Origin of the sequence: Enterobacter cloacae complex sp. R_G8, from assembly GCF_024599795.1 — a bacterium.
Taxonomy (GTDB): domain Bacteria; phylum Pseudomonadota; class Gammaproteobacteria; order Enterobacterales; family Enterobacteriaceae; genus Enterobacter; species Enterobacter dissolvens.
Genome location: NZ_CP102246.1, coordinates 3668905 through 4130277, shown reverse-complemented (window position 1 = coordinate 4130277; position 461373 = coordinate 3668905). Strand labels below are relative to the sequence as shown.

The 461373-nt window shown below is 55.0% G+C and carries 426 protein-coding genes, 14 tRNA genes, 1 other RNA gene, 9 pseudogenes and 1 other annotated feature (2 of these 451 cut by a window edge); of the genes and pseudogenes, 244 read left to right on the top strand and 206 right to left on the bottom strand.

All coding sequences use genetic code 11. The features are described from left to right. The 6 genes in view from NQ842_RS19640 to NQ842_RS19615 are tightly spaced (at most 18 nt apart) and all read left to right on the top strand, a layout consistent with a single transcriptional unit that may run on beyond the window. Positions 1–435, top strand: partial view of an ABC transporter ATP-binding protein gene (locus NQ842_RS19640; RefSeq protein WP_257256228.1) — the 3' end only. It extends 579 nt beyond the left edge of the window; the window shows 435 of its 1014 coding nt (coding positions 580–1014); its start codon lies beyond the left edge, outside the window; it ends in the stop codon at positions 433–435. Continuing rightward, the gene (locus NQ842_RS19635) at positions 432–1514 is read left to right on the top strand and encodes an ABC transporter ATP-binding protein (RefSeq protein WP_063427266.1); all 1083 of its coding nucleotides are present in this window, start codon (positions 432–434) and stop codon (positions 1512–1514) included. Before NQ842_RS19640 ends, NQ842_RS19635 begins: the two co-directional genes overlap by 4 nt. 2 nt (positions 1515–1516) lie before the next feature. Further along, a complete protein-coding gene (locus tag NQ842_RS19630; protein WP_014830773.1) occupies positions 1517–3031 on the top strand; it encodes an ABC transporter substrate-binding protein in 1515 nt (504 codons plus the stop codon). An 18-nt stretch (positions 3032–3049) separates the two neighbouring features. Next, entirely contained in the window at positions 3050–3991 is a 942-nt protein-coding gene (locus NQ842_RS19625; protein WP_020686308.1) for an ABC transporter permease, read from the top strand. A gap of 2 nt (positions 3992–3993) precedes the next feature. Continuing rightward, positions 3994–4869 (top strand): ABC transporter permease, encoded by an 876-nt coding sequence (locus NQ842_RS19620; RefSeq protein ID WP_046888777.1) that lies wholly within the window; start codon positions 3994–3996, stop codon positions 4867–4869. A 9-nt stretch (positions 4870–4878) separates the two neighbouring features. Further along, on the top strand, positions 4879–6480 hold the full coding sequence (locus NQ842_RS19615) for a gamma-glutamyltransferase family protein (protein ID WP_257256944.1): 1602 nt from the start codon (positions 4879–4881) through the stop codon (positions 6478–6480). A 52-nt stretch (positions 6481–6532) separates the two neighbouring features. Here NQ842_RS19615 and NQ842_RS19610 read toward each other — a convergent pair whose 3' ends face one another. Continuing rightward, positions 6533–7303 carry an amidohydrolase gene (locus tag NQ842_RS19610; protein ID WP_032646957.1) on the bottom strand — a complete coding sequence of 257 codons (771 nt, stop codon included), beginning with the start codon at positions 7301–7303 and terminating at the stop codon, positions 6533–6535. A gap of 108 nt (positions 7304–7411) precedes the next feature. Then, a complete protein-coding gene (gene fadE, locus NQ842_RS19605) occupies positions 7412–9856 on the bottom strand; it encodes an acyl-CoA dehydrogenase FadE (protein WP_046888774.1) in 2445 nt (814 codons plus the stop codon). Positions 9857–10095: 239 nt separating this feature from the next. Here fadE and lpcA point away from each other — a divergent pair, with 239 nt between their 5' ends. Both lpcA and NQ842_RS19595 read left to right on the top strand, forming a co-directional pair. Then, complete coding sequence (gene lpcA / locus NQ842_RS19600) at positions 10096–10674, top strand: D-sedoheptulose 7-phosphate isomerase (RefSeq protein ID WP_013095727.1); 579 nt, start codon at positions 10096–10098, stop codon at positions 10672–10674. 53 nt (positions 10675–10727) lie between these two features. Next, a complete protein-coding gene (locus NQ842_RS19595; protein WP_014830779.1) occupies positions 10728–11495 on the top strand; it encodes a class II glutamine amidotransferase in 768 nt (255 codons plus the stop codon). Here NQ842_RS19595 and dpaA read toward each other — a convergent pair. After that, positions 11466–12206 carry a peptidoglycan meso-diaminopimelic acid protein amidase gene (gene dpaA, locus NQ842_RS19590; protein WP_013095729.1) on the bottom strand — a complete coding sequence of 247 codons (741 nt, stop codon included), beginning with the start codon at positions 12204–12206 and terminating at the stop codon, positions 11466–11468. The two genes, NQ842_RS19595 and dpaA, sit on opposite strands and share 30 nt — an antisense overlap. A 298-nt stretch (positions 12207–12504) precedes the next feature. On the opposite strand from dpaA, the gene NQ842_RS19585 reads away from it, so the two are divergent. From NQ842_RS19585 to dinB, 8 genes are all read left to right on the top strand, one after another. Continuing rightward, a complete protein-coding gene (locus NQ842_RS19585) occupies positions 12505–13848 on the top strand; it encodes a Na(+)-translocating NADH-quinone reductase subunit A (protein WP_257256227.1) in 1344 nt (447 codons plus the stop codon). Between the two features lie 3 nt (positions 13849–13851). Beyond that, a complete protein-coding gene (locus tag NQ842_RS19580; protein WP_023620470.1) occupies positions 13852–15087 on the top strand; it encodes an NADH:ubiquinone reductase (Na(+)-transporting) subunit B in 1236 nt (411 codons plus the stop codon). Then, positions 15080–15874, top strand: coding sequence for a Na(+)-translocating NADH-quinone reductase subunit C (locus NQ842_RS19575; RefSeq protein WP_014830782.1), 795 nt, complete (start codon positions 15080–15082; stop codon positions 15872–15874). The genes NQ842_RS19580 and NQ842_RS19575 overlap by 8 nt, the downstream gene beginning before the upstream one ends. Continuing rightward, positions 15867–16505 carry an NADH:ubiquinone reductase (Na(+)-transporting) subunit D gene (locus NQ842_RS19570; protein ID WP_014882676.1) on the top strand — a complete coding sequence of 213 codons (639 nt, stop codon included), beginning with the start codon at positions 15867–15869 and terminating at the stop codon, positions 16503–16505. Before NQ842_RS19575 ends, NQ842_RS19570 begins: the two co-directional genes overlap by 8 nt. 6 nt (positions 16506–16511) lie before the next feature. Continuing rightward, the gene (nqrE, locus tag NQ842_RS19565; protein ID WP_257256226.1) at positions 16512–17108 is read left to right on the top strand and encodes an NADH:ubiquinone reductase (Na(+)-transporting) subunit E; all 597 of its coding nucleotides are present in this window, start codon (positions 16512–16514) and stop codon (positions 17106–17108) included. 10 nt (positions 17109–17118) lie between these two features. Further along, positions 17119–18342, top strand: a complete 1224-nt coding sequence (nqrF, locus tag NQ842_RS19560) for an NADH:ubiquinone reductase (Na(+)-transporting) subunit F (protein ID WP_014830784.1) — start codon at positions 17119–17121, stop codon at positions 18340–18342. Positions 18343–18344: 2 nt separating this feature from the next. After that, on the top strand, positions 18345–18545 hold the full coding sequence (gene nqrM / locus NQ842_RS19555; RefSeq protein ID WP_072095035.1) for a (Na+)-NQR maturation NqrM: 201 nt from the start codon (positions 18345–18347) through the stop codon (positions 18543–18545). 107 nt (positions 18546–18652) lie between these two features. Beyond that, positions 18653–19711, top strand: coding sequence for a DNA polymerase IV (gene dinB, locus NQ842_RS19550; protein WP_046888769.1), 1059 nt, complete (start codon positions 18653–18655; stop codon positions 19709–19711). Positions 19712–19772: 61 nt separating this feature from the next. Here the strand turns inward: dinB and pepD are convergent, their stop codons facing one another. Then, the gene (pepD, locus tag NQ842_RS19545; protein ID WP_050860507.1) at positions 19773–21230 is read right to left on the bottom strand and encodes a cytosol nonspecific dipeptidase; all 1458 of its coding nucleotides are present in this window, start codon (positions 21228–21230) and stop codon (positions 19773–19775) included. Between the two features lie 260 nt (positions 21231–21490). On the opposite strand from pepD, the gene gpt reads away from it, so the two are divergent. From gpt to crl, 3 genes are all read left to right on the top strand, one after another. Beyond that, complete coding sequence (gene gpt / locus NQ842_RS19540) at positions 21491–21949, top strand: xanthine phosphoribosyltransferase (RefSeq protein ID WP_003863205.1); 459 nt, start codon at positions 21491–21493, stop codon at positions 21947–21949. A gap of 104 nt (positions 21950–22053) precedes the next feature. Then, on the top strand, positions 22054–23298 hold the full coding sequence (gene frsA / locus NQ842_RS19535; protein ID WP_046888767.1) for an esterase FrsA: 1245 nt from the start codon (positions 22054–22056) through the stop codon (positions 23296–23298). A 57-nt stretch (positions 23299–23355) separates the two neighbouring features. After that, positions 23356–23757: a sigma factor-binding protein Crl gene (crl, locus tag NQ842_RS19530; RefSeq protein WP_043951572.1), complete on the top strand. Its 402-nt coding sequence runs from the start codon at positions 23356–23358 to the stop codon at positions 23755–23757. A 101-nt stretch (positions 23758–23858) separates the two neighbouring features. On the opposite strand, the gene phoE is transcribed toward crl, so the two are convergent. After that, positions 23859–24911 carry a phosphoporin PhoE gene (gene phoE, locus NQ842_RS19525; RefSeq protein WP_013095744.1) on the bottom strand — a complete coding sequence of 351 codons (1053 nt, stop codon included), beginning with the start codon at positions 24909–24911 and terminating at the stop codon, positions 23859–23861. A 304-nt stretch (positions 24912–25215) separates the two neighbouring features. Here phoE and proB point away from each other — a divergent pair, with 304 nt between their 5' ends. The 8 genes from proB to NQ842_RS19485 all read left to right on the top strand — a co-directional run bounded on the left by proB (position 25216) and on the right by NQ842_RS19485 (position 34074). Next, positions 25216–26319, top strand: a complete 1104-nt coding sequence (gene proB / locus NQ842_RS19520) for a glutamate 5-kinase (RefSeq protein ID WP_014830789.1) — start codon at positions 25216–25218, stop codon at positions 26317–26319. Between the two features lie 11 nt (positions 26320–26330). Beyond that, entirely contained in the window at positions 26331–27584 is a 1254-nt protein-coding gene (gene proA / locus NQ842_RS19515) for a glutamate-5-semialdehyde dehydrogenase (protein ID WP_248041929.1), read from the top strand. Positions 27585–27695: 111 nt separating this feature from the next. After that, positions 27696–27771: transfer RNA gene (locus tag NQ842_RS19510), tRNA-Thr, on the top strand. Between the two features lie 76 nt (positions 27772–27847). After that, positions 27848–28327, top strand: a complete 480-nt coding sequence (locus NQ842_RS19505; protein WP_257256225.1) for a DNA-binding protein — start codon at positions 27848–27850, stop codon at positions 28325–28327. A 798-nt stretch (positions 28328–29125) separates the two neighbouring features. After that, positions 29126–31606, top strand: coding sequence for an SIR2 family protein (locus NQ842_RS19500; RefSeq protein WP_047747516.1), 2481 nt, complete (start codon positions 29126–29128; stop codon positions 31604–31606). Between the two features lie 809 nt (positions 31607–32415). Next, positions 32416–32730 (top strand): hypothetical protein, encoded by a 315-nt coding sequence (locus NQ842_RS19495; RefSeq protein WP_014830805.1) that lies wholly within the window; start codon positions 32416–32418, stop codon positions 32728–32730. Positions 32731–32957: 227 nt separating this feature from the next. Further along, on the top strand, positions 32958–33278 hold the full coding sequence (locus NQ842_RS19490; protein WP_181870580.1) for a hypothetical protein: 321 nt from the start codon (positions 32958–32960) through the stop codon (positions 33276–33278). Positions 33279–33759: 481 nt separating this feature from the next. Beyond that, positions 33760–34074, top strand: coding sequence for a hypothetical protein (locus NQ842_RS19485; protein WP_020686330.1), 315 nt, complete (start codon positions 33760–33762; stop codon positions 34072–34074). Here the strand turns inward: NQ842_RS19485 and NQ842_RS19480 are convergent. From NQ842_RS19480 to NQ842_RS19470, 3 genes are all read right to left on the bottom strand, one after another. Continuing rightward, a complete protein-coding gene (locus tag NQ842_RS19480; protein WP_257256943.1) occupies positions 34071–34877 on the bottom strand; it encodes a DUF4225 domain-containing protein in 807 nt (268 codons plus the stop codon). The two genes, NQ842_RS19485 and NQ842_RS19480, sit on opposite strands and share 4 nt — an antisense overlap. Before the next feature lie 234 nt (positions 34878–35111). Then, a complete protein-coding gene (locus NQ842_RS19475) occupies positions 35112–35858 on the bottom strand; it encodes a cyclopropane-fatty-acyl-phospholipid synthase family protein (protein WP_257256224.1) in 747 nt (248 codons plus the stop codon). A gap of 10 nt (positions 35859–35868) precedes the next feature. Further along, positions 35869–36126, bottom strand: coding sequence for a YjhX family toxin (locus tag NQ842_RS19470; RefSeq protein WP_014830811.1), 258 nt, complete (start codon positions 36124–36126; stop codon positions 35869–35871). A gap of 371 nt (positions 36127–36497) precedes the next feature. On the opposite strand from NQ842_RS19470, the gene NQ842_RS19465 reads away from it, so the two are divergent. Beyond that, complete coding sequence (locus NQ842_RS19465; protein WP_257256223.1) at positions 36498–36821, top strand: hypothetical protein; 324 nt, start codon at positions 36498–36500, stop codon at positions 36819–36821. A gap of 5 nt (positions 36822–36826) precedes the next feature. Here NQ842_RS19465 and NQ842_RS19460 read toward each other — a convergent pair whose 3' ends face one another. The 5 genes from NQ842_RS19460 to NQ842_RS19440 all read right to left on the bottom strand — a co-directional run bounded on the left by NQ842_RS19460 (position 36827) and on the right by NQ842_RS19440 (position 42098). Continuing rightward, positions 36827–37645, bottom strand: coding sequence for a DUF4225 domain-containing protein (locus tag NQ842_RS19460; RefSeq protein ID WP_373371731.1), 819 nt, complete (start codon positions 37643–37645; stop codon positions 36827–36829). 400 nt (positions 37646–38045) lie between these two features. Then, on the bottom strand, positions 38046–38717 hold the full coding sequence (locus NQ842_RS19455) for a hypothetical protein (protein ID WP_014830813.1): 672 nt from the start codon (positions 38715–38717) through the stop codon (positions 38046–38048). 196 nt (positions 38718–38913) lie between these two features. Continuing rightward, on the bottom strand, positions 38914–39486 hold the full coding sequence (locus NQ842_RS19450) for a cytochrome b (RefSeq protein ID WP_050860438.1): 573 nt from the start codon (positions 39484–39486) through the stop codon (positions 38914–38916). Beyond that, positions 39483–40556: a catalase family peroxidase gene (locus NQ842_RS19445; RefSeq protein WP_050860437.1), complete on the bottom strand. Its 1074-nt coding sequence runs from the start codon at positions 40554–40556 to the stop codon at positions 39483–39485. The genes NQ842_RS19450 and NQ842_RS19445 overlap by 4 nt, the downstream gene beginning before the upstream one ends. A 324-nt stretch (positions 40557–40880) precedes the next feature. Then, positions 40881–42098 (bottom strand): major royal jelly family protein, encoded by a 1218-nt coding sequence (locus NQ842_RS19440; protein ID WP_257256941.1) that lies wholly within the window; start codon positions 42096–42098, stop codon positions 40881–40883. A gap of 108 nt (positions 42099–42206) precedes the next feature. On the opposite strand from NQ842_RS19440, the gene NQ842_RS19435 reads away from it, so the two are divergent. Together NQ842_RS19435 and NQ842_RS19430 are read left to right on the top strand one after the other, a co-directional pair. Continuing rightward, positions 42207–43106 carry a LysR family transcriptional regulator gene (locus NQ842_RS19435; protein ID WP_014830817.1) on the top strand — a complete coding sequence of 300 codons (900 nt, stop codon included), beginning with the start codon at positions 42207–42209 and terminating at the stop codon, positions 43104–43106. Between the two features lie 16 nt (positions 43107–43122). Then, positions 43123–43632, top strand: coding sequence for a hypothetical protein (locus tag NQ842_RS19430; RefSeq protein WP_194516463.1), 510 nt, complete (start codon positions 43123–43125; stop codon positions 43630–43632). Positions 43633–43663: 31 nt separating this feature from the next. Here NQ842_RS19430 and NQ842_RS19425 read toward each other — a convergent pair whose 3' ends face one another. From NQ842_RS19425 to NQ842_RS19410, 4 genes are all read right to left on the bottom strand, one after another. After that, on the bottom strand, positions 43664–45448 hold the full coding sequence (locus NQ842_RS19425) for a diguanylate cyclase (protein ID WP_257256222.1): 1785 nt from the start codon (positions 45446–45448) through the stop codon (positions 43664–43666). A 120-nt stretch (positions 45449–45568) separates the two neighbouring features. Next, a complete protein-coding gene (locus NQ842_RS19420) occupies positions 45569–46678 on the bottom strand; it encodes an AI-2E family transporter (RefSeq protein WP_257256221.1) in 1110 nt (369 codons plus the stop codon). Between the two features lie 118 nt (positions 46679–46796). Next, complete coding sequence (locus NQ842_RS19415) at positions 46797–47978, bottom strand: amidohydrolase (RefSeq protein WP_047360782.1); 1182 nt, start codon at positions 47976–47978, stop codon at positions 46797–46799. A gap of 11 nt (positions 47979–47989) precedes the next feature. Next, a complete protein-coding gene (locus NQ842_RS19410; protein ID WP_257256220.1) occupies positions 47990–49177 on the bottom strand; it encodes an MFS transporter in 1188 nt (395 codons plus the stop codon). A gap of 127 nt (positions 49178–49304) precedes the next feature. Here NQ842_RS19410 and NQ842_RS19405 point away from each other — a divergent pair, with 127 nt between their 5' ends. The 7 genes from NQ842_RS19405 to tauD all read left to right on the top strand — a co-directional run bounded on the left by NQ842_RS19405 (position 49305) and on the right by tauD (position 56788). Next, positions 49305–50213, top strand: coding sequence for a LysR substrate-binding domain-containing protein (locus tag NQ842_RS19405; RefSeq protein ID WP_014830823.1), 909 nt, complete (start codon positions 49305–49307; stop codon positions 50211–50213). Positions 50214–50450: 237 nt separating this feature from the next. Next, positions 50451–51851, top strand: a complete 1401-nt coding sequence (gene mmuP / locus NQ842_RS19400) for an S-methylmethionine permease (RefSeq protein WP_125366364.1) — start codon at positions 50451–50453, stop codon at positions 51849–51851. Beyond that, entirely contained in the window at positions 51838–52770 is a 933-nt protein-coding gene (gene mmuM, locus NQ842_RS19395) for a homocysteine S-methyltransferase (protein ID WP_257256219.1), read from the top strand. The genes mmuP and mmuM overlap by 14 nt, the downstream gene beginning before the upstream one ends. A gap of 608 nt (positions 52771–53378) precedes the next feature. Then, positions 53379–54341 carry a taurine ABC transporter substrate-binding protein gene (gene tauA / locus NQ842_RS19390; RefSeq protein WP_014830825.1) on the top strand — a complete coding sequence of 321 codons (963 nt, stop codon included), beginning with the start codon at positions 53379–53381 and terminating at the stop codon, positions 54339–54341. Between the two features lie 10 nt (positions 54342–54351). Beyond that, positions 54352–55119 carry a taurine ABC transporter ATP-binding subunit gene (gene tauB / locus NQ842_RS19385; protein WP_014830826.1) on the top strand — a complete coding sequence of 256 codons (768 nt, stop codon included), beginning with the start codon at positions 54352–54354 and terminating at the stop codon, positions 55117–55119. After that, positions 55116–55943: a taurine ABC transporter permease TauC gene (gene tauC / locus NQ842_RS19380; protein ID WP_046888861.1), complete on the top strand. Its 828-nt coding sequence runs from the start codon at positions 55116–55118 to the stop codon at positions 55941–55943. Before tauB ends, tauC begins: the two co-directional genes overlap by 4 nt. After that, a complete protein-coding gene (gene tauD, locus NQ842_RS19375) occupies positions 55940–56788 on the top strand; it encodes a taurine dioxygenase (RefSeq protein ID WP_013095796.1) in 849 nt (282 codons plus the stop codon). Before tauC ends, tauD begins: the two co-directional genes overlap by 4 nt. A gap of 61 nt (positions 56789–56849) precedes the next feature. On the opposite strand, the gene NQ842_RS19370 is transcribed toward tauD, so the two are convergent. Continuing rightward, a complete protein-coding gene (locus tag NQ842_RS19370; protein WP_118283276.1) occupies positions 56850–58550 on the bottom strand; it encodes a lysophospholipid acyltransferase family protein in 1701 nt (566 codons plus the stop codon). A gap of 127 nt (positions 58551–58677) precedes the next feature. After that, positions 58678–59652: a porphobilinogen synthase gene (hemB, locus tag NQ842_RS19365; protein WP_014830830.1), complete on the bottom strand. Its 975-nt coding sequence runs from the start codon at positions 59650–59652 to the stop codon at positions 58678–58680. Between the two features lie 451 nt (positions 59653–60103). Between hemB and NQ842_RS19360 the strand changes: the two genes are divergently transcribed. Beyond that, complete coding sequence (locus NQ842_RS19360) at positions 60104–62878, top strand: autotransporter outer membrane beta-barrel domain-containing protein (protein ID WP_257256218.1); 2775 nt, start codon at positions 60104–60106, stop codon at positions 62876–62878. A gap of 86 nt (positions 62879–62964) precedes the next feature. After that, entirely contained in the window at positions 62965–63576 is a 612-nt protein-coding gene (locus tag NQ842_RS19355) for a helix-turn-helix domain-containing protein (protein ID WP_014830832.1), read from the top strand. On the opposite strand, the gene ampH is transcribed toward NQ842_RS19355, so the two are convergent. After that, positions 63573–64739, bottom strand: a complete 1167-nt coding sequence (gene ampH / locus NQ842_RS19350; protein ID WP_046888864.1) for a D-alanyl-D-alanine-carboxypeptidase/endopeptidase AmpH — start codon at positions 64737–64739, stop codon at positions 63573–63575. The genes NQ842_RS19355 and ampH overlap by 4 nt on opposite strands. A 205-nt stretch (positions 64740–64944) precedes the next feature. Here ampH and NQ842_RS19345 point away from each other — a divergent pair, with 205 nt between their 5' ends. The 3 genes from NQ842_RS19345 (at position 64945) to NQ842_RS19335 (ending at position 67926) form a co-directional block, all read left to right on the top strand. Beyond that, a complete protein-coding gene (locus tag NQ842_RS19345) occupies positions 64945–65478 on the top strand; it encodes an isochorismatase family protein (RefSeq protein WP_014830834.1) in 534 nt (177 codons plus the stop codon). A 115-nt stretch (positions 65479–65593) separates the two neighbouring features. Then, positions 65594–66814, top strand: a complete 1221-nt coding sequence (gene sbmA, locus NQ842_RS19340) for a peptide antibiotic transporter SbmA (RefSeq protein WP_014830835.1) — start codon at positions 65594–65596, stop codon at positions 66812–66814. A gap of 14 nt (positions 66815–66828) precedes the next feature. Then, entirely contained in the window at positions 66829–67926 is a 1098-nt protein-coding gene (locus NQ842_RS19335; protein ID WP_257256217.1) for a DUF1615 domain-containing protein, read from the top strand. Here NQ842_RS19335 and NQ842_RS19330 read toward each other — a convergent pair. Then, positions 67923–68225, bottom strand: a complete 303-nt coding sequence (locus tag NQ842_RS19330) for a DUF2755 family protein (RefSeq protein ID WP_014830837.1) — start codon at positions 68223–68225, stop codon at positions 67923–67925. The genes NQ842_RS19335 and NQ842_RS19330 overlap by 4 nt on opposite strands. Positions 68226–68471: 246 nt before the next feature. Between NQ842_RS19330 and NQ842_RS19325 the strand changes: the two genes are divergently transcribed. Then, a complete protein-coding gene (locus NQ842_RS19325; RefSeq protein ID WP_013095806.1) occupies positions 68472–68708 on the top strand; it encodes a DUF2754 domain-containing protein in 237 nt (78 codons plus the stop codon). Here the strand turns inward: NQ842_RS19325 and ddlA are convergent. After that, positions 68705–69805, bottom strand: a complete 1101-nt coding sequence (ddlA, locus tag NQ842_RS19320; protein ID WP_257256216.1) for a D-alanine--D-alanine ligase — start codon at positions 69803–69805, stop codon at positions 68705–68707. The two genes, NQ842_RS19325 and ddlA, sit on opposite strands and share 4 nt — an antisense overlap. 103 nt (positions 69806–69908) lie before the next feature. Here ddlA and NQ842_RS19315 point away from each other — a divergent pair, with 103 nt between their 5' ends. The 6 genes from NQ842_RS19315 to adrA all read left to right on the top strand — a co-directional run bounded on the left by NQ842_RS19315 (position 69909) and on the right by adrA (position 75562). Continuing rightward, on the top strand, positions 69909–70592 hold the full coding sequence (locus NQ842_RS19315; protein WP_194516471.1) for an extensin family protein: 684 nt from the start codon (positions 69909–69911) through the stop codon (positions 70590–70592). A gap of 169 nt (positions 70593–70761) precedes the next feature. Then, complete coding sequence (locus NQ842_RS19310; RefSeq protein WP_063412479.1) at positions 70762–71976, top strand: multidrug efflux MFS transporter; 1215 nt, start codon at positions 70762–70764, stop codon at positions 71974–71976. 211 nt (positions 71977–72187) lie between these two features. Next, positions 72188–72448 (top strand): anti-adapter protein IraP, encoded by a 261-nt coding sequence (gene iraP, locus NQ842_RS19305; RefSeq protein ID WP_014830841.1) that lies wholly within the window; start codon positions 72188–72190, stop codon positions 72446–72448. Between the two features lie 99 nt (positions 72449–72547). Continuing rightward, positions 72548–73963, top strand: coding sequence for an alkaline phosphatase (gene phoA / locus NQ842_RS19300; RefSeq protein ID WP_047360791.1), 1416 nt, complete (start codon positions 72548–72550; stop codon positions 73961–73963). A 71-nt stretch (positions 73964–74034) separates the two neighbouring features. After that, entirely contained in the window at positions 74035–74355 is a 321-nt protein-coding gene (psiF, locus tag NQ842_RS19295; RefSeq protein ID WP_014830844.1) for a phosphate starvation-inducible protein PsiF, read from the top strand. 103 nt (positions 74356–74458) lie between these two features. Then, positions 74459–75562 (top strand): diguanylate cyclase AdrA, encoded by a 1104-nt coding sequence (gene adrA / locus NQ842_RS19290; protein ID WP_257256215.1) that lies wholly within the window; start codon positions 74459–74461, stop codon positions 75560–75562. Positions 75563–75578: 16 nt separating this feature from the next. Here adrA and proC read toward each other — a convergent pair whose 3' ends face one another. Then, positions 75579–76388: a pyrroline-5-carboxylate reductase gene (gene proC, locus NQ842_RS19285; RefSeq protein WP_014830846.1), complete on the bottom strand. Its 810-nt coding sequence runs from the start codon at positions 76386–76388 to the stop codon at positions 75579–75581. 97 nt (positions 76389–76485) lie between these two features. Between proC and NQ842_RS19280 the strand changes: the two genes are divergently transcribed. The 5 genes from NQ842_RS19280 to ppnP all read left to right on the top strand — a co-directional run bounded on the left by NQ842_RS19280 (position 76486) and on the right by ppnP (position 79124). Continuing rightward, entirely contained in the window at positions 76486–76944 is a 459-nt protein-coding gene (locus NQ842_RS19280; protein ID WP_014830847.1) for a YaiI/YqxD family protein, read from the top strand. A gap of 144 nt (positions 76945–77088) precedes the next feature. Then, positions 77089–77613: a shikimate kinase AroL gene (gene aroL / locus NQ842_RS19275; RefSeq protein WP_014830848.1), complete on the top strand. Its 525-nt coding sequence runs from the start codon at positions 77089–77091 to the stop codon at positions 77611–77613. Between the two features lie 44 nt (positions 77614–77657). Further along, positions 77658–77849, top strand: a complete 192-nt coding sequence (gene yaiA / locus NQ842_RS19270) for a protein YaiA (protein ID WP_046888870.1) — start codon at positions 77658–77660, stop codon at positions 77847–77849. Between the two features lie 237 nt (positions 77850–78086). Then, positions 78087–78764 (top strand): AroM family protein, encoded by a 678-nt coding sequence (locus NQ842_RS19265; RefSeq protein WP_014830850.1) that lies wholly within the window; start codon positions 78087–78089, stop codon positions 78762–78764. 72 nt (positions 78765–78836) lie between these two features. Further along, entirely contained in the window at positions 78837–79124 is a 288-nt protein-coding gene (ppnP, locus tag NQ842_RS19260) for a pyrimidine/purine nucleoside phosphorylase (protein WP_013095819.1), read from the top strand. Positions 79125–79170: 46 nt separating this feature from the next. On the opposite strand, the gene rdgC is transcribed toward ppnP, so the two are convergent. Then, on the bottom strand, positions 79171–80085 hold the full coding sequence (gene rdgC, locus NQ842_RS19255) for a recombination-associated protein RdgC (protein ID WP_013095820.1): 915 nt from the start codon (positions 80083–80085) through the stop codon (positions 79171–79173). A gap of 123 nt (positions 80086–80208) precedes the next feature. Here rdgC and mak point away from each other — a divergent pair, with 123 nt between their 5' ends. Further along, positions 80209–81114, top strand: a complete 906-nt coding sequence (gene mak / locus NQ842_RS19250) for a fructokinase (RefSeq protein ID WP_014830852.1) — start codon at positions 80209–80211, stop codon at positions 81112–81114. 98 nt (positions 81115–81212) lie between these two features. On the opposite strand, the gene sbcC is transcribed toward mak, so the two are convergent. Both sbcC and sbcD read right to left on the bottom strand, forming a co-directional pair. After that, positions 81213–84344: an exonuclease subunit SbcC gene (gene sbcC / locus NQ842_RS19245; RefSeq protein WP_257256214.1), complete on the bottom strand. Its 3132-nt coding sequence runs from the start codon at positions 84342–84344 to the stop codon at positions 81213–81215. Then, positions 84341–85546 (bottom strand): exonuclease subunit SbcD, encoded by a 1206-nt coding sequence (gene sbcD / locus NQ842_RS19240; RefSeq protein WP_257256213.1) that lies wholly within the window; start codon positions 85544–85546, stop codon positions 84341–84343. The genes sbcC and sbcD overlap by 4 nt, the downstream gene beginning before the upstream one ends. A 187-nt stretch (positions 85547–85733) precedes the next feature. Here sbcD and phoB point away from each other — a divergent pair, with 187 nt between their 5' ends. The 6 genes from phoB (at position 85734) to NQ842_RS19210 (ending at position 93690) form a co-directional block, all read left to right on the top strand. Continuing rightward, positions 85734–86423, top strand: coding sequence for a phosphate response regulator transcription factor PhoB (gene phoB, locus NQ842_RS19235; RefSeq protein ID WP_003859122.1), 690 nt, complete (start codon positions 85734–85736; stop codon positions 86421–86423). Positions 86424–86444: 21 nt separating this feature from the next. Beyond that, positions 86445–87740: a phosphate regulon sensor histidine kinase PhoR gene (gene phoR, locus NQ842_RS19230; RefSeq protein ID WP_046888874.1), complete on the top strand. Its 1296-nt coding sequence runs from the start codon at positions 86445–86447 to the stop codon at positions 87738–87740. 409 nt (positions 87741–88149) lie between these two features. Then, positions 88150–89469 carry a branched-chain amino acid transporter carrier protein BrnQ gene (brnQ, locus tag NQ842_RS19225; RefSeq protein ID WP_014830855.1) on the top strand — a complete coding sequence of 440 codons (1320 nt, stop codon included), beginning with the start codon at positions 88150–88152 and terminating at the stop codon, positions 89467–89469. An 81-nt stretch (positions 89470–89550) separates the two neighbouring features. Next, the gene (gene proY / locus NQ842_RS19220) at positions 89551–90924 is read left to right on the top strand and encodes a proline-specific permease ProY (RefSeq protein WP_063412471.1); all 1374 of its coding nucleotides are present in this window, start codon (positions 89551–89553) and stop codon (positions 90922–90924) included. 155 nt (positions 90925–91079) lie between these two features. Beyond that, the gene (gene malZ, locus NQ842_RS19215; RefSeq protein WP_257256212.1) at positions 91080–92897 is read left to right on the top strand and encodes a maltodextrin glucosidase; all 1818 of its coding nucleotides are present in this window, start codon (positions 91080–91082) and stop codon (positions 92895–92897) included. Between the two features lie 247 nt (positions 92898–93144). Beyond that, positions 93145–93690 (top strand): antibiotic biosynthesis monooxygenase, encoded by a 546-nt coding sequence (locus NQ842_RS19210; protein WP_046888877.1) that lies wholly within the window; start codon positions 93145–93147, stop codon positions 93688–93690. Positions 93691–93804: 114 nt separating this feature from the next. On the opposite strand, the gene NQ842_RS19205 is transcribed toward NQ842_RS19210, so the two are convergent. After that, positions 93805–94407, bottom strand: coding sequence for a peroxiredoxin (locus tag NQ842_RS19205; RefSeq protein WP_008503347.1), 603 nt, complete (start codon positions 94405–94407; stop codon positions 93805–93807). A gap of 127 nt (positions 94408–94534) precedes the next feature. Further along, positions 94535–95116, bottom strand: coding sequence for an ACP phosphodiesterase (gene acpH, locus NQ842_RS19200; RefSeq protein ID WP_047360798.1), 582 nt, complete (start codon positions 95114–95116; stop codon positions 94535–94537). 92 nt (positions 95117–95208) lie between these two features. Here acpH and queA point away from each other — a divergent pair, with 92 nt between their 5' ends. From queA to NQ842_RS19165, 7 genes are all read left to right on the top strand, one after another. Then, positions 95209–96279 carry a tRNA preQ1(34) S-adenosylmethionine ribosyltransferase-isomerase QueA gene (gene queA / locus NQ842_RS19195; protein WP_046888879.1) on the top strand — a complete coding sequence of 357 codons (1071 nt, stop codon included), beginning with the start codon at positions 95209–95211 and terminating at the stop codon, positions 96277–96279. 55 nt (positions 96280–96334) lie between these two features. Then, on the top strand, positions 96335–97462 hold the full coding sequence (gene tgt, locus NQ842_RS19190; protein ID WP_013095832.1) for a tRNA guanosine(34) transglycosylase Tgt: 1128 nt from the start codon (positions 96335–96337) through the stop codon (positions 97460–97462). A gap of 22 nt (positions 97463–97484) precedes the next feature. Then, a complete protein-coding gene (yajC, locus tag NQ842_RS19185) occupies positions 97485–97817 on the top strand; it encodes a preprotein translocase subunit YajC (RefSeq protein ID WP_000007630.1) in 333 nt (110 codons plus the stop codon). A 27-nt stretch (positions 97818–97844) separates the two neighbouring features. After that, the gene (gene secD / locus NQ842_RS19180; RefSeq protein WP_014830860.1) at positions 97845–99692 is read left to right on the top strand and encodes a protein translocase subunit SecD; all 1848 of its coding nucleotides are present in this window, start codon (positions 97845–97847) and stop codon (positions 99690–99692) included. Between the two features lie 10 nt (positions 99693–99702). Further along, positions 99703–100674 carry a protein translocase subunit SecF gene (gene secF, locus NQ842_RS19175; protein ID WP_013095834.1) on the top strand — a complete coding sequence of 324 codons (972 nt, stop codon included), beginning with the start codon at positions 99703–99705 and terminating at the stop codon, positions 100672–100674. Positions 100675–100828: 154 nt separating this feature from the next. Continuing rightward, positions 100829–101194: a VOC family protein gene (locus NQ842_RS19170; RefSeq protein ID WP_014830861.1), complete on the top strand. Its 366-nt coding sequence runs from the start codon at positions 100829–100831 to the stop codon at positions 101192–101194. Between the two features lie 14 nt (positions 101195–101208). Continuing rightward, positions 101209–101889, top strand: a complete 681-nt coding sequence (locus NQ842_RS19165) for a YafY family protein (RefSeq protein WP_046888880.1) — start codon at positions 101209–101211, stop codon at positions 101887–101889. Positions 101890–102047: 158 nt separating this feature from the next. Here the strand turns inward: NQ842_RS19165 and NQ842_RS19160 are convergent, their stop codons facing one another. Next, positions 102048–102926 carry a nucleoside-specific channel-forming protein Tsx gene (locus tag NQ842_RS19160; RefSeq protein WP_014830863.1) on the bottom strand — a complete coding sequence of 293 codons (879 nt, stop codon included), beginning with the start codon at positions 102924–102926 and terminating at the stop codon, positions 102048–102050. A 270-nt stretch (positions 102927–103196) separates the two neighbouring features. Further along, positions 103197–103736, bottom strand: a complete 540-nt coding sequence (locus NQ842_RS19155; RefSeq protein WP_257256211.1) for a DUF3251 domain-containing protein — start codon at positions 103734–103736, stop codon at positions 103197–103199. A 152-nt stretch (positions 103737–103888) separates the two neighbouring features. Between NQ842_RS19155 and nrdR the strand changes: the two genes are divergently transcribed. From nrdR to thiL, 5 genes are all read left to right on the top strand, one after another. Further along, entirely contained in the window at positions 103889–104338 is a 450-nt protein-coding gene (gene nrdR / locus NQ842_RS19150; protein WP_008503337.1) for a transcriptional regulator NrdR, read from the top strand. 4 nt (positions 104339–104342) lie between these two features. Continuing rightward, complete coding sequence (gene ribD / locus NQ842_RS19145) at positions 104343–105446, top strand: bifunctional diaminohydroxyphosphoribosylaminopyrimidine deaminase/5-amino-6-(5-phosphoribosylamino)uracil reductase RibD (RefSeq protein ID WP_257256209.1); 1104 nt, start codon at positions 104343–104345, stop codon at positions 105444–105446. 87 nt (positions 105447–105533) lie between these two features. After that, positions 105534–106004, top strand: coding sequence for a 6,7-dimethyl-8-ribityllumazine synthase (gene ribE, locus NQ842_RS19140; RefSeq protein WP_006176874.1), 471 nt, complete (start codon positions 105534–105536; stop codon positions 106002–106004). Between the two features lie 21 nt (positions 106005–106025). Next, entirely contained in the window at positions 106026–106445 is a 420-nt protein-coding gene (gene nusB, locus NQ842_RS19135; protein WP_014069107.1) for a transcription antitermination factor NusB, read from the top strand. 77 nt (positions 106446–106522) lie between these two features. Next, entirely contained in the window at positions 106523–107494 is a 972-nt protein-coding gene (gene thiL, locus NQ842_RS19130) for a thiamine-phosphate kinase (RefSeq protein ID WP_020686378.1), read from the top strand. 72 nt (positions 107495–107566) lie between these two features. Here thiL and NQ842_RS19125 read toward each other — a convergent pair whose 3' ends face one another. From NQ842_RS19125 to xseB, 4 genes are all read right to left on the bottom strand, one after another. Then, a complete protein-coding gene (locus NQ842_RS19125) occupies positions 107567–108541 on the bottom strand; it encodes an aldo/keto reductase (protein WP_257256208.1) in 975 nt (324 codons plus the stop codon). A 62-nt stretch (positions 108542–108603) separates the two neighbouring features. Beyond that, positions 108604–110466 carry a 1-deoxy-D-xylulose-5-phosphate synthase gene (dxs, locus tag NQ842_RS19120; protein WP_014830868.1) on the bottom strand — a complete coding sequence of 621 codons (1863 nt, stop codon included), beginning with the start codon at positions 110464–110466 and terminating at the stop codon, positions 108604–108606. 24 nt (positions 110467–110490) lie between these two features. Continuing rightward, positions 110491–111390 carry a (2E,6E)-farnesyl diphosphate synthase gene (ispA, locus tag NQ842_RS19115; protein ID WP_096928146.1) on the bottom strand — a complete coding sequence of 300 codons (900 nt, stop codon included), beginning with the start codon at positions 111388–111390 and terminating at the stop codon, positions 110491–110493. Further along, a complete protein-coding gene (gene xseB / locus NQ842_RS19110; RefSeq protein WP_008503331.1) occupies positions 111391–111633 on the bottom strand; it encodes an exodeoxyribonuclease VII small subunit in 243 nt (80 codons plus the stop codon). 191 nt (positions 111634–111824) lie between these two features. On the opposite strand from xseB, the gene thiI reads away from it, so the two are divergent. Further along, positions 111825–113273, top strand: a complete 1449-nt coding sequence (gene thiI / locus NQ842_RS19105; protein WP_013095844.1) for a tRNA uracil 4-sulfurtransferase ThiI — start codon at positions 111825–111827, stop codon at positions 113271–113273. Between the two features lie 102 nt (positions 113274–113375). Here thiI and yajL read toward each other — a convergent pair whose 3' ends face one another. Both yajL and panE read right to left on the bottom strand, forming a co-directional pair. Then, a complete protein-coding gene (gene yajL, locus NQ842_RS19100; RefSeq protein WP_014830870.1) occupies positions 113376–113966 on the bottom strand; it encodes a protein deglycase YajL in 591 nt (196 codons plus the stop codon). Further along, positions 113929–114840, bottom strand: a complete 912-nt coding sequence (gene panE, locus NQ842_RS19095) for a 2-dehydropantoate 2-reductase (RefSeq protein WP_014830871.1) — start codon at positions 114838–114840, stop codon at positions 113929–113931. The genes yajL and panE overlap by 38 nt, the downstream gene beginning before the upstream one ends. 128 nt (positions 114841–114968) lie before the next feature. Between panE and NQ842_RS19090 the strand changes: the two genes are divergently transcribed. Continuing rightward, complete coding sequence (locus tag NQ842_RS19090; protein WP_008503327.1) at positions 114969–115460, top strand: YajQ family cyclic di-GMP-binding protein; 492 nt, start codon at positions 114969–114971, stop codon at positions 115458–115460. A 32-nt stretch (positions 115461–115492) separates the two neighbouring features. On the opposite strand, the gene NQ842_RS19085 is transcribed toward NQ842_RS19090, so the two are convergent. From NQ842_RS19085 to NQ842_RS19050, 8 genes are all read right to left on the bottom strand, one after another. Then, entirely contained in the window at positions 115493–116854 is a 1362-nt protein-coding gene (locus NQ842_RS19085) for an MFS transporter (RefSeq protein ID WP_046888885.1), read from the bottom strand. A gap of 150 nt (positions 116855–117004) precedes the next feature. Then, entirely contained in the window at positions 117005–117892 is an 888-nt protein-coding gene (gene cyoE, locus NQ842_RS19080) for a heme o synthase (RefSeq protein ID WP_010428092.1), read from the bottom strand. A gap of 11 nt (positions 117893–117903) precedes the next feature. Next, positions 117904–118230, bottom strand: coding sequence for a cytochrome o ubiquinol oxidase subunit IV (locus NQ842_RS19075; protein ID WP_006176899.1), 327 nt, complete (start codon positions 118228–118230; stop codon positions 117904–117906). Next, positions 118230–118844 (bottom strand): cytochrome o ubiquinol oxidase subunit III, encoded by a 615-nt coding sequence (locus tag NQ842_RS19070; RefSeq protein WP_008503324.1) that lies wholly within the window; start codon positions 118842–118844, stop codon positions 118230–118232. Before NQ842_RS19070 ends, NQ842_RS19075 begins: the two co-directional genes overlap by 1 nt. Further along, positions 118834–120825 (bottom strand): cytochrome o ubiquinol oxidase subunit I, encoded by a 1992-nt coding sequence (gene cyoB / locus NQ842_RS19065; RefSeq protein ID WP_014830873.1) that lies wholly within the window; start codon positions 120823–120825, stop codon positions 118834–118836. Before cyoB ends, NQ842_RS19070 begins: the two co-directional genes overlap by 11 nt. Positions 120826–120841: 16 nt before the next feature. Beyond that, entirely contained in the window at positions 120842–121789 is a 948-nt protein-coding gene (gene cyoA / locus NQ842_RS19060; RefSeq protein ID WP_257256207.1) for a cytochrome o ubiquinol oxidase subunit II, read from the bottom strand. Positions 121790–122268: 479 nt separating this feature from the next. Then, positions 122269–123744 carry a muropeptide MFS transporter AmpG gene (gene ampG, locus NQ842_RS19055; protein ID WP_248041893.1) on the bottom strand — a complete coding sequence of 492 codons (1476 nt, stop codon included), beginning with the start codon at positions 123742–123744 and terminating at the stop codon, positions 122269–122271. Positions 123745–123789: 45 nt separating this feature from the next. Next, complete coding sequence (locus NQ842_RS19050; protein WP_014830875.1) at positions 123790–124368, bottom strand: lipoprotein; 579 nt, start codon at positions 124366–124368, stop codon at positions 123790–123792. Positions 124369–124673: 305 nt separating this feature from the next. On the opposite strand from NQ842_RS19050, the gene bolA reads away from it, so the two are divergent. The 9 genes from bolA (at position 124674) to NQ842_RS19005 (ending at position 135034) form a co-directional block, all read left to right on the top strand. Further along, a complete protein-coding gene (gene bolA, locus NQ842_RS19045; RefSeq protein ID WP_014830876.1) occupies positions 124674–124991 on the top strand; it encodes a transcriptional regulator BolA in 318 nt (105 codons plus the stop codon). A gap of 330 nt (positions 124992–125321) precedes the next feature. Further along, entirely contained in the window at positions 125322–126620 is a 1299-nt protein-coding gene (gene tig / locus NQ842_RS19040) for a trigger factor (RefSeq protein ID WP_257256206.1), read from the top strand. Between the two features lie 258 nt (positions 126621–126878). Further along, a complete protein-coding gene (clpP, locus tag NQ842_RS19035; protein WP_014069126.1) occupies positions 126879–127502 on the top strand; it encodes an ATP-dependent Clp endopeptidase proteolytic subunit ClpP in 624 nt (207 codons plus the stop codon). Positions 127503–127629: 127 nt separating this feature from the next. Further along, a complete protein-coding gene (gene clpX, locus NQ842_RS19030; protein ID WP_014830877.1) occupies positions 127630–128904 on the top strand; it encodes an ATP-dependent protease ATP-binding subunit ClpX in 1275 nt (424 codons plus the stop codon). A gap of 184 nt (positions 128905–129088) precedes the next feature. Beyond that, complete coding sequence (gene lon / locus NQ842_RS19025) at positions 129089–131443, top strand: endopeptidase La (protein ID WP_257256205.1); 2355 nt, start codon at positions 129089–129091, stop codon at positions 131441–131443. A gap of 210 nt (positions 131444–131653) precedes the next feature. Further along, positions 131654–131926: a nucleoid-associated protein HU-beta gene (gene hupB / locus NQ842_RS19020; RefSeq protein ID WP_002444653.1), complete on the top strand. Its 273-nt coding sequence runs from the start codon at positions 131654–131656 to the stop codon at positions 131924–131926. Between the two features lie 212 nt (positions 131927–132138). Continuing rightward, on the top strand, positions 132139–134010 hold the full coding sequence (ppiD, locus tag NQ842_RS19015) for a peptidylprolyl isomerase (protein WP_050860809.1): 1872 nt from the start codon (positions 132139–132141) through the stop codon (positions 134008–134010). Between the two features lie 148 nt (positions 134011–134158). After that, positions 134159–134536 (top strand): helix-hairpin-helix domain-containing protein, encoded by a 378-nt coding sequence (locus NQ842_RS19010; RefSeq protein ID WP_014830879.1) that lies wholly within the window; start codon positions 134159–134161, stop codon positions 134534–134536. Positions 134537–134635: 99 nt separating this feature from the next. Next, on the top strand, positions 134636–135034 hold the full coding sequence (locus NQ842_RS19005) for a YbgC/FadM family acyl-CoA thioesterase (protein ID WP_014830880.1): 399 nt from the start codon (positions 134636–134638) through the stop codon (positions 135032–135034). 63 nt (positions 135035–135097) lie between these two features. Here NQ842_RS19005 and queC read toward each other — a convergent pair whose 3' ends face one another. Next, on the bottom strand, positions 135098–135793 hold the full coding sequence (gene queC, locus NQ842_RS19000; protein ID WP_013095864.1) for a 7-cyano-7-deazaguanine synthase QueC: 696 nt from the start codon (positions 135791–135793) through the stop codon (positions 135098–135100). Between the two features lie 66 nt (positions 135794–135859). Beyond that, positions 135860–137560, bottom strand: coding sequence for an SgrR family transcriptional regulator (locus NQ842_RS18995; protein ID WP_257256204.1), 1701 nt, complete (start codon positions 137558–137560; stop codon positions 135860–135862). Positions 137561–137661: 101 nt separating this feature from the next. Between NQ842_RS18995 and cof the strand changes: the two genes are divergently transcribed. Next, positions 137662–138480, top strand: coding sequence for an HMP-PP phosphatase (gene cof, locus NQ842_RS18990; protein WP_063412462.1), 819 nt, complete (start codon positions 137662–137664; stop codon positions 138478–138480). Between the two features lie 40 nt (positions 138481–138520). Here the strand turns inward: cof and NQ842_RS18985 are convergent, their stop codons facing one another. Then, the gene (locus NQ842_RS18985; RefSeq protein ID WP_014830883.1) at positions 138521–139567 is read right to left on the bottom strand and encodes a PLP-dependent cysteine synthase family protein; all 1047 of its coding nucleotides are present in this window, start codon (positions 139565–139567) and stop codon (positions 138521–138523) included. A 115-nt stretch (positions 139568–139682) separates the two neighbouring features. Here NQ842_RS18985 and NQ842_RS18980 point away from each other — a divergent pair, with 115 nt between their 5' ends. From NQ842_RS18980 to amtB, 5 genes are all read left to right on the top strand, one after another. Next, positions 139683–140141, top strand: a complete 459-nt coding sequence (locus NQ842_RS18980; protein ID WP_008503307.1) for an Lrp/AsnC family transcriptional regulator — start codon at positions 139683–139685, stop codon at positions 140139–140141. A 30-nt stretch (positions 140142–140171) separates the two neighbouring features. Further along, on the top strand, positions 140172–141944 hold the full coding sequence (locus NQ842_RS18975) for a SmdA family multidrug ABC transporter permease/ATP-binding protein (RefSeq protein WP_182381417.1): 1773 nt from the start codon (positions 140172–140174) through the stop codon (positions 141942–141944). After that, positions 141937–143718 (top strand): SmdB family multidrug efflux ABC transporter permease/ATP-binding protein, encoded by a 1782-nt coding sequence (locus NQ842_RS18970; RefSeq protein ID WP_047360810.1) that lies wholly within the window; start codon positions 141937–141939, stop codon positions 143716–143718. Before NQ842_RS18975 ends, NQ842_RS18970 begins: the two co-directional genes overlap by 8 nt. Before the next feature lie 222 nt (positions 143719–143940). Beyond that, on the top strand, positions 143941–144279 hold the full coding sequence (glnK, locus tag NQ842_RS18965; RefSeq protein ID WP_008503304.1) for a P-II family nitrogen regulator: 339 nt from the start codon (positions 143941–143943) through the stop codon (positions 144277–144279). A 35-nt stretch (positions 144280–144314) separates the two neighbouring features. Further along, positions 144315–145601, top strand: a complete 1287-nt coding sequence (gene amtB / locus NQ842_RS18960) for an ammonium transporter AmtB (RefSeq protein WP_014830886.1) — start codon at positions 144315–144317, stop codon at positions 145599–145601. Positions 145602–145696: 95 nt separating this feature from the next. On the opposite strand, the gene tesB is transcribed toward amtB, so the two are convergent. Next, positions 145697–146557 (bottom strand): acyl-CoA thioesterase II, encoded by an 861-nt coding sequence (gene tesB, locus NQ842_RS18955; protein ID WP_014830887.1) that lies wholly within the window; start codon positions 146555–146557, stop codon positions 145697–145699. Between the two features lie 203 nt (positions 146558–146760). On the opposite strand from tesB, the gene NQ842_RS18950 reads away from it, so the two are divergent. Then, positions 146761–147288, top strand: a complete 528-nt coding sequence (locus tag NQ842_RS18950) for a YbaY family lipoprotein (RefSeq protein ID WP_014830888.1) — start codon at positions 146761–146763, stop codon at positions 147286–147288. 29 nt (positions 147289–147317) lie between these two features. Here the strand turns inward: NQ842_RS18950 and NQ842_RS18945 are convergent. Beyond that, positions 147318–147632 (bottom strand): annotated as a pseudogene (locus NQ842_RS18945) (MGMT family protein); the annotation flags it as partial. A gap of 166 nt (positions 147633–147798) precedes the next feature. Here NQ842_RS18945 and ffs point away from each other — a divergent pair. The 3 genes from ffs to NQ842_RS18930 all read left to right on the top strand — a co-directional run bounded on the left by ffs (position 147799) and on the right by NQ842_RS18930 (position 148624). Next, positions 147799–147895: signal recognition particle sRNA small type (ffs, locus tag NQ842_RS18940), an RNA gene on the top strand. A gap of 265 nt (positions 147896–148160) precedes the next feature. Continuing rightward, positions 148161–148412, top strand: a complete 252-nt coding sequence (locus tag NQ842_RS18935) for a hypothetical protein (protein WP_014830890.1) — start codon at positions 148161–148163, stop codon at positions 148410–148412. Beyond that, a complete protein-coding gene (locus NQ842_RS18930) occupies positions 148409–148624 on the top strand; it encodes a hypothetical protein (RefSeq protein WP_013095877.1) in 216 nt (71 codons plus the stop codon). Before NQ842_RS18935 ends, NQ842_RS18930 begins: the two co-directional genes overlap by 4 nt. An 81-nt stretch (positions 148625–148705) precedes the next feature. Here the strand turns inward: NQ842_RS18930 and NQ842_RS18925 are convergent, their stop codons facing one another. After that, positions 148706–150127, bottom strand: a complete 1422-nt coding sequence (locus tag NQ842_RS18925; protein ID WP_083021288.1) for a PLP-dependent aminotransferase family protein — start codon at positions 150125–150127, stop codon at positions 148706–148708. Positions 150128–150213: 86 nt separating this feature from the next. Here NQ842_RS18925 and NQ842_RS18920 point away from each other — a divergent pair, with 86 nt between their 5' ends. The 3 genes from NQ842_RS18920 (at position 150214) to NQ842_RS18910 (ending at position 155169) form a co-directional block, all read left to right on the top strand. Beyond that, on the top strand, positions 150214–150825 hold the full coding sequence (locus tag NQ842_RS18920; RefSeq protein ID WP_046888895.1) for a YitT family protein: 612 nt from the start codon (positions 150214–150216) through the stop codon (positions 150823–150825). 77 nt (positions 150826–150902) lie between these two features. Then, positions 150903–151973, top strand: coding sequence for a LacI family DNA-binding transcriptional regulator (locus tag NQ842_RS18915; RefSeq protein ID WP_257256203.1), 1071 nt, complete (start codon positions 150903–150905; stop codon positions 151971–151973). A 103-nt stretch (positions 151974–152076) separates the two neighbouring features. Continuing rightward, positions 152077–155169: a beta-galactosidase gene (locus NQ842_RS18910; RefSeq protein WP_257256202.1), complete on the top strand. Its 3093-nt coding sequence runs from the start codon at positions 152077–152079 to the stop codon at positions 155167–155169. A 36-nt stretch (positions 155170–155205) separates the two neighbouring features. Here the strand turns inward: NQ842_RS18910 and NQ842_RS18905 are convergent, their stop codons facing one another. Beyond that, on the bottom strand, positions 155206–156030 hold the full coding sequence (locus NQ842_RS18905; RefSeq protein ID WP_153907848.1) for a nickel/cobalt efflux protein RcnA: 825 nt from the start codon (positions 156028–156030) through the stop codon (positions 155206–155208). A 134-nt stretch (positions 156031–156164) separates the two neighbouring features. Here NQ842_RS18905 and NQ842_RS18900 point away from each other — a divergent pair, with 134 nt between their 5' ends. Continuing rightward, the gene (locus NQ842_RS18900; protein WP_014830896.1) at positions 156165–156440 is read left to right on the top strand and encodes a metal/formaldehyde-sensitive transcriptional repressor; all 276 of its coding nucleotides are present in this window, start codon (positions 156165–156167) and stop codon (positions 156438–156440) included. Here the strand turns inward: NQ842_RS18900 and NQ842_RS18895 are convergent. After that, positions 156421–157998 (bottom strand): EAL domain-containing protein, encoded by a 1578-nt coding sequence (locus tag NQ842_RS18895; protein ID WP_257256201.1) that lies wholly within the window; start codon positions 157996–157998, stop codon positions 156421–156423. The genes NQ842_RS18900 and NQ842_RS18895 overlap by 20 nt on opposite strands. 232 nt (positions 157999–158230) lie before the next feature. On the opposite strand from NQ842_RS18895, the gene NQ842_RS18890 reads away from it, so the two are divergent. Next, positions 158231–158491, top strand: a complete 261-nt coding sequence (locus tag NQ842_RS18890; protein WP_010428154.1) for a type B 50S ribosomal protein L31 — start codon at positions 158231–158233, stop codon at positions 158489–158491. A 2-nt stretch (positions 158492–158493) separates the two neighbouring features. Beyond that, positions 158494–158634 (top strand): type B 50S ribosomal protein L36, encoded by a 141-nt coding sequence (ykgO, locus tag NQ842_RS18885; protein WP_003859006.1) that lies wholly within the window; start codon positions 158494–158496, stop codon positions 158632–158634. On the opposite strand, the gene NQ842_RS18880 is transcribed toward ykgO, so the two are convergent. Then, entirely contained in the window at positions 158631–159341 is a 711-nt protein-coding gene (locus NQ842_RS18880) for a GNAT family N-acetyltransferase (protein WP_014830898.1), read from the bottom strand. The genes ykgO and NQ842_RS18880 overlap by 4 nt on opposite strands. A gap of 101 nt (positions 159342–159442) precedes the next feature. On the opposite strand from NQ842_RS18880, the gene NQ842_RS18875 reads away from it, so the two are divergent. Then, complete coding sequence (locus NQ842_RS18875; protein ID WP_257256199.1) at positions 159443–160903, top strand: PLP-dependent aminotransferase family protein; 1461 nt, start codon at positions 159443–159445, stop codon at positions 160901–160903. On the opposite strand, the gene NQ842_RS18870 is transcribed toward NQ842_RS18875, so the two are convergent. The 6 genes from NQ842_RS18870 to acrA all read right to left on the bottom strand — a co-directional run bounded on the left by NQ842_RS18870 (position 160875) and on the right by acrA (position 167714). Next, positions 160875–161342, bottom strand: coding sequence for a YlaC family protein (locus NQ842_RS18870; RefSeq protein WP_013095887.1), 468 nt, complete (start codon positions 161340–161342; stop codon positions 160875–160877). The genes NQ842_RS18875 and NQ842_RS18870 overlap by 29 nt on opposite strands. A 115-nt stretch (positions 161343–161457) precedes the next feature. Then, on the bottom strand, positions 161458–162009 hold the full coding sequence (gene maa, locus NQ842_RS18865; protein WP_014830901.1) for a maltose O-acetyltransferase: 552 nt from the start codon (positions 162007–162009) through the stop codon (positions 161458–161460). A gap of 209 nt (positions 162010–162218) precedes the next feature. After that, complete coding sequence (locus tag NQ842_RS18860; RefSeq protein WP_013095889.1) at positions 162219–162437, bottom strand: HHA domain-containing protein; 219 nt, start codon at positions 162435–162437, stop codon at positions 162219–162221. 27 nt (positions 162438–162464) lie between these two features. Then, positions 162465–162839, bottom strand: a complete 375-nt coding sequence (gene tomB, locus NQ842_RS18855) for an Hha toxicity modulator TomB (protein WP_008499288.1) — start codon at positions 162837–162839, stop codon at positions 162465–162467. 512 nt (positions 162840–163351) lie between these two features. After that, positions 163352–166498, bottom strand: coding sequence for a multidrug efflux RND transporter permease subunit AcrB (acrB, locus tag NQ842_RS18850; protein ID WP_014830902.1), 3147 nt, complete (start codon positions 166496–166498; stop codon positions 163352–163354). A gap of 22 nt (positions 166499–166520) precedes the next feature. Continuing rightward, a complete protein-coding gene (gene acrA / locus NQ842_RS18845) occupies positions 166521–167714 on the bottom strand; it encodes a multidrug efflux RND transporter periplasmic adaptor subunit AcrA (protein ID WP_014830903.1) in 1194 nt (397 codons plus the stop codon). Between the two features lie 141 nt (positions 167715–167855). Between acrA and acrR the strand changes: the two genes are divergently transcribed. Beyond that, a complete protein-coding gene (gene acrR / locus NQ842_RS18840) occupies positions 167856–168509 on the top strand; it encodes a multidrug efflux transporter transcriptional repressor AcrR (RefSeq protein WP_014830904.1) in 654 nt (217 codons plus the stop codon). A 112-nt stretch (positions 168510–168621) separates the two neighbouring features. Beyond that, complete coding sequence (gene mscK / locus NQ842_RS18835) at positions 168622–171969, top strand: mechanosensitive channel MscK (RefSeq protein WP_046888903.1); 3348 nt, start codon at positions 168622–168624, stop codon at positions 171967–171969. Between the two features lie 11 nt (positions 171970–171980). On the opposite strand, the pseudogene rsmS reads toward mscK, so the two are convergent. Then, a pseudogene (gene rsmS / locus NQ842_RS18830) lies at positions 171981–172179 on the bottom strand (pleiotropic regulatory protein RsmS). Positions 172180–172191: 12 nt separating this feature from the next. Then, positions 172192–172719, bottom strand: a complete 528-nt coding sequence (priC, locus tag NQ842_RS18825) for a primosomal replication protein N'' (protein WP_257256198.1) — start codon at positions 172717–172719, stop codon at positions 172192–172194. Positions 172720–172769: 50 nt separating this feature from the next. Between priC and NQ842_RS18820 the strand changes: the two genes are divergently transcribed. From NQ842_RS18820 to NQ842_RS18780, 9 genes are all read left to right on the top strand, one after another. Then, positions 172770–173147 (top strand): DUF454 family protein, encoded by a 378-nt coding sequence (locus NQ842_RS18820; protein WP_059362733.1) that lies wholly within the window; start codon positions 172770–172772, stop codon positions 173145–173147. A gap of 151 nt (positions 173148–173298) precedes the next feature. Further along, positions 173299–173850 (top strand): adenine phosphoribosyltransferase, encoded by a 552-nt coding sequence (gene apt / locus NQ842_RS18815; protein WP_000127359.1) that lies wholly within the window; start codon positions 173299–173301, stop codon positions 173848–173850. An 88-nt stretch (positions 173851–173938) separates the two neighbouring features. Then, on the top strand, positions 173939–175867 hold the full coding sequence (dnaX, locus tag NQ842_RS18810) for a DNA polymerase III subunit gamma/tau (protein WP_014830909.1): 1929 nt from the start codon (positions 173939–173941) through the stop codon (positions 175865–175867). Then, positions 175197–175261 (top strand) — a sequence feature (DnaX frameshifting element). It overlaps the preceding gene by 65 nt. A gap of 53 nt (positions 175868–175920) precedes the next feature. After that, positions 175921–176253, top strand: coding sequence for a YbaB/EbfC family nucleoid-associated protein (locus NQ842_RS18805; RefSeq protein WP_003858972.1), 333 nt, complete (start codon positions 175921–175923; stop codon positions 176251–176253). Further along, positions 176253–176858, top strand: a complete 606-nt coding sequence (gene recR, locus NQ842_RS18800) for a recombination mediator RecR (RefSeq protein ID WP_097534076.1) — start codon at positions 176253–176255, stop codon at positions 176856–176858. Before NQ842_RS18805 ends, recR begins: the two co-directional genes overlap by 1 nt. A 110-nt stretch (positions 176859–176968) precedes the next feature. Next, complete coding sequence (htpG, locus tag NQ842_RS18795; protein ID WP_023620089.1) at positions 176969–178843, top strand: molecular chaperone HtpG; 1875 nt, start codon at positions 176969–176971, stop codon at positions 178841–178843. A 195-nt stretch (positions 178844–179038) separates the two neighbouring features. Next, positions 179039–179683: an adenylate kinase gene (adk, locus tag NQ842_RS18790; RefSeq protein ID WP_006809841.1), complete on the top strand. Its 645-nt coding sequence runs from the start codon at positions 179039–179041 to the stop codon at positions 179681–179683. A gap of 124 nt (positions 179684–179807) precedes the next feature. Further along, positions 179808–180770, top strand: coding sequence for a ferrochelatase (gene hemH / locus NQ842_RS18785; RefSeq protein WP_014830912.1), 963 nt, complete (start codon positions 179808–179810; stop codon positions 180768–180770). A gap of 62 nt (positions 180771–180832) precedes the next feature. Next, positions 180833–182137: an inosine/guanosine kinase gene (locus tag NQ842_RS18780; RefSeq protein ID WP_014830913.1), complete on the top strand. Its 1305-nt coding sequence runs from the start codon at positions 180833–180835 to the stop codon at positions 182135–182137. 93 nt (positions 182138–182230) lie between these two features. On the opposite strand, the gene ybaL is transcribed toward NQ842_RS18780, so the two are convergent. Beyond that, positions 182231–183907, bottom strand: coding sequence for a YbaL family putative K(+) efflux transporter (ybaL, locus tag NQ842_RS18775; RefSeq protein ID WP_047360820.1), 1677 nt, complete (start codon positions 183905–183907; stop codon positions 182231–182233). A gap of 228 nt (positions 183908–184135) precedes the next feature. Beyond that, positions 184136–185356, bottom strand: coding sequence for an MFS transporter (locus NQ842_RS18770; RefSeq protein ID WP_196373221.1), 1221 nt, complete (start codon positions 185354–185356; stop codon positions 184136–184138). Positions 185357–185519: 163 nt separating this feature from the next. Between NQ842_RS18770 and ushA the strand changes: the two genes are divergently transcribed. Further along, entirely contained in the window at positions 185520–187172 is a 1653-nt protein-coding gene (gene ushA, locus NQ842_RS18765) for a bifunctional UDP-sugar hydrolase/5'-nucleotidase UshA (RefSeq protein ID WP_257256197.1), read from the top strand. Positions 187173–187282: 110 nt separating this feature from the next. On the opposite strand, the gene ybaK is transcribed toward ushA, so the two are convergent. From ybaK to copA, 3 genes are all read right to left on the bottom strand, one after another. Then, entirely contained in the window at positions 187283–187762 is a 480-nt protein-coding gene (gene ybaK, locus NQ842_RS18760) for a Cys-tRNA(Pro)/Cys-tRNA(Cys) deacylase YbaK (protein ID WP_257256196.1), read from the bottom strand. Positions 187763–187961: 199 nt separating this feature from the next. Next, a complete protein-coding gene (locus NQ842_RS18755) occupies positions 187962–188756 on the bottom strand; it encodes a TraB/GumN family protein (protein ID WP_046888909.1) in 795 nt (264 codons plus the stop codon). A gap of 148 nt (positions 188757–188904) precedes the next feature. Next, positions 188905–191403: a copper-exporting P-type ATPase CopA gene (gene copA, locus NQ842_RS18750; RefSeq protein ID WP_192543992.1), complete on the bottom strand. Its 2499-nt coding sequence runs from the start codon at positions 191401–191403 to the stop codon at positions 188905–188907. Between the two features lie 108 nt (positions 191404–191511). Here copA and cueR point away from each other — a divergent pair, with 108 nt between their 5' ends. Beyond that, entirely contained in the window at positions 191512–191922 is a 411-nt protein-coding gene (gene cueR / locus NQ842_RS18745) for a Cu(I)-responsive transcriptional regulator (RefSeq protein ID WP_014830920.1), read from the top strand. Here the strand turns inward: cueR and NQ842_RS18740 are convergent. Then, positions 191919–192371 (bottom strand): NfeD family protein, encoded by a 453-nt coding sequence (locus NQ842_RS18740; protein ID WP_014830921.1) that lies wholly within the window; start codon positions 192369–192371, stop codon positions 191919–191921. The genes cueR and NQ842_RS18740 overlap by 4 nt on opposite strands. Further along, positions 192368–193282, bottom strand: coding sequence for an SPFH domain-containing protein (locus tag NQ842_RS18735; RefSeq protein WP_008499312.1), 915 nt, complete (start codon positions 193280–193282; stop codon positions 192368–192370). The genes NQ842_RS18740 and NQ842_RS18735 overlap by 4 nt, the downstream gene beginning before the upstream one ends. Before the next feature lie 155 nt (positions 193283–193437). Between NQ842_RS18735 and fetA the strand changes: the two genes are divergently transcribed. After that, positions 193438–194109, top strand: a complete 672-nt coding sequence (gene fetA / locus NQ842_RS18730) for an iron ABC transporter ATP-binding protein FetA (RefSeq protein ID WP_046888524.1) — start codon at positions 193438–193440, stop codon at positions 194107–194109. Continuing rightward, positions 194102–194884, top strand: coding sequence for an iron export ABC transporter permease subunit FetB (gene fetB, locus NQ842_RS18725; protein ID WP_014830924.1), 783 nt, complete (start codon positions 194102–194104; stop codon positions 194882–194884). Before fetA ends, fetB begins: the two co-directional genes overlap by 8 nt. A gap of 70 nt (positions 194885–194954) precedes the next feature. On the opposite strand, the gene NQ842_RS18720 is transcribed toward fetB, so the two are convergent. From NQ842_RS18720 to tesA, 3 genes are read right to left on the bottom strand one after another with little or no spacing between them, the layout of a single operon-like run. Further along, entirely contained in the window at positions 194955–195809 is an 855-nt protein-coding gene (locus NQ842_RS18720; protein ID WP_257256195.1) for a co-chaperone YbbN, read from the bottom strand. A 58-nt stretch (positions 195810–195867) separates the two neighbouring features. Then, positions 195868–196638: an SDR family oxidoreductase gene (locus NQ842_RS18715; RefSeq protein WP_257256194.1), complete on the bottom strand. Its 771-nt coding sequence runs from the start codon at positions 196636–196638 to the stop codon at positions 195868–195870. A gap of 28 nt (positions 196639–196666) precedes the next feature. After that, a complete protein-coding gene (gene tesA / locus NQ842_RS18710) occupies positions 196667–197290 on the bottom strand; it encodes a multifunctional acyl-CoA thioesterase I/protease I/lysophospholipase L1 (RefSeq protein ID WP_014830926.1) in 624 nt (207 codons plus the stop codon). On the opposite strand from tesA, the gene ybbA reads away from it, so the two are divergent. The 3 genes from ybbA (at position 197261) to NQ842_RS18695 (ending at position 201686) form a co-directional block, all read left to right on the top strand. Further along, positions 197261–197947 carry a putative ABC transporter ATP-binding protein YbbA gene (ybbA, locus tag NQ842_RS18705; RefSeq protein WP_013095914.1) on the top strand — a complete coding sequence of 229 codons (687 nt, stop codon included), beginning with the start codon at positions 197261–197263 and terminating at the stop codon, positions 197945–197947. The genes tesA and ybbA overlap by 30 nt on opposite strands. Beyond that, entirely contained in the window at positions 197944–200358 is a 2415-nt protein-coding gene (gene ybbP / locus NQ842_RS18700; RefSeq protein ID WP_257256192.1) for a putative ABC transporter permease subunit YbbP, read from the top strand. Before ybbA ends, ybbP begins: the two co-directional genes overlap by 4 nt. A 182-nt stretch (positions 200359–200540) precedes the next feature. Next, positions 200541–201686: a porin gene (locus NQ842_RS18695; RefSeq protein WP_014830928.1), complete on the top strand. Its 1146-nt coding sequence runs from the start codon at positions 200541–200543 to the stop codon at positions 201684–201686. A gap of 123 nt (positions 201687–201809) precedes the next feature. On the opposite strand, the gene mnmH is transcribed toward NQ842_RS18695, so the two are convergent. From mnmH to ppiB, 7 genes are all read right to left on the bottom strand, one after another. After that, on the bottom strand, positions 201810–202880 hold the full coding sequence (mnmH, locus tag NQ842_RS18690; RefSeq protein ID WP_046888527.1) for a tRNA 2-selenouridine(34) synthase MnmH: 1071 nt from the start codon (positions 202878–202880) through the stop codon (positions 201810–201812). 95 nt (positions 202881–202975) lie between these two features. Continuing rightward, positions 202976–204043 carry a 5-(carboxyamino)imidazole ribonucleotide synthase gene (gene purK, locus NQ842_RS18685; protein ID WP_257256191.1) on the bottom strand — a complete coding sequence of 356 codons (1068 nt, stop codon included), beginning with the start codon at positions 204041–204043 and terminating at the stop codon, positions 202976–202978. After that, positions 204040–204549 carry a 5-(carboxyamino)imidazole ribonucleotide mutase gene (gene purE / locus NQ842_RS18680; RefSeq protein ID WP_013095919.1) on the bottom strand — a complete coding sequence of 170 codons (510 nt, stop codon included), beginning with the start codon at positions 204547–204549 and terminating at the stop codon, positions 204040–204042. The genes purK and purE overlap by 4 nt, the downstream gene beginning before the upstream one ends. Before the next feature lie 161 nt (positions 204550–204710). After that, positions 204711–204896 carry a hypothetical protein gene (locus tag NQ842_RS18675; RefSeq protein ID WP_046888529.1) on the bottom strand — a complete coding sequence of 62 codons (186 nt, stop codon included), beginning with the start codon at positions 204894–204896 and terminating at the stop codon, positions 204711–204713. Positions 204897–204961: 65 nt separating this feature from the next. Next, the gene (locus tag NQ842_RS18670) at positions 204962–205171 is read right to left on the bottom strand and encodes a YdgH/BhsA/McbA-like domain containing protein (protein ID WP_013095921.1); all 210 of its coding nucleotides are present in this window, start codon (positions 205169–205171) and stop codon (positions 204962–204964) included. Between the two features lie 140 nt (positions 205172–205311). Further along, entirely contained in the window at positions 205312–206034 is a 723-nt protein-coding gene (gene lpxH, locus NQ842_RS18665; protein WP_014830932.1) for a UDP-2,3-diacylglucosamine diphosphatase, read from the bottom strand. A 3-nt stretch (positions 206035–206037) separates the two neighbouring features. Beyond that, positions 206038–206532: a peptidylprolyl isomerase B gene (ppiB, locus tag NQ842_RS18660; RefSeq protein ID WP_000256009.1), complete on the bottom strand. Its 495-nt coding sequence runs from the start codon at positions 206530–206532 to the stop codon at positions 206038–206040. Between the two features lie 174 nt (positions 206533–206706). Between ppiB and cysS the strand changes: the two genes are divergently transcribed. After that, the gene (gene cysS / locus NQ842_RS18655; RefSeq protein ID WP_014830933.1) at positions 206707–208092 is read left to right on the top strand and encodes a cysteine--tRNA ligase; all 1386 of its coding nucleotides are present in this window, start codon (positions 206707–206709) and stop codon (positions 208090–208092) included. A 52-nt stretch (positions 208093–208144) separates the two neighbouring features. Here the strand turns inward: cysS and NQ842_RS18650 are convergent, their stop codons facing one another. From NQ842_RS18650 to folD, 5 genes are all read right to left on the bottom strand, one after another. Beyond that, positions 208145–208672, bottom strand: coding sequence for a metal-dependent hydrolase (locus NQ842_RS18650; protein ID WP_014830934.1), 528 nt, complete (start codon positions 208670–208672; stop codon positions 208145–208147). Positions 208673–208746: 74 nt separating this feature from the next. Next, a complete protein-coding gene (malI, locus tag NQ842_RS18645) occupies positions 208747–209763 on the bottom strand; it encodes a Mal regulon transcriptional regulator MalI (protein WP_020685029.1) in 1017 nt (338 codons plus the stop codon). Between the two features lie 83 nt (positions 209764–209846). Continuing rightward, positions 209847–211346, bottom strand: coding sequence for a PTS transporter subunit EIIC (locus NQ842_RS18640; RefSeq protein WP_014830936.1), 1500 nt, complete (start codon positions 211344–211346; stop codon positions 209847–209849). A 234-nt stretch (positions 211347–211580) separates the two neighbouring features. Then, positions 211581–211793, bottom strand: a complete 213-nt coding sequence (gene ybcJ / locus NQ842_RS18635; RefSeq protein WP_014830937.1) for a ribosome-associated protein YbcJ — start codon at positions 211791–211793, stop codon at positions 211581–211583. 1 nt (position 211794) lies between these two features. Further along, on the bottom strand, positions 211795–212661 hold the full coding sequence (folD, locus tag NQ842_RS18630) for a bifunctional methylenetetrahydrofolate dehydrogenase/methenyltetrahydrofolate cyclohydrolase FolD (protein WP_013095929.1): 867 nt from the start codon (positions 212659–212661) through the stop codon (positions 211795–211797). Between the two features lie 310 nt (positions 212662–212971). On the opposite strand from folD, the gene fimA reads away from it, so the two are divergent. The 6 genes from fimA (at position 212972) to sfmF (ending at position 219007) form a co-directional block, all read left to right on the top strand. Further along, on the top strand, positions 212972–213535 hold the full coding sequence (gene fimA, locus NQ842_RS18625; RefSeq protein WP_014830938.1) for a type 1 fimbrial major subunit FimA: 564 nt from the start codon (positions 212972–212974) through the stop codon (positions 213533–213535). Between the two features lie 68 nt (positions 213536–213603). After that, positions 213604–214149, top strand: coding sequence for a type 1 fimbrial protein subunit FimI (gene fimI / locus NQ842_RS18620; protein ID WP_063411904.1), 546 nt, complete (start codon positions 213604–213606; stop codon positions 214147–214149). Between the two features lie 34 nt (positions 214150–214183). Continuing rightward, positions 214184–214876, top strand: a complete 693-nt coding sequence (gene fimC, locus NQ842_RS18615) for a type 1 fimbria chaperone FimC (protein WP_046888533.1) — start codon at positions 214184–214186, stop codon at positions 214874–214876. A gap of 14 nt (positions 214877–214890) precedes the next feature. Next, positions 214891–217455, top strand: coding sequence for a fimbrial biogenesis usher protein (locus NQ842_RS18610; RefSeq protein WP_046888534.1), 2565 nt, complete (start codon positions 214891–214893; stop codon positions 217453–217455). Positions 217456–217468: 13 nt separating this feature from the next. Continuing rightward, positions 217469–218473: a type 1 fimbria D-mannose specific adhesin FimH gene (gene fimH / locus NQ842_RS18605; protein ID WP_014830942.1), complete on the top strand. Its 1005-nt coding sequence runs from the start codon at positions 217469–217471 to the stop codon at positions 218471–218473. Between the two features lie 9 nt (positions 218474–218482). After that, complete coding sequence (gene sfmF, locus NQ842_RS18600; protein WP_047360833.1) at positions 218483–219007, top strand: fimbria assembly protein; 525 nt, start codon at positions 218483–218485, stop codon at positions 219005–219007. 51 nt (positions 219008–219058) lie between these two features. On the opposite strand, the gene fimZ is transcribed toward sfmF, so the two are convergent. The 3 genes from fimZ to NQ842_RS18585 form a co-directional block, all read right to left on the bottom strand. Continuing rightward, positions 219059–219691, bottom strand: a complete 633-nt coding sequence (fimZ, locus tag NQ842_RS18595; RefSeq protein WP_014830944.1) for a fimbria biosynthesis transcriptional regulator FimZ — start codon at positions 219689–219691, stop codon at positions 219059–219061. Between the two features lie 805 nt (positions 219692–220496). After that, positions 220497–221219 (bottom strand): response regulator transcription factor, encoded by a 723-nt coding sequence (locus tag NQ842_RS18590; protein WP_043951577.1) that lies wholly within the window; start codon positions 221217–221219, stop codon positions 220497–220499. A 24-nt stretch (positions 221220–221243) separates the two neighbouring features. Then, positions 221244–221942, bottom strand: coding sequence for an EAL domain-containing protein (locus tag NQ842_RS18585; RefSeq protein ID WP_219280644.1), 699 nt, complete (start codon positions 221940–221942; stop codon positions 221244–221246). A gap of 278 nt (positions 221943–222220) precedes the next feature. On the opposite strand from NQ842_RS18585, the gene NQ842_RS18580 reads away from it, so the two are divergent. Beyond that, positions 222221–222297, top strand: a tRNA-Arg gene (locus tag NQ842_RS18580). 15 nt (positions 222298–222312) lie between these two features. Here the strand turns inward: NQ842_RS18580 and NQ842_RS18575 are convergent. Continuing rightward, positions 222313–222552 (bottom strand): annotated as a pseudogene (locus NQ842_RS18575) (tyrosine-type recombinase/integrase); the annotation flags it as partial. Positions 222553–222718: 166 nt separating this feature from the next. Here NQ842_RS18575 and NQ842_RS18570 point away from each other — a divergent pair. The 3 genes from NQ842_RS18570 to NQ842_RS18565 all read left to right on the top strand — a co-directional run bounded on the left by NQ842_RS18570 (position 222719) and on the right by NQ842_RS18565 (position 224108). After that, positions 222719–223123: a recombinase family protein gene (locus NQ842_RS18570; RefSeq protein WP_371335782.1), complete on the top strand. Its 405-nt coding sequence runs from the start codon at positions 222719–222721 to the stop codon at positions 223121–223123. Beyond that, a complete protein-coding gene (locus tag NQ842_RS23440; protein WP_306789730.1) occupies positions 223120–223287 on the top strand; it encodes a helix-turn-helix domain-containing protein in 168 nt (55 codons plus the stop codon). The genes NQ842_RS18570 and NQ842_RS23440 overlap by 4 nt, the downstream gene beginning before the upstream one ends. A gap of 197 nt (positions 223288–223484) precedes the next feature. Continuing rightward, positions 223485–224108: a DUF4225 domain-containing protein gene (locus NQ842_RS18565; RefSeq protein ID WP_257256190.1), complete on the top strand. Its 624-nt coding sequence runs from the start codon at positions 223485–223487 to the stop codon at positions 224106–224108. Between the two features lie 405 nt (positions 224109–224513). Here the strand turns inward: NQ842_RS18565 and NQ842_RS23435 are convergent, their stop codons facing one another. The 3 genes and pseudogenes from NQ842_RS23435 to NQ842_RS18550 form a co-directional block, all read right to left on the bottom strand. Next, positions 224514–224915, bottom strand: a complete 402-nt coding sequence (locus NQ842_RS23435; RefSeq protein WP_373371730.1) for a hypothetical protein — start codon at positions 224913–224915, stop codon at positions 224514–224516. A gap of 16 nt (positions 224916–224931) precedes the next feature. After that, positions 224932–225273 (bottom strand): DUF3024 domain-containing protein, encoded by a 342-nt coding sequence (locus NQ842_RS18555; protein WP_257256189.1) that lies wholly within the window; start codon positions 225271–225273, stop codon positions 224932–224934. 71 nt (positions 225274–225344) lie between these two features. After that, positions 225345–225479 (bottom strand): annotated as a pseudogene (locus NQ842_RS18550) (helix-turn-helix transcriptional regulator); the annotation flags it as partial. 788 nt (positions 225480–226267) lie between these two features. Here NQ842_RS18550 and NQ842_RS18545 point away from each other — a divergent pair. The 8 genes from NQ842_RS18545 (at position 226268) to pheP (ending at position 237530) form a co-directional block, all read left to right on the top strand. Continuing rightward, positions 226268–227098: a CPBP family intramembrane glutamic endopeptidase gene (locus NQ842_RS18545; RefSeq protein ID WP_046888539.1), complete on the top strand. Its 831-nt coding sequence runs from the start codon at positions 226268–226270 to the stop codon at positions 227096–227098. A gap of 358 nt (positions 227099–227456) precedes the next feature. Further along, the gene (locus tag NQ842_RS18540) at positions 227457–228473 is read left to right on the top strand and encodes an iron ABC transporter substrate-binding protein (protein ID WP_257256188.1); all 1017 of its coding nucleotides are present in this window, start codon (positions 227457–227459) and stop codon (positions 228471–228473) included. Positions 228474–228497: 24 nt separating this feature from the next. After that, positions 228498–230072 (top strand): iron ABC transporter permease, encoded by a 1575-nt coding sequence (locus NQ842_RS18535; protein ID WP_257256187.1) that lies wholly within the window; start codon positions 228498–228500, stop codon positions 230070–230072. Between the two features lies 1 nt (position 230073). Next, positions 230074–231105 carry an ABC transporter ATP-binding protein gene (locus NQ842_RS18530; RefSeq protein ID WP_047360840.1) on the top strand — a complete coding sequence of 344 codons (1032 nt, stop codon included), beginning with the start codon at positions 230074–230076 and terminating at the stop codon, positions 231103–231105. A gap of 150 nt (positions 231106–231255) precedes the next feature. Then, complete coding sequence (gene yahO, locus NQ842_RS18525; RefSeq protein WP_014830954.1) at positions 231256–231531, top strand: DUF1471 family periplasmic protein YahO; 276 nt, start codon at positions 231256–231258, stop codon at positions 231529–231531. A 224-nt stretch (positions 231532–231755) separates the two neighbouring features. Beyond that, positions 231756–233939, top strand: a complete 2184-nt coding sequence (locus NQ842_RS18520; RefSeq protein ID WP_257256186.1) for a TonB-dependent siderophore receptor — start codon at positions 231756–231758, stop codon at positions 233937–233939. Positions 233940–234065: 126 nt separating this feature from the next. Next, positions 234066–236039 carry a PhoX family phosphatase gene (locus NQ842_RS18515; protein ID WP_257256185.1) on the top strand — a complete coding sequence of 658 codons (1974 nt, stop codon included), beginning with the start codon at positions 234066–234068 and terminating at the stop codon, positions 236037–236039. A gap of 102 nt (positions 236040–236141) precedes the next feature. Then, the gene (gene pheP, locus NQ842_RS18510) at positions 236142–237530 is read left to right on the top strand and encodes a phenylalanine transporter (protein WP_257256184.1); all 1389 of its coding nucleotides are present in this window, start codon (positions 236142–236144) and stop codon (positions 237528–237530) included. Positions 237531–237638: 108 nt separating this feature from the next. Here the strand turns inward: pheP and NQ842_RS18505 are convergent, their stop codons facing one another. After that, entirely contained in the window at positions 237639–237938 is a 300-nt protein-coding gene (locus NQ842_RS18505) for a helix-turn-helix domain-containing protein (protein ID WP_063411910.1), read from the bottom strand. A 262-nt stretch (positions 237939–238200) separates the two neighbouring features. Here NQ842_RS18505 and NQ842_RS18500 point away from each other — a divergent pair, with 262 nt between their 5' ends. The 4 genes from NQ842_RS18500 (at position 238201) to NQ842_RS18485 (ending at position 242662) form a co-directional block, all read left to right on the top strand. Further along, entirely contained in the window at positions 238201–239439 is a 1239-nt protein-coding gene (locus NQ842_RS18500) for an MFS transporter (protein WP_257256183.1), read from the top strand. 15 nt (positions 239440–239454) lie between these two features. After that, positions 239455–240480, top strand: a complete 1026-nt coding sequence (locus tag NQ842_RS18495) for a sugar phosphate isomerase/epimerase (RefSeq protein ID WP_014830959.1) — start codon at positions 239455–239457, stop codon at positions 240478–240480. Next, entirely contained in the window at positions 240473–241615 is a 1143-nt protein-coding gene (locus NQ842_RS18490; RefSeq protein ID WP_192544004.1) for a Gfo/Idh/MocA family protein, read from the top strand. Before NQ842_RS18495 ends, NQ842_RS18490 begins: the two co-directional genes overlap by 8 nt. 75 nt (positions 241616–241690) lie before the next feature. Further along, complete coding sequence (locus tag NQ842_RS18485; protein ID WP_014830961.1) at positions 241691–242662, top strand: LacI family DNA-binding transcriptional regulator; 972 nt, start codon at positions 241691–241693, stop codon at positions 242660–242662. Here NQ842_RS18485 and NQ842_RS18480 read toward each other — a convergent pair whose 3' ends face one another. Both NQ842_RS18480 and NQ842_RS18475 read right to left on the bottom strand, forming a co-directional pair. Beyond that, positions 242663–243907, bottom strand: a complete 1245-nt coding sequence (locus NQ842_RS18480; RefSeq protein ID WP_257256182.1) for a mechanosensitive ion channel family protein — start codon at positions 243905–243907, stop codon at positions 242663–242665. A gap of 64 nt (positions 243908–243971) precedes the next feature. Beyond that, positions 243972–245408: an MFS transporter gene (locus NQ842_RS18475; protein ID WP_257256181.1), complete on the bottom strand. Its 1437-nt coding sequence runs from the start codon at positions 245406–245408 to the stop codon at positions 243972–243974. Positions 245409–245515: 107 nt separating this feature from the next. Here NQ842_RS18475 and NQ842_RS18470 point away from each other — a divergent pair, with 107 nt between their 5' ends. The 4 genes from NQ842_RS18470 (at position 245516) to NQ842_RS18455 (ending at position 248153) form a co-directional block, all read left to right on the top strand. Then, positions 245516–246385 (top strand): helix-turn-helix transcriptional regulator, encoded by an 870-nt coding sequence (locus tag NQ842_RS18470; RefSeq protein WP_047024297.1) that lies wholly within the window; start codon positions 245516–245518, stop codon positions 246383–246385. Then, positions 246382–247416, top strand: coding sequence for a DUF2157 domain-containing protein (locus NQ842_RS18465; RefSeq protein ID WP_118283236.1), 1035 nt, complete (start codon positions 246382–246384; stop codon positions 247414–247416). The genes NQ842_RS18470 and NQ842_RS18465 overlap by 4 nt, the downstream gene beginning before the upstream one ends. 139 nt (positions 247417–247555) lie before the next feature. Continuing rightward, a complete protein-coding gene (locus NQ842_RS18460; RefSeq protein WP_014830966.1) occupies positions 247556–247885 on the top strand; it encodes a type II toxin-antitoxin system RelE/ParE family toxin in 330 nt (109 codons plus the stop codon). After that, positions 247866–248153, top strand: coding sequence for a helix-turn-helix transcriptional regulator (locus tag NQ842_RS18455; RefSeq protein WP_013097683.1), 288 nt, complete (start codon positions 247866–247868; stop codon positions 248151–248153). Before NQ842_RS18460 ends, NQ842_RS18455 begins: the two co-directional genes overlap by 20 nt. 36 nt (positions 248154–248189) lie before the next feature. On the opposite strand, the gene nfsB is transcribed toward NQ842_RS18455, so the two are convergent. The 3 genes from nfsB to NQ842_RS18440 form a co-directional block, all read right to left on the bottom strand. Continuing rightward, positions 248190–248843, bottom strand: coding sequence for an oxygen-insensitive NAD(P)H nitroreductase (gene nfsB / locus NQ842_RS18450; protein ID WP_046889722.1), 654 nt, complete (start codon positions 248841–248843; stop codon positions 248190–248192). Positions 248844–248963: 120 nt separating this feature from the next. Further along, positions 248964–249332, bottom strand: a complete 369-nt coding sequence (locus NQ842_RS18445; RefSeq protein WP_014830969.1) for an MmcQ/YjbR family DNA-binding protein — start codon at positions 249330–249332, stop codon at positions 248964–248966. Next, the gene (locus NQ842_RS18440) at positions 249322–249912 is read right to left on the bottom strand and encodes a TetR/AcrR family transcriptional regulator (protein ID WP_014830970.1); all 591 of its coding nucleotides are present in this window, start codon (positions 249910–249912) and stop codon (positions 249322–249324) included. The genes NQ842_RS18445 and NQ842_RS18440 overlap by 11 nt, the downstream gene beginning before the upstream one ends. A 190-nt stretch (positions 249913–250102) precedes the next feature. Here NQ842_RS18440 and NQ842_RS18435 point away from each other — a divergent pair, with 190 nt between their 5' ends. Beyond that, positions 250103–251206 carry an MBL fold metallo-hydrolase gene (locus tag NQ842_RS18435; RefSeq protein WP_047362519.1) on the top strand — a complete coding sequence of 368 codons (1104 nt, stop codon included), beginning with the start codon at positions 250103–250105 and terminating at the stop codon, positions 251204–251206. Between the two features lie 32 nt (positions 251207–251238). Continuing rightward, positions 251239–251580 (top strand): RamA family antibiotic efflux transcriptional regulator, encoded by a 342-nt coding sequence (locus tag NQ842_RS18430; RefSeq protein ID WP_014830972.1) that lies wholly within the window; start codon positions 251239–251241, stop codon positions 251578–251580. Between the two features lie 45 nt (positions 251581–251625). Here the strand turns inward: NQ842_RS18430 and NQ842_RS18425 are convergent, their stop codons facing one another. Next, a complete protein-coding gene (locus NQ842_RS18425; protein ID WP_013097677.1) occupies positions 251626–251874 on the bottom strand; it encodes a DUF1158 domain-containing protein in 249 nt (82 codons plus the stop codon). Positions 251875–252363: 489 nt separating this feature from the next. Between NQ842_RS18425 and NQ842_RS18420 the strand changes: the two genes are divergently transcribed. From NQ842_RS18420 to NQ842_RS18405, 4 genes and pseudogenes are all read left to right on the top strand, one after another. Next, positions 252364–255072, top strand: a complete 2709-nt coding sequence (locus NQ842_RS18420; protein ID WP_257256180.1) for a cation-transporting P-type ATPase — start codon at positions 252364–252366, stop codon at positions 255070–255072. A 143-nt stretch (positions 255073–255215) separates the two neighbouring features. Beyond that, positions 255216–256370 (top strand): annotated as a pseudogene (locus NQ842_RS18415) (IS481 family transposase). A gap of 97 nt (positions 256371–256467) precedes the next feature. After that, entirely contained in the window at positions 256468–257532 is a 1065-nt protein-coding gene (locus tag NQ842_RS18410; RefSeq protein WP_046889719.1) for an efflux RND transporter periplasmic adaptor subunit, read from the top strand. Between the two features lie 9 nt (positions 257533–257541). Next, positions 257542–260676: an efflux RND transporter permease subunit gene (locus NQ842_RS18405; protein WP_257256179.1), complete on the top strand. Its 3135-nt coding sequence runs from the start codon at positions 257542–257544 to the stop codon at positions 260674–260676. Here the strand turns inward: NQ842_RS18405 and NQ842_RS18400 are convergent. Then, on the bottom strand, positions 260627–261748 hold the full coding sequence (locus NQ842_RS18400) for a YbdK family carboxylate-amine ligase (protein ID WP_014830979.1): 1122 nt from the start codon (positions 261746–261748) through the stop codon (positions 260627–260629). The two genes, NQ842_RS18405 and NQ842_RS18400, sit on opposite strands and share 50 nt — an antisense overlap. 105 nt (positions 261749–261853) lie before the next feature. Between NQ842_RS18400 and NQ842_RS18395 the strand changes: the two genes are divergently transcribed. Continuing rightward, on the top strand, positions 261854–262744 hold the full coding sequence (locus tag NQ842_RS18395) for an oxidoreductase (protein ID WP_257256177.1): 891 nt from the start codon (positions 261854–261856) through the stop codon (positions 262742–262744). Here the strand turns inward: NQ842_RS18395 and NQ842_RS18390 are convergent. The 5 genes and pseudogenes from NQ842_RS18390 to NQ842_RS18370 form a co-directional block, all read right to left on the bottom strand. After that, a pseudogene (locus tag NQ842_RS18390) lies at positions 262741–262965 on the bottom strand (helix-turn-helix domain-containing protein); the annotation flags it as partial. The gene NQ842_RS18395 and the pseudogene NQ842_RS18390 overlap by 4 nt on opposite strands. A gap of 314 nt (positions 262966–263279) precedes the next feature. Continuing rightward, the gene (locus tag NQ842_RS18385; protein WP_083021319.1) at positions 263280–263672 is read right to left on the bottom strand and encodes a hypothetical protein; all 393 of its coding nucleotides are present in this window, start codon (positions 263670–263672) and stop codon (positions 263280–263282) included. Then, positions 263669–264067 (bottom strand): hypothetical protein, encoded by a 399-nt coding sequence (locus NQ842_RS18380; protein WP_139795463.1) that lies wholly within the window; start codon positions 264065–264067, stop codon positions 263669–263671. Before NQ842_RS18380 ends, NQ842_RS18385 begins: the two co-directional genes overlap by 4 nt. After that, positions 264064–265458 carry a PAAR domain-containing protein gene (locus NQ842_RS18375; RefSeq protein WP_257256176.1) on the bottom strand — a complete coding sequence of 465 codons (1395 nt, stop codon included), beginning with the start codon at positions 265456–265458 and terminating at the stop codon, positions 264064–264066. The genes NQ842_RS18380 and NQ842_RS18375 overlap by 4 nt, the downstream gene beginning before the upstream one ends. Continuing rightward, positions 265458–265928 (bottom strand): PAAR domain-containing protein, encoded by a 471-nt coding sequence (locus NQ842_RS18370; RefSeq protein ID WP_083021321.1) that lies wholly within the window; start codon positions 265926–265928, stop codon positions 265458–265460. Before NQ842_RS18370 ends, NQ842_RS18375 begins: the two co-directional genes overlap by 1 nt. Before the next feature lie 140 nt (positions 265929–266068). Here NQ842_RS18370 and NQ842_RS18365 point away from each other — a divergent pair. The 6 genes and pseudogenes from NQ842_RS18365 to NQ842_RS18340 all read left to right on the top strand — a co-directional run. Next, positions 266069–266263: pseudogene (locus tag NQ842_RS18365) on the top strand (efflux transporter periplasmic adaptor subunit); the annotation flags it as partial. A gap of 72 nt (positions 266264–266335) precedes the next feature. Further along, positions 266336–266773, top strand: a complete 438-nt coding sequence (locus NQ842_RS18360) for a DcrB-related protein (RefSeq protein WP_047362500.1) — start codon at positions 266336–266338, stop codon at positions 266771–266773. A 17-nt stretch (positions 266774–266790) separates the two neighbouring features. Then, positions 266791–270993, top strand: a complete 4203-nt coding sequence (locus NQ842_RS18355; RefSeq protein WP_257256175.1) for an RHS repeat-associated core domain-containing protein — start codon at positions 266791–266793, stop codon at positions 270991–270993. A 12-nt stretch (positions 270994–271005) separates the two neighbouring features. Beyond that, entirely contained in the window at positions 271006–271527 is a 522-nt protein-coding gene (locus NQ842_RS18350) for an SMI1/KNR4 family protein (RefSeq protein WP_257256173.1), read from the top strand. 298 nt (positions 271528–271825) lie between these two features. Beyond that, on the top strand, positions 271826–272371 hold the full coding sequence (locus NQ842_RS18345) for an SMI1/KNR4 family protein (protein WP_257256172.1): 546 nt from the start codon (positions 271826–271828) through the stop codon (positions 272369–272371). Positions 272372–272626: 255 nt separating this feature from the next. Further along, the gene (locus NQ842_RS18340) at positions 272627–273004 is read left to right on the top strand and encodes an Imm10 family immunity protein (RefSeq protein WP_125366171.1); all 378 of its coding nucleotides are present in this window, start codon (positions 272627–272629) and stop codon (positions 273002–273004) included. 67 nt (positions 273005–273071) lie between these two features. On the opposite strand, the pseudogene NQ842_RS18335 reads toward NQ842_RS18340, so the two are convergent. The 3 genes and pseudogenes from NQ842_RS18335 to NQ842_RS18325 all read right to left on the bottom strand — a co-directional run. Then, positions 273072–273221: pseudogene (locus NQ842_RS18335) on the bottom strand (type II toxin-antitoxin system HigA family antitoxin); the annotation flags it as partial. 13 nt (positions 273222–273234) lie between these two features. Continuing rightward, positions 273235–273545: pseudogene (locus NQ842_RS18330) on the bottom strand (type II toxin-antitoxin system HigB family toxin). A 253-nt stretch (positions 273546–273798) separates the two neighbouring features. Further along, positions 273799–274575 (bottom strand): hypothetical protein, encoded by a 777-nt coding sequence (locus NQ842_RS18325; RefSeq protein ID WP_141236899.1) that lies wholly within the window; start codon positions 274573–274575, stop codon positions 273799–273801. Between the two features lie 481 nt (positions 274576–275056). On the opposite strand from NQ842_RS18325, the gene NQ842_RS18320 reads away from it, so the two are divergent. After that, entirely contained in the window at positions 275057–275392 is a 336-nt protein-coding gene (locus tag NQ842_RS18320) for a hypothetical protein (protein ID WP_257256171.1), read from the top strand. 162 nt (positions 275393–275554) lie between these two features. Here NQ842_RS18320 and NQ842_RS18315 read toward each other — a convergent pair whose 3' ends face one another. Continuing rightward, complete coding sequence (locus NQ842_RS18315; protein ID WP_257256170.1) at positions 275555–276250, bottom strand: HNH endonuclease; 696 nt, start codon at positions 276248–276250, stop codon at positions 275555–275557. After that, on the bottom strand, positions 276247–277698 hold the full coding sequence (locus NQ842_RS18310) for an ATP-binding protein (protein WP_257256169.1): 1452 nt from the start codon (positions 277696–277698) through the stop codon (positions 276247–276249). The genes NQ842_RS18315 and NQ842_RS18310 overlap by 4 nt, the downstream gene beginning before the upstream one ends. Before the next feature lie 832 nt (positions 277699–278530). On the opposite strand from NQ842_RS18310, the gene NQ842_RS18305 reads away from it, so the two are divergent. Continuing rightward, positions 278531–279961 (top strand): caspase family protein, encoded by a 1431-nt coding sequence (locus tag NQ842_RS18305; protein ID WP_001598021.1) that lies wholly within the window; start codon positions 278531–278533, stop codon positions 279959–279961. Positions 279962–280252: 291 nt separating this feature from the next. On the opposite strand, the gene NQ842_RS18300 is transcribed toward NQ842_RS18305, so the two are convergent. Both NQ842_RS18300 and NQ842_RS18295 read right to left on the bottom strand, forming a co-directional pair. Beyond that, positions 280253–280708, bottom strand: coding sequence for a hypothetical protein (locus NQ842_RS18300; protein WP_125364793.1), 456 nt, complete (start codon positions 280706–280708; stop codon positions 280253–280255). Positions 280709–281149: 441 nt separating this feature from the next. Beyond that, positions 281150–282034: a LysR family transcriptional regulator gene (locus tag NQ842_RS18295; protein WP_257256168.1), complete on the bottom strand. Its 885-nt coding sequence runs from the start codon at positions 282032–282034 to the stop codon at positions 281150–281152. Positions 282035–282154: 120 nt separating this feature from the next. Here NQ842_RS18295 and gstA point away from each other — a divergent pair, with 120 nt between their 5' ends. Continuing rightward, positions 282155–282760, top strand: coding sequence for a glutathione transferase GstA (gene gstA / locus NQ842_RS18290; protein ID WP_153907816.1), 606 nt, complete (start codon positions 282155–282157; stop codon positions 282758–282760). Here the strand turns inward: gstA and NQ842_RS18285 are convergent. From NQ842_RS18285 to NQ842_RS18245, 9 genes are all read right to left on the bottom strand, one after another. Then, positions 282754–283767: a C45 family peptidase gene (locus tag NQ842_RS18285; protein WP_257256167.1), complete on the bottom strand. Its 1014-nt coding sequence runs from the start codon at positions 283765–283767 to the stop codon at positions 282754–282756. The two genes, gstA and NQ842_RS18285, sit on opposite strands and share 7 nt — an antisense overlap. Positions 283768–283788: 21 nt before the next feature. Next, entirely contained in the window at positions 283789–284511 is a 723-nt protein-coding gene (gene glnQ, locus NQ842_RS18280; protein WP_203462318.1) for a glutamine ABC transporter ATP-binding protein GlnQ, read from the bottom strand. Positions 284512–284513: 2 nt separating this feature from the next. Next, positions 284514–285170: a glutamine ABC transporter permease GlnP gene (gene glnP, locus NQ842_RS18275; protein ID WP_024906945.1), complete on the bottom strand. Its 657-nt coding sequence runs from the start codon at positions 285168–285170 to the stop codon at positions 284514–284516. 51 nt (positions 285171–285221) lie between these two features. After that, positions 285222–285974 carry a glutamine ABC transporter substrate-binding protein GlnH gene (gene glnH / locus NQ842_RS18270; RefSeq protein WP_125364837.1) on the bottom strand — a complete coding sequence of 251 codons (753 nt, stop codon included), beginning with the start codon at positions 285972–285974 and terminating at the stop codon, positions 285222–285224. A 125-nt stretch (positions 285975–286099) separates the two neighbouring features. Continuing rightward, entirely contained in the window at positions 286100–286654 is a 555-nt protein-coding gene (locus tag NQ842_RS18265) for a carboxymuconolactone decarboxylase family protein (protein ID WP_153907814.1), read from the bottom strand. After that, on the bottom strand, positions 286651–287979 hold the full coding sequence (locus NQ842_RS18260) for an aspartate aminotransferase family protein (protein WP_163281062.1): 1329 nt from the start codon (positions 287977–287979) through the stop codon (positions 286651–286653). Before NQ842_RS18260 ends, NQ842_RS18265 begins: the two co-directional genes overlap by 4 nt. A 127-nt stretch (positions 287980–288106) precedes the next feature. Next, on the bottom strand, positions 288107–288964 hold the full coding sequence (locus NQ842_RS18255; RefSeq protein WP_118283216.1) for a MurR/RpiR family transcriptional regulator: 858 nt from the start codon (positions 288962–288964) through the stop codon (positions 288107–288109). 153 nt (positions 288965–289117) lie between these two features. Next, positions 289118–289576, bottom strand: coding sequence for a GNAT family N-acetyltransferase (locus NQ842_RS18250; RefSeq protein ID WP_118283215.1), 459 nt, complete (start codon positions 289574–289576; stop codon positions 289118–289120). A gap of 108 nt (positions 289577–289684) precedes the next feature. After that, positions 289685–290140 carry a hypothetical protein gene (locus tag NQ842_RS18245; RefSeq protein ID WP_020684587.1) on the bottom strand — a complete coding sequence of 152 codons (456 nt, stop codon included), beginning with the start codon at positions 290138–290140 and terminating at the stop codon, positions 289685–289687. Between the two features lie 247 nt (positions 290141–290387). Between NQ842_RS18245 and NQ842_RS18240 the strand changes: the two genes are divergently transcribed. Both NQ842_RS18240 and NQ842_RS18235 read left to right on the top strand, forming a co-directional pair. Beyond that, the gene (locus NQ842_RS18240; protein ID WP_125364799.1) at positions 290388–291206 is read left to right on the top strand and encodes an AraC family transcriptional regulator; all 819 of its coding nucleotides are present in this window, start codon (positions 290388–290390) and stop codon (positions 291204–291206) included. A 75-nt stretch (positions 291207–291281) separates the two neighbouring features. Next, positions 291282–291644: a cupin domain-containing protein gene (locus NQ842_RS18235; protein WP_095454654.1), complete on the top strand. Its 363-nt coding sequence runs from the start codon at positions 291282–291284 to the stop codon at positions 291642–291644. A 72-nt stretch (positions 291645–291716) separates the two neighbouring features. Here the strand turns inward: NQ842_RS18235 and NQ842_RS18230 are convergent, their stop codons facing one another. Beyond that, positions 291717–292598 (bottom strand): LysR family transcriptional regulator, encoded by an 882-nt coding sequence (locus NQ842_RS18230; protein ID WP_014831008.1) that lies wholly within the window; start codon positions 292596–292598, stop codon positions 291717–291719. Positions 292599–292703: 105 nt separating this feature from the next. Here NQ842_RS18230 and budA point away from each other — a divergent pair, with 105 nt between their 5' ends. From budA to NQ842_RS18210, 4 genes are all read left to right on the top strand, one after another. Beyond that, positions 292704–293483: an acetolactate decarboxylase gene (gene budA, locus NQ842_RS18225; protein ID WP_014831009.1), complete on the top strand. Its 780-nt coding sequence runs from the start codon at positions 292704–292706 to the stop codon at positions 293481–293483. A 58-nt stretch (positions 293484–293541) separates the two neighbouring features. Then, entirely contained in the window at positions 293542–295176 is a 1635-nt protein-coding gene (gene alsS / locus NQ842_RS18220) for an acetolactate synthase AlsS (protein WP_249418694.1), read from the top strand. A 20-nt stretch (positions 295177–295196) separates the two neighbouring features. Beyond that, positions 295197–295967, top strand: coding sequence for a (S)-acetoin forming diacetyl reductase (locus tag NQ842_RS18215; protein ID WP_257256166.1), 771 nt, complete (start codon positions 295197–295199; stop codon positions 295965–295967). Between the two features lie 131 nt (positions 295968–296098). Then, on the top strand, positions 296099–296572 hold the full coding sequence (locus NQ842_RS18210) for a cold-shock protein (protein ID WP_023620402.1): 474 nt from the start codon (positions 296099–296101) through the stop codon (positions 296570–296572). Positions 296573–296641: 69 nt separating this feature from the next. Here NQ842_RS18210 and NQ842_RS18205 read toward each other — a convergent pair whose 3' ends face one another. The 10 genes from NQ842_RS18205 to betI all read right to left on the bottom strand — a co-directional run bounded on the left by NQ842_RS18205 (position 296642) and on the right by betI (position 308277). Further along, complete coding sequence (locus NQ842_RS18205) at positions 296642–297346, bottom strand: ABC transporter ATP-binding protein (protein WP_257256165.1); 705 nt, start codon at positions 297344–297346, stop codon at positions 296642–296644. Next, complete coding sequence (locus NQ842_RS18200; RefSeq protein ID WP_257256164.1) at positions 297333–298169, bottom strand: ABC transporter ATP-binding protein; 837 nt, start codon at positions 298167–298169, stop codon at positions 297333–297335. The genes NQ842_RS18205 and NQ842_RS18200 overlap by 14 nt, the downstream gene beginning before the upstream one ends. Beyond that, on the bottom strand, positions 298162–298995 hold the full coding sequence (locus NQ842_RS18195; protein ID WP_096928192.1) for an ABC transporter permease: 834 nt from the start codon (positions 298993–298995) through the stop codon (positions 298162–298164). The genes NQ842_RS18200 and NQ842_RS18195 overlap by 8 nt, the downstream gene beginning before the upstream one ends. Further along, entirely contained in the window at positions 298995–300008 is a 1014-nt protein-coding gene (locus NQ842_RS18190; RefSeq protein WP_257256163.1) for an ABC transporter permease, read from the bottom strand. Before NQ842_RS18190 ends, NQ842_RS18195 begins: the two co-directional genes overlap by 1 nt. Positions 300009–300073: 65 nt before the next feature. After that, positions 300074–301642 (bottom strand): ABC transporter substrate-binding protein, encoded by a 1569-nt coding sequence (locus tag NQ842_RS18185; protein ID WP_257256162.1) that lies wholly within the window; start codon positions 301640–301642, stop codon positions 300074–300076. A 122-nt stretch (positions 301643–301764) separates the two neighbouring features. Further along, positions 301765–303459, bottom strand: a complete 1695-nt coding sequence (locus NQ842_RS18180; protein WP_257256161.1) for a thiamine pyrophosphate-binding protein — start codon at positions 303457–303459, stop codon at positions 301765–301767. A gap of 33 nt (positions 303460–303492) precedes the next feature. Beyond that, positions 303493–304233, bottom strand: coding sequence for an SDR family oxidoreductase (locus NQ842_RS18175; protein WP_014831019.1), 741 nt, complete (start codon positions 304231–304233; stop codon positions 303493–303495). A gap of 277 nt (positions 304234–304510) precedes the next feature. After that, positions 304511–306190: a choline dehydrogenase gene (gene betA, locus NQ842_RS18170; RefSeq protein ID WP_047362463.1), complete on the bottom strand. Its 1680-nt coding sequence runs from the start codon at positions 306188–306190 to the stop codon at positions 304511–304513. A 13-nt stretch (positions 306191–306203) separates the two neighbouring features. After that, on the bottom strand, positions 306204–307676 hold the full coding sequence (betB, locus tag NQ842_RS18165) for a betaine-aldehyde dehydrogenase (RefSeq protein ID WP_257256160.1): 1473 nt from the start codon (positions 307674–307676) through the stop codon (positions 306204–306206). 13 nt (positions 307677–307689) lie between these two features. Then, positions 307690–308277: a transcriptional regulator BetI gene (gene betI, locus NQ842_RS18160; RefSeq protein WP_014831022.1), complete on the bottom strand. Its 588-nt coding sequence runs from the start codon at positions 308275–308277 to the stop codon at positions 307690–307692. A gap of 128 nt (positions 308278–308405) precedes the next feature. Here betI and betT point away from each other — a divergent pair, with 128 nt between their 5' ends. The 3 genes from betT to NQ842_RS18145 all read left to right on the top strand — a co-directional run bounded on the left by betT (position 308406) and on the right by NQ842_RS18145 (position 311951). After that, entirely contained in the window at positions 308406–310439 is a 2034-nt protein-coding gene (betT, locus tag NQ842_RS18155; protein WP_014831023.1) for a choline BCCT transporter BetT, read from the top strand. A gap of 155 nt (positions 310440–310594) precedes the next feature. Continuing rightward, on the top strand, positions 310595–311194 hold the full coding sequence (locus tag NQ842_RS18150) for a hypothetical protein (protein ID WP_257256159.1): 600 nt from the start codon (positions 310595–310597) through the stop codon (positions 311192–311194). 307 nt (positions 311195–311501) lie between these two features. Continuing rightward, a complete protein-coding gene (locus NQ842_RS18145; protein ID WP_080344330.1) occupies positions 311502–311951 on the top strand; it encodes a SymE family type I addiction module toxin in 450 nt (149 codons plus the stop codon). Positions 311952–312038: 87 nt separating this feature from the next. Here the strand turns inward: NQ842_RS18145 and NQ842_RS18140 are convergent, their stop codons facing one another. The 3 genes from NQ842_RS18140 to NQ842_RS18135 are packed head-to-tail and all read right to left on the bottom strand — an operon-like array spanning position 312039 to position 313452. Further along, positions 312039–312539, bottom strand: a complete 501-nt coding sequence (locus NQ842_RS18140; protein ID WP_048972622.1) for a type VI secretion system tube protein Hcp — start codon at positions 312537–312539, stop codon at positions 312039–312041. Further along, positions 312539–312895: a putative T6SS immunity periplasmic lipoprotein gene (locus NQ842_RS23430; protein WP_048972623.1), complete on the bottom strand. Its 357-nt coding sequence runs from the start codon at positions 312893–312895 to the stop codon at positions 312539–312541. The genes NQ842_RS18140 and NQ842_RS23430 overlap by 1 nt, the downstream gene beginning before the upstream one ends. Further along, entirely contained in the window at positions 312892–313452 is a 561-nt protein-coding gene (locus tag NQ842_RS18135; RefSeq protein WP_048972624.1) for a hypothetical protein, read from the bottom strand. Before NQ842_RS18135 ends, NQ842_RS23430 begins: the two co-directional genes overlap by 4 nt. A 212-nt stretch (positions 313453–313664) precedes the next feature. Between NQ842_RS18135 and NQ842_RS18130 the strand changes: the two genes are divergently transcribed. The 4 genes from NQ842_RS18130 to sitD are packed head-to-tail and all read left to right on the top strand — an operon-like array spanning position 313665 to position 317075. Then, positions 313665–314576: a metal ABC transporter substrate-binding protein gene (locus NQ842_RS18130; RefSeq protein WP_306672635.1), complete on the top strand. Its 912-nt coding sequence runs from the start codon at positions 313665–313667 to the stop codon at positions 314574–314576. A 2-nt stretch (positions 314577–314578) separates the two neighbouring features. Further along, positions 314579–315385, top strand: coding sequence for a manganese/iron ABC transporter ATP-binding protein (locus NQ842_RS18125; protein ID WP_014831028.1), 807 nt, complete (start codon positions 314579–314581; stop codon positions 315383–315385). Further along, positions 315382–316239, top strand: coding sequence for an iron/manganese ABC transporter permease subunit SitC (gene sitC / locus NQ842_RS18120; protein ID WP_257256158.1), 858 nt, complete (start codon positions 315382–315384; stop codon positions 316237–316239). The genes NQ842_RS18125 and sitC overlap by 4 nt, the downstream gene beginning before the upstream one ends. Continuing rightward, a complete protein-coding gene (sitD, locus tag NQ842_RS18115; RefSeq protein ID WP_257256157.1) occupies positions 316236–317075 on the top strand; it encodes an iron/manganese ABC transporter permease subunit SitD in 840 nt (279 codons plus the stop codon). Before sitC ends, sitD begins: the two co-directional genes overlap by 4 nt. Here the strand turns inward: sitD and entD are convergent. Next, entirely contained in the window at positions 317017–317703 is a 687-nt protein-coding gene (entD, locus tag NQ842_RS18110; protein WP_257256155.1) for an enterobactin synthase subunit EntD, read from the bottom strand. The genes sitD and entD overlap by 59 nt on opposite strands. A gap of 82 nt (positions 317704–317785) precedes the next feature. After that, entirely contained in the window at positions 317786–320026 is a 2241-nt protein-coding gene (locus NQ842_RS18105) for a TonB-dependent siderophore receptor (RefSeq protein ID WP_014831032.1), read from the bottom strand. A gap of 145 nt (positions 320027–320171) precedes the next feature. Between NQ842_RS18105 and fes the strand changes: the two genes are divergently transcribed. Genes fes through entF form a run of 3 tightly spaced genes read left to right on the top strand, consistent with a single transcriptional unit; the run spans position 320172 to position 325448 of the window. Beyond that, positions 320172–321371 carry an enterochelin esterase gene (fes, locus tag NQ842_RS18100; RefSeq protein ID WP_257256154.1) on the top strand — a complete coding sequence of 400 codons (1200 nt, stop codon included), beginning with the start codon at positions 320172–320174 and terminating at the stop codon, positions 321369–321371. 10 nt (positions 321372–321381) lie between these two features. Next, entirely contained in the window at positions 321382–321594 is a 213-nt protein-coding gene (locus tag NQ842_RS18095) for an MbtH family NRPS accessory protein (RefSeq protein WP_014831034.1), read from the top strand. Next, the gene (gene entF / locus NQ842_RS18090; protein ID WP_257256153.1) at positions 321591–325448 is read left to right on the top strand and encodes an enterobactin non-ribosomal peptide synthetase EntF; all 3858 of its coding nucleotides are present in this window, start codon (positions 321591–321593) and stop codon (positions 325446–325448) included. The genes NQ842_RS18095 and entF overlap by 4 nt, the downstream gene beginning before the upstream one ends. Before the next feature lie 54 nt (positions 325449–325502). Here entF and fepC read toward each other — a convergent pair whose 3' ends face one another. The 3 genes from fepC to fepD are packed head-to-tail and all read right to left on the bottom strand — an operon-like array spanning position 325503 to position 328296. Continuing rightward, complete coding sequence (gene fepC, locus NQ842_RS18085) at positions 325503–326303, bottom strand: iron-enterobactin ABC transporter ATP-binding protein (RefSeq protein ID WP_050859906.1); 801 nt, start codon at positions 326301–326303, stop codon at positions 325503–325505. Beyond that, the gene (gene fepG, locus NQ842_RS18080) at positions 326300–327292 is read right to left on the bottom strand and encodes an iron-enterobactin ABC transporter permease (RefSeq protein WP_257256152.1); all 993 of its coding nucleotides are present in this window, start codon (positions 327290–327292) and stop codon (positions 326300–326302) included. Before fepG ends, fepC begins: the two co-directional genes overlap by 4 nt. Next, complete coding sequence (fepD, locus tag NQ842_RS18075; protein WP_257256151.1) at positions 327289–328296, bottom strand: Fe(3+)-siderophore ABC transporter permease; 1008 nt, start codon at positions 328294–328296, stop codon at positions 327289–327291. Before fepD ends, fepG begins: the two co-directional genes overlap by 4 nt. A 108-nt stretch (positions 328297–328404) precedes the next feature. Here fepD and entS point away from each other — a divergent pair, with 108 nt between their 5' ends. Then, positions 328405–329652 carry an enterobactin transporter EntS gene (gene entS, locus NQ842_RS18070; RefSeq protein ID WP_014831039.1) on the top strand — a complete coding sequence of 416 codons (1248 nt, stop codon included), beginning with the start codon at positions 328405–328407 and terminating at the stop codon, positions 329650–329652. A 46-nt stretch (positions 329653–329698) separates the two neighbouring features. Here entS and fepB read toward each other — a convergent pair whose 3' ends face one another. Then, positions 329699–330658, bottom strand: coding sequence for a Fe2+-enterobactin ABC transporter substrate-binding protein (gene fepB / locus NQ842_RS18065; RefSeq protein ID WP_047362446.1), 960 nt, complete (start codon positions 330656–330658; stop codon positions 329699–329701). A 188-nt stretch (positions 330659–330846) separates the two neighbouring features. Between fepB and entC the strand changes: the two genes are divergently transcribed. The 7 genes from entC (at position 330847) to NQ842_RS18030 (ending at position 338240) form a co-directional block, all read left to right on the top strand. Further along, the gene (gene entC / locus NQ842_RS18060) at positions 330847–332022 is read left to right on the top strand and encodes an isochorismate synthase EntC (RefSeq protein ID WP_118283192.1); all 1176 of its coding nucleotides are present in this window, start codon (positions 330847–330849) and stop codon (positions 332020–332022) included. A gap of 9 nt (positions 332023–332031) precedes the next feature. Then, positions 332032–333642 carry a (2,3-dihydroxybenzoyl)adenylate synthase EntE gene (gene entE / locus NQ842_RS18055; RefSeq protein ID WP_046889851.1) on the top strand — a complete coding sequence of 537 codons (1611 nt, stop codon included), beginning with the start codon at positions 332032–332034 and terminating at the stop codon, positions 333640–333642. 10 nt (positions 333643–333652) lie between these two features. Beyond that, positions 333653–334507 (top strand): isochorismatase, encoded by an 855-nt coding sequence (locus NQ842_RS18050; protein WP_046889850.1) that lies wholly within the window; start codon positions 333653–333655, stop codon positions 334505–334507. Next, positions 334507–335259: a 2,3-dihydro-2,3-dihydroxybenzoate dehydrogenase EntA gene (gene entA, locus NQ842_RS18045; protein ID WP_083021355.1), complete on the top strand. Its 753-nt coding sequence runs from the start codon at positions 334507–334509 to the stop codon at positions 335257–335259. The genes NQ842_RS18050 and entA overlap by 1 nt, the downstream gene beginning before the upstream one ends. Then, positions 335259–335672 carry a proofreading thioesterase EntH gene (entH, locus tag NQ842_RS18040; RefSeq protein WP_014831045.1) on the top strand — a complete coding sequence of 138 codons (414 nt, stop codon included), beginning with the start codon at positions 335259–335261 and terminating at the stop codon, positions 335670–335672. Before entA ends, entH begins: the two co-directional genes overlap by 1 nt. 149 nt (positions 335673–335821) lie before the next feature. After that, positions 335822–337927, top strand: a complete 2106-nt coding sequence (gene cstA, locus NQ842_RS18035) for a pyruvate/proton symporter CstA (RefSeq protein WP_014831046.1) — start codon at positions 335822–335824, stop codon at positions 337925–337927. A gap of 115 nt (positions 337928–338042) precedes the next feature. After that, on the top strand, positions 338043–338240 hold the full coding sequence (locus tag NQ842_RS18030) for a YbdD/YjiX family protein (protein WP_006809671.1): 198 nt from the start codon (positions 338043–338045) through the stop codon (positions 338238–338240). 118 nt (positions 338241–338358) lie between these two features. Here NQ842_RS18030 and NQ842_RS18025 read toward each other — a convergent pair whose 3' ends face one another. Together NQ842_RS18025 and NQ842_RS18020 are read right to left on the bottom strand one after the other, a co-directional pair. Continuing rightward, entirely contained in the window at positions 338359–339102 is a 744-nt protein-coding gene (locus NQ842_RS18025; RefSeq protein WP_014831047.1) for an SDR family NAD(P)-dependent oxidoreductase, read from the bottom strand. A 57-nt stretch (positions 339103–339159) separates the two neighbouring features. Next, a complete protein-coding gene (locus NQ842_RS18020) occupies positions 339160–340248 on the bottom strand; it encodes an oxidoreductase (RefSeq protein WP_257256150.1) in 1089 nt (362 codons plus the stop codon). A 160-nt stretch (positions 340249–340408) separates the two neighbouring features. Here NQ842_RS18020 and NQ842_RS18015 point away from each other — a divergent pair, with 160 nt between their 5' ends. From NQ842_RS18015 to NQ842_RS17995, 5 genes are all read left to right on the top strand, one after another. After that, a complete protein-coding gene (locus NQ842_RS18015; RefSeq protein WP_257256149.1) occupies positions 340409–341911 on the top strand; it encodes a sugar ABC transporter ATP-binding protein in 1503 nt (500 codons plus the stop codon). Continuing rightward, positions 341908–342903, top strand: coding sequence for an ABC transporter permease (locus NQ842_RS18010; protein WP_046889846.1), 996 nt, complete (start codon positions 341908–341910; stop codon positions 342901–342903). Before NQ842_RS18015 ends, NQ842_RS18010 begins: the two co-directional genes overlap by 4 nt. Before the next feature lie 19 nt (positions 342904–342922). Then, positions 342923–343987 (top strand): sugar ABC transporter substrate-binding protein, encoded by a 1065-nt coding sequence (locus tag NQ842_RS18005; RefSeq protein ID WP_257256148.1) that lies wholly within the window; start codon positions 342923–342925, stop codon positions 343985–343987. Positions 343988–344076: 89 nt separating this feature from the next. Next, a complete protein-coding gene (locus NQ842_RS18000; RefSeq protein WP_176216300.1) occupies positions 344077–345318 on the top strand; it encodes an LVIVD repeat-containing protein in 1242 nt (413 codons plus the stop codon). A 132-nt stretch (positions 345319–345450) separates the two neighbouring features. Next, complete coding sequence (locus tag NQ842_RS17995; protein WP_257256147.1) at positions 345451–349608, top strand: Ig-like domain-containing protein; 4158 nt, start codon at positions 345451–345453, stop codon at positions 349606–349608. A gap of 30 nt (positions 349609–349638) precedes the next feature. On the opposite strand, the gene mtnK is transcribed toward NQ842_RS17995, so the two are convergent. Beyond that, the gene (gene mtnK / locus NQ842_RS17990; RefSeq protein WP_257256146.1) at positions 349639–350838 is read right to left on the bottom strand and encodes an S-methyl-5-thioribose kinase; all 1200 of its coding nucleotides are present in this window, start codon (positions 350836–350838) and stop codon (positions 349639–349641) included. 104 nt (positions 350839–350942) lie between these two features. Here mtnK and mtnA point away from each other — a divergent pair, with 104 nt between their 5' ends. Beyond that, positions 350943–351959 carry an S-methyl-5-thioribose-1-phosphate isomerase gene (gene mtnA / locus NQ842_RS17985; RefSeq protein WP_203462011.1) on the top strand — a complete coding sequence of 339 codons (1017 nt, stop codon included), beginning with the start codon at positions 350943–350945 and terminating at the stop codon, positions 351957–351959. Between the two features lie 43 nt (positions 351960–352002). Then, a complete protein-coding gene (locus tag NQ842_RS17980; protein WP_047362422.1) occupies positions 352003–352473 on the top strand; it encodes an SRPBCC family protein in 471 nt (156 codons plus the stop codon). A gap of 96 nt (positions 352474–352569) precedes the next feature. Here the strand turns inward: NQ842_RS17980 and NQ842_RS17975 are convergent, their stop codons facing one another. Genes NQ842_RS17975 through NQ842_RS17965 form a run of 3 tightly spaced genes read right to left on the bottom strand, consistent with a single transcriptional unit; the run spans position 352570 to position 354409 of the window. After that, positions 352570–353112 (bottom strand): acireductone dioxygenase, encoded by a 543-nt coding sequence (locus NQ842_RS17975; protein WP_014831057.1) that lies wholly within the window; start codon positions 353110–353112, stop codon positions 352570–352572. Continuing rightward, a complete protein-coding gene (mtnC, locus tag NQ842_RS17970) occupies positions 353109–353798 on the bottom strand; it encodes an acireductone synthase (RefSeq protein ID WP_046888680.1) in 690 nt (229 codons plus the stop codon). Before mtnC ends, NQ842_RS17975 begins: the two co-directional genes overlap by 4 nt. Beyond that, positions 353795–354409 (bottom strand): methylthioribulose 1-phosphate dehydratase, encoded by a 615-nt coding sequence (locus tag NQ842_RS17965; protein ID WP_014831059.1) that lies wholly within the window; start codon positions 354407–354409, stop codon positions 353795–353797. The genes mtnC and NQ842_RS17965 overlap by 4 nt, the downstream gene beginning before the upstream one ends. 122 nt (positions 354410–354531) lie before the next feature. Here NQ842_RS17965 and NQ842_RS17960 point away from each other — a divergent pair, with 122 nt between their 5' ends. Continuing rightward, the gene (locus NQ842_RS17960; RefSeq protein ID WP_046888681.1) at positions 354532–355692 is read left to right on the top strand and encodes a pyridoxal phosphate-dependent aminotransferase; all 1161 of its coding nucleotides are present in this window, start codon (positions 354532–354534) and stop codon (positions 355690–355692) included. Here the strand turns inward: NQ842_RS17960 and NQ842_RS17955 are convergent, their stop codons facing one another. The 3 genes from NQ842_RS17955 to NQ842_RS17945 all read right to left on the bottom strand — a co-directional run bounded on the left by NQ842_RS17955 (position 355693) and on the right by NQ842_RS17945 (position 358601). Next, a complete protein-coding gene (locus NQ842_RS17955; protein ID WP_373371729.1) occupies positions 355693–356331 on the bottom strand; it encodes an IbrB-like domain-containing protein in 639 nt (212 codons plus the stop codon). Beyond that, entirely contained in the window at positions 356304–357527 is a 1224-nt protein-coding gene (locus NQ842_RS17950) for a phosphoadenosine phosphosulfate reductase (RefSeq protein ID WP_257256145.1), read from the bottom strand. The genes NQ842_RS17955 and NQ842_RS17950 overlap by 28 nt, the downstream gene beginning before the upstream one ends. A 174-nt stretch (positions 357528–357701) precedes the next feature. Further along, positions 357702–358601 (bottom strand): LysR family transcriptional regulator, encoded by a 900-nt coding sequence (locus NQ842_RS17945; protein WP_014831063.1) that lies wholly within the window; start codon positions 358599–358601, stop codon positions 357702–357704. A gap of 639 nt (positions 358602–359240) precedes the next feature. Here NQ842_RS17945 and ahpC point away from each other — a divergent pair. Together ahpC and ahpF are read left to right on the top strand one after the other, a co-directional pair. After that, entirely contained in the window at positions 359241–359804 is a 564-nt protein-coding gene (ahpC, locus tag NQ842_RS17940; RefSeq protein ID WP_008501015.1) for an alkyl hydroperoxide reductase subunit C, read from the top strand. A gap of 242 nt (positions 359805–360046) precedes the next feature. Then, a complete protein-coding gene (gene ahpF / locus NQ842_RS17935; protein ID WP_063412536.1) occupies positions 360047–361612 on the top strand; it encodes an alkyl hydroperoxide reductase subunit F in 1566 nt (521 codons plus the stop codon). 59 nt (positions 361613–361671) lie between these two features. Here ahpF and uspG read toward each other — a convergent pair whose 3' ends face one another. Further along, positions 361672–362100, bottom strand: coding sequence for a universal stress protein UspG (gene uspG / locus NQ842_RS17930; RefSeq protein ID WP_014831065.1), 429 nt, complete (start codon positions 362098–362100; stop codon positions 361672–361674). A 181-nt stretch (positions 362101–362281) separates the two neighbouring features. On the opposite strand from uspG, the gene NQ842_RS17925 reads away from it, so the two are divergent. Further along, positions 362282–363520: a zinc-dependent alcohol dehydrogenase gene (locus tag NQ842_RS17925; RefSeq protein ID WP_046888685.1), complete on the top strand. Its 1239-nt coding sequence runs from the start codon at positions 362282–362284 to the stop codon at positions 363518–363520. A gap of 10 nt (positions 363521–363530) precedes the next feature. Here the strand turns inward: NQ842_RS17925 and yldA are convergent, their stop codons facing one another. Continuing rightward, on the bottom strand, positions 363531–363620 hold the full coding sequence (gene yldA, locus NQ842_RS23360) for a small membrane protein YldA (RefSeq protein WP_274517437.1): 90 nt from the start codon (positions 363618–363620) through the stop codon (positions 363531–363533). A 138-nt stretch (positions 363621–363758) separates the two neighbouring features. Continuing rightward, positions 363759–364169 carry a nucleoside diphosphate kinase regulator gene (gene rnk, locus NQ842_RS17920; RefSeq protein ID WP_014831067.1) on the bottom strand — a complete coding sequence of 137 codons (411 nt, stop codon included), beginning with the start codon at positions 364167–364169 and terminating at the stop codon, positions 363759–363761. A 269-nt stretch (positions 364170–364438) separates the two neighbouring features. On the opposite strand from rnk, the gene NQ842_RS17915 reads away from it, so the two are divergent. Beyond that, positions 364439–365056, top strand: coding sequence for a flavin reductase family protein (locus tag NQ842_RS17915; protein ID WP_153908434.1), 618 nt, complete (start codon positions 364439–364441; stop codon positions 365054–365056). Here NQ842_RS17915 and rna read toward each other — a convergent pair. Together rna and dcuC are read right to left on the bottom strand one after the other, a co-directional pair. Beyond that, entirely contained in the window at positions 365050–365859 is an 810-nt protein-coding gene (gene rna, locus NQ842_RS17910; protein ID WP_257256144.1) for a ribonuclease I, read from the bottom strand. The two genes, NQ842_RS17915 and rna, sit on opposite strands and share 7 nt — an antisense overlap. Positions 365860–365952: 93 nt before the next feature. Next, complete coding sequence (dcuC, locus tag NQ842_RS17905; RefSeq protein ID WP_014831070.1) at positions 365953–367320, bottom strand: anaerobic C4-dicarboxylate transporter DcuC; 1368 nt, start codon at positions 367318–367320, stop codon at positions 365953–365955. 589 nt (positions 367321–367909) lie between these two features. Between dcuC and pagP the strand changes: the two genes are divergently transcribed. Together pagP and cspE are read left to right on the top strand one after the other, a co-directional pair. Then, positions 367910–368527, top strand: a complete 618-nt coding sequence (gene pagP / locus NQ842_RS17900) for a lipid IV(A) palmitoyltransferase PagP (protein WP_046888688.1) — start codon at positions 367910–367912, stop codon at positions 368525–368527. Between the two features lie 191 nt (positions 368528–368718). Beyond that, entirely contained in the window at positions 368719–368928 is a 210-nt protein-coding gene (gene cspE, locus NQ842_RS17895) for a transcription antiterminator/RNA stability regulator CspE (protein ID WP_002439184.1), read from the top strand. Positions 368929–369147: 219 nt separating this feature from the next. Here the strand turns inward: cspE and crcB are convergent, their stop codons facing one another. Next, a complete protein-coding gene (crcB, locus tag NQ842_RS17890) occupies positions 369148–369531 on the bottom strand; it encodes a fluoride efflux transporter CrcB (protein WP_014831072.1) in 384 nt (127 codons plus the stop codon). A gap of 67 nt (positions 369532–369598) precedes the next feature. Between crcB and NQ842_RS17885 the strand changes: the two genes are divergently transcribed. Together NQ842_RS17885 and tatE are read left to right on the top strand one after the other, a co-directional pair. Further along, the gene (locus NQ842_RS17885) at positions 369599–370387 is read left to right on the top strand and encodes a deaminated glutathione amidase (RefSeq protein ID WP_046888689.1); all 789 of its coding nucleotides are present in this window, start codon (positions 369599–369601) and stop codon (positions 370385–370387) included. Positions 370388–370512: 125 nt separating this feature from the next. Next, entirely contained in the window at positions 370513–370716 is a 204-nt protein-coding gene (gene tatE / locus NQ842_RS17880) for a twin-arginine translocase subunit TatE (RefSeq protein ID WP_013097596.1), read from the top strand. A gap of 82 nt (positions 370717–370798) precedes the next feature. On the opposite strand, the gene lipA is transcribed toward tatE, so the two are convergent. From lipA to leuS, 14 genes are all read right to left on the bottom strand, one after another. After that, a complete protein-coding gene (lipA, locus tag NQ842_RS17875) occupies positions 370799–371764 on the bottom strand; it encodes a lipoyl synthase (RefSeq protein ID WP_013097595.1) in 966 nt (321 codons plus the stop codon). 207 nt (positions 371765–371971) lie between these two features. Then, positions 371972–372925, bottom strand: a complete 954-nt coding sequence (locus NQ842_RS17870) for a YbeF family transcriptional regulator (RefSeq protein ID WP_014831074.1) — start codon at positions 372923–372925, stop codon at positions 371972–371974. Positions 372926–373216: 291 nt separating this feature from the next. After that, positions 373217–373858, bottom strand: a complete 642-nt coding sequence (gene lipB, locus NQ842_RS17865) for a lipoyl(octanoyl) transferase LipB (RefSeq protein ID WP_014831075.1) — start codon at positions 373856–373858, stop codon at positions 373217–373219. Positions 373859–373952: 94 nt separating this feature from the next. Beyond that, the gene (gene ybeD / locus NQ842_RS17860; RefSeq protein ID WP_003858718.1) at positions 373953–374216 is read right to left on the bottom strand and encodes a DUF493 family protein YbeD; all 264 of its coding nucleotides are present in this window, start codon (positions 374214–374216) and stop codon (positions 373953–373955) included. Between the two features lie 106 nt (positions 374217–374322). Then, on the bottom strand, positions 374323–375534 hold the full coding sequence (gene dacA, locus NQ842_RS17855; RefSeq protein ID WP_013097592.1) for a D-alanyl-D-alanine carboxypeptidase DacA: 1212 nt from the start codon (positions 375532–375534) through the stop codon (positions 374323–374325). A 139-nt stretch (positions 375535–375673) separates the two neighbouring features. Continuing rightward, positions 375674–376789: an endolytic peptidoglycan transglycosylase RlpA gene (gene rlpA, locus NQ842_RS17850; RefSeq protein ID WP_126521775.1), complete on the bottom strand. Its 1116-nt coding sequence runs from the start codon at positions 376787–376789 to the stop codon at positions 375674–375676. Positions 376790–376805: 16 nt separating this feature from the next. Next, positions 376806–377918 carry a peptidoglycan glycosyltransferase MrdB gene (mrdB, locus tag NQ842_RS17845; RefSeq protein WP_013097590.1) on the bottom strand — a complete coding sequence of 371 codons (1113 nt, stop codon included), beginning with the start codon at positions 377916–377918 and terminating at the stop codon, positions 376806–376808. 2 nt (positions 377919–377920) lie between these two features. Beyond that, complete coding sequence (gene mrdA / locus NQ842_RS17840) at positions 377921–379822, bottom strand: peptidoglycan DD-transpeptidase MrdA (RefSeq protein WP_046888691.1); 1902 nt, start codon at positions 379820–379822, stop codon at positions 377921–377923. Positions 379823–379850: 28 nt separating this feature from the next. Then, on the bottom strand, positions 379851–380318 hold the full coding sequence (rlmH, locus tag NQ842_RS17835) for a 23S rRNA (pseudouridine(1915)-N(3))-methyltransferase RlmH (protein WP_003858701.1): 468 nt from the start codon (positions 380316–380318) through the stop codon (positions 379851–379853). Positions 380319–380321: 3 nt separating this feature from the next. Further along, positions 380322–380639 carry a ribosome silencing factor gene (rsfS, locus tag NQ842_RS17830; protein ID WP_003858696.1) on the bottom strand — a complete coding sequence of 106 codons (318 nt, stop codon included), beginning with the start codon at positions 380637–380639 and terminating at the stop codon, positions 380322–380324. Between the two features lie 268 nt (positions 380640–380907). Beyond that, positions 380908–381573: a nicotinate-nucleotide adenylyltransferase gene (nadD, locus tag NQ842_RS17825; protein WP_257256142.1), complete on the bottom strand. Its 666-nt coding sequence runs from the start codon at positions 381571–381573 to the stop codon at positions 380908–380910. Beyond that, positions 381566–382597, bottom strand: a complete 1032-nt coding sequence (gene holA / locus NQ842_RS17820; protein WP_050859885.1) for a DNA polymerase III subunit delta — start codon at positions 382595–382597, stop codon at positions 381566–381568. The genes nadD and holA overlap by 8 nt, the downstream gene beginning before the upstream one ends. Beyond that, the gene (lptE, locus tag NQ842_RS17815) at positions 382597–383166 is read right to left on the bottom strand and encodes an LPS assembly lipoprotein LptE (protein WP_014831080.1); all 570 of its coding nucleotides are present in this window, start codon (positions 383164–383166) and stop codon (positions 382597–382599) included. Before lptE ends, holA begins: the two co-directional genes overlap by 1 nt. 14 nt (positions 383167–383180) lie before the next feature. After that, entirely contained in the window at positions 383181–385763 is a 2583-nt protein-coding gene (gene leuS / locus NQ842_RS17810; protein ID WP_257256141.1) for a leucine--tRNA ligase, read from the bottom strand. Positions 385764–385977: 214 nt separating this feature from the next. Here leuS and NQ842_RS17805 point away from each other — a divergent pair, with 214 nt between their 5' ends. Then, positions 385978–386460 (top strand): zinc ribbon-containing protein, encoded by a 483-nt coding sequence (locus NQ842_RS17805; RefSeq protein WP_014831082.1) that lies wholly within the window; start codon positions 385978–385980, stop codon positions 386458–386460. 56 nt (positions 386461–386516) lie between these two features. Here NQ842_RS17805 and rihA read toward each other — a convergent pair whose 3' ends face one another. The 10 genes from rihA to miaB all read right to left on the bottom strand — a co-directional run bounded on the left by rihA (position 386517) and on the right by miaB (position 396791). Next, positions 386517–387458 (bottom strand): pyrimidine-specific ribonucleoside hydrolase RihA, encoded by a 942-nt coding sequence (gene rihA / locus NQ842_RS17800; protein ID WP_014831083.1) that lies wholly within the window; start codon positions 387456–387458, stop codon positions 386517–386519. A gap of 120 nt (positions 387459–387578) precedes the next feature. Beyond that, entirely contained in the window at positions 387579–388304 is a 726-nt protein-coding gene (locus tag NQ842_RS17795) for an amino acid ABC transporter ATP-binding protein (RefSeq protein WP_014831084.1), read from the bottom strand. Continuing rightward, positions 388304–388978, bottom strand: a complete 675-nt coding sequence (gltK, locus tag NQ842_RS17790) for a glutamate/aspartate ABC transporter permease GltK (protein ID WP_032638859.1) — start codon at positions 388976–388978, stop codon at positions 388304–388306. The genes NQ842_RS17795 and gltK overlap by 1 nt, the downstream gene beginning before the upstream one ends. After that, the gene (locus NQ842_RS17785; protein WP_013097579.1) at positions 388978–389718 is read right to left on the bottom strand and encodes an amino acid ABC transporter permease; all 741 of its coding nucleotides are present in this window, start codon (positions 389716–389718) and stop codon (positions 388978–388980) included. Before NQ842_RS17785 ends, gltK begins: the two co-directional genes overlap by 1 nt. A 155-nt stretch (positions 389719–389873) precedes the next feature. Next, the gene (locus NQ842_RS17780) at positions 389874–390779 is read right to left on the bottom strand and encodes an amino acid ABC transporter substrate-binding protein (RefSeq protein WP_014831086.1); all 906 of its coding nucleotides are present in this window, start codon (positions 390777–390779) and stop codon (positions 389874–389876) included. Positions 390780–391180: 401 nt separating this feature from the next. Beyond that, entirely contained in the window at positions 391181–392719 is a 1539-nt protein-coding gene (lnt, locus tag NQ842_RS17775) for an apolipoprotein N-acyltransferase (RefSeq protein WP_257256140.1), read from the bottom strand. A gap of 5 nt (positions 392720–392724) precedes the next feature. Beyond that, a complete protein-coding gene (gene corC, locus NQ842_RS17770) occupies positions 392725–393603 on the bottom strand; it encodes a CNNM family magnesium/cobalt transport protein CorC (RefSeq protein ID WP_013097576.1) in 879 nt (292 codons plus the stop codon). Between the two features lie 89 nt (positions 393604–393692). Then, positions 393693–394160, bottom strand: a complete 468-nt coding sequence (ybeY, locus tag NQ842_RS17765) for an rRNA maturation RNase YbeY (protein ID WP_003858677.1) — start codon at positions 394158–394160, stop codon at positions 393693–393695. Further along, the gene (locus tag NQ842_RS17760; RefSeq protein WP_014831088.1) at positions 394157–395203 is read right to left on the bottom strand and encodes a PhoH family protein; all 1047 of its coding nucleotides are present in this window, start codon (positions 395201–395203) and stop codon (positions 394157–394159) included. The genes ybeY and NQ842_RS17760 overlap by 4 nt, the downstream gene beginning before the upstream one ends. A gap of 163 nt (positions 395204–395366) precedes the next feature. Then, a complete protein-coding gene (gene miaB / locus NQ842_RS17755) occupies positions 395367–396791 on the bottom strand; it encodes a tRNA (N6-isopentenyl adenosine(37)-C2)-methylthiotransferase MiaB (RefSeq protein ID WP_013097574.1) in 1425 nt (474 codons plus the stop codon). A 135-nt stretch (positions 396792–396926) separates the two neighbouring features. Between miaB and ubiF the strand changes: the two genes are divergently transcribed. Continuing rightward, positions 396927–398102 carry a 3-demethoxyubiquinol 3-hydroxylase gene (gene ubiF / locus NQ842_RS17750; protein ID WP_257256137.1) on the top strand — a complete coding sequence of 392 codons (1176 nt, stop codon included), beginning with the start codon at positions 396927–396929 and terminating at the stop codon, positions 398100–398102. Between the two features lie 95 nt (positions 398103–398197). Here ubiF and NQ842_RS17745 read toward each other — a convergent pair. The 12 genes from NQ842_RS17745 to nagB form a co-directional block, all read right to left on the bottom strand. Continuing rightward, a tRNA-Gln gene (locus NQ842_RS17745) sits at positions 398198–398272 on the bottom strand. A gap of 36 nt (positions 398273–398308) precedes the next feature. Next, a tRNA-Gln gene (locus NQ842_RS17740) sits at positions 398309–398383 on the bottom strand. Between the two features lie 39 nt (positions 398384–398422). Further along, positions 398423–398499 (bottom strand) — tRNA-Met (locus NQ842_RS17735). Positions 398500–398516: 17 nt separating this feature from the next. After that, positions 398517–398591, bottom strand: a tRNA-Gln gene (locus NQ842_RS17730). 32 nt (positions 398592–398623) lie between these two features. Next, positions 398624–398698: transfer RNA gene (locus tag NQ842_RS17725), tRNA-Gln, on the bottom strand. Positions 398699–398721: 23 nt separating this feature from the next. Further along, a tRNA-Leu gene (locus NQ842_RS17720) sits at positions 398722–398806 on the bottom strand. 8 nt (positions 398807–398814) lie between these two features. After that, positions 398815–398891: transfer RNA gene (locus tag NQ842_RS17715), tRNA-Met, on the bottom strand. Positions 398892–399117: 226 nt separating this feature from the next. After that, on the bottom strand, positions 399118–400782 hold the full coding sequence (gene asnB / locus NQ842_RS17710) for an asparagine synthase B (protein WP_014831090.1): 1665 nt from the start codon (positions 400780–400782) through the stop codon (positions 399118–399120). Between the two features lie 249 nt (positions 400783–401031). After that, positions 401032–401784, bottom strand: a complete 753-nt coding sequence (nagD, locus tag NQ842_RS17705; RefSeq protein ID WP_058682116.1) for a ribonucleotide monophosphatase NagD — start codon at positions 401782–401784, stop codon at positions 401032–401034. Between the two features lie 45 nt (positions 401785–401829). Next, positions 401830–403050 (bottom strand): N-acetylglucosamine repressor, encoded by a 1221-nt coding sequence (locus NQ842_RS17700; protein WP_013097570.1) that lies wholly within the window; start codon positions 403048–403050, stop codon positions 401830–401832. A gap of 8 nt (positions 403051–403058) precedes the next feature. After that, positions 403059–404207 carry an N-acetylglucosamine-6-phosphate deacetylase gene (gene nagA / locus NQ842_RS17695; RefSeq protein WP_014831091.1) on the bottom strand — a complete coding sequence of 383 codons (1149 nt, stop codon included), beginning with the start codon at positions 404205–404207 and terminating at the stop codon, positions 403059–403061. A gap of 55 nt (positions 404208–404262) precedes the next feature. Continuing rightward, entirely contained in the window at positions 404263–405063 is an 801-nt protein-coding gene (nagB, locus tag NQ842_RS17690; protein WP_008501061.1) for a glucosamine-6-phosphate deaminase, read from the bottom strand. Positions 405064–405391: 328 nt separating this feature from the next. Between nagB and nagE the strand changes: the two genes are divergently transcribed. The 4 genes from nagE to chiQ all read left to right on the top strand — a co-directional run bounded on the left by nagE (position 405392) and on the right by chiQ (position 411478). Then, positions 405392–407413 (top strand): N-acetylglucosamine-specific PTS transporter subunit IIBC, encoded by a 2022-nt coding sequence (gene nagE / locus NQ842_RS17685; protein ID WP_014831092.1) that lies wholly within the window; start codon positions 405392–405394, stop codon positions 407411–407413. A gap of 179 nt (positions 407414–407592) precedes the next feature. Beyond that, entirely contained in the window at positions 407593–409260 is a 1668-nt protein-coding gene (gene glnS / locus NQ842_RS17680; protein WP_014831093.1) for a glutamine--tRNA ligase, read from the top strand. Between the two features lie 446 nt (positions 409261–409706). Further along, the gene (gene chiP / locus NQ842_RS17675; RefSeq protein ID WP_014831094.1) at positions 409707–411104 is read left to right on the top strand and encodes a chitoporin; all 1398 of its coding nucleotides are present in this window, start codon (positions 409707–409709) and stop codon (positions 411102–411104) included. 44 nt (positions 411105–411148) lie between these two features. Further along, entirely contained in the window at positions 411149–411478 is a 330-nt protein-coding gene (gene chiQ / locus NQ842_RS17670) for a ChiQ/YbfN family lipoprotein (RefSeq protein WP_014831095.1), read from the top strand. A gap of 107 nt (positions 411479–411585) precedes the next feature. Here the strand turns inward: chiQ and fur are convergent, their stop codons facing one another. From fur to ybfF, 4 genes are all read right to left on the bottom strand, one after another. Further along, a complete protein-coding gene (gene fur / locus NQ842_RS17665) occupies positions 411586–412032 on the bottom strand; it encodes a ferric iron uptake transcriptional regulator (RefSeq protein ID WP_010428651.1) in 447 nt (148 codons plus the stop codon). Positions 412033–412322: 290 nt separating this feature from the next. Next, positions 412323–412853 (bottom strand): flavodoxin FldA, encoded by a 531-nt coding sequence (fldA, locus tag NQ842_RS17660; RefSeq protein ID WP_008501067.1) that lies wholly within the window; start codon positions 412851–412853, stop codon positions 412323–412325. A 155-nt stretch (positions 412854–413008) separates the two neighbouring features. Next, complete coding sequence (gene ybfE / locus NQ842_RS17655) at positions 413009–413296, bottom strand: LexA regulated protein (RefSeq protein ID WP_014831096.1); 288 nt, start codon at positions 413294–413296, stop codon at positions 413009–413011. A 128-nt stretch (positions 413297–413424) separates the two neighbouring features. After that, positions 413425–414198, bottom strand: a complete 774-nt coding sequence (gene ybfF, locus NQ842_RS17650) for an esterase (RefSeq protein WP_047362404.1) — start codon at positions 414196–414198, stop codon at positions 413425–413427. Positions 414199–414381: 183 nt separating this feature from the next. Here ybfF and seqA point away from each other — a divergent pair, with 183 nt between their 5' ends. Beyond that, on the top strand, positions 414382–414930 hold the full coding sequence (gene seqA, locus NQ842_RS17645) for a replication initiation negative regulator SeqA (protein ID WP_014831098.1): 549 nt from the start codon (positions 414382–414384) through the stop codon (positions 414928–414930). Between the two features lie 24 nt (positions 414931–414954). Then, complete coding sequence (gene pgm, locus NQ842_RS17640; protein WP_257256135.1) at positions 414955–416595, top strand: phosphoglucomutase (alpha-D-glucose-1,6-bisphosphate-dependent); 1641 nt, start codon at positions 414955–414957, stop codon at positions 416593–416595. A 103-nt stretch (positions 416596–416698) separates the two neighbouring features. Here the strand turns inward: pgm and potE are convergent, their stop codons facing one another. From potE to kdpF, 9 genes are all read right to left on the bottom strand, one after another. Continuing rightward, complete coding sequence (potE, locus tag NQ842_RS17635; RefSeq protein ID WP_014831099.1) at positions 416699–418012, bottom strand: putrescine-ornithine antiporter; 1314 nt, start codon at positions 418010–418012, stop codon at positions 416699–416701. Continuing rightward, positions 418009–420207, bottom strand: a complete 2199-nt coding sequence (gene speF / locus NQ842_RS17630; RefSeq protein WP_196373274.1) for an ornithine decarboxylase SpeF — start codon at positions 420205–420207, stop codon at positions 418009–418011. Before speF ends, potE begins: the two co-directional genes overlap by 4 nt. A 256-nt stretch (positions 420208–420463) precedes the next feature. Further along, a complete protein-coding gene (gene speFL / locus NQ842_RS17625) occupies positions 420464–420568 on the bottom strand; it encodes a leader peptide SpeFL (RefSeq protein WP_003858645.1) in 105 nt (34 codons plus the stop codon). A gap of 279 nt (positions 420569–420847) precedes the next feature. Then, positions 420848–421525 carry a two-component system response regulator KdpE gene (gene kdpE / locus NQ842_RS17620; protein WP_046888703.1) on the bottom strand — a complete coding sequence of 226 codons (678 nt, stop codon included), beginning with the start codon at positions 421523–421525 and terminating at the stop codon, positions 420848–420850. Next, positions 421522–424209: a two-component system sensor histidine kinase KdpD gene (gene kdpD / locus NQ842_RS17615; protein ID WP_014831102.1), complete on the bottom strand. Its 2688-nt coding sequence runs from the start codon at positions 424207–424209 to the stop codon at positions 421522–421524. Before kdpD ends, kdpE begins: the two co-directional genes overlap by 4 nt. Next, positions 424210–424785, bottom strand: coding sequence for a potassium-transporting ATPase subunit KdpC (gene kdpC / locus NQ842_RS17610; RefSeq protein ID WP_257256134.1), 576 nt, complete (start codon positions 424783–424785; stop codon positions 424210–424212). Positions 424786–424797: 12 nt separating this feature from the next. Further along, positions 424798–426846, bottom strand: a complete 2049-nt coding sequence (kdpB, locus tag NQ842_RS17605; RefSeq protein ID WP_046888704.1) for a potassium-transporting ATPase subunit KdpB — start codon at positions 426844–426846, stop codon at positions 424798–424800. An 18-nt stretch (positions 426847–426864) separates the two neighbouring features. Continuing rightward, a complete protein-coding gene (kdpA, locus tag NQ842_RS17600; protein ID WP_096928231.1) occupies positions 426865–428544 on the bottom strand; it encodes a potassium-transporting ATPase subunit KdpA in 1680 nt (559 codons plus the stop codon). Beyond that, positions 428544–428633 (bottom strand): K(+)-transporting ATPase subunit F, encoded by a 90-nt coding sequence (gene kdpF / locus NQ842_RS17595; protein WP_014069365.1) that lies wholly within the window; start codon positions 428631–428633, stop codon positions 428544–428546. The genes kdpA and kdpF overlap by 1 nt, the downstream gene beginning before the upstream one ends. A gap of 309 nt (positions 428634–428942) precedes the next feature. Here kdpF and NQ842_RS17590 point away from each other — a divergent pair, with 309 nt between their 5' ends. The 7 genes from NQ842_RS17590 to nei all read left to right on the top strand — a co-directional run bounded on the left by NQ842_RS17590 (position 428943) and on the right by nei (position 434684). Continuing rightward, the gene (locus NQ842_RS17590; protein WP_013097552.1) at positions 428943–429149 is read left to right on the top strand and encodes a YbfA family protein; all 207 of its coding nucleotides are present in this window, start codon (positions 428943–428945) and stop codon (positions 429147–429149) included. A 236-nt stretch (positions 429150–429385) separates the two neighbouring features. Then, positions 429386–430798: a deoxyribodipyrimidine photo-lyase gene (gene phrB, locus NQ842_RS17585; protein ID WP_257256133.1), complete on the top strand. Its 1413-nt coding sequence runs from the start codon at positions 429386–429388 to the stop codon at positions 430796–430798. A 10-nt stretch (positions 430799–430808) separates the two neighbouring features. After that, on the top strand, positions 430809–431552 hold the full coding sequence (locus NQ842_RS17580; protein WP_014831107.1) for a type 2 GTP cyclohydrolase I: 744 nt from the start codon (positions 430809–430811) through the stop codon (positions 431550–431552). Between the two features lie 14 nt (positions 431553–431566). Next, positions 431567–432223, top strand: a complete 657-nt coding sequence (pxpB, locus tag NQ842_RS17575) for a 5-oxoprolinase subunit PxpB (protein ID WP_163281704.1) — start codon at positions 431567–431569, stop codon at positions 432221–432223. After that, positions 432217–433149, top strand: coding sequence for a 5-oxoprolinase subunit PxpC (pxpC, locus tag NQ842_RS17570; protein WP_014831109.1), 933 nt, complete (start codon positions 432217–432219; stop codon positions 433147–433149). The genes pxpB and pxpC overlap by 7 nt, the downstream gene beginning before the upstream one ends. Then, positions 433136–433873, top strand: a complete 738-nt coding sequence (gene pxpA / locus NQ842_RS17565) for a 5-oxoprolinase subunit PxpA (RefSeq protein ID WP_257256132.1) — start codon at positions 433136–433138, stop codon at positions 433871–433873. The genes pxpC and pxpA overlap by 14 nt, the downstream gene beginning before the upstream one ends. A 19-nt stretch (positions 433874–433892) precedes the next feature. Further along, positions 433893–434684, top strand: coding sequence for an endonuclease VIII (gene nei / locus NQ842_RS17560; protein WP_050859873.1), 792 nt, complete (start codon positions 433893–433895; stop codon positions 434682–434684). Between the two features lie 99 nt (positions 434685–434783). On the opposite strand, the gene NQ842_RS17555 is transcribed toward nei, so the two are convergent. Further along, the gene (locus NQ842_RS17555; RefSeq protein ID WP_014831112.1) at positions 434784–436067 is read right to left on the bottom strand and encodes a citrate synthase; all 1284 of its coding nucleotides are present in this window, start codon (positions 436065–436067) and stop codon (positions 434784–434786) included. A 639-nt stretch (positions 436068–436706) separates the two neighbouring features. On the opposite strand from NQ842_RS17555, the gene sdhC reads away from it, so the two are divergent. The 26 genes from sdhC to pnuC all read left to right on the top strand — a co-directional run bounded on the left by sdhC (position 436707) and on the right by pnuC (position 458714). After that, positions 436707–437111, top strand: coding sequence for a succinate dehydrogenase cytochrome b556 subunit (gene sdhC / locus NQ842_RS17550; RefSeq protein ID WP_020684965.1), 405 nt, complete (start codon positions 436707–436709; stop codon positions 437109–437111). Beyond that, positions 437105–437452: a succinate dehydrogenase membrane anchor subunit gene (gene sdhD / locus NQ842_RS17545; RefSeq protein WP_008501088.1), complete on the top strand. Its 348-nt coding sequence runs from the start codon at positions 437105–437107 to the stop codon at positions 437450–437452. The genes sdhC and sdhD overlap by 7 nt, the downstream gene beginning before the upstream one ends. Next, entirely contained in the window at positions 437452–439218 is a 1767-nt protein-coding gene (gene sdhA, locus NQ842_RS17540) for a succinate dehydrogenase flavoprotein subunit (protein ID WP_014831113.1), read from the top strand. The genes sdhD and sdhA overlap by 1 nt, the downstream gene beginning before the upstream one ends. A gap of 15 nt (positions 439219–439233) precedes the next feature. Beyond that, positions 439234–439950 carry a succinate dehydrogenase iron-sulfur subunit SdhB gene (sdhB, locus tag NQ842_RS17535; RefSeq protein WP_008501090.1) on the top strand — a complete coding sequence of 239 codons (717 nt, stop codon included), beginning with the start codon at positions 439234–439236 and terminating at the stop codon, positions 439948–439950. Between the two features lie 268 nt (positions 439951–440218). Next, positions 440219–443026 (top strand): 2-oxoglutarate dehydrogenase E1 component, encoded by a 2808-nt coding sequence (gene sucA / locus NQ842_RS17530; RefSeq protein WP_221346083.1) that lies wholly within the window; start codon positions 440219–440221, stop codon positions 443024–443026. A gap of 14 nt (positions 443027–443040) precedes the next feature. Next, positions 443041–444261, top strand: a complete 1221-nt coding sequence (odhB, locus tag NQ842_RS17525; protein WP_013097540.1) for a 2-oxoglutarate dehydrogenase complex dihydrolipoyllysine-residue succinyltransferase — start codon at positions 443041–443043, stop codon at positions 444259–444261. Positions 444262–444356: 95 nt separating this feature from the next. After that, positions 444357–445523, top strand: a complete 1167-nt coding sequence (gene sucC, locus NQ842_RS17520; protein ID WP_006809579.1) for an ADP-forming succinate--CoA ligase subunit beta — start codon at positions 444357–444359, stop codon at positions 445521–445523. Next, positions 445523–446392: a succinate--CoA ligase subunit alpha gene (sucD, locus tag NQ842_RS17515; protein WP_008501094.1), complete on the top strand. Its 870-nt coding sequence runs from the start codon at positions 445523–445525 to the stop codon at positions 446390–446392. Before sucC ends, sucD begins: the two co-directional genes overlap by 1 nt. A gap of 735 nt (positions 446393–447127) precedes the next feature. Then, positions 447128–448696 carry a cytochrome ubiquinol oxidase subunit I gene (gene cydA, locus NQ842_RS17510; RefSeq protein ID WP_013097536.1) on the top strand — a complete coding sequence of 523 codons (1569 nt, stop codon included), beginning with the start codon at positions 447128–447130 and terminating at the stop codon, positions 448694–448696. Positions 448697–448711: 15 nt separating this feature from the next. Next, positions 448712–449851: a cytochrome d ubiquinol oxidase subunit II gene (gene cydB / locus NQ842_RS17505; protein ID WP_014831115.1), complete on the top strand. Its 1140-nt coding sequence runs from the start codon at positions 448712–448714 to the stop codon at positions 449849–449851. A gap of 14 nt (positions 449852–449865) precedes the next feature. Continuing rightward, positions 449866–449979 (top strand): cytochrome bd-I oxidase subunit CydX, encoded by a 114-nt coding sequence (gene cydX, locus NQ842_RS17500; RefSeq protein ID WP_003858598.1) that lies wholly within the window; start codon positions 449866–449868, stop codon positions 449977–449979. Further along, positions 449979–450269, top strand: a complete 291-nt coding sequence (ybgE, locus tag NQ842_RS17495) for a cyd operon protein YbgE (RefSeq protein ID WP_014831116.1) — start codon at positions 449979–449981, stop codon at positions 450267–450269. Before cydX ends, ybgE begins: the two co-directional genes overlap by 1 nt. 148 nt (positions 450270–450417) lie before the next feature. Next, positions 450418–450822, top strand: a complete 405-nt coding sequence (ybgC, locus tag NQ842_RS17490) for a tol-pal system-associated acyl-CoA thioesterase (RefSeq protein WP_003858593.1) — start codon at positions 450418–450420, stop codon at positions 450820–450822. Next, a complete protein-coding gene (gene tolQ / locus NQ842_RS17485; protein ID WP_013097532.1) occupies positions 450819–451511 on the top strand; it encodes a Tol-Pal system protein TolQ in 693 nt (230 codons plus the stop codon). The genes ybgC and tolQ overlap by 4 nt, the downstream gene beginning before the upstream one ends. A 3-nt stretch (positions 451512–451514) precedes the next feature. Next, positions 451515–451943 carry a colicin uptake protein TolR gene (tolR, locus tag NQ842_RS17480; RefSeq protein WP_003858589.1) on the top strand — a complete coding sequence of 143 codons (429 nt, stop codon included), beginning with the start codon at positions 451515–451517 and terminating at the stop codon, positions 451941–451943. 28 nt (positions 451944–451971) lie between these two features. Continuing rightward, positions 451972–453207 (top strand): cell envelope integrity protein TolA, encoded by a 1236-nt coding sequence (gene tolA / locus NQ842_RS17475; RefSeq protein ID WP_257256131.1) that lies wholly within the window; start codon positions 451972–451974, stop codon positions 453205–453207. 133 nt (positions 453208–453340) lie between these two features. Next, positions 453341–454633 carry a Tol-Pal system beta propeller repeat protein TolB gene (tolB, locus tag NQ842_RS17470; RefSeq protein WP_013097529.1) on the top strand — a complete coding sequence of 431 codons (1293 nt, stop codon included), beginning with the start codon at positions 453341–453343 and terminating at the stop codon, positions 454631–454633. 35 nt (positions 454634–454668) lie between these two features. After that, entirely contained in the window at positions 454669–455190 is a 522-nt protein-coding gene (pal, locus tag NQ842_RS17465; RefSeq protein WP_006177214.1) for a peptidoglycan-associated lipoprotein Pal, read from the top strand. A gap of 9 nt (positions 455191–455199) precedes the next feature. Further along, complete coding sequence (cpoB, locus tag NQ842_RS17460; RefSeq protein WP_050859872.1) at positions 455200–455994, top strand: cell division protein CpoB; 795 nt, start codon at positions 455200–455202, stop codon at positions 455992–455994. Between the two features lie 161 nt (positions 455995–456155). Further along, positions 456156–456231 (top strand) — tRNA-Lys (locus tag NQ842_RS17455). Positions 456232–456258: 27 nt separating this feature from the next. Further along, positions 456259–456334: transfer RNA gene (locus tag NQ842_RS17450), tRNA-Val, on the top strand. Positions 456335–456337: 3 nt separating this feature from the next. Further along, positions 456338–456413: transfer RNA gene (locus NQ842_RS17445), tRNA-Lys, on the top strand. A gap of 41 nt (positions 456414–456454) precedes the next feature. Continuing rightward, positions 456455–456530 (top strand) — tRNA-Lys (locus NQ842_RS17440). Positions 456531–456561: 31 nt separating this feature from the next. Further along, positions 456562–456637: transfer RNA gene (locus NQ842_RS17435), tRNA-Lys, on the top strand. A gap of 291 nt (positions 456638–456928) precedes the next feature. After that, a complete protein-coding gene (gene nadA / locus NQ842_RS17430) occupies positions 456929–457972 on the top strand; it encodes a quinolinate synthase NadA (RefSeq protein ID WP_014831119.1) in 1044 nt (347 codons plus the stop codon). 22 nt (positions 457973–457994) lie between these two features. Next, positions 457995–458714, top strand: a complete 720-nt coding sequence (pnuC, locus tag NQ842_RS17425; RefSeq protein ID WP_014831120.1) for a nicotinamide riboside transporter PnuC — start codon at positions 457995–457997, stop codon at positions 458712–458714. Here pnuC and zitB read toward each other — a convergent pair. Both zitB and NQ842_RS17415 read right to left on the bottom strand, forming a co-directional pair. Then, positions 458711–459643 (bottom strand): CDF family zinc transporter ZitB, encoded by a 933-nt coding sequence (gene zitB / locus NQ842_RS17420; RefSeq protein WP_257256130.1) that lies wholly within the window; start codon positions 459641–459643, stop codon positions 458711–458713. The genes pnuC and zitB overlap by 4 nt on opposite strands. Positions 459644–459749: 106 nt before the next feature. Next, positions 459750–460127 (bottom strand): protein YbgS, encoded by a 378-nt coding sequence (locus tag NQ842_RS17415; protein ID WP_046888714.1) that lies wholly within the window; start codon positions 460125–460127, stop codon positions 459750–459752. Between the two features lie 304 nt (positions 460128–460431). Between NQ842_RS17415 and aroG the strand changes: the two genes are divergently transcribed. Continuing rightward, a protein-coding gene (gene aroG, locus NQ842_RS17410) for a 3-deoxy-7-phosphoheptulonate synthase AroG (RefSeq protein WP_014831123.1) crosses the window boundary here: on the top strand, positions 460432–461373 show its 5' portion. Its footprint extends 111 nt past the window's final position; the window shows 942 of its 1053 coding nt (coding positions 1–942); its start codon is at positions 460432–460434; its stop codon lies off the right edge, out of view.

Here is a 461373-nt window from a genome sequence, read left to right as displayed (position 1 = left end):
ACCATTCAGGCGCAGATCCTCGCACTGCTTAACACCTTAAAAGAGGAGACCGGCACGGCGGTGCTGATGATCACCCATGATTTAGGCGTGGTGGCGGAAGTGGCGCAGCAGGTGGCGGTGATGTATGCCGGGCAGGTGGTGGAGCAGGGGAGCGTCGAGGCCATCTTTGCCGATCCACAGCACCCGTACACCATTGGTCTGATGGGCTCTATTCCGTCCGCGGGTGCCCGTAAAGGACCGCTTGCCACCATTCCCGGCGCGGTTCCCCTGCCGGAATCCATGCCGAAAGGCTGCCGCTTTGCGACCCGCTGCCCCTTCGCGCAAACGCGTTGCCATAACGAAAAACCGTCTCTCGCGGCGCAGGGGGCTGACCATCGGGTCGCCTGCTTCCGTGTGCCGCTGGAACAACACATTGCGCTGGGAGAGATCGCATGACCACGCCCATTCTTGAAGCCCGTGACCTGAGCAAGCGCTTCCCTGGCCCGAAGAAACTGTTCACTCCAGCCCGCTTTGTGACGGCGGTGGATCGCGTTTCCCTCTCCGTGATGCCCGGTGAAACGCTGGCGATTGTCGGGGAATCCGGGTCCGGCAAATCCACGCTCGGCCGTCTGCTGCTGCGTTTGCTGGCCGCCAGCGAAGGACGTGTGTTTTATCAGGGGGAGGAGATCACACTCGCCTCGGGAGCCCGTCTCAACCAGCTGCGCCGTGAATTACAGATTATTTTTCAGGATCCTTTTGCGTCGCTAAACCCGCGCATGACGGTTGAGCAGATTGTGGGTGAGCCGCTGTGGCTGCATCAGGAGATGAAAAAAGCCGATCGTCACTATCGCGTCGCGGAACTGCTTAAAACCGTGGGCCTGCCTGCCGCCTGGGCGGCGCGTTTTCCGCACGAGTTTTCAGGTGGGCAACGCCAGCGTATTGGTATTGCGCGTGCGCTGGCTTCCGGGCCAAAACTGCTGCTGGGTGACGAGCCCGTCTCGGCGCTGGATGTTTCCGTGCAGGCGCAGGTGATCAATCTGCTGGAAAGCCTGAAGCATCAGCTGGGGCTAACAATGGTGATTGTGGCCCACGGCCTGGCGGTCATCCGCCATATGAGCGACCGCGTGGCAGTGATGTATCTCGGGCAGATCGTTGAGCTTGCCAGCGTCGACGAGATCTTTGACGCGCCTCTCCATCCTTACACCCAGGCGCTCATCGCCTCTGCGCCGCAGATGCAGCCGGGCGCCCGACGCGCTGCCCCGTTGCTGCAAGGGGATTTACCGAACCCGGCCGATCCCCCGACCGGGTGCCGATTCCATACCCGTTGCCCGTATGCCACGGATGAATGTCGCCTTGCCGAGCCCATTAATCAGGTGCTGGAAGGCGGACGCCAGATTGCCTGCCACCGCTGGCAGGAGATTAACCGCGATCGCAGTGTTATCCAGATAGCACCGCCGTCTGCCGCCTTTCTGCGCCGCCGCGCGCTGTTTGAACACGCGGTCTCTCACTCCTCCCTTCCTTCAAGGAACTCATGATAATGACAATGCGTAATTCTCTTTTGACCGTACTGGGAAGTGTTATGTTGCTCGGCGCGGCGCTGCCCGCCCAGGCTGAAAGCGTGCTGCGAGTAGGGCTGGGTGCAGACCCGGACATGCTCGATCCGCATCTGGCGCGCACCTATTATGGCCGCTTCGTTTTTGCCTCCCTGTGCGACAGGCTGGTGGATGTGGACGAAAACCTGAAAGTGGTGCCGGGTCTGGCGAAAGAGTGGACCTGGAGCGAGGATGGCAAAACCCTGACCTTCAATTTGCGTGAAGGCGTCACCTTCCATGACGGCGAAAAATTCGATGCGGCAGCGGCAAAATACAACCTCGACCGGGCGCTGACCTTAAAAGGCTCTCTGCGTAAAAGTGAAATATCGTCCGTGGAGTCCGTTGAGGTCACCGGCCCGATGCAGATTGCGCTGCACCTGAAAACGCCTGACGCTGCGCTGCTGATGCAGCTCACCGACCGCGCCGGGGCGATGATGGCCCCCGAAGCGGCGAAAAAGCCTGACTTTGCCGCCCATCCGGTCTGTTCCGGCCCGTACAAATTCGACAGCCGCGTGTCGCAGGACCGCATTGTTCTGACCCGCTTCGACAACTACTGGAATAAAGACGCCTACCACTTCGACAAAATTATCTATCTGCCGATCCCGGATGCCTCCGTGCGTCTGGCGAACCTGCGCGCAGGCGATCTCGATCTGACCGAAGGTATCGCTGCCAGCGACGTTAAAACCGTCGAAGCCGACAGCAAGCTGGCGCTGGCGAAGGTGACCGGGCTCGGGTATCAGGGCATCACCTTTAACATCAACAACGGCAAGGTGCCGGCTAACGATCCATTTAAGGATGCCCGCGTGCGCGAGGCGTTTTCTCAGGCCATTGACCGCGATGCGCTCAATCAGGTGGTCTTTGAAGGGCTGTATACCCCTGCTAACCAGGCGTTTTCGACGGTAAGTCCGTATCACGTCAACCTGCCGGTGCCACCGCGCGACGTCGAGAAGGCCAAAGCGCTGTTGAAAGCCGCAGGCGTCACTACGCCGCTGAACGTGAATCTGCTGGTGCCGAACAACCCAACCTCGCAGCAGGTGGGTCAGGTACTGCAGGCGATGGTGGCCGAGGCGGGCTTTACCCTGAATCTACAGATGACCGAGTTCGCCACGTTGCTCGATCGCCAGCAGAGCGGCGACTATCAGCTGAGTTTCTCCGGATGGTCAGGCCGCCCGGACCCGGACGGCAGCATCTACGGTTTTATCCACAGCAAAGGGACGCTTAACGACGGACGTTACAGCAATGCGCAGGTTGATGAGTGGCTGACGCAGGCGCGCCTCAGTACTGACAAAGCCGTTCGCCAGCCGCTGTACGACAAGGTGGTGAAGCAGCTGCAAACCGACATGCCGATTGCCTACCTCTACTTCGAGCCGCGCATTTTCGGGCTGAACAAAAGCGTGCAGGGCTTTAAACCTTATCCGGACGGCATCGTGCGTCTGGCCGGTGTGACGCTGGCGAAATAACCGTCCTGAGGAGAACCCATGCTGGAACTGATTTGCAAACGGCTGCTGCTGGCCATTCCGACCCTGCTGCTGGTGAGCATGATGGTGTTCGGGCTGCAGAAGCTGCTGCCCGGCGACCCGCTGATCGCCATGGCGGGTGAGGAACGCGATCCGGCGGTGATCGCCCAGCTGCGCGCTGAGCTCAATCTGGATGCGCCTATCCCGGTGCAGTATTTCCACTGGCTGACGCGTGCGCTGCAGGGCGATCTTGGGGTCTCCTTACGCACGCACGAACCGGTGACCGAGCTGATCGCCAGTAAACTGCCGGTCACGCTGGAGCTGTCGCTGCTGGCGATGATCATCGCCCTGGTATTCGGCATCAGCATGGGGATCCTCGCGGCCGTGAACAAAAACAGCTGGGTCGATCACGGGGCGAACTTTGTGGCGATCTCCGGGATCTCGATACCGCACTTCTGGCTCGGGATCCTGCTGATTCTGGTCTTCTCGGTCAATCTGCAATGGCTGCCCGCGTCCGGCTACGTGCCGTTTAGTGAAGATCCGGTGCAGAACCTGCGGACGTTGCTGCTGCCTGCCGCCGTGCTCGGCACCGGGCTGGCGGCCACGCTGATGCGCCATACCCGCGCCTCCATGATCGCCGTGCTCAAGGCTGACTACATCCGCACCGCGCGGGCCAAGGGGTTGCTGCCAAAAGCCGTCATCATCAAGCATGCGTTTCGCAACGCGCTGGTGCCGGTGATCACCCTCACCACGCTACTGTTCGGCGAGCTGCTGGGGGGCGCGGTGCTGACCGAGCAAGTCTTCACCATTCCGGGGTTTGGCAAAATGATCGTCGACTCGGTGTTTAACCGCGACTATGCGGTGGTGCAGGGCGTGGTGTTGATCGTGGCGATTGGCTTCCTGCTGCTGAATCTTTTGGCCGACGTGCTGTACGTCCTTATCAACCCGAAAATGCGAGGTTAATCATGGCGGAACTGACAACTCAAACCGTTGCCCCGGTTCTGCCCCGCGCGCAGAACCGGGTGCTCAAGAAATTTCTCGCCAATAAAAGCGCGGTGATTGGCGCGGCGGTGGTGGGCTTCTTTGTGCTGGTGGCGCTGCTGGCACCGTGGATCGCGCCGTTCGATCCGGTGAAAGCGAATTTTCTCGCGGTGCGCAAAGCACCCTCGGCGATGTACTGGTTCGGCACTGACGAACTGGGGCGCGATATCTTATCCCGCATTATCTGGGGGGCCAGAACCTCGCTGATGGCGGGGTGTATGTCGGTGGTGATCGCGGTGGTCATCGGCGTGCCGCTGGGGCTGGTGGCAGGCTACTTTCAGAAAATGTGGGACGGGGTGATCTCTCGCGTTATCGAGGCGCTGCTGGCCTGTCCGTTCCTGATCATGGCGATCGCCCTCGGGGCGTTTTTAGGGCCAAGCCTGACCAACGCCATGATCGCCATTGGCCTTTCCGCGATGCCGATCTTCGCCCGCCTCACGCGCGGCCAGGTGATCGCCATTCGCAACGAAGAGTACATCGACGGCGCGCGGGCGATCGGCCTGCCGGATCGCTGGATCATCATCAAATATGTCCTGCCGAACGTGATGTCACCCATTCTGGTGCAGGCTACCCTGGCGATTGCCTCAGCGATTATCGCCGAAGCCAGCCTCTCGTTTCTGGGTCTGGGGCAGCAGCCGCCGAACCCTTCCTGGGGCTCAATGCTTAACACCGCCAAAGGCTTCCTTGAGCAGGCGCCCTGGATGTCCATTTTCCCCGGCGTGGCGATTTTCCTTGCCGTGCAGGGCTTTAATTTACTCGGCGACGGGCTACGCGATGCGCTCGATCCGCGCCACGACTAAGGAGTCATGATGACCAAAGCGCTTGATTTTACGTCCGGTTACGCTTCGCGACGCCCGCCGATGATGGGCCATAACGCGGTTGCCACCTCGCAGCCGCTGGCGGCGCAGGCGGGGATGAAGATGCTGCAGCTGGGCGGCAACGCCGTTGATGCGGCTGTCGCCACCGCGATGGCGCTGACGGTGGTTGAACCCACCGGCAACGGGATTGGCAGCGATGCTTTCGCCATCGTCTGGGATGGCGAAAAGCTCCATGGCCTGAACGCCTCCGGCCGTTCGCCTGCGAGCTGGCACGCGGATCTGTTCGCTGGCAAAACGGCGATGCCGGAAATCGGCTGGGATGCGGTAACCGTGCCCGGCGCGGTATCGGGCTGGGTGGCACTGGCGGAGCGTTTTGGCACGCTGCCGCTGACCACGCTGGCGCAGCCTGCCATTGAGTATGCGCGTAACGGTTTTCCCGTCTCACCGCTGATTGGTCATCTCTGGCAGCGCGGTTATAACAAGCTCAAAGACCAGCCGGGCTTTAGCGCCTGCTTCGCGCCGGAAGGCCGTGCCCCGCGCGTGGGGGAGATCTTCCGTAACCCGGCGCAGGCGAACTCGCTGGAGCTGATTGCAAAAACCAACGGCGAGGCGTTTTACCGGGGCGAGCTGGCGCAGAAAATTGCCGCCTTCGCCAAAGCGCACGGTGCCCATTTGACGGCTGAGGATCTGGCGAATCATCGTGTGGACTGGGTGGATCTGTTGTCGCGCGACTTTGCCGGCGGTTCGGTGCAGGAGCTGCCGCCGAACGGGCAGGGGATCGCCACGCTGATTGCACTTGGCATTCTGGAGCAGTGCGGCATTGAGCACCATCACCCGGATTCCGTGCAGTCCCTGCATTTGTCTATTGAGGCGATGAAGCTGGCGCTGGCGGATCTCGACCGCTACGTGGCGGATGAAGCGCACATGGAGTTTGCGGCCAAAGAGCTGCTGAGCGACCATTATCTGAAGTCGCGCGCTGCGCTTATCGACCCTGATAAAGCCTCGGATTTTGAGTACGGTTCGCCGACGCAGAGCGGCACGGTCTACATCAGCACCGCGGATGCCAGCGGGATGATGGTTTCGTTTATCCAGTCCAACTTTATGGGCTTTGGTTCAGGGATTGTGGTGCCGGATACCGGGATCAGCCTGCAAAACCGCGGCTGCGGATTTGTGCTGGATCCGAAGCACCCGAACGCGCTGGCGGGCAGCAAGCGTCCGTTCCACACCATCATTCCGGGCTTTGCGATGGACGGCAACGGCAAGCCGCTGATGTCGTTTGGCGTGATGGGCGGCCCAATGCAGGCGCAAGGGCATATGCAGATGGCGCTGCGCATCATGCTGCACGGGCAAAACCCGCAGGCGGCCATCGATGCCCCGCGCTGGCGCGTGGTGCAGGGCAGGGAGGTGATCGTCGAATCAACGTTCGATCGCAATACCATTGCCGCCCTGCGTGAACGTGGCCACCACATCGTCGTGGAAGATCCGCTCCAGGAGTATAACTTTGGCGGTGCGCAGGTGATTTACCGGATGCCGGAAGGGCACTACGTGGCCGCGACGGAGAGCCGCAAAGACGGGCAGGCGCTGGTGAGTTAATCTTTTATCCTCCCTCTCCCTTGAGGGAGAGGGTTCGGGTGAGGGGAAAATGTCACCCAATACTAAACGGATCCGCATCCTGCCAGGCGGGGAACTTCTCGCGATACTCCTTCAACGCCGTCAACGACAGCTCGGCATCAATCCGCGTCGCCTGATGCGGCTCGGCGGTGGCGATGATCTCACCCTGTGGATTCACTACCCGGCTGTCGCCGCGATAGTGATGCCCATTGCCGTCGGTTCCCACGCGGTTACAGCCCACCACGTACGCCTGGTTTTCAATTGCGCGTGCCACCAGCAGCGACTGCCAGTGCAGGGAGCGCGGCGCAGGCCAGTTGGCGACATACAGCGCAAGGTCGTAATCGTTGCGGTTGCGTGACCAGACCGGGAAGCGCAGGTCGTAGCAGACCAGCGGCAGAATACGCCAGCCGCGCCACTCGAACACCACGCGTTCGTTGCCGGCTTCATAATGATGATGTTCATCGGCCATGCGGAACAGGTGGCGCTTATCGTAGAAGTGCACCTTTCCTTCCGGCTCAACCAGCAGGAAGCGGTTCACCGGGCCGCGTTCCGTTTGCAGGGCGGCGCTCCCGGCGATCAGCGCGTTGGTCTGCTGCGCTTTGACGTGCATCCAGGCGACCACCTCATCCTGCGGCATAGACTGTTGTGCGGCTTCCATCGCAAAGCCCGTGGTGAACATCTCCGGCAGGACAATCACATCGCGCCCGGTAATGCCTTCCAGTTGACGATCAAAGTGGCGCAGGTTGGCAGGACCATCCATCCACACTAAAGGTTGCTGCAAAATCGAAATCTTCAGACCAGGCACAATTCAGACTCCTCAAACGACCACTTTTTGACACTGTAGCACGACATAACGAGAAAATGTGGCAATAAAAAACCCCGCGCGGGGCGGGGTTTGTCAGGACGAAACGCGTTATGCGGCTTCCGGTTTACGGTGTTTCTCCGGCAGCTTTACCGGCTGTGTCGCCAGCTCGTCCGGCTCGAAGTCATCCACGTTAATGCTGCGCAGACGGCTCTCTTCGGCTTTCACCAGAATAGCGGCTTCATTGTTGTCGATAATCCCCCCCGCCAGAGCCTGTTTCGCCAGTTCATCCAGGCGGGTAAACGGCAGGTTTTTGCCCAGCTGTTTGCAGATCTTCTGGTGAATCGGGTCGGCAGCCATCACATCCAGCAGCGCCTCTTCCAGCAGACCCACCGGGTTATGCGGCGTTGGGGTCAGATACTGACCGCGGCCGATACGGGAGCGGGTTGCGCTCGGTACCTGCAGGATCTTCGCCACTTTATGATCCAGCCTGTCGGACGGTGCCAGGTGATGACGTCCGGTCGGGAAGATCACCACGCGCAGGGCGCCTGCGACAAAGCGGTTCGGGAAGTTCGCCAGCAGGTCGTCAATCGCCTGTTCTGCCTGATACATCGCATCCTGCACGCCCCAGTGCACCAGCGGCAGATCCGCTTCCTGACGGCCTTCATCGTCGTAGCGTTTCAGTACCGCAGAGGCCAGGAAAATCTGGCTCAGCACATCCCCCAGACGGGCAGAGATACGTTCACGACGCTTCAGGCTACCGCCCAGTACCGCCATGGAGACGTCGGACAGCAGCGCCAGGTTGGCGCTCAGCCGGTTCAGATGCTGGTAATAACGTTTTGTCGCATCATGGGTTGGCGTGGCGCTGGTCAGCCCGCGGGTCAGGCCCAGCCAGAAGCTACGCACTTTGTTGCTTCCCACATGACCGATATGTTTGAACAGCAGTTTATCGAAGGCATCCACGTCGTTATTCTGCGCGGCAGCCATCTCTTCCAGCACGTACGGATGGCAACGAATCGCCCCCTGGCCGAAGATCATCATGCTGCGGGTGAGGATATTGGCCCCTTCAACGGTGATGGCGATCGGTGCGCCCTGATAGCCACGCGCCAGGAAGTTGCCTTCGCCGAGCATAATGCCTTTCCCGCCCGCGATATCCATTGCATCAATGATTGACTGCTGTGCGCGGTGGGTGCAGTGGTACTTCACAATCGCGGACAGTACGGCCGGTTTTTCACCCAGCATAATGCCGTAGGTAATTAACGACGCGGCAGCATCCATCACGTAGGCGTTGCCTGCGATACGCGCCAGCGGCTCTTCAATGCCTTCCATCTTGCCGATGGAGATTTTGAACTGACGACGGATGTGCGCGTAGGCACCAATCCCCATCGCCACCGATTTCAGCCCGCCGGTTGAGTTCGACGGCAGGGTAATGCCGCGACCAACGGACAGACATTCCACCAGCATACGCCAGCCCTGACCGGCCATTTTCGGCCCACCGATGATGTAATCAATCGGCACAAAGATATCCTGACCGCGGGTCGGACCGTTCTGGAACGGTACGTTCAGCGGGAAGTGACGACGACCGATTTCAACGCCCGGGGTAGAGGTGGGGATCAGCGCACAGGTGATGCCCAGATCTTCTTCGCCGCCCAGCAGTTTTTCCGGGTCGGAGAGTTTAAACGCCAGCCCCAGTACGGTGGCGACGGGGGCGAGGGTGATATAACGTTTGTTCCAGGTCAGGCGCATACCCAGCACCTGCTCGCCCTGCCATTCGCCCATGCAGACCACGCCGGTATCCGGGATGGCACCTGCATCGGAACCTGCTTCCGGGCTGGTCAGCGCGAAGCATGGAATCTCCTGACCACGTGCCAGACGCGGCAGATAGTGATCTTTCTGCTCTTTGGTACCGTAATGCTGCAGCAATTCGCCCGGGCCTAAAGAGTTAGGTACGCCTACGGTGATCGCCAGGATCCCGGAGACGCCGGCCAGTTTTTGCAGCACGCGAGCCTGAGCATAAGCGGAGAATTCCAGACCGCCGTACTCTTTTTTGATGATCATCGCGAAGAAGCGATGCTCTTTCAGGTATGCCCACAGCTCCGGCGGCAGGTCGGCCATTTCATGAGTGATGGCAAAGTCATTGGCCATGCGGCAGGCTTCTTCCACCGGACCATCGATAAAGGCTTGTTCTTCCGCCGTCAGACGCGGTTGCGGATAGTTATGCAGTTTTTTCCAGTCCGGGTTGCCCTGGAACAGGTCGCCTTCCCACCAGGTGGTACCGGCATCAATCGCTTCTTTCTCGGTGCGCGACATCGGCGGCATCACTTTGCGGAACCCTTTGAACACCGGCGCGGAGATCATCGACTTACGCATCGGCGCCAGGTTAAACGGCAGAAGAATGATGGCCAGCGGCACTAAAAGCCAGATATTCCAGAGACCTGCGACGCCAAGCGCAGCCGTCCAGGCCAGAAGAATCAGGCTGCTCAGGAATAAACTTACACGGTGATAGAACAACACACCGAGCAGGACAACGGTTGCGAGAATGCTCAAAATCATCATAAAGAAAAGCTCCCTTGCTTGTAGGAGGTCTGACCACTTGTGATGATATGGTTGTAGTTGATGTCATTTCCTTTAGCAATGTGTTTACAAAATAATTACAACCTGGTTCACATTGTTCGCGTTTTACCCGGCACGAAAAAGCAAAACGCCGGACGTTTCTCATGGCTTTAGCTTCTCGCTTTTCCTGCTATCCGGTACACTCCACTGTGTTATTTCATCAATACTGAAGGATTATCCTCATGTACCAGGATCTTATTCGTAACGAACTGAACGAAGCGGCGGAAACGCTGGCTAACTTTCTGAAAGATGATGCCAATATTCACGCTATTCAGCGCGCGGCGGTCCTGCTGGCCGACAGCTTCAAAGCCGGTGGCAAAGTGCTCTCCTGCGGTAACGGCGGCTCCCACTGTGACGCGATGCACTTCGCAGAAGAGCTGACCGGACGTTATCGTGAAAACCGCCCGGGCTACCCGGCGATTGCGATTTCCGACGTGAGCCACATCTCCTGCGTGGGCAATGATTTCGGTTACGACTACATTTTCTCCCGCTACGTTGAAGCGGTGGGTCGTGAAGGTGACGTGCTGCTGGGTATCTCCACCTCTGGCAACTCCGGCAACGTGATCAAAGCGATTGCTGCGGCGCGTGAAAAAGGGATGAAAGTCATCACCCTGACGGGCAAAGATGGCGGTAAGATGGACGGTACCGCGGACGTTGAAATCCGTGTTCCGCACTTCGGTTATGCTGACCGCATTCAGGAAATTCACATCAAAGTGATCCATATCCTGATCCAGCTGATCGAAAAAGAGATGGTTAAGTAAGACTTCGCTGGGGGGCAGCAATGCCCCCCGCAGTTGTGGAGTGGAGGTGATCTATGTGCGAACTGCTCGGGATGAGCGCCAATGTGCCAACCGATATCTGCTTTAGCTTCACCGGGCTGGTACAGCGCGGTGGGGGAACCGGGCCGCATAAAGACGGCTGGGGTATCACCTTCTACGAAGGCAAAGGGTGTCGCACGTTCAAAGATCCGCAACCCAGCTTCAATTCACCGATAGCTAAACTGGTGCAGGACTACCCCATTAAGTCCCGCTCGGTGATCGCCCATATTCGCCAGGCAAACCGCGGCGAAGTGGCGCTCGAAAACACCCATCCGTTCACCCGTGAGTTGTGGGGCCGTAACTGGACCTACGCGCATAACGGGCAACTTACGGGCTATAAGTCGCTGGAGACCGGGAATTTCCGCCCGGTTGGCGAAACCGACAGCGAAAAAGCCTTTTGCTGGCTGCTGCATAAGCTGACAGAGCGTTATCCGCGCACCCCGGGCAACATGGCGGCAGTTTTTAAGTATATTGCGTCGCTGGCGTCTGAACTGCGCGAAAAGGGCGTGTTTAACATGCTGCTGTCTGACGGGCGCTATGTGATGGCGTTCTGCTCGACGAACCTGTTCTGGATCACCCGCCGTGCGCCGTTTGGCGTGGCAAAGCTGCTCGATCAGGATGTGGAAATTGATTTTCAGAAAGAGACCACACCAAATGATGTGGTCACGGTGATCGCTACGCAGCCGCTGACGGGCAACGAGACCTGGCAAAAGATTATGCCAGGCGAGTGGGTACTATTTTGTCTCGGGGACCGTGTAATTTGATGCCAGCTGTGGGTGGACAACTTCGTGGCTCAGCGGTTTGCTGACCACATAACGGCCATCCACAACCGAGACGACAGGCGGCTTGTGCGTTTGCTCGAAATAGTCATACCCCGGTTTTAGCTGTTTCCAGAAATCCGCGTAGTAAGAGTACTTGTGACGCGCCATGTTGGCATCGGTCATGCGGAACGGGTAGATGCTGACCTGAACGTTTGGCTGACCAAAGACCAGTGCGCCCGTGACAAACTGGAAAATCTCATCAATGCCGGAATCGGTCATCGCGTAACAGCCGATCGAGACACAGGCACCGTGGATCATCAGGTATTTCCCTTCGTAACCGTGTGCACGGTCAAAGGCATTCGGGAAGCCGATATTGATCGCTTTATAGAAACGGCTATCCGGTTTTAGCTGGTTACGCTGAACGTTGTAAAACCCTTCCGGGCTTTTGAAATCGCCCTGACGCTGTTTTGGCCCCAGGCCACCGGAGTAGTTACAAATCTTGTAGCTGTCGAGCAGCTGATATGTCTCACCCATTTTCACAAACAGGTCGAGTGTGCGTTCTTCCTTGAAGATTTGAATATAAACGGGGGATCCCATTAGCTGCTGTTTATATTCTTTGCTCACAGGCGTGGTTGAACTGTTGCTGCTGAGCAGCCCGGCAAACGACACGCACGGAATCAGGAGCATCGCAATGAACAATGCGATTTTACGCATACTACAAGTTCCTTGATAAAACTAAGACCAACTTGCCAGAACGGCAAAAGAGACCCGAAATCAGATTAATCTGTTAGGAGCGCTCACATTAGCACCGCTATAGATTTTCGCAAGAGCGGAGCAGTTAGTTTACAAATTAGTTTTACTTTATAACCCATCACAATCGCGTTGACTCCAGGAACTTTGCGTATCAGTTCGCAATTTGGAACCTGTGGCGGCGTTTTCTCTGCCCGGAAAACACCGGAAATGGTAAACTTCACGCCCTCTGAAGAGTTGTTCACGGAAACTTGCTAACCACATGTTTAAAATAAGAAAAGGACTTGACCTGCCCATCGCAGGCGTGCCCGAACAGCACGTTTCGGCAGGCGCAAGCGTTCGCCATGTTGCCATTCTGGGTGACGATTACGTGGGGATGCGCCCCTCAATGCTGGTCCAGCAGGACGATCGCGTCATTAAAGGGCAGGCGCTGTTCGAAGATAAAAAAAATCCCGGCGTGATGTTCACCGCCCCTGCCAGCGGCACCGTTGTGGCGATTAATCGTGGGGAGCGCCGCGTGTTGCAGTCGGTGGTTATCCGCATTGAAGGGGATGAACAGCGTGAGTTTGCCCATTATGAAGCCGCAGACCTCGCGGCGTTGAGCCGTGAAACCGTTCAGGCGCAACTGCTGGACGCCGGTTTGTGGACCGCATTTCGCACTCGCCCCTTCAGCAAAACACCTGTGCCCGATACGGTTCCGGCCGCTATTTTCGTGACGGCAATCGACACCAACCCGCTCAGTGCAGACCCGCAGCCGGTTATTCTGGCACAACGCCAGGCCTTTGATGCCGGGCTGACCGTTCTCACGCGGTTGACGTCCGGGAAAGTGCATGTCTGTCAGGCCAGTGGTGGTAAACTCGGCGGTCATCCGCAGGGACAGGTCACGTTTAACGAATTTGCAGGCCCGCATCCGGCGGGGCTGGTGGGGACGCATATTCACTTTCTTGAGCCGGTCAGCCTGACAAAACAGGTCTGGCACCTTAACTATCAGGACGTGATTGCCATCGGCAAACTCTTTACCACCGGTAAGCTCTGCACAGAGCGAGTGATCGCGATTGGCGGGCCGCAGGCGGCACACCCGCGCCTGGTGACGACGCTGTTGGGGGCGGATATCAATGAACTGCTGGACGACGAAACCAAAGCGGGTGAAAACCGTCTGATTTCCGGTTCGGTACTCAGCGGCCGTCATGCCGTTGGGTCGCAGGCCTATCTGGGGCGCTTCCATCTGCAGGTGAGCGTGGTTCTGGAAGGGCGCGAGAAAGAGCTCTTCGGCTGGGTGCTGCCAGGTGCAGAAAAGTATTCCGTCACCCGCACCACGCTCGGCCACTTCCTGCGTCATAAGCTGTTCAACTTCTCCACCAGCACAAACGGCGGCGAGCGCGCCATGGTGCCGATTGGCAACTACGAGCGTGTTATGCCGCTCGATATTCTGCCGACCATGCTGCTGCGCGATCTGCTTGCCGGAGACACCGACAGCGCCCAGGCGCTCGGTTGTCTTGAACTGGACGAAGAAGATCTGGCGCTCTGCACCTATGTCTGTCCGGGCAAATACGAATATGGACCGGTATTGCGCGAGGTGTTAACCCGCATTGAGCAGGAAGGATAACCGATGGGCTTAAAACACCTCTTTGAAAAAATTGAGCCGCACTTTACCGAGGGTAAACTGAAAAAGTATTACCCGCTGTATGAAGCGACGACCACCATTTTCTACACGCCGGGGCTGGTGACGAAAGGGGCGGCGCACGTTCGTGACGCCATCGACCTGAAGCGAATGATGATTCTGGTCTGGTTTGCCGTCTTCCCGGCAATGTTCTGGGGCATGTACAACGTGGGGCTGCAGACCATTCCGGCGCTGCATCATCTGTACGATGCTCAGCAACTGGCGCAGGTGATCCAGTCTGACTGGCACTACCGTCTGGCGCAGTCGCTGGGCGTGAGTTTTGCCCCAGATGCGGGCTGGGTCAGCATGATGACGCTGGGGGCGGTGTTCTTCCTGCCGATCTACATCACGGTATTTATCGTGGGCGGCTTCTGGGAAGTGCTGTTTGCCATTATTCGCAAACATGAGATCAACGAAGGCTTCTTTGTTACTTCCATTCTGTTTGCCCTGATTGTCCCGCCAACGTTGCCGCTCTGGCAGGCCGCGCTGGGGATCAGCTTTGGTGTGGTCATCGCGAAAGAGATCTTCGGGGGAACCGGGCGTAACTTCCTCAACCCTGCGCTGGCAGGGCGTGCGTTCCTGTTCTTTGCCTATCCGGCACAAATCTCCGGCGATCTGGTGTGGACGGCCGCAGACGGTTTCTCCGGCGCGACGCCCCTTTCACAATGGGCGGCGCACGGCGGTGAAACGCTGGTCAATAACGCGACAGGCCAGCCCGTGACCTGGTTTGATGCGTTTATGGGCAACATTCCTGGCTCCATTGGGGAGGTCTCCACGCTGATGATTTTAATTGGCGGGGCGATCATCCTGTTTGGTCGCGTGGCCTCCTGGCGGATTGTCGCCGGTGTCATGATCGGCATGGTGCTGACTGCCACACTGTTCAACCTTATTGGTTCCGCCACCAACCCGATGTTCTCCATGCCGTGGTACTGGCATCTGGTGCTGGGCGGTTTTGCCTTCGGCATGATGTTCATGGCTACCGATCCGGTCTCTGCTTCCTTTACTGACAGAGGGAAATGGAGCTATGGCGTGCTCATTGGGGTGATGTGTGTCCTGATTCGTGTGGTCAACCCGGCCTATCCGGAAGGGATGATGTTGGCCATTCTGTTTGCCAACCTGTTTGCGCCACTGTTCGATTATCTGGTCGTGCGCGCCAACATTAAGCGGAGGAAGGCACGTGGCTGAAATCAAAAATAACGACAGCATCGGCAAAACGCTGCTGGTGGTGCTGGTCCTGTGCCTGGTCTGTTCCATTGTGGTGGCTGGTTCTGCCGTGGGGTTAAAGCCGCGACAGCAGGAGCAGCGCGCGCTGGATAAACAGCGCAACATTCTGGCCGTCGCCGGGCTGATGCAGGAAGGGATGAGTGCAGACGATGTGTCGGCCGTCTTTGCTGAGCGCATTACCGCGCGTCTGGTGGATTTAAAAACGGGTCAACTGCTGGATAAAGATCCGGCGAAATATAACCAGGCGCTGGCATTAAAAGACCCGCAGATGAGCCTGACGCTGGACGCATCCCAGGATCCGGCGGGCATCAAGCGTCGCAGCAATCTGGCTGAAGTCTATCTCGTGCGCGATGAACAAAAACGGGTGCAGGAAGTGGTGCTGCCTATTTACGGCAACGGCCTGTGGTCAATGATGTACGCCTTTGTGGCGCTTGATACGGATGGCCGCACCGTGAAAGGTATCACCTACTATGACCAGGGCGAAACGCCGGGGCTCGGCGGTGAAGTGGAGAACCCTAACTGGCGCGCGCAGTTTGTTGGCAAAAAAGTGCTCGACGATAACGGTCTGCCTGCCCTGAAGGTGATGAAAGGGGCCGCTCGTCCTGGTGACGACTACGCCGTTGACGGGCTTTCCGGCGCCACGCTCACCTCCAAAGGGGTGCAGCACAGTTTTGATTTCTGGATGGGCGAGCTCGGTTTTGGTCCTTTCCTGAAAAATGTACGTGAAGGAGCGCTGAACCATGGCTGATACGGGTGAACTGAAAGAAGTTAAAAAGGTGCTCATCGGCCCGCTGCTGGCCAACAACCCCATTACCTTACAGGTGCTGGGCGTCTGTTCGGCGCTGGCGGTGACCACCAAGCTGGAAACAGCGGTAGTGATGACGCTGGCAGTAACGCTGGTTACTGCGTTTTCCAGCATGTTTATCTCCATGATCCGCCATCACATTCCGAATAGCGTGAGGATCATCGTCCAGATGGCGATCATCGCCTCGCTGGTGATTGTGGTCGATCAGCTGCTGCGTGCCTTTGCCTATGAAACCTCAAAACAGCTCTCGGTGTTTGTGGGGCTGATCATCACCAACTGTATCGTGATGGGGCGTGCAGAAGCCTACGCCATGAAAATGCCTCCGCTGGCGAGCTTTATGGACGGCATTGGTAACGGCCTCGGCTACGGCGTGATCCTGCTGACCGTGGGGTTCCTGCGCGAGTTGATTGGCAGCGGTAAGCTGTTTGGCATCACGGTGCTGGACACGGTGCAGAACGGCGGCTGGTATCTGCCAAACGGCCTGTTCCTGCTGGCTCCAAGCGCATTTTTCATTATCGGTTTGCTGATCTGGCTGATTCGTACTCTGAAGCCAGAACAGCAGGAAAAGGAGTAACCGACAATGGCTCATTACCTGAGTTTGTTTGTGCGCGCGGTGTTTGTTGAAAACATGGCGCTCGCGTTTTTCCTCGGCATGTGTACGTTCCTTGCCGTGTCCAAAAAGGTGTCGACGGCGTTTGGCCTGGGCGTCGCGGTTACCGTGGTGCTTGGCCTGTCGGTGCCAATCAATAACCTGGTGTACAACTTTGTGCTGCGTGACAGCGCGCTGGTGGAGGGGGTGGATCTCAGCTTCCTGAACTTCATCACCTTTATCGGTGTGATTGCGGCGCTGGTGCAAATCCTTGAGATGATCCTCGATAAGTATTTCCCGTCACTCTACAACGCGCTGGGGATCTTCCTGCCGTTGATCGCGGTGAACTGCGCCATCTTCGGTGGCGTCTCGTTTATGATTCAGCGTGATTACAACTTCAGCGAATCAATTGTGTATGGTTTCGGCTCCGGGATCGGCTGGATGCTGGCTATCGTCACCATGGCGGGGATCCGCGAAAAAATGAAATATGCCAACGTGCCTGCAGGCCTGCGTGGCTTAGGGATCACCTTTATCACCACCGGTCTCATGGCGCTGGGCTTTATGTCCTTCTCCGGTGTGCAGCTATAAGGGCTAACTGATGGAAATTATGCTTGGCGTGGCGATGTTCACGCTGATTGTACTGGTGCTGTCGGGGTTGATTCTGGTAGCGCGCGCGAAGCTGGTGAATTCCGGCGATGTCATTATCGATATCAACGATGAACCGCAAAACCAGATCCGCACGCCAGCCGGCGATAAACTGCTGAATACGCTTGCCGGCAACGGCATCTTCGTCTCTTCGGCCTGCGGTGGCGGTGGCTCCTGCGGGCAGTGCCGCGTAAAGGTGAAAGAGGGCGGTGGCGATATTCTGCCCACTGAACTGTCGCACATCACCAAGCGTGAGGCGAAAGAGGGCTGCCGTCTGGCCTGTCAGGTCGCCGTGCGCCAGAACATGAAAATTGAACTGCCGGAGGAGATTTTCGGCGTCAAAAAATGGGAATGCGAAGTTATCTCCAACGATAACAAAGCCACCTTTATCAAAGAGCTTAAACTGCGGGTGCCTGAAGGAGAGAGCGTTCCGTTCCGGGCGGGGGGCTATATCCAGATTGAATGTCCGGAGCACACCGTAGCCTACGCTGACTTCGATGTGCCTGACGAATACCGTGCCGACTGGGATAAATTCAATCTCTTCCGCTTTGTCTCTGAGGTTAAAGAGCCCGCGCTTCGTGCTTACTCCATGGCGAACTACCCGGAAGAGAAGGGTATCATCATGCTTAACGTGCGTATCGCCACGCCGCCGCCAGCGGTACCGCATGCGCCGCCGGGCGTCATGTCATCGTATATCTGGTCATTAAAACCAGGCGACAAGGTGACCATCTCCGGCCCGTTTGGCGAGTTCTTTGCGAAAGAGACGGACGCCGAAATGGTATTTATCGGCGGTGGTGCAGGTATGGCGCCGATGCGTTCGCACATTTTCGACCAGCTCAAGCGGCTTGGCAGTCAGCGTAAAATCAGCTTCTGGTACGGGGCGCGTTCACTGCGTGAGATGTTCTATGACGATGAGTTCGAACAGCTGGCGCGTGAAAACCCTAACTTCACCTTCCATGTGGCGCTCTCCGATCCGCAGCCGGAAGATAACTGGACCGGCCATACGGGCTTCATCCACAACGTGCTGTATGAAAACTACCTCAAACAGCATCCTGCGCCGGAAGACTGCGAGTTTTATATGTGTGGTCCGCCAGTGATGAACGCTGCAGTGATCAAGATGCTTAAAGATCTGGGCGTGGAAGATGAGAACATCCTGTTGGACGATTTTGGAGGCTGATGATGCTGACGTTTCTGGCCACCTTCGTGGTCTTTGTGCTGGTGATACTCGGCATGTCGTTAGGCTGGATCATTAAGCGCAAAAGCATTCAGGGCAGTTGCGGTGGGATCTCGTCCATTGGCATGGAAAAGGTCTGCGACTGCCCGGAACCGTGCGACGCCCGCAAAAAACGGATGGCCCGCGAACAGCAGCGCATCATTTAATCTGGTAGGTCGGGTGAGGCGAAGCCACCACCCGACAATTCTCACGCACACTTCTCAACCCTCATTTGTTTACTGTATACTTATCCAGTGATGAGTGAGGGCTTACTATGCGCAAAATAATCCATGTCGATATGGACTGCTTTTTTGCCGCAGTGGAGATGCGTGACAACCCGGCGCTGCGGGATATCCCCATTGCGATTGGCGGTAGCCGCGTGCAGCGCGGGGTGATCAGCACCGCCAACTATCCTGCGCGTAAGTTTGGCGTGCGTAGCGCCATGCCGACGGCGATGGCCTTAAAGCTTTGCCCTCATCTCACGCTCCTGCCTGGCCGGTTTGAGGCGTATAAAGAAGCCTCCCTGCATATCCGCGAAATTTTCTCCCGCTACACCTCCCTGATTGAACCTCTGTCGCTGGACGAAGCGTATCTTGATGTCACCGACAGCGTGCACTGTCACGGCTCCGCGACGCTGATGGCGCAGGAGATCCGCCGGACTATCTTCAACGAACTGAATCTGACCGCGTCGGCGGGTGTCGCACCGGTGAAATTCCTCGCCAAAATAGCGTCCGATCTCAACAAGCCCGACGGCCAGTACGTCATTACCCCGGAAGAGGTCCCGGCGTTTTTAAAAACGTTGCCGCTCGGCAAAATCCCGGGCGTCGGCAAAGTCTCTGCGGCAAAGCTGGAAAGCATGGGGCTGCGAACCTGCGAAGATGTGCAGCGCAGCGATTTAGCCATGCTGCTTAAACGCTTTGGAAAATTTGGCCGCGTGCTGTGGGAGCGCAGTCAGGGGATAGATGAGCGCAGTGTCAGTAGCGAGCGGCTGCGAAAGTCGGTCGGGGTTGAACGCACACTGATTGAAGATATTCATGACTGGTCTGAATGTGAAACCATCATCACGGAGCAGCTCTATCCTGAGCTGGAGCGACGCCTGATAAAGGTAAAACCGGACCTGCTGATTGCCCGTCAGGGCGTGAAACTGAAGTTCAACGATTTCCAGCAGACGACCCAGGAGCACGTCTGGCCGCGTCTGAATAAAGAGGATCTCATCGCGACGGCGAAAAAGGCCTGGGATGAACGTCGGGGCGGGCGAGGGGTCAGGCTGGTGGGATTACACGTTACCTTGCTGGATCCGCAGCTGGAACGTCAGCTGGTATTGGGATTGTAAAAAGGCCGGTGGCGCGACGTTGTTGACCCTCTCCCTTTGGGAGAGGGCTGGGGTGAGGGTATTACTTAGCAGGAATCGCTTTCAGCAGTTCAGTCAGCAGGGTCCAGTAATGGCCCACGCTTTCAATGTGAACCTGCTCATCCGGCGAGTGTGGTCCGGTAATGGTTGGCCCAATGGAGACCATGTCCATGTTCGGGTACGGCTTCTTGAACAGACCACATTCCAGACCCGCGTGGATCACCTGAATGTTCGGGGTGCTGTTGAACAGACGCTGGTATGTTTCACGCACCAGTGCCATCACCGGAGAGCTTGCGTCCGGCTGCCAGCCTGGGTAGCTGCCTTTGGCAGAGGTTTTCGCACCGGCCAGCGTGCCCAGAGATTCCAGCATGCTCACCACGTACTCTTTACCGGTGTCGATAAGCGATCGGATCAGGCAGATGATCTCTGCGCTGTCGTCGCCCATGGTGACCACACCCACGTTCAGCGAGGTTTCAACCACGCCTTTCGCGACGTCTGAGTTGCGGATCACGCCGTTCGGTGTCGCGTTTAACAGCTGAATAAAGGTGTCACGAGACGGGGTGGTCAGTGCGGCTTTATCCGTGGACACGGATTCCAGCACTACGGTCAGGTTCTTCTCTTTCGCGGACAGTTCGTTTTTCAGGATATCCAGATAGACGCTGGAGAGTTTTTTCAGCTCGTCTGCTTTGGCGGCTGGAACGGCTACTGTCGCGAACGCTTCACGTGGAATTGCGTTGCGCAGCGTACCGCCGTTGAAATCGACCAGACGCAGGTCCAGCTCAGCCGCGTGGCCCGCCAGGAAGCGTGCCAGCAGTTTGTTGGCGTTGCCCAGGCCTAAGTGAATATCACCGCCGGAGTGGCCGCCTTTCAGCCCTTTCAGCGTCAGCTTGAAGGTCTGGAAGCCAGCAGGCACCGCTTCACGTGAGAGCGGCAGGGTAGAGATGAAATCAATCCCGCCCGCGCAGCCCATGTAGATCTCGCCTTCTTCTTCGGAGTCGGTGTTGATCAGAATATCCGCCTGCAGCCAGTTCGCCTGCAGACCGAACGCACCGTCCATTCCCGCTTCTTCGGTCATGGTCAGCAGCACTTCCAGTGGACCGTGCTCAACACTGTCGTCCGCCAGTACCGCCAGCGCAGAGGCCATACCGATACCGTTATCTGCACCCAGCGTGGTGCCGCGCGCTTTCACCCAGTCGCCGTCGATGTACGGCTGGATCGGGTCTTTCGTGAAGTCGTGAACAGTGTCGTTGTTTTTCTGTGGCACCATGTCCAGGTGTGCCTGCAGGACCACCGGTTTACGGTTTTCCATGCCAGCGGTCGCCGGTTTGCGGATCAGAATGTTGCCAACCTGGTCACGTTCAGCGTGCAGACCTTTTTCCTTCGCCCAACCCATAATATGTTCGGCAAGCTGTTCTTCATGGTAAGACGGGTGTGGAATGGAGCAGATTTTGGCAAAAATATCCCACAGCGGTTGCGGAGATAATTGAGACAGTTCAGACACGATAAGTCTCCTTGTCGATGCCCTGCAAAGCGAGTTGCAGGTCACAGGGTTAGCAGGTTAATAGTTACCACAAGTCAGGCTTGCGAGATGCAACTGAGAATACCACTTTCTCCGATGGCTGGTAGCATAAAGCATGTAAAAACTCAGGCAGAGGGCGCTAAACACTGGTTTTTAGTGCGTCAGATCTCTATAATCTCGCGCAACCTATTTCCCCCTCGAACACTTTTTAAGCCGTATAAAAACAGGCTGGGACACTTCACATGAGCGAAAAATACGTCGTCACCTGGGACATGTTGCAGATCCACGCACGCAAACTGGCCGCGCGTCTGATGCCTTCTGAACAGTGGAAAGGCATTATTGCCGTTAGCCGTGGCGGTCTGGTACCGGGGGCGCTGCTGGCGCGTGAGCTGGGTATTCGTCATGTCGATACCGTCTGCATCTCCAGCTATGACCACGACAACCAGCGTGAGCTGAAAGTGCTGAAACGCGCGGAAGGCGACGGTGAAGGTTTCATCGTTATCGATGACCTGGTGGATACCGGCGGTACCGCGGTGGCTATCCGCGAAATGTACCCTAAAGCGCATTTTGTCACCATCTTCGCGAAACCGGCGGGCCGCCCACTGGTTGACGATTACGTGATTGATATCCCACAGGATACCTGGATTGAACAGCCATGGGACATGGGCGTGGTCTTTGTACCGCCTATTTCCGGCCGTTAATTCCCGCACGTAACTTTACACGCCCGGCTATGCCGGGCGTTGTTCTTTTTATCCTGCCACGCGTTACAATGGACACTATATGACGTATCCATGGAGGCAACGCAATGACGCAGGCGAATCTCACCGAGACACTCTTCAAACCCCGTTTCAAGCACCCTGAAACTTCGACGCTGGTGCGTCGCTTCAATCCGGGAAACCAGCCTGCCGTCCAGTCTGCGTTAGACGGTAAAAACGTGCCTCACTGGTATCGCATGATTAACCGCCTGATGTGGATCTGGCGCGGTATCGATCCGCGGGAAATCCTCGACGTGCAGGCGCGTATCGTCATGAGTGAAGCCGAGCGTACCGACAGCGAACTTTACGATACGGTGGTGGGTTACCGCGGCGGCAACTGGATCTACGAATGGTCGAAGCAGGCGATGCTCTGGCAGCAAAAAGCCAGCCAGGAAGAGGACGCCACCCTCAGCGGCAAGCACTGGCTTCATGCGGCTAACCTTTACGCCATTGCCGCATACCCGCACTTAAAAGGGGATGAACTGGCAGAGCAGGCGCAGGCGCTGGCAAACCGTGCCTATGAAGAGGCTGCCCAACGCTTGCCGGGCCGGATGCGTGAGCTGGAGTTCACCATTCCCGGCGGCGCGCCCGTGACCGGATTCCTGCATATGCCTGAAGGCGACGGCCCGTTCCCCACCGTGCTGATGTGCGGTGGGCTGGATTCGCTGCAAATCGACTATTACAGCCTGTATGAGCGTTACTTCGCCCCAAAAGGTATCGCCATGCTGACGCTTGATATGCCGTCTATTGGGTTTTCATCCAAATGGAAACTGACGCAGGATTCCAGTCTTCTGCACCAGCATGCGCTAAAAGCCCTGGAAAACATTCCGTGGGTCGACCACACCCGCGTCGCGGCGTTTGGCTTCCGCTTTGGGGCGAACGTGGCCGTGCGTCTGGCCTATCTTGAGGCGTCGCGCCTGAAGGCCGTGGCCTGTCTTGGGCCGGTGGTTCACGCCCTGCTCAGCGATCCGTCCCGCCAGGGAAATGTGCCAGAAATGTACCTCGACGTGCTGGCCAGCCGCCTTGGCATGCATGATGCATCAGACGAAGCGCTACGCGTGGAACTCAATCGTTACTCGTTAAAAACGCAGGGCCTGCTGGGGCGCCGTTGTCCAACGCCGATGCTGTCCGGTTTCTGGAAAAACGATCCGTTCAGCCCGGAAGAAGAGTCACGCTTAATCACATCGTCATCTGCGGATGGCAAATTGCTCGAAGTCCCCTTCAGCCCGGTGTATCAGAATTTTGACAAAGCGTTAAAAGAGATTACGCGTTGGATCGCCCAGAGATTGTGTTAAGAGATTGCTAAATTTTGATGATTTGGTAAAACAGTGGCTTCACAAAAGGAGATCGTAATGACGTTACCGAGTGGACACCCGAAAAGTAGATTGATTAAGAAGTTCATGGCTCTTGGCCCGTATATTCGAGAAGAGCAGTGTGAAGAGAATCGCTTTTTTTTCGACTGCCTGGCTGTATGCGTCAACGTGAAGCCTGCACCCGAAAAACGTGAATTCTGGGGCTGGTGGATGGAAATGGAAGCAGAAGAGAAACGTTTTACCTATAGCTACCAGTTTGGCCTGTTTAATAAAGACGGCAACTGGCAGGCTACCAGCATTAAAGATCAGGAAGTGATTGATCGCCTGGAATATACCCTCAAAGAGTTCCACGACAAGGCGCGTGATTTACTGGCCACGCTGGATCTGAAGCTTGAGCCTGCGGATGATTTTTCCAGCGAAGCGGCGAAATTGACGGCGTAAAGATGAAATAATGCCGGGTGATGATCCCGTAGGCCCGGTAAGCGCAGCGCCACCGGGCACAAAAAAACCGGCTTAATGCCGGTTTTTTTATTACTGCCGACTCAGAACTGGTAGGTCATACCCAGGGCAACGATATCATCGCTGCTCACGCCCAGTTTGTTATCGTCATCAATCTGGTTGATTTTATAATCAACAAACGCAGACATATTTTTGTTGAAATAATAGGTCGCGCCGACGTCGATATATTTCACCAGATCTTCATCGCCAATACCTTCGATATCCTTGCCTTTAGACTGGACATAACCCAGGGATGGACGCAGACCGAAATCGAACTGATATTGTGCGACCACTTCAAAGTTCTGCGCTTTATTGGCAAAGCCGCCAGAAATTGGGGTCATATTGCGGGTTTCGGAGTACATCGCCGCTAGGTAGATATCGTTCGCATCATATTTCAGACCGGTTGCCCAGGCTTCGGCTTTTTTGCCTTCGCCGCGGGTCAGCAGGTTCTGCGCGTTGGTACGGTCAGAGTTAGTGTACGCGCCGCTTACCGCGAAATCGCTGCCACCGAAGTCATACGTCAGAGACGTACCAAAACCGTCACCGTTCTGTTTCTTAACGTCACGGTTTTCGTTTTTACCCTGGTATTGCAGGGTCATATCCAGACCATCAACCGCGCCGAAGAAGTCGGTGTTGCGGTAAGTGGCAAGGCCGCTTGCACGCTTGGTCATGAAGTTATCGGTCTGCGCGGAAGAGTCGCCGCCAAACTCAGGGAACATATCGGTCCAGGCTTCCACGTCATACAGCGCGCCCAGGTTACGACCGTAATCCAGAGAACCAAAGTCTTTCAGCTTCAGACCGGCGAACGCCAGACGCGTTTTCTGAGTGGAGTCACTTTCTGCTTTGTTGCCGGCAAATTCCGCTTCCCAACGGCCATAGCCGGTCAGCTGATCGTTAATCTGGGTTTCACCTTTAAAACCGAAACGCACGTATGTCTGGTCACCATCTTTTGAATCGTCATCACTGATGTAGTGCATTGCTTTAACTTTGCCGTACACGTCCAGTTTGTTGCCGTTTTTATTATAAACTTCGGCAGCGTGAACAGATGCGGAAGCCACAACGCCCATAACCATTAATGCCAGAGTGCTCTTTTTCATTTTCGATCCTGTCTTATAAACGCGCTTAAAAATTCGCTGGACGATAAGCTCATGCTTAAGTCCCGTGAAAAAACAGAAAGGGTTTTAACGTTACGGAATGAAACTTTTATGACAAATTAAGATTAATTTTAAAAAACTGTGATTTATTATTTCGGTAATAAAATTGTCAAAATCTGCCGCTACGCTTCCTGATCCCGCGCAACAAAGTGTTTCGCGATGTGCTGTGGCAGTTGGCAACGGGCCTGACACCTGTTAAAACGTTCGTTCGACATCACTTTCCCTTATCGTTGAACGGCAGAGAATCATGAGTGACAGCCAGACGCTGGTGGTAAAACTCGGCACCAGTGTTTTAACAGGCGGATCGCGCCGCCTAAATCGCGCCCACATTGTTGAGCTTGTACGTCAGTGCGCTCAGCTGCATGCCGCAGGGCATCGTATTGTTATCGTGACCTCCGGGGCGATTGCCGCCGGGCGTGAACATCTGGGTTACCCCGAACTCCCCGCGACGATCGCCTCTAAACAGCTGCTGGCCGCCGTTGGACAAAGCCGACTCATTCAACTCTGGGAACAGTTGTTCTCAATCTATGGCATTCACGTCGGGCAGATGCTGCTGACGCGTGCGGATATGGAAGACAGAGAACGCTTCCTGAACGCCCGCGATACGCTGCGCGCGCTGCTGGACAACAATATCGTCCCGGTGATTAACGAAAACGACGCCGTGGCTACCGCTGAAATTAAAGTGGGTGATAACGATAACCTCTCTGCACTGGCGGCGATCCTGGCCGGTGCCGACAAGCTCTTGCTCCTGACGGACCAGCAGGGGCTGTTTACCGCAGACCCGCGCTCCAACCCGGAAGCTGAACTGATTACCGATGTCCACGGCATTGACGATGCGCTGCGCGCCATCGCTGGCGACAGCGTCTCTGGCCTTGGAACGGGCGGCATGGGCACTAAACTGCAGGCGGCGGATGTGGCCTGCCGTGCCGGTATCGACACCATCATTGCGGCGGGCAGCCGTCCTGGCGTCATTGGCGACGTAATGGAAGGCATTTCCGTCGGCACGCGCTTCCACGCCCAGGCATCCCCGCTGGAAAACCGCAAACGCTGGATTTTTGGCGCGCCGCCGGCAGGTGAACTGACCGTGGATGAAGGGGCGACCGCGGCGATTCTGGAAAGAGGGAGTTCATTGCTTCCTAAAGGAATTAAAAACGTGACAGGCAACTTCTCCCGTGGTGAAGTGATCCGTATCCGTAACCTTGAAGGTCGCGACATCGCCCACGGCGTCAGCCGCTACAACAGCGATGCCCTGCGCCGTATTGCGGGTCACCACTCGCAGCAGATCGACGCGATTCTGGGCTACGAGTATGGCCCGGTTGCCGTGCATCGTGATGACATGATTATTCGTTAAGGAGCCAGAACATGCTGGAACAAATGGGTGCAGCCGCCAAGGCCGCCTCTTACAAACTGGCGCTCCTTTCCAGCCGCGAGAAAAACCGTGTGCTGGAAAAAATCGCTGATTATCTGGAATCGCAGTCGCAGGAAATCCTCCTCGCCAACGAACAGGATCTGCTGGAAGCGCGCCGCAATGGTCTGAGCGAAGCCATGCTTGACCGTCTGGCGCTGACCCCGGCACGCCTGAAAGGCATCGCCGACGATGTCCGTCAGGTTTGTAACCTGGCCGACCCGGTCGGGCAGGTGATTGACGGGGGACTGCTCGACAGCGGTTTACGTCTGGAGCGCCGCCGCGTGCCGCTCGGCGTTATCGGCGTGATTTATGAAGCCCGCCCGAATGTGACGGTGGATGTCGCTTCCCTGTGCCTGAAGACCGGTAACGCCGCCATTCTGCGCGGCGGGAAAGAGACCTGGCGCACCAACGCCGCGACGGTGAAAGTCATCCAGCAGGCGCTGCAGGAGTGCGGTTTACCGGCAGGTGCCGTGCAGGCCATTGAAAGCCCGGACCGTGCGCTGGTGAACGAGATGCTGCGCATGGACAAATACATCGACATGCTGATCCCACGCGGTGGCGCGGGCCTTCACAAGCTGTGCCGCGAGCAGTCGACGATCCCGGTGATCACCGGCGGTATCGGCGTGTGCCATATCGTGGTGGACGAGAGCGCCGAAATTGCACCGGCGCTGAAGATTATCGTGAATGCCAAAACCCAGCGTCCAAGCACCTGTAATACCGTTGAAACGCTGCTGGTGCATCAGGGTATCGCAAACACCTTCCTGCCAGCCCTGAGCAAGCAGATGGCCGAGAGTGGCGTCACGCTGCACGCGGACGAGAAGGCGCTGGCGCTGCTGCAAGACGGCCCGGCGACGGTGGTGCCGGTAAACGCGGAGCAGTATGACGACGAGTTCCTGTCTTTGGATCTGAACGTGAAGATCGTGGCCGATCTCGACGACGCTATCGCGCACATCCGGGAGCATGGTACTCAGCACTCTGACGCCATCCTGACGCGCACCCTGCGCAATGCCGACCGCTTTGTGAACGAGGTGGATTCTTCTGCCGTGTACGTGAATGCATCAACCCGCTTCACCGACGGTGGACAGTTTGGTCTGGGCGCGGAAGTGGCCGTCAGCACGCAGAAACTGCACGCGCGTGGTCCGATGGGCCTGGAAGCGTTGACCACCTACAAGTGGATTGGCATCGGCGACGATACGATTCGTGCGTAAATAATCACGGGTGATGCAAAAATAGCCGTTTGATTCAAAAGGGCATTGACGCATCACCCGGATAGATCTAACCTTTTGCCCCGTGGTTACGCTCGTAACCGGCCTCTCAGGGCCGATATAGCTCAGTTGGTAGAGCAGCGCATTCGTAATGCGAAGGTCGTAGGTTCGACTCCTATTATCGGCACCATCACTTCAAAAGTTACGCATCCTTCATATTTTCATTATTTTGACTGAAGAACATTTTCGGGTCTGAAGTCCTTTAAATGGAAAAGACGTCACACAAATTATACAGGTATAACAATCTCGTTTACGGGAAGAATGACGATCCATCAGACGTACAGCCACGCATGACCGGCCTTGACCAGTTAAGCGAACATGTCAGCGCGATGCTCAAAGGCAGCCAGCGCCAGACAAGTTCAGAAGAGAAGCAGGCCGCCGTATGGGTATGGGGGCATGACGGCGGGAAAGAGCTGCCGGCTGATATTGATGCTGGCCAGTGGATAGAGTCCGCAGCCGCTGAGCTGGGTTTTGATGTTCAGCACGAGGCCGATGAACAATTGCTGATTCTCTTCCGGCCGGATGAAGAAACCCACAGCTTCTATGGCAAAGACCGTGCAGCAGGCGCTTTACGGTTTCTTCGTTCTGAGCTGGCTTACGTTGCCACAATGCACCCCGATACGCTGGATGACTGGAATAAAACTGGTTTAATGTCACTCTGCCTGCTGGACGGCGAAAAACTGTAAACCCCCCAGCCCCTCAAACTTGACACTTTTTCGCGAAAAACTGGGAAAAGTGTCAACCCAACCTAACGGATACTGACGCCTACGAACAGCAGCTACAGCAGAAGTGTATAGTGCTGGCGTTGAGAATTGTTGAGCCTTGGCTGTTAGCTTTTGTTAATCCTGATGCGAAGCAGGGCAGGTGTCAGCCTGTTATGGTTTGTTATGCCTTACTAGGGAAAACTAGGGGGAAAGTGTCAACCGCTACCGCTTCAGAAAACTTCAGGTACACGATCTCGTGAAGGGGAGGTGTTAAGCACTCCCCATTTGCAACCATCCTCGAGCCTCTTTCAGATCGCTGTTCTGGTTTGCCCAGACGCTGGCGTTCAGATTGAGTTGTCAAAAGCTGTCACCCACTGGCAGCGCCAAAGGGGATTTTTCGCTAAACGCGATCTAAGTAACAGTTGGAACAAAAAGAAAATATCAATGATTTAAGGCGCCCAAGCATTCTTTCTTTTGTTATGTATAATACTGATTTAATTGGTTATTTTTATTGTTGCTGGTCTGGTTTAATGCTAGCTGTATTTGAGTGTTAATGTGACCTGTAGAACCCATTGCATTTGAATGCTGATGACCCTGAAGAGATCATTTTTTAGATGAGTATTTTTGAAAAATATGATGTGATTAAAAATAATTTTCTACACCTAGTTTATGATTTGACGTATGAAAATGAGTATGTTAACAAGATATATAAAATATCATCAATCCACCTAAGCTTCGGGTGATTTTAAAAACCTATTTTGCAATATTAAGAGGTGATAAATGTTCAATAAAATGGATGTAACAAAGCTAAGTCTCCCAAAAGTGAATATCGATGAAATGTTTAGGCGAATAAACTCAGGGAAAGCTATTATATTTACAGGAGCTGGTTTTTCGCGTAATGCTAAGAATATTGCAAATGTTGAACCGCCTCTTGCAAAAGCTTTGTCTAAAAAAATTGGCGCTCTTGCTGGGTTAGGTGATGATAATGAAGATTTAATGTTTACTTCTCATTTTTATCTAAAGCATGGAAGTAAAAATGAATTGCTTAAGTTGTTAAAAGACAACTTTGTTCTTCGCGAGGTAAGCGAGAGTCATCAGAAAATATGTTCATTACCTTGGAGAAGATTTTATACAACTAATTATGATAATTCTATTGAACTAGCTAGTCTCTTAGTAGGCAAGCGAATCGAGTCACTTGATATTGATGATTTGCCTAAAGATTACCTTTCTCAAGGTGATTTGTGTGTGCATCTTAATGGTGTCATAGATAAAGCAACAATCGCAGATCTTGATTCTAAAATAAAACTAACAAACTCATCTTATCTTTCTCCTCAATCATTTTTAAGCTCTCAATGGAATTATGTATTTAAAAGAGATCTTGAGACAGCTAGTGCAGTGATCTTTGTTGGTTATTCAATGTATGATATGGATGTGCAAAGATTGCTTTATCAGACCGATAGCCTTGTTGAAAAAACTTATTTTATTGTGCATGAAAATGCTAGTTTCCAAGAAACGTTCTTTTTAACTGACTTTGGTCATGTTTTAACAGTGGGTGTCGATGGATTTGCTAAGCTAATAACTGATATGCCTGTTCCTGAAAATCAGGATGCAAAAGATTTATCTTTAGATTGTTTTGAGCTTAAGGGGATTGATTATAATCACGATACTATTACAGATACAGAAATAAAAGATTTTTTACTTTTTGGTAAACATGATGATAATCAGATTAATACATCTGTGAGTAATGATTTTGTTGATAACTTTTTAATTAACAGAGAGCTTCTCAACGATACTATAAAATTAATTCATTCACGAAATAATGTACTTATCCATAGTGAGTTAGGAAATGGTAAAACAATATTTCTAAAAATGATCACGTATTTACTTTCTCGTGAGGGTTATAATGTATATACTTTCTGTGAAAGAAGTGAGTTCGATGACGAATTATCAGAGATTGATTGGATTGTAAAAAATAAAGATAATGTAATTATAGTCATTGAGGGTTATAACAAGGCTGAAAGACTGTTAAATCATATTAATATTAACTATCCTGATGATGTATGTGTCATAATCACAGATAGGAGTGCGGTAGCATTAAGAACTGCACATTTTATTAATTCATTAAATATTGAATTTTCTGAAATAAGTTTGGATCAATTGACTGAACAAGAAATTTCAGACTTTGTTGATTTAATTGAGAATCAAGGCCTTTGGTCTGAACTAACGTCTCTATCTAAAACTAATAAAGTAAAGAAAATTAGAGAGGATTATAATGGTCAGATTTCAGGAATATTATTGGGTTTGCTTAAAAGTCCGTCAATCCAAGAACGAATAAAGTCCTTAACGGATGAGTTGTTTAAATCTCAGGAATTTAAGGATACAGTCTTTGCAATCGCGCTATGTGATATAATTGATGTCCGTAAAACATCTTCAATCATTTCTGAAATCGCAGGTAATAATAGTATATATAAAATGAATCTTAGGTCCAGTGACCAGTTTAAGTCGCTATATAGATTTACTGAAAATGGCACTGCAATTGAAACAAAATCCAGTTTGATGTCATTGGCAATTATTAATAATAGTTTTAATGAGAGTTATGTAAGACATAAGCTTTTATCAATTGTAGGTACTTTTAACGAACTCAGAAATGTAACTTATGATGCAAACAAAATATTCAAGTCTTTGCTTAGATTTCATGTTTTAGAAATTTTGCTACCACAAAAGCAAAGAGCATTAGATAGTTATTATATGGAACTGAAAAGAGTATGTCCTTGGTTAACTGACTCTCCACACTATTGGGTTCAATATGCTATGTGTAGGTTGTCAATAGGGGATTTAGATTCAGCGCAGACCTACTTGAATGATGCTTATTCTTTAGCAAATTCCAAAGAAGATTATCATACTGAGAATATTGATACTCAGCAGGCTAGGCTTTTAATTATGAAATGCTTAAAAGAACATGATCCAGCTAAGTGCTTTGATACTTTCTTTGCGGCTCATAACATTTTAATAGGTTTACCTGATGATGGGTATAAATATAGGCAGATTATTCCCTATAAAGAAGTCTATGAATTAAAATATAAGGGTTTTAATAAAGGAAATAAGGTTCAGTTTGAGCATGCCTGTAAAGCTCTACTGTCCCAAGTAAGTGCTGTAGATTATCATCAAGATGATCTTACATTGATTAAAAGAGTATCTTTCATTAATCGTAGTAAGGTGATTTTAGAAGAAATTGTTCAAGATATTATTTCTAAAAGATAAATGTTAAAAAGCAGTGTTTTATAGCACTGCTTTAAATTTTATATATGGCAATAAAGCTAAAATAGATTAAATGCATCTAGTTCATGATGATTTATTTCGTTATCTTATTTTGAGCTCAACTTCTTAAGTCTTTATATTTACAAATTTGTAACAGTCTTGCCAGTCTCCATCTTTGCTCGATTCTTGTGCAATGCAATTACAAGATAGTTGAAATGGGGGTACTTTTGGGGGTATCACAATTTTTTTAATAATAAAAAATGAAATACAATCAAATTGTTGTCACCTTAGGATTTGTTCCTATTATCACAAAATAAAGGCGATTTTGATCTCAATGTACTGTCTTTTTTAAGAGATTCTATTACCAACAATTGCCGCTATGCTTAAGCGGCCTGTAGTTGAAAAGCTCTAACAGGTACAAAGTGTGAACACTCCCCACGAACCGCTATCAACTCGAAGCTGATGACGCTGCCAACGTCTCTAAACCATCCCGAAACAGATTGATCACACGTATTAAAGTCCGATGTGTGGCCTGTGAGCTAAACGTACCTGCACACGATACGCAGGCAGCGCTTCGCTCACGCTCCTAAAGGTACACGAGCACCCTGATAAGGTGTGCTCCTTCTGAACACTGATGCAGTCGCTACGCTCCGCTTGTTGCTTGTACCACTAATGGGGCTTTATGGCTTCTATTGTCTGAAATCTGATACATTGCACAAACATCATGTGGATTGCTGTAAAGTTCATCAGTATGATTATTTTCACAATCAGCGGTTGAGAAAACACTTCTGGGAGCTAAGGGACGAGACGATATGAAAGTGACTGATGAGGCTTTGTTACGTTCAGGGTTTACGCAGCCCGAATTGCAGAAGATAAAAAGCAATATTGAAAAATATGGAGGAACGCTTGGAGAGGCCATAAATGATCTCGCCAGACGATTTGTTACCTTGGCGGGAGTGGTGGCTGTTTGTACCTTTATCCTGTTACTACTTATCGTCTTCAGCTCACCTGATAGAGTAATTGCATGGGGGCTGGCGATGATCTTTGGGGTTGCCATTATGTCCTTCGCACAGCCGCCGGTAATTTCCTATAAATCCTGGCGTTACCGAAAAACTATAAAGAATTAACTGGTTCTTGTACAATTAATAAAGCTTTATGGTTGTTATTATCCGAAATCAGTTACTTAGACAAACCACATATGCTCGATAAACATTGAATAGTCGCAACGCCTTGAGCCCGCCAGAGAATAACTACAAGGTATAGGCTCCGCCGCAAAGTTTCGGCTGGATTGCGATAAAGTACATCAGTATACTCATCCCTCGAAACGGACATTGCATGAACCGAGGAGAGAAGGATGAAGATCACAGAAGACTCTTTGTTGCATTCTGGATTTACTCGCAAAGAAATACAAAAGTTGAATAATAATATCGCGAATTATGGCGGGGATCTTGATGAGGTAGTCCACGATTTAGCAAGAAGATTTAAAACTCTACTATGGATTTTCTCTTGTGGCATACTTTTTTTCATCTGTCTCGTTTTTTCAAAACAGGATGATTATTGGTATGTTTTCTCAGGAGGGATTTCAATACTGATTGTTTTCTTGATCTGTGGTTTTGCTCAGCCACCAATCATTTCCTACAAATCATGGCGGTATGTCAGGTCTGAAAAAAGTTAATCAATACTCATCAGATCAAAGATGACCTTGGCCTTCAAACCATACCCCACTATTTTTTTATAGACTTTGGAGTATTCATGGTTGCCAATATCCGATAGTAGTCGCGTGATATATAACGATAAAGCCTCCAGACTTGAGCTTTCCTCGACAAGCCAAAAATGGTTTAAATGCTTGCGCTTAAAGAAAAAGCTATACAGACTGCGAGTCCAGTCTCAACCATAAATCACATGAATTTAGCTATCTCTATTGATTGTTCGGCAGCTATTACTTCTGATTTTGCATTACTGTATTTTTGCTCTTTAGATAGCCCATTCTGAAAGTGATCCTGCAGCTTCGTAACAGCATGACTCAACCCGGATAGCAATAAGGAGATTGAGTTTGCCAAAATTTTCGACTGGATTGCTGTAAAGTTCATCAGTATGATTGCTTGCACAATCAGTGAATAAGAAACAACTTTCTGGAAAATAAGGGACGATACGATATGAAAGTGACTGATGAGGCTTTGTTGAATTCTGGGTTTACGCCTTCGGACCTGCAGAAGATTAAGAACAACATTCAAAGCTACGGTGGAACGTTGGGGAATGCCATCAGGGATCTGTCCAGGCGTTTTGTTCTCACTGTGTGGGTTGTATCTGGCTGTTTTGCTGTATTCATTTTTTTGATGGTATTCGCATCCGAGGAAAGTGTCTTCTCTGGTGGTATTGGCCTTTCTTGTGGTATCGCGGTTGCAATTTTTATCCAACCGCCTTTGCTTGCCTATAAATCCTGGCGATTCTGTAGGGCGAATAAAAATTAATCAGTACCATTCTCCGTCGTCAGAAGATCAAAAATCACTTTCGCTTTGACACCATACCCAGCGATTTTCATCGTTAGCCTAGGCTTGCTCATTGTGTCAACTTTTCGGTAGTAATCGCGCGGCAACCAACGAAATAATCGCCAGGCCCCCGGCTTTCTTGCTAGCCCGAAGATACTGTAGACACCCGCTCCGAGAGTGACTGTATTATAAAAAGCCAACCCATTCTTTGGGCTAAATCCCAGAAATTGTGCGGTTTGCATTGCACCATCAGCAAAAATACCTTCTGATTGAGATTGTTCACCATAGCGAAGATGGTGTGCTTCTTTTGTTATACCGTTAATACCATCAACAAATAAAACTGCTCCAGCAAGTACTCCTACGGGGTTCATAGTGGACATCATCACCATCCCACCAAACAATGCTGCTCCAGATATCACGATGTGAACAGCCGAAATCACATACCCAACAATTTTATTGTTTTCCCTGACAAACTCGACCTTCGCATAAAGCTGAGCAGACCTCGTCCTTAACAAGCGCTCTTGCTCAAGAAGATTCTCTTTTTCGGCACGCAGATTTTTGAGGCATTCAATGCATTCTTCATCGGTTTTCGCCCGACGTGCTGTCGCGAACTCTTTTTCTACGACCTGTTTTATTTCCTCAACAAACTTGATACGAGTTAGACCATCTTGTAAATAGTAAGCTGACAGTCGATTTGCAGTTTCGATGACCTTTCGGGCTTCAAGATTCACCATCATATCTGACCAGGTTCTGTTCCATCCCCTGTTAAGCAGCGCAATATCCATCATGCTTCCTTTATTAATGTGCCTGGCTGTTTTACGGGCAATATATTCGCCTCATCGTTTTTTCTCAATAGACGATCCCCTGGTATTCATCTCATGCCAGTAAAAGAATAACCACCTGTAATTACGATGACGAATAAAGGGAACGATTAACGATAATTAAGTACGACAGGCATAATATTGTGCGCACCCTGCAAAAAGGCGATATAACCTTTGGGTTATATCGCCTGCTCCTTTTTATCGTGCGATTAAGGCAAACACGCCCCAGCCAAAGTATACCCGCGTATACGTCACATGGCGTTTAGGCGCATTTGTCAGCTCTGCCCGAACCTCATGCGCAAAGTCATCGTCAGGGTTCTCCTCCAGCCAGCGGCGCATGGTCAGCCATTTAGCCGCTTCATACCGGTCCCAGCCTTCCTGGTCTGCCAGCACCATTTCGACCAGGTCATAGCCCTGTTCATGGAAAGAGGCGACAAGGTCGGGCAGGGTGAGGAAATCGGCCACCGACGAGACGCCACAGGCCTGGGCAATCTCTTCCGTTGCAGGCACCTGACGCCAGTATGGTTCGCCGATAAGCACCATTCCGCCTGGCTTAAGGCTCTTTGCCAGCAGTTCGATCGTCCCGGCGACGCCGCCCGCAATCCAGGTTGCACCTACGCAGGCCGCCACGTCGCATTTTTCATCCGCCACGTAGCCCGCCGCGTCGTTATGGATAAAATGAACGCGTTCACTGACGCCAAGCTCTTCTGCGCGCAGCTTTGCCTGAGCGGTGAAGAGCGGGCTCATGTCGATGCCGGTCCCGGTAATGCCGTAGTCACGTGCCCAGGCACACAGCATCTCTCCCGAGCCGCTGCCGAGATCGAGAATGCGCGCGCCTGGCTTCATGCGTAACACGCGGCCCAGCGTGGCGTACTTCTCTGGCGTGAAGGGGTTGTGAATGCGGTGTTCACTTTCGCTGATAGTAAAAATACGTGGGATATCCATAATCCTCTCCTTATCGATTATCAGGCTGGGCGCGAACGTTATTCAGCCCGGTGGTATTGATGCGGTAGGGCTGACCGTTGACGGATTTGATCAGCTTTTTGGTTTTGAGTTTTTTAAAGACGGCGAGTGTGCAGTCGGTGAGCAGAAGCCCTTCCCGGCTGTAGCATTCAACGGAAGTGACGCGGCCAGATGCATCGCGGACGTGCGCAATACGTCCACCTTTAGCGAGAACGTGTAAGGTACGTTGTTCCTGACGGGATAAATTCATACTGGAAAACCTGTTTAATCATCATGTGCAAAACGTGCAAACACACAGCGGTGTCCGCATTCGATTTCGGCGCATTGATAATCAGTCCGGCCTGGAAGGTCGGGGAGCTGATTATCAGATGATTACATTCTCCAGCATCAAAGCCTCGGTAGAGTTGAAAGGTATTTACGAGGTGAATGATAACACCGCTTTTTAGTAAGTGAATAGCCAGGGGTGAAAAATGTGATCACGAAGGGGAGGCGCGGCGCCTGCATGTTGTATTTGCGGCAGGTATGGCGAGACTGGAAATGCAGAGCCAAGTTACTGTTTAAAAAAGCTAAGCTTAAGGGTATTCTTGTATACGTATAGCAATCATGAAGAAAGGCGAGCATGTGGCCAGTGAACTGACAGAAAAAGACCTGCTGAACAATGGTTTCTCACATAAGCAGGTATCTCGTCTGAAAGAAGTTTTGAGCAGGGATGAAAATGCCAGCGAAACGCTTTCGACATTAGTGGATGATCTGAGCAAGCGATTTTATGGCGGGGTTATTTGTTTGATTCTAATCCTGGCACCTCTGATTTTCCTGCCTGCCTTCTATACGCCCTCTCTATTGTTATATTACTTACCTGTTGCAGTTTTTGGCGTTATTGCTGTTTGGTATCTGATACCTCTTGGCCTTTCATGGAAAGCGCATAAAATTATGAAAGGCCGATAAGTGGCTCACTGAATTTTTTCGTCACGCTGCAACTGATAAAGCGTATGTCCTATTTTTGCTCCCTTCAACGTTGCCCCGATACCTTTAATCGCCAGGGCAGTTCGGCTCATAGTGTTTACCTGTCTCATGAAGTCTGGGGCTAAATACCGATACAGACGCCAGGCATCTGGCTTCAGGGTGAGTTTGAACATTCCATAATAGGACGTACTGAGATCTACCATCTGATAAGCAAGTAAACCTACTTTGCGATCAAATCCCAGGAATTCGGCCGAACCTTCAAACCCATCACGCATAAAATTGACTGGAGAGGCTTTTCCCGCCAACTTCTGGACACTTTCTGCTGCCGAAGATACACCATTCAGTACCAGCGTTGCACCGGCTATAATCCCAATCATATTTCCGACTGGAACGGATGAAGCAATAACGCCAATACCTCCGGCAATCTGCAAACCGGAAATGACCACACCGACAAAATCGATGACATATCCGAAGTACTTACCATTCTCTTCATAGATCCGGACAGATGCTGTGAGAACAGACTCCCCTGTCCTGAGCATTCTGTCCTGAATCTTCAGATTATTATTCTCCGCGCGAATGTTCTGGATACACAGCTGACACTCCTGCTCGGTCGCGCTATTCCTGATGGTTGCCAGTTGATATTTCCCAAATGCCCGCACGTTATCCTGAAACCGTATGCGTGTCAGAGCATCTTTTATGTGAAAACCTGATACAGCAAGAGCTGTATTCATTAGTTGATTCACTTCTATTGAGGCCATTGTTAAAAAATAGCCAGAAAAGCGATTGCTACCTGTATATATATCCAATTCCTTCCCTCGAATCGTCGTTCAGCTGAGAATGTACGGTAGCACATACCTTTCGGGTTCGACAGATACCTGTAAAGGATCACCTTTAGTATATTTTGGTGTTATGCACACCACTAATATGGAGGGAAGCATAGAATATGGCAGTCATTGCAAGTGATAACAGAATCGTACTGTTATTAACGAGAGCGGTAATACAACCCAAGGCACTTTTAAATTGTTCATAAAGGTGATCCATGCCTGAGTAATATAAGCTTCGGCCAAAGAGGTTATGAGTTTGTTTGATAGCTAAAAAAACAGGCTGGACGATGAGTTCAAAAGTAGATTAGTGGGCGAGTTTATCACTGAGTTACCTACTTTGAACCCACAAGCCCGCACGAAGCGGGCCGTACAGCACATCACATTACAGCTTCAGCAAACGCGGCAGCTGGTTATCCAGTTCCAGCAGGCAGCTCTTCATATAGCTTTCGGTTTGAGTGGTCACTTTTTGGTAATTATTTGCACTCCACTCGCTCAGTGGCGCTTCAACTGGCGTAGGAGCGCATTCCGCTACCGTAAATGCAGAGAACATATTTCCACTTTCCGGGCGCTTATAGAACAGGACTTTATATTTCAGCTGATAGAGAGGCGTGGTCGCGGTGGCATCTTTATAGATCAACGCCCAGGTTGCTTTACCAATATAGAGTGGCTGCTTGTAAACGTGGCCATTGCCTTTTTCGTTCAGCCACTTGCTGATATTTTGTTTCGCTTTAGGCACAAACCAGCTGTTCGTCGGGTTTTGCAGGGTTTCGATCGCTGTCCCTTTATAGTTCTCTTTATCAAAGTCACCGGAGTTAATGTTACCGGTTAACGCGCCGAGAACGGCAAGCCCCATACCTGTTGCGGCATGCGTCGGGGTCACTTCACGTAGTGTGTTATCGGCAATACGGTTGTCATTCAGTTCCGGTAGTGCAGAAACGCTGTAAATATCAATTGCGCTGCCATTAGCCGCTTTCACGGTGTCGGGTTTCACCGAGCCAGCACAGCCCGCAAGAATTAAGGATGCAGATACAATTGCCATAAGACGAACTTTCATTTTCTCTCCATGAGATAATTTTACTCAGGTGGCCGCGTGGATGACTCTGAGCAGAAAAGGGCCGTTAATATCGCCCGGAGTTGTTGTCAGCCTGCGAAACAGGCTGACAAGTATCCTGATAAATATCGACCACATAGCCCTGTTCTTTAGTCAGCCAGCCATCTTCCTTTGACCCGCATCAATAATGTTGTCCTCTTCAGGGTTCCTGAGACGGCTTACCGCCTTTCGCCATGCTGGCAAAAACCGCGTCCCGGTAGATCCATGCATGAACGAGTGCAGCAGAAAGGTGGACCAGCACCACCGCAAAAAGTACCCTGGCCAGAAGACGATGGGCGTCATGGCACCACGCATAAACGGCCGGACTGGCTGGAACGACAGGCGGCAGGTTGAATCCATCAAACATCACGATGGGTACTCCCGCTGCCGACAGCTGTGCCCAGCCCAGTAGCGGCATGGTCAGCATTAACGCGTACAGCACCCAGTGCGAGGCTTTGGCTGCAAAGACCTGCCATACGGGCAAATCGGCCGGGAGAGGGGGCGTCCGGCTAAACACACGGTTGGCCAGACGAATCACCGCCAGCAGTAAAATGGCGATACCCAGGGGCCGGTGCAGGTCAATTAACCAAATCCGATGATGTAATGACGTCATCATGGCGGCGCCGATGAACAGCATGGCCAGGATCATCGCCGCCATCAGCCAGTGCAGGCTTCGTGCCAGGGTGTTGAAATGCTGTGGCGCGTGCTCTCGCATACCTTTATTCGTGTTCATTTAACCTCCTGCTTTTGCACGGCTTCGGTTGCTTTGCCGTAGCCGATTTCCCGCTCACGGCGACTGAACGAGTGCGAATAGGCAGCGGAACGCGCGTTTAAGATGGGATCGTTCGATACCGCCACACCCGCAGGAACGATCGAGGGGTCAAAGTTAACGTCGCGGCACGCACCCTGGGATTGCGCTTCGACGCGAGTCACTTCCAGCGTGCCGGCCACGAGCTGCTTGCGATCGTTCGGCCAGGGCTGCGAAGGGTCATCCACCGGATCGCCCGGTTGTGCGAGCTGTAGAACGTAATCCCAGTAAAGGGGTTTCTGAGCCAGCCTCTGTTGCAGGTTTTCAAACAGGAAGTTGTCATCGGCTTTCTGCCGTTGTTCATCGCTCAGCGACATGAAAGGATCGTGCGGGCGCATCATCCAGCGAACCGGTTGTCGATCCCCCTGCGCGTTCACCAGGTAGAAGGCGTTAATGCTGTAAAACGTCGCACCGGCGAAGCTGCCGGGAGCGGGTTTTTGTGCCGCCCATTTAAGGTATTTTTCCGCTTCCGGGTACGCTTGCAAAAAGTCTGCGATACGTTGCGGATCCGGCTTGCCGGTGGCCGCGTCAACAGCGGTTGCTTTGCGCAAGGCCAGGAATCCTTCCGGATTGTGGGTGGCGAAGTAAGGCTCGTTGTTCATCGCCATCCGCCATTGCTGTTTGTCGTCCGTCTTCAGCAGCAGTGCCATGCTCAGCGTTTTCGTCGTGCTATCCGGAGCATGGGGATCGCCAGTACCAATGGAGAATCGTCCCACCACGGGAACTTTCTGCTGCGAGAAGAGGCGAGAGGATGACAGCGAAACTGCGGAACCATTCGGAACGAACGTTCCGGCAAAACAGATCCCTTTACCATGTGCGCGGCGAAAGCCTGGTGGAAATGGCGTTGGTGTTTCACCGACCAGTGCCTGACTGACAGTACGTGATCCAAACCATCCTGCTGTCCACGCAAATGCGCCTGCCAGTGTGCCCGCGACAACGGCGATAGACGCCAGCGCTCCCCAGGTTTTTTTGGATCTCAAATCCAGTTTCGACATAGACGTTTTTCCATTGCAAAACAGTAATGCACGCCACGCGCATATTACGAGTGTGCGCAACAGTAATTAAATTAAGGATGAAAGATGAGACGATTATTTTTATCTCATCGCGGCAGGACTAACCCAGTATTAATACCCGTCATGGAGGGTAATAGATTTAACGCATGCGTCAGACCAGGTTAATTTGATTATATAAGGCGTGTGCGTTAACAAAAGAATATCACGAAAAGTTTATCTTTTTTGCCAGGCTGACCGTAAACGCAAAACGAACGCCACCCGATGGGTGGCGTCGCAGTCACTCAGTATTTGCCCTGCACGGGCATTTTATTGTTCGTTTTTATTCTGCGAAGCACCGAGAGGCAAACGCCATAAATCATAGCGTTCCTCTCCTGATTTAACGGCTCCCGCGAAATGGTCGTTAAGGCGACTCGAGGTAAAGATCAGATCCCCGTCCGGGCGGATTGCCGGGGTATCCGGCCAATGGACGTCCTCGCTGGCGGCGATGAGTGACATGGAACGGTTCTTCGGATCAAAGCGGACAATGCCGTTGCGGGTGACATCGGTGATATAGAGGTTGCCCTTTGCATCGGTCACGATACCGTCGGTGTTACCACCCACCACGCCAAGATCCTGGATACCGGTGGCAATCTGCGCATCGGTTGACTCCGGCTGCCTCAGCAATGTCGTAGGCACTGCCCAGGCATGGGTTCCGGTTGTAACTGTCCAGTACAGCGTGCCCGCATCCGGAGAGAGTGCGATGCCGTTGATGCCAATCAGTAAGGGTTTGCCCGGCCAGACCTCCGCACCGTGTGAAACCACCTTCACGCCCGGCTCAATCTGTAGCGCAGGGTGACGGTCGAGCAACCGTCGTGCCGTGCCGGTGGCGAAATCAACGACGATAAGGCCCACGCGGTTTTCCGGTGCGCTCCGCGATCCGCTGTCGGAGATATAGGCGACACGGCGTTTCTCATCGACAACCACATCGTTCAGGAAGCTGGCTTTGCGGTCCGCCACGCCATCCAGGGCGATACGTTTAAGGGTGCGGCCCGTGTTGAGATCCAGTACGACCAGTTTCTGCGAGCCCGCGGGCGACTCCGCTTCGCCCGCGACAAACCCCATGTCCAGCGCCCATAGCCAGCCGTTTTGACGATCAATATAAAAGCCAAGCACGTTGCGCAGGTTCTGCGCGGGATCGGTGTTTACCGCGTTCCCCTCGCGGGACGGAAACGCCGTCAGGCGGGCAGGGCCGGACGGAACCGTCGTATCCAGAATGCTCAGCGTGGCGGGTGCGGCGGCAGAAACCAGCCGGGGCGTACTGATAAAGGCCCGGCCCTTTGCATCAAAATGGATACCGGCAATGGGCGCGTTAACCGAGCCGGAAAACCGCGTCGGGGTTTGCCCATTCTGGGGGGTATCCCAGCTCACGCCAGCATAGCTGCGCCAGCGCTCAAGGGGCAGGGAATTCGCCGCGCTGGCGAAGACCGGGAAAGCGAACAACGCCGCCATCGCAATGGCGGAAAAACTGCGGGTACGGTTGGACATGACAGTCTCCAGTGACAGGTTCTGGTGATGAATGCCGGTCACTTTACTCATCACTCCGGAGGGGATAAATTAGCCAGATTGAAAAACATTTGTTCCTGAAAGAGCAAAATGAGCCGCAAATTCGATTATCTCGGAGACGTTGAAGTCTTCATTACTGTTGTTGAACACGGCTCTTTTACTGCCGCAGCGGTTGTCCTTTCCACCACACCCTCTGTCCTGAGTCGCGCGGTTTCCCGCCTGGAAGCGCGTCTTGGACGGCAGTTATTACAGCGAACGACCCGCCGCGTGGGGCTGACGGAGGCCGGACGCGTTTATCTGGAGCAGGCGAGGTCTGCGTTTGCACTGCTTGATGACGCCGAACGCGAGGGGCGGGGCCTGGAAGACGAGCTGACCGGTCGCGTGCGAATGAGCGTTCCAACCACCTATGGGCACTACCGTCTGCCGCCGCTGCTGGCGCGCTTTGCCCAACACTATCCACGCGTAAAGGTGGAGCTGAACATCACCAATCGCAACGTGGATCTGATTGCGGAGGGATTCGATCTGGCGATTCGCCTGGGCCAGTTGCCCGACAGTGGGTTAGTCGCGCGCAAGCTGGAGGACGCGGCGCTGCTGCTGGTCGCATCGCCTGATTACCTGCACCGCATGGGGAGCCCGCAGACGCTGGAGGAGTTGCATCGCCACACCTGTCTGCCCTTTATCATGCCGCGTACCGGACGCATCGCCCCCTGGGTGTTTCGTGATGAGGAACGTGATATTGACTGGCTGCCGGGTTCAACTATCGAAATCTCCGATGATGTACTCGGCGTGGTTTCGCTGGCGGAGCAGGGGATGGGGATCTGCCAGAGCTATGAATTTATCGTCCGCGACAGGATACAGCGCGGTCAGTTAGTCGAGGTGCTGCCACACCTGCGTGGACGGTCGCGGCCGTTCTCCGTGCTCTTCGCACCACACCGACGCCAGTCGGCGGCCACCCGGGCGATGATTGATCTTCTGACCACCCAAAAATGACAGGGACATGCCCACAATGAAAAAAGAGACTTATACCTTTTGGCTCCCACTCATCGCGGGCGGTGTAGCCCTGCTATCTGGTTTTGTGGTCTGGTCAGTTAACGTTTATCGCGTAACATACCTTACGATCCGCGGGGAGCAGTATCTGGCCTGTGGGGCGTTGCTGCTGGCACTGGTGCCGATGGTTATTTTCATCAGAAAGGGACGACTGAAAGGTAAGCGCCTTGCTGGCGCGGTAAAACTATACCTCGGCTTCTTCATTTGCAGCCTGCCGGTTGCCATGTTCGTGATTTTTACAACGGCCTGGCTACTGGAGGGGGACTATTCCTCATGGAGCAAACCTTACCGGTATGAATCCAGTACCCGTCACAGCTGCTCGGGGGCGGAAGTCTACGAGCCGGAATTAAAAAAAGAGATCCGCATCTGTAACCCGAAGGGTAACGTTTATTCCAACTCCACCCTGTACGTGGAAAAGCGGAGCAATGCGCTGGGGATTGTGGTGCTTTGGGCGATCACGCGCGCCTGAGCCGGGGAAGGTCAGGGCGCGTGAATCAGCGTCAGCCCGCCTCCAGCATCCCAAAGCTCACAATACGCGAACGGCCCAGCTCTTTCGCCCGGTATAAGGCCACGTCGGCAGCGCGCAGCAGGTTATCGCTCTGAGCGTGCTGCGGATAGCTGGCGACGCCAATCGACACATCCACCGGGCCAATCTCTGAAAGCCCATAGCGCAGCGACAGCTCATGCACGCCGTTATAAATCTCTTTGGCGCACGCCTGCGCCGCCTCTTCATCGACGCCGGAAAGCAGCACCAGAAACTCTTCGCCGCCATAGCGGAACGCCAGCCCGCTGTCGTGTACGGCGCGTTGTACGATGGAGGCCACGCTTTTGATGACCTGATCGCCCGCTTCATGACCAAAGCGGTCATTGATGCTTTTGAAGTGGTCGATGTCGATCATCAGGCAGCTTACCGGCTCTTCATTGCGCACCGCCTGCGCCATTTGGGTGCGCAGGGTGTCTTCCAGATGATGGCGGTTACGCAAGCCGGTGAGCGGATCGAAGAGGGCTTTTTCCAGCAGGGCATCGCGCAGACGTTGGTTGGCCAGCGCCAGGCCGAGCGCTTCAGCCATCAGCTCCAGATAGGCGCGGGAAGGGGCATTTTCCGCGGTGATATTCTGTAAGGAGAGCAAGCCAATGGCTTCGCCCTGAGCAATCATAGGGACGCACAGCGACGTATGCGTGTGCGACGCCGGTAGATGGTAGCAGGCGATATCCGGCTCGCCGTTCACGGGCGGATGGCTCTGCCCGCGTCTGACCGCCCAGCATTCATCGGGATGGAAAGGTGTATCGTCACCCGGTGGCGAAAGCCACTGTGCGACGCAGCGCATCTGCCACGGATCGCGGTCGAGAATATAGAGCCGCCCGGCAATCCCCGGCGCGATATTGGGGGCGAACAGCTCCGCTACGTTAATCACGTCCGCAAAATTCTCACACCCCTGCAGCCGCTGGGTCATGCGGGCCAGCAGCTCGCGAATGGCCCAGTCGGCGTCGCGCTCTTTTTCCAGTCGCTGTCGTGCGAGGCCATTTTCACGAAAGATCCGGATGGCCTGCGCCATATCGCCAATCTCATCAATCTGGTTGAAATTGGGTGTTTCAACCGCGTAATCCTGCGACGCGAGACGGTGCACCACATCGCTCAGGCGTACCACCGGGCGCAGCACGCGGCGTTTTAAGATAAAACCAAGCACAAACAGGAAAAGAAGGGCAGTAAGACCGACCATCATCTCAGAAGCCGTACGCAGCGCTTTCGATTTTTTCGTCGCCTCCTGAACGGAAGCGATCACCCGCTTGTCGAGTATCTGGCGGAAGTGCTCAATCTGATTCTGGGCGCGTTCCAGCTCCTGTTCATAGGGCATACCGTAGAGCAGGGCAATGGCCTGCGCGTCTTCGCCTCGCGCCATGCTGGTGAGTGCGGCCTGCTGCTCGTCCTGTAACGCATCGACGATTTTTATCCCTTCATGCAGTAAGGAGAGTTCATCATCTGACGCGCCAACATCCTGCAGTTTATCCAGCCGGAGTTCGGTGTTCTTCAGGGTTTTCTCTGACTGATTGTATTCCCTGAGAATTTGCGGATCTTTTTTAATCACGTACAGGCGGGCTAAATCGGACTGTGCCCAGACCTCGATTTCGATTTCTTCCGTAAGCTGATCAAATATCTGCCGCTGTTCAACGGCCTTACGCTCAAGGGTATCGGCATTGGACGCCATCAGCATGATGATGCCGGAAGCGAGGGTCAGGCAGACCGTGGCACCGTAGGCCCAGTTTGTTATCGTCGCGATTCGCACCTGGTGATCCTTTTACGACCAAAGAAGGATGGCGTTCTTTCAAATTATAGAAAACGTTTGATTTAAGGCGAAAAAAAAGGCGGCACAGCGCCGCCTGTCTGGAAGGTTATCGTCAGTGATTTATAAATCTGGAGGGTTTCTTCCCTCTTCAATAAACGCGGCATCCAGCTCTTCGGCGTTACCCGCGTGATCGCGACCGGAGAAGAGATTCCAGCAGGCGATAAACAGCGCGGCAATCAGCGGGCCAATGACAAAGCCGTTAATGCCGTACAGCTCCATCCCGCCAAGCGTTGAGATCAGGATCAGGTAGTCCGGCATTTTGGTGTCTTTCCCCACCAGCAGCGGGCGCAGGATATTGTCCACCAGCCCGACGATAATCACGAAGAAGCCGACAATGAACAGCCCCTGCCAGATCTGGTGCGTCGCGAAGAGGAAAATGGCGGCCGGAACCCAGACAATCGCCGACCCCACCGCAGGCACCAGGGAGAGGAAGGCCATCAGCGCACCCCAGAGGATGCTGCCGTCGATACCGGCAATGGCAAACGCAATCCCGCCGAGCGTACCCTGAACCACCGCGACAACCGCCGTGCCTTTTACCGTCGCCCGCGAGACGCCGACAAACTTGGCGAACAGGTGTTGTTTGGCGAAATCGGACAGCGGCAAGGAGTCGAGGATCTGGCGCACCAGGAACGGCCCGTCTTTCAGCAGGAAGAACAGCAGATACAGCATGATGCCGAAGCTAATGGCAAAGCCAAAGGTCCCTTTGCCGATCAGAAACGCGCTGCCCGCCAGATACTGCCCGCCCTGCAGGGCGACATCGGAGAGTTTTTTCTGGATCTGCGCGGCGTTGGTCAGGTTGTGATCGGCCAGGAAACCGCTGGCCCAGTCTGGCAGATGGTTAAAGATGCTCGCCACCACCTCCGGGAATTGCGTGTTGTTCTCCTGCAGTTTGGTGTACACCACGTTCAGCTCTATGGCGAGCGAGGAGAGGATCACCATCAACGGGATAAAGACGATCAGGCAGATGATCCCGATAGTCAGCAGCGAAGCCAGCCCGTTACGATCCCCCAGCGCGGCGCGCAGCTTGTTTTTAACCGGGTTAAAGATGACGGTCAGAATGGCGGCCCACAGAATGACGGAGAAGTAGGGCGATAGCACGTCGAAAAACGCCCACGTCACGAGGGCGAGAATAAAGATAAAGAAACCTTTGGTCAGTCCGTTAAAGCGCATCAGTCAGTCCTGGTTACTAAGAAACAGTGTCGACTATAGAACTGATTGACGAATTTACCAACCATTGCACCGGCCTGCGCAAGCCGCGCACCGCCGGGCAATGTCAGGAGTGGAGGGATCAAATCTCCTCAAATAACGAACTGACCAGCGCAACGTGCGTTTTCACGCCCACCGCCAGCGCGGCCTCGTCGATGCGAAAGTGTGGATTATGGACGTTCCAGACGGCGCCTTTTTCCTCATTGCCGCAGCCGATGAACAGGAATGTTCCCGGAACCTTCTCCTGATACGAGGAGAAATCCTCGCTGCCGAACAGGGCCCGATCGGCAAGCTGCAGCGTTCCTTCTCCAAAATGCGCCGCCATCGCCGCTTTGGCGATGGCATTGGTCTCGGCATGGTTGTTGCCAACGGCGTAACCCTGCTGCCAGCGGATCTCACAGCGCGCGCCGTGGGCACTGACGACGCCCTCGACAATACGCTGCATCAGCTGCGGAACCTGCTCGCGCACCTGCTGATTGTGCGTACGCACCGTTCCGGCCAGGCGGGCGCTGTCCGGGATCACGTTATAGCTGTCACCAGCCTGGAAGGTCGCGATGGTCAGTACCGGGGCGTTAATCGGGTCGAGATTACGCGCCACCACGTTTTGCAGCGCGGTGACGACTTCAGCGCCGATCACCACCGGGTCGATGCAGAACTGCGGCATTGAGCCGTGTCCGCCCTGGCCGAAGAGCGTGATATCAAAGTTATCGCTGGAGGCGACATAGACGCCCTCTTTCAGGGTAATTTTACCGGTAGGACTGGTCGGAAAAACGTGCAGACCGAAGATCTTCTCGACGTCGTCAACCACGCCTTTCTCCACCAGTTCGCGCGCACCGCCCGGTGGCACTTCTTCGGCAGGCTGGAAGATAAACTTGATGCTGCCGCAGAGCTGGCTGCGCAGATGACAGAGCACTTTCGCTGCCCCCATCAGCATGGCGGTGTGGGCATCGTGACCGCAGGCATGCATCACGCCGGGTTTGGTTGAGCTGAATGCTTCACCGCTCTCTTCCTGCAGCGGCAGGGCGTCGATATCTGCACGCAGTGCCCACATCGGGCCGGGTTTTTCACCCTGTAATACCGCCACCACGCTGTTCTCCAGCGGGCGGCTAATCGTCAGCTCCGGCAGATTCGCCAGTTCACGGGCGATAAAATCTGCGGTCGGCTTTTCCTGAAATGAGAGATCCGGGTTGGCATGAATATGCCTGCGCCAGCGGATCACCTCGTCGTGAACGTCGCGGATAAGGTTTTCAGTGCTACTTTTCATGACAGTCTCCTTCAGTCAGTCACCGGCAGTGAGGGTGCAGGTTTTTTTATCAGTGGCACTATCGCCACACCCGCGCACACCATTGCCAGTGACAGGAAAATAAATGCGCTTTCATAACTGTGGCTTTTTCCAACGAGATAGCCAATCACAACCGGTGAAACGAAGCCCCCCAGCGTCCCTCCGGTGTTTATCAGACCGATGGCCGAGCCCATGATGTTCTCCGGCAGGCGTTTCATTGGCAGGGTAAACGCGGTCACAAAGGTGGCCATCAGGAAGATCTCCCCCACAAACAGCAGGATGCTGGCACTCACCGCCGTGGCGGTGTGGAAGATGCCGAGAATGGCGGCCGCGCTCACCAGTGCGCAGATCAAAATCACCTGTGGCTCGCGGTGGTGGAAGTATTTTCCGACCAGCCAGCCGGTGCACAACGATGAAAGCCAGATCCCCGCGCCGCCAGCCGCCACGATATAACCGGACACCTCAATCGGCATGCCCATGCTCTGGACAAAGAATTTAGGCAGCCAGGCCAACAGGCCATAGCTTGGGATATTGATGCAAAACACCGAGAAAAACAGCAGCAGCACCGTAGGGTTACGCCACAGCGCCTCGCGTTGCCCGTGCGCGGCCTGGCGTGGCGCGGGTTTCTGATACGGCACGCGCAAGGCGATCAGCAGGGCAATGGCGCAGGCCACGATCCCCAGTGCCACAAACGAGGCGTGCCAGCCCAGGTGTGCCAGCGCCGAGACGGCCACAATCGGCCCGACGGTCATCGCCAGCCCGGCGGAGGAGAGCAGAACCGACTGGGCGAAGGTGCGTTTTTCCAGCGTAAAATTGCTGACCACCGCTTTCGCGCAGGAGCAGGGATAGCCGGAATGCCCCACGCCGGAGAGAAAGCGAAACACCAGCAGCAGGCCAAAGGTCATACCCAGCGCGCCAAAGCAGAGGGCGAAGATCCCCAGCGCACACAGAGAAAGGATCAGCATGGTTTTGTAGCCGACTCTGTCGTTTAGCCAGCCCGCAGGCACCTGAAAGAGGGAGTAGGCGAGAAAGAAGATCCCGGTGATATAGCCCAGCTGCGCGGTGGTGAGCCCGAACTCCTTTTCGATTGGCAGCAGGGCAAAACCCATTACGGTTTTATCGATGTAGACCACGACATAGCCGATAAAAAGCAAAAAAATCATCTGTGACTGGCTTTTCATTCTGTTTTCCGCCTGACGTCAGTGTGCGATGAGAAATGTTGTGTGCACCCTGAATCTAGGGGTTTACCCGACAGGCGGGAAGATATAATTTTTCTATAGGTGATGCTTTTTTGTTATAGGGCGAGCGATGAAATATCTGCCAAAACTCGGCCATCTTCAGGCCTTTCGTCAGGTGGCGCGCAGCGGCAGTATCCGTTCGGCCGCCCGGGAACTGGGCGTTTCGCAGCCCGGATTGAGCCGGACATTGCGTGAGCTTGAGCAAACTTTAGGCACCCAACTTTTATTGCGCAGCAAAGAGGGGATTGCGCTTACCGAGGCGGGAAGGGCGTTTTCCCAACGGGCGGAGTGGGTGCTTGAAGAGTTGCGGCGTGCGGCGGATGAAGTGGAGCAGATTAACCATTTTACTCACGGGCGTCTGACGGTGGGGTTCTCTTCGCTTATTGCGCTGACCGTCTTTCCTGATGTGGCCGGGGCGTTCAAGAAAACGCTGCCCCAGGTCTTGCTGACGGTGAAGGAGGGGCAGCTCTCTTCGCTTCTGCCTGGTGTACGAAACGGTGAAATAGATATGGCTATTGGCTCAGTGGATCCGATGGCGCCGCCGGAAGGGGTGATGATCGAACCGCTGTTTACCTCGCCGTTTTGCATCATCGCGCGCAAGGGGCACCCACTGGCAGAAGCCCGCGATCTGATGGCGCTGCGTCAGGCCAAATGGCTACTGCCGGAGTCATCCATGGGCTACTACCAGCAGCTACAAAATGAGCTCAGCCATTTTTATCGACAGGTGGATATCACCCCGCTGCGCACCGATTCCGTCATCACGGGGCTAAATATGGTGCTTAACGCGGACTATCTGACGGTGGTCGCGCGGGCGATGTGTCAGCCGCTGCAGCTTGATGACAAGCTGGTGGCGTTGCCCATCACCCAACTGCCGTCGGCGCAGTATTGCGCGGTGTGGTCGCAAAAGTCGGCGATGACCACCAACGCCCGTCAGTTTTTGATTCGCCTGCGCGAAGCATGCAGAGGGTTTAGCTGGTAGCGGACAGATACGACTTTTGTCTGAGCCAGAATCGCAGCCGTCCGCGCCATGCTGTAAGTATCTGCTTGCGGAGGTGCTTATGGCCTGGCGTCCGATTCTGTATGTGATCCTCACAACCCATCCCCGACTCAGTGCGCGACGCGCCCGGTTGCGTCTGGTCGTCTAGCTTTTTTATGTTATTCGCGGTATAACACACCTTCTTTGGATGTTTAGATGTCCATACGTATAGAAGGTAATATGCAAACACAACAAGAAAATGGGCAGCTAAAGCGCACCATGAAAACACGCCACCTGATTATGCTCTCGCTGGGTGGCGTGATTGGCACAGGGTTATTCTTTAATACCGGTTATATCATTTCGACAACCGGGGCAGCAGGCACGCTGCTGGCCTATCTCATTGGCGCACTGGTGGTCTGGCTGGTGATGCAGTGTCTGGGCGAACTGTCGGTGGCAATGCCGGAAACCGGCGCATTTCACGTCTATGCCGCTCGTTACCTCGGCCCGGCGACGGGCTATACCGTGGCGTGGCTGTACTGGCTCACCTGGACGGTGGCGCTTGGATCGAGCTTTACCGCCGCCGGGTTCTGTATGCAGTACTGGTTCCCACAGGTGCCCGTCTGGGTGTGGTGCGTGGTCTTCTGCGTGGTGATTTTTGGCCTTAACGTCATCTCCACGCGTTTCTTTGCCGAGGGCGAATTCTGGTTCTCGCTGGTGAAAGTTATCACCATCATCGCCTTTATTATTCTTGGCGGTGCGGCGATCTTTGGCTTTATCCCGATGCAGGACGGTTCGTCTGCGCCGGGCCTGAGCAACATTACCGCTGAAGGCTGGTTCCCGCACGGCGGCCTGCCGATCCTGATGACCATGGTGGCGGTGAACTTTGCCTTCTCCGGCACTGAACTTATCGGCATTGCGGCGGGCGAAACGGAAAACCCGCATAAGGTTATTCCGGTGGCGATCCGCGCGACCATTGCCCGACTGATCATCTTCTTTATCGGCACCGTGTTTGTGCTGGCGGCGCTGATCCCGATGCAGCAGGCCGGGGTGGAGAAGAGCCCGTTTGTGCTGGTGTTTGAAAAAGTCGGGATCCCGTATGCGGCAGATATCTTTAACTTTGTGATTTTGACCGCGATCCTCTCGGCGGCAAACTCCGGTCTGTACGCCTCAGGGCGCATGCTGTGGTCGCTTTCTAACGAGAAAACGCTGCCGCGCTGCTTTGCACGCGTCAATAAAAACGGCGTGCCGCTGACGGCGCTCTCCGTTTCCATGCTCGGTGGGGTGCTGGCGCTCTTCTCAAGCGTGGTTGCGCCGGACACGGTGTTTGTGGCGCTGTCGGCCATTTCCGGTTTTGCGGTGGTGGCGGTGTGGATCAGCATCTGCGCGTCGCACTTTGTCTTCCGTCGTCGTCACCTGCAGTCCGGACAGCCGCTGTCTGCTCTGCACTATCGCGCGCCGTGGTATCCGCTGGTGCCGGTGCTCGGGTTTATCCTCTGTGTGGTGGCATGTATCGGCCTGTGGTTTGATCCGAGCCAGCGCATTGCCCTTTATTGTGGCCTGCCGTTCGTTGCCCTGTGTTATGGTGCCTACTACCTGACCCGAAACCTGACATCGCAGGAGCCTGAACATGTCGCAGAATAATCCGCTTACCGCCCTCCTTGAAAAGCAGCCGTTTATGGTGCTGGATGGCGCAATGGCAACTGAACTGGAAGCGCGCGGGTGCAACCTTGCAGACAACCTCTGGTCTGCCAAAGTATTGATGGAAAACCCGGAGCTTATCCGTGAAGTCCACCTCGACTACTACCGCGCGGGTGCGCAGGTGGCGATCACCGCCAGCTATCAGGCCACACCTTCGGGCTTTGCGGCGCGCGGTCTGGACGAGGCGCAGTCCCGCGCGTTAATCGGTAAAAGCGTGGAGCTGGCGCGTAAGGCACGTGAAGCATATCTGGCGGAAAATCCGCAGGCGGGCACGCTGCTGGTGGCGGGGTCCGTTGGGCCGTATGGCGCCTATCTGGCGGATGGCTCTGAGTATCGCGGTGATTATGTGCGTCGTGCTGAAGAGTTCACCGCATTTCATCGTCCGCGCATTGAGGCGTTGCTGGATGCGGGGGCGGATCTGCTGGCTTGCGAAACGCTCCCCTCCTTTGAGGAGATCAAGGCGCTGGCAGCACTTGTGGCTGAGTATCCCCGCGCCCGGGCGTGGTTCTCGTTTACCCTGCGCGACAGCGAGCACCTGAGCGACGGGACGCCGCTGCGGGAGGTTGTTGCGGCCCTGAAAGATAATACACAGGTCGTGGCGCTCGGCATCAACTGTATCGCGCTTGAAAACACCACCGCGGCCCTGAAACACCTGCACAGCCTGACGGCATTGCCGCTGGTGGTCTACCCGAATTCGGGCGAGCATTATGATGCGGTGACCAAAACCTGGCACCATCACGGTGAAGCGTGCGAGACCCTGGCGGGATATTTGCCCCAGTGGCTGGAGGCCGGTGCCAGATTAATCGGTGGATGCTGTCGCACCACGCCGAAGGATATTGCTGAGCTGACGTCTCAGCGCTAATACCTTCACCCTAACCCTCTCCCATGGAGGAGAGGGTTCTCCAGTAATTTTTTAACCATAAGCGATAACGCTGCTCTCAGAATGACTGAGAGCATTCAGCGATGCCCTGGTCCGGCTGTAAATCGCTGAGGCGTTTCCTGCTGGCCGGGGCGAGGCGCATGGATGCGCCGAGAGGGCGGCTTTACAGGGACGTTACATCCGCCCGTCCCCGATAAGCCGGAAGGAATAAGCCGAAGGCACCGCGAAGCGGCGATTTACCGCCGGGAGCCCGGGTCGCCAGGGTGGTGGCGACTGAGCCACCCTGGCACGTTCACCGGTCATGTGGTTACAGAGTAGCAAGGCACATAAAGTGAACGGAATAACCACCAGAGCTGTATGTTCCCCCTCACCCCAGCCCTCTCCCCCAGGAGGAGAGGGGGCCGTCCGTGCGTGCTTTTTCTGCGGGGAGCCCTCAGCCCACGGGAGAGGGAAAAACACTGCACAAAATTCACTATCCTTTCCCGCTTTTTTTCTAAAAACGAATCGTAATTAACGATTCTTTTTTATTCCTTTATCAAAATTCCCGCGCCGGAAATACTGCCCTCATAACAACAAGGGGAGCAGACATTATGGCCATTTCATCGCGAATCACTTTACTCGGCGCGCTGGCGCTGTGGGCATTTCAGGCGCAGGCGGTGGACGTCACCGTCGCGTATCAAACCTCCGCAGAGCCTGCGAAAGTCGCGCAGGCGGATAACACCTTTGCCAAAGAGAGCGGCGCAAACGTCGACTGGCGTAAGTTCGACAGCGGGGCGGCCGTGGTGCGTGCGCTTGCGTCCGGCGACGTGCAGATTGGTAATATCGGCTCCAGCCCGCTGGCGGTAGCGGCCAGCCAGCAGGTGCCGATTGAAGTCTTCCTGCTCGCTTCACAGCTGGGTAACTCTGAAGCGCTGGTGGTGAAGAAAAACATCACCAAACCAGAAGACCTGATCGGCAAGCGCATCGCCGTGCCGTTCATTTCGACCACTCACTACAGCCTGCTGGCGGCGCTGAAACACTGGGGTATCAAGCCAGGCCAGGTGCAAATCATTAATCTGCAGCCGCCGGCGATTATTGCGGCCTGGCAGCGCGGCGATATTGATGGCGCATACGTCTGGGCACCGGCTGTCAATGAGCTGGAAAAAGACGGCACCGTGCTGACCGACTCCGAAAAAGTGGGCCAGTGGGGCGCGCCAACGCTCGACGTGTGGGTGGTGCGCAAAGATTTTGCCGAGAAACATCCTGAGGTCGTGAAGGCCTTTGCCAAAAGCGCCATCGACGCTCAGCAGCCCTATATCAGCAACCCGGATGCATGGCTGAAGCAGCCTGCCAATCTCGAAAAACTGTCCCGTCTGAGCGGCGTGCCGCAAGCGGACGTGCCGGGGCTGGTGAAAGGTAATACCTATCTCACGCCTGCCCAGCAGGTACAACAGCTGACCGGGCCGGTAAACAAAGCGATTGTCGATACCGCCACGTTCCTGAAAGAGCAGGGCAAAGTGCCTGCGGTGGCGGCGGACTATAGCCAGTACGTGACCGATCGCTTTGTGAAATAAGGGGGCTGCGATGCTGACTATTACAAATCTGTCTGCTGATTACGGTGGCAAACCGGCCCTGGAGAACATCAACCTGACGCTGGAGAGCGGTGAACTGCTGGTTGTGCTTGGCCCGTCCGGGTGTGGGAAAACCACGCTGCTGAATCTGATTGCCGGGTTTGTACCGTATCAGCATGGCTCTATTCAACTGGAAGGGAAAAAAGTGGCAGGCCCGGGCGCTGAGCGCGGCGTGGTCTTCCAGAATGAAGGCCTGCTTCCCTGGCGCAACGTGCAGGAAAACGTGGCTTTCGGTTTGCAACTGGCGGGCGTAAGCCGCGAGCAACGGCTGGCAACAGCACGGGACATGCTCAAAAAGGTCGGTCTTGAAGGGGCTGAAAAACGGTTTATCTGGCAGCTTTCCGGCGGTCAGCGCCAGCGGGTCGGCATTGCCCGCGCGCTGGCGGCCAACCCGCAGCTGCTATTGCTGGATGAGCCGTTCGGGGCGCTGGATGCCTTTACCCGCGAGCAGATGCAAACCCTGCTTTTACGCCTGTGGCATGAAACGGGTAAACAGGTGCTGCTGATCACCCACGATATCGAAGAGGCGGTGTTTATGGCGACCGAGCTGGTGCTGCTGTCCCCTGGCCCGGGGCGCGTGCTGGAGCGGCTGCCGCTTGAGTTTGCCCGTCGCTATGTCGCGGGGGAGCCGGTGCGCAGCATCAAATCCGATCCACGGTTTATCGAACAGCGTGAATACGTCTTAAGCCGTGTGTTTGAACAACGGGAGGCCTTCTCATGAGCATCGTCTTCAGCGAGAAAACGCGACGCGCGCGCCCGGCCTTTCGCTGGCCTTTCTCGCGCCAGATCACACTCAGTGTCGGCACGCTGCTGGTGCTGCTGGCGGTCTGGTGGCTGGTTGCCGCGCAGGCATGGGTCAGTCCGCTGTTTCTGCCGCCGCCGGGGCAGGTGCTGGCAAAACTGATCACCATTGCCGGGCCGCAGGGCTTTATGGACGCTACGCTCTGGCAGCACTTAGGTGCAAGCCTGGCGCGCATTCTGGTGGCGCTGCTGGCGGCGGTCATTATCGGCATTCCGGTCGGCATCGCGATGGGCTTAAGCCCGACGGTGCGCGGGATCCTCGACCCGCTGATTGAGCTTTACCGTCCGGTGCCGCCGCTGGCCTATCTGCCGCTGATGGTGATCTGGTTTGGCATCGGTGAAACGTCAAAAATCCTGCTGATTTATCTGGCGATTTTCGCCCCGGTTGCTATGTCGGCCCTGGCGGGTGTCAAAAGCGCTCAGCAGGTGCGGATCCGCGCGGCGCAGTCGCTGGGAGCCAGCCGGACACAGGTGCTGCTGTTCGTGATTTTACCGGGCGCACTGCCGGAGATTTTAACCGGATTACGCATCGGCCTTGGCGTGGGCTGGTCAACCCTGGTGGCGGCAGAGCTGATCGCCGCCACCCGAGGGTTAGGGTTTATGGTGCAGTCGGCGGGGGAGTTTCTGGCGACTGACGTGGTACTGGCCGGGATTGCGGTTATCGCCGTGATCGCCTTTGGATTAGAACTGGGGCTGCGCGCGCTGCAGCGTCGTCTGACGCCCTGGCATGGAGAAATACAATGAGTGAACGTCTGACCATTACCCCGCTGGGGCCATATATTGGTGCGCAGGTGTCGGGCCTGGATGTGACCCGTCCGCTGAGCGATAACCAGTTTGAGCAGCTTTATCACGCGGTGCTGCGCCATCAGGTGGTATTCCTGCGTGAACAGGCTATCACCCCGCAGCAGCAGCGCGCCCTGGCACTGCGCTTTGGCGATCTGCATATCCATCCGGTTTATCCGCATGCGGAAGGGGTGGAGGAGATTATTGTGCTCGACACGCATAACGATAACCCGCCGGACAACGACAACTGGCACACGGATGTGACGTTTATCGAGACGCCACCTGCAGGGGCGATTCTTTCGGCGAAGCTGCTGCCGGAGACGGGCGGCGATACGCTGTGGGCCAGCGGCATTGCGGCCTTTGAGGCGCTGTCCGCACCGTTCCGGACGTTGCTAAGCGGCCTGCGGGCGGAGCATGACTTCAAAAAATCGTTCCAGGAGTACAAGTACCGCAAAACAGAAGCGGAGCATCAGCGCTGGCAGGAGGCGGTTGCGAAACATCCGCCGCTGCTCCATCCGGTCGTGCGCACCCATCCGGTAACCGGCAAGCAGGCGCTGTTTGTGAATGAGGGATTCACGACGCGGATTGTGGACGTGACGGAAAAAGAGAGCGAGGCGCTGTTACGTTTCCTGTTTGCGCATATCACCAAACCGGAGTTTCAGGTGCGCTGGCGCTGGCAGGAGAACGATCTGGCGATCTGGGATAACCGCGTGACACAGCACTATGCAAATGCGGATTATCTGCCACAGCGCCGGATTATGCAGCGGGCGACAATTTTAGGTGATAAGCCGTTCTACCGTCCTTGACCCCGTCGCTCCGTAGGCCGGGTGGCGGCTACGCCTTGCCCGGCCTACAAAAACCGCCCATTTAAAGGTGCGCCTCAATATACCGCTGATAGCGATTTGCCTTGAGGTAGCACAAGTCCACCAGCACCAGCCCGTCGATGCAGTTGTTGAACGCCGGGTCGCTGCCAAAATCGATAAACTGCACGCCGCCGGGTTCACACAGCTCGGAATACTGTTTGTAGAGCGGCGGAATACCGCAACCCAGATTACCGAGCAGGGATTTCAGCTTCGTCAGGTCATCCACGTAATCCACCCCGCCAAACTGCGCCAGCACGTCCGGCAGGGAGGCAGGATAAGGCTGACGTGACGCGGCTAAGGGATGTGTCGCCGGGAACCAGAGACGGTAAAACGCCACCAGCAGATCCCGTGCGGCAGGTGGTAAGCCACCGGAAATCGAGACCGGGCCAAACAGATAGCGGTAGTGCGGATAACGCGCCAGATAGGCACCAATACCGGACCACAAATAATCCAGGCCGCGACGGCCCCAGTAGCGCGGTTGTATAAAGCTGCGTCCCAGTTCAATGCCGTGTTCCAGCACGTCCTGCATTTTGTCGTCGTAGTGGAACAGACTGTAGCTATAAAGTCCTTCCAGACCGCGTTGTTCGACCTGTCTGGCTGTCGGCATAAAACGATAGGCGCCGACGATCTCCAGATCCTCTTCATCCCACAGGATCAGGTGCAGATAGTCATCGTCGTAACTGTCGGTGTCCCGACGTTTACCGCTCCCTTCCTCCACGGCGCGAAACGCGATTTCGCGCAGTCGTCCCAGTTCGCGCAGCAGGGGAGCCTCTTCCTGTCCGTTGCGTTGCCACAGATAAATGGTTTTGCCATCGCTGGTTTTGCCCAGACATTCGGCCTGGGCCAGCTCGCGCTTCAGCGTGGCCCGGTCTTCCGGGCGGGCAATGGCGCATTGAGTTTTAAAGACACCAGGCACTCCCTTGCCAAGACGTATCACGTGCTGACGGCACTGCTCGGCCATCTCACGCGATGAAAGGTTTGCGCTATACCAGTGGTGCCAGGCTATCTGCTGGCCGATCTTTACTGGTAGCTGGCTGTGGCGGCGGCGGAACATCTGCTGCATCAGCAGGAGCATCGATACGGTGGGGGACACCAGCGTGCTGGCATAAAAGAGCAGGCTATTATGGGCCTGAATATGCACCGGCAGCAGCGGTACGCGCAGCTTACTGGCGAGTTTAATAAAGCCGGGGTGCCATTTTTTATCGCGGATCCCTTTGCGCGTAGGACGGGACACTTCTCCCGCCGGGAAGAAGATCAGCACCCCTGCGTTTTGCAGATGCTGTTCCATCTGCGTCAGGGAGGTTTTTGCCGTTCTGCCGCCCATGTTGTCCACCGGAATAAACAGCGAGCTAAGCGGTTCAAGGTGGGTCAGCATCCGGTTAGTGACGACTTTCACATCGCGCCGTACACGGGAAACGGCATACAGCAGTGCCAGCCCGTCCAGCGTGCCTGTCGGGTGGTTGGCAATAATGACCAGCGGGCCATGTTCAGGGATTTGTTCGAGATCGCGGGCGGAAACGGTGCAGAGAATATCGAGGTGCTCCAGAACTTGCTCCACCATATCCAGGCCTTTCAGATGGCGGTGTGTCGCGGCAAATTGCTGGAATTCTTCTTCGTAGAACAGTCTTTTTAACAGACTTTTTTGCCAGGGTGCAGGCCTCGCCTGAGGCCAAAGGTCGTCGAGAACGCTATCGAGACTAAACATGGTTACTCCTCCTGCCGTCTTGCTCAGACAGTAGAAGGGAGAGATGTCGGTTGTATTGCAGTTTGGTGAAGATTAGCGCAGAGAGGAGGCCGGGTAAGGCAAAGCCGCCACCCGGCGCTAAAGCGGATTAACGCAGAATTTTCTTCTCGGCCAGATCCAGTGCAAAGTAGCTGAAGATCAGATCCGCGCCGGCACGTTTGATCGCGCCCAGGCTTTCCAGGATCACTTTCTCTTCGTCGATCGCACCCGCCTGCGCGGCGAATTTGATCATCGCGTACTCGCCGCTCACCTGGTATGCACCCAGCGGCAGCTCGGTGCGCTCGCGAATGTCACGCAGGATATCCAGATACGCGCCAGCCGGTTTCACCATCAGGCAATCTGCGCCCTGGGCTTCATCCAGCAGCGATTCACGGATGGCTTCACGGCGGTTCAGCGGGTTCATCTGATAGGTTTTGCGATCGCCCTTCAGCGCTGTACCGGCCGCTTCACGGAACGGACCGTAGAACGAAGAGGCAAACTTAGTGGAGTAGGACATGATGGCGGTATCGGTGAATCCGGCCGCATCAAGCGCCTGGCGGATCGCCTGAACCTGCCCGTCCATGGCAGCGGAAGGTGCGATGAAATCCGCACCGGCTGCTGCTGCTACCACCGCCTGCTTGCCGAGATTCAGCAAAGTGGCGTCGTTATCGACACCGTGATCGCACAGCACACCGCAATGGCCATGTGAGGTGTATTCACAGAAACAGGTGTCTGACATGACGATCATTTCCGGCACGGTCTCTTTGCAGATCCGTGACATACGGGCGACTAAACCGTCTTCTTTCCAGGCATCGCTGCCGGTAGCGTCAGTGTGGTGGGAGATGCCAAAGGTCATCACCGAGCGGATCCCCGCGTTGGCGATACGTTCTATCTCACGTGCCAGATATTTTTCCGGAATGCGCATCACGCCTGGCATGGCCTCGATGGCTTTGTAGTCATCGATCTCTTCTTCAACAAAAATCGGCAACACCAGATCGTTTAGGGTCAGTGTTGTCTCTTCAAACATAGCGCGCAGTGCCGGTGACTTGCGCAGACGACGGGGACGAGCAATTAAATCGGTCATGATATGCCTGACGTTTGTGTGACAAAGAAGGCTAGTGTACATGAAAGTGGGGGAGAGGGTTTTACGAAAGTAGGCTTTTTGTTAATGCGAAATGCGGTTTGCAATGTTTCATATGGTCAATAGAGATAACCAGCACCAGCATGTTTTTTAAATGCGTAAGATATTGGTGTCATTTCTATATTGAAGTAAATGTATCATTAATAATGATCTATTATTCTTTATTATATTATCCATGTTTATATCTGGTGATTTTAATTCGCTGTTTTTATAGTGTTTATTTCTGGTTTTTAATGCCGCTGCATTTTTTTCATGTTATTAGTCTGTATACGGACTTAATGGAATCATTCATTGAACCTTTTCGAAATGAAAATGCATAATTCCCTCCGCAATACAATGTTGCCAAATGATTTGATGGACAAACTTGCTTACGTCCCTGAGGAGGGATGACCCAATGCAAACATGGAAAAAGAAACTGGTTGTATCACAACTTGCATTAGCCTGCACGCTGGCTATCGCTTCTCAGGCCAATGCGAAAGATATTTCTGGTACCACATATAATACCTTCGGATATGATAATACAGCATCAACCCCCTGGTATTATGGCTACACTGACTGGGATTACTCGGATGCCACCCATGACGGTGATATTTATCCGGTGATTAATAAGTCAACGGTGAACGGCGTTATTTCCACGTACTACCTTGACGATGGCGTCAATGGAAGAGCGAATGCGCTGAGCATTTCTAATAGCACCATTAATGGCATGATCACCTCAAAGTGCATGACCACCACATGTGCTGACGGGGTTGATACGGACGGCTCGACCCATACGCCGTACGATCGTTTTAGCCTGACCGTCGATCACTCCACCATTAACGATACCTATGAGCATTATGCGTATGATGTTCTGAATGGTGACAACACCGAAACCCACTATCTGGATACCTATGGACTGGGTAACGCGATCACGCTGGATGTGGAATCGGATATTGTTATCCAGAACAACTCCCACGTTGCTGGCATCACGCTGACACAGGGTTACCATGAACTGGACAATACCCCGTATGACGGTGTTGAAGGCGTTGCGGATAGCAGTAATGTCTTTACCAACACCCTGGTGGTCAAAGACTCTGTTCTGACGTCTGGTGCCTACAGCGATCTGGGTACCAGCGGGTTCTATGGTCAAACCGCGAAGCCGAGCGACTACGGTGAAACCAACGCGACCGGGGCAGATGACGCGGCGCTGATAGTTGCTGCGGGCGCGTCCGATAACGCGATGCAAACCACCGCCACGTTTGATCACTCTACCGTTACCGGCGATATTCTGTTCTCCAGCACCTTCGACAACAATTTCTACGAAAATGGCGACCCGGCAACCGATACCACCGAAGACGGGGTGTATAACCCAACCACCAACGGCTGGGATGGTACCGATAAGCTGGATGTCACGCTGACTAACGGCAGCAAATGGGTTGGCGCTGCGCAATCCAGCGTTGAAGCGATCGGCACCGCGCAAATGTATGGTGAGGGTTACAGCAGCGTTGACTGGAGAACCCTGTCTCCAAACAGCATCTGGCCTGATTCCACTTATGACACCAACGGTCACGTTGCAGGTGAAGAGGTGTATCAGAGCGGTCTGTTCAACATCACCCTGGACAACGGTTCTGAGTGGGACACCCGCAAACTGTCTAACATCGATACGCTGGCTGTGAATAACCAGTCGCAGGTGAATGTTGAAAACTCTGGCCTGCTGGCGGATTCCATCACCCTGACCAACGTCTCTACCCTGAACATTGGCGACAGTGGCGCAGTGGCGACAGACAGCCTGTATCTGGACAGCTACAGCCGTGCCGCTCTGACGGAAGAAACAGCTGAACTGTATGCCAACACCATCACCGTCGACAACGGTGCGGAACTGGCGTTAGGGCTGGGTCAGGTGGACACGCACAATATGGTACTGACCGATGGCGGGGTGCTGAACGTTGCCAGCCGTGATTACGTGCTGAACAGCGATCTGACCAACGCCCGCTTTATCACCAATGACAAGAGCAAAGCCGATTACGACTATGGCGTCGTGGCGCTTAACTCAGACGGTCATCTGGCGGTGAATGGTGATGTGGCAGGTAACTACACCGTGCGTATCGACGATGCGACCGGCGCCGGTTCTGTTGCTGATTATAAAAACAAAGAGATCATCCGCGTTTATGACAACAATGCGGATACTGCGGCGAGCTTTACTGCCGCAAACAAAGCTGATTTAGGCGCCTATACCTACCAGGCGCAGCAGAAGGGTGACACGGTTGTTCTGCAGCAGAAAGCGTTGACCGACTATGCCAATATGGCGCTGAGCATTCCGTCAGCGAATACCAATATCTGGGATCTGCAACAGGACACCGTCGGAACGCGTCTCACCAACAGCCGTCACGGTCTGGCCGATAACGGCGGGGCGTGGGTAAGCTACTTCGGCGGCAACTTCGACGCCGATAATGGCGTTGTCAGCTACGATCAGGACGTCAGCGGGATTATGGTTGGTCTGGATACCCAGATTGACGGTAACAATGCGAAGTGGATCGTCGGCGGTGCGGCAGGTTTCGCGAAAGGGGATATCAGCGATCGTACCGGTCAGGTTGATCAGGATAGCCAGACGGCAATGCTCTATGCCTCTGCGAAGTTTGCCAATGATCTCTTCCTCGACAGCTCCCTGAGCTATACCCGTTTCAATAACGATCTCTCCGCGACCATGAGCAACGGTCAGTACGTGGACGGTAATACCACGACAGATGCGGTAGGCTTCGGTATGAAACTGGGTTATGACTGGAAACCAAACCTGTCCGGCTATGTCACGCCGTATGCGGCCGTGTCTGGACTGTTCCAGTCGGGTGATGACTACCGGTTAAGCAACGACATGCGTATTGATGGCCAGTCTTACGACAGCCTGCGCTATGAACTTGGTCTGGATGCGGGCTACACCTTCAACTACGGAGGAGAGCAAGCCCTGACACCATACTTCAAGCTGGCGTATGTGTATGACGATGCTGACAACAATGCGGACGTAAATGGCGACAGCATCGACAACGGTGTTGAAGGCTCTGCTGTCCGTGTAGGGCTGGGCACACAGTTCAGTTTCACCAAAAACTTCAGTGCATACACCGATGCCACTTACCTGGGCGGCGGCGACGTTGACCAGAACTGGGGCGCTAATGTGGGTGTGAAATATACCTGGTAATGTATAAAAGCGGGGGAATATATCCCCCGCTTTTTCATCTAAAAAAATAATATTGAACCGACAAATACGGATGTCCTGAGGTCTGCATGAAAGTTAATGCGAAACCACTTTCTGAATTAAGCCGGCTCGAACAGTGTTTGAAAGTAGCCAGTACCCCTTTTAGATCTGCTCCTCAGCAGATTATTTTAAATGATGATAACGATGAACCTAGCACCCTTGTATTACAGACTGGCATTATTGAAATCTATCGTCGTGCTGACGAACTGCTGATTGGCATTGCCACTGCGCCCTTTATTCTGGGCCTGGCCGCTGGCATGCAGGAATACCGGGTCGTGGCCAAAAATCCATGCACAGGCTTTTATTTACCTGCTTCGACCTCTCTGCAACTTATTCAGCAAAGTTCTCTCTGGAAAGAAGCTTTCTGCTGGCTATCCTGGATTAAATCCATTCTTGAAAAGCGGGACAGGCAACTGGTAGGAAATAACTCCTATCACCAAATCCGCGCCATGCTGCTGAATATGGCCGAATGGGATGAAACCCTGCGCTCAAAAATTGGCGTGATGAATCATATTCAACAAAGCACGCGCATTTCGCGTTCCGTCGTCGCAGAGGTCCTCGCTGCGCTTCGACAGGGTAACTACATCAATATGAGCCGGGGCAAACTGGTTAGCATCAACCGTTTGCCCACGGAATATTAAGGCTGGACGGAGGCGGTCAGCACCTGGGCTTTATTGGCACTCAGCTCGGCGACTAAGTTATTGATGCCATCGCTCATATTAACGAAACGCGTATTTGGCGAGCGGGTGACCACCACAAAAGCGCCCACGTTGGACTGGGGGATCATTGCCATATAGGTAATGAATCCACCACCGCCACCCGTTTTCTGGATAATGCCCGGACGGCCATTTTTCGGTGCCATATATACCCAGCCCAGACCGAGGGCGTCAGCTTTGCCTGGTACGTCCATGCCGATCACGCGGTGCAACTGACTGCGCTGGTAAATCAGGGTCTGCATACGGTCAGCCTGGTGGCTACGTGAGTAGAAGTCTGATGAGAGGAACTGCTGCATCCAGCGCATCATGTCGCCTGGCGTGGAGTAAACACCGCCGCTGCCGATGGCTGCCAGCGTGTTATTACACGGGCTGGCGCCTTTCTCTGCGACCATCAGACGGCGGCACTGATCCGGCGAAGGGGTGAATGTGGTGTCCTTCATGCCCAATGGGCGCGTGATCTGCTCTTCGAACAGCTGCGTATACGGTTTGCCCGCTGCCGTCGAGAGCGCATCGGCCAGCAGATCAAAGGCCAGGTTGGAGTAAGATGCCTGCGAACCTGGCGCGGTCTTCAGCGTGGCGGTGCTCAGGTAGTTCCAGCGTTGTTCCCGGGTCGGCCAGACAAAAACGTCACGGTGTGCCGCACCGCCTGGCTGCTCGCGTGGCAGGGCGCTGGTATGCGTCGCCAGATTGACCAGCGTGATGGGGGTTCCCTGATATGTCGGAACGCGTGCGCCCGGTGGGGCATACTTGCTGAGCGGATCGTCGAGTTTCACCACACCCTGGTCCAGCAATTTCACCAGCATTTCGCTGGTCATCAGCTTGGTCAGGGACGCGATGCGGATGACGGAATCCAGCTGTGGATGAACGTTATTACCTGGACGCGTTTCGCCAAAACTGCGAAACACGCGCTGGTTGCCGTCGATGACGACCATCGCCATGCCCGTCGCGCCACTGCCGTAGTAAATGAGGTTGGCGTAGCGATCGGCAATATCTGATGCCAAAACGGGGGCCGTCAGCGGTTGGGCTGCCTGGGCGGTGGAGAAGCTCACCGCACACAGCGCGGCGAAAGAGAGCAGACAACGTTTCAACGAAAAGCATCCATAGAAGTGAATGAGGAAAGTAATGGGTATTTATACTACTAAACCGTACGGTGCAATGCCCCGAATTACATAACGATAACCAGAAAAACGTAACTGCGAGTAAATCAGAAGAATTTACTTGCCGTCAGTCTCCCATTTTGTGACATCGGCCTTATGATAGATGGCTGTGTTACTCAATCTTGCGGAGAAGGGTATGTCCGGAAAGCGTGTGGTTATGGTTGTCGATATGCAGCAAGGGGTGTTCGAAACGCCTCGTCATCAGCGTGAAAAATGTGTCTCACTGATCAATCAGCTTACCCAGGCAGCCGATCGGGTGATTTTTATTCAGCATACCGAGCCTGGCGGTCTGGAAGAGGGCAGTGACGGGTTTGCCTTGCTGCCTGAACTGCATCAGCCTGCTGATGCCCTCTACGTGACCAAGACGGCCTGCGATGCGTTCTATAACACCTCGCTTGAGGCGCTGCTCCGCGAGCAGGGGATTCACGAGTTTGTCATCTGCGGCTGTGCCACCGATTATTGTGTTGATGCCACGTTCAAAAACGGTGTCAGTCGCGGCTATCACATCACCGTGGCGGAGGATGCGCATACCACCGCGAATCGCCCGGCGGCCGAAGCACGCATTCTGATTAACCACTACAACGACGTCTGGCGCGACTTCATCGCGCCCGCAAACCCGCCAGCAGTGAAACGCACCGAAACAATTCTTGAACACTGGAAAGCGAACTAATAATAAACCCTCGGGTCTGACCTTTTTGCCTGCGCCAGGAGGTTGGCGCAGGCAAGATTTTCGTGTGGTGATGTGTTGAACACAGCAACAGCCATAACAACAAGAAGGAAGCATCATGTTTAAGTCTTTTTTCCCAAAGCCGGGGCCATTTTTCCTGTCGGCATTTATTTGGGCACTGATCGCTGTCATTTTCTGGCAGGCGGGCGGCGGAGCGTGGTTAACGCGCATCACGGGCGCGACGGGCGAAGTTCCCATTAGCGCGGCGCGTTTCTGGTCGTTGAGCTATCTGCTGTTTTATGCGTACTACATGGTTTGTGTTGGGCTGTTTGCGCTGTTCTGGTTTGTCTATGCGCCACATCGCTGGCAATACTGGTCCATTCTTGGTACGTCGCTAATTATCTTTGTCACCTGGTTTCTGGTGGAAGTGGGGGTGGCGGTTAACGCCTGGTATGCCCCGTTCTATGATTTGATCCAGAGCGCACTGAGTTCACCGCATAAGGTGACCATCAATCAGTTCTACCACGAAGTGGGCATCTTCCTTGGTATCGCCCTGATTGCGGTAGTGATTGGCGTCATGAACAATTTCTTTGTCAGCCACTACGTTTTCCGCTGGCGTACCGCGATGAACGAACATTATATGGCGCACTGGCAACACCTGCGACATATCGAAGGCGCCGCGCAGCGTGTGCAGGAAGACACCATGCGTTTTGCCTCCACCCTTGAAGACATGGGCGTAAGCTTTATCAATGCCATTATGACGCTGATTGCCTTCCTGCCGGTGCTGGTGACCCTCTCGGCACACGTGCCGGATCTGCCGATCGTTGGCCATCTGCCGTATGGTCTGGTGATTGCCGCGATTGTCTGGTCATTGATGGGAACGGGCCTGCTGGCGGTCGTGGGGATCAAACTGCCTGGGCTGGAGTTTAAAAATCAGCGCGTCGAGGCAGCGTATCGTAAAGAGCTGGTTTATGGCGAAGATGATGCCAACCGCGCCTCGCCGCCAACCGTACGTGAACTGTTTGGCGCCGTGCGTCGCAACTATTTCCGTCTTTACTTCCACTATATGTACTTCAACATTGCGCGCATTTTGTATCTGCAGGTGGATAACGTTTTCGGTTTGTTCCTGCTGTTCCCGTCCATTGTTGCGGGTACGATAACATTGGGTCTGATGACACAGATCACCAACGTGTTTGGTCAGGTTCGCGGGTCGTTCCAGTATCTGATCAGTTCCTGGACCACGCTGGTGGAACTGATGTCCATCTACAAACGTCTTCGCAGCTTTGAACGCGAACTGGACGATCGGGATCTGCAGGAAGTCACCAATACATTTAGCTAAAACAGGGAGTTGCTATGTCCTTTGCCGTACCGCGCACGTTATCGCTGTCCTTACTCGCCGCACTTGTACTGGCGGGTTGTGCCGAAAAAGGGGCCGCCCCGCTTAAAAAAGGTGAGAAACCTGTGGATGTGGCGAGCGTTGTGCGGCAAAAAATGCCCTCAACGGTCAAAGACCGCAATGCGTGGGCTGAGGCCTTAGCAAAGACCTTTGAAAGCCAGAAAATTGCCCCCACCGAGGAGAATATCTGCTCGGTGCTGGCCGTGGCGCAGCAGGAGTCGATGTACCAGTCAGACCCGGTGGTGCCTGGGCTGAACAAAATTGCCTGGAAAGAGATCGACCGTCGCGCGGAATCGATGCATATCCCGGTTTTCCTGGTGCATACCGCCCTTAAAATCACCTCGCCAAACGGCAAAAGCTATAGCGATCGGCTGGATACGGTGAAAACCGAGAAACAGCTGAGCGCCATTTTTGATGATTTCATTAATATGGTGCCGATGGGGCAGAAGCTGTTTGGCTCGCTCAATCCGGTGCATACCGGTGGCCCGATGCAGGTCAGCATTGCCTTTGCTGAGCAACATACGGACGGTTATCCGTGGAAAATCGACGGGACGGCGCGTCAGGAGGTCTTCTCCCTGCGCGGCGGACTGTGGTTTGGTACGTATCATCTGCTGAACTATCCGGCGAGTTATAACGAGCCGTTGTACCGCTTTGCCGACTTTAACGCGGGCTGGTATGCCAGCCGAAACGCAGCGTTCCAGAGTGCGGTCAGCCGTGCAAGCGGGGTAAAACTGGCGCTGGACGGCGATCTCATCGCTTACGGCAGCAGCAAGGCGGGCACCACGGAACTGGCGGTACGGAAATTATCGTCAACGCTTGGCATGAGTGACAGCGACATTCGCCGTCAGCTGGAGAAGGGCGATAGCCTGGCGTTTGAGAAAACGGATCTCTACAGGCAGGTCTTCGCGCTGGCAGAGAAGAAGAGTGGAAAAGCGTTACCGCGGGCAATCCTGCCGGGTATTAAACTGGAAAGCCCGAAAATCACCCGTAACCTGACTACGGCATGGTTCGCAAAACGCGTGGACGATCGCCGGGCTCGCTGTATGGGGCTTTAGTGACGACGACGCAAGCGCAGGACTAGCGCGACCACACCCAAAATCAGACAACCCGCGAGGAAGGGGACGAGGCCGAACAGGGTGCTCACGCCAAAACCGATCTCAACCCGCGGGCGTCCATTATCCTGCACCTGCATCAGATGTTCATAGACGCCAGGCGCATGAACCAGCATGTTGAGAAGCTGTGAGCCAGCCCAGAAGCAGAACAGGACAAACAGGGCATAAGCGATATTACCCGCTGTGGAGGTTTTTGGTGGGGTGCCGCCAAAAATCGGTTTCGACAAGGTAAAGTCAGCCATAAAGACCTCCGGATATATCACTCTGTTAATACGCTTCGTACAGGGTGAGTTTGACAGGTCATAGCATTTGTCAATATCAGAATCGTGGTAATTTGCCCTGCGGAATTCTCCTGGATTGTCGATTTCTGCAGCACATCACAATTTCATCACTTAAGTGAAATTGCGTCGCGTTTCAGAATTTCCGCATCTGCCACAGACCTGATGGTAAAACTGTGAGAGGATGTCTTTTTTTCTGCCGGAGTTGTTATGAAACTCACGTCCAAACTACGCCGTGACTGGCATTACTACGCCTTTGCTATCGGGCTGATCTTTATTCTTAACGGTGTCGTGGGGCTGCTGGGGTTTGAAGCCAAAGGGTGGCAAACCTATGCCGTTGGGCTGGTGACCTGGGTGATCAGTTTCTGGCTGGCCGGGTTGATTATCCGCCGCCGTCCTGAAGAGACGACAGCGGATGAGGCGGAGACGGTGAAGAGAACCGATTAACCGTTTACGGAACTTTTCAGGGCGCTGTCAGCAGTATGACGCTCCAGCGCCAGTTCGATCAGACGGGTGATCAGCTCAGGGTAACTCAACCCGCTGGCCTGCCACAGTTTCGGATACATACTGATGTTGGTAAAGCCCGGCAGGGTGTTGATTTCATTAATCACGACCTCATTTTCTGGCGTCAGGAACACATCCACACGCGCCATGCCGCAGCAGCCAAGGGCCTGATAGGCGTTGATGGCGATCGCCCGGATCTTATCGTTGACGGCCGGATCGATATTCGCCGGCACGACGACCTGAGCGCCTTTATCATCAATATATTTGGTGTCGTAAGAGTAGAAATCGCTGTTTAACACCACTTCACCGCAGGTGCTTGCCTGTGGGAAATCATTGCCCAGCACCGCGCACTCAATTTCACGCCCTTTGATACCCTGCTCAACCACGACTTTGTGGTCAAACTCAAAAGCCAGACGAACGGCTTCGGTGAACTGCGCTTCGCTTGTCACTTTGCTGACGCCAACGGAGGAGCCCTGGTTCGCAGGCTTCACGAACAGCGGCAGACCCAGCTGGGCGGAAATCTGGCTGAAGCTGTACTTGTCGCGGTTAGCACGGGTGAGCGTCACGAACGGGGCAATGTTGAGCCCGGCATCACGCAGCAGGCGTTTGGTGACATCTTTATCCATGCAGGCAGCAGAGCCCAGTACATCGGAACCGACAAATGGCAGGTTAGCCATGCGCAGCATACCCTGCAGCGAACCATCTTCGCCCAGCGTGCCGTGGACGATTGGGAACACGACGTCAATCTGAGCAAGCGCCTGCGCATTACCGGCGTCGATAAGTTGCCCCTTCACTACGCCAGGGACGGTGGCGACGCTGATTTCAGAAGGATTAAGGGCGATATGTGCCGGATCGTTGGCGTTTAACAGATACTGGCTCGCATCGTTCACATGCCACTGGCCCTGTTTATCAATGCCCAGCAGCACTACGTCGAAACGGTTTTTATCAATCGCATCGACAATATTTTTTGCCGACTGCAACGAAACCTCGTGCTCCGCTGATTTTCCCCCAAAGACAATACCTACGCGCTGCTTTGCCATCTCACTCTCTTCCAGTCTGACGAAAAGCCAATAACATACCACGATGCCCGGCGGGTTTCGCGGCCTTCTGCCATAATGTTTTGGGGAGTAAAAAGGGGGGAGTGTGAAAGGTAAAACGCTGCTGATCGTGATCATCCTGGTGGCTGTCGCAACGGTGGGTTACCGCTGGTTGCCGTCTTACTACAACCCTTTTACGCCGCTCACGCTTGATGACCCGCCAGGTAAAATCACCCAGTATAAACTCCGGCGTTTAACCCCCGAGGCCTGCGCCAGCCTGTTATCGCAGGCCAATCAGAAAGCGCTTATCCGCACACAGCCGGTAGCTGACACCGGCGGAGCATGTCCTCTTCACAACGTGGTACGTGTGCGTGACTTCGGGCCGGTCAGTCTGAACAGCAGTTTTCTGGCCAGCTGTCCGCTCGCACTGAGTTCAGCACTGTTTGTCAGCCAGCAGGCCCGGCCACTCACCAAAACCTGGACCGGAAGCGAGCTGACGCGTATTGAGCATCTGGGCAGCTATGCCTGTCGCAATATTTACCACCGCCCTGACGCAAGACGCAGTGAACATGCCTCGGCAGAGGCGCTGGATATCAGCGCGTTTCAGCTGGCGAACGGTGAACGGGTCACCATCCTGCGCGGCTGGAGATCGACAAAAACGCAGCCGTGGCTACAGGCATTGCTGACGGCGAGCTGTGGCTATTACGGTAACGGCCTGGGGCCGGACTATAACGCGGCGCATGCCAACCATTTTCACCTGGGGATGCGTGGGTTTGGACTCTGCCATTGAAGCATAATCTTCCGCCAGAAATTGGATAATTTGTGACATCTTTCACAAATATGATGACTGGGAAGATAAAACACCAAAGTCAGCAAGGCCGCATCTCTGGCACGGCGCGGAAGCAGGTAACTTGCTAATCTGTCAGCGAATTCGCCTAAAAATGAAGACTATTTCTTTTATGGAATCCTGGAAAGTTAATCTCATCTCGGTCTGGTTCGGGTGTTTCTTCACCGGACTGGCCATTAGCCAGATTTTGCCCTTTCTGCCGCTGTACGTCTCGCAGCTGGGCGTGACCTCTCATGAAGCCCTCTCCATGTGGTCGGGTCTGACGTTCAGCGTGACGTTTCTGGTTTCCGCCATTGTGTCACCGATGTGGGGTAGCCTGGCGGATCGAAAAGGGCGCAAACTGATGCTGCTGCGCGCTTCGTTAGGGATGGCGATAGCCATTCTGCTGCAGGCCTTTGCCACCAACGTCTGGCAGCTGTTTATCCTGCGGGCGATCATGGGGCTGACATCCGGCTATATTCCTAACGCCATGGCGCTGGTCGCCTCACAGGTGCCGCGTGAGCGTAGCGGCTGGGCGCTGAGTACGCTCTCCACCGCACAGATAAGTGGCGTGATCGGCGGCCCGCTGTTAGGGGGCTTTCTGGCCGACCATGTGGGTCTGCGCGCCGTGTTTTTCATTACCGCCATCCTGCTGGTGGTCAGTTTTCTGGTAACGCTGTTTCTGATCAAAGAGGGCGGACGTCCGGTCGTCAGCAAATCTGAACGGCTGAGCGGCAAAGCGGTCTTTGCCTCACTGCCTTATCCCGGGCTGATGATAAGCCTGTTCGTGACCACCATGGTGATCCAGCTCTGTAACGGTTCAGTGGGTCCCATTCTGGCGCTGTTTATTAAATCGATGGAGCCAGACAGCAATAATATTGCGTTTCTCAGCGGGATGATCGCTGCCGTACCGGGTGTGTCTGCGTTAATTTCTGCGCCGCGGCTGGGAAAACTGGGTGACAGGATCGGCACGGCACGCATCCTGATGGCTACGCTGATTTTTGCCGTGGTGCTCTTCTTTGCGATGTCGTTCGTCACCTCTCCGCTTCAGCTCGGCGTGCTGCGATTTCTGCTTGGCTTTGCCGATGGTGCCATGTTACCTGCGGTGCAGACCTTGCTGGTGAAATATTCAAGCGACCAGGTGACAGGCCGTATTTTTGGCTATAACCAGTCATTTATGTATTTGGGCAATGTTGCCGGTCCGCTTATTGGTGCATCGGTTTCGGCGATGGCGGGTTTTCGTTGGGTATTTGCAGCCACGGCGATGGTGGTGTTGATCAATATTATCCAGCTGGCGATTGCCCTGCGACGCCGTCGGCAAATAGCGGAGACGAAATCGGCGCGATAATTGTCTTCGGTAATGCATTATATATTCTTATGGTCGCCGCATTTTTTTATAACCAAATGCGGCTTTTTCTTTTGAGAAAAACGTTTCGCTGACGGCCAGCAATCTCTATTCTGGCAGCGACGTCACTTTTGCATAAGATAATACTTTTCTCCTCTTTGCATTATTCATTCAGAATGCTAAGTTCTGGAAAAACTCATAAGGAAATAGCACGATGAAAAATCTCATTGCTGAGTTGTTGGTCAAGCTTGCACAAAAGGAAGAAGAGTCAAAAGAACTGGTCGCCCAGGTCGAAGCACTGGAAATAGTGGTTACAGCACTGCTCCGGCAGATGGCCAAAACCGATCAACAGGCACTGATTGAAAGCGTTGAAGGTGCGCTGGACAGCGCCAGGCCTGATTCCCAGGTACCGGTTCAGGATGCTGAAATGCTCCACCAGTACGTAAAGAAGCTGTTAAGGCATCCGCGCAGCTAAACCGTCACAGTTCCTGACGGCCCGTCATAGAATTGTCATGCTGGATGCCTATAGTCGCTCTGTTTTATTTTTTATGTATTTGTACATGGAGAAAATAAATTGAAGCAGAGCGCACTTTTCATTGCATTACTTCCTTTGTTTATTACCCCTGCCATTTATGCCGAAACGACCAATACTCACGTGCTGGATAATCGTGCGGCAACCGGAGATATCACCCAGCCAGGCGGCGCACGTCGACTGTCAGACGATCAAACCGCAGCCATTCGCGCTTCGCTGAATGATAAACCGGCTAAAAATATTATTCTACTGATTGGCGATGGAATGGGGGATTCCGAAATAACGGCGGCGCGAAATTATGCCGAGGGTGCTGGCGGCTTTTTTAAAGGCATCGACGCATTGCCCCTGACCGGACAATATACGCATTACTCGCTGGATAAAAAAACCGGTAAACCAGACTACGTAACGGATTCCGCCGCCTCTGCCACCGCCTGGACAACAGGGGTAAAAACCTATAATGGTGCGCTGGGCGTGGATATTCACGAAAAAGATCATCAAACCATTCTGGAGATGGCGAAAGCGGCGGGGCTGGCAACCGGCAACGTCTCCACCGCTGAGATCCAGGATGCGACGCCTGCGGCGCTGGTCGCGCATGTGACCTCGCGTAAATGTTACGGCCCGTCTGTGACCAGTGAAAAATGTCCCGGCAACGCGCTGGAAAAAGGCGGGAAAGGATCGATCACCGAACAGATGCTGAACGCGCGTCCTGACGTAACGCTGGGCGGCGGGGCGAAAACCTTCGCAGAAACCGCCACGGCGGGTGAGTGGCAGGGGAAAACGCTGCGCGAACAGGCACAGGCTCGCGGTTATCAACTGGTGAGTGATGCCGCTTCTCTGGCCGGGATTACCGAAGCGAATCAGGACAAGCCGCTGCTGGGACTGTTTGCTGACGGCAACATGCCCGTGCGCTGGGAGGGACCGAAAGCGTCTTACCACGGCAACATCGATAAACCGGCGGTGACCTGTACAGCGAATCCGAAACGTACTGACAGCGTACCGACACTGGCGGCGATGACGGAGAAAGCCATTTCACTGCTCAGCAAGAGCGATAAAGGGTTCTTCCTGCAGGTTGAAGGGGCGTCAATCGATAAGCAGGATCATGCGGCTAACCCGTGCGGCCAGATAGGCGAAACGGTTGATCTGGATGAAGCGGTACAGAAGGCGCTGGCGTTCGCGAAGCAAGATGGTAATACCCTGGTCGTGGTGACTGCTGACCATGCGCACGCCAGCCAGATCATCCCGGCAGATTCCAAAGCGCCCGGTCTGACTCAGGCGTTGAATACCAAAGATGGTGCGGTGATGGTGATGAGCTATGGCAACTCGGAAGAGGAGTCGATGGAACATACCGGTACGCAGTTGCGCATTGCGGCATACGGCCCGCATGCCGCAAACGTGGTGGGACTGACCGATCAAACGGATCTGTTCTACACTATGCGTGCGGCACTGGGTCTGAAATAAGTGAATGCCTGGCGGCCATTTCCGCCGCCAGGTACCAGACTTACAGTGGAACTTCACAAAAGGATGGTGCAATGAAAACAACAATACTGGTGGGTCTGCTCTCAGGCGTGTTCATGATGGCTTCAGCGAACGCGGCAGAAAAGACCTTAACACCGCAACAACAGCGTATGACGACCTGTAATCAGCAGGCGACAGCGAAAGCGCTGAAAGGGGATGCCCGTAAGACCTACATGAGCGATTGCCTCAAAAATGGTGCATCCAAACCGGATGAGAAAAGCCTGACACCGCAGCAGCAAAAAATGCGCGAATGTAATGCGAAAGCGACCGAACAGATGCTTAAAGGCGACGATCGCAGCAAGTTCATGAGCGCTTGCCTCAAGAAACAGGCATAGTCCTATCGGGTGAGTCCTGACGCCGGCTCACCCGAAATTTCATACTTTCCCCGCATCCCCCCTCTCTATAATTTGGGAAAATGTTTCAGAATATTCCCAAAATATGATGAACGACGAAAACTTTTACAATAAAGAGCGTATTGGGGAAGACTGGCTTCAAAACCTTTCTCAGGATGACTCACACCGTACCGGCATACGCTTTGCCCGGCGAGTCCGTCTGGCGCGAATCGTTGGCCTGGCGGCGATGTTTTTTCCCATTGCCGGTGTGCTGGTGACCCATTTTTTGCCCGGCGGTTGGTGGTTATTACTGGTTAGCTGGGCTTTTATCTGGCCACATCTTGCCTGGCAGTTCGCCTGCCGCTCATCCGAGCCTTTTCACCGTGAAATCATCAACCTGAAGATCGATGCCCTTATTGCCGGAATATGGATTGCCCTGATGGGCGTCAATGCCCTGCCATCGGCAGCGCTGGTCATGATGATCGGCATGAACATGATGGGATCCGGCGGTTGTCGTTTATTTCTCGCGGGCATGGCCATGATCGCTTTATCCGCCGTCATGACCCTCCAGCTCACCGGAAACGTTGTGGTGCTCTCTCCCGGACCGCTGGAGTGGTGGCTGACGTTGCCGGTCTTTATGCTCTACCCCATGCTCTTTGCCTGGGTGAGCCACCAGACGGCAATCCGTCTGGCGGAAAATAAACGAAGACTGGAAGTGATGAGCACCCGGGATGGTATGACTGGCGTCTACAACCGGCGCTACTGGGAAACGCTGCTGCGAAATGAATATGAGAAGTGCCGCCGGGGTCACTGCCAGACAACGATCCTGCTTATCGATATCGATCACTTCAAGAGCATTAACGATACCTGGGGGCATGATGTGGGTGATGAAGCGATTATTGCCATTACCCGGCAGCTACAGATGACGCTGCGGACAGGGGATTATATTGGCCGTTTCGGAGGCGATGAGTTCGCGATAATTATGTCCGGCACCCCGGCAGAAAGTGCCATCGCGGCGATGTCGCGCGTACACGAGCGGCTGCAAAAACTGTCGTTGCCCTGTGCTCCGAACGAACGACTTCGCATCAGCGTCGGCATCGCCCCGTGGGGGACTCAGTTTGGTCACTATCGGGAGTGGCTAAAAGCGGCAGATATCGCGCTGTATAAAGCCAAAAATGCCGGACGCGGACGGACCGAGGTAGCCGCCTGACATCCGGCTCAGACGGTCAGGACTTACTCAGTTTCTCTGACTTTTCCATGCATTTTGCCATCGCTTCAATGACCGCCGCACGGAATCCGCGCTCTTCCAGCACCCGCACCGCTTCGATGGTGGTGCCGCCAGGCGAGCAGACCATATCTTTCAGTTCCCCTGGATGCTTGCCGGTTTCCAGCACCATTTTGGCTGAACCCATCACCGCCTGTGCGGCAAACTTGTAGGCCTGCGCGCGTGGCATACCGCCAAGCACCGCAGCATCCGCCATCGCTTCCAGGAACATGAAGACATACGCAGGTGCAGAACCACTCACGCCCACCACCGGATGGATCATCGACTCGGCAATCACTTCCGCTTCACCGAAGCAGCGGAAAATGTTCAGCACATCGGCCACATCTTCCGGCGTCACCAGCGCGTTAGGGGTGATGGACGTCATCCCGGCGTTAACCAGCGAGGGGGTATTGGGCATTGCGCGTACAATTTTGCGGTCATGGCCCAGGGCACGAGCCAGCTGATCGAGCGTCACGCCTGCGGCAATCGATACCACCAGCGTGTCTTTGTTCAGGCTGGAGGTGATCTCGCTCAGCACTTTGATCATGATGTTCGGTTTAACCGCCCCAAAGACGATATCGGCGACCTGAGCCACTTCCTGCGCGCTTTCGGCTGCGTTGATACCATACTCATCACGCAACGCCGCGACTTTATCCGGTGATGGTGTATAGACCCAAATCTGACCCGGCAGGACCTGCCCGCTGGCGATCAGGCCACCCAGGATGGCTTTGCCCATGTTACCGCAGCCAATAAACCCGATTTTCTTCTCCATCACGTTTCTCCGTCGTTATGCGTTGTTTTCTCTGATTGATAGCTTAACAACGAAATGCAGGCGACAATAGTCGCCAGTATCAATATGGGGAGACATTATGGCGATTTGGGTTGATGCGGACGCGTGTCCGAATGTGATTAAAGAGATTTTGTTCCGTGCTGCCGAGCGCGTTCAGATGCCGCTTACGCTGGTGGCAAACCAGAATATCCGCGTACCCCCTTCCCGATTCATTCGTGCGTTGCGGGTGCCTGCCGGGTTTGACGTGGCGGATAACGAGATTGTACGGCTGTGCAGCGCTGAGGATCTGGTGATCACGGCGGACATTCCTTTGGCCGCAGAGGTACTGGAGAAGGGGGCCGCAGCCCTGAACCCGCGGGGTGAGCGCTACTCGCCAGCAACCATTCGGGAAAAACTGACCATGCGCGATTTTATGGATACGCTTCGCGCCAGCGGCGTGCAGACCGGTGGGCCAGACAGTCTATCTCAGCGTGACCGCCAGCAGTTTGCCGCAGAGCTGGATAAGTGGTTGCTGGAAGTGAAGCGCCGCACAGCGTAATGATAATCATTGTCAAATATGGTACAGTATGGCGGTGACAGGGTTGTCATCCCGTACCGCTTTGCAGTAAAGTAAACGCAACATCTTCTGCAATTATTTCTTTACACTCTTCGGCCATCCGGCATCAAGGGGAAACACCTGGTTATGACCCAACCCATCTTTTTAGTTGGCCCCCGCGGCTGTGGGAAAACCACCGTTGGCCTGGAACTGGCGCGCGCCTGTCAACGCCATTTTATTGATACTGACCACTGGCTGCAGAAACAGGCCGGACAAACCATCGCGGAAATCGTTGAAAAAGAGGGCTGGGAAAGCTTTCGCAGCCGTGAAACGGCCGCGCTGGAAGCGGTGACGGCACCCGATGCCGTGATTGCCACGGGCGGTGGGATTATTCTGGCGGAATATAACCGCCACTTTATGCGCGAAAAAGGGATTGTGATTTACCTCTGTGCGCCGGTGGCTGCCCTGGTGGGGCGTCTGGAAGCGTTTCCGGAAGAGGGGCAACGCCCTGCGCTGACCTCCAGACCGCTCAGCGAAGAAGTGAGCGAAGTGCTGGCGGAGCGCGATGCATTATACCGCGAAGCGGCACATCACGTGGTGGATGCGTCAGCGCCACCCGAAGAGGTTGTTATTCAGATTATTACCGCCCTGCGTTTGGCTTGTGCCAGCTAACCGCCGTCTATACTTATAGCTCTGACATAATAAAAGGATGAGCTATGCCAACCAGACCTCCCTATCCGCGTGAAGCACGTATCGTTACCATAGAAAAAGGCCAGGGCGATCGCACCGTGACCTGGTATCAACTGCGTGCCGATCACCCCAAACCCGACTCGCTGATCAGCGAACACGAAACCGAGCAGGAAGCGCTGGATGCCAAACGGCGCTACGAAGATCCCGATAAGTCGTGAGTCAATTCCTGAATGGCCTAATACCGTGCGCACATCACACTTTTTACTCATCGTTAATGTTAAGCAAGAGTTAATATTTAGTTATTACAGGTAGCTTCGAAATGGGCAGGCGATCTTTACATTTCGGTGTGCGGATCACCTGCTACGCTTGGTGCTGTTTTGTTGAAAAAATGAACGGCACAGCGTAGTGAGCCTGTGCCTGTGTGAAAGTTTTGGTAGTAACGGAAGGCGATGAAGATGAAGGCGACGTTGGCGATCCTCACCATTGGTGTGGTGCCTGTAAGCGAAGTATTACCGCTCTTAACCGAGCATGTATCTGAACAACAGATCACGCATCTTAGCCTGCTGGGTAAGATAAGCCGGGAAGAGGTCATGGAAGACTACGCTGTCGAGGCGGGGGAGGATCCCCTGGCGACGTTATTAAGTGACGGTAAACTGGCACATGTATCCCGTCAGAAAGTCGAGCGCGCGCTTCAGGGAGTGATAGAAGTGCTCGATAATCAAGGGTATGACGTTATTTTGCTCATGAGTACCGCACCCATCAAAGGACTCGTCGCTCGTAATGCGATTTTGCTGGAGCCGATGCGGATCATTCCGCCACTGGTGGCCTCGATTGTTGACGGGCACCAGGTCGGGGTGATTGTGCCCATTGAAGAACTGATGGATAACCAGGAGGCAAAATGGCAGGTGCTTGAAAAAACGCCTCTGTATGCCCTGGCAAATCCGTTCTGGGACAGTGAGGCCAAACTCATTGCGGCCGGGAAGGAGCTACTGGAACGCGGGGCAGATGTGTTAATTCTCGACTGCCTGGGGTTTCATCAGCATCATCGCGATTTACTGCAAAAAGCGCTTGATGTACCGGTACTGTTGTCGAATGTTCTGATGGCGCGTCTGGCCTCAGAATTGCTGGCCTGATGATTTTGCGTGACAGGTCATGAGCATGGCCCCTATAGTGGATTTTTATCTAAAAAATATAAGGGCCAGTTCATGCTTCAAAGTAACGAATACTTTTCCGGTAAAGTGAAATCCATTGGTTTTACCAGCAGCAGCACTGGCCGCGCCAGTGTCGGCGTGATGGCTGAAGGGGAATACACCTTTGGTACAGCCGAAGCTGAAGAGATGACAGTGGTGAGCGGTGCGCTTAACGTCTTACTGCCGGGTGAAACGGAATGGAAAGTTTACTCTGCTGGCGAAGTTTTCAACGTCCCTGGCCACAGTGAATTCCATCTGCAGGTTGCTGAACCGACCTCTTATCTGTGCCGCTATCTGAAATAATCCTCTTCCCTCTCCCCTTTGGGGAGAGGGTCAGGGGGAGGGAAAATTATCTCTGCGCTTCTCCGCCGAGGCCTTCCACCAGATTCTGAATTAACGCGGCCAACTCGCCGGTCATCAGGATAAAGTCCGCATCAAAGCGCTGGGCGTAATCTTCACGATCGATATCTTCGTTCTGATCGCGCAGTTCATCGCAGAACTTCAGACGCTTAACAGAGCCATCATCACACATCACGAACTGAATACGCTGCTGCCAGTCGAGAGCGAGTTTGGTGACCACTTTGCCTGCTTCAATGTGCACGGCGATCTCGTCGCTCACCAGATCCTGCTTTTTCGCGCGGATGACGCCGCCATCTTCAAGCAGGGCCTTCAGCTCGGCCTCATCAAGGATCTGGAAGCCTTGTGCCGCCGTGCCGCTGCGCACCCATTCGGTCAGGGTTAACTCAATTGGCGTTTCCAGCGCCAGGGGCACCACCGGTAAAGAGCCGATGCTCTTACGCAGCAGGGCCAGCGTATCTTCCGCTTTTTTGGCGCTGGCGCAGTCCACCATGATCAGCCCGTTGACGGTATCGATCCACATCATGGTCTGGCTGAAGCGGCTAAACGCGCGCGGCAGCAGGGAGTGCAACACTTCGTCTTTCAGAGAATCTTTTTCAGTCTTTTTCAGCTTACGGCCCTGTTCGGCTTCAAGCTTGAAAATTTTCGCTTCAAGCGCCTGCTTCACCACCGGCGTGGGCAGGATTTTCTCTTCTTTACGGGCGCAAACAATGATTTGACCCGTGCTGCTGGCGTGGGTCAGGGCATCGCTTTGTGAACCCATTGGCGGAACCCAACCGGTTTTTGCCATATCCTGGCTTCCGCAAGGGGAAAAGGTATAAGCGGCTAACTGTTTTTCCATCTCTTCTGCACGCAGCGAAACGTCGCGGCTGAGACGGTAAACCATCAAATTTTTGAACCACAGCATGATAATTTCCACGGCCTTGTCGTTAAATCAGCGGGCATGATAACGAATTGTCGCATCGCTTGCATTGCTAATCGGGAAGCGTGCTTCTACTCTGTTGATAATCAAAATAATGAGGAGAGTCTTGTGCGTATTGGGATTGATTTGGGCGGCACCAAAACAGAAGTCATCGCACTGAGCGAGCAGGGGGAACAACTTTTCCGTCACCGTCTGCCCACGCCGCGCGACGATTATCACCAGACTATCGAGACGATTGCCCGGCTGGTTGAGATGGCAGAGCAGGCGACAGGACAGGCCGGCAGCGTCGGGATGGGCATTCCCGGGTCCATTTCGCCTTATACCGGGGTGGTGAAAAACGCCAACTCTACCTGGCTCAACGGCCAGCCCTTTGATAAAGATTTGAGCGCGCGTCTGCAGCGCGAGGTGCGTCTGGCGAATGACGCGAATTGTCTGGCGGTATCAGAGGCCATCGACGGTGCGGCGGCAGGGGCTCAGACCGTATTTGCTGTCATCATCGGTACCGGCTGCGGGGCCGGTGTGGCGTTCGGCGGGCGTGCGCATATCGGCGGTAACGGTACGGCGGGGGAGTGGGGACATAACCCTTTGCCGTGGATGGATGAAGATGAACTCAAATACCGTGTCGAAGTGCCGTGCTACTGTGGAAAACAGGGCTGCATAGAGACGTTTATTTCCGGCACCGGTTTTGCCACGGATTACCACCGCCTGAGCGGTCAGCCGCTTAAGGGGAACGAGATTATGCGCCTGGTTGAGGAGCAGGATCCCGTGGCGGAACTGGCGTTGAGCCGCTACGAAATGCGGCTGGCGAAATCGCTGGCGCATGTGGTGAACATTCTCGATCCTGATGTGATTGTGCTGGGCGGTGGGATGAGCAATGTCGACCGGCTGTACGCAACGGTGCCTGCTCTCGTCAAACAGTGGGTCTTCGGTGGCGAATGCGAAACCCCAATCCGCAAAGCCGTCCACGGAGACTCCAGCGGCGTGCGCGGCGCAGCGTGGTTATGGCCGGAATAAAAGCAAAACAGCAACGCACGTTGCGGTTTTTAATGTTTGTACCCTCTCCCTGTGGGAGAGGGCCAGGGTGAGGGCACCAGACCGCACCGATCCGCCTTTCACTGCACCGCATACTCCTTATCCAGCCTGCTATACCCCAGTCCATTAATCTTCTTCACTTTGATCTGCACCGGAATACGCTCCTTCATGGCCTCGACGTGGCTTATCACGCCGATGGTTTTCCCGGTGGCGTTTAGCGCGTCGAGCGCATCCAGCGCGGTGTCCAGCGTTTCGCTGTCGAGCGTGCCAAAACCTTCATCCAGGAACAGCGAATCGATTCGCGTTTTGTGACTCACCAGGTCAGAAAGCGCCAGCGCCAGCGCAAGACTGACGAGGAAGCTTTCGCCGCCAGAGAGCGTGCGGGTATCGCGCACGGCATCGGCCTGCCAGGTATCAACCACCTCCAGCTCCAGTGCGTCGCTGACTTTACGCTGGAGCAGATAGCGCCCGTGCAGGCGATTAAGCTGTTGGTTGGCGAGCCAGACCAGATTATCCAGTGTCAGACCCTGGGCGAATTTGCGGAACTTATCCCCGGTGCTGGAGCCTATCAGCGCATTCAGATAACCCCAGTCTTCGGCCTGACGTGAGGCCTCGTTAATTTGCTGCATCAGCGCCAGCTGATGCTGACGGTTATCGCTGTCCTGCTTAAGCTGCTGGCGGATCTCCCCCTGATGGGTGGTGTTGTCACGAAGCAGCTGCGCCAGCTGCTGTAGCTGTGCCTGCAGGGTTTGCGCGTTCGCGTCCAGCCCTTCCGGTCGCTGGCTCTGGTGGGCCTGCAACTGCTGTTCAGCCTGCCCGCAGAGCGCGATTACCTGCTGAAGCTGGCTCTCCAGTACCTGCTTGCGTTGCTCAAGACGGCGGATGGTCTCTTCATCCAGCAGCGCGGCGAGAAAGGCCTCCCGATTGGCGAAGCAGCTGGCTGCCAGGGCGGTGGCAAACTGCGTTGTGGCGTGCTGTAGCCGCTCGCTTTCCAGACCCTCCTGCTGCTGCAGGGTGGCAAGCTGGCTTTGCAGGGACAGGCATTCGTCGTGGATCTCGCGCCAGTTCTCAGGAATGGCCGGTTCCGCCTCGGTGTCATCGCCTGCCGGAAGCGTGTCGAGTAGAGGTTTCAGGATATTAATGCGTTCCTGAATCGCCGCATGCTGCGTCTGTTTTTCCTGCCACAGGTTGAATTCCGCTTCCCGGGCCTGCAGCCAGGCGGCTTCTGATCCCTCTTCAGGAACGTTCAGTGACAGTGCGAGCAGGGCGTTTTCCAGCGCCTGCCGCGTAGCCGACAGCTGCTGCTGATACTGGCGCTCCTGCGCTTGCTGTTCGTTAAGCTGATGTTGCAGGGTCAGGCGCTGGCTGAGCTGATAGAGCTGACGTTCGTACTGTTCCTGCTCGTTCATCCACGGGGCAATATCTTCCTGAATATTCAATGAGATATTCAGGGTGGCGCAGACCTCCTGCCACTCTTTAGTGAGCGCTTGCTCTTCCTGAGAGAGCGTCTGTGCTTCGTCTGTTTCTCGCTGGATCTGCTGCGTCAGGGCATTGACCTGTCCCAGCACCAACAGGCCTTCGTCTTTCAGCGCGGCGACCTCTTTTTCCAGCGCATCCCGGCGTCGCTGGTTATCGGTGAGTTCAAGCGCCTGATACGTCTCAACGGCAGGATGTTCACTGGAACCGCACAGTGGGCAGGGTTTACCCGCCTCAAGCTGCGAACGGTAGTTTTCCAGCTTTTTGATCGTCGCTTCGCTTTCGCACAATGCTTTCAGATCGACATAGTGCTGGTTTTTTTCTTTGTACTGCTGGCGGCGAAGCGTGAGCGTTTCATTGAGTTTTACCTGCTCGGCCTGCGCCTTTTGCCGGGTATCCGCGTTCTGCTGCAGCCGTTTTTGCAGTGGCTGATAGCGGGCATGAAGTGACGTCAGACGCTGACGGAAAGGGCGTGACCGGGACTGTTGCTCCATTGCCGCCGCGACGTCATCCGCCGTCAGCGTCAGGGCGTTTTCCGGCATGTCGGCGAGCTTCTGACGTAATTCCGCAACACGTGCTGCAAGTGTGGCAATCTGATGTTTATCGCGGTTCAACTGCGCGAAATGGGCGCGCCAGCCGGCAATCTCCTGGCCCCACACGCGGTAACGCTCATGCGCCGCAAGCCATGTTGCCTGGGTTGTCAGATCGATCTGCAGTTGTTGATGGGTACGCAGTGCCGTAAGTCGGATGCGCGAGCGCTGCGCGGTTTTGGCCTGTAAGCGAGTATTTACTTCGACAATGCGCTGTTTTGTCTGCCCGAGGCGCGTGGTCTGCTCTTGCTGGCTATCCCACAGGGGGCGAAGCTGGGCGGCGGGCTGCGCAAGCTGGAGCTTTGCCAGCTCAGGCGCGGCCTCCGTCAGGGCCTGCTGCGCCTGCTGTTGCATGAGCATGACGCGCTGTTGCTCGCGAATAAGCTCGTCGTTGCGCGTCAGCCACTGAAAATCTCGCTGTTGGTTCTGCTGCTGAGTCAGCAGGGTTTTCTCTTCCTCAGTAAGTGCCTGCAAACTCTGCTGTAACTGCTGTTGTTGCGCTTCGCTCAGTAGCACCACGCCTGCGGCCTGCGCCTCGCACTTCTCAAGCGCGGTACGGGCGGCTTTATGTTTCTCGAACACCATTGCTGAAATCTGGCCGTAGATCTCCGTACCGGTCAGCTCCTCCAGCAGTTCGGCGCGATCGCCCGGTTTCGCATTGAGGAAGGCGGCAAATTGCCCCTGAGAGAGCAACATTGAACGGGTAAAACGGCCATAATCCAGCCCGGTGAGCGCGGCGGTTTGCTCCAGTTTATCCGTCACTTTGTCGGCCAGAATTTTACCGTCTTCACAGCGCGCCAGTTCGACGCGCGGTGCCTGCAGGTTCCCGTCTGGCTGATTTCGCGCGCGGTTCTGGCTCCAGAACGCGCGGTATGCGGTGCCTTTTACCTCAAACTCCACCTCGGCCAGGCACTCGGCAGTATCGCGGGTCATCAGGTCGTTTTGTGCCTGGGAGACTTTTTGCAGACGGGGCGTTTCGTGGTAAAGGGCCAGACAGATGGCGTCGAGCAGGGTGGTTTTTCCGGCACCGGTCGCGCCGGTAATGGCGAACAGTCCGTTGCTGGCAAACGGCTCAGCGGTAAAATCAATTTTCCACTCGCCCTTCAGGGAGTTGAGGTTTTTCAGACGCAGGCTCAGAATTTTCATGCGTTGTCTTCCTCATCAGTAAGCGCGTGCAGAGTATGGCGGAACAGCTCGTTAAGCCTTGCGCGCGTTGTGTCGTCAATCTCTTCCTGCGACAGTCGGCGTTCAAATACCTCTTCCACCTTCAGTTCGCTGAGCGTTTCACGTTGCGCACCCAGTAGAACTTTCTCGCGCTGTTCGCGGCTGCGGCGTACCAGTAAGACCTCGACGGGCAGATCTTCCGTCAGTGCCTGGATTTTACGCTGCATATCATGCAGATAGTCGTCGGTTGTGATTTCGATATCCAGCCAGATGGGGGGATTTAGCTCGACACCGCGCCATTGCTCCAGCTGGGCGGTAATGGCCGCCAGATCGCCCTTCAGCACCGCCAGCGGTTGGGTGACGGGCACCTCCAGCGACGCCACGGCGCTGAGTTTGCCCTCGTTAAAGCTCACCAGATGAACACATTTGGCTTTGCCGGTCTCATCAAAACTGAGCGCAATGGGTGAGCCGCAGTAGCGAATGTGCTCGCAACCGCCAATGACCTGTGCCCGGTGAATATGTCCGAGCGCGATATAATCCGCTGGCGGGAAATGTTGTGCCGGGAAGGCGTCCAGCGTGCCAATATAGATGTCACGTACCGCGTCACTTTTACTGGCACCGACGGTGGTGAGGTGCCCGGTGGCAATCACCGGAATGGCCTGCTCACCGCGCAGGGCGCAGGCATCGGTATATTGTTGGTGATAATAGTCAGTGATGCTCTGCAGCAGATGCTGCTGTTTTTCCCCGCCTGACATCCCCGCCTGACTCTGCACGATATCGCGTGGGCGCAGGAAGGGAACCGGGCACAGCACCGCCCCCGGTGTACCGTCACGTTTTTTCAGGATCTGCGGCGCATGTCCGGCACTGGCCACCACGGTAGTGTTAAGGAAGGCCAGGATGTCGCGGGATTCATTCAGCGTTGCGACGGAGTCATGGTTACCGGCGACAATCACCAGATGACAGCCGGTTTGTTGCAGATTTACCACGAAGCGGTTGTAGAGCTCACGCGCATAGCTTGGCGGCGAACCGGTGTCGAAAATGTCACCCGCAACAATAATCGCATCCACCTCGTGCGATCGGGCCGTGTCCAGCAGCCAGTTCAGGAACGCTTCATGCTCCGCTGCCCGGCTCTTGCTGTAAAAGTTTTGACCCAGATGCCAGTCCGAGGTGTGTAATATGCGCATAGCGAATCCGTGGCAAAAAAAGGGAATGGGGATTATAAACTTTCAGAAGCTGGAAAATAACCGCTGTAATAAAACAACGGTTTGCCATTTTACGTGGTACTGTTTTTCATAAATCTGTCATAAATCTGACGCATAATGACGCCGCATTACAAACTTGTAACTTAAATAAGATAAGACAGGGCAAAGTATGGCGAGACGTATTCTGGTCGTAGAAGATGAAGCTCCAATTCGTGAAATGGTGTGCTTCGTGCTCGAACAAAATGGCTTCCAGCCAGTTGAAGCGGAAGATTATGACAGCGCGGTGAACCAGCTGAATGAACCCTGGCCCGATCTGATCCTGCTTGACTGGATGTTGCCTGGCGGCTCCGGACTGCAGTTTATCAAACACATCAAGCGTGAAGCGATGACCCGCGATATCCCCGTTGTCATGCTTACCGCGCGCGGTGAAGAGGAAGATCGCGTGCGCGGCCTGGAGACTGGCGCAGACGATTACATTACCAAACCCTTCTCACCGAAAGAGCTGGTTGCCCGCATTAAAGCTGTGATGCGCCGTATTTCACCGATGGCGGTGGAAGAGGTCATTGAGATGCAGGGCCTGAGCCTTGATCCGACCTCGCACCGCGTTATGACGGGCGAAAATCCCCTCGACATGGGGCCTACCGAATTCAAACTCCTGCATTTCTTTATGACTCACCCGGAGCGTGTTTACAGCCGCGAGCAGTTGCTGAATAACGTCTGGGGAACTAACGTGTATGTCGAAGACCGGACGGTTGACGTACATATCCGCCGCCTGCGTAAAGCGCTGGAACTGAGCGGCCACGATCGCATGGTACAGACGGTCCGCGGCACGGGTTATCGTTTTTCTACCCGTTTCTGAACAATGACAGGAGTGTGACGCGTGCTGGAACGTCTGTCATGGAAAAGGCTCGTCTTTGAACTGATCTTATGTTGTATTCCGGCCTTCATTTTGGGGGCCTTTCTTGGATACCTGCCGTGGTTTCTGCTGGCGTCCGTGACTGGGCTGCTGATCTGGCATTTCTGGAACCTGCTGCGCCTTTCCTGGTGGCTATGGGTTGACAGAAGTATGACGCCTCCGCCGGGAAGCGGGAGCTGGGAGCCGCTGCTTTACGGTCTGCACCAGATGCAGATGCGTAATAAAAAGCGCCGTCGCGAGCTGGGAAGCCTGATCAAACGCTTTCGCAGCGGTGCGGAATCGCTGCCGGATGCGGTCATTCTGACCACGGAAGAGGGGACGATCTTCTGGTGTAACGGTCTCGCCCAACAGCTGCTGGGCCTGCGCTGGCCGGACGATAATGGCCAGAACATCCTCAACCTTCTGCGTTACCCGGAGTTCACGCAGTATCTGAAAAAACGTGATTTCTCGCGTCCGCACAATCTGAAGCTCAACAATGGTCGCCATCTTGAAATTCGGGTGATGCCCTACAGCGATCAGCAGTGGCTGATGGTGGCGCGTGACGTCACCCAGATGCACCAGCTGGAAGGGGCAAGACGCAACTTCTTTGCGAACGTGAGCCACGAGCTGCGCACGCCGCTGACGGTACTGCAGGGCTATCTGGAAATGATGCAGGAGCAGACGCTTGAAGGTGCGCCGCGTGAGAAAGCGCTGCATACCATGCGCGAGCAGACGCACCGTATGGAAGGGCTGGTGAAGCAGCTGCTTACGCTGTCGAAGATTGAGGCGGCCCCGACGCTTGCCTTAAATGACACCATCGACGTACCGATGATGCTGCGGGTGGTGGAACGCGAAGCGCAAACCTTAAGCCATAAAAAGCATCATCTGACCTTTGACGTCGATAACAGTCTGAAGGTGCTCGGAAGCGAGGATGAACTGCGGAGCGCTATCTCTAACCTGGTCTATAACGCGGTTAATCATACTCCTGAAGGAACGGATATTGTGGTGCGCTGGCAGCAGACGCCAGTGGGTGCTGAGTTTAGCGTCGAGGACAACGGGCCGGGCATTGCGCCTGAGCATCTTCCACGTCTGACCGAGCGGTTTTACCGGGTGGATAAAGCACGCTCCCGGCAAACCGGGGGAAGCGGGCTGGGGCTGGCGATTGTGAAGCACGCGGTGAATCACCATGAAAGCCGTCTCGATATTCAAAGCACGCTGGGCAAAGGAACCCGTTTTAGTTTCGTCATTCCGGAACGATTAATTGCCAAAAAAATCGCCTGACAGCAGGTGTGTCATTTTACCTTTCCACGGGTCAGCCTTTGCTGGCCCGTTTGCTTTGCAGTAAAGCGAAACGTGAATGAATTTTATACGGCTGATGCTTTTTTGTTCGCATGATTAGCCATGGGTTTTTCATGATATTAGCGAATTATTCTGGTTGGTATTTTCATGCTGGTATATTGTTCTGGTTTTACGATCCCACCTTGCCTTTAAACGTTATAAGCGTTTAAATTGCCCCCCAGATACTGTCAGACCGACTGTATTTGCGTGGTAAATCGAAAAACTATTCTTCTCCACGCCAGGACGGGAGCATATCCCGCTGAAATTGAGCAAAATTTCCGCTGTATCGTCCCGTCACGGATGGCGAAAATCTCAATATATTCAACACGACATCCACAGGCAGTAAGGTTTTATGACCCATCACTTAAAATCGCGTGACATCATCGCGCTGGGCTTTATGACATTTGCGCTGTTCGTTGGCGCAGGTAACATCATTTTTCCTCCAATGGTTGGCTTACAGGCGGGTGAACACGTCTGGACAGCAGCGTTTGGTTTCCTGATTACTGCCGTGGGCCTGCCGGTATTGACCGTGGTTGCGCTGGCGAAAGTTGGCGGTGGCGTGGATAGCCTCAGCACCCCGATTGGTAAAGTGGCTGGCGTTCTGCTGGCGACGGTGTGCTATCTGGCCGTTGGCCCGCTGTTTGCGACCCCGCGTACCGCTACCGTCTCCTTCGAAGTGGGGATTGCGCCGCTGACCGGTGACGGCGCGATGCCGCTGTTCATCTACAGCCTGGTCTACTTCGCGATTGTCATTCTGGTCTCCCTCTATCCAGGCAAACTGCTGGATACCGTGGGTAACTTCCTGGCCCCCCTCAAAATTATCGCGCTGATCGTGCTGGCGGTGGCGGCCATTATCTGGCCTGCGGGTCCGATCAGCAGTGCAATGGATGCGTACCAAAACGCGGCCTTCTCTAACGGATTTGTGAACGGCTATCTGACAATGGATACGCTGGGCGCGATGGTGTTTGGTATCGTTATCGTGAACGCCGCGCGTTCCCGTGGTGTGACCGAAGCGCGTCTGCTGACCCGCTATACCATCTGGGCTGGTCTGATGGCCGGTGTGGGCCTGACGCTGCTCTATCTGGCGCTGTTCCGCCTGGGTTCCGATAGCGCGACGCTGGTGGATCAGAACGCGAATGGTGCGGCAATCCTCCACGCTTACGTCCAGCACACCTTTGGTGGCGCAGGCAGTATGCTGCTGGCTGCCCTGATCTTCCTGGCCTGCCTGGTGACGGCGGTTGGCCTGACCTGCGCCTGTGCGGAGTTCTTTGCCCAGTACCTGCCGCTCTCTTACCGCACGCTGGTGTTTATCCTTGGCCTCTTCTCCATGGCGGTGTCTAACCTTGGTCTGAGCCACCTGATCCAGGTTTCCATTCCGGTGCTGACGGCCATCTATCCGCCGTGTATCGTGCTGGTGGTGTTGAGCTTTACGCGCCCGTGGTGGAATAACTCCTCGCGAATTATTGCGCCAGCCATGTTTATCAGCCTGATTTTTGGTATCCTTGACGGGATTAAAGCATCAGCGTTTGCTCAAATACTGCCAGCCTGGACACAGCGTCTGCCGCTGTCTGAGCAAGGTCTGGCCTGGCTGATGCCTACCGTTGTTGCACTGGTTCTGGCCATTATCTGGGATCGTGCTGCAGGGCGTCAGGTCGCATCGAACGCCCATTAATCAACGGCAACAAACTGTTTAACCACGGGGCTTAAGGCCCCGTGGTTTTTTGTTTTTTTCGTGTTGAATGGCAAGATTTAAATGGAAAGCACTAACAAACTCAAACGTGGGCTGAGCACGCGCCACATTCGCTTTATGGCGCTCGGCTCCGCTATCGGTACCGGTCTTTTTTATGGCTCGGCAGATGCCATCAAAATGGCCGGTCCAAGCGTTCTGCTGGCCTACATCATCGGTGGCGTGGCGGCGTATATCATCATGCGTGCGCTGGGAGAGATGTCGGTTCATAACCCGTCAGCCAGTTCATTCTCGCGCTATGCGCAGGAGAATTTAGGCCCGCTGGCCGGGTTTATCACCGGCTGGACCTACTGCTTCGAAATTCTGATTGTGGCCATTGCCGACGTCACCGCCTTTGGCATCTACATGGGCGTCTGGTTCCCGGCGGTTCCGCACTGGATTTGGGTGTTGAGCGTGGTGCTGATTATCTGCGCCGTCAACCTGATGAGCGTGAAGGTCTTCGGTGAACTGGAGTTCTGGTTCTCCTTCTTCAAGGTTGCCACCATCATCATCATGATTATTGCCGGTTTCGGCATCATCATCTGGGGGATCGGTAACGGCGGCCAGCCAACCGGTATTCATAACCTCTGGAGCAACGGTGGCTTCTTCAGCAACGGCTGGCTCGGCATGGTGATGTCGCTCCAGATGGTGATGTTCGCCTACGGCGGGATTGAGATTATCGGGATTACCGCCGGGGAAGCCAAAGACCCGGAGAAGTCCATTCCGCGCGCCATCAACTCGGTGCCGATGCGTATTCTGGTGTTCTATGTGGGTACTCTGTTCGTCATTATGTCTATCTATCCCTGGAACCAGGTGGGGACGAACGGCAGTCCGTTTGTGCTGACTTTCCAGCATATGGGCATCGCCTTTGCGGCCAGCATCCTGAACTTCGTGGTCCTGACTGCGTCGCTTTCGGCGATCAACAGTGACGTCTTTGGCGTGGGCCGCATGTTGCACGGCATGGCCGAGCAGGGCAGTGCGCCAAAGGTCTTTGCCAAAACCTCCCGCCGCGGCACGCCGTGGGTGACGGTTATGGTCATGACCGTCGCACTGCTGCTGTCGGTCTACCTGAACTACATCATGCCGGAAAACGTCTTCCTGGTGATTGCGTCCCTGGCGACCTTCGCCACCGTGTGGGTGTGGATCATGATCCTGCTGTCGCAGATTGCGTTCCGCCGTCGTCTGTCGCCGGAGGAGGCAAAAGCGCTGAAGTTTAAAGTTCCAGGCGGTGTTGCAACGACCGTCGTCGGGCTGATCTTCCTGGTGTTTATCATTGGCCTGATTGGCTACCATCCCGATACCCGTATTTCTCTCTACGTGGGCTGTGCGTGGATCGTGCTGCTGCTGGTGGGTTGGGTGTTTAAATGCCGCCGCGACCGTCAGCTGGCGCAAGCGCAGTAATATTTTATGCCCTCTCCCAACGGGAGAGGGTGAGGGCATCAGGTTGTACTGATGCCTCCTCCCCCGTCCTCCTCCCCCAATAAATCACGTCATGGTGAGCTAACCTTAACTACCCTGTGGCAAGGTGACGTCAATTTCATCAAAGGGGATTCGTGATGTTAAACGCCTGGCACCTTCCGGTTGCCCCATTTGTTAAGCAAAACAAAGACAACCTTGTGATTACGCTCTGGCTGGCGGGGGAAAACCAGCCTGAACGCGTGACGCTCCGCGCCGAAATAGATAACGAAGAGACGGCGCTGAAAATGCACAAGCAGCGCAGCCAGCTGCAGCCGGGGATCACGGCGTGGCGAGCGAATATCGACCTGAGTAGCGGACAGCCTCGCCGCCGCTACAGCTTCAAACTGCTGTGGAATAACCGCCAGCTGTGGTTTACCCCGCACGGATTTAGCCGTTTTCCTCCGGCGCGGCTGGAGCAGTTTGCCGTCGATTGCCCGGACGCTGGCCCGCAGTGGGTTAACGATCAGGTCTTTTACCAGATTTTCCCGGACCGCTTTGCGCGTAGCGAAACGCGCACCGCAGAGCAGGATAAGGTCTATTACCACCACGCCGCAGGACACGACATTATTCTGAAAGAATGGGATGAACCGCTGACCGCGCAGGCGGGGGGTTCCACGTTCTACGGCGGAGATCTGGACGGCATCAGCGAAAAGCTGCCGTATCTGAAGAAACTGGGCGTGACGGCGCTGTACCTTAATCCGGTGTTTAAAGCGCCAAGCGTGCATAAGTACGATACCGCAGACTATCGCCACGTTGACGTTCAGTTTGGCGGCGATGAGGCGCTGTTGCGCCTGCGTAAAAACACGCAAAAAGAGGGCATGCGTCTGATTCTGGATGGCGTGTTTAACCACAGCGGTGACTCGCACGCGTGGTTTGATCGACATAATCAGTCGATGGGCGGGGCGTGCCATAACCCGGATTCACCCCAGCGCGACTGGTACAGCTTCAACGAGGAGGGCCGCGCGCTGGACTGGCTGGGCTATCCGAGCCTGCCGAAGCTGGATTTCCAGTCGCCAACGCTGGTAAACGAGATTTATGGCGGTGAAAACAGCATCGTGCGCCACTGGTTGAGTGAGCCATGGAATATGGATGGCTGGCGTCTTGACGTGGTGCATATGCTCGGTGAAGCGGGCGGGGCGCGTAATAACCTTCAGCACGTCGCCGGGATCACCCGTGCAGCAAAAGCCGCGCAGCCGGAGGCGTTCGTGTTTGGCGAACATTTTGGTGACGCGCGCCAGTGGTTGCAGACGGACGCGGAAGATGCGGCGATGAACTATCGCGGCTTTACCTTCCCGCTTTGGGGATTCCTTGCTAACACCGATATTTCCTACGATCCGCAGCATATTGATGCGGAAACCTGCATGGCGTGGATGGATAACTACCGCGCCAGCCTGTCGCATCAGCAGCAGTTACGGATGTTTAACCAACTGGACAGCCACGATACTGCGCGTTTTAAATCCTTGCTCGGTAAGGATGTCGCGCGTCTGCCGCTGGCGGTGACCTGGCTCTTTACCTGGCCGGGCGTGCCGTGCATCTACTATGGCGATGAGGTGGGGCTGGACGGGAACAACGATCCGTTCTGTCGCAAAACCTTCCCATGGGATCCGGCGAAGCAGGACAAGGCGCTGTTCAGCCTGTACCAGCGTCTGGCGAAGCTGCGTAAACAGAGCCAGGCGCTGCGCTATGGCGGTTGTCAGGTGGTTTATGCCCACGACAACGTGGTGGTGTTTGTCCGCGTCTATAATCAGCAGCGCGTGCTGATCGCCATCAACCGGGGGAAGGCCTGTGAAGTGGTGCTGGATGACTCGCCGCTGCTGCACGTAAAGGCGTGGCACGTGAAAGAGGGGAAAGGGGCTATCCAGGAAGGGATACTCTCGCTACCCGCTATTTCTGCATCCATCTGGTTCGGTCATTAATCCCTCACTGCAACCGGTTCTTATGCCGGTTGCAGACTTTATCCCTCAGTTGTTCTGATTATTTCAACAGAGGGGACAAATATCTTTGCTATTCCCCAGATTAAATCTCGCTATACTCAAATTGCTTTATTCGTCAGGGCCCTTTCTTCTGTAGCACTCCAAAACGTCGGCTTTAAATATATTAGTGGATATCTCTGGCCAGAATCACTGGCGGGATCTCTCGTCCATTACCGATCAGGCAACTTTTATGGCGCAAAAAACACATGTGACGCTGGTGATCACCCATACCTTGCTACCGGGACAGGCTGAGCGCTATGAACAATGGCTTGGCAAGATCATGCCCATCGCGGCGGAATTTCCCGGCCATCTGGGCGCGAACGTGATCCGCCCGTCCGAAGGGCAAAACCTGTGGACGGTCATTATCCGCTTCGACACCCTTGAACATCTCTATGCCTGGACCCAGTCTGATACCCGCAATGTGCTGGTGAAAGAGATTGAACCTTTGCTGGCAGAAGGCGATAAAACCGAAGTGCGCACTGAGGCCGCTTTCTGGTTTACCCCGCCGGAACCGCATGTGCGTAAGCCAAAACAGTGGAAACAGTTTCTTATTACCCTGCTGGTGATCTTCCCCAGCACCAATCTGGTGCCGCAGGTGACCGGTGCGCTGCTGCCTGGCCTTAAAGGCTCATTGCTGCTGCATTTGATTAACGATGCCTGTGTGGTCGCGCTGGTCGTCTGGCTGTGGATGCCCATCGTGACCCGTCTGTTTGCCGGATGGCTGAAAAAAGTCTGATGTGGCGAAAGGGTCAGATGAAAGCGGTAATACCGATCTTATCCAAAGGTAAGATCCTGGCGTTTTAAAACAAAAAGGCCCGCATAAGCGGGCCTTTTTCGTAAACCGTGCCGATTACAGGCTGGATACGTTCTCGGACAGGTATTTCGCAACGCCGTCTGGGGACGCAGCCATACCTTCTTTGCCTTTTTCCCACTGAGCCGGGCACACTTCACCGTGCTCTTCGTGGAACTGCAGCGCGTCAACCATGCGCAGCATTTCGTCGATGTTACGACCCAGTGGCAGATCGTTCACAACCTGGTGACGCACGATACCGTTCGCGTCGATCAGGAAGGAACCACGCAGTGCAACGCCAGCGTCCGGATGTTCGATACCGTAAGCCTGCTGGATTTCGCGTTTGATGTCCGCAACCATTGCGTATTTCACCGCACCGATGCCGCCTTTGTCGACAGGGGTGTTACGCCATGCGTTGTGTACAAATTCAGAGTCGAAGGAGACGCCAACCACTTCTACGCCACGCTTCTGGAATTCTTCATAACGTTTGTCGAACGCGATCAGCTCAGACGGGCAAACGAAAGTGAAGTCCATTGGCCAGAAGAACAGAACGGTCGCTTTACCGTTGGTGTGCTGTTTGAAGTTGAAGTTTTCAACGATTTCGCCGTTGCCCAGAACTGCTGCAGCTGTAAAATCCGGAGCCGGACGAGTTACCAGAACCATATGATTCTCCTGTAGATACTAAGGTTATTTGGAACGCAACGCGAGCCAGTATAGAGAGTGTTCATGGATAAGACAAAGAGGTGGTGACAATCGTTCCGCCAGCTTTTACCTATCAATGCGAATTCTGTCAGAGCTGTTTGTTTTTCGCCTGCGCCATCATGCGCGGGTAAAACTGCCAGAATCGCGTTTCCAGCGCAGCGTAATGTTCATCCAGGTCGTACCAGGAGTCGCGCAGGGCATCCAGCCGCGGGCGACGACTCGCCATCCCATTCAACACATTCTGGATGAAGTCCATCTCGCGATACCGCTCAAGCCAGCGCTCTGACCACAGGTAGTTATTCAGATTGACAAAGCGCGGCGGCGAGTCGGGCAGAATGATCGACACCTGCTGATGGGCATAGCGCACAAATTCGGGCAGGGGCATCTCCGGAGAGAGTTGTGCCCAGTGGCGCGACAGGAAATGGTCCCACATCACATCAAGCGAGATCGGCGCGACGCGGCGCGTTTCGGGGCGAAACCACGCTTTGGCCTCGGTCACTTCCGGCAGGTTATCCGTCATGACATCAATACGACGATGCATAAAGATCCCGTCGACAACGTCAGCGGACCAGGTCTCGGCGGGGTTGCCGCGGACGAAATCGGCCAGCAAATTGCCGGAAAGGGAGCTGTCAGCGAGGTGAGCGAGATGCAGGTGAGCGAGAAAATTCATGCGTTTTATTTGTCCGGGGGCGGCTAGTTGTTGCAGCAAAAGGGTGTGAGCACTAGACTATGCCGCCTGTTTTTAAGTCACGAGTATACGTCATGCGCGTCGCCGATTTCTCCTTTGAACTACCTGAATCCTTGATTGCTCACTATCCCATGCCTGAGCGCAGTAGCTGTCGCTTACTGTCACTGGACGGGCCAACGGGCGAGCTGACGCACGGTACTTTCACCGATCTGCTCGACAAGCTCAACCCTGGCGATCTGCTGGTCTTTAACAATACCCGCGTGATCCCGGCGCGCTTGTTTGGCCGTAAAGCCAGCGGCGGCAAGATTGAAGTGCTGGTCGAACGTATGCTCGATGATAAACGTATTCTGGCACATATTCGCGCTTCTAAGGCGCCGAAGCCGGGCGCTGAGCTGCTGCTGGGTGACGACGAGAGCATCAAAGCGACCATGACGGCGCGCCACGATGCGCTGTTTGAAGTGGAATTTAATGATGAGCGCACGGTGCTCGACATTCTCAACGCTATCGGCCATATGCCGCTGCCGCCATACATTGAGCGTCCGGACGAAGAGGCCGACCGCGAGCTGTACCAGACCGTCTACAGTCAGAAGCCTGGCGCGGTCGCGGCGCCAACGGCGGGACTGCACTTTGACGAACCGCTGCTGGAAAAATTGCGCGCAAAAGGCGTGGAGATGGCATTTGTGACCCTGCACGTCGGCGCGGGCACCTTCCAGCCGGTGCGGGTAGACAGCATCGAAGATCACATCATGCATTCTGAGTATGCTGAAGTGCCGCAGGAGGTTGTTGATGCGGTTCTGGCGGCAAAAGCGCGCGGCAACCGCGTGGTTGCGGTGGGCACCACCTCCGTACGTTCACTGGAGAGCGCTGCCCAGGCGGCTCAACAAGATCTGATCGAACCGTTCTTTGGCGATACGCAGATCTTTATCTACCCGGGCTATCAGTACAAAGTCATCGATGCACTGGTGACCAATTTCCATCTGCCTGAATCGACGCTGATTATGCTGGTCTCCGCCTTTGCGGGGTATCAGCACACCATGGCGGCATACAAGTCTGCGGTAGAACAAAAATATCGCTTTTTTAGCTACGGGGACGCGATGTTTATCACGTACAATCCGCTGGCTTTGAATGAGCGTGTCGGGGAATAAGTCCGCGGCACCGGAATAATGTGTTGGACTGTTTTTCTGACACAGAGGAATAAAAATGAAATTTGAACTCGATACCACCGATGGCCGCGCGCGTCGCGGTCGCCTGGTGTTTGATCGCGGCGTGGTGGAAACCCCCGCGTTTATGCCTGTGGGGACTTACGGCACCGTAAAAGGGATGACGCCGGAAGAAGTAGAAGCCACTGGCGCCCAGATTATCCTCGGTAATACCTTCCACCTGTGGCTGCGTCCTGGTCAGGAGATCATGAAGCTTCACGGCGATCTGCATGACTTCATGCAGTGGAAAGGCCCGATCCTGACCGATTCTGGCGGTTTCCAGGTCTTCAGCCTGGGCGACATTCGCAAGATCACCGAAGAGGGCGTCCACTTCCGTAACCCGATCAACGGCGATCCGATTTTCCTCGATCCTGAAAAGTCGATGGAGATTCAGTACGATCTCGGCTCCGACATCGTGATGATCTTCGACGAATGTACGCCATACCCGGCGGACTGGGATTACGCTAAACGTTCCATGGAGATGTCGCTGCGCTGGGCGAAGCGTAGCCGCGACCGTTTTGACTCCCTTCAGAACAAAAATGCGCTGTTCGGCATTATCCAGGGCAGTGTTTACGAAGATTTACGCGATATCTCTGTTAAAGGTCTGGTAGAGATAGGTTTTGATGGCTACGCTGTCGGCGGTTTAGCTGTGGGTGAACCGAAGGAAGACATGCACCGTATTCTGGAACATGTTTGTCCGCAAATCCCGGCAGATAAACCCCGTTACCTGATGGGTGTGGGTAAGCCAGAAGATTTGGTTGAAGGTGTGCGCCGCGGTATCGATATGTTCGACTGCGTCATGCCAACCCGTAACGCGCGTAACGGTCATCTGTTTGTTACCGATGGCGTGGTGAAAATCCGTAACGCGAAGCATAAGAGTGACACCAGTCCGCTCGATGCCGAGTGCGATTGCTACACCTGTCGCAATTATTCTCGTGCGTACCTGCATCATCTCGATCGTTGCAATGAGATTTTGGGCGCGCGTCTCAATACCATTCATAACCTTCGCTATTATCAGCGCTTAATGGCTGGTTTACGCAAGGCTATCGAAGAGGGTAAATTAGAGAGCTTCGTGACCGATTTTTACCAACGTCAGGGTCGAACCGTTCCACCTTTGAACGTTGATTAATATTAATAATGAGGGAATTTGAATGAGCTTTTTTATTTCTGATGCGGTAGCGGCAACAGGTGCTCCAGCGCAGGGCAGCCCGATGTCTCTGATTCTGATGCTGGTTGTGTTCGGTCTGATCTTCTACTTCATGATCCTGCGCCCACAGCAGAAGCGTACCAAAGAGCACAAAAAGCTGATGGACTCCATCGCGAAAGGTGATGAAGTCCTGACTAACGGTGGTCTGGTCGGTCGCGTAACCAAAGTGGCTGAAAGTGGCTACATTGCTATCGCCCTGAACGACACCACTGAAGTGGTTATCAAACGTGACTTCGTAGCTGCCGTTCTGCCGAAAGGCACCATGAAGGCGCTGTAATCCCAACTTTTCCCAAAGGGAACTGCCGTGTTAAACCGTTATCCTTTGTGGAAGTACATCATGCTGGTCGTCGTGATTCTCGTCGGCCTGCTGTACGCGCTTCCCAACCTGTATGGTGAGGATCCGGCTGTTCAAATCACTGGCGCGCGCGGTGTCGCCGCCAGTGAGCAAACGCTGATCCAGGTCCAGAAAACGTTACAAGAAGAAAAAATTACCGCTAAGTCTGTGGCTCTGGAAGAGGGCGCAATTCTTGCTCGCTTCGACACCACCGACACGCAGCTCCGCGCTCGCGAAGCGCTGATGGGCGTGCTGGGTGATAAATACGTCGTGGCGCTTAACCTTGCTCCTGCAACCCCGCGTTGGCTGGCTGCGCTGAACGCAGAGCCAATGAAACTCGGTCTTGACCTCCGTGGCGGCGTTCACTTCCTGATGGAAGTGGATATGGATACCGCGCTGGGCAAACTGCAGGAACAGAATATCGATAGCCTGCGCAGCGATTTGCGTGAAAAAGGCATCGCGTATACTACTGTTCGTAAAGAAGATAACTACGGTATGAGCATCACGTTCCGTGACAGTGCGGCGCGCGATCAGGCTGTAGATTACCTGACCCAACGTCACCGTGACCTGGTGATCACCGCTCAGGGCAGCAACCAGCTGCGTGCGGTGATGACCGATGCCCGTCTCAAAGAAGCGCGTGAATATGCCGTTCAGCAGAACATCAACATTCTGCGCAACCGTGTAAACCAACTGGGCGTGGCTGAGCCGCTGGTGCAGCGTCAGGGTGCTGACCGTATCGTTGTGGAACTGCCGGGTATTCAGGACACCGCACGTGCGAAAGAGATTCTGGGTGCCACTGCAACGCTGGAATTCCGTCTGGTGAATACCAACGTTGACCAGTCTGCTGCCGCGTCTGGCCGTATTCCGGGTGACTCGGAAGTGAAAGAGACCCGCGAAGGTCAGCCTGTTGTGCTGTACAAACGCGTGATCCTGACCGGTGACCATATCACCGACTCCACCTCCAGCCAGGACGAGTACAACCAGCCGCAGGTTAACATCTCGCTGGACAGCGCGGGTGGTAACATCATGTCTAACTTCACTAAGGACAACATCGGCAAACCGATGGCGACCCTGTTCGTGGAGTACAAAGACAGCGGTAAGAAAGACGCTAACGGCCGTGCGGTGCTGGTGAAAGAGGAAGAGGTGATTAACATCGCCAATATCCAGTCTCGTCTGGGTAACAGCTTCCGTATTACCGGTATCAACAACCCGAACGAAGCGCGTCAGCTCTCTCTGCTGCTGCGTGCCGGTGCGCTGATTGCGCCAATTCAGATTGTTGAAGAACGTACCATTGGTCCAACTCTGGGTATGCAGAACATCAAACAGGGTCTGGAAGCGTGTCTGGCCGGTCTGGTGGTCTCTATCATCTTCATGATCTTCTTCTATAAGAAGTTTGGTCTGATTGCGACCAGTGCGTTGATTGCGAACCTGGTGCTGATTATCGGCATCATGTCCCTGCTGCCGGGGGCGACGCTGACCATGCCGGGGATTGCCGGTATCGTTCTGACCCTTGCGGTGGCGGTCGACGCCAACGTACTGATAAACGAGCGTATCAAAGAAGAGTTGAGCAACGGTCGCTCTGTTCAGCAGGCGATTGACGAAGGCTATAAAGGCGCGTTCAGCTCCATCTTCGATGCGAACGTAACAACACTGATCAAGGTTCTTATCCTGTATGCAGTGGGGACTGGCGCAATCAAAGGCTTTGCGATTACCACCGGTATCGGTGTTGCAACGTCGATGTTTACTGCTATTGTCGGCACCCGTGCCATCGTGAACCTGCTGTACGGCGGCAAGCGCGTCAAAAAGCTGTCTATCTGAGGAGTGCGTTGTGGCACAGGAATATACTGTTGAACAATTGAACCACGGCCGTAAAGTCTGGGACTTTATGCGCTGGGACTACTGGGCCTTCGGCATTTCAGGTTTACTGCTGATTCTGTCCATCGTCGTTATGGGCGTAAAAGGCTTTAACTGGGGTCTGGATTTCACCGGTGGTACGGTGATTGAAATCACCCTGGAAAAACCGGTCGATATGGACCAGATGCGTCAATCACTGCAGAAAGCGGGCTTTGAAGAGCCGCTGCTGCAGAACTTCGGCAGCAGCCGCGACATCATGGTGCGTATGCCGCCGGTACACGATGCCAACGGCAGCCAGGAGCTGGGCAGCAAGGTTGTTAGCGTAATTAACGAAACAACCAGCCAGAACGCCACGGTTAAGCGTATTGAGTTCGTCGGCCCGAGCGTGGGTGCGGACCTGGCGCAAACCGGTGCGATGGCGCTGCTGGTGGCGCTGATCTCCATCCTGGTGTACGTCGGTTTCCGCTTTGAGTGGCGACTGGCGGCGGGTGTGGTTATCGCACTGGCCCACGACGTGGTGATCACCATGGGCGTACTGTCTCTGTTCCACATTGAGATTGACCTGACGATTGTGGCATCCCTGATGTCCGTTATCGGTTACTCACTGAACGACAGTATCGTGGTATCTGACCGTATTCGTGAAAACTTCCGTAAGATCCGTCGCGGTACGCCGTACGAAATCTTTAACGTGTCGTTGACCCAGACGCTGCACCGTACCTTGATCACATCCGGTACCACCTTGATGGTGATCCTGATGCTGTATCTCTTCGGTGGTCCGGTGCTGGAAGGCTTCTCGCTGACCATGCTGATCGGTGTCTCTATCGGTACCGCGTCGTCAATCTACGTTGCGTCCGCTCTGGCACTGAAACTCGGCATGAAGCGCGAGCACTTGCTCCAGCAGAAAGTCGAGAAAGAAGGGGCGGATCAGCCGTCCATTCTGCCGTAAGACGTTTTGCGCGTTATCGAAATCCCGGTCTGTTGACCGGGATTTTTTTTATCTGCTCCTGACAAAACACTCCTGACAAAACACTCCTGACAGTATGCTGTCAGGAGCCCTGTCGTAGACTCCTGTTGAACCCAAACAAGAGTCAGGAGGATGTATGAAAAGTGTGATTAACTGGTTTGAAATTCCGGTCGCGGATATGGATCGCGCCATCAAATTTTATGAGCCGGTGATGCAGGTTTCACTGAAGCGCGAGAAAATGGACTGCGCCGAGCTGGCGGTATTCCCGCATGAAGATCCAGCCACCGGCGGCGCGCTGGCAAAATTTGAGGGGATTATTCCCTCAGTGCAGGGGGCCATCATCTACCTGCATACTGACAATCTGACCGCCACGCTCGATCGCATTGCTTCTGCGGGCGGTGAGTGCGTGTTTGGCCCGCTGGAGTTACCACGCGGTATTGGTACTATTGCTTTGTTTACCGACAGCGAAGGTAATCGCGTCGGCCTTCATCAACCCGCCTGAGAGCATAAGTAAAAATGACCCGACGCGCTGACCGTTTGTTTCAGATAGTACAGATCCTGCGGGGCAGACGTCTGACAACGGCAGCGCATCTGGCGGACCGGCTGGGCGTTTCTGAGCGTACGGTATACCGCGATATCCGCGACCTGTCGCTTTCCGGCGTGCCGGTAGAGGGCGAGGCGGGAAGTGGGTACCGGCTGATGTCGGGATTTGACCTGCCACCGCTGATGCTGACAAACAAGGAGTCTGAGGCGCTGATCGTGGCGATTCGCCTGCTTACCACCTGGGGCGGGGAATCCCTGTCGCGCGAACTGGAGTCGGCACAGGAGAAAGTACTCGCGATCCTGCCCGAAGAGAGTCGCCGAAAGGCAGAGCAGACGCGGATCTACGCCCCGGATTTTGGCATGAAAAGCCACTCCCGCAGTGATTTTGATGTCATTCACCAGGCGATATCGACCCAGCGCGTGCTGGTGCTGCATTATCGTGACGAAGCCGGGCAATTTTCAACGCGCGAAGTTCAGCCGCTGGGGCTGTTTTTCTGGGGAGAACGCTGGCTACTGGCGGCGTGGTGTGAACTGCGCGATGATTATCGCTGCTTCCGTCTCGACAGATGTCTCAAAATTGTGCTCACGGAACGGCGCTTTAGTGAGAGTGCGGACCGATCGCTGGCGGATTTTTTGCGCAAGGTGAAGCAGTAAAAAGCCAGGTGGCGAGGTAAAAGCAAAACGGCAACGTCTGTTGCCGTTTTTTGTGTTTGTTCCCTCTCCCCGTGGGAGAGGGACAGGGTGAGGGCATCAGCCCGCACAGGTTTTGTAGGCCGGGTAAGCGTCAGCGCCACCCGGCAACAACCACACGATTAGAAGTTGTAACCCACAACCAGGTAACCACCCCAACCGGTAGAACGGACGTGTTCGTTCATCCATACCAGTTTAGCGTCGTCGTTCCACTGGCCGCCGTTGTGCCAGTAACGCGCAACAACAGAGTAATGCCAGTGATCGTAGTTCAGCGCCAGAATGTGGCTGGAGGCAATGGAGTCGTTGGTACGCTGCTTAATACCGTTCTCAGCGTAACCGCTCTTATCGCCCAGATCTGAACCCCAGTCAAAGTTGGTGAAGCCGATATAGCTCAGGTTACCGCCCCACAGCTGGGTGATTGGCACAAAGTATTTCACTTTGAAACGGTAGCCATCCCATTCGTTCTCGTTTTCAGCGCCGTAGTTCTGCCATTGATACTTAGCGTACACGTTCAGAGACAGGCTCATTGGCAGGCCCGTGTCGATGTCGGTACCCAGACCCATATACCAGGTGCTCTGGCGACCGGACTTGTTGCGGCCCATGTCGTAGATATAGTTGTTCGCGAAATACCACTCTTTGAACGGACCAAACGCCAGGCTGGTACCAGTCAGTTTATCAATAGAGAAGCGCGGTTCGATCTCCATGAACAGTGGGGAACCGTGGTTCCAGATACCTTTCGCCTGGGTGTTACCGCCGAAGAAGACCGGTGCATCCATATAACCGTAGAAATCAAACCAGTCTTTCTTGGCGAACGCTTCGTACTCCAGGTAGGTATCGTTGCGGATCTGTGGTCCGAAACGGGTGTGGTAGCTGCCGACCACGTTAACGCTCTGGTGCCACCAGTCGGAGAGGTATTGTGGTTTATCGTTTTCCGCTGCGTTAACAGTGAAAGAGGAGGAAAGTGCCAGCACGGCGCCGGCTGCGAGTAATGTTTTTTTCATAATCATGCCACTGATTGAAATTCCCTTCCGGGAGTGAAAAATGCGCGAATTGCGTTTCTAAATATTTCGTGTTTCTGCGGAGCCTATTATAGGAATCCTTGCTCACAAAAATATGTGTTGTTTCACATATCTCTCACACGCGTAATCGATTGCGTTCACGTTTGCGTACTTTAAACGGCCGGGATTGTAGCGGCAATCATTTATGTTGCCAATCCATACGAAATGTAAATGTTAGCGGAGTGACATTTCACTCCGCTCAAAAGGAGGGGATTACTGCGCGGCGGGTTGAATGTCGTGAATGCGGATAAAGCCTAACTGTTCAGGAGTAAGTCCGGTTAACTGAAGCGGAATATCCACATCACTGGGTGCTAAAACACTGGCCGGGGCGGTGAAGAGCTGATTCTTCACGTTAACCTCCTGGTAATTCTCGGTGGTGCCCTGGATCTGGCCCCACTCGACGGTGCCGCTAAAGGCTGGCAGCGGATCGTTGGACTCACCCTGAATGCGTAATGTTGCGCGAGTACCATCCGCATTTGCCGCCACATTCACCAGCGACATTTTTAACGTGCCAACCTGGCTGTTGAGACGGGCAGGGGTGTTGGCCCCCGGCAGCAAATACACCCCGCTGGTGGATTTTGCATTCAGCGCGTTTTGCTGGGTGATCTTCACGGTCTCTTTGTTCAGTTTGTCCATCGCCGTATTGAGCGTATTCACGCTCTGTTTCATCTGGCGGACTTCGGTTTGCTGTGCACAGGCGCTAAGGGTGAAGAGGCTCCCCACCAGCAGAATTTTCAGGTAACGTCTTGTCATTGCGTTTAATTCCTTGAAATAACGGATCACCGTAATGGTAGCCAGCAACGTCCCGACAGACATAGATCCTTTGTCTCAAAAAGCTCTTCCTTTGTTGTCAGGCCAGATCAGGGTAAAATGAAAGTCAGTTAACCAGATAACAGGGATACCGTATGCATTGCCCATTCTGCTCCGCTGTGGATACCAAAGTCATCGATTCTCGTCTTGTGGGCGAAGGGTCTTCCGTACGCCGCCGTCGGCAGTGTCTGGTATGCAACGAGCGTTTTACGACCTTTGAGGTGGCAGAGCTGGTCATGCCGCGCGTGGTAAAAAGTAACGACGTGCGCGAGCCGTTTAACGAAGAGAAACTGCGCAGCGGAATGCTCAAGGCGCTGGAAAAACGCCCCGTCAGCGCGGATGACGTCGAAATGGCGTTAAACCACATTAAATCTTACCTTCGTGGTCTGGGCGAACGTGAAGTGCCCAGCAAGATGATCGGCAATCTGGTGATGGAGCAGTTGAAAAAGCTCGATAAGGTCGCCTATATCCGCTTCGCCTCTGTTTACCGCAGTTTCGAAGATATCAAAGAGTTTGGCGAAGAGATCGCCCGCTTACAGGATTGAGTCCATGCAGGATGAGATGTACATGGCGCGCGCCATGAAGCTGGCGCAGCGCGGTCGATTTACCACCCATCCCAACCCCAATGTCGGGTGCGTCATTGTGAAAGATGGCGAGATCGTGGGCGAAGGTTTCCACTACCGCGCAGGCGAGCCTCATGCCGAGGTGCATGCCCTGCGTATGGCGGGCGAAAAGGCACGCGGGGCTACGGCCTACGTGACGCTTGAGCCGTGCAGCCATCATGGACGTACGCCGCCATGCTGTGAAGCGCTGATTGCGGCGGGAGTGTCGCGCGTTGTCGCTGCGATGCAGGATCCCAATCCGCAGGTGGCCGGACGTGGCCTGTACCGTCTGCAGCAGGAAGGGATCGATGTCAGCCACGGCCTGATGATGCAGGATGCGGAAGCCATCAACAAAGGCTTTCTAAAACGTATGCGTACCGGGTTCCCCTATATTCAGCTTAAGCTGGGGGCCTCACTGGATGGCCGTACGGCGATGGCGAACGGCGAAAGTCAGTGGATCACTTCGCCACAGGCAAGGCGCGATGTGCAACGTCTGCGTGCCCAAAGCCATGCTATCCTCACCAGCAGTGAAACGGTTCTCGCGGACGATCCGGCGATGACCGTGCGCTGGACTGAACTGAATGCCGATACCCAGGCGCTGTATCCGCAGGAAAACCTGCGCCAGCCGCTGCGTATTATCGTTGATAGCCATAACCGCGTGACGCCTGAACACCGCATTGTGCAGCAGCCCGGTGAAACCTGGATTGCCCGTACTAAAGACGATTCACGTGACTGGCCGGAAGGTGTGCGCAGCATTATGGTGCCTGAGCACAATGGACATCTGGATTTAGTGGTGCTGATGATGCTGCTGGGTAAGCAGCAGGTGAACAGCATCTGGGTGGAAGCGGGACCGACGCTGGCAGGCGCACTGCTCCAGGCGGGTCTGGTCGATGAACTGATTGTCTACGTTGCGCCTAAACTGTTGGGTAGCGACGCGCGTGGCCTGTTTGTGCTGCCCGGCCTTGAAAAACTGGCCGATGCACCACAACTCAAATTCAGCGAGATTCGTCCGGTGGGTCCGGATGTTTGCCTCCATTTAACGACAGCGTAATTGCTCCTGAAATAGGGAAGCAGTGCGCAAAGTATTATGATAAAATCCGCCCCCCTGCGGGGCCAAATGAACCCGTAAAGGAAGAGTATGAACATTATTGAAGCTGCTGTAGCTACCCCGGACGCTCGCGTCGCCATCACCATTGCGCGTTTCAACAACTTCATCAACGACAGCCTGCTGGAAGGTGCTATTGACGCCCTGAAACGTATCGGCCAGGTTAAAGATGACAACATTACCGTTGTGTGGGTTCCAGGTGCTTACGAACTGCCACTGGCAGCGGGCGCGCTGGCGAAAACCGGTAAATACGACGCGGTGATTGCGCTGGGTACCGTTATTCGTGGCGGCACTGCGCACTTCGAATACGTTGCGGGCGGTGCAAGCAATGGTCTGGCGCACGTTGCACAGGATGCTGAAATTCCTGTCGCGTTTGGCGTACTGACCACTGAAAGTATTGAACAAGCCATCGAACGCGCTGGTACCAAAGCCGGTAACAAAGGTGCAGAAGCTGCACTGACCGCGCTTGAAATGATCAATGTATTGAAAGCCATCAAGGCCTGATTTTTTTGTAAGGGGAATTCCGTGAAACCTGCTGCTCGTCGCCGCGCCCGTGAATGTGCCGTTCAGGCACTTTACTCCTGGCAGTTGTCCCAGAACGACATCGCTGATGTTGAATACCAGTTCCTGTCAGAACAGGACGTGAAAGACGTTGACGTTCTGTACTTCCGTGAACTGCTGTCGGGAGTGGCGACTAATAGCGCGTATCTCGATGGTCTGATGAAACCCTACCTGTCCCGTCTGCTCGACGAGCTGGGTCAGGTTGAAAAAGCAGTGTTGCGCATTGCGCTGTTTGAGCTGTCTAAACGTGATGATGTGCCGTATAAAGTGGCCATCAACGAAGCGATCGAACTGGCGAAAACCTTCGGCGCTGAAGACAGCCACAAGTTTGTAAACGGCGTTCTTGATAAAGCAGCACCTGCGATCCGTCCCCACAAAAAGTGATCCGCAAACCGGAGTTCTGCATTGCCTGACGGGCAGTGCGGCTCCGGTTTTTTCTTTTATTTGCTGAGGCATAACGTATGGCATGCGGCGAATTCTCCCTGATTGCCCGTTATTTCGACCGTGTCAGAACCTCTCGTCTTGATGTTGAAACCGGCATTGGCGATGACTGTGCACTTCTCAATATTCCCGAAAAACAGACGCTGGCAATCAGCACCGACACCTTAGTGTGCGGGCGCCATTTTTTACCGGATATCGATCCTGCCGATCTGGCATATAAAGCGCTGGCGGTCAACGTGAGCGATCTGGCCGCGATGGGCGCCGATCCGGCGTGGTTAACGCTGGCCCTGACGCTGCCAGAGGTTGATGAACCCTGGCTTGAAGCCTTTAGTGACGCCCTGTTTGAGCAGCTTAACTACTACGACATGCAGTTGATTGGCGGCGATACCACGGCGGGGCCGCTATCGATGACGCTCGCGATCCACGGCTATGTGCCGGCTGGACGCGCGCTGAAACGCTCGGGGGCGAAACCTGGCGACTGGATCTACGTCACCGGCACGCCGGGTGACAGCGCCGCGGGGCTGGCGATCCTCCAGGATCGCTTGACCGTGAACGATACTGACGACGCGGCGTATCTGGTCAAACGCCATCTGCGGCCCACGCCGCGTATTCTTCACGGCCAGGCGCTGCGCGAACGGGCAAGCTCGGCTATCGATCTCTCGGACGGGTTAATCTCAGACCTCGGTCATATACTGAAGGCCAGCGGTGTCGGCGCGCGCGTTGACCTGGATCTGTTCCCGCTATCAGAACAGCTGCTTCGACATGTCGAGCCTGAGCAGGCTCTGCGCTGGGGGCTCTCCGGTGGCGAAGATTATGAGCTGTGCTTTACCGTGCCTGAGCTCAACCGTGGGACGCTGGACGTGGCGTTAGCCCATCTTGGCGCGAAGTTTACCTGCATCGGGCAGATCATGCCGGAGAGCGAAGGGCTGAAGTTTGTGAAAGACGGTGCGCCTGTGACGCTGGACTGGAAAGGGTACGATCACTTCGGGTGATGTTGTGCGATCTGTACTGCCGGGTGGCGGCTTCGCCTTACCCGGCCTGTATTGGAGGGTTAGGGAGAGGGATTACTTAAACCCCACCACCGGATGCTGCTGATACGGTGTCTCCAGTTCGGCAACCTGCTCCGGCGTCAGCGTGATATCCACCGCCTTCAGCAGTTCATCAAGCTGTTCTTCCCGCGAAGTGCCAATAATCGGTGCCGCGACGCCGCGTTTACCCAGCAGCCATGCCAGCGCGACCTGGGCGCGGGTTGCTCCGGTATCGTCGGCGATCCCGGCTAAACGCTCGGCAATTAACGCATCGCTGGCTTCTGTACTGGAATAAAGGTTTTTTCCCACTTCATCCGATACCAGGCGGGCTGTGGTTTCCCCCCACGGACGGGTCAGGCGACCGCGTGCCAGTGGGCTCCACGGGATCACCGCCACGCCTTCCTGATCGCACAGCGGTAGCATCTCGCGTTCTTCTTCGCGATAGATCAGGTTGTAGTGATCCTGCATGGTGACGAAGCGCGCCCAGCCATGTTGCGCCTGCAGAGCCAGCGCTTGGGCGAACTGCGACGCGTGCATAGACGATGCGCCGATGTAACGCGCCTTACCGGCTTTCACCACATCGTTGAGCGCTTCAAGCGTCTCTTCAATGGGAGTGTTGTAATCCCAGCGGTGAATTTGCAGCAGGTCGACATAGTCCATGTTCAGGCGTCGAAGGCTGTCATCAATGGAACGCAGGATCTGGGCGCGAGAAAGGCCCTCAGCCAGATCGCCCACCGGGTAATAGACCTTGGTGGCGACGACGATTTCATCACGTCGCGCAAAATCGCGCAGGGCACGGCCAACGATCTCTTCACTGCTGCCGTCGGAGTAGCTGTTGGCGGTGTCAAAGAAGTTAATGCCACCTTCGATGGCGCGTTTGATGATAGGGCGGCTGCTCTCTTCGGGCAGCGTCCAGGCGTGATTACCCCGGTCAGGCTCGCCAAAGGTCATACATCCCAGGCAAAGTCGGGAAACGTTAAGATCCGTTTTTCCTAATGTCGTGTATTGCATGGTTCCACTCCTACTTTTTAAACAATACGTTTAAGCATAGCAGGAGCGGAAAAGGGGAGGGATCAGGCAAGCCAGCTACGAATTTTGGCTTCAATACCAGCGGCGTCCAGGCCAATTGCCGCGCGGGCTTCGTCCTGAGTACCTTGCGGAATGAAGTGATCCGGCAGACCGAGGTTCAGTACCGGAACGGCTTTACGGTTCGCCATCAGCACCTCGTTCACGCCGCTGCCCGCGCCGCCCATGATGGCGTTTTCTTCCAGCGTCACCAGCACGTCATGGGTTTCTGCCATGTTCAGGATCAGGGATTCATCGAGCGGTTTCACAAAGCGCATATCCACCAGAGTGGCATTCAGCGACTCAGCGACCTTAGCGGCTTCTGGCATCAGGGTACCGAAGTTCAGAATTGCCACTTTCTCACCGCGACGCTTCACCAGACCTTTACCTATCGCCAGCTTCTCCAGCGGCTGCAGCTCAACGCCTACCGCGTTACCGCGTGGATAGCGAACCGCGCTTGGGCCATCCTGATAGTGGTAACCGGTAAACAGCATCTGACGACACTCGTTTTCGTCGCTTGGCGTCATGATGACCATGTCCGGGATGCAGCGCAGGAACGAGAGATCAAATGCGCCCTGGTGCGTCTGGCCGTCAGCACCCACGATGCCTGCGCGGTCGATAGCAAACAGCACCGGCAGCTTCTGGATGGCAACGTCATGGATCACCTGATCGTAGGCGCGTTGCAGGAAGGTGGAGTAGATCGCCACCACCGGTTTGTATCCACCAATCGCCAGACCCGCCGCGAAGGTGACTGCGTGCTGCTCGGCAATAGCCACGTCAAAATACTGGTCAGGGTATTTTTTGGAGAACTCGACCATGCCGGAACCTTCACGCATGGCCGGGGTGATCGCCATTAGCTTGTTGTCTTTCGCCGCGGTTTCACATAACCAGTCGCCGAAGATTTTGGAATAGCTCGGCATGCCGCCGCTGCTTTTTGGCAGACAACCGCTGGTCGGATCGAATTTAGGTACCGCGTGGAAAGTGATTGGATCTTTTTCCGCCGGTTCGTAACCACGGCCTTTTTTCGTCATGATGTGCAGGAACTGCGGGCCTTTCAGGTCGCGCATGTTCTTGAGCGTGGTGACCAGCCCCAGCACGTCGTGACCATCAACCGGGCCAATGTAGTTAAAGCCCAGCTCTTCAAACAGTGTACCCGGCACGACCATGCCTTTGATGTGTTCTTCGGTGCGCTTGAGTAGCTCTTTGATTGGCGGTACGCCGGAGAACACTTTCTTGCCGCCTTCGCGCAGCGAGGAGTAGAGCTTGCCGGAGAGCAGCTGTGCCAGATGGTTATTCAGCGCGCCGACGTTCTCGGAAATCGACATTTCGTTATCGTTCAGGATAACCAGCATGTCAGGCTTGATATCGCCCGCGTGGTTCATGGCCTCAAAGGCCATCCCGGCGGTGATAGCGCCGTCGCCAATCACGCAGACGGTGCGGCGCTGCTTATTCTCTTTTTCGGCGGCCACGGCAATACCGATACCCGCGGAAATGGAAGTGGACGAGTGGCCGACGCTTAAGACGTCATACTCGCTCTCACCGCGCCACGGGAACGGATGCAGGCCGCCTTTCTGGCGGATGGTGCCAATTTGATCGCGACGACCCGTCAGAATTTTGTGTGGATAGGCCTGATGGCCCACGTCCCAGATGAGCTGATCGAACGGGGTGTTGTAGACGTAGTGCAGCGCAACGGTCAGCTCGACCGTGCCAAGCCCGGAGGCGAAATGTCCGCTGGAACGGCTTACGCTGTCGAGCAGATAGCGACGCAGTTCGTCGCACAGCTTCGGCAGGTTCTCTTTCGGCAACAGACGCAACTCCTGGGTGGAGTCAACTAACGCCAGTGTCGGGTATTTGGCAATATCAAAACTCATCAAAGGCTCATCGAGATAGTGTGTTTATTTATCACGCTGGATTATATAGTCCGCTAGCGCTTCCAGTGCCGAGGTATCGAGAGACTGCGCGGCCAGTTCATTCAGTGACTGGCGGGCTTCCTCTATCAGATCCCGGGCTTTACGCTGGGCTTGCTCAAGACCCAGCAGGGCGGGGTAGGTACTTTTGCCAAGCTGCTGATCCGCACCCTGACGTTTACCCAATGTTGCAGTATCGCCCACCACATCCAGAATGTCATCCTGAACCTGGAACGCCAGACCGATACTTTCTGCGTATCTGTCCAGAATCGGCAGGGCTTTGCGCCCCTGTTCACCTGCGCTCAGTGCGCCCAGGCGAACGGCGGCACGAATGAGTGCGCCCGTTTTATGCCGGTGAATACGCTCCAGCTGTTCCAGATTAACCTGACGTCCTTCTGCCTCCAGATCCAGCGCTTGCCCGCCGCACATTCCGGCAACGCCGCTAGCCATCGCCAGTTCGGAAACCATGGCCAGACGGTCGCGATCGGTCACTTCGGCCATCGGCGCATCGCTGAGAATGGAGAATGCCAGCGTCTGCAGGGCATCCCCCGCCAGGATGGCATTCGCTTCGCCAAACTTAATATGGCAGGTTGGCTGACCGCGACGCAGATCGTCATCATCCATCGCCGGTAAATCATCGTGGATCAGCGAGTAGGCATGGATGCACTCAACGGCGGCAGCCGGGGCGTCCAGCGTGGTATCGCTGATACCAAACATATTGCCTGTGGCGTAGACGAGGAACGGGCGCAGGCGCTTTCCACCCAAGAGTGCGCCATAGTGCATGGCCTCAACCAGTGGAGTGTTCTGAAAAGGTTGTGGCGCAATAAAACGGCGCAGGGCGTCGTTGGCGCGGATGACTCGCGCCTGAAGCTCGTTAGCAAAATCCATTTACTCGGCGTCCGGTGTGAAAGGCGTTGTCTTAGCGTCTTCGCTATCGGAAAGCAGGATCTGCACACGCTGCTCGGCCTGCTGCAGTTTAACCTGCCCCTGGCGCGCCAGCTGCACGCCACGCTCGAATTCGTTGAGCGCCTCTTCCAGCGGTAAATCACCGCTTTCAAGGCGGGTGACGATCTGCTCCAGTTCACTCAGCGCAGTTTCAAAACTGGCCGGTGCGTCGTTCTTCTTCGGCATAGTGAATTGACTCTTATATTCTCAGCCCCGACATGGTAACGGACTCGGGGCAATTATCAAATAACGCGCAATGTGCACAGGAACGGCGCGATGGTGGTATACTTGCGCGCCTGGATGCAGCCACGGGTGTGGGCTGTAATATTATTTTCCATTACAAGCCTTAATACGCTTGCCTAAGAAACATTGCCGCCATGAAGTTTATCATTAAATTGTTCCCTGAAATCACCATCAAAAGCCAATCTGTGCGTTTGCGCTTTATTAAAATTCTCACCGGGAACATTCGTAACGTTTTAAAGCACTACGACGAAACGCTCGCCGTGGTGCGCCACTGGGATCACGTTGAAGTTCGCGCGAAAGATGAAAACAAACGTCAGGACATTCGCGACGCGCTGACCCGTATTCCGGGTATTCACCATATTCTGGAAGTGGAAGATGTTCCGTTCACTTCCCTGCATGACATCTTCGAAAAAGCGCTGGTGCAGTATCGCGACCAGATCGAAGGCAAAACCTTCTGCGTGCGCGTGAAGCGTCGCGGCAAGCACGAATTCAGCTCTATCGAGGTGGAACGTTACGTTGGCGGCGGTCTGAACCAGCATGTTGAAACGGCGCGCGTGCGTCTGACCAACCCGGATGTCACCGTGAACCTGGAGATCGAAAACGATCGCCTGCTGCTGGTGAAAGGGCGTTACGAAGGTATCGGCGGCTTCCCAATCGGTACCCAGGAAGATGTGCTGTCGCTGATTTCCGGTGGTTTCGACTCTGGCGTCTCCAGCTACATGCTGATGCGTCGCGGCTGCCGTGTGCATTACTGCTTCTTTAATCTGGGCGGCGCGGCGCATGAAATCGGCGTGCGTCAGGTGGCACACTATCTGTGGAATCGCTTTGGCAGCTCGCACCGCGTGCGCTTTGTGGCGATCAACTTCGAGCCAGTGGTTGGCGAAATCCTGGAGAAAGTGGACGACGGTCAGATGGGCGTGGTCCTCAAGCGTATGATGGTGCGTGCGGCCTCTAAAGTAGCGGAACGCTACGGCGTGCAGGCGCTGGTCACCGGTGAAGCGCTGGGGCAGGTTTCCAGCCAGACGCTGACCAACCTGCGTCTCATCGACAATGTTTCTGATACCCTGATCCTGCGTCCGCTGATCTCCCATGATAAAGAGCACATCATCGATCTGGCGCGCGAAATCGGTACAGAAGATTTTGCCCGTACCATGCCAGAGTACTGCGGCGTGATCTCGAAGAGCCCGACGGTCAAAGCGGTGAAGGCGAAGATCGAAGCGGAAGAAGAGCACTTCGATTTCAGCATTCTGGATAAAGTGGTGGAAGAAGCGTCCAACATCGACATCCGTGAGATTGCCCAGCAGACCGAGCAGGAAGTGGTTGAAGTTGAAACCGTGAGCGGTTTCGGTGCCAACGACGCGATTCTGGATATCCGCTCCGTTGATGAGCAGGACGACAAGCCGCTGCAGGTGGAAGGGGTGGAAGTGGTTTCTCTGCCGTTCTATAAGCTGAGCACCAAATTTGGCGACCTCGACCAGAGCAAAACATACCTGCTGTGGTGTGAACGTGGAGTGATGAGTCGCCTGCAGGCGCTGTACCTGCGTGAGCAGGGCTTTGCGAATGTGAAGGTGTATCGTCCGTAGTTCATTTTAAGGGAGTGCGGCCTGATGCCCTCACCCCGACCCTCTCCCACGGGTAGAGGGTGCAAACATTAAAAACGGCAACCTCAGGTTGCCGTTTTGCTTTTACTCGTAGTAGTTATAAATCCCCGCCGCCATCACCAGCGTTGAGGCGACGTCGTAGGCTTTCTCACGCCCGACCAGCAGGTCAACAATCTTTAAGCCAAAGTCTATCGCGGTTCCTGGCCCCTGGCTGGTGAGCAGGTTGACGCGCGGATCCCAGACGACGCGTTTATCCACCCACTGCTCTTCCGGTATAGTCTCTTTCAGCCCCGGGAAACCGGTCATGTTACCAATGGGGAAGATATTATGTGGAACCAGTACCGTCCCGGCGGCGGCACAAATGGCGGCAACGATACGTCCCGACAGATGAAACTGTCTGACGGTTTCGACTAACAAAGGGCTGTCGCGAAAACACTCCGCACCTTTCAGGCCTCCGGGCAGCACGATGATGTCGTAATCCCCGTCGGCCACCTGTACCAGTGGGGCATCTGCAAGGAGTTTCACTCCACGGGAACAGGTAATAGCCAGGTTGCCATCGCTGGCGACGCTGGCGGTGGTGACCTTAATGCCGCCACGCACCATGATATCGATGGTGGTGACCGCTTCAGTCTCTTCGCTACCAGGGGCGAGGCAAACCAGTGCCGACGCGCTCATATTCACTCTCCTTACGTTTTACCAGGTCATACAGGCGGGCGTTTTCCGGCACAGCAATGCCGTGTGCCCGGGCGCGTTTTAGCAGATAGCCAGTGATGTAGTCGATTTCGGTGTGGCGTAGCGCCCGAACATCCTGCAGCATGGATGAGATATTTTCTGCCGTACTATCAATAACCTGCTCGACATAATAGCGTAAATCATCCGCCGATGTGTGTAAGCCTTCACGCTCGATTACCGAGGCGACTTCGGCACAGAGGGTGGCAACGTCCTGGGGATGGTTCTTCAGTTCCCCGTTCGGGCAGTTCCACAGTGCGGTCAGTGGATTGATCACACAGTTAACGGCCAGCTTGCGCCACAGCTGTGGGCGGATGTTGTTATGCCAGGCCACATCTGGCAGTACGTTCTGCAGCGTGTCTGCCAGATAACTGTAGTCGCCATCCTGGTCGCGGGCAGGCCCAATATGCGTGACGCCGTTGGCGACATGCACAATGATATTGCCATCGCGGCGCGCAGCGTGCGTGGTGGTGGCCATCAGCAGCGGCTGGGCAATGCTTTTCAACTCATCAATCGTCCCCATACCGTTATGCAGCAGTAAAATGGGCGATGTTGGGGGGAGTTGGGCTGCCAGCGCTTTTACCGCATCTGAAACTTGCCACGCTTTGAGCGTGACCAACAGCAGGTCGCTTTGCGCCAGGAAATCAGGATCGTTCGCGGTGAGGGATTCGTTAAAGATACTTCCGTCTTCACCAATCAGGTTTACACTGCAATAGGGCTGAGGTACACGCAGCCAACCCTGAACCTCGTGTCCGTGCTTGCATAGCGCGGCCAGCCATAGCTGACCAAGGGCTCCGCATCCGAGCACTGTGATTTTCATTGTTCCTCCTCACCTGCAACTGCGCCAGGTGTTACGGCCTAAGTATAGCGCCGTCAGCTAAGCTTCTGTTGAGTTATGCCTCGTAGCGGGTATTATGCAACGCAACAAAAATGAAGGGAGAAGAAAAGATGCCATCTTTCGATATTGTTTCCGAAGTTGATATCCAGGAAGTTCGCAACGGCGTAGAAAACGCAACCCGCGAAGTTGAGTCACGTTTCGATTTTCGTGGCGTTGAAGCCTCGTTTGAGCTGAACGATGCCAATAAGACCATTAAGGTGCTGAGCGAATCTGATTTTCAGGTTAATCAGCTGCTCGATATTCTGCGCGCCAAGCTGTTAAAACGCGGCATTGAAGGGACCTCGCTGGACGTACCGGAAGAGTTCGTGCACAGCGGTAAAACCTGGTTTGTTGAAGCCAAACTGAAGCAGGGCATTGAGAGCGCGGTTCAGAAGAAAATCGTTAAGCTCATCAAAGACAGCAAGCTGAAGGTTCAGGCGCAGATCCAGGGCGAAGAAATTCGTGTAACCGGTAAATCCCGTGATGACCTGCAGTCCGTCATGGCGCTGGTGCGCGGCGGCGATCTGGGGCAACCGTTCCAGTTCAAAAACTTCCGCGATTAAAACGAAAAAGCCCGGTCAGACCGGGCTTTTTTTCAGGCTTTCAGGGCCTGTTCGACTTCAAAGCGGTTTGTCACTTTACTGTCTATTTTGACATACGCGCTGCGCTCTTCTGCCGCGATAAGCACTTCACTCACGCCCTCTGTCGATACAAGACGCTGTTTCAGCGCATCATCGATCTCAACGTCGTCCGGAATTTCTACCCGCAGACTACTGACGTAGCGCGGCTCTTTCATGGTACCGGCGACCAGCAGCCAGACCGTCGCCAGCAGTGCGCCCGCGAGGAAGACGGTTTGTGAATCAAACAGGCCGTCTACCCAGCCACCGAGTGCGCCGCCAATCGCCACGCCGATAAACTGGCTGGTGGAGTAGATACCCATCGCCGTGCCTTTATAACCGGCAGGGGATTCCTTACTGATCAGCGACGGCAGCAGGGCTTCCATCAGGTTAAACGCCAGGAAGAAGATCTGCACACCGGCAACCAGCTCCCAGAAGTGCGGACCGGCGCCCCAGAGTACGATCTCGGCAATCAGCAATACCGCCACGCAGCCGATAAAGACGCGCTTCATCTTGCGCTTCACTTCGGCATAGATAATAAACGGTACCACCGAGACGAACGAAATCACCATCGTCACCAGATAGATTTTCCAGTGCTCTGCCGCCGGGAAACCTGCTGCAGCCAGCTGGCCGGGCAGGGCGACAAAGGTCGACATCAGCAAAATGTGCAGACACATAATGCCGAAGTTCAGCTTCAGCAGGCGCGGCTCAACCAGCACTTTGCTAAAGCAGCCTTTTACCATCCCGGATTCACGGTTCAGGACGTGGTTTTTGCTGTCCGGTACCACCCACAGCGTTAAGGCAATACCGAGGGTCGCCAGCACGGCAATCATCCAGAACAGGGCGTGCAGGCCAAGCGTATGGGTAATAATCGGGCCGAGCACCATCGCAATCGCAAACGTGACGCCAAAGCTCACGCCGATAAATGCCATCGCTTTGGTACGGTTTTGTTCGCGGGTTAAATCCGACAGCAGCGCCATCACGGCGGCGGCAATCGCGCCGGAACCCTGCAGGGCGCGGCCAAGAATAATGCCCCAGATGGAGTGGGAGAGGGCAGCGATGACGCTACCCAGCACGAACACCAGCAGACCACCAACAATCAGGGGTTTGCGGCCTACACGGTCAGAGAGCAGACCAAACGGGATCTGGAATACCGCCTGAGCCAGACCATAAATACCAATCGCCAGGCCAATCAATGCTTCGCTGGCGCCCTGTAATGCCATGCCGTACGTGGTCAGAACAGGCAGGACCATAAACATGCCGAGCATCCGTAGCGAGAAAACAGTCCCTAAACCCCAGGTCGCGCGTAGCTCGCCCGGTGTCATTTTATAATCGTTCATTGCCACCTCAATTCAAAAGCAGGCATTAGTTTAGGCGGGGTGTTAATTGCGGTAAACAGGTGTTTGTTTAAGAGATATTACCATCGTGCAAAACAGCGTCGGGCAAAAAAAAAGCCAGGTGATTAACCTGGCTTTTTCATTTCTGCACACTTACCAGACGTAAGTCAGCAGGTTGTGCGAATCCGGCACCATGAAGTCCACGGACATCATCACCGACAACGAGGTGATGGCGACAATCGAGAACACAAACAGTTTGCGCGCCCAGACTTTGTCATCTTCCACTTTGTAACCGCGCAGGGCCATACCAAGCCACCAGACGCTCACCGCGGCGGCCACGACCAGATATTTATACCCGGCGTACCCCCCCAGCGAGAGCATCAGCGTTGCCACGGCAAAGGCGATGATGTACAGCGTGATGTGGTTCTTGGCAACGGAAATGCCTTTCACGACCGGCAGAACCGGAATGTTCGCTGCCTGATAATCCTTAAAGCGGAAAATCGCGATGGCATAGGAGTGCGGCATCTGCCACAGGCTAAAGATAGCCAGCAGGATCAGCGCACCGCTGTCAAACTCGTTCGTGACGGCGCAGTAGCCAATCACCGGCGGCGCAGCGCCGGAGAGAGAACCAATCAGCGTGCCGTAGACGGAGTGACGTTTCATATACAGGCTGTAAACGCCCACATAGACCACGAACCCCATCACCCCCAGCCAGCAGGCCAGTGGGTTAGCACCAAACCACAGCAGCATAAAGCCAGCAATACCCAGCAAGGTGGCGTACACCAGCGAGACGGAAGGGGCGATCAGGCCTTTCACCAGCACCCGATTTTTGGTCCTTTCCATCTTCTTGTCGATATCCATGTCGATGTAGTTGTTAAATACACAACCGGACGCAACAACCAGCGACACACCGACCAGCGTGTAGATAAAGAGGGTGTAATCAATGCTGCCTTTAGAGGCCAGCAGGAACCCTCCGATCACGGAGATCAGGTTGCCAAAGATGATGCCTGGTTTCGTTACTTGCAGGTATTGCTTAAACATACTCGCCGCTCTTAGTGAACCATCATGTTGTAGTTAAGGTTCCACATAATCCAGATGGAACCGACTACCAGGATAGCGATGATAATCACGGTAAAGATGAATGCCGTCATGTTCCAGCCTTCATCGGACTTGGTGTTCATGTGCAGGAAGCAAACCAGATGCACCAGAATCTGAATCACCGCGGTCACCAGGATTGCACCCAGAATAACCGGCTTAGACGCAGAACCGCTCATCACCATCCAGAACGGGATCACTGTCAGGATGATCGACAGGATAAAACCTGTCATGTAGGTTTTTACGCTACCGTGGGAAGCGCCATGATCGTTTGAATGACTCATTACATCGCCCCCATCAGATACACTACAGAGAACACACAGATCCATACCACGTCCAGGAAGTGCCAGAACAGGCTCAGGCACAGGATACGGGTACGGTTAGTACTGGTCAGGCCGCGACGGGAAATCTGGAACATCAGTACCGCCATCCAGATCAGACCCGAGGTCACGTGCAGACCGTGGGTACCGACCAGCGCGAAGAACGCGGACAGGAAGCCACTGCGATCTGGCCCGAAGCCTTCCATAATCAGGTGATGGAATTCATAGATTTCCATCCCGATAAATCCAGCACCAAACAACCAGGTCAACGCCAGCCAGGAGACAACCTGGCTCTTGTTGTTTTTGTACATGGCGATAGCCGCCATGCCGTAGGTAATGGAGCTGAATAACAGCAGTGCGGTTTCAACCAGAACGAACGGCAGTTCAAAAATGTCCTTGCCGGTCGGGCCGCCCGCTGTGCCGTTCACCAGAACGGCATAGGTCGCGAACAGACAGCAGAACAGAATGCAGTCGCTCATCAGGTAGATCCAGAAACCGAAGACTTTGGTCGGTCCTGTATCGTGGTGCGCATGTTCATGCGCGTGGGCAGTCGAGTGCGCCAGAGTATCAGTTGCCATTTTTCAGCCCCGCTTTAGAAATCTCGTCGAAATGCTGATTTTCCAGCTTTTCAACTTCACGGACTGGTACGTAGTAGTCCACGTCCTCGTCAAAGCTCTTCACAATCCAGCTGATTACGATGCCAGCAAAGCCAACAATCGCCATCCACCAGATGTGCCAGATCATTGCGAAACCAAATACCGTTGCGAAAGCGGCAATCACAATGCCCGCGCCGCTGTTTTTCGGCATGTGGATCTCTTCGTAATGAGCAGGTTGCTTGTACGCTTCACCTTTTTCTTTCATTTCCCAGAATGCATCGCGTTCATGGACCTGCGGCACAACGGCAAAGTTATAGAACGGAGGTGGAGAAGAGGTCGCCCACTCCAGCGTACGGCCACCCCATGGGTCACCGGTCAGGTCACGGTTCTGGTCGCGGTCGCGAATAGACACGTAGAACTGAATCAGCTGAGACGCGATACCACAAGCAATCAGCACCGCACCGCCCGCTGCAACCATCAGCATTGGGTGGAACTGTGGATCAATCTGCTGGCTCAGACGACGGGTCATACCCATGAAGCCCAGCACGTACAGCGGCATAAACGCCACGAAGAAACCGATGATCCAGAACCAGAACGCGCGTTTACCCCATTTTTCGTTCAGCGTGAAGCCGAACGCTTTTGGCCACCAGTAGGTTACGCCAGCGAAGCAGCCGAAGACCACACCACCGATGATAACGTTATGGAAGTGCGCAATCAGGAACAGACTGTTGTGCAGAACGAAGTCAGCACCCGGTACCGCCAGCAGTACGCCGGTCATCCCACCTACGGAGAAGGTCACGATGAAGCCGATGGTCCACAGCATTGCTGAGTGGAACACGATACGGCCCTGGTACATGGTGAACAGCCAGTTGAAGATCTTAACCCCGGTAGGGATGGCGATAATCATGGTGGTAATACCGAAGAAGGCGTTTACGTTCGCGCCCGCACCCATGGTGAAGAAGTGGTGCAGCCAAACGATGAACGACAGAACGGTAATACACACGGTTGCCCACACCAGAGAGGTGTAACCAAACAGACGTTTACGCGAGAAGGTTGCTGCGATTTCGGAGAACACACCGAACACCGGCAGAACCAGGATGTACACTTCCGGGTGACCCCACGCCCAAATCAGGTTGATGTACATCATCATGTTGCCACCCATATCGTTGGTAAAGAAATGGGTGCCCAGGTAGCGGTCCAGGGTCAGCAGCGCGATGGTGACAGTCAGAATTGGGAAGGACGCAATAATCAGGATGTTGGCGCACAGAGATGCCCAGGTAAATACCGGCATCTTGAACATGGTCATGCCAGGGGCACGCATCTTGATAATGGTCACGAAGAAGTTAATACCGGTCAGGGTTGTACCAACACCGGAGAGCTGAAGCGCCCAAATCCAGTAGTCGACACCTACGCCCGGACTGTATTCAATTCCTGACAACGGCGGGTAAGCCAGCCAGCCGGTCTGTGCGAATTCGCCCACACCCAGTGACAGGTTAACCAGGATAACGCCGACAACCGTGAACCAGAAGCTCAGGTTGTTCAGGAACGGGAACGCAACGTCGCGCGCGCCGATTTGCAGCGGAACGACCACGTTCATCAGACCGATAACCAGCGGCATCGCCACGAAGAAGATCATGATAACGCCGTGGGCGGTAAAGATCTGGTCGTAGTGGTGCGGCGGCAGGAAGCCGGCTTCACCCGCAGACGCGAGTGCCTGCTGGCTACGCATCATGATCGCATCCGCAAAGCCACGAATTAACATGACGATACCGACGATGCAGTACATGATACCGAGTTTTTTGTGGTCAACCGAAGTCAGCCACTCGTTCCACAGGTAGCTCCACTTACCGAAGTAAGTGATCAAGGCCAGTAAGGCCGCACCACCGATGATAATTGCAGCCACCGTAACCACGATAATCGGTTCATGGTAGGGCACTGCATCCAGTGTCAATTTTCCGAACATTTTCTTCCTCGGCCCCTTAGTGAGCGGTTTCCGCGTGGCTCATGTCCATGCCTTCCATACCTTCGTGCACGCTGTGCTCGCCTTCAGGCTGGGTCATGTCCATGCTCTTGCCGTGATCCATAAATTTGCCAATAACGTCTTTGAACAAATCAGGTTTCACGTTAGAGAAGTACTCCACCTTGTTGTATTCGCTAGGTGCAGCCACTTTTTCGAACGCCGCCATGTCAGACATGGTGTTTGGAGACTGCTTCGCTTTTGCAACCCACTGGTCGAAAGCGGCACGGTCCGGCGTCGCAATAGCTTTGAACTTCATACCTGAGAAGCCCGGGCCGCTATAGCTGGCGGAGATACCATCATAGGTGCCTGCTTCATTCGCGATCAGGTGCAGGTTGGTCTGCATACCGGCCATCGCGTAAATCTGGCTACCCAGACGTGGGATGAAGAAGGAGTTCATTACGGAGTTGGAGGTCACTTTGAACTGAACCGGAGTGTTCGCCGGGAAGGCGATTTCATTCACGGTAGCAATGCCCTGCTCTGGATAGATGAAGAACCATTTCCAGTCCATGGAGACCACTTCGATGGTAATGGGTTTTTCATCGTGAACCAGCGGTTTGCTTGGCTCAAGTGCGTGAGTGGTTTTCCAGGTCAGTACAGCGAGGAACAGGATGATCAGAATAGGAACCGTCCAGACCACAGCTTCCACTTTATTGGAGTGTGACCAGTTAGGGCTATACTTCGCATCTTTATTGCTCGCACGATACTTCCAGGCGAAACCAACAGCCATCAAAATGGCTGGAATAACCACAATCAACATCAGGCCAAATGCCGTCAGTATCAGTGAACGTTGTTCCAGTCCAATCTGTCCTTTGGGGTCTAGTAGTGCAGAATCACAGCCACTGAGTAATACAGTGCCTGCAAATAATGACAACCATCCCAAACTTTTATTGTATTTCCTGAGTCTCATTTAACGACCTCAATTCCACGGGAGTCTGGTGGCGTTTAAAGTGTGGGGGCATTTTACGGGAAGGTTACATTACTGTAAACATCATTAGGCCTGTGTCAGGAAGGTGTTACCGGGTTCTGCCGCACGTGTCACAAGTGTTGCAAATTATGTCGGTTTTTATGACCGAAGCCGCATGGTATGGGCTTTATAACGAAAGGACCCCCAAGCATACCCTAAAAGGGGCAATTGGTATAACCATTGTTAAAAATAAACAAAAAATTAACAATTAATTATCAATAAAAAGACAACTAAAAAACGAAAATTCAATCTTTCTCATGCTGAATCGTTTAATGAAAAATAGCCAGATGGAAACGGCTCCAATAATTTCCAAATCCTATCCCGCACAAAACAACAAATATTTTTTTTAGCGTCTGTCGGTTATTTCACCGTTATAATTTCGGTTAGTGATTACAACGGGAAATAACCTTTCGTTTTTATCTTCAGGACATCTGCGTTTTACGCAACGCCAGAAAATCGAGCAGCCCGCCGAGGAGGATCCCGGCGACCGCCAGCAGGGCGCCAACATCCAGGAGAAGGGCTTCGAGAGGAAGAGTCAGGCCGGTACTGGCATTGATAATGAGCACTACGAGCCATAACCCCAGCGCCAGACATCCCACCATTAACAGGCGTAGCGCAAAACGGTAGGCGCGCTGATATTCCGTTCGCGGCATAAAGTGTTCTGTCCTCTGGGTATATTCCAGCGTCTGGCGGCAGACCAGCAACAATAAAATGCCGGGTACGGCCGCCACCACGGAGAAGAGATAAAACGTCGGCCAACCGTGCGCCTCAACAAACCAGCCCGCAATCGGCCCAACATACACCCGACCCACGGCAGAAAGCGCCGACAGCAGAGCGAACTGCGTTGCCGAAAACGATTTGTTGCAGAGCGTCATCAGCAGGGCGACAAACGCCGCAGTACCCATTCCGCCACAGAGGTTTTCAAAGAACACCGCCGCCGCCATGCTGACCATGTGTTTATCGGTGATCGACAACAGCCAGTAACCTGCGTTAGACGCGCCCTGAAGAATGCCGAAGATTAGCAATGCGCGGAACAGCGTCAGGCGCTGCATCAACACGCCGCCGTACAGTGCGCCGACGATGGTGGCAAACAGTCCGAGGGTTTTATTCACCACTCCCACTTCACCGGCATCAAACCCGACACCGCGGATCAGAAACGTGGTGGTCAGACTCATCGCGAAGGCATCACCCAGCTTATAAAGGACGATAAGCAGCAGGATCAGCCAGGCATTGTTACGGCCAAAGAAATCACGCAACGGTTCGGCAACGGCCTGCTCCAGCGAACGGGGAACCGGGATTACGTCGCTCGGCTCGGGGGCGAGCAGGGTGGCAATAATGCACGGGATCAGCAGGGCGGCCATCAGCCAGTACATGCCCTGCCAGCCCAGATAGCGGTCCGCCAGCCATAACGCCAGACCGCCGGATACCAGCATGCCCAGACGATAACCCAGCACGCTGATGGCCGCACCGGCTCCACGCTCTTCCGCGGGCAACACGTCCGTTTTCCAGGCATCAAACACGATATCCTGTGAAGCGGAACAGAAGGCAATCACCACCGCAAGGGCGGCCATCCAGCGAAGCTGTGTTGACGGCTCCAGAAAGCCCATTCCTGCAATGGCCAGCAGCAGCAGGACCTGCGTCATCACCAGCCAGCCGCGACGACGGCCCAGGAAAGGTGGGGTATAGCGATCCATCACCGGCGACCAGAGGAACTTAAAGACATACGCCTGGCCGACGAGCGAGAAGAAGCCAATGGTTTTGAGATCGATATTCTCAACCGTCATCCAGGCCTGCAGTGTGCCGGACGTGAGCGCGAGGGGTAAACCGGAGGCAAAGCCAAGGATCAGCAAAATGGCTGATTTGGGTTGCTGGAAAATGCGTAAGTAATGTCTGGACATGTTCTTAAAAACTGACCCGGCACACAACCGGGTCAGTCAGCAGGATTAACGCGCGTTTTGCTTGATAAAGTCGTGAATGCTCGTGTCCTGCGCCATATCGGCGATGGTATCGGTCAGCACGCTGTTTACGGCGTTAGCGATGTTCTGGTTAGATGCCTGGAAAGCCCCTTCTACGGAGTAGCTGGCGCGATAGTTTTTGGTCATCTTATTGCCGTTCTTCGCGGTTGCGATGATGGCAATGTCCGCTTTGGTAGCGATGTTGTAGCGAACGTTACCCTGGGAAACGTCAGCGTACAGGTTGTTAACGATGATCTGCAGATCAACCGCGCCGCTTGGGCCAATCATGTAACCACGGGAGGTCATCTGTTTCTCGAGCACTTCCTGCAGCAGGAAGCGCAGGTCACGGGAAGCGGTCAACGTCACCAGTTGGTTGTCGCGGGTCACTTTCGCCAGGGCCTGATCCTGACGCTGATCGGCACCGTTAATGCTCACGGTCACGCCCATCAGGCTTGGATCCTGCTGAGGCAGTGTGATTTTTGGTGAGACATCAATGGTGGTTGGTGGGGTAGCGCAGCCGGCCAGCATAAAAAGGGCTACCAACGGAAAGAAGAGTTTTTTTAACATTTTCGGGTTCTCAACGAATCGTAAGCATATAGAGAGAAAAATTGCCGCCATCATAACATCGCTAACGGCCAGGGGAAGTGGTCAACGCATGTAAATTCATCGCCTTGTCTGAAAACTGACCAGCTCACCCGTTTTCTCAACCTTAGAATGACAAAACGTATGAGTCTCACAGTGAACTTCATTCGTTTGAATGAGAAAATAAGACGAAAGCTAAATATTTGTTGTCTTGTTGTAATGGAACCGGTAAAAGCGGCTAACATTTAAAGGGATGGGTGACATCCTGGCGTTGTCGGAGGAGTAATTTCATGATGATACGTGAGCAGATAGAAGATAAATTAAGGGCAGCGTTCAACCCTGTGTTCCTCGAAGTCGTCGACGAAAGCTATCGTCATAACGTGCCGGCAGGTTCTGAAAGCCACTTCAAAGTGGTTCTGGTTAGCGATCGCTTCACGGGAGAACGTTTCCTGAACCGACATCGCATGATCTACAGCACCTTGACGGATGAACTCTCCACAACCGTACATGCCCTGGCGTTGCATACCTACACCATTAAGGAGTGGGAAGGCTTGCAGGATACGGTATTTGCATCCCCGCCTTGTCGCGGTGCAGGCACCATCGCCTGATAAATCGGATTTGCAACCGCTGGAGTTTTTCCAGTATGTTGCTTACAGATTTCCTCAAAACGGCCTTCGGGCCGTTTTGTTTTGTCTGAGTTTTGAGCGGATGGTGCGATTTTAAGGCTAAAAATAGCCTTAAAGTGTGAAAAAAGCCGCAGCAACATGCCCCAACCGTTCTCGACTCACCTAAGTGATGCCGCTATAATGCCGCGTCTTATTGAATGTCTTCGGGATGATTCTGGCGACAGGGAATGTGAATCTGCACTAAGAGAGCATCCCGGTAAAACAGACAGATTCAGAGTTGACCGAGCACTGTGATTTTTTTGAGGTAACAAGATGCAAGTTTCAGTTGAAACCACTCAAGGCCTTGGCCGCCGTGTAACGATTACTATCGCTGCTGACAGCATCGAAACTGCTGTGAAAAGCGAGCTGGTCAACGTAGCAAAAAAAGTACGTATTGACGGCTTCCGTAAGGGCAAAGTACCAATGAATGTTGTTGCTCAGCGTTATGGCGCTTCCGTGCGTCAGGATGTGCTGGGTGAACTGATGAGCCGCAACTTTATCGATGCGATCATCAAAGAAAAAATCAATCCGGCCGGTGCGCCGAACTACGTGCCAGGCGAATACAAACTGGGCGAAGACTTCACCTACTCTGTAGAGTTCGAAGTGTATCCGGAAGTTGAACTGAAAGGTCTGGAATCTATCGAAGTTGAAAAACCGATTGTTTCCGTGACTGACGAAGATGTCGACGGCATGCTGGATACCCTGCGTAAGCAGCAGGCTAACTGGAAAGAAAAAGAAGGCGCTGTTGACGCTGAAGACCGTGTCACCATCGACTTCACCGGTTCTGTAGACGGCGAAGAGTTCGAAGGCGGCAAAGCGACTGACTTCGTACTGGCTATGGGCCAAGGTCGTATGATCCCAGGCTTCGAAGACGGTATTAAAGGCCACAAAGCGGGCGAAGACTTCACCATCGACGTGACCTTCCCGGAAGAGTACCACGCTGAAAACCTGAAAGGTAAAGCGGCGAAGTTCGTCATCAACCTGAAGAAAGTTGAAGAGCGCGAGCTGCCAGAACTGACTGAAGAGTTCATCAAGCGTTTCGGCGTGGAAGATGGATCTGTTGCAGGTCTGCGTACTGAAGTACGTAAAAACATGGAACGCGAGCTGAACGGCGCTGTGCGTAACCGTGTGAAATCTCAGGCGATCGAAGGTCTGGTGAAAGCGAACGAAATCGACGTTCCAGCAGCCCTGATCGACAGCGAAATCGACGTACTGCGCCGTCAGGCTGCTCAGCGTTTCGGTGGCAACCAGCAGCAAGCGATGGAACTGCCACGCGAGCTGTTCGAAGAGCAAGCAAAACGCCGCGTTGTAGTTGGCCTGCTGCTGGGCGAAGTGATTCGTACCCACGAGCTGAAAGCTGACGAAGAGCGTGTGAAAGGCCTGATCGAAGAGATGGCTTCCGCATACGAAGATCCATCAGAAGTTATCGAGTTCTACGGTAAGAACAAAGAGCTGATGGACAACATGCGTAACGTTGCCCTGGAAGAGCAGGCGGTTGAAGCGGTACTGGCGAAAGCGAAAGTGACCGAAAAAGCGACCTCTTTCAACGAACTGATGAACCAGCAGGCGTAATTTCGCCCCGAAGGTTTAAAGTTTGAACAAAAACCCGTTGCCTTCCGGCAACGGGTTTTTTTTATCGCACCAATAGCCCTGGAAGGGTGCTAAAACGCCCTTTCGGTGTTAGCGTAACAACAAAAGGTTGTTATGCTTGAAATAGGGCAATGTAAACCCCATAAGTGTGTAATCAGATGAATGAGACTGGCTGATAATCCGTCCGTAAGGTTACAATCAGTACAGCAGGTGTTTTCAATTTTGATCCAGGAGACGGAAATGTCATACAGTGGCGAACGAGATAACTTTGCACCCCATATGGCTCTTGTGCCAATGGTTATTGAACAGACCTCACGTGGTGAGCGTTCTTTTGATATCTATTCCCGTCTGCTCAAGGAACGCGTTATCTTTCTGACCGGCCAGGTGGAAGACCACATGGCGAACCTGATCGTGGCGCAGATGCTGTTTCTGGAAGCGGAAAACCCGGAAAAAGACATTTACCTGTATATTAACTCCCCAGGCGGCGTAATTACGGCGGGTATGTCCATTTATGACACCATGCAATTCATCAAGCCTGATGTGAGCACTATCTGTATGGGTCAGGCAGCATCTATGGGCGCTTTCCTGTTAACCGCAGGGGCAAAAGGCAAACGTTTCTGCCTGCCGAATTCCCGCGTGATGATTCACCAGCCGCTGGGTGGTTACCAGGGGCAGGCGACGGATATCGAAATCCACGCCCGCGAAATCCTGAAAGTAAAAGCGCGCATGAATGAACTTATGGCGCAGCATACGGGTCAATCTCTTGAGCAGATCGAGCGCGATACCGAGCGCGATCGCTTCCTCTCAGCTCCAGAGGCAGTAGAGTACGGCTTAGTCGACTCCGTTTTGACCCATCGTAATTGATGCCCGCGACGCGAGTGTGCCGCTATACTAAGGTAAAGCGGCACTCTGCTTGAGAGCAGCTTGCGTCTGAGAATGGCATTTGCGTCGTCATGTGCGGCACAAAGAACTTAAAAAGAGGTTTGGACTCATGACAGATAAACGCAAAGATGGTTCGGGCAAACTGCTGTACTGCTCTTTTTGCGGCAAAAGCCAGCATGAAGTGCGTAAACTGATTGCCGGGCCGTCCGTGTATATCTGCGACGAATGTGTTGATTTATGTAATGACATCATTCGCGAAGAGATTAAAGAAGTAGCCCCTCACCGTGAGCGTAGCGCGCTGCCGACACCGCATGAAATTCGTCATCACCTTGACGACTATGTCATCGGTCAGGAGCAGGCGAAGAAAGTGCTGGCGGTGGCGGTGTATAACCACTACAAACGCCTGCGTAACGGTGATACCAGCAATGGCGTGGAACTGGGTAAAAGTAACATTCTGCTGATCGGCCCAACCGGTTCCGGTAAAACGCTGCTGGCTGAAACGCTCGCACGCCTGCTGGATGTGCCGTTCACCATGGCGGATGCCACCACCCTGACCGAAGCCGGTTATGTGGGTGAAGATGTGGAAAACATCATCCAGAAACTGCTGCAGAAGTGCGATTACGACGTACAGAAAGCCCAGCGCGGGATCGTCTATATCGATGAGATCGACAAGATCTCCCGTAAATCAGACAACCCGTCTATCACCCGTGACGTATCAGGTGAAGGTGTACAGCAGGCATTACTGAAGCTGATCGAAGGGACCGTTGCCGCAGTACCGCCGCAGGGTGGCCGTAAACATCCGCAGCAGGAGTTCCTGCAGGTTGATACCTCCAAGATCCTGTTCATCTGTGGTGGTGCTTTCGCCGGTCTGGATAAAGTTATTTCCCACCGTGTTGAAACCGGCTCCGGCATTGGTTTTGGCGCAACGGTGAAAGCGAAATCAGAGAAAGCGAACGAAGGCGAACTGCTGTCCCAGGTTGAACCAGAAGATCTGATTAAATTTGGTCTGATCCCTGAATTCATTGGTCGTCTGCCGGTTGTCGCCACGCTGAATGAGCTGAGTGAAGAAGCGCTGATCCAGATCCTGAAAGAGCCGAAAAACGCGCTGACCAAGCAGTATCAGGCACTGTTCAATCTGGAAGGCGTAGAGCTGGAATTCCGCGATGAAGCGCTGGATGCGATTGCGAAGAAAGCGATGATCCGTAAAACCGGTGCACGTGGTCTGCGTTCCATTGTTGAAGCGGCGCTGCTTGATACCATGTACGACCTGCCTTCTATGGAAGATGTCGAAAAAGTGGTTATCGACGAATCCGTTATCGGCGGTCAGACCAAGCCACTGCTGATTTACGGTAAACCGGAAGCACAGCAGGCATCTGGCGAATAATTCACCAAATCATACAAGCAGTTAATCAAAAAGGGGGGATTTTATCTCCCCTTTACTTTTTCCGTATTCATGGCGTTGAATGTGTGGGAAACATCCCCATATACTGGATTACATGTTAATGGTTGTGTGAAGCACAGTTACATGACCAGTTTACCTGGCGGACACTAAACTAAGAGAGAGCTCTATGAATCCTGAGCGTTCTGAACGCATTGAAATCCCCGTATTGCCGTTGCGCGATGTGGTGGTTTATCCGCACATGGTCATACCCTTATTTGTAGGGCGGGAAAAATCTATCCGTTGCCTCGAAGCCGCCATGGATCATGATAAAAAAATCATGTTGGTTGCGCAGAAGGAAGCTTCGACGGATGAGCCGGGTGTAAACGATCTTTTCACCGTCGGGACCGTGGCCTCTATTTTGCAGATGCTGAAGCTGCCTGACGGCACCGTTAAGGTGCTGGTAGAAGGCTTGCAGCGTGCGCGTATTACCACCCTGTCAGACAATGGCGAACATTTCTCTGCCAAGGCAGAGTACCTTGACTCGCCTCAGCTTGATGAGCGCGAGCAGGAAGTGCTGGTGCGCACCGCGATTAGCCAGTTTGAAGGCTATATCAAGCTGAACAAGAAAATCCCACCAGAAGTGCTGACGTCGCTGAACAGCATCGACGATCCCGCACGTCTGGCGGACACCATCGCAGCGCATATGCCGCTGAAGCTGGCGGACAAACAGTCCGTGCTGGAGATGTCCGACGTTAACGAACGTCTGGAATACCTGATGGCGATGATGGAGTCTGAAATCGATCTGCTGCAGGTTGAGAAGCGTATTCGCAACCGCGTGAAAAAGCAGATGGAAAAATCACAGCGTGAGTACTATCTGAATGAGCAAATGAAAGCCATTCAGAAAGAGCTCGGCGAGATGGACGACGCGCCGGACGAAAACGAAGCGCTGAAGCGTAAGATCGACGCGGCAAAAATGCCGAAAGAGGCCAAAGAGAAAGCGGAAGCTGAACTGCAGAAGCTGAAAATGATGTCTCCGATGTCGGCTGAAGCGACGGTGGTGCGTGGCTACATCGAGTGGATGGTTCAGGTGCCGTGGAACGCCCGCAGCAAGGTCAAAAAAGACCTGCGTCAGGCGCAGGAGATCCTGGATACCGACCACTACGGCCTGGAGCGTGTTAAAGACCGCATCCTTGAGTACCTCGCGGTACAAAGCCGTGTAAACAAACTGAAAGGCCCAATCCTCTGTCTGGTTGGACCGCCAGGGGTAGGTAAAACCTCTCTGGGTCAGTCAATTGCGAAAGCGACCGGACGCAAATATATCCGTATGGCGCTGGGTGGCGTACGCGACGAAGCGGAAATCCGCGGTCACCGTCGTACCTACATCGGTTCTATGCCGGGTAAATTGATCCAGAAGATGGCGAAAGTAGGGGTTAAAAACCCACTGTTCCTGCTCGATGAGATCGACAAAATGTCGTCGGACATGCGTGGCGATCCGGCCTCGGCTCTGCTGGAAGTGCTTGATCCAGAACAGAACGTGGCGTTCAGCGATCACTATCTGGAAGTGGACTACGATCTGAGCGATGTGATGTTCGTGGCGACCTCCAACTCCATGAACATTCCGGCTCCACTGCTGGATCGTATGGAGGTGATCCGTCTGTCTGGTTATACCGAAGACGAGAAGCTGAACATTGCGAAACAGCATTTGCTGCCGAAACAGGTTGAGCGTAATGCACTGAAAGCCAACGAGCTGACCGTAGAGGACAGCGCGATCATCGGCATCATTCGCTACTACACGCGTGAAGCGGGCGTGCGTAGTCTTGAGCGTGAAATCTCGAAACTGTGCCGTAAAGCGGTGAAACAGCTGCTGCTGGATAAGAGCCTGAAACACATCACGATTAACGGCGATAACCTGCATGCCTATCTGGGCGTTCAGCGTTTCGACTATGGTCGTGCGGACAACGAAAACCGCGTGGGTCAGGTCACTGGTCTGGCATGGACGGAAGTGGGCGGCGATCTGCTGACCATCGAAACCGCCTGTGTGCCAGGGAAAGGTAAACTGACTTATACCGGTTCTCTGGGCGAAGTCATGCAGGAGTCCATCCAGGCGGCCTTGACCGTGGTACGCGCGCGTGCGGAGAAACTGGGCATTAACCCGGATTTCTACGAAAAACGCGACATCCACGTTCACGTCCCGGAAGGGGCAACGCCGAAAGATGGCCCAAGCGCAGGTATCGCGATGTGTACCGCGCTGGTCTCCTGTCTGACGGGCAACCCGGTCCGCGCTGATGTCGCAATGACCGGTGAAATCACCCTGCGCGGTCAGGTTCTGCCAATCGGTGGTTTAAAAGAAAAACTGCTGGCGGCACATCGTGGTGGGATCAAAACCGTATTGATTCCTTACGAGAACAAACGCGATCTGGAAGAGATTCCGGACAACGTGATTGCCGATCTGCAGATCCATCCTGTTAAGCGAATTGAGGAAGTTCTTACTCTCGCATTGCAGAATGAACCGTCCGGAATGCAGGTTGTAACCGCAAAATAGTGACCTCGCGCAAAGAGCGTCAATAAAAACAAGGCTGGTAAGTCATTTCGCACTTGCCAGCCTTTTTTTGTATAGCTAATTTAGATTGCTGATTAGGTCAGCCATCAACAACGGGTGTTGTAAGGTCATGGCAGGCCTGATATAACTGCTGCGCGGTCGCGTTGTGAAGGATTCAGGCGCGATATAAATTATAAAGAGAGGAAGAGAACAGTGAATAAATCTCAACTGATTGACAAAATTGCTGCTGGTGCTGATATTTCTAAAGCTGCAGCTGGACGTGCGTTAGATGCATTAATTGCTTCTGTTACTGAATCTCTGCAGGCTGGGGACGACGTTGCACTGGTAGGCTTCGGTACTTTTGCTGTTAAAGAGCGTGCTGCCCGTACTGGCCGCAACCCTCAGACCGGTAAAGAGATCACCATTGCTGCCGCTAAAGTGCCGGGTTTCCGTGCAGGTAAAGCGCTGAAAGACGCAGTAAACTGATTGCTTTCCCGTTTCAGGGAAGCCGAAAAGTACAAGGGCGCATCATTTGATGTGCCTTTTTTGTTTGTCCAGACCTGATTTGTGCGAGTTTATGCGAGTTGTGGGCTGACAATCGCCCCGTTTTCTTGTCACAATACGTCTTTACGCGCGACGGTCAGGATTTTCCGTTAGCGTCAGGTAACCAGTCACCTACAGCGGAGTGTTGTTACACCATGATGGACAGCTTACGCACGGCTGCTAACAGTCTCGTGCTCAAGATTATTTTCGGTATCATTATCGTGTCGTTCATATTGACCGGCGTGAGCAGTTACCTTATCGGCGGTGGCGCGAACTATGCCGCAAAAGTGAATGGCCAGGAAATCAGCCGTGGGCAGTTCGAGAATGCGTTTGCCGGTGAACGTAACCGTATGCAGCAACAGCTGGGCGACCAGTTCTCTGAACTGGCAGCGAACGAAGGATACATGAAAACCCTGCGCCAACAGACACTGAACCGCCTTATTGACGAAGCGCTCCTGGATCAATATGCCAAAAAACTGGGTCTGGGTATCAGCGATGAGCAGGTTAAAAAAGCTATCTTCTCAACTCAGGCATTCCAGTCTAACGGCAAATTCGACAACGCCCGCTATAACAGCATTGTGAATCAGATGGGCATGACGGCCGATCAATACGCTCAGGCGCTGCGTAACCAGCTGACGACGCAACAGCTGATCAATGCGGTGGTTGGCACTGATTTTATGCTCAAAGGTGAAACTGACGAACTGGCAGCCCTGGTGGCGCAGCAGCGTGTTGTGCGCCAGGCGACCATCGATGTGAATGCGCTCGCGGCGAAGCAGCAGGTGAGTGATGCAGAGATTAACGCGTACTACGAGCAGAACAAAAATAGCTTTGTTGCACCTGAACAGTTCCGCGTGAGCTACATCAAGCTGGATGCTGCTGCGTTGCAGGAAACCGCCACTGATGCGGAAATCCAGTCTTACTACGATCAGCATCAGGATCAGTTCACTCAGCCTCAGCGTAACCGCTACAGCGTGATTCAGACCAAAACAGAAGCCGATGCCAAAGCCGTTCTGGATGAGCTGAACAAAGGCGCAGATTTCGCGACCGTCGCGAAAGCAAAATCCACCGACATCATCTCTGCGAAAAATGGCGGTGATATGGGCTGGCTGGAAGCGGCGACTACACCGGATGAGCTGAAAAATGCTGGTCTGAAAGACAAAGGCCAGCTGTCGGGTGTGATTAAATCATCCGTTGGCTTCCTGGTTGCGCGTCTGGATGATATCGAACCCGCCAAAACCAAGCCTCTGGCTGAAGTGCGTGATGATATCGCCGCCAAAGTGAAACAGGAAAAAGCGCTGGATGCTTACTATGCTCTGCAGCAGAAAGTGAGCGATGCAGCGAGCAACGACAATGAATCTCTGGCGGGTGCAGAGCAGGCCGCAGGCGTGAAAGCGGTTGAGACCGGCTGGTTTGGACGTGACAACCTGCCGGAAGAGCTGAACTTCAAACCGGTTTCGGATGCCATCTTCAACGGTGGTCTGGTGGGCGAGAACGGTACGCCGGGCAGCAACTCCGATATCATTACCGTTGACGGTGACCGTGCGTTTGTTCTGCGCGTGAGCGAGCACAAGCCTGAAGCGGTAAAACCGCTGGCGGAAGTGAAAGATCAGGTTGTTGCGCAGGTTAAACATAACAAAGCGGAACAGCAGGCAAAACTGGATGCTGAGAAGATCCTGGCTGACCTGAAAGCCGGTAAAGAAGACGCCCTGAAAGCAGCGGGTCTGAGCTTCGGTGACGCGAAAACGCTGAGCCGCACCGGTCAGGACCCAATCAGCCAGGCTGTGTTTGGTCTGAGCCTGCCTGCGAAGGACAAGCCAAGCTTCGGCACGACAACCGACATGCAGGGTAACGTTGTTCTGCTGGCGCTGGACGAAGTGAAAGCCGGCACCATGCCAGAAGAGCAGAAGAAAGCGATGGTTCAGGGTATCACCCAGAACAATGCCCAGATTGCTTTCGAAGCGATGATGAGCAACCTGCGTAAAGAAGCCAAAATCAAGCTGGGCGATGTGATGACTCAGCAGCAGTAATTACGTATCTGCTCGCAGATTTTCGTAACGCTCTGCAAAACCTGAAGGCCGCTTTCGCGGCCTTTTCCATTTCTGCGATCTCATGTTTGAGCCTGTTTTTGCTGACGGCTATCGTGATGTGGCTGTCAACAAACAAGGAGATAACAGCATGAAATGTGGAATCAAAGCACTGTTAATTACACTGGCTATTGCCACCGCCGGGATGAGCGCAGGCGCACTGGCGGCCCCCGCAGCAAAAACGCAGTCTGTACAGAGCAAAACTGACCCCACTGCACAGGCTCCCGCCCAAACTAAAGCCGCTGAACCTGGCAAAAGCACAGAGGACGACGGTACACGCGTCAGCATCAATACGGCCTCGGCTGAAGATCTCGCCCGCGTGATGAACGGCGTAGGGCTTAAAAAAGCGCAGGCTATCGTCAGCTACCGTGAAGAGTACGGCCCGTTTAAAACGGTTGACGACCTCAGGCAGGTTCCGGGGATGGGCAGTTCACTGGTTGAGCGCAACCTCTCACACCTGACGTTGTAATCTCAGTTTTACTTGCACAGCAGCAAAAGTTTGCCAGGATAAAGAGGTCATACCAGTCTTGACCTCTTATCCTATAACAACAGTAAAGGCTATTGCGCTATGCAGACAAAAATCAAAGTACGCGGTTTCCATCTTGATGTTTACCAGCACGTGAATAACGCCCGCTATCTCGAATTTCTTGAAGAGGCGCGCTGGGATGGGCTGGAGAACAGCGAAAGCTTTCAATGGCTGACTGCGCACAACATCGCGTTCGTGGTCGTCAATATTAATATCAACTACCGTCGCCCGGCCGTGCTGGGAGATGTGCTTACCGTTACCAGCCAGGTTCAACAGCTAAACGGGAAGAGTGGTGTACTCAGTCAGGTCGTGACGCTGGATCCTGAAGGGCAGGTGGTGGCCGATGCGCTGATCACCTTCGTTTGTATCGATCTGAAAACGCAGAAGGCACTGCCGCTGGAAGGGGAGTTGCGGGAAAAGCTGGAGTTGATGATCGTGTAGGGAGCATTTATCTGAATGCCTGTGCTGTCGACTTTATCAGTGCGACAGCACAGTGAAGTAACCTTATTTCAGCCCGGTTTTTTTCTGCATCGCGGCCATCACACCGGCTTTATCTGCCAGGTAGTGATTCAAGCCATTGGCACGCAGGTTACAGGCGGCGCACTGGCCACATCCGTCGCCTTTAATGCCGTTGTAGCAGGTCAGGGTTTCGCTGCGAACCAGATCCAGTTTGCCCCAGTAGTCCGCCAGCGCCCAGGTTTCCGCTTTATCAAGCCACATTAGCGGCGTTTCAAAGCGCGTCTCCTTGGCCATCCCCAGATTTACCGCGTGATTGAGCGCTTTCACAAACTCGTCGCGGCAGTCCGGATAACCGGAGAAATCGGTTTCGCAAACGCCGGTGATCACCGCTTCGGCTTGCACCTGATAGGCGTAGATGGCCGTCAGGGTCAGAAAAAGAATATTACGGCCCGGCACAAAGGTATTGGGAATACCGCTGGCGTCAGGTTTGTAGTCAGGAACAGGAATGCTGTCGCGGGTGAGGCTACTGACGGCCAGTTCGTTTAACAGCGTGACGTCCAGCACCTTATGCGCGCGCGCGCCCAGTTTCAGCGCCAGTTCGCGGGCTACGTCGATTTCTGCGCGATGACGCTGACCATAATCGAAAGTCACACAATGAACTTCATCGTACTGATGAAGGGCCTGAACCAGGCAGGTAGTGGAATCTTGTCCTCCGCTGAACACGACGACGGCACGTTTCATAAATCATCTCGACAGTTACGGTAAAAACATTATGTTACCGTCTGACTTCGGCGGCGACCAGCTTCTTCACGACCTGGGTGCCGGAAGCCAGGCTTCAGTGAAATCAAACCAGCCACGGGTATTCAGTCGTATTCCGTTTACCCCCGGCGGCGCGCTGATTTGATACTGGTAGTTAAACAGTGGTGTCAGTACCGCCTCTTCCATCAGCCGGGTGAAGATGGCCCTCAGGCCAGCGTGTCTTGCCTGTTCATCGGCCTGAGTCTGTACGGCATCCAGCGTGGCCTGCAGATGAGCAAAGTGCGGCGCGCTCAGCAGATGCGGCCAGAGGGGATCGCACCTAAGCCACTGTTCAAGCGTGTACTCCGGCGCTTCGCCAATCAGTCTGTCTCCCATCATCATGTCCGCATCGGCAAGCTGCTGACACCCATCCCACGTTTTGGCATCGTAAAAGATAACGGTGAGTTCACACCCTTGCTGCGCAAGGTACTGTTTTAACTGGTTTGCCATGGTGTGTAACTCAACGGGCAAATGGTAAACGAGGGTCAACGTTTCCGGTAAAGGAACATGGGTTAAATCTGGCCACTGGGGAATACGCAGGCCTGGAAGCAGCTCTTCTGTCGGTGTAATCAACCCCTCGTTCAGCGGGAGCGTATGCAGCAGCGTTGAGAGATGGATGATATTGATCAGCCGTCGTGCCTGCATTTCACTCATCCGCTCGCTCTGTTTCAGCGTGAGGTAACAGAACCCCAGGCTGGTGCTGTTACTCACCAGCCTCAGGCTCTCCAGTTCATCAGGCTCGCCAATGGCGATCTGCACTGGATGACGACAGCTGGTCCCCAGCCCGTAATCAAAGAGCGTCGGGGTGATCCAGTATTCAATCGCCTTGATCAGCGGGTGGCTAAGATGGTACTGCTCATGGCTTTCCAGACGCACCAGATCGGGATCAAACACGCTCAGCCTGAAGGGGCCACTGCCCGTCACAGGCAGGTCAGGATGGGCCAGACGGCTGCAGTAGGTCGCCAGACGATGCGGCAGCCAGTAGTCCGGCTGATGCAGGGTAAACGTCAGGCACTGTGGGTGAGTGACCTCAATGTCTGACACGCTCTGGAACAGTTTGCGCAGAGCAGGCAGCGTCAGCAGGGCTTTCAGGCTCCGCTGCAGCTGTGCCGTCTCAATTTTGTCGCCGTTATGCCAGTGCAGGGTGGAGCGGATGTAAAAATGCCAGCGCAGGCCGCCATCCGACACCTCCCAGTGGTGGGCAAGATCGCCCGTTGGTTCGCTGCTGTTGCCGTTAAAGCGCGTCAGCCCGGAGAAAACCTGGCCTGCCAGGTGCTGCTCCGCCCGGCCGGGTAAAAAGCCAGGCTGCAGCGCATCCAGCGAGCGATAATAGGGAATGCGCAGCGTCGGCGTATCGTTTTGCCACTGTCCGCCCAAAAAGGGATGTAGCAACTCCCGCAACTCTTCCGGCGCAAGCTGGGCAAGCTCCAGCGCGTTATGCTGCTGCCCCTGCTTCAGCGCCTCTTCCATCATCGCATTACGCAGCGATTCCGGGGTGACATGAAACATGAGCTCGCCGCGCTTGCCGCGACCGGACTGCGCATGCCAGCGTAACCAGCCAGCCTCCTGCGCCTGACGCAGCAGGGTGCGCACATGCCGCTCGCTGCAAAAACAGCGGCTGGCGAGCTCCGCAATGGTGACCTGCTGCGGTGCACCTTCGGAGGGCTGCCACAGGCGTTGATACTGTTTGAGGCGGTTGAGCTGTCGCATAAAAAACCCGGAACAATAATTGTCATCTATTCACTATTACTTCCGTATATCTCACGCAATACTGATGCACAAGTTAACCGCATCACATTTCGGGAGTAATCATGGCTCGGCTCGCAGCATTTGATATGGACGGTACGTTGTTAATGCCGGATCACCGTTTAGGGGAGAAAACCCTGAACACCCTGAAGCGTCTGCACGAGCGCGATGTGACCCTGACGTTTGCCACTGGCCGCCATGTGCTGGAGATGCGTCATTTGCTGGGGGCATTCTCCCTGGATGCATTTCTGATCACCGGTAACGGGACACGTATTCATTCGGTCGAAGGGGAGGTTCTGCACCGTCAGGATCTCAACCCGGAAGTGGCGGATATTGTGTTGCACAGCACCTGGGATACCCAGGCCAGCGTTCATGTCTTTAACGATAACGGCTGGTTTACCGGGCGTGAGATCCCTCAGCTTCTCCATGCGCATGTCTACAGCGGTTTTCGCTATCAGCTGATCGATTTGCGCCGTATCCCTGCCCATGCGGTGACCAAGATCTGTTTCTGCGGCGATCATGACGATCTCTGTCGCCTGCGTATTCAGTTGAATGAGGCGTTAGGCGACCGGGCACATCTGACCTTTTCGGCGGTGGATTGTCTGGAAGTGCTGCCGGTGGGGTGTAACAAAGGTTCTGCCCTGGCGGTCCTGAGCGACCACCTGGGCTTAACGCTGCAGGAGTGCATGGCGTTTGGTGACGCCATGAACGACCGCGAGATGCTGGGCAGCGTCGGGCGCGGTTTGATCATGGGGAATGCAATGCCCCAGCTGATTTCAGCGCTTCCTCATCTGCCGGTTATCGGGCACTGCCGAAATGAAGCGGTGTCCCATTTTTTAACACATTGGCTGGACAACAACACCCTCCCATATTCCCCCGAATAGTGAGACCCTTCCAGCAAGCCAGACTTCGGTCTGGCTTTTTTTATTTCACCAGCTGTGCAATTTGCGCTTTCCACGGCGCAATATCCCCGATGTTTGCCTGCACCCATTCCGCGTTGTAATAGGTCTCCAGGTAGCGCTCCCCGCTGTCGCACAGCAGCGTAACGATAGAGCCCGTGCGGCCCTCTTCACGCATGCGTGCCGCCAGCTGCAGCGCGCCCCACATATTGGTCCCGGTCGAGGCACCCACTTTGCGGCCCAACTGCGTCTCCAGCCAGTGCGCCGTTGCGACGCTTGCGGCATCCGGCACGCGAAGCATTTCATCCACCACATCAGGAATGAACGACGGCTCAACGCGCGGGCGGCCAATTCCTTCAATTTTACTGCCCACCGGACTGCGCAGATTGGCATCGCGGCGTTGCCAGTAGTCGAGGAAAACCGAGTTTTGCGGATCAACCACCATCAGTTGCGTATCGTAGCCCTGACAGCGGATATAGCGGCCAATGGTGGCCGAAGTACCGCCCGTACCGGCGCTCATGACGATGTATGACGGAACCGGATGAGGCTCATGAGTCATCTGGCGGAAAATACTGTCGGCAATGTTGTTGTTGCCACGCCAGTCGGTTGCACGCTCGGCGAAGGTGAACTGGTCCATATAGTGGCCGTTCAGCTCACGGGCCAGCATTTCCGAGGCGGCGTAAATTTCGCAGGCACTTTCCACAAAGTGGCAGCGTCCGCCATAAAATTCGATCTGTTCGATTTTGCGTTTCGCGGTGCAGGAGGGCATGACGGCGATAAACGGCAGACCGAGCAGGCGGGCGAAATAGGCTTCGGATACGGCGGTTGAACCGGATGAGGATTCAATGATGGTCGTGCCTTCCTTAATCCAGCCGTTGCATAACCCGTACAGGAACAGAGAACGCGCCAGCCGATGCTTCAGGCTGCCTGTAGGATGGGTGCTTTCATCTTTCAGATACAGTTGAATACCCGCAAATCCTGGCAGGGTGAGGCGGATTAAATGGGTGTCGGCCGAGCGCTGGTAGTCGGCATTTATTTCGCTGATGGCATGTTTAACCCAGTTGCTATTCATCGTAATTATCCGTTTGTCATTTTGTGCCCAGCATAGCGAAAAGCACAGAAAAAATTGTTGCTATCTGGCCTTTAAAATAGAATGAAGGGAGAAAAATTTTCTCTGTGAGGTGGGTATGCTAGATAAAATTGACCGCAAGCTGCTTTCATTGCTGCAAAGTGACTGCACCCTCTCTTTGCAGGCACTGGCAGATGCCGTTAATCTGACCACCACACCGTGCTGGAAGCGCCTCAAGAAGCTGGAAGATGACGGTATTCTGCTGGGGCGTGTCGCGTTATTAGATCCCGAAAAACTGGGGCTGGGCCTGACGGCTTTTGTCCTGATAAAAACGCAGCACCACAGCAGCGAATGGTATTGCCGCTTCGTAACCCAGGTGTCAGAGATGCCGGAGGTCCTCGGCTTCTGGCGTATGGCCGGGGAGTACGATTATCTGATGCGTGTCCAGGTGGCAGACATGAAGCGCTATGATGATTTCTACAAGCGGCTGGTGAACAGCGTACCGGGGTTGTCGGACGTCACCTCAAGCTTTGCCATGGAACAGATTAAATACACCACAGCATTACCCATTGAATAACTTCGTAAAATACCTTCAGGAACAAACCGCGTGCGATTATTTGCCCAACTAAGCTGGTACTTTCGTCGGGAGTGGCAGCGCTACCTCGGCGCAGTTCTCCTGCTTATCATCATTGCCATCTTGCAGCTGATCCCGCCGAAAGTGGTGGGATACGTCGTGGATGGCGTCACGGAACAGCATTACACCACCGCACGGGTGTTGATGTGGGTCGGCACGCTGGTGTTGACGGCCATCATTGTCTATCTGCTGCGCTATGTCTGGCGCGTGCTGCTGTTTGGCGCGTCCTATCAGCTGGCCGTTGAATTACGCGAGGATTTTTACCGTCAGCTGAGCCGCCAGCATCCAGAATTTTACCTGCGCCATCGCACCGGGGATCTTATCGCCCGCGCCACCAACGACGTCGATCGCGTGGTGTTCGCCGCCGGGGAAGGGGTATTAACGCTGGTGGATTCGCTGGTGATGGGCTGTGCGGTCCTGATTGTGATGTCGACTCAGATCAGCTGGCAGCTCACCCTGCTGGCATTACTGCCGATGCCGCTGATGGCGCTGGCGATCAACCGCTATGGCGAACAGCTGCACGAGCGCTTCAAGCTGGCGCAGGCGGCGTTTTCGTCGCTGAACGATCGCACGCAGGAGAGTATGACCAGTATCCGCATGATTAAAGCCTTTGGTCTGGAGGATCGGCAATCAGCTCTGTTTGCGGCCGATGCTGCAGACACTGGCGCAAAAAACATGCGCGTTGCGCGTATCGATGCGCGCTTTGACCCGACGATCTATATCGCCATTGGCATGGCTAATCTGCTGGCGATTGGCGGCGGGAGCTGGATGGTTGTACAGGGCACCTTGACCCTGGGGCAGTTGACCAGTTTTGCGATGTACCTGGGGCTGATGATTTGGCCGATGCTGGCGCTGGCCTGGATGTTTAACATCGTGGAGCGCGGCAGTGCCGCCTACAGCCGTATTCGCGCCATGCTATCGGAAGCGCCGGTGGTCAACGACGGTACCGAGCCGGTACCGGAAGGACGGGGTGTGATGAACGTCGATATCCGTACGTTTGTTTATCCGCAGACAGAACACCCGGTGCTTGAAAACGTCAGCTTTACGCTGCAACCGGGTCAAATGCTGGGGATCTGTGGCCCAACCGGATCCGGTAAAAGTACCGTCCTTTCGCTGCTCCAGCGTCACTTTGATGTTACGCAGGGGGACATTCGTTTCCACGATCTTCCCCTGACGACCCTGCAACTGGATGACTGGCGTCGGCGTCTGGCGGTGGTCAGCCAGACGCCGTTCCTCTTTTCCGACACCGTGGCGAATAACATTGCCCTTGGCTGTCCGTCGGCCACGCAGGAAGAGATTGAGCACGTGGCGCGCTTAGCCAGCGTCCATGATGATATTTTGCGTCTGCCGCAGGGTTATGAAACCGAGGTGGGTGAACGTGGCGTGATGCTGTCCGGCGGGCAAAAACAGCGAATTTCCATTGCCCGTGCGCTACTGCTGAATGCCGAAATCCTGATTCTGGATGATGCGCTTTCTGCCGTGGATGGCCGTACCGAACACCAGATCCTGCATAACCTGCGCCAGTGGGGCGAGGGGCGGACCGTGATCATCAGTGCCCACCGTTTGTCGGCGCTGACGGAAGCCAGTGAAATTCTGGTGTTGCAGCACGGGCACATTGCCCAGCGTGGGCAGCATGACCAGCTTGCGGAGCAACCGGGCTGGTATCGCGATATGTATCGCTATCAGCAGCTTGAAGCGGCACTCGACGATGCTCCGGAACAGGAAGAGGAGGACGCTAATGCGTAAATCAAAAACGCAGTGGCCGACGCTAAAACGCCTGCTGGCCTACGGTTCGCCATGGCGAAAACCCCTTGCCCTTGCCGTCGTGTTGCTGTGGATTGCGGCGATTGCGGAAGTGAGCGGTCCGCTGCTGATCAGTTATTTCATCGACAATATGGTCGCGAAAAGCGATTTGCCGCTGGGGCTGGTTGCGGGGTTAGGCGTGGCCTATGTGGGGCTACAGCTGGCGGCGGCCGGGCTGCACTATGCGCAGTCGCTGCTCTTTAACCGGGCGGCGGTGGGCGTGGTGCAGAAGTTGCGTACCGATGTTATGGATGCCGCACTGCGCCAGCCGCTGAGCGAATTTGATATCCAGCCGGTCGGGCAGGTGATTTCGCGGGTGACCAACGATACCGAGGTGATCCGCGATCTGTACGTGACCGTCGTGGCGACCGTATTGCGCAGTGCCGCGCTGATTGGCGCCATGCTGGTGGCAATGTTCAGTCTCGACTGGCGCATGGCGCTGGTGGCGATCACGATTTTCCCGGCGGTGCTGATTGTGATGGTTATCTATCAGCGCTACAGCACGCCCATTGTGCGTCGGGTGCGGACCTACCTGGCCGATATAAACGATGGCTTCAACGAAGTGATCAACGGCATGAGCGTCATCCAGCAGTTCCGTCAGCAGGCTCGCTTTGGCGAACGCATGGGCGAAGCCAGCCGTTCGCACTATATGGCGCGTATGCAGACGCTGCGCCTTGACGGTTTCCTGCTGCGTCCGCTGCTGAGTCTTTTCTCGGCGCTGGTGCTTTGCGGCCTGCTGATGCTCTTTGGACTCAGTGCAGGCGGTACGATTGAGGTGGGGGTTCTGTATGCTTTCATTAGCTATCTGGGACGCCTGAACGAGCCGTTGATTGAGCTCACGACCCAGCAATCCATGTTGCAGCAGGCAGTCGTAGCCGGAGAACGCGTCTTTGAGCTGATGGACAGACCGCGTCAGACCTATGGCGAGGATACAACGCCTCTGCAAAGCGGGGCGATCACGTTTGACCATGTCTCGTTTGCCTACCGGGAAGACAGGCTGGTGTTGCAGGACATCACTCTTGATGTGCCGTCGCGCGGTTTTGTGGCGCTGGTGGGTCATACCGGCAGCGGCAAGAGCACGCTCGCAAGCCTGTTGATGGGGTACTACCCGTTAACGAAAGGTGAGATTCGCCTGGACGGACGTCCGCTGGCGTCGCTCAGCCACAGCGTATTGCGTAAAGGCGTGGCGATGGTGCAGCAAGATCCGGTTGTGCTGGCCGATACGTTTTACGCCAACGTGACGCTGGGGCGGGACTATACCCAGGAGCAGGTGTGGGCGGTGCTGGAAAAAGTGCAGCTGGCGGAACTGGCCCGCGGTTTTAGCGACGGAATCAACACCCGGCTGGGTGAGCAGGGGAATAACCTCTCTGTTGGACAAAAACAGCTCCTGGCGCTGGCGCGTGTGCTGATTGAAACGCCACAGGTGCTGATTCTGGATGAAGCGACGGCCAGCATCGACTCCGGTACCGAACAGGCGATCCAGCAGGCGCTGGCTGCCGTGCGTGACCACACGACGCTGGTGGTTATCGCGCACCGTCTTTCAACGATTGTCGACGCAGATACCATTCTGGTGCTGCACCGCGGGCAGGCCGTTGAACGCGGTACGCACCGGGCGCTACTGGAAGCGAAGGGGCGCTACTGGCAGATGTATCAGCTGCAGTTGGCGGGGGAAGAGCTGGCGGCCAGCGTCCGTGAGGAAGAGTCGCTTAGCGCCTGATGCACCAAAAACAGGCAACGCGCTAACAGTCACCACTGTTGGTGCAAAACCGAAACGCGCCATGCACTGCCATGGTGCGTTTTTTTTCACCTGTCGATTATTCATGGTCTTTTAACGCGCATTGCGCCGCTTTTCTCTTCCGTTTTCATTTCTGGCACATCCCTTGCAATGTCTCCTGCGTGTTAGCTGCGGCCATTACCGAATTCTGACTGGAGGGGATCTATGAAGCTGGTTACGGTGGTAATCAAACCATTCAAACTCGAAGACGTGCGTGAAGCGTTGTCTTCAATGGGTATTCAGGGACTGACTGTCACCGAAGTGAAAGGCTTCGGTCGTCAGAAGGGTCATGCCGAGCTTTATCGCGGGGCGGAATACAGCGTTAACTTCCTGCCAAAAGTAAAAATTGATGTCGCGATTGCAGACGACCAGCTCGATGAAGTCATCGATGTGATCAGCAAAGCGGCCTACACCGGCAAAATTGGCGACGGCAAAATTTTCGTTGCCGAACTGCAGCGCGTCATTCGCATCCGTACCGGCGAATCTGACGAAGCGGCACTGTAAGTAACTCCTGGCACACAGTGATAGGGATCGAGAAAATGAAGATAGCAACAATCAAAACGGGTCTGGGTTCGCTGGCACTGCTGCCGGGCCTGGCAATGGCTGCCCCTGCGGTGGCAGACAAAGCCGACAACGCCTTTATGATGATCAGCACCGCGCTGGTGCTGTTCATGTCTATTCCGGGCATTGCGCTGTTTTACGGCGGTCTGATCCGTGGCAAAAACGTTCTCTCCATGCTGACGCAAGTTGCCGTGACGTTCGCGCTGGTTTGCGTGCTGTGGGTGGTCTACGGCTACTCTCTGGCCTTCGGTGAAGGTAACGCCTTCTTCGGCAACTTCAACTGGGCGATGTTGAAAAACATTGAACTGACCGCGGTAATGGGCAGTTTCTATCAGTACATCCACGTCGCGTTCCAGGGGTCGTTCGCCTGTATCACCGTGGGGCTGATTGTCGGGGCGCTGGCTGAGCGTATTCGCTTCTCCGCGGTCCTGATCTTCGTGGTGGTCTGGCTGACGCTCTCCTATGTGCCGATTGCTCACATGGTCTGGGGTGGCGGTCTGCTGGCGTCGCATGGCGCGCTGGATTTCGCGGGCGGTACTGTTGTCCACATCAACGCCGCGGTGGCGGGTCTGGTAGGGGCATACCTGATTGGTAAACGCGTGGGCTTCGGTAAAGAAGCGTTCAAACCACACAACCTGCCGATGGTCTTTACCGGTACGGCGATCCTCTATTTTGGCTGGTTCGGCTTCAACGCCGGTTCTGCAAGCGCCGCTAACGAAATCGCTGCACTGGCCTTCGTGAACACGGTTGTGGCCACGGCGGGTGCGATCCTCTCCTGGGTGTTTGGTGAGTGGGCAGTTCGCGGTAAACCTTCCCTGCTGGGCGCATGCTCTGGTGCGATTGCAGGTCTGGTCGGTATCACGCCTGCATGTGGTTACGTCGGTGTCGGTGGTGCGCTGCTTGTTGGCCTGGTGTCAGGTCTGGCCGGTCTGTGGGGTGTGACGGCGCTGAAACGTCTTCTGCGTGTGGATGACCCGTGTGATGTGTTTGGTGTGCACGGCGTGTGCGGTATTGTCGGTTGTATCATGACCGGTATCTTCGCCGCCAAATCGCTGGGTGGCGTGGGTTACGCAGAAGGTGTCACCATGGTTCACCAGGTGCTGGTGCAGCTGGAAAGTATCGCCATCACCGTCGTCTGGTCTGCTGTGGTGGCCTTCGTTGGCTATAAACTGGCGGATATGACTGTGGGTCTGCGTGTACCGGAAGAACAGGAACGCGAAGGTCTCGACGTCAACAGCCACGGCGAGAATGCGTATAACGCATAATAAACAGCAAAACGGCAATCTCTGATTGCCGTTTTTAGTGTTTATTCCCTCTCCCCGTGGGAGAGGGCCAGGGTGAGGGCATCAGGCCGCAAACATCACCCGCGATTACGCATCACCCCTTCCTGCACCGTAGAGGCGACCAGCACGCCATCCTGGGTATAAAACTCCCCGCGTACAAATCCGCGTGCGCTTGACGCCGAAGTACTCTCCACGCTGTAGAGCAGCCAGTCGTTCATATTGAATGGACGATGGAACCACATCGAGTGATCGATCGTTGCAACCTGCATCCCTTTTTCAAGGAATCCGACGCCGTGCGGCTGCAGTGCAACTGGCAGGAAGTTGAAATCTGATGCGTAGCCCAGCAGATACTGATGAACGCGGAAATCTTCTGGTACGGTGCCATTAGCACGGATCCAGACCTGACGTTTTGGCTCGGCAGTATGGCCTTTCATCGGGTTATGGAATTCAACCGGGCGGATCTCAAGCGGTTTATCACAGAGGAACTTTTCTTTGACCTGCGGTGGCAGCAAGTGGGCCAGCGCGCGGGCGATATCGGTCTCCGATTTGAGTTCATCCGGCGACGGGGCCGCAGGCATCGCTTTCTGGTGCTCATAACCCGGTTCCGGTGCCTGGAAAGAGGCGGTCATGTAAAAGATGGGCTTGCCATTCTGAATGGCCGCCACGCGGCGCGCGCTAAAACTGTTGCCGTCACGCAGTACTTCCACATCGTACACAATGGGTTTTGCGCTATCGCCAGGACGCAGAAAATAGCTGTGAAAGGAGTGCACCAGACGGTCTGCCGGGACGGTCTCCTTGGCAGCGTACAGTGCCTGTCCTACAACCTGCCCGCCGAAGACCTGACGCAAGCCCAAATCTTCGCTCTGTCCGCGAAAGAGTCCTTCCTCAATTTTTTCCAGATTCAGTAATGTCAGCAGATTGTTCAGTGCCTGACTCATAGTTGTCCTCAATAAACGCCGTGGCGAAAGATAGGCAAAGTATAACGCAGAAATGAAAGTGGTCCGACGGGTAGAATTATCTGAATATCAGGGAGAATTTAGGCATTAATCAGTGATCTGTGCCACACTTGAATACGATATGTGTTTGAAACGACATCGGATGGGATCGATCCCGCTGGTGCATTGATGATAAGGAGACTTCAATGAAACTCGTGCCCATGCTAAGTGGTGTAGCTATTGCGGTGGCGTTGTCCGCCTGTGCAGGTAAGAGCGCCCAGGTGCCGGTGCCAGCAGCAGATCCAAACGGGATCAATACACTTTCACAGCAATCCATTCAGCAACCTAACGTTTCCGGTACTATCTGGATCAAACAGCGAGTCGCTTTACCACCGGATGCGGTATTAACGGTCACGCTGTCTGATGCTTCTCTGGCAGACGCGCCGTCGAAAGTGGTGGCCCAGCGTGCTGTGCGTACCGAAGGTAAGCAGGCACCGTTTAGCTTCGTGCTGCCGTATAACCCGGCAGACGTACAGCCTAACGCCCGTATCCTTCTGAGCGCCGCGGTAACCATCAACGGTAAGCTGGTGTTTATTACCGATACGGTCCAGGAAGCCATCAACAACGGTGGGACGAAAATCGACCTGAACCTGGTGCCGGTGCAGCAAACCGAAGTACCTGTTGCACCACAGACGAACCAACCGTCTGTACCAACACCGCCGACGCAGCTGTAATGATTTCCCCTCTCCTTCGGGGGAGGGGGTCAGTACACCCAGCGATACTTCTGCAAATCGATCTGTCCTGACCCGGACACCTGAATCCCTTCCGAAAGTAATGCCTGACGCTGGCGCTGCAAATCCGGCCCGGTCAGCGAGATGGCGCCATGACGATTCACAACCCTATGCCAGGGCAATGTACTTCCTTCAGGAAGGCGTTTTAGCACGCCACCCACCTGACGCGCCGCACGGGGGGAGCCGGCAAGACGCGCGACGTCACCATAGGTTGTCACGTAGCCTTCCGGAATGGAGGCCACAATTTGCCACACTCGTTGTGGAAAGGCGTCGTGTTCGTCCATCAATACACCTGTGGGGATGAGTGAAATGCCATGTTAAACGAAGATCGCGCCGATTGCTGCGCCTGTTTGCGCAAGAAACCACCATCCAGTTGCTGGCGGCTTGCAATTGACCGTTAGCACAGGGATAATGCGCCAGCGCGTTGGGTAACAACGCTCTCAATGGGGGCTCTGTTGGTTCTCCCGCAACGCTACTCTGTTCACCAGGTCAGGTCCGGAAGGAAGCAGCCAGGGCAGACGACGTGTGTGCCGGGATGTAGCTGGCAGGGCCCCCACCCATTTGTGCCTCCGGCAACATGCCTCCCGTTTTTACGCCTCCCTGCATGACTATCCCACAGAATTAAAAGGGTTTTAATTTGTGATGTAATATATATTTCATTTCGATGAAATATTAATGTCATAAACCTGTAATAATAGACTGTCATTTTATTTCTGGGCGTCTTTTTTCTGTCATAAGTCAAAAATATATATCTGGATTACATTGTTAACATCGTGTATTAAATAAAGCACTTATTCCGAAGGGAAGTGACAATCATGGCTACTGCGGTATTAAATGTTAAGATTGATGAAGCGCTAAAAGAAAGACTTCGCCACTATGCGGAAGTGAATAACGAGAACTTAAGCGTGACCACAGAGAAATTGCTGCTGCTGGCGTTTGAAGCAGCAGAAGAGGCGGGAGTATCGGAAGAGGATATTGATAATCAGCATACGGAAGAAGAGAGTGTTTCTCCTTTTACTCCTAAAGAAATCAAAGCTCTACGTAAACTTCTGAAGAAGAGAAAATGAAACAACAACTGTCAACCGCCAGTGACTACAAAGAGGCCTGCGATCTGTTGCGTTCGGGCTACGTGAAGCATGTACGTCTTGGCTGGAATGTAGGAAGTGATGAGTTCTTTCGTATTGCGTCTGACTGGTGTGATACCGGCGCGAAAATAAAGAAAGACGGTGAAAGCTTCGTTATTTCATTGAAAGGTTTCCCCATTCCTCCTCAGCACTGATTCGTGACTGGTGAAAACTGCTGACTGCCTGTATGACAGTCAGCAGTTTTTATTTTATGATCCACTTCAAATTTTTTAATATCAAACCAGGCTGCGTTTTATCGATGGCGCTGTTTTATTTAATGCAAGCCACAACGGTTTGATTCTCAGTAGCGCCTGCTCAAGCTCTGCCGGCTCAAGCGAGAAGGGCATACGTAGATAGCGGTCAAACGCCCCCGATAAACCAAACCGCGTGCCGGTTCCCAGATTAATCCCCAACATCTCTGCACGTGCGGCAAGCTGCGTCGCCTGCATGCCCGGCAGTTCGATCCAGTAGGAAAGCCCACCTTCGGCCTCCTGAAACCGCCACTGCGGGAAATGTTCGCGCAGCAACTCACCGCAGCGGTCGCGTCGCTCTGTCAGCATCTTCCGGCGCGCAGGCAGAAATGTCTCGCTGTTGTTGATAAGCCACAGTGTCGCCAGCTGTTCCAGCAGCGGCGAGCCTAAATCCAGCGTGTCACGCGTCTGGGCAAGCGTAGCAATGGTGCGTGAAGAGGCGCGGATCCAGCCGAGACGCAGCCCGCCCCAGAAGCTTTTTCCGGCCGAACCCAGCGTGATCACCGTTGCCTGCGGGTTAAACGACGCCAGAGGCGGTGGCGGCGGTGCCTCAAACCAGAGATCGACCATCGTTTCGTCGACCACCAGCGTGGTGCGGGTGTTTGCCGCAATGTCGGTTATCGCCTGGCGGGTGGCGATATCCATACATCGTCCTGTCGGGTTATGAAAATCCGGCATCAGGTACGCCAGGTGCGGTGCAGTCTGAGCCAGCGTGGCCGCAAAGCCATCCGTGTCCCAGCCGGTTTCCGGTAATGACACGCCCACCGGCCGACACAGCGCCCCCTCAATAGCCGCAATCGCCAGCGGATAGGTAGGGTGATCGACCACCACGCGATCGCCCGGACCAGTCATCATCCGCAATACCAGCGCAAAACCACTGACGGCGCCATTGACCACCATCACTTCGTCAGCCCGGGTCGGCAGCCCGCGCGCGGTATAGCGGGCGGCAATGGCTTCACGCAGAGCCGCCAGACCGAGCTGGTCGTAACCGGTCAGCGCAAGGTGCTGGGTGATTGCGGTGAGCGCCCAGGTGTAAGCCTGGTGGATCTCTGGCCCGGCATTCAGGGCGGCAGTGGAGAGATCCAGCGCCGCACTTGCCGCTGAAAGCGTCGGTACGGCACGGGTATCGGGCAGGATCACCCGTGAACCGCTGCCGTGTCGGCTCTCCAGATACCCTTCCTCTCGCAGATGGGCCAGCGCGCTACTGATGGTCGTCCGGCTTACATCTAACGCCGTGGCCAGTTCGCGTTCACCGGGCAGGCGCGTACTCAACGCCAGCCTGCCGTCGAGGATCAGCAGACGCAAGGCGTCGGCCAGCTGTCGCCAGAGTGGGGTTCGGGACGGGGTTTGTTGCCAGTGGCCCAAAAGGCGAACCAGCGACTGACTTCCGAAACGGCGTGATGACATATGCAGTCCACTATTTGAAAACTGGACATTAATCATAGTGCCATTTTCGAACAAGATGAAAGCCTGGTTCACTGGAGAAGCTAAAAATGGTACGTCGTCTGCTGCAACTGTACGTTGGTTTAGGCCTGTATGGGCTTTCAACCGCGATGTTTATTCGTTCGGATCTGGGGGTTGACCCGTGGGATGTGTTTCACCTTGGGGTGGGATTACAGCTGGGGATGACCATCGGTACGGTGATTATTTTGACCGGCGCTGCGGTGCTGCTGCTGTGGATCCCGCTGCGTCAGATGCCAGGGCTGGGAACGCTCAGTAATGTTGTCTGTATTGGCCTGGCGGCAGATGCCTCGATGGCCCTTATCCCCGAGCTGGATCTTCTCCCCATTCGGATTGCTCTGCTGCTTGGGGGCATTGTGTTGAACGCGATAGCAACCGGTATGTATATCGGTGCCGGGTTCGGGGCGGGCCCACGCGATGGACTGATGACCGGCATTCACGCCCGGCTGGGGTGGTCAATCCGCAGCGTTCGGACCTCAATTGAAGTGAGCGTCCTGCTGATTGGCTGCGTTCTTGGCGGAACGTTTGGCGTCGGGACGGTACTGTATGCCCTGACCATCGGCCCGCTTATCCAGCTCTGTTTGCCGTGGTTCCGTCAGAAGCCGCGTACGGATAATGTTCCTCAGCCAGAGCGGGTTGTTTAATTTTGCGAAGCGCTCACAGGTATTAATGGCCGCGCTGTGCCACAATAGACGGCTCTGTTAACACGAAGCCGGAACGCATGAAAGCCATTACCCTCTATGATGTTGCCCTCCTTGCGGGGGTGTCTTATCAGACCGTTTCTCGTGTGATTAACGACGCGGAGCATGTTTCTGCCCGCACACGGGAAAAGGTGCAGCAGGCCATGGCGGAGCTGCACTACGTCCCTAACCGTGGCGCGCAGCAGCTGGCGGGTAAGCGCACTCGTACGCTGGGGCTTATCACTACCGATCTGGCGCTGCACGCCCCTTCGCAAATTGTCTCTGCGGTAAAATCCCGGGCGGTAGAAAAGGGGGCGAGCGTGCTGATCTCGATGGTGGAACATCCACAACAGTGCCAGGGCGCGCTTCAGGAGTTGCTGGCACAGCGCGTGGAAGCCCTGCTGGTGAACGTGCCGCTTGACGATCCTGACGCTGAACAACTCAAGGTACTGGCATCTCCCGTGCCGGTGCTGTTTCTGGATGTCTCTTCGTCGGCAGCGGTCAACAGTCTGGTGTTCAATGCCGAACAGGGCGCCCGACTGGGGGTTGAACATGTGCTCTCTCTGGGGCACCAGCGTATTGCGTTGTTAAGCGGGCCAGAAAGTTCTGTTTCCGCCCGCGCCCGTCTGGCGGGATGGAAAGCGACGCTGGCGCAGGCCGGGCTTGAGGCTGCGGCGGTGGCATACGGCGACTGGAGTGCGGCGAGCGGATATGAGAAGGGCCATGCCCTGTTGTCTGCTGCAGCGTTACCGGATGCCATTCTGGTGGCTAACGATCAAATGGCGCTGGGCGTGATGCGGGCCTGCGCGGAAAAAGGCGTGGCGATCCCGGGCCAGATAGCGATCGTGGGCTTTGACGATACTGCCGACAGCGCCTGGTTTTCGCCTCCGCTCACCACCATCCGTCAGGCGTTTCGCGAGGTGGGCGAACAAAGTGTGGAGTGGCTGCTGGCGCCCACCCGCAGTGAAGCATGCTGGCAGGTTCAGTTGCCCGTTACGTTGATCAGCCGACAATCCAGTGCCCGTCGCGCGCCGCAGCAGGCCGATCGTGAGGATCTGGCGCAGCAGCTCCGAACCCTGGCCCTGCTGGCCGAGAAGCTTGCCCGCGAATAACGCTTTTGTGATCTGCCTCGCTATGCGGCGATCCCACGCTTTACCGCAGCAGTTTGTCAGGGCATGTTCACTTAAATTGTGAGCGCTTCGCAAAGAGGAAAACATGTCCAATACCGTATCGCTGTCGCTCAGCGCACTTCTGGCCCGTCGGGACTGGGAAAATCCCGGCGTCACGCAATGGAACAGGCTGGCGGCGCATGCGCCATTTCACAGCTGGCGTAAAGAAGACGCAGCCAGAGAGGATGCCGCATCCGTCAGCCGACGTTCCCTGAACGGGGAGTGGCGATTTAGCTTCTTTTCTGCGCCTGAACAGGTTCCGCAGGCATGGACAGGTGAAGATTGCCCGGATGCGGTTGCGATGCCGGTGCCGTCAAACTGGCAGATGCAGGGATTTGATACCCCCATCTATACCAACGTCACCTATCCCATTCCCGTCAATCCGCCCTTTGTCCCGGCAGAGAATCCGGTTGGTTGTTACTCGCTCACATTTGAGATGGAGGACGCCTGGCTTGAGTGCGGCCAAACCCGCATTATCTTTGATGGGGTGAACTCGGCCTTTCATCTCTGGTGCAACGGCCAGTGGGTGGGGTATTCCCAGGACAGTCGACTGCCTGCTGAATTTGATCTCTCGTCCGTGTTGCGTGCCGGACAGAACCGGCTGGCGGTGATGGTTCTGCGCTGGTGCGATGGAAGCTATCTGGAAGATCAGGACATGTGGCGCATGAGCGGTATTTTTCGCGATGTGTCGCTGCTGCATAAGCCGGAGACGCACATCGCGGATTATCACGTTGTCACCGATCTGAATGCGGAGCTGGATCGCGCCGTGCTGAAGGTGGATGTCGCCCTGGCAGGGGCTCGCTATACGGAGTGCGATGTGGCAATAACGCTGTGGCGCAACGGTGAACGCTGTGCCAGCGCCACCCGGCGGCCAGGGTCTGCCATTGTGGATGAACGCGGTAACTGGGCCGAGCGGTTAACGGTGGCGATCCCGGTTACGTCCCCCGCGTTATGGAGCGCTGAGACACCCGAGCTTTATCGTCTGACGATCGCGCTGGTGGACCCGCAGGGCGACGTGCTGGAGATTGAAGCCTGTGACGTGGGCTTCCGCCGCGTTGAAATCAGCAATGGCCTGCTGAAGCTCAACGGCAAGCCACTGCTGATCCGCGGGGTCAACCGGCATGAACATCACCCGGAAAATGGCCAGGTGATGGACGAAGCGACGATGCGTCGCGATATCGAAATCATGAAGCAGCATAACTTCAACGCCGTGCGCTGCTCGCACTATCCAAACCATCCTCTGTGGTACCGGCTTTGCGATCGCTACGGCCTGTATGTGGTTGACGAGGCCAATATCGAAACCCACGGCATGGTGCCGATGAGTCGTCTCGCTGACGATCCCCGCTGGCTGCCCGCCATGAGCGAGCGCGTAACCCGCATGGTGCAACGCGATCGTAATCATCCTTCAATTATTATCTGGTCGCTGGGCAATGAGTCTGGTCACGGTGCAAATCACGACGCACTGTATCGCTGGCTAAAAACCGCCGATCCGACGCGGCCGGTTCAATATGAAGGCGGTGGGGCGAACACGGCGGCGACCGATATCGTCTGCCCGATGTATGCCCGCGTCGATCAGGATCAGCCGTTCCCGGCGGTCCCGAAATGGTCCATCAAAAAATGGATCGGTATGCCAGATGAAACCCGACCGCTGATCCTCTGCGAATACGCCCACGCGATGGGTAACAGCTTTGGTGGTTTCGCCAGATACTGGCAGGCATTTCGCAGCCACCCGCGTCTGCAGGGGGGATTTGTCTGGGACTGGGTTGACCAGGCGCTGACGAAGAAAGATGAACATGGCACCCCGTTCTGGGTCTATGGCGGCGATTTTGGGGATAAACCCAATGACCGGCAGTTCTGCCTTAACGGGCTGGTGTTCCCCGATCGTACGCCGCATCCGGCACTGTATGAGGCTCAGCGTGCGCAGCAGTTCTTCACCTTTACGCGGGTAAGCACGTCTCCGCTGGTGGTGGACGTGCAAAGCGACTATCTGTTCCGTCGTACGGATAACGAGTTGCTCAGATGGTCGGTGACCCGTGACGGCACGGTGCTGGCGAACGGGGAGGTTACGCTCTCCATCGCGCCTCAGGAGACTCAGCGTCTGGAGATCACCCTGCCGGCGCTGACGGCAGAGTCCGGCGAGCTCTGGCTGAATGTTGAGGTTTACCAGTTGAAGGCGACACCGTGGTCACCGGCGAACCATCGCTGTGCGTGGGATCAATGGCCACTCCCGGCACCGTTGTTTATCGCCCCGCCCGCACCGGTGGGTGTGCCGCCGGTACTGTCACAGACCGATGACGTGCTGACGCTGACGCACCAGCAGCAGCGATGGATATTTGACCGTACCTCAGGAAACCTGACGCAATGGCTGAACAATGGCGTTGAAACGCTGCTCTCGCCGCTGACGGATAACTTTACCCGCGCGCCGCTGGATAATGATATCGGCGTGAGCGAAGCCACCCGAATTGATCCGAATGCCTGGGTTGAGCGCTGGAAGGCGGCAGGGATGTACGCGTTGATCCCGCGGGTGCTGCGTTGTGACGGGGAGCAGCATACCGGTGAAGCGATAGTCACGACGCTGCATGCCTGGGAACATCGTGGCAAAGCGCTGTTCCTGAGCCGTAAAGTCTGGCGGGTAGACGATCAGGGTGTGTTGAACGGAGACGTTGAGGTTGAGATTGCGTCTGATATCCCCGAGCCTGCGCGTATTGGTCTGAGCATGCATCTTGCCCGGCCGCCGGAAGCCGTGCACTGGCTGGGGCTGGGGCCGCATGAAAACTACCCGGACAGAAAGCTGGCGGCACAGCAAGGGCGCTGGACGTTGCCGCTGCAGGCAATGCATACGCCGTACATCTTCCCGACGGAAAACGGTTTGCGCTGCGATACCCGCGAGCTGGTGCTGGGTGAGCATCAGTTCAACGGCCAGTTCCATTTTTCTGTGAGCCGCTACAGCCAGCAGCAACTGCACGAGACAACCCATCATCATCTGCTACGTGATGAGCCGGGGTGTTGGCTCAATCTTGATACGTTCCATATGGGCGTGGGCGGAGATGACTCCTGGAGCCCCAGCGTTTCACCGGAGTTCATCCTGCAACATCGCCAGCTTCGCTATCGCTTTAGCTGGCGTCAGAACCTCAACTGACCTCTGCGTGGCGGCCACGCGCTGTGGCCGCCTGGTTCAGGTCAGGATACCGCCTAACCCGTGCAGGATCATGTACCCCCCCACAAGGATAATCAGTGCTGCAGAGAACCACGGTGCTTTGCGGGAAAACTCGCTGAACCCCGGCCAGCGTTTTGTCGCATGTTTAAGGCTTAACGCGGCAATCGCGCCCGACGCCACCAGCGTTAACGCCAGACCAATACTGAAGCTAAACACCAGCGTGGCGCCCAGGGCAAAGTGCTTCAGTTGCAGGCAGATCAGCAGGACGGTGATTGACGCCGGGCAGGGGATCAACCCGCCGGTGAGGCCAAACATCGCAATTTGTCCGGTGGTGACGTTTTGTCCGTTAAAACGACGATTGATATCCTGCGCATGGGCGCGCTGGTGGGCGTCTTGCCACTCCCCTGCAACCAGTTGATGTTCATGGTGGTGATGATCATGATGGTGGTCATGGTCATGGTCATGGTCATGGTCATGGTGGTGATGATGATGATCGTGCGGCTGATTCTCCTTCCAGGTTCGCCACGCCATCCACAGCGCGATCAAAACGATCAATACCCCAGAGATAAGCTGGAACCAGGGTTCAGAGGTTTGCGCATCCCAGCCGCGACCAAACCATAATCCCGCCATGGCAATGATCCAGACCACCGCGGTATGAGAAAGCGTGGCCGCCAGCCCCAATAATACCGCCTGTTTCAGCGTACCGCGGATCGCCACAATAAAAGCAGCCATCATCGTTTTAGAGTGGCCCGGCTCAAGACCATGCAGGGCACCGAGCAGGATCGCGCTGGGAATGAATAGCCATGCGTTGCCCTGTTGCAGGAGAGAAGCAAAATCGTTCATTACAAAATCCGCACTGGAAAAGGTGCCGAGATAGTACTCCCCCCCAGTAGGTCAATACTACCCCCCAGTAGAAAAATACTCAGGGGGAGTAGGGCGTGTTATGCTTTACCCGCCAGAAGAAGAAGGATGCAGAGATGTCACATACCGTTCGTCACAAGAAGATGTTATTGACTCGCCTGAAGAAAATTCAGGGACAGAGCACCGCGCTGGAAAAAATGCTCAGCAACGACGAGCACGAGTGTGCCGAGGTATTACAGCAGCTGGCCGCGATCCGTGGTGCGGTGAATGGCATGATGCTGCAGGTGATCGAAGGCCATTTAACCGATCACGTCGTCAAAGAGCCTGAAGAAGATCAGCGCGAAGCCGATCTTGGCGTGGTTTTACAGGTGATCAAATCCTATCTGAAGTAGGAGAGGCGTTGAGATTATTTTCTGCCCATGCCATAAATTCCGCTTTTGGCAGCGCCTTACTGTAGTACCAGCCTTGCCCATATTGCACGCCGTGACAGTGCAGCCAGGCGAGCTGCCCTGCAGTCTCTACGCCCTCTGCAACCATCGCCAGCTTCAGTGATTTCGCCATTTCAATGATGTGTGGCGTCACGTTTTTGTACTCCAGCGCATCCACGAACGACTTGTCAATTTTTAGCGTGTCGACGTCCAGATCCTGCAGATAGCTCAGGCTGGAATAGCCCGTACCAAAATCATCGATATAAATCGCATGGCCCGAGCGGCGGAAGGCGGCAATGGCCGGTGCGCTGATTTTGGGATCGGCAAAGCCGCGTTCGGTTAATTCAAGCGCGATCTGTTCGGGGCGGACTTGCCATTTATTTAACAGCTGGCTCAGCAGCGGCGGCAGCTTGCCGGAGGTTAAATCCGCAGGCGCGAGGTTGATGGAGATGTGCTGATCGGCATGAAGGTGCAGCCAGTTGCCCATATCCTCGAACACTTTTTCGATCACCAGATGCGTGAGGCGCGAGATAAGCCCCGTTTGTTCCGCCAGCGGGACGAAAATATCAGGCGACAGGCTGCTCCCGTCAGGCTGAGGCCAGCGCGTTAGCGCCTCCGCGCCCACCATTTTCCCGCTGCAGAGCGCAACAATAGGCTGGTAGTGAACCTCAAACTCGCGGTTGTTAATCGCATCCAGCAGCCGGTTACGTGGCGACTGAATGCGACGCAGTATCCGCAGAACAAAGAGCGCGGCAAGCAGGCTTATCAGCATGCCAAACGGCAGCCAGAAAAGAAGCTGTTTGTGCCAGGTTTCCGCCAGCGGTTTAAGCGCGGCCCAGGCGACAACATTCATTCCCAGCTCCGGAACGGGTTTAATGACATACATGGAGCCGTTGTACTGGATGCTGACCTTCTCCCGATCTTTGATCATGTCGCGGATATGCGGATCCAGTTTATTGCTGCTGGCGAAAACGAGATGTGTTGTACTCCCCACCAGCGCGGCATCGATAGCGATATCGCCAAACGGGATCACATCTACCAGCGAGGCGGGATCGACCAATACCAGGTAATGCTCTTGCCCCAGTACCGCCATGTAGCGGTTAAAACCAAGATCGTTTTGCGTTGTAAGCCACGCGCTATATCCATCTTCCGTAATCCGCATAGGGGGTGGGAATGAGGCCACTTTACTGACTTGTTCCAGCGACGAGCACAGCGGTCTCAGGTTATCGACATAGATCACTTCCTGGACATAGCGCCAGGAGAATGCGACCCGGCGCATTTCCCGTAAATGCAGATGACTACACGGGGGGCCTTTGAACGTCTGTAGCTGCGTGAGCGCTTCTTTTGCCTGTTCAACGACCCTGTCCGTACGCAACAGCACGCGTGACGCATAGCTGTCCAGCGCATCGACAAATTTTTCTTCCGCCTGGCGATGCGCCAGCCAGATACTGAGGCAAATCGGTATCAGCACAGAAAATATCAGAATGCCAGTCACCAGGCTGACCAGATGTCGGGTTTTCATGCTGCCGTGTCCTTCCTCAAATGCCCGCTCCAGGGCACTGAGACGCTTGCCTGAAGAGAAAGTTTTTACCGCGAAATGATATAGTTATAGCACGTGAGCGTCATGGTTTTCGTTTCGCAGCGGCGAAATCAGAAAATATCATCGGAAAAGGCAGGGCACGATCGGGGCTTGTTTTTACCGCAGAGCCTGGATATTATTTTGTTATGTTATAACAAAACATGAGTGATTCACGATGAAACCAGATATCCATCCAGCCTATCGCACCGTGGTGTTTCACGACACCAGTGCCAATGAATATTTTAAAGTTGGCTCAACCATCAAGACTGACCGCGAAATTGAACTCGACGGTGAAACCTATCCTTACATCACCATCGAGGTCTCTTCAAAATCCCATCCGTTTTACACCGGTAAGCAGAAAACCTTCTCGACGGATGGCAGCGCCGCGCGCTTCCGTAAACGTTTTGGCGGCTTTCTTAATGCGAAGCGGGGGTGATCATGCAGGTACTTAACTCGTTGCGGAGTGCGAAACAGCGTCACCCGGATTGCCAGATAGTCAAACGTAAGGGACGCCTGTATGTGATTTGCAAATCAAACCCGCGCTTTAAAGCGGTTCAGGGACGTAAAAAAAGACGCTAGACGCCCGCTTCACGCCAGCTTTCCAGGGATCTTTTCTGTTTGCCATCGGCAGTAAAATTGTCGGTGGCAAGCCAGTTCTCAAAGGCGATCGCCAGCGCTGGCCACTCTTTGTCGATGATCGAAAACCAGTCCGTATCCCGGTTATGGCCTTTTGTGACCAGCGCCTGACGAAAACGCCCCTCAAACAAAAAGCCCAGACGCAGCGCAGCTTTGCGGGAAGGCTCATTCAGGCTGTTGCACTTCCATTCATAACGCCGGTAGCCCAGGGTATCAAACACGTATTGCATCAGCAGGTACTGCGCTTCCGTGGACATCGGTGTGCGGCTTAACAGCGGCGAGAAATGAACGTGTCCCACCTCCACAACGCCATTTTTTGGGTCGATACGCATCAGGGCCAGAGTGCCCACCGGTGACTGGGTCTGATTATCGAAGACGGTAAAGTGTATCGGATCAGATAATTCACTCACGCTTTCCACCCATGCGGCAAACTCACCGGCCGTGGCATCAGGTTCACGCAGTAGCCATGTCCAGCTTCGGGTATCTTCGGCCTGAGAATAAGCGGCAAACAACGCATCAGCATGCTCCACCCGCAGCGGTTCAAGACGACAGTAGCGGCCCTGAAGGACCACCCGGGAAGGATGCTGACGGGGTTGCCAGTCAACAAGCGCTTCGCCCACAGGCTGCCCAAACTGATTGAAAGTATTCATCTTCATCTCCGTGACGTTGTAAAGAGTTCCAGACTAGTGAAGAAGTGGTTCCTTAAAAAGAACCAACAGGCTATGTTTTGGTGGTACCACGAGGAGGGGCGATGAATATTCCCGGTGATGAATTGTATACCTTGCTGAATGCGGCGCTGAAAAAACGCGGACAAGAGACGCTACAGCGCGCGCTTTATCTTTCTCTGCGGGAGTATATATTGTCCGGCAGATTACAGTCCGGTAGTCGCCTGTCGGGTTCCCGGACGCTGGCCCGGCAACTCTCCCTTTCCCGAAACACCGTTAACGCGGCGCTGGAACAGCTCACGCTCGAAGGGTATCTGTTGCGTAGCCGCCAGGGAACGCGGGTGGCTTCGCTGGCGGCCCGTCAGCTCGCGCAGGATTTACCGGCGCCCGCGGTTGCGCTTGCCGGGCGGGTCAGCGCACTGCCTGCCCCTGTTCCGCGTACCACGCCGGTTCTGGCCTTTACGCCGGGGACACCGGCCATCAACTATTTTCCCTTGCCGCTCTGGCGGCGCTTGTACGATCGCGTGTTACGGGAGGAGGGAAGCGCCCTGTTGGGTTACGGCGATCCCGCCGGGGAACCTGCTTTGCGGGCGGCCATTGCCCGTCACCTTGCGCTTTCCCGCGGGATTGACTGCGACGCCAGCCAGATAGTGATCACCGAAGGGGCGCTGGAAGGCGTGAATCTCTGCACCCTGCTGTTGAGTGAGCCCGGCGATGTAGCCTGGGTGGAAGATCCCGGCTATGCCGGGGCAAAAAGCGCCTTTGTGAAAGCGGGTTTAGCCATGACGGGAATACCGGTTGATGGAGAGGGCATGTGCTGGGAAGGCGCAGAGGCGCCTTCTCCTTCGCTTATTTTTACGTCTCCTTCGCATCAGTTCCCGTATGGAAGCGTCCTCAGTGCACGGCGGCGTCTGGCCTTACTGGACGTGGCGCGACAACATAACGCCTGGATTATCGAGGATGATTATGACAGCGAGTTTCGCTATAGCGGTGAGCCGATCCCGGCGATGCTGGGAATGACAAACCATGCGCCCGTTGTTTATCTGGGAACATTCAGCAAAACGTTATTCCCGTCGCTCAGAATGGGGTTTATGGTTTTCCCCCCGGCGCTGGCGAAAGCGGCACGCCTGGCCATCGGTTCGTTATTGCGCGGTGGACATCGTGCTGAGCAGCGTACCCTGGCCCTGTTCATTGAAGAGGGTCACTACGCCCGCCACCTTGCGGCGATGCGTCGTCTCTATCGTAAACGCTACCGGCAACTGCGTGAGGCCCTGAATGCGGAACTTCATGTGCCACACCGGGTTCTGGCGGGGGAAGGGGGAATGCACCTGACGGTGGCGATTGACGGAATTGACGACAGGCAACTGGTGGAACAGGCCAGGGGGTTTCAGCTGGCTCCCGCGGCATTGAGCGGGTATTACCTTGATACGAAACAGGGGCAGAGCGGTCTGGTATTAGGCTACGGGAATACGTCGGCTTCACTGTATGCGTCGGCTATCCGACGCATACAGACACTCATCACGCAACAGCAGGGCGGGAAAGGGTAAACACATCGTAGAAGGAGAGCTGGCCTTTGGTTGAGACCATTTTCTGCAGTTTCTCTTTTTGTTCGGTTTCTACCGCAGGAGAGTGCAGAATGCTGTCGATAAGCTCCGGGGGGACAAAACGGGTGTTGTACCATTCGCCGTTGTAGCAGACCCGGAAATCGAGCACGTCGATATCTTCATAACGATAACGCGGATGCACGTCAAAAAAGAAAAACGCGTTAAACACTACAAACAGCACTACAAGCAGCCAGACGGAGTCCACCAGCGTTTCGGACTTCAGCATGACAATCAGCGTTGCCAGCCAGGCCGCATACATTGCCACAAAGAGGCCTGGGTGTTTGCGGATAAAACTAATGCTAAAGCGCGGGCGGTTGTCGCGCTTTTCGCGGATGTTGAGATCGTCGATGGTGGCGGTAAGCAGGCGCTGTATTTCGGTCATTTTTTGCCTTCATGATTGTTGAATACAGGGGATCTGCCTATTTTAGGGGAGCCATTTGACTGAAAAAAGTAACAGTTACGCGCTGAAAGACCATAACAGTTGCCCCCCCACACCTTCACAGCATTTTGATAATTTTCGCCGGGTTACCCCCGACGACGGCATTGGCCGGGACATCTTTGGTGACCACAGCACCGGAGGCGATCACCACATTATCGCCCACAGTGACGCCCGGGTTAATGACCGCCCGTCCGCCGATCCAGACATTATTGCCAATGCGTACGGGTTTGCCATACTCAATCCCGCTGTTGCGTTCGTCCGCATCCAGTGGATGGGTGGCCGTATAGATATGCACGCCGGGCGCGAGCATACAGTTATCGCCAATATGGATAGGGCAGACATCCAGCATCACGCAGTCAAAGTTAGCGTAAAATTCTTTGCCCAGGTAAATGTTATAGCCATAGTCACAGCGAAAGCTTGGCTCAATGTACGCGCCTGCGCTTTGACCCAGCAGTTCCGCCAGAATGTTCTGGCGTTCTGTTTTCTCATCGGGGGCGGTATGGTTATAGCGGTGAACCAGATGGCGGGCACGCAGTCGATCGGCCCGTAATGTTTCATCGCCAGGACGGTAATGTTCACCCGCAATCATTTTCTGTTTTTCTGCGCTCATAGGTTACCTCTCTGTAATCGATTACAGCAGGGTAATCGGGATAAGCCAGGAAGGGAACGTTCCCGAAGGGCGCATGTGACTAACGTCACAACATAGTTGCTAATGATCGCGTTTTACACGGAGACCTGGCTTTTATACCGGGATCGTAATTCGAAAGGTGTAGACAACTCAGAATGTGGCGTAGAACCTCTACAGACACACTTCAAAGGTTAACGGACAAATTTCCACACGGAAGGGGGGATTTTGTCATACAGTTTATTCATGGTCAGCTCAGCAAGACGGTGGTCCGCCGCAGAATAAAATACAGTCAGTTCATTATCAGAAAGCTCGTATTTATTTTTTTCAATAACACGTTCGAGCGTGTCAATTGATTGACAGCGTCGTAAGCGCATCAAATAATCGGTTTTTGTGAGTGGTTTATCAGACATAAAATCACCTTAGTCATTGTAATAATTTTAACAGGAAAGGCTAACCGGGTTAGCTCTGCTCACGTTGACGAAACAACGGAATAGCCGGTTTCCAGATTTACGCCATTTCTGCAAATCCTGTGCGTTAATGCCGTAGCTGCTGAACAACATAAAGGTGTCATCCAGGTATTCGTCAATTTGCTCAATCAGCTTATTATCTTCATTGTACTTAATTTTATAATTAAGTGCGAAGGTCGCGATATGCTCTATCAACTCATTCAATTGTAAATTGATGGCAGACGTTGGATCGTTCACCCAGCCATGATTACTTTCATCAAGATTGGCAAGGCAGTCATGGTACAAGGATTCGCAGAGAAATTTCAACTGCGCGATATCATGCCTTTTTGGCGAGTACTCGTCCATAGCGCATCCCCTTCTGAGTGATTTCTTACTCACCGAACATCATTGTCGGGATGGATACTACTTACTAAGCCCTACGGGTGCTGTGCTCCTGTTTACTCTAACTATAAGCCACTCTGATCAGGATTTCACCGCGCTATTACGAAAAATTACAATTAAAACCAGATCCTGCGAGCGTTCACGCAATAGCGCATCCTCAAATGAACACATTTATCCAAATTAACGCTGGCTTTTTTTCGCTTCCTTACGTTTCATTGATTTAGCTTAAACAGCTGGATGAAGTCCGGATTCAGAGTTCTCTGGGTATGGACTTGTTATTAGGAATATTCCTAATAACTTAAGCGATGAAATGGAATTAAAACAATCCTGAGTTCACCCATTAAGTTATCAGCTAATTATGATATGTCTTATTACGATGGCAGAAAATAAATAGAACGACAATAAGCGTATTTTATGATTTTTTTCTGAAATGAAAAAGGCCGCTAATGCGGCCTTTTTATCCTATGAAACCGGTATCAGTGAGGTTCTACCGAATGACTGTGCTCAATATCTTCATTCTTCCGGCTGAAGCGGCGGCGAACCACCACGAAGAATACCGGTACGAAGAAGATAGCCAGTACGGTCGCGGTGATCATACCGCCCATTACACCTGTACCTACCGCGTTCTGTGCACCGGAACCCGCACCAGAGCTGATAACCAGCGGCAGTACCCCAAGGATAAATGCCAATGACGTCATCAGAATAGGGCGCAGACGCATGCGAACGGCTTCAAGCGTGGCCTCGATCAGGCCTTTGCCTTCTTTCTCCATCAGATCTTTGGCGAATTCAACGATAAGTATCGCGTTCTTCGCCGACAAGCCAATGGTTGTCAGCAGGCCTACCTGGAAGTACACGTCGTTGGTCAGCCCACGGAACGTTGCGGCCAGCAGCGCACCGATAACCCCCAATGGCACCACCAGCATAACGGAGAACGGAATTGACCAGCTCTCATACAGTGCCGCCAGACACAGGAACACCACAATCAGTGAAATGGCGTACAGGGCAGGGGCCTGGTTACCGGACAGACGTTCCTGATAGGACATACCGGTCCAGTCATAGCCAATACCCGCAGGCAGTTTGCTGGCTAATTCTTCCATCAGGTTCATGGCTTCACCGGTGCTTCGACCCGGTGCGGCCTGACCCAGAATTTCCATGGATGGAAGCCCGTTATAACGTTCCAGACGCGGTGAACCGTATTCCCAGCGCGAGGTAGAGAAGGCCGAGAATGGCACCATCTGACCATTGCTGCCGCGAACGTACCAGTTGTTGATATCGTTCGGCAACATACGGTATTGCGCCTCTGACATCACGTACACTTTCTTCACACGACCGCGGTCGATGAAGTCGTTAACGTAGCTACCGCCCCAGGCTGCGCCCAGTGTGGTATTGATGTCGCTGATGGACACACCCAGCGCCTGCGCTTTCTCCTGATCGATGTCGATCTTGTACTGCGGCGTATCTTCCAGACCGTTAGGACGCACGCCGACCAGCAGGTCAGGGTGTTTAGCCACTTCACCAAACAGCTGGTTACGCGCCTGAGTCAGTTTTTCGTGGCCCAGACCGCCCTGGTCAATCAGCTGGAAGTCGAAACCGGTCGCGGTACCCAGTTCAACAATCGCTGGCAGGTTAAAGGCGAAGACCATCGCATCTTTTATCTGCGAGAAGGTGCCCATTGCACGGCCGGTGATAGCCTCCACCTTATTCTCTTCGCCCGGACGTTCAGACCAGTCTTTCAGAGAGACGAAGGCAATACCGGTGTTCTGACCGCGACCCGCAAAGCCAAAGCCGTTAACCGCAAACACCGATTCAACGTTCGCTTTTTCTTTGGTGAGGTAGTAGTCCGTCACTTCATCCAGCACTTTCTGGGTACGCTCTTGCGATGCACCCGCCGGAAGCTGCGCCATCGTCAGGAACACGCCCTGGTCTTCATCAGGCAGGAACGAACTTGGCAGACGCACGAACAGATAGGCCATGCCGACCACGATGATGATATAGAGCAGCAGATAACGACCGGTGCTGCGCAGAATGTTGCCTACGCTGTCGGTGTAGTGGTGCGTGCTCTTATCAAACATGCGGTTAAACCAGCCGAAGAACCCTTTATGCTCGCCGTGACCGCCTTTCTGAACCGGTTTCAGCATGGTGGCACACAGCGCTGGCGTCAGGATCAACGCCACCAGTACCGACAGCGCCATTGCAGAAACAATGGTGATGGAGAACTGACGGTAAATCGCACCGGTAGAGCCCCCGAAGAAGGCCATCGGAATAAATACCGCGGACAGCACCATCGCGATACCGACCAGCGCGCCCTGGATCTGACCCATGGATTTACGGGTTGCTTCCTTCGGCGGCAGACCTTCTTCCGCCATAACACGCTCGACGTTTTCTACGACCACGATGGCGTCATCCACGAGCAAGCCGATGGCGAGCACCATCCCGAACATCGTCAGGGTATTTATCGAGTAGCCAAATATCGCCAGTATGGCGAAGGTTCCGAGCAGGACGACCGGTACGGCGATGGTTGGGATCAACGTCGCGCGGAAGTTCTGCAGGAACAGATACATCACCAGGAAGACGAGGATGATCGCTTCTACCAGGGTTTTAACCACTTCGTGAATCGAAATTTTAACGAACGGCGTGGTGTCATAGGGATAAACGATCTTCAGACCTGACGGGAAGAACGGTTCCATCTTCTTCAGCTCTGCACGGATAGCCGTTGCGGTGTCCAGGGCGTTAGCACCGGTCGCCAGTTTGATACCCAGACCGGAAGCCGGTTTGCCGTTAAACTTCGCAATGATGTCGTAGTTTTCGCCACCCAGTTCCACTTTTGCCACGTCACGCAGGCGAACCTGCGAACCGTCCTGATTCACTTTCAACAGAATTTTGCTGAACTCATCGGCGGAGGTCAGACGGGTCTGCGCGATGATAGACGCGTTAAGCTGCTGGCCTTTCACCGGCGGTGTACCGCCTAACTGACCGGCTGCCACCTGGGCGTTCTGCGCTTTAATGGCGTTGATGACGTCAACCGGCGTCAGCTGGAAGTTGTTCAGTTTGTTCGGATCCATCCAGATACGCATCGCGTACTGGGAACCGAACAGCTGAACGTCACCCACACCGGAAGTACGGCTGATGGCGTCCTTCATGTTGGCGCCCACGTAGTCGGAAATATCCTCCTGCGTCATGGTGCCGTTGGTATTGATAACGCCAACAACCATCAGGAAGCTACTGGACGATTTCTCGACGCTCACACCCTGCTGTTGTACTTCCTGCGGCAGCAGTGGCATCGCCAGCTGCAGTTTGTTCTGCACCTGCACCTGCGCGATGTCCGCATCGGTACCTGACTCGAAGGTCAGGGTGATCTGGACCGTACCGGTGGAGTCACTGTTTGAGGACATGTACATCAGGTTATCGATACCGTTCATGTTCTGTTCGATAACCTGCGTAACGGTATCCTGCACCGTTTTCGCATCAGCCCCCGGGTAGGTTGCGGAGATCGTCACCGCCGGTGGCGCAATGGTCGGATATTGCGCAACAGGCAGCTTCAGGATCGCAAGTCCCCCGGCCAGCATGATAATAATGGCGATCACCCATGCGAATATGGGGCGATCGATAAAGAAATTAGGCATGTCTTAACGGCTCCTGTTTAAGTTAAGACTTGGTTTGTTCTGACTGGCCAGCGGCCGAAGCTTGTTGTTTATCGTCAGACTTCACTTCCTGTGCTTTTACCTGAGCGCCAGGACGAACTTTTTGCAAACCAGTAACAATCACGCGATCGCCATCTTTCAGACCTTCCGTCACCAGCCATTTATCGCCAATCGCCTGCGTTGCAGTGATATTGCGCGTTTCGACTTTGTCACCGGCACCCACAACCAGTGCGCTCGCATCGCCGCGTGGCGTACGGGTCACACCCTGCTGTGGAACCAGAAGTGCGGTTGGATTCGTTCCTTCTTCCAGACGGGCGCGAACGAACATACCTGGCAACAGGGTGTGGTCAGGGTTCGGGAAAATCGCACGTAAGGTAATGGAACCGGTGGTCTGGTCGACCGTCACATCAGAGAATTCCAGCGTACCTGCCTGCGGGTATTTGATGCCGTCGTTGGTCACCAGCTCCACTTTGGCTTTGCCGTTTTCCTGCTTCAGGGTGCCGTTTGCCAGCTCCTGTTTCAGGCGCAGGAAATCGTTGCTGGACTGCGTCACGTCTACGTAGATCGGATCAAGCTGCTGCACGGTAGCCAGTGCCGTGGCCTGACCGTTCTGCACCAGAGCCCCTTCCGTGACGGAAGATTTACCAATACGACCGCTGATAGGGGAGGTCACTTTGGTATAGGCCAGGTTGATGCGCGCGGTTTCGACAGCCGCTTTCGCTGCCACGACGGCCGCGTTAGCCTGCTGTGCATCCGCCAGAGCAGTGTCGTAATCCTGTTGGCTGATGTACTGCGTACCGAGCAGTTTTTTGTAACGATTCAACGTCAACTGAGAGATTTTGGCCGCCGCTTCCGCTTTCGCCAGGTCGCCTTTCGCACTTTCATAAGACGCCTGATAGGTTGCAGGATCAATCTGATACAGAGACTCACCGGCTTGCACATCGCCGCCTTCGGTGAAGTTACGTTTCAGGATAATGCCGCTCACCTGAGGACGAACTTCCGCAATACGATACGCATTTGTACGGCCAGGTAATTCGGTGGTGATCTGGAGAGGTTCGGATTTGAGCGTCACAACGCCAACTTCCGGCATCTGCTGCGCTCCTTGTTGAGCCTGTTTGTCGTCACATCCTGTAAGCGCTAAGCTGCCTGAGAGCATCAGAACGACCGCCAGAGGCGTTAACCCTCTGTTTTTGTTCATATGTAAACCTCGAGTGTCCGATTTCAAATTGATCAATGGTCCTGAGTCCAAAAACCCATTGCTGCGTTTATATTATCGTCATGCTATGGTACATACATTCACAAATGTATGTAAATCTGACGCCTGTAAATTCACCCACTTATGGCACGAAAAACCAAACAACAAGCACTTGAAACCCGACAACACATTCTGGATGTGGCAATCCGTTTGTTTTCTCAGCAGGGTGTTTCGTCAACCTCGCTGGCTCAGATTGCTCAGGCCGCAGGTGTTACGCGGGGAGCGATTTACTGGCATTTTAAAGACAAGTCAGATCTGTTCAGTGAAATCTGGGAGCTTTCAGAGTCCAGCATTAGCGATCTCGAGAGTGAGTATCGGGCAAAATTCCCTGACGATCCACTCTCAGTATTAAGAGAAATATTAGTATATATCCTTGAAGCGACGGTAGTTGAAGAGCGTCGTCGGTTAATGATGGAAATTATTTTCCACAAATGTGAGTTCGTGGGAGAGATGGCTGTCGTGCAGCAGGCGCAACGCAGCCTTAGTCTGGAAAGCTATGACCGTATTGAACAGAACCTGAACCAGTGCATGCAGGCTAAACTGTTACCGGCCAATCTCCTGACCCGCCGGGCGGCTATTCTGATGCGCAGCTACATTTCGGGCCTGATGGAAAACTGGCTTTTTGCCCCGCAATCCTTTGACCTTAAAGCGGAAGCCCGCAGCTACGTGGCGATTTTACTGGAAATGTTGCAGCTTTGCCCGACGCTGCGCAGTGGCGAATCTTCACTGCCCGCCTGACGCTTTCCAGGATTTATCTCAGAGGCTCACGTTCGCGCTATTCTGCTTCAGGCGAGCGTGATATCCTGCACGCCGGACTATTTTCGGTCATCTTCTGACATCACTCACAACTATGCTGCACACCAATCGCTCGCAACATCCTGTATTTGCATTGCTCTTTGCGACGCTGTTTTTCTTCGCTACGGCCCCGCTTTCCTGGGCCCGCGCCGATAACGGCAATGACATCCCATCACGTGCTGATGTTCAGTCGCAACTCGACACCCTGAATAAACAAAAAGATCTCACGCCTCAGGAAAAACTCATCCAGCAGGACCTGACGGAAACGCTGGAATCGCTGGATAAAATTGAGCGCGTCAAGGCGGAAACCACCCAGCTTCGCCAGAAGGTGGCGCAGGCGCCTGAAAACATGCGCAAGGCAACGGATTCGCTGAGTGCCCTGAGCGATGTGGATAATGACGATGAAACGCGCAAAACGCTGGCAACGCTGTCGCTGCGTCAGCTGGAGTCGCGTGTCGCGCAACTGCTCGACGATCTGCAAACTGCACAGTCGGATCTCGCGACCTACAACAGCCAGCTTGTCTCACTGCAGACTCAGCCCGAACGCGTGCAAAACGCGATGTACGCCGCGTCTCAGCAGCTGCAGCAAATCCGCAACCGGCTGAACGGCACCACGGTGGGTGAAGGCACGCTGCGCCCGACGCAGCAAACGCTGCTGCTGGTTCAGCAGGCGTTACTCAATGCGCAAATCGAACAGCAGCGTAAAAGCCTGGAAGGGAATACGGTGCTGCAGGACACGCTGCAAAAACAGCGTGACTACGTGACTGCCAACATTAACCGCCTGGAACACCAGCTTCAGCTGCTGCAGGAGGCGGTGAACAGCAAGCGTCTGACGCTGACGGAAAAAACCGCCCAGGAGGCGGTATCGCCGGACGAAACCGCCCGTATTCAGGCCAATCCGCTGGTGAAGCAGGAGCTCGACGCGAACCATCAGTTGAGTGAGCGTCTGATTCAGGCGACCGAAAGCGGCAACTCGCTGGTTCAACAGAATATCAAAGTCAAAAACTGGCTGGACCGTGCGCTGCAGTCTGAACGCAACATCAAAGAGCAGATTGCGGTCCTGAAAGGCAGTCTTCTGCTGTCACGCATTCTCTACCAGCAACAGCAGACGCTGCCGTCCGCCGACGAGCTGGAGGACATGACCAACCGCATTGCCGATTTGCGTCTGGAACAGTTTGATGTCAACCAGCAACGCGACGCCCTTTTCCAGAGCGATACCTTTGTCGCCAAAATAGAAGAGGGCCACTCCAGCGAAGTGAACCCGGAAGTGCACGACGCGCTGTTGCAGGTAATCGATATGCGCCGAGAGCTCCTCGACCAGCTCAATAAACAGCTGGGTAACCAGCTGATGATGGCGATTAACCTGCAGATCAACCAGCAGCAATTGGTGAGCGTGTCTAAAAGTCTGCAGGAGATTTTGACCCAGCAGATTTTCTGGGTTAACAGCAACAAACCGATGGACTGGGACTGGGTTAAATCCTTCCCGGAGACGCTGAAAACGCAGATTAAGGGCATGAAAATCACCGTCAACTGGGAGAAAGCCTGGCCCGCGGTGATGATTGCCTTTCTGGCGGGATTACCGCTGTTACTGATTGCCGGCCTGATCCGCTGGCGTCTGGGTTGGCTGAAGAACTATCAGGCGAAGCTGGCGTCAGAAGTGGGGCAACTGCGCAACGATAGCCAACTCCATACGCCAAAAGCGATTCTGATCGATCTTATTCGTGCGCTGCCGGTGTGTCTGATCATTCTGGCGGTTGGCCTGATCCTGCTCACGATGCAGCTTAACGTCAGCGATTTGCTGTGGGCCTTCAGTAAAAAACTGGCGCTGTTCTGGCTGGTGTTTGGCGTGTGCTGGAAAGTGCTGGAAAAAGACGGCGTGGCGGTACGTCACTTCAACATGCCGGAACAACTGACCAGCCACTGGCGTCGTCAGATTGTCCGCATCAGCCTGGCGCTCCTGCCGCTGCACTTCTGGTCGGTGGTCTCGGAGCTTTCTCCGCTGCATCTGATGGATGACGTCCTGGGTCAGCTGGTCATTCTGCTGAACCTGCTGCTGATAGCCATTCTGATGTGGCCGATGTGTCGCGATAGCTGGCGTGATAAAGAGTCCCATAATCTTCGTCTGGCCACCGTCACGGTGCTGGCAATCATTCCGCTGGCGCTGATGGTGCTCACGGCGACGGGCTACTTCTATACCACGCTGCGCCTGTCCGGACGCTGGATCGAAACGGTCTATCTGGTGATCGTCTGGAATCTGCTCTATCAGACCGTGCTGCGTGGCCTGAGTGTGGCGGCTCGCCGTATCGCTTATCGTCGCGCCATCGCGCGTCGTCAGCATCAGGTGAAAGAGGGCGCTGAAGGGGCGGAGCCGCAGGAAGAGCCGACCATCGCGCTGGAGCAGGTTAACCAGCAGACGCTGCGTATCACCATGCTGGTGATGATCGCCCTGTTCGCGGTGATGTTCTGGGCTATCTGGTCTGATTTGATTACCGTCTTCGCTTATCTCGACAGTATCACCCTCTGGCAGTACAGCGGGACCGAAGCTGGCGCTGCGGTGATGAAGAGCGTCACCATGGGTAGCCTGCTGTTTGCGGTGGTGTCGTCGATGGTGGCCTGGGCGCTAATTCGAAACCTGCCGGGCCTGCTGGAAGTGCTGGTGCTGTCGCGCCTGAACCTGCGTCAGGGGGCCTCCTATGCCATTACCACCATCCTCAACTACGTCATTATTATTGTCGGGGCGATGACGGTCTTTGGCTCGCTCGGCGTGTCGTGGGATAAACTGCAGTGGCTGGCGGCAGCCCTCTCTGTGGGTCTCGGTTTTGGCCTGCAGGAGATTTTCGGTAACTTCGTTTCCGGCCTGATCATCCTGTTCGAACGTCCGGTGCGAATCGGCGATACGGTGACCATCGGGACCTTCTCCGGTACCGTCAGCAAGATCCGCATTCGTGCGACCACCATTACCGACTTCGATCGCAAAGAGGTGATCATCCCGAACAAAGCGTTCGTGACCGAGCGTCTGATCAACTGGTCGCTCTCTGATACGACAACGCGTGTGGTGATCCGCCTCGGCGTAGCCTACGGTTCGGATCTGGATAAGGTGAAAGAGGTATTGCTGAAGGCCGCAAAAGAGCATCCAAAGGTTATGCACGAGCCTGCGCCAGATGTCTTCTTCACCACCTTCGGGCCGAGTACGCTGGATCACGAGCTGCGTTTATACGTGCGTGAGCTTCGCGATCGCAGCTACACCGTGGATGAACTGAACCGCTCCATCGACCGTCTGTGCCGTGAAAACAATATCAATATTGCTTTCAACCAGCTTGAGGTTCACCTGCATAATGAGAAAGGTGACGAGCATACGGAAGTGAAGCGTGAGATTAAGGGTGACGATCCGACACCAGCCTAATCTCTATTCCCTCAGCCCTCAGGGCTGAGGGAACGATTTTCTCCCTCTCCCTTAGGGAGAGGGCTGGGGTGAGGGTAATTTTCCCTCAAAATCCCGCCGTACAATCTCCAGCGCCTTCAGCACCGTTTCTGCCGGGATCTCATGATTCTCCAGCAGCATAATCAAATCGACGGCCAGTTTGACCTCATCCGGGGCATTTTCCAGCGACATGTGTGGCTCCTTTTAACGGGTCAGGCGTTCAATCACGCGTTCTATCTCTTCCAGCGCCTGACGGCAACGGACAAGACGTCCTTCCAGCGCGTCAATCTCGCGCATTAGTATCTGCTGTTCTTCCAGCGTTTCACTGTTGTTCAGACGCGCTTCCCGCTCGCGCTTCATCTCAAACAGACGGCGTTCAAACTCCTGGTGCTCCAGCCGTTTGCGCTGCCATTTTCCGAGGCCCGGTGACGCGCTGTCCCAGCTGCGCAGGGGCCAGGCTGCGATCTCCCGGTGCAGGGCGGTGATCTGGCTGGTGAGGTGCTCCGCAAGCCAGGCCACCTGCTCATGTTTACCGTCATTCACGGCCTGATGCAGTTCATCGAGGTTGGTCTGCGCTTCGTCAAGATAGTCTTTCATCAGTGTACTTCGGGTATGAAATAACTGCCGGTCAAAGCGTGGTTTGAGCGTCGCATGCTGCATCAGCGGTGACGCCTGCGTGCGCAGGGCAATGAGCTGATTTTGCAGCGTCTCTAAAAGCAGGGCTATTTTCAAGGCGCGCTCCAGTGGTAAAGTAGCCGTTCAGTTTGATAACGATTCGCATTATGCAGCGTACTATTTTAATCATCATTGGCTGGCTCGCGGTAGTGTTGGGCACGCTGGGCGTGGTTTTACCGCTTTTGCCCACGACGCCGTTTATTCTGCTGGCAGCCTGGTGTTTTGCCCGCTCATCTCCGCGTTTTCACCACTGGCTGCTGTATCGCTCGTGGTTTGGCGGGTACTTGCGCTACTGGCAAAAACACCGGGCCATGCCGCCTGGCGCAAAGCCGCGTGCGATTGCAGTCATCCTCATCACCTTCGCCATTTCATTATGGCTGGTGAAAATGATGTGGGTGCGGATCCTGCTGCTGATCATTCTCTCCTGCCTGCTTATCTTCATGTGGCGGATCCCCGTGGTTGATGAAAAGCAACAAAAGCACTGAAGCCTTATAATGGCTGTTGCAATTATTGCGCGCAGCCAGTAAATTCGACCGTTTTCGAGCACAGGTGCGCCTGGTTAAAGGTTAAGCAATTGTTACCTTTACCGACTCTTTGCGCGCTGTGAGTAACACTGTTTCATTTAGGCACAAACCGATGACCGCAACTGCACAGCAGCTTGAATATCTGAAAAACAGCATCAAAAGCATCCAGGACTATCCAAAACCTGGCATTCTTTTCCGTGATGTCACCAGCTTGCTGGAAGACCCGAAAGCGTACGCCCTCAGCATTGAACTGCTGGTAGAGCGTTATAAAAACGCCGGGATCACCAAAGTAGTAGGTACCGAAGCCCGTGGCTTCCTGTTCGGCGCACCAGTGGCGCTGGCTATGGGCGTGGGTTTTGTGCCGGTGCGTAAACCGCGCAAACTGCCACGTGAAACCATCGCGGAGAGCTATGAGCTGGAATACGGCACCGATCAGCTGGAAATCCATGTTGATGCCATCAAGCCTGGCGACAAAGTGCTGGTGGTTGACGATCTGCTGGCAACCGGTGGCACCATCGAAGCGACCGTGAAGCTGATCCGTCGTCTGGGTGGTGAAGTGACCGATGCGGCATTCATCATCAACCTGTTCGATCTGGGCGGTGAACAGCGCCTGGAAAAACAGGGTATTACCAGCTACAGCCTGGTGCCATTCCCGGGTCACTGATCCCGGTTTTCACAACCTCGCTCAATGGGTGAGGTTGTGATAGCATTCCCCTCCATAAATTCACCTTCCAGCGTTGCAGAGCCTGCCCATGAGTTATCAGGTGTTAGCCCGTAAATGGCGACCACAAACCTTTGCCGACGTTGTCGGTCAGGAACATGTGCTGACGGCCCTGGCGAACGGCTTGTCGCTAGGTCGTATCCATCACGCCTATCTCTTCTCCGGTACCCGCGGCGTCGGTAAAACCTCTATTGCCCGTTTACTGGCAAAAGGTCTGAACTGCGAGACCGGGATCACCGCCACGCCGTGTGGCGTGTGTGACAACTGCCGTGAGATCGAGCAGGGGCGCTTTGTCGATCTGATCGAGATCGACGCCGCCTCGCGCACCAAAGTTGAAGATACCCGCGATCTGCTGGATAACGTGCAGTACGCCCCGGCGCGTGGCCGCTTCAAGGTCTATCTGATCGATGAAGTTCACATGCTGTCGCGTCACAGCTTCAACGCCCTGCTGAAAACGCTGGAAGAGCCGCCGGCCCATGTGAAATTCCTGCTGGCGACGACCGATCCGCAAAAGCTGCCGGTCACCATTCTGTCGCGCTGCCTGCAGTTCCATCTGAAGGCGCTGGACGTTGAGCAGATCCGTGCGCAGCTGGAACACATTCTTGATGAAGAGCACATTGTCCACGAACCGCGCGCCCTGCAACTGCTGGCCCGCGCGGCGGACGGCAGCCTGCGTGATGCGCTAAGCCTGACCGATCAGGCGATTGCCAGCGGTGACGGTAAACTGTCGACGGACGCGGTCAGCGCCATGCTCGGCACGCTGGATGACGACCAGGCGCTGTCTCTCATTGAAGCCATGATTGCCGCTAACGGTGAGCGCGTCATGTCGCTGGTGAACGCGGCCGCGGCCCGTGGCGTCGAGTGGGAAGCCCTGCTGGTCGAGATGCTTAGCCTGCTGCACCGCGTGGCGATGCTACAGCTCTCTCCGTCGGCGATTGGCGCGGATATGGCGACCATTGAACAGCGGATGCGTGAACTTGCCCGCACCGTACCGCCTGCTGATGTGCAGCTTTACTACCAGACCTTACTGATTGGCCGTAAAGAGCTGCCGTTTGCGCCGGATCCTAGAATGGGCGTTGAAATGACGCTGCTGCGTGCGCTGGCGTTCCATCCGCGTATGCCGCTGCCAGAGCCAGAAGTGCCGCGGCAGTCTTTCGCCCCGGCTGCCCCTACGGCGGTGATGTCGCCGCAGCAGGTACCAGCACAGCCGGCAGCGCCGCCGCCACAAAATGTGCCGCTGTCGGATGCCACCAGTTCGGTGCTTGCCGCCCGCAGCCAGTTGCAGCGGGCGCAGGGAGCAACCAAACCAAAAAAGAGTGAACCGGCAGCGCCAGGAAGAGCGCGGCCGGTTAACAACGCCGCGCTTGAACGACTGGCCTCGGTAACGGAGCGCGTACAGTCGCGCCCGGCACCGTCCGCGCTCGAGCAAAAAGCCCCGGTGAAAGAAGAGGCTTACCGCTGGAAGTCGACGACCATCGTCGAAGAGGTGAAGAAAGAGGTCGCCACGCCAAAAGCGCTGAAAAAAGCGCTGGAGCATGAAAAAACACCGGAGCTTTCCGCGAAGCTCGCGGAAGAGTCTATCGCGCGTGACGCCTGGGCTGCAGAGGTCAGTAAACTGCAGCTGCCGAAGCTGGTCGAGCAGGTCGCGCTGAATGCCTGGAAAGAGCAGGACGGTAATCAGGTGCGTTTGCATCTGCGTCCGGGTCAACGGCACCTGAATTCCCCTGGCGCGCAAAAGGCGCTGGCTGAGGCGCTCGCCACATTACAGGGTGCACCGGTTGAATTGACTATCATTGAAGATGATAATCCGGCGGTGCGAACGCCACTGGAGTGGCGACAGGCCATTTATGAAGAGAAACTCGCGCAGGCGCGTGAGTCGATTATTGCGGATAACAATATCCAGACCCTGCGCCGGTTCTTCGACGCCGATCTGGATGAAGAGAGTATTCGCCCCATTTGATCGTGAGTCTGACTTACGGTTGTCATCGTTAAACGTGAAAGAGAGAGAAGCCTATGTTTGGTGGAAAAGGCGGTCTGGGTGGCCTGATGAAGCAGGCTCAGCAGATGCAGGAAAAAATGCAGAAGATGCAGGAAGAGATCGCTCAGCTGGAAGTCACGGGTGAATCCGGTGCCGGTCTGGTCAAGGTGACCATCAACGGTGCGCATAACTGCCGCCGCGTTGAAATCGATCCAAGCCTGCTCGAAGACGACAAAGAGATGCTGGAAGATCTGGTTGCAGCCGCGTTTAACGATGCCGCGCGCCGTATCGACGAAACCCAGAAAGAGAAAATGGCCTCTGTTTCCAGCGGTATGCAACTGCCGCCGGGCTTCAAGATGCCGTTCTGATGCAAACCAGTCCGCTGCTCACGCAGTTAATGGAAGCGTTGCGCTGCCTGCCGGGCGTTGGCCCGAAGTCGGCGCAGCGTATGGCGTTTACGCTATTGCAGCGCGACCGCAGCGGCGGGATGCGCCTGGCGCAGGCTCTGACCCGCGCCATGTCAGAAATTGGTCACTGCGCGGATTGCCGTACCTTTACCGAGCAGGACGTCTGTAATATTTGCTCGAATCCGCGTCGTCAGGAGAACGGTCAGATTTGCGTGGTGGAGAGTCCGGCGGACATCTACGCCATCGAACAAACCGGGCAGTTCTCTGGCCGCTATTTCGTGCTGATGGGGCATCTCTCCCCGCTGGACGGTATCGGTCCGGATGATATCGGTCTTGATCGCCTTGAACAGCGTCTGGGATCCGAGACCATCAAAGAGGTGATCCTCGCCACCAACCCCACGGTGGAAGGGGAGGCAACCGCTAACTACATCGCCGAGCTGTGCGCGCAGTATGGCGTTGACGCCAGCCGTATCGCTCACGGTGTGCCGGTTGGCGGTGAGCTGGAGATGGTTGATGGCACCACGCTGTCGCACTCTCTGGCCGGTCGTCACAAGATTATTTTCTGACCAAACGGAGGCGGCGTTCGCGGCCTCCGCTTGAAAATTTCCCTGCTTATCCCCATCTCTCCCTCAACGTTTTACAACCCCATTAAATGGCATTGTTGAGGTCGACTTAGATGAAAGGACAAGAAACCCGTGGTTTCCAGTCAGAAGTAAAACAGCTTCTGCACCTGATGATCCATTCCCTGTATTCCAACAAAGAAATCTTCCTGCGTGAGCTGATTTCCAACGCCTCCGATGCGGCGGACAAGCTGCGCTTCCGCGCGCTGTCTAACCCGGATCTGTATGAAGGCGACGGCGAGCTGCGCGTGCGCGTCTCTTTCAATAAAGAGAACCGTACCCTGACCATCGCCGATAACGGCATCGGCATGAACCGCGACGAGGTGATCGACCACCTCGGGACTATCGCCAAATCCGGGACTAAAGCGTTCCTGGAATCTATGGGCTCTGACCAGGCGAAAGACAGCCAGCTGATCGGCCAGTTCGGCGTGGGCTTCTATTCGGCGTTTATCGTGGCGGACAAAGTCACCGTGCGTACACGTGCGGCGGGCGACAGCGCGGAAAACGGCGTGTTCTGGGAATCCAAAGGTGAAGGTGAATACACCGTTGATGACATCACCAAAGCGGATCGCGGCACCGAAATCACCCTGCACCTGCGTGAAGGCGAAGACGATTTCCTGAACGACTGGCGCGTGCGCTCCATCATCAGCAAATATTCCGACCACATTGCCCTGCCGGTTGAAATTGAAAAACAGGAAGAGAAAGACGGTGAAACCGTGGTCTCCTGGGAGAAAATCAACAAGGCGCAGGCCCTGTGGACGCGCAATAAGGCTGAAATCAAGGACGATGAATACAACGAGTTCTACAAACACATCGCCCACGACTTTACCGATCCGCTGACCTGGAGCCATAACCGTGTGGAAGGTAAGCAGGAGTACACCAGCCTGCTGTATATCCCGTCGCAGGCGCCGTGGGATATGTGGAACCGCGATCACAAGCACGGCCTGAAGCTTTACGTTCAGCGCGTCTTCATCATGGACGACGCCGAGCAGTTCATGCCGAACTACCTGCGCTTTGTCCGTGGTCTGATTGATTCCAACGATCTGCCGCTGAACGTCTCCCGTGAAATTCTGCAGGACAGCACCGTGACCCGCAACCTGCGTAACGCGCTGACCAAACGTACGCTGCAGATGCTGGAAAAACTGGCCAAAGACGACGCGGAAAAATACCAGACCTTCTGGAAACAGTTCGGCCTGGTGCTGAAAGAAGGCCCGGCGGAAGACACCGCGAACGTGGAAGCGATCGCTAAACTGCTGCGCTTTGCCTCTACGCACACCGATTCCTCCGCGCAGACCGTGTCGCTGGAAGAGTACGTCTCCCGCATGAAAGAAGGGCAGGAGAAGATCTACTACATCACCGCCGACAGCTACGCCGCGGCGAAGAGCAGCCCACACCTGGAACTGCTGCGTAAGAAAGGCATCGAAGTGCTGCTGCTTTCTGACCGCATCGACGAGTGGATGATGAACTACCTGACCGAGTTCGACGGTAAGCCATTCCAGTCTGTTGCCAAAGCCGACGAGTCCATCGATAAGCTGGCGGATGAAGTGGATGAAAGCGCGAAAGAAGCCGAGAAGGCGCTGGAGCCGTTCGTTGAGCGCGTGAAAACCCTGCTGGGCGACCGTGTGAAAGAGGTGCGCTTCACCCACCGTCTGACCGATACCCCGGCGATTGTGACCACCGATGCGGACGAAATGGGTACCCAGATGGCGAAACTGTTCGCCGCGGCGGGTCAGGCGATGCCAGAAGTGAAATATATCTTCGAGCTGAACCCGGATCACCCGCTGGTGAAACGCGCGGCGGATACCCAGGACGAAACCCGTTTTGCCGAGTGGGTTGAACTGCTGCTGGATCAGTCTCTGCTGGCCGAGCGCGGCACGCTGGAAGATCCTAACCTCTTCATTAAACGTGTGAATGCGCTGCTGCTGGCGTAATTGACCACGCCTCCCCTGGTCTTCTCCCTCTCCCCGTGGGAGAGGGCCGGGGTGAGGGCACCAGACCGCACTCCCCCAAATAATCTCCCCTCATTAACCGTTTCAGCCCTCCTGCCTTCCTTGAGCCACATCCGTTCTGGTGGTATTGTTTAGCGCTTTTGAAAAATTGAATCGACTTTTGAGGGGATTTTCGCAATGCGTATTATTCTGCTTGGCGCTCCGGGCGCGGGTAAAGGAACTCAGGCTCAGTTCATCATGGAGAAATACGGTATTCCGCAAATCTCCACCGGTGATATGCTGCGCGCCGCTGTTAAATCTGGCTCTGAGCTGGGTAAACAAGCGAAAGACATCATGGACGCAGGCAAGCTGGTGACTGACGAGCTGGTTATCGCTCTGGTCAAAGAGCGCATTGCTCAGGAAGACTGCCGTAACGGTTTCCTGCTGGACGGCTTCCCGCGTACCATTCCTCAGGCTGACGCCATGAAAGAAGCGGGCATCAACGTGGATTACGTACTGGAGTTCGATGTACCGGACGAGCTGATCGTTGACCGTATCGTGGGCCGTCGCGTACACGCTGCTTCTGGCCGCGTTTACCACATCAAATTCAACCCACCTAAGGTTGAAGGTAAAGACGACGTGACCGGCGAAGAGCTGACCACCCGTAAAGACGATCAGGAAGAGACCGTGCGTAAGCGCCTGGTGGAATACCATCAGATGACTGCGCCGCTGATCGGCTACTACACCAAAGAAGCGCAGGCGGGTAACACCAAATACGCGAAAGTTGACGGCACCAAAGCCGTGGCTGATGTGCGTGCAGAGCTGGAAAAAATCCTCGGCTAATCGTACCCCTCTCACCCGGGCTCCCGGGTGAGAATATTTCTCATCTCACCTATTACAGCAATGGGTTCCGTTTAAACGCATTTCCGCTACAATTGACAACCATTCAAATGGTTAAGAGGCGTGAATGAGTCAGGCGAAAACCGGCATCCTGCTTGCCAATCTGGGCACTCCAGAAGCACCTACATCAGACGCGGTAAAACGCTACCTGCGACAATTTTTAAGCGACACGCGCGTCGTGGATTTTCCGCGACTGCTGTGGTGGCCGCTGCTGCGTGGCGTCATTCTGCCGATCCGTTCTCCGCGCGTCGCCAAACTCTATCAGTCCGTGTGGATGGAAGAGGGTTCTCCACTGATGGTCTACAGCCGTCGCCAGGAGAAGGCGCTGGCCGCCCGCCTGCCGGATATGCCCGTCGCGCTCGGTATGAGCTACGGAAAACCGTCCCTCGAAAGCGCGGTGGAAACACTGCTGGCGCAGGGCGTGGACCACATCGTCGTGCTGGCACTCTACCCGCAGTATTCCTGCTCGACGGTCGCTGCCGTCTGGGACGAGCTGGCCCGCATTCTGGCGACCCGCCGCCGCATTCCGGGCGTGACGTTTATTCGCGACTACGCCGATAACGAACTGTACATCAAAGCGCTTGCCAACAGCGCGCGCGCGTCGTTTGAAAAACACGGCGAGCCGGATCTGCTGCTGCTCTCCTATCACGGCATTCCGCAGCGTTTCGCCAACGAAGGGGATGATTATCCGCAGCGCTGTCGCGATACCACCCGTGAGCTGGTCTCCGCGCTCGGCCTGCCGCCGGAGAAGGTGATGATGACTTTCCAGTCGCGCTTTGGTCGCGAGCCGTGGTTGACGCCGTATACGGATGAAACCCTCAAAATGCTCGGCGAGAAAGGCGTGAAGCATATTCAGGTAATGTCCCCGGGCTTCTCGGCCGATTGCCTGGAAACGCTGGAGGAGATCGCGGTGCAAAACCGGGAGTTCTTCCTTGAGGCTGGCGGTGAGAAGTACGAGTACATTCCGGCACTTAACGACTCCCCTGAGCATATCGACATGATGGTCTCGCTGGTGAAAAACAGCCGCTGATCGCACTTCGGGCCGGGTTTGTGCTACCATTCCCGGCCCATATTCTTTGCACAGTTCAGACCATGAAATTTCCCGGTAAACGCAAATCCAAACACTACTTCCCCGTTGATGCCCGCGATCCGCTCCTGCAGCAAATTCAGCCAGAAAATGAAACCAGTGCGGCATGGGTCGTCGGTATCGATCAGACGCTGGTGGACATTGAAGCGAAAGTGGATGATGCGTTTGTCGCCCGTTATGGTCTGAGCGCTGGGCACTCGCTGGTGATCGAAGATGACGTTGCCGAAGCCCTGTATCAGGAGCTGGTGCGTGACAATCTGATCACCCATCAGTTTGCCGGCGGCACCATCGGCAATACCATGCACAACTACTCCGTTCTGGCAGACGACCGCTCGGTGCTGCTCGGCGTGATGTGCAGTAACATCGAAATTGGTGGCTACGCCTATCGTTACCTGTGCAACACCTCCAGTCGTACCGACCTGAACTATCTCCAGGGCGTCGACGGCCCGATTGGCCGCTGCTTTACGCTGATCGGGGAATCCGGTGAGCGAACCTTCGCCATCAGCCCAGGCCACATGAACAAGCTGCGTGCAGAGAGTATTCCGGAAGAGGTGATTGCGGGCGCGTCGGCGCTGGTGCTCACCTCCTACCTGGTGCGCTGCAAGCCGGGCGAGCCGATGCCGGAAGCCACCATGAAGGCGATTGAGTACGCGAAGAAGTACGATGTGCCGGTGGTCCTGACGCTGGGAACGAAATTTGTGATTGCCGACAACCCGGAGTGGTGGCAGGCCTTCCTGAAAGAGCATGTCTCCATTCTGGCGATGAACGAAGAAGAGGCTGAGGCCCTCACCGGCGAGAGCGATCCGCTGCTGGCGTCCGACAAAGCGCTGGACTGGGTGGATCTGGTGCTCTGCACCGCCGGACCGGTCGGTCTGTATATGGCTGGCTTCACGGAAGAAGAGAGCAAGCGTAAAACCCAGCATCCGCTGCTGCCTGGCGCCATCGCCGAGTTCAACCAGTATGAGTTCAGCCGCGGTATGCGTTTTAAAGACTGTGTTAATCCGCTGCGTATCTACTCCCACATCGCTCCGTATATGGGCGGGCCGGAGAAGATCATGAACACCAACGGCGCGGGCGACGGTGCGCTGGCGGCGTTGCTGCACGATATCACCGCCAATGCTTACCACAAAACCAACGTGCCGAATTCAAGTAAGCATAAGTTCAGCTGGCTGACCTATTCGTCGCTGGCGCAGGTATGTAAGTATGCGAACCGCGTAAGTTATCAGGTGCTGAACCAGCACTCCCCGCGCTTAACGCGTGGTCTGCCGGAAAGGGAAGACAGCCTCGAAGAGGCGTACTGGGACAGGTAAAAGCAAAACGGCAACGCATGTTGCCGTTTTTTAGTGTTTATTCCCTCTCCCGGTGGGAGAGGGCCAGGGTGAGGGCATCAGGCCGCACGAAACTTACCTCGTCACAGCCTCTTCAACCGGCGGCTTCGCCAGCAGCGTCAGCATCGTGTTCGCAATTTCACGCTCACCCATCACCACTCGATCCGCACCGCGCTCGGTGATGTACTCCACCTCGTCGTCATAATGCGCGCGGGCTATGATCTCAATCGTTGGGCATTTCTCGCGTGCGGTTGCCACAATTTCACCCGCTTCATAGCCGTTTGGAATGGTCAGCAGCAGCCAGCGGGCGCAGTCCAGATGCGCCAGGTTCATTATTTCTTCATTCGCTGCATTGCCCAGCACTGCGCGAATACCGCGCTCACGCAGCTCATCAACGCGGGTGCGTGAGGTTTCAATCACCACCAGCGGAATACCCTGCTCCATCAGCTTCTCGCCAAGCAGGCTACCCACGCGGCCAAAGCCGACCAGCAGGGCATGATTGCAAATATCCACCGGGATCTGCTTCTCTTCTTCGATGGCCTCTTCGAGCGTCTGCTCTTCAAGGGTTTCCGTTTTATCGAGATATTTTTCCAGCAGCGCGAACAGCACCGGGTTGAGCATAATGGAGAGGATCGCCCCCGCCAGCACCAGATTCTGTCCGGCCTGCGGCAGCAGGTTCAGTGCCATGCCCAGACCCGCCAGAATAAAGGCGAATTCACCAATCTGTGCCAGGCTGGCGGCGATGGTCAGTGCCGTACGCGGCGAGTGGCCGAACATTCGCACCAGGAAGAAGGCAGCGACTGACTTACCAAAGATGATAATCGCCAGTGTCCCCAGTACGGCCAGCGGCTGCTGAACCAGAATCATCGGATCAAACAGCATCCCGACGGAGACAAAGAACAGCACCGCAAACGCATCACGCAGCGGCAGCGTATCGTGCGCGGCGCGGTGGCTCAGCTCGGATTCATTCAGCACCATCCCGGCGAAGAACGCCCCCAGAGCAAAGGAGACATCAAACAGCTCCACCGCACCAAAGGCAATCCCCAGTGCCAGCGCAAGGACGGAGAGGGTAAACAGCTCTCGCGAGCCGGTGGCCGCGCTGCGCGACATGATCCACGGCACCAGTCGGCGGCCCACCAGCATCATGATGGCGATAAACGCCACGACTTTACCGATGGTGATACTCATATCCAGCGCCAGCGAGGCAAAGCCGACGTTGTCCTTTTCCATCATCCCGGCGACGGCAGGCAGCAGCACCAGGGTCAGCACCATCACCAGGTCTTCAACAATCAGCCAGCCTATCGCGATTTGTCCACGCTGGCTGTCAATCAGCTGTCTCTCTTCAAGCGCGCGCAGCAGGACCACGGTACTGGCGGTTGACAGACACAGCCCAAACACGATACCGGTCATTAACGACCAGCCCAGCACAGCTGAAAGCGCCATCCCCAGCAGCGTCGCTACCCCTATCTGGGCGATCGCTCCCGGTATGGCGATAGACTTTACCGCCATCAGATCCTTCAGTGAGAAATGCAGACCCACACCAAACATCAGCAGAATCACGCCTAATTCCGCCAGTTCAGGCGCCAGTTTGGTATCCGCCACGAAACCTGGCGTAAACGGCCCTGCCAGTACACCGGCTAATAAATAGCCCACGAGAGGGGAAATACGCAGTTTATTGGCAATCATGCCGAGAATAAAAGCGAGCACAAGTCCACCAACAATGGTGGTGATAAGCGGTGTGGCGTGGTGCATTCCGTCTCCTTTCGTTGTGGGTGTTCCATTTTGGTGAAAACCAAAAACCAGGTAATAGTTTATGACAATTTTTACCCTTATGTTTATGAATAATTGTTGAAGTTTGAATAAAACAGCAATATGCGTGTAAAAAAGCAAGTTTTGGCAAATTCACAGGAGGGAAGGAGAAGAAAGCCTTATGCCATCGGGAAGGTGGGCTGCCAATGTTAAACTTTGGCAGCCGTGAAATTACGCTTTGTGACGATTATCAGGCAGGAATATGGTCAACATCCCCAGAAGTGGCAGGAAAGCGCAGATTTTATAAACCAGGAAGATACTGGTGTGGTCGGCAACCATGCCTAACACGGCTGCACCAAGGCCGCCCATGCCGAAGGCGAAACCAAAGAAGAGCCCGGAAACCATACCAATACGCCCCGGTAACAACTCCTGCGCATACACCAGAATAGCCGAGAACGCCGAGGCGAGAATAAAACCAATGATCACCGTTAAAATGCCCGTCCATTCAAGGCTGGCGTAAGGCAAAATAAGGGTAAAGGGGGCAACGCCAAGGATAGAGCCCCAAATAACATATTTACGGCCAATTTTATCCCCGACTGGCCCGCCAATCACCGTCCCTGCCGCGACGGCAAACAGGAAGGCAAACAGGTGGAACTGCGCGTTTTGTACCGATAATCCAAATTTTTGCATCAGGTAAAAGGTGTAATAGCTGCTGATGCTCGCCATATAGAAATATTTCGAGAAAATCAGCACCAGCAGCACGGACACCGCGAGAATAACCTTATTGCGGGGAAGGGGATTGATAACTTTTGCTTTAGGTTTGCCTTTGTTTACGCGGTGCTGCGCGGCATACCAGCGACTGATCTGCGCGAGCACAACGATCGCCAGCAGGGCGGCCAGCACAAACCAGGCGACGTTACCCTTTCCGTATGGCGCAATGATCACTGCCGCCAGCAGCGGGCCGAGGGAACTGCCAAAATTACCGCCCACCTGGAAGAGTGACTGCGCCAGCCCGTGACGCCCGCCAGAGGCCATGCGTGCCACGCGGGAGGATTCCGGATGGAAGACCGACGAGCCGGTGCCGACCAGCGCCGCGGCAAGCAGCACCGCTTCAAAACTGCCTGCCACGGCCAACAGCACCAGCCCGCTCAGGGTGAAGCACATGCCAATCGGCAGTGACCAGGGCATCGGATATTTGTCCGTCCAGTACCCGACAATGGGTTGCAGTAGCGAAGAGGCCAGCTGGAAGGTCAGGGTGATCATCCCAATCTGCACAAAGGTTAACGAAAACTCGGATTGCAGCAGCGGGTAAATCGCCAGGATCAGCGACTGGATCATGTCGTTGAGCAGATGGGAGAGGCTAATAGCGCCTAAGACTTTAAATGAAGTGCGCGAGGGTGGCGGTGACGCCGGCGCGCCCGAAACGGACTGGGTTGATTCACTGATTGCCATAAATACCACGTCGTGAGTGATGGAAAATGCAGGGTGTAATTATTATCCAACTAACATACCTGCCAGCGACATTTGAAGAAAGTCGCAATTATGAAAACTTATTTGTCTATTCTTGTTACTCACTGTAATTTTTGCGTTTGTCTATTGGTCAGGGAGAGAGAAGATGAAGTTAATGAAGCATGGCGTTGCGCTGGCGCTGCTCGCCGCATGGGGTCTGGTAAGCCTGCCCGCACAGGCGTATGAAAAAGACAAAACGTATAAAATTACTATCCTGCATACCAACGACCATCATGGCCATTTCTGGCGCAGTGAGTACGGCGAATATGGTCTCTCCGCGCAAAAAACGCTGGTGGATGGCATTCGTAAAGAAGTTGCCGCCGAAGGGGGCAGCGTGCTGCTGCTGTCGGGCGGTGATATCAATACCGGTGTGCCGGAGTCCGATTTACAGGATGCCGAGCCTGATTTTCGCGGCATGAATTTAATCGGTTACGATGCGATGGCCGTCGGAAACCATGAGTTTGATAACCCACTGAGCGTCCTGCGTCAGCAGGAGAAGTGGTCAAAATTCCCGTTCCTCTCCGCCAATATCTATCAGAAAAGCACCGGCGAGCGCCTGTTTAAACCGTGGGCGCTGTTTAAGCGTCAGGATCTGAAAATCGCGGTGATTGGCCTCACCACGGACGATACGGCAAAAATTGGCAACCCGGAGTTCTTTACCGATATCGAATTCCGTAAACCGGCAGACGAAGCGAAGCTGGTGATTCAGGAGTTGCAGCAAAACGAAAAGCCGGACGTGATCATCGCCACCACCCATATGGGCCATTACGACAACGGTGAGCATGGTTCTAACGCGCCGGGCGACGTTGAAATGGCGCGCAGCCTGCCTGCTGGCTCACTGGCGATGATTGTGGGTGGTCACTCACAAGATCCGGTGTGCATGGCGTCAGAGAATAAAAAACAGGTGGATTATGTTCCGGGCACGCCGTGTGCACCAGACCGTCAGAACGGGATCTGGATTGTGCAGGCGCACGAGTGGGGTAAATACGTTGGCCGTGCCGACTTTGAGTTCCGTAACGGCGAGATGAAACTGGTGCATTACCAGCTCATCCCGGTCAACCTGAAGAAAAAAGTGACCTACCCGGACGGGAAAAGTGAGCGCGTACTCTACACCCCGGAGATCCCTGAGAACCCACAGATGCTCTCCCTGTTAACCCCGTTCCAGAATAAAGGCAAAGCGCAGCTGGACGTGAAAATCGGTACGCTGAACGGGCGTCTGGAAGGGGACCGCAGCAAAGTCCGTTTCGTACAGACCAATATGGGTCACCTGGTGCTGGCGGCACAAATCGCGCGCACCGGCGCTGATTTTGGTGTGATGAGCGGCGGCGGGATCCGTGATTCCATCGAAGGCGGGAATATCACCTATAAAGATGTGCTGAAGGTGCAGCCGTTTGGCAACGTGGTGGTTTATGCCGACATGAGCGGGAAAGAGGTGATTGAGTACCTTACCGCCGTGGCGCAGATGAAGCCGGACTCTGGCGCCTATCCGCAGTTCGCTAACGTCAGCTTTGTGGCCAAAGACGGCAAGCTCAACGATCTCAAAATCAAGGGTGAGCCGGTTGATCCCGCGAAAACCTACCGTCTGGCAACCTTAAGCTTTAATGCCACCGGCGGTGATGGTTATCCGCACATCGATAACAAACCGGGCTATGTGAATACCGGCTTTATTGATGCCGAGGTTCTGAAGCAGTTTATCGAGCAGAATTCACCGATCGACGTGAATGCGTATGAGCCGAAAGGCGAGTTGAGCTGGCAGTAGCGTTGTGCGGCCTGATGCCCTCTCCCACCGGGAGAGGGCGCGAACACAAAAAACGGTAACGCCTGTTACCGTTTTGCTTTTACCTCGCAGCCGCCACCCGGCTTTTTCTTTTAATCCCGGCGCGCAATATCCGCAAACTTCGCATCCAGCATTTTTGCCAGATCGCCTGCGGCCAGTTCGATATCCAGCCCGCGCTTGCCGCCGGAAATATAGATAGTTTCAAATTCCTGCGAAGGGGCGTCAATCAGCGTTGGCAGGCGTTTTTTCTGCCCGAGCGGGCTGATCCCGCCCACCAGATAACCCGTGGTGCGTTGCGCAACCATTGGGTCTGCCATATCTACCTTTTTCGCTCCCAGCGCTTTGGCCACTTTCTTCAGATCCAGTTGCCCCGCCACAGGCGTGACTGCGACGGCGAGATGCTTCATATCGCCATTCACGGCCACCAGCAGCGTTTTATAGACCTGGTCGGCGTTCAGCCCCAGTTTGCGCACCACTTCATCACCAAAATTGGTTTCGTTCGAATCGTGATCGTAAGTGTGGATCCGGAAAGAAATTTTGTTTTTTTCGAGTAATTTAACGGCGGGAGTCATAGCTATCCTTCTTACGACAGACAATTCATGCTGACAGCATACGCCTGACGTTTGTCTAAAAAATAGCACCATCTTGCGCAATAGTATTGGCAGTGATGGTCACTTTGAGCGACAATCGGCTCAACCGAAGGTCTCCTTCGGCATAATAAAAACGATGAAATTCCTCTTTGACGGGCCAATAGAAATATTGGCCATTTTTTTATTTCAGCAGCGACGGCAAATTCCCTTCTCCGTACAAATGTAATGCCCCCACCGCAACCACGTAATGCCCGGCAGGTAACGCATGCAGCGTCTGCCGCCATGCCGCATTGCGTGCGTTCATCAGCACATCGTACAGCGATTCACTGAACGTTGACGGCAACGTTAATTTCCCCTCCGCAGGCGGGGCATCGAGCCACCAGCCAATCATGGTTTGCAGCAAACGGGCGTTGGTATGCCAGTGCGTCAGCGTATCATCAAGCAGGATGAGACCGTCGTCAGGCAGCTGGCGAAGGAGGGCAATCTGACTGTCGGTACCTTCCAGCTCAATGATCGGCAGACGGCGTGCCCGGGCCGCATTCAGCAGCTGGTAATCAATACCGTAATCACCGCGCAGCCCCAGACGCTGCGCCTGCGTCGCCTGCAATATCATGGCAATCTGCCAGAGCGGCAGGGTGTCCAGCATCGAGAGCGATACGCCGGTTTCATCCGCCACACGCGTCAGTTCGGCGAGCTGAGCCTCGTCCAGACGGTCGGCCAGGGTGAGATCGCTCTCCAGCCCGGCAAAGGGAGACTCGTGGCCTGAAATATCCGCCTCAACCACCAGCGCATCGGCCTGCTTCAGGAGGGATAACAGACCAGAGGGCAGCGGGGACATATCCTGCGTGCCCATATGTATGCTGCCCACCAGGTGCAGATGCTGACCGCCGGGGAGCGAGATATCCATTCCGGGCCAGGAATAACGGCGGGGGAAGAGGGCGCGAAACGATGTTTTTATACGGCGAAACAGACTCATACGCGCTCCATAAACGGAAAGGTTCATGCTAACGCGTGGGGAAGGGCGGCGCAACAGGTGAACGTCGGCACGTTTCGTAGGCCTGATAAGCGCAGCGCCATCAGGCAAAAAAGCCGGGTGGCGCTGCGCTTACCCGGCCTGCAACGTATTACGCTTTCGGTTTAAAGCGCAGCAACCTGTTGGCGTTGCTCACCACGGTAATGGAGGAGAGCGCCATCGCCGCACCTGCGACCACCGGGTTAAGCAGCGTACCGGTCAGGGGCCACAGAATGCCGGCAGCAATCGGGATACCGAGCGAGTTATAGATAAACGCCCCCAGCAGGTTCTGCTTCATGTTGCGCAACGTGGCTTTCGAAATCGCCAGCGCATCGGCAACACCCATCAGGCTGTGTCGCATCAGTGTGATGGCTGCCGTCTCAATGGCCACGTCGCTCCCGCTTCCCATGGCAATCCCCACCTCTGCCTGTGCCAGCGCCGGAGCATCGTTAATACCGTCGCCAACCATCGCGACCTGGCGCCCCTGCTGTTGCAGCGCCTTAATGGCGTCCGCTTTGCCGTCCGGCAGGACACCGGCAATGACTTCGTCGATCCCCGCTTCTCTGGCGATAGCGTTGGCCGTGGTTGGGTTATCCCCGGTTAACATCACCAGACGGTAGCCCGCGCGGTGCAGTCGTTGTAAGGCATCCACACTGTCCTGACGTAACGGATCGCGCACGGCCAGCAGGGCCGCAATGTGACCGTCTACCGCGAGCAGGACAGGGGTTGCGCCCTGTGATGCCTGGGCATTCAGTTCACTTTCCAGCGCTGAAGTTGCTATGCCGTTTTCATTCATCAGGGCCTGGTTACCCAGCAGCAGTGTGTGTCCTTCGGCCTCACCGCTGACGCCTAATCCGCGCAGGGTGCGGAAGTTGTTCACCTGCGGCAGGCTGGCCTCACCGGCTTTCTCAATGATGGCACGCGCCAGCGGGTGGCTGGAGCCTTGTTCTAAGGCCGCGGCGAGACGCAGCGCGTCAGCCTCCGCGAAGCCTGAGGTATGCACGGATACAACCTGCGGTTTACCTTCGGTCAGGGTACCGGTTTTATCAAAGACCAGCGTGTCGAGAGTGCTGGCGCGTTGCAGGGCGTCGGCATCACGCACCAGCACGCCAAATTCGGCGGCACGACCCACGCCGGAGATAATCGACATCGGCGTCGCAAGGCCGAGCGCGCAAGGACAGGCGATAATCAGTACCGTGGTGGCGATCACCAGGGTATAGACAATTTGCGGCGCCGGGCCGAAGAAATACCAGATAGCCGCGCTCAGTAGCGCGATGCCCACTACTACCGGCACAAAAATGGCGGAGATTTTATCGGCCAGCTGACCTATTTCAGGCTTACTGCTCTGTGCCTGGCGCACCATGCGGATAATACGGGACAGCGTGGTGTGGCTTCCCACCGCACTGGCAGTGAACAGCACGCTACCGTCCTGCACCACCGTACCGGCATGCACGCCATCACCCTGTGATTTCTGCTGCGGAATGGGTTCCCCGGTGAGCATCGCTTCGTCAAACCAGGCTTCGCCCTGCGTAATGTCTCCGTCCACAGGAACGCGGTCACCGGTGGTCAGACGCAGCGTCATACCGGGCTGAACCTCGGCCAGCGGAACGCTTTTTTCTCCGTCGTCAGTAACCACGCGGGCGGTCGGTGGGGTTAAATCCAGCAGCCGCTCCAGCGCTTTTGAGGAGCGCTGACGGGCGCGGGCTTCCAGCATATGGCCCAGGTTAATCAGGCCGATGATCATCGCGCTCGCTTCATAGTAGAGATGGCGTGCTTCCATCGGGAACCACTGCGGCCAGACGTTCACGCTCATGGAGTAGAGCCATGCTGCACCGGTGCCAAGGGCCACCAGCGTATCCATGGTTGCGGTGCGGTTTTTCAGGCTCTTCCAGGCGCTGGAGTAGAAATGCCCGCCTGCAAATACCATTACACCAAGCGTAATGATACCAATGACCAGCCACAGCGTGCGGTTGTCGTCGGTGACCATCATGTTGTCACCAATCATGCCCCACACCATCACCGGGATCCCGATCAGCAGCGCAACAATGGCCTGCCAGCGGAAGCGTTTCATGGTGGCGATAGCCGTTTCCTGCTGGCGTTCGCGACGTTTGGCATCATCTTCGATGGCCTCTGCGCCATAGCCCGCTTTTTCAACGGCCTGCACTAATTCTGCGGCGGAGGCACTGCCCATCACCAGCGCAGTACGCTCCGCAAGATTGACCCGTGCCTGTGCAACTCCGGGTACCGCCTGCAAGGCATTTTGCACCCGGGAGACGCAGCTGGCGCAGCTCATGCCGTTGATCAGCAGCTGTTGGCTGTCATCGATATCATCAGCTGCCGGAAGCTCAGAAGTGGCCGCTGTCAGTGCTTCCGACGGGGATGATGACTCTGCCAGCGGTTTAGCCTTTGGGTGGCTCAGCTCCGCCCCATAACCTGCCTGTTTGATGGTATCAATCAGCGCTTGCGCACTGGCGCTGCCGGTGACGGCGGCGTGATCAATCGTAACGTCAGCGCTTTCAACATCAGGACGCTGTTCCAGACTTTCTTTAACGCGTTTGACACAGTGGCCGCAGGAGAGGCCGTCCAGTGTCAGGTCAATTGTGTGAGACATAACAAAACTCCCGTATAATGAACTGGTCAGTTGTTGACCGGAGTAACGCTTTTCGCTAACTGTTATGAAGGTTAAACCTTCCATCAAGGGGAAGGTCAAGGGGGAAATGTGAATATCAGTGATGTTGCGAAAAAAACCGGATTGACCAGCAAAGCGATCCGTTTTTATGAAGAGAAGGGGCTGGTGACGCCGCCGCTGCGCAGCGAAAACGGCTACCGCAGTTATACGCAACTGCATCTGGATGAGCTGACGTTACTGCGTCAGGCACGGCAGGTGGGTTTTAACCTTGAAGAGTGCGGTGAGCTGGTTAATCTGTTCAACGATCCAAAACGCCACAGCGCAGACGTGAAAAAGCGCACGCTGGAAAAAGTGGCGGAGATTGAACGCCACATTACGGAGCTGGAAGCGATGCGCAAGCAGCTGCTGGCGCTGGCGGAGTCCTGTCCGGGGGATGACAGCGCCGACTGCCCGATTATCGATAATCTGGCCGGCTGCTGTCATCGTAAGGCGCATGCCTAGCAGGCTTTAACCCGAAGCGTAATTCCTTCCACCGCAATGACCTCAACCCGCGTCCCGGCGCTGAGGTCATCGTCGGCCACCACCGGCCATGAGCTATCGCCCACGCGCATGTGTCCGCGGCCGTTCACCAGCGCGGTCTCAAGCGTAAAACGTCTGCCGACAATCTGCTGTCCACGCTGATTGAGGTGGGCATCGACCGGCTTTTGCTCTTTAACCTGACGGTTGAGCCAGCGCCACCACAGCCAGGCGGCCACCAGCGTCAGCACGGCAAACAGCGCGCCCTGCCACGCCCAGTCCAGGGGCAGCAGCCAGACCAGCAGCCCGGTAATGACCGCGGCCACACCGCTCCAGAGCAGATAACCGTTGCCACCAAGCATCTCTGCGGCCAGCAGTAAGCCGCCCAGGCTTAGCCAGAAAGCATGAGGATGTGCGACGATCAGCTCAATCATTTTTTGCGCTCGTTTCCACTGTCTTTAATCAGTTCAGCAATCCCGGCGATAGAGCCCATCAGACTGCTGGCATCCAGCGGCATCATGACCACTTTGCTGTTATTTGCCGAGCCGATCTCTTTCAGCGCATCGGTATATTTTTGCGCGACAAAGTAGTTCACGGCCTGGATGTCACCGGCGGCAATAGCCTCGGATACCATCTGGGTTGCGCGGGCTTCCGCTTCGGCAGAACGCTCACGCGCCTCCGCCTGCAAGAAGGCGGACTGGCGATCCCCTTCCGCCTTCAGGATCTGCGACTGTTTTTCCCCTTCGGCTTTCAGGATCTCCGCCTGACGCACCCCTTCGGCTTCCAGAATATAGGCACGCTTGGTTCGCTCAGCCTTCATCTGGGCGTTCATCGAGGCGATGAGCTCGGCAGGAGGACGAACGTCCCGGATCTCAATACGGGTCACTTTAATGCCCCACGGGTTTGTCGCTTCATCAACAATATGCAGCAGACGGGTGTTGATGCTGTCACGCTGAGAGAGCATTTCGTCCAGCTCCATAGAGCCGAGTACCGTACGGATGTTGGTCATCGTCAGGTTGACAATCGCCAGCTCCAGGTTGCTCACCTCATAGGCGGCTTTTGGCGCATCGATAACCTGAATAAAGCAGACGGCATCGATGGTGACGTTGGCGTTATCCTTGGAAATAACCTCCTGCGAGGGGATATCCAGTACCTGTTCCATCATGTTGATCTTACGACCAATTCTGTCCATGAAGGGAACAATCAGGCTTAAACCTGGCTGGAGTGTATTGGTGTAGCGGCCGAAGCGTTCAACGGTCCACTGATATCCCTGCGGGACAATTTTGACCCCAGCCCCCACGATAACCAGGGCAACGAAAATAAGGACAGGAACAACGATAAGCATAAAAACCTCCTGTTTTGCATGCTGTTGATGAGTGAAAATGCATGTTTATTGTTCATTAGTATATCGGCTATCGGGTTGAAATTCGCCTCTGAAAACAGGCTGGAAAAAGATTATGCTACAGACGATTCTTACAAGACGCGGTTAATGGAAGCGGAATGAGCGATAAAACAAACGTATTACACCTCAGGGATGTTGGATTTCGTGTCGGGAATAACACGATCCTTCAGCACGTCGGGTTTTGCCTTGCACCGGGCGAGTTTAAATTAATCACCGGGCCGTCAGGTTGCGGCAAAAGCACATTACTGAAGATTGTGGCTTCACTGTTAAGCCCCACGGAAGGAACCATTCTGTTTGAGGGTAACGATATTGCGACCCTCTCCCCGGAACGCTATCGCCAGCAGGTCTCGTACTGCGTCCAGACCCCTTCGCTGTTCGGCGAAACGGTTTATGACAACCTGATCTTCCCGTGGCAGATTCGCCAGCAAACGCCGGATCCTGAAAAATTTATCGCTGACCTGGCCCGTTTTGGCCTGGCGCAGGAGACGTTGACTAAATCCATCAATGAGCTGTCCGGGGGCGAAAAGCAGCGCGTCTCGCTGATTCGTAACCTGCAGTTTTTACCGAAGGTGCTGCTACTCGACGAAATCACCAGCGCGCTGGATGAGGCCAATAAGCGCAACGTGAACGACATCATCCATCGCTACGCCAGCGAACAGAATATCGCCGTGCTGTGGGTGACACACGACTCAAACGAAATTGCCCATGCGGATGATGTCATCACGCTGCAGCCGCAGGGTGGAAAATGGCAGGAGGCAAACCATGGGTGAGCATAATATCACCAACGAATCGCTGGCGTTTTCGATGGTACTGGTACTGGTGGCGATTGTCGTGAGCTACCGGGAAAAGCTGGGGCTGGAGAAAGATATCCTCTGGAGCATCTGCCGTGCGGTGATCCAGCTCATCATCGTTGGCTATGTGCTGAAGTACATTTTCAATGTTAATCATGCGGTGCTGACGCTGCTGATGGTGCTCTTCATCTGCTTCAACGCGGCGTGGAATGCGCAGAAGCGCAGCAAATATATCGATAAGGCGTTTGTCTCGTCGTTTATTGCCATTACGACCGGGACCGCACTGACGCTGGCGGTGCTGGTGCTATCTGGCTCTATTGAGTTTACGCCGATGCAAGTGATCCCTATCTCCGGGATGATCGCCGGGAACGCCATGGTGGCGGTAGGGCTGTGCTACAACAACCTTGGCCAGCGTTTTAGCAGTGAGCAACAGAAGCTGCAGGAGAAGTTAAGCCTGGGGGCAACCCCGAAAGTGGCGTCGGCGCGGCTGATTCGCGAGAGTATTCGCTCCTCGCTGATCCCCACGGTAGATTCGGCGAAAACCGTCGGACTGGTGAGCCTGCCGGGGATGATGTCAGGGCTGATCTTCGCCGGCATTGATCCGGTGAAAGCGATCAAATATCAGATCATGGTGACCTTTATGCTGCTCTCTACGGCGAGCCTGTCGACCATCATTGCCTGTTACCTGACCTACCGGAAGTTCTATAACGCCCGGCATCAGCTGGTGGTGACGCAGCTGAAAAAGGTGCGGTGATTATGCCGGGCCTGCAGGTCTGAAAATGTTTTGTAGGCCCGGTAAGCGATAGCGCCACCGGGCTTTTTTATCAATACAGCAGCGCGTACAGCTGACGACGGTACTTCGACGCCAGCGCATCGCCGGTACCCAGCGCGGCCAGGATCTCCTGGAACATTTTCCGTGCCTGACCGTCTGCGGCCGCCAGATCGTTTTGCAGATGGCTGAACAGCAGTTCCAGCGCCTCTTCGTTTCGGCCCACCTGGTGCAGCTGGAGTGCCAGCTGGCTTGCCAGCGCGGCGTCGGCCGGGTTATCGGCAACCTGCTGCTGCAGTTGCTGGATTTCCGGGGTATCCGCCGCCTGTTTTAGCAGCTCAATTTGCGCCACGAGGCCCTGGTAGCGGGTGTCCTGATCCTGCAACGGGATCGTCTTCAGCACGGCTTCAGCGTCTTCTGAGCGGTGCAGGGCAATCTGCGTTTCAGCCAGCAGCAGGCCAATCTGGCTGTTCTGCTTAGAGAGCTGCCAGGCGTCTTTCAACAGCGGCAGCGCGTCGTCGTATTGACCTTCCTGCATCAGCGCCATGGCTTTCTGCGCTTTTAGCTCCTCCTCACGCGGCAGCACTTTATCCAGCAGGGCGCGGATCGCCTCTTCAGGTTGCGGCCCCTGGAAGCCATCGACAGGCTGTCCGTTCTGGAAAAGGTAAACCGTTGGGATGGCGCGCAGGCCAAACTGAGAGGCCACCATGGGTTCTGCATCACAGTCCAGTCTGGCGAGAATGAACTGGCCGTTGTATTGCGCGGCAAGGCTTTCGAGGACCGGCGTCAGCTGCAGACAGTGTTGGCTGCGTTCAGACCAGAAGTAGAACAGTACCGGTTTAACCATCGACTGTTCGAGGACCTGTTGCAGGTTTGCTTCAGTGATATTGACGATATTCTGTACGGACATGCGGCATTCTCTTTTATCGGTGTGTTATTTACATGGGGATGAGCGTCGTCGCTTCAACTCAACCGTGTAAAATTTTGTCCATCATCCGGCCCGGCAGCAGGCGTTTTAACCAGCCTACGGCATGGGTGACCAGCGTTACCGGGTAGCGCATTTTGGGGTTATCGCTCTCAAAAGCATGGCGCACTTTCGCGACAACCGCTTCCGGCCCAAGGGTAAAACGTGCGGCAATGCCGGGGTTTTCGACCGGGTTGTCCGCCTGCGTCTGGTTAACGTTATCCGTAAACCGGGTGCGGATGGGACCGGGTTCAATCAGGCTCACCTTAATCCCGCTGTGACGCAACTCCATGCGCAGGGCGTCCGACCATGCTTCAAGCGCATATTTGCTGGCGGCATACGCGCCGCGGCCGGGGGTAGAAATCAGCCCCATCACCGAGGAGGTCATCACGATACGCCCTTCACCGTGTGGCAGCATCGCCGGAAGCAGGCGCATGGTGAGCTGATGCACACCGAAAAAGTTGCTGGAAAACTGTTGTTCAAGCTGTTCGCGGGAGATCGTATTCAGCGGGCCATAGAGACCGTAACCGGCATTATTGAACAGACCGTACAGACGGTTGCCGGTAAGGGCGATCACCTCATCGGCGGCGCGTTCAACGCTTTCTGGTGAGTCCAGATCCAGCAACACGCTGGTGAACCCCATCCCGTTGAGGCGTTCCACATCGTCAGGTTTACGGCAGGCCGCCAGCACCTGAAATCCCTGACGCTTTAATTCGAGCGCACTTTCAAGACCAATTCCGCTGGAACATCCTGTAATTAAGACCGATTTTTGCATAACTTTACCTGTCAGGATCTCCGCTTAATCAGGAGTCATGGTTAACTAAAGGAGCCAGCCGCGTTGCCATCCAGTCGGCAATAAACGGCTGCGCATCGCGATTGGGGTGGATCCCGTCATCCTGCATCCAGTTGGGTTTGAGATAGACCTCTTCCATGAAAAATGGCAGCAGCGGAATATCAAACTCGTTGGCAAGCTTAGGGTAGATCGCACTAAAGGCTTCATTATACCGACGACCGTAGTTGGCGGGCAGGCGAATTTGCATCAGCAGCGGCTGGGCGTTCGCGGCTTTAATGTCCTTCAGGATGGTGCGCAGGGTTTGTTCCGTTTGCTGAGGCTGGAAGCCACGCAATCCGTCGTTACCGCCCAGCTCCACCAGTACCCATCGCGGTTGATGCTGTTTGAGCAAGGCTGGCAGACGCGACAGGCCCTGCTGCGAGGTATCACCGCTGATGCTGGCGTTGATAACAGCTGTTTTGCTCTGCCATTTTTCGTTGAGCAGAGCCGGCCAGGCCGCACTGGCGGCCATACGATAGCCTGCGCTGAGGCTGTCGCCGAGAACCAGTAACGTGTCCGCTGCCGCCGCGCGGAAAGTCATCAGAATCAAAAACAGGAAGGGCAAATGCCAGCGGAAAACATTGTTGAAGTTCATCGTCTTAAGAAGTCCGTCGGTCAGGGGGAACACGAGCTTTCCATCCTCACCGGAGTTGAACTCGTTGTCAAACCTGCCGAAACCATTGCGCTGATTGGCGAATCCGGTTCCGGAAAGTCCACGCTGCTGGCTATTCTGGCCGGACTGGACGACGGCAGCAGCGGCGAGGTTAACCTGGTCGGACAGCCGCTGCATCAGCTTGATGAAGAGGCGCGTGCCGCGCTGCGTGCCCGTCACATCGGCTTTGTGTTTCAATCCTTCATGCTGATCCCCACCCTGAACGCGCTGGAAAATGTTGAGTTGCCCGCGTTGCTGCGCGGTGAAAGCAGCCGTGAAAGCCGCGATCATGCGAAGGCATTGCTGGAACAGCTGGGGTTGGGGAAACGCCTTGACCATCTTCCGGCGCAGCTTTCCGGTGGAGAGCAGCAGCGCGTGGCGCTGGCCCGCGCATTTAATGGTCGCCCGGAGGTGCTGTTTGCCGATGAACCCACCGGGAACCTGGACCGTAAAACCGGCGATAAGATTGCCGATCTGCTGTTCTCGCTCAACCGGGAACATGGCACCACGCTGATTCTGGTCACGCACGATCCGCAGTTGGCCGCCCGCTGCGATCGTCGCCTGCGGCTGGTCAATGGTGAATTGCAGGAGGAAGCATGATTGCCCGCTGGTTCTGGCGCGAGTGGCGCTCGCCTTCGCTGCTGATTGTCTGGCTGGCGTTGAGCCTGGCGGTGGCCTGCGTGCTGGCGCTGGGCAGCGTCAGCGATCGCATGGAGAAAGGGCTTAGCCAGCAAAGCCGCGAATTTATGGCGGGCGACAGGGCGCTGCAAAGCTCCCGCGCCGTTCCGCCGGGCTGGATAGACGAAGCGCGCAAGCGGGGGCTGAAGGTCGGGGAGCAGATAAGCTTCCAGACCATGACCTTCGCCGGTGACACGCCGCAGCTGGCCAGCGTCAAAGCCGTGGATGATATCTACCCGATGTACGGTGAACTGCAGACCAGCCCGCCAGGCGTCAAGCCGAAACCCGGTACGGTGCTGCTGGCACCGCGACTGATGGCGCTGCTGAACCTGAAAACCGGTGACAGCATCGACGTGGGGGACGCGACGCTGACCATTGCCGGGGAGGTGGTTCAGGAACCCGATTCCGGCTTTAACCCGTTCCAGCTCGCCCCACGCTTGCTGATGAACACCGCAGACGTGGCGAAAACCAACGCCGTGCAGCCGGGGAGCCGCGTCACCTGGCGCTATAAGTTTGGCGGCACGCCTGTGCAGCTGGAGGCGTATGAAAAATGGCTTCTGCCGCAGTTAAAACCGGAGCACCGCTGGTACGGGCTTGAGCAGGATGAAGGCGCGCTCGGCAAGTCTCTTGAACGCTCTCAGCAGTTTCTGCTGCTCTCGGCGCTGTTAACCCTGCTGCTGGCCGTGGCGGCGGTAGCCGTGGCGATGGGGCACTATTGCCGCAGCCGTTACGATCTGGTGGCGATCCTCAAAACCCTTGGCGCGGGCAGGGCGCAATTGCGGAGGCTGATTGTCGGCCAGTGGCTGATGGTGCTGGCGCTGTCGGCCGTCACCGGTGGGGCGACAGGTCTGTTGTTTGAAAAGCTGCTGATGATGCTCCTGAAACCGGTACTGCCTGCCGCGCTGCCGCCAGCAAGCTTCTGGCCGTGGCTGTGGGCGATTGGCGCGATGACCGTGATTTCATTGCTGGTGGGGTTGCGCCCGTACCGGCTCCTGCTCGCCACCCAGCCGCTACGCGTGCTGCGCCGCGATGTGGTGGCCAGCGTCTGGCCGCTCAAATACTACCTGCCGGTGATGATTGCCGTGGTGGTCGGGCTCCTTGCCTGGCTGATGGGCGGGAGTACCCTGCTGTGGGCCGTGCTGGTCGGGGCGGTGGTTCTGGCGCTGCTGTGTGGCGTGCTGGGCTGGATGTTGCTCACTGTTCTGAAAAGGGTAACGATAAAATCCCTTCCCGTGCGGCTGGCGGTGAACCGTCTGCTGCATCAGCCGTGGTCAACGCTGAGCCAGCTTTCGGCGTTTTCGCTGTCGTTTATGCTGCTGGCGCTTCTGCTGGTGCTGCGCGGGGATCTGCTGGATCGCTGGCAACAGCAGCTTCCGCCGGAAAGCCCGAACTATTTTCTGATCAATATTGCCCCCGAACAGGTGACGCCACTGAAGGGTTTCCTGTCCGGGCATCACATTATTCCTGAGTCGTTCTATCCGATCGTGCGTGCACGCCTGACGCAGATCAACGGTCAGTCGACGGAGGGGAATAAAGATGAGTCGCTCAATCGTGAGCTAAACCTGACCTGGCAGGAGAAGCGCCCGGATCACAACCCGATCACCGCCGGAAGCTGGCCGCCGAAGGCCGGGGAAGTGTCGATGGAAGAGGGGCTGGCGGAGCGTCTGAAGGTGAAGCTGGGAGACAGCGTGACCTTTACCGGCGACACGCAGGACTTCAGCGCCAGGGTTACCAGCCTGCGCAAGGTTGACTGGGAAAGCCTGCGGCCTAACTTCTTCTTCATCTTCCCGCCGGGCGCGCTGGACGGGCAGCCGCAGAGCTGGCTGACCAGCTTCCGCTGGGAAAACGGCAACGGCATGCTGACGCAGCTTAACCGGGAGTTTCCGACGGTGAGCCTGCTGGACATCGGTGCGATCCTCAGACAGGTCGGGCAGGTGCTTGAGCAGGTCAGCCGCGCGCTGGAGGTGATGGTGGTGCTGGTGACGATCTGCGGCGTGCTGTTGCTACTGGCGCAGGTACAGGTAGGCATGCGTCAGCGTCACCAGGAGCTGGTGGTCTACCGCACGCTGGGCGCAGGCAAGCGACTGCTGCGCGCCACGCTCTGGAGCGAGTTCGCCCTGCTGGGGCTGGTGGCAGGCCTGGTGGCAGCCATTGGCGCAGAGGCGGCGCTGGCAGTACTGCAGGCGAAAGTCTTCGACTTCCCGTGGGAGCCAGACTGGCGTCTGTGGCTGACGCTGCCGGTGTGCGGTGCGCTTCTGCTTTCACTTTGCGGTGGCTGGCTCGGAACGCGGCTGTTAAAAGGCAAAGCACTGTTCCGCCAGTTTGTCAGTTAGTTCACAGACGTGATGGTTGCGTACCGGTTTAAATGCTGGTATGCAGCCTGTTAACAGCACAAATCGATAATACCCACTCATTTAGTAGCACAAAACATTAAAAACCCACCCACACAGTCCGTTTATTTCCAGTTAATATTCACACGCTAAATATTTAGCAGCGTGTCTATTAAGGAAAAATAATGACTATAAAAACAACCGCGCTGGCGACAGCTATTGGCGCAGCAGTGGCATTAACCTCCTTCGCATCTCAGGCGGAAATCACGGTTCTTAAGCAAGATCCGCAGGCGGGTAACCCGCTGAGCCGTCTGAACTTTACCGTTGGCGGCAGTATTCGTCCTCAGTTCCAGAACATGACGGGCGACGACGGTAAAAACAGCTACAAACGCAACGGCTTCGACGGCGGCACCCGTTTCCGTTTTGCGGCAGATTACTATCTGTTCGACGACATCAGCTGGATCAGCTACTACGAACTGGGTGTGAATATCCCTGCCCAGTTCAACTGGGATCATCACTATGCTGACGGTGCCCACGACACCACGCGCCGTATGCTCTACACCGGCCTGAAGAGCGACACCTGGGGTACGCTGACCTTCGGTCAACAGAACAGCGTGTACTATGATGTGGTGGGTGTGAAAACCGATATCTGGGACTACGACATGATCGCCCAGGCACCAGGTAACGGCATCAATGGCGACTACGATGGCTCTTATCGTTCACGCAATATGCTGAAATATAAGAAAACCGTTGGCGACGCTGATATCTACGCCTCTTACCTGTTTGAAGACAGCGAATACCTGCCGGGTAACGGTCTGCGCTACAAGCGTAAAGGCGGCGGTTCCCTGGGTATTGATTACCACCTGACCACCGACCTGACCTGGGGCGCGGCATGGAACTACACCCGTGCGGACATGCGCAACCCGGACAACGGCGACAGCAAAACCTATGACCAGAACATCCTCGGTACCGCGCTCAGCTGGACGCCGGATAACTGGACCTTCTCTGCTGGCGGCGGCTGGTATCAGAACTTCCTGACCACCAAAAAAGTGTCTGTGAACGACTACTTTGCCGGTGACGCATGGGGTATCGAATACTTCGCAGGGTACAAATTCCCAATCAATCAGTATGCGGTTAAATCCATCCAGCCTTACTTCATGGGTGACCGTATCGAGTACGTGAACGGCCGTAACTACCAGCGCATCGACAACGGTGTGGGTATCAGCTTCCAGCTGGATTACGGTTTCCGTGTGGATTACGAACACGTGTTCACCTCCAGCACCGACAACCTGGGCGATATGAACCTGGTGCGTCTGCGTTACGACTTCTAAAGTCGAAGCACAGGGTGCGGTCTGATGCCCTCACCCTGGCCCTCTCCCACAGGGAGAGGGTACAAACAGTAAAAACGGCAACCAGGTTGCCGTTTTGCTTTTACCTTGCCACCCGGCTTTCTTTTAGCGATCAAGCCACTCAGCAATTTCTTCGTACGTCCCGCGATACACAATCTTCTCCGCTTTCTTCTCCAGCTGATAGCCGTACATCGGGTCGTAATAATCTCTGAGCAGCGGCGCAAGCCAGCTAAAGTGTGCGTCAGTGCTGCCAGAGCGTTGTTGTTCCAGCAGCGCGGAATCTAACAGCGCGGTGAATTCCGCATAACGCTGCAGCCCCAGACGGCGGCGAATGGCGAACAGGCCGTGGTGCAGATACTCGCTATACTCCTTCCAGCCAGCCTCTTCGCCGTAGGCGGCAGAAAAATCGGCCCACATATGGTCGAAATACTCTTCGCGCAGGCGCTCAAGACGAATGTCAAACGGATCCTCTACCACCACGATAGGGGCTTCGGTCATCCGGTCGCGCAGGCATTCCGGCAGATGGTTAGAGCCAATCATCCTGCCCTCATCCTCCAGCACCCAACGTGCAGCATCCTTTTTCAGCAGTTCGACGGCAAGGTGATTTTCAAAGCTTGCCTGGGAAAGCTGTGGTGTGAGCGTGCGGCCAAACGACGAGCCGCGATGGTGAGCCAGCCCTTCCAGATCGATCCCCTGCGCGTGCTGCTTCACCAGCAACGTTTTACCGTTTCCGGTACAGCCGCCAATAAGCACCATCGGTTTTTGTGACTGCTCGAGGGTGACCTGAATCGCCGCCTGACGCAGGGCTTTATAGCCGCCGCGGATCAGCGGGTAATCCACACCCGCCTCTTTCAGCCAGGCCTGTGAGATATGCGAGCGCTGTCCACCGCGCGCGCAGCAGAGATAGCCTTCAGGACGGGCAAGACAGGCTTCGCGCCAGGCGTTGATTCGGGCCTCACGCGTGTCGCCGCTCACCAGGCTGTGGCCGAGCGCCAGCGCAGCGTCGGGCCCCTGGCGTTTGTAGCAGGTCCCCACGGCGGCGCGTTCGTCGTCATTCATTAAAGGCAGATTGATTGCCGCAGGCATCGCACCCTGCGCAAATTCTATCGGCGCGCGAACGTCGATTAAGGGGGTATCGGACGCGAGGATCGCGCGATAATCCGTTCCATCGTTCATGGTTATTCCAGAAATCAAAACAGCAATGGAGGGGGATTTTACGCGCGTGGGGAGAGGCCGGGGAAGGGGAAGATCAACTCCCCGGCATTTATCGCTTATTTGAGCTTTGACTGCGCCCAGACAATCCCGCTTGCGTATTCCGGCGGCAGGAGAGGGATCATTGCTTCCAGGGTAGCGCTCAGGCGGCCTGCGTCGCTGTCGTTCAGGTTAAGGTGACCCACTTTACGACCCGGACGAACCTCTTTGTCGTACCAGTGCAGATGCACCAGCGGCAGCTTCAGCCAGTCGTAGTTCAGATCGGTACCGATCAGGTTGATCATCACCGACGGGCTGTTGACCACCGGCTGCGGCAGCGGCAGGTCAGTTATGGCGCGCAGGTGCAGCTCAAACTGGCTGATTGATGCGCCGTTTTGGGTCCAGTGACCGCTGTTGTGAACGCGCGGTGCCAGTTCGTTGATCAGCAGACCGGACGGCGTTACAAAACACTCCATCGCCATCACGCCCACATAACCCAGTTCATGCATAATGGCTGAGAGCATCTCTTCCGCCTGGGCCTGCTGTTCAGCATTGGCCTGGGGGAAGGCGACGCTGGTGCGTAAGATCCCGTCCTGATGCAGGTTATGGGTCAGAGGATAAAATACGGTACGCCCGTCGTGGCCGCGAGCGCCAACCAGCGACACTTCACCGCTGAAGTTAATGCCCTGCTCAACGATGCACTCTCCGTAGCACTCTTCCGGCAGTTCGGCTGTTTCGTGCGCGCGCAAACGCCACTGTCCGCGGCCGTCATACCCGCCGACGCGACGCTTTACAATCGCCAGTTCGCCCAGCATTGCGTAGACATCGTTCCACTCGCTTTTATCAGACAGCAACTGCCACGGCGCGGTCGCCAGGCCGAGCTTGTCGAACAGCTGTTTTTGCGTCAGACGGTCAGCAATGATGGGGAACACGTCGCGGTTCACAAAAGCGTTATGGCGCGCCAGTTCACGGGTCAGCGCGGTTTCCGGCCAGCGTTCGATCTCGGCGGTTATCACGCTCTGGTGGAACGGCACGGCTTCGGGTTCGGCATCCAGACCGACCGGCCAGACGGCAATGCCCAGCGGTTCGCCGGCCTGGCGCAGCATGCGGCCTAACTGACCGTTACCGAGAACGCAAACCTGCTTCATGCCGCACCCCGCGGGTCCGGGTTGTCCAGCACCTCGTCGGTCTGGGCTTTACGCCAGTCAGCCAGACGCTGGTGTAAGGCTTTATCGTGCGTCGCCAGAATCTGCGCCGCCAGCAAAGCCGCGTTTGCCGCGCCCGCTTTGCCGATGGCCAGCGTACCCACAGGAATACCACGCGGCATCTGCACGATGGAGTAAAGGCTGTCGACACCGCTCAGTGCGGCGCTCTGCACCGGAACACCCAGTACCGGCACCAGCGTTTTGGCGGCAATCATGCCTGGCAGATGTGCTGCGCCGCCCGCACCGGCAATGATCACCTCGTAACCGTTCTCTTGCGCGCTTTCGGCAAAGCTGAACAGTTTATCCGGCGTGCGGTGTGCGGAAACCACTTCAACGTGGTGAGGAACATTCAGGATTTCAAAGATTTCGGCGGCGAACTGCATGGTAGCCCAGTCGCTTTTGGACCCCATCACGATGGCGACACGCGCCGGATTATTGCGGGAAGACATGCGTCTTAAAACTCCTGTGGTGCGAAACACACTGCTTTCGAGGGCACAGAGAATAGCATGTAATACGGGCAAGGAAAACGGTTGCGCGGTTAAAAACTGAGCCGTTGTGGCACCCTGAGGATAACAAAACAGACCGCGTTCAGGCGGTCTGTTTTGAGAGGTTACTGAAGATCCCCTGCGGTCAGGTTCTCTTTGTCGAACGCGTGGCTGACATCAATATGATTCACCAGGCTGGTGTCGATATTCGAGCCTGCTTCCGGTGTGGAGAAGCCTTTCTCCGCCGCCATCGCGCCAGTGGACAGTCCGGCCGCCAGCAGCAGGGCACTTACGATGCTGATTTTTTTCATTCTCTTTCCTTCCTCATCGTCTTGTCGCTGTCGCAGATGGACTGGCGGCACGGCAATCAGTGGTCTTATTTAGTCAGTTCTGCGGTCATGTGCACGCGGTTGTTGAACTGTGCGCTGGTGATTTTGTAAGACGCGCCCTGTTCAGCAGCCTGAGCGGCAATTTTCGCTTCTGCACGGTCAAGGGTAGAGGCTGTCGCGCTGACGCTTTGTGCGAAAGAACCGAAAGAGATCAGAGACAGAGCGGCAACTGCAACGAAAGTTTTGATAGATTTCATGGTCGTATTCCTTAAGTGTTTTGTTTGGGATAGGGCGTGTTGCCCTGATGTGATAAATGATAGGCCGACCACGGGCTGATTAAAATCGAAACAATTTGCCGATATCGTTCAAAAAAATAGAATGAATTTTGCGGGAGAGATTAAAACGGAAAAGCGATCAGTTCCACGCCTTCAGGCGTGACTTTAACCATCGATCCTTCGCTGTGCCAGGCACCCAGTACCACACGGTGAGCCGGTTCGCCGTTGGCGACCAACGTATGCACGTCGGGACGGTGGGTATGACCGTGGATCAACCACTGGACGTGGTGTTTCTCCATCACGTTCACCACCGCCTGCGTGTTGACGTCCATGATGGTCATCGACTTGCTGCTGTTGGCGGCTTTACTGCCCGCGCGCATTCTGGCGGCGATACGGTTACGGATAAACAGCGGCAGGGCAAGGAATACCTTTTGGATCCATGGGGTGTGGACCTTCGCGCGAAACGCCTGATAGCCGGTATCGTCAGTACAGAGCGTGTCACCGTGCATGATCAGGACTTTTCGACCATAGAGGTCAAGCACCTGTTCTTCTGGCAGCAGCGTCATGCCGCTTTCGCGGGCGTAGCGAGGACCGACCAGAAAATCGCGGTTGCCGTGAATGAAGTAGCAGGGAACGCCGGAGGTGACCAGCGCGTGAATGGCGGCAGCCATTTCACGATGCAGAGGGTTCGGGTCGTCGTCGCCGATCCAGGCTTCAAACAGGTCGCCAAGGATGTAAAGCGCGTCGGCGCTTCTGGCTTCACCCGCTAAAAAACGCAGAAAACCGGCGGTGATCGCCGGTTCTTCTGTTTGCAGGTGCAAATCTGCAATAAAGAGTGTCGCCACGAATTACTCGCTGACGGTCACGCTGGTAATCACAACGTCTTCTTTTGGAACGTCCTGATGCATGCCGCTGCGGCCGGTGGAAACGGCTTTGATCTTGTCGACCACGTCCATACCTTCAACCACTTCTGCGAATACGCAGTAGCCCCAACCCTGCAGGCTTTCGCCGGAGAAGTTCAGGAAGTCGTTGTCAGCCACGTTGATGAAGAACTGCGCGGTGGCAGAGTGAGGTGCCTGAGTACGCGCCATCGCCAGCGTGCCACGGGTGTTTTTCAGACCGTTGTTGGCTTCGTTTTTGATCGCTTCTTTGGTTTCTTTCTGGCGCATGCCAGGTTCAAAACCGCCGCCCTGGATCATAAAACCGTTGATCACACGGTGGAAGATGGTGTTGTTGTAGAAACCTTCGCGGCAGTAGTCCAGGAAGTTTTTAACTGTTTCAGGCGCTTTGTCATCAAAGGTTTTGATTACGATATCGCCATGATTAGTGTGGAAAGTAACCATTTTTGCATCCTGTTCCGTTATTGTGGTACGTCGACCCGCGTTCGGGTCATATATAGGGGCCTGTTATAGCATAACCACAGGATGCGATCACCTTGCATTGTGTGCTGCTTCGGGTTTGAATTACGGGTAGAATACCCGGTTTTCGTCCACACACGTGTTTACATGGAATCTTCGATGTTAAAAATCTTTAATACAATGACGCGCCAGAAAGAGGAATTTAAACCTATCCATGCCGGGGAAGTCGGCATGTACGTGTGTGGTATTACGGTTTACGATCTCTGTCATATCGGCCATGGCCGTACCTTTGTCGCGTTCGACGTGGTGTCTCGTTACCTGCGTTTCCTCGGGTATAACCTGAAGTACGTGCGCAACATCACCGATATTGACGACAAAATCATCAAGCGCGCTAATGAAAATGGCGAAAGCTTTGTCGCGCTGGTGGATCGTATGATCGTTGAGATGCACAAAGATTTCGACGCGTTAAACATTTTGCGCCCGGACAGCGAGCCGCGTGCAACCCACCATATTCATGAAATTATCGACATCACTGAAAAGCTGATCGCACGCGGTCATGCGTACGTTGCGGACAATGGCGACGTGATGTTCTCGGTGCCAACCGATCCCACCTACGGCTCGTTGTCCCGTCAGGATCTTGACCAGCTTCAGGCCGGCGCGCGCGTTGACGTGGTCGACGTGAAGCGTAACCCAATGGACTTCGTGCTGTGGAAGATGTCCAAAGAGGGCGAACCAAGCTGGCCATCTCCATGGGGTGAAGGGCGTCCAGGCTGGCACATTGAGTGCTCGGCGATGAACTGCAAACAGCTGGGCAAACACTTCGATATTCACGGCGGCGGTTCAGACCTCATGTTCCCGCACCACGAAAACGAAATCGCGCAGTCCACCTGTGCGCACGGCGGCGAGTATGTGAACTACTGGATGCACTCCGGGATGGTGATGGTTGATCGCGAGAAGATGTCTAAATCGCTGGGCAACTTCTTCACCGTACGTGACGTGCTGAAGTATTACGATGCGGAAACCGTACGTTACTTCCTGATGTCCGGTCACTACCGCAGCCAGCTGAATTACAGCGAAGAGAACCTGAAACAGGCGCGCTCGGCGCTGGAGCGTCTGTACACTGCGCTGCGCGGTACCGACAAGTCCGTGGAGGCTGCGGGCGGCGAGGCGTTCGAGGCCCGCTTTGTTGAGGTGATGAACGATGATTTCAACACGCCGGAAGCCTACTCCGTGCTGTTCGACATGGCGCGTGAAGTCAACCGTCTGAAGTCAGAAGATATGGCGGCAGCGAATGCGCTGGCTTCTCACCTGCGCAAACTCTCTTCCGTGCTCGGCCTGCTGGAGCAGGAGCCGGATGCCTTCCTGCAGAGCGGCGCACAGGCGGATGACGGTGAAGTGGCGGAGATTGAAGCGCTGATTAACGCACGTCTCGAAGCCCGTCAGGCTAAAGACTGGGCGGCAGCAGATGCGGCGCGTAACCGTCTGACCGAGATGGGGATCATCCTGGAAGATGGCCCTCAGGGGACCACCTGGCGCCGTAAGTAATTTTCCTCTCACCCTAACCCTCTCCCTGTGGGAGAGGGCCGGGGTGAGGGCATCAGCGCGCACGCTTTCGCCACCACAACAATCCCATCAGCACCACCCCCGGCAGCCATACCCACAGCAGTTCAGAGATAATCACCTGATGCCCGTACGGCGTGGTGTAGCGAGACAGCGCAAACGGCGCGACCTTGATCACCTGCCACGGCGCAAAGAACCGTTCATCTGACCACGGCCACAGCCAGCCGACGCCTTTCCCGCCGGTGGTGATGGAATCGAGCAGGCTGTGCGACAGCAGCGACACGGTTAAAAACAGCCAGCAGCGCGTCAAACTTGCCCTGAACCATCGTCGCCCGAACAGTACGCAGAGTATCGGCACCACGAAGGCAAACAGCAGTGAATGGGTAAAGCCGCGATGGCCGAAAACGTTGCCGTAAGCAACGCCGAACTTAAACGCCAGCACGTCGGCATCGGGCAGCATTGCGAGCACGACACCGGCGAAAAGCAGGCGGGGAGGGATAACCCGGGTTCCCAGACCTAAGCCCAGGCAAAGCGGAACAGCAGCGTGAGTAATAACGGTAGGCATCGTAATTTTCCATGACAAATCATGGCAATATAGCAGCGATTTCGCTGGAACTGACCTGTGCTAAATTCCGATTTTTACGCCGATTCCCGCGCGATAAGCTGGCCGGAGAGGGTAATGCGCTGCGTCTGCAGCTCTGGCTCTTTCAGCTTACGGATGATAAGACCCGCCGCCTGGCGGCCTGTCTCGTCACTGGCGGAGGAGACATAGGTAAACGACGGCGAGGTCAGGTTGACGTGCAGCATATCTTCAAAGCCCACCAGTGCGACCTGCTGCGTCAGAAACACGTCTTTTCCCACGGTGCGGCCCACCTGATGAATGCCGCTAATGCAGCCGATCATCGCATCCGGTGAATGGCAGAGCAGGGCGGTGATGGTGTTGTTTTTCTCAAGCAGCTGGCGGGTCGCCATCGCCGCGGCTTGCGTGTCATCGCTGCAGGCCGGGGAGCTTTCATCGCGCCACACCAGCCCGTTCTGGGTCATTGCGCTGCGAAATCCGAGCAGGCGTTGCTCGCGAATAAGACAGCCTTCCCGCCCGCCAATGTAGGCGATGTTGCGGTGCCCACGTTCAATAAGATAGCGCGCGGCCAGGTTCGCCGCCTGGCGGTTATCGCGCATCACCAGGTTGCATTTTTCGTCCAACAGAGACTGCGAGACCACCACCAGCGGCAGCGGACACTGGCGGATCTGCTCCGGCAGGGTTGAGGAGCGCGTATCAGAGGCGAGATAGATCACGCCCGCCACGCCCTGTTGCTTAAAGGAGAGCAGAGTACGCTCTAAATGCTCCCGATCGTTCAGCGGCTGGCCGAGAAAAACCATATACCCCTGCTTCTCCAGCTCCTGGACGATACTCGCCATGACTTTGATGGAAAAGCTGTCGCTAAAATCACGCAGGATCAGGCCGATCAGGTTGGAGGTGTTGGCGCGAAGGTTGGCAGCGGCAACGTTATGAACATAGCCCAGCGTCGTGATGGCGGCATTGACCTTCTCGATCGTTGCTTCGGAGATTTTCCCTTTCTGACGTAGCACCAGCGATACGGTAGAGACCGACACCCCCGCGTGCTTTGCGACATCAATGATGCTGACTTTCTTCAAAACCGCTCCCTGAAATTTACCGATTATCAGCCAGATACGACACGTCTCCCAGACTACAGGAGACGTGTCGTTCCGGCATCTTATTATTTGCCAATCATGGTGGACATGGTCTGGGCGATAAACTGTGCTCTGGCACCGAAAATCACCTGAATACCGTTATCACCCACGAAGACCACGCCGCGCGCGCCGAGCCCGTTCAGGCCATCTTTATCCACCGCATCGCTTTTTGCCACTTCCAGGCGCAGACGGGTGATACAGGAGCCAACGGAGTCGATGTTGTGCGCACCGCCCAGCAGGGTAATGATTTCGGTGGCGAGTTCAGAATCGGATTTATCATCCGCGCTGGCGGTTACTTCGGTACGGCCCGGCGTTTTCACGTCAAAGCGACGGATCACGAAACGGAAGGTGAAGTAATAAATCAGGCCCATCGGAATACCAATGATAATGGCATTGAGGAAGTTGGTCTGATAGCCGTTAAATGACGGCAGGATCCCGAACGACAGATAATCGATAAAGCCTGCTGAGAACGACTTGGCGATATGGGCGTGCAGCAGATACATGGTCATGTACGCCAGACCCGCCATAATGGCGTTGAAGACGTAGAGGATCGGCGCAACGAAGATGAACGTGAATTCCACCGGTTCGGTGATCCCCGTCAGGAAGCAGGTGAGTGCTGCAGAGAACAGAATACCGGCCGCGATTTTCTTATTTTTGGTGTGTGCTTCATGATACATCGCCAGACACGCCGCAGGCAGTGCGAACAGCATCAGCGGGAATTCCCCTTGCATGAACTTACCGGCGTTCTGGTAAGTGTCGCTGCTGAAGGATTTCACCCCTTCTTCCAGCATCTTGAACCAGATGGTCTGGTCGCCGTGGATCACCTGGCCTGCCTGGGTGGTGTAATCACCAAATGAGTACCAGAAAGAGGGATACCAGATGTGGTGCAGACCGAGCGGGATCAGCGCACGTTCGACCAGGCCGAAGATAAAGGTCGAGGCGGCCTGATTATCGCCGTTCACCACCACGGAGAGCGCGTCGATACCGGCCTGGATGTGTTGCCAGACGTAGGGCAGCAGCAGGCCGAGCAGGAACGAGAGAAACGCCGTGGCAATCGCCACAAAGCGTTTGCCGGAGAAGAAGCCGAGGAACTCCGGCAGTTGCATAGTGTGGAAACGGTTATAGCACCACGCCGCCAGAATACCGCAGATCAGCCCGCCGAAGACGCCCATCTGCAGCGTCGGGATGCCGACCACCATGGCGTATTTTCCGCCCTGAGAGGCCATTTCCGGCGTGATGCTCAGCACGGTACTGATGGTGATATTGGTGACAAACACCGAGACGGCGGCAGAGAGCGCGGCAATGCCGGATTCCGATGCCAGACCTACGGCGGAGCCAATGGCAAACAGCATCGGCAGGTTATCAAAGATAACCCCGCCCGCGTTCATCATCAGCGGCAGGTGAAACTTATCGCCAAAGGCCAACAGCAGGCCCGCAGCGGGAAGCAGTGAAATTGGCAGCATTAAGGCGCGACCAATCATCGATAACTTAGACAGCGATTTAACAAACCCTGATATCAGACTCATGCTGATTTCCCCCGAGAAGCGCTTTTTTTGGCGCTGTTATTGTAAGTAGAACGTTTTAGTAGAACGTTCTACTTATCGTGGGCAAAGCGTGAAAAACGCGCAACTCAATTTTCACTTTTCAGCAGATGAAATAGTGATTATTTGAAGTTGATCGATAATTAACCGTGATAGGTGTGCGGGGATTGTCATCCCCTCTCCCTGTGGGAGAGGGTTAGGGTGAGGGCATCAAACGACTCAGGCCGTAACCGTCACGCTCTGGCCGTCAAAGCTGACAGTCTGACCGGCAACAATCTTGCAGCGCTTACGGGTTTCTACCACGCCGTCGACGAAAACCTGCCCGTCGGCAATCACGATCTTGGCCTGCGCGCCGCTTTCGCTCCAGCCTTCCAGCTTCAGCAGATCGCACAGTTCAACGTGTGGGTGTTTACCTAATGAAAATGTCGCCATGTTACGCGTCCTCTACGTCGTGATACTCCTCGCATGCCTGCAAGGTATTCTGAATCAGGGTGGCAACGGTCATCGGGCCTACGCCGCCCGGCACCGGGGTGATGTAAGAGGCACGCGCCGCGGCGTCTTCGTAAACCACGTCGCCGACCACTTTGCCGTTTTCCAGACGGTTAATCCCGACGTCCACGACAATTGCCCCTTCCTTAATCCATTCCCCTGGAATGAAGCCTGGCTTACCGACCGCGACGATCAGCAGATCGGCGTTCTCAACGTGATGACGCAGGTTCTTGGTGAAGCGGTGGGTCACGGTGGTGGTGCAGCCGGCCAGCAGCAGCTCCATGCTCATCGGACGGCCCACGATGTTGGAGGCGCCAATCACTACGGCATTCAGACCGTAGGTGTCGATGTTATAACGCTCCAGCAGCGTCACGATACCGCGCGGGGTGCAGGGACGCAGGCGCGGCGCGCGCTGGCACAGACGGCCAACGTTGTACGGGTGGAAACCGTCCACGTCTTTATCCGGCGCGATACGCTCCAGCACCTTCACGTTGTCGATGCCTGCCGGCAGCGGCAGCTGGACCAGAATACCGTCGATCTCTTTATCGGCATTCAGGGTGTCAATAAGTTCCAGCAGTTCTGCTTCGGTGGTGGTTTCTGGCAAATCGTAAGAGCGGGAGACGAACCCCACCTCTTCACACGCTTTGCGCTTGCTGCCGACATAAATCTGCGATGCCGGGTTGCTACCAACCAGCACAACGGCGAGCCCTGGTGCGCGAAATCCAGCCGCTTTACGCGCCTTCACTTTTTCCGCGACCTCAGAGCGCACCTGCTGCGCAATCGTTTTACCGTCAATAATCTTTGCTGCCATCAGAGAGAAGATTCCGTCTGTAACGTTTGAAAGGGGGGATGGCCTGTATTTTGTCAGAAGCGAGCGCCGCTGTCAGTCACCCTTTGCGAGTTTTCCTCCGGCGGGCGTAAAGACCCTTCCCGGATGATGGTCAATTTCTTAGGCGGGATTAGGATGTGACCTGGTAAAATGGCAGCGTTTTGACATATTTAAAAATAGTTTCCTGAGCTACTTTGTCTCCTCCGAAATAAGCTTTCAATTTTTCAATTGAACGTATTTCTTATTCCCGATAATTCGCGGGAAGGGTTATTTACATTTTAAAGGAATAGACATGAAACTCAGCAACATTGCTTCTACTGTTATTGCTTCACTGGCCCTGGTCGCGGGTGCCGCTCACGCTGCGGATCCGGTTACGCCAGTTTCTGTAAATGGCGGTACCGTGCATTTTAAAGGTGAACTGGTTAATGCTGCATGTTCAGTAAATACCGATTCTTCCGAGCAGACTGTTAATCTCGGTCAATACCGTACCGCGAAATTCACCAAAGTGGGTGACACGACGTCTAATATTCCATTCACCATCGAACTGAACGATTGCGATCCGCTGGTGGCGAAAACGGCTGCTGTAGCGTTTACCGGTCAGATCGACGCGACCGACAAAACCCTGCTGGCAGTCACCTCCGGTAGCAACGACAACACCGCGAAAGGTGTTGGTATCGAGATCCTCGACAGCAAATCCAGCGTTCTGACCCCAGACGGTGCCACCTTCTCTGCAGCGCAGAACCTGATCCAGGGTACCAACACCCTGAACTTCAGCGCGCGTTATAAAGCAACGGCGGCGACCACTGAACCAGGCCAGGCGAACGCTGACGCCACTTTCGTTATGAAATACGAATAATTCCTCCGTACAGGGATGTTTTGGCCTCACGGATGAGGCCCGTTATACGCTCAGGCCAGGAACGAAGGATGACAAGGACAGGAACACTACTGCTGTTAACCCTTGCGATGGCTTCTCAGGCACTCGCCCATACGGTGGTGATTGACGGCGGCAAAGTACACCTCAGAGGTGAACTGGTGAACGGCGGCTGCGCCGTGGCGCCGGACAGCCAGAATATGCGCATCGACATGGGGCAGTACCGAACCAACTCATTTTCCGGGGTGGGCAGTTTTTCCACGGTTAATGTGCCTTTCACCGTGCGGCTGCTGGATTGCAGCGTGGATGTCTCGCGCACCGTCGGGATCCAGTTTCAGGGCATCACGCCCGCAGAAGATCCACAGGTTTTTCTGGCGACATCGCGGCCAGGTGAAACACCCATCAGCAGCGGGGTGGGGCTGGCGCTCTTTGACGAACAACAGCGTCAGATTATCCCCAACGCCACGGCGGTCAGCTGGCTGCCGATTGAGACACGCGAGCTTGCGTTTCATTTTAGCGCCCGTTATCGCGCTATTTCCGAACACCTTGTACCAGGCAATATTCAGTCGGATGTCTGGTTTACGTTGATTTATCCATAACACCTGCGAACACATTATTAAAGGTACGGTTTTGATGAATACGCTAATTAAACCAGGACTGATTTTATCGTTTATTTTAATGATGGTTTCTGCATGCGCGAATGCGTCCGGTGGTATTGCACTCGGAGCCACGCGCGTTATTTATCCGGCAGATGCTAAACAAACTTCACTGGCGATCACCAACAGCAACAAACAAGAACGCTATTTAATAAACGCATGGATCGAAAATGCGAACGGGCAAAAGGAAAAGACCTTTGCCGTTACGCCTCCGCTGTTTGTCAGTGAACCGGACAGCGAAAACACCCTGCGCATTATTTATGCCGGCCCCGCGCTGCCCGCCGATCGTGAATCGCTCTTTTACATGAACGTGAAAGCGATCCCGTCAGTGAACAAAGCCAAAACCGAAAACAACAACGTGCTGCAACTGGCCATCCTGTCGCGTATCAAGCTGTTTGTGCGCCCGAACAATCTGGCGATGCAGCCGGAAGAGGCGCTCTCTCAGTTGCGCTTTGAGCGTGTTGGCACCCATCTGAAGATCAGCAACGCGTCACCGTATTACATCACGCTGGTCAATCTGAAGCTGGGCGGTCAGACGCTGGACAATATTATGATCGCGCCAAAGAACTCGGCGCAGCAGACGCTGCCGGCCGGTGCGGGCGGTACGCTCTCCTGGCAGAGCGTCAATGACTACGGTGCCATTACTCCGGCGCGTAGCGTCAACCTGTGAGCAGAGTCAGGGCGATGAATAATCATCAATGGCGTTACTGCCCGGTTGCACTGGCGCTGATGGCAACGCTCTGGCCGCAGGCGGGCTGGAGCGAAAGCTACTTTAATCCGGCCTTTTTGTCCGACGATACCGCCAGCGTGGCGGATTTATCGCGTTTTGAACAAGGTCATCAGCAGGCACCCGGCGTGTATCGCGTGGATATCTGGCGTAACGATGAGTTTATCGCGACCCAGGACGTGCGCTTTGAGCAGGCCGACGATACGCCCCCGGTCGCGGGTGGGCTGGCGCCGTGCATCACACGTAAAATGCTGGAGCGGTTTGGCGTTAACATCGCCGCGTTTCCCGATCTCGTTAACGTGCAGGGCGATACCTGTGTCCCGCTGGCAAAAGCGATCCCCGGGAGCCTGGTCGCGTTTAACTTCGCCTCACAGCGTCTGAATATCAGCCTGCCGCAGGTGGCGATGCAGAACAGCGCCCGTGGCTATATCCCGCCTGAACAGTGGGATGAAGGGATCCCCGCCGCGCTGTTGAACTACAGCTTTACCGGCAACCGGGGAAGCGAGGACGACAGCTACTATCTGAACCTGCAGAGCGGGCTGAACTATGGCGCCTGGCGTTTACGCAATAACGGTGCCTGGCGTTATACGCAAAGTAATGGTCAGCGGCACAGTAACTGGCAGAACATCGGCACCTGGGCGCAGCGTACCGTCATTCCCCTCAAAAGCGAGCTGGTGCTGGGCGACAGCAATACCGGCAATGATGTCTTCGACAGCGTCGGTTTCCGCGGCGGACGGCTGTTCTCGTCCGACAGCATGTACCCGGACAGCCTGCAGGGCTACGCGCCAACCGTGCGCGGTATCGCCCGGACGCCAGCCAAAGTGGTCGTTCGCCAGAACGGCTACGTTATCTATCAGAGCTACGTCCAGCCTGGTGCGTTTGCCATCACCGATCTGAACCCCACCTCCTCAAGCGGCGATCTGGAGGTGACGGTGGAAGAGAAAGACGGTAGCCAGCAACGCTATACCGTGCCGTACTCCACCGTGCCGCTGCTGCAGCGTGAAGGACGCTGGAAATATGACCTCGTGGCAGGGGATTACCGCAGCGGTAACAGCGATCAGGACACGCCGTTCTTTACCCAGGGCACGCTGATTACCGGTCTTGCCAATGGCTTCACCCTGTACGGCGGTACGCAGCTGGCGTCGCGCTATACCGCAGTGGCCATTGGTGCCGGGAAAAACCTCGGTGACTGGGGCGCGGTGTCCGTCGATGTCACCCATGCCCGCAGCCAGCTGGCGGACGACAGCCGCCATGAAGGCCAGTCCCTGCGTTTCCTGTATGCAAAATCACTTAACGGATTCGGCACCAACTTCCAGTTGCTGGGCTATCGCTACTCCACGAAAGGGTTTTACACCCTGGATGATGTGGCCTGGCGTTCGATGGAAGGCTATCAGTATGCCGACAGCCAGGATGATGACGGCGTGCCGGACGTGCAGAGCTATCACAACCTGACATGGAATAAAAAAGGGCGCTTCCAGCTCAATATCTCTCAGTCGCTGGGTGATTACGGCTCAGTCTATGTTTCCGGCAGCGAGCAGACCTACTGGGGTACCAGCCAGTCGAACCTCTGGTATCAGCTCGGCTATGCCGGGGGCGTAAAAGGGATCAACTACTCCCTGTCATGGTCGTGGAACAAGTCCGTCGGGATCGAGGGCACGGACCGGATCGCGTCGTTTAACGTCTCGGTGCCGTTCAGCCTCTTTACCCGTCAGGGGTATCGTCGGGACAGTGCCATCGACCGCGCCTACGCCACGGCGTCAGCCAGCCGCAACAGCGACGGTGATACCAGCTGGCAAACCGGGGTCAGCGGCACCCTGCTGGAAGATCGCAACCTGAACTACAGCGTTACGCAGGGGCACACCAGTACCAACGGCTCAAGCGGTAGCGCCAGCGCGAACTGGCAGGCGACCTACGGCACGCTGGGTGTGGGCTACAACTACGCGCGCGATCAGCACGATCTCAACTGGCAGCTCGCCGGTGGGGTGGTAGGCCATGCCGACGGTGTCACCTTCAGCCAGCCGCTGGGGGATACCAACGTCCTGATTAAAGCGCCGGGAGCATCGGGCGTCAGCGTGGAAAACCAGACCGGGGTGAAAACCGACTGGCGAGGCTACGCGGTGATGCCCTATGCCACCGTCTACCGCTATAACCGCGTGGCGCTGGATACCAACTCCATGAGTAACAACACCGACATCGAAAATAACGTCAGCAGCGTGGTGCCGACCAAAGGCGCGCTGGTGCGCGCCAGCTTCGATACCCGTATTGGCGTGCGTGCCCTGCTGACCGTGACGCGCGGCAACCAGCCAGTGCCGTTTGGTGCCGTGGTCCGTGAAACCCAGAGCGGGGTCACCAGCATGGTGGGCGATGACGGGCAGATTTACCTGAGCGGCCTGCCGCTGGAAGGGGAGTTGCTTATTCAGTGGGGCAATGGGATGCAGTCCCAGTGTCGTGCGCACTATCGTTTATCGCCTGAAAGCCAAAACCAGGCCATTACCATGGCGGGGGCAAGCTGTGACCGTTAACAGGAACCCAAAGATGCGCAGTTTACGCAATGTGTTTAGCTTAGCGCTGCTCTGCAGCACGATGCCCGCGTGGGCGACGGTCTGCCAGAACTCTACGGGCGTGGCAAAGGATATCTCGTACGATCTTTCAAACGTCTTTAACAGTTCCAATAACAAACCGGGGCAGATTGTGACCCTTGCGCAAAAATCCGGGCTGGTGGGCGTTAATGCTATTTGCCCCAGAGGTACAACCGGGAAGTCCACGATGCGTAGTTACGTCACCAGCCTGCCGATAACGACGGTGATTGATAGCTATAAGTATGTGAAGCTGAATGACTACCTTGATGGTGCAATGCAGATCCACGATGACTACGCGGGCACCTTCTACCCGCCGGCAAACTACATCCAGATGGGGCAGCACCCTAACGTTCCGAACAACAAGGCGTTTCCTGTCACCGATTCGAAGCTGGTCTTTCGTCTGAGAGTCACGCGGCGGTTTATCAACATGGTGGTGATCCCTCAGCAAACCATGTTCACCGTCTATGTGACCACCACGTCATCCGACCCGTTGAATACCCCGGTGTATACCATTAGCTACAGCGGCACCATTCAGGTACCTCAAAGCTGTGCGATTAATGCCGGGCAGGTGGTGGAATTTGATTTTGGTGATATTGGCGCGTCGTTGTTCAGCCAGGCGGGGGCCGGCAATCGTCCTCAGAATGTCTCACCCCAAAGCAAAACCATTGCCATTAAGTGCACCAATGTGGAGGCCAATGCGTATCTGACGATGCGCATCGAGGCGGAAAAAATTTCGGGTAATGCGCTGGTTTCCGATAACCCGGATTTAGGGTTTGTCGTGGCGAACGATAGCGGTACGCCTCTGACGCCTAACAACCTGAACAGTAAAATTCCGTTCCGACTGGATGACAGTGCTCAGGCGCAGGTCGGGATCCGGGTCTGGCCGGTAAGCATTACGGGGAATAAACCAGCAGAAGGCCGGTTCACCTCTCGCGGCTATCTGCGCGTGGATTACGATTAAGGGGGAGAGATGCGGAACTGGAAATGGCCTTTCGCTGCGCTGGCCCTGACGATGTGTCAGGCAAATGCGTGGTCAGCCACAGCGCTGGGCGAGATCAATATTCAGATGTACGGCAATATCGTTGATTTTACCTGCGTGGCAGAGGGTAACGACAGCGATAAGACTGTTACGCTGGGCACCTGGCCGACAAAACAGCTCCGCACCACGGGGAGTCGTACGCAGCCCATGCCTTTTACGCTAAAGCTAACCGGCTGTCCGCCAGGCGCGGCATCGATTACGTTTTCCGGGAAAACGGACGGGAGTGACAGCGGATTGCTGGCGCTGAACGATGCCAGCACGGCGAATAACGTCGCGGTGGAGATCAGGGATGCGGATAAAACGCGTCTGGCGTTGCAGCAGGCCAGCCAGCCGGTGACGGTGGATGCGCAGGGAAATGCCGTGCTGTCATTCTATGCTAATTATATTGCCACTGCGGATAACCCCCAGCCCGGACGCGCCGATGCGGATGCTACCTTTATGATTAATTATAATTAGCGCTGACCGCACTCCCTGCAGCTCAGATAAACTGCAGGGAGTGAATTCAGGTTATAGCAGCTCGTGTGCCTTGGCGTAATCGATTAATTCCACAATGCTTTGCACGCCGAGCTTGGAATAAATATTGGATTTGTGCGCGCTAATGGTTTTGTTACTTAATAGTAGTTGTTCAGCAATTTCCTTATTCGATAATCCATTCGCCAGATAGCGCAATACCGTGACCTCGCGATTCGATAATGGCATATCTGCCGCCATCCCTTTCCCTGAACCCAGATGATTAATAAAGTTCAGCGTTTCTGACGGGAAAAAAGAATAGCCCATCAGGATCATTTCCACAGCGTTGTAGATCTCACCCAAATCTTTTCGTTTACTGACAAACCCATTTGCACCGGCACGAATGGCGCGCCCCGCGTAAAAGGATTCCGATTTGGAAGAGAGGAACAAGACCTTGATGTCTTTGTTTAAGTTTCTGATTCGTTTCAGTAAAGCGAAGCCATCGGTGCCCGTGAGTTCAATGTCCAGGATCACCAGATCGATGGCGTGATTGCGGATACAGTCAAGGACTTCGTGGCTGTCGCCAGACTTCAGTTTGACTGTGATATTTTTATTTTTCTGTAGCAGGACTTCTATCGACATTCTGACGATAGGGTGTTCGTCCATAATGATAACGGATGCCGGTTTCATTTTTTATGCCTCAGATTGTTAAAAGCGTTATGCTGAGTTTGGTTCAAACTCTCGAAATGCCGGAAGGATAAATTTGCAGATCCTTATAGGGTGGTATTTCCCTGGAAAGAGCGAAAGCATCCTTGTTAACGTAGCGGTAATGTCATTGCCTCAGCGCGGTCTTCTCATTTGGCTGGTATCGGCAAAAAGGTTTTTCTTATTCATATTTGGTACGCGTCTTATTATACCGTGTAAGTTTTTTCCGAAAAGCCTGCAGATTAATTCACAATTATTGGTTTGTATTATCTTCTGGATCTGAATGGCTATTTTTTTAATTTTAGCGGAAATATCCTGTTATTCCATTTACCGCATCTTTTCATCTTTATGTAATAACAAAAAATAACAGATACCACTATATGTTGCAAAATTGTTAATGAAATGGCGGGGCAGTAAAACGTCTCACCTGCTGCTGAAGTGGCGTGAATTTGCACAGATAGCGCGTCTCATCCTCATCCCGATGCCTCTCCCCGATATCAGAAAAATACTATGCCGGAAGAGCAAAATCTTCTGCGACCTTCACTTTGTGCGCCTGGCACATGCAGCCAAATTGCTTGTTTTTACATCATTATCATCCTGTTAACGGAACCATCAATCCCTTAACGCATGGATGAAAGTGCTGCACTTTACGTATTCTTTGATATTTCACGTGGTTCAGAGTCAAAAATTAGGAATAGTTGTAATTTCGACTTTATTGTTAACGGTTAACATAAAATTAACATTTTTGGTAAGTAATTTCCTAAAGGCCTTTAGGAAAGAAGGGGTTAGGTTAAGAGTAAAACGAGCAGTCGGAGAGATTATTGAGAAGATGCAGCAGTTCCTGGCGATGGCTCAGCCCGAGCTTTACCAGAATGCAGCTCAGGCGATAGATAATGCGGCTATAGGGGCGGTTCTGCAGCAGGGCGATCTGGCGTAGCGTCTTCCCCCGCGACAGCTCCTGTAAAATGGGCCACTCGCCACGCGAGAACCACTCTTTACTGGATCCCTGCGGGGGGCTGATATCCATCAGGCTGTGCTGGAGCGCCGCCGCCGTTGACTGGCGTTCGAGGACATGAAACGGACCTGCCGCTTTGCAGAACAGACGGGTGTCATAATTATCCGCCCTGACCAACAGATACGGCGTCAGATACGGCGGATACAGGCTGTGTCTTCGCAGCTGATCCAGCTTTTCCATAAGCGCCGTGGTACGGCTTTCAATATCCACCACCAGACGGGCAGCAGGCCACTGGTTCAGCGCCTGAAAGGCATCATCCAGCGTCGGATAATCGCTACAGCTGCTCAGGGGAAACTGACCGTTCAGAAAACCGGTGCGCAGGAAATGATCTTCCGTGACCAGAATAATAAAGGGCGCGTCTGTTTTGCGGTGCTGGTGGATGGACTGGCTCAAAAATTCGAGTCGGTCGAAAAAGGGGGGAGCAAAAGGCGAGTGCGTAAATCCCAGTGCATCACTTCCTGTACGCCGCCGCCGGTAACGGCGCACTGTCATTCGCATGGCTTCCCTCCTGGAAATGGCTTTTTATTCCTCCGGCCATTTCCAGGACGGCCAGTAGTACCCCTGGCCGAGTCCTGCTCCTGCCTGTTGTGCCCGGATACGATCCTTTTCAGTCTCAATACCTTCAATAAGCACCTTGTCGGCAAGCTGAAAGCAACGTGTTACCAGTTGCCCGAGCGCAGGGGGGGCGCGTAAACGCCAGAATGCTTCCTTATCGATTTTTATGCCGGTTAACGGCAACCGGCAGGACAGAAATGGTTGGACGCTTACTTCATCAATATCGTCCAGCCAGATACCGTGACCTTGCCTTCTGAGCTGTTGCAGTCGCTGGAGAACGTCCTGCCGCTTTGCGTCAGACAGCGCCAGAAAGCGTGCCGGGTCGACAATTTCAATATTCAGCGGTGCGGCATGCAACCGGATAAGCCGTTGAAAAGCGTCCGGCTGCGTGAATACGGTTATCGGCAAATTGACGTAAAGATTATGACAGTGCGGGGCCTTTTTTAGCGCGGCAAGTTGCGCTTCAAGCAGCGCAATTGACCACTCCGCAGACCGATCGGTGAAAAATGCCTCGCTTTGCTCTGTTGCTGACAGGACGCTCAACACTTCCACCCCAACCTGGCGCTGCGAGGAGAGGGCGACGATAGGCTCAAGTTTGATGCCCGCAATGTCCTGAGAGAGGTGCTGTAAGCCGGGGGACGTATCGATCAGGTTTTGCGCTGTCACTCCATTGTCCTGTTGTCTGTCAGCCTCCAGGCGGCCGGGATACCTCACACTAGTGTGACGAGCTGGCGCTCAGGAAAACAGCAGGCGTTACTTAAATGCAGCTAAGCCTTTTCGCAGTGCTAAAGTGTACGGAAGAAAAGCGGGGAATGTTGAAAAAACAGTCATATTTACAATCAACTAGCCCTATTCAGGGTCGAATACGGAAAAGGCATTGACTCACCTGCCATTGACCGTATAATTCTTCGCGTTTCACCACCGCGAAGTTCACTCTTCTCAGTGCGCCCTTAGCTCAGTTGGATAGAGCAACGGCCTTCTAAGCCGTAGGTCGTAGGTTCGAATCCTACAGGGCGTGCCATTTAAAAACAGGCGCTTACGCCAGTTTCAAACCAGTCTGATTTTCTCCTTGTGTCGTATTTGTGTCATGGTTGCCAAAAATGACATCTATTTTCCGTGCGTGCTCGCTTAAATGGTTCGGTGCCAGGTGAGCATATCGACGGACCATTTCGATAGACTCCCATCCACCAATTTCCTGCAGAACGGACAGCGGTACGCCGGACTGAATTAACCAGCTCGGCCAGGTATGCCGGGGGTCGTGAAAACGGAAGACCTCTACCGAACCCACCGACAACCAGCAATCGTCCTGCAGTAGCATCGGTAACTGATGTCTGGAACGTCGCCGTTGCTCTACTTCCTAAACCGACGTTTTATAGATTGCTCTTGAGTGGCCAGCCGATAACTTCACCTGATTTTTTCGTACAAAATGATGGCTAAAAAATATGCAATATGGGTATGCAAGGGTATCAACTTTTGACCAAAATCTTGAATTACAGTTAGAGGCGCTAAATTGGATAGAATTTGACCACATTTTTGACGATAAAATATTCGGTGCAAAGTCGAAACGGCCGGGGCTGGATAAGAAAATGAAGTTATTGCGGCCAGGTGACACTGTCATTGTCTGGAAGCAGGATCGGCTTGGACGCTCAACGCATACACCTCATCGATTTACTGCGCTATTTCGGGCTAATAATATTGAATTTGTCTCAATCATTGAAGGAATAAGGATCAGTACTTCAATCGGCCGATTCGCATACACAATGCTGAGTACTGCGGCTGAGATGGAAAGAGAAAATACAATTGAAAGAACGAGAGCAGTTTTAGCCATGGCAGGTCAAAGGGGATAATAGATGGGAGGCGTCCGAAGCTGACTCAGGAGCAATGGGCGCATGTAGGGCGATTAATAGCGAATGGCGTGGACAGGAAGCAAGTAGCGATAATTTATGATGTGGCTGTGTGTACTTTGCATAAAAAATTTCCCGCTCTGACTGTCGCAACTGCTGATACGTAAAGAGCTATTGATTGTCGTCTGAACGAATGTATTCTTATTGAAGAGTATTTGTGACATGGAGGTCGAATGTATAACCATAACCGTGACAAAAATCGGTTTGAGCATAAAGTGCGAGAGATTGAGCTTCTTACAGAGCAAATTTCCGCAAAACATTTATTTTATGGTACTTCTGGTCTTTTTTTTAGATTCAACAGCTCGTGGGTCATTTGAAAAGAGAGATCGAATCCCACTGCCTTACCTTTCTCGGAGGGACTCAAATCCTTGACGAACAGATACGACATCTCCGTGAACAGGATGATCTGCTTACCTTTAACCGAGCAAAAATGTTTATAGTTGTCGAGAAAAATCAGGCAACAACAACGACTATAGCTCTCAAGCAGATTGGCTTTGTTGCAGGCGGAGCACAAGTTTATGGTGGGGCTAGTTTATGCGTTGGATCGCTTGGGTTAGCTTGTGCTGCATACGGGGCTCCGATGATTGCTCATGGGTTAAATAATGTATACGAAAACGGGTACTATCTTCTTTTCCGTGAAGAACAATCAGGAACCGTGAGAGAAGCGTACAGATTTGCTGCAAAAAAGCTGGGTTATGGTAATAATCAAGCAGATTTAATTTACGGTGTAATTGATCTCTCTTTATCAGCATACGGTGCAGGTAGAAAAGTTCTGGCTCCCAGAGAAAAGTCATGGAGTTTGTTTCACAATATCCAATCTGATTATATCAGAGGCTGGCAAGAGGCATCTAAAACCGCAATTACACTTGATGCGACCAGTAGTAGCATTACAGGTTGGCAGATGTACCAGATAGCTAAAGAGAACTGATTATGTCACAAGATTTAGAATTTTCGCTTTATCCACCGATCTGGCCTGCAGTGGTCTATTTCATTGTGTCTATTGTAGTTTTTTTCTTGCTTTATTTGGGGAAGTTAAAAGTTAACAGGCTTCATAAATATCCATTGTTTATTGCTTATATGGTATTTGTAATCGCTATTGCATCCATTCAGATAAACATCTTTGCAAATGGATACGATTTTGTAAGAGGATTTTTGCATATTGATTTTGATCCCTATCGATATGACTCGGTATATTGGGGATCCTTGTTTTTCTCCATGCTTTACTTGCTGGCGACGCCCAGGAACAATTTTTAGCATTCCACGCGGTAGTTCAACGTGCCGGCTTTGGTGGCCGAGAAACCACTTATAAGCAGTAGTGGGCTGCCCAGTGTGGTTACGCTTGATACGCCATCTTGTACCCCTCGAAGGCATCCTTATGGCGAACGGTACCAGCCTGGCTCTCTGGTAAGTCAGCCAGAATTGAATCGTCGTTGCACATAGGGATTCCCTTGGCCTTAAGTTCCATTGCGCGCTCAAAAGCGCATCCTGTGCATTTGTGGCGTCCAGTATTGCCTTGGTTTTCTGGGAGAGAAGTAAAACGATGGTCTTTCTTACAGATATGGGTGATCCTAATACCTTCTAAAAAAGATGGCATCGAATGCTTTACAGTGGAAAACGCTTGAAGTAACAGGCTAAAAAGAAACTTCAATAAAATGATCAAATTACAGCTGATTTTTTTCACACCTGTAATTCCATCCAATAAGAAAGGCCACATCTCTGTGACTTCTTTCATCACGCAGATGCCTCTTTCGTCATCCGAAGAAGCAATAATCCGGGTCTGCACGCACAAGCCCAAGTGCATCCGTCAGCGAAAGCTCAGTACTGTATAGATGCCATTTCAAATCCTTGCGCATCCAGTAGAGTTTCCATCTGTCCTGTGAGCGGACGTATCTGATTCTGACGTTTGGAAGAATGTGCGTTTCACCTGGTTCACCTCGCCATACAGGTCGTAACTGACCAATATCTACAGTCTGGTCGCTGATGCTGTAGACGATATCCAGCTCAGAGCGGATGTGGACTGGTGGTCGAATGCTTTCAACAAATTGCTTCACTTCCTTTTTGATGGCGTTGAACTCAATGTCATTGAATGCCATGCATCCTCCTGTTCAATATTTACTGTTTGGTTGGCAGCCTGACGCTCATCAAGCCAGCGCTCAACCTCTTAAGCGTTCCAGGCACAGCGCCCATCCGTAATGTACCAACGCTTCGGAAATCCTCCATTCTTTTCCAGCCTGTAGATAGTGCTCAGTGACAAAGGCACTATAGTTAGAAGCTCTTTCTTCCCAACCGCTCGTTTCATTTTTTCCTCCTCCGTTGTACTTGATTCATTATTTGGAACAACTTTTTACCCCTATATGTTCCACTTTATGAAGGGGATCTTTTTTAAAAGCATACTATTTCGTCGCCTGGAACAACCAGAACAACTGGAACAACGTTTTCTGGGTATATATGCGTGTTTTTTCTTAACGAGCTGCATTGGCATAACTATGCCATCTCACAAAATGCTGTTAGCGTAATGTTGGAATTGATTACGGATTCCCGTGATGATTCTTGGCGCAGTATCCATGCAGACGAATAGGGGGCTTTATGGGGGATGTATGATTATTGAATGTGATAATACAATTCATTTTCAATGAGTTGATTTTTAATATTCAATCCTACAGGGTAATCCAGCCCACTCTTCCCCAGACCGACCAACCGCTACCGATCCTTCACTCTGTACCCGTTTTTAACCGTCTGATTTGCGTGGTTAATTCCAGATGTGTATCATTCTGAACCCGGCCCTGTAGCCTGTCGGTCAGAACGTTTGTTCCGCCATCGACCGGTCATTGGCGTAGTTACAGTCAGGGCCACCATACCGCCACTAGCTCATCGGGAAGAGCGACAACCAGGATGTTGTAGTACGGGGTTCGAGGCTCCGGTGGCGGACCAACGCTGACTTCGCTCAGAAGGTAGAGCAACTGACGTGTAATCCGTAGGTCACTCGTTCGATTCCGGTAGTCGGAACCCTATTTATGGCTTCCCTGCGGGATGCCTCCGGCACGACATTCGTTTCACTGTTGTACATGCCAATCATGAAGGACATTTATGTGGTATCTACTCGCAACTTCGCTTGCCGCACTTTCCCTGAATAAAAGCCTGGCTTACCTGATGCTGGGGTTAACGGCATTTCTCGGCTGGAAACAGAGCATTCTTGGCGCCCCGGCGCTGCTGGTGATTGCATTAATCGTTATTGGCTGGTCTGTTGTTGAATGGCTACGTAATAAAAATAATAAATATACTTATCTGGTCGAAGGCCTGTGCGTGGTCATCGCCGTTGCCCTGGTTTTGCATGCGATCCCAGGCTTCCATAACCCCAAAGTGCTGGACGCTGTCGTTGTTGGTCCGCAAAGCATACCGTTCAGTATGTACTTTAATATGGACAAGGCAGTGGTGCCGTTCTTTTTAATTACGTGCATGCCAACGTTATTTGTAGCAAAACCCATCTATAAAGCTGGCAAGGTCGGCTGGGGAATATTGGTATTGGCGATACCCGCGCTGTTACTTCTGGCAGTTGCGTTGGGCGGGCTGAGAATTGAGCCGCATGCGCCAGAATGGTTTGCTCAATTTGCCCTTGCGAATATTTTCTTCGTCTCTTTGGCCGAGGAAGCCTTGTTCAGAGGCTATCTGCAGCAGCGCTTGTCCCGGATTGTGCATCCTGTTGTCGCACTGTTGATTGCCTCACTCATTTTTGGGCTAATGCATTATAGCGGCGGTTTACTGCTGATTATTTTTGCCAGCCTCTCCGGTATTATTTACGGCCTGGCGTGGATGTGGAGCGGCAGGCTCTGGGTTGCAACGTTCTTCCATTTTGGGCTGAACTGCGTGCATTTATTGTTCTTCACCTATCCGATGTACGCCCCTCACGCGTCTGTGTGATGCTTTTTAAAATAGTAGCCTTATAAATTTGGCTGCCTCCGGATAAGCATAAAAAGCCCCGAAGCATCGGGGCTTTTTTTATATATGCCGGGGGCATGAATAACACATTTACCTTCGCGTCAGAATAAATAGAAGGCTAATGAATTTCATTGTTGGCAGGCTTAAGGTTTTCTTAATCTAAAAATTATCTCGCATTAAAATTTGGGTTTTTATCATTCTAAAATCTGCTAAAAACGAATTTTACACTTTTACGACTAAACTCGATTGATAGTAATTATCATTAGCGTTGTTGTATGCTTTAATCCTTTCCCACACAGCCCTTTGTTGTTTATCACGTTGGCCTATTAAGGATATGTTCATGAATTCTCGCCTGCTGTCATGCTTCTCGCTTGCCCTGTTGTCTTCATCGATTTTCCTTTCAAATCAATCGGTTGCCGCTGATAACAACGAAGGTATCGTTGTTTATAACGCGCAGCATGAAAATCTGGTGAAGTCGTGGGTAGACGGTTTTACCAAAGAAACGGGTATTAAGGTCACGTTGCGTAATGGCGATGACAGCGAGCTGGGCAACCAGCTGGTGCAGGAAGGCAGCGCATCGCCTGCGGATGTATTTTTAACTGAAAACTCGCCGTCAATGGTGCTGGTTGATAACGCCAAACTGTTTGCGCCATTAGATGCAGAGACATTAAAGCAGGTACCAGCGGAATATCGCCCGGCACACGGCCGCTGGATCGGGATTGCCGCTCGCAGCACGGTGTTTGTCTATAACCCGGAAAAACTGAGCGAGCAGCAACTGCCAAAATCGCTGATGGATCTTGCTAAACCCGAGTGGAAAGGCCGCTGGGCTGCTTCTCCGTCAGGTGCCGATTTCCAGGCGATCGTCAGCGCAATGCTGGCCCTGAAAGGCGAGCAGGCCACCCTTGAGTGGCTCAAAGCGATGAAAGCCAATTTCGTTGCCTATAAAGGCAACAGCACGGTGATGAAAGCCGTTAACGCCGGTCAGATTGATGGCGGGGTGATTTATCACTACTACCGTTTTGTCGATCAGTCCAAAACGGGTGAAAACAGCAAAAACACTAAGCTCTACTACTTTAAACACCAGGATCCGGGCGCCTTTGTTAGCCTCTCTGGCGGCGGCGTGCTGGCGTCCAGCAAACACAAAGCGCAGGCTCAGGCCTTCATCAAATACATCACCGGCAAAGAAGGTCAGGAGAGCCTGCGCACCAACAACGCCTTCGAATATGCGGTGGGCGTGAACGCGGCCTCTAACCCGAAACTGGTGCCGCTGAACGAGCTGGATGCACCGAAAGTAGAACCTTCCACGCTTAACAGTAAAAAAGTTATCGAGCTGATGACGCAAGCTGGCCTGCTGTGATCCTGAGAGTAAAGTGAACGTCCTATGTCTGGTCTGAGTCTCGACATCGGCAAAAACAGAGTGCGGGAGCCTGCCCGCAGGCGTCCTGCGCTGCCGATGGTTGCGTTAGCTGTCCTGTTTTCATTAATGGCGCTTCTGCCTTTGGGCTTTATCATTGCCATAGGCATTGAGACGGGCTGGGAAACCATTAAGGCGCTGGTGTTCCGCCCGCGTGTTGCTGAACTGCTCAGCAACACGCTGTGGCTGACGGCCTTAGCGGTGCCACTCTGTATCGTCACCGGCGTGGCGATAGCCTGGCTGACGGAACGTACTCAGCTCGCCGGGCGGGGGATGTGGTCTGCGCTGGCGGTGGCCCCGCTGGCTATTCCTGCGTTCGTACAAAGCTACGCCTGGGTGAGCGTGGTGTCTTCCATGCATGGGCTTTCTGCGGGCGTGTTTCTCTCCGTGTTAGCCTACTACCCGTTTATCTATATGCCCGTGGCGGCGGTGTTGCGCCGTCTTGATCCAACGCTTGAAGATGTTGCCGCTTCGCTCGGCACGCCGCCGTGGCGGGTCTTTTTTCGCGTGGTGTTACCGCAGCTTAAGCTCGCGATTTGCGGCGGTGCGCTGCTTGTGGCGCTGCATCTGCTGGCGGAATATGGCCTGTACGTGATGATCCGCTTTGATACCTTCACCACCGCCATTTACGACCAGTTCCAGTCGACATTCAGTGGCCCGGCGGCAAATATGCTGGCGGGTGTGCTGGCGCTATGCTGTCTGGCCATCTTGCTGCTGGAAGGGGTCACCCGCGGGAAAGCCCGCTATGCGCGCATCGGCGCAGGGGCGGCACGTGAACAGACGCGCTGGCCGCTGAAGCCTGTTGCAGCGGCGTTGGGCCAGCTGTTTTTCCTCGTGCTGATTGTGCTGGCGCTGGGCGTACCGCTCATTGTGCTGTGTCGCTGGATATGGCTTGGCGGCGTACAGAACTGGATGAGCGCCGATCTCTGGCACTCGCTGCGCCAGACGCTGATGCTCGGCGTGGGCGGCGCGCTGCTGACCACCGCCTGTGTCATTCCCATCGCCTGGCTCGGTATTCGTTACCCGCACCGCATTTTCCGGATGCTGGAAGGGTGTATTTACATCACCAGTTCGTTGCCGGGGATCGTCACCGCCCTCGCGCTGGTCACGGTCACCATTCACTATGCACGCCCGATTTATCAGACCGAAATTACGCTGTTCCTGGCTTATCTGCTGATGTTTATGCCCCGTGCGCTCATTAACCTGCGGGCCGGGATTGCGCAGGCGCCGGTGGAGCTCGAAAACGTGGCGCGCAGTCTGGGCAGCACGCCCGCGAAGGCATTGTGGAGCGTCACCATGCGGCTGGCCGCGCCCGGTGCGGCGGCAGGGGCGGCGCTGGTCTTTCTTGGCGTCAGTAACGAATTGACGGCGACGCTGCTGCTCTCCCCGCTGGGAACGCGCACGCTGTCCACCGGTTTCTGGGCGCTGACCAGCGAGATCGATTATGTTGCCGCTGCACCTTACGCCATGTTGATGATTTTGATTTCACTTCCGCTGACCGCCATTCTTTATATGCAGTCTAAAAAAATTGCAGGGCTATGAGATGCTTGAATTAACGTCCATTTCTAAATCGTTTTCCGATGCGCAGGTGCTCGACAGCTTAAACCTGAGCGTTGCGCCGGGAAGCCGGACGGCGATTGTCGGGCCGTCAGGGTCGGGTAAAACCACGCTGCTGCGTATCCTTGCCGGGTTCGAAACGCCGGATAGCGGACGGATCGTGATGCAGGGCCGAACCCTGTTCGATCAGAACAACTTTATTCCCGCGCATCTGCGTAAAATTGGCTTTGTTCCTCAGGAGGGGGCGCTCTTCCCGCATCTTAATGTGGCAGACAACATTGCCTGGGGATTAGACGGTACCCGCCACGAGAAGCGCCAGCGCGTGGAAGCACTGATGGAGATGGTCTCGCTTGACAGACAACTCGCCACGCACTGGCCGCATGAGATTTCCGGCGGCCAGCAGCAGCGCGTGGCGCTCGCCCGTGCGCTGGCGCAGCGTCCCTCTCTGATGCTGCTGGATGAACCCTTCTCGGCACTGGATACCGGCCTGCGCGCCATGACGCGTAAAGCGACGGCCGATCTGCTGGCGGAAGCGGGGGTGGCCTCGATCCTGGTCACCCACGATCAAAACGAAGCGTTGTCCTTTGCCACGCAGGTGGCGGTCATGCGATCCGGGCGTTTCACTCAGGTCGGTACCCCTTATCAGGTCTACTCTCAGCCTGTGGACGAAGAGACAGCGCTGTTTCTGGGAGATGCGGTGATCCTGCCGGCACAACTCGCCAGCGGTTATGCGCAGTGTGCGCTGGGCGAGGTGCCCACGGACAACGCCCAGGCGACGGGGCAGGGCAGAGTGATGTTGCGTCCCGAGCAACTGCGCGTGACGGCATGCGCGGCGCACGAAAGCCCGGTGTCGATTGTGGATGTGGATTTCACCGGCCAGTTGTCCACGCTCACGCTGGCGTTAGCCGGGCAAACGGAGCCGATTACCCTGAAAACCGTCAGCCAGCCTGGATGGAACCCGGGCGCGGCGGTGCGTATTGATATTGCTGGTACGGCGCGCGTTTTTGAATATTCTTAATGTTCGTTAGTAATTTAATACAACGGGTTGTTATAAAAGAATTTTCCTTATCGTGTGGCATTTCCTGAGATTCTCTACCATGCTCATAAAACCTCACCATTATGTGTGAGGTTTTTCGTAGTTGCTGATTAATCTCAAGGAAAAAAGGTTATGAAAAAGACGACTGCTATTTTGCTGGGAACAGCGTTTCTGTTTACCACCAATGCCTTTGCCGCTGAACTGCTGACGAAAAATGATTTCGAGAAAGTCGAATCGCAGTATGAAAAAATCGGTACAGTCAGCACTTCAAATGAAGTCTCCATTGATGATGCGAAGAAAGAATTAATTGAAAAAGCAGACAAAGAAGGTGCCGATGTCCTGGTGCTCACGTCTGGTAATACCAACAACAAAATTCACGGCACCGCCGATATTTACAAGAAAAAATAATGCCCTGCAACCACCCCGGATCCGGGGTGGTTGTGCGTTACGTTTTCCCGCTGTAACCCTTCTCCGTTCCCCCGGCTTCGTTTAACCCATTTTCTCAGGCAGATACGCGCGGTTACACTTGCTAACGTATATATAATGCGTATAGTTCTCATTTGCATTGCTTATAACATCCTTCTAAGGCCCGACGACGGGCCATTTTTGCGCGCACGTTTAATGAGTTAATTATGAACAACACCAAAATGCATAAAACATTGCTGGCGCTTGCCGTTAGCACAGTGACGCACGCTGCTTTGGCAGCAGACGCGAAACCAGAAGACACCATGGTGGTCCAGTCTGCAGCCGGAAGCGATTTCAAACCCGGCGGCGACCAGCTGGTGCCCGCTTTCCTGGACGGTCAGGTGGCAAACGGCGGCCGTATGGGGATGCTCGGTCAGCAGAACGCCATGGATGTGCCGTTTAATATCATCAGCTACACCTCGAAGCTGGTGGAAGATCAGCAGGCGAAAACCATTGCTGATGTGGTCGCCAACGATGCGGGCGTGCAGTACGTTCAGGGCTACGGTAATAGCGCCGAAACCTTCCGTATTCGCGGCCTGAAGTTTGACGGCGACGACATGACCTTTGGCGGGCTGTCCGGCGTATTGCCGCGTCAGGTGGTGGATGCCCAGATGGTCGACCGCATTGAGATTTTCAAAGGGGCAAACTCGCTGATGAACGGCGCGGCAAGCTCTGGCGTGGGCGGGATGATCAACCTCGAGCCAAAACATGCGGGCGATACGCCGCAGGCGAAAGTGGGCGTGGACTACACCTCCGATTCACAGATTGGTACCACCCTCGATGCGGGCCGTCGCTTTGGCGACAACGACCAGTTCGGCGCGCGCGTGAACCTGGTTCACCGGGAAGGGGAAACCGGTGTGCCGAACGACCGCCGTCGCACCACGCTGCTCTCCACCGGTCTGGATTATAAAGGCGACAACTTCCGTACTTCCCTGGATATGGGCTATCAGAAGAAGACCTTCCACGGCAGTCCGACCAGCGTCAATATTTCCGGCGTGGATTTTGTGCCGGAGCCACCGAAAAACGATCGTAACTTCTCGCAGAAATGGGCTTACAGCAACATTGAAAACGAGTTCGGGATGTGGCGCAGCGAGTACGACATCACTGACAACTGGACGGCCTATACCGGCCTTGGCGCGCAGCATGCGCACGAAGAAGGGATCTACAGCGCACCGAAGCTGGTGGACAAGAGCGGTAAGGCCGTGGTCAGCCGTCTCGATACCAACCGTATCAGCGATTCCGTCAGCGGCATGGCGGGGATCCGCGGTCACTTCAATACTGGCTTTGTCTCGCACAAGGTCAACGTGGGGTACTCCGCGATGACCAAAAACGAAAAAATCGCCTGGAAAATGTCGGCGACGGCGGATAACCCGACCACTAATATCTACCACAACACCGGCGTCCCGATGCCGGACAGCTCCAACTTCAACGGCTCTGGCGGCAAATACAGCGATCCGCTGACCAGCGGGCGCACCCGCACTCAGGGCTGGCTGCTGAGCGATACCCTGGGCATGCTGGATGACAAGCTGCTGTTTACCGCCGGCGCACGTCATCAGAAAGTGGTCATTCGCGGGTACAACAAAATTACCGGTGCGGAAAACGACGCGGACGGTTTTGACGGCAGCCGCTGGATGCCAACCTACGGTGTGGTCTATAAACCGTGGGAGGAAATTTCCCTTTACGCCAACCACACCGAGGCGCTACAGCCGGGTAAAACCGCACCTAACACGGCGACGAACTATGGCCAGAGCACCGGTATCGTTCACTCTAAGCAGAATGAAGTGGGTGTGAAGGCGGACTTTGGCCGCGTGGGCGGCTCCCTGGCGCTGTTTGAGATCAAAATGCCGTCGGCGATCCTCGACGACAGCGGTCACTACGGCCTGGACGCTGAACAGCGTAACCGTGGCGTGGAGCTGAACGTCTTCGGCGAGCCAATGCTTGGGATGCGTCTGAACGCCAGCGCCACCTGGCTGCAGGCCGAGTTGACCAAAACCAAAAACGGCGTGAATCAGGGCAACGATGCCATTGGTGTCCCGAACTTCTACGCCGTGCTGGGCGCAGAGTACGACATCAAACCGATTGAGGGCCTGACGGCTACCGCCCGCGTCAACCACTCCGGCACGCAGTACGCCGATCTCGCGAACAGCAAAAAGCTCGACAGCTATACCACGCTGGATCTGGGCATGCGCTATCGCTTCGCGGTGAACCACAATGAAAACCAGATGACGGTGCGCGCGGGCATCGACAACGTGACCAACGAAAACTACTGGTCCAGCGTTGACGATTCCGGCACCTACATCACGCAGGGCGAACCGCGTACCTTTAAGGTCTCGGTTGGCTACGAGTTCTAAGCGTTCCACCTCGTTATCCGGGGCAGGGATGCCCCCATCCTTCCGTATCGTGTTATAAAATTGTAATAAAAGCTTCTTACACTGGCCTCCAGACCTTTACCTCTTGGCCAATGACAGGAAGCCGCTATGGGCAGACCCCTCAAATCCGTATTTAAAAAAGAACATCGCGACGATATCACTAACCGCAGCGCTAACCCGGTATTCTCCGAGGTTGCGGAGGTATTCCTCTCTCGTCGCCGCTTTTTACAGATGGGCGCCGTAGCGGGCGCTGCCGTTTCATTCCCTTTTCTGATCAAACCCGAAAATGCCATTGCCGCGGTATCGAAGCCTTCCGCGCTGGCAAAAGCGGTTTCCCTGGGCTTTACCAGCATCGACGTCTCCAAGGAAGATACGGTCAGGGTGCCGGAAGGCTATATTGCCCGCCCGTTTTATCGCTGGGGCGACCCGACGGGGATTAAAGATAAGATGCCGGCTTTCAAACCGGATGCCAGCAACACCACCGACGAACAGGCCGTGCAGGCGGGCATGCACCACGACGGTATGGCGTGGTTTAGCCTGCCGCAGGGGGAACAAAACCCTGAGCATGGCCTGCTGGCGCTGAATCACGAATACATTGATAACGGGATGCTGTTTACCGACGGCACGGCGAACTGGAGTCTCGACAAGGCCCGTAAGGGGCAGAACGCGATGGGCGTGTCGGTGGTAGAAGTGAAAAAAACGGGCAGCGACTGGCAGGTGGTTCGCCCGTCTTCGTATGCCCGCCGTATTACCGTCAGTACGCCGATGCAGCTTACCGGCCCGGCGCGGCATCAGGATTTAATGAAAACCGCCGCCGACCCGCAGGGGGAACGCGTACTGGGCACCATGCAAAACTGCGCCAACGGCCATACGCCGTGGGGCACCTATCTCACCTGCGAGGAGAACTGGTCGGATATTTTTGTCAAAAAAGCCGACCTTAACCCGCTGGAAAAACGCTACGGCATCAGCGACAGCGATGAATCCTACCGCTGGAACGAGGTGGATGACCGGTTCAGCGTCGATAAAACCCCTAACGAACCCAACCGTTTCGGCTGGGTCGTGGAGATTGATCCCTACGATCCGACCTCCACGCCGCGCAAGCACACCGCCCTGGGCCGCTTCAAGCATGAAGGCGCCGCCGTCACGCTCGCCGCCGATAACCGCGTGGTGGTCTATATGGGGGACGATCAGAAGTTTGAGTACATCTATAAATTTGTCTCGGACAAAAAATACGATCCTGCAAACCGTGAAGCCAACATGCAGCTGCTCACCTCCGGCACGCTGTACGTCGCCCGGTTCAACGAGGAGGGAAGCGGCGACTGGCTGCCGCTGATCTTCGGGCAGAATGGTCTGGATAAAAGCAACGGTTTTGAGAACCAGGGCGATCTGCTGATCAAAACCCGCCTGGCGGCCGACGTGGTGGGGGCGACGAAAATGGATCGCCCTGAGTGGATAGCGGTCGATCCGTACGCCAGCGGCAGCGTCTACTGTACGCTCACCAACAACAGCGATCGCGGGAAAGAGGGCAAGGCGCCTGTTGATGCCGCTAACCCGCGCGCCAACAACGTGTTTGGTCATATTATGCACTGGCACGAAGAGGGAGCCGATCCTGCTTCTGCACGCTTTAAATGGGATATTCTGGTGATGGCCGGGCGTACCGACAGCGACGATCCGAAGGCCAAAGGCTCCATGCAGGGCGCGGCATTCGGCAGCCCCGATGGCCTGTCGTTCGATCACCAAGGCGTGCTGTGGATCCAGACCGATGTCTCTTCCAGCACCATTAATAAGAAAGCGTACGAAGGGATGGGCAATAACCAGATGGTGGCCACCATTCCGGGCACCAATGAGTATCGCCGTTTCCTGACCGGCCCACGCGGGTGTGAAATCACCGGGATTGCGTTTACGCCGGACAACCGCACGCTGTTTATTAACATTCAGCATCCGGGAGAGGGCGGGGATGATATTACCGACCCGGCCAATCCGCGTGCGGTTTCCAACTGGCCAGACGCGAACCCGAACGGACGTCCGCGTTCGTCAACGGTGGTGATCACCAAAGCGGACGGTGGGATCATCGGTTCGTGACGTTTATCCGCCGGGTGCACGCACTGGCCCGGCGTTAAACTTGCTACCACCAGCATGAAGTGTTAAAACGTGCCCCTTCTAAAAAAGAGACAGGGGTAGGACGTGAAAGACGCGTCATCCGCTTCAGGCAACGGTAGCACTGAAGCTTCGTCGGAACAGAACCCGACGCTGCAACGTGGTTTGCAAAATCGACATATTCAGTTAATTGCCCTTGGCGGCGCGATCGGTACCGGGCTGTTTCTCGGTATCGGCCCCGCCATTCAGATGGCTGGCCCGGCGGTGCTGCTGGGGTACGGTATCGCCGGGGTTATCGCCTTCCTGATCATGCGCCAGCTCGGCGAGATGGTCGTCGAAGAGCCGGTGTCAGGCTCGTTCGCTCACTTTGCCTATAAATACTGGGGCCCGTTCGCTGGCTTCCTCTCCGGCTGGAACTACTGGGTGATGTTTGTGCTGGTGGGAATGGCTGAGCTGACCGCCGCAGGCATCTATATGCAGTACTGGCTGCCCGAGGTGCCAACGTGGGTCTGGGCTGCGGCCTTCTTTATTATCATCAACGCCGTTAACCTCGTGAACGTGCGCCTGTATGGTGAAACCGAGTTCTGGTTCGCGCTGATCAAGGTGCTGGCGATTATCGGCATGATCGGCTTTGGCCTGTGGCTCCTGTTCTCCGGTCACGGCGGCGAGCGTGCCACTATCGACAACCTCTGGCAGCACGGCGGCTTCCTGGCGACGGGCTGGAAGGGGTTGATCCTGTCCCTGGCGGTGATTATGTTCTCGTTCGGCGGGCTGGAGCTGATTGGGATCACCGCGGCCGAAGCGCGCGATCCACATAAAAGCATTCCGAAAGCGGTTAACCAGGTGGTGTACCGTATTCTGCTGTTCTACATCGGCTCGCTGGTGGTGTTGCTGGCGCTCTATCCGTGGGTGGAAGTGAAGTCCGACAGCAGTCCTTTTGTGATGATTTTCCACGATCTGAACAGCAACGTGGTAGCCTCGGCGCTGAACTTCGTCATTCTGGTGGCGTCGCTGTCGGTCTATAACAGCGGGGTGTACTCCAACAGCCGCATGCTGTTTGGCCTTTCCGTACAAGGTAACGCCCCGAAATTCCTCACCCGCGTCAGCCGCCGCGGCGTACCGGTCAACTCTCTGCTGCTATCCGGGGCCATTACGTCGCTGGTGGTATTGATTAACTACCTGCTGCCGAAATCCGCCTTTGGTCTGCTGATGGCACTGGTTGTCGCCACGCTGCTGCTGAACTGGATCATGATCTGCCTGGCGCACCTGCGTTTTCGCGCCGCGATGCGCCGCAAAGGGCGTGAGACACAGTTTAAGGCGCTGTTCTATCCGGCAGGCAACTACATCTGTATCGCGTTCCTGGCGATGATCCTGGTGCTGATGTGCACCATCGACGACATGCGCCTGTCCGCGATGCTGCTGCCGGTGTGGGTGGTGTTCCTGTTTATCGCGTTTAAACTCTCACGCAAAAAGTAGCCCGTTTTTCTCCCTCTCCCTGTGGGAGAGGGCCGGGGTGAGGGCAACAGACCGCACCTGCCTTCACGCCCGGTGGCGCTGCGCTTACCGGGCCTACATGTTGCAATATTAAATCTCAAACGCTATCCGTTTCCCGTTTGGTAACGTCACATCGATGCTTAGCTCCCCTCCAAGCGCACTCACATAGCGTTTGAGCGTTGAAAGTCGGGGGTCGTTTCCCGGCTGTTCGATTTTCGCCACCGTGGGTTGTTTTACCCCCATTGCCGCAGCCAGTTCTGTCTGCGAAACATTGAGCTCTTCCCGCAGTTGGTTCAGCGCAACAATTCTGCGCATCACTTCAACTTTCGCCGCAATACGCTCCTGACTTTCCGCGCTCTGTTGTGCCATAAGTTCTTTTAGCGTTGCCATATGGCCTCCTTATTCGCCAGATGTCTGTGATACTCAACGTCAGCCAGCGCTATCATCTCTTTATCCTGTCGCTTCCTCGCCTTATTATCTTATAGCCTATTGGCTATAATTCCAATCAGAACACATCTGTTTATCAGGCAAGCCTCTTTATCGTGACACCCCTCCCAAATCTTCTACGATCCACAGGATCTTTATTTTGTAATCGATTACTTTTTTGTTTGAGTTGTTTTGTAATCGATTACTTTTGAGGGTGGGGCTTATCATGGTGTCAACAACTGAAAGTAGTGGAAAGGCGATAGCACCGCACCGGCTGCTGGTGCCGCGTCTGTCGCTGATGATGTTTCTGCAGTTTTTTATCTGGGGAAGCTGGTCGGTCACGCTGGGTCTGGTGATGACCCAGCACAACATGTCGTTGCTGATTGGCGATGCGTTCTCTGCCGGGCCCATCGCCTCTATTCTGTCGCCGTTTGTGCTCGGGATGCTGGTGGATCGCTTCTTCGCTTCGCAAAAGGTGATGGCGGTGATGCATCTCGCCGGGGCGGCGATCCTGTGGTTTGTGCCGGGCGCGCTGATTGCTGAAAACGGTGCGTTGCTGATTGGCCTGCTGTTCGGCTATACGCTCTGCTACATGCCGACGCTGGCGCTGACCAACAATATCGCCTTTCACAGCCTGGCGAACGTGGATAAAACCTTCCCGGTGGTGCGCGTGTTCGGCACCATCGGCTGGATTGTGGCGGGCATTTTCATCGGCGTTACCGGCGTGGCGGCAAGTGTCACCATCTTCCAGGTGGCGGCAGTCAGCTCCGTGCTGCTGGCTCTCTACAGCCTGACGCTGCCGCACACGCCTGCTCCCGCAAAAGGGCTGCCGGTGCAGGTGCGCGATCTCTTCTGCGCGGATGCCTTTGCGCTGCTGAAAACCCGCCATTTCTTCGTCTTTTCCGTTTGCGCGATGCTGATCTCCGTCCCGCTTGGCACCTACTACGCCTACACCGCCTCGTATCTGGCGGATGCGGGTATTGCGGATGTCAGCACCGCCATGTCGTTCGGGCAGATGTCTGAGATCTTCTTCATGTTGGTCATTCCGCTGCTGTTCCGCCGCCTGGGCGTGAAAATCATGCTGCTGATCGGCATGCTGGCGTGGTTTGTGCGTTATGCCCTGTTCGCGCTGGGCGTCAGCGAGGAGGGGCGCATCCTGCTCTATCTCGGCATTCTGCTGCACGGTGTCTGCTACGATTTCTTCTTTGTCGTCGGCTTTATCTATACCGACCGGGTAGCAGGCGAAAAGGTCAAAGGTCAGGCGCAGAGCATGATTGTGATGTTTACCTACGGTATCGGCATGCTGCTTGGCTCGCAGATTTCCGGCGCGCTCTATAACCGCCTGGTGGCCGGGCAGGCCGTTCCGCAGGCGTGGGTCACGTTCTGGTGGATCCCGGCGGTGGCTGCCGCGGCGATCGCGCTGATTTTCCTTCTCACGTTTAAGTATGAAGATGACAAGGCGTAATGTTCTGGAGGTGGTATGAGAACGATTAAGGGACCGGGTATTTTTCTGTCGCAGTTTATTGGTGTGAATGCACCGTTCAACACGCTTAAAGGGCTGGCGGGCTGGGCGGCAGCGATGGGCTATAAGGCGGTGCAGATCCCCTGTAACCATCCGGCTATTTTTGATGTGCAGAAAGCGTCTGAAAGCCAGACCTATTGTGATGACATCACCGGCACGCTGGCGGAGCACGGGCTGGTGATCAGCGAGCTGTCGACCCATCTGGAAGGGCAGCTTGTGGCGGTGAACCCGGTGTACAGTGACGCGTTTGACCACTTCGCCCCTGTAGCCGTACGCGGCAATGAGGCCGCCCGGCAGGCGTGGGCTACAGAAAAACTGAAACAGGCCGCCGTGGCCTCGGCGAGATTAGGCCTGAAGGCGCATGCCACCTTCTCCGGCTCGCTGGCATGGCCGTTTTTCTACCCGTGGCCGCCGCACAATGAGCCGCGTTTTCAGGCGGCGTTCCAGGAACTGGCCACCCGCTGGCGCCCGATTCTGGACGCCTTTGACGAGCAGGGCGTGAACGTCTGTTTTGAGCTGCATCCGGGGGAAGATCTGCACGATGGAGTGACCTTTGAGCGTTTTCTGGCGCTTGTTGATAACCACCCGCGCTGCAACATTCTCTACGACCCAAGCCATATGCTGCTCCAGCAGATGGACTACCTGACCTTTATCGACATCTACCATGCACGTATTAAAGCGTTTCACGTGAAGGATGCCGAGTTTCGTCCCAACGGGCGTAGCGGCGTGTACGGTGGCTACCAGCCGTGGCTCAACCGTGCCGGGCGGTTCCGTTCACTGGGTGACGGACAGATCGACTTCAAAGGCATCTTCAGCAAGCTGACCCAGTATGATTTTGACGGCTGGGCGGTACTGGAGTGGGAGTGCTGCCTTAAGGACGGCGATACCGGTGCCCGCGAAGGCAGCGAGTTTATTCGCCGTCACATCATTCCGGTCTCCGGGCGCGCATTTGATGATTTTGCCGCAGGAGGCAACGATGATTAACGTCGGCATTATCGGCAGCGGGTTTATTGGCCCGGCGCATATCGAGGCGCTTCGGCGTCTCGGGTTTGTGCAGGTGGTGGCGCTCTGCGACGGTACGTTTGCCAGGGCGCAGGAAAAAGCGCGTCAGCTTAACGTGCCGCACGCCTTCGACAGCGTGGAGGCGTTGCTTGCACATCCGGATTTACACGTGGTGCACAACTGCACGCCAAACCATCTGCACGCGGAGATTAACCGCCAGATCCTGCGCGCGGGTAAGCACGTATTCTCCGAAAAACCGCTGTGCATGACGCCGGACGAGGCGCGTGAGCTGGTGGCGCTGGCGGAGCAGGCGGGTGTGGTACACGGCGTCAGCTTTGTCTATCGCCAGTTTGCCATGGTGCGCCAGGCGGCAAGCATGATGAACGCGGGCAGCATCGGGCGGCTGTTCGCCTCGCACGGCAGCTATCTGCAGGACTGGATGCTGCTGGAAACGGACTACAACTGGCGGGTGGATGCGGCGCTCGGTGGCGCATCGCGCGCGGTGGCAGATATCGGCTCGCACTGGTGCGACACGGTGCAGTTTGTCACCGGGCGGCGCATCACCGAGGTGATGGCCGATTTATCCATCGTCTGGCCGACGCGCAAGGCAAATGTGGCAGGCAATCACACTTTCACTCACGATGAACACGCGCAGTATGAAGAAAAACCGGTCACCACCGAAGATTTTGGCTCAGTGCTGTTCCGCTTTGACGACGGCAGCAAAGGCTGTTTTAGCGTTTCGCAGGTGAGCGCCGGGCGCAAAAATCGCCTGACCTTTGAAATCAACGGCAGCGAGCGGTCGGTGGCATGGGATCAGGAGGTGCCGCAACAGCTGTGGATCGGCCATCGCGCGCAGGCCAGTCAGACGCTGAGCGATGACCCGACGCTGATGAACCGCGATGTGGCCGACAGCGCCCACTTCCCCGGCGGGCATATCGAAGGCTGGCCCGATGCGTTTAAAAACATGATGGCGCAGTTTTACCGTGCCGTGCAGGCTGGCGTGATGCCTGAGCGGCCCGAGTTTGCGACGTTCCACGACGGGGCGAATGTGATGTATATCATTGATGCCATTGTGAAAAGCCATCAGCAGCAGCGCTGGGTTCGTGTGCAAGCGTAACGCGTTGTCCGGTTCGCCGGGCAACGAATTTATGGTAGCCTGCATAAAACGTTAACCGCAGGAAGTGCCGTCGCTATGTCAATCCAGAAAATCGCTCAGCTTGCCGGGGTGTCCGTGGCAACGGTCTCGCGCGTGCTTAACAACAGCGATACCGTGAAGGCGAAAAACCGCGAGCGCGTCCTGCAGGCCATTAAAGAGAGCAACTACCAGCCCAATTTGCTGGCGCGTCAACTGCGTACCGCGCGCAGCTATATGATCCTGGTAATGGTCTCGAATATCGCCAACCCGTTCTGCGCGGAAGTGGTGAAGGGCATTGAAGAGGAAGCCGAGAAGAACGGCTACCGCATTCTGCTGTGTAACTCCGGATCGGATATCGAACGCTCCCGCTCGGGGTTAAGCCTGCTGTCGGGCAAAATCGTCGACGGCATTATCACCATGGATGCCTTCTCAAAACTGCCTGAACTCGCCGGGCTGATCGGCTCCGCGCCGTGGGTGCAGTGCGCTGAATACGCCGACGCCGGAACGGTTTCCTGCGTGGGCATCAATGATGTGGACGCGTCACAGCATGCCATCAGCCAGCTTGCCAACGGCGGACGCAAACGTATCGCGATGATCAATCACGATCTCAGCTACAAATATGCCCGCCTGCGCGAACGCGGTTATAAGAGCGTGATTCACCTGCGGGATCTGGATTATCAGGCGGTGGAGTACGCCCGCGATCTCAGCTCCAGCGCGGGCATGGCGGCGATGCAAAATCTGCTGAAGGACAACCCGCCGGACGCGGTATTTGCGGTGTCCGATACCCTTGCGGCAGGGGCGCTGCGGGCCATACAGCAGGCGGGGCTGCGCGTGCCGGAGGATATCGCGGTGGTGGGGTTTGACGGTACGGAGCTGGCAGAGATGATCTCGCTGACCACCATTGAACAGCCTTCGCGGGATATCGGGCGCAAGGCGGTCGATCTGCTGTTGAATAAGATCGACAACCCGGATGCGCCCACGGAAAGAATCATGCTGGACTGGCGCTTTATTTCCCGCGCCAGTACCTGATTATTGTGTAATAACGCCCGCCAGGGAGCGAATATCGTTCCCGGTGGGGGACTGATGAATACGCAGACCAAATTCATCCACCACGGCAAAAATATGGTCGAAGATGTCAGCCTGAATCTCTTCATATTCTGCCCAGACCACCGTGTTGGTGAAGGCATATATTTCAATCGGCAGACCATTTGCGTCAGGCGCCAGCTGGCGCACCATCAGCGTCATATCTTTGCGAATCCGCGGGTGGTTACGCAGATATTCATTCAGGTAGGCGCGAAAGGTGCCGATATTGGTCATCTTGCGCAGGTTTAATACCGATTCCCCTTCACCGTTTTGCTGATTCCACAGGTTAATCTCCTCATGACGTGCGGCCAGATAAGGCTTCAGCAGCTTCGCCTGAATCAGCTTCTGCTGCTCATGCTCGTCCAGGAAGTGAATGCTGGTGGTATCAATATTCAGGCTGCGCTTAATGCGTCGCCCGCCGGAGGCAGACATGCCGCTCCAGTTGATAAAGGCGTCGGAGACCAGCGCCCACGTCGGAATGGTGGTGATGGTGTTATCGAAGTTGCGAACTTTAACCGTGGTGAGACCAATGTCCGTCACCGTGCCGTTGGCGCCGTATTTCGGCATCTCCAGCCAGTCGCCGAGCTTCAGCATGTCGTTGGCGGAGAGCTGAATGCCCGCCACCAGTCCGAGTATCGGGTCTTTAAACACCAGTATTAATACCGCTGCCATGGCCCCCAGGCCGCTGATCAGAATGGCGGGTGACTGGCCGATCAGCAGGGAGATAATTAAGATCCCCACCAGAATAGCGCTCACCAGCTTGATACCCTGGAAGATCCCCTTCAGCGGCAACTGCGAGGCGGTCGCCATTTTCTGTGACAGATTAAAAATCACGTCCAGCAGCGAGAAGAAAGAGAGCAGGGCATACACCATCACCCACAGCTTCGCGCAGGTGGTGAGCATTTCCGCTGCTTCGCTACCTTTTTGCAGCCACAGTACCGCCTGAACGTTGACGATTATCCCCTGAAGGGTAAACGCCAGGCGGTGAAATAACTTGTTCTGCGTAATGATCTGCAACCATAAATGGCTGCTGGCCTGCGCGCGTTTCTCAAAAGCGCGGAGCACCACTTTGTGCAAAATAAAATGAACAATGATGGCGGTAAGAAAAATAATACCAAAGATAATCACTAACGAAGTGGTGTGATTAATTTCAATCCCTAACTCTTCAACCTGAGCAATTAATTCCTGCATAACGTCTCCTGTATTGATGCAGCCCCATAATGGCGGCTGCGGATCTATTATGCAAATTCGCGGCTTATTTGGTGGCGTGGCAGGTTTTCACCACCGGCAGGCACAGACGATGGCGCATACGTAACGTTGCCAGCCCTAGCACGATCATCATGCCGGTTTCCACGGCGAGGAAGACGTTAATCGCCTGGGTGTAATCGCCGTGGTGGTTTTGCAGCGCGTGCAGCAGGATCGCACCAAAAATCGCCGGGCCAAGCCCCAGGGCGGCCTGCTGCAGCGTACTTAAAATCGCGCTGGCCGCCCCGGCATCGTCAGGCTGAATGTCGCGCATCCCGATGCGGTAGAAGCTGTTGACGATCAGCGCCTGCCCATAGCCGACCAGCCCGGTTGCCGGTGCCAGGGTCAGCGCCGTGTTGTGCATGCCCCAGAGGCGGAACGTGGCAATCAGCGCCAGCAGGCCGATAATCTGGATGACCAGCCCGGTCAGCAGGATCGTACTGCTGCTGTAGCGGGCAATCAGACGCGGGGCAAACCATGCCGAAATAAAATAGGTCACCCCCAGGGCGATAAAACTGTTTCCTGACTGCCACGGCGCCATTCCGAGACCGGTTTGCATGGTCAGCGCCATACAGAACATAAACCCGGACCAGACGCTGAAAAAGAGCAGCGCAATCAGTACGCCAAAGCGGATGCTGCGAAGCTGCATCAGACGCGGCGGGATCAGCGGATGGGCATCCTCACGCTCCTTTTTACGGGCATTTAAGACCATCAGATACCCCAGCGGGATAATCGCCATCAGTGCGGCTTTCAGCGGCCAGGACCAGTGCCACTGGGGGCCGAGGGCCATCGGGAACAGCAGGCAGCAGAGAATGGCTGCCAGCAGAACGGTGCCCGCCCAGTCAATGCGCGACGGCGTTTCGCGACGGGTTTCCGGCACATAGCGACGGCTCAACGCCAGGACCACCAGACAGACAGGCACGTTGATAAAGAAGGCGTTACGCCAGCCCAGCCCGGCGATATCCGCCGACACCAGCCAGCCGCCGCCCATCTGCCCGACGATAAACGCAATGCCGCCGATACCGCCAAACAGGCTGATCGCTTTGGCGTGAGCCGTACCTTTGAGCGTCACGTGCAGGGTGGCGAGAATTTGCGGCACGATCAGCGCCGCGCCTGCGCCCTGAATGATGCGCGCGGCAAGCAGCTGCTCAATGGTTCCCGCCATTCCGCACAGTAGCGACGCCAGGCCAAAACTTGCCACGCCCCACATAAACAGACGACGGCGCCCGAGGTTATCCCCGAGCTTGCTGCCAAGGGCAAGGCAGACGGCGAAGGCCACGCCGTAGAGCGCGACAATCAGCTCCAGTTCGGTGGCGGTGGCATGCAAGGAGTGGGTGATAGCGTCCAGCGCCACGTTGGTGATCGAGGTATCAATCAGCGGCAGCATCTGGCCGGTTAACAGCAATATCAGGCCTGCGCGACCCGGTGAAACAACTGACGTATTCATGGTAACTCCATTGCGTCATTCAACAGATGGTCGTAGCATCAACGATCTGATAAACGGGTACCAGTTCTTGCTTATACTGGTACTGGCACTACCATGCAGGGGGAGTTATGGCGCTGATGTCTGAACCTGTTGTCTCACTCAAGGACGACACGCGAAAACAGCTGGGGGCATTTTTACGCGCCCGGCGTGAGAGCCTTGATCCACAGCGTCTTGGATTGCCGCGCAGCGGCCGCCGCCGCACGCCGGGGCTGCGCCGTGAAGAGGTGGCTTTGCTGGCTGACGTGGGCGTGACCTGGTACACGTGGCTGGAGCAGGGCAGAGATGTTAATCCCTCCAGCACCGTGATGGCGGCAGTGGCAAAAGCGCTGCAATGTACCCCGACCGAGACGCGCCATCTTTTTGTGCTGGCCGGATTGCCACCGGGCGAAGCGCCACAGGCGACGGGCTGCGAGGGGATCAGCGAGGGCACGCGTCGCCTGCTTGATACCCTCATGCCGAAACCCGCCAGCATCCAGAAACCCAACTTCGATATCGTGGCGTGGAACGACAGTTTCGGGCACTTAATGGGCGTCGATTTCAATGCGATCCCGCCGGAAGATCGCAACTGTATTTATCTTTTCCTCACCCATCCCGCATGGCGTGCGCGGCTTGGCAAGCGTGACGACGTCCTGCCGATCTTTGTCTCCTATTTCCGCGCGGCGATGGCCGAACACCGGGGCGATCCGCTGTGGGAAGCGAAACTGGCGCGTTTCTTTGCCGTGTCTGAGGAATTTAAAACCCTGTGGCATCAGCGCAACGAGGTACGCGGCGTGGAGAACCAGCTCAAGCTGTTTACCCATCCTGAGCTGGGCGAGTTTACCCTGCAGCAGATGTACTGGTACTCTGCGCCGCGTAATGGATCGCGGCTGCTGGTCTATCTGCCGGTGGATGACGCGGGGGAGAGGGCGATGGAATGGCTGGCGGAGCAGGCAAAATGAAGGTAACCCGAAAACAGGAGCGGCTTTTGCGCCGCGCGCTCAACGAGTGGCAGCAGGAAGGCACATTAAGCGCTGACGAGCATCAGCGTCTGGCGGGCACCTTGACACGCGTCACCATGGACTGGCAGCGGCTCAGCCGCTATGCCTTCTGGACGGCGCTGGCCTGCGTGATCATCGCTATCGGCAGCCTGTTCTCCGACAGTGAACTGATGGTGCGCATTATTGAATTCTTCTCTTTCTCCTCCTTCGCCCGCATCGGGCTGCCTGCGCTGGTTGCCGTGCTGTTTTATCTGTGGGGCTTCAGCCGACAGCGGCGGGAAACCCAGTGGCACTACAGCACTGAAGCCATGCTTTTCCTCGGCGTGTTGTTTACGGCTATCGCGCTCTGGCAACTCGGGGAGCGGCTGGATAACGGCAGCGGCCATATCGCACCGCTGTTCCTGGCGGGATGTGCGGTTTACGGGCTGGTGGGCTTCTTTGGTCGCTCCGGCCTGGTGTGGCTGTTTTTCCTGCTCTCACTCGGTAACTGGTTTGGCGCGGAGACGGGCTATATGTCGGGCTGGGGCGCCTACTGGCTGGGAATGAACTACCCGGTACGCTTTATCTTCTTCGGCGGTGCGCTGCTGGCACTGTGCTGGCTGCTGCGCAGAAGGCTGCAGGCGCGCCATCTCTACACGACCAGCAAAGCGATGGGGCTCACGTATCTGTTTGTCGCCCTGTGGATCATGTCGATTTTCGGCAACTACGATATCGATAACTGGTACGGCGTTACGCAGGCTTCGCTGCTGCCGTGGGCGCTGCTGTTCGCCGTGGCGGCGGTGCTCTGCATTTACATCGGCCTTAAAACCGACGACGGCATGCTGCGCGGTTTTGGCCTGACCTTCCTCGCCATTAACCTCTACACCCGCTATTTCGAATACTTCTGGGACGGCATGAACAAAGTGGTGTTCTTCCTGCTCCTCGCGGCGTCGCTGGCGGTGATTGGGCGCTATGCAGAACGAATCTGGCACGCCGGGAACCCGGCCAGGTAAGTTTTTTGCGAGAAGAATTCAGGGAATCGACGTGGACTCGGTTGATCCTGGCACAAACGTGTAAGGTAAATCACGAAAGGCGAAATTAGCCTTTAATGCAAATTGCTTTATATGTTAATATTGTCAGGGATGAATAACCATGTTCAGACTTATCGTTCATCATGCGGTTCGGGAGGAGATCCTCGCATTGCCTGCGGTGGTACAGGCGAAGTTGATTCGCCAGCTAGATAAATTGCGTACTCATCCAACGGCATTGAGGGAGCCTGATAGCAAGCCGTTGCCACATGGCTTGTTTGAAATAAGAACAGTTGGGCTGCTCCATAGTCGGGGAATTTATGTCTACCAACGGGAGAAGACCATTTTTCTGTTGCGGGTCTTTATTAAGAAGACGCAAAAAACCCCCTCCGCTGAAATCCGTCTGGCACTGAAGAGACAACAGGAGATGTTAGATGAGCAAGAAGATTATTAACTGGGATGAGTTAAGAGCAGAGTTATTAAGTGATTCAGAGGTACAAGCCTCTTTTGATGCGGAAGAGCGTAAAGCGCGTCTGCGTGACATGCTGGCGCAATGGCGAAACCAGGCCGGACTGACGCGTGCGCAGGTGGCAGAGAGGATGGGGGTTAGCGCGCCAACGGTTTCCCGAATGGAAGCAAATATCACACGTGCCAGTCTGGATACCTTAACGCGTTATGCGCTGGTGTGTGGGGTAAAGCATCCGCAGATCACGCTTTATTGATAGCTGGCACGCCGGGATCCAGCGTGCCAGTACTGATTAGCACTCAGTCACAATCGTGCTCAGCGGCAGGCGAGATTTTGGCAGCGTGGCGTTGAAATCTTCCACACTGTGATGCCCAACCGGCACCACCACCAGGCTGGTGAAACCTTTCTCTTTCAGGCCGAACTCGTCGTCGAGGATTGCGGCGTCGAAGCCTTCAATCGGTACCGCATCCAGGCCCAGCGCAGCCACGCCCAGCAGGAAGTTACCCACGTTCAGATAAACTTGTTTCGCCATCCACTGGTCGTCATCTTTCAGATCCACACGGTGCATGTCAGCAAAGTAGGTACGACCTTTATGGTTGGCCGCTTTGGCTTCAGGCGTGTTGAAACGGCCATCGGCCTCTTCCTGATCCACGACGCGTTCCAGCCAGGCATCGTCCATCGCGGTTTTTGCGCAGAACACCACCACGTGAGAAGCGTCCAGCATTTTGCGCTCGTTGAAGACGTAAGTGCCTGCGGCAGATTTCGCCACGCGAGCTTTACCTTCCTCTGTGCTGGCGACAATAAAGTGCCATGGCTGGGAGTTGGTGCTGGATGGGCTGTATTGCAGCAGGGTTTTGATTTTTTCCGCTTCTTCAGCGGTCAGTTTTTTAGCGGGGTCGAACGCCTTGGTGGAGTGGCGTTTCAGGGCGACAGAAATAATATCCATAACAACTCCTGGTAATGAAATTCGCCCGCATGCGGGCGCGAAAGGAAAGCAGATTACAGCGAGACGCGGAAAAAGATAAGTGCGATTCGAGCGCTTATTCTGTTCGTCTCAGACGAACAATCAAACCGGCCTGATCCACTTCTGGTCTTTTTTCGGCAGCTTATCCACCACCAGATTCCAGGAATCGTTGATGAGATCGGTCACCAGCTCTGGCGTGACGTCGTCGGTACCGTAGAGGGAAATCCAGTGTTTTTTGTTCAGATGATAGCCCGGTTCAACCCCGCGATAAATTTGCTGGTTTAACAGCGATTTTTCCGGGTCTGATTTCAGGCTGACGTGGGGCCGTCCATGTACGGTGGCCATCAGCATAAAAATTTTTCCGCCCACCTTAAACACATCGTATTCGGGCCCAAACGGCCAGCAATGTTCGGTGAAAGGCAGCTCCAGCGCCACGCGTTTGGCGTGCTCCTGCAGGGATTTACTGTCCATCGCTCTCTTCCTGGGCAAGCCCGCGCCACATAACCTCAAACCCGAGCGCTTTGAAATCAACGGCGCGGGAAGGATCGCGGGTGGCAAATTCCATTGTGGATTCGGCAAGCGATAAGAAAAGCGCATCGCCAAAGGTTTTAAATTCATCAGACATAAACACCTGGCGTATCGAACGGCGGCAGAGCTCATGGAGTTCCGGAAACATCTCCTTCACCGCCTGTTCCGTTTCGACGCTCAGCTTTTCACTCACGCCGATCTGACGGATAGCCGCATGCGCAACAGGGTTACGAATACCCCAGTCCACATAGCTGTTCCAGATATTGCGGGTATGTTCTTTTGGCAGCGTAATGGTGCGATCGAGGTTCGCCAGCATGGTCTGGCAGAGATCCTGCTTCAGATGCAGATAGAGGGCATTCAGCAGATCGTCTTTGGTAGCAAAGTAGCGGAACAGGGTGCCTTCGGCGACGCCCGCCTTACGGGCAATTAAGGCCGTTGAGGCGGCAATACCTGACTGCGCAAATGCCGCGGTTGCGGCGTCCAGTAAGGCCTGTTTTTTATCTTCACTCTTCGGACGTGCCACTAAATTTATCCTCCTGTCACTTGTAAAAACCCTGATTGAAACACGTGCTTTGACCCGCTGCAACGCGGAATGTCAAAGATCGAAAACGTCTTGACGACTTTATCATCATATCTATAATGAGTGCTTACTCACTCATAATCAAGTTTACCCCGCGCAAACCATCGGATGAGGCGCGTTTTCGGGTCAGGATATGAAAAAACCTCTCTTCATCTGCGTGGTGTTAATCATGATTATTGCTTCAGCTGCGAGTTTTCCGTCTGTTCTGAACGCCGGTTTTGGCCAGCCACCGCAGGGTGCGCAGCTTACGGAAGTAGAGGCCTCGCCACAGTATCGCGACGGGAAGTTCCACAATACGTTGCCTACGCCGGGCTATAACGGCGACAAAAATATGCTGGTGGCGATGTGGGAGTTTCTGACCCAGAAGACCGAAAACGCCCGTCCTGCACAGCCGCTGCCGCTGGTGAAAACCGATCTCGCGAGCCTGCCGCTGGAGCAGGAGACGCTGGTGTGGCTCGGTCACTCCTCCTGGTATATGCAGCTGGCGGGTAAACGTATTCTGATCGACCCCGTTCTCGGGAATTACGCGGCGCCGTTTTCATTCCTCAATAAAGCCTTCGCCGGGGAGTATCCCTGGCAGGCGAGCAGCATGCCGGAGATCGACCTGCTGATCATCTCGCACGATCACTACGATCACCTGGATCACGCCACCATCACGGCGCTGCTACCGAAGGTGAAACGCGTGGTTACCCCACTTGGCGTGGGATCGCACCTGCGTTACTGGGGAATGAAGCCGGAGATTATTGAAGAGCGCGACTGGAACCAGTCGGTACGTATCAGCGAGGCGCTGACGGTACATGTCCTGCCGGCGCGTCATTTTTCCGGACGCGGCATAAAGCGCAATCAAACGCTGTGGGGCAGTTTTATGTTCGTTACGCCCGGGCAGAAGATTTACTACAGCGGCGATTCGGGTTACGGGCCGCATTTTAAGGCTATCGGTGAGCAGTTTGGCGTGGTGGACCTGGCCATTATGGAAAACGGTCAGTATGACCAGGACTGGAAGTATATCCACATGCTGCCGGAAGAGACGGCGCAGGCCTCAGTGGATCTGAACGCGAAAGCCGTGGTGCCTGGGCATAACGGACGTTTCGTGCTGGCGAAACACACCTGGAACGATCCGCTGATCCAACTGGCAAAAGCCAGCAAGGACAAAAATTATCGGCTGCTGACACCCGCGCTGGGCGAGCCTGTCCGGGTGAGTGACACCACACAAACATTTCGTGAGTGGTGGGAATAATGATCAATCAAGAAGCTGAAGGGGAGAGCAGTATGACCATTTCCGCTCAAGTTATCGACACCATCGTCGAGTGGATCGACGATAACCTGCACCAGCCATTACGTATTGAAGAGATTGCCCGTCACGCGGGTTACTCGAAATGGCATCTGCAGCGGTTGTTTATGCAATACAAAGGGGAGAGTCTGGGGCGCTACATACGTGAACGCAAGCTGCTGCTGGCAGCACGGGACCTGCGCGAATCAGACGCGCGGGTGTATGACATTTGCCTGCGTTACGGGTTTGACTCGCAGCAGACGTTTACCCGCATCTTCACCCGCACGTTCAACCAGCCACCTGGGGCGTATCGCAAAGAGAACCACAGTCGGGCGCATTAAGCCGTTTTGCCCGGTGGCTTCGCCTGCCGGGCCTCCATCACCTGCTTACGACGCCAGTGAAAACCAGCGGCGCCAGACGAAACGCAGCACGAAGAATTCGATCGCCCCAAGCAGTAAAAACCACACGCAGAACAGAATAGTGTAGAGCTGGTTCAGATCCACCATGTGGAAGGTTTGGACCAGCTTCTGCGCCAGTACCAGCCCCAGCGAGGGTGCCGGTAACAGCAGGCACGAAAGCAGGGCCAGCAATAAAATGCCGCCCGCCGTGAGCAGCGATTCTAACGGGTGTTTCATCGTAATGTTAATCGTCAGTTAAAAATGTCATTGTCGGGCATCGCGAAACGTAAAGCAATATAAACCCGACAATACACATTCACCAAAATAATCGCCGCTGATCATCTTCTTATTCTCAGAATAAAAACAATCCCCCACGCGCGATTAAATGAATATCGCGTTATGTCAATTAATGTCTGCGTTATGAAAATAATTTTACAAACGTATAGGTGCTATATCCAATTAACGTTGCAATAACAATGGCAGCGATAATATATAACGCCAGGCGGCGTCCGCGATAAATACCAAACATGGATCCTCCTCGTTTAGAGTTGGTTTAGAAATATTTTGTAAAAATTGGTTCATCGAAATAGTTTCAAGCAGTTTTGAATAACCGAGACGTCATTATATTGCGGTAGATCAATTTTACCCGCAAGACTTTAAAATGAATTTATTTACGCCCGAAAGGAATTCAGGCTTCTGTTCACCGGATATTAAAGGAAAAATACGATGACCGAAAAAAAATTGTCCCCAAATGTGCCGCCTTCCGGCGGGCTGGCATACCAGCAGACCGTAGAGCAGGTGCTTGCGCACGCGCAGAGCCAGGCCAGTGGTCTGGACCGTGCAGAGGCACAGGCGCGTTTGCAAAAACAGGGCCCGAATGCGCTGCCGGAGAAAAAAGGTAAACCCGCTTGGCTGCGTTTTTTAGCCCATTTTAACGATGTCCTGATTTATGTCCTGCTGGCCGCGGCCGTATTAACGGCAATAATGGGCCACTGGGTCGATACGCTGGTTATTTTGGGCGTGGCGGTGATCAATGCGTTAATTGGTCATATTCAGGAAAGCAACGCGGAAAAATCGTTGAAGAGTATTCGTAATATGCTCTCCAGCGAGGCGCGCGTTATTCGCAATGGCAACCATGAAACAATACCCACAACTGAAATAGTTCCGGGCGATATTATTGTTTTACGTGCGGGGGATCGTATTCCCGCAGATATGCGCTTAATCGAAGCTCATAATTTACGCGTGGAAGAGGCGATTCTCACCGGCGAATCCACGGTGGTAGATAAACACACCAACCCGCTGAGCGGTGAACTGCCGCTGGGCGATCGCACTAACCTGGTCTTCTCAGGCACCACCGTGAGTGCGGGTGGGGGGATTGGCGTGGTGATTGCCACCGGGCAGGAGACCGAGCTTGGCCACATCAACCAGATGATGGACGGGATTGAAAAACACCGCACGCCGCTGCTGGTACAGATGGACATGCTGGGCAAGGCTATCTTCGCCATTATTCTGGCGATGATGGCGGCGCTGTTTATCTTCAGCCTGGTGTTCCGCGAGATCCCAATGGGCGAGCTGCTGCTCTCGCTGATTAGCCTGGCGGTGGCGTCCGTACCGGAAGGTCTGCCGGCGATTATCTCCATTATCCTCTCTCTGGGTGTGCAGGCGATGGCGCGCAAGCGGGCGATTATCCGCAAGTTGCCAACGGTTGAAACTCTGGGGGCGATGACCGTGGTCTGCTCGGATAAAACCGGTACCCTGACCATGAACGAAATGACGGTGAAGGCCATCATCACCGCTGACGCCTGCTACCGCGTGGACGGCAACAGCTACGAGCCGGTGGGTAACATCTACCTGGAAGGCAGCGACGAGCCGATGCAGATCCAGCCGGACACCGTGCTGGAGCAGTACCTGCGCACCATCGACCTGTGCAACGACAGCCAGCTGATTCAGGACGAGCGCGGCTTGTGGGGCATCACCGGTGGGCCGACCGAAGGCGCGCTGAAGGTGCTGGCGGCGAAAGCCCACCTCGCGCCGGTGATGACCACGCTGATTAACAAAATCCCGTTCGACTCGCAGTACAAGTACATGAGCACCCACTACCAGATTGGCAGTGAGGAGCAGATCCTGATCACCGGCGCGCCGGATGTGATTTTCGCCCTCTGCGCACAGCAGCAGACCCGCAACGGTGCGCAGGCGTTTGACCGCGCGTACTGGGAAAGCGAGATGGAGCGCTATGCGCGCCAGGGGCTGCGTATGGTGGCCGCGGCGTTCAAACCGGCAAACGGTGAGCAGGCGCTGACGCATGACGATCTCAGCCACGGTCTGATCTTCCTCGGTATCGCCGGGATGATGGATCCACCGCGCCCGGAAGCCATTGACGCCATTAACGCCTGCCAGCAGGCAGGGATCCGCGTGAAGATGATCACTGGCGATCACCCGCAGACGGCGATGAGCATTGGTCAGATGCTGGGGATCACCAACAGCGAGCAGGCGGTGACCGGCTACCAGCTGGAGAAGATGGACGACGCCGAGCTGGCGGACGCGGCGGTGAAGTATGACATCTTCGCCCGTACCAGCCCGGAGCATAAGCTTCGTCTGGTGAAAGCCCTGCAGGATAAAGGTGAAATTGTCGGCATGACCGGTGACGGCGTGAACGATGCCCCGGCGCTGCGTCAGGCGGACGTGGGTATTGCGATGGGCATCAAAGGCACGGAAGTGACCAAAGAGGCGGCGGACATGGTCCTGACGGACGATAACTTCGCCACCATTGCCAGCGCGGTAAAAGAGGGGCGTCGCGTTTACGACAACCTGAAGAAAACCATTCTGTTCATCATGCCAACTAACCTGGCGCAGGGGCTGCTGATTGTGATTGCGCTGCTGGCGGGGAATATCATTCCGCTGACGCCGGTACTGATTCTGTGGATGAACATGGCGACCTCCGCCACGCTCTCCTTCGGCCTGGCGTTTGAAGCCGCCGAGCGCAACATCATGCGCCGTCCGCCGCGTCAGACCGGGCAGCATGTGATGGACGCGTATGCCGTGTGGCGCGTGGCCTTTGTGGGCACCATGATTGCCATCGCCGCTTTTGCGCTGGAAGCCTTGCTGGCCCCGCGCGGTCACAGCGCGGAGTTCATTCGCACCGTGCTGCTGCAGATGCTGGTCTGCGCCCAGTGGGTGTACATGATTAACTGCCGCAACACCGAAGGGTTCTCCCTGAACCGCGGCCTGCTGGCAAACAAAGGGATCTGGCTGGTGACCGGTGTGCTGTTCCTGCTCCAGGTGGCGATTATCTATCTGCCGTTTATGCAGATGCTGTTCGGCACCGAAGCACTGCCGCTGCGCTACTGGTTCGTGACGCTGGCGGTGGCAATCGGGATGTTCTTTATCGTCGAAATCGAGAAGCGACTCACCCGCAGGTTCCGTAAGGCCGCATAACCTTTTGCCCTCACCCTAACCCTCTCCCACAGGGAGAGGGGACCCTGACCTCCCTCTCCCTGTGGGTGTACGGTCCGGGGACATAGTGAACACTTGTTCGGGGACATGGTAGACACTTACAACTAAGGCATAAGAACCCGTTTATGGAGTCGCTTATGCCCTGGGATGCGAGAGATACCATGTCATTACGTACCGAGTTTGTTTTGTTCGCCTCGCAGGACGGGGCGAACATCCGTTCCCTCTGCCGTCGCTTCGGCATTTCACCTGCCACCGGCTACAAGTGGCTTCGTCGCTGGATGGAGGAAGGTTCCTCCGGCCTTCAGGACCGCCCGCGCATACCGCACCATTCCCCGAACCGCTCATCTGACGACATCACTGCCCTGCTGCGTATGGCCCATGACCGCCATGAACGCTGGGGCGCACGCAAGATAAAGCGCTGGCTGGAAGACCAGGGGCACCGTATGCCCGCCTTCAGCACCGTTCATAACCTGATGGCCCGTCACGGCCTGCTGCCGGGCACTTCACCGGGCATTCCCGCCACGGGACGGTTCGAACATGACGCGCCGAACCGGCTCTGGCAGATGGATTTTAAGGGCCACTTTCCCTTTGGCGGTGGCCGCTGCCATCCGCTCACCCTGCTGGATGACCACTCCCGTTTTTCCCTGTGCCTGGCGCACTGTAGCGATGAACGGCGTGAGACCGTGCAGCAACAACTGGTCAGCGTGTTTGAACGCTAGGGCCTGCCGGACAGGATGACGATGGACAACGGCGCCCCGTGGGGAGACACCACCGGCACCTGGACGGCGCTCGAGCTGTGGCTGATGCGCCATGGTATCCGGGTGGGACACTCCCGGCCGTATCATCCGCAGACGCAGGGCAAGCTGGAGCGTTTTCACCGCAGCCTGAAGACGGAGGTGCTGCAGGGTAAATGGTTCGCGAGTGAGGGCGAACTGCAGCGCGCCTTCGACCACTGGCGGACGGTCTATAACCTTGAACGCCCGCATGAGGCGCTGGATATGGCGGTACCGGGCTCGCGGTATCAGCCGTCATCGCGACGGTACAGCGGCAACACAACGCCCCCGGAATACGACGAGGGCGTGATGGTCAGGAAAGTGGATATCAGCGGAAAGCTGAGCGTGAAAGGGGTAAGTCTGAGCGCAGGCAAGGCGTTCAGGGGAGAACGGGTCGGGCTGAAGGAGATGCAGGAAGACGGCCGCTACGAGGTGTGGTGGTACAGCACAAAAGTGGGGGTGATCGACCTGAAGAAAAAGTCGATCACCATGGGTAAAGGATGTTAAAAAGTGTTCACCATGTCCCCGAACACCTGTCTACCATGTCCCCGGACCGTACAGTGGGAGAGGGCCGGGGTGAGGGCAGCAACCCTGAGGTACTCCCATGAAATTCCCACTCCTGTTCGCGCTCCTCGCCTGCACCCTGCAACCCGCATTCGCTGCCGCCATTCCCGTTCGCGTCGCCGCCGTGGAGCAAACTGCCCACGCCGCTGAGCGCCAGATCCCGGGCCGCATCGAAGCGATTCACACCGTTGAGCTGCGCGCCCGCACGGAAGGCGTGATTACCAAAATCCACTTCCGCGACGGGCAGTACGTGAAAAAGGGAGACGTGCTGTTTGAGCTCGACGACGCCGAGCCGCGCGCCGCCCTGCGCCTGGCACAGGCCGAGGTGAGAAGCGCCGAAGCCACGCTGCGTCAGGCGCAGCAGCAGCTCTCGCGCTTTGAAAGCCTGGGTAGCAGTAACGCCATCAGCCGTCACGAGGTGGATAACGCCCGCATGCAGCGGGACGTCGCCAGCGCCGCGCTGGAGCAGGCGAAAGCCCGTCTCGACACCCGCAGCGTCACCCTGAACTATACCCGCATCGCCTCGCCGATTGACGGTCGCGTGGGGCACAGCCAGTTCCACGTCGGCAGTCTGGTCAACCCTGCCAGCGGCGTGCTGGTGGAAGTCGTGCAGCTCGATCCCATCCGCATCGCCTTTGCGCTGGAAGAGGGGGCGTTTGCCACCAAAGCCGGACAGCATGCGGATATCAGCGCCATGAAGCAGGCCTGGCAGGCGTTAATTGACAGCAACGGCCAGCGCATCCCAGGTGAACTGACGTCCGTGGATAACCGCATCGACCCGCGTACCGCCAGCGTGATGCTGCGCGCCGAGTTTGCCAACCCGCGCCATCAGCTCCTGCCCGGCGGCAACGTGAACGTGACCCTGCGCCCGGCAACCGAGCAGCCCGTGCTGACCCTTCCCGCCGCGGCGGTCCAGCAGAACGGCGACGGCTTTTTTGCCTGGGTGGTTAACGCCGACGGCAAAGCCGAAATGCGCCCGCTGACGATCGCCGGACAGATCGGCCAGCAGTTCCAGATTACCTCCGGCGTGAAGCCCGGTGAGCGAGCGATCACTGACGGCGCGCAGCGCGTGCAGCCAGGCGCTGCCGTTCAGATACTGAATTAAGGAGCCATCATGCTGACGTTTTTCATCAAACGCCCGCGCTTTGCGATGGTGATTGCGCTGGTCATTACCCTGTTGGGGGCTATCGCGCTGAAGCTGATCCCGGTGGAGCAGTACCCGCAGATTACGCCACCGGTAGTTAATGTCAGTGCGTCATGGCCGGGGGCCAGCGCGGCTGACGTGGCGGAGGCCATCGCCACGCCGCTGGAGACCCAGCTGAACGGCGTGGACCACATGCTCTACATGGAGTCCAACAGTTCGGACGAAGGCACCTACAGCCTGAACATTACCTTTGCGGCGGGCACCGACCCGGACCTCGCGGCCATCGACGTGCAGAACCGCGTGGCGCAGGCCGTGGCGCAGCTTCCCGCCGAGGCGCAGCAAAACGGCGTGCAGGTGCGCAAGCGGGCCACCAACCTGATGATGGGGGTAAGTCTTTACTCACCGAATAACACCCACACGCCGCTGTTCGTCAGCAACTACGCCAGCACCCAGGTGCGCGAGGCGCTGTCCCGCCTGCCGGGCGTCGGGCAGGTGCAGATGTTTGGCGCGCGTGACTACAGCATGCGTATCTGGCTGCGTCCCGACCGCATGAACGCGCTCAACGTCACCACCGACGACGTGGCGCAGGCGCTGCGCGAGCAGAACGTGCAGGGCGCGGCAGGCCAGGTCGGCACGCCGCCGGTGTTTAACGGCCAGCAGCAGACCCTGACCATCAACGGGCTGGGGCGCTTAAACCAGGCCGAAGACTTTGCCAACATCATCATCCGCGCGGGCGAGATGGGGCAACTGGTGCGCCTGCAGGACGTTGCCACCATCGAGCTTGGCTCGCGCAGTTACAGTTCCGGCGCGCAGCTGAACGGGCAGGACTCCGCCTACCTCGGTATCTATCCGACCCCGTCCGCCAACGCCCTGCGCGTGGCCGACGCGGTGCGCGCAGAGCTTGAACGTCTCTCGACGCGCTTCCCGGACGACCTGGTGTATGAGGTGAAATTCGACACCACTACCTTTGTCGCCGCGACGATCAAAGAGATCGGCGTCTCGCTGGCGCTGACCCTGCTGGCGGTAGTGGTGGTCGTTTCCCTGTTCCTGCAGAGCTGGCGCGCCACGCTGATTGTCGCCCTTGCCATTCCGGTATCGCTGGTGGGCACCTTTGCGGTGCTCTACACGCTTGGCTACTCCGCCAACACGCTCAGCCTGTTCGCCATTATTCTGGCGCTGACCATGGTGGTGGATGATGCCATCGTCGTCGTGGAAAGCGTCGAAACGCTGATGGCGGAAGGGCAGAGCCGGACGGCGGCGACCGCGCTGGCGCTGCGCCAGATTGCCGGGCCGGTGATCGCGACGACGCTGGTGCTGCTGGCGGTATTCGTGCCGGTGGCCTTGCTGTCGGGGATTGTCGGCGAGCTGTACCGCCAGTTTGCGGTCACGCTCTCCACCGCCGTAACGCTTTCAAGCCTGGTGGCGTTAACCCTGACCCCCGCGCTCTGCGCGCTGCTGCTGCGCCCGCGTCCGGCGCGTCCGGCGGCTGTGTATCGCGTTTTCAATCGTGGGCTGGATACTGCGCGCAATGGTTATACCCGCATCGTCAATTTCTTCAACCTTCGCCCGTGGCTGGCGCTGCTGGCCACCGCAGGCGCGGCAGCGGTGGTGGTGTTCAGCTTTACGTCGATGCCAAAAGGCTTCCTGCCGCAGGAAGATCAGGGCTACTTCTTCGCCAGCGTTCAGTTGCCGGAAGCGGCTTCGCTTGAGCGTACCGAAGCCGTCATGACCACTGCACGTGAACTGATCGCCAAAAACCCGGCGGTAGAGGATGTGATTCAGGTTTCCGGGTTTAATATTCTCAACGGCACCAGCGCCTCCAATGGCGGGTTTATCTCCATCATGCTGAAGGACTGGAGCGAGCGTCCGCCGCTGGATGAGGTGATGGGCACCCTGCAGCGCCAGCTGCTGGCCCTGCCGGAAGCGACCATTATGACCTTCGCGCCGCCGACGCTGCCGGGGCTGGGCAACGCCTCCGGCTTCGACCTGCGTATTCAGGCGCAGGCGGGGCAGAGCCCGGCGGAGCTGGAGCGCATCACCCGCGAGGTGCTGGTGAAAGCCAACCAGCATCCGCCGCTGAGCCGCGTATTCACCACCTGGAGCAGCAACGTACCGCAGCTGACGCTGACCGTTGACCGCGAGCGCGCGGCACGTCTCGACGTACCGGTGTCGCGCATCTTCAGCAGCCTGCAGACCGCTTTTGGCGGCACGCGCGCCGGCGATTTCAGCGTCAACAACCGCGTCTACCACGTGGTGATGCAAAACGAGATGCAGTGGCGCGAGCGCGCCGGGCAAATCAGCGAGCTGTTCGTGCGCAGCAACAACGGCGAGCGGGTGCGCCTGAGTAATCTCGTGACCATCACGCCCACCGTCGGCGCACCGTTCCTGCAGCAGTACAATCAGTTCCCGTCGGTGTCGGTGAGCGGTTCAGCGGCGGAAGGGGTCAGCAGCAGCTCCGCGATGGCGGCGATGAGCCAGCTTCTGGCGGAAAACCTGCCAGCGGGTTATGACTATGCCTGGAGCGGCATGTCGTACCAGGAGCAGCAGACCGGCAATCAGGCAATCTGGATCGTACTGGCGGCGGTGGTGATGGCGTGGCTGTTCCTCGTTGCCCAGTACGAGAGCTGGACGTTACCGGCGAGCGTGATGCTCTCGGTGCTGTTCGCCATCGGCGGGGCACTGGTCTGGCTGTGGACAGCCGGCTATGCCAACGACGTGTATGTACAGATTGGTCTGGTGTTGCTGATAGCCCTTGCTGCCAAGAACGCCATTCTTATCGTCGAGTTTGCCCGCGCGCGGCGCATGGAGGGGATAGCAATAGCCGATGCGGCTCGCGAGGGGGCATCACGCCGCTTCCGTGCGGTGATGATGACGGCGGTATCGTTCATCATTGGCGTCCTGCCGATGATGCTGGCGACCGGGGCGGGTGCCCAAAGCCGTCGCATCATCGGGACTACGGTATTCAGCGGTATGCTGGTGGCGACCGTGGTAGGGATCCTGTTCATCCCCGCGCTGTTCGTGCTGTTCCAGCGCCTGCGCGAGTGGGGGCACGGCCTTACGGACTCGTTGCCCACAGCTCGCAGTGCTTCTGAACCAGAGAAATAAGCGAGCCGCCGTCGGCGATAAAGTCCCGCATCCGCTGCGCCTCGCTCTTGCCCTGCTTTAACAGCAGGGCAAGTTCCTTGATCGCGCTGGTCGCGCCGAGCTTCTCGGCCGATGGCGCAACCTGCTCCAGCAGCCAGGCAATATCCTCTGCGACCGTCTTGTGCTCGCCGGTATGCACGTCCGTCAGTATGCCCTCCAGCCCGTAGCGACACGCCTGAAAACGGTTAAAGCGATACAGCAGAAAATCCCTCTCCTGATGCTTATACGGCCGGGTGGTCAGCAACCAGTGGGATGTGGCCTGGATCAGCCCGGCGATATTGATCGCATGGCCGAGCGTCAGCGGCGTATCCATCACCCGCACCTCCACGGTGCCAAAATGTGGGCTGGGGCGAATGTCCCAGTGCAGATCTTTAATGCTGTCGATCATGCTGGTAGCGCTCAGGCGGCGAAACAGCCCCTCGAACTCCTGCCAGTTGTTGACCCACGGCATCTGACCGTTATCCGGGAACCCGGAAAAAATGTTGAGTCGCGATGAGGCAAACTTCGTGTCCGTGCCCTGCATGTAGGGGGAGGCGGCGGCCAGGGCGATAAAATGCGGAACAAAGCGCGACAGGCCATGCAGCAGATAAATCGCGTCATCGCCGGTCCGGCACCCGACATGCACGTGCTGGCCAAAGACCGTTGCCTGTAGAATCAGATAGCCAAAGCGCTCCAGGGTAATGTTGTAGCGCTCGTCATCGCACACCTCCTGCCGCTGCCACTTCTGGAACGGATGCGTCCCACCGCCGCAGATCTGAATATGCTGCTCCGCCGCCGCCCGCAAAATGCTCTGCTGCATCATGGAGAATTGTGCCGCCGCCTGATCGATGTTCTGGCACACGCCGGTGGCAATCTCAAGCATGCTTTCGGTGATATCGTGTTTGACCTCACCGCCTTTGATGTCGTCTTTAACGGCGGCGATAAGCGCGGAGGAGTCCTGGCTCAGATCGTATCCCGGTGGGTTAACCACCTGCAGCTCGAGTTCGATGCCAAGGGTATAGGGTTCAGAGGATTTGAAATCGGGTAAAGGCATGGCGCACTCCGTTGTCTGTCGAGTGTTGAGTATAGACAACGACGTGGCGCTCACTTTTTACAGTGGTATAACTGTTAGCAGGCTTAGCGAAAAGGGGAGTTAACCATGTCTGACAATCCAGAGATTGCGCTGATTGGTCCTGGTGCAATTGGTACCACCATCGCCGCGGCGCTGCAGGATGCTGGCCGCACGCCGCAGCTATGCGGACGCACCGCACATCCAGAACTGCGTTTGCGCGACGACGAAGGTGAAACGGTCGTTCCCGGCCCGGTATTGACCGATCCGACGGCCATCACACGCCCTGTGGATCTGGTTTTTGTGGCGGTGAAGACCACACAGAACGCTGACAGCGCCGGGTGGCTGCGCGCGCTGTGTGACGTAAACACAGTGGTCTGCGCTCTGCAAAACGGCGTGGAGCAGAAAGCCCAACTGGAGCCGTGGGTCAACGGCGCGACGGTGCTACCGTCGGTGGTCTGGTTCCCGGCGCAGCGCGAGCCGGATGCCTCCGTCTGGCTGCGTGCCAAACCGCGCCTGACCCTGCCGGACGTCCCGCAGGCAAAACGGGTGGTGGATGCGCTGCAGGGTACACGCTGTGCGGTAGAACTGTCGGCTGATTTCACCACTGTCGCCTGGCGCAAGCTGCTGCAAAATGCGGTTGCCGGGCTGATGGTGCTGGCCAACCGTCGCGCCGGAATGTTCAGGCGCGAGGATATCAGCGAACTTGCGCTGGCCTATCTTCGCGAAGGCCTTGCCGTCGCCCGTGCCGAGGGGGCGGCGCTCAATGATGACGTGGCGCAGGAGATCCTGGCGAACTTCCAGCGCGCCCCGGCCGATTTAGGCACCTCGATCCTTGCCGACCGTCAGGCCAACCGCCCACTGGAATGGGATATCCGCAACGGCGTGATCCAGCGCTATGGCCGCGCGCACGGTATTCCGGTGCCCATGAGCGACGTGATAGTGCCGCTGCTGGCGGCGGGGAGCGAGGGGCCGGGCTAACGGCCGCTGTTTTTCCGTTCGGCAAAGTAGTGCGCGGGCGTGGTGCCCATCGCTTTGCGAAACATGGTGATAAACGCATTCACGGATTCATAACCGAGTTTTGTCGCCACATTTTGCACCGGGGCACCGCTCGCCAGCTCCTGCAGGGCGATAATCAGGTGCAGCTGCTGCCGCCATCGCCCAAAGCTCAGCCCGGTCTCGCGTTGCATCAGGCGCGCAAGTAAAATAAAAATATATTTAAAATCAATTTCTTACTTTGTTTTTTGCTTATGACTGTCATCACGTTGTGTAACAGTTTTAGCAGCGTTTTGTATCACTGCATTTATGCACACCATTTTCGAGCTTGTGACAGGCTTCGTTATCAGACATAAGCCTGACGAATTCGTCCAACGGCTTTGCGCGTTATTTTGCTCCAAATGGGCAAGAGATCTTCTGTTGTACAACATCTTGTAAGGGGGCGACAGGCAGAACTGACGGGGATTTTTGAGACATTTCAAGGATAGGCCAGCATAACTGCTGGCCTATTTAAGGGATGCTATCGAAAATACAACACTGCTCCGGCGATAACGATTGATACCAATCCTAAAGCGGAGAAAGCATACTCGACGATAAACCAGTTTTTTAGGTGAGGTGGCAAGTCTTTGATGAATGCAACATCATCATTTTTACTGTCAACTGAGCTTTTACCAAAGATCAAAGGGTTCACGATAAAGTTGATCTTCGCTGCATAACCTGAGCTAAACCCTATAGAATCGGCATTATCGAAGATAATCGATCCGGCAGGGAGAGAGCCAAACTTTTCTTTATACAGCGTGCAGATCGCGGAGAAGCGCTTTTTGTTGAGAAATGAGAGGAACGCGACCGCGATACTGCAGACAAGGCTTAATCCTCCAAATCCGCAGATGATCAGATCTGCTGAATTAATCATTTATTGGCCCAAATGCAGATCCCGCCAACAAGCAGGGCAATGAAACCAACTAACGAACACAGGAACTCGGCAATAAACCAGTATCTGATGTTTGCAGGTAGGCTTCTGATGAAAGCTGCATCATCATTTTTGCTATGAGCCGATTTTTTTCCATAGATTAACGGATGAATGATGAAGTTTATTTTTGTCGAGTACCCAGCAGTGAATCCTATTAAATCGGCATCTTTTAGAACCGCGGCAGCAAGTGGAATAGAGCCAAACTCCTTTTCGTACAAACAGCATACTTCAAGGAATCGCTTTTTGTTTAAAACGGAAAGCACGACCATAATAACTGTAGATAGAATAATAATTCCTGAAGTGCCAATTATGAGAATGTCGGAAACTGAAATTGTCACTTTGTTACCTCATAAATTACTTCGCCAGCTTTCTCGCCAAGCTTACCGCCTGCTTCTCCTCCTGCATATCCAACCGCCCCGGTAAAGATCACACCGCAAGCTAACATTCCAGCTCCAGCGGCCTCAATAGTTAATGCACCTAAGACAACTGAGCAAACCGTAGTAGACACCGAACCAGAAACAAGCGCACCTGCGCCAATTCCGGTGCCTAACCCTACACCAAAACTTCCAACCTCAGTATACGCCGTTTTCTCGCAATCAGACCCGACTGTGCAGGCTTCGTAAATCTTATCCAGCCTGTTCACACCATCAAGAGCGATTCCGACATAGCCCGCTGTTTTCATCATTTTCACATACTTTGCAGCTTTCTCGATGAAGGTGGCGTAACCCTCAATGTCAGCAACACCGGTCTGATTCCAGCGATGTGTGATCGAACTGGTTGAAAGTCCTAATGCTCGCTTAATATCTGGGTAGTCCTGTAATGCCAGTTTGTGTCGTGTGAAATCAGTGAGAATGCTATCAAGTTCACCGAATAGCTGCCGCCTCTGCACGTAGAACTGTTCGCTGATCAGTGATCCACTGGTAATATACTGATTTTTGTACGCTTGCTGAATCCTGGTCAAAACATTTTCGATCTTCTCAAAGTATTTACCAGCAGCATCTGAAGCAACCCCGGCTGTCGTACTGGCACGTGAAGTAAACAGATCAATGGTGTCTTTGTTCTTATGAAGAAAGTTAGCTTCCTGGATAGTCAGTGGTTCTAACGCTGCATCAACCCTCGCTTTCGCGGCTTTCATGTGGGCAATCTGTTCGTCGTCCTGCTTTTCAGGATCAACCAGAAGCATAATCGAACCAGCTTTGTATTTTTCATCGGGGCCGTTCAGCGTAGCGAATAGTTCCTTTGCTCCCGCTGGCGGGTTTTCGGTGAATAGCAGACGTTGCCAGGCTTCTGTAGTGCCGCCATAGGGGAGAACGGCAAAACCAGCGTCTATGCCTGTTTTCTTCTTTGCTGTCTGGGCGTGTTGTTCCGGTTCTGACTCAATCGGTTCTGGGAGTACAGGAATCCCTATGGGGTGAGACAGATCAGTGTTTGTTACTGTTTCTTCTCCACCAAGTTCGTAACCATCGTCAAAGTTTGAAGGAACGAATTTCGATTTGCAGGGGCAGGAGCTATAGCTGTGCAGCGTTCCGGCAATCCTTTTACCATGTATATAGTCGGTATCAAGACCGCCACAAATACGGTAACGACCCGGATGATTACCACAGGTTACCTGATGGCCTTCACAGGCCATGTCTTTACCGAAAAACTGGTGGTCACACCATCCTTCAATAATCCGACCGCCGCATACCGTCTTATCACCCCTGAACAGAAAGTAACCTTTGGCTGCCATTAGTGCTTACTCCCTGGCATGGTTAAGAGTCCTTTCGGAAATGTGTCACCTTCACGGAAAACCAGTCTGCTGCCGGATTGTGGTGTTGAGATTATTTCGTCGCCATTACCAAGCATACTTCCAACCAATGCAGCAGATGTGTCCTGTATAATACGAGCCCCACCTGCACCGGAAACAATAGTGACTTCACTGCCATCAGTGTAAACAACTTTATCTCCAACCCGCGCCATCTTATACCCACCAGTTGGACTGCCTGCCGAAGCATTGCGGATCACTCCCCCGTTGCGGGTGATGCTTCCCACTACAGCGAATCGGAAAATGGAGGCTAATGGGCGACTAACGTGTTTATTAAAATCCTCAAGCTTTTCACGTGTCTTGCTGTCACAGCTTGCTAAAAAATCTTCGTCGTAGTGTTCCTGTGAAGAGGATTCTCGGATTTCAGGCGTGATCTCGTTGGTGTATTGCTGCATAAGTCCATCTGCTTTGTGTGGAAATAATCACTGCGGTCATTTTACAAACAATCACCACATGCACAACAAGTATTAGATCTAAGTGAAACTACGTTTCGTAAGAGAAGGTTATTTTCATGAAATTACTGCTCTCTTTACTGGCTCGCTATGCGTTGATGGGCTTCGGGCCTGAGATTTCCGGTCACGTGGAGAGCATTGGGCATGGGATTGGGGACAGCAATGATGAGACGGGCGGGCTGGCGCAGCGCGTGCCGGTGCGCATTCATATCGACACCTTACCGAAGGGAGTTGAGCTGGTGGCGGGCCTGTCGGCGAGCGTGGCGGTGGGACAATAATCTGGGGATAGTCAGCCTTAAACACATATGCGAAACTTACCGCTTCTGAAAAAATGTGGTGGGACCCGCTCAATGTCAGAACCATCTTCGCAGTGCCTGTTTAATGAAGGAATGATCGCTTTTCCTGAGGGCTATCAGGATCGTACCGTCAATGTTTTCGCGCCGCCTGCAGCGGATGCGCCAGCATTCAACATCTCCCGCGATACCCTCAACCCCGGCGAAGCGCTTGCCGCGTATATCGATCGCCAGCTCGCCCTGATGGCAAAACATCTCAAGGGCTGGAAGCAGGGTGAACGCAGTGCCGCAACGCTCGGCGACGGCCTTTTGCAGGGTGAAATGGTCCACGCCAGCTATCTGCGCGACGGGAAACGCATCTGGCAGCAGCAGGCCGTGTTTAATGCCGGGCGCGATAACATTCTGGTGTTCACCATGACCTGCACCCGTACGCTGGGCGATACGGACTGCGCGCTGTTCGGCGATCTTCTCAGGAGCTTTCGCTTCCACCATTAACACCAGGGATAGTCGTTATGTTTGAAGCTGCACGCGTTGGTGATGATATCGGCCACTCCGGTGCGCTGGCCGGGATGATTGCCGGAACGATTGTCGGTGGCCTGATTGCCGCCGCCGGGGGCATTCTGGCGGGGGCGATGTTTATTGCCGGTCTCGGCGCATCCTGCCTTGGCGTGGGTGTGCTGCTCGTCGGCGCAAGCCTGGCCGTGGGGTATTACACCGGGGAGCTGGCGACCGCCGCCCGGGACAGTATCGCCGACGCCGGGGCATCCAGTATGACGAAGAAAGGCGTCATCACCTCCGGCTCGCCCAATGTGTTTATCAACAGCAAACCCGCCGCCATCGCGACGGACAGCGCCGTGAAGTGCTCGGACGATGGCTCGCAGCAGATGGCCGAAGGCTCTAAGCGCGTCTCCATTAACAGCCAGCCTGCGTCCCGCATCGGGGATCGCACCACCTGCGACGCGAAGGTGATGACCGGCTCGGACAACGTCTTCATCGGCGGCGATCCGCAGCAAACCCTGCCCATTCAGTCTGAAGTGCCCGAGTGGCTCTATAAAGTCTCCGATCTTACCCTGCTGTTCGCCGGGCTTCTCGGCGGCTGGGGCGGCGCCGCTGGCAAAGTCGGGGCGCTCTCTAAGCTGCTGGGCAAAATCCCCGGTATCAACAAGCTGGCCCGTATCGCCTGCCGCGCCGGCACGCTGATGACCGGCGTAGCGGCCGCGGGGATCATCGCCCGTCCGGTGGATATCGTCAGCGGACAGAAGTTTCTCAGCGGGGATGATGAGCTCGATTTCGTTCTGCCGTCACGCTTGCCGGTGCGCTGGCAGCGCTACTGGCGCAGCGGCAACCCCGGCGACAGCGTGCTGGGCCGCGGCTGGAGCCTGTTCTGGGAAAGCCGCCTGGAGCCGTATCAGGACGGCCTGGTGTGGCGCGCGCCGTCCGGCGATTACGTCGCCTTCCCGAAGGTCCCGAAAGGGCTGCGCAGCTACTGCGAAAGCGAAAAAAACTGGCTTGAACATCACCAGGACGACAGCTGGTCGGTGTATGACGTCAGCGGCGAGCGCTGGCACTATGCGCCGCTGCGGGAGGATGCCCCGTCGCTGCTCCAGCGCATCTCAGAACCCTGCGGCAACGATATCCTCTTCGAGTGGAACGCGGATAATACCCTGCATGCCCTGACCGACAGCGCGGGCCAGCGCGTGGTCTGCCGCTACGACCGTGACAGGCTTGCCAGCGCCTGGCTGGATGACGAGATCTGCCTGGTCAGTTACGCTTATGATGAACAGCGCCAGCTGGTCTCCGTGACCGGCCGGGGCGGTAGCGTGCGCCGACGCTTCAGCTGGCAGGACGGGCTGATGAGCGCCCACGAGGACGCCAACGGCCTGCTGAGCGAATACCGCTGGCGGGAGATTGACGGCCTGCCGCGTGTGGTCGGTTTTCGCCACAGCGGCGGCGAACAGCTGACGTTCGAATACGATTTTGATAACGGCACCCGCCGCGCGACCCGCGAAGACGGCGCGCAGGCGCACTGGCTGGTGGATGACGACGACAACGTCGCGCGCTTCACGGATTACGACGGCCGCCAGACGACGTTTGTTTACCGCGACGGCGAGCTCTGCGACGTCATTCTGCCCGGCGGCGCAATGCGCCGCAGCACGTGGGACAAATACGGCCGTATGACCAGCGAGACGGACCCGGCGGGCCGCCGCACGGAGTATCACTGGCATCGCCTGACCGACCGCATCACCCGCACGGTGTACCCGGACGGCACCTCATCGCAGGCCATGTACGACCTTCGCGGTCGCCTGCTGTCGGAAACGGATCCGGCCGGTAACGCCACCGCGTATCACTATCCCGATGAGGAAGAGAACCTGCCGGAGAGCATCACCGATGCCCTCGGCGGCGTGGTACGTCTGGTCTGGAACATCCAGGGGCTGCTGACACAGCGCACCGACTGCTCCGGCAGCGTCACCCGCTTCACCTACGACCGCTTCGGGCAGCTGATTGCCAGCGAGGATGCGGAAGGGAATATCACGCGTCGGGAGTGGAACAACGCCGGGCTGCTGAGCGCCGTGATCCATCCGGACGGCAGCCGCGAGTCGCTGGTGTGGAACGAACGCGGCCAGCTCACGGGCTGGCGCGACCCGCTGGAAAGCGAGGTGCGCTGGGCCTATAACGCGCTCGGCCTCCCGGTCAGCCTTACCGACCGTATTGGCCGCGTGCGCCAGTGGCGCTACGACCCACGCGGTAACCTGCTGCGCCTTGATAACGGCAACGGGGCGGAATATCGCTTTACCTACGACGCCGTGGGGCGACCGCTCAGCGAAACGCGCCCTGACGAGACCGTACGCCATATGGAATGGGATGCGCGAGGGTTCCTCTGCGCGCTCGAAGAAAACGGCCGACCTGCCGCCGACGGCGGTATTGCCCGCCGCGTCCAGCAGTTCAGCTATGACGACAGCGGGCTGCTGATCGGGCGCACTCAGCGCCACGCGGAGTACCGTTACGTCCGCGATCTGAGCGGCCAGATCACCCGCATCCGCCGCACGCCAACCGCCGAAGGCGTTGCCCTGGGTATCGAAAGCGATGAGATCGCTTACCGCCACGACGTCGCCGGACGCGTGCTGAGCGAGTCCGGCATTAACGGCGCGGTGGGCTACGAGTGGGATGCCCTGAACAACCTGACCGGTCTGACGCTGCACGGCGAGCAAAAGCTGGCCTGGCTGCACTACGGCTCCGGCCACGTCAGCGCCATCCGCTTCGGGCAGCAGATGGTGACCGAGTTCACCCGCGACCGCCTGCATCGCGAGGTGCGCCGCACCCAGGGCGCGCGCGAGCAGCTCCGTCAGTATGACAGCCTTGGCAGACGTACCCTGCAGCGCAGTGAGCTAAGTACGGACGTGACCCTGCCGGAGCAGGCGCTACTGGAACGCCTGTATCGCTACACCGCGCGCGGTGAGCTTTCCGGCGTCAGCGACACCCTGCGTGGAGAGGTGGACTACGGCTACGACGCCGAAGGGCGTCTGCTGAAGCACTACGAGGCCCGACAGGGGCACAGCCGCGCGCAGTTCAGCTATGACGCCGCGGACAACCTCGCCGCCAATGACGATCCGGCACCGGTCACGGATAACCGCCTGCAGCACTGGCAGGCGCTGTTTATGAAATACGACCACTGGGGCAACCTGGTCAGCCGCCGCAACGGGCTGTATGAACAGCATTATGCGTATGATGCCGAGAACCGCCTGGTGTCCGCCCGCGGAACCGGGCCGGAAGGGCGCTTTGAGGCGCGCTATCACTACGACGCGCTGGGCCGCCGCACGCGCAAAATCGTCACCACGACGCACGGCACCGCCAACACCCGCTTCCTGTGGCAGGGCTACCGCCTGTTGCAGGAGCAGCAGGAGAGCGGGCTGTGCAGTACGTATATTTACGACCCGAATGAAGCCTGGAGCCCGCTGGCGCGGGTGGATCACCTTCGTGACCAGAGCAGCGGTGAGATTTACTGGTTCAACACCGACCTGAACGGCGCGCCGCTGGAAGTGACCGACGAGCGCGGCGCGGTGCGCTGGAGCGGCCAGTACGGCAGCTTTGGTGAGGTGCGTCACCAGAGCGAAGGATTCTCACGGGTTGTGAATCGCACAGCGATGGCACATCAACCGCTTCGCTATGCCGGGCAGTACGCTGACGGTGAAACAGGGCTGCACTATAACCTGTTCCGCTACTACGACCCGCAGGTCGGGCGGTTTATTGTGCAGGATCCGATTGGGTTGAATGGTGGGTGGAACCTTTATCAGTATGCGCCGAATCCGCTATCTTGGATCGATCCGTGGGGGCTAAGTGGTAAGCCGCTGAACTCTCCATTACTTGATAGATGGCTTGAAAAGGGCGGTACTGCATGGCAGGAGATAGACACTCGCACATGGGTCTACCAAGACAATATGGGGAATATCGTTAGGTATCCTAATGGGTATCCTGATTTTAAACCGTATGAAATCCAGAGCGTTGATGTTCCGGATCTTAAAGGTAATCACAGGCTTGGCCCTTCTGGAGATTTCGGCAAAGCGAATGCAATGGCGCCTAATGGCCCTGCAAATTTAGAGCTTAATACCTGGCATCACCACGAAAATGGAATAACAATGCAAGAGGTACCTAAAGAAATACATAATAACTTTACCCATAGAGGTGGAGTATCTAAGATCAAGAAATCATGTCCTTAGTAAGGAGAGCTTATGCCTATTTCATGCGGTAAACCTACAACTCAAGATGAAATTAAAATTTTGGAGGCAAAATTCAAAATCAGTTTGCCTGAAGATTATAAAGAATTCCTCAGGTTGAAAAATGGCTTTGTTGTAAAATCTCCGGATTTTTGTGAGTTGGAGTATGAAGGTGTTGATGAAGGGGTTATCGCCTTTTATGCCCTTTTTGGAATAAATATGGAAAATCCAAACTACGACATTTTTCGTCAAAATGAAAATTTTTTAAGTGAACTTGATTTCATTGATGATAAGTTAATTATTGGTGATGATCCTGGAGGTAACTTTTACCTTATATTAAATGGCAGTGAAAGCCAAGGTGTGTATTATTGGGACAGAACACATCTACATGCAGAGGATGATATCCAAGAGTTTGAGATCGCTGAGCAAAATGAGTGCGGCAATATCTATAAAATTACTAATGGCTTTACTGAATTTTACAAGAAAATATGTGAGACATCTCTTGATGCAGGAATGAATGTAACTGTTGATTTATGATATTTCAAAATAAAGCCATAATCAGAATATGATCATGGCTTATTTTTTTTACATTTAGATGTTAGTAAATAGATAAACAGTAATAAACAGAATGTCAGATATGCTTGTATTTTACCATTGGTAATAATGCCATTGCATAGAAAAAAGGCATTACACAGAAAGCGGCTCAAAATTTGTTAAGGGAAAAAATGCACACTCCACATTATCTGATTGCGAATACCATAATTCTTCTGCCGAGAGAGCTTCACGCCAATGTGCCCCATATTGGCTACGAATCAGATATATGGAGGAAAGAACATTGTTGAAAAAATTAGAGCGCTTTGGAGCGAAATCGACAATATTACCATTAGATGAACTGAAAAATATTTTAAATACATTAGAAGCATCAACAGGGCCAATTCCTGAAAGTTATCGTGCCTATTTACTTCATTTTGGCGTTTCTGTTCTTTTTGAGGTAAATGTTGTTTTCAAAGCGTTACAACCATCTCCATGGTCTGATGAGCAAGGAACTGATACGCTTGAGTCTTTATACGGTCTTGCAGAATCGGGTAAAGAATATACTGTCTTTGAAATGGCTGATACATACCGGCATGATTTTCGCGATCAATGGTTACCGATAGGAGCCTCGTCTGGTGATAATCAAATTTGTCTTTGTCTCAAGGGAGGTATGTCGGGAGAGATTTGGTTTTGGGATCACGAGTCTGATCCAATATTCAATGATTCAGTAGTGACCTCCGGGCTGACGAAAATAGCAAACTCCTTCGATGAGTTTGTTGATATGCTTACTGCTCAGGATGATAAAATAGATGCATCAGGAGTAGTTAAAGTCGATCTTGATTTTTAATAAAAGTGTACTTGCGTTGATCCTGGCGAAGCCCATCTATTGCTGTAAGGTGGGTGTAGCTGGTGCAGCATATCACAGCATCAACAGCCGCTTCGCTATGCCGGAAATATATACTTTACCTTTTAAAAATAGCAATCTATAAAAATTGGTGCGGGTACTATCTTAGGTTACTCTTAGGATACAAGCCATCTTAATGAACGCCAGACTTACGATAAAATCTGTCAGGAGCAAAATGATGCAAGATAAGGAGAACTGATGAGTAATGTTAAAAATTTTATTGCAGCGTGTATTAACTGCTATGAAGAAAATGATGTCTTCACCATCGGAATAGGGGATGACAGTCATGATCCAAAAAATTTTATCATAATCGGACGATTCGACGAAGATGAATTACCCGTTAACGAATGCATTGGATTTCAGAGTGAGTCAACGGAATATGAGTTAACAGACTCTATTCGTTCTGTTCAGCTCACTGAAGACAAACTTGTGATCGTGCTTAATGAAGATGTCGCAAAAAAAATTGGAATCAGAGAATATCACGTGGTCATTCCTGCAGCAAAAGATTCTAAAACGCTTGGAAAGTATTTGAGGGAAGTGTTTGATGACAGTGATGTGCCTCTACAATTACCGTAAGGTTTTAGCCGCGATATCGCTAGCTTGGCTGCGTCACTTTTTTCTCAATATAAAAAAATCATCCTCATCATTTCCCCACAAATACACTCACCGGCACGCCAAAACGCTTCGCCAGCGCGCGCATATGATCCAGCGTTAACGTGCGCTGTCCGTTGAGGATTCGACTCACCAAAGATTTCTTGCCTATCTCATTCTCAAAATCGCTCTGTGTGAGTTGGCTCCTGCATAGTTCATTCTTTCGTTCTCCGATAGAAGTCCGTGAGTTTGTCATACTCTGCGTGAGTGCTGATGTGTTTGATAAAGATCTTTCCCCGATCAAAATCAGCAAAAAACATCACTTTTAAATGCCCGCACCTATATCAATGACCCACCATTTTTCCCGGTATTTCATCCTGTCTAGGCGGGGGAAGCGCTTTCGCATGTCGTCTGGTGTTGGGTAGTGCTCCTTTTTTAGTACCCGGTAAAGATCGTCCAGGGCGAGTGCTTGATTTGGAAATTGTCTGGTGGCCGCGTCGAAAGGCGCTCTTGAGACTACGTGCATCCTTGCCCCCTTGTTTCCAGACAGGAAACATTATAGGTGATGGTTGGTGGGTTGATAATGTAGAAACATTGATGGAGTGCAGTGTTCATATGCTCGTGATGAAGGCGCTCATTTAATGTGTGCGAACACTTTATGAGGTGACTGTGAAAGAAACGTCCGCTTTGTGCCAGAAGCAGACGTTGCTCCGTAAGGGGCAGGGCCGGATATCTCCAGACCTTCAAATCAAAACAGTAGTTTCTTTCATATAGATTAATTAAATACCTAAGCGATATCGCTGTTCATCCGATAGAGGATTTTTTATAGCCTCTTGATACGCTGCCTCACATTTGAGCCAAAATTCATGATGGGATGTACGTAACTCAGCTCCAACAAGTGCATTAAATCTAACCCAAAAACGATATCTCACAGCACCCAAACTTAACAAGCTTTGGAAACATGTTGGATTGTGTGTTTTTGAATCATAAGGGACAATAAGTCCTCCATGTCTTGCATAACTATGTCTTCCGTATGTCTCTCGATAAGCTAAGTAGATTGGATCAACATCAATGTGTAGAAAGATTATGTTCCTACTCGTTTTTCCTATAGCAAATTCGCAAGCTTCTATTGGGCGAGGGCCACCTGCTTCTGCAATTTGGCAGCATAAAATTTTTGAAAAGTATCTAAACACATTGAGGTAAGCTTCTGATTCCAAATTATACTGTGGCATATTAAACACCTCGGAAGGGTCCCTACCTTCTGATATAAGCGATGATACTAAAGTATGAAATTGATCAAACTCCTGATCTGCAGGCTGTGTGCGAGAGCCATTGCATGAAGAGCACATTCGTGCCGAAAAATGGAAAGCCTTAGACTTAGGCCCTTGTGCTGTACGAAGATTGCCGCCATCATCAAAATCTCCAATGACCATTGCATTACTTCCAAAAATTTTTCTCAACGCCGAAGCTTTTATTTTGTGCTCTCCGGTGAGAGAACCACTAGATCCGCATAAGCAACAGCCTTCTGTCTGATACGATTTGAAGAATATTTCCATTAAGATCACCAAATGTGTATGACATTTCTTAGATGTTGAGGCTTTGTCAGCAACACGATAAGTATCCCAGAAAGTCTCGCTGTTGACATTAAATCACCTTTTAAACTATGACTTAACGTCCGCTCCTCGCTCATAGCGGGCCTTCGTGTAAGCATCCCAGCTTTACCGCTTTCTGATGAGTACCCATGAGGAGGCGAAATCCTGGATTTTCGATTCAAACAGAGTTGTGCCTGCTGACCTAGAAAGTGCAGAGTACACTGGAGAAATTGTCGTTATTGATCCTGATGAGCCATGGGCATTTTTATCCAGAGCGTCCCGGGAATGTATGTGGATAACCGGCCTCAGGAATAGCGATGAAGCATTAGCTGAAGCTGGCTGGGATACCGGCGACATTTATGACGCCTGATCATTACAGCGATATTTCACTCCTGGTGCCGGACAACATCTGTGTACACTTCCAAACCTCACAGGAGAGAGTAATTTGCCGGACATTATTCACGCCATCTATGAATGGCGGCGCTCAGGTAATATTTATTTAAGGTTATCGGACGGTACATGGTATTGCCGCTTTGTTCGCGAAGGCGTCGATGATTATCCTTGTCGCTCCAGCTATTGGGTTGTGCGTATTGCAGGGACGGAAGTAACCAGGGAGTGCGAACCCCATTACCAGCAGCGCTTGAAGCTTTTACCCAGCCTGCGAGTACACTGGCAACCAATCGCCACTGCACTTGGCCGAGATTTTACCGATGCTGAGCTACTGAGACTGGATGAAGTACCAGACTTTCAGGGATCTTACCAGTATGGATTTTTAACCTGAAGATGTACGCCAAACGACTAAAATAAAATACAGAGAATGGCTACTCACTCTTCATCAAACCAGAAGGCAGCGGCTACAGCCAGTCGCTGCTATTTAGACCCTAATCTACAAGAAATTTTACGCTAAACATTTCAGTATCAATTACTTATCAATTTTGAACACTTATACCATAACTCCAGTAATTTGAGATAATTTTCCTTTGAGTAATTGAGCTAATTGTGAATCTGACAAATAGTCAAATTCAGAGATTTGTCTATCGAATGCTTCTCTAAGTTCCTCGGTTATACCATCAGTAAGGTCTAAGCTTTCACCTGTCTCTTCAATGACTTCCGAAGTACCGGCTATCATTTCACTGAACCTTATCAGTCCACATAAATTGAATGTTTTTATACCTTTAGGTGTAAAGGGCTCATGAATGATCTTACCATCAGCTGTTGTTCTACAACGAATATTGTCTAAATATTCATCGAAGTGAGGATGAATGATTGCATAACTTTCACCTGATATAGGAAAGCATTGAGTAGCATCAACATGGTCTACAAGAACATTTTCTTTCCCTTTTTTACCATTACAGTCTTTACACGTGACTGTGAGATTTTTAGGGGTGTAAAGATACTGAGGATGACTTTGCTTGGGAATTATATGATCAATGTCCCACTGGGCACCATTAAAGTCTTGTCGTAATCTGTTACAATATGCACAGTGAAAACGTTGCTCCGTACGATAGAACTCTCTAATTTCCTTTCTGATTGCCTTATTTTCATCACATGTTACATTCCAGTAAGTATGATCTTTCCCATCATATTTATCAATGTGAATTCTAACTTGCTGAGAATAAGAAATAGGGTTTACGATCACTTTTTAGAGTCCTTTTTATTGGCAAATACAACACCTTTGATTTGATTATAAATGATATTCACTGGGTCAGACTCATCAATATCATTGAATTTTACAAACTTCTTGACCATTTCGATAAATGGTTCATCATTCCGGTTCAAGCCTGTACCTTTAACTAACCTTGATAGAATCATTAATAACCGATGAATAACATAATCATTTCGAAAACCAGGTGTTTCGAATATTTCAGCCAATTGTCTGTCAGCTGACTGTCCTCTGTAATTTTTTACATTATGAAAGCTTTGGGATTTGTTACTAAATGAATTTTCCAATCTGTTAACTGAATCAAATTTGTTCTTAATTGAAATCCTGTGATCATTATTTTTTAAGGTGACTATACATCCATTTTCACTTTTTAACCCAGATATAATTTGAGGGGAATGAGTTGCGATTAAAAAATGACATCCTTTATTCCATTTGCACAACTGATCTACAAATTTCATAAAATCCAATTGCCAGGCTGGATGAAGGCTATTCTCAGGTTCATCAATACAAATCAAACTATTATTTATAGTGAAAATATCTAAGAGAAGAGCCGTCGTTAAGAGTGTTTGTTGACCAGAGCTAAGATGATGATTACTTACCCATCTGCTTTCCTTTGTCCTTTGGACCTGTATTTCGCTTGGGACGATTAGACCTAATAGAAGAGCCTGCTTTATATTATATTCATTTTCACTAGTTGCTCCATCGAATGTTATTTTACGTTTTTCAATATCAAGATACAGTTGTGGTAATCTTACAATATTTTCGTATTCTTGAAGAATATTTATGACATCAGGTTTTAGTATTAGATTTTCATTTTCCGATAGAAATTTTTTGTAATAATCGTTTAATTCACTTGAAATTCGCGTCCCTTTCTTACTCCGTTGTATATCAAGCAAAGTCTCATACGCTTTTTTTGCTTCGTCATTAAATTTTAGATTAATTAATAGAAACGGATTTATGCCAATCATTTTATAAGCACTACGAACATCATCTAGCCTTACAACTTGATTATTGAGTGGTTTCTTTATTAATTCTCTCAGGCACTGGCTTACTATCGAAAGAACACTTGCACCAATTTCCTGATTATGATTTACCTGAATATAATAATCTGAATTTTTTTGGGCGCCTTTCCTTAAAAAAGTTTCCCTTAATGGAAATCTGTTATACCGGGAATTACATATGGCTATAACTCGCGAAGGCGTATCAATTGAATTATTGTCAACTAGCACATCATCTTTGCGACCATGAAATATGAAGGAATTAACTGCTTTTGTTAGAAGTGATGACTTACCACATCCATTCACTCCCGTTATCAAAGTGAAAAAATTATCATCACAATATCGATTCGTTTTGTCGCTAACGAAAATATCATCTTTATCTTCATTCTTTATTGTGTAGAGCTTAAATTTTCTGCCAGGATTCATATTGCCTCTTTCTCGCGTAAACGAAGTGCATAAAATAACGCCATTATATTTTACTTCTGCGATTTTTTATATAGTTTTCAGCTTCTTCCGATGTAACATTTGAGCTTAGGCGAGTTTAGAGCTGTTTATATCGTCAAGGGCAGTTTCTGCCTCGCTGTACCGCAGCGCTCAAATAGACATTAGCATTGAGCCACAACACAGTGCACACATAAAATAAAATTCCATTATAAAACAATAGATTGTCAAAGATAAGTTCAGATGTCCTGGGTAGGGCAAAGTTCAAATGTCCGCTCTGTGCCAAGAGTGGACGTTGCAACAGCACTACACATTAAGGATTTTTAGACGGATAAACCAGAATGTTTGCACCGAGCCGGGATATGGGGACATGGCAGAACTGTAGTCTGAACGCCTGAGGTGGTTGCAGGATGTTGAACTGGCGGCGGAAGTTGGTTTCCGGAGAGGAGAGCCTTGCTAGGAAGATCACATACTGGATTACCTGGCCGGTTAAAAAGGATCAGTTGCCGTTAATAATAAGGCCTCTTCAGTTGTGTGGGACGACAACATGCAGTAGGATAAATCAGGTTTAACATACACAACCCTCTAAACCCAAGCTGCCCCCAATAAATATTAGGATGGGTGAAATAAATTTCTTATAAAGAGTATTGAGTTTTAATGTGATATTTTGAAAATTAAAGTTGGCCTTTAAAAGAGGATTTCAGTAGTACAGAATGCTTTTTAAAAAATGGATGACCATAACCGCTAACTAGAAAGGTATCTTTAGCGTTTAAACGCTTACACCAAATAAGATTACAAACATCCAAATGGAGGATACATGTCTCGACTGAACGCTCTTGTTATAGGTAATTCAGATTATGAATTCAGTAACAACCTACCAAACCCTGCTAACGACGCAGAAGATATTAGTGAAGTTTTGATAAAAGGAGGTTTCACCGTCAACAAGTTGATTAATGCCACCCTTAGAGAAATGAAGGCTGCAATCAAAGAACTCGAAAAAACTTCAAACGATGGTGGCGAAATATCCCTTTTCTTCTTTGCAGGACATGGCGCTGAAGTTAATGGTAAAAACTACCTTATTGCAAAAGACACCGTAGCTGATGATGAAGCCGATGTCGAACATGGGGCCTTAGGTTTAAATGAGGTTCTTACTCGCATGGAGCCAAAAGGAAATGACACGCGTACCAGTATTATAATTCTCGATGCCTGCAGAAATAATCCATTTATTAGAAAATGGAGGGGGGTGCCACGAGATTTAGCTCCTGTTTATGCGCCAAAAGGTACATTAATCGCTTATGCAACCTCACCAGGGCAATTTGCAGATGACGGTTCTGGACGTAATGGAAGTTACACAGAGGCGTTATTAAAACACATAGAAACTCCTGATGTACCTATCGAGGCCATGTTTAAAAGGGTAAGAAATACCTTAGCGGCTACAACCCGTCAAAAGCAGACTTCTTGGGAGCATACATCTTTATCTGGCGAGTTTTATTTTAATTTAAGCGTGGCTGCCAGAATTTCAAGCTATAGTTCTTCTGCCGTTAAAGATAGCAATTTCATTCTTGATGAAACTAAGTGGAGCCATAGAACAATTACAGCTCTCAAAATTAGGAACTGGTACACTCAAAACCCAGCTATAAGTGATATATCGCCCGATAAAATAAACAAAGCTGGAAGCGATAGCCTTTTTGTTTTGGGTAGAAATATACTCCAAGCCGCCGATGGAAACTCAAATATGGCGTGTGAATTTATCAGTGCATTTAAGGATAAAACTAAAGGTGTTAAAGCAGATAAGATTAAAAATCTCTTAGATGGAATTATATTTGAAATTTTCTTTAATTCAGACGGTGAACTAAGAGATAGATTCAAAAACAGTTTTTTCAATGTTGTTTTCAATCTTGAGAAGTTTGCAATTTATAAAGACAGCTTTGATTTTATCTCTTCTGTTCTATTGCCTTATAGCTATAAATTCTTCGCAGTACCGGGTAAAAACCAACCAGTGACTGCAGATGTAACTTTGGACGGAAAACTCTTAGTAACAGAAGTGCATATTAATGGGCGTAATCGTCTTAAAGCCAATAGTGATTTTAATGATTTCAATGACAGATTGGATGAAGATGAAATCAAAGAAGAGATATCCAAGAAGGCGATGATTCCATCTCGCTTGTTGAATATTGTATATAATAAATCCTTGCCCAAAGGTACAGAAGTTGAACTCCCATATAGATGCACCATAACCAATGATTAAGTATTTAGTCAGAAATAATGAATAGAGCCCAAGTAACGGGTTCTATTTTTCGTCTCTAAGCGTTTTTTTTGAATAAATCTGGTTTAGATAAAAAGTATATCTTTCCTTTGCAAGTATCCCTGTAATCCGAACCATTCGCTTTTAGAGAATATCCAGAGAAAGGTTCAGTTATCCTGTGGGGACAATGTCTGCTCATCGCTCTTACCAGACATTTAAAAACAACATTAAATTTTGCGTAAGACCGGGGATCTGCTTCTTACCAAGCAGATCCCCGACCTACCATCACCCGCCTCAATGTGCCGTTATATACGGCTCCTTCACAAACTCCGCTAACAACCAAACCATATCATGGAGTAGCCCGACGAGTTCTTTCGCCACGCTCGCAGGAAGTGTCCCGCCCATCAGCGCCAGCGTTAACGCTACGGCATAATCCACCTGCAACACCGTTTCCTGCCAGCAGTCCGGCACGCAGGAAGTAATCTTTTCCCCTGCGATCAACTGTTCAACCAGATACGGCGGAAGTTCCGAGTCACAGCACTCGCGCAGCCGTTTCAGTGTGGCCACCAATCGCTTACAAAGCGTGGCAAACGTCACTGCGTCATCAGTTTCCACCAGCACGCTCACATAAGCGGTGCAGGCGTCGGCCAGCTCGAAGAGATCCGCAGAATCGGGAAGTTGCAGGTGAAGAAGGTGATGAACAGCACTTTCCTCAGAAAGTGCGTAAGTCAGGGTAGGGATAGTTGTCATGTAGTATTCCTTTTCAAAAAAAATCCAGACCACCACATAAGTTCCTACGCTCATGGGTGGTAGCGCTGACGGAGGTAGGAATGCCGCACATGACAAAACGGCCAACCTTTCGGTTGCTCCGCCAGCGCGACCGTATTTTAACGGGATGAGCGCTGTCGCGACAAAAATAATTGCCGAGTCATGTTAAACGGGTTCCTACGCCCGGTTACGGATGTGCCGCAACGCAGGCACTTTACGACCGCGAAGAAGGGATGAAAAGGGATGCTCATGAATTACATAAGGTTGCTTGCAGGTTTGCGAGGCGGCTTCCAGAAAGGCATTGCCGGGTGGCGGCTACGCCTTACCCAGCCTACAAAACCGCCAACCTGCTTATTAGCGACACGAACCGTAGGCCCGCGTAAGCGTAGCGCCGCCGGGCACAGTTGGCACCGCGGTAACTCCTTACGCAGACCTTTTCATTTTGAGCAACCCTTCTAATAACATCTGCGTCGCGCGGGAAGATTTTCCCACTGCCGAACAAATCAGCCCAAACTCCCGGCATAGTGAAGGCGTTACCGGTGCTACGCACAAACCGCGTAATTCACCCGGCAGGGCGGATTCCGGTATCAGCGCGACGCCCATGCCTTCGCGTACCAGCAGGCAGGCGCTGATCCAGTCGCGGACGGTCACGCGTACGTCAGACAACCGCAAGCCTGCCTGTTCCATCAGGCTTTTTCCGTTAACGGCGCAACCGCCGGTTGCGAGCACGAAGGGCTGGTCTGCCAGTTCCTCAAGCGTGATGCCGCGCGCAGGTGCATAACGAGCCTGACGGTGGCTGGCCGGTAGCACCGCGACCCACGCATCTTGCCCCAGGATCGCATCAGCGCGTCCGGGAACAGGGTTCATGACCACGCCCAGATCAACCGTATCTGCCGCAATCCATTCCTCGACTTCCTGGTCCGTCCCTTCGAGTACGACCACCTCGATTTCAGGATGCAGGCGCTTAAAGTCCCGCAGCAGTCCTGGCAAAAATGTGGATGTCACCGAAGGAAAGCTGGCGAGACGAATGCGCCCGCCACTTAACCCCCGACTCTCATCCGCCAGTACCCGGATGGCGTCCAGCCGCGCCAGCATGCTCCTTGCCTCTTTGACCACCTGCTCGCCCAGGGCCGTTACGCCGATGTGGCGTCGCTCACGCGTGAATACCGCAAATCCTAGTGCGGCCTCTAACTGCGCGATCGCCTGGCTGGCGCCCGACTGCGTCATGCCGACCTCTTCAGCAGCACGCGAAATATTACTCGCGTCCGCCACGGCAACCACCAGGCGCCAGTGCAAAAGATTCATCATGGGTATCAGTAGCTCAGCTAATAGTTAATTTATGAATCATTAATTTTACAGTGAGAGCGGCATTAAGCACAGTGTAGGCAAACCGAATCTTTATCACTTAGCCGCTTTAACGGAGAGATTATGAAACTCTATTACGCCCCGGACACCTGTTCACTCTCACCCCATATCGTGCTTCGCGAACTGGCGATTGAGTTTGAACTGGTTAAAGTGGACAACAGGAGCAAGCTTACCGCTGACGGGCGCGACTTCCTGACCATTAACCCTAAAGGGTATGTCGCTGCGCTTGAGTTGAATGACGGGAAAATACTGACCGAAGGGCCAGCGATTTTGCAGTACCTCGCGGACCTCAAGCCGGAGAGGGGGCTGGCACCGCGAGCAGATAGCTGGGAGCGGGTGCGGCTTCAGGAATGGCTTAACTTTATCACCAGTGAAATACACGCCGGATCGGCACCTCTTTTCAACCGCGCGCTGCCCGAAGAGGTCAAAACTATTTTTCGCGAGAAGCTGTTCAGGCGGTTCGATTTTCTTCAGGAGACGCTCTCCACAAGCGCTTATCTGACGGGAGCGTCATTCAGCGTGGCAGATGCCTATCTTTTCACCGTGCTGGGCTGGGCCAGGTTCTTCGCCATTGAGCTGAGCCCCTGGCCTGCGTTGCTGGAGTACAGGGAAAAAATCAGTGCCCGTCCAGCGGTGCAGGCCGCATTAGTTGCGGAAGCGACTCAGTGAGACTCTAAAGCGGGTTTTTGCCGATCGTGAGTGAATATCTGCCATTTTATGTCCGACGTGCTCAGGGTAAAGACGGCAGTGGCCAGCGTGTTCTCTTCATCCGGGTCCTGTGGCGAGAGACGATAAATCGGGAGCGCGGGATCATGCTGGTCTGAAAGAATACCCAGTGCTGCCGCACCATCAAGGTGAGATTGCGTCTCCAGCCAGGCGTTTAGCCGCTGCTGGCGTGACCGGGAGCTGTCAGTGATCACCTGCTCAACCGCATCAAGCTGAGGGTGGATAAGGTGATTAGCATGGGCGAAAACCTCCCGCAGCGGCATAACGGAACAGCCTGTTCCCGTAGCCTCCACGCTAAACAGTCGGCTGTCTCCCATTTGTCCCACCGTATGGTGAAATGCACCGGCGCGTGGCTCGGTAGTCAGTATGGAGATGGCTTCAGCTAGCGTGGCGGCATTCAGCGCGGCGCGGGCTAATACCTGACGCGGTATGCCGCGTGGACGGTGCAAAGCGCGTATGTTATTCGCCGTATTCACCACGCCCTTTTCGTTTACGGCGAAGGTATGTCCGCAAATCGATCCCGGGTAGGCAAAACTGGTAAACGCCAGGCCGTCATCCGGGGTAATGCTGACGATGGCGCAGTCAGGCCGAAGCTGTGGGAAACCGTCTTCATTATGCGCAATAATCAGCTCTCCCTCAGCGGTGCTTCCCGCTACCGTGGTACAGCCGTCAGAGGTCGAGCGCACCAGATCGCCGCGGCAGTTCCAGGCAAACACCTCATCAAATGGTGCTTCCAGACCCTCGGCTAATCCCTCCAGTTCCTGCCAGATAAGGGGATACTGAGACTGGACCAGCGAGCGCATGCTCCGGGTCTGTTCTGCGTCTTTCATGGCGGTAACGGTTTGCCACAACGCCGTTTGCGTCAGTTTTGCATGCCAGGCTTCGCGGCCGAACGCGCCAAGCGCCTGACCTACTGCAAAAGCGGAACCACGAATGTCGATTTTTTTCATAGTGTTATCATTCACTTCTGTTCAGGATACGTGTTGCAAAAATTCTTTCAGGCGTGGATTGGGACTGCTATTCAGCAGCATATCAGGTGGACCATCTTCGGCAATGGTGCCGCCATCAATAAAGATTAGCCGCGATGCCACATCACGGGCGAAGCCGATTTCATGGGTCACAATCACCATGGTCATGCCTTCTTCGGCCAGCGAGCGCATGACTTTCAGTACCTCATGCCGTAATTCGGGGTCCAGCGCTGAGGTCGGCTCATCGAACAGCATCATTTTCGGTTTCACTGCCAGGGCTCTGGCAATGGCCACACGTTGCTGCTGACCACCAGAGAGCTCTGATGGGTAGTGATGGGCTCGTTCGCGTAAGCCCACACGGTCCAGTAGTGCCAGTGCCTGTTCACGGGCGGTAGCTTTGCTCTGTTTGCGCACACGAACCGGACCAAACATCACATTCTCCAGCGCCGTCAGATGGGGGAACAGATGGAACTGCTGAAACACCATCCCGGCTTCGCGGCGGATATCGCACTCATTCGCGTGAGGATCGGTAAGATGCATTCCCGCTACCAGCAGCGTGCCGGAGGAAATTTCCTCCAGCTTATTAATGCAGCGCAGCAGCGTCGACTTACCCGACCCGGAAGGGCCGATGATCACCACCACTTCGCCGGCGTCAATTTTTAAATTGATGTCGTGCAGCACCTGAGTGGCGCCGAAATTTTTCGACACTGCGCTAAACTCAACCATGCTCATAAAATATGGATCCTTTTCTCCAGTTGCTTCAGCAGGAAACTCAGGCACAGCGTCACCAGCAGGTAGATCATTGCCACGGCGGTCCAGACTTCCAGCGCGCGGAAATTACCGGCAATAATTTCTTGCCCCTGACGAGTCAATTCCGCTACACCAATCACAATAAACAGCGAGGTGTCTTTAATACTGATAATCCACTGATTACCTAACGCCGGGATCATACGGCGCAATGCCAGCGGCATAATGACATGCCATAGCGTGCTGCGTTGTGATAATCCCATTGCCAGGCTGGCCTCTCTGAATCCTTTATTGATAGAGAGAATCGCTCCTCGGGTGATCTCTGCAATATAAGCACCCGAGTTAATCACAATAGTCGTAATGGCTGCCGTCACCGGATCAATATGAATCGGTAACACCATGGGGAGTGCGAAGTAAATAAACATCACTTGCACCATAATCGGCGTGCCGCGGATTAACTCGACAAAGACTAACGAGACGGTTTTTGATATTTTCCCTCCGAGCGCCCGGCAGGTTCCCGCCAGCAGGCCAATAACAAAACCACCCAATAAACCTGATAGTGAAATAATCAGCGTCAGCTGTAGTCCTTGCAACAACAGCGGCAGGGACTCCCAAATATATTTACTGTCGAAATTCATCATGTTACCCGTTAAGATGCAACGAGGTCGGATCGCTCCGACCTGGCGGGATTATTTTGGCTGTTTAGCAAACCACTTCACGTAAATCTTGCTGTACGTTCCGTCTGCACGTAACGCCTGCAGCGCTGCGTTGATCTTCGGCGTCAGATTGCTGTTTTTCTGCATCGCAAAGCCGTAGTGCTGCGGCAGAATGCTGTCAGTTTCGCCGGTTGATTTCACTTTTCCATCACCTGCCGTTTTTACGTAATAGAGCACGTTGGGGGAATCATGCACCACGGCGTCAAGGTTACCTGCCTGCAAATCAAGATAGGCGTTATCAATATTCGGGAATTCGACATAATTCGCCTTATATTTGCTTTTCATAAAGCTGGCCGCCGCCGTTCCCTGCTTTAATCCCACTTTCTTTCCTGCTAAATCGCTGAATTTAGTAATGGTATTGTCGCTGCTTTTAACCGCCATTAATAAATCAGCATCATAATAACCGTCGCTGAAATCGACGACCTGTTTACGCGCGTCGGTTATCGTAATGCCCGCCATGGCGACATCCAGATTCCGTGATTGCAACCCCGGAATTAGCCCGCCGAAGTCCATCGGGCGTAATTCGTAGCTGACGTTCATTTTTTTAGCGATGGCATCCCACAAATCAATATCAAAGCCGACGTATTTATCGCCTTGTTTAAATTCAAAGGGGACAAATGCGGTATCAACGCCAACCGTTAATTTATCCTGCGCTTGTGCCACAAAACTGGCGGAGCAAGCGACCAGCGCTAACGTAACTTTTAATTTAGTCAATAATCTGGACATAATAACCCTCGGCGTCAGTGAAGTAGCGTGCATGAATGTCACCCGGCGAAATACATCGGCGGGGTGGGAAAATAAAACGTTGATATGCAGGGCGCACTTTCATGCGCCAAATTTAAAGCGAAAACTTATGCGGGAATAATCTCATCCCAGGTGTCGGGTACCGGCGTCTGTGCGCCGTTCATAATCATTGAGAGAAAACTGTAATAACCATTGATTCCGATCAGATCTACCACGCCTTTCTCGCCCCACAGCGCGATAGCGTGCTGCCAGGTGGCATCGCTGACCTTCTGCTGCTCATGTAACTCTTTACAAAAGTGATAAATCACCCATTCATCCGGCTGCAGATCCTCTGGAAGACGTTTTTCATTAATCGCCTGCACCGCCGCTGCAGAAATACCCTTCTCACGCGCTATCGGCGCATGAATCGCCCACTCTACAGGCTGCGACCAGTGCCGCGCGGTCATCAAAATAGCCAGTTCCGACAGGCGCTGTCCCAGCGCGCTGCGATAACGCAGGTATTCTCCCATGCGTTGTGCATGGGCCATCAGCTCTGGGCTGCGTAGCAGCGGCTCGAAAGGGGGCAGCAGCGCACCGCGAGGCCCGTTGATTATCTCTTCGGCCAAAGTACGCTGTTGGTCGTCCCACTCATGCTCCGCCAGCGGCGGTAAACGATTGATCATAATCTGCTGGTCTCTTCGCGAATCACGGTGTTCAGCGTATCCACCACAAAGTCGAGCTGGCCAGGCGTGACAATAAACGGTGGCGCGATCAGGATATGGTCGCCATATTGCCCGTCAATTGTTCCCCCCATCGGATAGACCATCAGCCCACGTGACATACAGTTTGCTTTGATTGCTGCATGCAGCTTCAGGGCAGGATCGAAGGGGGTTTTGCTGGTTTTATCGCGTACCAGCTCAACGCCGGCAAACAAGCCGCGTCCACGCGTATCACCGACGTGCGGTAATTCCCCCAGTACCTCACGCAATGCGTTGTGCAGGTAAGCCCCCTGTTGTTTAACCGCCTGCAGCAAATTATCGCGCGCAATCACCTGCTGCACTGCCAGGGCTGCGGAAGCGGCGGTCGCGTGACAAATGTAGGTGTGCCCGTGCTGGAACAGACCGCTACCGGCCTGCAGGGCTGAGACAATCTTCTCGCTCGCTAATACTGCGCCAATCGGCTGATAGCCGCCTCCCAGCCCCTTCGCGATCGTCACCAAATCCGGCACCACATCATCCTGTTCAAACGCATGCAATGTGCCGGTGCGTCCCATGCCACACATGACTTCATCCGCGATATAGAGGATGCCGTATTTATCACACAGGTTGCGTACACCTTTAAGATAGCCCGGGGTAGGCGGGGTGGCGCCAGTGGTGGCCCCCACCACGGTTTCTGCACAGAAACCAATAATGGTGTCGGGACCGGCCTCAATAATGGCCTGCTCCAGCTCGTTGAGCAGACGCGTGGTGTATTGCTGCTGGGTTTCGTCTGCGCGGCGGTCCCGATACTCATTGCAGGCCGAAACGCGGATCACGTCGATCAACAAGGGAGCAAACTGGCGGCGGCGCCATTCGTTGCCTCCCACTGCGAGCGCCCCAAGGGTATTGCCATGATAGCTCTGTTTACGGGCGATAAATTTGGTGCGCGACGGCTGGCCGATCTCAACAAAATACTGACGCGCCAGCTTGAGCGCGGTTTCGACCGCTTCCGAACCGCCCGAAACGAAATAAGCATAGTTAAGATCGCCAGGCGCCGTGCGCGTCAACTGTTCAGCAAGCTGTTCAACGGTGTCACTGGTAAAAAAACTGGTGTGGGCGTAGGCCAGTTGATCGATCTGGCGATGCATCGCCGCCAGCACGTCAGGATGCGCATGACCTAAACAGGAAACGGCGGCACCACCGCAGGCATCCAGATACTGCTTTCCCTGTGCATCAAAAATGTATGCCCCTTGAGCACGCGCCGCCACGGCGGGCGTACTGCGTAGACTGCGGTGAATGATATGGCTCATGCTGGTCCTGCTCCTGAATACGCTGTGTGAATAAAGCGCATCTTGCAGGATTCATTTGTATCACGTCAATGTTATTTGGATTCAAATGTATTCTGTTTTCTTATGCCAAATGCAAATGAATCATTTTTCAGGGTTTACCGGGCACGACATAGGCACCCGAGTCGATAAGATAGCGTTCGGCATTTTCGATTTTACTCACTGCTTCCCGGCCATGGCGAGTCACCAGCATCGCCAGTAAACACTCGGCCAGCCCCATGCCAGACACCACGGAAGGAAAAAACGACGGACTGTCTATGGAGAACAGCAGCGTACAATCGGCAGCCTGGGCTAATGGTGAGACGGGTGAATCCGTGATGGCGACGATCGTCGTGCCCGCCTGCTGGGCCGCACGTAAAACATCCAGGGACTCACGGGAATAGGGGGCAAAACTGGTGAGTAACAGGCAATCTTGTGCTGTTATTTCGCGGGTGAATACCTCAATGTTGCTCGCCAGACCATCAATGAGCGACACCTGCCGATTGAACAATCGATAGACATAAAACAGCGACCAGGCAATAGGAAAGCTGGCACGGAAGCCGCAAATATAGACATTCTCAGCCGCGTCCAACAGCGATACAGCTTGTTCCATGGCCTGATGGTTTTCATTTTGTGTAAACGCCAGATTGGCCTGATGTGCCTGAAACACCTCTTCATACAGCTGGGGTTGAGTGCCTTTGGCGATCAGTTTCTCGGCTTTAGATACATATGTATCATTGCGCAGTCCAAGTTCATCAATGAAAGCATCCTTGAGTTCACCCCAGCCGTTGTAACCCAATCGTTGCGCCAGCCGTAACAACGTAGCAGGTTTTACACCGGCTTCAGCGGCGAAGGCGCGCATCGATAGCACGACCAGTTGATTGGTATTCTGTAGCGAGAACTCGGCAGCGCGCTGTAATTCTGCAGACAACTCGCTGAATGTACTGACAATATTTTCCCTTGGATTCATAGCAAATAGTCCCGCTCTTTAAGGTTAGCGCTGCTGTCGTTAGCGTACGTTCTATCTTCACAGACCGAACGGGTTCGCGTTGTCCCGGAAACGGATGATGAAAACACAGAGTCAATAAGTCAACGGGGAGCTGAACAGGGATTATCAGCCAGGCTATTTTTCATTCAAATAGATATCAGGCCGCGTAATCGTCCATGCATAGTTTTTTCTGTTTACGGGCTCGTAGCCAAATTTTTCATAGAGCCAGGGTGCAGTCGTGGTAAACAACATGATCCTGCGAAGCTGCTCAAACACAGGGTGATGATGTATGCATTCCATAACCCATCTTCCGAGCCCTTCTCCCTGGTATTCTTCAAGGACATAAACATCGCAAAGGTAGGCGAAGGTGGCGTAATCCGTTATCAGGCGAGCAAAACCAATCTGATTTTCTTTATGGTAAACGCCAAAGTTAAGGCTGTTTTCGACTGACGCAGAGACAATATCCAGAGGAATGCCTTTTGCCCAGCTCGATCTCGTTAAATACCGATGGATGGCCTGTACATCCAGTTTTGCTCTGTCTGTACTCACCAGGTAGTTATCCTTACTCCATTCATATTTCTCTGCAATATTCACTTTTGTTCCTGCCCGTAATGTTGTGGAAAATCTACCTTATCATTCGATACTCGACTTAACAGCTTTCAGCATCTTTTTACGGATCCTGCCGCTGCCCGGTCTCCCGGCTCAGTGTGCCGTGATATAGGGCTCTTTCACAAACTCCGCCAGCAGCCATACCATGTCATGCAGCAATCCGGTCAGGTCTTTCGCCACGTTCGCAGGCAGCGTGCCGCCCATTACCGCGCGAGTGAGTGCCAGCGCATAATCCACCTGCAACGTCGTCTCCTGCCAGCAGTCCGGCACGCAGGAAACGATCGTCTCCCCCGCGATGAGCCGTTCAACCAGATGTGCAGGGAGTTCTGCATCGCAACGTTCACGCAGGCGTTTAAGTCCTGCCAGCAAGCGCGCGCAGAGGGTAGCGTGGGTTACTGCATCGTCGGTTTCAACCAGCACGCTGACACAGGCGGCGCAGGCATCAACCAGTTCGAACAGATCCGCAGTGTCGGGAAGGGGCAGGTTAATAAGGTGATAAACCGCGCTATCTTCAGCGAGCGCGTAAGAAAATCCAGGGAGAGTCGTCATTGAGCATCCTCTTCAGGTAAAAATGTCGCGTCATGCTTGTGGGTTCCTGGCCCCGGTTACGGTGGTGCCGCAACGCAGGCACTTTACGGCCATGAAGATGTGATGAAAAGCCGCCATCCTGAATTACACAAGGTTACTTCCTGGTTTGCGAGGCGCCTTCCAGAAAGCCCTGCCATTCCTCTCTTTCCAAACACCATCCCCTGCGTTTATGGTGTGACTTACCCTCAACTGGCATCAGATGGCACATATGGCGAGCGAAAAAGAGAACAAAGACTGGGTCAAATTTGCACAAACGCCAGGGAAGATAGAGCGCATTGAGGCGTATTTCAGCGGGCATGGCTATGAGCCACATCGGCATGACACCTACGCGATAGGCAGAACCTTGTCCGGGGTACAGAGTTTTCACTATCGGGGCAGCCAACAACACAGCCTTCCGGGCGGGACGATGGTCCTGCATCCCGATGAAGTGCATGACGGAGAAGCGGGGACGACTGACGGATTTCAGTATCGGATGCTGTATATCGATCCCGCGTTAATTCAGAAAATCCTGGGCGGAAAACCGCTGCCGTTTATTCCCGGCGGGATCTCCTCCGATCCCCGGCTTTTCGCGGCGACGGAATCCCTGCTCAAAGCGCCAGAGGAAGCTGTTGATACGCTGGAAGAAGAGGATGCGCTCTACGATCTGGCCAGCACGCTGGCCATTGTGGGAGGGCAACGCGTTCGACGATGCGCATTCGATTATCGTCGCGCAGAGCGTGCACGCGAGTATATACAAACCGAGTTTAGCCAGAACATTACGCTGGAGACATTATCCGCCGTCAGCGGCAGGGATCGCTGGAGCCTGAGCCGGGATTTTCGCGCACTGTACGGAACAAGCCCGTATCGCTATGTAACGATGCGCCGTCTTGAATATTGCCGACATTTGATAGAGAAGGGGCTGTCGCTTGCTGAAGCTGCCGTTGAAGCCGGGTTTTCCGACCAGAGTCATATGACTCGCCAGTTTGTAAAAACGATGGGGATCTCGCCGGGACGCTGGCAAAAATTCATTCAAAACAGCCGTGCCTGAGTTGCACGATCGTTCAAGACTGGCGCAACGGCCTTACTCTATCCTGGTGACTTCTCAACCATAGGGAGTGTCACCATGTATCAACCTGTTAATCTGGAACATAAATTTTCCCTCTTTGACGCGCACTGGCAGCCGAAAGTCATCGCACAGATGAATGACTATCAGTTTAAGATTGTGAAAATTGAGGGAGATTTTATATGGCACTCGCATCCTGAAACCGATGAAGCATTCATCGTTGTCGAGGGTGTGTTACGTATTGATTTTCGTGACGGGCATGTGCTCGTCAATCCGGGGGAACTGTACGTGGTGCCAAAAGGTGTAGAGCACAAAACCTCTGCAGAGGGGACGGTAAAAATGATGATGATAGAACCTTGCGGCGTCCTTAATACCGGGCACGAAGGCGGGGAACGCACCGCCGAGAATGATGTCTGGATTTGACGCCAGAAACTGTCTTGCCGGATGGCGGCTACGCCTTATCCGGCCTACAAAAACCACCAACCAAACCGGCCGCTACTCCTCGCTTATCATCGTCAAGAACCGCTTCACCGTCCGCGAGCGTTCAAAGCGTCGCCAGCAGAGCGCGATATCCGTATAAAGCTCGGGTGAGCTCAACGCATGATAGGTGACATTCGGCGGAGAAATGGCCGCCATCGATTTCGGCACCAGCGCGAAGCCGCCACCGGCGGAGACCATGCTCAGGGAGGACGAAAGCTGTGACGACTGCAGCGCGTGCTGCACGTCGATCCCGGCCCGTTCGCAGCAGCTGTAAACCCGGTCGAACAGGCCGGGCGCGACCTCCTGCGGGAACAACACCACTGGCGTATCCCGGAGCTGCTCCAGCGCCAGATCGCCGCTTGTTGCGAGCGGATGGTCGCGATGCAGCGCCACCACCATCGGTTCCCGGTCAAGGATCTTTAACTCGAACGCCTTGCTGCTCTCGCACGGCAGGCGCACGAAGGCAATATCCAGTTCCCCCTCCGCCAGCATCGCTGTCAGCGAAGACATATTGGCCTCCACCTGGTGTACCTGCACCGCCATGTTCTGTACCTGAAACTGACGAATGAGCGTGAAAATTTTGGGATGAAAAGCATCTGAACTGGTAATGCCAATCGACAGGTTACCGTTCAGACCGCGCGCGATGCCCCGGGCTTTCTCCAGCGCGGCGTCGCTCAGCGCCAGGATCTTACAGGCGTCCTCGTAGAAGGCTTCTCCCGCTTCGGTTAGCTCTACGCCCCGCGTCAGGCGTCTGAACAGCGGCGTGCCCACTTCCTCTTCGAGCCGTTTGATCTGCTGACTCAGAGGAGGCTGTGAAATACCCAGCGCTTCGGCCGCCCTGGTGAAGTGTCGCTCGCGTGCAACCGCGACAAAATACCGCAGATAACGAAGTTCCATATCTAAAACGTCTCAAACCAGCATGAATTCTATATTGGAACTCTCTGCTGAATCGGGTCAACATTTATTTAACCTTTCTAAATAAAGTTGAAGAGGACGAGCATGATGATGCACTCATCTGCCTGCGACTGTGAGGCCAGTTTATGCGAGACCCTGCGCGGGTTCTCCGCTAAGCATCCTGACAGCGTGATCTATCAGACATCGCTAATGAGCGCCCTGCTAAGCGGCGTGTACGAGGGGGACACCACCATCGCCGATCTGCTGGCACATGGTGATTTTGGTCTGGGCACCTTCAACGAGCTGGACGGCGAAATGATTGCCTTCAGCAGCCAGGTGTACCAGCTGCGCGCCGACGGCAGCGCCCGCGCCGCGAAGCCAGAGCAGAAAACGCCGTTCGCGGTGATGACCTGGTTCCAGCCGCAGTACCGTAAAACCTTTGATGCGCCGGTCAGTCGTCAGCAGATCCACGACGTGATCGACCAGCAAATCCCCTCCGATAACCTGTTCTGCGCGCTGCGCATCGACGGCAACTTCCGCCACGCCCACACCCGTACCGTACCGCGTCAGACGCCGCCATACCGGGCGATGACCGACGTGCTGGACGACCAGCCGGTGTTCCGCTTCAACCAGCGCGAAGGGGTGCTGGTCGGGTTCCGCACGCCGCAGCATATGCAGGGCATTAACGTGGCCGGTTATCACGAACATTTCATCACCGACGACCGTCAGGGCGGGGGACATCTGCTGGATTACCAGCTGGAGAGCGGCGTGCTCACCTTTGGCGAAATACACAAGCTGATGATCGATCTGCCCGCCGACAGCGCGTTTTTACAGGCCAACCTTCACCCCAGCAATCTTGATGCAGCGATCCGTTCCGTCGAAAACTAACAGGAGAACTACCGTGAACAGTGAGAAACAGTCACGTCAGTGGGCGCACGGCGCCGATATGGTTGTAGGTCAACTGGAAGCGCAGGGCGTGAAGCAGGTGTTCGGGATCCCGGGAGCGAAAATCGACAAAGTCTATGACTCCCTGCTGGACTCCTCCATTGAGATCATCCCCGTACGCCACGAGGCAAACGCGGCGTTCATGGCGGCGGCGGTAGGGCGCCTGACCGGCAAAGCCGGGGTGGCGCTGGTCACCTCCGGCCCGGGCTGTTCCAACCTGATCACCGGTATCGCCACCGCCAACAGCGAAGGCGACCCGGTGGTGGCGCTGGGCGGGGCGGTGAAGCGGGCGGATAAAGCCAAACTCGTGCACCAGAGCATGGATACGGTTGCCATGTTCTGCCCGGTCACCAAATACGCTGTTGAAGTCAGCTCTCCGGATGCGATTGCCGAAGTGGTGTCGAACGCGTTTCGCGCCGCCGAGCACGGCAGGCCGGGCGGTGCGTTCGTCAGCCTGCCGCAGGATATTGTTGACCAGCCTGCCACGGGGGCGATTTTACCGGCCAGCGGCCCGGCGCTGATGGGCCCGGCTCCCGAATCGGCCATTAACGACGTGGCGAAACTCATCGACAACGCCAAAAACCCGGTGATCCTGCTGGGGCTGATGGCGAGCCAGCCTGCTAACAGCGCGGCGCTGCGTAAGCTGCTGGAGAAAAGCCGCATTCCGGTCACCAGCACCTATCAGGCCGCCGGGGCGGTGAACCAGGAGCATTTCACCCGCTTCGCCGGACGCGTTGGCCTCTTTAACAACCAGGCGGGTGACCGCCTGCTGCACCTGGCGGATCTGATTATCTGTATCGGCTACAGCCCGGTTGAGTATGAGCCGTCCATGTGGAACAGCGGCGACGCCACGCTGGTGCACATTGATGTACTGCCTGCGTATGAAGAGCGCAATTATGTCCCTGACATCGAGCTGGTGGGCGACATCGCCGCCACGCTGAACCTGCTTGCCAGCCGGATTGACCACAAGCTGGAGCTCAGCCAGCGTGCGTCAGAAATCCTGGTCGATCGCCAGCATCAGCGCGATCTGCTCGATCGCCGCGGTGCCTCGCTCAACCAGTTTGCCCTGCATCCACTGCGTATCGTTCGCGCCATGCAGGACATCGTCAATAACGACGTGACCCTGACCGTCGACATGGGCAGCTTCCACATCTGGATCGCCCGCTACCTCTACAGCTTCCGGGCGCGCCAGGTGATGATCTCCAACGGTCAGCAGACCATGGGCGTTGCGCTGCCGTGGGCCATTGGCGCGTGGCTGGTCAACCCGGGCCGCAAGGTGGTGTCGGTGTCCGGTGACGGCGGCTTCCTGCAGTCAAGCATGGAGCTGGAAACCGCGGTGCGCCTCAACGCCAACGTGCTGCATATCATCTGGGTGGATAACGGCTACAACATGGTCGCCATTCAGGAAGAGAAAAAATACCAGCGTCTTTCCGGCGTGGCGTTCGGCCCGGTTGACTTCAAAGCCTATGCCGATGCCTTTGGCGCCAGGGGCTTTGCCGTGGAGAGCGCCGATGCCCTTGAACCGACGCTGCGTGCGGCGATGGATGTCAATGGCCCGGCCGTGGTGGCCATTCCCGTTGACTACAGCGATAACCCGCTGCTGATGGGCCAGCTCCATCTCAGCCAGATTTTGTGACTCACTATAAGGACAGAGAAATGCAAAAAGTTGCTCTCGTAACCGGCTCAGGCCAGGGGATTGGTAAAGCGGTTGCGCTGCGCCTGGTGAAAGATGGTTTTGCCGTCGCTATCGCCGACTACAACGATGAGACGGCGAGAGCCGTCGCCGATGAAATCATCCGTAACGGCGGCAACGCCGTCGCCGTGAAGGTGGATGTCTCTGATCGCGACCAGGTGTTTGCGGCGGTGGAGAAAGCCCGCACCGCGCTGGGCGGTTTCAACGTGATTGTGAATAACGCCGGGATTGCGCCATCTACGCCCATCGAATCCATCACGCCGGAGATTGTCGACAAGGTCTACAACATCAACGTCAAAGGGGTGATCTGGGGCATGCAGGCCGCGATTGACGCGTTTCGCAAAGAGGGGCACGGCGGCAAAATCATCAACGCCTGCTCCCAGGCGGGCCACACCGGTAACCCGGAACTGGCGGTGTACAGCTCCAGTAAATTCGCAGTGCGCGGCTTAACCCAGACCGCCGCTCGGGACCTCGCGCCGCTGGGGATCACCGTTAACGCCTACTGCCCGGGTATCGTGAAAACGCCGATGTGGGCGGAGATCGACCGTCAGGTGTCCGAGGCGGCAGGTAAACCGCTCGGCTACGGCACCGAAACCTTTGCCAAACGCATTACGCTTGGCCGCCTGTCTGAACCGGAAGATGTCGCCGCCTGTGTTTCATACCTCGCCGGGCCAGACTCTGACTACATGACTGGCCAGTCGCTCTTGATTGATGGTGGGATGGTGTTCAACTAAATTCTAATAAGCTCTGACATGAGTTTTCCCCTGCCCCCGTGCAGGGGCTTTTTTTTGTCTCCTCCGCCATTGTGCATTACACTGCGCGCTGCAAAACTTTAGTCATTACGATCTGACAGGCGGTAACAGCGATGAACGGTACAATCACAACGTGGTTTAAAGATAAAGGCTTTGGATTTATCAAAGATGAAAACGGCGATAACCGCTATTTTCATGTGATTAAGGTCGCCAACCCTGATCTGATCAAGAAAGACGCGGCGGTGACCTTTGAGCCAACCACCAACAACAAAGGCCTTTCCGCCTATGCGGTGAAGGTGATCCCGGAAAGTAAACACCTCTATATTGCCGGCGAGCGCGTGAAGCTCACCTCCATCAAATCCTTCGTGGTGTTTAGCGAAGAAGAGCCTGCGGATACGGGCATCGACAAAGAGAACGCGGTGCTGTCGGTCGGGCTGCTGATGAACAACATCAAACCGAAATCCGACAAAAAGCCGGGCGAAATGCGCACGGTGAAGAAGCTGGCGATCACCACCTTCCAGAACACCACGCTGATTTTTACCGAAGATGAAATCGATATCGACGCTACGGTGAAGCTGCTGAAGTAATTGTTTGCCGGGTGGCGGCTGCGCCTTACCCGGCCTGGAAAACCCGTTCGGCGCTCGCCGCCGCACGGGTTACCCCATCCTGTGCTCACCCCTTAACATCGCCTCCCGATCAAACACCCGCTGGATCTCCCCGTGCGCCATAAACGCCGCCCGGTCGGACATATGCGCAATCACGTCCGCATCGTGGCTGACCAGCAGATAGGTCATGCCGTGCTCGGCTTTCAGGCGGTTGAGCAGATTCAAAATTTCTGCCTGCACCGACATATCCAGCGCCGTGGTTGGTTCGTCCAGCAGGAGTAGCTGCGGGCGCAACAGCAGCGCACGGGCTATCGCCACGCGCTGACGCTGGCCGCCGGAAAGCTGGTGCGGGTAGCGCTTACCCGCATCGGCGGATAACCCCACCTGCTGTAGCGCATCCGCCACTTTCTGTGCAATCTGCGTCTCGCCGTGGATTTTCAGCGGCTCCGACAGCGTGCGCAACAGCGTGTGGTTCGGGTGCAGCGAGGCCCACGGATCCTGAAACACCATCTGCACGTTGCGGCGCAGCGGGCCGGTAAAACGCTGCCCTGGCTGTATTGTTTCGCCCAACAGAGAGAGACTTCCGCGCCACTCGCGCTGCAGCCCCGCCAGCACGCGCAACAGGGTCGATTTACCGCAGCCGGAGCCACCGATCAGACTGAACGTTTCGCCTTTTTCGATGGTAAAACGGGCACCGGACACCGCCGTTTTCTCACCGAAGGTGACCTGAAGCTGATTGACGTCAACGAGGGCCATTGTTTGCCTCCTTCCAGGGCTGCGTGCGGTCGAGCGTTGGCAGCATCTGGCCGTACGTGTCGGCGTTTGGCCGGCAGGTCCACAGGGTGCGCGTGTAGGGATGCGTCGCCTGCGAAAGCTGGCTTGCCGCCATCTCATCGACCTTCTCGCCCTGATACATCACCAGCACGCGGTCGCAGTGCTCTGCCACCAGCGGCAGGTCGTGGCTGATGAGCAGCATCGCCATCTGCCGGGCTTCGCACTGCTGTACCAGCAATTCGAGGATCTGGTTGCGCAGGCGCGCGTCCAGCGCCGAGGTGGGTTCATCGGCAATCAGCACCTGTGGGTTGTTGATCAGCGCCATGGCGATCATTACCCGCTGGCCCATGCCGCCAGAGAGTTCACCGGGATAACGCGCCAGCACGTTTTCACTCAGCCCGACGGCGCGAACAATGTCATGAATGCGCGCCACGCGCTCTGCACGGGGCAGGCGCTGATGCAAGGTCAGCGCCTCGTCAAGCTGGGCAAAAATGCTTTTCACCGGGTTGAGGGCATAACGGGGATCCTGCAATACCATCGCAATGCCGTTGCCGCGTAGCGCCTGCCAGCGGCGGGTATTCATCGTCAGCACATTGTTGCCCAGCACGTTAAGCTGCCGGGCACTCACTACGCCGGGCTTACGTACCAGCCCCATCAGGGCGCGGGCTGACATCGATTTGCCCGAGCCGGATTCGCCCACCAGCGCCAGCCGCTCGTTGCCTAACGTAAAGCTCAGGTTATTGACCACGCGGGCGGCGGGGTAGTCGATAGTCAGCGCATCGACGATGACGCGTTGTTCAGTCATGTTGCGGCTCCAGTACATCACGCAGGCCATCGCCCAGCAGGTTAAAGGCCAGGCTGGCGAACAGGATCGCGCCGCCCGGAATGGCGGCAATCCACCACTGGTCGAAAATCACCTGCATACCGTCAGCAATCATCGCCCCCCATTCGGCCATTGGCGGACGGGCGCCGAGGCCAAGGAAACCCAGCCCGGCGGCGGCCAGAATAATCCCCGCCAGATCCAGCGCTAAACGCACAATCGCCGAGGGCAGGCACAACGGAAGAATATGACCCACCAGCAGCCGCAGGCCGCGAATGCCCATCATCTCGGCGGCGGCCAGATAATCGCTGTGGCGCAGGCGCTGAATTTCACTCCGCGCCTGACGCGCGTAGGCCGGCCAGGTGGTTAAGGCCAGCGCCAGCGCGCCGTTAACCAGGCCGGGGCCGAGCATCGCCACAAACGCGAAGGCGAGGATCAGGCGCGGCATCGACATCACCACGTCGGTAAAGCGCATCAGAATGCGCTCCAGCCAGCCGCCGTAGTAGCCGGACAAAATCCCCACCAGCAGACCGGCGGGCAGGGTGATCACGGTGACTAAAGCCACCAGCCCCAGCGCCGGACGGGTGCCGTAAATTAAACGCGAGAGCAGATCCCGCCCGTAGCTGTCGGTCCCCAGCCAGTGCTGGCCGTTCGGTGCCTGCAGGCGCGCGGCGGCGTCCTGCCAGTTGGGATCAAGCGGCGCAAGCCACGGCGCGAAAAGGGCGATCAGCACCAGCAGCGCGATGGCAATCAGTCCGCAAAAGGCGGCGGGGGAGCGGCGCAGGCGGCGTAAGAAAATAGAGAACGGCATCAGCGCACCCTGGGATCGGTCGCCCGCACAAGCAGGTCGGTAAGGTTATTGATCAGCACAAAGCAGACGCCAGTCAGCAGCGTACCGCCCATCACCGCGGTGGTATCGCCGGCGAACAGGGCGGTGGTGAGGTAGCGCCCGATGCCCGGCCACGAGAAGACGGTTTCGGTTAATACCGCGCCCTCCAGCATGCTGGTGTAGGCCAGTGCGATGACCGTCAGCAGCGTACTGCGTATGTTGGGCAGCACGTGTCGCAGCAGGATGCTCATCTCCCCGGCCCCTTTGGCGCGGGCGAGCAGAATGTACTCTTTGTTCATCTCGCTCAGACAGGCGGAGCGCGTCAGGCGGGTGATACTTGCCAGCGAGTAGTACGCCAGCAGCAGCACCGGCAGTACCAGATGGCTTATGGCATTACGAAATGCCTCCCGGTCGCCGGAAAGCCAGGTATCCACCAGCGCAAAGCCGGTCCTCGGCTCCACGGTAAACTGCCAGATGTCGTCCAGCCTGCCGGGACCCGCACTCCACTGCAGCTTCGCGTAGAACAGGGCCAGCATCAGCAGCCCGAGCCAGAAAATCGGCACCGAGTTGCCGAGCAGGGTGAGCGTGCGAAGGGCTAAATCGAGCGGCGATCCGGCGTAGCGGGCGCACAACACCCCGGCAATCACGCCTAGTACGGTACCGATAATCAGCGCCAGGGTTGCCAGTTCGAGCGTGGCGGGAAAGGCGTGCAGCAGATCCTGCAGTACCGGCTGTCCGGTGGCGCTGGCCGTGCCTAAATCACCGTGGGCGAGGTTTTGCAGATAGTGCCAGAACTGCACGGGCAGGGGCCGATCCAGCCCGAGCTGGTGGCGAACCTGATTGTAGGTTGACTGGCTGGCGTGATCGCCGACGATCTGCAATACACGATCGACCGGGGAAAAGGCAGAGAGCGCAAACGTGACGAGCAGCAGCCCGAACAGCGTGAGCAGCAGGGTGAGCAGACCCTGAAGCACGCGGGTGGAAAGATGTGGCATGGGAAAACCGTTATCCTGAAAACATGCACGGACGGCTCCCTCTCCCACAGGGAGAGGGGGAAAAGCTACTTCGTAACGCGATCGTACCAGACCATATCCGCGTTCAGCCCCTGCTGATACCCCTTCACGTTATCGCGCACCACAATCTGGGTTTTGCCCTGGTCAACGAACACGTACGGCGAGTTATGCTGTAACTGTTCCTGCATCTTCTTGTACAGATCCAGACGTTTTGCTGGATCCGGCTCGGCAACCGCCGCCAGCGTAGCCTTGTTCAGCTCCGGAATTTTCCAGCCGTTAAGTCCGGCCACGGTGCTGGATTTTTCGTCGTTCCATGCGAAGGCGCTGGCGTTGGAGTGTGCATCGAAGTAGTCCGGGATCCACAGACGAATGGCCGCCTGATGCTGTTTCGCACGCACGCGGGCGTACACCTGGCTACCCGCTGCGGGCAGCAGATCCACCTTCACGCCGCCCTGCGCGAAGCTCGCCTGCATCGACTGGGCGATGGTGATAAACGGCGCCTTGTTCTCCACGTCCAGGGTGAAGTGCGCGTCTTTAATGCCCGCTTTCCCGAGGATTGCTTTCGCTTTCGCCGGGTCAAATTTAAACGGATTGTCTTCCAGCGCGCCCGGCAGGCCGACCGGCAGGAAACTCTGATGAACAAAATACTGGCCTTTGAGCAGGTTTTTGGTGATGCCGTCATAGTCTACCAGCCAGCGCGCCGCCTCCCAGAAGGCCGGGTTATTTAACAGCGGGTTGGCGCTATTGCCGGTGTTAAACACCAGGTAATTCTGCTCGGCGGACGGGATGCTCAGCACCTTCACGCCCGGCTTGCCCTCGAGCGCGCTAATCTGGTCTGCACCCAGATCGCGCGCCACGTCGGCATCACCCTGCTGGATCAGCAGGCGGCGTGAAGCCGGATCGGGGACGTTTTTAATAATGATGCTTTTCAGCTTTGGCGCACCGCCGGGGGCGGAGTCGTTGGCTTCCAGCACGATAGCCTGATGCGGTTGATAGACGCGCATTTTGAACGCGCCGCTGCCCGCTGAGTGCATTTTCAGCCACGCGTTGCCAAAGTCGTTATCTTTCACGTTGGCCGCCACCTGCTTCTCATCCACGATAGAGGCAATCGGCGTGGAGAGAATATTCAACGCCACGGCAGGGCTGACGTCCGCTGTCCAGTGGAGCTGCACGGTGTGGTCATCCACTTTTTTCAGCTGGCTGGCGATGTTGCTCGCCTCCCAGCCCAGCACGTTGAGGATAAAGGCCGGGGATTTGTTCAGCGTCACGGCGCGGGTATACGAGAAGATCACGTCTTCCGGGCGTAGCGGGTTGCCGGAGGCAAATTTGGCATCGGGCTTGAGCTTGATGGTCAGGGTTTTTGCTGCCGCGTCGGCGTCCCAGCTTTCCGCCAGAATCGGGGTAATTTTTTCCGGGTTATCGCGGTCCGGCTGTACCAGGCGCTGATACAGGCTCGGCACGGTCTGGATGCTGGAGAGCTCGTTGGCTTCTGCCGGGTCGAGGCTCACAATGTCATCCAGGCCCTGGGCGACAACCAGCGTGTTGGAGGGCGTGGCGGCGTGCGCCGCGCCGGAAAGCGCAGCCAGCACCAGTAACGGCAGCAATTTTTTCGTCATAGCGATCCCTGAAGAAGATATATTGTTTGTTTTATATTCCGTTACGTTAGGCTGGCTGATGTCTTACGCAAAGTCGAAATTCTGCTTTGCTTATGCCCTGCGGGAATAACGCATGCCCGTGGTTAATCCGCAGAAATCGCGATTTCAATTAAATTGGTTTTTCCTGACTGCAGTCCGCGTGCTACCGCTCCGGCGATATCTGCAGCCTCGGTTACCCGGCAGCACTGAACGCCCATGGCGGTGGCCAGCGACTGAAAATCGATATGCGGGTTAACCAGATCCATCCCGATAAAACGTCCCAGCTGTGTCGAGCTGTAGTCTGCCTGGCTTTTCATAAAGTTTTTCAGGATGTTGTACTCCCTGTTGTTCATCACAATAAAGGTGACGGGCAGATTTTCATGTGCCGCGGTCCACAGTGCCTGCGGCGAGTAGAGTGAGGCACCGTCACCCAGCAGGCATACGACCGGCTCGCGGCCAAGGCCCAGTGAGTGGCCCACGGCGGCAGGCATTCCCCAGCCCAGTCCGCCGCCGCGCATAAAGTAGTAGCGCTGATGCTGCTGGTCAGAGATAAACCGGCGGACATGCCTGGCGGTGGCAATCGCCTCATCGACAATAGTGGTGCCCGCCGGAATGGCGCGGATGACTTCCCAGGCCGCGACCATCGGGGCAATCGTCGGGCGTAGCCGCTCGGCAGACAGACGTTCCTCCTGCTGCTGCCACTCTTTTTCACGTTCATCGCGGGCCGCAATCAGCAACCGCTGGTGGGTCAGCGTGCTGGCAAGCAGGCGCTGTTCCAGCTTCGGCAGCAGTTCGCGCAGGGATAGTTTGATATCTCCCATTACCGAGAGCCGTGTGGCATACGTCCGGCCAAGTTCGTTCATATCGGCGGAGAGTTGGTAAACCGCACAGCTTCCCGGGATGGCGTCCCCTTCGCTGTACAAAATGGTGATCAAACTTCTGCCGCCGATAATAAATACCGCGTCGTAGGTGTTCACGATGCTGGCGATCTCGCTGGCGGTGGTGGGCATATTGCCGCGCCAGAGGGCGTGTTGCGTGGGGAAGGGCAGGTTCAGCGGCCAGGAAGAGCCATAAACATGGGCGCTCAGCGTTTCCGCCAGCTGGACAATCTCCGGCGTTGAGCCGCTGGAGTGAACTTCATCCCCGGCCACGATCATGATCCTCCCGGCGGGCACCTGGCTCAGCTCCTCCGCCAGTTCGTCCAGCGAACCGGCAACGGTGTGGTAGTTTACTCTGGACGCCGTTTGTATCCCGGCATCGCTGAGCTCTTCCATCACGTTCATCGGCAGGGAGAGCAACACCGGTCCGGCAGGGGGATAGCTGGCAGCGTGAAATGCGCGGCGAACCAGCACCGGCAGCTGATCGGCACTGGTGACCTCCTGTGCCCATTTCGTCACCGGCGCGCCAATGGAGACAATGTCATCATACAGAAGCGGATCACGCACATAGTGGCGCGTATCCTGCTGACCGACGGTGACCACCAGCGGCGTTTTCATGATCCGGGAATTAATTAAATTCCCCATGCCGTGCCCAAGACCACTGGCGGTATGTAAATTGATAAACCCGGTTTTGCCGGACGCTTTTGCATACCCGTCGGCAATGGCGACCACGCTGCTCTCCTGCAGGGCCAGAATATAGTGAATATTTTCATGCCGGAGCAGGGCATCTATTAGCGGGAGTTCGGTGGTGCCAGGGTTACCGAAAATATATTCCACGCCTTCACTCTCCAGCACTTCGAGAAGAATATCGGCCCCGGTTCGCATATTTAAATCTGATAAGGACGTTAATGATTTAATCATAATGACACCTCATTCAGTATTATTTAAGGCATGCTAAAATTCTTCCTGCGTCGGTCGGACAATAATTTCATTGACATCAACGTCGCTGGGTTGTTCGATTGCAAATAAAACGGCCCGGGCAATGGCCTCTGCCGGGATCGCCTGCTTATAGAATTCTGCGAGAAACGCCAGACTTTCTTTATCAGAACTGCCGTACTGCAGTTCACTTTCGACAGCCCCCGGAGAGATAAGCGTGGTGCGGATAGTTTTGCCTGCCTCCTGGCGTAGCCCTTCGCTCAGCGCGCGGACGGCGAATTTGGTGGCGCTGTAGACGACCCCGCCAGGGGCAAGCACCCGAATGCCCGCCACGGACGCCACGTTGATAAAGTGTCCGCTGCCCTGACGTTGAAACACCGGCAGCGCGGCGGCGATGCCATACAAGACCCCTTTGATATTGGTATCGATCATCCGATCCCATTCATCGGTTTTCCGCTCGCTGATGGGGGCGATAGCCATAAATCCGGCGTTATTGATCAACACATCCACGCGCTGCCAGGCCGCTACGGCAGCATCGATGGCTTTCTGAACCTCTTCCTGGCGGGTTACGTCGGCCTGCACGGCGATGGCCTGTCCACCTGTCTGAGTGATGTTGTCGACAAGGGCGTTTATTCTGTCCAGACGACGTGCGACCAGTACCAGAGAAAACGCTTTATTCGCTAAATGAAGAGCAACAGCCTGACCGATACCGCTGCTGGCGCCGGTGATCACGACGACGCGGTTTGCACTATTATTCATGATGTTATCTCACTGTCGGGTGATGCAAAATAAATAAAATGCAGGAAGCCATTAAAGAACCATGACATATTCTTTAATGCTGATTGCGATATATTCTGTATAAAGGCAGGAACAGACTTCGATTAAAACTTAATTCTCGTGGGGCAGAGTGTCAACACACTTTTAAATAATTAAATTAATTGTCTTGCTAATATTTAATTCTTATAGATAAAAACAGATTTTTTAAATGGACAATTCATATTGAAAACCCTCTCCTTTTACAGAGAGGGTGTAGCAATTATACCTTCTGCGTTTGCTGACGAACTGGCGCTCCGTTCGCCACATAATACGCCGCTGTACTCTTCGCCAGCGGCTCGCACCCGCGAATGGCATCAGCTATTTTCTCGCCAATCATAATGGTGGTGGCATTCAGGTTGCCGGTGATGATCTGCGGCATAATTGACGCATCCACCACGCGTAACCCTTCCAGCCCGTGAACGCGGCCTTCGCCATCGACCACCGCCATCTCGTCATAGCCCATCTTGCAGCTCCCGCAGGGGTGGAAGGCGGTTTCAGCGTGGTTACGCACGAACTCGTCCAGTTGTTCGTCGGTCTGGCACTCAACCCCCGGGCTGATTTCGCGGCCACGGTATTTGTCCAGCGCGGGCTGATGCATGATTTCGCGGGTGATGCGAATCGCATCGCGGAACTCCTGCCAGTCCTGCTCGTGGGACATATAGTTGAACAGGATCGCCGGATGCTGGTGCGGATCGCGCGATTTAATACGCACGTGCCCGCGGCTTGGTGAGCGCATCGACCCAACGTGGCACTGGAAGCCGTGCTCTTTTACCGCATTCGAGCCGTTGTAGTTAATCGCCACCGGCAGGAAGTGGTACTGAATATTCGGCCATTCGAACTCTTCCCGGCTGCGGATAAACCCACCCGCTTCGAAGTGGTTGCTCGCGCCCACGCCGGTGCCGCCAAACAGCCACTCGGCGCCAATCTTCGGCTGGTTCCACCACTGCAGGGCAGGGTAGAGGGAGACCGGCTCTTTACATTCGTACTGGAGATACATCTCCAGGTGATCCTGCAGGTTTTCGCCCACGCCGGGCAGATCGTGCACCAGCGGAATATCGAACTGCTTCAGCAGTTCCGCGTTGCCCACGCCGGAGCGCTGCAGGATCTGCGGAGAGGCAATCGCCCCGGCGCACAGCAGCACCTCTTTGTTTGCTGTGGCTTTTGACGGGATGGTGCTTTCACCCTCCAGCCACTCAACGCCCACGGCGCGCTTGCCGTCAAACAGAATCCGATCGGTCATGGCGTGGGTGCGGATGGTCAGGTTCGGTCGCTGTTTCGCCTGATCCAGATAGCCGCGCGCGGTGCTGGCGCGTCGCCCCTGCGGCGTGACCGTCCTGTCCATCGGGCCGAAGCCTTCCTGTTGATAGCCGTTGAGATCGTCAGTGCGCGGATAGCCCGCCTGTACCCCGGCTTCGACCATCGCCTCAAACAGCGGGTTCACGCCCGGCTTCGAGGTGGTGACGCTCACCGGGCCGTCGCCGCCGTGGTAGTCGTTCGGACCCACGTCGCGGGTTTCGGCCTTACGGTAGTAGGGCAGGCAGTTGAGATAGCTCCAGTGCTCCAGACCCGGCTCTTTCGCCCAGTTGTCCAGATCCATGGCGTTGCCGCGGATATAGCACATGCCGTTGATGAGCGACGACCCGCCCAGCCCTTTACCGCGTCCGCACTCCATGCGGCGGTTGTTCATGTACGGCTCAGGCTCGGTTTCGTACGCCCAGTTGTAGCGCTTGCCCTGCAGGGGAAATGCCAGCGCGGCGGGCATCTGGGTGCGGAAGTCAAAACGGTAATCCGGGCCGCCCGCCTCAAGCAGCAGCACGGTGGTGTTCGGATCTTCAGTCAGTCGTGTTGCCAGAACGTTGCCGGCAGAGCCGGCACCAATAATGATGTAGTCAAATTGCAAAAAAACCTCCCGGTTAAAATATGGACTGGAATTTACCCATCTCAACCTGGATGGACTTCACCTGGGTGTAACTCTGGAGCGTCATCATGCCGTTTTCGCGGCCAATGCCGGAGTGTTTGTAGCCGCCAACCGGCATCTCCGCCGGGGATTCACCCCAGGTGTTGATCCAGCAGATCCCCGCCTCAAGCTGATGAATCGCGCGGTGGGCGCGGTTCAGATCGGCAGTGACAATGCCCGCCGCCAGCCCGTAGTCGGTATCGTTAGCGCGGCGGAGAGCCTCTTCTTCAGATTCATAGGTGAGGATGGACATCACCGGCCCGAAGATCTCTTCGCGCACGATGGTCATCTCGTCGGTGCAGTCGGTGAACACGGTCGGGGCGACCCACGCGCCGTTGTCAAAGCCGTCGCCCTTCAGCACGTCGCCGCCGCACAGCACGCGTGCGCCTTCCTCTTTGCCTTTGGCGATATAGCGCAGCACGTTGTCGCGGTGCGGGAAGCTCACCAGCGGGCCAAAGTTGGTGTTTTCATCGAACAGATCGCCCGCGCGGATGCGGCCCACGCGTTCAACAATTTTCTGCTCAAACGCGGCTTTGAACTTCGCCGGTACGAACACGCGGGTGCCGTTGGTGCACACCTGGCCGGAGCTGAAGAAGTTGGCCATCATGGCGATGTCGGCGGCGAGATCGAGATCCGCGTCGTCAAACACAATCAGCGGCGATTTACCGCCCAGCTCCATCGTCACCTCTTTCAGGGACGAGGCCGCCGAGTTCGCCATCACCTTTTTGCCGCTGGCGACGCCGCCGGTGAAGGAGACTTTCGCGATGCCCGGATGCTCGGTCAGGAACTGGCCGGTCTCCGCGCCCACGCCCGGCAGAACGTTAAACACGCCGTCCGGCAGACCCGCTTCGGTGTAGATCTCCGCAAGCTTCAGGGCGGTGAGCGGGGTGATCTCGCTCGGTTTGAAGATCATCGCGTTGCCCGCCGCCAGCGCCGGAGCGGATTTCCACAGGGCGATCTGGATCGGATAGTTCCACGCGCCAATACCCGCGACCACGCCCAGCGGCTCACGACGGGTGTAAACGAAAGAAGTGTCTCGCAGGGGGATCTGGCTGCCTTCCAGCGCCGGGATCAGCCCCGCGTAGTACTCCAGCACGTCCGCACCGGTGACGATATCCACGGTGCGGGTTTCGGAATACGCTTTACCGGTGTCGAGGGTTTCCAGTTTCGCCAGTTCATCGTTACGCTCGCGCAGGATATCGACAGCGCGACGCAGGATGCGAGAACGCTCCATGGCGGTCATCGCCGCCCAGATTTTTTGCCCCTGCTGTGCACTTTGTACGGCGCGATCGACATCCTCGCGCCCGGCGGCCTGTACGGTCGCCAGAACCTCGCCGTTGGCCGGGTTGATGGTCTCGAAGGTGCGACCGCTGGTGGCGGATGTATAACCACCATTGATATAAAGCTGCTGTTCTGCCATTCGGGACATAAATTCTCCTCGGTTAATCGGTCGATAAATGCTGGCTGATGAAGTGGCTGGTGAGCGACTGGGCAAGGTTTTTATCCAGCGGTTTGCCGCTCAGGGCCGCGCGCAGCCATAGCCCGTCGATCAGTGCCGCGAGGCCATAGCCTGCCTCCTGGGCCTGTTCGCGCGGCAGTTCGCGGCGGAACTCGTACACCAGGTTTGAGAGCAGACGACGGCTGCTCACCTGCTGCAACCGGTAGAGCATCGGCTGATGCATGCTGCTCGCCCAGAAGGCCAGCCAGGCTTTCATTGCCGCGCTGCTGATCTGCGTTTCATCAAAATTGCCGCCGACAATGGCCTGCAAGCGTTGCTCTGCGCTGCCATCCGGCAGGGCGTGCAGGCGGCTCAGGACCGCATCGCGCAGCTGGCCGGTGATGTCGCGCATGGTCGCTTCCAGCAGACCATTTTTATCCCTGAAGTAGTGACTGATGATCCCCGTGGAGACGCCCGCACGACGGGCGATCTGCGCGATGGTCGCGTCATGCATTCCCACTTCATTTATTGCTTCCAGCGTGGCGTTGATCAGTTGCCTGCGCCGGATCGGCTGCATCCCCACTTTGGGCATTTTTGCCACTCCATTCATCAGCGTTGGTTAACCATTAAAGCGGTTTTTGATTGGACGTTCAATATAAAATGTGTCTTAATTGTTGCGGATTTGGATTTTAATAGTTACAAAAACAGTGGGGATACTGGATGACAGATCTTTCGCAAAACAGAGAAAAGGACAAAATCAATCCGGTTGTTTTTTATACTTCCGCAGGACTGATTTTGTTGTTTTCCCTGATGACGATCTTCTTTAGAGACTTCTCTGCCGAGTGGATTGGGCGCACCCTGAACTGGGTGTCGAAGACCTTCGGCTGGTACTATTTACTGGCGGCGACGCTTTATATTGTCTTTGTCGTCTGCATTGCCTGTTCGCGCTTTGGCTCGGTGAAACTCGGGCCCGAACAGTCAAAACCCGAGTTCAGCCTGCTGAGCTGGGCTGCGATGCTGTTTGCCGCGGGCATTGGCATCGACCTGATGTTCTTCTCCGTGGCCGAACCGGTCACACAATATATGCAGCCACCGGAAGGGGCAGGGCAGACGATGGAGGCCGCGCGCCAGGCGATGGTCTGGACGCTGTTCCACTACGGCCTGACCGGCTGGTCGATGTACGCCCTGATGGGGATGGCGCTCGGATACTTTAGCTATCGTTATAATTTACCCCTTACCATCCGCTCCGCGCTGTACCCGATTTTCGGTAAAAAGATAAACGGCCCGATTGGTCACAGCGTGGATATTGCGGCGGTGATCGGCACCATCTTTGGTATCGCGACAACGCTCGGGATTGGCGTGGTGCAGCTCAACTACGGGCTGAGCGTGCTGTTTGATATTCCGGATTCGATGGCGGCGAAAGCGGCGCTGATTGCGCTGTCGGTGATTATCGCCACCATTTCGGTGACGTCCGGTGTGGATAAAGGTATCCGCGTGCTCTCCGAGCTGAACGTGGCTCTGGCGCTGGGTCTGATCCTGTTTGTGCTGTTTATGGGTGATACGTCATTCCTGCTCAATGCCTTAGTGCTGAACGTGGGCGACTACATAAACCGCTTTATGGGCATGACCCTGAACAGCTTCGCCTTTGACCGCCCGGTGGAGTGGATGAACAACTGGACGCTGTTCTTCTGGGCGTGGTGGGTGGCGTGGTCGCCGTTTGTCGGCCTGTTCCTGGCGCGTATTTCACGTGGCCGCACCATTCGCCAGTTTGTGATGGGCACGCTGATTATCCCGTTCACCTTTACCCTGCTGTGGCTCTCGGTGTTTGGCAACAGCGCGCTGTTTGAAATCATTCACGGTGACGCAGCGTTTGCGCAGGAGGCGATGGTGCATCCGGAGCGCGGGTTCTACAGCCTGCTGGCGCAGTATCCGGCGTTCACCTTTAGCGCCTCCGTTGCCACCATTACCGGCCTGCTGTTTTACGTCACCTCGGCGGATTCCGGTGCGCTGGTGCTGGGGAACTTCACCTCGAAGCTGAAGGACATCAACAGCGATGCGCCAAACTGGCTGCGCATCTTCTGGTCGGTGGCCATTGGCCTGCTGACGCTCGGCATGCTGATGACCAACGGGATTTCCGCCTTGCAGAACACCACGGTGATCATGGGTCTGCCGTTCAGCTTTGTGATCTTCTTTGTAATGGCCGGGCTGTACAAATCGCTCAAGGTGGAAGATTACCGCCGCGTCAGCGCCAGCCGCGACACCGCGCCGCGTCCGATGGGCGCCCAGGACAGACTGAGCTGGAAGAAACGTCTCTCACGCCTGATGAACTACCCGGGCACGCGCTATACCAGCCAGATGATGGAGACGGTCTGTTACCCGGCCATGGAAGAGGTGGCGCAGGAGTTGCGATTACGCGGGGCTTACGTGGAGCTGAAAAACCTGCCGCCGGAAGAGGGCGAGACCCTGGGGCACCTGGATCTGCTGGTGCATATGGGCGACGAGCAGAACTTTGTTTATCAGATCTGGCCGCAGCAGTATTCGGTTCCCGGGTTTACCTACCGGGCGCGCAGCGGGAAGTCGACCTACTACCGGCTGGAGACCTTCCTGCTGGAAGGGAGCCAGGGGAATGATTTGATGGATTACAGCAAGGAGCAGGTGATTACGGACATTCTGGATCAGTATGAACGGCACCTGAACTTTATCCATCTGCACAGGGAAGCGCCGGGGAATAGCGTGATGTTCCCGGATGTGTAAATTGAGAGTCGGTTAATGAACGGCGCTATATCTTCGGTATAGCGCCGATTTTTTATCAAAACTCCCGCCATTTACTTGTAAATGGTACATTTTGATGATATCAAAAATAGCCAGTTTGAAGTTTGCGATAAAAAAATAGTTTAAGGAAGCAGTAAATGGAAATTACCTCGTTAACAAGCATTTATAAATTATTTATTCCATTACTACCATACTTGAAAAGGTTTATTACCAATGAAACCTTCTTCTCTTTATCAGATGATAAGAAGGCTGAAGCAATAGATTTTCTAATCGAAAGTGCTAATGAAGAAAATTTATTAAGCAAATACAAGCAAGAGCTTAAATTATCTCATTATAAATTATGTGATAATTTCCAGTTGAACATATATATATTGGAATACTTTCTTGCAAGCAAAAAAGAACGAGGGAAGTTTTGTAAGTCCTTGTTTCTAGTGAAAGGCTTTTATGAGTATCAAAATGCAGAGGTTAATCTTAAAAATAACATACTTTGGTTGCCATTTGTAATGTTAATTGTGGGTGGTCTTTCGGGTTGGGGTGGGATTATGTCATGGATTAACATAACAGCCAGTCCACTGAAATGGATGTTTATCGCTGGGTGTAGTCTTATATGTATTCAATATATTTATTATGCTAATTATTGTTTGTTAAATTACATAAACTTAAGGCGTAAGGTGAAAGATTTTAACTTTTTTATAACCTTATATCGTTTGGATAAGACACTTAATAAGTTATTCTAAAACTTGGTCTTTAAAATAACATGCCAATTGTCAAAACGCTATTCATGAAATTATTGTTTTATATAAAGCTCGGTGATTAATAAAAGAGGAATGTTTGTCTTGCATTTTTTTCGAGCCTTGTCGCATTTTTCATATATTTACTGCTGAAGCTTACCTGTGCATTTATCCATGGTGGTATAATTTCGGCAATTAACACAGCAATGTGAGCTATAAACAGGATATAAAAAGGTAAGAAAAGGAATCGCGGTACAAAGGTGTGCGACCACCTCCATACCGCTAACCACAAACAACTAAAAGGGAGTTGATTATGGCTGCGAAGAATTCTATGCCAGAGCGGGCTATTGCCCAAACAGAAAATGCAGATTTAGAGATTCAGCAAGAAAATCGCGAGAAGCTACGCAAAAAACGCATCCGGGCGTTGCATGACGAGCCGGTTCACTCTGCGTATCTTCATGAAAGAGGAGAGGCGGGTTCCGCCTGTGTGGAACTTTATACTCGAATGGAGCGCAACTATCTGCCGTTAACCGGCGCGTGGTTAACCCGCGCAGGGTTTAAAGCAGGAATAGCCGTGAAGATCCGCGTGATGCCGGATTGTATTGTGATTACGCCGCAAAATTCCCGTGAGCTGTGGGGCTGTCTGGAAGGCGTCAGTGCAACTTATACCAACAAACTGAAGATGATGAAGTGGCTGGAGACGTTTCCGGGAGCGTTAATTGATACGGGGGATTTGCCCGTGAACGAAAGTGGAAAAGGGTAGCGCTTAAGATTAACCAGGCGATCCAGGGAATGCCAGGATCGCCGTTTCTGAACGGCAGCATGCATTGATCTTTATGAGCCAGATAAATTATGCGTTACTCTTCTCTTTCTGAGCTGGTTTCATCCATGAATCGGCATAAAGAATATTGCCTTTCACATAATTCCACTGAATGCCCCGGAATCGAAGTCCCACAACTTCATGCATATTCGGTGCTGAGCTGCCTGGGTAATAAACGTGCGTGAAATCCAGAGATGAGATCACTACGCTATCAAGCGTAATGGCGTAGATCTCCCTTTCTGCTCCCGCTTCAACAATTTCATAATATTTGATAATGGCTTTTTGCAGCCGTCTGCCCTCGCAGGAGGCAACGGCAAGATAAGGGCTCACTTTATCTAATTGCTTATGCACGATAACCGGACTATGCTGCCGTGTTCCGGTCATATTCCCGGTATGGCTGTCCACTGCCTGCTTAATGCCATAACTGCTGTTCATGATTTCAATAGCACCTTCCCGGCCTGGCATTATACAGTCGCCCTGAACCTGCATTCCGTTCTCATCGAAGAGAAATAAGTAAGCGGGTAATGACATTATAATTCTCCTAAGTTGATTTGTTTTCCGTTATTATCGACATCAAATTGGTGTACATATTTTTTATTGTTTAATCCGTAATGAATAACGTAAGTACGTCCATTTTCCCATTTTATATTTAAACATGTGTCCGGGTAGGAGATGTTTAAATTTTTATATTCCGACCCTGTTACGATAGTAATTTTATGATCTTTGCTTGAATAAATAGTGTAAAAGTTCAGGACATCATTTTTATCGATGCTAAAACATAAGTGGTTGCCATTAATAAACGTAAATCTGTTTTTGGGAGCGCGATTACCTCCTGGACATCCAGTTATTAAAATGCAGAGGATAAAGATGATAAATGTGTTTTTCATCCTGGAAATCCCTTTAAGACATTTTTGTATTTCTGCAGAAGGAAATACAAGCTTTCCCTAAGTTTTAAGTCTCTGTATTGTAATAATTCTTCATTCCTCTCCAAACCAAAGTATTTCAATAGCCAGTAATCACTTACAATAGATGCCTGTTGTTCTAACCCATAATGCTGTAAATCTGCTTTATCTAAACTATACGTATAGTCAGCAATGCCCGAGAATAAGCCTCTTGTTCTAACAAACATTCCTTTTTGAGTTTGCCAGACATGCATCATCTCATGCATGAATCGATGTTTTTTAACAATGTCATCTTCTAGCGAAAAATCCGGCGAATACGTTTCCTCTCTATACCACATCTCCCCATTGGGACTCATCGCCACATCAACGGGTTGCAAATTAAAAGGAAGATAGCTTTCCCTGTGCACCCAAACCAGATGATAGCGAATGCTATTACCGTAAAGCGTCTTCGCCAGGGCGATTTCACCAATTGTGAGCTGTCGGATCCCGCCCGGATTAATCGGGGTTCCTGAAGTGGGGTGAATTCTTTCATTAACCGGCATGCAAATTCCCTGTTTTTAGTATGGGTATTGGTCGTAAATAATACTCCTGACCGTGAGAGAAAAAAGAAAGCACATTTCCTAAAAATTCCACCTGACAGTCCAGGTTGACACAACTTTAATGATAACCATTTTCATTTAAATATAGCCTGTGCTATACCTTATAGCACGGGCTAATTCTGCTTTGAATTTAACCACCTCAGGAGACTTCTGCGATGCACCTACGGCAAGGATTGAAGCGTCTGTTACTCGGCGCGCTGCTCATGACCGCGACCACGACCGGCGCGCTGGCGGCTGAAAAGTTCCAGGTTATAACCACCTTTACCGTTATCGCTGATATGGCGAAAAACGTGGCGGGAGACGCCGCAGAAGTGACATCGATTACCAAACCGGGCGCTGAAATCCATGAGTATCAGCCCACGCCGGGCGATATCAAACGCGCGCAAAAAGCACAGTTGATTCTGGCGAATGGTATGAATCTCGAACTCTGGTTTCAGCGCTTTTATCAGCATCTGAACGGCGTGCCGGAAGCGATCGTCACCAAAGGCATCACGCCGATGGGGATCGGTGAAGGGCCGTACAACGGCAAGCCCAACCCGCACGCGTGGATGTCGCCGGACAACGCGCTGATTTACGTCGACAACATTCGCGATGCGCTGGTGAAGTACGACCCGGCGAATGCGCAGACCTATCAGCGAAATGCCGAAGCCTACAAGCAGAAGATCACCGCCACCCTCGAACCGCTGCGTAAGCAGGTGGCGGAGATCCCGGAAGACAAACGCTGGATGGTGACCAGCGAAGGGGCCTTCTCCTATCTGGCGCGCGATCTGGGCCTGAAAGAGCTTTATCTCTGGCCGATCAATGCCGATCAGCAGGGCACGCCTCAGCAGGTGCGCAAGGTGATCGACCTGGTGAAAAAACATCATATCCCGGCGGTATTCAGCGAAAGCACCGTTTCCGACAAGCCCGCGCGTCAGGTGGCGCGCGAAACCGACACCCATTACGGCGGCGTACTGTACGTTGACTCCCTGAGCGCGGAAAACGGCCCGGTGCCGACCTATATCGATCTGCTGAACGTCACCACCCGCACGCTGGTGCAGGGCATCCGTGACGGCATGAAGGAGTAACTATGCAAAAGGGGATTGCCGTCACAGACCTTACCGTGACCTACCGCAACGGTCACACGGCGCTGCGTGACGCCTCGTTTAACGTGCCGGGGGGATCGATTGCCGCGCTGGTGGGGGTGAACGGTTCCGGCAAGTCCACGCTGTTCAAGGCAATAATGGGCTTTGTACGGGCGGCGAATGGCAACATCGCCATTCTGGGCATGCCGCCTCATCGTGCATTGCATCAGAATCTCGTCGCCTATGTGCCCCAGTCGGAAGAGGTCGACTGGTCGTTTCCGGTGCTGGTTGAAGACGTGGTGATGATGGGGCGCTACGGGCATATGGGGTTTATGCGTCGGCCTAAGGAGAACGATCGTCGTATCGTGAACGATGCGCTGAAGCGCGTGGATATGCTCGACCTGCGTCATCGCCAGATTGGCGAGCTGTCCGGTGGGCAGAAGAAACGCATTTTTCTGGCGCGGGCGATTGCCCAACAGGGGGAGGTGATCCTGCTCGACGAGCCTTTTACCGGCGTGGATGTCAAAACCGAAGCCAGAATTATCAGCCTGCTGCGGGAACTGCGCGACGAGGGCAAAACGATGCTGGTCTCGACCCATAACTTAGGTTCGGTGACGGAGTTTTGCGATTACACGGTGATGGTCAAAGGTACCGTGCTGGCGAGCGGCCCGACGGAAACTACCTTCACCGCCGAGAATCTTGAACGCGCCTTCAGCGGCGTGCTGCGTCACGTGGTGCTCAGCGGCTCTGAAGAGCGCATCATTACTGACGACGAGCGGCCCTTCGTTACCCACCGTCAGGGGGCAAAATGAACGCGCTTCTTGAACCCTTCGGCTATGAGTACATGCTCAACGCGATGTGGGTCTCGGCGATGGTGGGCGGGCTGTGCGCCTTTCTCTCCTGTTACCTGATGCTCAAAGGCTGGTCGCTGATTGGCGATGCGCTCTCGCACTCTATCGTACCGGGCGTGGCGGGCGCTTACATGCTCGGCCTGCCGTTCTCGCTGGGGGCGTTTTTATCGGGCGGGCTGGCGGCGGGGAGCATGCTTTTTCTGAACCAGCGCAGCCGCCTGAAAGAGGACGCTATTATCGGACTGATATTTTCCTCCTTTTTCGGTCTGGGTCTGTTTATGGTGTCGCTCAACCCAACCTCGGTAAATATTCAGACTATCGTCCTCGGTAATATCCTCGCGATTGCTCCGGAAGATATTGTCCAGCTGGCGATTATCGGCGTGGTGTCAATGCTCATTCTGTTGTTCAAATGGAAAGATCTGATGGTGACCTTTTTTGATGAGAACCACGCCCGCGCCATCGGCCTGCGTCCTGAACGCCTGAAAATCCTCTTCTTTACCCTGCTGGCGGTCTCTACCGTGGCGGCGCTGCAAACCGTCGGCGCGTTTCTGGTGATCTGTCTGGTGGTCACCCCCGGTGCGACCGCGTGGCTGCTGACCGACCGCTTTCCGCGCCTGCTGATGATTGCGGTCGCCATTGGCAGCATCACCAGCTTCCTCGGCGCGTGGGCCAGCTACTATCTGGACGGCGCGACCGGCGGCATTATCGTGGTCGCCCAGACGCTGCTGTTCCTGCTGGCATTCGTCTTTGCACCGAAGCATGGCCTGCTCGCCAGCCGCCGTCGCGCACGTCGCGCACAGGAGGCACACCCATGATGGCGCTGCTCCTTGAACCCTTCCAGTTTGCGTTTATGAACAACGCGCTACTGATTTCACTCCTGGTGGCCGTTCCCTGCGCATTGCTGTCGGTATTTCTGGTTCTCAAAGGTTGGGCATTAATGGGCGACGCCATGAGCCACGCGGTGTTTCCCGGTGTTGTGCTGGCGTGGATGATGGGTCTGCCGCTGGCGCTGGGGGCATTTGTTGCCGGGCTGTTTTGCGCGGTCGCCACCGGATACCTGAAGGACAACAGCCGCATCAAGCAGGATACGGTCATGGGGATCGTCTTTTCCGGCATGTTCGGTGCCGGACTGATCCTCTATATCGCCGTTAAACCTGAGGTGCATCTCGACCATATTCTGTTCGGCGATATGCTGGGCATAAACAACATGGATATCCTGCAAAGCGGTATCGTCGCCGGGATGATTACGCTGGTGATTGGCCTGAAATGGCGCGACTTTTTGCTGTTCTGCTTTGATTATCAGCAGGCGCAGGCGAGCGGTCTGCGCACGCGCTGGCTGCACTACGGGTTACTGTGCATGGTTTCGCTGACCATTGTGGCGACGCTGAAAGCGGTGGGGATTATTCTGTCGATTTCGCTGCTGATTGCGCCCGGCGCGATTGCGGTGTTGATCACCCGACGCTTCCATATGGCGTTGCTGGTGGCGGTTGCGATCTCGATGCTGGTCTCGGTGAGCGGCGTCTTTCTGTCGTTCTTTCTCGACAGCGCGCCCGCGCCGACCATTGTGGTACTGTTCGCGCTGGTGTTTATCGTTACCTTTGTGGTGACGGGCGTGAGGGCCAGGCGGCGGGAGAGCGTGACAGCAATGTGATCACCCCATCGCCATCACGTTGCCAGTGCAGCGTGAAGGGGGTGCCTTCGTTAAACCCCGCCAGTGGGCGGGTCAGCGCCAGCGTCAGCGTCTCTTCGTCGAGCGTAGTGATGCGGGCGCTGTCAAATCCCATGTAGATTTTCGCTCGCGGGAAGAGGGCTTTAAACAGGCTCTCTTTGGCGCTAAAAACCAGCGTCAGGGCGAGGGCGAACGGATTTCCCGCGCGTGACAGCACACTCTCTTCCTGGTTATCAATGATGCCGTCTTTGATTTCTCGGGCCTCCATGTCGGGGAGGATCGCTTCGCAATCGATGCCGAGAAGCGCATGGTGCTCGTGCGTGACGACGGCCATGGCCCTCGTGCCGCTGTGGGTGATGCTGCCCGATACCCCGTGCGGCCAGAGCGGTTCGCCGCTGGGGCCGATGCCCGGCACCGTGCGGTTATTTAATGCATGCGCGGCGGCAAGGCGACCCGCCAGGTGCTCGGCTTTGCGTTTGCGTCCGGCGTCAGCCAGCTGTGCGTGATGGGGGAGCCAGAGCAGATCGGCGTCGGTGAAGGTGGTGGGGTCAAAGGTGATGCGGTGAACGGTGAGGCTGGCGAGAACGAACGTGCTGTGGGTTGTGTGCATGGTTTTCCCTTCAGAATTGTGCGGCCTGTTGCCCTCACTCCTGCCCTCTCCCACAGGGAGAGGGAGGAAGTCACTACCTGAATCAGAATCGGGTATTCACGCTCATATACCACGTGCGGCCTGGCTCATTATAGGTATAAGCCCCCGCGCCGTACATATAGGCACCCGTCGCGGTATTCCCGGTGGTCTGGGCATTACCCGCACGCCACTGACGTTTGTCGAAGACGTTATCCACGCCGCCGGTCAGGCTGACGTTTTTGGTCACGTCCCACGTCGCGCTCAGGCCAAGGATGCTGTACGGACTGACTTCGTCTTTCTCAGACCCGCTCACTGGCTGACCTTTGTAGTTGTACTTCTTCGGCTGCTGCTTGCCGTACCAGGTGAAGGTCGACTGGAGCGACACATCCTGATGCACCTGCCAGCTCAGGGTAGAGTTCAGCGTGTACTCCGGGATGATCGACAGACGGTCGCCGGTCTCCTTGTTCTTGCTCTGCAGCATGTAGGTGATGTTGTTGGTCCAGTTGATGGTGTCGCTGACCGGCACGTTCAGGGAACCTTCCAGACCTTCAACCACCGCTTTCGGCACGTTCTCCCACTGGTAGATATCGGTGGTGACTTTGCTGGTGGAGGTCTGGCCAATCGGCGTATAGCCCGCTTCAATCTTGTTGCGATAGTCGTTACGGAACCAGGTCACGCCCGCCAGCCAGCCGTCGCGTTTCCACTCCAGACCAATCTCTTTGTTGATGCTGGTTTCGGCTTTCAGATCGTCGTTACCCATCATATAGCAGCCCACGCCGTCAGAGCTGGCATAGCAGCCCTGGCCCTTGCTGTATAAAAGGTAGTTCGGGTTGGTCTGGTACAGACTCGGCGCTTTATAGGCGCGCGCGATGCCCATCTTCAGGGTGAAATCATCCCCCAGACCTTGCGACAGGTTCAGAGACGGGCTCCAGTTGTTGCCGACAATGGTGTGGTGATCGAAGCGCAGCGCCGGGGTCAGCATGGTGCTGTCGGTCAACTCCATATTGTTTTCCGCAAACAGGGAGAAAATCTCTGCGGAGGTATACGGGCTGCGATCGTTACTCATCCCCGGGACGGTCCCGCCCTGCAGGGTTTGCGAGAAGGAGGTGGAATCCTTCATTCGCTGCTGGTTCCACTCGGTGCCCAGCGTCAGGTTCTGGTTGACGATGAAATCAATCGGCAGGTTGATCTCGCTGTGCAGCATCACGTCGGCCAGGTCGGTGTCAGTGAATTTATCGCTGTTGAACAGCCCTTCGGTTCCTCCGGCAAGTCCTTCACCCAGACGTGAGTTGCGGGTGTGTTCGTACTGCGCCCAGTTGCTGGTGGTGATGCCGTTATCCCAGCCGCCGTTCCAGGTCACGGCGAAGTTCTGGCGATAGATGCGGTTGGTCTCTTTGCCGTAGTTCTTCTTCACCAGCGCATTGTCGTTGTTGGTGTTCTGGGTATCACCGGCGTAGAGGTTGTTCTGGCGGCTGTAGCCCGCTTCAAACTCCAGAGACTGCATCGGTGCGAAATCCCAGCGGACTACCCCGTTGATGTCTTTGTTCTCAACCCCTTCGCGGCCAGCTGGCAGGGTGTTGGCATAGGCACCGGTACGCTCAGACTGATGACCCTGGTTGATGTCCCACGCATCGGCCTGAGTTTTGTCGAGGTTACCGTACATGCGGAAGCTGAAGTCGCCGCCCAGCGGGCCGCTCAGGCTGAAGTTGGTGCGTTTTGTGGAGCCTTCATCTTTGTGTTCAGGCGCGTTCAGATAGGTGTTCCAGGAGCCGTGCCACTGGTCGTCGAATTTCTTGGTGATGATATTCACCACGCCACCTGCCGCACCGTTACCGTAACGCGCGGCGGCCGGGCCACGGATCACTTCGATACGCTCAATCATCTCAGGCGGCACCCAGCCGGTATCACCGCGGGTGTCGCGCTCGCCACGCCAGCCCAGACGAATCGAGTTACGGCTGGTCACCGGCTTGCCGTCGATCAGGATCAGCGTGTTTTCCGGGCCCATACCGCGGATATCAATCTGGCGGTTGTTACCGCGCTGGCCGCTGGTGGAGTTACCGGTCAGGTTAACGCCTGGCATGGTGCGGATGATTTCAGACACGTCACGCGCTGGCGGATTTTTACGGATCTCATCGGCGGTAATGGTGGAAACCCCCGGCGCCTGCAAATTCTGCTCGGCGGCGGTGATCACCATGGTGTCTTCATGCTGCGCGGAGGCGGTGTTGTCGTCTGCCATGGCAGGCAGCGCGACGCCATAAATCCCTAAATTGACCAGCAAGGCCAGAGAGTGAATCTTCTTATTCATTGGATGTCCCGCTTTTATGGTTTCTTATGAACGCGCTTCCCACAGCGCGGGCATTACGCTATTGCAAATGCAAATAGTTATCAATAATATTATCAATAAAATTTGTCCTGAAACAAAAAAGACTGTTAAACATGAGGTTAGAGGGGTGACGGTGTTAACAACGGGAAGTGAAGCCTGGTGGCAGTCGAAAAACGGCCCGGAATGGGTGCGTGAAGAGGGGAAATATCGGGTCACCTTCTGGTGGCGCGATCCGGCAGGAACGCAACAGACCTCGGCAGTGAAACGCGTCTGGCTGTATATCACCGGCGTAACCGATCACCATAAAAATGCCCGCCCACAATCCCTCAAACGCATCCCGGACACCGACGTCTGGCAATGGCAGGGCGAGTTCAGTCCCCAGTGGCGCGGCAGCTACTGCTTTATCCCCTCAGAGAATACAGACGATTTTGCGCCCGATGTGTTTCACGGCGACCAGCCAGACCGCATGGCGCTGCGTGAAGGCTGGCGCAAGCTGCTGCCGCAGGCGATGTCCGACCCGCTTAATGCCCAGAGCTGGCGAGGCGGGAGGGGACATGATGTCTCTGCGCTGGAGATGCCCGATGCTCCGGTGCAGCCCGGCTGGGATCGCCCCGATACGCCGTACCGGCAGCCGGTCTGCATCGAATGGCACAGCAGGCGTCTGGGCAACCGTCGACGCATATGGATTTTTACCACCGGGAATGACGACCCTGAACGCCCGCTGGCGGTGCTGCTCGACGGCCAGTTCTGGGCCGAAAGCATGCCCGTCTGGCCAGCGCTGACGGCGCTGACTCTCGGACGCAAACTGCCGCCTGCCGTCTACGTTTTAATCGATGTGATAGATATGGCGCATCGCAATAACGAATTGCCCTGTAACCCCGATTTCTGGCTGGCGGTGCAGGAAGAGCTTCTCCCTCTTGTAAAACAACGCACGCCATTCAGCGACCGCGCTGACCGTACGGTGGTCGCAGGCCAGAGCTTCGGCGGCCTCTCCTCGCTTTATGCCGCACTTAACTGGCCGCAGCGTTTTGGCTGCGTGCTGAGCCAGTCCGGCTCTTACTGGTGGCCGCACCGCGGCGGGCAGCAGGAAGGGCTGCTTATCGCCCAGCTGAAAGCGGGTGAGAAAACCGCACGCGGCCTGCGCATCCTCCTTGAGGCCGGGCGCAACGAGCCGCTGATTTACCGCGCGAATCAGGCTATTTACGACGAACTGCACACACAGCAGCAGGTTTACTGGCGTCAGGTTGACGGCGGACACGACGCGCTTTGCTGGCGCGGTGGGCTGACGCAGGGGCTGATGACCCTCTGGCAGCCGCTTATTCACTAACGGAGTCTGTATGGAATTCAGCAATCCTTTCGATAATCCGCAGGGGCAGTTTGCTATTTTGCGTAACGATCAGGGGCAGTACAGCCTGTGGCCGCAGCAGTGCGCATTGCCCGCAGGCTGGCGCGTGGTCGGTGAACCCCGCTCCCAGGAGGCGTGCCAGCAGTGGCTGGCTGAACACTGGCAGACGCTAAGCCCCTCTTATTATGCGGGGGAGAATGCATGAACCGTCTGCCGCTTGTTGCCGCCCAGCCGGGCATCTGGATGGCGGAGCAGCTTTCCAGCCTGCCGAACGCCTGGAGCGTGGCACACTACACCGAACTGAAGGGCGACATTGACGCGCCGCTGCTGGCAAAAGCCATTGCCGAAGGCATGATGCAGGCCGACACTCTGCGCATGCGCTTCACCGAGGATAACGGTGAGGTGTGGCAGTGGGTGGATGAAAGCATCATTCTGCCAGAGCCATCCATCATCCACGTTGACTCCCACGACGCTGCCGTGGCGCTGATGGCCGCCGACCTTAATCAAAACCTTCGTGTCGACAGCGGTCAGCCGCTGGCTTTTCACCAGCTCATTCAGGTGAATGAACGCCACTGGTACTGGTATCAGCGCTATCACCATTTAGTGGTTGATGGCTTCAGTTTTCCGGCGATCACCCGCCAGATCGCCGCAATTTATGCCGCGTGGAAGAAGGGTGAGCCCACGCCTGAATCCCCGTTTACACCGTTCGCCGATGTGGTGGACGAGTATCAGCGCTATCGCGACAGCGAGGCGTATCAGCGTGACGGCGCCTTCTGGGCTGAGCAGCGCAAACAGCTTCCTTCTCCGGTCTCTCTCTCCTCTGCACCGCTGCCGGGGCGCGCCGCCACCACCGATATTCTGCGCCTGAAAATCGCCGCCGATGGCCGCGCCTTCAGCCAGCTTGCGCAGGCCGCAGGGCCGGTACAGCGCACCGATCTGGCGCTTGCGCTGGTGGCGCTGTGGCTGGGGCGACTCACCGGACGGCTGGACTACGCCGCCGGGTTTATCTTTATGCGCCGCATGGGTTCCGCTGCGCTGACCGCGACCGGCCCGGTGCTCAACGTGCTGCCGCTGGCGGTGAACATCAATCCGCAGGAGAGCCTGCCGGAACTGGCGCTGCGCCTGGCAAACCAGCTGAAAAAAATGCGTCGCCACCAGCGCTACGACGCCGAACAGATCGTGCGCGACAGCGGGCGTGCCGCAGGGGATCAAGCCCTGTTTGGCCCGGTGCTCAACGTCAAAGTGTTCGATTATCAGCTGGATCTCGACGGCGTGGAGGCCATCACCCATACGCTGGCCACCGGCCCGGTGAACGATCTGGAGCTGGCATTGTTCCCGGACGAGCAGGGCGGGTTGAGCATTGAGATCCTCGCCAATAAACAGCGCTACGATGAAACCACGCTGGCCCGTCACGTGGCGCGCCTGAATGCGATGTTGACGCAATTTGCCGCTAACCCGGACCTGCGCTGCGGCGAGGTTGAAACGGTCTCAGAGCAGGAATACCAGCAGCTTGCACGCATCAACGACACCGGGCTGGCGCTACCGTCCACCACGCTGGCGGATCTGGTGGCGGAACAGGCGAACAAAACCCCGGACGCACCCGCGCTGGCGGATGCGCACATCGAGCTCAGCTATCGCCAGATGCGCGAGCAGGTGGTGGCACTGGCGCAGCTGTTGCGTGAGCGCGGCGTGAAACCGGGCGACAGCGTGGCGGTGGCGCTGCCGCGCTCGGTATTCCTGACGTTAGCGCTGCACGGCATTGTGGAGGCGGGGGCCGCGTGGTTGCCGCTGGATACCGGCTACCCGGACGATCGTCTGCGGATGATGCTGGAGGACGCGAAGCCGTCGCTGCTTATCACCACCGACGAACAGCGTCCGCGTTTTAGCGATCTGTCCGTCGGGACGTTTAGTTACAACACACTATTACCGGCTGTGGATGCTGAACCGCTGCGGCTGGCGAAGCCGGCGCAGACGGCGTACATCATCTTTACGTCGGGCTCGACAGGGCGTCCGAAAGGGGTAATGGTCGGGCATACTGCCATCGTTAACCGCCTGAAATGGATGCAGGATCACTACCCGCTGACGGCGTGTGACGTGGTGGCACAGAAAACACCGTGCAGCTTTGACGTGTCGGTCTGGGAGTTCTGGTGGCCGTTTATCGCCGGGGCGAAGCTGGTGATGGCCGAGCCGGACGCGCACCGTGATCCTCTGGCCATGCAGCAATTCTTTGCGCACTATGGCGTCACCACCACCCACTTTGTGCCGTCGATGCTGGCGGCGTTTGTCGCCTCGCTGACGCCGGAAAACGCCGATTGCTGTCAGAGCCTGAAGCAGGTGTTCTGCAGCGGGGAGGCACTGCCGACGGAACTCTGTCGCGAATGGGAGCAACTCACTCGCGTGCCGCTGCATAACCTCTACGGCCCGACGGAAGCGGCGGTGGACGTTAGCTGGTATCCGGCATTTGGACCAGAGCTGGCGGCGGTGGCAGGTAACAGCGTGCCGATCGGTTTCCCGGTATGGAACACCGGGCTGCGGATCCTGGATGCGATGATGCGCCCGGTACCGTTTGGCGTGGCGGGCGATCTCTATCTCACCGGCATTCAACTGGCGCAGGGGTATCTGGGCCGTCCGGATCTCACCGCCAGCCGCTTTATTGCCGATCCGTTCGCGCCGGGCGAGCGGATGTACCGTACCGGTGACGTCGCCCGCTGGCTGGATAACGGCGCGGTGGAGTATTTAGGCCGCAGCGACGACCAGCTGAAAATTCGCGGTCAGCGTATTGAACTGGGTGAAATCGACCGGGCGATGCTGTCGCTGCCCGACGTAGCGCAGGCCGTAGCGCACGCCTGCGTGTTTAACCAGGCGGCGGCCACGGGCGGGGATGCCCGCCAGCTGGTGGGGTACGTGGTTTCTGAATCCGGTTTACCGCTGGATCGCGACGCGCTGCTTGCCTCACTGAAGGCACTGCTGCCGCCGCATATGGTGCCGGTGGTGGTATTGCAAATCAGCGCGCTGCCGTTAAGCGCAAACGGCAAGCTGGATCGCAAGGCGCTGCCGCTGCCGGAGCTGACCAGCAAAACCAGCGGACGCGCACCGGAAAGTGATACCGAAATTGCCGTCTCGCAGGCGTTTGCGTCATTGCTGGGCTGCGCGGTGAACGACCTCGAAGCCGATTTCTTTGCCCTCGGTGGCCACTCGCTGCTGGCGATGCGCCTGGCTGCACAGCTCAGCCGCACGTTCGCCCGCAAGGTGACGCCGGGGCAGATAATGGTCGCCTCTACGGTCAACAGGCTGAGCGCTCTGCTGGATTCGCCGATAAGCGACGAGCAGGCGCAGCGTCTGGGTTATGAAACCTTGCTACCGCTACGTGAAAGCGACGGCCCGACGCTGTTCTGCTTCCATCCGGCTTCCGGTTTTTCCTGGCAGTTCAGCGTGCTGGCGCGCTACCTTAGCCCGCGCTGGTCCATTACCGGAATTCAGTCGCCGCGCCCGGAGGGGCCGATGCAGCAGTGTGCGGATCTGGATGGAGTGATTGAACATCATCTGACTACGTTACGTGCCCGGCAGCCCCACGGGCCGTATTACCTGTTCGGCTACTCGCTTGGCGGCACGCTGGCGCAAGGGATTGCCGCGCGTCTGCGTGAACAGGGCGAAACCGTCGCCTTCCTTGGTCTGCTGGATACCTGGCCACCGGAAACCCAGAACTGGGCGGAAAAAGAGGCCAACGGACTCGACCCGGCGGTGCTGGCCGAAATTGAGCGCGAGCGTCAGGCGTTTATCGCCGCCCAGCAGGGGCAGGGCTCCAGCGCGCTATTCAACGCCATTGAAGGTAACTACGCCGACGCGGTGCGGCTGCTCACCACGGCGCACAGTTCGCGGTTTGACGGGAAAGCAACGCTGTTTGTTGCCGAGCGTACGCGAACGATGGATCCGCAGGTCGCGTGGTCGCCGTGGGTGAATGAACTGGAGGTCTACAGCCAGGATTGCGCCCACGTGGACATCATTTCGCCGCAGGCGTTTGAGAAGATTGGGCCGGTGTTGCAGAAGATGTTGGGGTAGTGATTTCCCCTCACCCTAACCCTCTCCCACGGGGAGAGGGCCGGGGTGAGGGCATCAGCGCGAACGCTTTCTAAGCGGCACCACCAGCGGCGTGCCCGCCACCGGGTCGTCAATAATCATGCAGCGCATGCCGTAGATCCGCTCGATGAGCTCCGGCGTCACAATCTCCTTCGGCGCACCCTGCGCCACAATTTCGCCGTCGCGCAGTGCAATTAAATGCGTGGCATAGCGGCAGGCCTGATTCAAATCATGCAGCACCGCCGCCAGGGTGTAACCCTGCGTGCGGTTGAGATCGCTTAGCAACTCAAGCAGATCAATCTGATGGCTGATATCGAGCCACGTTGTCGGCTCATCCAGCAGCATAATGGAGGTCTCCTGCGCCAGCACCATTGCGATCCACGCCCGTTGACGCTGGCCGCCGGAAAGCGTGTCCACGCTCTGCCGGGCAAGGTCGGTAATGCCCGTTGCCTGCATCGCGCGGCTCACCGCGTCTTCATCTTCCTTGCGCCAGCGGGTAAACAGCGGCTGATGCGGATAGCGTCCGCGTGAGACCAGCTCCTGCACCGTGATGTCTCCCGGTGTGGTGGCGTTTTGCGCCAGCAGCCCGATGCGTCGTGCCACCTCTTTACTGGCAAAGCGCTGGATCTGCTCGCCGTCGAGGAAGACGTGACCTTCAACCGGTGTCATCAAGCGGCTGAGGGTGCGCAGCAGGGTCGACTTACCGCAGCCGTTCGGGCCGATGATTGCCGTAAAATGGCCGTCAGGTATGGCGACGGTTAAATCGCGGGCAATGATTTTTTTACCGTAGCCGAGAGTAAGGCTTTCGCCGCGCAAGCGGGTGGTTGAATCGGTCATTTCTTGCGTGACTCCTGAACGAGCAAGACGATGAGGTAAATCCCGCCAAGGCTGACGGTGACAACGCCCACCGGAAGTTGATAAGGCATAAACAGCCGCTGGGCGCAGAGATCGGCGGCCAGCAGTAACATTGAGCCGCACAGCGCCGCCTGGGTTAAGCCCCAGCGGGCGGTGCCGCTCACGCGCCGCGCGATATGCGGCGCCACCAGGGCGATAAAGGAGATCGGCCCGGCAATCGCGGTGGAGGCCGCGGTGAGCAACACGGCGACCAGCATCAGCATCAGACGCGAACGCTCAACGCCGACCCCAAGCGCACAGGCGCTGTCGTCACCCATCTCCAGCAGCCGCATCCGGCGCACCAGCAGCAGCGCGGCGATAAACATCAGCAGAATCAATGGCGCGGCGGGCCAGACTTTGCCCCAGGTCAGGCCGTTGAGCGAGCCGGCATACCACAGCCCGGCCGACAGCGCCGTTTCCAGCGAAGCCTGCAGCAGCAGCCAGGTATTGAACGCCATCAGCATGGCTCGTACGCCGATACCGATAATGATCAGGCGAAAGGTGTCGATACCGTTGCGCCAGGCGAGCAGCCAGATCACCAGCGCGGTCAGTATCCCGCCGGTCATCGCCGTCACGGTGATGGCCGTCAGATGCTGACCAAACAGCACCATCGCCACCAGCACGCCGCTCCAGGCGCCGGTGTTGAGACCCATTACATCCGGGCTGCCGAGCGGATTGCGCATCAGCGACTGGAAAATCGCGCCGCTGACGCCGAGCGCGGCACCCACCAGCATCGCCATTGCCACGCGCGGCAGTCGCCACTCCGTCACCACCATCGTGACAGCGCGCGGGGCGCTGCCGGTGAGGGCGTTAAACACCTGGGCGAGATCGAGCGTCACCGCGCCGCTGCACAGGCTTGCGATCGCCAGTATCAGAATGGCGATAACCAGCAGCGAAACGCTGATGATCAAACGACGAGAGGGGGCCATCATGCGCCACCTCCGCGCTTACGCCGTACCAGGAAGATCAGCACCGGCGCGCCGATAAAGGCGCTAACCACCGAAACGCGCAGTTCGCCGGGCACCAGAAGACGCCCGACAACATCAGCGAACAAAAGCAGAGCCGGGGTGGCCAGCAGCGTCACCGGCAGCGACCAGCGGTGATCGGCCCCCACCAGCCAGCGCGACAGATGCGGCATCATCAGGCCGATAAAGGCAATCGGGCCGACCACTGCCGTCGCGCTGCCGCACAGCACGGTGATGACCACTAACCCCGTCAACTGGGTTCGCGCCACGCGGTTACCGAGCGCGGTGGCGGTGTCGCTGCCGAGGCTCAGGCTGTTCAGCGCCCGGCTTAAACCGAGAGCCACGGCGGCGGCTATCATCACCGGGATGACCACCACCTTAAGCGTCTCCAGCGTGCGGATATCCAGCGAACCGGCTTGCCAGAAGCGGAGCTGGTCGTAAACGTCCGGGTTAAGCAGGGCGATGCCGTTAGATAACCCTTCCAGCACGGCGGCAAGCGCCACGCCCGCCAGCGTCAGACGTACCTGGCTAAGCTGCCCGCCGCCCTGGCTGCCGGTAAAGGCGACAATCAGCGAGGCCGCCAGCGCGCCGCAAAAGGCCATCACCAGTTGTTCTGAGGGAGAGGTAAACCCGAACAGCGCCGCGCCAAGCACAATGGCAAAGCTGGCACCGCTGTTCACGCCAAGAATGCCGGGGTCAGCCAGCGGGTTGCGGGTGAGGGTTTGCATAAGGGCTCCCGCAAGGCCCAGTGCACCCCCGGCAAGTAATCCGGCCAGAGTACGGGGCAGGCGGGCATCCAGCACGATGGTGCAGTCGGCGCTCTGACAGGTACCAAAGAGCGCATCAATAATTACGGAGGCGGGCAGCGGTTTCGCACCAACCAGCAGACTGAGTGCCATCGCAAGGATTAACAGCAGCAATAACAGGGGCACGGCAACGGCGCGCACCGCAGAAGAAGAGGAAAACGACATAGCAACATCCATGATTTGATAATGATAGTGATTATCGTTATCTATCTTATTTGGCTATGTTAGCATGTGCGCCCATGGAATGGGTAGAAATAGACTCAAGGTCTTGTCATGAATCAAAAATCCTGGCTGATTAACCTCAGCCTGCTGAAGACGCACCCGGCGTATCGCGCCGTGTTTATCGCGCGTTTTATCTCCATTTTGTCCCTCGGCCTGCTCGGCGTTGCCGTTCCGGTACAGATCCAGACGTTGACGCACTCCAGTTGGCTGGTCGGGCTGTCGGTCACCTTAACCGGCGGGGCGATGTTTATCGGTCTGATGATCGGCGGCGTGCTGGCCGACAGGTACGAACGCAAGAAGCTGATCCTGCTGGCGCGCGGCACCTGCGGGGTGGGGTTTGTCGGATTGTGCCTGAACGCAATGCTGCCGGAACCCTCCTTACTCGCCATTTACGCCCTCGGGCTGTGGGATGGTTTCTTTGCTTCGTTAGGCGTGACGGCGCTGCTGGCGGCGACGCCCGCGCTGGTTGGGCGCGAGAACCTGATGCAGGCGGGGGCGATCACCATGCTCACCGTGCGCCTCGGCTCGGTGATATCGCCGATGGTGGGTGGCCTGCTACTGGCCACCGGTAACGTGGCGTGGAACTACGGCCTCGCGGCGGCGGGGACGTTTATCACCACCTTAACCCTGCTGCGTCTGCCGCTTCTGCCACCGCCGCCGCAGCCGCGTGAGCATCCGTTGAAATCGCTGATGGCGGCGATCCGGTTTCTGTTCAGCAACCCGCTGATTGGTGGTATTGCGCTGCTCGGTGGTCTGCTGACGATGGCGAGCGCCGTACGCGTGCTGTATCCGGCGCTGGCGGGAGAGTGGCAGATGAGCGCCTCAGAGATTGGCGTGCTGTATGCCGCCATTCCGCTCGGCGCGGCGTGTGGTGCGCTGACCAGCGGCAGGCTGGCGCAGAGCGCGCGTCCGGGGTTGATTATGCTGTTGACGACGCTGGCGTCGTTTATCGCGATGGGGTTCTTCAGCCTGATGCCGGTCTGGGCGCTGGGTGTGCTGTGTCTGGTGCTCTTCGGCTGGCTGAGCGCCATCAGTTCTCTGTTGCAGTACACCCTGATCCAGACCCAGACGCCGGAGGGGATGCTCGGGCGCATCAACGGCCTGTGGACCGCGCAAAACGTGACGGGCGATGCCATAGGCGCGGCGATCCTCGGTGGGCTGGGGGCCGTCATGACACCGGTGGCTTCGGCGAGCACCAGCGGGTTTGTGTTAGCCGTTGTTGGTGGGATCCTGTTAATGGTATTAGCAGAATTGCGCCGGTTCAGGCAGGAGGTTGTATTGAACGACGGTGCGGCCTGATGCCCTCACCACGGCCCTCTCCCACGGGGAGAGGGAGGGAAAATGCCTACTTAAACAATGCGTTTAATCTCTCTAACACCAACATCGCGCTGTAATAATCCAGGCGGAACGTCTCCGTTCCCAGGGCCCACACGCGTTTATTCTTCACAGCAGGCAGGTGCGCCAGCAGCGGGTTGGCGTAAATCGCCTCGACATCTTTTTGATCGCCGGCAAACAGGAACAGGCCTTCACCGTTCAGCCCGGTAGCCAGATTTTCACCGCCTAACTGGATGATGTCGTGACGTTTGCCCTGACTTTTTGAGGTGTGCAGCCCGGCAGGCAGTTCGGCCAGAGTAAAGCCTAACTGATGCAACAGCTGGCCCTGAGCGGACTCCGCGGTCCACAGGTTAGCGCTGTGCGCGGCAGCGGTGTAAACAATGGCGTTCACCGGCTGCGGCGGCAGTGTCATCTGCTGTTTCACCTGCGCGAGTTGTTTATCGAATGCTGCAATGCGTTCGGCGGCCTGTTTTTCCTGTCCGGTTATCGTGCCTAGCTGCTTCAGCAGTTCCTGCCAGCTTTTGTCGTCGTAGTTGATGATGAGCGTCGGCGCGATGGCGGAGAGCTGATCGTACAACGCCAGGGCCGAGTCTCCGCCGGTCGCGCTAATCAAAATCAGATCCGGCATCTGCGCCGCCACCGCTTCTGCGCTCGGCTCGCCAATGTACAGGCGCGCTACCTTGCGCTGTTTCGCAATATCACCCCACTGGCGTAAAAAACCCTGCGCATCCGCCACCCGGTTATTGGGCGTGGTTGCTCCGCTGGCCACTACCGGCGCATCAATCGCCAGCAGTGAGCCGGTCAGAGTCACGCTGGTGGAAACAATGCGCGTGGGTTTGCTCTCAAGAGTATGCACCCCGCGGCTGTCGTTGACCTGACGCGGCCAGTCGGCGGCGATGGCTGAGGTTAGTCCTAAAACAAAACATCCCGTTAAAAGAAGGGCATTACGACAAACGGCGGGGAATTTCACAACGCGGCATCCTGTTCTCTTTGAAGTTAATGCTTCTCATTTTCATGATTGCGGTGGGGGGATGCAAGCGATACTCGCACAAGATGTTTGCTCTGCGGTTGACACCGGCGCGATGTGGGATTAGGTTAGCCAACGAAAATATAAATGATAATCATTATTGCTTCTTTTATCATTTTATGGAGGATGATATGGATACGTCCCTGGCTGAGGAAGTTCAGCACACCGCGACCACGCTGCCATCAGACAGCTTTTTCTTTATGTCGCCTTACCGCAGCTTTACCACGTCAGGCTGTTTTTCCCGTTTCTCTGAACCCGCCGAGGGCGGTGATAACCCGTCGGGGGCCTTCCAGCAGAAACTGGCTCAGGCTTTCCGCCACGCGAAGGCCAGCGGCATTGCCCATCCCGTGATGGTGGGTGCCATCCCGTTCGATACCCGCAAGCCCTCATCCCTGTTTATTCCGCAGCACTGGCAGACCTTTTCGCGCCCGGCGCGTCAGCAGTCCGCGCGCTATTTTTCCGCTTCCCAGGCGTTGAACGTGGAAACCCGCACTGAGATCCCGCCGCAGCCCGTGTTTGAAGAGATGGTTGCCCGTGCGGCGGCGCTCACCGCCACGCCACAGGTGAACAAAGTGGTGCTGTCGCGGCTGATTGACATTGCGACGGATAAAACGATTGATAGCGGCGCGTTGATGGAGCGACTGATCGCCCAGAATCCGGCCAGCTTTAACTTCCATGTACCGCTGGAGGATGGCGGCGTGCTGCTGGGCGCGAGCCCGGAACTGCTGCTGCGTAAAGAGGGGACACACTTTAGCTCTCTGCCGCTGGCGGGCTCCGCGCGTCGTCAGCCGGATGACGTGCTGGATCGCGAGGCGGGTAATAAGCTGCTGGCCTCCGGGAAGGATCGCCACGAGCACGATCTGGTGACCCAGGCGATGAAAGCCATTCTGGCACCACGCAGCCATCATCTCAGCATGCCAGCCTCTCCGCAGCTGATCACCACCCCGACGCTCTGGCATCTGGCGACGCCGGTGGAAGGGGACGCCCGTGAAAATGAGAACGCCCTGACCCTGGCCTGTCTGCTGCACCCGACCCCTGCGCTGAGCGGTTTCCCGCATCAGGCGGCAAAAGAGCTGATTGCCGGGCTGGAGCCGTTCGACCGCGAACTGTTTGGCGGCATCGTTGGCTGGTGTGACAGCGAAGGCAACGGCGAGTGGGTAGTGACCATCCGCTGCGCGCGTCTGCTTAAAAATCGCGTTCGCCTGTTTGCCGGTGCGGGTATTGTGCCAGCCTCCTCCCCGGTGGGCGAGTGGCGCGAAACCGGTGTGAAGCTCTCCACCATGCTCAACGTTTTTGGTTTGCACTGAGGAATCACCATGACCATCCCCTTTACCCGTTGGCCTGAGGAGTTTGCCCGGCGCTACCGTGAAAAAGGCTACTGGCAGGATCAGCCGCTGACTCACATTCTGACCGACCACGCGGAGAAAGCTACCGTCGCCATTATTGACGGTGAACGTCACCTGACCTGGCGTGCGTTCAACCAGGCGGTGAATAACCTCGCCTCCGCCCTGCAGGGGCAAGGCGTGCGTCGTGGCGAGACGGCGCTGGTTCAGCTCGGCAACGTGGCTGAGTTTTACATTACCTTTTTCGCGCTTCTGCAGGTGGGCGTGGCCCCGGTGAACGCGCTCTTCAGCCACCAACGCAACGAGCTGAACGCCTACGCCGCACAGATCAAACCCGCGCTGCTGATTGCCGACCGCGAGCACGCCCTGTTTGCGGGCGATGATTTCCTGAACCGTTTTGTGGATGAACATCGCTCAGTGCGCATCGTGCTGCTGCGCGGCGACAACGGCGCACATGCCCTGGAGGCGGCCATCGCCCGTCCGGCGGACCATTTCATCCCCAACCCGACACCTGCCGACGAAGTGGCGTTCTTCCAGCTTTCAGGCGGCAGTACCGGCACGCCAAAACTGATCCCGCGCACCCATAACGATTACGACTACAGCATCCGTCGCAGCAACGAAATTTGCGGCATTACCGCGGATACTCGCTATCTGAATGCGCTGCCGGCGGCCCATAACTACGCCATGAGCTCCCCGGGTTCGTTAGGGGTATTCATGGCCGGGGGCTGCGTGGTGCTGGCGCACGATCCGAGCGCCACGATCTGCTTCCCGCTGATTGAACGTCATCAGATTAACGTCACCTCGCTGGTGCCTCCGGCGGTCAGCCTGTGGCTGCAGGCGATTGCCGACGGCGCGGGCAATGCGCAGCTTAAATCGCTGAAGCTGCTGCAGGTGGGGGGCGCGCGCCTGTCCGCCACGCTCGCCGCGCGTATTCCGGCGGAAATTGGCTGCCAGCTGCAGCAGGTGTTCGGCATGGCGGAAGGGCTGGTGAATTACACCGCTCTCGACGACACCCCGGATCGCATCATCCACACCCAGGGCCGTCCGATGTGCCCGGATGACGAAGTATGGGTGGCGGACGAGCACGGCAACCCGCTGCCGCGTGGCGAAACAGGGCGTCTGATGACCCGCGGGCCGTATACCTTCCGCGGCTATTTCAACAGCCCGGAACACAACGCCAGCGCCTTTGATGCCAACGGGTTTTACTGCTCCGGCGATCTGATTGCCATCGACGAGCAGGGGTACATCACCGTGCAGGGGCGCGAGAAAGATCAGATCAACCGCGGCGGGGAGAAGATCGCCGCCGAAGAGATCGAAAACCTGCTGCTGCGTCATGAGGCGGTGATCTACGCCGCGCTGGTGAGCATGGAGGACAGCCTGTTGGGCGAGAAAAGCTGCGCGTTTCTGGTGGTGAAACAGCCGCTGCGCGCGGTTGAGGTACGTCGCTTCCTGCGCGAGCAGGGCGTTGCCGAATTCAAACTGCCGGATCGCGTGGAGAGCGTGGATGCGCTGCCGTTAACGCCGGTCGGCAAAGTCGATAAGAAACAGTTGCGCCTGTGGATCGCTGAACGCGCCCGGGCCTGAGGAACAGAGTATGGCCATTCCAAAATTAACCGCTTACGCGCTGCCAACTGCCGCAGAGTTGCCGACAAGTAAAGTGAACTGGGCGTTTGAGCCTGAACGTGCCGCGCTGCTGATCCACGATATGCAGGAGTATTTCCTGAACTTCTGGGGCGAAAACAGCGCGATGATGCAACAGGTGGTGGCGAACATCGCCAGGCTGCGCGCGTACTGTAAAGCGCACAACATTCCGGTTTACTACACCGCCCAGCCGAAAGAGCAGAGCGACGAAGACCGCGCCCTGCTGAATGACATGTGGGGCCCGGGCCTGACCCGCTCCCCGGAGCAGCAGCGCATTGTGGCTGAACTGACCCCGGACGAAGCCGACACCGTGCTGGTGAAGTGGCGCTACAGCGCGTTTCATCGCTCGCCGCTGGAACTGATGCTGAAAGAGACAGGCCGCAATCAGCTGCTGATCACCGGCGTGTATGCCCACATCGGCTGCATGACCACCGCCACCGATGCGTTTATGCGCGACATCAAGCCCTTCTTTATTGCTGACGCGCTGGCAGATTTCACCCGCGAAGAGCATCTGATGTCGCTTAATTATGTGGCGGGGCGTTCCGGCCGCGTGGTGATGACCGATGACCTGTTGCCGTCGGTTCCGGTCTCAAAAGCGGCGCTGCGTGAGCTCATCCTGCCATTACTGGATGAAACCGACGAACCGATGGATGATGAAAACCTGATCGACTACGGCCTGGATTCGGTGCGCATGATGGCGCTCGCCGCACGCTGGCGTAAAGTCCACGGCGATATCGATTTCGTGATGCTGGCAAAAAATCCAACCCTCGACGCCTGGTGGGCGCTACTCTCCCGCGAGGTGCAGTAATGGTTGTTGATTTCACCGGCAAAACCGTCTGGGTGACAGGGGCGGGTAAGGGGATTGGTTATGCGACGGCGCTGGCTTTTGCCGACGCGGGCGCGAAGGTGACCGGATTCGATCTGGCCTTCCCGCAGGGGAATTATCCGTTTGCTACCGAAACGCTGGACGTATCTGACGCGGTGCAGGTGAGCGACGTCTGCGGGCGCTTGCTCGCCGTAGAGGAACGTCTGGACGTGCTGGTCAACGCCGCCGGCATTCTGCGCATGGGCGCCACGGACCAGCTTTCGCAGGAGGACTGGCAGCAGACGTTTGCGGTCAACGTTGGCGGGGCGTTTAACCTCTTTCAACAGACGATGGGCCAGTTCCGTCGTCAGCAGAGCGGGGCGATTGTCACCGTGGCGTCCGACGCGGCCCACACGCCGCGCATCGGGATGAGTGCCTATGGCGCCTCGAAAGCGGCGCTGAAAAGCCTGGCTCTCACCGTCGGGCTGGAGTTGGCGGGCAGCGGCGTGCGCTGTAATCTGGTGTCGCCGGGGTCAACGGATACCGATATGCAGCGCACCCTGTGGACCTGCGACGATGCGGAGCAGCAGCGCATTCGCGGTTTTGGCGAGCAGTTTAAGCTGGGGATCCCGCTGGGGAAAATCGCCCGTCCTCAGGAGATTGCCAGCACGATCCTGTTCCTGGCCTCCGATGCTGCCAGCCATATCACCCTGCAGGATATCGTGGTGGACGGCGGCTCCACGCTGGGGGCGTAATGATCTGGAAACGCCATTTATCGTTAGATGCGCTGAACGCCACCAGCCAGAACACGCTGGTGGCGCATCTGGGCATCGTTTATACCCGCCTTGGCGACGATACGCTGGAAGCGGAAATGCCGGTGGATGCGCGAACCCATCAGCCGTTTGGCCTGCTGCACGGTGGCGCATCGGCGGCGCTGGCGGAAACGCTGGGCTCGATGGCCGGTTTTCTGATGACCCGCGACGGGCAGAACGTGGTGGGAACGGAGCTGAATGCCACCCATCATCGTGCGGTAGCGCAGGGGATCGTGCGCGGCGTGTGTCAGCCGCTGCATCTGGGTCGATCCAGCCAGAGCTGGGAGATTGTGGTGTTCGACGAGCAGGGACGGCGGTGCTGTACCTGCCGGTTGAGTACGATGGTGCTGGGGTAAGTCATTCAGCCGAAAGTGATCGGCTTAACACTGTGGTGTAAATCTCTGGTTTGACCACGCATTATTGCGTTTCAAAGTTGTTAAATTTTTCCGGTTGTTCTAGAAACAAAATGTAACATCTCACTGTTTCACAACAACGGATAACCACTATGAACAACTCAGGGAAATACCTTACATGGGCAGGGCTCTCCGTTGTGGGAGCCTTTGCTCTGGGCTATATCGCCCTTAACCGGGGGGAACAGATCAATGCGCTCTGGATTGTCGTTGCCTCCGTCTGCATTTATCTGATCGCATATCGTTTTTATGGCCGTTATATCGCCAAAACGGTGCTGGCGGTTGATGCCACGCGTATGACGCCCGCCGTTCGTCATAACGACGGGCTGGACTACGTTCCTACCGATAAGAAAGTGCTGTTCGGTCACCACTTTGCGGCGATTGCCGGAGCAGGCCCGCTGGTAGGGCCGGTGCTGGCGGCGCAGATGGGCTATCTGCCGGGGATGATCTGGATCCTTGCCGGCGTGGTGCTGGCGGGGGCCGTACAGGACTTTATGGTGCTGTTCGTCTCCACCCGTCGCGACGGGCGTTCGCTGGGTGAGCTGGTGAAAGAGGAGATGGGGGCAACCGCCGGGGTGATTGCGCTGGTGGCGACCTTTATGATCATGGTGATCATCCTCGCGGTGCTGGCGATGATCGTGGTGAAAGCGCTGACCCACAGCCCGTGGGGGACTTACACCGTTGCGTTCACCATTCCACTGGCCATCTTCATGGGGATCTACATTCGTTACCTGCGTCCAGGACGCATTGGTGAGGTGTCGGTCATTGGCCTGGTGCTGCTGGTGTTCGCCATTATCTCCGGCGGCTGGGTGGCAGAGAGCCCAACCTGGGCACCGTTCTTCGACTTTACCGGCGTACAGCTGACCTGGATGCTGGTGGGGTATGGGTTTGTGGCGGCGGTGCTGCCGGTGTGGCTGCTGCTGGCCCCGCGTGATTACCTCTCCACGTTCCTGAAAATTGGCACCATCGTCGGGCTGGCTATCGGTATTTTGATCATGCGCCCGACGCTGACCATGCCAGCGTTAACCAAATTCGTTGACGGTACGGGCCCGGTCTGGACCGGTAACCTGTTCCCGTTCCTGTTTATTACCATCGCCTGTGGCGCGGTGTCTGGCTTCCACGCGCTGATTGCCTCCGGGACCACGCCGAAGATGCTGGCGAATGAAAATCAGGCCTGCCTGATTGGCTACGGTGGCATGCTGATGGAGTCCTTCGTGGCGATCATGGCGCTGGTTTCTGCCTGCATTATCGACCCGGGTGTCTACTTCGCGATGAACAGCCCGATGGCGGTTCTGGCTCCGGCGGGCACCGCCGACGTGGTGGCATCCGCTGCACAGGTGGTAAGCGGCTGGGGCTTTGCCATTACCCCGGATACGTTGACGAGTATCGCCAGTGAAGTAGGCGAGCAGTCGATTATCTCCCGCGCGGGCGGCGCGCCTACGCTGGCGGTGGGGATGGCCTACATACTTCACGGTGCGCTGGGCGGGCTGATGGACGTCTCCTTCTGGTATCACTTCGCCATTCTCTTTGAAGCGCTGTTTATTCTGACGGCGGTGGATGCGGGGACGCGTGCGGCCCGCTTTATGCTGCAGGATCTGCTGGGCGTGATCTCCCCGAACCTGAAGCGTACCGATTCGCTCCCGGCGAACCTGCTGGCAACGGCCTTGTGCGTGCTGGCGTGGGGGTACTTCCTGCATCAGGGGGTGGTGGATCCGCTGGGCGGTATTAACACGCTATGGCCGCTGTTCGGTATCGCTAACCAGATGCTGGCAGGGATGGCGCTAATGCTATGTGCGGTGGTGCTGTTCAAGATGAAGCGCCAGCGTTATGCCTGGGTGGCGCTGCTGCCTACCGCCTGGCTGCTGATTTGTACCCTGACGGCGGGCTGGCAGAAAGCCTTCAGCCCGGACAATAAAGTGGGTTTCCTGGCGATTGCCAATAAGTTTCAGGCGATGATCGACAGCGGTAAAATCCCGGCGCAGTATACGGAATCACAGCTGTCGCAGCTGGTGTTTAACAACCGTCTGGATGCCGGGCTGACCATCTTCTTTATGGTGGTGGTCGTGGTACTGGCGTTGTATTCTCTGAAGACCGCGCTGGCGGCGTTGAAAGTCGACAAGCCAACGGCAAAAGAGACGCCTTACGAGCCAATGCCTGAAAACCTGGAAGAGATTGTCACCCAGGCCAAAGGGGCGCATTAATTTAACCGAATATCCCCCTCATCCCAGCCCTCTCCGCAAAGGGGAGAGGGTGTTTAATGTCCCCTCTCCCTTTAGGAGGGGGTTAGGGTGAGGGGGCAATAGCGAGAAACAACCTATGTTCGACACCCTTTCCAAAGCAGGTAAGTACCTGGGCCAGGCCGCCAAAATGATGATTGGCGTGCCAGACTACGACAACTACGTCGAGCATATGCGCGTCAACCATCCGGACCAGACGCCCATGACCTACGAAGAATTTTTCCGCGACCGCCAGGACGCCCGCTACGGCGGCAAGGGCGGGGCGAAGTGTTGTTAACCCTCTTTTGGTAAATAGAGGCTGATCTGTTCCTGCCTGCAGCCGTAGATTGCCGCCACCGTCGAGGGTGCTCAGGAAGGCCTCTGCCAGGCGACAGAGGCTTACAGAAAATCTGCGATCAGGCGTTCAAACCGCCGTCCACATCCAGCCCCGTACCGGAGATCTGTCCGGCGGCCGGGCTGGCGAGGAAGGTGACCGCCGCCGCGATATCTTCCGGTTGTCCGTAATGACCGACGGCAATCATCTGACGCTGGGCTTCTGCCTGTTCACCGTCCTCCGGGTTCATATCGCTGTTGGTGGGGCCGGGATGCACCAGGTTCACGGTAATGCCGCGCGGCCCCAGATCCCGCGCCAGACCGCGCGTGAAGGAGTTAAGCGCGGATTTGGTCATCGAGTAGACGGAGATACCCGGCATCGCCACGCGGTTTGCCAGACAGCTACCGATATTGATAATGCGCCCGCCGTCAGACATGTGCACCAGGGCTTCCTGAGTGGCGATCACCACGCCGCGAATGTTGACATTAATCAGGGCATCGATATCCGCCAGCGTCATGGACTCCAGCGGGCCGCCGCGGGCGATCCCGGCGTTATTGACCAGAATGTCCAGCCCCCCGAGGGAACGCGCCGCATGGGTGACCGCGTCCTGAATCGCCTCTGCGCTGGCGCTGTCCGCCTGCACGGCTTCGCTGTGTCGTCCCAGCGCCTTAATCTCATCGGCGACCGCCTGGGCTTTTTCGGCCGATTTTTCATACGTAATAATCACATCGGCACCGGCGCGCGCCAGCGAGAGTGCAATTGCCCGACCCAATCCCCGGCTGGCGCCGGTAACCAGCGCCTTTTTACCTGTTAAATCGATCTGCATGATGACCTCGTTGCAAGAGTAGAAAGAATCATCATTAGGTATAGCCTGTCGGCGCGATTAACGGCTGAAGGATTCCACTTTCTTAAACGCGGCGCGCAGAACGTCAGGCGTTAGCGCAACCGGCAGATAGTGAATTGACTCCACCGGGCGCAGGGTGTGGGCAATGACCTTATCCAGCGCTTCCCGGTGATTGATGTCGACGTCCAGCTCGCGAAGCGTGGTCGGCAGGTTAAAACGCCGGTACGCCGTCACCAGCTGCGCCAGCACGTCGTCCTGGCCGAGCAGGGCGCTCTGCACCAGAATGCCGTAGGCTACCTTGGTGCCGTGCAGGTATTTTTCCGTCTGCGGCAGCACGGTTAAGCCGTTATGCACCGCATGTGCCGCCGCCACGCGCGTATAGCGTTCGCCCAGACCGCCGACCATGCCACCACCGGCAATAATCGCATCCACCACGTCCCGGAACGCCTGCGTCTGGTCACCTCGCTGCTGGTCGGCTAACGCCTCTTCGCTGCGTGTCAGCAGCACGTCGCGGATCGCCAGCGCGCCGTTGATACCGAGCCGCACGGTCAGCGGCAGGTTCTCCGGCTCAGGTGCCAATACCACCGCTTCATACCACTTCGCCAGGGTATCGCCGATACCCGCCAGCAGGTATTCCGCCGGGGCGTTAAGGATGATTTGCGGCTCCACCAGCACCAGGAAGTTGGCATCGTCGAAAATTTCAAACTGCAGCGCCTGCCCGGCATCGTTGTACCAGACAGAGAGTGGCGTCCAGGCCGCACAGGTAGCGGCGATGGTCGGGATACCCACGAACGGAACGCCCAAACGACGCGCCACGGCTTTGACCGTATCCATCACCGCGCCGCCGCCCACGCCAATCACCAATGCCGCCTCGCTGCCGGATTCATTCACCAGATGGGTGACATCGCGCTCGCTGCAGTGGCCTTTGAACAAGAGGTGTTTTGCGCCGGGGGCCTTAAAGCTCTCCGGCAGGAAGGGGCGTGCGCCCTCCAGCGCGCGTTCGCCGTAGATCCACACCGCACGGGAAAGCTGCTCCGGGGTGAAGAAGTCATGCAGATGCGCAAGGCTTCCGGGATGAGAAAAGTAGTTCGCCGGGCCGGGTACGACGCGGATATCGGTGTTGCTCATGGTGTTGTCCTTTTTTTAGCAAGCGCTAACCCGATGTTATGTCTGGACATCCGGATGGCTAATAATATTTGGCTTTATCTTATGCCTTTTCTGTCGTTGTCAGTCAACCGGAGCTGTGAAAAATTCAATAAATCAAACTATTAATGAGGATCCTACGCGGATGGTTTCCAGTCGCCTTGAGATGCGCGGTATCAGCCTGGCCTTTTCCGGCTTTCAGGCGCTGTCGCGCGTGGACTTTACCCTGAACGGCGGATCGGTGCATGCATTGACCGGGGCTAACGGCGCGGGGAAATCGACGCTGATGGCGGTGCTGTGCGGAACGCACGATCGCTATGAGGGGGAGATCTGCATTAATAACCAGCCGGTGACGATCCGCGAACCGCTCGATGCCAAACGGCTGGGGATCCACCTTGTGCAGCAGGAAGTGGACGTGGCGCTGGTTCCGGGGCTGAGCATCGCTGAAAACATCATGCTCGACCAGCTGGCGCAGCCGGGACATCGCTACCGCTGGCGTGTTATTCGTCAACAGGCGAAGCAGGCGCTGGCGCAGCTCGACGTTGCGCTGGACGTTCGCCGTTCCATCGACAGCTGTTCGTTGGCTGAAAAACAGCAGATCCTGCTGGCGCGGGCGCTGTCGCATCACTGCCGTTTTTTGATCCTCGATGAACCTACCGCACCGCTGGATGCCCACGACAGTGAACGCCTGTTCGCGGTGGTGCGGCGTTTAAAGCAGCAGGGCATTGGCGTGGTATTTATCTCGCACCGCATTCATGAGCTAAAAGCCATCTGTGACACCTTAACGGTGCTGCGCGATGGCAAGCTGATTGAGACCGGCCCGATGGCGGATCTCAGCGGCGAAGCGATCGTCGAGAAGATGCTCGGCCACGAACTGAGCGATATCTACCCGCCAGCCCGTCCTGTGCATAGCGACGAGACGCTGCTGCGGGTGGAGGGGCTGCACGACGACGCATTGCTGAAAGATATCTCCCTGCATCTGCGTAAAGGCGAAATCCTTGGCATTGCCGGTCTGGCGGGCGCAGGTAAAACCGAACTCTGCAAGGCGCTGTTTGGTGCCAGCAAAAGCCGGGTGGAGCGTGGCGAGCTCAATCATCAGCCCTGGAAACCGCGCGATCCGGCCGATTCCGTGCTGCGCGGGCTGGCGCTGGTACCGGAGGAGCGGCGCAAAGAGGGGATTTTTATCGACGAGCCGGTGAGCATGAATCTGGCCGTGACGGCAGATAACAGCTTTTCGCGCTGGAGTCTCTTTGGTCATCGTCAGGCGTGGCGCTGGGCGGAAGAGGTGATTGCCCGCGTCGGCGTGCGAACGCGTGGGCCGGGGCAGGTTTTACGTCGGCTTTCTGGCGGTAACCAGCAGAAGGTCGCCATTGGAAAATGGCTGCGCAATGACGCCAGCGTGCTGATATTCGACGAGCCGACCAAGGGCGTTGACGTCAAAGCGAAGACCGATCTGTTTCAGCTGATCGACGGCCTGGCGCGCGAGGGCAAAGGGGTGATTTATGCCTCGGGCGAATTTGCCGAACTGGTAGGGCTGTGTGACCGCATCTGCGTGCTCTGGGACGGGCGCATCGTGGCGGAAATCCCCGGGGCCGGGGCGCGGGAAGAGACACTACTTTATTATTCAACCGGAGGAACGGCGTCGTGAGCAAAGCCCTTTCAGTGACTGCGGCGGCGTCTGGCCGTCAACAGATTTTCGATTTTCTCTACCGGTGGGGCATGTTGCTCACCGTGGTGGCGCTGGTGGTGGTTTTTGGCCTGGCGTCAGACAGCTTCCTCGACCCGAACAACATCATCAACATTCTGCGCTCGATTGCCATCGTCACGGTAATTGCCATTGGCGTATCGATTTCACTCACCGTGGGCGGGTTTGATCTCTCCGTCGGCTCAACGGCGTCGCTGGCGAATGCGCTGGTGGTCTCGCTCTTCGTCTGGCACGGCTTCGGCACCACCGAATCGATTGTGATCACCCTTGCGCTCTGTACCCTGGTCGGGCTGTTTAATGCCTTTCTGATCGTCATTCTGCGTATTCCTGACATGCTCGCGACGCTTGCCAGCCTGTTCGTGATACAGGGCGTGGCGATGACCTACAGCTACGGCGGGTCGATTACCGAGAACATGGTGCTGCCGAGCGGTGATATGGCGGAAGGAACCATTCCGGCGGCGTTCAGCCTGCTGGGGCAGGTGCCCACCATCGTCATCATCATGCTGGCGGTGACCCTGCTGGCACAGCTGGGATTGTCATTGACCACCCACGGCAGGCGCATGTACGCCATCGGCGGCAACCCGGAGGCGGCGCGCCTTTCGGGCATCCGCACCACGCGCTACAAGGTGGCGGCCTACGTGATTGCCTCGTTGCTGGCCGGACTGGGCGGGATTTTGCTGGCCTCGCGCATTGGATCGTCGCAGGTGAATGCGGGCGGCGGGTATCTGATGGACGCGGTGGCGGCAGCGTGGATCGGCTTTTCGCTGGCTGGTTCCGGCAAGCCGAACGCGCTGGGAACGCTGGTGGGGGCGGTCATTCTGGGCGTGCTGTCGAACGGGCTGGTGATGCTCTCCGTACCGTATTACGCCATGGACATTATAAAAGGGCTGGTGCTTGCCGTGGCGCTGGCCATTACCTACATACAAAAACGCTGACAACACAACGGGATAAAAAATGAAAAAGATTGCACTCTCTTTGGTGGCACTTGGGTTACTCACCTCTCTGCCGGGCTTTGCGGCCACGCCCGCACCGGTTCCGGCGGCCATTGCCAACCATGACGGCCCCATTCGCATTGCGGTGATCCGCAACCTTGGCTCGGATGACAACACCACGCAGTTTGTCGCCGGGGCGATTCAGGAAGGGAAAAAACTTGGCTTTAAGGTCAGCACCTTTTTAAGCAATGGTGACGACGCAAAATTCCAGGACTTTGTGAATCAGGCGATCAGCCAGAAATATGACGGGATTATTCTCTCTCAGGGGCGTGATCCGTATGCGACCGCGCTGGTGAAGAAGGCGGTGGATGCCGGGATTAAGGTGTCGGTCTTTGATACCGCCGTCAACGGCGCGATCCCAGGTGTGACTGTCACCCAGCAGGACGATGCCTCCCTGACCAATCTCTCCTTCGGCCAGCTGGCAAAAGATTTCAACGGCAAAGCCAATATCGTCAAGCTGTGGGTCGCCGGTTTCCCGCCGATGGAGCGTCGTCAGGCGGCGTATAGGGAACTGCAAAAACAGTACCCGGATATCAAAGAGCTGGAGTCGATTGGCGCGGTGTCGTCGGACGTGCAGGGGGATACCGCCAACAAGGTCGGCGCAATTCTGGCCAAATACCCGAAAGGCAAAATCGACGCTATCTGGGGAACCTGGGACGCCTTCAGCCAGGGCGCTTATAAAGCGCTGAAGGAGAATGGCCGCACTGAAATCAAACTCTACAGCATCGATATCTCCAACCAGGATCTGCAACTGATGCGCGAGCCGGGTAGCCCGTGGAAAGTGAGCGTGGCGGTGGATCCGAAGCTGATTGGCGCGACGAACGTGCGTCTGGTGGCGAACAAGATTGCCGGGGAAGCGACGCCTGCGACCTACGATTTCAAAGCGGCGGCCATTCCACAGGCGCTGCTGACCGCGCAGCCAGGGGCGGTGAACGTGGCGTCGCTGGGTAAAATCATTCCGGGCTGGGGCCAGACCGAAGACTTTATCGCGCCGTGGTTTGCGACGCTGGAAGCGAAAAATAAATAAAACCAAGCCGGGTGGCGTCAGGCGCGGCCTGATGCCCTCACCCCGGCCCTCTCCCACCGGGAGAGGGGGAAAACCAACAGGAGCTAACGGTGACGCAAGTACCCCCTCCAGAATACAGCCGCAATATGCGGCTGATTGGCCATAGCGACCAGGGCGGTCGTCCGGACGGCGTGCAGCTGATGGTGCACCGCGGTTATGCGTATATTGGCCATATGGTGTCGCAGGGCTTTTCGATTGTTGACGTGCGCGACCCGAAAAACCCGAAAGCGGCGGGCTATGTGCCCGCGCCGCCCGGCACCTGGAATGTGCATTTGCAGGCACACGACGATTTACTACTGGTGATTAACGCCCGGGATCTGTTTGCCGATGCCCGCTTCGCCGATGAAAAGGTCTACTACACCCGTCAGGTGGGGGAGACCGTCAGCGATGTGCAGGACAAAGGCTGGAGCGCCGGGCTGCGCGTGTTTGATATCTCCACGCCGGACAGACCGCGTGAGATCGGCTTTCTGTCGTTAAATGGCATTGGCATTCACCGCATCTGGTACGTCGGCGGTCGCTGGGCGTATGTGTCGGCGCTGATCGACGGCTTTACCGACTATATCTTTCTGACCATCGACCTGGCCGATCCGCGTAAGCCTGAGGTGGCAGGGCGCTGGTGGCTGCCGGGGATGAACCAGGCCGCAGGCGAACGGCCGGAGTGGCCGGAAGGCAAACGTTATGCGCTGCACCATGCCATTATCGCCGGGGATACGGCGTACGGTAGCTGGCGTGACGGCGGTTTAACGCTGCTGGATGTGAAAGATCGCACGCAGCCGACGCTGATTAGCCACCGCAACTGGAGCCCGCCGTTTGGTGGCGGGACGCATACCGCGCTGCCGCTGCCGGACCGCGATTTGCTGGTGGTGCTCGACGAGGCGGTGCTCGACAACCAGCAGGATGGCGAGAAGTTCATCTGGCTGTTTGATATCCGCGAGCCGTCGAACCCGGTCAGCATCTCGACCTTCCCGCAGCCGGATGAAACCGACTACGTGGCGAAAGGGGCGCATTTCGGCCCGCACAACCTGCACGAGAACCGGCCGGGGAGCTTCGTCAGCTCAACGCTGATTTTTGCCACCTGGCAGAACGCGGGCGTGCGCGCGTACGACATTTCCAATCCTTATCGCCCGGTGGAAACCGGCGCGCTGGTGCCCGCCGCGCCGGAGAAGATGATGGACACGCGGCCCAATCGCCCGCAGGTGATCCAGTCGTGCGACGTGTTTGTGGATGCGCAGGGAATTATTTACAGCACGGATTATAACGGCGGGTTGTCGGTGATTGAATATTTGGGCTGAAAGGGGAGGTGGCGCTGAAATATATTTATTTGGTGAATGCTAATATTTATAGATTCCTAAAATAAACGCGCCGACTTTATCTTTAAGTCCTGATACGTACTATGGCTCTTTTTTTATTCAAGGATGAATTAAATGAGCCTGAAAAAATGTGCAGCCTGGTTGCAAATAGGACTGCAACTCCTTCCGCCGTCGTTATTTTCGCTGGGCGCGACACCCGTTGCCGCTCAGGATAAGGTAGCCGAGCCGCAAACCACCGAGCGGGTAGTGGCACAAACCGCCGTACAGGCGGGGTCACTGCTGGAGAGCGGCAGCGGCCGTTCCGTCGCCAGCGCCATTACGTCTCAGGCAGCAAATACCGCCACGCAGGAAATTGAGTCCTGGTTAAATCAATTGGGTACCACGCGTCTGAATATCGGTACTGATGAGCATTTTTCTATTCAGGACGCGGAGTTAGATCTGCTTATCCCTTTATATGAACAAAAGTCGTCGCTGGTGTTCACCCAGTTGGGTGGTCGTCGTCACGATGACAGAAATATCGTTAATGTCGGGTTTGGCTACCGTGAATTTAATACCGCATGGATGTGGGGCGTGAATACCTTTTACGATCGCCAGGTTTCGGCGAATCAGCATCAGCGCCTTGGTGTCGGAGCCGAGCTAGGCTGGGACTATCTGCGTCTTTCAGCCAACGGCTACTACCGTTTAAGCGACTGGATGTCTTCGTCCCGCTATCGCGATTATGACGAGCGCGTGGCGAACGGCTTTGACCTGCGTGCAACCGGCTATCTTCCCGCGTATCCGCAGCTTGGGGCGAACCTCGTCTACGAACAATACTATGGTCAGCACGTCGGGCTATTCGGTGACGATGAGGACGATCGTCAGAAAGATCCTTACGCCGTGTCCGTTGGACTGAGCTACACGCCCGTTCCGCTGGTTACCCTGGGCGTAAACCAAAAAATGGGTAAGGGCGAGGCATCGGATACGCAGTTTAACCTTGCGGTGAACTGGGCGCCGGGCGTGCCGCTGCGCACGCAGCTGGATGCGGACCAGGTGGGGGCGCGCCGTACGCTGCTGGGGTCACGTCAGGAGCTGGTCGATCGTAATAACAATATTGTCCTGGATTACCGTAAGCAGGAGCTGATTTCGCTCGCGCTGCCAGAAAACATTGCCGGGAATGAAAATGCCCGCCAGACCGTAACCGCGAAGGTTAAAACGAAATACGGGCTCGAACGCATCGACTGGCAGGGTGACAATTTGATACGTAACGGCGGCAAAATCACACCGGGTGTCGATCCGGCGCAGGTCGTGATTACGCTTCCAGCCTGGAAAAATGGCGGTTCCAACGCGTATACGTTAACCGCAACGGCCTGGGATAAGCACGGTAACGCTTCTGATACCGCGCGGATGACGGTGAACGTAAACGGCATGGACGTGACCACGCTGCAGCCCAGCCTGACGGCGTCCCCGTCCCGCTTACCAGCGGATTGCACCAGTCAGTCGGTATTAACATTGACGTTAAAAACCGCATCCGGCGAGGCCGCAACCGGGCTATCGGAGCGTCTTGGCGCAACGTTCACCCGGAAAAATGCCGCTACAGGTACCGCAGCGCCTGTCGCACCGCAAATAAGCGCGTTTCGCGAAACGAGCCGCGGCGTGTACAGTGCAACGCTTATCAGCGGAACAACACCTGCCACCCTCATCATTCAGACGTTCATCGACGGCAATATTAAGCTTGGCAGCACCTCTGTAACTGAAGAGGCAGTGTCTGAGGTTGTGGAACTTTCATCACTCAGTCCGTCGGCCGTAAGCGCACCGGCCGACGGCGTAACACCGATTGTCGTAGTGGCAAGCGTTGTCGATCGGTCCGGCAATCCTGTTTCGGGGCAAGAGGTGAAATGGACAGCGGATAACGCTGCGGTCCAGTTGTCAGCTGAACGCACCCTCACCAATGCGCAAGGGCAGGCCAGCATTCAACTGATCAGCCGTGACGTGGTTGCGACGACAGTGAGTGCGCAACTGGCGGACGGTAACCCGCTCTCTACCCCGACGCTAAAATTCGTTGCGGACAGCGCCAGCGCACAGGTGAGATCGGTTAATGTCGATAAAACCCGCATTGTTGCCAATAACAGCGACAGCGTAACGTATACCGCACAGGTCGCTGATAACAGCAATCATCCGCTTGAAGGCGTGACGGTTAACTGGACGGTGAAGCGGGAGGATGGCACGACCGCAGGAAGCAAAACCTCGGTTACCGACGCTGCCGGAAACGCCACGCTGTCGCTGTCGTCAGCAAAAACGGGCGTTGCCTGGGTTTACGCCGATGTGAATCAGCAGAATGCGGTGAAAGCGGAAGCCGTCACGTTTGTGGCTGACACCAGCACGCAGCGTATCGCCGCCGTGGTGGCCGATAAGCAACAGGCCGTGGCCAACGGCAGCGACAGTATGACCTGGACGGCGCAGGTGCGCGATCTGCAGGGTAACGCCATTTCGGGAGTAGAGGTTAACTGGTCGGCAGATAACGCAGACGTTAAGCTCGCCGCCAACAGTACGCGGACGGATGCGCAGGGAAATGCCTCGCTGGTGGCTACCTCGCTGAAATCAGGCAGCGTTGTAATCACGGCCCAGACCGCTGAAAGCGCACCCGTTCGCGCTGACAGTGCCAGATTTATTGCCGATCTCACGACCGCGAAAATGACGGAGATGGCCGCCGACAGCGTAACGGCGGTGGCCAATGGTACCGACGGTATCACGGTGCGCACTACCGTTGTGGATGCCAATGATAACCCGGTTGACGGGGCGAAGGTTGACTGGGCGGTGAGCCCTTCCGGCGTGACGTTATCCGATACGAGCAGCGTGACGAATGCATCGGGTGAGGCGAGCGTGACCTTACGTTCTGAAACCGCGGGGGAATATTCTCTTCAGGCCACGTTCGGCAGTAACACGTTACGTGTGACAAAACTGACCTTCACGGGTGACACCACCACGGCAACGATCGCTACCGTTACTGCGGATAAAACGACTGGCATTGTGGCCGATAGCGATACCGTACTGTTAACCGCAACCGTGGTGGATAGCCATCAAAACCCTGTACCAGGCGTCGCCGTTAACTGGAGCAGCAGTGATGCCGCCGACGTGACCCTGACACCCGTTTCAGCAACGACCAATGCGCAAGGGCAGGCTGAAGCGCGCTTCTCATCGCGCAAGGCGGGCAACATCACGGTTACCGCGACGGTGAATGGCCGCGGTCAGACGTTTTCTCTTTCCGTAACCGGGAATCCGGCGACAGCGCAGTTTGCGAGCCTGAGTGCGGATGAAAAAGAGGCGGTGGCTGACGGGAATGCGAGCATACGCTGGACCGCCACCGTCGAGGATGCCAACCATAACCCGCTTAGCGGGGTGGATGTTGCGTGGCGAGTAGATAACAGCAGCGTGAAGCTTGCCAGCGCCAGTACAAAAACCAACGAACAGGGCCAGGCGGCTGTAACGGCGTCAACGACAACGGCCGGAACGGCAACGGTTAGCGCAACAGTTGTCGGTTCAACGGCGGCGATAAACGCGGAGCCGGTATCATTCACTGGCGATGTGACCACCGCCAGGGTTGAGAGTCTCAAGGCCAGTTCCGACCACGCGGTGGTTAATACCGACCGTATTACCTACACCGCAGTGGTGAAAGACGTAAACGGTAATGCCGTCAAAAATGCGACGGTCAACTGGAGCACCACGCTTAATACCCTTTCAGCGCAAACCAGCGTGACCAATGGCAGTGGCGTGGCGACCGTGAAGCTAAGTGGCCCGGATACCGGTACGGCAACGGTGAGCGCGGGGATTAATAACACCACTAAAACCGATCAAACGGTTGTGTTTATTGCCAGCTATTCAGCCATGTGGAGCATCACCGGTTCGACAAGTGCATTCAGTACGGGCGCAATATTTGGCTTCCCTTCGCTTGGGTTCGTGGCAACGGGAAGTACGCAGGGGCCGACGTCCCTGGTATGGACCGCAGAAGGTTACAGCACGCTTGTCGTGCCGATGAAGGACGAACAAGGCAATACCCGGGACGTGACGATTCGCGCGCAGCGCAGATCGGATTGCTCCACCCGCCCGTTCAATGTGGCGGTTCTGTGTAGCAGCTGGGAAACCACAGGCTATAGCGCCAGCCTTAAGTATGTTGAGGCCGATAACCCGGATCTCCCGAGCGGGGTTTACCGGGGGGATATCAAGTTTGCCGGTAAAGACTGGCATTCATCGTGGTCTCTCGATTACACCGTGACCACCACGCTCACCAAAAACTGATGTAAAAACCTCCCGCAAGGGAGGTTTTTTTTAACTGTACTGGCGCACTCTTGCCACTAGCTCTTCCACGCTGTCGATGCGATCGGCAATCACAATCAGCGCTTTACCCAGCGTAATGGCGTGGCGCAGACATTCGTGGCGCATCGCGTCGTCCTGAATGGTATCGATGTCCGCGACGTGAGACAGCCCCACACTGCGGCGGATCAGCTCCGTTCCGCAGAAACCAATGGTATCTCTCCAGACCTTTTTCAAAAATTCAGAGGCATAGCCCGGCGCACTCAGCGCGGCATCCCGGGTTTTGTCGTGCGCCAGCGTCTGGAAGCGCTCCGCAAAGGTATTCCATAACGCCTGAATGTCGATCAGACGCTGTTCCCGGGCGGCAGCGGCATCGCGGATGCCTAAATGCCCCGGCAGGCCACAGAAGTTCAGCAGCAGGTTGCCGATGGCGGTGCCCACGTCAAACCCAATCGGGCCAAAGTAACCGAATTCGGCGTCGATCGCTTTCAGGCTGTCCCCGGTCACGAAAATCGATCCGCTGTGGATATCCCCGTGCAATAGCGCTTCGGCGTGGGAGAAAAAGCGATGCTTCAGGGAGGCCACGGCAATTTTCAACGGGGCGTCATCGCGCAGGGCGGCGACATCGTTTTCCAGCTCAGCCGGATAGTTGTTGCGCTCGTGGATCTGGTACGGATCGTTAAAGAACAGATCTTCAGTGATCTCGCACATCTCCGGGTTAATGAACTGGGCAACCTGCGCTTTTTTCTGGTGCGGGTGCAGGTAAAAATCGCTGGTGTGGAACAGCGTGTGCGCCAGGTACTCCCCCAGTTGACGCGCCGCCTGCGGGTAGGCGTTGTTCTTAATCAACTCCCCGCGCCAGATGCGATGGTCGGAGAGATCTTCCATCACCATCACCGCCAGTTCCGGGTCAAAATGGTGAATTTTCACGGTATGCTGCGGGCTGTGCTTGTAATGCTCTACCAGCGTTTGCGCCTCAAGACGGGCGCGGTCCAGCGTCAGCGGCCAGGACTCACCGACGCAGCGAACGTATGGCAGTGCCTGTTTTACGATGATGCGGCTCACGCCCTGAGCATCGAAAATTTTGAAGACCAGATTGAGGTTGCCGTCGCCCACTTCCTGCGCCTCTACCAGTGATGATGGATTATCAAGGCCGCCAAACTGCCTGGCATACTCCACGGCGTCCTGGGCGGTAAAGGTACGGTATTGCGACATTGCCTGCTCCTCACTGATTTGCGAATAAAGACATTTAGACGTCTATACATCTGGATTTCATCCTGACACAATGTGCTACAACAACGCAACAGGGAATTAACGACATGCAGACATTACAGACGACCAGCCTGCGGGTGGCGGATAATCAGCTCTTTATTCTCGACCAGCAGGCCCTTCCGCAGGAGAAACGCTGGCTTGACGCCTCAACGGTCGAGGCGCTGGTGGGGCATATTCACGCCCTTAGGGTGCGCGGTGCGCCGCTGATTGGTCTCTCTGCAAGTCTGTTGCTGGCGCTGCTGGCGGAAAAGGGGAAAAGCCGCGACGAGCTGGCGCTGGCGCTGGAAACGCTGCGCGCTGCCCGCCCGACGGCGGTCAACCTGATGAACAATCTCGACCGCATGAAGCAGGCGCTCTGGCAGGAAGATTTCGTTCCGGCGCTGGTGACGGAAGCTCTGCGACTGATCGACGAAGACAGGCAGCTTTGCGACGCCATTGCGACAGCGGGCAGCGTACTGGTGAAGCCCGGCAGTCGCCTGCTGACACACTGCAACACCGGTGGGCTGGCAACGGCTGGCGTGGGTACCGCGCTGGGCGTGATTGCCCGTGCACATCAGGCAGGCAACGTCAGCAACGTCTGGGTGGATGAAACCCGTCCGCTGCTGCAGGGCGGCAGGCTGACCGCGTGGGAGCTCGGCGAGCTCGGCGTGCCGTATCAGCTGATTACCGACTCCATGGCCGCCAGCCTGATGGCAAAAGGGGAGGTGGATGCCGTGTGGGTGGGGGCAGATCGTATTGCCGCCAACGGCGATGTGGCGAACAAAATCGGCACCTATTCCCTGGCGGTACTGGCGAAATTTCACGGCATTCCGTTCTACGTTGCCGCCCCGCATACCACCCTCGACCGGGCGTGCCCGGACGGTGAGGCGATCCCGATTGAGCAGCGTGCAGCCAGCGAAGTGACGGGCGTGGCGGGGAGCTTTGGCGCGGTGCAGTGGGCACCGGAAAATGCACAGGTTTATAACCCGGCGTTTGACGTCACCCCAGCCTCGCTGATTAGCGGCTGGATACTGGATACGGGCGTGGTTACGCCGGAAGCGGTAGCAAACGGGAAATTCGCCTGAGTCCGGCTATCCTTGTAAGGGGTTCACCTGAGAGGACAACATCGTGACGCTCGATCCCGAAACAGACTTAAAACTGGAACGCGTGGTGGATGCACCGCGCGACCTGCTGTGGCTTTGCTGGACGACGCCAGAGCACATCAAAAACTTCTTTATTCCTGCCCCCCATAAAGTGACCGAATGCGATCTCGACCTGCGCGTGGGGGGACGGTTTAATACCGTCTTCGATGTGGACGGACAGCGGATGGATAACCGCGGTGTCTTTCTGGAAATCGATCCCGGCAAAAAGTTGGTCTTTACCGACGGTTATACGGAAGGGTGGAAACCGACCGAAAAGCCGTTTATGACGGCGATCCTGCTGCTGGAAGATGTCGGGGAGGGGAAAACCCGCTATACGGCGATCGCGCGCCATCCCACGAAAGAAATTCGTGAGCAGCATGAACAGATGGGCTTCCATGAAGGCTGGGGGATCGTGCTGGATCAGCTGGTGGGGTATGTGAAGGGAATGAAGCATTGAAGACAGAGCGGCCTGATGCCCTCACCCCAGCCCTCTCCCACAGGAAGAGGGCGCAAACACTAAAAACGGCAGCTATAGCTGCCGTTTTGCTTTCACCTATGCCAGGCGCGGATACGCATCCGCGATCGCATCACCCGTAAACTGCGCCACCCAGCCTTCCGGGTTATCGAATATACGAATAGCTGTAAAGTTTGGCTCTGAGCCCATATCAAACCAGTGTGGTGTGCCCGCCGGTACCGAAATCAGGTCGTTTTTTTCGCACAGCACCTGATACACCTCATCGCCTATGTGCAGGCAGAACAATCCCGCGCCTTCCACGAAAAAGCGCACTTCATCTTCGCCGTGGGTGTGCTCGTTGAGGAATTTCGCGCGCAGCGCTTCTTTTTGCGGGTTGTCGGCGCGCAGGCTGATCACATCCCAGCTCTGGTAGCCTTTCTCCGCGACCAGCTTGTCGATGGCATGCTGGTAAGCGTCAATGACCACTTCTGGGGCAGGGTCGCGCCCTAAATCACGGTCGGCTGCCCAGCGTTCAAAACGCACGCCTTTGGCGTTGAGCTGTTGGGCGATCTCGGCGGCGTCGGTGCTGTGCCACAGGTGCTTACTGGCGTCTTTATCGGAATAAATGGTTAATGCGCTCATGAAGGGATCTGCTCCGGGTTAATCTCGTCAAACTGGTGAACCTGATGATGGTGGCTTGCACCGTCATCATCACCGCGAATCAGCTGCAGGGTGCGAAAACCGGCCTGCTCAGCGGCGTCCAGCTCCTGATGGATATCCGACAGGAACAGGATCTGCGACGGGGCGATGCCCGTCTGCGCCGCAATATTCTGATAAGACTGCACCTCACGCTTGGCACCGATGTGGGTATCAAAGTAGCCGCTGAACAGATGAGTAATATCACCTTCGTCGCTGTAGCCAAATAACAGTTTCTGCGCAGCGACGGAGCCAGAGGAATAAACAAAGAGATCAATACCTTGTGCTTTCCATTTTTCCAGCGCAGGCAGCACGTCCGGGTAGAGATGGCCGGTAAAGTCGCCGTTGACGTAACCGTCGTGCCAGATAATTCCCTGCAGGGCCTTCAGCGCCGTCGATTTACGGTCTTCATCCATAAAGGTAAAGAGGGTCTCGATAAGATCGCTGACGCTGGCGTGCGGAGCGTCGATTTCATCGCGCAGGTTGTCCAGAATCGATTTGACCGGCTCGGCGTACTGCTGGGCGGTGACGAAGGCCGCCAGACGCTCACGCGCATAAGGGAACAAAACATCATGGACAAAACGGATATCGCTGGTGGTTCCCTCAATATCCGTCACAATCGCGCGAATCATATCTTCTCCAGTTGTCGTAAACGCATTTCGCATTCAAATAAGAATTCTAATCCTTCCAGATGACGGCGGGCTTCGGCCACGTCACGTCCCCAGCAGGTTAAGCCATGGCCGCGCAGAAGAAAACCATAATTAAGCGGGCGTTCCTGCGCGTAATGGGCGATTCGCGAGGCGAGAGCATCAATATCCTGGTCGTTATCAAATACCGGAATGGCAACCGTATCCAGATGCGTGGTCTGCCCTGTGAGGGATTTTTGCATTTCGAAGCCGCTGATATTCAGCTCAGCCTCTTTCACCAGCCGTGAGAGCACCGTGGCATTGACCGTGTGGACGTGCAGCACGGCGCTGGCCTCCGGAAACAGGCGATAGATGAGCGTGTGTAACCCGGTTTCGGCCGACGGTTTGCGGCCCGATGGCGCACGGTTGGTGGCGATCTCCACCTGCAGAAAATCATCCGGCGTGAGGCTGCCTTTGTCTTTGCCGGATTCACTGAGCCAGCACAGGTTTTCATCCTGACGTACCGACATGTTGCCGCCGGTGGCGGGGGCCCAGCCTTTGGCACCAATCCAGCGGCAGGCTTCGACCAGTTGCGTGAGTTGCAGGTTGTCTGTCATTTCCTTTTACCCTCCCGGTCAGGAATATTCATATTGTTTAGACGTCTAAGCGTCTTGATTGCCAAAGACTAACATCGTGTTATAGTGGCAGCAACATAAGTATTACAAGCAGGCACACCACAATGAGCAACAACGCATTGATTCCGCAAAGTAAACTTCCCAACCTGGGCACCACAATATTTACGCAGATGAGCGCTCTGGCGCAGAAGCACAACGCCATTAACCTCTCGCAGGGGTTCCCGGATTTTGACGGTCCAGGCTATTTGCAGGAGCGTCTGGCCTGGCATGTTGCGCAGGGGGCGAATCAGTACGCGCCGATGACCGGCGTGCAGGCATTGCGTGAAGCCATTGCCGATAAAACGGCGGAACGCTATGGCTATCAACCGGATGCCAACAGCGACATTACGGTGACGGCAGGCGCGACCGAAGCGCTGTATGCGGCGATCACCGCGCTGGTGCGTACCGGTGATGAGGTGATCTGCTTTGATCCCAGCTACGACAGCTATGCGCCAGCCATCGAACTGTCCGGCGGCGTGGTGAAGCGCGTGGCATTACAGCCGCCGCATTTTCGCCCGGACTGGCAGGCGTTTGCTGCACTGTTGAGCGACAAAACCCGGCTGGTCATTCTGAATACGCCACACAATCCCTCGGCGACCGTGTGGCAGAAGAGCGATTTTGCCGCGCTGTGGCAGGCCATTGCGGAACGTGAAATTTATGTCCTGAGCGACGAAGTGTATGAGCATATCTGCTTTGCCGGGGAAGGGCATGCCAGCGTGCTGGCCCATCCGCAACTTCGCGAGCGGGCTATCGCCGTCTCTTCCTTCGGTAAGACTTATCACATGACCGGCTGGAAAGTGGGGTACTGCGTGGCACCGGCGGCCATCAGCGCGGAGGTACGTAAAGTGCATCAGTACCTGACGTTTGCGGTGAACACTCCGGCTCAGCTGGCGCTGGCGGATATGTTGCGTGCAGAGCCTGAGCATTACCGTGAGCTGCCCGAATTTTACCGTGCACGCCGGGATCTGTTTGTAAATGCCCTGAGTCAAAGCCGTCTGGAACTCCTGCCGTGTGAAGGCACCTACTTCCTGCTGGCCGATTACAGCGCCATTTCCGATCTGGATGATGTCAGTTTCTGCCAGTGGCTGACCAAAGAGGTGGGCGTGGCGGCGATCCCGTTGTCCGTTTTTTGCGCCGATCCCTTCCCGCATAAGCTGATTCGCCTCTGCTTTGCGAAACAGGAATCGACGCTGCTGGCGGCGGCAGAACGCCTTAACGCGCTCTGATTATTTTACCGTCCAGGCTTCTGAGTAACGACGGTCTGCGAAGAGCTCCAGCAGGCCGTTGATTTGCTTCAGGCGTAAGACTTCATCGCTGTCCATGCCCAGTTCCTGACTGATTTTTTTGTCATCCCAGCCAAGCTGCACCAGTTCGCGGACGATCTCGGACATCGCATTAATCTGGTGACGACCACGCGCGCGATTGTGGCGAATGGTGGCCGCCATCCGGTCGAACTTTTGCCGCCGCTCTTTACGCAGGCAGGTCACCGGGAGATAGCCTTTGAGCTGGCGCTTCAACGCCGCCCGCTTCGAGCCAATTTCATGACGATGAAAGCCATCGACAATCTCATAGTGCCTGGCATCACGTTCTGTTACCACAATGGGCTGGGTAAACCCGTCCATTTCCAGTGATTGACAAAGCAATCTTTTTTCCGGCGGAGCAACGTTATTGGGGTTGTAATCGTTCGCGGTGATCTCGTCCTGTTTGATCCACAGCACGCAGTCGACAGGCTGTTCGCGAAAAGGGCTATTTTCATGGATGGCCTGGCGAAAGGCGTTGATGGCTTCAATGCGTTTATCTTCGGGAAGAGACTGAAGGTAAGTGTTTATCTCGTTAATTAATTGCTGCTGCATAAGATCCCCCATTCCTTGCGTTTTGATTTCATCCGTTCGCTGTAACGCTGGTAGTGTTTGGGTTTGTTGGGACTGAATGACAGCGCCCGACACCAGTAATCGTTATTGAGTAATACCTTGCAGACACGTCGCCAGGACGGAATATCTTTGGCCCCGATATCCCCTTCCTGGGTGTCGGGAATATCGGCCATGCCTCTCTTCTGGTACCAGTGCAAATAGATCGCGATTTTATTGCGGTAATATTCCGCGGTGGTTTGCGGCATGCTGTCGAGAAGCAGCATGACGTATTCTTGCCAGCTGAGCGCGTCAGGTTTCAGGATTTTGCGGTGACCATAGAAATGATTGTCCTGCCCGGCATAGACCCCCCCGCTGTGTACGCCGTTTACCCGCTCACACATCGCCGCCCAGCGTTCGGGCTCCACAACATGATAGAGCCACAATCCCTGACGCTGCTCCGGGCCAAAGGGTTCACAGATGCGCATATAGCGCGGTGGTACGCCTGCCTGAAACATCAGATCGTAAAGCGGGTTATAGCATCCGCCCGTTTTGGCGAACCATGTCCAGATATCGGCGGTTTTCCAGTCGTAAAGTGGATAGATGTACCAGGCATGTCCGCCAGGGGCGACCGTGGTCCAGGGTTTGTCATCAGCAAAGCGCTGCTTTCGCGCGTTGGCGATCGTCAAAAAACGGTTGTAGGATTCATCGGCGCGAATACCGATCATGATTGCCGCCGGGCGACTTCTGGCAAACCAGTCGGAAAAGGCGCGGACAAAGTCTTCAAACGTCATGCCCGGCTGGTAAAAATTGAAGTAATCGGGATCGGTCACCGCCTCTTCCGGGGGCGTACGCACCCAGGTTTTACCTGGTTCCCAGCACTGCCATTCAGGCTGGAATTGCGAGAGTGAATTTTGCGTGGTCAACGGGAGTGCCACCCACCAGCATTTTTCAATCACATCGGCGTATTGTGCGATCATGTTATTCACGTGCTGAATGGTGCAGGTGAACTGCGCTTCCCAGTCGATAAATAACAGACAGATTTTCTTTCCCATTTTTCGGGCCTGGCGGGCCGTTAAATGGAGCATAATGGTGGAATCTTTTCCGCCAGAAAACGACACGCAGACCCTGGACAGATTCTCAAGCGTCCATGTAATGCGCTCTGTTGCCGCATCAAGGACATTTTTATTGAGTGGGTGCTTATAAATTGACAAAGGCAAACTCCTCCTGGAAATAAATACCGGATGTTCATGTCAATGCAGAAGAGAGAATAATAGTAGTGAAATTAAAACCAGGTAAATGAAAACCAGCAGATTTTTTATTATCTATAAATGCGGGTTATATTTTAAGGATAATGAAATGGCTGCAAAAATCACAGCCGTTCAGATTCATTTTTGGGTGAGCTGCTCAATGAACGACGAAAAAACAGAGCTGTTGAGAGCCGAACGGTTATACGTCATGTACATTTGCATGCCGGGCAGCGTGTAAGGGGGGATGATTTTTTTTAGTCGCAATACATCACGGTATTTTTCATATATCACTTCAGGAACAAAGCCGACCAAATGTGAGGCGCTGATCATCGTGACCATACTGAATAGCGAATCACAGCGAAAACCGATGGTTCTGTCGCGATGTAGCGTATTGGCTTTTTCCCGATAGCTTTGGATGCCCGGTTCGTCGCTGAGCATCAGGGTGAATTTCTCCGCCTGCAATTCCTCCATGGTGGCCACCTCCTTCAGGCGAGGGTGATCCTCGCTGCACACCATAATGATGGAATAGTGCATATAGGGGACACAGACAGTGGAACGGTTATTGACCGGGGACAAGGTGAACACGAGATCGGCTTTACGGTAGGCCAGAAGGTCTTCTGCCGCGTCGGACGAGAGATGCATATCGTGAAGTTCCACTTCATAGTTATGCTCTCTCATTAATAAAATCATTGGGTTAAGCATGCCGCTCGTCGTGAGCATCTGCGGACCGTAAATCACGAAATTCTTTGTCAGCGACGAACCATGCATAATATTGATAGTTTGTTCGAGCTGATTAAGGTTTTGCTCAAGATGATGATGCAGGTTTACGCCAACTGTGGTGGGTGTAATCCCTTTTCCGGAACGAATGAAAAGGGGATCATTGAGCTGATTGCGTAGCCGTTGCAGTGACTGGCTGACCGCGGACGGCGTTATATAGAGCGTTTCTGCTGCCTTGCTGATGCTGAGGTGTTGGTAGATGCATTCGAAAATGACCAGCAGATTGAGATCGAATTTTTTAAGGTCGTAAAGGTTTGCCATGTTTCATCCTGAGCGTGCTGCGTTGTGTTATCACATCACTGATAACTATAGAACTAAGTTAACCATTTACCATCCATGAGGCTAACTAACTTAATTGTTATTAAAAACAAGCTTAATATATCATGACGGTAGATTAATGAAATAGAGCTTCAATGAATATTAAGGTATTTTTATCTTTAAAAGTGGAAATAAAATTGAATAAAAATAGTGTGATTTATATATCGGCACGTAATTATCACGCATTCTTATTTTTTTACCGACGTGAGTATTCATGAAAGAGGCGGCGGCTCAGTTTGATAAAACCTATCACAGCCATAGATACGATTATCCCTTATACGCATTGCCCTGCGGCGGCACGGGTGCTGTAATCAGGGGGCTGTGACAACCTTGATATAAAGGTATGTAGAGCGCAACGCAACGCCAGTGTCACTGGCACTGAAAGTTCCTGTGGAAAGTTCAGGTATCAGGGCCGCCCACCAGGGCGGCCTTTTTACTTTCAGACTTTTGTTGATTAAGTTCACTACGTTGTCTTGTTCGGGTTGTTAGGTATGGCTGATTGATTTGATAAAGCAAACGCATTAGCCCCCCTGACGAAAGTTCGTTACCTTACATCTCAACGAAAACACGGAGGAAGTACAGATGTCTTTGATTAACACCAAAATTAAACCTTTCAAAAACCAGGCGTTCAAAAACGGCGAATTCATTGAAGTCACTGAGAAAGATACCGAAGGCCGCTGGAGCGTGTTCTTCTTCTATCCGGCTGACTTCACTTTCGTTTGCCCGACTGAACTGGGTGACGTGGCCGATCACTACGACGAACTGCAGAAGCTGGGCGTAGACGTTTACTCTGTGTCTACCGACACCCACTTCACCCACAAAGCGTGGCACAGCAGCTCTGAAACCATCGCCAAAATCAAATACGCGATGATCGGCGACCCGACTGGCGCCCTGACCCGTAACTTCGACAATATGCGTGAAGATGAAGGCCTGGCAGATCGTGCGACCTTCGTTGTAGATCCGCAGGGCATTATCCAGGCTATCGAAGTTACCGCTGAAGGTATCGGCCGTGATGCATCTGACCTGCTGCGTAAAGTGAAAGCGGCTCAGTATGTGGCTTCTCACCCAGGCGAAGTGTGCCCGGCAAAATGGAAAGAAGGCGAAGCGACGCTGGCTCCATCTTTAGACCTGGTCGGCAAGATCTAAATTTCCGTCGTCTTTCACGCCATAGCTGCGTTGGCGTCGCCTGCTCACCCCGGTCACTTACTTCAGTAAGCTCCCGGGGATTCACAGGCTAGCCGTCTTGCTCTGACGCGAAATACTTTGGAAATTGTTTCACTTATGGGCGCCCCCCGCGCCCATTTCATTCCAGCACCATGATGCAAGTTGCATTCAGGCCGCCCGTTTAAGGCAGCTTGCATGATGACGTTTTTAGAGAGGGAAGAACAATGCTCGACACTACGATGAAAACCCAGCTCAAGGCATACCTTGAGAAATTGACCAAACCTGTTGAGCTGATTGCCACGCTGGACGACAGCGCTAAATCGGCAGAAATCAAGGAACTGCTGGCTGAGATCGCCGAGCTGTCACCGAAAGTGACCTTCAAAGAAGCGAACGATCTCGCCGTGCGTAAGCCATCTTTCCTGATCACTAACCCGGGCTCTGACCAGGGGCCGCGTTTTGCCGGTTCACCACTGGGCCACGAATTTACCTCACTGGTGCTGGCTCTGCTGTGGACCGGTGGGCATCCGTCGAAAGAGGCGCAGGCGCTGCTGGAGCAGATCCGCGATATCGACGGGGATTTCACCTTTGAAACCTACTATTCGCTCTCCTGCCACAACTGTCCGGACGTGGTGCAGGCGCTGAACCTGATGTCGGTCCTGAACCCGCGTATTAAACACACGGCGATTGATGGCGGCACCTTCCAGAACGAGATCACCGATCGCAACGTGATGGGCGTTCCGGCAGTGTTCCTGAATGGTCAGGAGTTTGGCCAGGGCCGTATGACCCTGTCAGAAATTGTGGCCAAAGTGGATACCGGCGCCGAAAAACGTGCCGCAGAAGCGCTGAACCAACGCGATGCGTATGATGTGCTGATTGTCGGCTCTGGCCCGGCAGGCGCCGCGGCAGCGGTCTATTCTGCACGTAAAGGTATTCGTACCGGCCTGATGGGCGAACGCTTTGGCGGTCAGGTGCTGGATACCGTGGATATCGAAAACTACATCTCTGTGCCGAAGACCGAAGGCCAGAAACTGGCTGGCGCACTCAAGGCGCACGTCAGTGATTACGCGGTGGATGTGATCGACAGCCAGAGCGCCAGCAAGCTGGTTCCTGCCGCGATCGAAGGTGGCTTACATCAGATTGAAACCGCTTCCGGCGCGGTGCTGAAAGCCCGCAGCATTATCATTGCTACCGGCGCGAAATGGCGCAACATGAACGTGCCGGGTGAAGATCAGTATCGCACCAAAGGCGTGACCTACTGCCCGCATTGCGACGGCCCGCTGTTTAAGGGCAAACGCGTGGCGGTGATTGGCGGCGGTAACTCCGGTGTCGAAGCGGCTATCGACCTGGCGGGCATTGTTGAACACGTTACCCTGCTGGAGTTTGCGCCAGAGATGAAGGCAGACCAGGTTCTGCAGGATAAAGTACGCAGCCTGAACAACGTCGACATCGTGCTGAATGCGCAGACCACGGAAGTGAAGGGCGACGGCAGTAAAGTCACCGGTCTGGCGTACCGCGACCGCGTCAGTGGCGATGTGCATAGCGTTCAGCTTTCGGGGATCTTCGTGCAGATTGGTCTGCTGCCCAACACCACCTGGCTGGAAGGCGCCATTGAACGTAACCGCATGGGTGAAATCATCATCGATGCGAAGTGTGAAACCAGCGTGAAGGGCGTGTTTGCGGCGGGCGACTGTACTACCGTGCCGTACAAGCAGATCATCATCGCCACCGGTGAAGGGGCGAAAGCGTCTCTGAGCGCGTTCGACTACCTGATTCGCACCAAAACTGCATAATAAAAGTCAGTAAGACTGCACCTGCACCAGGAGAGGCCACCGAAAGGTGGCCTCTTTTTTTATCTTACGACCATCACCGGAATGTGGGTGTGACGGATGACGCTGGAGGCGTTGGAGCCCAGCAGATGCGTGGTAATGGACGGATTGCGTGAACCGATAACCACCACGTCGGCGTTCAGCTCGCTCGCCAGCTCGTTAACGGCATCGCGCACGCTGCCAAACCGGACATGCGTTTTAATGCGGGAAGGATCGATGGTGAAGTGCCCAACCATCGTTTGCAGGCGATTTTCCGCCTCGTGCTGCAGATGCTCTTCAAAGCGGCGTACATCGGCGGCAAAGCGATGCAGACTCAGGCTGGCAGAACCCGGCAGCACGTGTAGAAGATGAATAACCCCATCCTGCTGCGCCAGAAACTCCGCATGGCGTACGGCTTTGTCGCTCAGCTCCATCTCGAAAACATCAACCGGCATAATAATTCTTTGATACATACCCGTTTCTCCTTGTTTATAAACGCTGAAATCATTCAACCATAAAATAGATACGGTTTTTGTAAGCGCTGCGGCACTTTTCTCTTTTCCCCCAGGATAATTCTCAAAAGCCAGGTAATCCCGGGCAGATCGTCAGAGGACGCTACCCTTAAACACTTACCCGGATCCTTTCGGAGGTCGCATGAAAGCACTCACGTACCACGGTCCACATCATGTTCGTGTCGAGAATGTCCCCGACCCTGTCATTGAACAACCTGACGATATCATCCTGCGTGTAACGGCCACGGCGATCTGCGGATCCGATCTGCATCTCTACCGCGGCAAGATCCCGAAAGTTGAGCACGGCGATATTTTTGGCCATGAGTTCATGGGCGAAGTGGTGGAGACGGGCAGGGAAGTGAAGACGCTGCGAAAAGGCGACCGGGTGGTGATCCCCTTTGTCATCGCCTGCGGAGACTGCTTCTTTTGCCGCCTGCAACAGTACGCGGCCTGCGAAAACACCAACGCCGGGCAGGGTGCCGCCCTGAATAAAAAGCAAATTCCCGCGCCCGCCGCGCTGTTTGGCTACAGCCATCTCTACGGTGGTGTGCCGGGTGGACAAGCGGAATACGTTCGGGTGCCCAAAGGTAATGTCGGGCCGTTCAAAGTGCCTCAGTTGCTTTCCGATGACAAAGCGCTGTTCCTCTCCGATATTTTGCCTACCGCCTGGCAGGCGGCAAAAAATGCCCAGATCGAAAAGGGCTCCAGCGTTGCCGTTTTTGGCGCGGGGCCGGTAGGGCTACTGACTATCGCCTGTGCGCGGCTGCTTGGCGCCGAGCAGATCTTTGTGGTGGATCATCATCCGTATCGTCTGCGTTTTGCCGCGGAGCGCTACGGGGCCATCCCCATCAATTTTGATGAAGATAACGATGCAGCGGAAAAAATCATTGAGCAAACCGCAGGCCATCGCGGTGTGGACGCCGTCATTGATGCCGTCGGCTTTGAAGCCAAAGGCAGCACCACGGAAACGATCCTCAGCAACCTTAAAATAGAGGGCAGCAGCGGCAAAGCGCTGCGTCAGTGCATTGCTGCGGTTCGACGGGGCGGTGTGGTGAGTGTGCCTGGCGTTTACGCGGGCTTTATTCACGGCTTCCTGTTTGGTGATGCTTTTGATAAAGGGCTCAGTTTTAAAATGGGCCAGACCCATGTCCACGCCTGGCTCGGTGAGTTGTTACCGCTGATCGAAAAAGGGCTGCTGACGCCGGAGGAGATTGTCACCCACTATCTACCACTGGATGATGCCGAACGCGCCTACAGAATTTTCGAAAAACGGGAGGAAGCCTGCCGTAAGGTTATCCTGGTGCCAGGTGCAGAAACGCCCGAAGCGGCGGAGCAGCAGGTGAAAGGGCTGGTGAATGCGTTTCCGGGGGGCGTTGTGTGAAGCAGATGGCCTACCAGTGGCGCTCGAGATAGAGCACGGCCGTGACGATGATCGCCACAAAAATGAGAAAAATAAGTGTGATAACAACTATCTCACTCATGACCGTCCTCGCGGCACCAAAACAGGTTAAGCCTGGATTAAGGGTTTCTGGCGCGGTATAGGACGTTCGGGTGAATCTGCGGAAAGAGGATGCGCAGGCATCCTCTGTGCAACGCGGGTCGCGATTGTTCAGAAGGGATTAACGAAGGTAATCGCCTGCCGCTTCTGGCTGGTAGAGCAGTTCCAGCACTTCCAGATGGGTCGAGGCTCCGCCTGGCAGTTCCCAGTGGATGGTATCCCCGGTACGCAGACCCAGCAGGGCCGCGCCGACCGGTGCCAGCACGGAGAGCTGGGCGCTGCTGTCGGTCATCTGTGCCGGGTAAACCAGCGTGCGGGTCAACTCTTCACCCGTGGTCAGGTTGCGGAATTTGACCTGGCTGTTCATGGTCACCACGTCATGCGGCATTGACTCCGGGGTGCACATCTGCGCCCGGTCGAGCTCTTCATTCAGGGCATCGGCAACCGGGAGCGAGGCGAATTCTGGTTTTTCCAGAAGTCGGTCAATACGTTCTGCGTCGAGTTCATTGATAATGATGGTGGGTCTGGACATTTTTTACTCCATGTCGTTAATACTGCGTGTAACGCAGAAACCAATCCAAAAGAAAACCCTCGCCGTCTGGCAGCGAGGGTTTAACTCTCCCGATGATACTGTCTGAGCGCGCAATTTTGAAGTGATACAGGTCACATTCATGGGCCATATGAATTTTCGCTGAAATTTATTCAGTCTTCATTTCTGGCAGATTGCGTTACGCTGACTGTTCTGAATCAGGGCGATGAGCGACACGCCATTCGCGACTTCCCCATCATTAAGAGAGCGCTATGTATTTCTATCAACCTTCTCAGGGGCACGGTCTGCCCCATGACCCGCTGAATGCTATCATTGGCCCGCGTCCGATTGGCTGGATCTCCTCCTGCGACAAGGCAGGACAGCTCAACCTGGCTCCGTATAGCTTCTTTAACTGTTTTAACTATCGTCCGCCGATTATTGGCTTTTCCAGCAATGGCTGGAAAGACAGCGTGCGTAATATTAACGAAACGGGTGAGTTTGTCTGGAACCTGGCCACGCGCGATCTGGCTGAAGCGATGAATCAAACCTCAGCCACGCTGCCACACGAAGAAGATGAGTTTACCTTTTCCGGATTGACGCCCGCTGCGAGCCAGCTGGTGAAGGCGCCGCGAGTGGCCGAGAGCCCGGTAAACTTTGAGTGTCGCCTGTCGCAGTGTATTCAGCTGACCGGCGCCGACGGTACACCGGTTGACACCTGGCTGGTGCTCGGGGAAGTGGTAGGCGTTCATATTGCCGAATCGCTGCTGGAAGAGGGGATCTATCAGACGGCGAAAGCGCAGCCCATCCTGCGTGCAGGTGGGCCGACGGCCTATTATGGGATCAGTGACGAACACCGGTTTGATCTGGTGCGCCCGATTGTGGGTCAGTAACCGACTTTATCGATAACAAACTGTTTGCCACAGTTACCCGGATGTGGCTGTGGCGCGAAAGAGTCCGCAGAGAGCGGGTTGTTAATGGTATCGGCCCTGAGCGAAATCTGCATTTCGGTCAGATAGGCCGGATTGCCATTGCAGGTCAGCTTGAACGCTTTGACGTTCTCTTTGCTCCAGCTTCTCGCCACGGCAGTATCAAAGTCTTTACGGCTTACCGTTTTACCGTAGTTGTCCGCCAGGAATTTCCCCACCGCGCTGTTTTTTATCTCCTGATTCATCCGCACCATGGTGCCGAAATAGGCGTCAGGATCAAAGCCGAAGCAGACGCCGTGTTTGGCGTATTCATAGCGTTCCAGACAGGAGTTACCGCCTGCGCCGGGCATGACGCTGTTCAGCTTCGCGGCTCCCGACAGTGACAGCCCGGTTTCGGCGGCCGAACATTTGCGGCTGGCTTTAACTTCCGGCATGTTTGGGATTGGGCGGGTCGCGCAGCCAAAACGCATCCAGCGGCGTTCATCCACACCGCGTGCGGCAATGGATTTTGGCAGGCCCGGCCATAAGCCGTGTACGGTCAGATAATCGGTCTTGTTATTGCTCTCTTTTTGCAGACGACACTCTTCTGGCTCGTTACGGTTACGCTCGGCCATGCTCTGGCAGAAACCGGTTTGCCAGGAAAGCGCCAGAACGTAGCGATCGAAATCGCCATACTGCGTGGCTTTGAGCGGGGCCGCCTGCGCGGAGAAGACACAGAGTGCAAGCGCCATGGCGCCAGACGGGATAACGATATCCTTCCTGAACATGTGATTTCCTGATGGGTTAACGCGATAAATTTCTGGAAGTTATTAAAGCACAAAAAGCGCCCGCAGGCGCTTTTTGGATATCGGTCATTGAGCTCAGGCTGCGCCGGGAACCAGAACCTCGGTCGCGATAATCACGATGATCAGGCCCACAAGCACCGGTACCGACGTGCGTTTTACCACTTCGAACGGCGAGATTTTTGCCATCCCGGCGACCGCTACCACCACCCCTGATACCGGCGAAATGGTACGACCGAGGTTTGACGCCTGCAGCATGGGAATGGAGAGGTAAGCCGGGTTAATACCGGAAGAGTGTGCCAGTTTTGGGATCATCTCAACGAAGGCGTAGAACGGCGCGTTACCTGAACCGGTGGTCATTGCCGCCAGCATGGTCAGCACCACCAGCACCAGCATCAGGATAATGCTGGCAGAGCCGAACGATGTGGCGATGGAGATGAGACTCTGAATAAAGCCAATGGTGCTCAGGCCCTGCGCGAAGACGCCTGCCGCCACCAACAGCATCACGACGCCTGCGAACGCATCTGCCATACCGCGATACGCTACTTCCAGGCCTGAAAATACCTTCTGGGTATTGAAACCGCGAATAAATTCCAGCACGGCGGCCAGCAGCATACAAATAACCAGAATGGTAATGATGTGCAGCTGTGGTCCCCATTTGCCGTCAAAAATCAGCACACCGATAATAGGCGTGAACGGCAGAATCGAATAGAACGCCGGGGCGGTGGTGGTGATTTCATTCACATCCATCATTTCATGACTGATATTTTCTTTTTTATCGAGATAACGTTGCCAGAAGAAATGTGCGATCCCCATCCCTACGATAGCCACAATAGAAATAGGCAGCGTGGTTTTAAAGGCGAAATCGATGAGTGACATTTCTGCCGCTTTCGCCGCCAGCACGACGTCACCGGAGGTTGGGGAAAGGATTATTGCCGCCGGAGAGGCGCAGATTGCCGCCGCGGCACCACGGCTGATGCCGACGTTAACCATGACCGGGAACAGGGTAGCCATCAACAACACCCCCAGGCCAGTGGCTGACGAAACGGCCAGCGACATGAGACAGGCGAGGAAGTAGGCTGCCACCATCAGCAGATACGGGGAGTTGATGTACTGCAGCGGCTTAGAGGCCAGCTTCACGACCATATCGTTAGCACCAATATGGGTCATGTAGGCGGCAAAACCGCACAGCATCATGATCATCATGCCCAGATCGCCACCGCGGCTCATGAGCAGAATTTTAATGTATTCAACAATGTCTGTGGCGGTATAGCCGGTGCTGGTTGCGCTGGCAGGTAAGACCTGATGACCCATCAGCGCGCTGATGATCAGTAAGGTCAGGCCGCCGACAAATAACACGCCCGTGGCGGAATACCCCTTAATGATGTAGCGCGCTACACCGACAATGACAACGACTCCGATAAGGAGCTCTAAAAACGTAAGCATGATTTCCCCTGTATCCTTGCTCCCCGAGAGCACAAATAATCAATAAAAAAGAAGGATGAGAATGTGCCGAATTAATGGCCAGTCCTTGCTGATTAAAATCAATAAATATACTACTAAAGCAGATGTTAGCGATATTTTTGCCATTGCGATGGCAATAATGACATGTGGGTATTGACCGATTGGTTGAGTAGAGTATGTCATTTAAATGCTAATGAGTTGTTAATTTATTGGTTGTAGATTAACACGTTCTTGATTAAGAAGGTAAAAGACTTTTCAAACCAGCTGTGCCGGGGGAGTGATCCGCTCTGAGCCGCGCCAGCGTAGGGCAGGCAGTCGGATAGAAAGAAAAGTCTGACTGCAGATGCTAATGATTAAATTTATACGACCTTGACCGGCGTTTATGTTTGCCCTGAAAGCCATAATAAAGATGAGGTTATTAATGTCCGTAAACATTATTTGATAACTGCTGAACAGGTACCGGACAGGCGATTATTCAGCATGGGGCAATGCATCACTCAGAATATTCTCGCAAAATGGCTGATTAATTAGGAGTAATGCTGATGCTGTTAAGGCTCCATTCAACTATTTTATGGTAAACTTTGCCTCGAATACTAAGAATGGTAATTGCATTGTGATCGGACGTAATAATTTTTTCTTCATTTTTTTGTTTATTTTTGCACAGTTAACGTTCTCTTCTGTTGCACTGGCTGAAGAGAACGCGACGGATAAAGGCTGGTTCTCCACCTTTACGGATAATGTCTCTCAAACCTGGAGCGCGCCAGAGCACTATGACCTCTATGTGCCGGCGATCACCTGGCATGCACGCTTTGCCTACGACAAAGAAAAGACGGACAAATATAACGAGCGCCCATGGGGAGCCGGTTTTGGTCAGTCGCGCTGGGACGAAAAAGGAAACTGGAATGGCATCTATCTGATGGCCTTTAAAGATTCCTTTAACAAATGGGAACCGATCGGCGGCTATGGCTGGGAGAAAACATGGCGTCCGTTAACTGACGACAACTTCCATGTTGGTCTCGGCTACACCGTTGGGGTGACCGCGCGCGACAACTGGAACTATATCCCCATTCCGGTTCTGTTGCCGCTGGCCTCGATTGGCTATGGCCCTGCAACGTTCCAGATGACCTACATTCCCGGTACGTACAACAACGGTAACGTTTACTTCGCCTGGATGCGTTTTCAGTTTTAACTGAAAAAACGGTGACGGACTGGTGAAAAAACGCGCAGCCGTTGAATCATATGGGATAAAAATCCGCCAGCGAAAATTAACGCGACTTTAGTCACTTTTTATCAAAGATCCGCTGGACAAAAGCTCCCACAATTGATGTACTGGTAACCGACACAGCATTTGTGTCGTTTTTTAATGTAAAGGTAATTTTGATGTCTAAGATTAAAGGTAACGTTAAGTGGTTTAATGAGTCCAAAGGATTCGGTTTCATTACTCCTGAAGATGGCAGCAAAGACGTGTTCGTACACTTCTCTGCAATCCAGTCTAATGGTTTCAAAACTCTGGCTGAAGGTCAGCGTGTAGAGTTCGAAATCACTAACGGTGCCAAAGGCCCTTCTGCTGCTAACGTAATCGCTCTGTAATTCAGACGCGTCAGCAAGAATTTCAAAACCCGCTCACTGAGCGGGTTTTTTTCGTTTTGTCTCAGCCAAGCAGATACATTTTCAGGAAGCTGGCAACGATCAGCACGCTCAACAACACCACGCCTGCGCTCATCAAACTCTCTTTCATTCTGTCACCCTCGTTCTGTATTGGCACCAGAGTGACAGAGAAAAATTAAGCCAACATTAACGCTCCGGCTGTTAGTGGGGAGTGGCGGATGAAAATAGCCAGAATGCGATCCCCGTCATCGCAAAGGAGCCGAGCATATTGATGGCAATGTTTACCAGCGCCCAGCCGATACGGCCCTCCTGAAACAAAAATACCGTTTCCGCAGAAAAGGTGGAGAAGGTGGTTAAACCGCCGCAGAATCCGGTGGTAATCAATACCTTCCACATTGGGTCGATGTGCGTCATGCGGTTAAACCAGGCCAGCCCCATGCCAATAATAAACGCACCAATCAGGTTTGCCGCCAGTGTCCCCATTGGGATCGCCTGATGCAGAGGATTAAACCGCATACTCAGGAACCACCGCGCAACGCTTCCCGTCCCCCCACCAATAAAAACAGCTAAAAGGAGTTGTAACACTGTAAATACCTGCTATTTGATGTGTAAGAGTGGCGAGTTTAACGCTGTTTATGTTTAGGGGACAAATATGTATGTTGCGGTAGGGCAGTTTGCGGTCACGCCTCGCTGGCAGGAGAACGCGGCTCAATGCGTCTCGCTGATGACGCAGGCACAACGAAAGGGCGCGTCGCTGCTGGTGTTGCCAGAGGCCTTGCTGGCTCGCGATGATAACGACCCGGATTTGTCGGTGAAATCTGCGCAGGCGCTTGATGGGCCGTTTTTACAGCAATTACTGACCGCGAGTGTGGGTAATGACATGACCACGATTTTGACGGTGCATGTGCCGTCAACGCCTGGTCGGGCGGTGAATACGCTGGTGGCCATCCGTGGTGGCGGCATCATCGCCAGCTATGCCAAGCTTCATCTCTATGATGCGTTCAGTATTCAGGAGTCGCGCCAGGTTGACCCGGGTGACTGTGTACCGCCCCTGATCGCGGTTGAGGGGTTAAATATTGGGCTGATGACCTGCTACGATCTTCGTTTCCCTGAGCTGGCGCTGAGCCTGGCATTACAGGGCGCGGATGTGCTGGTTCTGCCTGCCGCATGGGTCAGGGGGCCGCTGAAAGAGCATCACTGGGCCACGTTGCTTACGGCGCGTGCGCTGGATACCACCTGTTATGTGGTCGCGGCAGGAGAGTGCGGCAATAAAAATATCGGGCAGAGCAGGGTGATTGACCCGCTGGGCGTTACGATTGCCGCCGCAGCGGAAGGTCCGGTTATGCTGATGACGGAGATAATTTCGGAAAGGATTGCGCTTGCACGGCAGCAATTACCTGTTCTTCGCAACCGCCGTTTTGCGCCACCGCAATTATTGTGATGTTTTTTTCAACAATGCTTGATTCACCTTGTTACAGATTGCTATTGTGTGCACGCGCCAAATGACCGTTAATACGATCGGGTTTTGGTGCTGAATGCAGCCTGTTTTATGTTAAGAAGGTATCTATGGGTGAGATTAGTATTACCAAACTGCTGGTGGTTGCCGCACTGGTCGTCCTGCTGTTTGGTACCAAGAAGTTACGCACGCTGGGTGGTGACCTGGGTGCCGCCATCAAAGGCTTTAAGAAAGCGATGAACGACGATGATGCGGCAGCGAAGAAAAGCGCCGAGGATACCGTTCCGGCTGAAAAGCTCTCTCACAAAGAGTAACGGCAATGCCTGATGGCTTGCGAAAAAAAAACCGGCTCAACAGGCCGGTTTTTTTGTATTCCTGTAAGTGAATATTACAGGGTTATTTAACTTCTTCGCCTTTTGCCTGCATATCAGCATGGTAAGAGGAGCGTACAAATGGACCGCAAGCAGCGTGGGTGAAGCCCATCGCCATCGCTTCGGCTTTCATCTCATCAAACTCATCCGGGCTAACGTAGCGCTGCACGGGCAGGTGATGGCGGCTAGGCTGCAGATACTGGCCCAGCGTCAGCATGGTCACGCCGTGGCGACGCAGATCGCGCATCACTTCAATGATTTCGTCGTTGGTTTCACCAAGACCCACCATCAGGCCTGACTTGGTAGGAATATGCGGATGCGCTTCTTTGAACCGCTCCAGCAGCTTCAGAGACCAGTTGTAATCAGCACCCGGACGCACCTGGCGATAGAGACGCGGTACGTTCTCCAGGTTGTGGTTAAAGACGTCTGGTGGCGTTGCGGTCAGGATATCCAGTGCACGGTCCATACGGCCGCGGAAGTCCGGAACCAGCGTCTCAATCTTAATGTTCGGGCTTTTCTCGCGAATGGCAGTAATACAGTCAGCAAAGTGCTGAGCACCACCATCGCGCAGGTCATCACGGTCAACGGAGGTAATGACCACATAACGCAGCGCCATATCAGCGATGGTCTGCGCCAGTTTTTGGGGTTCGTTTGCATCAGGCGCCACCGGGCGACCATGCGCAACATCGCAGAACGGGCAACGACGGGTGCAGATGGCACCCAGAATCATAAACGTCGCGGTGCCGTGGTTGAAACACTCAGCAAGGTTCGGGCAAGACGCTTCCTCACAAACGGAGTGAAGGCCATTCTTACGCATCGCCGCTTTGATCCCCTGGATACGCGAAGAGTCAGCCGGAAGTTTGATTTTCATCCATTCCGGTTTTCTTAACAGCGCCTCGCGCTCTGTAGCCACGTTTTTAACCGGGATAAGGGCCATTTTATCGGCATCGCGGTATTTAACACCGCGTTCCATCACAATGGGTTTACTCATAGCGTGCGTGTTCCAGTTGCGAATATCGAAGGAAAGCGTTTCAATTCAAGGGAATGTTGTATTTATCAACTATTTTTGAACGAACGACAGGCAGTATATCATTGAAACGGTCGGTAAAGCAGCCTGCCAGGTCGCCAATTTGTAAAATAGTTGTTGTTTTGTGCCTTTTGCCCTGCGTGCGGCAGGGACTTGTGCTGTGTCAACCTTTCAGAAGGCCTGGCGGATGATGCGGATCACGTTTTCGAGTACCGGATCGCGCAGACTGAGCTTATTGTAATGCAGTGAAATCTCGATAGATTCTGCATTGAGCTGGCTGAGCGGAATGCTCTCCAGTGGCCAACATTTACGCAGCAGGTGATACAGGCGCGACGGCATGATGCAGAGCATATCACTGCTGCCAATCAGGGACGCGGTAGTGAACATATTGTAACTGCTGAAGCTGATCTGGCGCTCCGGGAAGATGTCATCAATACGCTGGCGCAGCGAATGGTGAGACTGTCCTTCCGTCATGAATGACGAGTGATCGTAGTTACGCAGATTTTCAATGGTGAGTGGCTCACTGAGCACCGGGTGCTGCTGGCGACAGACCAGCACCAGGTTGTCTGCGTAGAGGACATTTTGCCCTAACGCTCTGGCGCTGAAGCTGCCGCTGTCGATAATCAAATCAGTCTGGAACTGGGCAAGCTGCACATCAGGCTCGCTGAGGGGAACATTACGCAGCAGGAGTTGCGGTGCATGCTCTTTTACGGCCTGATAAATCGCAGGCATGACTAACACCCCCACAGAGGGAGAGCAGCCGATGGTGATGGTTCTCTGTTTGTCGTAGCTTCCGGTTAAATCCAGCGCGCCCAGAATCGACTCCAGCCCCTGGCTGATGTACTCATGCAGATGCGTGGCGTACGCTGTGGGGGTAACCCCCTGTCCCTTACGAATAAATAACGGATCAGGAAATATAGCGCGCAGTTTTTGAATTGACTGGCTTATTGCAGAGGGCGTGAGATTAAGAATTTTCGCAGCGTTAACGATACCCTTGTGGACATATACTGCCTCAAAAATAGTCAGTAAATTGAGATCAATATTACGTAAAGTCCGAAAAATTTGCGGCTTGTCTTCGCCACCGGGTTCATTCAGGCGTTTGGCTGGTAAATTATTATACTCCACGCTTTTACTCCGTACACATTCACAACATGAATGATAGTTGAATTTATTTATTATGCTTGTAGAGATTCGTAAAGTGTTGGTTTTGTTTCACTTGTTTATCAAAAACAACCAGTTGAGTGATTATCACGCAAGTTACTTAGGTCCTGCACGCAGCGCTGACGGGAGGCTAAATAATATGGATCGGTAATATTCGAGCGCTTCGAAAATATAGAATCTGCGGATTATTGTAAAGTGTAAAAGCGGCAATTAAATCGTGGCCCGTCAAATTATCGAGCCACAATGTATAATATATTAAGCAGTGATATATTCGTGCGGGGGATTGTTAAGTAGCGCTAACATATTAGCTAAAAGCACAGGACGGATATTTTCTGTCGTTGCGGTGTCGACCCACTGGCACACTTGCGTCATTTCCATCCCGGCATAGCCGCAGGGGTTGATGCGCTGGAAAGGCTTCAAATCCATATTAATGTTTAACGCGAGCCCGTGAAAAGAGCAGCCTTTACGGATACGCAGCCCGAGCGAGCAGATCTTCATCTCGCCCACGTAGACACCCGGCGCGTCGGCCCGCGGATGCGCATCAATACCGTATTCCGCCAGCGTATTGACGACCGTTTGCTCAAGCAGAGTTACCAGCTCGCGTACGCCCAGCTTTCTGCGCTTGAGGTTCAGGAGAACGTACATCACCTGTTGCCCTGGGCCATGGTACGTAACCTGCCCGCCGCGGTCGCTCTGAATAACCGGGATATCGCCCGTCATCAATAAATGTTCCGCTTTTCCCGCTTGCCCCTGCGTAAACACCGGCAGGTGTTCTACCAGCCAGATTTCATCGGGGGTGGTGTCATCGCGTGAGTCGGTGAAGTCATGCATAGCCTGGGAGACAGGCTCATAAGGTTGCAGCCCGAGATGACGGACAAGAATTTTATCCTGGTACAAAACGACGTCTCCGAAGACGAGGGACAAAAGATGAGGGGGAGTATATCACAGCGGGGAAAGGGGTTACCCGGCAAACCGGGTAACCGCAGAGGGACTACAGCACCATACGAACAATTTCGATATTACCGAGCTCTTCGTACAGCGTCTCCACCTGCTCGATGTGTGTCGCGGTGATGGTAATAGATACCGAGTGGTAGTTGCCCTTGCTGCTTGGTTTTACTGACGGAGAGTAGTCACCCGGCGCATGGCGCTGTACCACTTCAACCACCTGATCAACCAGCTCAGGTTTCGCCAGACCCATTACTTTGTAAGTAAATGGGGTAGGGAATTCAAGCAGTTCGTTAAGTTTGGTTTTCATGTCAGCTCCGGCGTAACGTCAAAAAAGAATAACTCCCACGTCAGGTGGGAGTTATCAGGATACTTAGTATATGGGGATCAAAATCACACTTTCAAGTGTTCAATTTTTAGCCAAACCAGTGATGGAACATCAATTTAATGTAATCAATGATTTTGCCGAAGAAATTGCCTTCAGGAATTTCCTGCAGGACAACCAGCGGGCGCTGATCGATAGTTTTGCCATCCAGCTGGAAGTTGATGGTACCCACAACCTGATTTTTCTGCAGAGGTGCATGCAGCTCGGTGGTGTTCAGTACGTAGCTGGCTTTCAGATCTTTCATGCGGCCACGTGGAATGGTCAGGTACAGATCTTTGTCCACGCCCAGGGAGGCGCGATCGTTGTCACCGAACCAGACCGGCTCAGAGGCAAACTCTTTGCCTGCTTTCAGTGGGTTCACGGTTTCGAAGAAACGGAAGCCCCAGGTCAGCAGTTTTTTACTTTCTGTCTCACGGCCTTTAAAGGTACGACCGCCCATCACGGCAGAGATCAGGCGCATCTGACCTTCGGTAGCAGAGGCAACCAGGTTGTAACCCGCTTTGTCGGTATGACCCGTTTTGATGCCGTCAACGTTCAGGCTGTTATCCCACAGCAGGCCGTTACGGTTGGTCTGACGAATACCGTTGAAGGTGAACTCTTTCTCTTTATAGATGGCGTATTCGTTCGGTACATCGCGGATCAGCGCCTGGCCAATCAGCGCCATATCGCGCGCAGAGCTGTACTGCCCTTCAGCATCCAGGCCGTGAACGGTCTGGAAGTGGCTGTTTTTCAGACCCAGCGCAGAAACGTAGCTGTTCATCAGGCCAACAAACGCATCCTGGCTGCCCGCAGCGAAATCGGCCATCGCGACGCAGGCGTCGTTACCGGACTGCAGGTTGATACCACGAATCAGCTGAGAGACCGGAACCTGCATCCCCGGTTTCAGGAACATCAAAGAAGAACCCTTGAAGACCGGGTTCCCGGTTGCCCACGCATCGTTACCGATAGTGACCAGGTCAGTTTCCTTGAATTTACCTGCTTTCATGGCCTGGCCGATGACGTAGCTGGTCATCATTTTGGTCAGGCTGGCCGGATCGCGACGGGCATCGGCATTCTGTTCGGCCAGAACTTTGCCAGAGTTGTAATCGATCAGGATGTAGGATTCCGCGTCGATTTGCGGAACGCCAGGGATCATGGTCTTGATATTCAGGTCATCGGCGTGAGCTGCGGAGAGTGCAGCCGCGCAAAGGGCCGTGGTCAGCGCCATGCGCTGCACAAAACGAGCAGAAAAAGTGGTCTTCATGGTCAGAACTACGACATCCGTGATGGAATTAAAAAAAGTGCCTTACTATAGCAAATGCTATTCAGGCAGGCATCCGACTTTAAGCATGAGTTTGTGAATGTGTTTTACACAAACTGACAATTCGGATACCGCCGATAAATTACTTCGCTACCGCGATAAATGACTGGAGTTGCGCTTCATTTTGCAGTCGCTGCTGCAGGGTCGCTGCCTGCGATTTACTGGCAAACGGTCCCATCTGAATACGCCACACCGCTCCGTTTTGCTCAACGCGGCCTGGGACGCCAAACTGCTGGCTCAGTCGCTGTTGATACTGCTGTGCACGGGCCTGATCGCTGACGGCGCCCACCTGGACGACAAAGCCGCCGCTGGCAGCGGCGGCTGCAGGCGCTGCCACCGCTGTGCTCTGGGTGGTGGCCGGCGCGGTGACGGGAGCAGGCTGCTGCACGACAGGGGCGGCAACAGGCGCGGGGGTAGGCTCACTGCCTTCCAGCACACCTGAGGCTAAGTTCGTCGGTGCCCCCAGGAAACCGCTACTCTTTACCGGTGCGCCAGTGCTGTCATCGCTTTGCAGCGTATCGTTGCTGATAGGGCGCACTTCTCCGCCAGGCTGAGAAGGCTCGGCCGGCGATGAGACGCTTCCCATGCCGCCGTCAAGATTTGGACGGTCAGGAAGGGCATACGTCTGTTTTGCCACTGTCGTACATGCGGTACCCGGCCCGGAAAGCGAACCATCCTGCGCCACGATAATCGGGTCAATACGAACCTTGGTGTTGTTCGAGGTGTTCAGGCGGTCGGCGGACGCGCGCGACAGCGAAATCACGCGGTCGTTACCGTACGGACCACGGTCGTTAATGCGTACCACGATCATACGACCATTCGCCAGATTGGTGATACGGGCGTAGCTTGGGATAGGCAGTGTCGGATGCGCCGCAGTGAGTTGCGTCGGGTCGAACGCTTCTCCAGATGCCGTCAGGTTGCTCCCGGGTTCCGCATCATAAATGGCGGCGAAACCCGCCTGGCTGAAACGGGAAGGGTCCTGAACGATTTTGTAGCTTTTGCCGTCGCGCTCATAATCCTGATTTGCGCTGGCATTCAGCGGTTCATAAACGGGATCGGCGCCGCTGATTTCAACGATTGGGCCATTACACACCGCAGGCTGCGGCGGCGCGACGGTTGCCTGTTGCTGACCATCATCACTTGTGCACGCCGCAAGTAAACTTGCCGCAATGCAGATCCCCAGCCACTGCTTACGCATTCCGATCCCCTTATTTTTATACGCTTTTTGACAACATTTTTCTGTGGGTATGGATCGACATCACGATACCAAACCCGGCCATCAACACGATCAGTGCCGAGCCTCCGTAACTTACCAGCGGAAGCGGAACGCCTACAACCGGCAGAATACCACTCACCATACCAATATTTACGAAGACATAAACGAATAAAATCAACATCAACCCACCCGCCATCACGCGGCCAAAGGTGGTTTGCGCACGCGCGGCAATCCACAGCCCGCGCATGATCAACAGTACATACAGCGCGAGTAAGATCAAGATGCCGACCAGCCCCAGCTCTTCCGCCAGTACCGCAAAGATAAAGTCGGTGTGGCGCTCTGGTAAGAACTCCAGCTGTGACTGGGTGCCGTGCAGCCAGCCTTTACCGCGCAGGCCACCGGAGCCAATCGCGATCTTGGACTGAATAATATGATAGCCCGCACCCAGCGGATCGGTTTCCGGATCGAGCAGCATCATCACGCGCTGGCGCTGGTAATCATGCATCAGGAAGAACCAGAGAATAGGGATGAATGCGGCGACCAGAACCACCGCGATACCAATCAGACGCCAGCTCAGGCCCGACAAGAAAAGAACAAACAGGCCGGAGAGCGCGATAAGGATCGAGGTGCCAAGGTCAGGCTGCGCCGCCACCAGCAACGTTGGCAGGAAAATCAGTACCAGCGCGATGGCGGTATTTTTCAGAGATGGGGGACAGACATCACGGTTGATAAAGCGTGCCACCATCAGTGGAACGGCGATTTTGGCAATTTCCGAGGGCTGGAAGCGAACCACGCCCAGATCCAGCCAGCGCTGTGCACCTTTGGAGATAGCACCAAACGCATCTACCGCAACCAGCAAAATAATACAGAAGATATAGAGATAGGGCGCCCAGCCTTCATAGACGCGCGGCGGGATCTGCGCCATCACCACCATGATGACCAGACCCATCGCGATCTGGCCAATCTTGCGCTCCATCATGCCGATGTCCTGGCCGCTGGCGCTCCAGATAACCAGGGCGCTGTAGACCAGCAGAGCCAGCAGGATCAGCAGCATGGCTGGGTCGATGTGGATTTTATCCCACAGCGATTTTTTATTTGGATTATCCGTCATGATTATTGGTCCTCCGCCGCAGCGGCGGCCGGGTTTTCAGCCGGCAGTTCGGTGTTGTTATCACCCAGCATGATGTGGTCGAGGATTTGGCGCATGATGGTACCTACGGCTGGCCCTGCGCCACCGTTTTCCAGAATCATCGCCACCGCCACTTGCGGGTTATCATAAGGTGCAAATGCCGTCATGAGCTTATGGTCACGCAGTCGTTCGGCAATGCGGTGCGCGTTATAGGTTTCGTTGGCTTTCAGACCGAAGACCTGCGCTGTACCGGATTTGGCGGCCACTTTATACGGCGCACCAGCGAAATACTTATGCGCGGTACCGTTCGGGCGGTTTGCCACCCCGTACATCCCGTCTTTGGCGATCTCCCAGAAGCCGGAGTGAATATCCCCCACTGGTGCTTCATGCGGCTGGATCCACGGCACTTTTTTGCCCTCTTCAACGGTACTTTGCAGCAGATGCGGGACCTTCACCACGCCATCGTTGATGAGGATCATCATCGCTTTGTTCATCTGTAGCGGGGTCGCGGTCCAGTAACCCTGGCCGATACCTACCGGAATGGTATCACCCTGATACCACGGCTTCTTAAAGCGCTTCAGCTTCCATTCACGGGTTGGCATGTTGCCGGAGCGTTCTTCGGCAAGATCAACCCCGGTGTAGTGTCCGTAGCCGAATTTGCTCATCCACTCTGACAGGCGGTCAATACCCATGTCGTACGCCACCTGATAGAAGAAGGTATCCGCAGACTCTTCCAGCGATTTCGTCACGTTCAGATGACCGTGGCCCCATTTTTTCCAGTCGCGATAGCGTTTTTCTGACCCCGGCAACTGCCACCAACCCGGGTCAAACAGGCTGGTGTTGCGGTTGATGACACCCGCGCTCAGCGCCGAGACGGCGACGTAAGGTTTCACTGTCGACGCCGGAGGGTATACCCCCTGCGTGGCGCGGTTCACCAGCGGTGTATTCGGGTCATTAAGCAACCCGGAGTAGTCCTTACTGGAAATCCCATCGACAAAGAGGTTAGGGTCGTAGCTTGGCATGGAGACCATCGCCAGAATGCCGCCGGTGCGCGGATCGGTCACGACAACTGCCGCACGGCTGCCTGCCAGTAAGGTTTCAATATACTGCTGCAGTTTAAGGTCAAGCGTCAGGTAGACATCATGTCCTGCCTGCGGTGGCACCTCTTTCAACTGGCGAATAACGCGGCCACGGTTGTTGACTTCAACCTCTTCATAGCCGGTCTGCCCGTGCAGGACATCTTCGTAATAGCGTTCAATTCCCAGCTTACCGATATCATGCGTTGCGGCGTAGTTTGCCAGTTTGCCGTCTTTATCAAGACGCTCGACGTCTTTGTCGTTGATCTTGGAAACGTAGCCGATCACGTGCGTCAGCGCGGAGCCGTAGGGATAGTAGCGGCGTTTATAGCCTTTCACTTCCACGCCAGGGAAACGGTACTGATTGACGGCAAAGCGGGCCACCTGGACTTCCGTCAGGTTGGTTTTAACCGGAATGGAGGTAAAACGGTGAGAACGGGCGCGCTCTTTCTTGAACGCAGCGATATCGTCATCGTTAAGATCGACAACGCTTCGCAATGCTTCCAGCGTATCCTGCACGTTGTCGACTTTTTCCGGCATCATCTCAATCTGGTAGATGGTGCGGTTTAAGGCTAGGGGCGTACCGTTGCGGTCGTAAATAATGCCGCGGCTGGGGGCGATAGGCACCAGCTTGATGCGGTTTTCGTTTGAGCGCGTCTGGTAATCGGTATAGCGGACAATTTGCAGATTATAAAGGTTGGCGATCAGCACGCCGGTAAGCAGCAAAATCCCCGTAAAGGCGACCAGCGCCCGGCGCACAAACAGCGCGGACTCAGCCGTATAGTCGCGAAAAGAATTCTGTAGTTTCATCCGCTGCTTAATCTACCCTGGTCAGTCATTACTCGCGGTGATAGGGGTGGTTGGTAGTAATGCTCCACGCGCGATACAGGCTTTCTGCCACCAGTACCCGAACAAGCGGGTGGGGGAGCGTCAGCGCGGAGAGAGACCAACTTTGTTCTGCCGCCGCTTTGCAGGCAGGGGACAACCCTTCAGGCCCGCCAATCAACAGACTGACGTCACGACCATCCTGCTTCCAGCGCTCCAGTTCGTGCGCCAGCTGCGGCGTATCCCAGGGCTTGCCTGGAATATCGAGGGTCACGATGCGGTTTTTGCCTGCGGCAGCCAGCATCAGCTCTCCCTCTTTATCGAGAATGCGTTTGATATCCGCGTTCTTGCCGCGCTTTCCGGCGGGGATCTCCACCAGCTCGAACGGCATATCTTTCGGGAAACGACGCAGATACTCAGTAAAACCGGTTTGTACCCAGTCCGGCATTTTGGTGCCGACGGCGACCAGTTGCAACTTCACGCATCAACCCCAGAGTTTTTCCAGCTCATACAGGCGACGGCTCTCTTCCTGCATGACGTGGACAATAACATCGCCAAGATCGACAACCACCCAGTCAGCGGTCGCTTCACCTTCAACCCCGAGCGGTAACAGTCCTGCTGCGCGTGATTCCTGAACAACATGATCGGCAATTGAAACCACATGGCGAGTAGACGTACCGGTGCAGATGATCATGCAGTCGGTGATGCTGGATTTACCCTTAACGTCGATAGCGATGATGTCCTGACCTTTCAGGTCATCAATTTTGTCGATAACAAAATCCTGGAGTGCTTTACCCTGCAAGTTTTCCCCCTGGGTGAATGAGATTGTGCAACTGTGAATTCGTAGCCAGACAGTATACCTGAACTGACGCCCCTGTCGGGACAAATGTCGCCGGCCGGGCTTTTGAAGGCGGGTATCATCCCACCCTCCGCCGGAGATTGCATCGCCATTTTTGTAAAACAATTTCTGTAAAGCAATGATCGGCGGGAAAGTCTGGCAGCGGAGGATAACAGTATGGCTTACTCTGTCAAGGCAGGATAATCAATAAGGCGCTTTTTGTGCGCCCGGATTATGCGTCTGCGCTTTTCTGATACAACCCGTGCGCGTGGATATAGTCCAGCACTGACGATGGCAGGAGATCGTCACAGGCTAAACCGTGCTGCAGCCGGTCGCGAATGATTGTCGCAGAAATATCAAACCACGGTGTCTCCGCCAGATAGATCTTCCCGGCAGGTTGACTGTGCAGATCTTCCACATTGTCGGTCAGATGGGCTGCCAGCCACTGCTGATACTGCTCTTCACGCATGGTCAGCGGATAGCCCGGACGGCGGCAGACGAGCAGATGGCTGTTCTGCAGAATGGTTTCATACTGATGCCAGGTGGGGAAGTTGAGCAGAGAATCCTGGCCGATGATAAAGGCCAGCGGTTTGTCCGGCCCCTGTTCGCGCCGCCACTCCTGCAACGTTTGCGACGTCCAGGAAGGGGTGTCGCGGCGTAGCTCCCGCTCGTCGAGAGTGAAGAGCGGTTTATCCGCAATGGCCAGAGCGAGCATCTCTTTTCGCTGCTCGCTGGTGGCCTCAGGCTGTGGCCGGTGCGGCGGAACGTTATTGGGCATGACAATCACGCGCTGAAGACCAATCAGATTCGCCAGAATTTCAACCGGTTTCAGATGACCGTAATGGACCGGGTCAAAGGTGCCACCGTACAGGGCCTGTAAAGAGTGCATACTATCCATCGATAAATACGTCTGCCAGTGCCTTGTGGCAGAGCAGCAGAGAAAGGCTTTCCAGCTCCGCCCAGACGGACTGGCCGTAGTCTTGTTTTAACGTGAGCTCTGCGCGCAGCAGAAGCTGTACCGCCTGGCGCAGCTGTTCATGGCTCAGACGATTGATTGCCTCGGTGGTCATTGCCCGACGGTTTTGCCATACACGGTGTTTGTCAAACAGCGAACGCAATGGCGTATGAGCAGACTGGCGCTTGAGCGTAATCAGCAACAGCAGTTCACGCTGCAGCGTACGCAGCAAAATCACCGGCTCGCTACCTTCAAGACGGAGCTGCTGCAAAATATGCAGGGCGCGTTTGCTCTTTGCCGACAACAGGGCATCCACCCAGTGGAACGGCGTGAAGTGTGCGGCATCGTTAACCGCCTGCTCCACGCGCGGCAGGGTCAGTTTGCCATCCGGCCAGAGCAGGGAAAGCCGGTCCAGCGCCTGCGCCAGGGCCAGCAGGTTTCCTTCATAGCAGTAGCACAGCAGCTGATTTGCTGCGTCGTCCAGCTGAAGGTTGTTCTGTTTCGCTCTTGCGGCTACCCATTTGGGCAGATGGGCCTGCTCAGGCGTCTGGCAGGTCACCAGCACGGCATGAGTGGCGAGTTGGGTAAACCACGCTGCGTTTTCCTGCGCTTTGGTGAGCTTGTTGCCACGCACGATTAACAGCAGATCGCTGTGCAACAGGCTGACCAGCGTCGCCAGTTGTTCATTAATGGCCGCGTTCGGACCATTCTCTGGCAGCAGGATCTGGATGGTCTGGCGTGATGCAAAGAGGCTCATCGCCTGGCAAAGCGAGAAGAGGGCATTCCAGTCGGTATTGTTATCCAACTGGACGGTGTGGTGTTCATCAAAGCCCTGAGCGGCCGCCGCGTGTCGCACGGCATCCAGGCTTTCCTGAAGCAATAATGGGTCGTTACCGAGTAGCAGATACGCCGCGCGCAGCCCTTCATTGAGCTGCGCGCGGAGTTGTTCAGGATACAGCCTGATCATCAGTTACCCATGGAGGTAGAAACAGGAGGCGTATTGGCATCCGGTTTGTCGATGATGTCAGAACCCTGTTTTGGCGATGCGGCAATGCCCGGCAGTTTACGGATCAGCTGTTCCGCTGCCTTGTCGTACATTTCGTTAATGATAATCTGCTGCTCAGCATCTTTTGCCAGCGCCGTTTGCGGGTTATCAAAGAACGAACGGTACACTTTGGTATTGATAGGGTAAATGTCTTTACCCGGGATCAGTACGGCCGCGTTCACCGTCAACACCATCTGATATTCCGCAGTACGTCCATCCTGGAAGATAGACGCGGTATCTTTAGCCAGCGATGAGCTTAAGATACGTAATGACGGTACATCCTGGCGCAGGGTGCCTTTCTCGATCAGCTCAACATCGTTCAGACGCAGCTGATTACGCACAGCCCGACTAAGTGGACCATTTGGATCCGATGAGTCGAAAATCATCGTTTTCATCTCAGCGGGCACCGCCGTGGTATTGCGCAGGTGCCAGCCACAACCCGCGGTGACCAGCACCGCCAGAGATAAGAGTATTGTTGCCAGTTGTCGCACGTTTCCTCCCGCGCTTAGCCAACGACCAGATTCAGCAGTTTACCCGGTACGTAGATCACTTTACGCACGGTAACGCCCTCAAGATATTTCGCCACCAGATGTTCCTGGCCAGCACGCTCACGAACCTGTTCTTCGGTTGCATCAACGGCGACGGTAATTTTACCGCGTACTTTACCGTTGACCTGCACCACCACCAGCGTGGTGTTTTCCACCATGGCGGATTCGTCAGCAACCGGCCACGGCGCGTTGTCTATATCGCCTTCGCCTTTCAGCTCCTGCCACAGGGTGAAGCTGACATGCGGGGTGAACGGGTTCAACATGCGCACGACGGCTAACAGCGCTTCACGCATTAAGGCACGATCCTGCTCGCCTTCCTGCGGTGCTTTCGCCAGCTTGTTCATCAGTTCCATAATAGCCGCAATTGCGGTATTGAAGGTCTGACGACGACCAATATCATCGGTCACTTTTGCAATCGTTTTATGAACATCACGACGCAGCGCCTGCTGATCTTCAGTCAGCGCAGCGACGTTCAGTGCCGGAGCGTCACCCTGTGCGGTGTGTTCGTAAACCAGTTTCCAGACACGTTTCAGGAAGCGGTTAGCCCCTTCAACGCCAGATTCCTGCCACTCCAGGGTCATGTCTGCCGGAGAGGCAAACATCATGAACAGACGCACGGTATCCGCGCCGTAACGCTCAACCATCACCTGCGGGTCGATACCGTTGTTTTTGGACTTGGACATTTTGCTCATGCCGGTATACACCAGTTCATGACCTTCGGCGTCTTTTGCCTTCACGATACGGCCTTTCTCGTCGCGCTCAACAATCGCATCAACCGGAGAAACCCAGTTACGCTCGCCGTTCGCACCGACATAGTAGAACGCATCTGCCAGTACCATGCCCTGACACAGCAGCTGTTTTGCTGGTTCGTCAGAGTTGACCATACCCGCGTCGCGCATCAGTTTGTGGAAGAAGCGGAAGTAGAGCAGGTGCATGATGGCATGTTCAATACCACCGATATAGATATCCACCGGCAGCCAGTAGTTTGCCGCGTCAGAATCCAGCATCCCTTCCTGATACTGCGGGCAGGTGTAGCGCGCGTAGTACCATGATGACTCCATAAAGGTGTCAAAGGTGTCAGTTTCACGCAGCGCAGGCTGGCCGTTGACGGTGGTTTTCGCCCACTCAGGATCGGCTTTGATCGGGCTGGTAATGCCGTCCATGACCACATCTTCCGGCAGGATCACCGGGAGCTGATCTTCCGGGGTTGGCATCACGGTGCCGTCTTCCAGCGTGACCATCGGGATTGGCGCACCCCAGTAACGCTGACGGGAAACGCCCCAGTCGCGCAGACGGTAGTTTACTTTACGCTTACCCACGCCCAGCGATGCCAGTTTGTCGGCGATGGCGTTGAAGCCGTCTTCGAAGCTCAGACCGCTGAACTCACCAGAGTTAAACAGCGTGCCTTTTTCCGTCAGTGCTTGCTCAGACAGGTCAGGTTCAGAGCCGTCAGCTGCCAGAATAACGGCTTTGATCGGCAGGTTATATTTGGTGGCAAATTCATAATCGCGCTGGTCGTGACCCGGAACGGCCATCACCGCGCCAGTGCCGTATTCCATCAGCACGAAGTTTGCTGCCCAGACCGGAATCGCTTCGCCAGTCAGTGGGTGCTTCGCATAAAAGCCCGTGGCAACGCCTTTCTTCTCCATGGTCGCCATGTCGGCTTCTGCCACTTTCGTGTTGCGGCATTCGTCGATGAAGGTGGCCAGCTCCGGATTATTTTCGGCGGCTTTCTGCGCCAGCGGGTGACCTGCGGCCACGGCCAGATAGGTCGCGCCCATGAAGGTATCAGGACGGGTAGTGTAGACGGTCAGGGTCTGATCGTAGTTCTCAACGTTGAAGGTGATCTCCACGCCTTCAGAACGACCGATCCAGTTGCGCTGCATGGTCTTAACGGTATCCGGCCAGTGGTCCAGCGTATCCAGATCGTTCAGCAGTTCATCAGCATAAGCGGTGATTTTGATAAACCACTGAGGGATCTCTTTACGCTCAACTTTGGTGTCACAACGCCAGCAGCAGCCGTCGATAACCTGTTCGTTCGCGAGAACGGTCTGGTCGTTCGGGCACCAGTTAACCGCAGACGTCTTCTTATAAACCAGGCCTTTTTTGTACAGCTCGGTGAAGAACTTCTGTTCCCAGCGGTAGTATTCCGGGGTGCAGGTCGCCAGCTCGCGGCTCCAGTCATAGCCAAAGCCCAGCATTTTGAGCTGGTTTTTCATGTACGCGATGTTGTCATACGTCCACGGCGCGGGTGCTGTATTGTTTTTGACCGCCGCGCCTTCCGCAGGCAGACCGAACGCATCCCAGCCAATTGGCTGCAGAACGTTTTTGCCCAGCATACGCTGGTAGCGAGCAATCACGTCACCGATGGTGTAATTACGCACGTGGCCCATGTGTAGTCGACCAGAAGGATAGGGAAGCATCGACAGGCAGTAATACTTCTCTTTGCTCTCGTCTTCGGTTACTTCAAAGGTGCGCTTCTCGTCCCAGTGTTGCTGGACTTTTGATTCTATCTCTTCCGGGCGGTATTGCTCTTGCATGGCAGCCAGTGGTCCTGTTTTCAATACAGCTACAAATGTAGCCAATGGATGTGGTATTTCAGATCCGCATAGCATAGCCCAAACGCCCGCGTCAAAACAGCCTTTCGCACAAATGCGCTTTGCAGGAATTTACCGGGTCTGTGGTTCACCTGACAAAGCGGCGATGAAATAAGGTCTATTATTAGAAATAGTTACTGACCCGGGAGGCAAAATGATGAACAAGGTTGCTCAATTTTACCGCGAACTGGTGGCGACACTGACGGAACGGCTGCGTAACGGCGAGCGTGATATCGACGCGCTGGTGGAGCAGGCGCGTGCCCGCGTGACGCAAACGGGTGAGTTAACGCGAACCGAAGTGGAAGAGGTGACGCGCGCCGTGCGTCGTGATCTGGAAGAGTTCGCGCGCAGTTACCAGGAGAGCCAGGACGAGGTGACCGACAGCGTTTTTATGCGGGTGATCAAGGAGAGCCTCTGGCAGGAACTGGCGGATATTACCGATAAAACACAGCTGGAGTGGCGCGAGGTATTCCAGGATCTGAATCATCATGGTGTTTACCACAGTGGCGAAGTGGTGGGACTGGGAAACCTGGTCTGTGAGAAATGCCATCATCATATTGCTGTTTATACGCCGGAGGTGCTGTCCCTGTGTCCGAAGTGCGGGCACGATCAGTTCCAGCGTCGGCCGTTTGAGCCCTAAATAAAAGCAAAACTGTTTGCGCCCTCTCCCTGTGGGAGAGGGCTGGGGTGAGGGCATCAGGCCGCAGAATAGTAAGCCAGCCTCTCCGCCAGCAAATCCACAAACGCCTGCCGATCGATATCCACCATTAGCGTGGTATTCGGTTTATTCCCCGTCAGCGAATAGTAATCCACCACCGTCATCCCCTGGGTGTATTTCCCCTGGGTCTCCACACCAACCCAGCGCTCTACCGTGGTAAACATCTCAGGCTTCAGCAGCCAGGCAATGGTGCATGGGTCATGCAGCGGTGCACCGTGGAAGCCCCATTTCTCGGCTTTGTGATATTCCATAAAGAAGTCGAGCAGCTCGGCAACGGTCGTGGCAACCGGGTTGCCAATCGCACGAAAACGCTCGATGTCATTCGCCATAATCTGTGCACGGTGGGTAACATCCAGCCCGGCCATCACAATCGGCAAGCCCGACTGGAAGACGATCTCCGCCGCTTCCGGGTCGACAAAGATGTTGAACTCCGCCGCAGGCGTCCAATTACCCAGTCCCATGGCACCGCCCATAATCACGATACGGGCAATTTTACTGTGCAGTTCAGGATGGCTGTTCAGCAGCAGCGCAACGTTGGTTTGTGGGCCCGTTGCTACCAGCGTGACGGGTTCAGCACTCTCGCGTAGTACCTTTGCCATTAGCTCCACGGCGGTACAGGATTGCGGGGCAAAACCCGGTTCCGGCAGTGCCGGGCCGTCCAGGCCACTTTCTCCGTGTACGTTGTCGGCAATGATCAGTTCACGCATCAGCGGTTTGACCGCGCCACCGGCCACGGGAATATCGGTGCGCTTTAGCAAGGTCAGCATACGCAGGACGTTGCGCAGGGTTTTATCCGGCGTCTGGTTGCCGGCAGATGAGGTGACAGCTTTGACTTTAAGTTCAGGGGAGGCAAGTGCAAGGACGAGGGCAATCGCGTCGTCATGACCCGGATCGCAATCGAGAATAATAGGCTGTGCCATAGCGTTCTCCATACGTAGCGTTATTTTGTGACAAGGTTAACGCTGCAATGTGACGCCGACGAGAAGCAGAGATTGAAAGCGTGAGGCAGTGCGCAATCCGCAGATTGCGCACTGAGAAGATTAGTGCAGGATTTTGGCCAGGAAGTCTTTTGCGCGTTCGGATTTCGGGTTGGCGAAGAACTCTTCTTTCGGCGAGTCTTCAACGATCTTGCCTTCATCCATGAAGATCACGCGGTTGGCCACTTTGCGGGCGAAGCCCATTTCGTGGGTCACTACCATCATGGTCATTCCTTCGTGCGCCAGCTCCACCATCACGTCCAGCACTTCGTTGATCATCTCCGGATCGAGTGCTGACGTAGGCTCATCAAACAGCATGGCGACCGGATCCATACACAGCGCGCGGGCAATGGCCACACGCTGCTGTTGGCCGCCGGAAAGCTGTGCCGGGAACTTATCGGCGTGCGCCGAAAGCCCAACGCGATCCAGAAGCTTCAGCCCTTTCTCACGCGCCGCTTTCTTGTCACGCTTAAGCACTTTCACCTGCGCCAGCGTCAGGTTCTCGATGATGGAGAGGTGAGGGAACAGTTCAAAATGCTGGAACACCATCCCCACGTGGGAGCGAAGCTGGGCAAGGTTGGTTTTCTTGTCGTTCACTTTGGTGCCGTTAACAACAATTTCGCCCTGCTGCACAGGCTCCAGGCCATTCACCGTTTTGATCAGCGTCGATTTACCGGAACCGGACGGCCCGCACACTACCACCACATCACCTTTTTTGACTTCGGTGGAGCAGTCGGTCAGCACCTGAAAGTGCCCATACCATTTAGAAACATTTTTCAGGGAAATCATTATACCGTCCTTTTCTTCAGCCAACTGACCAGCAGCGACGCGCTTAAACTAATCACAAAATAGACCGCACCTGCGAAGAGCACCATCTCAACCTGCGTACCATCACGTTCACCGATGGTGGACGCGGTACGGAAGAAGTCTGCCAGGCTCAGGACATATACCAGAGAGGTATCCTGGAACAGCACGATGCCCTGGGTCAGCAGGAGGGGAACCATGGCGCGAAACGCCTGCGGCAGAATAATGAGCTGCATGGACTGCCAGTGGGTCATTCCCAGCGCCAGCGCCGCGCTGGACTGCCCACGGGAGATACTCTGAATGCCCGCACGGATAATCTCGGAATAGTAAGCGGCCTCAAACATGGAGAACGCAACCATCGCGGAGATAAGGCGGATATCGGTTTTCGGTGACAGTCCCAGAACGTTTTGCAGGAAACCGGGAACAATCAGGTAAAACCACAGCAGCACCATCACCAGCGGGATGGAGCGGAAAACGTTAACGTAGGCAGTGGCAAACCAGGCGAGCGGTTTAAAGCTCGACAGGCGCATGACTGCCAGCAGGGTTCCCCAGACGATACCAACGATGATGGCGATCACGGTGATTTTTAAGGTGATCACCAGACCATCAAGCAGGTATGGCATGGAAGGAACAATGGAACTCCAGTCAAATTCGTACATTATTTGCCCCCCAGATTGCCCGGCAGGCGAATTTTGCGTTCAACCAGGTTCATCACCAGCATGATGAAAGCGTTAATCAGAACATACGCGAGCGTAATTGCCGTGAAGGATTCCCACGCATGGGCGGAATAATCCAGCAGTTTGCCCGCCTGTGCCGCCATATCGACCAGACCGATCGTGGAGGCGATGGCCGAGTTTTTGACCAGGTTCATCATCTCTGAGGTCATCGGTGGGACAATGACGCGGTAGGCGTTAGGCAGCAGGACGTAGCGGTAGGTTTGCGGCAGCGTTAATCCCATTGCCAGACCCGCGTTCTTTTGTCCACGCGGCAGCGACTGAATAGCGGCACGCACCTGCTCGCACACGCGCGCGGCGGTAAACAGCCCCAGACACATCATCGAGGAGACAAAGAACTGTACGTTAGGATCCAGTTCCGACTTGAACCACATGCCAATATTTTCCGGCAGCAGTTCAGGAACGACCAGATACCAGGTAAAGAACTGCACGATCAGCGGAACGTTACGGAACAATTCCACATACAGCGTGCCGATAGAAGAGAGAAAACGGTTTGGGACGGTGCGCAGAATACCGAACAGTGAACCGACAAGGAACGCAATAATCCACGCCGTTATCGATAATGCAACGGTGACCTGAAAGCCGCTCCACAGCCAGCCAAGATAGGTTGTGTTGCCGAACGGGGCTTGTTGCAGAAATATGCCCCAGTTCCAGTCTATTGACATAATAAACTCCAGAAAAAAAAGGGTAGCAGCGCTACCCTCGAAGATTGGTGAGAAGCTCATTTTTCGCGCTGAGTGGGGAACGACCACTCAACGTATAGTCTGTCCATGCTTCCCGACAATCGAGAGGGCAGGAGATCCCGCCCCTGTAGTTCTAATTAGTTAAGAGCCTTGTCATTCGGTGATTTGAACAGTGCTTTCATGTCGTCAGACAGTTCAAAGTTCATGTTGAGATTTTTAGGTGGAATTGGGTTCTTGAACCATTTGTCGAACCATTTTTCCGCTTCACCAGAGGTTTGCACCTGGGCGATGGTGTCATCAATTAGCTTCTTGAACTGCGGATCGTCTTTACGCAGCATACAGCCGTAAGCTTCTTTCGACTGCGCGGTGCCCACGATATCCCAGTTGTCCGGTTTCTTCGCTTTTGCACGTTCGCCAGCCAGCAGGGCATCATCCATCATAAACGCGACGGCACGGCCACTTTCCAGCGTACGGAAGGAGTCACCATGGTCTTTCGCGCTGATGATGCGCATATCCATTTTCTTCTCGTCGTTCAGCTTGTGCAGCAGCACTTCTGAGGTTGTCCCGGAGGTCACAACAACGGCCTTGCCTTTCAGGTCAGCAAAATCTTTAATCGCGCCGCCTTTTTTGGTCAACAGACGGGTCCCCACCACAAATATAGTGTCGGAGAAGGCAGCCTGTTTCTGACGCTCCAGGTTATTGGTGGTAGAGCCACACTCAAAATCGAAGGTGCCGTTTTGCAGCAGTGGGATACGGTTCTGTGAGGTGATCGGAATCAGCTTCACCTGCAGATCGGGTTTGTTCAGCTTTTTCTTCACGGCCTCAACGATAGCGTTAGAGTAATCCTGTGAATAGCCCACGACTTTTTGCGTGTTGTCGTAGTAAGAGAACGGGACAGAAGATTCACGGTGGCCGACCACGATCACGCCGTTTTTGGCAATCTTGTCGAGAGTGCTGCCGGCTGCCGGCGCGTCTTCAGCGTGAACGACGCCTGCGGACATCCCCATTACCAGCATTGCTGTGGCCAGTTTACGTAATTGCATACCCAACTCCTTTCTTATCAGCGCCAGAGACGCATTGATACCCATTGTGATGTTGTTATATCTCGCGCTATGCGAGTGCAGTGTTATGCAAGCTTGTTAACATTTAGTCTGGCTTAATGTAAAGATTTTGCTGCGTTATTGTTTATTTTTGCGAAGCGCGCCGCACCATTCCGAGGCAGAAATCTCTCGTTGCACCGTTTCGGTGCTACTGATGATCTGCGCTGGTGCGACAAGGTTGCACGTTAAGCCAAACTGCGTTTGCGTGAATAAACAAAGCAATAGACGTGCCAGAATTGAAATTTGGGAGGGAACTGTCGGGTGGCGGCTACGCCTTACCCGACCGACGAAGCGAAATGTAGGCCGGGTAAGGCGTAGCCGCCACCCGGCAGGACGAGGTGAGGTTATTGGCGACGCTGACGCAGGCTCATCAGCACAGCCCCAAAGCCAAACAGGGCGGTCAGGATCCACAGCGGCCAGTTACCGGTACGGGCATATGGCGTCAGGCCGCTTGTTGGCGTGACTTTAGCCGTCAACACTTCGCGCGTAAACTGCGGGATCATGGACTGAATTTCACCCCGCGGTCCAATCACGGCGGTGATGCCATTGTTGGTGCTGCGCAGTAGCGGACGCGCCAGCTCCAGGGAACGCATTCGCGCCATCTGGAAATGCTGCCACGGACCAATCGACTTACCGAACCAGGCATCATTAGAGATGGTCAGCAGGAAGTCCGTATCCGGACGGAAGTTATCGCGTACCTGTTCGCCGAGGATGATCTCGTAGCAAATGGCCGCCGTCAGGGCAAAACCGTGTGCATGCAGCTGCGGCTGCACGTACGGCCCCCGACTGAAGGAGGACATTGGCAGGTCAAAGAACGGTGCCAGCGGACGCAGAATCGACTCCAGCGGAACAAACTCGCCGAACGGAACAAGGTGATTCTTGTTATACCGGTCAGTCGAGGTGTGGCTGTAGTCGCTGTCTTTGCCGAGCGTAATGATGGTGTTGTAGGTATCGTAGCGGTTCTGCTGATTCAGACGCGCATCCACAATCCCGGTGATCAGCGTACTGCCGCGCGCGCGCAGCAGATCGTTCATCATATTCAGAAACGGCTGTTGGTTAATTTCCAGATCCGGAATGGCGGATTCAGGCCAGATGATCAGCTGCGATTTACCCATCACCTCTTCAGTGGCGTTGGCGTAGATTTTCAGCGTGTTCAGCAGCTCTTTCTCATCCCACTTCATCGCCTGCGGAATATCGCCCTGTACCATTGAAACCTGCGTTGCGCGCTCAGGCATCAGGGTATACCACTGGATATAACGCAACGGGAAGGGCAGGGCGAAGAGGACCAGCGCCACCACCAGTGGTTTCCCGTTACGCGTGACCAGTGCCAGTACCAGCAGACCGCTTACCACCATCAGCAGGAAGTTGATTGCCTCAACACCCATCACTGGCGCCAGCCCTTTCAGCGGGCCGTCGATCTGGCTGTAGCCAAACTGCAGCCACGGGAAGCCGGTCAGCACCCAGCCGCGCAGGAACTCGGTAATCTGCCAGACCACGGGGGCCGCAATGGCGACGCGCAGCCAGGTGGTTTTAGGCCACAGGCGGGAGAGAATGCCCGCAAACAGACCGGTATAGAGCGAGAGATAGGCAGCCAGCAGTACAACAAGAAAGACGTTAACCGGCCCCGGCATACCGCCAAACTGGGCGATGCTGACGTAGACCCAGTTAATACCTGAGCCAAACAGGCCCAGCCCCCAGAAGTAGCCGATGGCTGCAGCCTGGACGGGACGACGATTCAGGGTTAAACCCTGTAATCCCATCAGGGAGAGGATAGCCGCAGGCCAGATATCGTAAGGAGAAAAAGCCAGCGTACCGCTGGCTCCGAGTAGCAGCGCCAGCAGCAAACGGACGCGCTGGCGTTCAAGCAATGGGGCAAATGCCATTTACATTAATCTTCCAGTTTTGGCACCGGTGAGTCGTCCGGCGTTCTGACATGAACCTGTATAATACGTCGGCTGTCGGCCATCGCCACTTTGAACTGGTAACCATCGATGTCAACGGTTTCGCCGCGGGCAGGAAGATGACCAAAGGCCTGCATCACCAGCCCGCCAATGGTATCCACCTCTTCATCACTGAAGTGGGTGCCGAAGGCGTCGTTGAAATCCTCAATGGAGGCCAGCGCGCGGACGGTCCACGTGTGGCGGCTAAGCTGACGGAAGTCGATATCTTCTTCTTCGTCATACTCGTCTTCGATCTCGCCCACGATCAGCTCAAGAATATCTTCGATCGTGACGAGGCCTGACACGCCGCCAAATTCATCAATCACAATCGCCATGTGGTAACGCTGGGAGCGAAACTCTTTCAGCATCCGATCCACACGTTTACTTTCCGGCACAACAACCGCCTGGCGTAACACTTTTTCCATGCTGAAGGCTTCGGCATCGCTGCGCATAAACGGCAGCAGATCTTTCGCCATCAAAATCCCTTCGATGTGATCTTTGTCTTCGCTGATGACCGGGAAACGGGAGTGAGCGGATTCGATAATGACATCGAGGCACTCGTCGAGGCTCTGGTTACGTTTCAGGGTGATCATCTGCGAGCGGGGGATCATGATATCGCGAACGCGCTGGTCGGCGATGTCCATTACCCCTTCGAGCATTTCGCGCGTATCTTCGTCGATAAGATCGTTCTGCCCGGAATCACGAATCAGCTCCAGCAGTTCATCACGGTTTTTGGGCTCACCATGGAAAAGCTGGCTCAGAATGAGGGAGAAAAATCCCTTTTTACTGTTTGTCGTGTCGCTACTGTGTGAATTGTCGTCGCTCATGGCGTTTGTTAAGGGTTCTCTCGTCAGTTCAATGTTTACCGCCGCGTGATTTCCTTACGCGGCGGCATGTTAGTCAGTCTGTTGTCTGACTATTCTTTCTCGGCAATGTACGGATCCTCATAGCCCAGAGCAAGCATTATCTCTGTCTCGAGGGACTCCATCTCTTCCGCTTCGTCATCTTCAATATGATCGTAGCCCAGCAGGTGCAGGCTTCCATGGACGACCATATGCGCCCAGTGGGCCTCGAGCGGCTTTTGCTGTTCTTTGGCTTCCTGTTCCACCACCTGACGGCAGATGATCAGATCGCCCAGCAGCGGCATCTCAATACCCGGTGGGGCTTCGAACGGGAAAGAGAGCACGTTGGTTGGCTTATCTTTCCCGCGGTAGGTCAGGTTGAGCTCATGGCTCTCTGCTTCATCCACCAGGCGAATCGTGACTTCTGACTCTTCCTGAAACTGGGGGATAACGGCATCCAGCCATTTCTGAAACTGCGCCTCTTCTGGCATGCCGGAATTATCTTCACAGGCCAGCTGTAAATCGAGGATCACCTGACTCATTTCTGTTCTTGCTCCTGCGCTTCGCGCTTACGTTCTGCGGCCAGTTCGGCCCTGCGCTTCTGATCGGCCTCTTCCCAGGCTTCATAGGCGTTAACGATACGCGCGACCACCGGGTGGCGTACCACGTCTTCACTGTGGAAGAAGTTAAAGCTGATTTCGTCCACTTCGGCCAGCACTTCGATGGCGTGGCGCAGGCCCGATTTGGTGCTGCGCGGCAGGTCGATCTGGGTGACGTCACCGGTAATGACCGCTTTCGAGTTAAAGCCGATACGCGTCAGGAACATCTTCATCTGTTCGATGGTGGTGTTCTGGCTCTCATCCAGAATAATGAACGCATCGTTAAGGGTACGGCCACGCATGTAGGCCAGCGGGGCGACTTCAATCACGTTACGTTCGATGAGCTTCTCAACCTTCTCGAAGCCGAGCATTTCGAACAGCGCGTCGTACAGAGGGCGCAGATAAGGATCCACCTTCTGACTCAGGTCTCCCGGCAGGAAGCCGAGTTTTTCACCGGCTTCAACAGCAGGGCGGGTCAGCAGAATACGACGGATCTCCTGGCGCTCCAGCGCATCAACTGCAGCGGCAACGGCCAGATAGGTTTTACCTGTACCCGCCGGGCCCACGCCGAAGGTGATGTCATGGTCGAGGATGTTGGCGATGTACTGCGCCTGGTTCGGTGTACGCGGTTTGATGACGCCACGTTTGGTCTTGATGTTTATGGCCTTGCCATAGTCCGGCACGCTTTCCGCGCTCTGCTCAAGCACGCGCGCCTCTTTAATGGCGAGGTGGATCTGTTCTGGTTCGATATCCTGAATTTCGCCGCGCATCGGGGCGGTATCAACATACAGGTTACGCAGAATGTCCGCAGCCGCATTGACGCAGATAGGGCGTCCGGTGAGTTTGAAATGATTATCGCGACGATTGATTTCGATACCCAGACGTCGCTCCAGTTGTTTGATGTTGTCATCAAACGGCCCGCACAGGCTCAGCAGGCGAGCGTTGTCTGCGGGCGTTAGGCTAATTTCAAGCGTGTCTATGTTCAAACTGTTCCTCTTTGATTGGTTAACTGGCCCGGCGCCCTCAGGCGTAATAAAACGGTCATTACCGAAATTATTCACGCCATGGAAAAAAGGCGCAAGCGTTGCGGAAGATATTGGGGGCGATGAGAGGAAATACAAGGCCTGCCGGGAAGGCAGGCCTGAAGGATTATGGCTGGTAAACCCGTACGCCAGAATCGTTTTCTTTGCGGGTGCGGGAAATCACGGATTCAGGCGATTGCGCAATGCGCAGACCCATCTCATCTTCGGTGCGCACCAGCTTCCCGCGCAGCGAGTTGGTCAGCACTTCCACAATCTCAACGTCCACAAATTTACCGATCATGTCCGGTGTGCCTTCGAAATTCACCACGCGGTTGTTTTCGGTACGGCCGGACAGCTCCATGATGCTCTTGCGGGAGGTACCTTCCACCAGTATACGCTGGACAGTGCCGAGCATACGGCGGCTCCAGGCGTTCGCCTGCTGGTTGATACGCTCCTGCAGAATGTACAGACGCTGTTTTTTCTCTTCTTCCGGGACATCGTCAACCATATCGGCCGCAGGTGTGCCAGGACGCGCAGAGAAGATGAAGCTGTAGCTGACGTCAAAATTCACTTCGCCGATGAGCTTCATGGTGCGTTCGAAGTCGTCAGCGGTTTCACCAGGGAAGCCAACGATAAAGTCGGAGCTTATCTGGATATCCGGGCGCGCTTCACGCAGCTTACGAATAGTAGATTTATACTCCAGCACCGTATGCGGACGCCCCATCAGGTTCAGCACGCGGTCAGAGCCGCACTGAATCGGCAAATGCAGGAAGCTCACCAGCTCCGGCGTATCGCGGTAAACGTCGATAATATCGTCGGTGAATTCCATTGGATGGCTGGTGGTAAAGCGAATACGATCGATACCGTCAATCGCGGCCACCAGGCGCAGCAGTTCTGCAAAGCTGCCGGTGGTGCCGTCGTAGTTCTCACCGCGCCAGGCGTTAACGTTCTGACCCAGCAGGTTCACCTCGCGTACGCCCTGTGCGGCAAGCTGTGCGATTTCGAACAGAATATCGTCTGCCGGGCGGCTTACTTCTTCACCGCGTGTATACGGCACTACGCAGTAGGTGCAATATTTGTTGCAGCCTTCCATGATGGAGACAAACGCCGTCGGGCCATCCGCGCGCGGCTCGGGCAGACGGTCAAATTTTTCGATCTCCGGGAAGCTGACATCAACGACCGGACTACGATCGCCACGCACTTTATTGATCATCTCAGGCAGGCGGTGCAGGGTCTGTGGGCCAAAGACAATATCCACATAGGGGGCTCTCTGGCGGATCAGCTTACCTTCCTGCGACGCGACGCAGCCACCCACACCGATGATCAGGTCCGGATTTTTTCGTTTGAGAAGTTTCCAGCGACCTAACACATGAAAGACTTTTTCCTGCGCTTTTTCACGAATGGAGCAGGTATTTAGCAGCAGCACATCGGCTTCTTTCGCATTTTCAGTCAGCTGGTATCCGTGGGTGGTATCCAGCAGATCGGCCATCTTGGATGAATCGTATTCGTTCATCTGACAGCCCCAGGTTTTTATATGGAGTTTTTTAGTCATCGACTTGCTCAGCTCAGGATTGCAAGCCGTGTATTGTAATGCTTTGGTGGGGTTGTGACCAGTATGAAGGTTATGCGTCTCAGGACCGCAAAAATCCGGTAAACTTAAGGGATTCTCCAATAAGGAAAAGTGACCATGACACTCCAACACACCGAAATAGCCGTTGTCGGCGGCGGTATGGTCGGCGGCGCGCTGGCGCTGGGGCTGGCGCAGCAGGGATTTGAGGTAACGGTTATTGAGCAGGCGGCACCGGCTGAGTTTGACCCGACGGCAAAGCCGGATGTCCGCGTTTCTGCCATCAGCGCGGCCTCTGTCGATCTGCTTCGCGGGCTGGGCGTCTGGGAGGCGGTGCTCGATATGCGGGCTCACCCTTACAGTCGCCTCGAAACCTGGGAATGGGAAAATGCCCACGTCGCGTTTGATGCCGCCGAGCTGAAGCTGCCACGTCTGGGCTATATGGTGGAAAACAACGTCCTCCAGCGGGCGCTCTGGCAGGCGCTGGAGGCGCATCCGAAGGTGACGCTGCGTGTCCCTGCGTCGCTGAAGGCGCTGCATCCTCATGATAGCGGCTATACGCTGACGCTCGACAGTGGCGATGAACTGGCTGTAAAACTGGTCATTGGGGCTGACGGTGCTCACTCGCAGGTCAGACAGATGGCGGGTATCGGCGTTCATGCCTGGCAGTATGAGCAGTCCTGTATGCTGATCACCGTTCAGTGCGAGAACGCGCCGGGAGAGAGTACCTGGCAGCACTTTACCCCGAATGGCCCGCATGCCTTTTTACCGCTGTTTGATAACTGGGCGTCGCTGGTGTGGTATGACAAACCGGCGCGCATCCGCCAGTTGCAGGGGCTTTCAATGGCGCAGTTGCAGCGTGAAATCCTGCAACACTTCCCGGCTCGTCTGGGATACGTCACGCCGGTTGCCGCAGGGGCGTTCCCCCTCACACGGCGCCACGCGTTGCAGTATGCCCGTGAAGGGCTGGCGCTGGTGGGCGATGCGGCGCATACCATTCATCCGCTGGCGGGTCAGGGGGTGAATCTGGGGTATCGTGACGTTGACGCTTTACTGGATGTGCTGGGCAATGCACGCGCTCACGCGGAGGCCTGGTCAAGCCATCACGTACTCAAGCGCTACCAGACGCGACGTATGGCGGATAACTTCATCATGCAGTCGGGGATGGATCTGTTCTATGCCGGATTCAGCAATGACTTAGCGCCGGTGCGTATTCTGCGTAACATTGGATTGATGGCGGCGGAACGCGCCGGTGGTTTGAAACGTCAGGCTCTGAAATACGCCCTGGGGCTCTAATCTTTATTCCCTCTCCCCGTGGGAGAGGGCATCAGGGGCACTATTCTGAGCAACAAAAACAAAAAAGCCCGCAGAGCGGGCTTGTTTGTTTTAAGTGGCTGGGGTGCAGGGATTCGAACCCCGGAATGCTGGTATCAGAAACCAGAGCCTTACCGCTTGGCGACACCCCAATTGCGTTAAACCTACTGCTTAACGACTTTTTAAATTGGCTGGGGTACGAGGATTCGAACCTCGGAATGCCGGAATCAGAATCCGGTGCCTTACCGCTTGGCGATACCCCAACAATTTTTTATTACCGAATACAATCGATAATCTTAATTTGGTGGCTACGACGGGATTCGAACCTGTGACCCCATCATTATGAGTGATGTGCTCTAACCAACTGAGCTACGTAGCCAGTACTGCGTTCTTCGATGGCTGGGGTACCTGGATTCGAACCAGGGAATGCCGGTATCAAAAACCGGTGCCTTACCGCTTGGCGATACCCCAATACCGCGGAGAACCGCAAAATCGAAGAAATATGGCTGGGGTACCTGGATTCGAACCAGGGAATGCCGGTATCAAAAACCGGTGCCTTACCGCTTGGCGATACCCCATCCGTGCAACGCTGTCCTGGGAATGGTGCGGGAGGCGAGACTTGAACTCGCACACCTTGCGGCGCCAGAACCTAAATCTGGTGCGTCTACCAATTTCGCCACTCCCGCAAAAAAGATGGTGGCTACGACGGGATTCGAACCTGTGACCCCATCATTATGAGTGATGTGCTCTAACCAACTGAGCTACGTAGCCATCTTTTTTCGCGTTACCTTATCGGCGTTGCGGGGCGCATTATGCGTATAGACCCTTGCAGCGTCAACACCTTTTTCAACGAAAATGGCCGGAATGTGACTGTTTGGTTAGGTTGCGAACAGCGTGACCGAATATTCGGCAATTATTGGTTATTAATCGGTTTTAGCGGGGGAAATGTGAGGCAAAAAAAAACAGGCCCCGCAGGGCCTGATGTTGAAATTACAGGTTATTTATAGGCGGACTGGTGAACGCCGACCGCACGTCCTGATGGATCGTTCATCGCTTTGAAAGATTCATCCCATTCAATGGCTTTCGCTGAGGAGCAGGCAACTGACGGACCGCCAGGCACACACTCGGCAGCGCTCGGTACCGGGAACAGCTCTTCGAAGATCTCACGGTACAGATACGCTTCTTTAGAGCCCGGCGTGTTGTAGGGGAAGCGGAAGCTTGCCGTTTCCAGTTGCTGGTCTGAAACCTGTTTCGCCGCCACCTCTTTCAGGGTGTCGATCCAGCTGTAGCCAACACCATCCGAGAACTGCTCTTTCTGACGCCACGCCACGCTGGCTGGCAGGTAGGATTCAAAACATTCGCGCAAGATATGTTTTTCCATTTTGCCGTTGCCGCACATTTTGTCCTGCGGGTTGATGCGCATGGCCACATCAAGGAATTTCTTATCCAGGAACGGAACGCGCGCTTCCACACCCCATGCCGACATCGCCTTGTTAGCACGTGCACAGTCAAACATGTGCAGCGCCTGCAGTTTACGCACCGTCTCTTCATGCAGCTCTTTCGCGTTGGGCGCTTTGTGGAAATACAGGTAGCCGCCAAATACTTCATCAGAACCTTCACCTGACAGCACCATCTTGATGCCCATCGCCTTAATCTTACGCGACATCAGGTACATAGGGGTGGAAGCGCGAATGGTCGTCACATCATAGGTTTCAATGTGATAGATCACGTCGCGGATCGCATCCAGACCTTCCTGCACGGTGAAATGAATCTCATGGTGCACGGTGCCGAGGTGGTTCGCCACTTCCTGCGCGGCTTTCAGATCCGGAGCGCCTTCCAGACCCACGGCAAAGGAGTGCAGCTGAGGCCACCAGGCTTCAGAGCGTTCCTGATCTTCCACGCGGCGAGCCGCAAATTTCTTGGTGATGGCGGAAATGACGGAGGAGTCCAGACCGCCGGAGAGCAGCACACCGTAAGGCACGTCTGACATCAGGTGGCTCTTAACGGAATCTTCCAGCGCCTGACGCAGTTCGGCTTTGTCCGTGACGTTGTCTTTTACCGCGTCATAGTCGAACCAGTCGCGCTGGTAGTAAGAGCGGATCTCACCCTCTTTACTCCACAGGTAGCTGCCTGCCGGGAACTCTTTAATGGTGCGGCACACCGGCACCAGCGCTTTCATTTCAGACGCAACATAGAAGTTGCCGTGTTCATCATGGCCCATGTACAGCGGGATAATACCAATATGGTCGCGGCCAATCAGGTACGCGTCTTTTTCGCTGTCGTACAGGGCGAATGCAAACATGCCCTGCAGGTCGTCCAGGAACTCGGGGCCTTTTTCCTGATACAGCGCCAGAATAACTTCACAATCAGAGCCGGTCTGGAAGGCGTAGCGATCGCCATACTCCGCACGCAGTGCCTGATGGTTATAGATTTCACCGTTGACAGCCAGCGCGTGTGTTTTTTTCTCGTTATACAGCGGCTGTGCACCGGCGTTGACGTCAACAATCGACAGGCGTTCGTGCGCCAGAATTGCTTTGTCGCTGGCGTAGACGCCAGACCAGTCCGGGCCGCGATGGCGCATCAGGCGGGACAGTTCGAGTGCTTTTTTACGCAGTTCGCCCGCGTCAGTTTTAATATCCAGTACGCCAAAAATTGAACACATAACCTTCTCCGTTAACCCTGTTGCTTTGTAATGTTGCTTGCTTATGAAAATGCCGCAAAGGGGCAGGGCGCGCAAGGGTTTTACGGTGTTAAACGGAAATAGTGCAATGGTGATTGCAGAATGTTGAAAAAAGAGTATGTCATAAACAGTTTTATTGATGATTCTGCAATGAATTGCCGTTTTTGTTAGATGGGGTTTTGTTTGTGGGGGCTATAAATGAAAAACCACGCCCTGAGGCGTGGTTCTGAATCAAATAATGTCAATTTCGTCGACGGAGGGGTATATCCAGCTCGGCCGGAACGGCATCGAATCAATGTCATCGAGCTGAGAGACACCGGAGAGCACCAGAATGGTTTCCAGACCCGCCTGGAAACCTGCCAGAATATCGGTGCGCAGGTTATCACCGACAATCACGGTCTCTTCAGAATGGGCCTGCATCGTGTTCAGCGCGGCACGAATGATCCACGGGCTCGGTTTGCCGACAACAAACGGCTTACGACCAGAGATTTTTTCGATACCGGCGCACAGTGCGCCGCAGGCCGGATAGAAACCACGGCCGTGCGTATCCGGGTTGGTGGCGATAAAGCGCGCGCCGCTGGCGACAAAGTAGGCTGCTTTATGCATCATCTCCCAGTTAAACGAGCGCGTTTCGCCGACAATTACAAAGTCCGGGTTTACATCGGTGATCGTAAAGCCTGCTTTATACAGCTCGTGGATCAGCGCACCTTCTCCGACCACGTAGGCTTTTTTCCCTTCCTGACGCTTCAAAAAATCTGCCGTCGCCATGGCGGAGGTATAAAACACGCTGTCCGGTACGTTGATACCCGCGGTGGCAAAACGGTTCGCCAGGTCCTGACCGGTTTGGGAAGGGTAGTTCGTGAGCAGAACCAGCGGCATTCCTTTGTCGATGATGCGGTGAAGAAACTCCGCAGCACCTGGCACGGCGATGTTGTCGTGCATCAGCACGCCGTCAATATCACAAATTACATTCTTAATGGTCATGAACAATCCGACATCAAAAAAAGAAGGCGTTACTATAAGTCCCGATTAGCTTTCCAGCAAATGCTGCAACAGGATCCCGTTGAGCATGGCACGTTTGACCAGCGCAAACGCACCAATCGCAGAGCGGTGATCCAGCGTCGAACGCACGACCGGTAAATTCTGGCGAAACGCCTTCAGCGCCTGAGTGTTAATGCAGCCTTCAATCGCGGGCAATAACACTTTTTCCGCCTCGACGATTTCGCCTGCAATCACCACTTTTTGCGGATTAAAGAGGTTGATGGCAATGGCAATGGTTTTACCGAGGTGGCGCCCGACCTGCTCGATCACTTCGCAGGCCAGCGCATCGCCTTTATTGGCGGCTTTGCAGATGGCGCCGATTTTACAATCGTCCAGCGTCACGCGGCTCTGGTAGCCTTGTTCCAGCAGATGACGGACGCGGTGCTCAATGGCTGCGTTGGCGGCAACTGTTTCAAGACAGCCAAAATTACCGCAGTGGCAGCGCTCGCCGAGCGGTTCCACCTGGATATGACCAATCTCGCCCACGTTGCCGTTACGACCAATAAAGATACGGCCGTTGGAGATAATGCCCGCCCCGGTGCCGCGGTGAACACGCACCAGAATAGAGTCTTCACAGTCCTGACTCGCACCAAAGTAGTGCTCGGCCAGCGCCAGCGAGCGGATGTCGTGGCCCACAAAGCAGGTCACTTTAAAGCGCTTTTCCAGCGCCTCCACCAGCGCCCAGTTCTCGACCGGGATATGTGGCATATAACGAATGACGCCGCTTTCCGGATCAACCAGCCCGGGCAGGATCACTGAAATGGCGATGAGTTCGCGGATCTTGCGCTGACAGCTTTCGATAAAGTGCGCGATAGTATTCAGCAGCGCGTGTTCCAGGGTCTCCTGGGTGCGCTCCGGAAGAGGGTAGTGCTCTTCCGCGATGGCTTTACTGCTCAGATCGTAAAGTGTGAGGGTGGTGTCATGGCGACCAAGACGCACGCCAATGGCCTGAAAATTGCGCGTTTCGGTGATGATGGAAATTGCGCGGCGGCCCCCGGTGGAGGCCTGCTGATCGACTTCTTTGATCAGTCCGCGCTCAATAAGCTGACGTGTAATTTTTGTCACGCTGGCGGGAGCAAGCTGGCTTTGTTCGGCTATCTGAATACGTGAGATTGGCCCGTGTTGGTCAATCAGGCGATATACCGCCGCGCTGTTAAGCTGTTTAACGAGATCGACATTACCGATTTGAGCTTGTCCGCCTGGTGTCATACTTTTACTTACTCAGTGACGACCTCGTTACCATTAACGATGGTCTTAATAATTTTATAATCGTGTGTGAATGCCGTCAGGTTTGCAACCATACCTGGTGCAATTCCGCCAAGCTGTTTATCCACGCCGATAGCGCGCGCAGGATAAAGGGTTGCCATGCGCAGGACTTCATCAAGCGCAATCCCGCAATGTTCAACCAGGTTACGCACGCCTTCAATCATGGTCAGGGAGGAGCCGCTCAACGTACCGTTTTCATCCACACACAGTCCGTTGCGGTAGTATATTGTTTTACCGGCAAAAATGAACTGCTCAATATTTGCCCCTGCCGGTGCGGTGGCATCTGTCACCAGACAAAGCTTGTCACCTTTCAGCCGCTTGGCGTTGCGAATGTTGGTGTAATCGACGTGTAAACCGTCCGCGATAATACCGCAGTAAACGTCTGGCTCATCCAGAATCGCCCCAACCAGACCCGGTTCACGACCCGTGATGTATGGCATGGCGTTATACAGGTGCGTCGCAAAGGTAATGCCTGCGCGGAAACCGGCTTTTGCCTCTTTCTGCGTGGCGTTGGAGTGGCCTGCTGACACGACAATCCCGGCGGCGGCCAGTTTGCTGATAACGTCAGTGCCGGTCATTTCAGGTGCCAGCGTCACCTTGGTGATCACATCGGCATTGGCACACATATAGTCGACCAGTTCAGCATCTGGTTTTCGCACGTAATCCGGATTATGCGTCCCTTTCTTGACCATGTTCAGCCATGGCCCTTCAAGATGCAGACCCAGTGCCTGATTCGGGTGTTTTGCCAGGTAGTCACGCATGACGCGGATGCCCTGTTTCATCAGCTCATCGCTGCTGGTGATGAGTGTTGGCAGATAGCTGGTGCAGCCCGATTTCTCGTTCGCTTTCTGCATGATTTCCAGCGTGTCGACGGTGACGGCGTCTGCGGTGTCGTTAAACTGCACGCCGCCGCAGCCGTTCAACTGAACGTCGATAAAACCGGGGGAGATCACTGCTCCATTGAGTGAGCGCTGTTCAATCTCCGGCGGCAGTTCTGCCAGCGGGCAAACACGTTCAATCAGGCCATTGGCGATAACAATCGCATGGTCATCCAGAATTTCATGGCCGGTATAAATCCGACCGTGGGTTAAAGCGTACATAACGACCCCCGGTTAAAAAAAGCGGCCGCCTCTTCATGAAGAGGCGGTTATTCAATTACAGACCTTTGATGTTCTCAGCTTCTAACTCGTTGAAGTATTTCAGCGTTTTCACTTTCAGTTCCATCGTGGACGGTTCGTCACAGACGATGACTGATTTTGGATGCAGCTGCAGGCAGCTGATGGTCCACATGTGGTTTACGTTGCCTTCAACGGCGGCCTGGAGCGCCTGCGCCTTCACGCCACCCAGAACCAGAATCATCACTTCTTCGGCATCCAACAGCGTGCCGACGCCTACAGTCAGGGCGTATTTTGGAACCTGGTTCACATCGCCATCAAAGAAGCGGGAGTTTGCCACGCGCGTGTCATGGGTCAGCGTTTTAATACGGGTGCGGGACGCCAGAGAGGACGCCGGTTCGTTAAACGCGATATGACCATCGTTACCCACGCCGCCCATAAACAGGTGGATTTTACCGTAAGAACGGATTTTTTCTTCATACTGACGGCATTCTGCGTCAATATCAGGCGCGTTTCCATTCAGCAGGTTAATATTTTCAGCTGGAATATCAACGTGATCAAAGAAGTTGCGGTGCATAAAGCTATGGTAGCTTTCTGGATGGTCCTTCGGTAAGCCGACATATTCGTCCATATTGAAGGTGACAACATGCTTGAAGCTAACCTGGCCTGCTTTGTGCATCTCAACCAGAGCCTTATACGCGGTCAGCGGCGTGCCGCCTGTTGGAAGACCCAGTACGAAAGGACGATCGGCGGTCGGCTTGAACGCGTTAATACGGTTAACGATATGGCGAGCGGCCCATTTACCGACTTGTTCAGCAGTTGCCAGGGGAATCAGTCTCATTGTTCACCTCAAGAGTTAAAGTAGAAGAGTGGGCGGATAGTGATCGGAACCTGATATTTAAGCGTAACCTGGAACCTTTCAGGCCGGATCAATCCGTCTTGATTTTTCGAATGATAAAATAAGTTTTCGATGTTAGCCAGTGAAAGGGAGGGTGATAAACGATATTTGGTGACAAAAATCACAAAAAGTACGCTTTTAATTTGCGATACGAATTAATTTTTCACACACTCACAATGCCAGTGAATCATCAACTGTATTTATAGTTCGTGACACAATAAAAAACAGAGCTGAGAACATGCCTTAAACGGGGTCTCATAGGGGGAAGAAAGTGAGTATTCTAGGTTATTTACAAAAGGTTGGCCGTGCGCTTATGGTGCCGGTCGCCACGTTGCCAGCGGCAGCGATATTAATGGGTGTCGGTTACTGGATTGACCCGGTCGGCTGGGGTGGAGACAACGCATTAGCGGCGTTCTTCATTAAGTCTGGTTCCGCCATTATCGATAACATGTCCGTGCTGTTTGCCATTGGTGTGGCTTATGGCATGTCCAAAGATAAAGACGGTGCTGCCGCGCTGACGGGTTTCGTGGGCTTCCTGGTGCTGACCACACTCTGTTCTCCGGCTGCGGTTGCCATGATCCAGAAGATCCCGGCGGACCAGGTTCCTGCTGCGTTCGGTAAAATCAGTAACCAGTTCGTGGGTATCCTCGTCGGTATTATCTCTGCGGAACTGTACAACCGCTTCAGCGGTGTTGAACTGCCAAAAGCGCTGTCGTTCTTCAGCGGTCGTCGTCTGGTACCTATCCTGACTTCTTTCGTGATGATCTTCGTTGCGTTCATCCTGATGTACATCTGGCCGGTGATCTTTGACGGTCTGGTTAACTTTGGTGAACACATTCAGAAACTGGGTTCTGTCGGTGCTGGCGTGTATGCGTTCTTCAACCGTCTGCTGATCCCGGTCGGTCTGCACCACGCGCTGAACTCCGTGTTCTGGTTCGACGTTGCGGGCATTAACGATATTCCTAACTTCCTCGGTGGCGCACAGTCCATTGAAGCGGGTAAAGCGGTTGTGGGTATCACCGGTCGTTACCAGGCGGGCTTCTTCCCGATCATGATGTTCGGTCTGCCGGGTGCTGCGCTGGCTATCTACCACTGCGCACGTCCAGAGAACAAAGCGAAAGTGCTGGGTATCATGATGGCGGGTGCGTTTGCTGCCTTCTTCACCGGTATCACCGAGCCGCTGGAATTCTCCTTCATGTTCGTTGCTCCGGTTCTGTATGTTATTCACGCCGTGCTGACCGGTATCTCCGTGTTCATCGCTGCAAGCATGCAGTGGATTGCTGGTTTCGGCTTCAGTGCCGGTCTGGTGGATATGGTGCTTTCTTCCCGTAACCCGCTGGCGACCCACTGGTGGATGCTGATCCCACAAGGTCTGGTGTTCTTCGTTATCTACTACGTGGTGTTCCGTTTCACCATCACCAAATTCAACCTGATGACCCCGGGTCGCGAACTGGCTGTTGCCGGCAGCGAAGCCGATGGCCAGGACGTGAACGTGAGCGGCGCGCAGGATCAGGACGTGTCTGGTCTGGCCCGTCAGTACATTGCCGCTGTTGGTGGTTCTGACAACCTGACCGGTATTGATGCCTGTATCACTCGTCTGCGTCTGAACGTCAAAGACTCTTCACTGGTAAACGAAGCGCTGGCTAAACGTCTGGGTGCTTCCGGTGTTATTCGCCTGAACAAAACCAGCGTGCAGATTATCGTGGGCTTTGTGGCGGAAAAAATTGCTAACGCCATGAAAACGACTGGCCCTGTCGCTGCTGCGCAAGCGTCAGAGGCGCCTGCCGCCGCAACTGCTGCGGCAAAACCGCAGGCGGTACCCAACGCCACCACCATCGCCGCACTGGTTTCCCCGGTTACGGGTGAAGTGGTCGCGCTTGAGCAGGTTCCTGACGAAGCGTTTGCCAGCAAAGCGGTCGGTGACGGTGTTGCGGTGAAACCAACGGAGAAGACCGTTGTGTCTCCTGCGGCGGGCACCATCGTAAAAATCTTCAACACCAACCACGCGTTCTGTCTCGAAACCGAAAAAGGCGCGGAGATCGTGGTTCATATGGGTATTGATACCGTTGCGCTGAACGGCCAGGGCTTTACTCGCCTGGTGGAAGAGGGGGCAGAAGTGGTTGCAGGCCAGCCAATTCTGGAAATGGATCTGGATTTCCTGAACGCCAATGCCCGCTCGATGATAAGCCCGGTGGTATGCAGCAATATCGACGACTTCAGCGGCCTGGTGCTGCAGGCGAAAGGTCAGGTTGTTGCAGGGCAAACGCCACTGTATGAGATTAAAGGCAAATAATCGCTCCTGAGTAGAGTCATGCCTTAAGCGGCGGGGGAATTCCTCCGCCGCTTTTTTTTGCAGCAAACGCCCCCATTATTTTCATCTGATACGTATTTTCCGTAACTAAGGGTTGTCACTACGTCCGGCTTATAAGATCATATGCCGTTATACGTTGTTTACGCTTTGAGGAATCCACGATGAGTGAGGCAGAAGCCCGCCCGAGTAACTTTATTCGTCAGATCATCGATGAAGATCTGGCCAGTGGTAAGCACACCACAATTCATACCCGTTTCCCGCCGGAGCCAAACGGCTACCTGCACATTGGGCATGCGAAATCTATCTGCCTGAACTTTGGCATTGCGCAAGACTATCAGGGGCAGTGCAACCTGCGTTTCGATGACACCAACCCAGTAAAAGAAGACATCGAATACGTTGAGTCCATTAAGAACGACGTGCAATGGCTGGGCTTCAACTGGTCTGGCGATATCTGCTACTCCTCTGACTATTTCGATCAGCTGTATGCCTATGCCGTTGAGCTGATCAATAAAGGTCTGGCCTACGTTGACGAGCTCTCTGCGGATGAAATCCGTGAATACCGCGGTACACTGACGGCACCGGGTAAAAACAGCCCGTTCCGCGATCGCAGCGTGGAAGAGAACCTTGCGCTGTTTGAAAAAATGCGTGCTGGTGGCTTCGAGGAAGGCAAAGCGTGCCTGCGTGCCAAAATCGATATGGCGTCTCCGTTTATCGTGATGCGCGACCCGGTGCTGTACCGCATCAAATTCGCTGAACACCACCAGACCGGTAACAAGTGGTGCATCTACCCGATGTACGACTTCACTCACTGCATCAGCGATGCGCTGGAAGGCATCACCCACTCGCTGTGTACGCTGGAGTTCCAGGACAACCGTCGTCTGTACGACTGGGTGCTGGATAACATCACGATTCCGGTGCATCCGCGTCAGTACGAGTTCTCTCGTCTGAATCTGGAATACACCGTGATGTCCAAGCGTAAGCTGAACCTGCTGGTGACTGATAAGCATGTTGAAGGCTGGGACGACCCACGTATGCCGACCATCTCCGGTCTGCGCCGTCGTGGCTACACCGCGGCGTCAATCCGTGAGTTCTGCAAACGTATCGGCGTGACCAAGCAGGACAACACCATCGAGATGGCCTCTCTGGAGTCCTGCATCCGTGAAGATCTGAACGAAAACGCGCCGCGCGCGATGGCGGTTATCGACCCGGTGAAACTGGTTATCGAAAATTACCCGCAGGGTGCGAGCGAAATGGTCTCCATGCCTAACCATCCGAATAAACCGGAGATGGGCAACCGTGAGGTGCCGTTCAGCGGTGAAATCTGGATCGATCGTGCTGACTTCCGCGAAGAAGCGAACAAGCAGTACAAGCGACTGGTGCTGGGTAAAGAGGTGCGTCTGCGTAACGCCTACGTGATCAAAGCTGAGCGCGTGGAGAAAGATGCAGAAGGTAACATCACGACCATCTTCTGCTCTTACGATGCCGAGACCCTGAGCAAAGATCCGGCGGACGGTCGTAAGGTGAAAGGCGTGATCCACTGGGTCAGTGCATCACACGCGCTGCCGGTAGAGATTCGTCTGTACGATCGTCTGTTCAGCGTGCCTAACCCAGGCGCAGCAGAAGACTTCCTGGCGACCATCAACCCGGAATCACTGGTGATCAAACAGGGTTATGCTGAGCCATCCCTCAAAGCGGCTGAGGCGGGTAAAGCGTTCCAGTTTGAACGTGAAGGTTACTTCTGCCTGGACAGCCGTCACAGCACCGCTGAAAAACCGGTATTTAACCGTACGGTTGGTCTGCGTGATACTTGGACGAAGATCGGCGAATAATAACGTCGCGCTGGTCAATGAGAAACAAACGCCGCGTAATGCGGCGTTTTTTTATAGCGTGATCATGCCTTTAAAGCACTAGCGAAATAGGGTATGTGAAAATAACAGGTCAATGAGGTGCTACTTATTTTTTTTAAAAAAGTTAATCTGCTTTTGAAAAGTCTTAAGTCTGTAAAATCGACACTAAAATAAAATGTTACTCATTGAAAATTCGCTCTTTCCCCCGCCAGCTCTCGCCTTGCGTTAAATGTTACAAAGCACTACCAATTATGTGCACTTCGTCATAATCCTGAGTTTTGCCCGCCGAAAAGCATTGATAATTCGCGTCGCGAAAAATAACCTAAAGACGGTAGTTATTCGAGGGTATTTCCGACTACCCCTGACCATCAGGTCTTTTATATTTTTCGCCGTTTTAGGCGTTTTAATTCGTCAAAGAGGAATAATCTATGCGTACGTTCAGTGGCAAACGTAGTGCGCTGGCGCTGGCTATTGCCGGTGTGACAGCAATGTCAGGCCTGGTGGTGACGCCAGACGCTAAAGCTGCAGGCTTCATCGATGATTCAACCCTCACGGGCGGTATTTATTACTGGCAGCGTGAACGTGACCGTAAGGATGTCACGGAAGATAAATATAAAACGAACCTTTCTCACTCTACCTGGAACGCCAACCTGGATTTCCAGTCTGGTTACGCTGCCGATATGTTCGGTCTGGATATTGCCGCCTTCACGGCAATTGAAATGGCGGAAAATGGTGACAGCGGCCACCCGAACGAAATTGCCTTCTCCTCCAGTAATAAAGCGTATAAAGAAGACTGGTCCGGAGATAAAAGCGGTATCAGCCTGTATAAAGCTGCCGCGAAATTTAAATACGGCCCGGTATGGGCGCGCGGTGGTTATATTCAGCCAACCGGTCAAACCCTGTTAGCACCGCACTGGAGCTTTATGCCAGGTACCTATCAGGGGGCAGAAGCGGGCGCCAATTTTGATTACGGTGACGCAGGTGCGTTGAGCTTCTCGTATATGTGGACCAACGAGTATAAAGCGCCGTGGCATATCGAAATGGACAAGTTCTACCAGAACGATAAAAAGACCAAAGTGGATTATCTCCACTCGCTGGGTGCGAAGTACGACTTTAAAAATGATTTAGTGCTTGAAGCGGCATTTGGTCAGGCGGAAGGCTATATCGACCAGTATTTTGCTAAAGCCAGTTACAAATTTGATATTGCTGGTAGCCCGCTGAGTACCAGTTACCAGTTCTACGGTACGCGAGACAAAGTCAGTGATGGCAGCGTGAATGATATTTATGACGGCACGGCGTGGTTGCAGGCGCTGACCTTCGGCTACAAAGTCGGCCAGGTGGATTTGCGTCTTGAAGGAACGTGGGTGAAAGCGGAAGGGCAGCAGGGCTACTTCCTGCAGCGTATGACCCCAACCTATGCATCTTCAAACGGTCGTCTGGATATCTGGTGGGATAACCGTTCCGACTTCAACGCCGATGGCGAAAAAGCGGTCTTCTTCGGCGCAATGTATGATCTGAAAAACTGGAACCTGCCAGGCTGGGCGGTGGGGGCATCTTACGCCTACGCATGGGACGCGAAGCCTGCTGATATGGCAACACCGGACGCATACTACGATCCAAACTATCGCCTCAAAGAGTCCTCTTACAGCCTGGATGCGATCTACACCCTGCAGGATGGTCGCGCCAAAGGAACCATGTTCAAACTGCACTTTACACAATACGACAACCACTCCGATATCCCGAGCTACGCGGGCGGTTACGGCAACATCTTCCAGGATGAACGCGACGTGAAATTCATGGTTATCGCACCGTTCACCATCTTCTGATGACTCGTCCGGCGGGGTAATTCCCGCCGGACCGGAGACTACATATGAAAAAGATTGTAATCGTCGCGTTGCTGGCATCGGGACTGGTGGCTTGTGCGCAGAATCAGGCCCCGAAAGAGGACTCCCGTCTGAAAGATGCCTACAGCGCCTGTATCAATACGGCGGAGGGTTCGCCGGAGAAGATCGAAGCCTGCCAGAGCGTGCTGAATGTGCTGAAAAAAGAGAAAGCGCATGAGCAGTTCGCAACCCAGGAGAATATTCGCGTGATGGATTACCAGGCCTGTATCCAGGCGCGCAAAACCGGTAACGATCAGGAAGTCGCGAAGCGTTGCGATCGGATCTGGGAAGAGATTCGCAGCAACAACAGTCACTAACTCGTTATTATCATGCCCGGTGGCGCTGCGCTGCCGGGCTTTTTTTTTGCCAGACAACAGGCAAAAAAAAGCCAACCTTACGGCTGGCTCAGAGTATGAAAGCGTGCTTATTTCGCGTCGTGCGCGTGATCGTCTTCGCGGCAATCGCCTTCAGCGCAGTGACCATACAGGTACAGGCTGTGGTTTGTCAGGCGGATGCCATGACGGGCAGCGATTTCACGCTGGCGTGATTCAATGGAATCATCGCTGAATTCAATGACCTTGCCGCAATCCAGGCAGATCAGGTGATCGTGGTGATGCTGTTGAGTCAGTTCGAATACAGATTTACCGCCTTCGAAATTATGACGGGTGACAATGCCCGCGTCATCAAACTGGTTCAGCACACGATAAACGGTTGCCAGCCCAATCTCTTCGCCCATGTCGATAAGACGCTTATAAAGGTCTTCCGCACTGACATGGTGATTGTCTGGACCCTGAAGCACTTCAAGGATTTTTAACCGAGGAAGCGTAACTTTCAGGCCAGCCTTCTTTAATGCGGTATTGTTGTCAGTCATGCGGAATCTGTCCTGTTGCTAAACGATTCACTTCTATAGGAAGTGACAGAAAATGCACCTGGGATAATGCGTCTCATTATAGAACTGCCATGGCTAAATGAAAACTGCAAGTCTCATGTAAAGTATGCTTATAAAAACGTGGTATCACCAACAAACTTGCTCAATGGGAGCCACGTTTTATCAGGGGGACATTGTACAGGTCTGGGCGAAAAAGTTAAAAGATTGTAGCGATTAATTTAATCGGTTTGACCTGGTTTGCTGGCGCAACCCTCGTTGCGCCGCAATAAAAATCAGGCGTTGAGGATATCGTCCAGGTGCAGCTCTTCACGGATCTGCTTAACCCATTTTTCAACGCGCTCTGCTGTCAGTTCTGGCTGACGGTCTTCGTCAATCGCCAGACCCACGAAGTGATCGTCATCAGCCAGACCTTTAGACGCTTCAAAGTGGTAGCCGGCGGTAGGCCAGTGACCTACGATAACGGCGCCGTTTGGTTCAATGATGTCGCGGATGGTACCCAGCGCATCACAGAAGTACTCGGCATAGTCTTCCTGGTCACCGCAGCCAAACAGGGCAACCAGCTTGCCGTTGAAATCCACTTCTTCCAGTGTCGGGAAGAAATCATCCCAGTCACACTGGGCTTCACCGTAATACCAGGTAGGGATACCCAGCAGCAGGATGTCATAGCCTTCGAGATCTTCTTTGCTGCTCTTGGCGATGTCGTGCACATCGGCAACGTCTTTACCGAGCTGTTTTTGAATGTTTTTTGCGATATTTTCGGTATTGCCGGTATCACTGCCGAAGAAAATGCCGATAATTGCCATGAGTAAAATAACCTCTTGATACTTAATGGTATGGTGGCGCAATTTGTCCACGGATAAAGGCAATAATAGCAGAACAGGCAACCCTGCGGAAACAGCTATCGCGCAGGACTGCACTCTGTGCTACATGAAAAGGGTAATAAAGGGATTTTTCGGACTTATGCCTTGCTGCGCATGGTCTCGAGTTGGGTGATTAACATCTCTTCAATCAGCTCGCTGCGGCTGATATTACGCGCGTCAGCCAGTTCGTTTAGCGCATCGACGGCGTCGGCGTTGAGCTTCAGTTCGACACGCTTAAGTCCACGATTTTTATCGCGTTTAAGCTGGTTGCGTTTATTAATACGCAGCTGTTCGTCGCGCGAAAGCGGATTCGTTTTCGGTCGTCCCGGTCGACGCTCATTCGCGAACAGATCTAGTGTCGTACGGTCCGTTTGTTCTTTGGCCATGATTCTGAGACTTCGGGGGAAACACGCCGCCCTGCTAATGCCCGGGCGATAAGCGCGCCATCATACATCACCAAAAACGACACGCCAACGACTGGAAGCCCGCAGCCTTCCAGTCGCTCTCTTTTTAATCAATTTGCCGTGTCAGTGAGATAGCGGCGAATGGCGCGTAAGACGGCGTCTGGTTTTTCCGCGTGAACCCAATGTCCGGCGCCAGCGATGACGTGGGCACGGGCCTGGGGGAATTGCGCCAGCAGGGTATCGCGGTAAGCGTCGGTGACGTACGGCGAATTGCCGCCACGAATAAAGAGGGTAGGGTGCGGCCATGCCGGAACGGTTTTCCAGCCGACGATGTTATCGTACTGCTCCCACAGCACCGGCACGTTGAAACGCCACTGGCCGTCAACGAACGATTTCAGCAGGAACTGGATCACACCTTCTTCATCAAGATGCTCACGCATGACAGCGGCTGCCTGTTGACGGCTGGAGACGCCAGCTTCCGTCACCGCGTTGATGGCGGCAAAAATCTCGTCATGACGACGGACGTCGTAATCTACCGGGGCGACATCAATGACCACCAGGCCACTTATTCTCTCCGGTGCCAGCGCCGTCAGGGCCATGACCGCTTTGCCGCCCATTGAGTGCCCGATCAAGGTCACTTTCTCAAGATTGCTGGCATCCAGCGTATCGAGCAGATCCTGCGCCATGGCCGCATAGGTCATCTCCTCTGAACGCCCGGACAGGCCATGATTTCGCATATCGACCTGCAAAATATCGTGATCGGTAACCAGATCGCGTGCCAGTACGCCCAGGTTATCCAGACTGCCGAACAGCCCGTGGACCAGTACGATGGGGGGATTCGTGTTCGGTGATTGTGCAGATTGCGCTCGGCTATTCAATTTCATGGCAAAGTTCTTTTTTTACGGATGTCAGGTTAGGGTATTATGTTGACCATTCTGCCGCCCGGCTGCAAGGTTCCAGTTTAATCTGACTTTTGCCGCCAACCTGGTTTGACGCTATCCGCTGTTGGGATTTGACCTTATAATCCCAACGACTTGTATTCAGATAAGATATCGCACTGGATTAAGATGAAAACAATCGAAGTTGATGACGAACTCTATCAGTTTATTGCCAGCCAAACGCGGCATATCGGGGAGAGCGCGTCCGACATTTTACGGCGCATGCTTAAAATTTCCGCCGCCTCACCGTCTGCTACCCCAGCCACTAAAGATGTCGTGTCTCAGCCGAGTGTTGTTGCACAAGCAAAGCCTGCCGTCGCGCAGGTGAAAGACAAAGTACGTGCGATGCGCGAGCTGCTGCTGTCTGATGAATATGCAGAGCAGAAAAAAGCGGTCAACCGCTTCATGCTGGTGCTGTCTACACTTTATTCACTGGATAACAAGGCGTTTGCTGAAGCGACCGAGTCGCTGCACGGTCGTACTCGCGTCTATTTCGCGGGCGACGAGCAGACGCTGCTGCAAAATGGCAACCAAACCAAACCTAAACATGTCCCTGGCACACCGTACTGGGTCATCACCAATACCAATACGGGCCGCAAGTGCAGCATGGTTGAACACATCATGCAGTCCATGCAGTTCCCGGCGGAATTGATTGAAAAGGTTTGCGGTACAATTTAACCCTTGCATCAGAAGGACCCGGTAATGGCAAATCACAGCCGTGCAGGCCAACCTGCACAACAAAGCGATTTGATTAACGTCGCTCAGCTGACCGCGCAGTATTATGTGCTGAAACCGGTCGTGGGCAACGCAGAACACGCAGTGAAGTTTGGTACATCAGGCCATCGCGGTAGCGCGGCACGCCATAGCTTTAACGAACCGCACATTCTGGCCATTGCTCAGGCCATCGCGGAAGAGCGCGCCAAAAACGGTGTTACCGGTCCGTGCTACGTGGGGAAAGATACTCACGCCCTGTCTGAACCGGCGTTCATTTCCGTGCTGGAAGTTCTGGCGGCGAACGGCGTTGATGTGATTGTTCAGGAAAATAACGGTTTCACCCCAACGCCTGCCGTCTCTAACGCTATCCTTGTGCACAACAAAAAAGGTGGCCCACAGGCTGACGGCATCGTTATCACGCCTTCTCACAACCCCCCGGAAGACGGTGGCATTAAATACAACCCACCTAACGGTGGTCCGGCAGATACCAACGTCACGAAAGTGGTGGAAGACCGCGCCAACGCCCTGTTAGCCGATGGCCTGAAAGGCGTTAAGCGTATCTCTCTGGATGCGGCCATGGCATCCGGCCACGTGAAAGAGCAGGATCTGGTGCAGCCGTTCGTGGAAGGGCTGGCGGATATCGTCGATATGGCGGCTATCCAGAAAGCCGGCCTGAAGCTGGGTGTGGATCCGCTGGGCGGCTCCGGGATTGAATACTGGAAACGCATTGCAGAACACTACAAGCTGGATCTGACCATCGTTAACGATCACGTCGATCAGACCTTCCGCTTTATGCACCTTGATAAAGACGGCGCGATCCGTATGGACTGCTCCTCCGAGTGCGCGATGGCGGGCCTGCTGGCACTGCGTGACAAATTCGATCTGGCCTTCGCCAACGACCCGGATTATGACCGCCACGGTATCGTTACCCCGGCCGGGCTGATGAACCCAAACCACTACCTGGCTGTGGCAATCAACTACCTGTTCCAGCATCGTTCACAGTGGGGCAAAGAGGTGGCTGTGGGTAAAACGCTGGTCTCCTCTGCGATGATCGACCGCGTGGTTGACGCGTTGGGCCGTAAGCTTGTGGAAGTGCCGGTTGGTTTTAAATGGTTTGTTGACGGTCTGCATGACGGCAGCTTCGGCTTTGGTGGTGAAGAGAGCGCGGGGGCATCCTTCCTGCGTTTCGACGGCACGCCATGGTCAACCGATAAAGATGGCATCATCATGTGTCTGCTGGCGGCGGAAATTACCGCTGTCACCGGTAAGAACCCACAGGAACACTACGACGAGCTGGCGGCGCGCTTTGGTGCACCGAGCTATAACCGTATCCAGGCGAGCGCCACCTCGGCGCAGAAAGCAGCGCTGTCTAAACTCTCTCCGGAGATGGTCAGTGCCAGCACGCTGGCCGGTGATCCGATTACGGCACGTCTGACGGCTGCCCCGGGTAACGGTGCCTCTATCGGTGGTCTGAAAGTGATGACCGAAAATGGCTGGTTTGCCGCGCGTCCATCCGGTACGGAAGATGCGTACAAAATCTATTGTGAAAGCTTCCTCGGCGCTGAGCATCGCCAGCAGATTGAGAAAGAAGCGGTAGAGATTGTCAGCGAAGTGCTGAAAAACGCGTAAGTGGTGTTCGGTGCGGGCTGATGCCCTCACCCCGGCCTCTCCCACAGGGAGAGGGTGAAAACACTCAAAAACGGCAACCCCTGGGTTGCCGTTTTGCTTTTACCTAACTATGTTTATTCTTCAATTCAAACCGCGGTGAGACCAGCCCGTACAGCGTCCAGCCCATAAAGGTCACCATCGCACCATAGAGCATCGCCTCCTGGCCTGACGAGTAGAGCGCATAGAAGCTGTAAATCGCCCCAATCAGCGCCACAATATTGGCCGCGCGTGCTTTACGTGGATCGACTTTCGCCACCTTCTGAATGATCACCAGCGCCGCCATCGACAGAATATATGGAATGATATTCGTCACCACCGCCAGGTTGACCAGCACGTTGAACTGGCTGTTCAGCGATGGGCTAATGGTCATCAGCGACAATCCGCTCTGGAAGATGACAATCGCCAGCATGCCCTGCACCGGCGCATCGGCTTTGGTCACGCGGGAGAAGATTTTCGGGAAGTAGCCTTCGTCGGCTGAGGATTTAAAGACCTGCGCAATGGTGAACTGCCAGCCGAGGAGCGAACCGCAGCAGGACATGACCATCAGCCCCATGATCACTTTCCCGACTTCCGGGGTGAACATCTGCGCGAAGGCCAGCCCGAACGGCGCCGTGGAGTTAGCCAAATCCATGTTCGGTACGATACCGGCAATAACGTTAGTTGAGACGATATAGATCACCGCCGCGCCCAGCGTTCCGCCAAGAACGGCAATCGGGACGTTCTTTTCCGGGTTTTCCACCACTTCCGCGTTTGCGCAGGCGGATTCCAGACCGAGGAAGGCCCACAGCGTCATGGCGATGGAGGAGCCTACAGCCGTGAAGAACGGTACGTGGTGAGGGTTCCAGGAGTTCGCGTACAAGGTCGGACTGAACCAGAACCAACCGATAATGCACAGACCCACAACCGGGATAATCACGCCCCACACGGTGATGCTACTCAGCTGGCCGGTAATGCGCGCCCCGCCAAAGTTGGCCACGGTGCAGATCCACAGCACGCCGATGGTCGCCAGCCCAATTTGCACCGGGCTGAGCGTGGCACCAAACAGTTCCGTACCGTAACCCACGGCGGAGATGGCAATCGCCACGTTGGCGATCAGCAGCGACACGCCGTAGGTGTAGTTAGCCATAAAGTTGCCCGATTTGCCGAAGGCGTATTCGGCGTAGCCGCCCATCCCGCCTGACTTGCGGCTGAACATTCCGCATTTGGCAAATGCCCATGCCAGCGCCATGGAGCCGACCGCGGTTACCAGCCAGGAGATAATCGAAATGGTACCCACCTCGGCAAGTTTGGTGGGCAGCATAATAATCCCTGACCCCATCATGTTGACCATGGTGAGGATAGTCAGCTGCACCACGCCCATCTTGTTGGACTTACTCATAATTTTTCTCCTTTCAGCAGTGCGGGCTGAGCGGCGGGTTGTTTGATGACGTTACAGCGAACCTGTTTGCGTCCGTCGCACTCCTCGACGTACACGCCTTGCAGTTCCGGCGCGAAGCCCGGTAAAAGGTTGATCCCCTCTTCCAGCGCGGCAAAGTAGCGCAGGACGGAGCCTCCCCAGACTTCACCCGGAACCACGCACAGCACCCCTGGTGGGTAAGGCAGGGCGCCTTCGGCGGCAATGCGGCCTTCCGCATCACGCAGGGAGACCAGTTCAACCTCACCACGCAGATACGCATAGTTTGCGTCCTGCGGGTTCATCATCACGCGAGGGAAGTGAGACTTGCGGAACATCTCTTTTTGCAGCTGTTTCACGTTATGGCGGGCGTACAGTTCATGCATCTCCTGGCATATCTGGCGCAGGGTATAACCGGCGTAGCGTTCCGGGTATTGCTTACAGATAGACGGAAGCACCTCTTTTAATGGCGCATCGGTCTGAAGCAGTTTTTCGAAACGCACCAGCTGCGCCACCAGCTGCTGCAGTTTGCCCATGTCTTCTGCAGGGGTCAGCAGGAACAGGATCGAGTTGAGATCGCATTTCTCCGGCACGATGCCGTTTTCACGCAGGAAGTTAGCCAGGATGGTAGCGGGCACGCCGAAATTCTCATACTCGCCGGTACGGGCGTTGATGCCCGGCGTGGTCAGCAGCAGTTTGCACGGATCGATAAAGTATTGATGCTCGGCATACCCTTCGAAGGCGTGCCAGTTTTCACCCGGCACAAAGTGGAAGAAGCGCAGGTCGGTGGCAATTTCAGCCGTGTCCCAGCTTTCCCACGGACGGCCATCTACCAGCTCCGGCACGAACGGGCGAATAAACTGGCAGTTCTCCAGGATCAGCTTGCGTGCTTCAATGCCGGTCACCACGCAGTCCATCCACATATTTCGGCCACTCTGCCCCTCGTGCATGCGGGCGTTGATATCCAGCGCGGCAAACAGGGGATAGAACGGGCTGGTGGAGGCGTGCATCATAAAGGCGTTATTCAGGCGCTTGTGCGGGACATAGCGCGGTTGGCCTTTAATATGACGGTCTTTCTTGTGGATTTGTGAGGTCTGCGAAAAACCGGCCTGTTGTTTATGCACCGACTGGGTAACCAGAATCCCGGGATCGTTTTCGTTCAGCTCCAGCAGCAGTGGTGAGCAGTCCGCCATCATCGGAATAAATTGCTCGTAGCCCACCCAGGCAGAATCAAACAGGATGTAGTCGCACAGGTGACCAATTTTATCGACGACCTGGCGGGCGTTATAAATGGTGCCATCGTAGGTGCCCAGTTGGATCACCGCCAGACGGAACGGACGTTCGTCACGCGCGCGACCCGGCGCCACTTCCGATACCAGCTCGCGCAGGTAGCTCTCCTCAAAGCAGTGGGCATCAATGCCGCCAATAAAGCCGTACGGGTTGCGCGCAGTTTCCAGATAGACCGGCGTGGCACCCGCCTGAAGCAGGGCTCCGTGGTGGTTGGATTTATGGTTATTACGATCGAACAGCACCAGGTCGCCGGGGGTGAGCAGGGCGTTTAGCACCACTTTGTTGGATGATGAGGTACCGTTCAGCACAAAATAGGTTTTATCCGCATTAAACACTTTCGCCGCGTGTTGCTGCGCAAGGCACGGCGCGCCTTCATGAATCAGCAGATCCCCCATGGCCACGTCGGCGTTGCACAGATCGGAGCGGAAAAGCGTTTCGCCGAAGAAATCGACAAACTGATTACCGGCAGGATGGCGGCGGAAAAACTGCCCACCCTGGTGTCCCGGACAGTCAAACGCGCTGTTGCCCTGTTTCACGTAGTCGACCAGCGCACGGAAAAACGGGGGGCGCAGCTGAGTTTCGTACTTCTGCGCGGCCGCTTCCAGTTGACGTCCGTAAAAGTCGTTACTGGTCTCTGAACACTCAAACACACCGTGGATGCGCGATAAATATTCAGCCGGAATGAACTCTTCTTTATGTGTCGCAATAAATACAGGAATACCAAACCCGGTTGCTTCTATTTCTTCCAGGGTACCACTGGAAATATCGCTCACGGCCAGAACAATGGCAGCGACGTCAATATAATCAGAGGTGCTGACATCCACCAGTTCACGGTGAGTGGTAAAGCAATCAGGACATGCACGGCTGGTAGCGATTTTTAAACTTTTCATCTTTCTCTCTTTATTTCAGGCAATATTTGTCCCTCGATTTCTCACAAGAAAGAAATCGATAATGTCCGGAAAAAAAAGCAAAGTGTGGCCGCTGATAAAAAATCAGTAAGTTGCTTTTTAATGAATGAGATTCAGTCCGCCCGGCTGCGGATAAGTCTGAATTAAATTGAATGAACGCACACCTTCACAGGCAACGGCCTGTAACATAAGGTTTTTTCAGGTTAACCTGCAAGCGGGTGCGCCAGAAGTCGAAGGACTACCGGGCATTAAAGAGATGGAAGTCAAAGCAGTTTCGGTGGGCAAACATCATGATATGTGTTGTCCGCCTTATATGGGGCATCAAGCGATTATTGTTTTCCATGTTTCATTTTCCTTTCAGTAATTGAAAGCATGGTCATTTTATCCAGGAAAAAGCGATTAACTGTGAAACAGATCACCCTTAACCGATCAAATCAGAAATAATTATTCGTTTTCGATGAATATCGCAGATCAAAACACTGGTTTGTTGATGATGCGTTAACGGATTGTATTGGTTGTGTTTTGAATGAGCGAAAATAATCCGAAAATATCCCGTATGGCTTATTTGGGTACTATTTTTGGAGTGGCTTTAATTTTGACAGAAATAAATTTGAATAGTTATTCAAAGCATAAACCGATAACCGATACCGGTTTCGGTTAATAGATGGCGAGGGCGAGCGGGGTCAACTTCAAGTTTTTGACGCAGGTGTCCCATATATATGCGTAAATAGTGACTATGTTCCACAGCGTTGGGTCCCCACACCTGACTCAGAAGCTGACGTTGGGTCAGGACCTTACCGTGGTTGTTGAGCAAAACTGCGAGCAGGCGAAACTCTATCGGGGTGAGATGGATCTCCTCTTCACCGCGAACAATACGTCGTGCAGCGAGATCGACCCGCACATCACCGAAAGTGTACGTCGGGTCGGCAGGGACGGTGGCACTGTGGCGACGTAGCGCAACACGAAGGCGAGCCTGTAACTCGCCAATTCCAAAAGGCTTAATGAGATAGTCGTCCGCGCCAGCATCCAGCGCGGCGATTTTATCCGTCTCTTCGGTGCGTGCGGAGAGCACCAGAATCGGCATCTGGCTCCACTGGCGCACCTCACGAATAAAATCGATGCCGTCGCCATCCGGCAGACCGAGATCGAGGATCACCAGGTCCGGCTTGCGGGTGGCGGCTTCGATCAACCCGCGCTGGAGCGTACCGGCATCATGAACGCGCAGGCCGTCACCTTCCAGCGCAGCACGCAGAAACCGGCTAATGGCGAGTTCATCTTCAACAATCAGGACGTTGATCACAAATCCTCTGGTAATTCATCAAGTTCTGGCGGGGTTTCCAGAGGAAGTGTAACACAAAAACGTGCGCCTCCTTCCGGGCGATTCTCCGCCGAAATGGTGCCGCCATGGACGTCAATAATGGCCTGGCAGATCGCCAGACCCAGCCCGACCCCCGGAATGGCAGACTCTTTATTGCCGCGCGAGAATTTTTCGAAAATCGCTTTTTCCTGACCGGCAGGAATACCGGGCCCGGTATCCCAGACTTCAAGGCGAAGCGTATTATCTTCCACCGTGGCGTTCACCCCGATTTGCGCTTTTGCTCCGGCATATTTGCCCGCATTTTCCAGCAAATTGATTAACACACGTTCAAACAACGGACCATCGACGTGAATTAACGTCAGGGGCTCAGGCATGTTCAGCGCGATATGCCGCCCACCGAGACCGGGCTCCAGCATTTTCAGCGCGCTTCCCACCACTTCCTCAAGTGTCAGCCACTCTTTTTTGAGGTTGAACCCGCCAGACTGTATCCGTGCCATATCAAGCAGGTTATTCACCAGCCGCGTGGTGTTCAGCACATGCTGGCGGATCTCGCTGGCCTGCAGGGCATGTTTTGAACCTTCAGCCGCCAGATCCAGGGTCAGAATTTCCGACTGGCCAAACAACACGGTGAGAGGCGTGCGAAGATCGTGGGAGAGGGCCGCCAGCAACGAGTTACGAATGCTTTCACGCTCGCTTGCCAGACGCGCCTGCTCTTCGCTCGCCGTCAGCGCCAGTCTTTCGAGCGCACTGGCAACCAGCAGCGTAAAGGTCTCCAGCAGCCTTTGCTGCTCGGGGATCATCAGCTGGCGCAGATTAGACGGCTCGACGATGACCAGCCCCTGATTTTTATCGGCACTGCGCAGCGGCAGGATCTGATACGGCACGCCGGGCAGGGTGTCTGTCCCTGCACCGGCCGGTAAACCTTTATCGAAGCTCCAGCGCGCAATGGCTTCATCCCAGGGCGTCATGCCCGAGGCCGACGTCAGCGGGCGTAATTTCCCGTGCTCGTCCGGGAGTAAAATCAGGTTGCTGGCATTAAAGGTCGAGCGGATAAACTGCTCGCTGGTCTGCACGATATCCAGCGGCGTGCGGCCTACCGCCAGCGATTTAGACATCTCGTATAAATGTCGGGTGCGCTGTTCACGATAGCGGGCGATACGCGCCTGATAGCGAACGCCCGCCGTCAGATTCCCGATCACCAGTCCGACGGTGAGCATCACGGCAAACGTGAGGACATACTGTACATCCGAGACGGCGAGCGTCCCGCGCGGATCAATAAAGAACAGATCAAAGCTGATGACGTTGATCACCGTTGCCAGGACTGACGGCCAGCGCCCGTAAAAGAGAGCAACCACGACCACGCCAAGCAGGTAGATCATCACCAGGTTGGCCGCGTCAAAGGCAATCAGCCATTTGCTGGCAATAAGGGTTATCAGGGCGCAGAGCACGACGGCGATCAGACAGCCGCGGATCTGAATGCGCCATTTATCACCAAAGGTACGGCTGTCGGGCGCGCGGTTGGGGAGCGGTGTGGGTTTGTCATCCAGCGCCACGACCACCAGATCCAGGTCGGGCGCGCGCCGGGCCAGTTTGTCGGCAAACGATTCGCGGCTAAACCAGCGCCGGTGCTGGCGACGGCCAATGACAATCTTGCCCAGGTTGTGCTCACGCGCGTAGCGCAGAATGGCTTTATCTTCCTGCGGATCGGAGAGGGTAGCGGTTTCCGCCCCCAGCTCCTGGGCCAGACGCAGCGAACTGAGGATCGCGCGACGCTGGTTTTCAGGCAGGGCGTGAAGCTGTGGCGTTTCGACATATACCGCATGCCAGACGCTGCCAAATTTCGCGGCCAGCCGGGCGGCGGTACGGACAAGCTTTTCATTGCCGCTGCCGTGACCTATGCACAGCAGGATGGCATCCCGCGTATGCCAGACGCGTTCCTGTCCCTGCAGATCGCGCCAGGCGCGCATCTGGTCATCCACACGATCGGCGGTGCGGCGCAGGGCCAGTTCGCGCAGGGCAATCAGGTTGCCTTTACGAAAGAAGTGTTCGATGGCGCGCTCGGCCTGGCCTGCAATATAGACTTTCCCTTCATGCAGGCGCTGGCGCAGGTCATCGGGCGGCAGGTCGACCAGTACTACTTCATCTGCGGAATCAAAGAACGGATCGGGCACCGTTTCGCGCACCTGAATGCCGGTCACGCCGCTGACCACGTCGTTCAGGCTTTCCAGATGCTGAACATTCACCGTGGTGAAGACGTCAATCCCGGCTTCAAGTAACTCTTCAACATCCTGCCAGCGTTTGGGGTGACGGGAGCCTGGCGCATTACTGTGCGCCAGTTCGTCCATCAGAATAAGGGCGGGGCGGCGGGCGAGGGCGGCGTCGAGATCGAACTCCGTCACCAGCCTGCCACGATGGCTGATACGGCGAGGGGGCTGCGTGGCAAGCCCCTTCAACAGCGCCGCGGTCTCTTTACGGCCGTGGGTTTCCACCACGCCGATGAGAATATCGAGCCCCTGAGCCCGAAGTCGTTGAGCTTCTGTCAGCATGGCGAAGGTTTTCCCGACGCCCGCGCAGGCGCCGAAGAAGACTTTCAGTTTGCCACGATGGGCTTCAGCTGTTTGTTCGAGCAGCCTGTCAGGATCCGGGCGCAAGGGCTCGTCGGTCATTTAGTTTTTCCTTAGCGCGTCCAGCGCCAGATTCAGCTCAACAATATTCACTACCGGCATACCAATGAAACTGACCAGCGGTTTTTGCGTGTGCTCTGCCACCAGCTGACTGACCTGTTCGACGGTCAGATGACGGGCAGCGGCAACGCGCGGGATCTGCCAGGCCACCGCTTCAGGCGTCAGGCTGTAATCCAGTCCGCTGGCGGAGGCGGTCACCAGTTCCACAGGCACCTCCCGGCTGGCCTGCGGGTTGGCGCTACGCAGCGCCGCCACGCGCTCAGCGATGGCTTTGTCCAGCTCAGGGTTACTGCCCGCCAGGTTACTCCCGCCGGATGCTATCGGATTATACGGGCTTTCGGCGGTGGCGGAAGGGCGTCCCTGGAAGTAACGAGCATCCGTAAAGTTCTGACCAATCAGGCGAGAGCCGCGGTTTTCACCCTGCTGTATAATCAGCGAGCCATTGGCCTGATCCTTGAACCACCACTGGCCCAGCGCGGTGGTCACCAGCGGGTAAAGCCCACCGGTAATAAGCGACAGCAAAATAAACAGAAGTATAGCGGGACGTAACATCGTCATTTGATTCACCTTTTAAACCAGCCCGAACAGCGTTAACAGCAGGTCGATAACCTTAATACCGATAAAGGGCACCAGCAGCCCGCCCAGCCCGTAAATCCACAGGTTACGGCGCAGCATGGCTGCGGCCGTCAGCGGCTTATAGCTCACCCCTTTCAGCGCCAGCGGGATCAGGAAGACAATAATCAGGGCGTTGAAGATCACCGCGCTGAGAATGGCCGAAGACGGGGAGTGCAGATGCATCACGTTCAGCGCGTTAAGCTGCGGATAGGTGGCCGCGAACGCCGCGGGAATGATGGCGAAATATTTTGCCACGTCATTGGCGATACTGAACGTCGTCAAGGAACCGCGCGTCATCAGCATCTGTTTACCGATGTGCACCACTTCAATCAACTTGGTCGGGTTAGAGTCAAGATCGACCATGTTGCCCGCCTCTTTTGCCGCCTGCGTACCGGAGTTCATCGCCACCGCCACGTCGGCCTGTGCGAGGGCAGGGGCATCGTTGGTGCCGTCGCCCGTCATCGCCACCAGGCGGCCTTCCGCCTGGTACTGACGGATCAAGGCCAGCTTGGCTTCCGGTGTAGCTTCCGAGAGGAAGTCGTCCACGCCCGCTTCTGCGGCAATGGCGGCGGCAGTCAGCCGGTTATCCCCGGTGATCATCACCGTTTTGATCCCCATTTTACGCAGCTGGGCGAAACGCTCTTTGATACCCCCTTTGACGATGTCCTTCAGCGCAATCACCCCCAGTACATGGGCCCCTTCAGCCACGACCAGTGGTGTGGCCCCCTGACGGGCAACGCTCTCAACCAGATTGTCCACTTCCGGTGGGAAATGACCGTTGTTGGCTTCAATGTGGCGACGAATGGCGTCAACGGAACCTTTACGGATCATGCGGTCCTGGATGTTGATACCGCTCATTCGGGTTTGCGCCGTGAAGGGCACAAACGTGGCATGCAGGCTCTGCACATCACGCTGGCGCAGATTAAAGCGCTGTTTCGCCAGAATCACGATGCTGCGGCCTTCCGGCGTTTCATCGGCAAGAGACGAGAGCTGGGCGGCATCTGCCAGCGTTTTTTCATCCACGCCCGGGGCCGGTAAAAACTCGGAGGCCTGGCGGTTGCCGAGGGTGATGGTCCCGGTTTTATCCAGCAGCAGAACATCCACATCACCGGCAGCTTCTACGGCACGTCCGCTGGTGGCGATAACGTTCGCGCCCAGCATGCGGCTCATCCCCGCCACACCGATGGCAGAGAGCAGGCCGCCAATGGTGGTTGGGATCAGACAGACCAGCAGCGCCACCAGCACGGTGATGCTGACTGCGGTGCCACCGTAGCTGGAGAAGGGCCACAGCGTGGCGGTGGCCAGCAGGAAGACGATGGTCAGGGCCACCAGCAAAATGGTCAGGGCAATTTCGTTGGGGGTCTTACGACGCTGCGCGCCTTCTACCATGGCGATCATCCGGTCAAGGAAGGTTTCGCCCGGGTTGACACTGCACTGGATCACCAGCCAGTCGGAGAGAATACGCGTCCCGCCCGTGACCGAGGCGAAATCACCGCCTGATTCACGAATGACCGGTGCGGATTCCCCGGTGATGGCGCTTTCGTCAACGGAGGCTCCCCCTTCAATCACTTCGCCATCACAGGGAATAATGTCACCGGCTTCCACCAGGACCACATCGCCTTTACGCAGTTCATCTGCCGGCACGTGGTCCATCTGCGCGCCGTATTTTGGCTCACGTAATTTGCGTGCGAAGGCGGTCTTTTTTACCCCTTTCAGGCTGTTGGCCTGCGCTTTACTGCGGCCTTCCGCCAGCGCTTCGGCAAAGTTGGCAAACAGCACGGTAAACCACAGCCACAGGCTGATCGCTCCGGTGAACATCGCGTTGCCTGGAAGGTGACCCGTTCCCATGGCAATCGCCAGGGCGGTAGTCAGCACGCTGCCTGCCCAGACGATAAACATCACCGGGTTGTGCCACTGCACGCGCGGGCTTAACTTTTTCACCGCATCCATGAGCGCCTGACGAACTAACGACGGTTCGAACAGGGCCAGTTGTTTACGACTCATGACAAATTCTCCGCAAAATCAGCGTAAAGAGAGGGTTTCCGCGACCGGGCCTAACGCGAGGGCGGGGATAAAGGTCAGGGCGCCTACCAGCAACACGGTGCCGGTCAGCAGGCCAACAAACAGCGCACCGTGGGTCGGTAATGTGCCGGTGGTGGTCGGTTGAATTTTTTTATTCACCAGCGATCCGGCGATGGCCATCACCGGCACAATCACGCCGAAGCGGCCGACAAACATGCAGAATGCCAGCAGACAGTTCCAGAAAGGTGAGTTGGCGCTTAAGCCTGCAAAGGCGCTGCCGTTGTTGTTAGCCGCAGACGAGACGGCGTAGAGCACCTCACTGAACCCATGGATACCCGGATTAAAGATGCCGCTGCGCCCGGCGTCGGTCATCAGGGCCAGGGCGGTGCCGAGCAGCACGAGGGCAGGCGTGACCAGAATCGCCAGCGCGGTTAATTTCATTTCCCGTACGTCGATTTTTTTACCGAGGTATTCCGGGGTACGGCCAATCATCAGTCCGGCGATAAACACCGCCAGCAGTACAAACAGCAGCATGCCGTAAAGACCTGAGCCCACGCCGCCAAATACCACTTCGCCAATCTGCATCAGCCACATTGGGATCATGCCGCCCAGCGCCGTAAAGGAGTCATGCATGGCGTTAACCGCCCCGCACGAGGCTGCCGTGGTGACCACCGCATACAGGCTGCTGGCGAGAATGCCAAAGCGACTCTCTTTCCCTTCCATATTGATCGCGCTGTCAGCGCCCAGCGTCAGGAAGTGAGGGTTACCGTTCCATTCCGCCCACATCACCAGCGCGACGCAGACCACAAAGATAAGAGACATGGTCCACAGCAGGGTCCGTCCCTGACGGCGGTCGTTTACCACATCGCCAAAGGCAAAGCAGAGCGCGGCGGGGATCAGGAAGATCGCCAGCATCTGTACAACGTTGGTCAGCGCGGTTGGGTTTTCAAACGGATGCGACGAGTTGGCGTTGAAGAAGCCACCGCCGTTGGTACCGAGCATTTTAATGGCTTCCTGCGATGCCACCGGCCCCATAGGCAAAAGCTGTTTTGCCCCTTCAAGGGAGGTATAAGGCGTGTAAGGCAGCAGGTTTTGCAGGGTGCCTTGCTGAATAAAGAACAGCGCGATGATCAGGGCCACAGGGAGTAATATCCACAGGGTGATGCGTGTCAGATCGACCCATGCGTTGCCCAGCGTGCTGATATTTTGACGCGCAAAGGCACGCGTGAGCGCGAAGATCACCGCAATGCCGGTGGCAGCAGAGAGGAAGTTTTGCACGGTTAACCCGGCCATCTGGCTAAAGTAGCTCAGCGTGGTTTCCCCGGCATAGGACTGCCAGTTGGTGTTAGTGACAAAGCTGACTGCCGTGTTCAGCGCCAGATGCCAGGACAGACCCGGCAACTGCTGCGGGTTGAGCGGTAAGCTACCCTGCAGCATCAGCATGGCGAAGAGGGCGACAAGGCCGACAATATTCAGTAGCAGGATCGCCAGCAGATACTGACGCCAGTTCATTTCCCCATCCTGGATTCCCAGGGCGCGCCAGATCCCTTTTTCAACGCGACCTGCCACCGGCAGCGGCACGTTGTTGATCATCCTTGCCAGCACTGTTCCCAGCGGTCTTGCCAGAAGGAACAGCACCCCTAAAAAACTGGCAATAAGCAAAAACGCCTGAGCAGCCATCAGAATGCCTCCGCATTAATCAAGGCATAAACCAGATAACCCAATAACAGGAACACCAGCACGATGCCGGCAATAAGACCTGCACTCACAATCCACCTCCGGGTGACATTTGTATTTGTGCTAACGGTAGGATTTATGGCGCAAAGATTTCGCAAAAATCAGGACGGGGGGTGTAAAAAAAGTATAAAAATGGCAAAGCCCACAATTTAACTATTGGTAAGTAAACCTTTAACTTTTTTGTAACTCAATTACGGCGTGAATGTAAATTTTGGCTAAACAGGTGAAAATAAGTGGTCGGATGAGTAGTAAAATTACAAACAAAGCGATATTATTTTAGCCAGGTCACAGTTTTTGAATTTTCCGGAGTCAGTTTCCGGCCAACTACAGGGGAGAAAAATATGGATCTTTATAAAGAGTATCCGGCTCATATCGTGTTCATGCGTCGCGCTTTCGCCGTAGTGGCTGGCGTGCTGGCCCTGCCGGTGATGTTGTTCTGGAAAGATCGCGCACGTTTTTACAGCTATCTGCACCGCGTCTGGGCGAAAACCAGCGAGAAGCCGGTGTGGATGGATCAGGCCGAAAAAGCGACCTGTGATTTTTACTGATACTAAGACTACACACAGCAATAAAAAAACCGCCTACAGCAATGTGGCGGTTTTTTTGTTCCTCCGGATTCGCGGTCCGTTGGGTGGTTTTCAGGCATATCTTCTTTTTCTGAGTAATCAAACTGCCACTCCCTTATTTCATCCCGTCTACACTTCATGGCAAAGTAGTTCAATACGTGCCTTTTTCCTTTTACGGCATGCCCTTACGGATATAATGGACAATTGCCTGGAGTTTTATGCCCACCCATCTGGTTTGGTTTCGCGCGGATCTGCGCCTGCATGACAACATCGCCCTGGCGGCAGCCTGTCGCTCTGAACACGCCCGCGTGCTGGCGCTGTTTATCGCTACCCCCGGACAGTGGCAGCAGCATGATATGGCCCCCCGTCAAGCCGCTTATCTCTGTTCGCATCTGAATGCCCTGCAACGTTCGCTGGCGAAAAAAGGCATTCCGTTGATTTACAAAGAGGTCAGTGATTTTGCCGCTCAGCTCAGCGCGGTACAGGAGGTCTGTCAGCAGAACGACGTCACGCATCTTTTTTACAACTACCAGTACGAATTCAATGAACAGCAGCGCGATCGTCAGCTGGAGCGGATCCTCGGGGACGTAGAGTGTCAGGGATTTGATGACAGCGTGATGCTGGCGCCGGGCAGCGTGATGACCGGCAATCGCGAGATGTATAAAGTCTTTACGCCATTTAAAAATGCGTTTATCAAACGGCTGAAAGAGGCGCTGCCGGAGTGTGTTGCCGCGCCGTCCGCGCGAGGGGAGAGTGTAAACAACCTGCCTGAACTGACGTTTGACTATCCGCAACAGGCGTATGACCACGCTTTATTCCCGGCTGATGAAAAAGCGGCAATCGCGCAGTTGCGCCAGTTCTGCAAAACGGGGGCGGCCGCTTACGACGCACGCCGGGATTTCCCCGCCATTGAAGGTACCAGCCGGTTGTCGGCCTGTTTAGCGCTGGGCGTGCTTTCTCCGCGCCAGTGTTTACACCGTCTTCTGGCAGAGCAGCCCCAGGCGCTGGAGGGGGGCGCTGGTTCGGTATGGCTTAACGAACTTATCTGGCGCGAATTCTACCGTCATCTGATGACGTATCACCCTGAATTATGTAAACATCGTCCTTTCATTCGCTGGACCGAAAATGTGCAGTGGCAGCAAAACGAGACGCTGCTGCAGGCCTGGCAAGAGGGTAAAACCGGCTACCCGATTGTGGACGCCGCGATGCGCCAGCTGAATGAAACTGGATGGATGCATAACCGCCTGCGGATGATTACCGCCAGCTTCCTGGTGAAAGATCTGCTTATCGACTGGCGTGCCGGGGAGCGGTATTTTATTTCTCAGCTGATCGATGGCGATCTGGCGGCGAATAACGGCGGCTGGCAATGGGCGGCCTCGACCGGAACCGATGCGGCACCTTACTTCCGGATTTTTAATCCCACCACGCAGGGACAAAAATTTGATGCGGACGGGACGTTTATCCGCCACTGGTTGCCTGCGCTGAAAGCGGTCCCCGCTAAGGCGATCCACGACCCGTGGGCATGGGCGGACAAACAGGGCGTAACGCTCGATTATCCTCGCCCGATTGTTGAACATAAACAGGCGCGCGTCGCCACGCTGGCGGCGTACGAAGCGGCCCGTAAAGCTTAAGAGAGTCATGATGAAAAACACCGAACTGGAAAGTCTGATCAACGAAAAACTGAACAGCAGCGCCTTCAGCGACTACGGCCCGAACGGGTTACAGGTCGAAGGGCGCGACACGGTGCAAAAAATTATCACCGGCGTGACCGCCAGTCAGGCGTTGCTGGATGAAGCCGTGCGTCAGGAGGCCGATGCTGTCATCGTCCATCACGGCTATTTCTGGAAAAACGAATCGCCGATCATTCGCGGCATGAAGCGCAACCGTCTGAAAACGTTGCTGGCAAATGATATCAACCTGTATGGCTATCATCTGCCGCTGGATGCGCACCCCGAGCTTGGCAACAACGTTCAGCTCGCGCAGCTGTTAGGGATCACCGTGATGGGTGAAATTGAGCCGCTGGTGCCGTGGGGCGAGCTGTCGATGCCGGTGCCGGGCCTTGAGCTGGCCTCATGGATTGAAGCGCGTCTGGGACGTCGTCCGCTGTGGAGCGGTGATACCGGTCCGGATACGGTGAAGCGTGTCGCCTGGTGCACGGGTGGCGGTCAGGGCTTCATTGATAGCGCCGCGCGTTTTGGTGTTGATGCGTTTATCACCGGTGAAGTCTCCGAGCAGACTATTCATTCAGCCCGTGAACAGGGGCTGCATTTTTACGCGGCAGGTCACCATGCCACCGAACGCGGCGGCATTCGCGCCCTGAGCGAATGGCTGACCGAAAATACCGATCTGGATGTTACGTTTATTGATATCCCTAACCCGGCCTGATGAGAGGTACCTGAGTGCAGCGAGCGCGTTGTTATCTTCTGGGTGAAACGGCGGTGGTGCTGGAGCTGGAGCCGCCCGTTACCCTTGCGACCCAAAAGCGTATCTGGCGGCTAACGCAGCGTCTGGTGGAGGTGCCTGAGGTGGTTGAAGCGATCCCGGGGATGAATAATATCACCGTGGTTTTGCGTAATCCGCATACGCTGGCACTGGATGCCATCGAGCGTTTACAGCGCTGGTGGGAGGAGAGCGAAGCGCTGGAGCCGGAATCCCGCACGATTGAGATCCCGGTAGTGTATGGCGGCACAGGGGGACCCGATCTTGGCGTGGTGGCTGAACACTGCGGGATAACCGAAAAACAGGTCGTTGAGCTGCACGCCTCCGTTGATTATGTGGTCTGGTTTTTGGGATTCCAGCCGGGCTTCCCGTATCTGGGCGGACTTTCCCCGGCGTTACACACGCCACGCCGCGCTGAACCGCGCCTGAGCGTGCCGGCGGGTACCGTCGCGATTGGTGGCGAACAGACGGGCATTTATCCGCTCACATCGCCGGGGGGCTGGCAGCTCATCGGACACACATCCATGCCGTTATTTGAACCGGGGCTGGAATCGCCGGTCCTCCTGCGTCCTGGCGACACTCTTCGCTTTATCCCGCAGAAGGAGGGGGTATGTTAACGCTTATTCGCGCCGGGCTTTACACCTCCGTTCAGGATGCGGGTCGCTTTGGTATGCGCCAGTCTGGCGTGAGCTACTGTGGCGCGCTGGACAGGCCGGCGCTGGAGATTGCCAACGTGCTGGTGGGTAACCCCGGCAATACAGCTGCGCTCGAAATTACGCTGGGGCAGTGTGTCATTGAATTCAGTCAGGAGACCTGGTTTGCCTTAACCGGCGCCGGGTGTGATGCCACGCTTGATGGCAAAGCGGTCTGGACCGGCTGGCGGCTGCGGGCGAAAGCCGGACAGCGTTTAACGCTAAAGCGTCCGCTGCACGGGGTTCGCAGTTATCTTGCCGTTGCCGGTGGGATTGACGTGCCGGAAGTGCTGGGTTCATCCAGTACCGATCAGAAAGCTGGTATTGGCGGTCACGAAGGACGTTTGTTGCGCGATGGCGATCGTCTGGCGATAAAACCGTCAACGCGGCACTTTTCCACCGCGCAGGGCGTGAAGCAACTCCTCTGGGGAAACCAGATCCGCGCCCTGCCGGGGCCGGAGTATCAGGAATTTGATGAGGTGTCTCAGGAGTCTTTCTGGCGCTCGCCATGGAAGATTAGCCCGCAGAGTAACCGCATGGGGTATCGTCTTCAGGGGCAGCCGCTGACCCGTACCACAGACCGCGAGCTGCTTTCTCACGGTTTATTGCCCGGCGTCATTCAGGTGCCGGGTAACGGTCAACCGATTGTGTTAATGAACGATGCGCAGACCACGGGCGGTTACCCGCGTATTGCCTGCATCATTGAGGCCGATCGCTACCATCTGGCGCAAATTCCTCTCGGACAGCCGATTCACTTCGTGCAATGCTCCCTGGAGGAGGCGCTGAAGGCGCGGCAGGACCAGCAGCGTTATCTGGAACAACTGGCGTGGAGGCTTGATGGTAAAGATTGATTTAAATGCCGATCTGGGCGAGGGCGGCAGCGCCGACGCTGAACTGATGACCCTGGTCACCTCGGTGAATGTCGCCTGCGGTTTTCACGCGGGTGATGCACAAACGATGCTGGCGAGCGTGCGCAATGCCATCAAAAATGGTGTTGCGATAGGGGCGCATCCGAGCTTCCCTGACCGGGAGAATTTTGGCCGCACGGCGATGGATCTCCCGTCCGAAACGGTCTACGCCCAGACGCTTTACCAGATTGGCGCGCTCGAGGCGATAGTGCGTTCCCAGCAGGGCGCGCTGCGCCACGTGAAGCCGCACGGCATGCTCTATAATCAGGCGGCCAACGACCCCGCGCTGGCAGAGGCCATCGCCCGGGCGGTGTTCGATTGCAACCCGCAACTGATCCTGGTTGGCCTGGCGGGGAGCGAGCTTATCCGCGCCGGTCAGCGGCTGGGGTTAACCACCCGGCAGGAAGTGTTTGCCGACAGAGGGTATCAGACCGACGGAACTCTGGTTCCCCGTTCACAGCCCAACGCGCTGATCACCGATGAGTCTCAGGCGCTGGCGCAGACGCTTCAGATGGTGCGCGAGGGAACAGTGAGAGCGGTTGATGGTACAACCGCCAGCGTTCAGGCTGACACAGTATGCTTACACGGTGATGGCGAGCACGCGCTGCAGTTTGCCCGCCGCTTACGGGCGGCGTTTGCAGAGCAGGGGATCCTCGTCAGCGCCTGAAAATCATAAGGATAAAGAGATGCCAGAAGGCCCGGAGATCCGCCGCGCTGCGGATAGCCTCGAGGCGGCGATAAAAGGCAAACCCCTGACGGACGTCTGGTTTGCTTTTCCTCAACTGAAGCCGTTTGAAGCACCACTGGTCGGACAAACGGTGACCCACATCGAAACGCGGGGAAAGGCGTTACTGACGCATTTTTCCCATAACCTGACGTTATACAGCCACAACCAGCTTTACGGCGTCTGGCGGGTGGTGAACGCCAACGAGCAGCCGCAAACGACAAGGGTGCTGCGCGTCAGGCTGCAAACCGCGGATAAAGCGATTCTGCTGTATAGCGCGTCTGATATCGAAATGTTAACGCCGGAACAACTGCTTACGCACCCGTTCTTACAGCGGGTCGGGCCGGATGTGCTGGATATGCATCTGACGGCGAACGACGTTAAAGCCCGCTTGTTATCCCCTAAATTCCGCAACCGGCAATTTTCCGGGCTACTGCTCGATCAGGCCTTCCTGGCCGGATTAGGCAATTACCTTCGCGTCGAAATTCTCTGGGAAGTAGGGCTGGCACCGCAGCACAAAGCGTCGCAGTTGAGCGATGACCAGTTAGAAGCGCTCTCTCACGCGCTGCTGGAGATTCCGCGTCTTTCGTATAATACGCGCGGCGTGGTGGATGAGAATAAGCATCACGGGGCGCTGTTCCGCTTTAAGGTGTTTCATCGGGCGGGGAAAAAGTGCGAGCGATGCGGTGGGGTGATTGAGAAGACAACGCTCTCTTCACGACCGTTTTACTGGTGCCCGGGGTGCCAGAGGTAAAAAGTAAAACGGTAACCCTCAGGTTACCGTTTTTAATGTTTTCACCTTCTCCCGGTGGGAGAGGGCCGGGGTGAGGGCATCAGGCCGCCCCCACGTCTTTTAGCGCTTCAGGTCAGACTTAAAATCACGCTGCTCGTAGCCGGTGTACAGCTGACGAGGACGGGCGATTTTCATGCCTTCGCTGTGCATTTCGTTCCAGTGCGCAATCCAGCCCACGGTACGTGCCATGGCGAAGATTACGGTGAACATGGAAGACGGAATGCCCATCGCTTTCAGAATAATGCCAGAGTAGAAGTCTACGTTCGGGTAGAGTTTCTTCTCGATGAAGTACGGGTCGTTCAGCGCGATGTGTTCCAGCTCCATCGCCACTTCCAGCAGATCGTCTTTGGTGCCCAGCTCTTTCAGCACTTCGTGGCAGGTTTCACGCATCACGGTTGCACGTGGGTCATAGTTTTTGTACACACGGTGACCGAAGCCCATCAGACGGAAGGAGTCATTCTTGTCTTTCGCGCGGCGCACGAATTCAGGAATGTGCTCAACGGTGCTGATCTCTTCCAGCATCTTCAGTGCGGCTTCGTTCGCGCCGCCGTGCGCCGGTCCCCACAGGGAGGCGATGCCCGCAGCGATACAGGCGAACGGGTTCGCGCCTGAAGAGCCTGCGGTACGGACGGTGGACGTCGAAGCGTTCTGTTCGTGGTCAGCGTGCAGGATCAGAATACGGTCCATCGCGCGTTCCAGCACCGGGTTTACTTCGTACTCTTCGCACGGTGTGGAGAACATCATGCGCAGGAAGTTACCGGCATAGGAGAGGTCGTTACGTGGATACACAAACGGCTGGCCGATAGAGTATTTGTAACACATTGCCGCCATGGTTGGCATTTTGGACAGCAGGCGGAACGCCGCGATATCACGGTGACGTGGGTTATTCACGTCCAGTGAATCATGGTAGAACGCCGCCAGCGCACCGGTGATCCCGCACATCACCGCCATCGGGTGAGAGTCACGACGGAACGCATGGAACAGACGGGTAATCTGTTCATGGATCATGGTGTGACGGGTCACGGTGGTTTTGAATTCATCGTATTGTGCCTGCGTCGGTTTTTCGCCGTTCAGCAGGATGTAGCACACTTCCAGATAGTTGGATTCGGTGGCTAACTGATCGATGGGGAAGCCGCGATGGAGCAGGATACCTTCGTCACCGTCAATGAAGGTGATTTTGGATTCGCAAGATGCGGTAGAGGTAAATCCAGGGTCAAAGGTGAACACCCCTTTGGAACCCAGCGTACGGATATCAATAACATCCTGACCGAGCGTGCCTTTTAGCACATCCAGTTCAATAGCAGTGTCACCATTTAGGGTGAGCTTTGCCTTTGTATCAGCCATTTACGGTCTCCTTAGCGCCTTATGCTTAAGACTGCGGTTCACCGGATTTGCATTCAGCTGTTAATCACCGTTACCAGATTGTTATTTGGCTTACCGCTCAGCTCGCGAGGAGAAACCAGGGTACAGAGCTATGGCGCCTTGCAGGTAAACGAATGAAATATCAGTGAAACAACAGCAAATCAGCGTTTTTGCAGTCCGAATTATTCAAACCTGTATACCACTAATAACTGTCCTGATAACTTCGGTCAATACCATCACACTGTTACATAACTAATTCTCAGGTGAAAGTGAGACCTCATAACTTTTGCGCATTATATGCCTTTTCTGATGACTTTTGTAACAATATTGTTTAACATTTGTCAAATCAGATGATTAAAATTTAAAAAGATGTTGTTATCGTGACCCTGATCACTGTTCCAGAGAAAACCCGACAAACTGTATGTAGGTTAATTGTAATGATTTTGTGAACGGCCTATACTGCCGCCAGGTCTCCGGAACACCCTGCAATCCCGAGCCACCCAGCGTTGTAACGTGTCGTTTTAGCATTTGGAAGCAATGTTTTGCATGACGCGCAGTTATAGAAAAGGAACGCTGTCTGACCCGCATCGCAGTCCGGAGGAAGGAAACAATAAGAACAGCATGTGGGCGTTATTCATGATAAGAAATGTGAAAAAACAAAGACCTGTCAATCTGGATCTCAAAACGATCCGGTTCCCCGTAACAGCAATAGCGTCCATTCTGCACCGTGTATCGGGTGTGATTACGTTTGTGGCGGTAGGCATTCTGCTGTGGTTACTGGGCACCAGCCTCTCTTCTCCTGAAGGATTCCTCCAGGCCTCGGCCATCATGAACAGCTTCTTCGTGAAATTCATCATGTGGGGCATTCTGACCGCACTGGCGTACCACGTTGTGGTGGGTGTTCGCCATATGCTGATGGACTTTGGTTACCTGGAAGAGACTTTCGAAGCCGGGAAACGCTCCGCTAACATTTCATTTGTGATTACTGTCGTGCTTTCACTTCTCGCAGGAGTTCTCGTATGGTAAGCAACGCCTCCGCATTAGGACGCAACGGCGTACATGACTTCATTCTGGTCCGTGCTACCGCCATCGTTCTCACCCTTTACATCATCTATATGATCGGTTTCTTCGCGACCAGCGGCACGCTGACGTGGGAAATCTGGAGTGGGTTCTTCGGATCGGCCTTCACCAAAGTGTTCACCCTGCTGGCGCTGTTCTCCATTCTTATTCATGCCTGGATTGGCATGTGGCAGGTGTTGACCGATTACGTTAAACCGCTGGCGATTCGCCTTCCTCTGCAGCTGGCCATTGTCGTTGCACTGGTGGTTTACGTTATTTATGGATTCGTTGTGGTGTGGGGTGTGTAATGAAACTGCCAGTCAGAGAATTTGATGCTGTTGTGATTGGTGCGGGTGGCGCAGGTATGCGCGCCGCGCTGCAAATTTCCCAGAGCGGCCAGACCTGTGCGCTGCTCTCTAAAGTATTCCCGACCCGTTCCCACACGGTATCTGCGCAGGGCGGTATTACCGTTGCGCTGGGTAACTCCCATGAAGATAACTGGGAATGGCACATGTACGACACGGTAAAAGGTTCCGACTATATCGGCGACCAGGATGCCATCGAATATATGTGTAAGACTGGCCCGGAAGCGATTCTGGAGCTGGATCATATGGGTCTGCCGTTCTCCCGTCTGGAAAATGGCACCATCTATCAGCGTCCGTTTGGCGGCCAGTCGAAAAACTTCGGCGGCGAGCAGGCGGCACGTACCGCAGCAGCGGCTGACCGTACCGGTCACGCGCTGCTGCATACTCTGTATCAGCAGAACCTGAAAAACCACACCACCATCTTCTCCGAGTGGTATGCGCTGGATCTGGTGAAAAACGCCGACGGCGCGATTGTCGGTTGTACTGCGCTGTGCATTGAAACCGGTGAAGTGGTCTACTTCAAAGCGCGCGCCACCGTGCTGGCGACCGGCGGTGCAGGGCGTATTTATCAGTCCACCACCAACGCCCACATCAATACCGGTGACGGTGTTGGGATGGCTATCCGCGCTGGCGTGCCGGTGCAGGATATGGAGATGTGGCAGTTCCACCCAACCGGTATCGCCGGTGCGGGCGTTCTGGTGACAGAAGGCTGCCGTGGTGAAGGCGGTTACCTGCTGAACAAACACGGCGAACGTTTCATGGAACGTTATGCCCCGAATGCGAAAGACCTGGCGGGTCGTGACGTGGTGGCGCGTTCCATCATGATCGAAATCCGTGAAGGTCGCGGCTGTGATGGTCCATGGGGTCCACACGCCAAGCTGAAACTCGACCACCTGGGTAAAGAGGTGCTGGAATCCCGTCTGCCGGGCATTCTTGAGCTGTCCCGTACCTTCGCCCACGTCGATCCGGTGAAAGAGCCGATTCCGGTTATCCCGACCTGCCACTACATGATGGGCGGTATTCCGACCAAAGTGACCGGTCAGGCATTGACCGTGAACGAGCAGGGTGAAGATGTGGTGATCCCAGGCCTGTTCGCGGTAGGCGAAATTGCCTGCGTATCCGTACACGGTGCTAACCGTCTGGGTGGTAACTCTCTGCTTGATCTGGTGGTGTTTGGTCGTGCGGTGGGTCTGCACCTGCAGGAATCCATTGCCGAACAGGGCGCGCTGCGTGACGCCACTGACGACGAAATTGATGCGTCGCTTGAGCGCCTCAACCGCTGGAACGGTAACCGTAACGGTGAAGATCCGGTGGAAATCCGTAAAGCGCTGCAGGAATGTATGCAGCACAACTTCTCGGTATTCCGTGAAGGTGATGCGATGGCCAAAGGTCTTGAGCAGCTGAAAGCGATCCGCGAGCGCCTGAAAAACGCCCGTCTCGATGACACTTCCAGCGAGTTCAACACCCAGCGCGTTGAGTGTCTGGAGCTGGATAACCTGATGGAAACCGCGTTCGCGACCGCGATGTCGGCCAACTTCCGTACCGAAAGCCGTGGCGCGCATAGCCGCTTCGACTTCCCGGATCGTGACGATGAAAACTGGCTGTGCCATTCCCTGTATCTGCCAGAGTCGGAAACCATGACGCGCCGCCAGGTGAACATGGAACCGAAACTGCGTCCGGCGTTCCCGCCGAAGATTCGTACTTACTAATGCGGAGACAGGACAATGAAACTCGAATTCTCAGTTTATCGTTATAACCCGGATGTAGATGACGCTCCGCGCATGCAGGATTACACGCTGGAAGCGGAAGAAGGGCGTGACATGATGCTGCTGGATGCGTTAATCCAGCTGAAAGAAAAAGATCCGACACTGTCGTTCCGTCGCTCCTGCCGTGAAGGGGTGTGTGGCTCTGACGGTGTGAACATGAACGGCAAAAATGGTCTGGCCTGCATCACGCCAATTTCCGCGCTGCAGCGTCCGGGGCAGAAAATTGTTATCCGTCCTCTGCCAGGCCTGCCGGTCGTGCGTGATTTGGTGGTAGACATGGGGCAATTCTATGCACAATATGAGAAGATTAAGCCTTACTTATTGAATAATGGGCAAAATCCACCCGCTCGTGAGCACTTACAGTCGCCTGAGCAGCGTGAAAAACTCGATGGGTTGTACGAGTGTATTCTCTGTGCATGTTGTTCAACGTCGTGCCCGTCGTTCTGGTGGAACCCGGATAAGTTTATCGGTCCGGCCGGTCTGCTGGCTGCCTATCGCTTCCTGATTGATAGCCGCGACACCGAAACCGATAGCCGTCTGGAAGGTTTAAGTGACGCTTTCAGCGTATTCCGCTGCCATAGCATCATGAACTGCGTCAGTGTGTGTCCGAAGGGGCTGAACCCGACGCGCGCCATCGGCCATATTAAGTCGATGCTACTGCAGCGCAGTGCGTAAGTAGTCAGAGGGGAGCGCTGTTCCCCTCACCCTAACCCTCTCCCAAAGGGAGAGGGGATAATTGCAGGAAATCTTTAAAAACTGCCGACGACCTTCCCCCTCTCCCTTTGGGAGAGGGTCGGGGTGAGGGGAAACCCTTAAGACAGTTTCTAAAGGTTCCTTCGCGGGCCAAATGAAAAGAGCTCGCAGGTGAACCCCGGCACGTACACGCGGTGTGCGTGGTAGTTTCTACGGCGAAAGTAAGCATAAAAATGCTTAAGGGATCACGATGCAGAACGGCGCAATGAAAGCCTGGCTGGACTCTTCTTACCTCTCTGGTGCCAACCAGAGCTGGATAGAACAGCTCTATGAAGACTTCTTAACCGATCCTGACTCAGTGGACGCAAACTGGCGTTCCATGTTCCAGCAGTTGCCTGGCACGGGAGTCAAACCGGATCAATTCCATTCCAAAACACGTGATTATTTCCGTCGTCTGGCGAAGGATGCCTCACGTTACTCTTCTGCGATTTCCGACCCTGACACCAATGCGAAGCAGGTTAAAGTCCTGCAGCTTATTAACGCTTATCGCTTCCGTGGTCACCAGCATGCGAATCTCGATCCGCTGGGACTGTGGAAACAAGACCGTGTGGCGGATCTCGATCCGGCGTATCACGATCTGACCGAGGCCGATTTCCAGGAAAGCTTTAACGTAGGTTCTTTTGCCATCGGTAAAGACACGATGAAGCTGGGCGATCTGATTGACGCCCTCAAGCAAACCTACTGCGGCTCCATCGGCGCGGAATACATGCATATCACCTCGACAGAAGAGAAACGCTGGATCCAGCAGCGCATTGAGTCCGTGGCGGGCCATGCGACGTTCTCTGCTGAAGAGAAAAAACGCTTCCTCAACGAACTGACGGCAGCGGAAGGTCTTGAGCGCTATCTGGGCGCGAAATTCCCTGGGGCAAAACGCTTCTCACTGGAAGGCGGCGATGCGTTAGTGCCAATGTTGAAAGAGCTGATTCGTCACGCAGGCAAGAGCGGTACCCGTGAAGTGGTACTGGGCATGGCGCACCGTGGTCGTCTGAACGTGCTGGTCAACGTGCTGGGTAAAAAACCGCAGGACCTGTTCGACGAATTCGCGGGCAAACATAAAGAACATCTCGGCACCGGTGACGTGAAGTACCACATGGGCTTCTCGTCGGATATCGAAACCGAAGGCGGACTGGTTCACCTGGCGCTGGCGTTTAACCCGTCGCACCTGGAGATCGTCAGCCCGGTGGTTATCGGTTCCGTGCGTGCGCGTCTGGATCGTCTGGACGAGCCAAGCAGCAACAAAGTGCTGCCAATCACCATTCACGGTGATGCGGCGGTCACCGGGCAGGGCGTGGTTCAGGAAACCCTGAACATGTCGAAAGCGCGTGGTTATGAAGTGGGCGGTACCGTTCGTATCGTCATCAACAACCAGGTGGGCTTCACGACCTCTAACCCACTGGATGCGCGTTCAACCCCTTACTGCACCGACATCGGCAAGATGGTACAGGCGCCAATCTTCCACGTTAACGCGGATGACCCGGAAGCGGTCGCCTTCGTGACCCGTCTGGCGCTGGACTTCCGTAACACCTTCAAACGCGATGTGTTCATTGACCTGTTCTGCTACCGCCGTCACGGCCACAACGAAGCCGACGAGCCAAGTGCAACCCAGCCGTTGATGTACCAGAAAATCAAAAAACACCCGACGCCGCGCAAAATCTACGCTGACAAGCTGGAAGGCGAAAAAGTGGCGACGCTGGAAGATGCGACCGAAATGGTTAACCTCTACCGCGACGCGCTGGATGCGGGTGAGTGCGTGGTGAAAGAGCTGCGTCCGATGAACATGCACTCCTTTACCTGGTCGCCGTACCTCAACCACGAGTGGGATGAGAGTTACCCGAACAAGGTCGAGATGAAGCGCCTGCAGGAGCTGGCTAAACGCATTAGCACCGTGCCGGACGCCATCGAGATGCAGTCTCGCGTAGCGAAAATTTATGCTGACCGTCAGTCTATGGCGGCAGGTGAGAAGCTCTTCGACTGGGGCGGCGCGGAAACGCTGGCTTACGCGACGCTGGTTGACGAAGGTATTCCTGTCCGTCTGTCCGGTGAAGATGCGGGCCGTGGCACCTTCTTCCACCGTCACGCGGTAGTTCACAACCAGTCCAACGGTTCAACCTACACCCCGCTGCAGCACGTGCACAATGGTCAGGGCCAGTTCAAGGTCTGGGACTCCGTGCTGTCTGAAGAAGCGGTGCTGGCCTTCGAATACGGTTACGCCACTGCGGAACCACGCACTCTGACCATCTGGGAAGCGCAGTTCGGTGACTTCGCCAACGGTGCGCAGGTGGTTATTGACCAGTTCATCTCTTCCGGCGAGCAGAAATGGGGCCGTATGTGTGGCCTGGTAATGCTGCTGCCGCACGGTTACGAAGGCCAGGGTCCGGAGCACTCCTCCGCGCGTCTGGAACGTTATCTGCAGCTCTGCGCTGAGCAGAACATGCAGGTTTGCGTACCTTCTACCCCGGCGCAGGTTTACCACATGCTGCGTCGTCAGGCGCTGCGCGGTATGCGTCGTCCGCTGGTGGTCATGTCACCAAAATCCCTGCTGCGTCACCCACTGGCGGTGTCCAGCCTGGATGAGCTGGCGAATGGCACCTTCCTGCCTGCCATCGGTGAGATTGACGAACTGGATCCGCAGGCTGTGAAGCGTGTGGTGATGTGTTCTGGTAAGGTTTATTACGACCTGCTGGAACAGCGCCGTAAGAACGATCAGAAAGATGTCGCCATCGTGCGTATCGAACAGCTTTATCCATTCCCGCACCAGGCGGTGCAGGAAGCGCTGAAACCGTATGCTCACGTGCATGATTTTGTCTGGTGCCAGGAAGAGCCGCTCAACCAGGGCGCATGGTACTGCAGTCAGCATCATTTCCGTGAAGTGATTCCATTTGGGTCTGCCCTGCGTTATGCAGGTCGCCCGGCCTCCGCCTCTCCGGCGGTAGGGTATATGTCCGTTCACCAGAAGCAGCAACAAGATCTGGTCAATGACGCGCTGAACGTCGATTAATTAAAGGATACATAATGAGTAGCGTAGATATTCTTGTTCCCGACCTGCCTGAATCTGTAGCAGATGCGACCGTCGCTACCTGGCACAAAAAACCAGGCGATGCCGTTAAGCGCGATGAAGTGCTGGTAGAAATCGAAACTGACAAAGTGGTACTGGAAGTACCGGCTTCGGCGGATGGCGTTCTGGACGCGGTGCTGGAAGACGAAGGCACCACCGTAACCTCTCGCCAGATCCTGGGTCGCCTGCGTGAAGGCAACAGTGCGGGCAAAGAGTCCAGCGCGAAGTCTGAAGAGAAAGCCTCTACGCCGGCTCAGCGCCAGCAGGCTTCTCTGGAAGAACAGACCAACGATGCGCTCAGCCCGGCGATCCGTCGCCTGCTGGCTGAACACAGCCTTGACCCGGCAGCCATCAAAGGTACCGGTGTAGGCGGTCGTCTGACCCGTGAAGACATCGACAAACACCTGGCGAAAGCGCCTGCTCAGGCAGAAGCGAAAGCCCCTGTGGCAGCACCAGCAGCACAGCCTGCTCTGGGTGCGCGCAGTGAAAAACGTGTACCAATGACTCGCCTGCGTAAGCGTGTGGCAGAGCGTCTGCTGGAAGCGAAAAACTCCACCGCGATGCTGACCACCTTCAACGAAGTGAACATGAAGCCAATCATGGACCTGCGTAAGCAGTACGGTGACGCCTTTGAAAAACGTCACGGTATCCGTCTGGGCTTTATGTCCTTCTACGTGAAAGCGGTTGTTGAAGCGCTGAAACGCTACCCGGAAGTGAACGCGTCCATCGATGGTGATGACGTGGTTTACCACAACTATTTCGACGTCAGCATGGCGGTATCTACCCCACGTGGCCTGGTGACCCCGGTTCTGCGTGATGTGGATACCCTGGGTATGGCTGACATCGAGAAAAATATTAAAGAGCTGGCCGTGAAAGGCCGCGACGGCAAGCTGACCGTAGACGACCTGACCGGCGGTAACTTCACCATTACCAACGGTGGCGTATTTGGCTCGCTGATGTCTACCCCGATCATCAACCCGCCGCAGAGCGCGATCCTGGGTATGCATGCCATTAAAGATCGTCCGATGGCGGTAGACGGTAAAGTGGAGATCCTGCCAATGATGTATCTGGCGCTCTCTTACGATCACCGCCTGATCGACGGCCGCGAGTCCGTAGGCTTCCTGGTAGCGATTAAAGAGCTGCTGGAAGATCCAACGCGTCTGCTGCTGGACGTCTAGTCCCTTTTAGCATCACCTGCCCTGTAGGCCGGATACGCCTTGCGCCGGCCTGCAGGTTTGAAGATAACGATTACCCTGAAGGATGGATAGAACACATGAACTTACATGAATATCAGGCCAAACAGCTGTTTGCCCGGTATGGCTTACCGGCTCCGGTGGGTTATGCCTGTACTACCCCGCGTGAAGCAGAAGAAGCCGCATCTAAAATCGGTTCCGGCCCGTGGGTAGTTAAATGTCAGGTTCACGCTGGTGGCCGTGGTAAAGCGGGCGGTGTGAAGGTTGTTAAGAGCAAAGAAGAAATTCGTGCATTTGCTGAACATTGGCTCGGCAAGCGTCTGGTCACTTACCAGACAGATGCGAACGGCCAGCCAGTCAACCAGATCCTGGTTGAAGCGGCAACCGACATCGCGAAAGAGCTGTATCTGGGCGCGGTGGTTGACCGTAGTTCACGTCGCGTGGTGTTCATGGCGTCTACCGAAGGCGGCGTGGAAATCGAAAAAGTGGCAGAAGAGACGCCACACCTGATCCACAAAGTGGCTATCGATCCACTGGCAGGTCCAATGCCTTACCAGGGCCGTGAGCTGGCGTTCAAACTGGGTCTGGAAGGCAAGCTGGTTCAGCAGTTCACCAAGATCTTCATGGGTCTGGCGACCATCTTCCTGGAGCGCGATCTGGCGCTGATCGAGATTAACCCGCTGGTGATCACCACTCAGGGCGATCTGATCTGCCTCGATGGCAAACTGGGTGCTGACGGCAATGCTCTGTTCCGCCAGCCGGATCTGCGTGAAATGCGCGACCAGTCCCAGGAAGACCCGCGTGAAGCGCAGGCTGCACAGTGGGAACTGAACTACGTGGCACTGGATGGCAACATCGGCTGCATGGTTAACGGTGCGGGCCTGGCAATGGGTACCATGGACATCGTTAAGCTGCACGGCGGCGAGCCAGCGAACTTCCTCGACGTGGGCGGTGGCGCAACCAAAGAGCGCGTAACCGAAGCGTTCAAAATCATTCTCTCTGACGACAACGTGAAAGCTGTTCTGGTGAACATCTTCGGCGGTATCGTACGTTGCGACCTGATCGCAGACGGTATCATCGGCGCGGTGGAAGAAGTGGGCGTTAACGTCCCGGTTGTTGTGCGTCTGGAAGGTAACAACGCTGAACTCGGCGCGAAAAAACTGGCTGACAGCGGCCTGAATATTATTGCAGCGAAAAGTCTGACGGATGCAGCTCAGCAGGTTGTTGCCGCAGTGGAGGGGAAATAATGTCAGTTTTAATTAATAAAGATACCAAGGTTATCTGCCAGGGCTTCACCGGTAGCCAGGGGACTTTCCACTCCGAACAGGCGATTGCCTACGGTACGCAGATGGTTGGCGGCGTAACCCCAGGTAAAGGGGGCACCACGCACCTGGGCCTGCCGGTGTTCAACACCGTGCGTGAAGCCGTAGAAGCGACGGGCGCAACCGCGACTGTTATCTACGTACCGGCACCGTTCTGCAAAGACTCCATTCTGGAAGCGATCGACGCAGGCATCAAACTGATCATCACCATCACTGAAGGTATCCCGACGCTGGATATGCTGACCGTGAAAGTGAAGCTGGACGAAGCGGGCGTGCGTATGATCGGCCCGAACTGCCCGGGCGTGATCACCCCAGGCGAATGCAAAATCGGCATCATGCCAGGTCACATTCACAAACCGGGCAAAGTGGGCATCGTCTCCCGTTCCGGTACGCTGACCTATGAAGCGGTTAAGCAGACCACCGACTACGGCTTCGGCCAGTCCACCTGTGTGGGCATCGGCGGTGACCCAATCCCAGGCTCTAACTTCATCGATATCCTGAAGCTGTTCCAGGAAGATCCACAGACCGAAGCGATCGTTATGATCGGTGAGATCGGGGGTAGCGCGGAAGAAGAAGCCGCTGCTTACATCAAAGAACACGTAACCAAGCCAGTAGTCGGTTACATCGCGGGTGTGACGGCGCCGAAAGGTAAGCGTATGGGTCACGCAGGCGCGATTATCGCCGGTGGTAAAGGTACGGCTGATGAGAAATTCGCAGCGCTGGAAGCCGCAGGCGTGAAGACCGTTCGCAGCCTGGCGGATATCGGCGAAGCACTGAAATCCATCATTAAGTAAGTCCTCTCTGCGCCCTGAAAAGGGCGCGTTGAAATAAAAAAATGTCCGTTTCGACATGGTTGGCCGCTGTAAAGCGGCCTTTTTTATTGCGCACGGGACGACATGAAATAGTCACGAATGGGTGTTAATTTGCAGGGCAGGAAAAGTAAAATAATTGTTGTTTATTTGCTTCAAAGAGAACGAGTGGAAAAAAACAAAAAACGCACTAAAATTTATGTCCTGGATTAATCATTCATTCTTCCACATCTGAGTTAATAAAAATCACTTCTGTTTATATCAATCTTTCTACTCGATAACCTTAATTGTATTTCATATACATATCTTTAACATGGTTTTTACTATGTTTACCACATCAAAACACAATTAACATACCTCATTATTTTTGATTTAAATCAATGTTTAATGCTTGGAAAAAAGCATCAAAAAGCGCTAAATTGTGCCCGATCAAAATGGCTGAAAAGTGGTAATTTTGCTATATATTGATCGCCGTCGAAAAACGTAAATGTGATTCAATAAAAACCTGTTTATTGTAAGGGTTTTGCAGCGTATTATATTTACGGGATCAATTTGAGTTTTTTATTAACGTATTTGTAACCTTTCATCACTGCTTTTTCCTGTTGTAGAGAATAGGCAACGAAGAAGGGGAGCAGATAACTTTGTATTGGGGCATGCGTGTGGATCCGTTGCTAACGGGGTTCACTCTCGGAGTCTTCATGCGATGAGCAAGGAGTCATAATGTTAGACGTAGTCGAACTGTCGCGCTTACAGTTTGCCTTGACCGCGATGTACCACTTCCTGTTTGTGCCGCTGACGCTCGGTATGGCGTTCCTGCTGGCCATCATGGAAACGGTATACGTTCTCTCCGGCAAACAGATTTATAAAGATATGACCAAGTTCTGGGGCAAGTTGTTTGGTATCAACTTCGCACTGGGCGTGGCTACCGGTTTGACCATGGAGTTCCAGTTCGGGACTAACTGGTCATATTATTCCCACTATGTAGGGGATATCTTCGGTGCGCCGCTGGCCATTGAAGGTCTGATGGCCTTCTTCCTCGAATCCACCTTTGTAGGTCTGTTCTTCTTCGGCTGGGACCGTCTGGGCAAAGTCCAGCATATGGCGGTGACCTGGCTGGTGGCATTAGGGTCTAACCTGTCCGCGCTGTGGATCCTGGTGGCAAACGGCTGGATGCAGAACCCGATTGCGTCTGATTTCAACTTCGAAACCATGCGTATGGAGATGGTCAGCTTTGCCGAGCTGGTGCTGAACCCGGTCGCACAGGTTAAATTCGTCCACACCGTGGCATCTGGCTATGTGTGCGGCGCGATGTTCATCCTGGGCATCAGTTCCTACTACATGCTGCGTGGTCGTGACTTCGCCTTTGCCAAGCGTTCCTTTGCTATCGCTGCAAGCTTCGGTATGGCTGCAATCCTCTCCGTTATCGTTCTGGGTGATGAATCCGGTTACGAGATGGGTGATGTGCAGAAAACCAAACTTGCCGCAATCGAAGCTGAATGGGAAACCCAACCGGCGCCTGCTGCCTTTACCCTGTTCGGTATTCCGGACCAGGATGCGCAGGAAAACCGCTTCGCCATTCAAATTCCTTACGCGCTCGGTATCATCGCTACCCGTTCTGTTGATAAACAGGTGACGGGTCTGAAAGAACTGATGGAGCAGCACGAAGGCCGTATCCGTAACGGTATGAAAGCCTACGCTCTGCTGGAACAGCTGCGTGCCGGTTCTACCGACCAGGCCGTTCGTGACCAGTTCAACGACGTGAAGAAAGATCTGGGCTACGGTCTGCTGCTGAAACGCTATACCCCGAACGTCTCCGACGCGACGGAAGCGCAGATCCAGATGGCAACCAAAGACTCTATTCCACGCGTAGCGCCACTCTACTTTGCCTTCCGTATCATGGTGGGCTGCGGCATCATCATGCTGCTGATCATTGCGGCGTCCTTCTGGTCTGTGATTCGTAACCGCATCGGCGAGAAAAAATGGCTGCTGCGTACGGCGCTGTATGCTATCCCGCTGCCGTGGATCGCTATTGAGTCCGGTTGGTTTGTTGCGGAATATGGCCGTCAGCCATGGGCGATTGGTGAGGTGCTGCCAACGGCGGTGGCCAACTCCTCGCTGACAGCAGGCGATCTGATCTTCTCAATGCTGCTGATCTGTGGTCTGTACACCCTGTTCCTGGTGGCTGAACTGTTCCTGATGTTCAAGTTCGCGCGCCTTGGCCCAAGCAGCCTGAAAACCGGTCGCTATCACTACGAGCAGTCCGGTGTGACTACTCAGCCGGCACGCTAAGACAGGAGTCATCAAATGATCGATTATGAAGTATTGCGTTTTATCTGGTGGCTGTTGATCGGTGTTCTGCTGATCGGTTTTGCTGTCACGGATGGTTTCGACATGGGGGTGGGGATGCTCACCCGTTTCCTCGGTCGTAATGACACCGAGCGTCGAATCATGATCAACTCCATCGCCCCGCACTGGGACGGTAACCAGGTGTGGCTGATCACCGCAGGCGGCGCGCTGTTTGCTGCCTGGCCGATGGTCTACGCGGCTGCGTTCTCCGGTTTCTACGTGGCGATGATTCTGGTACTGGCGTCTTTATTCTTCCGTCCGGTAGGTTTCGACTACCGTTCCAAGATTGAAGACACCCGCTGGCGTAACATGTGGGACTGGGGCATCTTCATTGGTAGCTTCGTTCCACCGCTGGTGATTGGTGTGGCATTCGGTAACCTGCTGCAGGGTGTACCGTTCCACATGGACGAGTACATGCGTCTGTACTACACCGGTAACTTCTTCCAGCTGCTGAATCCGTTTGGTCTGCTGGCAGGCGTAGTCAGTGTGGCGATGATCATCACCCAGGGCGCAACCTACCTGCAGATGCGTACTGTTGGTGAGCTGCACCTGCGTTCTCGTGCGACGGCTCAGGTTGCCGCGCTGATCACGCTGATCTGCTTCGCGCTGGCAGGTGTCTGGGTGGTATACGGTATTGATGGTTACGTGGTGACCTCTGCCATTAACCACGTCGCACCGTCTAACCCGCTGACCAAAGAAGTGGCGCGTGAGGCCGGTGCATGGCTGGTGAACTTCAACACGATGCCTGTGCTGTGGGCTATTCCGGCGCTGGGTGTGTTGCTGCCGCTGCTGACAGTACTGACGTCTCGTCTGGAAAAAGGTGCTCTGGCGTTCGTCTTCTCTTCACTGACGCTGGCGTGCATCATCCTGACTGCAGGTATCGCTATGTTCCCATTCGTGATGCCATCCAGCACCATGCTGAATGCTAGCCTGACTATGTGGGATGCAACCTCCAGCCATATGACGCTGAACTTAATGACTTATGTTGCTTGCGTGTTCGTTCCGATTGTTCTGGCCTACACCATCTGGTGTTACTGGAAAATGTTCGGTCGTATCACTAAAGAACATATCGAAAGCAACACCCACTCTATGTACTAAGTAAGGAGCTGAATATGTGGTATTTCGCATGGATTTTAGGGACGCTTCTTGCCTGTGCTTTTGGTGTCATCACTGCCCTGGCGCTTGAGCACGTTGAAGCGACTAAAGCGGGTGAAGAAAAACACTAATGAATATTATCGCAACGTTATATGCGGTAATGGATAAGCGCCCGCTACGGGCGCTTTCTTTAGTGATGGCATTACTGCTGGCAGGGTGTATCTTCTGGGACCCTTCGCGTTTTGCAGCGAAGACCAGCGAGCTTGAGATCTGGCACGGCTTTCTCATTATGTGGGCGGTGTGCGCAGGCGTGATTCACGGCGTGGGCTTTCGTCCGAAAGCGATTCACTGGCAGGGTATTTTCTGTCCGCTTATCGCCGATCTTGTGCTGCTTGCTGGATTGATTTTCTTCTTCTTCTGAATAAGAAATGTCCGTTAACCATATGGGCTTACCCGAGCCCATAAAAATTTACTCTCCGTTTACTTTCTCCCATTCCAAACCATCTTTCCCGCGCGTATAGTAGCGAAGTTTAAAAGCTCTAACTTTTGTTGCATTACCGGGATGTAAAGTGAATACAACGCTGTTTCGATGGCCGGTTCGTGTCTATTACGAAGATACCGATGCCGGTGGTGTGGTTTACCACGCCAGCTACGTTGCTTTTTATGAACGGGCACGCACAGAGATGCTGCGCCATCATCACTTTAGTCAACAGGTGCTGTTGGCTGAGCGAGTTGCCTTCGTGGTACGCAAGATGACGCTTGAGTATTTTGCGCCTGCCAGACTCGACGATATGCTCGAAGTCCAAACTGAAATTACATCAATGCGCGGAACCTCACTGGTTTTCACGCAGCGGATAGTCAATGCAGAGAACACCGTACTGAACTCAGCTGAAGTACTGATTGTCTGTGTTGATCCAACCATAATGAAGCCTCGTGCGCTTCCTAAGTCTATTGTCGCGGAGTTTAAGCAGTGACTGACATGAATATCCTTGATTTGTTCCTGAAGGCAAGCCTTCTGGTTAAACTTATCATGCTGATTTTGATTGGTTTTTCAATCGCATCCTGGGCCATCATCATCCAGAGAACGCGTATTCTCAATGCGGCTGGCCGTGAAGCGGAAGCGTTTGAAGACAAGTTCTGGTCGGGTATCGAACTGTCCCGTCTGTATCAGGAAAGTCAGGGTCGTCGCGATAGTCTCGCTGGCTCCGAACAAATTTTCTACAGCGGATTCAAAGAGTTTGCCCGTCTGCACCGCGCGAACAGTCATGCGCCTGAAGCGGTAGTGGAAGGGGCGTCACGTGCGATGCGTATCTCCATGAACCGCGAACTGGAAAATCTCGAAACGCACATTCCCTTCCTGGGAACGGTGGGTTCCATCAGCCCGTATATCGGCCTGTTTGGTACGGTGTGGGGGATTATGCACGCCTTCATCGCGCTGGGCGCAGTGAAGCAGGCGACGTTGCAGATGGTTGCACCGGGTATTGCAGAAGCACTGATTGCGACCGCTATCGGTCTGTTTGCAGCAATCCCGGCGGTTATGGCTTACAACCGTCTGAACCAGCGCGTGAATAAACTGGAACTGAACTACGACAACTTCATGGAAGAGTTCACCGCGATTCTGCACCGTCAGGCGTTTACCAGCACCGAGAGCAACAAGGGGTAAACCATGGCCAGATCGCGTGGACGAGGTCGTCGCGAGCTCAAGTCCGAAATCAATATCGTTCCGCTGCTGGACGTACTGCTGGTGTTGCTGCTGATCTTTATGGCGACAGCGCCCATCATTACCCAGAGCGTGGAAGTTGATCTGCCGGATGCGACAGAATCACAGGCGGTAAGCACCAATGACGATCCTCCGGTCATCATTGAGGTTTCCGGCGTAGGGCAATACAGCGTCGTGGTAGAGAAAGATCGTATGGATCAGCTACCGCCGGAGCAGGTGATTGCTGAAGCGCAACGACGCCTGGAGTCAAATCCGAAAACGGTCTTCTTAATCGGTGGGGCGAAAGACGTGCCTTACGATGAAATTATTAAAGCGCTGAACTTGCTACATAGTGCGGGTGTTAAGTCGGTTGGCTTAATGACTCAGCCTATTTGATCATCCGCGTAGTTTTTGGGAACCGATAGTGTCAAAGGCAACCGAACAGAACGACAAGCTTAAGCGAGCGATAATCGTCTCCGCAGTGCTGCATGTGATCCTTTTTGCAGGGCTGATCTGGAGTTCGTTCGACGAGCATATTGATGCATCAGCGGGCGGTGGTGGAGGATCTTCCATTGACGCCGTCATGGTGGATCCCGGTGCGGTCGTGCAAAACTATAATCGTCAGCAACAGCAGCAGGCGAGCGCAAAACGGGCTGAAGAGCAGCGAGAAAAACAGGCGCAACAGCAAGCGGAAGAACTGCGCGAAAAGCAGGCCGCCGAGCAGGAACGTCTGAAGCAGCTTGAGAAAGAACGTTTGCAGGCGCAGGAAGCCGCGAAAGAGCAGGCACAACAGCAGAAGCAAGCCGAAGAGGCCGCGAAGAAAGCCCAGGAACAGCAAAAGCAGGCGGAAGAGGCGGCAGCGAAAGCCGCAGCGGATGCCAAAGCACAGGCTGATGCCCAGGCGAAATTAGCGGCAGAAGCGGCGAAGAAAGCCGCTGCCGACGCCCAGAAGAAAGCGGAAGCGGAAGCCGCGAAGAAAGCCGCCGCTGATGCTCAGAAGAAAGCGGAAGCGGAAGCCGCGAAGAAAGCCGCTGCTGATGCTCAGAAGAAAGCTGAAGCAGAAGCCGCGAAAAAAGCCGCTCAGGAAGCCGAGAAGAAAGCGGCTGCCGAGGCGGCGAAGAAAGCCGCTGCAGCCGAGAAAGCGGCCGCAGAAAAAGCCGCTGCTGCTGAAAAAGCGGCTGCTGAGAAGGCCGCTGCCGATAAGAAAGCGGCTGCTGAAAAAGCCGCTGCGAAAAAGGCCGCTGCTGCGGAGAAAGCCGCTGCCGCTGCGGGCGTTGACGATCTGCTGGGCGATCTCAGTTCTGGTAAGAATGCGCCGAAAACAGGCGGTGGGGCGAAAGGAAACAACGCAGCACCGACAGGAAGTGGTAACACTAAGAGTAACGGTGCGACAGGGGCTGAAATCAATGGCTATGCTGCGCAGATTAAATCCGCTATCGAAAGCCGATTCTATGATGCGTCTTCCTATACTGGTAAAACGTGTACGCTGCGTATAAAACTGGCGCCGGACGGCATGCTTCTTGATATTAAGTCTGAAGGTGGGGATCCCGCTTTATGTACTGCAGCACTGGCTGCAGCACGTCAGGCGAAGATGCCTAAACCACCGTCTCAGGCAGTCTATGAAGTCTTTAAAAATGCACCGCTGGACTTCAAACCTTAAGTTACATTTTCCCCGTGCAAACGGGGAAAAATAGACCAGGTTTAGTCACAGGGTTCGGTAGTTTTGTCTATTTGGGTTTGTTAACATTCTGCTAAATTATCGTGGGTAAGGTTACCCAGATAAGGGAGATATGATGAAGCAGGCATTACGTGTAGCATTTAGTTTCTTAATGCTGTGGGCAGCTGTACTGCACGCAGAAGTACGTATCGAGATCACCCAGGGGGTGGACTCGGCACGCCCAATCGGTGTAGTTCCATTCCAGTGGGCTGGCCCTGGCGCGGCGCCTGAAGATGCCGGCGGCATCGTGGCAGCTGACCTGCGTAACAGCGGTAAATTCAACCCGTTAGATCGTTCTCGTCTGCCTCAGCAGCCGGGTAGCGCGCAGGAAGTTCAGCCTGCTGCGTGGTCTGCACTGGGCATTGATGCCGTGGTTGTCGGTCAGGTTACCCCTAACCCGGACGGCTCTTACAACGTGGCCTGGCAGCTGGTGGATACCGGCGGTGCACCGGGTACCGTTCTGGCTCAGAACTCTTACAAGGTCACTAAACAGTACCTGCGCTATGCGGCTCACGCTGCCAGCGATGCGGTATTCGAAAAACTGACCGGTATTAAAGGCGCGTTCCGTACCCGTATCGCCTATGTGGTACAGACCAACGGCGGCCAGTTCCCGTATGAGCTCCGCGTATCTGACTACGACGGCTACAACCAGTTCCTGGTGAAACGCTCTTCTCAGCCGCTGATGTCTCCAGCCTGGTCTCCGGACGGATCTAAACTGGCCTACGTGACCTTCGAAAGCGGTCGTTCTGCGCTGGTTATCCAGACGCTGGCTAACGGTGCTGTTCGTCAGGTGGCGTCGTTCCCGCGTCACAACGGTGCACCTTCGTTCTCGCCGGACGGCTCTAAGCTGGCCTTTGCGCTGTCTAAAACCGGTAGCCTGAACCTGTACGTGATGGACATTGGTTCTGGTCAGATCCGTCAGGTGACGGATGGTCGCAGCAATAACACCGAACCATCATGGTTCCCGGATAGCCAGAACCTGGCGTTTACCTCTGACCAGGCAGGCCGTCCACAAATCTATAAAGTGAACATCAACGGCGGTGCTCCGCAGCGTATCACCTGGGAAGGCTCTCAGAACCAGAACGCAGACGTGAGCAGCGACGGCAAATTTATGGTAATGGTCAGCTCCAACGGTGGGCAGCAGCACATTGCCAAACAAGATCTGGTAGCGGGTGGCGTCCAAGTTCTGTCGTCAACGTTCCTGGATGAAACGCCAAGTCTGGCACCTAACGGCACTATGGTAATCTACAGCTCTTCTCAGGGGATGGGATCTGTGCTGAATCTGGTTTCTACAGATGGGCGTTTCAAAGCGCGTATTCCGGCAACTGATGGTCAGGTAAAATCACCTGCCTGGTCGCCGTATCTGTAAATAATAATTAATTGATTACTAAAGGAATCATAGAAATGCAACTGAACAAAGTGCTGAAGGGGCTGATGATCGCTCTGCCTGTAATGGCAATCGCAGCGTGTTCTTCTAACAAGAACGCCAGCAATGACCAGAGCGGCGAAGGCATGATGGGTGCCGGCACCGGTATGGACGCTAACGGCAATGGCAACATGTCTTCTGAAGAGCAAGCGCGTCTTCAGATGCAGCAGCTGCAGCAGAACAACATCGTTTACTTCGATCTGGATAAATACGATATCCGTTCTGACTTCGCTGCGATGCTGGATGCTCACGCTAACTTCCTGCGTAGCAACCCGTCTTACAAAGTCACCGTAGAAGGTCACGCGGACGAACGTGGTACTCCAGAGTACAACATCTCCCTGGGTGAACGTCGTGCTAACGCTGTTAAAATGTACCTGCAGGGTAAAGGCGTTTCTGCTGACCAGATCTCCATCGTTTCTTACGGTAAAGAAAAACCTGCAGTACTGGGTCATGACGAAGCGGCTTACGCCAAAAACCGTCGTGCCGTACTGGTTTACTAAGAGAATTGCATGAGCAGTAACTTCAGACATCATCTGTTGAGTCTGTCGTTACTGGTTGGAATAGCGGCCCCCTGGGCCGCTTTTGCTCAGGCACCAATCAGTAGTGTCGGCTCAGGCTCGGTAGAAGACCGGGTCACTCAACTCGAGCGTATTTCTAACGCTCACAGTCAGCTTTTAACCCAACTCCAGCAACAACTTTCCGATAACCAAAACGATATTGACTCCCTTCGTGGTCAGATTCAGGAGAGCCAGTATCAGCTTAACCAGGTTGTGGAACGTCAGAAGCAGATCTTGCTGCAGATTGATAGCCTGAGCAGCGGTGGTGCAGCAGCGCAACCAGCAGCGGGCGATCAAAGTGGGGCGACGACAGACGTGCCAGCACCCGCAGCCGATGCTTCTGCCTCGACAGGTGCGCCTGTGCAGAGCGGTGACGCGAATACGGATTACAACGCGGCTATTGCACTGGTACAGGATAAATCGCGCCAGGATGACGCTATCGTTGCGTTTCAGAACTTTGTTAAGAAGTACCCGGATTCCACTTATCAGCCAAACGCGAATTATTGGCTGGGTCAGTTGAATTACAACAAGGGTAAAAAGGACGATGCGGCGTTTTATTTCGCTTCAGTGGTGAAAAATTACCCAAAATCGCCAAAAGCGCCTGATGCGATGTTTAAGGTCGGCGTGATCATGCAGGACAAAGGTGACACTGCGAAAGCCAAAGCGGTTTATCAGCAGGTGGTCGCAAAATTCCCCGGCACGGAAGGGGCCAAACAGGCGCAAAAACGTCTGAGTTCGATGGGATGATTATCGCATGACCAGAAATCGCGTTATTTCTGGTCGTGCAGCATGATTACTAAGCAGTTAAGTGATCTTCATCGAAATTTTTGTTGCGCAGAATTCTTAAATCAGTAATATATGCCGCCGTTGCCACGGGATATCAAACAACGTGAAAGCAGCATAAAAGTGGGTCGTTAGCTCAGTTGGTAGAGCAGTTGACTTTTAATCAATTGGTCGCAGGTTCGAATCCTGCACGACCCACCACTTAAAGCAGTTCCGGCAGTACAGAGTGGGTGATTAGCTCAGTTGGTAGAGCATCTCCTTTACACGGAGGGGGTCGGCGGTTCGAGCCCGTCATCACCCACCACTCGGGTCGTTAGCTCAGTTGGTAGAGCAGTTGACTTTTAATCAATTGGTCGCAGGTTCGAATCCTGCACGACCCACCAATTTAATTGGTTCCGAGTGATAATTCAGGCAACACCCAGATGGGTCGTTAGCTCAGTTGGTAGAGCAGTTGACTTTTAATCAATTGGTCGCAGGTTCGAATCCTGCACGACCCACCAGCCTGAATAAATTTGAAGTACATCCCGCAAGGGGTCGTTAGCTCAGTTGGTAGAGCAGTTGACTTTTAATCAATTGGTCGCAGGTTCGAATCCTGCACGACCCACCAATTTTGATATCTTACTCAGATGTCAAATGTGAAGGATAACGTTGCTTTAGCAACGGCCCGAAGGGCGAGGCAACGCCGAGTAATCCTGCACGACCCACCAATGTTAAAAAGCGCCCTAAAGGCGCTTTTTTGCTATCTGCGATACAACAAATGCTCCTCACATCTATTCCCGGTGACTTTTCATTCCAGATTCGCTATCTTGTTTAGTATACAAAACACAATTGCCGCAAGTTTTGCTATGTCAGGCAAAAGAAAGGCAATATTGTTAAGCCAGTAAAACGAGAAGCCATAATGAGCGTGATGTTTGATCCTGAAGCCGCAATCTATCCCTTCCCGCCGAAGCCTGTTCCGCTGAGCATGGATGAAAAGCAGTTCTACCGTGAGAAAATCAAGCGTCTTCTCAAAGAGCGAGATGCAGTGATGGTGGCACATTACTACACCGATCCGGAAATCCAGCAGCTGGCGGAAGAGACCGGAGGCTGTATTTCTGATTCTCTGGAGATGGCGCGCTTTGGTGCAAAACATCCTGCTTCCACGCTACTGGTTGCGGGGGTGCGTTTTATGGGGGAAACGGCAAAAATCCTCAGCCCTGAAAAAACCATCCTGATGCCGACCCTAAACGCCGAGTGTTCACTCGATCTCGGCTGTCCGATTGACGAGTTCTCGGCCTTCTGTGACGCCCATCCTGACCGTACCGTGGTGGTTTACGCCAATACGTCGGCAGCAGTGAAAGCGCGCGCAGACTGGGTTGTTACATCGAGCATCGCCGTTGAACTGATTGAACATCTGGACAGTCTGGGCGAGAAGATTATCTGGGCACCTGACCGCCATCTCGGCAATTATGTCCAGAAGCAGACCGGGGCAGACGTGCTCTGCTGGCAGGGGGCCTGTATCGTTCATGACGAGTTCAAGACGCAGGCGCTGGCCCGCATGAAGGCCCTTTATCCTGACGCCGCTATCCTTGTTCACCCTGAATCTCCGCAGTCGATTGTCGACATGGCCGATGCCGTGGGCTCCACCAGCCAGCTTATTAACGCTGCCAGAACGTTGCCTCACAAGCAGCTTATCGTGGCGACCGATCGCGGAATCTTCTACAAGATGCAACAGGCCGTGCCGGAGAAAGAGCTTCTCGAAGCGCCTACCGCAGGTGAGGGGGCCACGTGCCGCAGCTGTGCGCACTGTCCGTGGATGGCGATGAACGGCCTGAAAGCGATTGCTGAAGGGTTAGAAACTGGCGGTGCGGCGCATGAAATCCATGTGGATGCCGCCCTGCGTGAAGGCGCGTTAGTTCCACTTAACCGCATGCTGGATTTTGCAGCTACACTACGTACTTAATTCACTACGTCCCGGGGAAAAGATGGATTTTTTTAGCACACAAAACATTCTGGTTCATATACCGATTGGTGCAGGTGGCTATGACCTGTCATGGATTGAGGCCGTTGGCACGCTGGCGGGATTGCTCTGTATCTGGCTCGCAAGCCTGGAGAAGATCAGCAATTACGCGTTCGGGTTAATTAACGTCACACTGTTTGCGATTATCTTCTTCCAGATCCAGCTGTACGCCAGCCTGCTTTTGCAGCTGTTCTTTTTTGCGGCCAATATCTATGGGTGGTACGCATGGTCGCGGCAGAACAGTCAGCAGGAAGCCGAGCTGCAGATCCGCTGGTTACCCTTGCCGAAAGCCATCGCCTGGTTTGTCGCCTGTGTGGTCGCCATTGGTTTAATGACAGTCTACATTAACCCGGTATTTGCTTTCCTGACCCGCATTGCTGTGGCGGTTATGTCCGGCATCGGTTTGCATGTGACGATGCCGGAGCTTCAGCCGGATGCTTTCCCGTTCTGGGATTCCTGCATGATGGTGTTGTCGATTGCGGCGATGATCCTGATGACCCGTAAATACGTTGAGAACTGGCTGCTGTGGGTCATCATCAATGTCATCAGCGTGGTGGTTTTCGCGCTGCAGGGTGTCTATGCGATGTCGCTGGAATATCTGCTCCTGACCTTCATTGCCCTGAACGGAAGCCGGATGTGGATTAACAGCGCGCGTGAGCGAGGCTCACACGCGCTGTCCAGTTAATGGTGGTGATGATGTGAATGGCCGGACTGCGCCTCATTCAGGTGGCAATCCGGCCCGTTACAGGGCTGGTACTCCATCTGGATGGTCGCGTGACCAATTTCATAGTGATGTTCAAGAAAGTGCTGGATGCGTTCGAGTAGCGCATCGTGGTCATGAGGTGGAATAACCTGCACATGTAACGTCATAACCGGTTTCTCGCCCACCAGCCAGACGTGTACATGGTGGACGTTACGCACTTCCGGAACCGAACGGTGCAGATTCCGTTTCAACTCGGCGATATCCACAGAGGCGGGGGCTCCCTCCAGCAACTCATTGACGCTCTCCTTCAATAGCCGCCAGGCGCTGCGTAAAACCAGACACGAGACCAGCACTGAAAGAATCGGGTCGACAGGTGTCCAGCCGGTATAGAGGATCACCAGTGCGGCAATAATGGCCCCCACGGAGCCCAGCAAATCCCCCAGCACGTGCAAGGCCGCCGCTCGCACGTTGAGGTTTTTTTCCTCACTGCCACGATGCAAAATCCAGAATGCCAGGATATTGGCAAGCAGTCCCGCCACGGCAATCACCATCATTGTCGTCCCGGCAACCGGCTGAGGGTGTCTGAAGCGCTGAATCGCCTCCCAGACGATAAGAATGGTAATGACCACCAGCGCAATCGCGTTAACAAACGCGGCAAGGGTCGTCAGCCTCAGCCAGCCGAACGTATGGCGTGCGTTAGGGGGGCGGCGGGCAAACTGCACGGCCAGCAAGGCGAAAAGCAGCGCCGCTGCATCCGTAAGCATATGCCCGGCGTCAGCCAGCAGTGCCAGAGAGCCGGAGACCAGACCACCGATGACCTCAATAATCATGAAGGTTGCGGTGACGCCGAAGGCCAACAGCAGGCGTTTAGCGTTGTCGTCGCCGGAAGCGTGTGAATGTGTGTGTGCCATGTTATCTTTCCTGATTCGTTATCGTTTTTAGTGTAGCGTTTTTAATAGGTTACTCAAAAAGAAAGGAGAGCCTGGGCTCTCCTTTTATCCTTAAATCACCAACCGGTTACTGGGTAGTACCATCCGTTTTGGTATTGGCATCATCGCCCACTTTGTCATTCGCGTCCGGGCAACGGCCGTCTTTACACATCGTGTTTTTGTGAACCTCATCCTTGCTCATATTGTCATGATTCATGGTGCCGGAGTCGGTACCATTAGGGTGCAGCATCGTGCCACCGGTATTGGTGTTTCCATTATTAATCTGACTATTATCGACATTGTTCGGGGCGACGTTCTGCTTGGCATCAGGGGCGACCTGGCCTGCCGCCGCAGCCGCGTTTGCATCGCCGTTACCCGATGAGCCCGTTTCGGCCGCAAGAACGCTGCCGCTTGCCAGGGTGAGGGTTGCCGTCAGGAAGAGGGTTGCCAGTTTCGTCATTTTCATCATGGTGCTCCTGTTCTTGTCGTTACGCTGGATAACATTCTCCAACAGTGCATCTTTTTCAGAGGCGAAAGATCCCGCCAGACGGACTTACGTCAGTAGGGAATCGCGTTTAAGCAAGTAAAAATGGTTGTTACAGTTAAAAAGCATAGGTTAGATCTCGTTTTTCGCTATTTTGTGGCGATTTTTAGGCGAATTCCAGGAATTATCTGCGTGAAGTGTAAAACCGTGTTTACACTTCCTGGTCGACAAGATAGATTGAAAGGATTGCTTTCATTACTAAAGATATGGCAGAGCTGGAAAGAAGATGAATTATCAGAACGACGATTTACGTATTAAAGAGATCAATGAGTTATTACCTCCTGTAGCACTCCTTGAGAAATTCCCCGCCACTGAAAATGCCGCAAACACGGTTTCTCATGCTCGTAAAGCGATCCACAAGATCCTGAAAGGTAATGACGATCGTCTTCTGGTGGTGATTGGTCCGTGCTCTATTCACGATCCTGCCGCGGCAAAAGAGTATGCCGCGAGACTGCTCCAGCTGCGCGAAGAGCTTAAAGATGAGCTGGAGATTGTGATGCGCGTGTACTTTGAAAAGCCGCGCACCACCGTTGGCTGGAAAGGACTGATTAACGATCCGCATATGGACAACAGCTTCCAGATTAACGACGGTCTGCGCATTGCGCGCAAGCTGCTGCTGGAGATCAACGACAGTGGCCTTCCAGCCGCCGGTGAGTTCCTGGATATGATTACGCCACAATATCTGGCAGATCTGATGAGCTGGGGCGCCATTGGCGCACGTACGACTGAGTCTCAGGTTCACCGTGAACTGGCGTCCGGCCTCTCTTGCCCGGTTGGGTTTAAAAACGGTACCGATGGCACCATCAAAGTCGCGATTGATGCCATCAATGCGGCAGGGGCACCACACTGCTTCCTGTCCGTGACCAAATGGGGTCACTCTGCCATTGTTAACACCAGCGGTAACGGTGACTGCCATATCATTCTGCGCGGCGGTAAAGAGCCTAACTACAGCGCAAAACATGTCGCGGAAGTGAAGGTCGGGCTGGAAAAAGCCGGGCTGCCGCCTCAGGTGATGATCGACTTCAGCCACGCCAACTCCAGCAAGCAGTTCAAAAAGCAGATGGAAGTGGGGGCAGACGTCTGCCAGCAGATTGCCGGCGGTGAGAAGGCGGTGATTGGGGTGATGATTGAAAGCCATCTGGTTGAGGGTAACCAGAACCTCGAAGGC

Coding starts and splice junctions, on each gene's coding strand:
- amtB (WP_014830886.1), top strand. CDS start 144,315: ATGAAGATAGCAACAATCAAAACGGGTCTGGGTTCGCTGGCACTGCTG.
- rlpA (WP_126521775.1), bottom strand. CDS start 376,789: ATGCGTAAGCAGTGGCTGGGGATCTGCATTGCGGCAAGTTTACTTGCG.
- NQ842_RS19630 (WP_014830773.1), top strand. CDS start 1,517: ATGACAATGCGTAATTCTCTTTTGACCGTACTGGGAAGTGTTATGTTG.
- sdhC (WP_020684965.1), top strand. CDS start 436,707: ATGTGGGCGTTATTCATGATAAGAAATGTGAAAAAACAAAGACCTGTC.
- entC (WP_118283192.1), top strand. CDS start 330,847: ATGGATACGTCCCTGGCTGAGGAAGTTCAGCACACCGCGACCACGCTG.
- NQ842_RS18260 (WP_163281062.1), bottom strand. CDS start 287,979: ATGAGCCATATCATTCACCGCAGTCTACGCAGTACGCCCGCCGTGGCG.
- proC (WP_014830846.1), bottom strand. CDS start 76,388: ATGGAGAAGAAAATCGGGTTTATTGGCTGCGGTAACATGGGCAAAGCC.
- NQ842_RS18980 (WP_008503307.1), top strand. CDS start 139,683: ATGCTAGATAAAATTGACCGCAAGCTGCTTTCATTGCTGCAAAGTGAC.
- tauB (WP_014830826.1), top strand. CDS start 54,352: ATGCTGACTATTACAAATCTGTCTGCTGATTACGGTGGCAAACCGGCC.
- rnk (WP_014831067.1), bottom strand. CDS start 364,169: ATGTCCAGACCCACCATCATTATCAATGAACTCGACGCAGAACGTATT.
- ahpC (WP_008501015.1), top strand. CDS start 359,241: ATGTCTTTGATTAACACCAAAATTAAACCTTTCAAAAACCAGGCGTTC.
- NQ842_RS18905 (WP_153907848.1), bottom strand. CDS start 156,030: ATGAACGATTTTGCTTCTCTCCTGCAACAGGGCAACGCATGGCTATTC.
- NQ842_RS18460 (WP_014830966.1), top strand. CDS start 247,556: ATGTTCAGACTTATCGTTCATCATGCGGTTCGGGAGGAGATCCTCGCA.
- NQ842_RS19265 (WP_014830850.1), top strand. CDS start 78,087: ATGAAGGCGACGTTGGCGATCCTCACCATTGGTGTGGTGCCTGTAAGC.
- entF (WP_257256153.1), top strand. CDS start 321,591: ATGAACCGTCTGCCGCTTGTTGCCGCCCAGCCGGGCATCTGGATGGCG.
- ampG (WP_248041893.1), bottom strand. CDS start 123,744: ATGTCCAGACATTACTTACGCATTTTCCAGCAACCCAAATCAGCCATT.
- NQ842_RS18950 (WP_014830888.1), top strand. CDS start 146,761: ATGAAACTCGTGCCCATGCTAAGTGGTGTAGCTATTGCGGTGGCGTTG.
- NQ842_RS18255 (WP_118283216.1), bottom strand. CDS start 288,964: ATGAATCCAAGGGAAAATATTGTCAGTACATTCAGCGAGTTGTCTGCA.
- recR (WP_097534076.1), top strand. CDS start 176,253: ATGCAAACCAGTCCGCTGCTCACGCAGTTAATGGAAGCGTTGCGCTGC.
- lon (WP_257256205.1), top strand. CDS start 129,089: ATGAATCCTGAGCGTTCTGAACGCATTGAAATCCCCGTATTGCCGTTG.
- glnP (WP_024906945.1), bottom strand. CDS start 285,170: ATGAATTTCGACAGTAAATATATTTGGGAGTCCCTGCCGCTGTTGTTG.
- NQ842_RS19440 (WP_257256941.1), bottom strand. CDS start 42,098: ATGTCCAACCGTACCCGCAGTTTTTCCGCCATTGCGATGGCGGCGTTG.
- mtnC (WP_046888680.1), bottom strand. CDS start 353,798: ATGATTCGCGCGATTGTGACGGATATTGAGGGAACCACCAGCGATATC.
- NQ842_RS19455 (WP_014830813.1), bottom strand. CDS start 38,717: ATGAAAGTTCGTCTTATGGCAATTGTATCTGCATCCTTAATTCTTGCG.
- NQ842_RS18870 (WP_013095887.1), bottom strand. CDS start 161,342: ATGACCGAAATACAGCGCCTGCTTACCGCCACCATCGACGATCTCAAC.
- NQ842_RS19370 (WP_118283276.1), bottom strand. CDS start 58,550: ATGTTTAGTCTCGATAGCGTTCTCGACGACCTTTGGCCTCAGGCGAGG.
- adk (WP_006809841.1), top strand. CDS start 179,039: ATGCGTATTATTCTGCTTGGCGCTCCGGGCGCGGGTAAAGGAACTCAG.
- lnt (WP_257256140.1), bottom strand. CDS start 392,719: ATGGCATTTGCCCCATTGCTTGAACGCCAGCGCGTCCGTTTGCTGCTG.
- entD (WP_257256155.1), bottom strand. CDS start 317,703: ATGCACACAACCCACAGCACGTTCGTTCTCGCCAGCCTCACCGTTCAC.
- pgm (WP_257256135.1), top strand. CDS start 414,955: ATGGCAAATCACAGCCGTGCAGGCCAACCTGCACAACAAAGCGATTTG.
- NQ842_RS18130 (WP_306672635.1), top strand. CDS start 313,665: ATGCACCTACGGCAAGGATTGAAGCGTCTGTTACTCGGCGCGCTGCTC.
- NQ842_RS19615 (WP_257256944.1), top strand. CDS start 4,879: ATGACCAAAGCGCTTGATTTTACGTCCGGTTACGCTTCGCGACGCCCG.
- NQ842_RS18265 (WP_153907814.1), bottom strand. CDS start 286,654: ATGATCAATCGTTTACCGCCGCTGGCGGAGCATGAGTGGGACGACCAA.
- chiQ (WP_014831095.1), top strand. CDS start 411,149: ATGAAAAAGATTGTAATCGTCGCGTTGCTGGCATCGGGACTGGTGGCT.
- NQ842_RS19310 (WP_063412479.1), top strand. CDS start 70,762: ATGGAATCCTGGAAAGTTAATCTCATCTCGGTCTGGTTCGGGTGTTTC.
- yajL (WP_014830870.1), bottom strand. CDS start 113,966: ATGAGCGCGTCGGCACTGGTTTGCCTCGCCCCTGGTAGCGAAGAGACT.
- proA (WP_248041929.1), top strand. CDS start 26,331: ATGCTGGAACAAATGGGTGCAGCCGCCAAGGCCGCCTCTTACAAACTG.
- NQ842_RS19490 (WP_181870580.1), top strand. CDS start 32,958: ATGAAGATCACAGAAGACTCTTTGTTGCATTCTGGATTTACTCGCAAA.
- NQ842_RS19155 (WP_257256211.1), bottom strand. CDS start 103,736: ATGACAAGACGTTACCTGAAAATTCTGCTGGTGGGGAGCCTCTTCACC.
- entE (WP_046889851.1), top strand. CDS start 332,032: ATGACCATCCCCTTTACCCGTTGGCCTGAGGAGTTTGCCCGGCGCTAC.
- NQ842_RS18375 (WP_257256176.1), bottom strand. CDS start 265,458: ATGGCAGCCAAAGGTTACTTTCTGTTCAGGGGTGATAAGACGGTATGC.
- nagB (WP_008501061.1), bottom strand. CDS start 405,063: ATGAGACTGATTCCCCTGGCAACTGCTGAACAAGTCGGTAAATGGGCC.
- NQ842_RS19010 (WP_014830879.1), top strand. CDS start 134,159: ATGAAATGTGGAATCAAAGCACTGTTAATTACACTGGCTATTGCCACC.
- ykgO (WP_003859006.1), top strand. CDS start 158,494: ATGCAGGTACTTAACTCGTTGCGGAGTGCGAAACAGCGTCACCCGGAT.
- acpH (WP_047360798.1), bottom strand. CDS start 95,116: ATGAATTTTCTCGCTCACCTGCATCTCGCTCACCTCGCTGACAGCTCC.
- NQ842_RS19410 (WP_257256220.1), bottom strand. CDS start 49,177: ATGAAAAGCCAGTCACAGATGATTTTTTTGCTTTTTATCGGCTATGTC.
- ybfF (WP_047362404.1), bottom strand. CDS start 414,198: ATGAAATTGAATAGCCGAGCGCAATCTGCACAATCACCGAACACGAAT.
- NQ842_RS18020 (WP_257256150.1), bottom strand. CDS start 340,248: ATGAGCAACACCGATATCCGCGTCGTACCCGGCCCGGCGAACTACTTT.
- NQ842_RS19470 (WP_014830811.1), bottom strand. CDS start 36,126: ATGAATTTATCCCGTCAGGAACAACGTACCTTACACGTTCTCGCTAAA.
- hemB (WP_014830830.1), bottom strand. CDS start 59,652: ATGACCGATTTAATTGCTCGTCCCCGTCGTCTGCGCAAGTCACCGGCA.
- entH (WP_014831045.1), top strand. CDS start 335,259: ATGATCTGGAAACGCCATTTATCGTTAGATGCGCTGAACGCCACCAGC.
- mscK (WP_046888903.1), top strand. CDS start 168,622: ATGCTGCACACCAATCGCTCGCAACATCCTGTATTTGCATTGCTCTTT.
- odhB (WP_013097540.1), top strand. CDS start 443,041: ATGAGTAGCGTAGATATTCTTGTTCCCGACCTGCCTGAATCTGTAGCA.
- speFL (WP_003858645.1), bottom strand. CDS start 420,568: ATGGAAAACAATAATCGCTTGATGCCCCATATAAGGCGGACAACACAT.
- folD (WP_013095929.1), bottom strand. CDS start 212,661: ATGGCAGCAAAGATTATTGACGGTAAAACGATTGCGCAGCAGGTGCGC.
- NQ842_RS18145 (WP_080344330.1), top strand. CDS start 311,502: ATGGCTGCGAAGAATTCTATGCCAGAGCGGGCTATTGCCCAAACAGAA.
- fimA (WP_014830938.1), top strand. CDS start 212,972: ATGAAACTCAGCAACATTGCTTCTACTGTTATTGCTTCACTGGCCCTG.
- NQ842_RS18190 (WP_257256163.1), bottom strand. CDS start 300,008: ATGCCACATCTTTCCACCCGCGTGCTTCAGGGTCTGCTCACCCTGCTG.
- entS (WP_014831039.1), top strand. CDS start 328,405: ATGAATCAAAAATCCTGGCTGATTAACCTCAGCCTGCTGAAGACGCAC.
- NQ842_RS18555 (WP_257256189.1), bottom strand. CDS start 225,273: ATGGCATTCAATGACATTGAGTTCAACGCCATCAAAAAGGAAGTGAAG.
- crl (WP_043951572.1), top strand. CDS start 23,356: ATGACGTTACCGAGTGGACACCCGAAAAGTAGATTGATTAAGAAGTTC.
- NQ842_RS18570 (WP_371335782.1), top strand. CDS start 222,719: ATGCAATATGGGTATGCAAGGGTATCAACTTTTGACCAAAATCTTGAA.
- ybeD (WP_003858718.1), bottom strand. CDS start 374,216: ATGAAAACCAAACTTAACGAACTGCTTGAATTCCCTACCCCATTTACT.
- yahO (WP_014830954.1), top strand. CDS start 231,256: ATGAAAAAGACGACTGCTATTTTGCTGGGAACAGCGTTTCTGTTTACC.
- tesB (WP_014830887.1), bottom strand. CDS start 146,557: ATGAGTCAGGCACTGAACAATCTGCTGACATTACTGAATCTGGAAAAA.
- NQ842_RS18740 (WP_014830921.1), bottom strand. CDS start 192,371: ATGATTGAGCTGATCGTCGCACATCCTCATGCTTTCTGGCTAAGCCTG.
- fetA (WP_046888524.1), top strand. CDS start 193,438: ATGAGCGATAAAACAAACGTATTACACCTCAGGGATGTTGGATTTCGT.
- sdhD (WP_008501088.1), top strand. CDS start 437,105: ATGGTAAGCAACGCCTCCGCATTAGGACGCAACGGCGTACATGACTTC.
- NQ842_RS17785 (WP_013097579.1), bottom strand. CDS start 389,718: ATGTCAATAGACTGGAACTGGGGCATATTTCTGCAACAAGCCCCGTTC.
- NQ842_RS18910 (WP_257256202.1), top strand. CDS start 152,077: ATGTCCAATACCGTATCGCTGTCGCTCAGCGCACTTCTGGCCCGTCGG.
- iraP (WP_014830841.1), top strand. CDS start 72,188: ATGAAAAATCTCATTGCTGAGTTGTTGGTCAAGCTTGCACAAAAGGAA.
- glnS (WP_014831093.1), top strand. CDS start 407,593: ATGAGTGAGGCAGAAGCCCGCCCGAGTAACTTTATTCGTCAGATCATC.
- NQ842_RS18535 (WP_257256187.1), top strand. CDS start 228,498: ATGTCTGGTCTGAGTCTCGACATCGGCAAAAACAGAGTGCGGGAGCCT.
- fimC (WP_046888533.1), top strand. CDS start 214,184: ATGAATACGCTAATTAAACCAGGACTGATTTTATCGTTTATTTTAATG.
- NQ842_RS17805 (WP_014831082.1), top strand. CDS start 385,978: ATGAACAAGGTTGCTCAATTTTACCGCGAACTGGTGGCGACACTGACG.
- fimH (WP_014830942.1), top strand. CDS start 217,469: ATGCGCAGTTTACGCAATGTGTTTAGCTTAGCGCTGCTCTGCAGCACG.
- cydA (WP_013097536.1), top strand. CDS start 447,128: ATGTTAGACGTAGTCGAACTGTCGCGCTTACAGTTTGCCTTGACCGCG.
- NQ842_RS18005 (WP_257256148.1), top strand. CDS start 342,923: ATGAAAAAGATTGCACTCTCTTTGGTGGCACTTGGGTTACTCACCTCT.
- bolA (WP_014830876.1), top strand. CDS start 124,674: ATGATGATACGTGAGCAGATAGAAGATAAATTAAGGGCAGCGTTCAAC.
- NQ842_RS19160 (WP_014830863.1), bottom strand. CDS start 102,926: ATGAAAAAAACATTACTCGCAGCCGGCGCCGTGCTGGCACTTTCCTCC.
- queC (WP_013095864.1), bottom strand. CDS start 135,793: ATGAAACGTGCCGTCGTCGTGTTCAGCGGAGGACAAGATTCCACTACC.
- cydX (WP_003858598.1), top strand. CDS start 449,866: ATGTGGTATTTCGCATGGATTTTAGGGACGCTTCTTGCCTGTGCTTTT.
- NQ842_RS17700 (WP_013097570.1), bottom strand. CDS start 403,050: ATGACACCAGGCGGACAAGCTCAAATCGGTAATGTCGATCTCGTTAAA.
- budA (WP_014831009.1), top strand. CDS start 292,704: ATGATGCACTCATCTGCCTGCGACTGTGAGGCCAGTTTATGCGAGACC.
- NQ842_RS18505 (WP_063411910.1), bottom strand. CDS start 237,938: ATGGCAACGCTAAAAGAACTTATGGCACAACAGAGCGCGGAAAGTCAG.
- NQ842_RS19420 (WP_257256221.1), bottom strand. CDS start 46,678: ATGCGCTTTAACGGACTGACCAAAGGTTTCTTTATCTTTATTCTCGCC.
- sbcC (WP_257256214.1), bottom strand. CDS start 84,344: ATGAAAATTCTGAGCCTGCGTCTGAAAAACCTCAACTCCCTGAAGGGC.
- cyoB (WP_014830873.1), bottom strand. CDS start 120,825: ATGTTCGGAAAATTGACACTGGATGCAGTGCCCTACCATGAACCGATT.
- cyoA (WP_257256207.1), bottom strand. CDS start 121,789: ATGAGACTCAGGAAATACAATAAAAGTTTGGGATGGTTGTCATTATTT.
- rihA (WP_014831083.1), bottom strand. CDS start 387,458: ATGGCACAGCCTATTATTCTCGATTGCGATCCGGGTCATGACGACGCG.
- NQ842_RS18030 (WP_006809671.1), top strand. CDS start 338,043: ATGTTCGACACCCTTTCCAAAGCAGGTAAGTACCTGGGCCAGGCCGCC.
- NQ842_RS19415 (WP_047360782.1), bottom strand. CDS start 47,978: ATGAAAAGTAGCACTGAAAACCTTATCCGCGACGTTCACGACGAGGTG.
- NQ842_RS18755 (WP_046888909.1), bottom strand. CDS start 188,756: ATGAGTCTGTTTCGCCGTATAAAAACATCGTTTCGCGCCCTCTTCCCC.
- NQ842_RS18295 (WP_257256168.1), bottom strand. CDS start 282,034: ATGATGAATCTTTTGCACTGGCGCCTGGTGGTTGCCGTGGCGGACGCG.
- pal (WP_006177214.1), top strand. CDS start 454,669: ATGCAACTGAACAAAGTGCTGAAGGGGCTGATGATCGCTCTGCCTGTA.
- NQ842_RS19620 (WP_046888777.1), top strand. CDS start 3,994: ATGGCGGAACTGACAACTCAAACCGTTGCCCCGGTTCTGCCCCGCGCG.
- ubiF (WP_257256137.1), top strand. CDS start 396,927: ATGACACTCCAACACACCGAAATAGCCGTTGTCGGCGGCGGTATGGTC.
- ybeY (WP_003858677.1), bottom strand. CDS start 394,160: ATGAGTCAGGTGATCCTCGATTTACAGCTGGCCTGTGAAGATAATTCC.
- sfmF (WP_047360833.1), top strand. CDS start 218,483: ATGCGGAACTGGAAATGGCCTTTCGCTGCGCTGGCCCTGACGATGTGT.
- NQ842_RS19050 (WP_014830875.1), bottom strand. CDS start 124,368: ATGTTAAAAAAACTCTTCTTTCCGTTGGTAGCCCTTTTTATGCTGGCC.
- NQ842_RS19085 (WP_046888885.1), bottom strand. CDS start 116,854: ATGAACGATTATAAAATGACACCGGGCGAGCTACGCGCGACCTGGGGT.
- cstA (WP_014831046.1), top strand. CDS start 335,822: ATGAACAACTCAGGGAAATACCTTACATGGGCAGGGCTCTCCGTTGTG.
- chiP (WP_014831094.1), top strand. CDS start 409,707: ATGCGTACGTTCAGTGGCAAACGTAGTGCGCTGGCGCTGGCTATTGCC.
- sbmA (WP_014830835.1), top strand. CDS start 65,594: ATGTTTAAGTCTTTTTTCCCAAAGCCGGGGCCATTTTTCCTGTCGGCA.
- pxpA (WP_257256132.1), top strand. CDS start 433,136: ATGGTAAAGATTGATTTAAATGCCGATCTGGGCGAGGGCGGCAGCGCC.
- sitC (WP_257256158.1), top strand. CDS start 315,382: ATGAACGCGCTTCTTGAACCCTTCGGCTATGAGTACATGCTCAACGCG.
- NQ842_RS19335 (WP_257256217.1), top strand. CDS start 66,829: ATGTCCTTTGCCGTACCGCGCACGTTATCGCTGTCCTTACTCGCCGCA.
- NQ842_RS18050 (WP_046889850.1), top strand. CDS start 333,653: ATGGCCATTCCAAAATTAACCGCTTACGCGCTGCCAACTGCCGCAGAG.
- speF (WP_196373274.1), bottom strand. CDS start 420,207: ATGAAAAGTTTAAAAATCGCTACCAGCCGTGCATGTCCTGATTGCTTT.
- uspG (WP_014831065.1), bottom strand. CDS start 362,100: ATGTATCAAAGAATTATTATGCCGGTTGATGTTTTCGAGATGGAGCTG.
- NQ842_RS18515 (WP_257256185.1), top strand. CDS start 234,066: ATGGGCAGACCCCTCAAATCCGTATTTAAAAAAGAACATCGCGACGAT.
- NQ842_RS18640 (WP_014830936.1), bottom strand. CDS start 211,346: ATGAGTCTGATATCAGGGTTTGTTAAATCGCTGTCTAAGTTATCGATG.
- nqrF (WP_014830784.1), top strand. CDS start 17,119: ATGGAAATTATGCTTGGCGTGGCGATGTTCACGCTGATTGTACTGGTG.
- dxs (WP_014830868.1), bottom strand. CDS start 110,466: ATGAGTTTTGATATTGCCAAATACCCGACACTGGCGTTAGTTGACTCC.
- psiF (WP_014830844.1), top strand. CDS start 74,035: ATGAAAACAACAATACTGGTGGGTCTGCTCTCAGGCGTGTTCATGATG.
- NQ842_RS18650 (WP_014830934.1), bottom strand. CDS start 208,672: ATGCCTACCGTTATTACTCACGCTGCTGTTCCGCTTTGCCTGGGCTTA.
- lipA (WP_013097595.1), bottom strand. CDS start 371,764: ATGAGTAAACCCATTGTGATGGAACGCGGTGTTAAATACCGCGATGCC.
- NQ842_RS18310 (WP_257256169.1), bottom strand. CDS start 277,698: ATGAATCCTGGCAGAAAATTTAAGCTCTACACAATAAAGAATGAAGAT.
- fur (WP_010428651.1), bottom strand. CDS start 412,032: ATGACTGACAACAATACCGCATTAAAGAAGGCTGGCCTGAAAGTTACG.
- nagA (WP_014831091.1), bottom strand. CDS start 404,207: ATGTACGCTTTAACCCACGGTCGGATTTATACCGGCCATGAAATTCTG.
- NQ842_RS18520 (WP_257256186.1), top strand. CDS start 231,756: ATGAACAACACCAAAATGCATAAAACATTGCTGGCGCTTGCCGTTAGC.
- NQ842_RS19635 (WP_063427266.1), top strand. CDS start 432: ATGACCACGCCCATTCTTGAAGCCCGTGACCTGAGCAAGCGCTTCCCT.
- zitB (WP_257256130.1), bottom strand. CDS start 459,643: ATGGCACACACACATTCACACGCTTCCGGCGACGACAACGCTAAACGC.
- NQ842_RS17780 (WP_014831086.1), bottom strand. CDS start 390,779: ATGCAATTACGTAAACTGGCCACAGCAATGCTGGTAATGGGGATGTCC.
- NQ842_RS19405 (WP_014830823.1), top strand. CDS start 49,305: ATGAAATATCTGCCAAAACTCGGCCATCTTCAGGCCTTTCGTCAGGTG.
- maa (WP_014830901.1), bottom strand. CDS start 162,009: ATGAGCGCAGAAAAACAGAAAATGATTGCGGGTGAACATTACCGTCCT.
- phoE (WP_013095744.1), bottom strand. CDS start 24,911: ATGAAAAAGAGCACTCTGGCATTAATGGTTATGGGCGTTGTGGCTTCC.
- fepD (WP_257256151.1), bottom strand. CDS start 328,296: ATGTCGTTTTCCTCTTCTTCTGCGGTGCGCGCCGTTGCCGTGCCCCTG.
- NQ842_RS18200 (WP_257256164.1), bottom strand. CDS start 298,169: ATGACTGAACAACGCGTCATCGTCGATGCGCTGACTATCGACTACCCC.
- dinB (WP_046888769.1), top strand. CDS start 18,653: ATGCGCAAAATAATCCATGTCGATATGGACTGCTTTTTTGCCGCAGTG.
- yaiA (WP_046888870.1), top strand. CDS start 77,658: ATGCCAACCAGACCTCCCTATCCGCGTGAAGCACGTATCGTTACCATA.
- NQ842_RS17885 (WP_046888689.1), top strand. CDS start 369,599: ATGTATGTTGCGGTAGGGCAGTTTGCGGTCACGCCTCGCTGGCAGGAG.
- copA (WP_192543992.1), bottom strand. CDS start 191,403: ATGTCTCACACAATTGACCTGACACTGGACGGCCTCTCCTGCGGCCAC.
- entA (WP_083021355.1), top strand. CDS start 334,507: ATGGTTGTTGATTTCACCGGCAAAACCGTCTGGGTGACAGGGGCGGGT.
- NQ842_RS18240 (WP_125364799.1), top strand. CDS start 290,388: ATGGCGAGCGAAAAAGAGAACAAAGACTGGGTCAAATTTGCACAAACG.
- NQ842_RS18935 (WP_014830890.1), top strand. CDS start 148,161: ATGGCTACTGCGGTATTAAATGTTAAGATTGATGAAGCGCTAAAAGAA.
- clpP (WP_014069126.1), top strand. CDS start 126,879: ATGTCATACAGTGGCGAACGAGATAACTTTGCACCCCATATGGCTCTT.
- NQ842_RS18435 (WP_047362519.1), top strand. CDS start 250,103: ATGAAAAAACCTCTCTTCATCTGCGTGGTGTTAATCATGATTATTGCT.
- NQ842_RS19325 (WP_013095806.1), top strand. CDS start 68,472: ATGAAACTCACGTCCAAACTACGCCGTGACTGGCATTACTACGCCTTT.
- kdpD (WP_014831102.1), bottom strand. CDS start 424,209: ATGACCGACGAGCCCTTGCGCCCGGATCCTGACAGGCTGCTCGAACAA.
- NQ842_RS19625 (WP_020686308.1), top strand. CDS start 3,050: ATGCTGGAACTGATTTGCAAACGGCTGCTGCTGGCCATTCCGACCCTG.
- cspE (WP_002439184.1), top strand. CDS start 368,719: ATGTCTAAGATTAAAGGTAACGTTAAGTGGTTTAATGAGTCCAAAGGA.
- NQ842_RS18215 (WP_257256166.1), top strand. CDS start 295,197: ATGCAAAAAGTTGCTCTCGTAACCGGCTCAGGCCAGGGGATTGGTAAA.
- pxpC (WP_014831109.1), top strand. CDS start 432,217: ATGTTAACGCTTATTCGCGCCGGGCTTTACACCTCCGTTCAGGATGCG.
- NQ842_RS19330 (WP_014830837.1), bottom strand. CDS start 68,225: ATGGCTGACTTTACCTTGTCGAAACCGATTTTTGGCGGCACCCCACCA.
- NQ842_RS18540 (WP_257256188.1), top strand. CDS start 227,457: ATGAATTCTCGCCTGCTGTCATGCTTCTCGCTTGCCCTGTTGTCTTCA.
- proY (WP_063412471.1), top strand. CDS start 89,551: ATGGAAAGCACTAACAAACTCAAACGTGGGCTGAGCACGCGCCACATT.
- NQ842_RS18995 (WP_257256204.1), bottom strand. CDS start 137,560: ATGCGACAGCTCAACCGCCTCAAACAGTATCAACGCCTGTGGCAGCCC.
- gpt (WP_003863205.1), top strand. CDS start 21,491: ATGAGCGAAAAATACGTCGTCACCTGGGACATGTTGCAGATCCACGCA.
- phrB (WP_257256133.1), top strand. CDS start 429,386: ATGCCCACCCATCTGGTTTGGTTTCGCGCGGATCTGCGCCTGCATGAC.
- tig (WP_257256206.1), top strand. CDS start 125,322: ATGCAAGTTTCAGTTGAAACCACTCAAGGCCTTGGCCGCCGTGTAACG.
- betT (WP_014831023.1), top strand. CDS start 308,406: ATGACAGATCTTTCGCAAAACAGAGAAAAGGACAAAATCAATCCGGTT.
- fldA (WP_008501067.1), bottom strand. CDS start 412,853: ATGGCAATTATCGGCATTTTCTTCGGCAGTGATACCGGCAATACCGAA.
- NQ842_RS17415 (WP_046888714.1), bottom strand. CDS start 460,127: ATGAAAATGACGAAACTGGCAACCCTCTTCCTGACGGCAACCCTCACC.
- NQ842_RS18925 (WP_083021288.1), bottom strand. CDS start 150,127: ATGTCATCACGCCGTTTCGGAAGTCAGTCGCTGGTTCGCCTTTTGGGC.
- NQ842_RS18985 (WP_014830883.1), bottom strand. CDS start 139,567: ATGAATAGCAACTGGGTTAAACATGCCATCAGCGAAATAAATGCCGAC.
- NQ842_RS18095 (WP_014831034.1), top strand. CDS start 321,382: ATGGAATTCAGCAATCCTTTCGATAATCCGCAGGGGCAGTTTGCTATT.
- dpaA (WP_013095729.1), bottom strand. CDS start 12,206: ATGCGTAAAATCGCATTGTTCATTGCGATGCTCCTGATTCCGTGCGTG.
- NQ842_RS18360 (WP_047362500.1), top strand. CDS start 266,336: ATGTCAGAACCATCTTCGCAGTGCCTGTTTAATGAAGGAATGATCGCT.
- alsS (WP_249418694.1), top strand. CDS start 293,542: ATGGTTGTAGGTCAACTGGAAGCGCAGGGCGTGAAGCAGGTGTTCGGG.
- NQ842_RS19430 (WP_194516463.1), top strand. CDS start 43,123: ATGAAAAAAGAGACTTATACCTTTTGGCTCCCACTCATCGCGGGCGGT.
- NQ842_RS18545 (WP_046888539.1), top strand. CDS start 226,268: ATGTGGTATCTACTCGCAACTTCGCTTGCCGCACTTTCCCTGAATAAA.
- NQ842_RS18920 (WP_046888895.1), top strand. CDS start 150,214: ATGGTACGTCGTCTGCTGCAACTGTACGTTGGTTTAGGCCTGTATGGG.
- nadD (WP_257256142.1), bottom strand. CDS start 381,573: ATGGATAGTATGCACTCTTTACAGGCCCTGTACGGTGGCACCTTTGAC.
- mrdA (WP_046888691.1), bottom strand. CDS start 379,822: ATGAAACTACAGAATTCTTTTCGCGACTATACGGCTGAGTCCGCGCTG.
- ybgE (WP_014831116.1), top strand. CDS start 449,979: ATGAATATTATCGCAACGTTATATGCGGTAATGGATAAGCGCCCGCTA.
- fepC (WP_050859906.1), bottom strand. CDS start 326,303: ATGACCGATTCAACCACCCGCTTGCGCGGCGAAAGCCTTACTCTCGGC.
- NQ842_RS18780 (WP_014830913.1), top strand. CDS start 180,833: ATGAAATTTCCCGGTAAACGCAAATCCAAACACTACTTCCCCGTTGAT.
- gstA (WP_153907816.1), top strand. CDS start 282,155: ATGAAACTCTATTACGCCCCGGACACCTGTTCACTCTCACCCCATATC.
- cydB (WP_014831115.1), top strand. CDS start 448,712: ATGATCGATTATGAAGTATTGCGTTTTATCTGGTGGCTGTTGATCGGT.
- NQ842_RS18465 (WP_118283236.1), top strand. CDS start 246,382: ATGAAGGTAACCCGAAAACAGGAGCGGCTTTTGCGCCGCGCGCTCAAC.
- NQ842_RS23430 (WP_048972623.1), bottom strand. CDS start 312,895: ATGAAAAACACATTTATCATCTTTATCCTCTGCATTTTAATAACTGGA.
- sitD (WP_257256157.1), top strand. CDS start 316,236: ATGATGGCGCTGCTCCTTGAACCCTTCCAGTTTGCGTTTATGAACAAC.
- potE (WP_014831099.1), bottom strand. CDS start 418,012: ATGAGTAAGTCCAACAAGATGGGCGTGGTGCAGCTGACTATCCTCACC.
- phoB (WP_003859122.1), top strand. CDS start 85,734: ATGGCGAGACGTATTCTGGTCGTAGAAGATGAAGCTCCAATTCGTGAA.
- ppiD (WP_050860809.1), top strand. CDS start 132,139: ATGATGGACAGCTTACGCACGGCTGCTAACAGTCTCGTGCTCAAGATT.
- gltK (WP_032638859.1), bottom strand. CDS start 388,978: ATGTACGAATTTGACTGGAGTTCCATTGTTCCTTCCATGCCATACCTG.
- holA (WP_050859885.1), bottom strand. CDS start 382,597: ATGATCAGGCTGTATCCTGAACAACTCCGCGCGCAGCTCAATGAAGGG.
- mtnK (WP_257256146.1), bottom strand. CDS start 350,838: ATGTCGCAATACCGTACCTTTACCGCCCAGGACGCCGTGGAGTATGCC.
- NQ842_RS17960 (WP_046888681.1), top strand. CDS start 354,532: ATGAGCAACAACGCATTGATTCCGCAAAGTAAACTTCCCAACCTGGGC.
- ddlA (WP_257256216.1), bottom strand. CDS start 69,805: ATGGCAAAGCAGCGCGTAGGTATTGTCTTTGGGGGAAAATCAGCGGAG.
- tolB (WP_013097529.1), top strand. CDS start 453,341: ATGAAGCAGGCATTACGTGTAGCATTTAGTTTCTTAATGCTGTGGGCA.
- NQ842_RS18675 (WP_046888529.1), bottom strand. CDS start 204,896: ATGAAAAAAATCAGCATCGTAAGTGCCCTGCTGCTGGCGGCCGGACTG.
- NQ842_RS19165 (WP_046888880.1), top strand. CDS start 101,209: ATGACCCGACGCGCTGACCGTTTGTTTCAGATAGTACAGATCCTGCGG.
- sdhA (WP_014831113.1), top strand. CDS start 437,452: ATGAAACTGCCAGTCAGAGAATTTGATGCTGTTGTGATTGGTGCGGGT.
- NQ842_RS18235 (WP_095454654.1), top strand. CDS start 291,282: ATGTATCAACCTGTTAATCTGGAACATAAATTTTCCCTCTTTGACGCG.
- NQ842_RS18530 (WP_047360840.1), top strand. CDS start 230,074: ATGCTTGAATTAACGTCCATTTCTAAATCGTTTTCCGATGCGCAGGTG.
- fetB (WP_014830924.1), top strand. CDS start 194,102: ATGGGTGAGCATAATATCACCAACGAATCGCTGGCGTTTTCGATGGTA.
- NQ842_RS18410 (WP_046889719.1), top strand. CDS start 256,468: ATGAAATTCCCACTCCTGTTCGCGCTCCTCGCCTGCACCCTGCAACCC.
- mrdB (WP_013097590.1), bottom strand. CDS start 377,918: ATGACGGATAATCCAAATAAAAAATCGCTGTGGGATAAAATCCACATC.
- brnQ (WP_014830855.1), top strand. CDS start 88,150: ATGACCCATCACTTAAAATCGCGTGACATCATCGCGCTGGGCTTTATG.
- adrA (WP_257256215.1), top strand. CDS start 74,459: ATGATGAACGACGAAAACTTTTACAATAAAGAGCGTATTGGGGAAGAC.
- yajC (WP_000007630.1), top strand. CDS start 97,485: ATGAGCTTTTTTATTTCTGATGCGGTAGCGGCAACAGGTGCTCCAGCG.
- NQ842_RS18245 (WP_020684587.1), bottom strand. CDS start 290,140: ATGACGACTCTCCCTGGATTTTCTTACGCGCTCGCTGAAGATAGCGCG.
- sbcD (WP_257256213.1), bottom strand. CDS start 85,546: ATGCGCATATTACACACCTCGGACTGGCATCTGGGTCAAAACTTTTAC.
- asnB (WP_014831090.1), bottom strand. CDS start 400,782: ATGTGTTCAATTTTTGGCGTACTGGATATTAAAACTGACGCGGGCGAA.
- NQ842_RS18500 (WP_257256183.1), top strand. CDS start 238,201: ATGGTGTCAACAACTGAAAGTAGTGGAAAGGCGATAGCACCGCACCGG.
- xseB (WP_008503331.1), bottom strand. CDS start 111,633: ATGCCGAAGAAGAACGACGCACCGGCCAGTTTTGAAACTGCGCTGAGT.
- rna (WP_257256144.1), bottom strand. CDS start 365,859: ATGTTCAGGAAGGATATCGTTATCCCGTCTGGCGCCATGGCGCTTGCA.
- leuS (WP_257256141.1), bottom strand. CDS start 385,763: ATGCAAGAGCAATACCGCCCGGAAGAGATAGAATCAAAAGTCCAGCAA.
- cof (WP_063412462.1), top strand. CDS start 137,662: ATGGCTCGGCTCGCAGCATTTGATATGGACGGTACGTTGTTAATGCCG.
- NQ842_RS19005 (WP_014830880.1), top strand. CDS start 134,636: ATGCAGACAAAAATCAAAGTACGCGGTTTCCATCTTGATGTTTACCAG.
- NQ842_RS18970 (WP_047360810.1), top strand. CDS start 141,937: ATGCGTAAATCAAAAACGCAGTGGCCGACGCTAAAACGCCTGCTGGCC.
- NQ842_RS18915 (WP_257256203.1), top strand. CDS start 150,903: ATGAAAGCCATTACCCTCTATGATGTTGCCCTCCTTGCGGGGGTGTCT.
- cysS (WP_014830933.1), top strand. CDS start 206,707: ATGTTAAAAATCTTTAATACAATGACGCGCCAGAAAGAGGAATTTAAA.
- NQ842_RS19355 (WP_014830832.1), top strand. CDS start 62,965: ATGAAAGTTAATGCGAAACCACTTTCTGAATTAAGCCGGCTCGAACAG.
- pnuC (WP_014831120.1), top strand. CDS start 457,995: ATGGATTTTTTTAGCACACAAAACATTCTGGTTCATATACCGATTGGT.
- NQ842_RS18770 (WP_196373221.1), bottom strand. CDS start 185,356: ATGGCAATCAGTGAATCAACCCAGTCCGTTTCGGGCGCGCCGGCGTCA.
- NQ842_RS19580 (WP_023620470.1), top strand. CDS start 13,852: ATGGGCTTAAAACACCTCTTTGAAAAAATTGAGCCGCACTTTACCGAG.
- NQ842_RS19070 (WP_008503324.1), bottom strand. CDS start 118,844: ATGGCAACTGATACTCTGGCGCACTCGACTGCCCACGCGCATGAACAT.
- nrdR (WP_008503337.1), top strand. CDS start 103,889: ATGCATTGCCCATTCTGCTCCGCTGTGGATACCAAAGTCATCGATTCT.
- ybfE (WP_014831096.1), bottom strand. CDS start 413,296: ATGGCCAAAGAACAAACGGACCGTACGACACTAGATCTGTTCGCGAAT.
- ybaK (WP_257256196.1), bottom strand. CDS start 187,762: ATGACTCCCGCCGTTAAATTACTCGAAAAAAACAAAATTTCTTTCCGG.
- ppiB (WP_000256009.1), bottom strand. CDS start 206,532: ATGGTTACTTTCCACACTAATCATGGCGATATCGTAATCAAAACCTTT.
- NQ842_RS18230 (WP_014831008.1), bottom strand. CDS start 292,598: ATGGAACTTCGTTATCTGCGGTATTTTGTCGCGGTTGCACGCGAGCGA.
- NQ842_RS19485 (WP_020686330.1), top strand. CDS start 33,760: ATGAAAGTGACTGATGAGGCTTTGTTGAATTCTGGGTTTACGCCTTCG.
- NQ842_RS19210 (WP_046888877.1), top strand. CDS start 93,145: ATGGCGCAAAAAACACATGTGACGCTGGTGATCACCCATACCTTGCTA.
- tauA (WP_014830825.1), top strand. CDS start 53,379: ATGGCCATTTCATCGCGAATCACTTTACTCGGCGCGCTGGCGCTGTGG.
- NQ842_RS18400 (WP_014830979.1), bottom strand. CDS start 261,748: ATGCCTTTACCCGATTTCAAATCCTCTGAACCCTATACCCTTGGCATC.
- NQ842_RS19585 (WP_257256227.1), top strand. CDS start 12,505: ATGTTTAAAATAAGAAAAGGACTTGACCTGCCCATCGCAGGCGTGCCC.
- tolR (WP_003858589.1), top strand. CDS start 451,515: ATGGCCAGATCGCGTGGACGAGGTCGTCGCGAGCTCAAGTCCGAAATC.
- ybbP (WP_257256192.1), top strand. CDS start 197,944: ATGATTGCCCGCTGGTTCTGGCGCGAGTGGCGCTCGCCTTCGCTGCTG.
- mmuP (WP_125366364.1), top strand. CDS start 50,451: ATGCAAACACAACAAGAAAATGGGCAGCTAAAGCGCACCATGAAAACA.
- NQ842_RS19090 (WP_008503327.1), top strand. CDS start 114,969: ATGCCATCTTTCGATATTGTTTCCGAAGTTGATATCCAGGAAGTTCGC.
- NQ842_RS19480 (WP_257256943.1), bottom strand. CDS start 34,877: ATGGATATTGCGCTGCTTAACAGGGGATGGAACAGAACCTGGTCAGAT.
- nqrM (WP_072095035.1), top strand. CDS start 18,345: ATGCTGACGTTTCTGGCCACCTTCGTGGTCTTTGTGCTGGTGATACTC.
- NQ842_RS18735 (WP_008499312.1), bottom strand. CDS start 193,282: ATGCTTATCGTTGTTCCTGTCCTTATTTTCGTTGCCCTGGTTATCGTG.
- sucC (WP_006809579.1), top strand. CDS start 444,357: ATGAACTTACATGAATATCAGGCCAAACAGCTGTTTGCCCGGTATGGC.
- acrA (WP_014830903.1), bottom strand. CDS start 167,714: ATGAACAAAAACAGAGGGTTAACGCCTCTGGCGGTCGTTCTGATGCTC.
- NQ842_RS18820 (WP_059362733.1), top strand. CDS start 172,770: ATGCAGCGTACTATTTTAATCATCATTGGCTGGCTCGCGGTAGTGTTG.
- ybcJ (WP_014830937.1), bottom strand. CDS start 211,793: ATGGCGACATTTTCATTAGGTAAACACCCACACGTTGAACTGTGCGAT.
- tatE (WP_013097596.1), top strand. CDS start 370,513: ATGGGTGAGATTAGTATTACCAAACTGCTGGTGGTTGCCGCACTGGTC.
- yldA (WP_274517437.1), bottom strand. CDS start 363,620: ATGAGTGAGATAGTTGTTATCACACTTATTTTTCTCATTTTTGTGGCG.
- betI (WP_014831022.1), bottom strand. CDS start 308,277: ATGCCCAAAGTGGGGATGCAGCCGATCCGGCGCAGGCAACTGATCAAC.
- NQ842_RS18880 (WP_014830898.1), bottom strand. CDS start 159,341: ATGAATACTTTCAATCAGTTTGGGCAGCCTGTGGGCGAAGCGCTTGTT.
- fimZ (WP_014830944.1), bottom strand. CDS start 219,691: ATGAAACCGGCATCCGTTATCATTATGGACGAACACCCTATCGTCAGA.
- NQ842_RS18455 (WP_013097683.1), top strand. CDS start 247,866: ATGAGCAAGAAGATTATTAACTGGGATGAGTTAAGAGCAGAGTTATTA.
- NQ842_RS18900 (WP_014830896.1), top strand. CDS start 156,165: ATGTCACATACCGTTCGTCACAAGAAGATGTTATTGACTCGCCTGAAG.
- NQ842_RS17795 (WP_014831084.1), bottom strand. CDS start 388,304: ATGATTTCCCTGAAAAATGTTTCTAAATGGTATGGGCACTTTCAGGTG.
- htpG (WP_023620089.1), top strand. CDS start 176,969: ATGAAAGGACAAGAAACCCGTGGTTTCCAGTCAGAAGTAAAACAGCTT.
- glnQ (WP_203462318.1), bottom strand. CDS start 284,511: ATGGTTGAGTTTAGCGCAGTGTCGAAAAATTTCGGCGCCACTCAGGTG.
- NQ842_RS18370 (WP_083021321.1), bottom strand. CDS start 265,928: ATGCAGCAATACACCAACGAGATCACGCCTGAAATCCGAGAATCCTCT.
- NQ842_RS18610 (WP_046888534.1), top strand. CDS start 214,891: ATGAATAATCATCAATGGCGTTACTGCCCGGTTGCACTGGCGCTGATG.
- NQ842_RS18185 (WP_257256162.1), bottom strand. CDS start 301,642: ATGACGAAAAAATTGCTGCCGTTACTGGTGCTGGCTGCGCTTTCCGGC.
- NQ842_RS18175 (WP_014831019.1), bottom strand. CDS start 304,233: ATGAATAATAGTGCAAACCGCGTCGTCGTGATCACCGGCGCCAGCAGC.
- ribD (WP_257256209.1), top strand. CDS start 104,343: ATGCAGGATGAGATGTACATGGCGCGCGCCATGAAGCTGGCGCAGCGC.
- acrB (WP_014830902.1), bottom strand. CDS start 166,498: ATGCCTAATTTCTTTATCGATCGCCCCATATTCGCATGGGTGATCGCC.
- cyoE (WP_010428092.1), bottom strand. CDS start 117,892: ATGTTTAAGCAATACCTGCAAGTAACGAAACCAGGCATCATCTTTGGC.
- NQ842_RS19445 (WP_050860437.1), bottom strand. CDS start 40,556: ATGTCGAAACTGGATTTGAGATCCAAAAAAACCTGGGGAGCGCTGGCG.
- NQ842_RS18445 (WP_014830969.1), bottom strand. CDS start 249,332: ATGGACAGTAAATCCCTGCAGGAGCACGCCAAACGCGTGGCGCTGGAG.
- NQ842_RS18305 (WP_001598021.1), top strand. CDS start 278,531: ATGTCTCGACTGAACGCTCTTGTTATAGGTAATTCAGATTATGAATTC.
- purE (WP_013095919.1), bottom strand. CDS start 204,549: ATGTCTTCCCGCAATAATCCGGCGCGTGTCGCCATCGTGATGGGGTCC.
- miaB (WP_013097574.1), bottom strand. CDS start 396,791: ATGACTAAAAAACTCCATATAAAAACCTGGGGCTGTCAGATGAACGAA.
- NQ842_RS19205 (WP_008503347.1), bottom strand. CDS start 94,407: ATGGTTCTGGTAACTCGTCCGGCTCCGGATTTTACAGCTGCAGCAGTT.
- fadE (WP_046888774.1), bottom strand. CDS start 9,856: ATGATGATTTTGAGCATTCTCGCAACCGTTGTCCTGCTCGGTGTGTTG.
- NQ842_RS19170 (WP_014830861.1), top strand. CDS start 100,829: ATGAAAAGTGTGATTAACTGGTTTGAAATTCCGGTCGCGGATATGGAT.
- nqrE (WP_257256226.1), top strand. CDS start 16,512: ATGGCTCATTACCTGAGTTTGTTTGTGCGCGCGGTGTTTGTTGAAAAC.
- NQ842_RS19495 (WP_014830805.1), top strand. CDS start 32,416: ATGAAAGTGACTGATGAGGCTTTGTTACGTTCAGGGTTTACGCAGCCC.
- rdgC (WP_013095820.1), bottom strand. CDS start 80,085: ATGCTGTGGTTCAAAAATTTGATGGTTTACCGTCTCAGCCGCGACGTT.
- NQ842_RS18125 (WP_014831028.1), top strand. CDS start 314,579: ATGCAAAAGGGGATTGCCGTCACAGACCTTACCGTGACCTACCGCAAC.
- glnK (WP_008503304.1), top strand. CDS start 143,941: ATGAAGCTGGTTACGGTGGTAATCAAACCATTCAAACTCGAAGACGTG.
- NQ842_RS19595 (WP_014830779.1), top strand. CDS start 10,728: ATGTGCGAACTGCTCGGGATGAGCGCCAATGTGCCAACCGATATCTGC.
- NQ842_RS18210 (WP_023620402.1), top strand. CDS start 296,099: ATGAACGGTACAATCACAACGTGGTTTAAAGATAAAGGCTTTGGATTT.
- mtnA (WP_203462011.1), top strand. CDS start 350,943: ATGCAGACATTACAGACGACCAGCCTGCGGGTGGCGGATAATCAGCTC.
- NQ842_RS18025 (WP_014831047.1), bottom strand. CDS start 339,102: ATGCAGATCGATTTAACAGGTAAAAAGGCGCTGGTTACCGGCGCCAGC.
- NQ842_RS19125 (WP_257256208.1), bottom strand. CDS start 108,541: ATGCAATACACGACATTAGGAAAAACGGATCTTAACGTTTCCCGACTT.
- NQ842_RS18015 (WP_257256149.1), top strand. CDS start 340,409: ATGGTTTCCAGTCGCCTTGAGATGCGCGGTATCAGCCTGGCCTTTTCC.
- NQ842_RS18285 (WP_257256167.1), bottom strand. CDS start 283,767: ATGAAAAAAATCGACATTCGTGGTTCCGCTTTTGCAGTAGGTCAGGCG.
- purK (WP_257256191.1), bottom strand. CDS start 204,043: ATGAAGCAGGTTTGCGTTCTCGGTAACGGTCAGTTAGGCCGCATGCTG.
- ahpF (WP_063412536.1), top strand. CDS start 360,047: ATGCTCGACACTACGATGAAAACCCAGCTCAAGGCATACCTTGAGAAA.
- NQ842_RS19360 (WP_257256218.1), top strand. CDS start 60,104: ATGCAAACATGGAAAAAGAAACTGGTTGTATCACAACTTGCATTAGCC.
- NQ842_RS19450 (WP_050860438.1), bottom strand. CDS start 39,486: ATGAACACGAATAAAGGTATGCGAGAGCACGCGCCACAGCATTTCAAC.
- NQ842_RS18300 (WP_125364793.1), bottom strand. CDS start 280,708: ATGACAACTATCCCTACCCTGACTTACGCACTTTCTGAGGAAAGTGCT.
- sucD (WP_008501094.1), top strand. CDS start 445,523: ATGTCAGTTTTAATTAATAAAGATACCAAGGTTATCTGCCAGGGCTTC.
- NQ842_RS18140 (WP_048972622.1), bottom strand. CDS start 312,539: ATGTCATTACCCGCTTACTTATTTCTCTTCGATGAGAACGGAATGCAG.
- NQ842_RS17945 (WP_014831063.1), bottom strand. CDS start 358,601: ATGGCAAACCTTTACGACCTTAAAAAATTCGATCTCAATCTGCTGGTC.
- sdhB (WP_008501090.1), top strand. CDS start 439,234: ATGAAACTCGAATTCTCAGTTTATCGTTATAACCCGGATGTAGATGAC.
- NQ842_RS18385 (WP_083021319.1), bottom strand. CDS start 263,672: ATGATTAATTCAGCAGATCTGATCATCTGCGGATTTGGAGGATTAAGC.
- ribE (WP_006176874.1), top strand. CDS start 105,534: ATGAACATTATTGAAGCTGCTGTAGCTACCCCGGACGCTCGCGTCGCC.
- NQ842_RS19075 (WP_006176899.1), bottom strand. CDS start 118,230: ATGAGTCATTCAAACGATCATGGCGCTTCCCACGGTAGCGTAAAAACC.
- NQ842_RS18205 (WP_257256165.1), bottom strand. CDS start 297,346: ATGGCCCTCGTTGACGTCAATCAGCTTCAGGTCACCTTCGGTGAGAAA.
- sucA (WP_221346083.1), top strand. CDS start 440,219: ATGCAGAACGGCGCAATGAAAGCCTGGCTGGACTCTTCTTACCTCTCT.
- dacA (WP_013097592.1), bottom strand. CDS start 375,534: ATGAAGACCACTTTTTCTGCTCGTTTTGTGCAGCGCATGGCGCTGACC.
- lpcA (WP_013095727.1), top strand. CDS start 10,096: ATGTACCAGGATCTTATTCGTAACGAACTGAACGAAGCGGCGGAAACG.
- hemH (WP_014830912.1), top strand. CDS start 179,808: ATGAGTCAGGCGAAAACCGGCATCCTGCTTGCCAATCTGGGCACTCCA.
- acrR (WP_014830904.1), top strand. CDS start 167,856: ATGGCACGAAAAACCAAACAACAAGCACTTGAAACCCGACAACACATT.
- NQ842_RS19345 (WP_014830834.1), top strand. CDS start 64,945: ATGTCCGGAAAGCGTGTGGTTATGGTTGTCGATATGCAGCAAGGGGTG.
- NQ842_RS17955 (WP_373371729.1), bottom strand. CDS start 356,331: ATGGGGGATCTTATGCAGCAGCAATTAATTAACGAGATAAACACTTAC.
- clpX (WP_014830877.1), top strand. CDS start 127,630: ATGACAGATAAACGCAAAGATGGTTCGGGCAAACTGCTGTACTGCTCT.
- dcuC (WP_014831070.1), bottom strand. CDS start 367,320: ATGCTTACGTTTTTAGAGCTCCTTATCGGAGTCGTTGTCATTGTCGGT.
- NQ842_RS19280 (WP_014830847.1), top strand. CDS start 76,486: ATGGCGATTTGGGTTGATGCGGACGCGTGTCCGAATGTGATTAAAGAG.
- NQ842_RS17915 (WP_153908434.1), top strand. CDS start 364,439: ATGTATTTCTATCAACCTTCTCAGGGGCACGGTCTGCCCCATGACCCG.
- panE (WP_014830871.1), bottom strand. CDS start 114,840: ATGAAAATCACAGTGCTCGGATGCGGAGCCCTTGGTCAGCTATGGCTG.
- NQ842_RS18485 (WP_014830961.1), top strand. CDS start 241,691: ATGTCAATCCAGAAAATCGCTCAGCTTGCCGGGGTGTCCGTGGCAACG.
- NQ842_RS17555 (WP_014831112.1), bottom strand. CDS start 436,067: ATGGCTGATACAAAGGCAAAGCTCACCCTAAATGGTGACACTGCTATT.
- NQ842_RS17925 (WP_046888685.1), top strand. CDS start 362,282: ATGAAAGCACTCACGTACCACGGTCCACATCATGTTCGTGTCGAGAAT.
- NQ842_RS19505 (WP_257256225.1), top strand. CDS start 27,848: ATGGAAAAGACGTCACACAAATTATACAGGTATAACAATCTCGTTTAC.
- NQ842_RS18590 (WP_043951577.1), bottom strand. CDS start 221,219: ATGCGAATGACAGTGCGCCGTTACCGGCGGCGGCGTACAGGAAGTGAT.
- NQ842_RS18875 (WP_257256199.1), top strand. CDS start 159,443: ATGAATATTCCCGGTGATGAATTGTATACCTTGCTGAATGCGGCGCTG.
- ushA (WP_257256197.1), top strand. CDS start 185,520: ATGAAGTTAATGAAGCATGGCGTTGCGCTGGCGCTGCTCGCCGCATGG.
- NQ842_RS18670 (WP_013095921.1), bottom strand. CDS start 205,171: ATGAAATCTATCAAAACTTTCGTTGCAGTTGCCGCTCTGTCTCTGATC.
- frsA (WP_046888767.1), top strand. CDS start 22,054: ATGACGCAGGCGAATCTCACCGAGACACTCTTCAAACCCCGTTTCAAG.
- nadA (WP_014831119.1), top strand. CDS start 456,929: ATGAGCGTGATGTTTGATCCTGAAGCCGCAATCTATCCCTTCCCGCCG.
- ybaL (WP_047360820.1), bottom strand. CDS start 183,907: ATGCACCACGCCACACCGCTTATCACCACCATTGTTGGTGGACTTGTG.
- NQ842_RS18805 (WP_003858972.1), top strand. CDS start 175,921: ATGTTTGGTGGAAAAGGCGGTCTGGGTGGCCTGATGAAGCAGGCTCAG.
- NQ842_RS18480 (WP_257256182.1), bottom strand. CDS start 243,907: ATGCAGGAATTAATTGCTCAGGTTGAAGAGTTAGGGATTGAAATTAAT.
- kdpA (WP_096928231.1), bottom strand. CDS start 428,544: ATGGCTGCTCAGGCGTTTTTGCTTATTGCCAGTTTTTTAGGGGTGCTG.
- NQ842_RS18890 (WP_010428154.1), top strand. CDS start 158,231: ATGAAACCAGATATCCATCCAGCCTATCGCACCGTGGTGTTTCACGAC.
- aroL (WP_014830848.1), top strand. CDS start 77,089: ATGACCCAACCCATCTTTTTAGTTGGCCCCCGCGGCTGTGGGAAAACC.
- NQ842_RS18895 (WP_257256201.1), bottom strand. CDS start 157,998: ATGAAAACCCGACATCTGGTCAGCCTGGTGACTGGCATTCTGATATTT.
- ispA (WP_096928146.1), bottom strand. CDS start 111,390: ATGGATTTTGCTAACGAGCTTCAGGCGCGAGTCATCCGCGCCAACGAC.
- proB (WP_014830789.1), top strand. CDS start 25,216: ATGAGTGACAGCCAGACGCTGGTGGTAAAACTCGGCACCAGTGTTTTA.
- ppnP (WP_013095819.1), top strand. CDS start 78,837: ATGCTTCAAAGTAACGAATACTTTTCCGGTAAAGTGAAATCCATTGGT.
- NQ842_RS18420 (WP_257256180.1), top strand. CDS start 252,364: ATGACCGAAAAAAAATTGTCCCCAAATGTGCCGCCTTCCGGCGGGCTG.
- NQ842_RS18180 (WP_257256161.1), bottom strand. CDS start 303,459: ATGATTAAATCATTAACGTCCTTATCAGATTTAAATATGCGAACCGGG.
- betB (WP_257256160.1), bottom strand. CDS start 307,676: ATGTCCCGAATGGCAGAACAGCAGCTTTATATCAATGGTGGTTATACA.
- mnmH (WP_046888527.1), bottom strand. CDS start 202,880: ATGAACGATGGAACGGATTATCGCGCGATCCTCGCGTCCGATACCCCC.
- kdpC (WP_257256134.1), bottom strand. CDS start 424,785: ATGACGATGTTACGTCCCGCTATACTTCTGTTTATTTTGCTGTCGCTT.
- NQ842_RS18720 (WP_257256195.1), bottom strand. CDS start 195,809: ATGTCCGTACAGAATATCGTCAATATCACTGAAGCAAACCTGCAACAG.
- NQ842_RS17590 (WP_013097552.1), top strand. CDS start 428,943: ATGGATCTTTATAAAGAGTATCCGGCTCATATCGTGTTCATGCGTCGC.
- NQ842_RS19500 (WP_047747516.1), top strand. CDS start 29,126: ATGTTCAATAAAATGGATGTAACAAAGCTAAGTCTCCCAAAAGTGAAT.
- nagD (WP_058682116.1), bottom strand. CDS start 401,784: ATGACCATTAAGAATGTAATTTGTGATATTGACGGCGTGCTGATGCAC.
- NQ842_RS18490 (WP_192544004.1), top strand. CDS start 240,473: ATGATTAACGTCGGCATTATCGGCAGCGGGTTTATTGGCCCGGCGCAT.
- NQ842_RS17975 (WP_014831057.1), bottom strand. CDS start 353,112: ATGAGCGCATTAACCATTTATTCCGATAAAGACGCCAGTAAGCACCTG.
- seqA (WP_014831098.1), top strand. CDS start 414,382: ATGAAAACAATCGAAGTTGATGACGAACTCTATCAGTTTATTGCCAGC.
- NQ842_RS18135 (WP_048972624.1), bottom strand. CDS start 313,452: ATGCCGGTTAATGAAAGAATTCACCCCACTTCAGGAACCCCGATTAAT.
- NQ842_RS18340 (WP_125366171.1), top strand. CDS start 272,627: ATGAGTAATGTTAAAAATTTTATTGCAGCGTGTATTAACTGCTATGAA.
- NQ842_RS18105 (WP_014831032.1), bottom strand. CDS start 320,026: ATGAATAAGAAGATTCACTCTCTGGCCTTGCTGGTCAATTTAGGGATT.
- thiL (WP_020686378.1), top strand. CDS start 106,523: ATGGCATGCGGCGAATTCTCCCTGATTGCCCGTTATTTCGACCGTGTC.
- NQ842_RS18395 (WP_257256177.1), top strand. CDS start 261,854: ATGTCTGACAATCCAGAGATTGCGCTGATTGGTCCTGGTGCAATTGGT.
- NQ842_RS18405 (WP_257256179.1), top strand. CDS start 257,542: ATGCTGACGTTTTTCATCAAACGCCCGCGCTTTGCGATGGTGATTGCG.
- NQ842_RS18470 (WP_047024297.1), top strand. CDS start 245,516: ATGGCGCTGATGTCTGAACCTGTTGTCTCACTCAAGGACGACACGCGA.
- malZ (WP_257256212.1), top strand. CDS start 91,080: ATGTTAAACGCCTGGCACCTTCCGGTTGCCCCATTTGTTAAGCAAAAC.
- NQ842_RS18150 (WP_257256159.1), top strand. CDS start 310,595: ATGGAAATTACCTCGTTAACAAGCATTTATAAATTATTTATTCCATTA.
- NQ842_RS18425 (WP_013097677.1), bottom strand. CDS start 251,874: ATGAAACACCCGTTAGAATCGCTGCTCACGGCGGGCGGCATTTTATTG.
- NQ842_RS18695 (WP_014830928.1), top strand. CDS start 200,541: ATGACTATAAAAACAACCGCGCTGGCGACAGCTATTGGCGCAGCAGTG.
- fepG (WP_257256152.1), bottom strand. CDS start 327,292: ATGATGGCCCCCTCTCGTCGTTTGATCATCAGCGTTTCGCTGCTGGTT.
- NQ842_RS19435 (WP_014830817.1), top strand. CDS start 42,207: ATGAGCCGCAAATTCGATTATCTCGGAGACGTTGAAGTCTTCATTACT.
- NQ842_RS18930 (WP_013095877.1), top strand. CDS start 148,409: ATGAAACAACAACTGTCAACCGCCAGTGACTACAAAGAGGCCTGCGAT.
- tomB (WP_008499288.1), bottom strand. CDS start 162,839: ATGGACGAGTACTCGCCAAAAAGGCATGATATCGCGCAGTTGAAATTT.
- glnH (WP_125364837.1), bottom strand. CDS start 285,974: ATGTCCAGATTATTGACTAAATTAAAAGTTACGTTAGCGCTGGTCGCT.
- fimI (WP_063411904.1), top strand. CDS start 213,604: ATGACAAGGACAGGAACACTACTGCTGTTAACCCTTGCGATGGCTTCT.
- NQ842_RS18350 (WP_257256173.1), top strand. CDS start 271,006: ATGCCTATTTCATGCGGTAAACCTACAACTCAAGATGAAATTAAAATT.
- NQ842_RS19570 (WP_014882676.1), top strand. CDS start 15,867: ATGGCTGATACGGGTGAACTGAAAGAAGTTAAAAAGGTGCTCATCGGC.
- pagP (WP_046888688.1), top strand. CDS start 367,910: ATGGTAAACTTTGCCTCGAATACTAAGAATGGTAATTGCATTGTGATC.
- NQ842_RS18325 (WP_141236899.1), bottom strand. CDS start 274,575: ATGGAAATATTCTTCAAATCGTATCAGACAGAAGGCTGTTGCTTATGC.
- tauC (WP_046888861.1), top strand. CDS start 55,116: ATGAGCATCGTCTTCAGCGAGAAAACGCGACGCGCGCGCCCGGCCTTT.
- NQ842_RS18430 (WP_014830972.1), top strand. CDS start 251,239: ATGACCATTTCCGCTCAAGTTATCGACACCATCGTCGAGTGGATCGAC.
- nfsB (WP_046889722.1), bottom strand. CDS start 248,843: ATGGATATTATTTCTGTCGCCCTGAAACGCCACTCCACCAAGGCGTTC.
- NQ842_RS18195 (WP_096928192.1), bottom strand. CDS start 298,995: ATGCCGTTCTCTATTTTCTTACGCCGCCTGCGCCGCTCCCCCGCCGCC.
- tesA (WP_014830926.1), bottom strand. CDS start 197,290: ATGAACTTCAACAATGTTTTCCGCTGGCATTTGCCCTTCCTGTTTTTG.
- kdpB (WP_046888704.1), bottom strand. CDS start 426,846: ATGAGTCGTAAACAACTGGCCCTGTTCGAACCGTCGTTAGTTCGTCAG.
- mmuM (WP_257256219.1), top strand. CDS start 51,838: ATGTCGCAGAATAATCCGCTTACCGCCCTCCTTGAAAAGCAGCCGTTT.
- corC (WP_013097576.1), bottom strand. CDS start 393,603: ATGAGCGACGACAATTCACACAGTAGCGACACGACAAACAGTAAAAAG.
- cpoB (WP_050859872.1), top strand. CDS start 455,200: ATGAGCAGTAACTTCAGACATCATCTGTTGAGTCTGTCGTTACTGGTT.
- dnaX (WP_014830909.1), top strand. CDS start 173,939: ATGAGTTATCAGGTGTTAGCCCGTAAATGGCGACCACAAACCTTTGCC.
- NQ842_RS19475 (WP_257256224.1), bottom strand. CDS start 35,858: ATGGATATCCCACGTATTTTTACTATCAGCGAAAGTGAACACCGCATT.
- tauD (WP_013095796.1), top strand. CDS start 55,940: ATGAGTGAACGTCTGACCATTACCCCGCTGGGGCCATATATTGGTGCG.
- NQ842_RS18475 (WP_257256181.1), bottom strand. CDS start 245,408: ATGAATACGTCAGTTGTTTCACCGGGTCGCGCAGGCCTGATATTGCTG.
- nei (WP_050859873.1), top strand. CDS start 433,893: ATGCCAGAAGGCCCGGAGATCCGCCGCGCTGCGGATAGCCTCGAGGCG.
- ybbA (WP_013095914.1), top strand. CDS start 197,261: ATGCCAGCGGAAAACATTGTTGAAGTTCATCGTCTTAAGAAGTCCGTC.
- tgt (WP_013095832.1), top strand. CDS start 96,335: ATGAAATTTGAACTCGATACCACCGATGGCCGCGCGCGTCGCGGTCGC.
- NQ842_RS17995 (WP_257256147.1), top strand. CDS start 345,451: ATGAGCCTGAAAAAATGTGCAGCCTGGTTGCAAATAGGACTGCAACTC.
- thiI (WP_013095844.1), top strand. CDS start 111,825: ATGAAGTTTATCATTAAATTGTTCCCTGAAATCACCATCAAAAGCCAA.
- NQ842_RS18355 (WP_257256175.1), top strand. CDS start 266,791: ATGTTTGAAGCTGCACGCGTTGGTGATGATATCGGCCACTCCGGTGCG.
- NQ842_RS17965 (WP_014831059.1), bottom strand. CDS start 354,409: ATGACAGACAACCTGCAACTCACGCAACTGGTCGAAGCCTGCCGCTGG.
- apt (WP_000127359.1), top strand. CDS start 173,299: ATGACCGCAACTGCACAGCAGCTTGAATATCTGAAAAACAGCATCAAA.
- NQ842_RS18860 (WP_013095889.1), bottom strand. CDS start 162,437: ATGTCTGATAAACCACTCACAAAAACCGATTATTTGATGCGCTTACGA.
- NQ842_RS18715 (WP_257256194.1), bottom strand. CDS start 196,638: ATGCAAAAATCGGTCTTAATTACAGGATGTTCCAGCGGAATTGGTCTT.
- NQ842_RS17580 (WP_014831107.1), top strand. CDS start 430,809: ATGAAAAACACCGAACTGGAAAGTCTGATCAACGAAAAACTGAACAGC.
- queA (WP_046888879.1), top strand. CDS start 95,209: ATGCGCGTCGCCGATTTCTCCTTTGAACTACCTGAATCCTTGATTGCT.
- NQ842_RS18495 (WP_014830959.1), top strand. CDS start 239,455: ATGAGAACGATTAAGGGACCGGGTATTTTTCTGTCGCAGTTTATTGGT.